The sequence below is a fragment of the Streptomyces sp. NPDC007872 genome (assembly GCF_042868165.1).
In the GTDB taxonomy this organism is placed as follows: Bacteria; Actinomycetota; Actinomycetes; order Streptomycetales; family Streptomycetaceae; genus Streptomyces.
Window position 1 is genome coordinate 230,687 of record NZ_JBIAEA010000003.1, and the last position, 406,140, is coordinate 636,826.

General features: G+C 74.7%; 358 protein-coding genes, 7 pseudogenes and 2 riboswitches (1 of these 367 running past the window's edge). Of the genes and pseudogenes, 199 read left to right on the forward strand and 166 right to left on the reverse strand.

What is annotated here, in order from left to right:
* From ACFYNX_RS11495 to ACFYNX_RS11520, 6 genes are all read right to left on the reverse strand, one after another.
* Window positions 1–1,256 carry the 5' portion of a condensation domain-containing protein gene (locus tag ACFYNX_RS11495; protein ID WP_388660288.1) on the reverse strand. The gene continues 604 nt to the left of window position 1, outside the view, so the window shows 1,256 of its 1,860 coding nt (coding positions 1–1,256); it begins with the start codon at window positions 1,254–1,256; its stop codon lies beyond the left edge, outside the window.
* Entirely contained in the window at window positions 1,249–1,473 is a 225-nt protein-coding gene (locus ACFYNX_RS11500) for an MbtH family protein (protein ID WP_365542259.1), read from the reverse strand. Before ACFYNX_RS11500 ends, ACFYNX_RS11495 begins: the two co-directional genes overlap by 8 nt.
* Window positions 1,474–1,767: 294 nt before the next feature.
* A complete protein-coding gene (locus tag ACFYNX_RS11505; protein ID WP_388660290.1) occupies window positions 1,768–4,041 on the reverse strand; it encodes a pyridoxal-phosphate dependent enzyme in 2,274 nt (757 codons plus the stop codon).
* A 2-nt stretch (window positions 4,042–4,043) separates the two neighbouring features.
* A complete protein-coding gene (locus tag ACFYNX_RS11510; RefSeq protein ID WP_388660293.1) occupies window positions 4,044–5,114 on the reverse strand; it encodes a kinase in 1,071 nt (356 codons plus the stop codon).
* The gene (locus ACFYNX_RS11515; RefSeq protein ID WP_388660296.1) at window positions 5,114–6,661 is read right to left on the reverse strand and encodes an argininosuccinate lyase; all 1,548 of its coding nucleotides are present in this window, start codon (window positions 6,659–6,661) and stop codon (window positions 5,114–5,116) included. Before ACFYNX_RS11515 ends, ACFYNX_RS11510 begins: the two co-directional genes overlap by 1 nt.
* 70 nt (window positions 6,662–6,731) lie before the next feature.
* The gene (locus tag ACFYNX_RS11520; protein ID WP_388660299.1) at window positions 6,732–14,225 is read right to left on the reverse strand and encodes an amino acid adenylation domain-containing protein; all 7,494 of its coding nucleotides are present in this window, start codon (window positions 14,223–14,225) and stop codon (window positions 6,732–6,734) included.
* A gap of 211 nt (window positions 14,226–14,436) precedes the next feature.
* On the opposite strand from ACFYNX_RS11520, the pseudogene ACFYNX_RS11525 reads away from it, so the two are divergent.
* Window positions 14,437–15,962: pseudogene (locus tag ACFYNX_RS11525) on the forward strand (hypothetical protein).
* Between the two features lie 189 nt (window positions 15,963–16,151).
* Here the strand turns inward: ACFYNX_RS11525 and ACFYNX_RS11530 are convergent.
* Window positions 16,152–17,279, reverse strand: a complete 1,128-nt coding sequence (locus ACFYNX_RS11530; RefSeq protein WP_388660302.1) for an NADH:flavin oxidoreductase — start codon at window positions 17,277–17,279, stop codon at window positions 16,152–16,154.
* A 169-nt stretch (window positions 17,280–17,448) separates the two neighbouring features.
* On the opposite strand from ACFYNX_RS11530, the gene ACFYNX_RS11535 reads away from it, so the two are divergent.
* The 6 genes from ACFYNX_RS11535 (at window position 17,449) to ACFYNX_RS11560 (ending at window position 23,249) form a co-directional block, all read left to right on the forward strand.
* Window positions 17,449–17,847, forward strand: a complete 399-nt coding sequence (locus ACFYNX_RS11535; protein ID WP_388661524.1) for a MarR family winged helix-turn-helix transcriptional regulator — start codon at window positions 17,449–17,451, stop codon at window positions 17,845–17,847.
* A 66-nt stretch (window positions 17,848–17,913) separates the two neighbouring features.
* A complete protein-coding gene (locus tag ACFYNX_RS11540; protein WP_388660305.1) occupies window positions 17,914–18,834 on the forward strand; it encodes a YihY/virulence factor BrkB family protein in 921 nt (306 codons plus the stop codon).
* Window positions 18,835–18,872: 38 nt separating this feature from the next.
* Window positions 18,873–19,532, forward strand: a complete 660-nt coding sequence (locus ACFYNX_RS11545; protein WP_388660308.1) for a hypothetical protein — start codon at window positions 18,873–18,875, stop codon at window positions 19,530–19,532.
* 152 nt (window positions 19,533–19,684) lie between these two features.
* Complete coding sequence (locus tag ACFYNX_RS11550) at window positions 19,685–21,382, forward strand: alkaline phosphatase D family protein (RefSeq protein ID WP_388660311.1); 1,698 nt, start codon at window positions 19,685–19,687, stop codon at window positions 21,380–21,382.
* 221 nt (window positions 21,383–21,603) lie between these two features.
* Window positions 21,604–22,200: a hypothetical protein gene (locus ACFYNX_RS11555; protein ID WP_388660314.1), complete on the forward strand. Its 597-nt coding sequence runs from the start codon at window positions 21,604–21,606 to the stop codon at window positions 22,198–22,200.
* A 59-nt stretch (window positions 22,201–22,259) separates the two neighbouring features.
* Entirely contained in the window at window positions 22,260–23,249 is a 990-nt protein-coding gene (locus ACFYNX_RS11560) for an SDR family NAD(P)-dependent oxidoreductase (protein WP_388660317.1), read from the forward strand.
* Between the two features lie 70 nt (window positions 23,250–23,319).
* On the opposite strand, the gene ACFYNX_RS11565 is transcribed toward ACFYNX_RS11560, so the two are convergent.
* The gene (locus ACFYNX_RS11565; protein WP_388660320.1) at window positions 23,320–24,180 is read right to left on the reverse strand and encodes a UbiA family prenyltransferase; all 861 of its coding nucleotides are present in this window, start codon (window positions 24,178–24,180) and stop codon (window positions 23,320–23,322) included.
* A 37-nt stretch (window positions 24,181–24,217) separates the two neighbouring features.
* Between ACFYNX_RS11565 and ACFYNX_RS11570 the strand changes: the two genes are divergently transcribed.
* The 3 genes from ACFYNX_RS11570 to ACFYNX_RS11580 are packed head-to-tail and all read left to right on the forward strand — an operon-like array spanning window position 24,218 to window position 26,916.
* Window positions 24,218–25,363 carry a type III polyketide synthase gene (locus tag ACFYNX_RS11570; RefSeq protein WP_388660322.1) on the forward strand — a complete coding sequence of 382 codons (1,146 nt, stop codon included), beginning with the start codon at window positions 24,218–24,220 and terminating at the stop codon, window positions 25,361–25,363.
* 9 nt (window positions 25,364–25,372) lie between these two features.
* Entirely contained in the window at window positions 25,373–25,888 is a 516-nt protein-coding gene (locus tag ACFYNX_RS11575; protein WP_388660324.1) for an isoprenylcysteine carboxyl methyltransferase family protein, read from the forward strand.
* Complete coding sequence (locus ACFYNX_RS11580) at window positions 25,885–26,916, forward strand: NAD(P)/FAD-dependent oxidoreductase (protein WP_365548006.1); 1,032 nt, start codon at window positions 25,885–25,887, stop codon at window positions 26,914–26,916. The genes ACFYNX_RS11575 and ACFYNX_RS11580 overlap by 4 nt, the downstream gene beginning before the upstream one ends.
* A 50-nt stretch (window positions 26,917–26,966) precedes the next feature.
* Here the strand turns inward: ACFYNX_RS11580 and ACFYNX_RS11585 are convergent, their stop codons facing one another.
* Window positions 26,967–27,884: an NADP-dependent oxidoreductase gene (locus ACFYNX_RS11585; RefSeq protein ID WP_365548063.1), complete on the reverse strand. Its 918-nt coding sequence runs from the start codon at window positions 27,882–27,884 to the stop codon at window positions 26,967–26,969.
* Between the two features lie 278 nt (window positions 27,885–28,162).
* Between ACFYNX_RS11585 and ACFYNX_RS11590 the strand changes: the two genes are divergently transcribed.
* The gene (locus ACFYNX_RS11590) at window positions 28,163–28,744 is read left to right on the forward strand and encodes a snapalysin family zinc-dependent metalloprotease (RefSeq protein WP_388660327.1); all 582 of its coding nucleotides are present in this window, start codon (window positions 28,163–28,165) and stop codon (window positions 28,742–28,744) included.
* 46 nt (window positions 28,745–28,790) lie between these two features.
* Here ACFYNX_RS11590 and ACFYNX_RS11595 read toward each other — a convergent pair whose 3' ends face one another.
* A complete protein-coding gene (locus ACFYNX_RS11595) occupies window positions 28,791–29,453 on the reverse strand; it encodes a DUF5701 family protein (protein WP_388660330.1) in 663 nt (220 codons plus the stop codon).
* Between the two features lie 707 nt (window positions 29,454–30,160).
* Here ACFYNX_RS11595 and ACFYNX_RS11600 point away from each other — a divergent pair.
* The 5 genes from ACFYNX_RS11600 (at window position 30,161) to ACFYNX_RS11620 (ending at window position 35,682) form a co-directional block, all read left to right on the forward strand.
* On the forward strand, window positions 30,161–30,334 hold the full coding sequence (locus tag ACFYNX_RS11600; RefSeq protein WP_365547997.1) for a hypothetical protein: 174 nt from the start codon (window positions 30,161–30,163) through the stop codon (window positions 30,332–30,334).
* A gap of 82 nt (window positions 30,335–30,416) precedes the next feature.
* Window positions 30,417–31,100 (forward strand): YoaK family protein, encoded by a 684-nt coding sequence (locus ACFYNX_RS11605; protein ID WP_388660333.1) that lies wholly within the window; start codon window positions 30,417–30,419, stop codon window positions 31,098–31,100.
* A 208-nt stretch (window positions 31,101–31,308) separates the two neighbouring features.
* The gene (locus ACFYNX_RS11610) at window positions 31,309–31,518 is read left to right on the forward strand and encodes a helix-turn-helix domain-containing protein (protein ID WP_125660277.1); all 210 of its coding nucleotides are present in this window, start codon (window positions 31,309–31,311) and stop codon (window positions 31,516–31,518) included.
* Complete coding sequence (locus tag ACFYNX_RS11615) at window positions 31,518–32,069, forward strand: Clp protease N-terminal domain-containing protein (RefSeq protein WP_388660337.1); 552 nt, start codon at window positions 31,518–31,520, stop codon at window positions 32,067–32,069. The genes ACFYNX_RS11610 and ACFYNX_RS11615 overlap by 1 nt, the downstream gene beginning before the upstream one ends.
* A gap of 61 nt (window positions 32,070–32,130) precedes the next feature.
* Window positions 32,131–35,682: a hypothetical protein gene (locus ACFYNX_RS11620; RefSeq protein WP_388660340.1), complete on the forward strand. Its 3,552-nt coding sequence runs from the start codon at window positions 32,131–32,133 to the stop codon at window positions 35,680–35,682.
* A 140-nt stretch (window positions 35,683–35,822) separates the two neighbouring features.
* Here the strand turns inward: ACFYNX_RS11620 and ACFYNX_RS11625 are convergent.
* Window positions 35,823–35,909 (reverse strand): annotated as a pseudogene (locus ACFYNX_RS11625) (aldo/keto reductase); the annotation flags it as partial.
* A gap of 686 nt (window positions 35,910–36,595) precedes the next feature.
* On the opposite strand from ACFYNX_RS11625, the gene ACFYNX_RS11630 reads away from it, so the two are divergent.
* Complete coding sequence (locus ACFYNX_RS11630) at window positions 36,596–37,228, forward strand: NUDIX hydrolase (RefSeq protein ID WP_388660343.1); 633 nt, start codon at window positions 36,596–36,598, stop codon at window positions 37,226–37,228.
* Window positions 37,229–37,367: 139 nt separating this feature from the next.
* On the opposite strand, the pseudogene ACFYNX_RS11635 reads toward ACFYNX_RS11630, so the two are convergent.
* Window positions 37,368–37,883: pseudogene (locus ACFYNX_RS11635) on the reverse strand (TetR family transcriptional regulator); the annotation flags it as partial.
* On the opposite strand from ACFYNX_RS11635, the pseudogene ACFYNX_RS11640 reads away from it, so the two are divergent.
* The 3 genes and pseudogenes from ACFYNX_RS11640 to ACFYNX_RS11650 all read left to right on the forward strand — a co-directional run.
* Window positions 37,876–38,136, forward strand: a pseudogene (locus ACFYNX_RS11640) (hypothetical protein); the annotation flags it as partial. The pseudogenes ACFYNX_RS11635 and ACFYNX_RS11640 sit on opposite strands and share 8 nt — an antisense overlap.
* A gap of 197 nt (window positions 38,137–38,333) precedes the next feature.
* A complete protein-coding gene (locus ACFYNX_RS11645; protein WP_388660346.1) occupies window positions 38,334–39,176 on the forward strand; it encodes a PP2C family protein-serine/threonine phosphatase in 843 nt (280 codons plus the stop codon).
* A gap of 192 nt (window positions 39,177–39,368) precedes the next feature.
* Window positions 39,369–40,388 carry an MASE1 domain-containing protein gene (locus ACFYNX_RS11650; protein ID WP_388660349.1) on the forward strand — a complete coding sequence of 340 codons (1,020 nt, stop codon included), beginning with the start codon at window positions 39,369–39,371 and terminating at the stop codon, window positions 40,386–40,388.
* Window positions 40,389–40,450: 62 nt separating this feature from the next.
* On the opposite strand, the pseudogene ACFYNX_RS11655 reads toward ACFYNX_RS11650, so the two are convergent.
* Window positions 40,451–40,650: pseudogene (locus ACFYNX_RS11655) on the reverse strand (ATP-binding protein); the annotation flags it as partial.
* Window positions 40,651–40,860: 210 nt separating this feature from the next.
* Between ACFYNX_RS11655 and ACFYNX_RS11660 the strand changes: the two are divergent.
* Window positions 40,861–41,466, forward strand: a complete 606-nt coding sequence (locus ACFYNX_RS11660; protein ID WP_388660352.1) for a hypothetical protein — start codon at window positions 40,861–40,863, stop codon at window positions 41,464–41,466.
* Between the two features lie 138 nt (window positions 41,467–41,604).
* Window positions 41,605–42,210, forward strand: a complete 606-nt coding sequence (locus tag ACFYNX_RS11665; protein ID WP_388660355.1) for a GPP34 family phosphoprotein — start codon at window positions 41,605–41,607, stop codon at window positions 42,208–42,210.
* Window positions 42,211–42,294: 84 nt separating this feature from the next.
* Here the strand turns inward: ACFYNX_RS11665 and ACFYNX_RS11670 are convergent, their stop codons facing one another.
* The 3 genes from ACFYNX_RS11670 to ACFYNX_RS11680 all read right to left on the reverse strand — a co-directional run bounded on the left by ACFYNX_RS11670 (window position 42,295) and on the right by ACFYNX_RS11680 (window position 46,607).
* Complete coding sequence (locus ACFYNX_RS11670; protein WP_388660358.1) at window positions 42,295–42,588, reverse strand: hypothetical protein; 294 nt, start codon at window positions 42,586–42,588, stop codon at window positions 42,295–42,297.
* Between the two features lie 189 nt (window positions 42,589–42,777).
* Window positions 42,778–45,261: a polysaccharide lyase 8 family protein gene (locus ACFYNX_RS11675; protein WP_388660361.1), complete on the reverse strand. Its 2,484-nt coding sequence runs from the start codon at window positions 45,259–45,261 to the stop codon at window positions 42,778–42,780.
* 305 nt (window positions 45,262–45,566) lie between these two features.
* Window positions 45,567–46,607, reverse strand: coding sequence for a LacI family DNA-binding transcriptional regulator (locus ACFYNX_RS11680; protein ID WP_365547955.1), 1,041 nt, complete (start codon window positions 46,605–46,607; stop codon window positions 45,567–45,569).
* A gap of 339 nt (window positions 46,608–46,946) precedes the next feature.
* On the opposite strand from ACFYNX_RS11680, the gene ACFYNX_RS11685 reads away from it, so the two are divergent.
* The 7 genes from ACFYNX_RS11685 to ACFYNX_RS11715 all read left to right on the forward strand — a co-directional run bounded on the left by ACFYNX_RS11685 (window position 46,947) and on the right by ACFYNX_RS11715 (window position 59,105).
* Entirely contained in the window at window positions 46,947–49,442 is a 2,496-nt protein-coding gene (locus tag ACFYNX_RS11685; RefSeq protein WP_388660364.1) for an RICIN domain-containing protein, read from the forward strand.
* Between the two features lie 297 nt (window positions 49,443–49,739).
* Window positions 49,740–50,345 (forward strand): NUDIX domain-containing protein, encoded by a 606-nt coding sequence (locus ACFYNX_RS11690; RefSeq protein WP_365547948.1) that lies wholly within the window; start codon window positions 49,740–49,742, stop codon window positions 50,343–50,345.
* Window positions 50,346–50,448: 103 nt separating this feature from the next.
* Complete coding sequence (locus ACFYNX_RS11695; protein WP_388660367.1) at window positions 50,449–51,882, forward strand: Gfo/Idh/MocA family protein; 1,434 nt, start codon at window positions 50,449–50,451, stop codon at window positions 51,880–51,882.
* Window positions 51,883–51,928: 46 nt separating this feature from the next.
* Window positions 51,929–52,945, forward strand: a complete 1,017-nt coding sequence (locus tag ACFYNX_RS11700; RefSeq protein WP_388660370.1) for an NEW3 domain-containing protein — start codon at window positions 51,929–51,931, stop codon at window positions 52,943–52,945.
* Window positions 52,946–52,977: 32 nt separating this feature from the next.
* The gene (locus ACFYNX_RS11705) at window positions 52,978–54,123 is read left to right on the forward strand and encodes an AI-2E family transporter (RefSeq protein ID WP_388660373.1); all 1,146 of its coding nucleotides are present in this window, start codon (window positions 52,978–52,980) and stop codon (window positions 54,121–54,123) included.
* A 116-nt stretch (window positions 54,124–54,239) separates the two neighbouring features.
* Window positions 54,240–55,271: a DUF5954 family protein gene (locus tag ACFYNX_RS11710; RefSeq protein ID WP_388660376.1), complete on the forward strand. Its 1,032-nt coding sequence runs from the start codon at window positions 54,240–54,242 to the stop codon at window positions 55,269–55,271.
* 471 nt (window positions 55,272–55,742) lie between these two features.
* Window positions 55,743–59,105 carry a S8 family serine peptidase gene (locus ACFYNX_RS11715; RefSeq protein WP_388660378.1) on the forward strand — a complete coding sequence of 1,121 codons (3,363 nt, stop codon included), beginning with the start codon at window positions 55,743–55,745 and terminating at the stop codon, window positions 59,103–59,105.
* Here ACFYNX_RS11715 and ACFYNX_RS11720 read toward each other — a convergent pair.
* Window positions 59,044–59,568, reverse strand: a complete 525-nt coding sequence (locus ACFYNX_RS11720) for a hypothetical protein (RefSeq protein WP_388660380.1) — start codon at window positions 59,566–59,568, stop codon at window positions 59,044–59,046. The genes ACFYNX_RS11715 and ACFYNX_RS11720 overlap by 62 nt on opposite strands.
* 366 nt (window positions 59,569–59,934) lie before the next feature.
* On the opposite strand from ACFYNX_RS11720, the gene ACFYNX_RS11725 reads away from it, so the two are divergent.
* Window positions 59,935–63,033 (forward strand): glycoside hydrolase family 3 N-terminal domain-containing protein, encoded by a 3,099-nt coding sequence (locus ACFYNX_RS11725; protein ID WP_388660383.1) that lies wholly within the window; start codon window positions 59,935–59,937, stop codon window positions 63,031–63,033.
* A gap of 134 nt (window positions 63,034–63,167) precedes the next feature.
* A complete protein-coding gene (locus ACFYNX_RS11730; protein WP_365547928.1) occupies window positions 63,168–63,461 on the forward strand; it encodes a YkvA family protein in 294 nt (97 codons plus the stop codon).
* Between the two features lie 64 nt (window positions 63,462–63,525).
* On the opposite strand, the gene ACFYNX_RS11735 is transcribed toward ACFYNX_RS11730, so the two are convergent.
* The 4 genes from ACFYNX_RS11735 to ACFYNX_RS11750 all read right to left on the reverse strand — a co-directional run bounded on the left by ACFYNX_RS11735 (window position 63,526) and on the right by ACFYNX_RS11750 (window position 66,533).
* A complete protein-coding gene (locus ACFYNX_RS11735) occupies window positions 63,526–63,915 on the reverse strand; it encodes a PRC-barrel domain containing protein (protein WP_125663727.1) in 390 nt (129 codons plus the stop codon).
* An 86-nt stretch (window positions 63,916–64,001) separates the two neighbouring features.
* Entirely contained in the window at window positions 64,002–64,436 is a 435-nt protein-coding gene (locus tag ACFYNX_RS11740; protein WP_388660387.1) for a glutaredoxin domain-containing protein, read from the reverse strand.
* A 150-nt stretch (window positions 64,437–64,586) separates the two neighbouring features.
* On the reverse strand, window positions 64,587–65,270 hold the full coding sequence (locus ACFYNX_RS11745) for a response regulator (RefSeq protein WP_388660390.1): 684 nt from the start codon (window positions 65,268–65,270) through the stop codon (window positions 64,587–64,589).
* Between the two features lie 33 nt (window positions 65,271–65,303).
* Window positions 65,304–66,533: a sensor histidine kinase gene (locus ACFYNX_RS11750; RefSeq protein ID WP_388660393.1), complete on the reverse strand. Its 1,230-nt coding sequence runs from the start codon at window positions 66,531–66,533 to the stop codon at window positions 65,304–65,306.
* 721 nt (window positions 66,534–67,254) lie between these two features.
* Between ACFYNX_RS11750 and ACFYNX_RS11755 the strand changes: the two genes are divergently transcribed.
* Entirely contained in the window at window positions 67,255–68,703 is a 1,449-nt protein-coding gene (locus ACFYNX_RS11755; protein WP_388660397.1) for a serine/threonine-protein kinase, read from the forward strand.
* A gap of 52 nt (window positions 68,704–68,755) precedes the next feature.
* Here the strand turns inward: ACFYNX_RS11755 and ACFYNX_RS11760 are convergent, their stop codons facing one another.
* On the reverse strand, window positions 68,756–69,373 hold the full coding sequence (locus ACFYNX_RS11760; RefSeq protein ID WP_365547913.1) for an ATP-dependent endonuclease: 618 nt from the start codon (window positions 69,371–69,373) through the stop codon (window positions 68,756–68,758).
* Between the two features lie 101 nt (window positions 69,374–69,474).
* The gene (locus ACFYNX_RS11765; protein ID WP_388660400.1) at window positions 69,475–70,848 is read right to left on the reverse strand and encodes a cytochrome P450; all 1,374 of its coding nucleotides are present in this window, start codon (window positions 70,846–70,848) and stop codon (window positions 69,475–69,477) included.
* Between the two features lie 142 nt (window positions 70,849–70,990).
* On the opposite strand from ACFYNX_RS11765, the gene ACFYNX_RS11770 reads away from it, so the two are divergent.
* A complete protein-coding gene (locus ACFYNX_RS11770; protein ID WP_388660403.1) occupies window positions 70,991–71,494 on the forward strand; it encodes a VOC family protein in 504 nt (167 codons plus the stop codon).
* A gap of 73 nt (window positions 71,495–71,567) precedes the next feature.
* Window positions 71,568–72,461 carry an NAD-dependent protein deacetylase gene (locus tag ACFYNX_RS11775; RefSeq protein ID WP_388660406.1) on the forward strand — a complete coding sequence of 298 codons (894 nt, stop codon included), beginning with the start codon at window positions 71,568–71,570 and terminating at the stop codon, window positions 72,459–72,461.
* Between the two features lie 77 nt (window positions 72,462–72,538).
* Here ACFYNX_RS11775 and ACFYNX_RS11780 read toward each other — a convergent pair whose 3' ends face one another.
* The 3 genes from ACFYNX_RS11780 to ACFYNX_RS11790 all read right to left on the reverse strand — a co-directional run bounded on the left by ACFYNX_RS11780 (window position 72,539) and on the right by ACFYNX_RS11790 (window position 74,887).
* Complete coding sequence (locus tag ACFYNX_RS11780; protein ID WP_388660409.1) at window positions 72,539–73,450, reverse strand: class I SAM-dependent methyltransferase; 912 nt, start codon at window positions 73,448–73,450, stop codon at window positions 72,539–72,541.
* Window positions 73,451–73,559: 109 nt separating this feature from the next.
* The gene (locus ACFYNX_RS11785) at window positions 73,560–74,156 is read right to left on the reverse strand and encodes an XRE family transcriptional regulator (protein WP_365547898.1); all 597 of its coding nucleotides are present in this window, start codon (window positions 74,154–74,156) and stop codon (window positions 73,560–73,562) included.
* A gap of 56 nt (window positions 74,157–74,212) precedes the next feature.
* Entirely contained in the window at window positions 74,213–74,887 is a 675-nt protein-coding gene (locus ACFYNX_RS11790; protein WP_388660412.1) for a type III effector protein, read from the reverse strand.
* A 132-nt stretch (window positions 74,888–75,019) separates the two neighbouring features.
* Here ACFYNX_RS11790 and ACFYNX_RS11795 point away from each other — a divergent pair, with 132 nt between their 5' ends.
* From ACFYNX_RS11795 to ACFYNX_RS11870, 16 genes are all read left to right on the forward strand, one after another.
* A complete protein-coding gene (locus ACFYNX_RS11795) occupies window positions 75,020–75,454 on the forward strand; it encodes an Hsp20/alpha crystallin family protein (RefSeq protein ID WP_125663750.1) in 435 nt (144 codons plus the stop codon).
* A 118-nt stretch (window positions 75,455–75,572) separates the two neighbouring features.
* Window positions 75,573–75,971: a DUF2267 domain-containing protein gene (locus tag ACFYNX_RS11800; protein WP_388661527.1), complete on the forward strand. Its 399-nt coding sequence runs from the start codon at window positions 75,573–75,575 to the stop codon at window positions 75,969–75,971.
* Window positions 75,972–76,119: 148 nt separating this feature from the next.
* Window positions 76,120–76,692, forward strand: a complete 573-nt coding sequence (locus ACFYNX_RS11805) for a DUF2267 domain-containing protein (protein WP_388661530.1) — start codon at window positions 76,120–76,122, stop codon at window positions 76,690–76,692.
* A gap of 103 nt (window positions 76,693–76,795) precedes the next feature.
* On the forward strand, window positions 76,796–77,323 hold the full coding sequence (locus ACFYNX_RS11810) for an NUDIX hydrolase family protein (RefSeq protein ID WP_356540579.1): 528 nt from the start codon (window positions 76,796–76,798) through the stop codon (window positions 77,321–77,323).
* Between the two features lie 118 nt (window positions 77,324–77,441).
* Window positions 77,442–77,840, forward strand: a complete 399-nt coding sequence (locus tag ACFYNX_RS11815) for a hypothetical protein (protein ID WP_388660415.1) — start codon at window positions 77,442–77,444, stop codon at window positions 77,838–77,840.
* Window positions 77,841–78,016: 176 nt separating this feature from the next.
* On the forward strand, window positions 78,017–78,262 hold the full coding sequence (locus tag ACFYNX_RS11820; RefSeq protein WP_388660418.1) for a hypothetical protein: 246 nt from the start codon (window positions 78,017–78,019) through the stop codon (window positions 78,260–78,262).
* A 43-nt stretch (window positions 78,263–78,305) separates the two neighbouring features.
* Window positions 78,306–79,418 (forward strand): YihY/virulence factor BrkB family protein, encoded by a 1,113-nt coding sequence (locus ACFYNX_RS11825; protein ID WP_365547883.1) that lies wholly within the window; start codon window positions 78,306–78,308, stop codon window positions 79,416–79,418.
* A gap of 76 nt (window positions 79,419–79,494) precedes the next feature.
* Window positions 79,495–80,514, forward strand: coding sequence for an SDR family NAD(P)-dependent oxidoreductase (locus ACFYNX_RS11830; protein WP_388660421.1), 1,020 nt, complete (start codon window positions 79,495–79,497; stop codon window positions 80,512–80,514).
* Between the two features lie 61 nt (window positions 80,515–80,575).
* Window positions 80,576–81,040: an SRPBCC family protein gene (locus tag ACFYNX_RS11835; RefSeq protein ID WP_388660424.1), complete on the forward strand. Its 465-nt coding sequence runs from the start codon at window positions 80,576–80,578 to the stop codon at window positions 81,038–81,040.
* Window positions 81,037–82,617 carry a phytoene desaturase family protein gene (locus tag ACFYNX_RS11840; protein WP_388660428.1) on the forward strand — a complete coding sequence of 527 codons (1,581 nt, stop codon included), beginning with the start codon at window positions 81,037–81,039 and terminating at the stop codon, window positions 82,615–82,617. The genes ACFYNX_RS11835 and ACFYNX_RS11840 overlap by 4 nt, the downstream gene beginning before the upstream one ends.
* 187 nt (window positions 82,618–82,804) lie before the next feature.
* Window positions 82,805–83,221 (forward strand): YciI family protein, encoded by a 417-nt coding sequence (locus tag ACFYNX_RS11845; RefSeq protein ID WP_365547873.1) that lies wholly within the window; start codon window positions 82,805–82,807, stop codon window positions 83,219–83,221.
* Complete coding sequence (locus tag ACFYNX_RS11850) at window positions 83,221–84,366, forward strand: RNA polymerase sigma factor (protein WP_388660431.1); 1,146 nt, start codon at window positions 83,221–83,223, stop codon at window positions 84,364–84,366. Before ACFYNX_RS11845 ends, ACFYNX_RS11850 begins: the two co-directional genes overlap by 1 nt.
* Window positions 84,367–84,649: 283 nt before the next feature.
* Window positions 84,650–86,368: a PP2C family protein-serine/threonine phosphatase gene (locus tag ACFYNX_RS11855; protein ID WP_388660434.1), complete on the forward strand. Its 1,719-nt coding sequence runs from the start codon at window positions 84,650–84,652 to the stop codon at window positions 86,366–86,368.
* 227 nt (window positions 86,369–86,595) lie between these two features.
* On the forward strand, window positions 86,596–87,693 hold the full coding sequence (locus ACFYNX_RS11860; RefSeq protein ID WP_388660437.1) for an NUDIX domain-containing protein: 1,098 nt from the start codon (window positions 86,596–86,598) through the stop codon (window positions 87,691–87,693).
* 109 nt (window positions 87,694–87,802) lie between these two features.
* Window positions 87,803–88,834: a saccharopine dehydrogenase NADP-binding domain-containing protein gene (locus tag ACFYNX_RS11865; RefSeq protein WP_388660439.1), complete on the forward strand. Its 1,032-nt coding sequence runs from the start codon at window positions 87,803–87,805 to the stop codon at window positions 88,832–88,834.
* Between the two features lie 116 nt (window positions 88,835–88,950).
* Window positions 88,951–89,238: a WhiB family transcriptional regulator gene (locus ACFYNX_RS11870; protein ID WP_125662426.1), complete on the forward strand. Its 288-nt coding sequence runs from the start codon at window positions 88,951–88,953 to the stop codon at window positions 89,236–89,238.
* A 93-nt stretch (window positions 89,239–89,331) separates the two neighbouring features.
* Here the strand turns inward: ACFYNX_RS11870 and ACFYNX_RS11875 are convergent, their stop codons facing one another.
* The gene (locus tag ACFYNX_RS11875) at window positions 89,332–89,700 is read right to left on the reverse strand and encodes a PRC-barrel domain-containing protein (protein WP_365547859.1); all 369 of its coding nucleotides are present in this window, start codon (window positions 89,698–89,700) and stop codon (window positions 89,332–89,334) included.
* Between the two features lie 168 nt (window positions 89,701–89,868).
* Between ACFYNX_RS11875 and ACFYNX_RS11880 the strand changes: the two genes are divergently transcribed.
* On the forward strand, window positions 89,869–90,744 hold the full coding sequence (locus tag ACFYNX_RS11880) for an SDR family oxidoreductase (protein ID WP_388660443.1): 876 nt from the start codon (window positions 89,869–89,871) through the stop codon (window positions 90,742–90,744).
* Between the two features lie 84 nt (window positions 90,745–90,828).
* Here ACFYNX_RS11880 and ACFYNX_RS11885 read toward each other — a convergent pair whose 3' ends face one another.
* Both ACFYNX_RS11885 and ACFYNX_RS11890 read right to left on the reverse strand, forming a co-directional pair.
* On the reverse strand, window positions 90,829–91,656 hold the full coding sequence (locus ACFYNX_RS11885; protein ID WP_388660446.1) for a metallophosphoesterase: 828 nt from the start codon (window positions 91,654–91,656) through the stop codon (window positions 90,829–90,831).
* Entirely contained in the window at window positions 91,653–91,904 is a 252-nt protein-coding gene (locus ACFYNX_RS11890; RefSeq protein WP_125662437.1) for a BON domain-containing protein, read from the reverse strand. Before ACFYNX_RS11890 ends, ACFYNX_RS11885 begins: the two co-directional genes overlap by 4 nt.
* 161 nt (window positions 91,905–92,065) lie before the next feature.
* Between ACFYNX_RS11890 and ACFYNX_RS11895 the strand changes: the two genes are divergently transcribed.
* Window positions 92,066–93,076: a DNA topoisomerase IB gene (locus tag ACFYNX_RS11895; protein ID WP_388660449.1), complete on the forward strand. Its 1,011-nt coding sequence runs from the start codon at window positions 92,066–92,068 to the stop codon at window positions 93,074–93,076.
* Window positions 93,077–93,150: 74 nt separating this feature from the next.
* On the opposite strand, the gene ACFYNX_RS11900 is transcribed toward ACFYNX_RS11895, so the two are convergent.
* On the reverse strand, window positions 93,151–93,840 hold the full coding sequence (locus ACFYNX_RS11900) for a TetR/AcrR family transcriptional regulator C-terminal domain-containing protein (protein ID WP_388660452.1): 690 nt from the start codon (window positions 93,838–93,840) through the stop codon (window positions 93,151–93,153).
* 66 nt (window positions 93,841–93,906) lie between these two features.
* Between ACFYNX_RS11900 and ACFYNX_RS11905 the strand changes: the two genes are divergently transcribed.
* Complete coding sequence (locus ACFYNX_RS11905) at window positions 93,907–95,160, forward strand: beta-ketoacyl-[acyl-carrier-protein] synthase family protein (RefSeq protein WP_388660454.1); 1,254 nt, start codon at window positions 93,907–93,909, stop codon at window positions 95,158–95,160.
* Window positions 95,161–95,170: 10 nt separating this feature from the next.
* On the opposite strand, the gene ACFYNX_RS11910 is transcribed toward ACFYNX_RS11905, so the two are convergent.
* Entirely contained in the window at window positions 95,171–95,419 is a 249-nt protein-coding gene (locus tag ACFYNX_RS11910; RefSeq protein WP_388660457.1) for a hypothetical protein, read from the reverse strand.
* Window positions 95,420–95,472: 53 nt separating this feature from the next.
* Complete coding sequence (locus ACFYNX_RS11915; RefSeq protein WP_125662445.1) at window positions 95,473–95,880, reverse strand: VOC family protein; 408 nt, start codon at window positions 95,878–95,880, stop codon at window positions 95,473–95,475.
* A gap of 242 nt (window positions 95,881–96,122) precedes the next feature.
* Here ACFYNX_RS11915 and ACFYNX_RS11920 point away from each other — a divergent pair, with 242 nt between their 5' ends.
* Complete coding sequence (locus ACFYNX_RS11920; protein ID WP_365547840.1) at window positions 96,123–96,269, forward strand: hypothetical protein; 147 nt, start codon at window positions 96,123–96,125, stop codon at window positions 96,267–96,269.
* A 71-nt stretch (window positions 96,270–96,340) separates the two neighbouring features.
* Here ACFYNX_RS11920 and ACFYNX_RS11925 read toward each other — a convergent pair whose 3' ends face one another.
* From ACFYNX_RS11925 to ACFYNX_RS11940, 4 genes are all read right to left on the reverse strand, one after another.
* The gene (locus ACFYNX_RS11925) at window positions 96,341–97,606 is read right to left on the reverse strand and encodes a cation:proton antiporter (protein WP_388660460.1); all 1,266 of its coding nucleotides are present in this window, start codon (window positions 97,604–97,606) and stop codon (window positions 96,341–96,343) included.
* Between the two features lie 66 nt (window positions 97,607–97,672).
* Window positions 97,673–97,897: a hypothetical protein gene (locus tag ACFYNX_RS11930; RefSeq protein ID WP_388660463.1), complete on the reverse strand. Its 225-nt coding sequence runs from the start codon at window positions 97,895–97,897 to the stop codon at window positions 97,673–97,675.
* 41 nt (window positions 97,898–97,938) lie between these two features.
* Window positions 97,939–99,210: a cytochrome P450 gene (locus ACFYNX_RS11935; RefSeq protein WP_388660466.1), complete on the reverse strand. Its 1,272-nt coding sequence runs from the start codon at window positions 99,208–99,210 to the stop codon at window positions 97,939–97,941.
* A 114-nt stretch (window positions 99,211–99,324) separates the two neighbouring features.
* A complete protein-coding gene (locus tag ACFYNX_RS11940) occupies window positions 99,325–100,515 on the reverse strand; it encodes a zinc-dependent alcohol dehydrogenase (protein ID WP_365547831.1) in 1,191 nt (396 codons plus the stop codon).
* Window positions 100,516–100,789: 274 nt separating this feature from the next.
* Between ACFYNX_RS11940 and ligD the strand changes: the two genes are divergently transcribed.
* On the forward strand, window positions 100,790–101,707 hold the full coding sequence (gene ligD / locus ACFYNX_RS11945; RefSeq protein WP_388660469.1) for a non-homologous end-joining DNA ligase: 918 nt from the start codon (window positions 100,790–100,792) through the stop codon (window positions 101,705–101,707).
* Here ligD and ACFYNX_RS11950 read toward each other — a convergent pair.
* The 4 genes and pseudogenes from ACFYNX_RS11950 to ACFYNX_RS11965 form a co-directional block, all read right to left on the reverse strand.
* A complete protein-coding gene (locus ACFYNX_RS11950; protein ID WP_365547826.1) occupies window positions 101,655–102,080 on the reverse strand; it encodes a DUF6213 family protein in 426 nt (141 codons plus the stop codon). The two genes, ligD and ACFYNX_RS11950, sit on opposite strands and share 53 nt — an antisense overlap.
* Window positions 102,081–102,123: 43 nt before the next feature.
* On the reverse strand, window positions 102,124–102,600 hold the full coding sequence (locus ACFYNX_RS11955) for a universal stress protein (RefSeq protein ID WP_125662461.1): 477 nt from the start codon (window positions 102,598–102,600) through the stop codon (window positions 102,124–102,126).
* Between the two features lie 274 nt (window positions 102,601–102,874).
* On the reverse strand, window positions 102,875–103,411 hold the full coding sequence (locus tag ACFYNX_RS11960; protein ID WP_388660473.1) for a cysteine hydrolase family protein: 537 nt from the start codon (window positions 103,409–103,411) through the stop codon (window positions 102,875–102,877).
* Window positions 103,412–103,795: 384 nt separating this feature from the next.
* Window positions 103,796–104,254, reverse strand: a pseudogene (locus tag ACFYNX_RS11965) (SRPBCC family protein); the annotation flags it as partial.
* A 358-nt stretch (window positions 104,255–104,612) separates the two neighbouring features.
* On the opposite strand from ACFYNX_RS11965, the gene ACFYNX_RS11970 reads away from it, so the two are divergent.
* The gene (locus tag ACFYNX_RS11970) at window positions 104,613–104,906 is read left to right on the forward strand and encodes a hypothetical protein (protein ID WP_388660476.1); all 294 of its coding nucleotides are present in this window, start codon (window positions 104,613–104,615) and stop codon (window positions 104,904–104,906) included.
* Between the two features lie 89 nt (window positions 104,907–104,995).
* Here ACFYNX_RS11970 and ACFYNX_RS11975 read toward each other — a convergent pair whose 3' ends face one another.
* Both ACFYNX_RS11975 and ACFYNX_RS11980 read right to left on the reverse strand, forming a co-directional pair.
* Window positions 104,996–105,172, reverse strand: a complete 177-nt coding sequence (locus tag ACFYNX_RS11975) for a hypothetical protein (protein ID WP_388660478.1) — start codon at window positions 105,170–105,172, stop codon at window positions 104,996–104,998.
* A gap of 46 nt (window positions 105,173–105,218) precedes the next feature.
* Entirely contained in the window at window positions 105,219–105,833 is a 615-nt protein-coding gene (locus tag ACFYNX_RS11980; RefSeq protein WP_388660481.1) for a flavodoxin family protein, read from the reverse strand.
* A gap of 172 nt (window positions 105,834–106,005) precedes the next feature.
* On the opposite strand from ACFYNX_RS11980, the gene ACFYNX_RS11985 reads away from it, so the two are divergent.
* A complete protein-coding gene (locus tag ACFYNX_RS11985; RefSeq protein WP_388661533.1) occupies window positions 106,006–106,452 on the forward strand; it encodes a flavin reductase family protein in 447 nt (148 codons plus the stop codon).
* A gap of 11 nt (window positions 106,453–106,463) precedes the next feature.
* Here ACFYNX_RS11985 and ACFYNX_RS11990 read toward each other — a convergent pair whose 3' ends face one another.
* The 6 genes from ACFYNX_RS11990 to ACFYNX_RS12015 all read right to left on the reverse strand — a co-directional run bounded on the left by ACFYNX_RS11990 (window position 106,464) and on the right by ACFYNX_RS12015 (window position 121,346).
* Window positions 106,464–107,954 carry a threonine/serine exporter ThrE family protein gene (locus ACFYNX_RS11990; protein ID WP_388660484.1) on the reverse strand — a complete coding sequence of 497 codons (1,491 nt, stop codon included), beginning with the start codon at window positions 107,952–107,954 and terminating at the stop codon, window positions 106,464–106,466.
* Window positions 107,955–108,345: 391 nt separating this feature from the next.
* Window positions 108,346–110,247: a hypothetical protein gene (locus tag ACFYNX_RS11995; protein ID WP_388660486.1), complete on the reverse strand. Its 1,902-nt coding sequence runs from the start codon at window positions 110,245–110,247 to the stop codon at window positions 108,346–108,348.
* A complete protein-coding gene (locus ACFYNX_RS12000) occupies window positions 110,244–114,248 on the reverse strand; it encodes a DUF5682 family protein (protein ID WP_388660489.1) in 4,005 nt (1,334 codons plus the stop codon). The genes ACFYNX_RS11995 and ACFYNX_RS12000 overlap by 4 nt, the downstream gene beginning before the upstream one ends.
* Complete coding sequence (locus ACFYNX_RS12005; RefSeq protein ID WP_125663932.1) at window positions 114,245–115,399, reverse strand: AAA family ATPase; 1,155 nt, start codon at window positions 115,397–115,399, stop codon at window positions 114,245–114,247. Before ACFYNX_RS12005 ends, ACFYNX_RS12000 begins: the two co-directional genes overlap by 4 nt.
* Before the next feature lie 158 nt (window positions 115,400–115,557).
* A complete protein-coding gene (locus tag ACFYNX_RS12010; protein ID WP_388660492.1) occupies window positions 115,558–120,492 on the reverse strand; it encodes a DNA-binding protein in 4,935 nt (1,644 codons plus the stop codon).
* Window positions 120,489–121,346 carry a DUF4132 domain-containing protein gene (locus ACFYNX_RS12015; protein WP_365547798.1) on the reverse strand — a complete coding sequence of 286 codons (858 nt, stop codon included), beginning with the start codon at window positions 121,344–121,346 and terminating at the stop codon, window positions 120,489–120,491. The genes ACFYNX_RS12010 and ACFYNX_RS12015 overlap by 4 nt, the downstream gene beginning before the upstream one ends.
* Before the next feature lie 151 nt (window positions 121,347–121,497).
* On the opposite strand from ACFYNX_RS12015, the pseudogene ACFYNX_RS12020 reads away from it, so the two are divergent.
* Window positions 121,498–121,605: pseudogene (locus tag ACFYNX_RS12020) on the forward strand (DUF6766 family protein); the annotation flags it as partial.
* 288 nt (window positions 121,606–121,893) lie between these two features.
* Here the strand turns inward: ACFYNX_RS12020 and ACFYNX_RS12025 are convergent.
* On the reverse strand, window positions 121,894–122,094 hold the full coding sequence (locus tag ACFYNX_RS12025; protein WP_388660495.1) for a hypothetical protein: 201 nt from the start codon (window positions 122,092–122,094) through the stop codon (window positions 121,894–121,896).
* Between the two features lie 238 nt (window positions 122,095–122,332).
* Between ACFYNX_RS12025 and ACFYNX_RS12030 the strand changes: the two genes are divergently transcribed.
* Entirely contained in the window at window positions 122,333–123,142 is an 810-nt protein-coding gene (locus ACFYNX_RS12030; RefSeq protein WP_365547792.1) for an SDR family oxidoreductase, read from the forward strand.
* 176 nt (window positions 123,143–123,318) lie between these two features.
* On the opposite strand, the gene ACFYNX_RS12035 is transcribed toward ACFYNX_RS12030, so the two are convergent.
* The 4 genes from ACFYNX_RS12035 to ACFYNX_RS12050 all read right to left on the reverse strand — a co-directional run bounded on the left by ACFYNX_RS12035 (window position 123,319) and on the right by ACFYNX_RS12050 (window position 125,201).
* Window positions 123,319–123,597 (reverse strand): hypothetical protein, encoded by a 279-nt coding sequence (locus tag ACFYNX_RS12035; RefSeq protein ID WP_388660498.1) that lies wholly within the window; start codon window positions 123,595–123,597, stop codon window positions 123,319–123,321.
* A gap of 214 nt (window positions 123,598–123,811) precedes the next feature.
* Entirely contained in the window at window positions 123,812–124,342 is a 531-nt protein-coding gene (locus ACFYNX_RS12040) for a DUF5709 domain-containing protein (protein ID WP_388660501.1), read from the reverse strand.
* 100 nt (window positions 124,343–124,442) lie between these two features.
* The gene (locus ACFYNX_RS12045) at window positions 124,443–124,871 is read right to left on the reverse strand and encodes a DUF6480 family protein (protein WP_388660504.1); all 429 of its coding nucleotides are present in this window, start codon (window positions 124,869–124,871) and stop codon (window positions 124,443–124,445) included.
* A gap of 120 nt (window positions 124,872–124,991) precedes the next feature.
* On the reverse strand, window positions 124,992–125,201 hold the full coding sequence (locus ACFYNX_RS12050) for a hypothetical protein (RefSeq protein WP_388660506.1): 210 nt from the start codon (window positions 125,199–125,201) through the stop codon (window positions 124,992–124,994).
* Window positions 125,202–125,380: 179 nt separating this feature from the next.
* On the opposite strand from ACFYNX_RS12050, the gene ACFYNX_RS12055 reads away from it, so the two are divergent.
* Entirely contained in the window at window positions 125,381–126,133 is a 753-nt protein-coding gene (locus ACFYNX_RS12055; RefSeq protein ID WP_388660509.1) for a nucleotidyltransferase family protein, read from the forward strand.
* Between the two features lie 98 nt (window positions 126,134–126,231).
* Here ACFYNX_RS12055 and ACFYNX_RS12060 read toward each other — a convergent pair whose 3' ends face one another.
* The 3 genes from ACFYNX_RS12060 to ACFYNX_RS12070 all read right to left on the reverse strand — a co-directional run bounded on the left by ACFYNX_RS12060 (window position 126,232) and on the right by ACFYNX_RS12070 (window position 129,069).
* Window positions 126,232–126,801 (reverse strand): EF-hand domain-containing protein, encoded by a 570-nt coding sequence (locus tag ACFYNX_RS12060; protein WP_388660512.1) that lies wholly within the window; start codon window positions 126,799–126,801, stop codon window positions 126,232–126,234.
* Between the two features lie 155 nt (window positions 126,802–126,956).
* A complete protein-coding gene (locus tag ACFYNX_RS12065; RefSeq protein ID WP_388660514.1) occupies window positions 126,957–127,853 on the reverse strand; it encodes a sucrase ferredoxin in 897 nt (298 codons plus the stop codon).
* A 10-nt stretch (window positions 127,854–127,863) separates the two neighbouring features.
* Window positions 127,864–129,069, reverse strand: a complete 1,206-nt coding sequence (locus tag ACFYNX_RS12070; RefSeq protein WP_388660517.1) for a cupin domain-containing protein — start codon at window positions 129,067–129,069, stop codon at window positions 127,864–127,866.
* A gap of 44 nt (window positions 129,070–129,113) precedes the next feature.
* On the opposite strand from ACFYNX_RS12070, the gene ACFYNX_RS12075 reads away from it, so the two are divergent.
* Window positions 129,114–129,479 carry a hypothetical protein gene (locus tag ACFYNX_RS12075; RefSeq protein WP_388660520.1) on the forward strand — a complete coding sequence of 122 codons (366 nt, stop codon included), beginning with the start codon at window positions 129,114–129,116 and terminating at the stop codon, window positions 129,477–129,479.
* Between the two features lie 146 nt (window positions 129,480–129,625).
* On the opposite strand, the gene proP is transcribed toward ACFYNX_RS12075, so the two are convergent.
* The 3 genes from proP to ACFYNX_RS12090 form a co-directional block, all read right to left on the reverse strand.
* A complete protein-coding gene (proP, locus tag ACFYNX_RS12080; protein ID WP_365547768.1) occupies window positions 129,626–131,092 on the reverse strand; it encodes a glycine betaine/L-proline transporter ProP in 1,467 nt (488 codons plus the stop codon).
* Window positions 131,093–131,417: 325 nt separating this feature from the next.
* Window positions 131,418–131,978 (reverse strand): type 1 glutamine amidotransferase domain-containing protein, encoded by a 561-nt coding sequence (locus ACFYNX_RS12085; protein ID WP_388660523.1) that lies wholly within the window; start codon window positions 131,976–131,978, stop codon window positions 131,418–131,420.
* Between the two features lie 83 nt (window positions 131,979–132,061).
* Complete coding sequence (locus ACFYNX_RS12090; protein WP_388660526.1) at window positions 132,062–132,400, reverse strand: hypothetical protein; 339 nt, start codon at window positions 132,398–132,400, stop codon at window positions 132,062–132,064.
* A 270-nt stretch (window positions 132,401–132,670) separates the two neighbouring features.
* Between ACFYNX_RS12090 and ACFYNX_RS12095 the strand changes: the two genes are divergently transcribed.
* Window positions 132,671–133,633, forward strand: coding sequence for a SigB/SigF/SigG family RNA polymerase sigma factor (locus tag ACFYNX_RS12095; RefSeq protein ID WP_388660528.1), 963 nt, complete (start codon window positions 132,671–132,673; stop codon window positions 133,631–133,633).
* Here ACFYNX_RS12095 and ACFYNX_RS12100 read toward each other — a convergent pair.
* Window positions 133,611–134,021 carry an ATP-binding protein gene (locus ACFYNX_RS12100; RefSeq protein ID WP_388660530.1) on the reverse strand — a complete coding sequence of 137 codons (411 nt, stop codon included), beginning with the start codon at window positions 134,019–134,021 and terminating at the stop codon, window positions 133,611–133,613. The genes ACFYNX_RS12095 and ACFYNX_RS12100 overlap by 23 nt on opposite strands.
* Window positions 134,022–134,398: 377 nt before the next feature.
* On the opposite strand from ACFYNX_RS12100, the gene ACFYNX_RS12105 reads away from it, so the two are divergent.
* The gene (locus ACFYNX_RS12105) at window positions 134,399–134,836 is read left to right on the forward strand and encodes an ATP-binding protein (RefSeq protein WP_388660533.1); all 438 of its coding nucleotides are present in this window, start codon (window positions 134,399–134,401) and stop codon (window positions 134,834–134,836) included.
* 125 nt (window positions 134,837–134,961) lie between these two features.
* Window positions 134,962–135,984, forward strand: coding sequence for an NAD-dependent epimerase/dehydratase family protein (locus tag ACFYNX_RS12110; protein ID WP_388660536.1), 1,023 nt, complete (start codon window positions 134,962–134,964; stop codon window positions 135,982–135,984).
* A 54-nt stretch (window positions 135,985–136,038) separates the two neighbouring features.
* Here the strand turns inward: ACFYNX_RS12110 and ACFYNX_RS12115 are convergent, their stop codons facing one another.
* From ACFYNX_RS12115 to ACFYNX_RS12130, 4 genes are all read right to left on the reverse strand, one after another.
* Entirely contained in the window at window positions 136,039–136,539 is a 501-nt protein-coding gene (locus ACFYNX_RS12115; RefSeq protein WP_125663225.1) for a hemerythrin domain-containing protein, read from the reverse strand.
* 90 nt (window positions 136,540–136,629) lie between these two features.
* On the reverse strand, window positions 136,630–138,237 hold the full coding sequence (locus ACFYNX_RS12120) for an FAD-dependent oxidoreductase (RefSeq protein ID WP_388660539.1): 1,608 nt from the start codon (window positions 138,235–138,237) through the stop codon (window positions 136,630–136,632).
* Window positions 138,238–138,366: 129 nt separating this feature from the next.
* Window positions 138,367–139,329 (reverse strand): diiron oxygenase, encoded by a 963-nt coding sequence (locus tag ACFYNX_RS12125; protein WP_365543717.1) that lies wholly within the window; start codon window positions 139,327–139,329, stop codon window positions 138,367–138,369.
* 55 nt (window positions 139,330–139,384) lie between these two features.
* Window positions 139,385–140,899, reverse strand: a complete 1,515-nt coding sequence (locus ACFYNX_RS12130; protein WP_388660541.1) for a flavin-containing monooxygenase — start codon at window positions 140,897–140,899, stop codon at window positions 139,385–139,387.
* Between the two features lie 185 nt (window positions 140,900–141,084).
* Here ACFYNX_RS12130 and ACFYNX_RS12135 point away from each other — a divergent pair, with 185 nt between their 5' ends.
* On the forward strand, window positions 141,085–141,816 hold the full coding sequence (locus ACFYNX_RS12135; RefSeq protein WP_365543712.1) for a TetR/AcrR family transcriptional regulator: 732 nt from the start codon (window positions 141,085–141,087) through the stop codon (window positions 141,814–141,816).
* Between the two features lie 164 nt (window positions 141,817–141,980).
* Here the strand turns inward: ACFYNX_RS12135 and gap are convergent, their stop codons facing one another.
* Complete coding sequence (gene gap / locus ACFYNX_RS12140) at window positions 141,981–142,976, reverse strand: type I glyceraldehyde-3-phosphate dehydrogenase (protein WP_365543709.1); 996 nt, start codon at window positions 142,974–142,976, stop codon at window positions 141,981–141,983.
* A 109-nt stretch (window positions 142,977–143,085) separates the two neighbouring features.
* Window positions 143,086–144,042, reverse strand: a complete 957-nt coding sequence (locus ACFYNX_RS12145) for a GlxA family transcriptional regulator (RefSeq protein ID WP_388660545.1) — start codon at window positions 144,040–144,042, stop codon at window positions 143,086–143,088.
* 301 nt (window positions 144,043–144,343) lie between these two features.
* Here ACFYNX_RS12145 and ACFYNX_RS12150 point away from each other — a divergent pair, with 301 nt between their 5' ends.
* Window positions 144,344–145,642, forward strand: a complete 1,299-nt coding sequence (locus tag ACFYNX_RS12150) for a serine hydrolase domain-containing protein (protein ID WP_388660548.1) — start codon at window positions 144,344–144,346, stop codon at window positions 145,640–145,642.
* Between the two features lie 52 nt (window positions 145,643–145,694).
* Here the strand turns inward: ACFYNX_RS12150 and ACFYNX_RS12155 are convergent, their stop codons facing one another.
* The 3 genes from ACFYNX_RS12155 to ACFYNX_RS12165 all read right to left on the reverse strand — a co-directional run bounded on the left by ACFYNX_RS12155 (window position 145,695) and on the right by ACFYNX_RS12165 (window position 148,770).
* A complete protein-coding gene (locus ACFYNX_RS12155) occupies window positions 145,695–146,228 on the reverse strand; it encodes a GNAT family N-acetyltransferase (RefSeq protein ID WP_388660551.1) in 534 nt (177 codons plus the stop codon).
* Between the two features lie 271 nt (window positions 146,229–146,499).
* Window positions 146,500–147,714, reverse strand: coding sequence for a S8 family peptidase (locus ACFYNX_RS12160; RefSeq protein WP_388660553.1), 1,215 nt, complete (start codon window positions 147,712–147,714; stop codon window positions 146,500–146,502).
* A 225-nt stretch (window positions 147,715–147,939) separates the two neighbouring features.
* Complete coding sequence (locus ACFYNX_RS12165; RefSeq protein WP_388660556.1) at window positions 147,940–148,770, reverse strand: alpha/beta fold hydrolase; 831 nt, start codon at window positions 148,768–148,770, stop codon at window positions 147,940–147,942.
* Window positions 148,771–149,033: 263 nt separating this feature from the next.
* On the opposite strand from ACFYNX_RS12165, the gene ACFYNX_RS12170 reads away from it, so the two are divergent.
* Entirely contained in the window at window positions 149,034–149,471 is a 438-nt protein-coding gene (locus tag ACFYNX_RS12170; RefSeq protein ID WP_388660559.1) for a nitroreductase family deazaflavin-dependent oxidoreductase, read from the forward strand.
* Window positions 149,472–149,510: 39 nt separating this feature from the next.
* Here ACFYNX_RS12170 and ACFYNX_RS12175 read toward each other — a convergent pair whose 3' ends face one another.
* Together ACFYNX_RS12175 and ACFYNX_RS12180 are read right to left on the reverse strand one after the other, a co-directional pair.
* On the reverse strand, window positions 149,511–150,623 hold the full coding sequence (locus tag ACFYNX_RS12175) for an ABC transporter substrate-binding protein (protein WP_388660562.1): 1,113 nt from the start codon (window positions 150,621–150,623) through the stop codon (window positions 149,511–149,513).
* A 266-nt stretch (window positions 150,624–150,889) separates the two neighbouring features.
* Window positions 150,890–151,807 carry a DMT family transporter gene (locus tag ACFYNX_RS12180; protein ID WP_388660564.1) on the reverse strand — a complete coding sequence of 306 codons (918 nt, stop codon included), beginning with the start codon at window positions 151,805–151,807 and terminating at the stop codon, window positions 150,890–150,892.
* 72 nt (window positions 151,808–151,879) lie between these two features.
* Between ACFYNX_RS12180 and ACFYNX_RS12185 the strand changes: the two genes are divergently transcribed.
* Window positions 151,880–152,755, forward strand: coding sequence for a LysR family transcriptional regulator (locus ACFYNX_RS12185; RefSeq protein ID WP_388660567.1), 876 nt, complete (start codon window positions 151,880–151,882; stop codon window positions 152,753–152,755).
* Between the two features lie 19 nt (window positions 152,756–152,774).
* Here the strand turns inward: ACFYNX_RS12185 and ACFYNX_RS12190 are convergent, their stop codons facing one another.
* Both ACFYNX_RS12190 and ACFYNX_RS12195 read right to left on the reverse strand, forming a co-directional pair.
* Complete coding sequence (locus ACFYNX_RS12190; RefSeq protein ID WP_388660570.1) at window positions 152,775–153,611, reverse strand: ketose-bisphosphate aldolase; 837 nt, start codon at window positions 153,609–153,611, stop codon at window positions 152,775–152,777.
* Window positions 153,612–153,722: 111 nt separating this feature from the next.
* The gene (locus tag ACFYNX_RS12195) at window positions 153,723–154,646 is read right to left on the reverse strand and encodes an SIS domain-containing protein (RefSeq protein WP_388660573.1); all 924 of its coding nucleotides are present in this window, start codon (window positions 154,644–154,646) and stop codon (window positions 153,723–153,725) included.
* Window positions 154,647–154,795: 149 nt separating this feature from the next.
* Between ACFYNX_RS12195 and ACFYNX_RS12200 the strand changes: the two genes are divergently transcribed.
* Window positions 154,796–155,605: a DeoR/GlpR family DNA-binding transcription regulator gene (locus ACFYNX_RS12200; protein WP_388660576.1), complete on the forward strand. Its 810-nt coding sequence runs from the start codon at window positions 154,796–154,798 to the stop codon at window positions 155,603–155,605.
* Between the two features lie 168 nt (window positions 155,606–155,773).
* Window positions 155,774–157,798: a phosphocholine-specific phospholipase C gene (locus tag ACFYNX_RS12205; RefSeq protein WP_388660579.1), complete on the forward strand. Its 2,025-nt coding sequence runs from the start codon at window positions 155,774–155,776 to the stop codon at window positions 157,796–157,798.
* A 51-nt stretch (window positions 157,799–157,849) separates the two neighbouring features.
* Here ACFYNX_RS12205 and ACFYNX_RS12210 read toward each other — a convergent pair whose 3' ends face one another.
* Window positions 157,850–158,503, reverse strand: coding sequence for a hypothetical protein (locus tag ACFYNX_RS12210; protein WP_365543673.1), 654 nt, complete (start codon window positions 158,501–158,503; stop codon window positions 157,850–157,852).
* 373 nt (window positions 158,504–158,876) lie between these two features.
* Window positions 158,877–159,060: riboswitch (cyclic di-AMP (ydaO/yuaA leader) on the forward strand.
* 5 nt (window positions 159,061–159,065) lie between these two features.
* Here ACFYNX_RS12210 and ACFYNX_RS12215 point away from each other — a divergent pair.
* The gene (locus tag ACFYNX_RS12215) at window positions 159,066–159,989 is read left to right on the forward strand and encodes a transglycosylase SLT domain-containing protein (protein WP_388660582.1); all 924 of its coding nucleotides are present in this window, start codon (window positions 159,066–159,068) and stop codon (window positions 159,987–159,989) included.
* Here the strand turns inward: ACFYNX_RS12215 and ACFYNX_RS12220 are convergent.
* Both ACFYNX_RS12220 and ACFYNX_RS12225 read right to left on the reverse strand, forming a co-directional pair.
* Window positions 159,986–161,299 (reverse strand): phosphoribosyltransferase family protein, encoded by a 1,314-nt coding sequence (locus tag ACFYNX_RS12220; protein WP_388660585.1) that lies wholly within the window; start codon window positions 161,297–161,299, stop codon window positions 159,986–159,988. The genes ACFYNX_RS12215 and ACFYNX_RS12220 overlap by 4 nt on opposite strands.
* A 157-nt stretch (window positions 161,300–161,456) precedes the next feature.
* Window positions 161,457–162,221: an alpha/beta fold hydrolase gene (locus tag ACFYNX_RS12225; protein ID WP_388660588.1), complete on the reverse strand. Its 765-nt coding sequence runs from the start codon at window positions 162,219–162,221 to the stop codon at window positions 161,457–161,459.
* 152 nt (window positions 162,222–162,373) lie between these two features.
* Here ACFYNX_RS12225 and ACFYNX_RS12230 point away from each other — a divergent pair, with 152 nt between their 5' ends.
* Window positions 162,374–164,890 carry a SpoIIE family protein phosphatase gene (locus ACFYNX_RS12230; protein ID WP_388660591.1) on the forward strand — a complete coding sequence of 839 codons (2,517 nt, stop codon included), beginning with the start codon at window positions 162,374–162,376 and terminating at the stop codon, window positions 164,888–164,890.
* A gap of 215 nt (window positions 164,891–165,105) precedes the next feature.
* Complete coding sequence (locus ACFYNX_RS12235) at window positions 165,106–165,366, forward strand: type B 50S ribosomal protein L31 (protein WP_030212502.1); 261 nt, start codon at window positions 165,106–165,108, stop codon at window positions 165,364–165,366.
* A gap of 126 nt (window positions 165,367–165,492) precedes the next feature.
* Here the strand turns inward: ACFYNX_RS12235 and ACFYNX_RS12240 are convergent, their stop codons facing one another.
* The 6 genes from ACFYNX_RS12240 to ACFYNX_RS12265 all read right to left on the reverse strand — a co-directional run bounded on the left by ACFYNX_RS12240 (window position 165,493) and on the right by ACFYNX_RS12265 (window position 169,200).
* Window positions 165,493–165,990 carry a peptidylprolyl isomerase gene (locus ACFYNX_RS12240; RefSeq protein WP_365543659.1) on the reverse strand — a complete coding sequence of 166 codons (498 nt, stop codon included), beginning with the start codon at window positions 165,988–165,990 and terminating at the stop codon, window positions 165,493–165,495.
* A 121-nt stretch (window positions 165,991–166,111) separates the two neighbouring features.
* Window positions 166,112–166,333, reverse strand: coding sequence for a hypothetical protein (locus tag ACFYNX_RS12245; RefSeq protein ID WP_125667446.1), 222 nt, complete (start codon window positions 166,331–166,333; stop codon window positions 166,112–166,114).
* A gap of 30 nt (window positions 166,334–166,363) precedes the next feature.
* Complete coding sequence (locus ACFYNX_RS12250; protein ID WP_388660595.1) at window positions 166,364–167,005, reverse strand: DUF6629 family protein; 642 nt, start codon at window positions 167,003–167,005, stop codon at window positions 166,364–166,366.
* Window positions 167,006–167,098: 93 nt separating this feature from the next.
* The gene (locus ACFYNX_RS12255) at window positions 167,099–167,602 is read right to left on the reverse strand and encodes an NUDIX domain-containing protein (protein ID WP_365543653.1); all 504 of its coding nucleotides are present in this window, start codon (window positions 167,600–167,602) and stop codon (window positions 167,099–167,101) included.
* A gap of 82 nt (window positions 167,603–167,684) precedes the next feature.
* Window positions 167,685–168,599: a YhjD/YihY/BrkB family envelope integrity protein gene (locus ACFYNX_RS12260; RefSeq protein ID WP_388660598.1), complete on the reverse strand. Its 915-nt coding sequence runs from the start codon at window positions 168,597–168,599 to the stop codon at window positions 167,685–167,687.
* A gap of 127 nt (window positions 168,600–168,726) precedes the next feature.
* The gene (locus ACFYNX_RS12265) at window positions 168,727–169,200 is read right to left on the reverse strand and encodes a winged helix-turn-helix transcriptional regulator (RefSeq protein ID WP_388660601.1); all 474 of its coding nucleotides are present in this window, start codon (window positions 169,198–169,200) and stop codon (window positions 168,727–168,729) included.
* 101 nt (window positions 169,201–169,301) lie between these two features.
* Here ACFYNX_RS12265 and ACFYNX_RS12270 point away from each other — a divergent pair, with 101 nt between their 5' ends.
* Complete coding sequence (locus ACFYNX_RS12270) at window positions 169,302–169,793, forward strand: PaaI family thioesterase (RefSeq protein WP_365543645.1); 492 nt, start codon at window positions 169,302–169,304, stop codon at window positions 169,791–169,793.
* A 40-nt stretch (window positions 169,794–169,833) separates the two neighbouring features.
* On the opposite strand, the gene ACFYNX_RS12275 is transcribed toward ACFYNX_RS12270, so the two are convergent.
* On the reverse strand, window positions 169,834–170,199 hold the full coding sequence (locus tag ACFYNX_RS12275; protein ID WP_365543642.1) for a luciferase family protein: 366 nt from the start codon (window positions 170,197–170,199) through the stop codon (window positions 169,834–169,836).
* A gap of 256 nt (window positions 170,200–170,455) precedes the next feature.
* Between ACFYNX_RS12275 and ACFYNX_RS12280 the strand changes: the two genes are divergently transcribed.
* Window positions 170,456–171,040, forward strand: coding sequence for a nucleosidase (locus ACFYNX_RS12280; protein ID WP_365543640.1), 585 nt, complete (start codon window positions 170,456–170,458; stop codon window positions 171,038–171,040).
* Window positions 171,041–171,055: 15 nt separating this feature from the next.
* Here ACFYNX_RS12280 and ACFYNX_RS12285 read toward each other — a convergent pair whose 3' ends face one another.
* On the reverse strand, window positions 171,056–172,237 hold the full coding sequence (locus ACFYNX_RS12285; protein WP_388660605.1) for an alpha/beta hydrolase family protein: 1,182 nt from the start codon (window positions 172,235–172,237) through the stop codon (window positions 171,056–171,058).
* Window positions 172,238–172,873: 636 nt separating this feature from the next.
* Here ACFYNX_RS12285 and ACFYNX_RS12290 point away from each other — a divergent pair.
* Together ACFYNX_RS12290 and ACFYNX_RS12295 are read left to right on the forward strand one after the other, a co-directional pair.
* Entirely contained in the window at window positions 172,874–173,998 is a 1,125-nt protein-coding gene (locus tag ACFYNX_RS12290) for an LLM class flavin-dependent oxidoreductase (RefSeq protein WP_388660608.1), read from the forward strand.
* Window positions 173,995–175,359 (forward strand): NtaA/DmoA family FMN-dependent monooxygenase, encoded by a 1,365-nt coding sequence (locus tag ACFYNX_RS12295; protein WP_365543632.1) that lies wholly within the window; start codon window positions 173,995–173,997, stop codon window positions 175,357–175,359. Before ACFYNX_RS12290 ends, ACFYNX_RS12295 begins: the two co-directional genes overlap by 4 nt.
* A gap of 35 nt (window positions 175,360–175,394) precedes the next feature.
* On the opposite strand, the gene ACFYNX_RS12300 is transcribed toward ACFYNX_RS12295, so the two are convergent.
* The 3 genes from ACFYNX_RS12300 to ACFYNX_RS12310 are packed head-to-tail and all read right to left on the reverse strand — an operon-like array spanning window position 175,395 to window position 178,610.
* A complete protein-coding gene (locus tag ACFYNX_RS12300; protein ID WP_388660611.1) occupies window positions 175,395–176,507 on the reverse strand; it encodes a PP2C family protein-serine/threonine phosphatase in 1,113 nt (370 codons plus the stop codon).
* Window position 176,508: 1 nt separating this feature from the next.
* Window positions 176,509–178,053 (reverse strand): MFS transporter, encoded by a 1,545-nt coding sequence (locus ACFYNX_RS12305; RefSeq protein ID WP_388660614.1) that lies wholly within the window; start codon window positions 178,051–178,053, stop codon window positions 176,509–176,511.
* Window positions 178,050–178,610, reverse strand: a complete 561-nt coding sequence (locus ACFYNX_RS12310) for a TetR/AcrR family transcriptional regulator (protein ID WP_388661536.1) — start codon at window positions 178,608–178,610, stop codon at window positions 178,050–178,052. The genes ACFYNX_RS12305 and ACFYNX_RS12310 overlap by 4 nt, the downstream gene beginning before the upstream one ends.
* A 502-nt stretch (window positions 178,611–179,112) precedes the next feature.
* On the opposite strand from ACFYNX_RS12310, the gene ACFYNX_RS12315 reads away from it, so the two are divergent.
* From ACFYNX_RS12315 to ACFYNX_RS12335, 5 genes are all read left to right on the forward strand, one after another.
* Complete coding sequence (locus ACFYNX_RS12315) at window positions 179,113–179,697, forward strand: TMEM165/GDT1 family protein (RefSeq protein ID WP_365543623.1); 585 nt, start codon at window positions 179,113–179,115, stop codon at window positions 179,695–179,697.
* Window positions 179,698–179,820: 123 nt separating this feature from the next.
* Window positions 179,821–180,438 (forward strand): TetR/AcrR family transcriptional regulator, encoded by a 618-nt coding sequence (locus ACFYNX_RS12320; RefSeq protein ID WP_365543620.1) that lies wholly within the window; start codon window positions 179,821–179,823, stop codon window positions 180,436–180,438.
* Window positions 180,422–182,071, forward strand: coding sequence for an acyl-CoA dehydrogenase family protein (locus ACFYNX_RS12325; protein WP_365543617.1), 1,650 nt, complete (start codon window positions 180,422–180,424; stop codon window positions 182,069–182,071). Before ACFYNX_RS12320 ends, ACFYNX_RS12325 begins: the two co-directional genes overlap by 17 nt.
* A gap of 116 nt (window positions 182,072–182,187) precedes the next feature.
* On the forward strand, window positions 182,188–183,534 hold the full coding sequence (locus ACFYNX_RS12330; RefSeq protein ID WP_388660617.1) for a M20 family metallopeptidase: 1,347 nt from the start codon (window positions 182,188–182,190) through the stop codon (window positions 183,532–183,534).
* An 85-nt stretch (window positions 183,535–183,619) separates the two neighbouring features.
* Window positions 183,620–183,937 (forward strand): cupin, encoded by a 318-nt coding sequence (locus ACFYNX_RS12335; protein WP_125667428.1) that lies wholly within the window; start codon window positions 183,620–183,622, stop codon window positions 183,935–183,937.
* Between the two features lie 21 nt (window positions 183,938–183,958).
* Here ACFYNX_RS12335 and ACFYNX_RS12340 read toward each other — a convergent pair whose 3' ends face one another.
* Entirely contained in the window at window positions 183,959–184,468 is a 510-nt protein-coding gene (locus ACFYNX_RS12340) for a tetratricopeptide repeat protein (RefSeq protein ID WP_365543611.1), read from the reverse strand.
* Window positions 184,469–184,637: 169 nt separating this feature from the next.
* Between ACFYNX_RS12340 and ACFYNX_RS12345 the strand changes: the two genes are divergently transcribed.
* A complete protein-coding gene (locus ACFYNX_RS12345; RefSeq protein WP_388660620.1) occupies window positions 184,638–186,248 on the forward strand; it encodes a poly(3-hydroxybutyrate) depolymerase in 1,611 nt (536 codons plus the stop codon).
* A gap of 100 nt (window positions 186,249–186,348) precedes the next feature.
* Here ACFYNX_RS12345 and ACFYNX_RS12350 read toward each other — a convergent pair whose 3' ends face one another.
* Both ACFYNX_RS12350 and ACFYNX_RS12355 read right to left on the reverse strand, forming a co-directional pair.
* Window positions 186,349–187,752 (reverse strand): Ig-like domain-containing protein, encoded by a 1,404-nt coding sequence (locus ACFYNX_RS12350; protein ID WP_388660623.1) that lies wholly within the window; start codon window positions 187,750–187,752, stop codon window positions 186,349–186,351.
* 179 nt (window positions 187,753–187,931) lie between these two features.
* Complete coding sequence (locus ACFYNX_RS12355; protein WP_365543603.1) at window positions 187,932–188,417, reverse strand: SRPBCC family protein; 486 nt, start codon at window positions 188,415–188,417, stop codon at window positions 187,932–187,934.
* Window positions 188,418–188,602: 185 nt separating this feature from the next.
* Between ACFYNX_RS12355 and ACFYNX_RS12360 the strand changes: the two genes are divergently transcribed.
* The 6 genes from ACFYNX_RS12360 to ACFYNX_RS12385 all read left to right on the forward strand — a co-directional run bounded on the left by ACFYNX_RS12360 (window position 188,603) and on the right by ACFYNX_RS12385 (window position 193,074).
* Entirely contained in the window at window positions 188,603–189,211 is a 609-nt protein-coding gene (locus tag ACFYNX_RS12360; RefSeq protein ID WP_388660626.1) for a PadR family transcriptional regulator, read from the forward strand.
* A gap of 158 nt (window positions 189,212–189,369) precedes the next feature.
* The gene (locus ACFYNX_RS12365; protein ID WP_365543598.1) at window positions 189,370–189,819 is read left to right on the forward strand and encodes a peroxiredoxin; all 450 of its coding nucleotides are present in this window, start codon (window positions 189,370–189,372) and stop codon (window positions 189,817–189,819) included.
* A 124-nt stretch (window positions 189,820–189,943) separates the two neighbouring features.
* Window positions 189,944–190,342 (forward strand): SHOCT domain-containing protein, encoded by a 399-nt coding sequence (locus ACFYNX_RS12370; protein ID WP_365543595.1) that lies wholly within the window; start codon window positions 189,944–189,946, stop codon window positions 190,340–190,342.
* Window positions 190,343–190,469: 127 nt separating this feature from the next.
* A complete protein-coding gene (locus ACFYNX_RS12375) occupies window positions 190,470–190,913 on the forward strand; it encodes an RrF2 family transcriptional regulator (protein ID WP_388660631.1) in 444 nt (147 codons plus the stop codon).
* A gap of 73 nt (window positions 190,914–190,986) precedes the next feature.
* On the forward strand, window positions 190,987–192,174 hold the full coding sequence (locus tag ACFYNX_RS12380; protein WP_388660634.1) for a globin domain-containing protein: 1,188 nt from the start codon (window positions 190,987–190,989) through the stop codon (window positions 192,172–192,174).
* Between the two features lie 117 nt (window positions 192,175–192,291).
* Window positions 192,292–193,074, forward strand: a complete 783-nt coding sequence (locus ACFYNX_RS12385) for a rod shape-determining protein (protein WP_388660637.1) — start codon at window positions 192,292–192,294, stop codon at window positions 193,072–193,074.
* 75 nt (window positions 193,075–193,149) lie between these two features.
* Here ACFYNX_RS12385 and ACFYNX_RS12390 read toward each other — a convergent pair whose 3' ends face one another.
* The 6 genes from ACFYNX_RS12390 to ACFYNX_RS12415 form a co-directional block, all read right to left on the reverse strand.
* The gene (locus ACFYNX_RS12390) at window positions 193,150–193,521 is read right to left on the reverse strand and encodes a peptidase inhibitor family I36 protein (protein ID WP_388660640.1); all 372 of its coding nucleotides are present in this window, start codon (window positions 193,519–193,521) and stop codon (window positions 193,150–193,152) included.
* The gene (locus ACFYNX_RS12395) at window positions 193,518–194,240 is read right to left on the reverse strand and encodes a hypothetical protein (RefSeq protein WP_388660643.1); all 723 of its coding nucleotides are present in this window, start codon (window positions 194,238–194,240) and stop codon (window positions 193,518–193,520) included. Before ACFYNX_RS12395 ends, ACFYNX_RS12390 begins: the two co-directional genes overlap by 4 nt.
* A 418-nt stretch (window positions 194,241–194,658) precedes the next feature.
* On the reverse strand, window positions 194,659–195,444 hold the full coding sequence (locus tag ACFYNX_RS12400; RefSeq protein WP_388660646.1) for a polysaccharide deacetylase family protein: 786 nt from the start codon (window positions 195,442–195,444) through the stop codon (window positions 194,659–194,661).
* 231 nt (window positions 195,445–195,675) lie between these two features.
* Window positions 195,676–196,053, reverse strand: a complete 378-nt coding sequence (locus tag ACFYNX_RS12405; protein WP_388660649.1) for a hypothetical protein — start codon at window positions 196,051–196,053, stop codon at window positions 195,676–195,678.
* A 140-nt stretch (window positions 196,054–196,193) separates the two neighbouring features.
* Window positions 196,194–197,420 (reverse strand): DUF6397 family protein, encoded by a 1,227-nt coding sequence (locus tag ACFYNX_RS12410; protein WP_388661538.1) that lies wholly within the window; start codon window positions 197,418–197,420, stop codon window positions 196,194–196,196.
* Window positions 197,421–197,592: 172 nt separating this feature from the next.
* Complete coding sequence (locus ACFYNX_RS12415; RefSeq protein ID WP_388660651.1) at window positions 197,593–198,006, reverse strand: roadblock/LC7 domain-containing protein; 414 nt, start codon at window positions 198,004–198,006, stop codon at window positions 197,593–197,595.
* A gap of 152 nt (window positions 198,007–198,158) precedes the next feature.
* Between ACFYNX_RS12415 and ACFYNX_RS12420 the strand changes: the two genes are divergently transcribed.
* Window positions 198,159–198,584, forward strand: a complete 426-nt coding sequence (locus ACFYNX_RS12420; RefSeq protein WP_388660654.1) for a PPOX class F420-dependent oxidoreductase — start codon at window positions 198,159–198,161, stop codon at window positions 198,582–198,584.
* Between the two features lie 152 nt (window positions 198,585–198,736).
* Here the strand turns inward: ACFYNX_RS12420 and ACFYNX_RS12425 are convergent, their stop codons facing one another.
* The 5 genes from ACFYNX_RS12425 to ACFYNX_RS12445 form a co-directional block, all read right to left on the reverse strand.
* Window positions 198,737–199,354: an ATP/GTP-binding protein gene (locus ACFYNX_RS12425; protein WP_125666196.1), complete on the reverse strand. Its 618-nt coding sequence runs from the start codon at window positions 199,352–199,354 to the stop codon at window positions 198,737–198,739.
* Complete coding sequence (locus tag ACFYNX_RS12430; RefSeq protein WP_388660657.1) at window positions 199,335–199,751, reverse strand: DUF742 domain-containing protein; 417 nt, start codon at window positions 199,749–199,751, stop codon at window positions 199,335–199,337. The genes ACFYNX_RS12425 and ACFYNX_RS12430 overlap by 20 nt, the downstream gene beginning before the upstream one ends.
* A gap of 13 nt (window positions 199,752–199,764) precedes the next feature.
* Complete coding sequence (locus tag ACFYNX_RS12435; protein ID WP_365543563.1) at window positions 199,765–200,199, reverse strand: roadblock/LC7 domain-containing protein; 435 nt, start codon at window positions 200,197–200,199, stop codon at window positions 199,765–199,767.
* Window positions 200,196–203,198 (reverse strand): nitrate- and nitrite sensing domain-containing protein, encoded by a 3,003-nt coding sequence (locus ACFYNX_RS12440; RefSeq protein WP_388660660.1) that lies wholly within the window; start codon window positions 203,196–203,198, stop codon window positions 200,196–200,198. The genes ACFYNX_RS12435 and ACFYNX_RS12440 overlap by 4 nt, the downstream gene beginning before the upstream one ends.
* Window positions 203,199–203,323: 125 nt before the next feature.
* Window positions 203,324–204,166, reverse strand: a complete 843-nt coding sequence (locus ACFYNX_RS12445; protein ID WP_388660662.1) for an MHYT domain-containing protein — start codon at window positions 204,164–204,166, stop codon at window positions 203,324–203,326.
* Between the two features lie 196 nt (window positions 204,167–204,362).
* On the opposite strand from ACFYNX_RS12445, the gene ACFYNX_RS12450 reads away from it, so the two are divergent.
* From ACFYNX_RS12450 to ACFYNX_RS12460, 3 genes are all read left to right on the forward strand, one after another.
* Window positions 204,363–204,968: a class I SAM-dependent methyltransferase gene (locus ACFYNX_RS12450; protein ID WP_388660665.1), complete on the forward strand. Its 606-nt coding sequence runs from the start codon at window positions 204,363–204,365 to the stop codon at window positions 204,966–204,968.
* A 197-nt stretch (window positions 204,969–205,165) separates the two neighbouring features.
* Window positions 205,166–205,483 (forward strand): hypothetical protein, encoded by a 318-nt coding sequence (locus tag ACFYNX_RS12455; protein ID WP_365543555.1) that lies wholly within the window; start codon window positions 205,166–205,168, stop codon window positions 205,481–205,483.
* A gap of 96 nt (window positions 205,484–205,579) precedes the next feature.
* The gene (locus tag ACFYNX_RS12460; RefSeq protein WP_388660668.1) at window positions 205,580–206,506 is read left to right on the forward strand and encodes a hypothetical protein; all 927 of its coding nucleotides are present in this window, start codon (window positions 205,580–205,582) and stop codon (window positions 206,504–206,506) included.
* 63 nt (window positions 206,507–206,569) lie between these two features.
* Here the strand turns inward: ACFYNX_RS12460 and ACFYNX_RS12465 are convergent, their stop codons facing one another.
* Entirely contained in the window at window positions 206,570–207,166 is a 597-nt protein-coding gene (locus tag ACFYNX_RS12465) for an HD domain-containing protein (RefSeq protein WP_388660671.1), read from the reverse strand.
* Between the two features lie 168 nt (window positions 207,167–207,334).
* Between ACFYNX_RS12465 and ACFYNX_RS12470 the strand changes: the two genes are divergently transcribed.
* On the forward strand, window positions 207,335–208,711 hold the full coding sequence (locus ACFYNX_RS12470) for a tannase/feruloyl esterase family alpha/beta hydrolase (protein WP_388660674.1): 1,377 nt from the start codon (window positions 207,335–207,337) through the stop codon (window positions 208,709–208,711).
* 66 nt (window positions 208,712–208,777) lie between these two features.
* On the opposite strand, the gene ACFYNX_RS12475 is transcribed toward ACFYNX_RS12470, so the two are convergent.
* Window positions 208,778–209,854 (reverse strand): acyl-CoA desaturase, encoded by a 1,077-nt coding sequence (locus ACFYNX_RS12475; RefSeq protein WP_388660677.1) that lies wholly within the window; start codon window positions 209,852–209,854, stop codon window positions 208,778–208,780.
* A gap of 285 nt (window positions 209,855–210,139) precedes the next feature.
* Here ACFYNX_RS12475 and ACFYNX_RS12480 point away from each other — a divergent pair, with 285 nt between their 5' ends.
* Entirely contained in the window at window positions 210,140–213,112 is a 2,973-nt protein-coding gene (locus ACFYNX_RS12480; protein WP_388660680.1) for a DEAD/DEAH box helicase, read from the forward strand.
* Window positions 213,109–214,482 carry an SWF or SNF family helicase gene (locus ACFYNX_RS12485; protein WP_388660683.1) on the forward strand — a complete coding sequence of 458 codons (1,374 nt, stop codon included), beginning with the start codon at window positions 213,109–213,111 and terminating at the stop codon, window positions 214,480–214,482. Before ACFYNX_RS12480 ends, ACFYNX_RS12485 begins: the two co-directional genes overlap by 4 nt.
* Before the next feature lie 129 nt (window positions 214,483–214,611).
* Here ACFYNX_RS12485 and ACFYNX_RS12490 read toward each other — a convergent pair whose 3' ends face one another.
* Entirely contained in the window at window positions 214,612–215,535 is a 924-nt protein-coding gene (locus tag ACFYNX_RS12490; protein ID WP_388660685.1) for a hypothetical protein, read from the reverse strand.
* A 7-nt stretch (window positions 215,536–215,542) separates the two neighbouring features.
* Complete coding sequence (locus ACFYNX_RS12495) at window positions 215,543–216,397, reverse strand: bifunctional 5,10-methylenetetrahydrofolate dehydrogenase/5,10-methenyltetrahydrofolate cyclohydrolase (RefSeq protein ID WP_388660688.1); 855 nt, start codon at window positions 216,395–216,397, stop codon at window positions 215,543–215,545.
* 407 nt (window positions 216,398–216,804) lie between these two features.
* Here ACFYNX_RS12495 and ACFYNX_RS12500 point away from each other — a divergent pair, with 407 nt between their 5' ends.
* Window positions 216,805–217,743, forward strand: a complete 939-nt coding sequence (locus tag ACFYNX_RS12500) for a terpene cyclase (protein WP_388660691.1) — start codon at window positions 216,805–216,807, stop codon at window positions 217,741–217,743.
* 49 nt (window positions 217,744–217,792) lie between these two features.
* On the opposite strand, the gene ACFYNX_RS12505 is transcribed toward ACFYNX_RS12500, so the two are convergent.
* Window positions 217,793–218,623: a DUF1206 domain-containing protein gene (locus ACFYNX_RS12505; RefSeq protein WP_388660694.1), complete on the reverse strand. Its 831-nt coding sequence runs from the start codon at window positions 218,621–218,623 to the stop codon at window positions 217,793–217,795.
* Window positions 218,624–218,808: 185 nt separating this feature from the next.
* Here ACFYNX_RS12505 and ACFYNX_RS12510 point away from each other — a divergent pair, with 185 nt between their 5' ends.
* Window positions 218,809–219,618, forward strand: a complete 810-nt coding sequence (locus tag ACFYNX_RS12510) for an alpha/beta fold hydrolase (RefSeq protein ID WP_388660697.1) — start codon at window positions 218,809–218,811, stop codon at window positions 219,616–219,618.
* Window positions 219,619–219,658: 40 nt separating this feature from the next.
* Window positions 219,659–220,651 carry a glutathione S-transferase family protein gene (locus ACFYNX_RS12515; protein WP_388660700.1) on the forward strand — a complete coding sequence of 331 codons (993 nt, stop codon included), beginning with the start codon at window positions 219,659–219,661 and terminating at the stop codon, window positions 220,649–220,651.
* A 377-nt stretch (window positions 220,652–221,028) separates the two neighbouring features.
* Here ACFYNX_RS12515 and ACFYNX_RS12520 read toward each other — a convergent pair whose 3' ends face one another.
* Window positions 221,029–222,255 (reverse strand): PP2C family protein-serine/threonine phosphatase, encoded by a 1,227-nt coding sequence (locus ACFYNX_RS12520; protein WP_365543527.1) that lies wholly within the window; start codon window positions 222,253–222,255, stop codon window positions 221,029–221,031.
* A gap of 244 nt (window positions 222,256–222,499) precedes the next feature.
* On the opposite strand from ACFYNX_RS12520, the gene ACFYNX_RS12525 reads away from it, so the two are divergent.
* The 7 genes from ACFYNX_RS12525 (at window position 222,500) to ACFYNX_RS12555 (ending at window position 228,191) form a co-directional block, all read left to right on the forward strand.
* Window positions 222,500–223,021, forward strand: a complete 522-nt coding sequence (locus ACFYNX_RS12525; RefSeq protein WP_365543521.1) for a DUF6328 family protein — start codon at window positions 222,500–222,502, stop codon at window positions 223,019–223,021.
* 117 nt (window positions 223,022–223,138) lie between these two features.
* On the forward strand, window positions 223,139–223,963 hold the full coding sequence (locus ACFYNX_RS12530) for a PepSY domain-containing protein (RefSeq protein WP_388660705.1): 825 nt from the start codon (window positions 223,139–223,141) through the stop codon (window positions 223,961–223,963).
* 224 nt (window positions 223,964–224,187) lie between these two features.
* The gene (locus ACFYNX_RS12535; RefSeq protein ID WP_365543515.1) at window positions 224,188–224,724 is read left to right on the forward strand and encodes an EF-hand domain-containing protein; all 537 of its coding nucleotides are present in this window, start codon (window positions 224,188–224,190) and stop codon (window positions 224,722–224,724) included.
* Window positions 224,721–225,866: an isocitrate/isopropylmalate family dehydrogenase gene (locus ACFYNX_RS12540; protein ID WP_388660708.1), complete on the forward strand. Its 1,146-nt coding sequence runs from the start codon at window positions 224,721–224,723 to the stop codon at window positions 225,864–225,866. The genes ACFYNX_RS12535 and ACFYNX_RS12540 overlap by 4 nt, the downstream gene beginning before the upstream one ends.
* A complete protein-coding gene (locus ACFYNX_RS12545) occupies window positions 225,863–226,534 on the forward strand; it encodes a cysteine hydrolase family protein (protein ID WP_388660711.1) in 672 nt (223 codons plus the stop codon). The genes ACFYNX_RS12540 and ACFYNX_RS12545 overlap by 4 nt, the downstream gene beginning before the upstream one ends.
* Window positions 226,501–227,436: an SAM-dependent methyltransferase gene (locus ACFYNX_RS12550; protein WP_388660713.1), complete on the forward strand. Its 936-nt coding sequence runs from the start codon at window positions 226,501–226,503 to the stop codon at window positions 227,434–227,436. The genes ACFYNX_RS12545 and ACFYNX_RS12550 overlap by 34 nt, the downstream gene beginning before the upstream one ends.
* Before the next feature lie 107 nt (window positions 227,437–227,543).
* Window positions 227,544–228,191, forward strand: a complete 648-nt coding sequence (locus ACFYNX_RS12555) for a hypothetical protein (protein WP_388660716.1) — start codon at window positions 227,544–227,546, stop codon at window positions 228,189–228,191.
* Window positions 228,192–228,225: 34 nt separating this feature from the next.
* On the opposite strand, the gene ACFYNX_RS12560 is transcribed toward ACFYNX_RS12555, so the two are convergent.
* From ACFYNX_RS12560 to ACFYNX_RS12595, 8 genes are all read right to left on the reverse strand, one after another.
* Entirely contained in the window at window positions 228,226–228,690 is a 465-nt protein-coding gene (locus ACFYNX_RS12560; protein WP_388660719.1) for a gas vesicle protein K, read from the reverse strand.
* Window positions 228,687–228,902: a gas vesicle protein gene (locus ACFYNX_RS12565; protein WP_388660722.1), complete on the reverse strand. Its 216-nt coding sequence runs from the start codon at window positions 228,900–228,902 to the stop codon at window positions 228,687–228,689. Before ACFYNX_RS12565 ends, ACFYNX_RS12560 begins: the two co-directional genes overlap by 4 nt.
* Window positions 228,899–229,729: a GvpL/GvpF family gas vesicle protein gene (locus ACFYNX_RS12570; RefSeq protein WP_388660724.1), complete on the reverse strand. Its 831-nt coding sequence runs from the start codon at window positions 229,727–229,729 to the stop codon at window positions 228,899–228,901. Before ACFYNX_RS12570 ends, ACFYNX_RS12565 begins: the two co-directional genes overlap by 4 nt.
* Window positions 229,726–230,211, reverse strand: a complete 486-nt coding sequence (locus tag ACFYNX_RS12575; RefSeq protein WP_388660727.1) for a gas vesicle protein — start codon at window positions 230,209–230,211, stop codon at window positions 229,726–229,728. Before ACFYNX_RS12575 ends, ACFYNX_RS12570 begins: the two co-directional genes overlap by 4 nt.
* 18 nt (window positions 230,212–230,229) lie before the next feature.
* Window positions 230,230–230,478 (reverse strand): gas vesicle protein GvpG, encoded by a 249-nt coding sequence (locus ACFYNX_RS12580; protein ID WP_365543497.1) that lies wholly within the window; start codon window positions 230,476–230,478, stop codon window positions 230,230–230,232.
* Between the two features lie 74 nt (window positions 230,479–230,552).
* Window positions 230,553–231,269, reverse strand: coding sequence for a GvpL/GvpF family gas vesicle protein (locus ACFYNX_RS12585; protein WP_388660730.1), 717 nt, complete (start codon window positions 231,267–231,269; stop codon window positions 230,553–230,555).
* A 3-nt stretch (window positions 231,270–231,272) separates the two neighbouring features.
* Complete coding sequence (locus ACFYNX_RS12590; RefSeq protein ID WP_365543491.1) at window positions 231,273–231,740, reverse strand: gas vesicle structural protein GvpA; 468 nt, start codon at window positions 231,738–231,740, stop codon at window positions 231,273–231,275.
* 28 nt (window positions 231,741–231,768) lie between these two features.
* Window positions 231,769–232,134 (reverse strand): gas vesicle protein, encoded by a 366-nt coding sequence (locus ACFYNX_RS12595; RefSeq protein ID WP_388660733.1) that lies wholly within the window; start codon window positions 232,132–232,134, stop codon window positions 231,769–231,771.
* A gap of 205 nt (window positions 232,135–232,339) precedes the next feature.
* Between ACFYNX_RS12595 and ACFYNX_RS12600 the strand changes: the two genes are divergently transcribed.
* Window positions 232,340–233,170, forward strand: coding sequence for a histone protein (locus ACFYNX_RS12600; RefSeq protein WP_388660736.1), 831 nt, complete (start codon window positions 232,340–232,342; stop codon window positions 233,168–233,170).
* Between the two features lie 3 nt (window positions 233,171–233,173).
* A complete protein-coding gene (locus ACFYNX_RS12605; protein ID WP_388660739.1) occupies window positions 233,174–234,283 on the forward strand; it encodes an SRPBCC family protein in 1,110 nt (369 codons plus the stop codon).
* Window positions 234,284–234,358: 75 nt separating this feature from the next.
* On the opposite strand, the gene ACFYNX_RS12610 is transcribed toward ACFYNX_RS12605, so the two are convergent.
* Together ACFYNX_RS12610 and ACFYNX_RS12615 are read right to left on the reverse strand one after the other, a co-directional pair.
* On the reverse strand, window positions 234,359–235,576 hold the full coding sequence (locus ACFYNX_RS12610; protein ID WP_388660742.1) for a S8 family serine peptidase: 1,218 nt from the start codon (window positions 235,574–235,576) through the stop codon (window positions 234,359–234,361).
* Window positions 235,577–235,907: 331 nt separating this feature from the next.
* On the reverse strand, window positions 235,908–238,181 hold the full coding sequence (locus tag ACFYNX_RS12615; RefSeq protein WP_388660745.1) for a catalase: 2,274 nt from the start codon (window positions 238,179–238,181) through the stop codon (window positions 235,908–235,910).
* Window positions 238,182–238,851: 670 nt separating this feature from the next.
* On the opposite strand from ACFYNX_RS12615, the gene ACFYNX_RS12620 reads away from it, so the two are divergent.
* The 16 genes from ACFYNX_RS12620 to ACFYNX_RS12695 all read left to right on the forward strand — a co-directional run bounded on the left by ACFYNX_RS12620 (window position 238,852) and on the right by ACFYNX_RS12695 (window position 261,218).
* Window positions 238,852–240,897, forward strand: a complete 2,046-nt coding sequence (locus ACFYNX_RS12620; RefSeq protein WP_388660748.1) for an ABC transporter ATP-binding protein — start codon at window positions 238,852–238,854, stop codon at window positions 240,895–240,897.
* Between the two features lie 92 nt (window positions 240,898–240,989).
* Entirely contained in the window at window positions 240,990–242,000 is a 1,011-nt protein-coding gene (locus ACFYNX_RS12625) for a sporulation protein (protein WP_388660751.1), read from the forward strand.
* Between the two features lie 184 nt (window positions 242,001–242,184).
* Window positions 242,185–242,760 (forward strand): TerD family protein, encoded by a 576-nt coding sequence (locus ACFYNX_RS12630; RefSeq protein WP_365543470.1) that lies wholly within the window; start codon window positions 242,185–242,187, stop codon window positions 242,758–242,760.
* A 52-nt stretch (window positions 242,761–242,812) separates the two neighbouring features.
* Window positions 242,813–243,106, forward strand: a complete 294-nt coding sequence (gene tatA, locus ACFYNX_RS12635; protein ID WP_388660754.1) for a Sec-independent protein translocase subunit TatA — start codon at window positions 242,813–242,815, stop codon at window positions 243,104–243,106.
* A 103-nt stretch (window positions 243,107–243,209) separates the two neighbouring features.
* Window positions 243,210–243,476 carry a GlsB/YeaQ/YmgE family stress response membrane protein gene (locus tag ACFYNX_RS12640; RefSeq protein WP_365543464.1) on the forward strand — a complete coding sequence of 89 codons (267 nt, stop codon included), beginning with the start codon at window positions 243,210–243,212 and terminating at the stop codon, window positions 243,474–243,476.
* A gap of 182 nt (window positions 243,477–243,658) precedes the next feature.
* Window positions 243,659–243,829, forward strand: coding sequence for a thiazolylpeptide-type bacteriocin (locus ACFYNX_RS12645; protein ID WP_031128743.1), 171 nt, complete (start codon window positions 243,659–243,661; stop codon window positions 243,827–243,829).
* A gap of 466 nt (window positions 243,830–244,295) precedes the next feature.
* Entirely contained in the window at window positions 244,296–246,206 is a 1,911-nt protein-coding gene (locus tag ACFYNX_RS12650) for a BTAD domain-containing putative transcriptional regulator (protein WP_388660758.1), read from the forward strand.
* Between the two features lie 140 nt (window positions 246,207–246,346).
* The gene (locus ACFYNX_RS12655) at window positions 246,347–248,641 is read left to right on the forward strand and encodes a TOMM precursor leader peptide-binding protein (RefSeq protein ID WP_388660761.1); all 2,295 of its coding nucleotides are present in this window, start codon (window positions 246,347–246,349) and stop codon (window positions 248,639–248,641) included.
* The gene (locus ACFYNX_RS12660; RefSeq protein WP_388660764.1) at window positions 248,631–250,583 is read left to right on the forward strand and encodes a TOMM precursor leader peptide-binding protein; all 1,953 of its coding nucleotides are present in this window, start codon (window positions 248,631–248,633) and stop codon (window positions 250,581–250,583) included. Before ACFYNX_RS12655 ends, ACFYNX_RS12660 begins: the two co-directional genes overlap by 11 nt.
* A gap of 75 nt (window positions 250,584–250,658) precedes the next feature.
* Window positions 250,659–252,350, forward strand: a complete 1,692-nt coding sequence (locus ACFYNX_RS12665; RefSeq protein ID WP_388660767.1) for a nitroreductase family protein — start codon at window positions 250,659–250,661, stop codon at window positions 252,348–252,350.
* 19 nt (window positions 252,351–252,369) lie between these two features.
* Entirely contained in the window at window positions 252,370–255,234 is a 2,865-nt protein-coding gene (locus ACFYNX_RS12670; protein WP_388660770.1) for a lantibiotic dehydratase, read from the forward strand.
* Complete coding sequence (locus ACFYNX_RS12675) at window positions 255,222–256,355, forward strand: lantibiotic dehydratase C-terminal domain-containing protein (protein WP_388660772.1); 1,134 nt, start codon at window positions 255,222–255,224, stop codon at window positions 256,353–256,355. The genes ACFYNX_RS12670 and ACFYNX_RS12675 overlap by 13 nt, the downstream gene beginning before the upstream one ends.
* Window positions 256,356–256,426: 71 nt before the next feature.
* Window positions 256,427–257,491, forward strand: coding sequence for a metalloprotease (locus ACFYNX_RS12680; protein WP_388661541.1), 1,065 nt, complete (start codon window positions 256,427–256,429; stop codon window positions 257,489–257,491).
* Window positions 257,492–257,557: 66 nt separating this feature from the next.
* On the forward strand, window positions 257,558–258,520 hold the full coding sequence (locus ACFYNX_RS12685; protein WP_388660775.1) for an ATP-binding cassette domain-containing protein: 963 nt from the start codon (window positions 257,558–257,560) through the stop codon (window positions 258,518–258,520).
* On the forward strand, window positions 258,517–259,272 hold the full coding sequence (locus tag ACFYNX_RS12690; protein WP_125663821.1) for an ABC transporter permease: 756 nt from the start codon (window positions 258,517–258,519) through the stop codon (window positions 259,270–259,272). Before ACFYNX_RS12685 ends, ACFYNX_RS12690 begins: the two co-directional genes overlap by 4 nt.
* On the forward strand, window positions 259,269–261,218 hold the full coding sequence (locus ACFYNX_RS12695) for a TOMM precursor leader peptide-binding protein (RefSeq protein ID WP_388660778.1): 1,950 nt from the start codon (window positions 259,269–259,271) through the stop codon (window positions 261,216–261,218). Before ACFYNX_RS12690 ends, ACFYNX_RS12695 begins: the two co-directional genes overlap by 4 nt.
* Window positions 261,219–261,264: 46 nt before the next feature.
* Here ACFYNX_RS12695 and ACFYNX_RS12700 read toward each other — a convergent pair whose 3' ends face one another.
* Entirely contained in the window at window positions 261,265–262,377 is a 1,113-nt protein-coding gene (locus tag ACFYNX_RS12700) for a hypothetical protein (RefSeq protein WP_388660781.1), read from the reverse strand.
* A 197-nt stretch (window positions 262,378–262,574) separates the two neighbouring features.
* On the opposite strand from ACFYNX_RS12700, the gene ACFYNX_RS12705 reads away from it, so the two are divergent.
* From ACFYNX_RS12705 to crcB (ACFYNX_RS12725), 5 genes are all read left to right on the forward strand, one after another.
* Window positions 262,575–262,991 carry a CBS domain-containing protein gene (locus ACFYNX_RS12705; RefSeq protein WP_388660784.1) on the forward strand — a complete coding sequence of 139 codons (417 nt, stop codon included), beginning with the start codon at window positions 262,575–262,577 and terminating at the stop codon, window positions 262,989–262,991.
* A 177-nt stretch (window positions 262,992–263,168) separates the two neighbouring features.
* Window positions 263,169–263,915 (forward strand): SDR family oxidoreductase, encoded by a 747-nt coding sequence (locus tag ACFYNX_RS12710; protein WP_388660786.1) that lies wholly within the window; start codon window positions 263,169–263,171, stop codon window positions 263,913–263,915.
* 308 nt (window positions 263,916–264,223) lie between these two features.
* Window positions 264,224–265,375, forward strand: coding sequence for a S1 family peptidase (locus tag ACFYNX_RS12715; RefSeq protein WP_388660789.1), 1,152 nt, complete (start codon window positions 264,224–264,226; stop codon window positions 265,373–265,375).
* A 236-nt stretch (window positions 265,376–265,611) separates the two neighbouring features.
* Window positions 265,612–266,109: a fluoride efflux transporter CrcB gene (gene crcB / locus ACFYNX_RS12720; protein ID WP_388660792.1), complete on the forward strand. Its 498-nt coding sequence runs from the start codon at window positions 265,612–265,614 to the stop codon at window positions 266,107–266,109.
* A 64-nt stretch (window positions 266,110–266,173) separates the two neighbouring features.
* Window positions 266,174–266,551: a fluoride efflux transporter CrcB gene (crcB, locus tag ACFYNX_RS12725; RefSeq protein ID WP_365543418.1), complete on the forward strand. Its 378-nt coding sequence runs from the start codon at window positions 266,174–266,176 to the stop codon at window positions 266,549–266,551.
* Between the two features lie 60 nt (window positions 266,552–266,611).
* Here crcB (ACFYNX_RS12725) and ACFYNX_RS12730 read toward each other — a convergent pair whose 3' ends face one another.
* On the reverse strand, window positions 266,612–267,736 hold the full coding sequence (locus ACFYNX_RS12730; RefSeq protein ID WP_388660795.1) for a chitinase: 1,125 nt from the start codon (window positions 267,734–267,736) through the stop codon (window positions 266,612–266,614).
* A 348-nt stretch (window positions 267,737–268,084) separates the two neighbouring features.
* Between ACFYNX_RS12730 and ACFYNX_RS12735 the strand changes: the two genes are divergently transcribed.
* The 17 genes from ACFYNX_RS12735 to ACFYNX_RS12815 all read left to right on the forward strand — a co-directional run bounded on the left by ACFYNX_RS12735 (window position 268,085) and on the right by ACFYNX_RS12815 (window position 289,404).
* Window positions 268,085–270,319, forward strand: coding sequence for an alpha-N-acetylglucosaminidase (locus ACFYNX_RS12735; RefSeq protein ID WP_388660798.1), 2,235 nt, complete (start codon window positions 268,085–268,087; stop codon window positions 270,317–270,319).
* 104 nt (window positions 270,320–270,423) lie between these two features.
* The gene (locus ACFYNX_RS12740) at window positions 270,424–272,541 is read left to right on the forward strand and encodes a DUF4139 domain-containing protein (protein ID WP_388660801.1); all 2,118 of its coding nucleotides are present in this window, start codon (window positions 270,424–270,426) and stop codon (window positions 272,539–272,541) included.
* An 8-nt stretch (window positions 272,542–272,549) separates the two neighbouring features.
* Window positions 272,550–274,112, forward strand: coding sequence for a mucoidy inhibitor MuiA family protein (locus ACFYNX_RS12745; RefSeq protein WP_388660804.1), 1,563 nt, complete (start codon window positions 272,550–272,552; stop codon window positions 274,110–274,112).
* A 214-nt stretch (window positions 274,113–274,326) separates the two neighbouring features.
* Window positions 274,327–276,138 (forward strand): SpoIIE family protein phosphatase, encoded by a 1,812-nt coding sequence (locus ACFYNX_RS12750; RefSeq protein WP_388660807.1) that lies wholly within the window; start codon window positions 274,327–274,329, stop codon window positions 276,136–276,138.
* Window positions 276,139–276,245: 107 nt separating this feature from the next.
* Window positions 276,246–277,442: a nitric oxide synthase oxygenase gene (locus ACFYNX_RS12755; RefSeq protein WP_388660810.1), complete on the forward strand. Its 1,197-nt coding sequence runs from the start codon at window positions 276,246–276,248 to the stop codon at window positions 277,440–277,442.
* 80 nt (window positions 277,443–277,522) lie between these two features.
* A complete protein-coding gene (locus ACFYNX_RS12760; protein WP_388660813.1) occupies window positions 277,523–278,188 on the forward strand; it encodes a hypothetical protein in 666 nt (221 codons plus the stop codon).
* Between the two features lie 209 nt (window positions 278,189–278,397).
* Complete coding sequence (locus ACFYNX_RS12765; protein WP_388660815.1) at window positions 278,398–280,044, forward strand: sensor histidine kinase; 1,647 nt, start codon at window positions 278,398–278,400, stop codon at window positions 280,042–280,044.
* Complete coding sequence (locus tag ACFYNX_RS12770) at window positions 280,045–280,446, forward strand: roadblock/LC7 domain-containing protein (protein WP_030690508.1); 402 nt, start codon at window positions 280,045–280,047, stop codon at window positions 280,444–280,446.
* The gene (locus tag ACFYNX_RS12775; protein ID WP_125660232.1) at window positions 280,443–280,796 is read left to right on the forward strand and encodes a DUF742 domain-containing protein; all 354 of its coding nucleotides are present in this window, start codon (window positions 280,443–280,445) and stop codon (window positions 280,794–280,796) included. The genes ACFYNX_RS12770 and ACFYNX_RS12775 overlap by 4 nt, the downstream gene beginning before the upstream one ends.
* On the forward strand, window positions 280,777–281,400 hold the full coding sequence (locus ACFYNX_RS12780) for an ATP/GTP-binding protein (protein WP_053647516.1): 624 nt from the start codon (window positions 280,777–280,779) through the stop codon (window positions 281,398–281,400). The genes ACFYNX_RS12775 and ACFYNX_RS12780 overlap by 20 nt, the downstream gene beginning before the upstream one ends.
* Window positions 281,397–282,638: a cytochrome P450 gene (locus ACFYNX_RS12785; RefSeq protein WP_365543388.1), complete on the forward strand. Its 1,242-nt coding sequence runs from the start codon at window positions 281,397–281,399 to the stop codon at window positions 282,636–282,638. Before ACFYNX_RS12780 ends, ACFYNX_RS12785 begins: the two co-directional genes overlap by 4 nt.
* Window positions 282,635–283,879 (forward strand): cytochrome P450, encoded by a 1,245-nt coding sequence (locus tag ACFYNX_RS12790; RefSeq protein WP_388660820.1) that lies wholly within the window; start codon window positions 282,635–282,637, stop codon window positions 283,877–283,879. Before ACFYNX_RS12785 ends, ACFYNX_RS12790 begins: the two co-directional genes overlap by 4 nt.
* A gap of 192 nt (window positions 283,880–284,071) precedes the next feature.
* Complete coding sequence (gene trpS / locus ACFYNX_RS12795) at window positions 284,072–285,151, forward strand: tryptophan--tRNA ligase (RefSeq protein ID WP_388660823.1); 1,080 nt, start codon at window positions 284,072–284,074, stop codon at window positions 285,149–285,151.
* A 138-nt stretch (window positions 285,152–285,289) separates the two neighbouring features.
* Window positions 285,290–286,048, forward strand: a complete 759-nt coding sequence (locus ACFYNX_RS12800; protein WP_388660824.1) for a hypothetical protein — start codon at window positions 285,290–285,292, stop codon at window positions 286,046–286,048.
* A gap of 153 nt (window positions 286,049–286,201) precedes the next feature.
* A complete protein-coding gene (locus ACFYNX_RS12805; RefSeq protein WP_388660827.1) occupies window positions 286,202–287,284 on the forward strand; it encodes a sugar ABC transporter substrate-binding protein in 1,083 nt (360 codons plus the stop codon).
* Between the two features lie 51 nt (window positions 287,285–287,335).
* Entirely contained in the window at window positions 287,336–288,112 is a 777-nt protein-coding gene (locus tag ACFYNX_RS12810) for an ATP-binding cassette domain-containing protein (protein ID WP_356545464.1), read from the forward strand.
* Entirely contained in the window at window positions 288,109–289,404 is a 1,296-nt protein-coding gene (locus tag ACFYNX_RS12815) for a sugar ABC transporter permease (RefSeq protein WP_388660830.1), read from the forward strand. Before ACFYNX_RS12810 ends, ACFYNX_RS12815 begins: the two co-directional genes overlap by 4 nt.
* Window positions 289,405–289,499: 95 nt before the next feature.
* On the opposite strand, the gene ACFYNX_RS12820 is transcribed toward ACFYNX_RS12815, so the two are convergent.
* On the reverse strand, window positions 289,500–291,185 hold the full coding sequence (locus ACFYNX_RS12820; protein WP_388660833.1) for a BCCT family transporter: 1,686 nt from the start codon (window positions 291,183–291,185) through the stop codon (window positions 289,500–289,502).
* 212 nt (window positions 291,186–291,397) lie between these two features.
* Complete coding sequence (locus tag ACFYNX_RS12825; protein WP_388660836.1) at window positions 291,398–292,402, reverse strand: aminoglycoside phosphotransferase family protein; 1,005 nt, start codon at window positions 292,400–292,402, stop codon at window positions 291,398–291,400.
* A 176-nt stretch (window positions 292,403–292,578) separates the two neighbouring features.
* Here ACFYNX_RS12825 and ACFYNX_RS12830 point away from each other — a divergent pair, with 176 nt between their 5' ends.
* The gene (locus ACFYNX_RS12830) at window positions 292,579–293,244 is read left to right on the forward strand and encodes a GntR family transcriptional regulator (protein WP_388660839.1); all 666 of its coding nucleotides are present in this window, start codon (window positions 292,579–292,581) and stop codon (window positions 293,242–293,244) included.
* A 157-nt stretch (window positions 293,245–293,401) separates the two neighbouring features.
* Entirely contained in the window at window positions 293,402–294,772 is a 1,371-nt protein-coding gene (locus ACFYNX_RS12835; RefSeq protein ID WP_388660842.1) for an amidohydrolase, read from the forward strand.
* Window positions 294,773–294,789: 17 nt separating this feature from the next.
* On the opposite strand, the gene ACFYNX_RS12840 is transcribed toward ACFYNX_RS12835, so the two are convergent.
* The 4 genes from ACFYNX_RS12840 to ACFYNX_RS12855 all read right to left on the reverse strand — a co-directional run bounded on the left by ACFYNX_RS12840 (window position 294,790) and on the right by ACFYNX_RS12855 (window position 297,996).
* A complete protein-coding gene (locus ACFYNX_RS12840) occupies window positions 294,790–295,164 on the reverse strand; it encodes a VOC family protein (protein ID WP_356545470.1) in 375 nt (124 codons plus the stop codon).
* A gap of 301 nt (window positions 295,165–295,465) precedes the next feature.
* Window positions 295,466–296,506, reverse strand: coding sequence for an NAD(P)-dependent alcohol dehydrogenase (locus ACFYNX_RS12845; protein ID WP_388660845.1), 1,041 nt, complete (start codon window positions 296,504–296,506; stop codon window positions 295,466–295,468).
* Between the two features lie 36 nt (window positions 296,507–296,542).
* Window positions 296,543–297,316 (reverse strand): SDR family NAD(P)-dependent oxidoreductase, encoded by a 774-nt coding sequence (locus tag ACFYNX_RS12850; RefSeq protein WP_125660196.1) that lies wholly within the window; start codon window positions 297,314–297,316, stop codon window positions 296,543–296,545.
* Window positions 297,313–297,996: a TetR/AcrR family transcriptional regulator gene (locus tag ACFYNX_RS12855; protein WP_388660849.1), complete on the reverse strand. Its 684-nt coding sequence runs from the start codon at window positions 297,994–297,996 to the stop codon at window positions 297,313–297,315. The genes ACFYNX_RS12850 and ACFYNX_RS12855 overlap by 4 nt, the downstream gene beginning before the upstream one ends.
* Before the next feature lie 301 nt (window positions 297,997–298,297).
* Between ACFYNX_RS12855 and ACFYNX_RS12860 the strand changes: the two genes are divergently transcribed.
* A complete protein-coding gene (locus ACFYNX_RS12860; protein ID WP_125660238.1) occupies window positions 298,298–298,969 on the forward strand; it encodes a beta-glucanase in 672 nt (223 codons plus the stop codon).
* A 113-nt stretch (window positions 298,970–299,082) separates the two neighbouring features.
* Complete coding sequence (locus ACFYNX_RS12865; protein WP_388660852.1) at window positions 299,083–299,814, forward strand: hypothetical protein; 732 nt, start codon at window positions 299,083–299,085, stop codon at window positions 299,812–299,814.
* A gap of 17 nt (window positions 299,815–299,831) precedes the next feature.
* On the opposite strand, the gene ACFYNX_RS12870 is transcribed toward ACFYNX_RS12865, so the two are convergent.
* Window positions 299,832–301,820, reverse strand: a complete 1,989-nt coding sequence (locus ACFYNX_RS12870) for a SpoIIE family protein phosphatase (RefSeq protein ID WP_388660855.1) — start codon at window positions 301,818–301,820, stop codon at window positions 299,832–299,834.
* A 388-nt stretch (window positions 301,821–302,208) separates the two neighbouring features.
* Here ACFYNX_RS12870 and ACFYNX_RS12875 point away from each other — a divergent pair, with 388 nt between their 5' ends.
* Genes ACFYNX_RS12875 through ACFYNX_RS12885 form a run of 3 tightly spaced genes read left to right on the forward strand, consistent with a single transcriptional unit; the run spans window position 302,209 to window position 305,413 of the window.
* A complete protein-coding gene (locus tag ACFYNX_RS12875; protein WP_388660857.1) occupies window positions 302,209–303,264 on the forward strand; it encodes an iron-siderophore ABC transporter substrate-binding protein in 1,056 nt (351 codons plus the stop codon).
* A 14-nt stretch (window positions 303,265–303,278) separates the two neighbouring features.
* Window positions 303,279–304,313, forward strand: coding sequence for a FecCD family ABC transporter permease (locus ACFYNX_RS12880; protein WP_388660860.1), 1,035 nt, complete (start codon window positions 303,279–303,281; stop codon window positions 304,311–304,313).
* Window positions 304,310–305,413, forward strand: a complete 1,104-nt coding sequence (locus ACFYNX_RS12885) for a FecCD family ABC transporter permease (RefSeq protein WP_388660862.1) — start codon at window positions 304,310–304,312, stop codon at window positions 305,411–305,413. Before ACFYNX_RS12880 ends, ACFYNX_RS12885 begins: the two co-directional genes overlap by 4 nt.
* Before the next feature lie 54 nt (window positions 305,414–305,467).
* Here the strand turns inward: ACFYNX_RS12885 and ACFYNX_RS12890 are convergent, their stop codons facing one another.
* Complete coding sequence (locus ACFYNX_RS12890; protein ID WP_388660865.1) at window positions 305,468–306,037, reverse strand: histidine phosphatase family protein; 570 nt, start codon at window positions 306,035–306,037, stop codon at window positions 305,468–305,470.
* A gap of 185 nt (window positions 306,038–306,222) precedes the next feature.
* A riboswitch (cobalamin riboswitch) is annotated at window positions 306,223–306,304 on the forward strand.
* Window positions 306,305–306,363: 59 nt separating this feature from the next.
* Between ACFYNX_RS12890 and ACFYNX_RS12895 the strand changes: the two genes are divergently transcribed.
* From ACFYNX_RS12895 to ACFYNX_RS12905, 3 genes are all read left to right on the forward strand, one after another.
* Entirely contained in the window at window positions 306,364–306,591 is a 228-nt protein-coding gene (locus ACFYNX_RS12895; RefSeq protein WP_125660172.1) for a CbtB-domain containing protein, read from the forward strand.
* A gap of 14 nt (window positions 306,592–306,605) precedes the next feature.
* Window positions 306,606–307,421 carry a CbtA family protein gene (locus ACFYNX_RS12900; protein ID WP_388660868.1) on the forward strand — a complete coding sequence of 272 codons (816 nt, stop codon included), beginning with the start codon at window positions 306,606–306,608 and terminating at the stop codon, window positions 307,419–307,421.
* 327 nt (window positions 307,422–307,748) lie between these two features.
* Window positions 307,749–308,774: a LacI family DNA-binding transcriptional regulator gene (locus tag ACFYNX_RS12905; RefSeq protein ID WP_388660871.1), complete on the forward strand. Its 1,026-nt coding sequence runs from the start codon at window positions 307,749–307,751 to the stop codon at window positions 308,772–308,774.
* Between the two features lie 74 nt (window positions 308,775–308,848).
* Here the strand turns inward: ACFYNX_RS12905 and ACFYNX_RS12910 are convergent, their stop codons facing one another.
* Window positions 308,849–311,626 carry a glycosyl hydrolase gene (locus tag ACFYNX_RS12910; protein WP_388660874.1) on the reverse strand — a complete coding sequence of 926 codons (2,778 nt, stop codon included), beginning with the start codon at window positions 311,624–311,626 and terminating at the stop codon, window positions 308,849–308,851.
* Between the two features lie 440 nt (window positions 311,627–312,066).
* Here ACFYNX_RS12910 and ACFYNX_RS12915 point away from each other — a divergent pair, with 440 nt between their 5' ends.
* The 4 genes from ACFYNX_RS12915 to ACFYNX_RS12930 all read left to right on the forward strand — a co-directional run bounded on the left by ACFYNX_RS12915 (window position 312,067) and on the right by ACFYNX_RS12930 (window position 316,832).
* Window positions 312,067–313,371, forward strand: coding sequence for an ABC transporter substrate-binding protein (locus ACFYNX_RS12915; RefSeq protein ID WP_388660877.1), 1,305 nt, complete (start codon window positions 312,067–312,069; stop codon window positions 313,369–313,371).
* A 91-nt stretch (window positions 313,372–313,462) separates the two neighbouring features.
* Window positions 313,463–314,443, forward strand: coding sequence for a carbohydrate ABC transporter permease (locus ACFYNX_RS12920; RefSeq protein WP_388660881.1), 981 nt, complete (start codon window positions 313,463–313,465; stop codon window positions 314,441–314,443).
* Window positions 314,440–315,360: a carbohydrate ABC transporter permease gene (locus tag ACFYNX_RS12925; RefSeq protein WP_365543322.1), complete on the forward strand. Its 921-nt coding sequence runs from the start codon at window positions 314,440–314,442 to the stop codon at window positions 315,358–315,360. The genes ACFYNX_RS12920 and ACFYNX_RS12925 overlap by 4 nt, the downstream gene beginning before the upstream one ends.
* Before the next feature lie 68 nt (window positions 315,361–315,428).
* Complete coding sequence (locus ACFYNX_RS12930; protein ID WP_388660884.1) at window positions 315,429–316,832, forward strand: GH1 family beta-glucosidase; 1,404 nt, start codon at window positions 315,429–315,431, stop codon at window positions 316,830–316,832.
* 84 nt (window positions 316,833–316,916) lie between these two features.
* On the opposite strand, the gene ACFYNX_RS12935 is transcribed toward ACFYNX_RS12930, so the two are convergent.
* From ACFYNX_RS12935 to ACFYNX_RS12945, 3 genes are all read right to left on the reverse strand, one after another.
* The gene (locus ACFYNX_RS12935; RefSeq protein ID WP_388660887.1) at window positions 316,917–318,293 is read right to left on the reverse strand and encodes a carbohydrate-binding protein; all 1,377 of its coding nucleotides are present in this window, start codon (window positions 318,291–318,293) and stop codon (window positions 316,917–316,919) included.
* Window positions 318,294–318,449: 156 nt separating this feature from the next.
* Complete coding sequence (locus ACFYNX_RS12940) at window positions 318,450–319,397, reverse strand: LysR family transcriptional regulator (protein ID WP_365543316.1); 948 nt, start codon at window positions 319,395–319,397, stop codon at window positions 318,450–318,452.
* Window positions 319,398–319,501: 104 nt separating this feature from the next.
* Entirely contained in the window at window positions 319,502–320,692 is a 1,191-nt protein-coding gene (locus tag ACFYNX_RS12945; protein ID WP_388660891.1) for an aromatic acid exporter family protein, read from the reverse strand.
* Window positions 320,693–320,863: 171 nt separating this feature from the next.
* Here ACFYNX_RS12945 and ACFYNX_RS12950 point away from each other — a divergent pair, with 171 nt between their 5' ends.
* The gene (locus ACFYNX_RS12950) at window positions 320,864–322,195 is read left to right on the forward strand and encodes an amidohydrolase (protein WP_388660894.1); all 1,332 of its coding nucleotides are present in this window, start codon (window positions 320,864–320,866) and stop codon (window positions 322,193–322,195) included.
* Window positions 322,196–322,236: 41 nt separating this feature from the next.
* Here ACFYNX_RS12950 and ACFYNX_RS12955 read toward each other — a convergent pair whose 3' ends face one another.
* Complete coding sequence (locus tag ACFYNX_RS12955; protein ID WP_388660896.1) at window positions 322,237–323,703, reverse strand: aminotransferase class I/II-fold pyridoxal phosphate-dependent enzyme; 1,467 nt, start codon at window positions 323,701–323,703, stop codon at window positions 322,237–322,239.
* A gap of 271 nt (window positions 323,704–323,974) precedes the next feature.
* On the opposite strand from ACFYNX_RS12955, the gene ACFYNX_RS12960 reads away from it, so the two are divergent.
* The 3 genes from ACFYNX_RS12960 (at window position 323,975) to ACFYNX_RS12970 (ending at window position 329,169) form a co-directional block, all read left to right on the forward strand.
* Window positions 323,975–325,759 carry an N-acetylglutaminylglutamine amidotransferase gene (locus ACFYNX_RS12960; RefSeq protein ID WP_388660899.1) on the forward strand — a complete coding sequence of 595 codons (1,785 nt, stop codon included), beginning with the start codon at window positions 323,975–323,977 and terminating at the stop codon, window positions 325,757–325,759.
* On the forward strand, window positions 325,732–327,960 hold the full coding sequence (locus tag ACFYNX_RS12965; RefSeq protein ID WP_388660902.1) for a S9 family peptidase: 2,229 nt from the start codon (window positions 325,732–325,734) through the stop codon (window positions 327,958–327,960). Before ACFYNX_RS12960 ends, ACFYNX_RS12965 begins: the two co-directional genes overlap by 28 nt.
* 114 nt (window positions 327,961–328,074) lie before the next feature.
* Complete coding sequence (locus tag ACFYNX_RS12970) at window positions 328,075–329,169, forward strand: glutamate--cysteine ligase (protein ID WP_365543298.1); 1,095 nt, start codon at window positions 328,075–328,077, stop codon at window positions 329,167–329,169.
* 54 nt (window positions 329,170–329,223) lie between these two features.
* Here ACFYNX_RS12970 and ACFYNX_RS12975 read toward each other — a convergent pair whose 3' ends face one another.
* The gene (locus ACFYNX_RS12975) at window positions 329,224–329,769 is read right to left on the reverse strand and encodes a hypothetical protein (RefSeq protein ID WP_365543295.1); all 546 of its coding nucleotides are present in this window, start codon (window positions 329,767–329,769) and stop codon (window positions 329,224–329,226) included.
* A 125-nt stretch (window positions 329,770–329,894) separates the two neighbouring features.
* Between ACFYNX_RS12975 and ACFYNX_RS12980 the strand changes: the two genes are divergently transcribed.
* Window positions 329,895–330,332 carry a hypothetical protein gene (locus tag ACFYNX_RS12980; protein WP_388660906.1) on the forward strand — a complete coding sequence of 146 codons (438 nt, stop codon included), beginning with the start codon at window positions 329,895–329,897 and terminating at the stop codon, window positions 330,330–330,332.
* A gap of 55 nt (window positions 330,333–330,387) precedes the next feature.
* On the opposite strand, the gene ACFYNX_RS12985 is transcribed toward ACFYNX_RS12980, so the two are convergent.
* Complete coding sequence (locus ACFYNX_RS12985) at window positions 330,388–331,872, reverse strand: alpha/beta hydrolase (RefSeq protein ID WP_388660909.1); 1,485 nt, start codon at window positions 331,870–331,872, stop codon at window positions 330,388–330,390.
* A 215-nt stretch (window positions 331,873–332,087) separates the two neighbouring features.
* On the opposite strand from ACFYNX_RS12985, the gene ACFYNX_RS12990 reads away from it, so the two are divergent.
* From ACFYNX_RS12990 to ACFYNX_RS13025, 8 genes are all read left to right on the forward strand, one after another.
* Entirely contained in the window at window positions 332,088–332,999 is a 912-nt protein-coding gene (locus tag ACFYNX_RS12990) for a MerR family transcriptional regulator (RefSeq protein ID WP_388660912.1), read from the forward strand.
* 234 nt (window positions 333,000–333,233) lie between these two features.
* Window positions 333,234–334,001 (forward strand): GntR family transcriptional regulator, encoded by a 768-nt coding sequence (locus ACFYNX_RS12995; RefSeq protein ID WP_388660915.1) that lies wholly within the window; start codon window positions 333,234–333,236, stop codon window positions 333,999–334,001.
* Window positions 334,002–334,038: 37 nt separating this feature from the next.
* The gene (locus ACFYNX_RS13000; RefSeq protein WP_030313017.1) at window positions 334,039–334,266 is read left to right on the forward strand and encodes a ferredoxin family protein; all 228 of its coding nucleotides are present in this window, start codon (window positions 334,039–334,041) and stop codon (window positions 334,264–334,266) included.
* Between the two features lie 14 nt (window positions 334,267–334,280).
* Window positions 334,281–335,627: an ABC transporter substrate-binding protein gene (locus ACFYNX_RS13005; RefSeq protein WP_388660918.1), complete on the forward strand. Its 1,347-nt coding sequence runs from the start codon at window positions 334,281–334,283 to the stop codon at window positions 335,625–335,627.
* A 56-nt stretch (window positions 335,628–335,683) separates the two neighbouring features.
* Window positions 335,684–336,550, forward strand: a complete 867-nt coding sequence (locus ACFYNX_RS13010; protein WP_388661544.1) for an ABC transporter permease — start codon at window positions 335,684–335,686, stop codon at window positions 336,548–336,550.
* Window positions 336,547–337,293: an ABC transporter ATP-binding protein gene (locus ACFYNX_RS13015; RefSeq protein WP_388660921.1), complete on the forward strand. Its 747-nt coding sequence runs from the start codon at window positions 336,547–336,549 to the stop codon at window positions 337,291–337,293. The genes ACFYNX_RS13010 and ACFYNX_RS13015 overlap by 4 nt, the downstream gene beginning before the upstream one ends.
* A gap of 73 nt (window positions 337,294–337,366) precedes the next feature.
* Window positions 337,367–340,120 (forward strand): fumarate reductase/succinate dehydrogenase flavoprotein subunit, encoded by a 2,754-nt coding sequence (locus ACFYNX_RS13020; protein WP_388660924.1) that lies wholly within the window; start codon window positions 337,367–337,369, stop codon window positions 340,118–340,120.
* A 151-nt stretch (window positions 340,121–340,271) separates the two neighbouring features.
* Window positions 340,272–341,084, forward strand: a complete 813-nt coding sequence (locus ACFYNX_RS13025) for a VOC family protein (protein WP_388660927.1) — start codon at window positions 340,272–340,274, stop codon at window positions 341,082–341,084.
* Between the two features lie 96 nt (window positions 341,085–341,180).
* Here the strand turns inward: ACFYNX_RS13025 and ACFYNX_RS13030 are convergent, their stop codons facing one another.
* Window positions 341,181–342,659, reverse strand: coding sequence for an MFS transporter (locus ACFYNX_RS13030; RefSeq protein WP_388660930.1), 1,479 nt, complete (start codon window positions 342,657–342,659; stop codon window positions 341,181–341,183).
* Between the two features lie 109 nt (window positions 342,660–342,768).
* Here ACFYNX_RS13030 and ACFYNX_RS13035 point away from each other — a divergent pair, with 109 nt between their 5' ends.
* From ACFYNX_RS13035 to ACFYNX_RS13050, 4 genes are all read left to right on the forward strand, one after another.
* Window positions 342,769–343,248 carry a MarR family winged helix-turn-helix transcriptional regulator gene (locus ACFYNX_RS13035; RefSeq protein WP_388660932.1) on the forward strand — a complete coding sequence of 160 codons (480 nt, stop codon included), beginning with the start codon at window positions 342,769–342,771 and terminating at the stop codon, window positions 343,246–343,248.
* A gap of 375 nt (window positions 343,249–343,623) precedes the next feature.
* Entirely contained in the window at window positions 343,624–345,462 is a 1,839-nt protein-coding gene (locus ACFYNX_RS13040) for a S8 family serine peptidase (protein ID WP_388660935.1), read from the forward strand.
* A gap of 222 nt (window positions 345,463–345,684) precedes the next feature.
* A complete protein-coding gene (locus tag ACFYNX_RS13045) occupies window positions 345,685–346,614 on the forward strand; it encodes a diiron oxygenase (protein WP_383434186.1) in 930 nt (309 codons plus the stop codon).
* Window positions 346,615–346,674: 60 nt separating this feature from the next.
* Entirely contained in the window at window positions 346,675–348,333 is a 1,659-nt protein-coding gene (locus tag ACFYNX_RS13050; protein ID WP_388660938.1) for an FAD-dependent oxidoreductase, read from the forward strand.
* 131 nt (window positions 348,334–348,464) lie between these two features.
* Here the strand turns inward: ACFYNX_RS13050 and ACFYNX_RS13055 are convergent, their stop codons facing one another.
* Both ACFYNX_RS13055 and ACFYNX_RS13060 read right to left on the reverse strand, forming a co-directional pair.
* Window positions 348,465–349,043 (reverse strand): Type-2Aa cytolytic delta-endotoxin, encoded by a 579-nt coding sequence (locus tag ACFYNX_RS13055; protein WP_125662498.1) that lies wholly within the window; start codon window positions 349,041–349,043, stop codon window positions 348,465–348,467.
* A gap of 119 nt (window positions 349,044–349,162) precedes the next feature.
* A complete protein-coding gene (locus ACFYNX_RS13060) occupies window positions 349,163–350,011 on the reverse strand; it encodes a LysR family substrate-binding domain-containing protein (protein ID WP_388660941.1) in 849 nt (282 codons plus the stop codon).
* A 62-nt stretch (window positions 350,012–350,073) separates the two neighbouring features.
* Between ACFYNX_RS13060 and ACFYNX_RS13065 the strand changes: the two genes are divergently transcribed.
* The 4 genes from ACFYNX_RS13065 to ACFYNX_RS13080 all read left to right on the forward strand — a co-directional run bounded on the left by ACFYNX_RS13065 (window position 350,074) and on the right by ACFYNX_RS13080 (window position 353,029).
* Window positions 350,074–350,472: a DUF5997 family protein gene (locus ACFYNX_RS13065; protein ID WP_365543260.1), complete on the forward strand. Its 399-nt coding sequence runs from the start codon at window positions 350,074–350,076 to the stop codon at window positions 350,470–350,472.
* Between the two features lie 165 nt (window positions 350,473–350,637).
* On the forward strand, window positions 350,638–351,624 hold the full coding sequence (locus tag ACFYNX_RS13070; RefSeq protein ID WP_388660944.1) for a universal stress protein: 987 nt from the start codon (window positions 350,638–350,640) through the stop codon (window positions 351,622–351,624).
* Entirely contained in the window at window positions 351,621–352,121 is a 501-nt protein-coding gene (locus ACFYNX_RS13075) for an NUDIX hydrolase (RefSeq protein WP_125662485.1), read from the forward strand. The genes ACFYNX_RS13070 and ACFYNX_RS13075 overlap by 4 nt, the downstream gene beginning before the upstream one ends.
* Window positions 352,122–352,234: 113 nt before the next feature.
* Window positions 352,235–353,029, forward strand: a complete 795-nt coding sequence (locus tag ACFYNX_RS13080; RefSeq protein WP_365543254.1) for a VOC family protein — start codon at window positions 352,235–352,237, stop codon at window positions 353,027–353,029.
* Between the two features lie 19 nt (window positions 353,030–353,048).
* Here ACFYNX_RS13080 and ACFYNX_RS13085 read toward each other — a convergent pair whose 3' ends face one another.
* The 10 genes from ACFYNX_RS13085 to ACFYNX_RS13130 all read right to left on the reverse strand — a co-directional run bounded on the left by ACFYNX_RS13085 (window position 353,049) and on the right by ACFYNX_RS13130 (window position 362,389).
* Window positions 353,049–353,243 (reverse strand): hypothetical protein, encoded by a 195-nt coding sequence (locus ACFYNX_RS13085; RefSeq protein WP_030212092.1) that lies wholly within the window; start codon window positions 353,241–353,243, stop codon window positions 353,049–353,051.
* A gap of 132 nt (window positions 353,244–353,375) precedes the next feature.
* Window positions 353,376–354,041, reverse strand: coding sequence for an ABC transporter ATP-binding protein (locus ACFYNX_RS13090; RefSeq protein WP_388660947.1), 666 nt, complete (start codon window positions 354,039–354,041; stop codon window positions 353,376–353,378).
* Window positions 354,034–355,029, reverse strand: coding sequence for an ABC transporter ATP-binding protein (locus ACFYNX_RS13095; RefSeq protein ID WP_388661546.1), 996 nt, complete (start codon window positions 355,027–355,029; stop codon window positions 354,034–354,036). Before ACFYNX_RS13095 ends, ACFYNX_RS13090 begins: the two co-directional genes overlap by 8 nt.
* 53 nt (window positions 355,030–355,082) lie before the next feature.
* Window positions 355,083–355,919 (reverse strand): ABC transporter permease, encoded by an 837-nt coding sequence (locus tag ACFYNX_RS13100; RefSeq protein WP_388660950.1) that lies wholly within the window; start codon window positions 355,917–355,919, stop codon window positions 355,083–355,085.
* The gene (locus ACFYNX_RS13105; protein ID WP_388660953.1) at window positions 355,912–356,877 is read right to left on the reverse strand and encodes an ABC transporter permease; all 966 of its coding nucleotides are present in this window, start codon (window positions 356,875–356,877) and stop codon (window positions 355,912–355,914) included. The genes ACFYNX_RS13100 and ACFYNX_RS13105 overlap by 8 nt, the downstream gene beginning before the upstream one ends.
* A complete protein-coding gene (locus ACFYNX_RS13110; protein ID WP_388660956.1) occupies window positions 356,865–358,349 on the reverse strand; it encodes an ABC transporter substrate-binding protein in 1,485 nt (494 codons plus the stop codon). Before ACFYNX_RS13110 ends, ACFYNX_RS13105 begins: the two co-directional genes overlap by 13 nt.
* Before the next feature lie 135 nt (window positions 358,350–358,484).
* Window positions 358,485–359,570: an acyl-CoA dehydrogenase family protein gene (locus ACFYNX_RS13115; protein WP_388660959.1), complete on the reverse strand. Its 1,086-nt coding sequence runs from the start codon at window positions 359,568–359,570 to the stop codon at window positions 358,485–358,487.
* Entirely contained in the window at window positions 359,567–360,769 is a 1,203-nt protein-coding gene (locus tag ACFYNX_RS13120; RefSeq protein WP_388660962.1) for an acyl-CoA dehydrogenase family protein, read from the reverse strand. The genes ACFYNX_RS13115 and ACFYNX_RS13120 overlap by 4 nt, the downstream gene beginning before the upstream one ends.
* Window positions 360,766–361,734: an NADPH:quinone oxidoreductase family protein gene (locus tag ACFYNX_RS13125; protein ID WP_388660965.1), complete on the reverse strand. Its 969-nt coding sequence runs from the start codon at window positions 361,732–361,734 to the stop codon at window positions 360,766–360,768. The genes ACFYNX_RS13120 and ACFYNX_RS13125 overlap by 4 nt, the downstream gene beginning before the upstream one ends.
* 67 nt (window positions 361,735–361,801) lie before the next feature.
* Window positions 361,802–362,389 (reverse strand): XRE family transcriptional regulator, encoded by a 588-nt coding sequence (locus ACFYNX_RS13130; RefSeq protein ID WP_365543230.1) that lies wholly within the window; start codon window positions 362,387–362,389, stop codon window positions 361,802–361,804.
* 68 nt (window positions 362,390–362,457) lie between these two features.
* Here ACFYNX_RS13130 and ACFYNX_RS13135 point away from each other — a divergent pair, with 68 nt between their 5' ends.
* Window positions 362,458–363,426 carry an NAD(P)/FAD-dependent oxidoreductase gene (locus ACFYNX_RS13135; protein WP_388660968.1) on the forward strand — a complete coding sequence of 323 codons (969 nt, stop codon included), beginning with the start codon at window positions 362,458–362,460 and terminating at the stop codon, window positions 363,424–363,426.
* A 28-nt stretch (window positions 363,427–363,454) separates the two neighbouring features.
* On the opposite strand, the gene ACFYNX_RS13140 is transcribed toward ACFYNX_RS13135, so the two are convergent.
* The 11 genes from ACFYNX_RS13140 to sigJ form a co-directional block, all read right to left on the reverse strand.
* A complete protein-coding gene (locus ACFYNX_RS13140; protein ID WP_365543224.1) occupies window positions 363,455–364,207 on the reverse strand; it encodes a PIG-L deacetylase family protein in 753 nt (250 codons plus the stop codon).
* Complete coding sequence (locus ACFYNX_RS13145; protein ID WP_388660971.1) at window positions 364,204–365,136, reverse strand: SIS domain-containing protein; 933 nt, start codon at window positions 365,134–365,136, stop codon at window positions 364,204–364,206. Before ACFYNX_RS13145 ends, ACFYNX_RS13140 begins: the two co-directional genes overlap by 4 nt.
* A gap of 184 nt (window positions 365,137–365,320) precedes the next feature.
* Window positions 365,321–366,415: a glycoside hydrolase family 5 protein gene (locus ACFYNX_RS13150; protein WP_388660974.1), complete on the reverse strand. Its 1,095-nt coding sequence runs from the start codon at window positions 366,413–366,415 to the stop codon at window positions 365,321–365,323.
* Between the two features lie 116 nt (window positions 366,416–366,531).
* Window positions 366,532–367,554, reverse strand: a complete 1,023-nt coding sequence (locus ACFYNX_RS13155) for an ABC transporter substrate-binding protein (protein ID WP_388660976.1) — start codon at window positions 367,552–367,554, stop codon at window positions 366,532–366,534.
* On the reverse strand, window positions 367,551–368,225 hold the full coding sequence (locus ACFYNX_RS13160; protein WP_365543213.1) for an ABC transporter permease subunit: 675 nt from the start codon (window positions 368,223–368,225) through the stop codon (window positions 367,551–367,553). Before ACFYNX_RS13160 ends, ACFYNX_RS13155 begins: the two co-directional genes overlap by 4 nt.
* Window positions 368,222–368,902 (reverse strand): ABC transporter permease, encoded by a 681-nt coding sequence (locus ACFYNX_RS13165; RefSeq protein WP_388660980.1) that lies wholly within the window; start codon window positions 368,900–368,902, stop codon window positions 368,222–368,224. Before ACFYNX_RS13165 ends, ACFYNX_RS13160 begins: the two co-directional genes overlap by 4 nt.
* A 93-nt stretch (window positions 368,903–368,995) precedes the next feature.
* Window positions 368,996–369,382, reverse strand: coding sequence for a VOC family protein (locus ACFYNX_RS13170; protein WP_388660983.1), 387 nt, complete (start codon window positions 369,380–369,382; stop codon window positions 368,996–368,998).
* Window positions 369,383–369,470: 88 nt separating this feature from the next.
* On the reverse strand, window positions 369,471–370,301 hold the full coding sequence (gene nadE / locus ACFYNX_RS13175) for an ammonia-dependent NAD(+) synthetase (protein WP_365543205.1): 831 nt from the start codon (window positions 370,299–370,301) through the stop codon (window positions 369,471–369,473).
* A 336-nt stretch (window positions 370,302–370,637) separates the two neighbouring features.
* A complete protein-coding gene (locus tag ACFYNX_RS13180; protein WP_388660986.1) occupies window positions 370,638–372,803 on the reverse strand; it encodes an ATP-binding protein in 2,166 nt (721 codons plus the stop codon).
* 75 nt (window positions 372,804–372,878) lie between these two features.
* The gene (locus ACFYNX_RS13185; RefSeq protein ID WP_388660989.1) at window positions 372,879–374,483 is read right to left on the reverse strand and encodes a molybdopterin-dependent oxidoreductase; all 1,605 of its coding nucleotides are present in this window, start codon (window positions 374,481–374,483) and stop codon (window positions 372,879–372,881) included.
* Between the two features lie 89 nt (window positions 374,484–374,572).
* Window positions 374,573–375,526, reverse strand: coding sequence for an RNA polymerase sigma factor SigJ (gene sigJ / locus ACFYNX_RS13190; protein ID WP_388660992.1), 954 nt, complete (start codon window positions 375,524–375,526; stop codon window positions 374,573–374,575).
* 135 nt (window positions 375,527–375,661) lie between these two features.
* Between sigJ and ACFYNX_RS13195 the strand changes: the two genes are divergently transcribed.
* The 5 genes from ACFYNX_RS13195 (at window position 375,662) to ACFYNX_RS13215 (ending at window position 379,770) form a co-directional block, all read left to right on the forward strand.
* Window positions 375,662–376,039: a hypothetical protein gene (locus ACFYNX_RS13195; protein ID WP_365543194.1), complete on the forward strand. Its 378-nt coding sequence runs from the start codon at window positions 375,662–375,664 to the stop codon at window positions 376,037–376,039.
* Between the two features lie 194 nt (window positions 376,040–376,233).
* The gene (locus ACFYNX_RS13200) at window positions 376,234–376,692 is read left to right on the forward strand and encodes a Crp/Fnr family transcriptional regulator (RefSeq protein ID WP_388660995.1); all 459 of its coding nucleotides are present in this window, start codon (window positions 376,234–376,236) and stop codon (window positions 376,690–376,692) included.
* Between the two features lie 119 nt (window positions 376,693–376,811).
* Window positions 376,812–378,185, forward strand: a complete 1,374-nt coding sequence (locus ACFYNX_RS13205; RefSeq protein WP_388660998.1) for a carboxyl transferase domain-containing protein — start codon at window positions 376,812–376,814, stop codon at window positions 378,183–378,185.
* 84 nt (window positions 378,186–378,269) lie between these two features.
* The gene (locus ACFYNX_RS13210) at window positions 378,270–378,425 is read left to right on the forward strand and encodes a hydrophobic protein (RefSeq protein ID WP_125668070.1); all 156 of its coding nucleotides are present in this window, start codon (window positions 378,270–378,272) and stop codon (window positions 378,423–378,425) included.
* Window positions 378,426–378,852: 427 nt separating this feature from the next.
* Complete coding sequence (locus ACFYNX_RS13215; protein WP_388661001.1) at window positions 378,853–379,770, forward strand: SigB/SigF/SigG family RNA polymerase sigma factor; 918 nt, start codon at window positions 378,853–378,855, stop codon at window positions 379,768–379,770.
* Here the strand turns inward: ACFYNX_RS13215 and ACFYNX_RS13220 are convergent.
* Both ACFYNX_RS13220 and ACFYNX_RS13225 read right to left on the reverse strand, forming a co-directional pair.
* Entirely contained in the window at window positions 379,718–380,203 is a 486-nt protein-coding gene (locus ACFYNX_RS13220; RefSeq protein WP_388661004.1) for an ATP-binding protein, read from the reverse strand. The two genes, ACFYNX_RS13215 and ACFYNX_RS13220, sit on opposite strands and share 53 nt — an antisense overlap.
* Entirely contained in the window at window positions 380,196–380,609 is a 414-nt protein-coding gene (locus ACFYNX_RS13225) for an STAS domain-containing protein (protein ID WP_388661007.1), read from the reverse strand. Before ACFYNX_RS13225 ends, ACFYNX_RS13220 begins: the two co-directional genes overlap by 8 nt.
* Window positions 380,610–380,899: 290 nt before the next feature.
* On the opposite strand from ACFYNX_RS13225, the gene ACFYNX_RS13230 reads away from it, so the two are divergent.
* Window positions 380,900–381,490, forward strand: coding sequence for an isochorismatase family protein (locus ACFYNX_RS13230; RefSeq protein WP_365543774.1), 591 nt, complete (start codon window positions 380,900–380,902; stop codon window positions 381,488–381,490).
* A 51-nt stretch (window positions 381,491–381,541) separates the two neighbouring features.
* Here the strand turns inward: ACFYNX_RS13230 and ACFYNX_RS13235 are convergent, their stop codons facing one another.
* Window positions 381,542–381,901 (reverse strand): hypothetical protein, encoded by a 360-nt coding sequence (locus tag ACFYNX_RS13235; RefSeq protein WP_388661010.1) that lies wholly within the window; start codon window positions 381,899–381,901, stop codon window positions 381,542–381,544.
* Window positions 381,902–382,007: 106 nt separating this feature from the next.
* Between ACFYNX_RS13235 and ACFYNX_RS13240 the strand changes: the two genes are divergently transcribed.
* Window positions 382,008–383,675 (forward strand): FAD-dependent monooxygenase, encoded by a 1,668-nt coding sequence (locus ACFYNX_RS13240; RefSeq protein WP_388661013.1) that lies wholly within the window; start codon window positions 382,008–382,010, stop codon window positions 383,673–383,675.
* On the opposite strand, the gene ACFYNX_RS13245 is transcribed toward ACFYNX_RS13240, so the two are convergent.
* From ACFYNX_RS13245 to ACFYNX_RS13255, 3 genes are all read right to left on the reverse strand, one after another.
* On the reverse strand, window positions 383,656–384,378 hold the full coding sequence (locus ACFYNX_RS13245; protein WP_388661016.1) for a 4'-phosphopantetheinyl transferase family protein: 723 nt from the start codon (window positions 384,376–384,378) through the stop codon (window positions 383,656–383,658). The genes ACFYNX_RS13240 and ACFYNX_RS13245 overlap by 20 nt on opposite strands.
* A gap of 19 nt (window positions 384,379–384,397) precedes the next feature.
* Entirely contained in the window at window positions 384,398–384,628 is a 231-nt protein-coding gene (locus ACFYNX_RS13250; protein WP_125668036.1) for an acyl carrier protein, read from the reverse strand.
* 111 nt (window positions 384,629–384,739) lie between these two features.
* Window positions 384,740–385,597, reverse strand: coding sequence for a hypothetical protein (locus ACFYNX_RS13255; protein ID WP_388661019.1), 858 nt, complete (start codon window positions 385,595–385,597; stop codon window positions 384,740–384,742).
* A 475-nt stretch (window positions 385,598–386,072) separates the two neighbouring features.
* Between ACFYNX_RS13255 and ACFYNX_RS13260 the strand changes: the two genes are divergently transcribed.
* The 7 genes from ACFYNX_RS13260 to ACFYNX_RS13290 all read left to right on the forward strand — a co-directional run bounded on the left by ACFYNX_RS13260 (window position 386,073) and on the right by ACFYNX_RS13290 (window position 397,672).
* On the forward strand, window positions 386,073–387,161 hold the full coding sequence (locus tag ACFYNX_RS13260) for a phytanoyl-CoA dioxygenase family protein (RefSeq protein ID WP_388661022.1): 1,089 nt from the start codon (window positions 386,073–386,075) through the stop codon (window positions 387,159–387,161).
* Entirely contained in the window at window positions 387,143–388,510 is a 1,368-nt protein-coding gene (locus ACFYNX_RS13265; RefSeq protein ID WP_388661025.1) for a DUF6271 family protein, read from the forward strand. The genes ACFYNX_RS13260 and ACFYNX_RS13265 overlap by 19 nt, the downstream gene beginning before the upstream one ends.
* A 46-nt stretch (window positions 388,511–388,556) precedes the next feature.
* Window positions 388,557–390,296 carry a condensation domain-containing protein gene (locus ACFYNX_RS13270; RefSeq protein WP_388661028.1) on the forward strand — a complete coding sequence of 580 codons (1,740 nt, stop codon included), beginning with the start codon at window positions 388,557–388,559 and terminating at the stop codon, window positions 390,294–390,296.
* On the forward strand, window positions 390,293–391,582 hold the full coding sequence (locus ACFYNX_RS13275; RefSeq protein ID WP_388661031.1) for an MFS transporter: 1,290 nt from the start codon (window positions 390,293–390,295) through the stop codon (window positions 391,580–391,582). The genes ACFYNX_RS13270 and ACFYNX_RS13275 overlap by 4 nt, the downstream gene beginning before the upstream one ends.
* 124 nt (window positions 391,583–391,706) lie before the next feature.
* Window positions 391,707–392,684, forward strand: a complete 978-nt coding sequence (locus ACFYNX_RS13280; RefSeq protein ID WP_388661034.1) for a hypothetical protein — start codon at window positions 391,707–391,709, stop codon at window positions 392,682–392,684.
* 134 nt (window positions 392,685–392,818) lie between these two features.
* Window positions 392,819–394,681 carry an HSP90 family protein gene (locus tag ACFYNX_RS13285; protein ID WP_388661037.1) on the forward strand — a complete coding sequence of 621 codons (1,863 nt, stop codon included), beginning with the start codon at window positions 392,819–392,821 and terminating at the stop codon, window positions 394,679–394,681.
* On the forward strand, window positions 394,682–397,672 hold the full coding sequence (locus tag ACFYNX_RS13290; RefSeq protein WP_388661040.1) for a hypothetical protein: 2,991 nt from the start codon (window positions 394,682–394,684) through the stop codon (window positions 397,670–397,672).
* A gap of 166 nt (window positions 397,673–397,838) precedes the next feature.
* Here ACFYNX_RS13290 and ACFYNX_RS13295 read toward each other — a convergent pair whose 3' ends face one another.
* Window positions 397,839–399,125 (reverse strand): ricin-type beta-trefoil lectin domain protein, encoded by a 1,287-nt coding sequence (locus ACFYNX_RS13295; RefSeq protein ID WP_365543809.1) that lies wholly within the window; start codon window positions 399,123–399,125, stop codon window positions 397,839–397,841.
* A 213-nt stretch (window positions 399,126–399,338) separates the two neighbouring features.
* Here ACFYNX_RS13295 and tpx point away from each other — a divergent pair, with 213 nt between their 5' ends.
* Window positions 399,339–399,839 carry a thiol peroxidase gene (gene tpx, locus ACFYNX_RS13300; RefSeq protein ID WP_365543811.1) on the forward strand — a complete coding sequence of 167 codons (501 nt, stop codon included), beginning with the start codon at window positions 399,339–399,341 and terminating at the stop codon, window positions 399,837–399,839.
* 97 nt (window positions 399,840–399,936) lie between these two features.
* On the opposite strand, the gene ACFYNX_RS13305 is transcribed toward tpx, so the two are convergent.
* Complete coding sequence (locus tag ACFYNX_RS13305; protein WP_365543814.1) at window positions 399,937–400,353, reverse strand: Fur family transcriptional regulator; 417 nt, start codon at window positions 400,351–400,353, stop codon at window positions 399,937–399,939.
* Window positions 400,354–400,608: 255 nt separating this feature from the next.
* Here ACFYNX_RS13305 and katG point away from each other — a divergent pair, with 255 nt between their 5' ends.
* Both katG and ACFYNX_RS13315 read left to right on the forward strand, forming a co-directional pair.
* Window positions 400,609–402,861: a catalase/peroxidase HPI gene (gene katG, locus ACFYNX_RS13310; RefSeq protein WP_388661044.1), complete on the forward strand. Its 2,253-nt coding sequence runs from the start codon at window positions 400,609–400,611 to the stop codon at window positions 402,859–402,861.
* Between the two features lie 300 nt (window positions 402,862–403,161).
* The gene (locus ACFYNX_RS13315) at window positions 403,162–405,987 is read left to right on the forward strand and encodes a hypothetical protein (RefSeq protein ID WP_388661047.1); all 2,826 of its coding nucleotides are present in this window, start codon (window positions 403,162–403,164) and stop codon (window positions 405,985–405,987) included.
* Window positions 405,988–406,140 lie beyond the last annotated feature (153 nt).

The window sequence follows — 406,140 nt, forward strand, 5'->3', positions numbered from 1 at the left end:
GCGCCCGCGACGTCCTCGCGGCCGTGGCCCTCGACGTCGACCAGGACGGTGCCGCCGTCCGCCGGGCCGGTCACCGGGCGGCGCCAGGCGAGGACCGCGAGGGCGAGCCCGGTGAGCAGGACGTCGTTGACGGTGCCGTTGACGACGCCGGGCACGGCGGTGAGCAGGGGCCCGGCGACCTCCGGGGGCAGGGTGAGGGTGAGGCGGCGGTCCGCGCTCTCGGGGTCGAGCCGGTCCTGCGGGCAGACCCCGCCGAGGGGTTCGGGGGCGGGGCGCAGGGCCTCGGCCCACCCGGCCGCCTCCGTCATCCGGCGGCCGGAGGTGGCGTCGGCGGCGAGCAGGTCGGCCCAGTGCGCGAACGGCGTCGGCGCGGGTTCCAGGACGGGGTCCTCCCCCGCGGCGAGCCGTGCCCAGCACGCGCGCAGGTCGTCCTGGAGGATGCGCCAGGACACGCCGTCGACCACGAGGTGGTGCACGACGAGGGCCAGCCGGCCCTGCCGGTCCGGGCCGCGGTCGACGTGCACGGCGCGCAGCATGACGCCGTCCGCCGGGGACAGCGACCGCCGGGCGGCCGCGATCCGGCCGGTGGTGAGGGCCGGCAGGTCGGCGTCGGTGGCGCCGGGCGCGTGGACGTGCTCGACGAGGTCGTGCGCGTCGGTGCCGCCCGGCGGCGGGACGAGGCATCCGGCGGCGGCCGCGCCCGCCCCGCCGGGCACCGTGAGCCGCAGCATGTCGTGCGTGTCGAGGAGGGTCCGTACGACGCGGACGGCGTGCTCGGCGCGGAACCCGGCGGGGGTGCGGACGACGAGCGACTGGTGGTAGGTGTCGACGGGGCCTTCGAGCTCGCCGAGCCAGGCCATGATCGGGGTCGCGGTCAGCGGGCCGGTGCGGCGGGGGGGGTCCGCCGGGCCCTCGTCGGTGCCGGGGCCGTCCGCGGGGCGGGCGGCGGTGGCGAGTGCGGCGATGCTCTCGCCGCGCAGGACGTCGCGGGTGGTGAGCAGCAGCCCGGCGGTCCGGGCCCGGCTGACGACCTGGATGGCCTGGATGCTGTCGCCGCCGAGTTCGGTGAAGCCGTGCTCCGCCGCGACGGCGTCGACGGCCAGGCCCAGGACCTGGGCGATCAGGTGCCGGAGCGTGTCCACGGTGGCGTCCGGGAGGGCTCCTCCCCCGGCCGGGGTGCGGTCCGCCGGGGCCGCGCCGGCCGCCGGCGCGGGTGACGCGCCGGGGCCGGGCAGCAGGCGTACGGGCTCAGGCACGGGCCGGGTCCCCGGCGAGGGCCGCGACCAGGGACGCGGGCCGCATGTCGGTCCAGTTCCGCTCGACGAAGTCGAGGCAGTCCTGGCGGCCCTCCGGACCGTGGACCGTGGTCCAGCCGGCGGGGACGGGCAGGTCGGCGGGCCACAGCGAGTGCTGGAGCTCGTCGTTGCGGACGACCAGGTAGGCGGCGTCGTCGTTCTCGAAGGGGTTGCTCATGAGGGTTCTCCCGGTGGGGTGGAAGGGGACGCCGGACGGGTCCGTACGGCGCACGGAGGAAACGGAGGAAGGAGCCGGGGCCGGGGCCGGTCGGGCCGGCCGGTTGGTCGGGGGGGGCCGGTCGGGTCGGCCGGTCCGCCGGACCAGCCGGTTGGGTCGGATGGTTGAGTCGAGTGGTCAGGCCGGTCGGTCGGGCCGGCCCGGTCGGATCAGGTGGTCGGATCGGCCGGGCTCGGCCCGACCGGGCCGGCCAGGCGGGCCGGACGGCCGGTCAGACAGGCCGGACGTACCCGGTCAGCACGCGTCGGCGCGGGCGTCGACCGTGAGCCGGATCAGGTCCCGCGCCTCGTCCAGCGCCGCCGTCACCCGCTCGGGGTCCGGGCGGCACGCGATGACGTGCCCGAGGCGGTCGCCCGCGCTGCGTGCGCGGTGGACTCCGGCGCCGGGCGCGGCGGTGACGGTCACCGCCTCGACGCCGTCCACGGCCCGCGCCCGCGCCACGCCGTCGACGGCGTCGAGGACCCCGTCGGCGTCGGCGAGCAGGAACTGGATGCCCGCGTGGACGGCGTGGACGGGCTTGAGGTCGGGGGCCAGCCCGATCGCGGCCCTGAGCTGCTGTTCGAGCAGGTCGACGCCGCTGGCCAGCCGGACGAGTTCGGGGATCATGCCGCCTGCGGGACGCGGGTTGATCTCGATCACGGCCGGTCCGTCCCCGGTCAGCTTCACCTCGGTGTGGGTGGCGCCGAGGCGGATGCCGGCCGCGTCCAGGGCGGCCGCCACGGTCTCGGTGATCCGCTGGGCGGTGCCGGCCGGCAGCGGGGCGGGGAAGAGGTGCCGGTGCTCCACGAAGTGGGGGCTGCCGGTCACGGACTTGGCGGTGATGCCGACGCACTCCGTCCCGCCGTCCCCGCCGAACATCTCCACGCTGTACTCGGGACCGTCCAGGTACTCCTCGACGAGGACGGTCCGTGCGGTCGGCATGCCCCGGGCGTTGGTGGTGACGGCGAGGACGCGCCGGGCGTGGGCGAGGGCCTGCGCCTCGTCCGTACAGAGCAGGACGTTGACCGAGCCGGAGTCGTCGGCGGGCTTGACCACGCACGGCAGTCCGGTCCGGGCGACGGCCTCGGCGACCTCGCCGGGCTCGCGCACCACCGCGTACCGGGGCTGGCGCACCCCGGCCCGGTCGAGGAGGGCGCGCAGGGCGGACTTGTCGCGGCAGGCGGTCACCGCCCCGGGCGGGTTGCCGGGCAGGCCGAGCCAGCGGGCCAGGCGCGCGGCGGCGGGGACGTAGAAGTCGCTGGTGGTGGTGACGCCGGCGATCTCCTCGCGGCGGAAGCGCTCCTGGAGCACGGCCCGCAGCGCGGCGTCGGAGTGGGTGTCGCAGCGGATCACCTCGGCGCCGGTGGCGTCGAGTCCCCGGTAGCGGTCGGGGTCGCCGGTCAGCAGCACGGGCGCGGTTCCGAGCCGGTCCCGGGCGAGGCCGAGGGCGAGCATGCCGGTGCCGGTGGTGTTGGACTCGACGAACACGAGGTGCCGGCGCAGGTCCTCGGGGGCGCGGTGGGCCTGCCGGGACCAACGGGTGACGGCGGTCCCGGCCGCGACGACGGCGGGGCGGTCCGACGCCGGCAGGGTGTGCAGGGCGTGCGCGTCCCAGTGCTCGTCGCTGTAGACGGTGTCGGCGTAGCGGTCGCCGCGGTCGGGCAGGATGCCGACGACGCGGGAGCCGGGTGCGGCGCGCCGGGCGAGGTCGCCGAGGACGCGGTAGACGGAGCCGGAGGTGTTGCCGCCGAAGATCTGCTGCTCGCGGGCGAGGTCGCGGGTGGCGGCGAACGCCTCGTGGTCGTTGAGCCAGTGGACCTCGTCGACGAGGGAGCGGTCGAGGTTCTTCGGCAGCAGGCTGTTGCCGAGGCCGCTCTGCAGCCGCTGCGGGACGTCGGGCTGTCCGAAGAGGGCGCTGCCGACGCAGTCGACGCCGACGATCCGGACGTCGGGCAGGGCCTCGCGGAGCGCGCGGCCCGTCCCGCAGAGCGAGCCGCCGCTGCCCACCGCGCCGACCAGGGCGTCGACGTGGCCGAGGTCGTCGAGGAGTTCGCGCGCCAGGTCGCGGTAGGCGCCGGGATTGTCGGGGTTGGTGTACTGCTGGGGCCAGAAGGCGCCGGGCAGGTCGGCCATCAGCTCCGCGAGCCGCTCCAGGCGCGCGGACTGCCAGCCGTGGCTGGTCATCGCCTCGACGACGTGCACGCGGCACCCGAGGGCGCGCAGTTTCGCCAGCGTGACGGGGTCGATGCGGGGGTCGGTGACGATGTGCACCTCGTGGCCGAGGGAGCGGCCGACGAGGGCGACGCCGAGCGCCATGGTGCCGGAGGAGCTCTCGACCACGGGGGCCCCGGGGCGCAGCATGCCGAGCGCCCTGGCCTCCAGGACGATGTTGCGGGCGACCCGGTCCTTCATCGCGAAGAGGTTCTGGAGCTCCAGTTTGGCGTAGACCTCCACTCCGCGTTCCTCGCCGAGGCGCAGCCGGACGAGCGGCGTGCGGCCGATCGCGTCCGTCAGCGTGTCGAACAGCATGGTCAGGTCTCCCGTCGGTGGAGGGTGGGGCCGGCCGGGACGGCCGGTCGCGGGCCGGGGGCCCAGTCGTCCCCGGCGCCCAGGGCGCGGTGGACGGAGACCTCGCCGCCCAGCGGGGCACAGCCGGCGCGGACGTGCCGCGTCTTGGCGTCGAGTTCGGGGTCGTGGGCGTCGAGGAGGACGCCGAGCAGGGTGCCGCTGTGGGCGAGGACCAGGCCGTGGCCGTCGACCTCCCGGCACAGGGCGCGCAGTTCGGCGAGTCCCGCGCGGGCGCGGCGGCGGCCGTTGAGTTCGGCGCTGCGGGTGGCGACCTCGCCGACGGCGGGCAGGTCGCCGGTGGCGACGGCGCCGGCGAGCCGGTCCAGGAGCCTCGCGTACTCGTGGCGTTCGGCCGTGCCGATGGTCCCGGCGGACCGGTTGTGGGCGACGGTGTCGACCTGTCCGCCCTCGTCGTGGGCGACGACCGCGAGCGGGGGCAGCGTGCCGAGCCGGCGGCCGAGCCGCACGGCCCGGTGGTGGAAGCAGACGACCTCGTCGTACATCACGCCGTCGGCCGGTTCGACGCCGCGCAGGAAGGCCTCGGTCCGCGCGGGGCCGAACGTCCGCCCGTACGCGGCGCCGACGGCCCGCACGGTGGCGACCAGGTCGGCCGAGGAGCTGGCCATGCCCTTGCCCTCGGGCAGGTCGCCGCCCAGTTCGAGCAGTCCGCCGCCGCTCTCGCCGAGCGCGGCCAGGACGGCCTCGGCGACCCGGCGGGACTTGCGCTTGTGCGCGGGCACGACGTGGACGTTCCGGCCGGCCGGGGCCGGGTGGAAGACGGCGGTGGCCCAGCGGGCCAGCGGGAAGGTGACGAGGAAGTCGCCGTCGGGGCCGGGCAGGGCGCCCTGGAGGAGTTCCCCGAAGGTGCCGAAGGCGTGCCCGGTGCCGGGTGCGGGCGTCCCGGCGGCAGGGGCGGAGACGGGTGCCACGGTTGCGGTGCCGGGGGCGGGTGCCACGGCGACGGGGACGGAGGCGGGCGCCGTGGCTACGGGGGCGGAGGCGGGTGCCGGGCCGATCGGCGGGGCCGGGGGCATCACCGCTCCCCCGTCCCCGGCCGGTGGCCGGGCTCCGTGCCGTCGGCCGGGCCGAGTGCGCGGGCCGTCTCGGCGGCGCCCGCGCGGACGGCCCCGGCCCGCAGGTTCCAGGCGGCGCGCAGTTCTTCGTGGGCGTCCCGCTGGGCGTGCAGGGCCCTCGCGACGGCCTCGGGGTGGGCGGAGCCCTCGGAGGCCAGGCGGGCGAGGCCGCGGTCGACGTCGAAGGCGTCGGCGAGCAGTCCGGCCGGGTCGGCGAGGGTCAGCGCGTGTTCGGCGGCGGCCCGGGTCAGCAGGTCGGGCGCGCCGGGGTGGGGCGGGACCCCGGCGGTGGCCGCGCTCACGATGTACTTCCCGGCGACGACCTGCGCGGTCCGCCACGGTACGCCTTCGGTGAGGGCGAGGGCGTTGGCGAGGCTGAAGCCGCCCAGGTACTCGCGTGCGCACACCGCGCGCATGCGGTCGGCCCGGAAGTCGAGGCGGCGGACCACTTCGGTGAGCAGCCGGACCGTGCCGTGGGCCGAGTCGAAGGCGGCCAGGACGTGGGTGCCGGCCTCCTTGGACACCTCCACCAGGTTGCAGAAGGGGGTGTTGCGCTGGCCGAGGAGGACGTCGGTGTGGAAGGCGGCCAGGTGGGCGGTGCGGCCCCGGACGCGTTCCAGGACGGGGTAGTTCTTCTTCTGCGGCATGGCCGAGGAGATGCCGGACAGTTCGTCGGGCAGTTCGAGGAAGCCGTACTCGCTGCCGCCCCAGGTGAGCAGGTCGGTGGTGAAGCGGCTCAGGGCGGCGCCGAGCAGGCCGAGTTCGGCGGTGGCCTCGGCGCTCCAGCGGCGGGACGCCACCGCGGTGAGGGCGTTGGGCTGCGGGCGGTCGAAGCCGAGGAGGCGGGCCATCCGCACGCGGTCCCAGGGCAGTTCCTGTCCGGCCATCGCCCCGGCGCCGAGCGGGCAGGCGTTCATGCCGTCGTAGGTGTGCAGCAGCCGCCGCTGGGTGTGCAGCAGGTGTTCGGCGAGGGCGGAGAGGTGGAAGCCCGGGGTGATGATCTGCGCGGCCTGGAAGTGCGTGTAGCCGGGCATGGGGAGTTCGCGGGTCTCCTCGGCGCGGGCGAGGACGACGGCGCACAGGTCGAGCAGGGCGGCGGCGAACCGCGCGACCTGCTCGCGGCCGAACATCGTCTGCGCGCAGGCCTGGAGGTCGTTGCGGCTGCGGTCGACGTGCCAGCGGGGCACGGGGGCCGGCAGTCCGGCCGTGACGTGGCGTTCGAGGGCGAAGGCGATGTCCGACATGTTGGCGTCGGGCCGTGCGGCGAGGGTGTCGGGTCCGACCTCGTCGAGGAGGGCGGCGACGGCGCGGGCCTCGGCGGCGGTGAGCAGGTCCATGCGGACGTACTCGGCCGCCAGGACCTTCTCGACGGCGACGTAGTGGTCGAGGAGGTGGCGGACCTCGAACCGGAACTGGGGGGCGAGCACCTCGTCGTGCAGCAGGTCGCTCGGCCCGCCGCGGATGCGGCCGCTGAGTTCGGCGGCGGGCGCCGGGGGCTGACTCGTCACGGTGACGGTGTCCGTTCTGTGCGGTGGGATGGTGGTGCGCGGTGCGGGGCGGCCGGGACGGCGTCCGGGGTCACCGGGCGCGGTGTCCGGCCGGCCGGGCGGCCGGGTCGAGGGCCGTATCGAGGGCCGCGTCGAGGGCCGCGGCGACGGCCCGCACGTGCGGAGGCCGGACCAGGGCGTAGTGGTCGGCGTCGCTGTCGTGCCGTACGAGACCGTCCGGTGCCCGTTCGGCCCACCGGTCGGCGGAGTGCGGCGCGGTGCCGGTCGTGCTCGCGTGGAAGTGGACGGGGCCGGTCGCCACGGGCGGCCGGTAGCGGGCGGCGGCCAGCAGTCCGGTGCGGAAGACGGCGTGGTGGCGTGCCAGTTGGTCCGCGTCGAGGGCCGGTGCGCGGCCGTCGGCCGCGAGGGCCGCGGCGACGGCCCGCAGCCGGGCGGGGGTGTCGGCGGCCGTCTCCAGGGCGGCGCGCAGGGCGGCCCGTGCGGCGTCGTCGGGGTCGGAGCCCGCGGACCGGGCGAGGTCGTCGTGGAACCATTCGAGGAGCGCGGTCCCGTCGGCGGGCACGTCCGTGGTTCCGGGATACGCGGTGTCGAGCAGGGCGAGGGTCGCCACCTCCTCGCCGTCGGCGCGGAGCTGGTGGGCCATCTCGTAGGCGAGCAGTCCGCCGAGGGACCAGCCGGCCAGGTGGTACGGGCCGTGGGGCCGGACGGTGCGCAGGGCGGCGACGTGGGCGGCGGCGAGTTCCGGTACGCCGGCGTGCCCGGTGTCGTCCGGGGTCGCGGCCGTCAGGCCGGGCGCCGCCAGGCCGTACACCGGCCGTCCCGGTCGCAGGGCCGCCGCGAGGGGGCGGTAGCACAGGACGTTGCCGCCGACGGGGTGGACGAGGAAGAGCGGGGGCAGGTCGCCGTCCGGCCGGATGCGCACGACCGTGTCCGCACGGCCGTCCGGGCGGCGGGCGCGCAGGGCCCGCGCCTGCCGGGCCACGGTGGGGTGCTCCATCACGGTGGCCACCGACAGGCGTTCGCCGAAGGCGGCGTTGATCCGGCCGATGAGGCGCAGGGCGTCGATCGAGTGGCCGCCGGCGGCGAAGAAGTCGTCGTCAGCGCCGACCGGTCCGGTGCCGAGGACCTGTTCCCACAACCGGGCGAGCCGGGTCTCGACGGTGCCGCGGGGCGGTCGGGACGGGGCGCGGCGGGCGGTGTGCGCCGGGTCCGGGGCGGGCAGGGCCGCCCGGTCGAGCTTGCCGTTGCGGGTCAGGGGCAGCGCGTCGAGGAGCACCCACGCCGAGGGGACCATGTGGGCCGGGAGGCGGGTGCGGGCGTACGCGTCGAGCTCCGCCCCGGTCGCGGCCCCGTCCGCCGCGGCGCCGCCGGTGGCGACCACGTAGCCGGTGAGGCGTTCGCCGTGGAGGAGGACGGCGCAGGCGCGGACCGAGGGGTGCTCGGCGAGGACGGCCTCGATCTCGCCGGGTTCGACGCGGAAGCCCCGGATCTTCATCTGGTGGTCGGTGCGCCCGGCGTACTCCAGGGCGCCGTCCGCCCGGTACCGGGCGAGGTCGCCGGTGCGGTAGAGGCGCCGGGTGACGCCGTCGGGGCCGGTGTGCTCCGGGAACCGTTCGGCGGTCAGGTCCGGGCGCCCGTGGTAGCCGAGGGCCAGTCCGACGCCTTCGAGGAACAGCTCGCCGGTGACGCCCGTGGGCACCTCGCGGAGGTGTGCGTCCAGCACGTGGGTGCGCATGTTGGCGATGGGCCGGCCGATCGGCACGGTGGTCCCGGCGTCGGGCAGGCAGCGCCACGCGGTGACGTCGACGGCGGCCTCCGTGGGGCCGTACAGGTTGTGCAGCTCGACGTGCGGGAGCAGGTCGAGGAAGCGGGTCCGCAGCTCGGGGGGCAGGGCCTCGCCGCTGCACAGGACGCGGGTGAGGCCGGCGGCGCGGCGGACCGCGAGCGGGTCGTCGAGGAAGACGTCGAGCATCGACGGCACGAAGTGCACGGTGCTGACGCCCTCGTCCGCGACGAGGCCGGCCAGGTAGGCGGGGTCGCGCTGGCCGCCGGGGCGGGCGAGGACGAGCACGGCGCCGGTGAACAGGGGCCAGAAGAACTCCCACACCGACACGTCGAAGGTGTGGGGCGTCTTCTGGAGGACGCGTTCGCCGGGGGTGAGCCCGTAGGCCTCCTGCATCCACAGCAGGCGGTTGGCGATGGCGCGGTGGGAGACCACCACGCCCTTCGGCGTGCCCGTCGAACCCGAGGTGAAGATCATGTAGGCGGGGTCGTCCGGACCGGCGGCGGTCGTGGGGACGGACGGACCGGCTGCGGTCGTGGGGACGTCCGGACCTGCCGCGGTCGTGGGGACGGACGGACCTGCCGCGGCCCCGGGTTCCGGGTCGCTCCACGGCTCGTCCGGGACGACGACGGTCACCGCCGGGGCGTCGGTGGGGCCGCCCGCCCGCAGTGCTTCCGCGCGGTGGCCGTCCGCGACGACCAGGCCGACGCCGGCCTGCGCGAGCAGCGCCCGGACGCGCGCCTCGGGGTGCTCGGGGTCCAGCGGCACGTACGCGGCACCGGACTTGAGCACCGCGAGCAGCGCGACCGGCAGCGCGAGGGAGCGGTCCATCAGCAGGCCCACGAAGGTGCCGGGCCGGGCGCCGAGGGCCCGCAGCCGCGCGGCGAGGCGCTCGGCGGCCTCGTCGAGCTGCCGGTAGCCGAGCGCGGCGCCCTCGAAGCGGAGGGCCGGTGCGTCGGGCGTCCGCCGGACCTGCCGGTCGATCAGCCCGGTCAGCGTGTGCGGGGCGTCGTAGTGCCGTTCGGTGGCGTTCCACTCGGCGTGCCGGCGGCGGTCCCGCGGCGGGACCAGGTCGGCCGCGTGGCAGTCCTCCTCGGGGGTGTCGGCCAGCGCCCGCAGGGCCGCCGCGTAGGTGGCGTGCAGCGCGGCCGTCCGCTCGGCGGTGAACCGCGCCTCGTCGTAGCGCAGGCCCAGTTCGAGGACGCGCCCGTCGGGGGTGCGGGAGAACTCCGCGCCGAACGCGACGTCCGTGGCGGCCTCCCCGGTCTCCTCCAGGACGGTGAACGTCCCGGCGGGCGGCCCGTCCCGCTCGACGTGGAAGTGGGTGTAGTTGAAGAAGGTCTCGAAGGGGGTCGTCCCGCCGTTGCGGCGCACGATCTCCGCGAGCGGATAGCGCCGGTGCTCGTGCACGCGCAGGTCCTGGTCGGCGACGCGGCGCACGAGGTCGCGCCAGCTCTCCGGGGCGAGGGCGAGGCGGAAGGGCAGGGTGTTGAGGAAGGCGCCGACGACCTTGTCGCCGTCGGTCTCCTCCGTACGTCCGTTGACCACGACGCCGGTGGTGATCTCGTCGCCGCCGCCCATCAGGGCCATGACCCGCGCGTGGGCGGCGAGCAGGACGGTGCGCAGCGGCACGCCGAGTCCGGCGGCGAGCGCGGAGAGCCGCTCGTGGAGTCCGTCGGGCAGCGGTGCGCGGTACCAGGTCGTCCGGGGGGCTCCGCCGGTGGTGGCGCTGCGCGGCAGGCGGGTCAGGGGGGCGTCCTCGGTGACCTCGTCCCAGAAGGCGCGCTGGGCGGGGTCGGCGAGCGCGTCGCGCTCCAGGGCGACGAAGGACGCGAAGCGGGAGCGCGGGGCGGGGGCCGGTGGCGCGGGGGCGTCCCCGGCACTCTCCTCGGCGGCCTCCCCGACACCGTCCGCGGTCTCCCCCGCCGTGCAGAGCCCGGCGTAGCGGGAGGCGAGTTCGGTGAGCAGGGAGCGCTCGCTCCAGCCGTCCATGACGGCGTGGTGCTCGGCGACGAAGAGCTGGAAGGTCGTGTCGGTGCGGCGCTGCACGTGGAAGCGGACGAGCGGTGCCTCGTCCCAGGCGAACGGGCGGGCGCGTTCGGCCTCGTAGTGGGCGGCGACGGCCGCCTCCCGCGCGGGCGCGTCCAGGCCGCGCAGGTCCTCGAAGGTGATGCGGGGGCGGGCGTCGGGGTGGACGAGCTGGAGGGGCTCGCCGAAGCCGTGGGGGTCGAAGGAGGTGCGCAGCATCTCGTGGCGGGCGCCGGCCTCGGCGACCGTGCGCCGCCAGGCGTCCTCGGACCAGGGCGCCTCGACGTGGTACGAGCCGACGTTGTGGTAGACGCGGCCGGTGCCCGCGGGCAGGTCGCTGTGGAAGAGCATCCCGGCCTGGAGCCGGGTCATCGGGTAGGCGTCCTCGAGACCCGGGGGCAGGGCGGCCCGGTCCGCGTCGCTCAGCAGCGAGAAGGGCCGGTAGGGCACCGCGTCGGCCGGTGCGTCCGGGGCCGCGGCGACGGCTCCGGCGAGCCCGCGGACGGTCTGGTGCCGCATCAGGTCGGCCACGGCGAAGCGCAGTCCGCGGTCGCGGGCCAGGGCGAGCACGCGGAGCGAGCGGATGGAGTCGCCGCCGAGGGCGAAGTAGTTGTCGAGCGCGCCGATCCGTTCGTGTCCGAGGACCTCGCGCCAGATCTCGGCGAGGGCCGTCTCGACCGGTCCGCTCACCGGTTCGTGCGCTCCGGTGGGGCCGAGGGCGACCGCCGCCGCGCTGCCCGGTGCCGGCAGGGCGCGCCGGTCGGCCTTGCCGTTGGCGGTGAGCGGGAGGGCGGGGAGGGTGAGGAAGGCGCCGGGGATCATGTAGCCGGGCAGCCGTTCGGCGAGGTGGGCGCGCAGCGCGTCGACGCCGAGCGGGTCGGCGCCGTCGGGCCCGGCGTGGGGGGCCGGTACGACGTACGCGGTCAGGACCGGGCTGCCGGTGGCGTCCGGGGCGACGCGGGCGACGGCGGCGGCGACCCCGGCGTGGGCGGTGAGGGCCGCCTCGATCTCGCCGAGCTCGATGCGGAAGCCGCGCAGTTTGACCTGGTCGTCGATCCGTCCCAGGTACTCCAGTTCGCCGTCCGCGCGGAGCCGGGCGAGGTCTCCGGTGCGGTACAGCCGCTCCCCCGAGGCGGCGGTGGGGAAGCGTTCGGCGGTCAGCCGGGGGCGGTCGAGGTAGCCCAGGGCGAGGCCCGCCCCGGCGACGTACAGTTCGCCCACGGCGCCGCGCGGCACCGCCCTGCCCCGCCCGTCCAGGAGGTGGAGGCGCAGGTCGGGGATGGGCACGCCGATGACGCTGCCGCGTCCCTCCTCGGCGTCGCAGGCGGTCAGGGGGCGGTAGGTGACGTGCACGGTGGTCTCGGTGATGCCGTACATGTTCACCAGGCGGGGCGCGGTGTCGCCGTGGCGCCGGAACCAGCCGCGCAGGGCGCCGACGTCCAGCGCCTCGCCGCCGAACACGACCTGCCGCAGCGCGAGCCGGTCCTCCCGGGGGGCGTCCGCGTCGACGCGGTCGAGCTGGTGGAAGGCGGACGGCGTCTGGTTGAGGACGGTCACCCGCTCCTCGCTCAGCAGCCGGCGGAACTCCTCCGGGGAGCGGCTGGTGGCGTACGGCACGACGACGAGCCGGCCGCCGTGCGCCAGGGCGCCCCACAGCTCCCAGACGGAGAAGTCGAAGGCGATGGAGTGGAAGAGGGTCCACACGTCGTCGGCGCCGAAGCCGAACCAGTGGTCCGTGGCGGAGAACAGCCGGGTGATGTTGCGGTGCGGCACCAGGGTGCCCTTGGGGTGTCCCGTGGAGCCGGAGGTGTAGATGGCGTAGGCGAGGTCGTCGGGGGTGACCCCGCTGTCGGGGGCGGTCGCGGGCAGCCGGTCCAGTTCGGCCGCGTCGGCCTCCAGGTCGACGGTACGCAGGCCGGGGGCGTCCCACAGCGGGCGGGTGCCGGTGGTGCCGACGACGTGCCCGAGGCCGGCGTCGCCGACGATGTGGCGCAGTCGCTCCGGCGGGTTGTCGGGGTCGAGGGGCAGGTAGGCGCCGCCCGCCTTGAGGATGCCGAGGAGTCCGACGACGAGTTCGGCGGACCGGGGGACGCACAGGCCGACGAGGGTGCCGGGGCGGACGCCGAGGGCGCGCAGGCGGTGGGCCACCCGGTTGGCGCGGCGGTCGAGGTCGGCGTAGCGCAGACGGCGTGCGCCGTCGGTCACCGCCACGGCTCCGGGCGTGCGGGCGGCGTGCTCGGCGAAGAGTTCGTGGGCGCAGCGCCCGGAGGTCCGCGCGGCAGCGGCGGGCAGCGGGGAGGTCAGGGGCAGGTCTTCGTCGTCGGCGAGCATCGGGAGCGCGGACAGCGGCAGGTGCGGTTCGGTGACGGCGGCGTCCAGGAGCCGCAGGTAGTGCCCGGCGAACCGTTCGATCGTGGCGGCCTCGTAGAGGTCGGCCCGGTATTCGAGCCGCAGGCGCAGGCCGCCGCCCGACCCCACGACGTCGAAGCTCAGGTCGAACTTGGCGGTGTCGGAGGGCCCTTCGAGCAGGCGGACGCGGGGGCCGGGCAGTCCGGCCGTGGTGTCGTCCTCGTCGTGGAGGCCGAAGAGCACGTCGAAGAACGGGGCGCGCTCCGTGGCGCGTCCGGGGTTGAGGTGTTCGACGATCCGCTCGAAGGGCAGGTCCTGGTGGTCCTGGGCGTCCGCGACGGTGTCCCGCACGGCGGTCACGTGGTCGAGGAAGCGGGGGTCCGCGGTGAGGTCCGAGCGGATCACGAGGGTGTTGACGAACAGACCGACCGTGTCCGCGAACTCCTTGCGGTTGCGGTTGGCGACGGGGGTGCCGACGAGGACGTCCTCGCTGCCGGACCAGCGGCCGAGCACGACCTGGAGGGCGGCGAGCAGCGTCATGAAGCGGGTGCCGCCGGTGTCCCGGCAGACGCGGTCGACCCGTTCGAGCAGGGCGTCGGGGAGCGGGACCTCGTGCGTGGCGGCGGCGCGGGGCGCGGGGGCCCCGGGGCCGGGCGCGGCCGTCGGCCGGTGGTCGGCGGGGATCGCGGAGGAGGGCAGTTCGCCGCCCAGCCGTTCCGCCCAGTGGGCGAGCTGGCGCTCGGCGGCGGGGCCGCGCAGCCATTCCTCCTGCCATTCGGAGAAGTCGGCGTACTGGAATTCCGGCTCGCCGATCCGGACCGGAATCCCACGCCCGTCCGTTTCGGCGGCGTAGTCCTCCAGGATTTCCCGCAGAAGGATTCCCGCGGACCATCCGTCACCGACGATGTGGTGCATTCCGAGTGCCAGTACGGCGCCTTCCGGGCGGCGCAGCAGGGCGGCCCGGAACAGCGGTCCCGCCGCGAGGTCGAAGGGCCTGCGGTACTGGGTCTCCATCCAGTGCCGCACGGCCCCGTCGCCGTCGCCGCCGGCCGTCTCCACCGCCCAGTCGAGCCGCGCGGAGGCGTCGACGCACTGCGTCAGCTCGCCGTCCGCCAGCACGAACCGGGTGCGCAGTGCCTCGTGCCGGTCGACGAGCCGGTGGACGCAGGCGCGCAGGAGGTCCGGGTCCACGTCCGCGTCGGCGTCGAACGCGCAGAAGACCGGCATGTGATAGGTGGGCCTGTTCCCCTCCATCTCCTGGAGGAAATACATGCGCTGCTGCGCCCGGGAGGCCCGGAAAACGGCGACGGACGGCTCCGCGGACGACGCGGTGGACGACTGTGCGGACGACGCGGTGGACGGTTCTCCCGGAACGACCGGGACGACCGGAACGTGGGTGGCCAAGACAACTCCCTCGACCGTCACGCCTTTTCTGACGCGCGGCACCTTTTCCCGACTGGGCGAATGCCACGCTAGGTGCGCGCCGTATTCCGTAGACAGTCCCGACCTGCCGGTCCCCCCGAGCCGTGACACGGTTTCGCGCCCCACGCCGAACACCGCCCGGGGCGCCGAAAACCACGGGCCTCCCGGTCCCGGCCCCGGCAGGATGCCCCGTATGAACCACCTCCTGTACGGGCCGGCCACGAATGCCGCTCTCCCGCCCGAGCTCCTCGACCGGCTGGTCGCGGTCGCGGACGACGACGTCGCCGCGGGCCTCGCCGGCCGTACGGACCCCGGCCGTGCCCGGGCGAACGCGCCGGTCTCGCGCGTCGAGGAGAGCGCCGTACGACTCGCGTACGCGGGCCACCCGACCGCGGCCGACGTCGATCCCCACGTACGGCCGGACGCCGCCCCGGCCCTGCTCGACGAGGGCGTCGGCGACCCGGAGTGGGCGTTCCTCCTCGTGACGGACCCCCTGGCCGAGCGGCGGGAGAAGCTCGCCTCCTGTCCCGGCCTCCCCCGGAGGTGGTGGGGACGCTCGCCGCCGACGCGGACGTACGGGTCGTGGCCGAACTCGCCTCGTGGGCCCCGCCGTCGGTCGCCGCCGAGCTCGCGGCGCATCCGCACGCCGAGGTCCGTCGAGCCGTGGCGGCCGACGAGAGGACGCCGCCCGCCGTGCCGGCGGCGCTGCTCATCGGCGAGGGTCTGCCTCCCGCACGGTGGTGCCCGGTCTGCGAGCGCGAGGAGACACCGTTCGTCCACGGGCCGCGGTGTCCGCGGCCCGACCGCGACCTCCTGCCCGGCGCCTCGTGCGACGGCTCCCACCGGTCCACCGCGCACGGGATCCGAGAGACGGCCCTGAGGAACCCGGCCACCCCCGCCTGTGCGGTCGTCCGCTTCGCCGACCCTCCTTCCGTCCCGCTGCGCCGGTCACTCGCCGCCCGGCCCGACCTGCCCGCGGAGGTGTACGGGCGGCTCGCCGTGGACCCCGTCCCCGGCATACGCGCCGACCTCGCCGGGAACCCCGCGATCGACACGGCCCTGATGCGCGCCTCGGCGGACGACCGCGACCACTAGGTGCGGCGCGGGCTCGCCCACGACCCGCGCGTCCCGCTCGACGTGCTCGTCCGCCCGGCGGCCACGACCGGGCTCGGCGTCGCCCCGCCGCCGCGCGTCGCCACCGCCGGTCCGGCCGAAGTGGTGGAGCTCGCCCGGTCGAAGGACCCGGCCGTACGGATGCTCGTGGCCCGGCGGCGCGATCTGCCGGCGGGCGTCCGCGACGCGCTCGCCGCCGGCCCCGACGCGAAGGTGCTGACGTCCGTCGCCTCGCACCCGGGCCTCTCCGAAGCCCGTCCGCGTTCCCCGGCCGACCGGCACGGAGTCCGTGTCGTCGCCGAGGTGGCGGCCGATCCGGACGCGCCCCCGGCGCTGCTGGAGGACCTGTCCCGGCACGAACCCCCCGCACGGAAGGCGTTGCGCGCGATCGCCCGGCACCGCAACGCCACGGGCGCGGCGCTGCGCGACTGCCTGACGGACCCGCGGGCACGGCCCCTGGCCGCCGGCCACCCGGCCCTTCCCCCGCACGTCGTCGCGGACCTGCTCACCGACGCCGACCCGCAGGTGGGAGAGGCCGCGGCCGCCGACCCGTCGCTGCCGCCCGCCGTGATGGCGGACCTGGTGCGCCGGTCGGGACCGTCCTGACGGCACTCGGCCCGTCGGCGCCGGTGGTCCGGCCCCCCGCCCACGGTCCCACCCGCCGCCGGACCGCTTCCGGCTCCCCCGCCGTCGCCCGCCGAGCGGGGAAAGGAACGCCGGCCGCCGCCGCCCCGCCCCGCCCCGCCAGGGGAGGCACCGGCCCGAGCCGACACGTTTCGGCTCGGCGTCCCGGCTTCAGCTCAGCGTCTTCAGCGCGGCCGCGTCGTACGGCTTCAGTTCGTCGGTCCTCCCGGCCAGGACCTTGGCGGCCCACTGCGGGTCCTGGAGCAGGGCGCGGCCGACGGCGACGAGGTCGAACTCGTCGCGCTCCAGGCGGTCGAGGAGGTTGTCGAGGTTGCCGAGTTCGGCGCCCCTGCCCGCGAAGGCGTGGATGAAGTCGCCGTCGAGGCCGACCGAGCCGACGGTGATCGTGGGCCGGCCGGTGAGCTTCTTGGTCCAGCCGGCCAGGTTCAGGTCCGAGCCCTCGAACTCCGGGAGCCAGTAGCGGCGGGTGGAGGCGTGGAAGGCGTCGACCCCGGCCGAGGCCAGCGGGGCCAGGATCGCCTCCAGCTCCTGCGGGGTCTCGGCGAGGCGCGCGTCGTAGGCCTCCTGCTTCCACTGGGAGTAGCGGAAGATCACCGGGAAGCCGGGCGAGACGGCGGCGCGGACCGCGGCCACGATCTCGGCCGCGAACCTCGTACGGGACACGGGGTCGCCGCCGTAGGCGTCGGTACGGCGGTTCGTCCGCTCCCACAGGAACTGGTCGACGAGGTAGCCGTGGGCGCCGTGCAGTTCGACGCCGTCGAATCCGATGCGCTCGGCGGCCGCGGCGGCCTCGGCGAAGGCGCCGACGACGTCGTCCAGGTCGCTCCGGGTCATCGCCCGGCCCGCGCCCTCGGTGCCGTCGACGCGGACCCCGGAGGGGCCCACGGCGGGGGCGTCGGGGTAGGGCGCCTGCCCCTGCTCGCGCACCATGCCGATGTGCCAGAGCTGCGGCACGATCGTGCCGCCCGCCGCGTGCACGTCCTCGGCGACCTTCGCCCATCCGGCCAACTGCTCCTCGCCGTGGAACCGCGGCACGCGGTCGCTCTGCCCGGCCGACGCGTGGCCGACGTAGGTCCCCTCGGTGACGATCAGGCCCACGCCGGCGGCGGCGCGGCGGGCGTAGTACGACCGCACGTCCTCGCCGGGGACGCCGCCGGGAGAGAACATGCGGGTCATCGGCGCCATCGCGATGCGGTTCGGAACGGTCAGGCCGTTCAGCGCGACGGGCCGGGACAGGATCTCGGCCGCGCGGGAGGCGGGGGACGCGGTGACGGTCACGGGAACGCTCCTCAATGGCTACTGCTTGACAAGTTCGATGGTTGATAACCTCATGCAACAGAGGGACGGTAGAACCCGATATTTGAGATAGTCAAGTTTCTCCGGATAGGGTGGCGCCATGGCAGAAGTCCCCCGCGCGCAGGCGCCCGGCGCCGGCACCGCCCGGCTCATGGAACTGCTCTCGGTGTCGCTCGGCGTCTACTACGGCGACTTCACCCTCGCGGCGGCGAGCGAGAACCTCACGGCGAGCCAGGGCAAGGCGCTGACCGCGCTGCGCCGGGGGCCGGCCGCGATGCGCGCCCTGGCCGAGACCATGACCTGCGACGCCTCCAACATCACCGGGATCATCGACCGCCTGGAGAAGCGCGGCCTCGTGCGCCGCGAGCCCGACCCGTCCGACCGGCGCGTCAAGAACGCCGTCCTCACCGCCGAGGGCGAGCGGGTCACCGACGCGATCCGCGCGAGGATGCGCACCACCCGGGACGGCCTGGACAGGCTCGGCGACCAGGACAGGGACCGCCTGTACGACCTGCTGGAGCGGGTCTTCGGCGCCGGGCCCGCCGACTGACCGGGACGGCTCGCACCCGCGTCCCCGGGACAGGATGAGAACGGTGACGCAGGGCAGGAGGACACCGTGGCAGCGAACACCCTCCGGACGCGCCGGAGCACCCCGGGCCCTCGTGCCGCCGAGTCACTGAAGACGGTGCCCTCGGCCCTGCGCGACACCGCCGTGCGCCTCTGGCACGACAACATCGCCGACTACGCGGCGGCCCTCACGTACTACGCGGTGCTGGCCCTCGTGCCCGCCCTGCTCGTCTCGGTCTCCCTGGTGGGGCTGGCCGGGGGCGACACCCGCGAGCGTCTGATCCTCGACCTCACCTCCTACGCCCCTCCCCAGTCGGCCCAGGTGCTCCGCGAGGCACTGGAGGGCCTCACCTCGACACCCTCCTCCCTGTGGCCCCTGCTCGTCAGCGGGATCCTGAGCGCCCTGTGGTCGGCCTCCAGCTACCTGGCGGTCTTCCGCCGCGCCCTGCACACCATGTACCGGATGCCCGACATCCGGCCGCCCCTGCGCGCGGCGCACGTCCTCGTCCTCACCGCCGCCGCGCTGCTCGCCCTGCTCGTCGCGGGCGCCGCGAGCCTCGTCGCGACCGGCCCCGTGGCCCGCCGTCTCGCGGCGGCCGCCGGCCACCCGGACACGGACGTCGTGGCCGCCCTGCGATGGCCGGTGCTCCTGACGATCGTCACGGCCCTCGTCCTCATCCTCTACCGCAGCGGCCCCGCCCAGGCCCGCGGAAGGCGCCGGGGGTTCTCGGGCGGCGTCCTGGCCGCGCTCCTGTGGCTCGGCGCCTCGGTCGCCTTCACCCTCTACACCCAGTTCGGGACCTACAACCGCCTCTACGGATCGCTGGCGGGGATCGTCGTCTTCCTCGTCTGGCTGTGGTTCACCAACCTCGCCCTGCTCGCGGGAGCGCAGTTCAACGCGGTGCTCGCCCGCGCGGAGGGTCGACAGCGCGACACCCCGCGAGAGACGCTGCTACCGAACAACCCATAGTGGAAGGGTAGTTGGATGCGGCACGACGGCTTATGCGGATGACGGCGCCCGACTGGATCATGCCGGTCCTGGTGGGCGCCTTCCTGGCGTTCTCGTACCGCGTCGTGCGCAGGAGCGGCGTCGGGTTCGGCACGGCGGCGCTCTCCATGACCCTGCTGAACGCGGGCCTGCTCTGGACCCTCCGGGTGACCGGCCCGTCCTGGGCGGTACCGGTGGTCGCGGGGGTCTCCCTGCTCGCCGCCGTGGCGAGCGCGTTCGCGGCGGTCCGCGCCGCGGCGGCCCGGATCGAGCGCGTGGACACCCCTCGTTTCCGCGACCTCGTACGGGCGGTGGCCGGGGCCCCGGGGCCCCAGGTCATGGGCGTCTGCGTGTCGCCCCGGGGCGCCCTGGTCCTCACCGCCTTCGGTGACGGCGCCCGGCCGGAGGGCCGCCAGTTCCACCTGCCGCCGGGTGCCCACTGTCCGTTCTGCCTGGTGGAGGACCAGGTGAGGGACTTCCTCGGCCCGGAGGACCCGCTGGTGCACGAGTACCGCACCCACCTCGCGCACGGCAGCAGCCGTCACCTGCTCATCCGGCGCGCCTCCCCGGCGGACCCGTGGACGGGCCGGCTGCGCGACCGCGTCCGCTACCGGGTCCCGGCCCCGTCCCTGCTCCCGTCCTGCCCGGTCCACGGGCCCCTGCTGAACGCGGCCCGCTAGGAGCCCGGCCCCGGACCATCGCCTCTGCGGGCGCCGGTTCGGCGGCGAGTGCGGGGGTACGGGCGGTACGACGGCGCCGTCTCCCCGTCGTTCAGTACCGTACGGAGACGGTCGCTCCGTACCGTGCGGAGCGCCGGAAGGGGGAACTCGCGATGGCCGGCCTGAGGCTGGGACCGCTCCTGCGGCACGTGGACTGGGAGACGGGCACGAGCGCGACGGTGTGGGTCGAGACCGACCGGGCGTGCACGGCGGAGGTCCGGTGCGCGGGCGGCGCCGGTGGTTCGGCCCCGACGTTCCGCGTCGCCGGCCACCACTACGCGCTCGTGGTGGTGACCGGGCTCGCCCCCGGTTCCACCACGGCGTACGAGGTGCTGCTCGACGGCGAGCGGGTCTGGCCCCTCGCCGACTCGCCCCGGCCGCCCAGCACCATCCGCACGCCCCCGGTCCCGGCGACGGGCGCGGTGGTCGCCTTCGGTTCGTGCCGGTGGGCGGCGCCCGCCGTGGACGAGCACGATCCGGTGGGCCCCGACGTCCTCGACACCCTCTCCGCCCGGCTCGCCGCCGACCCGGAGGCCGAACGCCCGGACGTCCTCCTGCTCCTCGGCGACCAGGTGTACGCGGACGAGACGTCCGCCGACACGCGCACCTGGATCGCCCGGCACCGGCGGGCCGCCGGCACCGGCTCCGCCGCCCCGCCGGACCAGGTCGCCGACTACGAGGAGTACACCCACCTCTACGACGAGTCCTGGGGCGACCCCGAACTGCGCTGGCTGCTGTCGACCGTGCCCACCTGCATGATCTTCGACGACCACGACGTCATCGACGACTGGAACACCAGCGCCGCCTGGGTGGCCGACATGCGGGCGACGCCCTGGTGGCACGAGCGGATCACCGGCGGCCTGATGACGTACTGGGTCTACCAGCACCTCGGGAACCTCTCCCCCGCCGAGCTCGCCGAGGACGAGCTGTACGCGGCGGTGCTGGCGGCCGACGACGGCGCGGAGGTGCTGCGCGCGTTCGCCGAACGCGCCGACGCCGACCCGGCGGCGGTGCGCTGGAGCTACCGCAGGGACTTCGGCCGCACCCGGCTGCTGATGGTCGACACCCGGGCCGCGCGGGTGCTCGAGGAGCAGCGGCGGGCGATGCTGGACGCCGAGGAGGAGACCTGGTTGCGGAAGCAGGCGTTCGACGACCCGGGCGGCGTCGACCACCTGCTGATCGGGACCTCGCTCCCGTGGCTGCTGCCCCCGATGGTCCACTTCGCGGAGGGCTGGCACGCGGCGCTCTGCCGGGGCGAACGCGGCCCGCGCTGGGCGCGCTTCGGCGAGTGGCTGCGCCGGCGGGCGGACCTGGAGCACTGGGCGGCGTTCGCCTCGTCGTTCGAGAAGCTGACGGAGACGGTCGCCGAGGTGGGGAGGGGCGACGCCGCCCCGGCGACGGTGTGCGTGCTCTCGGGAGACGTGCACCACGGGTACGTGGCGGAGCCCGTCTGGGCCGCCGGGCAGCAGCCGCGTTCCCGCGTCTTCCAGTTCACCTGCTCACCGCTGCACAACTCGGTGCCCGTGGCCATGCGGGCCGGATTCCGTTTCGGCTGGAGCCGGTTCGCCAGGGGGATCGGGCACCTCCTGGCCCGCCACGGACGGATCGCGAGGCCGTCGGTCCGCTGGGAGCGCAGCGGCGGACCGTGGTTCGGCAACCAGTTGATGACGCTGACCCTGCGCGGACGGACGGCGCGACTGCGGCTGGAGAAGGCGTCGGCGGGTGCCGAAGAACGGGGACGCCGGGAGACGGACCGCGCGGGAGCGCGGCTCACGGGCGTCATCGACCGGGGCCTGACGGACGGGAGTTGAGGCCCGCGTCGGGCGGCCCGCCCCCGGCCGCGCCATCGACGCCCGGGCCGGGAAGCAAGGCCGCCCCGCGCGTCCGGCGCGACCCGGACCTGCCCGACGGCCGACCTGCCGCGCGCACCCGTCCGGCCCACTGTGATGGCGGGGCGATCGGGGCCGGGTGAGGGTGGAGTGCGACGTCCGCGTCGGTCCTGCCTCCCCCACCGCTCAGAAGGAGCACCATCATGTCCGAACGCCACACGCTGATTCGCAGCCTGCACGACGTGGGTCTGGCCGCCTGGTTCGGCGGCTCGCTGATGGGCGCGGTCGGCCTCAACGGCGCGGCCGTGGACGAGGGCGGCACACAGGTGGCCACGGACCGGATCGCCTCCGCCGGCTGGGCGAAGTGGACGCCGGTCAGTGCCGCCGCCATCGGGGCGCACCTGTTCGGCAGCGGAGGGCTGCTGGTCGTGAACGCCCACCGCGTCGCCACCCAGCAGGGCGTCGCCGCCTCCACCGCGGCGAAGACCGTCGTCACCGCGGCGGCCCTGGCCGCCACCGCCTACGCCCGCGTACTGGGCAAGAAGGTCGAGCTGGCCTCCTCCTCCGACCCGGAGGACGCCGAGAAGGCGAGGAAGCACCCCGTCGACCTGGACAAGGCCCGGCGTCAGTTGGCCTGTGCCCAGTGGGCGGTGCCGGCGCTCACGGGGTGCCTGGTGATGCTCAACGCGCTGCACGGCGAGCAGCAGCGGCCCGCCGAACAGGTGTACGGCATGTGGCAGCGCGCCGCGTCCCTCTCCCCGCACCTGCCTTCCGGCGTCGGCCGCCACCTGTCGCACTGACTCCGGCCGGCGTCCGGACCACCACACCCGTAGGGGTCGGACGGAAAGCGATCACACACGTGAAGCACCTGACCGGATCGAACCGGCCGGTCCGGCCGGTGGTGGTCGTCACCGGGGCGTCCAGCGGCATCGGCCGCGGGGTGGCGTGTGCCCTCGCCGCCCGCGGGGCCGACGTCGTGCTGGCGGCCCGCACCGAGCGGACCCTCACCGCGGTCGCCCGGGAGTGCGAGCGGCGAGGGGGGAGGGCGCTGGTCGTCCCGACCGACGTCGGCGACGAAGCGGCCGTCCAGGCCCTGGTCCGACGCGCCGTCGGAAGGTTCGGGCGCATCGACGCCTGGGTGAACGCCGCGGCCGTGTGGAGCTACGGCCTGTTCGAGGACACTCCCGGCCCCGTGTTCCGGCGGATCGTGGACACCACGCTGTTCGGCCAGGTCCACGCGGCCCGGGCGGTGCTGCCGCAGTTCAGGTCCCAGGGCCGTGGGGTGCTCATCAACGTCGCTTCCCTGTACGGACGGCTCTCGTCCCCCTACGTCGCACCGTACGCCACCGCGAAATGGGGCCTGCTCGGCTTCTCCGAGGTGCTGCGCCAGGAACTGCGCGACACCCCCGGCATCGCCGTGTGCACCGTTCTGCCGGGCGCGGTCGACACGCCGATCCACCGTCACGCCGCGAACTACACCGGCCGTCGGATCCGGCCGCTGCCGCCCGTGACGTCCCCGGAACGGGTGGTGGCCGCGGTGGTGCGCGCCGTCGACCGTCCCCGGCGCGAGATCGTCGTCGGACGAACACAGCGCGTCGGCGTCTGGGTGGACCGTCTCGCGCCCGGCCTGTACGACCGCCTCATCGGTCCCGTGGTGAACACGTTCGCCGTACGGGGCGCCCCTGCACCCCCGCACGACGGCACCGTGTTCGTCCCCGATCCCCTGCCGGGCACCGTCGACGACGGATGGCGCCGGCACGACCACCGCCTCGTCGGCGGGGCCCTGACGGCGACCGCGGGCCTGGCGGCACTCGCGATCGCGGTGAGGGCCCTCGGCCGGCGACGGTGACGGACGGCGCCCGCCCTCCGCCTGCGGACACGCGGGCCCGCTTCCCGGGCAGGACCGGGGCCCCCGGAGGTCAGGCCATGTCGGAGCCCGTCAGCAGGAGCTGCGTCACGGCCGTGCCCGCCACCACGATCGCCGCCCGGAACGGCCATCGGCCGCCGGCCGCCGACGGCACCGCCGTGCCCGCGACCGCGACCGCCCCGGCCACCACCGCCAGTACCCGGCCCGGGGCGCCCACCGCTCCGGGCGGTCCCGCGACGAGCACCCCCACGGCCGCCAGCATCACGAACGGTGCCGTCCACCGGCAGGCCGCACGGCCGAGCCGTTGCGGCAGCCCGGTCACCCCGGTCGCGAGGTCGTCCTCGATGTCCGGCAGGACGTTGACCACGTGCGCCCCCGTGCCCAGCAGCGCCGCCCCCGTCACGGCCCACCAAGCGGGCCAGGACTGCGACGGCGGGCCGAGGGTGACGAAGGCGGGCAGCGAGCCGAACCCCACGGCGTAGGGCAGCGGTGAGAGCACCGTGCGTTTGAGTCCCAGGTTGTAGGCCCAGCCCGCCGCCACGCCCCCCAGGTGCACCGCTCCCGCGGCCGTCCCGCTCAGCAGCGACAGCGGCACGCACAGTCCCAGGGCCGCCCCGGCCGCGACGGCCGCGGCCCCGGGGGGAAGCTCGCCCGTGGCCACCGGCTTGTCGCGGCGCCCGCAGGCCGTGTCGCGCCGCGCGTCGGCCGCGTCGTTGCACCAGCCGACCGAGAGCTGACCGACCAGTACCGCCCCGGCCACCAGCGTCGCCCCCGCCGCGCCCCGGCCCCCCGCCACGGCCAGCGCGGTCACGAACACGGTCACGGCGAGCGCCGGCTCCAGATGGCAGGAGCGCAGCAGCACCGGGAGGCGGAACGGCGGACGCGGAGAAACCCCGGACGGGTGCAAAGACACATGCGCAAGGTAATCAGGTGTCCGGAACGAGGTAGGCATGACCGCCATGCGTGTCTCTGTGCTCACCGATGACGTCACCTCCCCCTCCGCCCTCCCCCGCCGGCCGACCGCGCCCGCCGCGGCGACCACGATCGCCGCCGTCCACACCGCGCTGCCGCCGCACCGTTACGCCCAGGAGGACCTGACCGGCCCGATCGGCGACCTGTGCCTGGCTCCGGGAGCCGACCGCGTCCTGCTGCACCGCCTGCACGGGTCCACCGGGGTGCGCACGCGTCATCTGGCCCTGCCGATCGATCGGTACGCCGGCCTCGGCGACTTCGGACGGTCCAACGACGCCTGGATCGCGGCCGGTCTCGACCTGGGCGAGGAGGCCGTCACCGGCGCGCTGCGGGAAGCGGGGCTCGAACCCGCCGACGTCGACCTGCTGGTGTGCAACTCCGTCACCGGCGTGGCCACCCCTTCGCTCGACGCCCGCCTGGTCGGCCGCCTGGGGCTGCGGCCCGACGTCAAGCGGCTTCCGGTCTTCGGCCTGGGATGCGTGGCGGGCGCCGCCGGCCTCGCCCGGGTGCACGACTACCTGCGCGGGCACCCGGGCGGCACCGCCGTGCTGCTCACCGTCGAACTGTGCTCGCTGACGCTCCAGCGGCGCGACGGCTCCCGCGCCAACCTCGTCGCCGGAGCCCTGTTCGGCGACGGCGCGGCGGCGGTCGTCGTGCGCGGCGGCGCGACCGCGGAACGGGAGGGAGGCGGACCGGCGGTGGTCGCCACGCGCAGCCATCTCTATCCGGGGACCGAGCACCTCATGGGCTGGGACATCGGCGCCGGAGGGTTCCGCGTCGTGATCGACGCGGGCATCCCCCGTGTCGTACGGGACCACCTCGGAGGGCCGCTGCGTGCCTTCCTGGCGGACCACGGCCTCACCACCGACGACATCGGAACCTGGGTGTGCCATCCGGGCGGCCCCAAGGTGATGTCCGCCGTGACCGACGCCCTCGGCCTGCCCGAGGGCGCCCTGGACAGCGCGCGGCGCTCACTGGCGGCCCTGGGGAACATGTCCTCGGTCTCCGTGCTGCACGTCCTGCAGGGCCACTGCGGACCGGAACGGCCCGAGCCCGGTACGTGGGGGCTGCTGATGGCGATGGGGCCGGGGTTCTGCTCCGAGTTCGTCCTGCTGCGCTGGTGAGGGGCCTTCATGTTCTGGTACGCGCTCCTCGTCCTCGGTGTGGCCGCCGAACGCGTCGCCGAGCTGGTCGTGGCCCGGCGCAACACGGCCCGGGCCCTCACCCGGACCGGTGTCGAGCACGGTCGCGGCCACTACCCGGTCATGGTCGCCCTGCACACGGCCCTGCTGGTCTGCTGTCTCCTCGAACCCGTGCTGGCCCGCCGGCCGTTCCTGCCCGCCCTGGCATGGCCGATGCTGGCGCTGGTCCTCCTGGCCCAGGTGTTGCGCTGGTGGTGCGTCACCGCGCTCGGGCCGTACTGGAACACGCGCGTCATCGTCGTTCCCGGGACGCGTCCGATCCGTACCGGCCCCTACCGCTTCGCGCGTCACCCCAACTACGTCGCCGTCGTCGTGGAGGTCGCCGCCCTGCCCCTGGTGCACTCCTCGTGGCTGACCGCGGCGGTGTTCAGCGCGGCCAACGGGGTACTGCTCACGGTCCGCCTCCGGTGTGAGAACGCGGCCCTCACCCGGGCGGTGCCCGCGTGAGCCGCGAGCACGACCTGGTCATCGTCGGGGGCGGCCCCGCCGGCCTGGCGACGGCCCTGTACGCCGCGCGCGCCGGTTTCGACGCCGTCGTGGCCGAGCCCCGCCGCGCACCGGTCGACAAGGCGTGCGGCGAGGGCCTGATGCCCGGCGCCGTCCGGGCCCTCGCCTCGCTCGGTCTGGAGGTCCCGGGCCATCCGATCGCGGGCATCCGCTACGTGCAGGGGTCCCACCGGGTCCAGGCCGCGTTCCGGCACGGTACCGGTTCGGGCGTCCGGCGCACCGCCCTGCACGACGCGCTCCACGGGGCCGTCCTCGGCGCGGGCGTTCCCGTACTGCCCCTGCGGATCGGAGAAGTGCGGCAGGACGCCACCGGTGTGTCCCTGCCCGGCGCCGGTCTGCGCGCCAAGTGGCTGGTCGCCGCCGACGGTCTGCACTCACCGGTGCGCCGCTCCCTCGGCCTCTGCGCCGGTTCCCGCCGGAGACCCCGGTACGGGTTGCGGCGTCATTACGCCGTGCCGCCGTGGTCCCCGTACGTCGAGGTGCACTGCGGACGGCACGGCGAGGCGTACGTGACCCCGCTCGGGCCCCGGCTCGTCGGCGTCGCCCTGCTGACGGACCGGCGGGCCCCTTTCGGCGCCCAACTGGAACGCTTCCCCGAACTGGCCGCCCGTCTCCCCGCGGAGAGGGCCGTCACCGCGGTGCGGGGTGCGGGACCGCTGCGCCAGAAGGCGCGCACCCGGCTCCACGGGCGGGTGCTCCTCGTGGGCGACGCCGCCGGATACGTCGACGCGCTGACCGGCGAGGGCGTCTCCCTGGCCCTCGCGGGTGCCGGAGCCCTGGTCGACAACGTGCGCCGCGGCACGCCGGAGCGCTACGAGGGCGACTGGAACCGCGCGACCCGCGGCCATCGGCTCCTGACGGAACTCCTGGTGCGGGTGCGGCAGCAGCGGGCGCTCGCGCCGCTCGTCGTGCCGGCGGCCGAGCGCCTGCCGCGTGTCTTCGCGGCGGCGGTGAACGCCCTGGCATGAGGTTTCGCCGCCGTACGGGGAACGGTCCGGACGGCGTCGGTGGGGGCGCTTCAGATCTCGACGACGATCTTCCCGGAGGTGTGGCCTTCCCGGCTGAGGTCGAAGGCCGCTCCGAGCTCGGAGAGCGGGAACGTCGCGGCGACGTCGACCGTGATCTTTCCCCCGTCCACGAGCTGCCCCAGGGCCCCGAGGTCCTCGCCGCTCGGCCGGACCCACATCCACTGGCCGCCCGCGCCGAGGACGGCGTCGTCGGCGATGGAGGCGTGCCGTCCGCCCTCGGCCAGGACGGCCAGGGTGGTGTCGAGCACCCCGCCCACGAAGTCGGCGACGACGGTGACCCCGTCCGGGGCCAGGGCGCGGACGCGATCGGCCAGACCGTCGCCGTACGAAACGGGCTCGCAGCCGAATCCGCGCAACCGGTCGTGGTTGCGCGGGGAGGCGGTGCCGATGACCCGCGCGCCGAGCGCCCGGGCGAGCTGGACGCCGAAGGACCCGACGCCGCCGGACGCGCCGTGCACGAGGACGGTGTCGTCGGCGCCCGTTCCCAGCCGGGTGAGGAGCTGATAGGCGGTCAGGCCGGCCAGCGGCAGTCCGGCGGCCTGCGCCCAGTTCAGCGAGGCGGGCTTGGCCGCGAGGGCGCGCACGGGCACGCTGACGTACTCCGCGAAGGTGCCGCCGTGCACGTAGTCCTTGCGGGCGTAGGCCATCACCTCGTCACCGACCGCGAACTCGGGCACGTCGATGCCGACCCGCTCGACGGTGCCGCTGACGTCCCACCCCGGGACCACCGGGTGGACGACGTCCATCAGGCCGTCGAGCCCGCCCGCCATGATCTTCCAGTCGACCGGGTTGACCGAGGCGCACCGGACCTTGACGAGGACCTCGCCGGGAGCGACCTTCGGCAGCGGCAGCCGGGTCTCGCGGAGCACCTCCGTCCCGCCGTAGGTCTCGTACGTCATCGCCCTCATGGTGGCCTCGGACATCCCTGCGACCCTTCCTGTGCCGTCGGCTGCGTCCCTCCATCTGAGCACGGGGCGTCCCGGACACCGCGGGAGACTCGCCCGGGGAGCGGGCGACGGCGGAACCCGTCATGACGGGTGCATGACACGGAGCACTCCCGGGGCGTACCATCGCAAGGCTCGGAGGGGTGATCGACGGTCAGGTCCGGCCCCACCGGACGCCCGCGCCATCCCTTCACACCCCGTCCCCACCGGGGTCGGGTCCCCCCACAGACGAAGGAGCAGCAATGCCCCTCGGCACATGGCTCAGGGCGGGCACCTCCGCCGCCGCGCTCGTCCTCGCCGTGGCGGGCGCCGCGACCGCCGCGCCCGCCCCCGCGCACGAACCCTCCGCCGCGCGGGCGGCGGTGGTGACCCTCCGCTACGACGACAGCCGCGCCGGAGGCTGGGAGGCGGCGATCGCGGCCGGGGTCGCCTCGTGGAACGCGAACGTGAGCAACGTCAGGCTGGTGGAGGCGGCCCCCGGCACCGGGGCCGAGATCGTGATCGTCGCCACCACGGGCTGGCCGCAGGCCACGCTCGGCCCCGTCCGGCCGGGCCGTCAGGTCCGCGTCGAACTCGGCAGCCAGGCCGTGAGCCAGGGTTACGACAAGACCCGGATCGCCGCTCACGAACTGGGCCACAGCCTCGGCCTGCCGGACACCAAGCCCGGCCCGTGCTCGCAGCTCATGTCGGGTTCCAGCGCCGGTACGGCCTGCACCAACGCCGTCCCGAACGCGACCGAGCGCTCCCGCGTGCAGTCCGCGTACGGCGGCGGCCTCGCCGCACTCGTCCCCGCCGACGGCCGGACCCTCGTCGACGCGCCCTGACCGCGTCCCCTCGGGTGACCCGGGCCTCCCGGGTCACCCGAGGGGATCACGCGGCGGGGCGGCGGCCGGTGGTGGAGGCGAAGCCCAGCCAGGTGTGACGGTTGTTCCACCAGCACCAGCCGATCTTGGGGGCGTCGCGCCGCGCGCGGCCGTCCCGCCCGGTGCCGTTGCTGATCCAGATCGCCGGAGTACGGGCGTCCCAGGAGCCGTTCGCCTTGCGCAGCCGGGAGGCGATGGTCATGAAGCAGTGGTTGCGGACCAGGACGTCCGGTGTCTGGAGCACCCAGTGCATGCCCTCGGTGAGCAGCAGCGGGGTGCGGCCCTCGGAAGTGAGGGCGGGGAGGGCCTCGTCGGGGCTCCAGTTGGACATGCGGTCGCCGCGGTCGACGCCGTCGACGAGGTAGAGGGGCCCGTCGGGCAGCTCGACGGCGGTCGGGGCGAAGAGGTCGACGTCGGGCATGTCGGCGACGACGAAGCCGGGCTGCCCGGCGTGGCGCAGCAGCGGGGCGAGCGCCGAGGCGGGGAGGGCGCCGGGGTGGACGGCGAGCAGGGAGCCCCCGGCCTCCCCGGCGGCCTGCGCCGCGAAGGAGCGCACCTCGTCGGCGGTCAGCCCGGCGAGTTCGGGTACGCCCAGGCCGATCAGTCGGTCCGCCTGGACTTCGAGGTCCGGAAGCAGGGGCAGGGGCGGGGGCGGGGTGGTGTCGGGCACGCTGAGTCCGTTTCGCGGTCGAGGGCTTGGGAGCACGGGAGCGGGGCGGGGGCACGACGGCCACGCCGTGGATCGGTTGCCGGTGGCGGGAGAGGTCGGCCGCGCCGGCCCGGGCCCCCGGCTCCACGCCGCACCGGCGACCGGAAGGGCTGCCGGACGGGCGGGCGCCGGATCCGCAACACGAGGGTCACCGGCACGGCACCGGCCGCGGCCGTCCCGAATCCACGCACGCGTCCCCCTCGCCCGACCCGGCCGGGCGCGTCCATGACGCCGGGAGGACCGGGGCATGGTCGCGCCCCGGTCCTCCGACGTCCTCCCCCCGTTCCCAGGACCCGGCCGCGACAGCGGCGTCGACGTCGGTGCCCGTAAGGCCCTCGTCTCCCCCGTGACCTGGGTGAACGGTTTCGATCATACGGTCGGGACGCTCACCGGCGAGGGGCATTTCACGCCTGCGACGGGGCCCTGCGCGCCAGAAGGGCGCCACATTGGCCCAGGGCCTGCCCGGCCCTGATCCGCCGACAGGCCCTGGGCTCCCGCTCCGTGGTTTCGGCAGCACTCGGAGGAACGACCTCCTGCGCCCTCGCCCGCATGAGCACCGGTGCGGCACGCGCGGCCGGGTGACACGTACATGCCTATACGCCCCCCGCCGGGGCAGACGGACCAGCGCAGTGGAACCGTCCGTCCCGTCCTCGCAAGGGAGTCGCCCCATGGCCGCCATCGCCGCCGCCGTCCTGTTCTTCATCGCCTTCGTGATCAACGCCGCCGACATCGGCACCAACGACGTGTTCTCCTCGGCCAACATCATGCTGCTCGGGCTGGTGCTCCTGGCCCTGCACGTCGCGGGCATCGGCACCTCGCTGCGCACCGGCCGCCGACGCTGAACGGGCGCCGCCCGGGAGGGGCGTGCCCACGATCGGCCGCGGGGCGCTCGCGGGCCGTCACGGCCTCTGCTGCACTGGGAGGGTGAGGTGGGCACGGGCCGCGGGCGGCGGGGCGGGCGGGGCGGCGGCCCGGTGGATGTTCCCCGGAGGCCACCGCTCCGCGCGGCTCGCTCCGCCACTGCTCGTGCTGACGTTCCTCAGCGGACTGGTCGACGCGGCGAGCTTCCTCGGACTCGGCCGGGTCTTCGTGGCCAACATGACCGGCAACGTGGTCTTCCTCGGGTTCGCCCTGTCCGGTGTCGCTCAGTTGTCGGCCCCGGCCTCCGCGGTGGCCCTGGCGTGTTTCCTGACCGGGGCGGCCGCGGGCGGCGCGTGGCGCAGGGGCGCGGAGCCCGAACGGCTGTTCGCGCCCCTGGTCGCGTTCCAGGCGCTGCTGGTCGCACTCGCGCTCGCCGCCCAGGGGGCCGGCTGGGGCCGCTACGCGGTGCTGGTCCCCCTGGCCTGCGGCATGGGCCTGCAGAACGCCGTCGTGCACCGCCTGGGGGTGCCCGATCTGACCACCACCGTCATGACCAGGACCCTCACGGGGCTGGCCGCGGACCGCCCCGGGCCGGCAACCGTACGACGAGGGGTGTCGGTGGCGACGCTCGCCGCGGGCGCCCTGGCCGGCGGCCTCCTGTACAGCCGCGTCGGGGTGGAGGCGGTCCTCGTCACGGCCCTGGCCCTGTCGCTCGCCGTCGCCCTCGCCGCGCACCGGCGGCACTGAGCGTCAGGGGCCCGCCGGTGGGGGGAAGACCGGCGGGCCCCTGAACAGCTGGAGCGGTCCCATGCGCTCCCCGCGCGCCTGCCCCCGATCCTCCCGCCCATGCGCGGCCCGGTCCGGAAAACCCGGGCGGCGCCTCCGGGGGTCACGCCTCACCCCGTTCATGTCAACCTTGGTTGACATGTCCGCCCTGTCAACGTAAGTTGACGGCATGAGTGATGCGACCGATCTCGCCGAGCGGGCGGGTGACCGCGATCCACGGGTGGGACTGCGTGCCGTCTCCGCGCTGCGGCGTCTCCTCGAACAGTTGGAAGCCGTTCAGGTGCGCAGCGCGCGTGCCCAAGGCTGGTCGTGGCAGGAGATCGCGGCCGAACTGGGCGTGAGCCGTCAGGCCGTCCACAAGAAGCACGGGAGGCATTGATGTTCGAGAGGTTCACCAAGGGGGCCCGGGCGGCGGTGACCGGGGCGGTGGCGGTGGCCGAGCGCGAGGGCGCGCCCGCGGTCACGGAGGAACACCTCCTGCTGGCACTGCTCGACGCGCAGGACACCGGAGCGGCCTTCGTCCTGCGGGCCCTGGGCACGACGGAGCGGCGCGCGTCGCTGGAGGCCGCGCTCGCGGCCGCCCGCCGCCGGGGCGGACTCTCGGCGGTCGAGGTGCACGCGCTGGCGGACCTCGGCATCGACGTGACGCGGATCGTCGCACGGGTCGAGGAGACGCACGGCACGGGCGCGCTCGCCGCCGGGTCCGACGCCCGGAGCCGGGGTGCGAAGCGGCGGCCCTTCACCCGGGAGAGCAAGAAGGTCCTCGAACAGTCGCTGCGCGTCTGTCTCGGCCGGCGCGAGAAGGCGATCGGCGACGAGCACCTGCTCCTGGCCCTGACGGCCCGCCCCGGAGTCGTATCGGAGACCCTGGCGGACCACGGGGTCACCTACACGACGGTGGAGCACGCGCTCGACCGGGCGCGGGACTGAGGAATGGGGCGGGCGCCGGCGCCGACCGGGGTTGTCAGTGGCCGCGCCTAGCATGGTGATCATGACGAAGACGCGGGTGGGGGCGGCGGGGGAACTGCTGCGCGAGCTGGTCGGGGCCGGTCGGGAACCGGAGGGGGCGGGTCCGCCGGGCGGTGCCGCGCTGCGGGCGGTGGAGCGGACACGGCCCGCGCGCTCGGTGGCGGCCGAGGTCGCCGCCGCGGGCGGCGTCGACGACAGGGCGGCCGCCTACCTCGGGGAGTTGACGGAGCGCCACCTCGGGGCGGACACGGCCCGCTGGTGCGGGCTGCACGACGCGCTGGCCGGACACCGCGGCGGTCTGCCCGAGCTGCTCGCCGTGCCGCCGGCCCCACCGGTGGCCGACGGCACGCTCCGCCCGCCCGCCCCCCGCAGCGTCCACCGCACGCTCGGCCTGCTCCTCGCGCACGCGGACCCGCGGCATGCCGCGGCCGCGTTCGCCGCCCTCCCCGAGCGAGTGACGACGGAGCTGCTCGCCGGCGGAAGTCCCCCGGCGCCCGCTCTCGTCGCCGCCGTCGTCGACCACGGCGACACCCGCACCCGGGCGGCCCTGGCCCGCCACCCCCGCCTCGACAGCCGGGTCCTCGCGCGGTTGGTCGCGGTCGGCGACGCCCGGGTCTCCGCGGCCGTCTACCGCAACCCGCGCGCCACCCCGTCCCTGCGCCGCACCGTCGTGGAGAGGCTCGACGCCGTTCCGCTCGACGACGCGCTGCGCGCCGAGCTGACGGCGCCGCACGGCCGGGCCCCGCGCACCTGGGTCGCTCCGCTGCTCGGCTCGGGCGACCCGCAGCTCGTCCTGCCGGCGCTCCGGTGGGGCGTGCGCCAGGTCGCCCAGCGGTACGCCCTGTCCAGGATCTGGGAGCGGAGCGGTCCGGACGCCGTCCACGCCCTGCTCGACGACCCCGCCGCGGCCGCCTGGTTGAGCCGGGCCGTCGTGGACGCGGTCACCGAGGCCCTGGCCGCCCCGGGCGACGACGGGCCGCGCCGCCTGCGCGCGGGGGGCGAGCCGTACGAGGACCCCACCCGGCTGCCCGCGCTGCTCGCCGCCTCCCGGGGCACCAGCACCCTGCGCGACCTGCTGTCGGAGCCGTACGTCCACGATCTCGACGCCCTCGCCGCGGCCCATGCCGCGACCCCGTTCATGCCCAAGGCCTGCGAGGAGCTGGCCCGCCACGAGGCGGCGAGCGATGCACAGCGCCACGCGTTCCGGCTGAGCGCCCTCAACGAGCCGTGGCGGGCCGGGGGCCGTCGCGCGGGGAACACCGTCCCGCCCGCGCGGCGCCTCGCGGAGGAGGAGCTCGACGACAGTGCCGCCGTCTGGGCGGAGGGCATGGCGGCGGCCGGGCTCCTCGATCCGGTCGAGCTGGTCGGTACCGCGCGCCCCGCCGCCCACGCGCTGGCCGCGCTCGCCCGTCTCGCCGAACGGGACCTGCTGGGCACGGCGGCGGCCGCCGAGCTGCGCGCGTCGACGGTGGCCCGTCTGGGGGAACGGGAGGAGGCCTGGGCGGCGTTCGACGACCTGCTGCCCGGGTACGGGGGGACGGTCGCGGAGCTGATCGCCGACGCGGGGAAGGCCCCGGTCGGAGCCTCTGTCGAGGCAGCACCGCCGACCGGGGCCGGGTCACCCGTCCGGGGCGGGCCGCCGGTCGCGGCCGACGTCGGGCCCGTGCCGCCGGCCGCGGAGCCCGCGCCCCGGCGGGCCCTCCACCGGCGTGAGCGTGTGCACGCCCTGGCCGCGCTCGACCTGCTGTACTCCCTCGCTCCGGACGGTGCGCCCCGGCCGGAGGACCCCGAGGTGCTGCGCGCCCTGGCCGTGTACGAGCCGGCGACCGCGCCCGGCCTCGCCACCCCGCGCTGGTTCGCCGACGCCTGTGCCGCCCACGGCGTCCCCGCGTCCGAGGACGGCTTCGCGTACGAGGCGCCCGGCCTCGCGCGGGTGTGCGCGCGGCTCCCCGAGACGTACGGTTCCGGCGCGCGGCACATCGAGGACGCTTATGTACAGGGGGTGTTGCCCGCCGACGAGCTGCTCGCCCTGCTGCCCGCGCGACGTCTGCTCCTGCTGCCCCACGACTGGGGGCGGCTCGCGTTCGCCGACGCGTGGCGGGCCGCGCTCGCCCGCAGGCTGCGGACCGAACTCGGCGCCGATCCCGACGCCTGGCTCCGCCTGGCCGCGACCGCGGCGGCGTCCGAAGCCGCCTCGGAGGGATCGACCTGGACGCAGCTCCTGGAGCGCGTGCGGTCCGGGGCCGGTCCGGCGACGAGCGCGGAAACGTCCCTCGGCAGGGCGAGGCCGGGCACCCCCGACGAGGCGATCGGACTGCTGGAGCGCGGCGACCACCTGTGGGGCTGGCCCGAGGGCACCCTGCTCTGCCTCGCCGACGCCGAGGTGGTCGAGGCCGCACTGCCCCGGCTCGGCCCCGACGGGCCGTGGCTGCTCGCCGCGTACCTGCTGCGCCACGACCGCACACCGCTCACGGTCCTCGACCGGCTGCTCGCGGGCCGCGACCGCGACGCGCTGCGCGTCCTCGCGGCCCAGTCCCGCTGGATGAAGCGGAGCGGAGCGGTGGAGCGCCTCGTCGACCTCGACGACCCCGAGGTCGACCTCGCCCTGGTGCGGGACTGGCTCCCCCGGCCCGTCGTCCACCGGATCGTGGCCCGGTCGCGGCCCGGCTCCGGACGGCCGTCCCTGGGCGCCCGGGTGCTGGCCGACTGGCGCGCCGGGAGCTCCGCGTGGCCGGCCGGCGGTGCGGCGTGGCTGTGCTCGGCCGAACCCGACCTCGTGGAGGAGCTGCTCGCAAGAGAGGGCGCGCGGCTTCCCTTCGGTCACCAACTGCTCGGCTGCCTGAGGCTGTTCGAGCACGGCGGCGCCGACCGACTGGCGCGGCTCGCGGGGCGGGACGTGTTGGGGCGCTCCGCCGCCACCGCGTGTGCGAAGGCCCTGGCGTCCGCCGATCCCGCCGCCGTCCTCCGCGCCCGTCTCGACCGCGAACTGGCGCCGGAGAAGCTCGTCCGGAAGCTCCGGCGCGCCCGGCACGCGCCGCACGCGCGTGATCTCGTCGAGTCCCTCCCGCCGGGCGAGCCCGTGGACTGGGCCGCTCTCGAAGCCGCCCACGCCCGGGAGCCGATCCCGTACTGGCAGGACGTCGTCCGCACGGACGGTGTCCCCGAGGACGTACGGCTGCGGCACGCGGCGCTGCTGCCCGAGCCGGGCCCCGACGGCCTGCCCGGGAGCGCGCGACTCACCCGGGAGCGGGCCCGGTACGGTCTCGGCGGCCTGTTCCACTGTGCGCCGACCGCCCAAGGGGACGGGCTGCTCGCGGCGGGGCTCCTCACCGGTGCGGACCTGGTGCGCCTCGCGGCCCCGGCCGGACCGCTGCTCGCCTACCTGGGCGCCGCCGCCCGTCGTACGGACGCCCCGCCCGGGGCCGCCGAGGCCCGCACCCTCCTCGCGGATCTCGTACGGTCCCGGCTCGGTACGGACGCGGCGGCCTGGCGCCGGGTCGCCGAGCGGCTGACCGGCCTCGACGCGGAGGGGGATCCGCTCTCGACGGTGGAGGCGCTGCTCGTCGGCCGGTGATCCGGGCCGGAGGCGCGCGGCGGCTTCACCAGGGGCCTGCGTCGAGGCCCCCGGCGGGGACCGGCCAATGATGGTCATCCCATGGGTCGGGCGCGGCCGTACGGTCGAGGAGTCGGTGAGCCGGAGGTCCGCCGCGGCGAGTTCTCCTCCAGATGGGCGAACGAGGCGGCTCCGGGGATCGGCAGGACGACCGGGGAACGGGCGAGCAGCCGGGCGAGCACGACCTGGGGCACCCGGCCGCTCCTACAGCGAGCCGGGGTGGTCCGGGTGAACGACTTCACGGCGGTCGGCGCGACCTCGCCGGGGCGGATGGATCATGGTCCAGGACCCCGCGCGGGGACGAACCGTTCCAGGTCGGCCATCGGCCCGAACCGGTCACGGTGCGGGCCGACGGCGACCGCTTCCACCTCGGCGACGGGGACGGGAAGCCGGCCGACTCGGTCGACCGGTACTGCCCTGCTCAGGGTTCCGATGACGACGATTCTTGATATTGGCCGGCATCGGCGTCCGCCACGCGCTTGCGGACGCGGCGTCCGGAGGAAGGCTTGACGAACACCTGGCCCAGGGCCGCCCAGGTGACAAGGGCGACGGCGGTCCGGCCCCTGCGGATCCCCACCGCGGCCGACGTGCTCCGGGAGGCGGCCGCTCGTCGGCGGGGAAGCCGTCATCGGCCCGACGCGTCCTTTCGGCGTCCGGCGGCTTCGCCGCACAGTGTGCTTGTCCCCGTCCGCCGCAGATTTCCGTCACCACCCGGTCAAGGAGATCCATGAGCCGCCCACGTCGTTCCTCCGACCCGTCCCGGCCGCAGGAAGCCTCCGGGTCCGGCCAAGTCCCGGTCGAGTTCTTCGACATCCGCGCGCCGGTGTTCGCCGAGCAGCCGATGCCTGTCCTGTCCCCTCGGGAGGAAGGGGAAGTGGAGCGTCTCTGGAAGGAGACGACAACCCGCAACCCCGCCACGTTCGACGGTCCGCTGGTGGCCTGTCTCGGCGTCGACCGGCCCGGGCCCGGGGAGTTGGTCGTGCGCTGGGCGCCGATGAGATACCGCCACCGTGCCCTGCGCCGACTCCGGCCTCCCGGGCAGGTCCCCGGGTCCGTGTTCGTCACCGTCCTCGTGCCCACCGAGGACGGCCTCGTGGTCGGGCGCGGATCCCCCGCCACGGCGGCGCCCGGCCGGTGGAGCCTGCCGGGCGGCGCGGTCGAACCGCCCCCGTCCGGCATGCCCCTGGACACGGCGGAGCTGCGTCGGCACGCCGTCCGTGAACTGGTCGAGGAGACCGGCGTTCGCGTCGACGAGGAGGAGCTGCGGCTGTGGGCCTTCACCCGGTCGGGTCCGTTCGGCGGCCTCGGCTTCCACTTCCTCTGCCCACCCGCTTCCGGCGTTCTCGTACGCCGCCTCCACGCGGACCTGTCCGTCGCCCAGGTCGAGCACGGCACCGGCCCGGAGCTCGACGAGCTCGCCTTCGTCTCCTCATCGGCCAGAGCCAGGAGCCTCGGTCCGGCTGCGGACTACCTGCCGTCGTTGCTCGACCGGTACTACACGGCCTGAAGGGCCTATGGGGGCTCCGGGACCTCCGGGCCAAGGTGGCCGCGATCCGCGCGACGACGCCGGTCGTGGCCGCGACCGGGCCGGTCGTCTCCTGGAACTCGTCCGGTTTCGTCCGGCGGACGCCCCGGTCGGGCCGGCTTCACGGCCGGGTGTGTCGCTCGGCGGCGTCGAACGCGGGCGCGAGCGGGGCCAGCGCCGCGCGGAGCTGGTCGGGCAGTGCGCCGGAGGGCACGACGAGTCCTCCGGCGCCGGAACCCCTGGCGGCCTCCGCGTCCCCGGCCGGTCGGAGCCAGCCCTCCAGCGCGATGCGGACCGCCGCGGCGACGCTCGCCGCGAGGACGCGGGCGGTGTGCGCTCCGGGGTCGCCCAGACGTTCGGCGATCACCGCCGTGAGTGGGGCCTCGATGCCGGCGGCGCTGTCGAGGAACGCGTCGCGCAGCGCGGCCCTGGTGGTGATCAGCAGCAGCGTCCGCCGTTCGCGCTCGTCGGCGTTCGCGTACTGCTCGACCACCGCCTGGGTGACGGCGTCGGCCAGGCACACTTCCGCGGACCGGGCCGCGACCGCCGCCGCGACGCGTGCCTCCCGGTCCGCGGTGACGGCGGAGACGATCGCCTGCTCACGACTGGCGAAGTAGTTGTTGTAGGTGCGCGACGAGGCCGGTCAGGCCGCATATCTGGACGAACCCCTGGAGATCTTCGAGACCGAGGGCGTGGACAGCGCGTTCGTGTTCCTGTTCTCCTTGCCCGGCTACCCGCACCGCCCGGACGGCGACCCCGGGGACGACCCGGACCGGGCCGGCCTCGGCATCGTCGAACTCCTCGAAGGGCGCCGGGGACGGACCCACCCCGACACGGAGGGGGAACCCGAGGCCGCCTTCACGGCGGTGGCGCGGCGGTGTCGGAGGTGACGGGCTCCGCGCACGGCGACCACGGCACGGGACCCGCACCGCGGCGGAGCGCGGCTCGGAAGCGATGAGATGCGGACGCCGTCTCCTCCGGGCAGAGTAGGGAAGGCCTGTCCATACCGAGGGTGGTCTCATACGGTCTTACGCGCTGGAGACGGGACGAACCGATGCGAGGGACTCTCGCGACGCCGGAGTGATCGATGTTCCGCAGACGGCCGGCCGACAGCAGCCAGGAGCTGCTGGTCCGGCTCGGGTCACTGACCGCCCGGGCGCGGGAGCTGGCCGAGACGCAGCGCTCCCGCGTCGAGCTCGCCGTGGCCCTGCAGCGCGGCATGCTGCCTCCGGACCTTCCCGGCTTTCCCGGCGTCCGGCTGGCCGTCGGCTACATGCCGGCCAATCACGGGCTCAACGTCGGCGGCGACTGGTACGACGCCTTCACGCTGCCCGACGGCCGCATCGGCATGTCCATCGGCGACGTGCAGGGGCACAACATCGAGGCCGCCGCCTTCATGGGGCAGGTCCGCGTGGGACTGCGCGCGCTGGCCTCCGTGACCGGGGACCCGGGAGAGCTGCTCGCCCGCACCAACGACCTGCTGGTCTCCCTGGGGGCCGATCTCTTCGCCACCTGCACCTTCCTGCGGCTCGACCCCGCCGCCGGCACCCTGGAGTGCGCCCGCGCCGGGCACATCCCCCACATCTGGGCCACCGCCGACGGCCGCTCCGGCATCGACGACGGCGAGGGCGGGCCCCCGCTCGGTGTGCTCCGCGGGGTCGACTACCCCGTCACGCGCCACCGGCTCACCACCGGTGGTGTCTTCGTCCTGCTGACCGACGGGGTGGTGGAGGGGCCCTCGCTCCACCTCGACGACGGCCTGGACCAGGTGATGCGGCTCGCCGGGATCACCGCCGTCGCCGGGCTGGACGTCGACGCGCTCGCCACCGCCGTCATGAAGCTGGCGAGCACGGTGGGGCACGAGGACGACGCCGCCGTCCTGGTCGTCGGCCACGACGGCGGCACGGCGTGGCCGACGACCAGGGCCTGAGGGGAGGGGCCTCGTCCCCGGTCGGCCCGCCCCCGAACGGGTGGCCGACCGGCGCGCGGTGCCGGGGGCGCACCGGACCGGATCCGGCCGGGTCGGACCGGGCTTCGGGCCGGATCGGGCCCGTTCCGTACGGCGCCGCCCGACACGCAGGGGGTTCTTGCTGCCCGGTCGGGGCGGCCCGGCCGGTGTCTGATGGCCGATGTGTTGGTTACCCGGCAGTTCCGACCCCCTACGGAAGCGGCCCTGCTCTCGCTGGCCGTGGCCGCCTGCTACTACGCGGCCGGACGGCTCGGCCTGCTGGGCCGCCTCGTCGTCGAGGGCGTGGTGGTCACCCCCATCTGGCCACCCACCGGCGTCGCCGTCGCCGCCCTGCTGCTGCTCGGCGCGCGGGTCTGGCCCGGCATCGCCCTCGGCTCCTTCCTCGTCATCGCCTCCCTCACCACCCCGGGGCTCACCACGGTGGTCACCGTCGTGAGCAACACCGCCGCGCCGCTCTGCGCCTTCCTGCTGCTGAGACAGATCGGCTTCCGCCTTGACATGGCGCGGCTGCGGGACGGTCTCTCCCTGGTCTTCCTCGGCGGGTTCGGCGCCATGCTGATCAGTTCGACGGCGGGGGTCGGGCTGCACGTGGCCACGGGCTCCCTGGACAAGCGCGAGTTCTGGGCCGTCTGGCTGGCCTGGTGGGCGGGCGACACGATGGGGGTGCTGCTCGTCGCCCCGCTCCTGCTCGTACTCGCGGGCCCGGCCGGACGGTTCCGGATGCGGCGCTGGAAGGAGGCGGTCGCCCTGGGACTCGCGACCCTCGTCCTCGTGCCGCTGGCCGTGTTCAGTCCGATGAGCCTGCTCTTCCTCGTCTTCCCCCTGCTGGTCTGGGCGGCGCTCCGCTTCCAGCTCGCCGGAAGCGTGCTGTGCGCGCTCTTCGCGTCGGTGCTCACCACCGCCGAGGCGACCTCCGGAAAGGGCGCCTTCCTCCATCTGTCCGACGTCGAGATCATGGTCAAGCTCCAGGCGTTCAACGGCTCCGCCTCCCTGACGGCCCTGCTCCTCGCCTCCGTCATCACCGAGCAGCGTGCGATCCGCCGGTCGGTGCGCCGCGCCTGCGAGGAACTGGCGGAGGTCCTGGAGCACCTCGCGGCGGGCGAGCCCTCACCGGGTCCACCCGGCACCACCGGACGCCGGACGGCCTCGCCCGGCGGGCACCGGGACCCGTGATCCCGGGAGGATGCCCCGGTGAGAACGACCGCATGGCAGGGGCGCGGTTCTCGGGCCACCGCTCAGCCCTTGAGGGCCTCCGCGATCCGCAGAGCGGCCTGAGCAGGCGTGAGGTGCGTGGTGTCGACGACCTCGGCCTCGGCGTGCAGCCACGTGCGGCGGCCTCGGCGTAGGGCGCGAGGTACGCGAGGCGGAACGGGGAGTCGGGGCCGGTGACGGCGTCGTTCGCGATGCGTTCGCGGAGGGTGTCCTGGTCGGCGTGATCGTCGGTCGTGTCCGAACCGGCTTCGCCCGAGCCGTCGTCTCCGCCCGAGCGCTTCGCGGCTCCGGCGGGCGCGACGGATCGGATCCCGCGTTTCGCACGTTTGCGCGCAAGGAGCGGTGGAAGAGTTGACTCCGACGACCGGTCGGCCGGGCCGCGGCCGGGGCGGCCGGACCTCCTCGACGCCTTGACCCGAACGGGAGCCCTCCGTTGCGCTTCTACGCCCAGACACCCGCCCGCCGGAACCGTCAGGTGCTCGTGGACCTGATCGCCGTGGCCCTGATCGGCATCGCGGTGTGGGCGGCCCTCGCCGTCCGCGGGACGATCATGCTGCTGGCCGAGCCGGGGCGCAAGGTGGAGAGTTCCGGCGACAGCCTCGCCAGGGAGCTCGGGGAGGCGGGAGACGCGGCGTCGGACGTGCCGTTCGTCGGTGACGTCCTGGAGAAGCCGCTCCGGTCCGCGGCGGACGCCAGCTCCGGTTTCGCCGACGCGGGCGTGTCGTTCCAGGAGACCGTCGGTCAGGTCGCCGACGTGATCACGGTGGCCCTCATCGTCCTCCCGGTGCTCTTCGTCCTTCTGCTGTGGCTCCCGCCGCGCCTGCTCTGGATCCGGCGCAGCAGCACCCTGCGCCGCCTCGCCGAGGCCCCCGGGGGCGCCGACCTGCTCGCCCTGCGCGCCCTCACCGGTCCTCCGGGAGCGCTCGCCGCGCTGCCCGTTCCGCCCGGCGGGTGGGCCGACGCCTGGCGCCGGGGGGACCCGGGGGCCATCACCGACCTCAGTACGGTCGCGCTCAAGCACGTCGGGCTCCGGCCGTGAGGAGTCGTCGAGGGGCGGCGGGGCTCCGGTCGGCCGGGTGAAGGCGATACTGATCGTGGTGGGCGCCCCGCCGCCGAGCCGGTCGCGAGCCCGGCCGGCGGGGACGTGCCGTGTCGATGCCTCCGAGGGGAGCCGTTCATGAGTACGGCGAAAGACCTGTTCATCATCACCGTGGAGCCGGAACCGGAGCGCGCCGTGGGGCAGGGCGACCTGTCGCTCGCGCTCGCGGGGGCCGAACTGGTCGATCTCATCGGCGCGGGGGCCGTCGCCGTGGACGGCGACCGCGTCGTGCCGGGCGGGTCGCCGGTGCCGGACGACCGGCTCCTGGCCGAGGCCGTGGCAGGGCTCGTACGGCAGCCTCCCTACGAGCGGATCGAGGACTGGCTGTGGCGCCGGGGCCGGGACCTCTCGTCCGTGTACCGGGCCGCGCTGGAGGAGGACGGGGAGCTGACGCGGAAGCGGAGCGGCCGGTCGCCCTTCGGTCCGGAACGCGTGGAGCCGGTCGACACGCCCGCCCGTCGCCGGGCGGCCGACCGCTGGGAGGCGGGCGATCCCGTCCTGGCCGTCCTCGCCTCGGCCGTGGGAATCGGTGACGAACGGCCCGACGAGCAGCCGGGGCTCGACGACGAGGCGGTGACGACCGTGGTGGCCGCCGTCCACGACGCGGTGATGGAGCTGGAGGCCGTACGCCAGAGGCGGACCATCGAGAACGCGGCCTTCGCCAACCTCTGGCGCGGACCGTGAGCCGAGCCCTCGGCCGAGGCCGGGGGCCGGGACGGAACTCGGGACGGGACCGGAGCCCGGAACCGGGTTCCGAGGCCCGGAGCGTCAGTCCGCGTACGCCAGGACCAGCCACAGTGCCGTGAAGGGCAGCACGGATCCGGCGAGCAGGGTCAGCGCCGCCGGGGCCGCCGCCGTCAGCCGTTCCCGTCCCTTGCGCAGGCCCGAGCGGAACACCGCGCGGGCGAGGAGGAGCGGCAGCGCCAGGAGGGCGAGGAGGACCGCCGGCACCACGAACCGGCCGAACACGGTGGTCCCGGTGTCGGTGACCAGGTGCCGGGCGGTCGCGCCGAAGACCGCCACCGGGCCGGCGAGGAGACCGAGCGAGAGGGCCGACGCCACGGCGACGGTCAGCCCTTCGGTCGTCCGCTCGGTACGCGTACACTTCCTGCGCGCTTCCCCTGCGTGCGCTTCTCCTGCCCGAGCATGTCCCATGTCCGCGTCCCCCGGTGTCGCGGCCCGGCGCCGTCAGTGCCTCCGGGCCCTGCGGACGATGATCGCATGGTCCACCGGCCCTGATCCGGCGCTCCCTCAACCCAGTCGTACGACCGCCTTGTGGGTGGCCGCGAGGGTTCCCGGGGTGACGCGGAGCCGGAGCGCGGCGCCCGTGCCGAGGACCTGGACCGCCGGGTCCCGGGAGAGGACGGCGGAGACGGGGCGGTTCCACGTCAGGTCGATCGCCGCGCCGTCCCGGAGGGGGCCGGATACGCAGAGCGTGGCCGTGGTGCCCGACTCGCGGATCAGGACCGACGCGGGGGCGCCGGTCGTGACCTCGCCGACCGTGCCGGCGAACCAGAGGTTGACGCCGGTGAGGCCCAGGGAGGGGACGCGCACGCCCTGCTGGTCGTCGGTGTTGGCGAGGACGGTGACCCAGCCCCGGTCGGCCGCGCGGGCCGCCGTCCGCTCCCGGCTCGCCCCCGGCATGAGGACGTACGCGTACGTCGCCCGGGTCGGATCGGTGCCGTGGTCGAACCAGAGCGTCAGGTACCGGCGCGTGACCGGGTCGGTCACGGCGCCCAGGTTGATCTCCGACCACCGGCCCGTGCGCGCCTGGCGCAGGGCCTTGAGCGAGGAGGGCGCGCCGCCCGGGAAGACGTAGCCGGCGTGCCCCGCGAGGTGGGCCCAACGGGCCCCGGCGAGCGTGGCGTTCCAGCCGAGCTCCGTGGGCCGGGCGGTGCCGTCGACGGTGAGGGCGTGGACGCCGTTCTCGCCGAGGTTGCGGTTGTCGACGATCGACTCGACTCCGGTGCCGTCCCGGCCGTGGATCCCGGCGCCCAGGCAGACGATCGCGTCGTCGAGGAAGAACCAGGACTTCTTGGCGAGGAGCGTGGAGGAGAGCCCCTTCAGGTACTGTCCGACCGCCGCGTACGTGCCGTCCGTCGCCCCGCCGACCCAGCGGACGTCGGGCCGCGCGGCGCCCCAGGTGCCGCCCTCGCCGTCGGCGAGCGGCTTGCGGGAGGCGGTGGTGCCGGGCAGTCGGTAGGGATCGACGGTGGGCCAGAAGTCGTCGCTGTACTGCCCGTTGGCGAAGGTGTCGCCCCACCAGTAGAGCATCCCCGAACCGCTGTGCCAGGCGCGCAGGTTCTCGCCGTTGCCGTTCTCGTAGTACGTGATCCGCTTCGAGGCCATGGAGAGCGAGGCCGCCCAGCCCGGCCGCCGGTGCACGGCCCGGTCCATGCCGGGGAAGAGCCGGTGTCCGGTCGGCTCGGGGCTCGGCGCGGCCGGGCCGCCGGCGGTCTCCTCGAGGCGGGCGAGCGCGGCGACGCCGAGGGCGGGGCTCGTCAGGAGCGGGCTGTAGTGGTCGCGGGCGATCCAGCCCTTGACCATGCCTTCCCAGCGGGTCCTCTCGGCCGCCGAGGCGCTCCGCGCGAGCAGGGCGACGCAGGCGATGATCCCGTGGCCGCGCAGGTGGTCGTCCTGCCGGACGGCCCGGGTGTCGGTCTTCTGCACTCCCCGGCTGACCGCCCGGCCGGAGACGGCGTCCATGGCGAGGCCGTTGAAGAGGAAGGGCGCGTACGCCTTCTCGACCGAGTCGAGCACCACCTGCCGGCCGCTGTCGGTGACCTCCCAGGCGGAGCCCCTGAGGAGGGCGAAGAGCAGGGAGAGGCCACCGAGCATGACGGCCCCGTACGAACCGGCGTAGGGGACGTAGGTGTGCTGGACGAAGCTGCCGTCGGCGTAGAGGCCGTCGCCGGAGGTGACGTACGGGAAGACGGGCGAGAGCGCGTCGCGGGCCAGGGCGAGCTTCGCCGGGGTCTTCCCGAGGACGCCGCGCAGCGCGAGCACCCGGCAGAGGTCGACGCGGTTGGCGCCGGTGGAGGTGCCGGTGTAGTGCGCGACCGCGCTGTCGGGGACGAAGTGGTCGACGGCGGCGCAGTGTTCGGCGACGCGGGCGGCGCCGAGGTGGTCGTACAGCAGGACGTCGATGTCGAGCAGCGCCTGCGGAACGCCGATCTGCCAGGTGTACCAGTTGCCGTACCGCACCTGGCCCGCGTGGTACGCCTGGTCGTGGAGGTGGTCGAGGCCGGCGAGGATCTCGTCGCGCAGCCCGGTGTCGCCGGTGAGGCCGGTGCCGGGCTGGGCGTACGCCTCGGCGAGGGTGCGCAGCCTCGTGTAACCGGTCTGGAGGTTCCCGGAGTACGTGTACGACTCGGCGTCCGTGTCCGGCTCGGGGTCCGCGTAGGGAAGGTCCGGCCAGAGGGAGCCGTTCGCCGGTGCCATGGCGGCGCGCAGGTCGCGGGCTGTGGCGCCGAGTTCGGCCAGCTTGGCGGCGAAGGGCTCGGCGCCCGCGTCGAAGCCGGTGCCGAGGAGCAGGTCGCGCCAGGTCGGACGGAGGGTGTCGTAGGCGTCGGCGGCGTGCGCGGGGGCCGGCGCGGCGAGCGGAAGGGTGAGGGCGGCGGTGCCGAGAGCGGCACGGAGCAGACCTCGGCGGGAGAGGGAGGAAGCGGGTCCGGGGAAGGCGGGCCCAGCGGTGGGCGACGGGGATGACGGGGGCGATGCGGGCGATGAGGGCATGGCGAGGCAGACCTCTCGGGTGGACGCGGGGGAAGGTGCCCGGGCGAGCGCCCGGGGCGGCCCTGTGGCCGACAGCATGCCCGGGATAGAAAGCGATTACTACCCCTGGGGGAGGCGGGAGTTCCGTTCCGTGGGGGCAGCTCTCCCCGACCGGGGGCGGTCCTTCGGCGGGGCGGGGCCAGGCTGAGCGGGGCCGGTCGCCGGGCGAGCGAGGCGGGCCGTCGGGCGAACGGAGCAGGCCGTCAGGCGGGCGGAGCGAGCCGCCGGGCGAGGAGGGCAGGGCGCCGGGCGAGCAGCACAGGGCGTCAGGCGAGGGGAGCCGTGCTGTCGCGGGCGATGAGCCGCGGCAGCAGGAGGCGCCGGTGCGGCTCGGCGGGCCCGGCGGATCCGGTGGCGCCCGTGCCCCCGACCGCGTCGAGGAGCAGGGCGACGGCCTCGCGCGCCATCTCCCTCTTGGGCAGGGCGACGCTGGTGAGGGTGGGGCGGGCGAGCAGGCCTTCCGGCGTGTCGTCGTGGGCCACCACCGACAGGTCGTCCGGGATCGAGCGCCCCTGGGCCCGGGCGGCTTCGAGGGCTCCGACGGCGAGCACGTCGTGGGTGGCGAACAGCGCGGTCGCCGCCGGATGGGCCCTCAGGGCCTCCTCGGCCGCCGCGATCCCGCCCGTGAACGACGGCTCCGCGGCCGTGTGCACGGCGGTGTCGGGGACGTCCAGGCCGTCCTCGGCGAACGCGCGGCGGAAGCCGCTCACGCGCATCCCGTGGGCCGGGCTGGCGAGGACGGCCACCTTCTCGTGGCCGAGTGCGCGCAGGTGTCGTCCGGCGAGGTGGCCGCCGTGCTCGTAGTCGATGGTGACCACGGGGAAGCGCGCGGGGGCCCGGGTCTCCCAGGCGCACAGGACGACGGGGAAGCGGGCGCGGGACAGCAGCGGCAGGTGGCCGGTCAGCCCCTCGTCGCCCGCGATGAGGAGGGCGTCGACGGACCGGCTGGTCAGCCCGGCGAGGTGCCTCCTGGCGCGCTCCCCGTCCCGGCGGGTGGTGCACAGGAGCAGGCGGTAGCCGCGTTCGTCGAGGACGTCCTCGGCCTCTTCGGCCAGTTCCGCGTAGAAGGCGGTCGAGACGGTCGGGACGAAGAGCCCCACCGTGCGCGTGCTGCCGGTGGCGAGCGAGCGGGCCACCAGGTTGGGGACGTAACCGAGTTCGGCGATGGCCTCGCGGACCCGGGCTTCGGTGGCGGGCCGTACGGCGACCCGGCCGGAGAGGACGTTGGAGACCGTCTGCTTGGTGACGCCGGCACGGTCGGCCACGTCCTGCATCGTCGCCATGCCCACCTCGTCCTTGCCGGTCACGAGCGGTTGCAAGCTACTGCGGGGAAGCGGGCCCGTCAATGCCCGCGCCACGGGTTCCGGGAAAAGCGGTGCTTCCGCTCCAAGGCTCTTGTTTTACCGGTCAAATGAGCCGTACGGTCCACCCAGCCGACGGCGGCCGGGGCTCGGAGCCGTCGGTGCGGCGCGTCCGTCGCACCGCGCACCACACCGCACCGCACCGCACTCCCGAAGCTCCCGGACCGCGGGAATCCCGGTCGCCGCTCCCCCATCCCCACGGCGCACCGCACACGACCACCGTCCTCAAGGACGCCCCCCACCAGGAGCCGTCCCCTCTCGGCTCCCCCCGATCAAGGAGTACTCGTGACCACTCCTCGAACCAGACTCGCCGGAGCCCTCGCCGCCGCCGTGCTGGCCCTCGCGGGCGGCAGCGCGCTGAAGGCGCCCACGGCCGTCGCCGCACCGGCCGGCGCCTCCGCCTCCGCCTCGTACACCGTCACCGTCGGTGCCAAGGGATCCTGGACCCATCCCGACGACACGCCCGCCGGTACGTACATCGACAAGGACGGCACGTTCTACTTCCAGCAGGCCCACGCCCTCTACGGCGCGGACGACCCGCGGAAGTGGAGCTTCTTCACCGGCACCGACTTCGACACCGCCACCCGGTCGAGCGCCCTCAGCGACGCGGTCGACCCGGCCAACCCCGACGACCGCAACAACGACACGACGTGGCGCTGCGACAACAGCCCGACCGGCGTGCGGTCCACCCGGGCCCCTTCGACGGGCTCCTACGCCCACCGCAACTACTGCGACCTGGCGGGCGTGTGGGTCGATCCCGACACGGGCGACTGGTACGGCCTCGTGCACAACGAGTTCACCCCGCAGCCCTTCGGCGACGGCGTGCACTTCGACGGCATCGACTACGCCGTCTCCAGGGACCGGGGCCGCACGTGGACCATCGAGGACCACGTCATCACCTCGCCGTACAGCACCGAACGCGGGGACACCACCGCCTTCCCGCAGCAGACCTACCACTACGGCACCGGTGACCCGAGGCTGTTCGTCGACACCGGCTCCGGTTACTTCTACGTCTTCTACGGCTCCCGGATCGTGAACAAGGGAGGCGGCTGGGCCGCGTTCCACGGGCACGTCGCCCGGGCCCCGATCTCGGGGAAGATGGCGCCCTCCTCCTGGCGGAAGTGGTACGGCGGAGCCTGGTCCCAGCCCGGCACGGGAGGCCGCGAGAGCACCATGGTCCCGGTCGGCTCCGGCAGCACGACGGGGTACGTACCGGCGTCGAAGGAGTACGACCCCGCCAACGGCGGCAGCGTGAGCCAACAGGTGGCCGCGGGCCTGATGCCCCCGACGTCCCCGCTGTTCGTCATGGACATCACCTACAACGCCCACCTCGGCCTCTACATCGGCCAGCCGCAGGCGGTCGACCAGAGCGGCGGCGCCCCCCAGGAGATCTACGCCACCGCCGACCTGACCACCCAGAAGTGGTTCCGGCTCGGCGACACCGGTGCCTACAGGAACGCCTCCTGGTACCGGTGGTTCCTCGACGGCGGCAACAGGACCGGTTCCGGGATCGTCGGCAGGAGCTTCCGCTCGTACTGCTCCTTCGGCTGCTCCGGCGGGGCCAGTGGCGAGTACGTGAACCTGACGATCGACACGACCGGGCCCGCCGCGCCGGTCGACACCTCCAAGGCCTACCGCGTCTCCGGCGCCGGCGGCCGCGTCCTGGCCCAGGTCTCCGGCGGTTCGGCCACCACCTCGCTCGCCGCCGCCACCGGGTCCGGCCTCGACGCGTGGACCTTCGCGTCCAACGGCGACGGCTCCTACCGCATCGCCAACTCCGCCACGGGGCACCTGCTCGGCGTGAGCAGCGCCTCCACCGCCAACCGCGCCTGGGGCACCAGGCCCACGGCCACCGCGGCCGGGTCCGGCGGGCCCGACGTCGGCCGGCAGTGGTTCGTCGTCCGCGGCACCTCGCCCGCCGACGGCACCGCCACCGGCACGTACAGACTGGTCAACCGTTACAGCGGCCTCGTCATCGGCCTCTCCGCCGACTCCGGGCGCCTCGCCGAGACCACCCCGGCCCGCAGTTGGACCGACACCACCGGCAACCCGGTCGGCGGCGCCCGCACGGCCGCCGAGCAGACCCTGACCCTGACACCGGTCGCCCAGGCCCCCGAGACGGTGACGGTCGGCAGCCCGGGTGACCGGTCGACCCTGCTGAACCAGGCCGTCTCCCTCCAGTTGGAGGCCGTCGACTCCCTGGGGAAGCCCCTGATCTTCGGCGCCACGGGCCTTCCCGCCGGTCTGGGCATCAGCGCCGCCGGTCTGATCACCGGCACCCCCGCCGCGGCGGGGACGTCGACGGTCACCGTCACCGCGTCCTCCGGCACCGCGTCCGGCTCGACGACCTTCACCTGGGCGGTCACGGCCTCCTTCGACGGGGTCCACACCCTCACCGCCGCGGGCAAGGCGCTCGACAACCCCGACCACGGCACCACCGCCGGCACCCGGCTCGTCACCTGGACGCCGACCGGCGGCGCCAACCAGCGCTGGACCTTCACCCGGCGGTCCGACGGCACCTACGAACTCAAGAACGCCGAGTCCGGCCTGTGCGCCGACGTCGAGGGCGGCTCCACCGGTGCCGGCGCGAGGATCATCCAGTGGACCTGTACCGGTGGGGCCAACCAGCGCTGGTCCCTCACCCGGCGGTCCGACGGCACCCACACCGTCGCCTCCGCGGCGAGCGGCCTGGTCCTGACCACCGCCTCCTCCACCGACGGGGCGTCCGTCACCCAGCAGCCCGACACGGGCGGCACGCTCCAGCGGTGGACCGTCGGCTGACGCCGCCGCGACCGTGAACGACCGGCCGGGATCCCGTGCGGCACACGGGGTCCCGGCCGGTCCTCTCGCGCGTCGACGCACTCGACGCGAAGGGACCGTCGCCCGTTCGCGGGGCCCGTGCCACGCCCGGAGGACATGCACCTGAGAGACACGTGTCCGAAAGACATGCGCTCGAAGGGGCGTGCGTCCTCGTTGAACCCGACGACACCCCGAACTCCCCTTCCCGGAGGCCGTCATGTGGCCCTTGCCCGCCGTTCTTCCCGCCCTGTTCCCCTCCCGCCGACCGAGGAGGGCCCGTTGAGCGGGGCCGGGCGGCACACGGTGCCGGTGGACGTGCACCTGATCGCCGTCCGCGACGGGGAGAGGGGGCCGGAAGTCCTGCTGTCGAGACGGTCCGGCACCGTCTACGCCGCGGGCCACTGGCACTTCCCCTCCGGTCACGTCGACGGACCCGCCGAGGACGTCGTCACCGCGCTCGTCCGCGAGACGCGGGAGGAGACGGGCCTGGTCGTGGATCCGGACGACGTGCGCGCCGCGGTCACCGTGCACCACCGTTCCCCGGACGGACGCGCACGGGTCGGATTCTTCTTCGAGGTCCGCCGCTGGTCCGGAACACCGGAGGTCATGGAGCCCGAGGTGTGCGACGGCATGGGCTGGTTCCCGCTCGACGCCCCGCCGGAACCGATGGTCGCCTACTGCCGCGCCGGCCTCGACGCGTACCGGACCGGCGTCGGGCTCGCGCTGCACTTCCAGGAGCCGGGCGACCCGATCGGCCACGCCCCGGCCGCGGACCGGCTCCGCGTCGTCCCCCGGTCGACCGGCCCCGGCACCCCGGAGACGCCGCACCCCGCACGAAGCGTCGACATGCGCGAAACTCCCCGTTCCGTGCACGATCCTGCTTAGAACTCCCTCTCAACGAGCACCTATTGACACACACCCGATCGCCCCGTCAGAGTCGTCACGCGTCCGCTGCCGCATGTCGTACGTACCGAGGAGCGATGAACCCATGTCACAACTCCCCGCAGTCTCGCGCCGCCTGCTCCTGGGAGGCGCCCTGGCCACCACCGGGGTCCTGGCGGCCGGGGCGGGAGCCGCCCCCGACGCGGCCGCGGCGGTGACGGCCGCGGCCGTGCCGCGCCGGAAGCCGGGTCAGAAGTCCATGATCGACGTGCCCTACGACGTCCACCGGACGGTGCGCGTCGGTGTGATCGGACTGGGCAACCGGGGTTCCGGCATGACCACGGGCTGGTCCGTCGTCCCCGGCTGTACGGTCACCGCCGTCTGCGACGTGCGCGCCGACCGCGTCAAGCGGGTCGCGGACGGCCTGGTCGCCGCCGGGAGGCCCCGCCCCGCCGAGTACGGCGGCTCGGCCGACTCGTACGCGCGGATGCTGCGGCGCGACGACGTTGACCTCGTCTACATCGCCACGCCCTGGGAGTTCCACTACCCCCAGGGCAGGGCCGCGCTGCTCGCCGGCAAGCACGTCGTCGTCGAGCTGCCCGTCGCCACGGAGCTCGACGAGCTGTGGGACCTCGTCGACACCTCCGAGCGCACCCGCAGGCACCTGATGCTCTCGGAGAACTGCAGCTACGGCCGCAACGAGCTGGCCATGCTCAAGATGGCGCACGAGGGGCTGTTCGGCGACATCACGAACGGGCACGGCGGCTACCTGCACGACCTGCGCGAGCTGCTGTTCTCCGACACGTACTACACCGACGCGTGGCGCCGGCTGTGGCACACCCGGAGCACCGCCTCCTTCTACGCCATGCACGGCCTCGCGCCGATCGCCGCGGCCATGGACATCAACCGGGGCGACCGCATGACCACCCTGCGCGCCACGGCGACCGAGCCGAAGGGCCTGGCCGACTACCGGGCGCGGTTCGTGCCGAGGAACCACCCCTCCTGGAAGGAGACCTACGTCAACGGCGACCTGGTCACCTGTCTGATCGAGACGGCCAGGGGCCGGGTCATCCGCGCCGAGCACGACGTGAGCTCTCCCCGGCCCTACAGCCGGATCAACTCCCTCGCCGGCAGCAGGGGCATCTTCGAGGACTACGCGGGCGTGCTGTCGACCGACGGCGGACGCGTCTACGTCGAGCCGGACCACAGCGGGCACTCCTGGCGGGACTTCGGCTCCTACCGCAAGGAGTTCGACCACTGGCTGTGGAAGAAGATCGGGGACGACGCGGAGAACAACGGCGGTCACGGCGGCATGGACTACGTCCTGCAGTGGCGAACGGTCCAGCTCATGCGGGCGGGCCTGGTGCCCGACATCGACGTCTACGACTCGGCGGCCTGGTGCGCCCCCGTCCCCCTGAGTGTCATGTCCCTGGCAGCGAAGGGGCGCCCCGTGCAGATACCGGACTTCACCCGGGGCGCCTGGGTCAACCTCCGTACGGGTCTCGACTCGCGCGCCACCGAGATGCCCCCCGTCGCCTGACACCGCCTCCACCCCCGCCTCCACCTCCGCCGCGAAGGAGCAGTACGTGAGACCAGCAGGACCGATCGGATCGCTCGGGACCCTCGTCGTGGCGGGCGCGCTCGCGCTCCTCCCCCTCGCGGACGCGACCGCCGCCCCCACGACGATCCCGGCCTCGGCCCCGGCGACGGCGAGCGCCGCGGCCACCGCCGTGACGATCTCCCCCGTCGACCTGGACGGGCCGGCCGTCTCGACGGTGAGGGTGACCGTCACGAACCCGGGACCGGAGCGGATGCGCTCGCTGAAGGTGTCCTTCGCGGGGCCGGCCGGCTGGGACGTGCAGCCCTCGGCCGTCCCGGTGGACGGCTCCCTGGCCACGGGCGCCTCCGCCGAGGCCACCTTCCGGATCCGGGTGCCGGAGCGGCGCCCCGGCTTCACCGTCCGTACGTTCACCGCGACCGCGACCTACCGGGGCGGCGACGGAGCCGGGTCCGCCACCGGGACCAGGACGCAGCACAGCGGCACTCCCCTGGCGAACCTGGCCGCCGCGTACAACAACGTGGGGGTGACCGACGAGAGCGACACGGGGCCCGGGAACTACGACGGCGAGGGCAACAGCTTCTCCGCGCAGAAGCTCGCCGACGCCGGACTGCGCCCCGGCGGGACCGTCGACGTCCTGGGCGCCGAGCTGCGCTGGCCGGACGTGCCGAGCGGGTCCAGGAACAACGTCTCCGCCGCGGGCCAGGCCGTCGCCCTGAGCGGTACGGGCTCCCGGCTCGTCTTCCTCGGCTCGGGCGTCACGAGCGGGGCGTCGGGCACCGCGACCGTGTACTACACGGACGGAACGAGCGGCACCGGCTCGTTCGGGTTCCCGAACTGGTCGTTCGATCCGGCGAACGCCCACGGGGCGACCCTGGTGGCGTCGAGCGACGGGCGCAACCGTCCCGGCGGATACGGCAACGCCGGCATCGCGTACCGCGTCTTCGCCCACTCGATCCCCCTCGACCCGACCAAGCGGGTGGAGTTCGTGGTGCTGCCGGGCAACGGCACCATCCACCTCTTCGACCTGGCCATCGGGCGGTGAGGGGCGCCGCGGCCGTTCATTAGGGTGATCCCATGCCTGCCATGCTGAGTTCATCGAAAACCGCCGCCGCGCTGCGCACGGCAGCACGCGTCTCCGCCGAGTCGCTGCTGGTCCTGCTGATGGCGGCGGTGGCCCTGTGGATCCTGGGCCGCATGTGGTCGGTCGTCTGGCCGCTCATAGTGGCCCTGTTCCTCACCACCATGACCTGGCCCCTCGCCCGCTTCCTGCGGAGGCGCGGGTGGGCGCCCGCCCTGGCCGCGACCGTGGTCACCGTCCTCTTCCTCGTGGTCGTCGCGGGCATCGTGGCGCTGATCGCGGTGCCGGTCGCGTCCCAGTCCGGCGAACTGGCCGACGGCGTGGTCGAGGGGATCCAGAGGCTGCGCGAGTGGGCCGCCGGGCCGCCGCTGAACATCGGCGACGACCAGATCTCCGGCGCCTTCGACGCCGCGGTCGCACGGGTCCAGGACAGCGTCGGCAGCATGGTCACCACCGTCGTCACGGGCGTGAGCACCGTGTTCAACGGTCTCGTCACGGCCGTCTTGGCGCTCTTCCTGATGTTCTTCTTCCTCAAGGACGGCCCGCGCTTCCTGCCGTGGCTCACCCGCCAGCTCCCCGGCCGCCTCGCCACCGACGTCCCCGTCGTGGCCGAGCGCGGCTGGGAGACGCTGGGGGCGTTCGTACGTTCGCAGGCGTTCGTCGGTCTGCTCGACGCCGTGTTCATCGGCCTGGGCCTGTGGTTCCTCGACGTGCCCCTGGTGCTCCCCCTGGCCGTGCTGACCTTCGTCTCCGCGTTCGTGCCGATCGTGGGAGCCCTGTTCGCGGGTCTTGTCGCGGTGCTCATCGCGCTGGTGTCGAACGGTCTGACGGACGCGCTGCTCGTGCTCGCGATCATCGTCGTGGTGCAGCAGTTGGAGGGCAACGTGTTCCAGCCCATGATCCAGAGCCGCGGCCTCGGTCTGCACGCGGCGGTCGTGCTCCTCGCGGTGACGCTGGGCGGCAGCCTGGCCGGCATCGTGGGCAGCCTCCTCGCGGTGCCCGCGGCCGCGCTGGTCGCGGTGGTCTGGAACTACCTGCGCGAACAGCTCGCCGCTCCCCCGCGGGAACCGGACGCCGACGGTCCGGACGCCGACGGTCCGGACCTGGACGGCCCGCGCGCCACCGCCGCCGTGCCGTCGTAGGACGCGCTCCGGACCCGGGCCGGCGGTGTCTCGAAACGTTCCCCGTCGTCACCCGTAAGTTGAGGTGATGGACGGATCACCGGACCGCCCGCCGGGTCCGGCGCCACAATGCGCGCATGGACGAACACTGGAAGCGACGACTCGACGACGTACGCGCGGGGATGGTGCGGGAGGGTGATCCCGTCGCCTGGGTGACCGAGGCCGACGCCGTCGAGGCCTCCGTACGGTATCCGCGGCTCGCCGTGCGCGGCGCGCTGTTCGGGGTGGCGGCACGGGAGGCGGGGGCGGACGCCCCGTGGCGGGTGGTGATGCCGTTGCAGGACGGGATGCCGCAGCAGAGCCGGGACGGCCTGCAGTCGAAGTTCTTCTTCTGGGCCAAGGACGACACCGACGACCCAGAGGTGCGGCGCGAACTCCTCGCGGCCGTCCGCGTCCTCGAACGGGAGCCGGTCGACGAACTCGTCGTGCTGGGCACGACCTACCGGATCGTGCGGGGCGACGAGGTCGCGCGCACGGGCGACGACGGCCTCGAACCGCCGCGCCCCACCGATCCGGAGCCGGTCTTCCGGGTCTGGGAGCGGCAGCGCGGCGCCCGCCGCTGCCTCGACACCGGCACCGTCCTCGATCCGGAGAAGGTGCGCGGGCTCATGGCCGAGGCCCTGCGGATCGGGCTGCGGGAGTTCCACTACGTCGGGAAGCGCTACCCCGCCGCCGTCCGGGCCGACTCCCGCGAGGCGGTCACCACCCATCCGGACATCGCCATGCTGCCCGTCGGCTTCGGCATCGTGGAGCGCTCCGGCGGCCTCTGGCAGCCGGTCGGCTCCCTGGCGCCGACCCCGCACGAGGCGCGGCGGGACCTGTACGACGACCTCACCGACCTGTGGGCCCTGTTGTACCAGTGGGACGACGAGAAGCGGGAGCGGTACCGGCGGGCCGGTGAGCTGTTCCGGGCCGCCGAGCGCGCCGACGAGGTACGGGTGGAGGGCCGGGAGTTCCGGATCTGCCGCGTGGAGCGGATGGTCCGCTTCGGCCCCGACGGTCCCGAGGGGCCGCGCCCCTCGGACATCGACGAGTACGGGCCGACGAAGATGCACCCGCGCATGGACGAGGACGGCACGCTGCACTACGAGGAGGACGAGGAGGCGTAGGGACGAGTCCCGCGGCCGTGGCGCCCCCGGCCGGTGACGCCCGGACCGCGCGTGGCACCCCCGGCCGGTGACGTACGGGCCGCGTTCCCGTGCCCGGACGGGGAGCCGTTCCCGCCGGGCACGGATACGGCCAATCGGAGCGGCGCCCTCCGTCCGCGGGGGCGCCGCTCCGCGAAAAGCCCGTGGGAGCTGCGACGGAGCGCGATCCGGGGTGCCGGTGCGCCGCCGGTGTCGTACAAGCATCGCCCGGCCGTCACGGAGCCGTCACACCGCCGTCGTCGTCCCATCGAACGCGCCGACCTCAGGACGGCCTGAACCCGTACGGTTCGACTCCCCTCCCCCGCACCGGCGTTGATCACGCCTTTTCCACCTCACATACTGCGCTGGCCGGCGGCGGGCGCCCTCGCGCCCCGACCGGAAACGATCGATCCACCCCATCCCGAACCCCCTGGGGGAGACTTGCGCGCACATGTGAAGAGAGCAGGCGCCTTCACCGTCGCGGCGGCCGCTTCGCTGGCCCTGACGACAGGCACGACCGGCCCCGCGACGGCGATCGCCGGACATGCGACGGCCGCACCGGACGTCACCCGCGTCGGCGGCGACCAGCGGATCCCGCTCGTCACCGGCGACCGCGTGGTGGTGGACGACACCGGCCGGATGGTGGGCTTCGAGTCCGCCGAGGGCCGCGCACACATACCCGTGGAGATACGGCGCACCGGGGACCACACCCTGGTGGTGCCCGCCGACGCGCAGCGCCTGATCGCCACGGGCAGGCTGGACGAGCGGCTCTTCGACCTCGACGTGCTCACCGACCCGAGGCTGCGCGAGAGCCACCGCGACGGGCTCAAGCTGATCGTGCAGTACGAAGGGGGCGCCACCGCCGCCGCACGGGCCGGGGTGCGCACGGCCGGCGAGACCCGGCTGCGGCGCACGTTCCCGACCCTCGGCGCCGACGCGGTCCGCGCCTCGCGGGACGACCTGGCCGAGGTGTGGGAGGCGCTGACCGACCGGCGGAAGGACGGCGTGCGCGCCACCGCCTCCGGCATCGGCAGGGTGTGGCTGGACGGGGTGCGCGGCGCGAGCCTGGACCGCAGCGTCCGGCAGATCGGCGCCGACCGGGCCTGGGAGTCCGGTTACGACGGTACGGGCGTGAGGATCGCGGTCCTCGACACCGGCGTCGACAAGACCCACGAAGACCTGAGGACGCGGGTGGTGGGCGAGAAGAACTTCTCCGCCTCCCCCGACGCCGTGGACCGCGTCGGGCACGGCACGCACGTCGCGTCGATCGCCGCCGGCACCGGTGCCAAGTCCGGCGGCCGGTACAAGGGCGTCGCCCCCGGCGCCGAGCTGATCAGCGGGAAGGTCCTCGACGACGAGGGCTACGGGGACGACTCCGCCGTCGTCGCCGGCATGGAGTGGGCCGCCGCCGAGGGCGCGGACGTGATCAACCTCAGCCTCGGCGGCACCGACAGCCCCGGCGTCGACCCGCTGGAGGCGACGATCGACAGGCTGTCCGCCGAGAAGGGCGTCCTGTTCGCCGTCGCGGCGGGCAACGAGGGCGAGAGCGGCGGGTCGACGGTGGGCTCGCCGGGCAGCGCGGACGCCGCGCTGACCGTCGGCGCGGTCGACCGGGACGACCGGCTCGCGCCCTTCTCCGGCACCGGGCCGCGCGTCGGCGACGGCGCGGTCAAGCCGGACGTGACCGCGCCCGGCGTCGCCATCACCGCTGCCGCCGCCCCCGGCAGCGCCCTCGACACCCGCCCCGGCACCCCGCACCCCGCTCCGGGGTATCTCCAGATCGACGGCACCTCCATGGCGACCCCGCACGTCGCGGGCGCGGCCGCGATCCTGAAGCAGCGGCACCCGGACTGGAAGTCCGCCGAGCTCAAGGGCGCGCTGGTCGCGTCCGCCGAGGGCGGCGGCCACACGGCCTTCCAGCAGGGCTCGGGCCGCGTCCGGGTCGACCGGGCGCTGTCCCAGAGCGTGATCGCCGAACCGGTCTCGCTGAACCTCGGCACGGCGCGGTGGCCCCACGCCGACGACCGGCCCCTCACCGGGAAGGTCGTCTACCGCAACCTCGGGGCCGACGACGTCACCCTCGACCTGTCGGTGTCCGGCCTGGACCCGGCGGGCAAGCCGGCCCCGGCCGGGTTCTTCGCGCTCGGCTCCCCGCGACTGACCGTGCCCGCAGGCGGCACGGCCGGGGTGGACCTCGTCGCCGACACCAGGATCGGTGACGTCGACGGCGCCTTCTCGGGCTACGTCACCGCCACCGGCGCGGGGCAGTCCGTCCGTACGGCCGCGGTGGCCGTACGGGAGGCGGAGTCCTACGACCTCACGTTCCGGGCCGTCGGCCGCGACGGCGCCGACGCGCGGAACTTCTCCAGCACCCTGCTCGGCGTCGGCGGCCCCGCCGCGGGCTTCCAGGCCTTCGTCACCGACGAGCCGGGCGCCCACACGATCCGGGTGCCCAAGGGCTCGTACACCTTCAACACGGCCGTCTACCAGGACCCTTCGGACTTCGGCAAGGGCACCGACTGGATCGCCCGGCCGAAGCTGGACGTCACCGGCGACACCACGGTCGTCGCCGACGCGCGCACCACGAAGCCGGTGACCCTCACCGTGCCGGGCATCGACGGGGCGGATTACGCGGGGACGTACTACGAGCGCGCCACCGACATCGGCCGGGTCGGCAGCGGCTGGGTCCTCAGGGGCTTCACCGGCTTCCGCACCGCCCACGCGGGCCCGGCCGTCACCGACGGCTCGCTCCTGCAGACCTGGGACGCGCACTTCCTCGAGGACGCCACGAGCCAGTACGCGGTGGCCTTCGGCGGCAAGGTGAGCAGGGTCGCGACCGGGTACACCAAGCACGTGCGGGCGGGCGAGCTGGCCACGCTGAAGGTCGGCCTCGGCGCCTCCGCTCCGGGGAAGTCCGCCCTCGCCTCCCCGTACGCCCACCTTCCCGGCGCACCGGAGGGCAACGGGTTCTCCGCGCCGCAGCCGACGCCGGGCACGCGCACCTTCCACGTCTCCACCGGCGACGGGGTCACGTGGCTCACCCGGTTCAACCAGACCGGCGAGCCGGACGAGTGGGGTCACCCGGCCTTCGAGGGGGCCTACGAGATGGTCCGGCCGAAGCGCTACGAGGCCGGCGGGACGTACCGGGAGACGTTCAACACCGGGGTCTTCGGCCCCCTCCTGGGCGAGGGCATGGGCGTCTTCCGCACCGCCCCCGACCCGGACACGGGCGAGCAGCGGCTCGTCGGCGCCCTGCCGCTGCTCGCCGACGGCGAGGGCCACGCGGGAAGCACGCGCTACACCTCGGCCACGTCGACGCTGTACCGCGACGGCGTCGAGGTCGGCCGGAACGACGACCCGCTGAGCGGCTCGCGGCCCTTCACCGTCGACGCCGCCGACGCCGAGTACCGGCTGACGGCCTCCGTGGAACGCCCGGCGGACGTCGCCGCGGCCTCCACCCGGGTCGACGCCGGCTTCACGTTCCGCTCGAAGCAGGTCGCGGCCACCACCGCCCTGCCGGTGTCGACGGTCCGCTTCGCGCCCCCCGTCGATCTCGCCTCGCGCCTCCCCGCGGGCGTTCCCGTCCTGGTGCCGGTGACCGTGCAGGGCGCGGCGGCCGGCGGGAACCTCAAGGCGCTCGCCGTGTCGGTGAGTCACGACGACGGGAAGTCCTGGAAGTCCGTGGAGGTCCGGGGCGGCCGGATCTCCGTGAAGAGTCCGGCGAAGGGCGGCGGCATCGCCCTCTCCGCCGAGGTCACGGACAAGCAGGGCAACACGTCGACCCTGACGATCCACAACGCGTGGTACGGCAAGTGACGCCGGCCGCCTGACCGTTCCGTCCCGGCCCGGTGTCACCGCCTCGGGCGGCACCGGGCCGGAGTGCGTCCGCGCCCGGCTCCTCCGCCGCCACCACGACCTGGTACGCGTCCTCGTAGAGGACCCTGCCGGGGTTCGGGGACTCCAGGCGGTGGCACTCGACGCCGTGGGCGGCGAGGAGTTCCAGGTAACCGTCCACGCGCTCGATGAGGTGCCGGGCGGACGCCTTGAACCAGGCGACGGCACCCGGATGCAGCCGGGGGTCGTACACGGCGGGGTCCACGTGGGTCGGATTGGGGTAGTTGGCGTCGTACCAGTCGTTGCCGGCCCTCCAGAACCGGTACTGCTCGTCGGTCAGCCTGCCTTGTGCCGCCAGCTCGTTGGCGAGCACGAAGACGCCGGGGAAGTGTCCCCGCGGATGCCTCACCACTCCTTGGAACCGGACGAACGAGGTCTGTTCCACGGGTCCCTCCCCTTCGCGGTCGGACCAGCACCCTAACCGGCGCCCTGCCGTGAGCGTGTCCGGGCCGTACCGGGCTTCTCCTCCGAAGGGGCGGCCCGTCGAAGAACCTCGCGCGTTCAGGGGTTGAACACACAGGGGCCTCGCCGAGGTCTCGCGAGGGGAGCCGCGCAGGTTTCAGTCGTTGTCCGCGTTGACTCTTGACGACGCGACGGGCTGACGGTTGACTCGCCCGCACCGCGCTGAGAGCGCTCCCAAAGCGGTCCCGGCAGCGATGTCGTTCCTCGACGCGGAGTCCCCCGGTCGCGAGCCGCGTTCGTGAAGTGATCGAAGGGTCCCACCCGCACCGCCCGTACCGAAGGAGCCGCAATGCCACGCACCAGACACCAGAGCCGCCTCGGGAACCGCGTCCGGGGCAGAACCGCGACGGCGGTGGTCGCCGCCGTCGCCGTGCTCGGCGGGCTGCTCGCCGGGGCGCTGCCGAGCGCGGCCGCCGCCGACGAGCCCGCACCGGTGGCCGTCGACCGGTTCGAGGGCGAGGTCCCCTTCGGCAACCCTCCGGCGGAGGGCATCTTCACCTGGGGCAGCGACGCCGACGACCACCCGGCGCTGCGGCTCGCCGAGCGCGCCGACGCGCCCGAGGGCTCCAAGGTCCTGGAGGGCACGTTCGACATCAGCGGCTGGGGCGGCTTCACCCACGACTTCGCCTTCGACCGGCCGGCCCACGACTGGACCGCCTTCAAGGGCATACGCTTCTGGTGGTACGGCCAGAACACCGCGCCCCTGCCGCCCGGTTCGGGCAAGCGGATCAACTTCGAGCTCAAGGACGGCGGCGCCAACGGCGAGGCGTCCGAGCTGTGGACCACGTCCTTCACCGACGACTGGGAGGGCTGGCACCTCGTCGAGATCCCGTTCTCCGAGTTCCGGTACCGGGCCGACTACCAGCCCGTCGGCGGCATCGACCAGATCCTCGGGCTCAACGAGATGTGGGGCTACGCCCTGACCCTGCCGCCCGGCTCCCCCGGCTCGTTCGCCCTGGACGGGGCGGAGCTGTACGGCAAGGCGGAGCCCGCGCTGAACACCGAGGTGATCACCGACGCCGCCGTGTACCCGGTGGCCGAGGGCGGCAGCGCGCGGGTGAAGGTGTCGGTGGCCACCACCGGTTCGGGCCCCATCGGCGAGCCCGTCACCGTCACGTACACCACCGGGAAGGGGACCGCCGAGGCCGGGAAGGACTACGCGCCGGTCAGCGGGACCCTGACCTTCCCGGCCGGCACCCCGTCCGGCACCTCGCAGACCGTCACCGTGGCGACGAGGAAGGACGGTGCGGCCGAGGAGGCCGAGACGATCCCGCTCGCCCTGGACGTGACCGGCGCCAAGGCGCCCGCCGAGACGCCGCAGGTCGTCGTGGACGCCCACGGCCTCCCGTACCTCGACAAGCGGCTGCCGGTGAAGAAGCGGGTCGCGGACCTCCTCGGGCGGATGACCCTGGAGGAGAAGGTCGGGCAGATGACCCAGGCCGAGCGCAACGCGCTGCGGTCACAGGGCGACATCGCCTCCTACCGGCTCGGGTCACTGCTCTCCGGCGGCGGCTCGGTGCCGACGCCCAACACGCCCGAGGCGTGGGCGAGGATGATCGACGCCTACCAGCTCAGGGCGCGGGCCACCCGCTTCCAGATCCCGCTGATCTACGGCGTGGACGCGGTGCACGGGCACAACAACGTCATCGGCGCGACGATCATGCCGCACAACATCGGCATCGGCGCCGGGCGCGACCCGAAGGTCGCCGAGCGGACCGGGGCGGTCACCGCCAAGGAGGTCCGGGCCACCGGCATCCCGTGGGACTTCGCCCCCTGCCTGTGCGTCACCCGGGACGAGCGCTGGGGTCGTTCGTACGAGGCGTTCGGCGAGGACCCGGCCCTGGTGAAGGCCATGGAGACGGTCATCGACGGCATGCAGGGCGCGAGCAGCGGCGCGGACCTGGACCGCAACGACAAGGTGCTCACCAGCGCCAAGCACTTCGTCGGCGACGGCGGTACGGAGTTCGGGTCGTCCACGACGGGTTCGTACACGATCGACCAGGGCGTCACCAGGGTGACCCGGCAGGAGCTGGAGGCGGTGCACCTGGCGCCGTTCGCCGAGGCGGTCAGGCGCGGGGCGGGCACGGTGATGCCCTCGTACTCCTCGCTCGACGTCATCGGGGACGACGAGGGCCCGGTGAAGATGCACGCCAACGCCGAGATGATCAACGGCGTCCTCAAGGGGCGGATGGGCTTCGAGGGGTTCGTGATCAGCGACTGGCAGGCGATCGACCAGATCCCCGGCGACTACGCGAGCGACGTGCGGACCTCGGTCAACGCCGGGCTCGACATGATCATGGTGCCGACCAACTACCAGGACTTCACCCGGATCCTGACGGAGGAGGTCACGGCCGGGCGGGTCTCCCGGGCGCGCGTGGACGACGCGGTCGCGCGGATCCTGACCCAGAAGTTCCGGCTCGGCCTGTTCGAGAAGCCGTACGCCGACACCACCCACCTCTCCTCGGTCGGCTCGGCCGCGCACCGCGCCGTGGCGCGGGAGGCGGTCGCCAAGTCCCAGGTGCTGCTGAAGAACGACGGCGGCGTCCTGCCGCTGAAGAAGTCGCAGAAGGTGTACGTCGCCGGCTCCAACGCCGACGACCTGGGCAACCAGGCCGGTGGCTGGACCATCAGTTGGCAGGGTTCGTCCGGCCGGAACACGACCGGCACGACGATCCTCGAAGGCATGCGCAAGGCGGCCCCGGACGCGGCGATCGACTACTCGAAGGACGCCTCGGCCGCGACCGGGGGATACGACGTCGGGGTCGTGGTGGTCGGCGAGACGCCGTACGCCGAGGGCATCGGCGACGTGGGCAACGGTCACGACCTGGAGCTGACGGCGGCGGACAAGGCGGCGGTGGACAAGGTCTGCGCGGCGATGCCGTGCGCGGTCCTGGTGGTCTCCGGGCGGCCGCAGTTGATCGGGGACCGGCTCGGGGCGATCGACGCCCTGGTGGCGTCCTGGCTGCCCGGCACCGAGGGCGACGGCGTGGCGGACGTGCTGTACGGGACGCGGCCGTTCACCGGCCAGCTCCCGGTCACCTGGCCGAAGTCCGAGGCGCACCTGCCGATCAACGTCGGTGACGCCTCGTACGACCCGCAGTTCCCGTTCGGCTGGGGGCTGACGACCCGGCCGGTCCCGCAGGCCGGGGGCGAGCTGACGCTCAAGGCGATCGGGGTCGCGGCCAAGGCGCTCCAGGCGGCCGGGCGCGGAACGTCTCCGGAGGGCCGGGAGCTGCTGTCCCGGGCGCGGGACGTCGTCCAGAAGAGGATCGGCCAGAACGTCACCCCGGCGACGGCCAAGCCGTTCGCGGAGGCGGACCGGCTGCTGCTCTCGGGCGACCTGACGGGCGCGGTCGCACGGCTGACGACGGCGTACCGGGCGGCCTGACGCGCGGTGTGCGCGCGAGGGGCCCTTCCCGCCGTACGGGGAGGGCCCCTCCTTCCGCCGACGGGGGTGCCGGCGGGGGTACCGGCGATCGGGGCGACGGGGGCGGTTCGGGGAAACCGGGGTAGAAGGACGGCATGGACAGCTCTTTCTGGATCGTGGTGGCCGTCGTCCTCGCGCTCGTGGTGGCGGGATACGCGGCCGTCCTGCTCGTGCGCGTCTTCCGGGCCCGCAGGCTGCTGCTCGACGCCGGCGTCCCGTTGCAGTCCAAGGCCCTCTTCTGGGCGGCCGTGGTGTACACGGTGTCGCCGGTCGACCTCATTCCGGACCCGGTCTACCTGGACGACGTCGGCGTCCTCCTGCTGGCCCTGCGCGCCCTGCACTCGGCGGCGGCCAGGAGCGGGGCGGACCGCGGGGAACTGAAGGGCTGACACGGAACGGGGCGGTCCCCGCAGCCGACGGCTGCGGGGACCGCCCCGTGGTGTCCGGCCGGGGTCAGACGGGGGCCGGACCGCCCCCGAGCGGCCCGCCTCCGAACGGTCCGCCCGTCCGGTAGTACACGGCGATCTCCTCCCGGTACTGCCGGTCGGCGAGGTGCTTGTCGGAGTGGAACTCCGGCGCGTCCTTGATCTGCTCCTTGGTCAGGTCGAGGTGCACCTCCTGCCCCTCCAGGTCGATCCGGGTGACCGCGCTCGCCGGGATCAGCACCTCCTTGCCGAAGATCCACACCCCGGTGTCGACGACCAGGTAGGAGTCGTCGACCTCGTCGGAGTGCTTGTCGACCTTGCCGATGTGCCCGTCGGACGCCTCGACCCGCCAGCCGGTCAGGTCCGTGCCCACCAGATGACCGAACGCCTGCCCGTAGCTCCACACGTTCTCCGCCATAACCGCTCACTCCTCCGTTCTCGGACGTCTCCTGAGGGGGACCGCCTGCCCCGAGGACCGGACCTCACACCCGTGCGACCGCCGGGTCACTCGGGAGGGGGGAGCTGCGACCGCACCCACGCGGGCTCGGGGTTGACGTGCGGCCGGCCCGCGACGAAGACGGTCGGGACGGTCTCGTCGCCGTCGTTGACGGCCCTCACCGTGGCCGCGCCGGCGGGGTCGCGCCAGATGTCGACCCAGTGCAGCCGGTGGGCGTCGCGGCCCAGCCGGGCGCGCAGGCGCAGGCAGTACTTGCAGCCCGGCCGCCAGAAGACGACCGGCCGCCCGTCGAGCGCGCTGCGGCGGCGCGCCTCCTCCGCGCCGATCGACCGGGGGAAGACCAGGGGCGAGTGCGCGCCCGCGAGGAGCACGAACAGCAGCAGGGTCGCCACCCCTCCCTCGGGGTTCTCGCGGAGGATCAGGCCGGCGACGACGGAGCCGCAGAGCAGGAACGACATCGGGAGGGTCCAGGCGCGCGTCATGGGGACGCAGGGTACCGAAGGGCCTTCGGCGGAGCACCGGCGGTGTCGGCGGCGGTTCGCCGTCGGCGTTCGTCGACGGCGCCTCTCCTCCCCCGGGTGCCGGGCGGTGGTCGTACCGGACCGCTCCGGATCACGTCCGATCGCTTGGGGTCAGAGGCCCGGGACGACGAGGCCGCTCTCGTAGGCGACGACGACCGCCTGCGCGCGGCTGGCCAGGCCGAGCTTCCCCATGGCGCGGTTGAGGTGGGTCTTGACGGTGGCCTCGCTGATGTGGAGTTCCCCGGCGATCTGTCCGTTCGACAGGCCCTTGCCGGTCAGTTGGAGCACCTCGCGCTCCCGGCCGGTCAGCGCGTCGAGTTCGGGGGCCCCGGCCCGTACGGGCTCCTCGGCGGGGGCGGCGCGGTGGGCGAACGCCTCGACGAGGCGCCTGGTGACGCTCGGGGCGAAGAGGTGGTCGCCGCCCGCCACGGCGGTCACGGCCGCCAGGAGCCGTTCGGGGCCGGAGTCCTTGAGCAGGAAGCCGGAGGCGCCGACGCGCAGCGCCCCGTACACGTACTCGTCGAGGTCGAAGGTGGTGAGGATCAGGACGCGGGGCGCCGGGTCGGGCGCCTCGGCGAGGATGCGGGCGGTGGCGTCGATCCCGTTGCCGCCGGGCATGCGGACGTCCATGAGGATGACGTCGGGGCGGAGCTGCCCCGCGAGGGCCACGGCCTCCTCGCCGTCCACGGCCTCGCCGACCACCTCCGTGCCCGGGGCGGCCTTCAGGAGCCCGACCAGGCCCGCGCGGATGAGGAACTGGTCGTCGACGACCAGGACCCTGATCACCTGGCTCATCCGAGGGGTGGTTCTCCTGTCGCGCCGGCGGGTTCAGCCCTCCCGGGGCGCCGGCGGGAGCCGGTCGTCCGGGTCGGGGCCACCGCGACGGCCGGTGGCGGGCAGTGCGCCGGCCCGTGCCGTGAGGGGCAGGGTCAGTCGCACGGCGAAACCGCCGCCGTCGTCGCGCGGGCCGATGTCGATCCGCCCGCCGTACAGCTTGGCCCGCTCCCGCATGCCGATCAAGCCGTGGCCGGTTCCTGTGGGCAAGTGGGCCGGAATCGTTCGCCCGCCCTCGTTGGTGACGGCCACCTCCAGGTACCGCGGCCCGTAGCGGACGACGACCTCGGTCGCGGCTCCGGGCGCGTGCTTGAGGACATTGGTGAGCGACTCCTGGACGACGCGGTAGGCGCAGAGGTCGGCGCCGGAGCCGATCGGACGGGGGACTCCCTCGACGGTCAGCGCGACGGGCGTCCCTCCGGCCCCGACCCGTGCCGCGAGTTCGTCGAGGCGGGCCAGACCGGGCATCGGGCGGTCCGGCGCGCGCGGGTCGGTGCCCTCGCGCAACAGCGTGAGCATGCGGCGGAGTTCGTCGAGCGCCTCGGTGCCCGTGTCGGCGATGGTGTCCAGGGCGGCGCGCGCGGTGGCCGGATCGCTGTCGAAGACGAACCGCGCGAGGCCCGACTGCACGGAGATCACGGCCATGTGGTGGGCGACCACGTCGTGGAGTTCCCGGGCGATCCTGCCGCGTTCGTACGCGACCTCCCGCCGGGCCCGTTCCTCCTGTTCGAGGGCGAGCGCGCGGGTGAGTCCGGTGGTCCTGCGCGAGAGGGCGCCGAACCACCAGAGGACGGCGGGGAAGACCACCGCCTGGCCCGCGGCCGAGGCCAGTGAGCCGTCGTGCCAGCCGTAGAGCTCTTTGAGCAGACCGGCGCCGAGCCACGTCAGGCCGGTGACCGCCGCGCCGGGCACCGAGATCCGGGCCGGGCGCTCCGAGGCGAGGGTGTAGGTCGCCAGGAGCGTGGCCAGGGAGTTGACCACGGGCCAGTACCCCAGGGCCGCGTAGACCGCGAAGCCGCTCTGCGCGAGGACGAACACGGCGACGGGGAAGCGCGTCCGGACCACGGCGGGCAGGTTGACCACGACGACGAGCGCGTAGGCCGACGGGTCGAGGGCCGGCCAGTCCTCGGCGGTGGCGTCCTGTCCGAGGAGCAGGGCCAGTCCCGTCATCGCGACGCCTATGAGCGCGTTGACGAGGGGGCCGCGGAGAGGACGGAGCTTCATCGCGGCAGCCTAGCCACCCGTGATCGTCCGGGCGTCAACCCAGGGGCATACCACGGTGGTTGTACGGACCGGGAGGCGTACGGGCCTTGTGCGGTACGAGTCGTGCGCCGCACGGGCCCTCCGGGCCCGGTGTCCGGTGACGGGGCGCGTGTACCGCGTGCGTTGCAGGCGTCCGGCGCCTACCGCGCCGGGTGGAAGGGCGAATCGTTCCAGGAAGGGATGTGGGCCCACCGGCGGGCGTCTACGGTCGGAGGACAGTGAGCGGATGCCAGAACTCCCCCGCAGACCAGGGGCGTTCGTGGGTCCGCCTCACGCAGGACACGGAACGGGGAGGGCGAGAGGGAGATGGCGACGCGCGGGGGAACCGGGGACGAGCCCACCAGCTACGGGCTGCGGCCGCCGGTGCCGCCTCCCCGGACCGGAACGGCCGGCCCGCGTCCGGCGGATCCCGGGGGCCCGGGAGATTCTGCGGGTCGGGCGGATTCCGTACGTCCCGGGAGTTCCGCGGGCCCAGAGGATTCCGCGAGTCCGGGGGCTTCCGTACGGCCCGGGGATTCCGCGGATCCGAGGGGTTCCGTACGTCCCGGGGATTCCGCGGGTCCGGCGGGTTCCGCGAGTCCGGGGGAACGGCACGAAGGGCCGGTGGAGGGTTCCCGGCCGGCCGGTGGGCCGTCTCCCTCGGAGGCCGGTGCCGGCCGGCTGCTGGGGGGGTCGCTACCGGTTGCTCGAACGCCTGGGCGCGGGCGGCATGGGCACGGTGTGGCGGGCCCGGGACGAGGTCGTGGACCGTGACGTGGCCGTCAAGGAGCCCCGGGTCCCGGAGCACTTCTCCGCCGCCGAGCGCCGTACCGCCCACGAGCGCATGCGGCGCGAGGCACGGGCCGCGGCCCGGATCGACCATCCCTCCGTGGTCACCCTCCACGACGTCGTCGTCGAGGACGACCGGCCGTGGATCGTGATGGAGCTCCTGCGGGGCAGGTCCCTGGCCGAGGTCCTCGACGAGGGCACCCTGGAGCCCCGGGAGGCCGCGCGGATCGGGCAGGCCGTCCTGGGCGCGCTCCACGCCGCTCACGAGGCCGGCGTGCTGCACCGGGACGTCAAGCCCGGCAACGTGATGGTCTGCCGTCACGACCGGGTCGTCCTGACCGACTTCGGCATCGCCCAGGTCGAGGGCGAGCAGAAGCTCACCGAGACCGGGAGCTTCATCGGCTCCCCCGAGTACCTCGCTCCCGAGCGCGTCCTGGGGCGGCGGCCGGGCCCGGAGTCCGACCTGTGGTCCCTCGGGGTGACGCTCTACCAGGCGGTCGAGGGCGTCTCGCCCTTCCGCCGCCGGACCACCCCCACCACCCTCCAGGCGATCCTCCTCGCGGAGCTGCCGCCGCCCCAGCGCTCGCGGGAGATGACGGCGCTGATCACCGGCCTGCTGCGGAAGGAGCCCGAGAGCCGCCTCACCGTCCAGGCCGCGCGCCCCCTCCTGCACGCCCTCGCCGCTCCCCCGGCCCGTCCCGCGCCGGTGCGCACACCCACCGTGGTGGTGGACGGCGCGCCGGGCGGGCCGCCCGCCCCGCTGCCGGTACGACCGCTCCGCGGCCGTTACGGTGCCGGGGCCGCCGCCGTGGTCGTCCTGGTGCTGGTCGTCACCCTGGTGCTCCGGTTCACGGGCGACGGGACGCCGGAGGGCTGGAAGAGGTACGACGAGTACCGGATGGGACTGTCCGTCGCGGCCCCGAGCGACTGGGCGATCGCCGTCGAGGACAAGCTGGACAAGGAGAACGGGGCCTACCGAGGCACCCGTTACACCACGCCCAAGGGCGACACGTGGCTGCTCGTGGACCGGATGGAGAAGGCCACCGAGACCCCCCGGGCGATCGCCGAGCGGTGGAAGAGGGAGCACGAGTCGGCCTCTCCGCCGGCCGGCGGCGCTCCCGGCGTCGCCACCGTCGAGTCCACCACCCAGCAGGGCCGTGACGCGGCGGTCATCACCGAGACCTACAGCCGGCAGGAGGGGGACGACGTCACGCGGCGGCTGTACAAGACCCTCATCGTCGTCACCACCCGGCAGGAACGCGTGACCCTGGGGGTGGACGTGCCCGACGGGAAGAGCGCGGCGAAGACCGCCGGGGACCTGCTGGAGAAGGCCCGCTCCGGTTTCGAGATCCGGAACCCCTAGGGGGCGCCGCGGACCCGTGCGTCCGGTGCGCCGCCGCGTCGGTGTGCGGCGGTCACACGCTCGTCAGGAGGTCGTCGAGGGGGCCCGGGACCCGTCCGGTGTCGAGAGCTTCCGCCAGGAGGTGGCCGTAGCGGATCTTGCGGCCCTTCTTCGTGCCGAGGAAGCGCCTCAACTGCCGCTCCCGGGGACGGCCGTGCTGGGCGGGCTGGTTCAGGAAGGTCTGCCAGGCGCGCAGGTCGCCCTCCGCCCGGACGATCTCCTCGACCGCTCCCGGGCCCAGCGCGCGGACGAGTTCGTCCTCCAGGTCCGCCACGCAGACGAAGAAGCCGTCGGCCGGCGCCCCGGCCCGCTCCAGGCCGCGGGCGTAGAAGCCCCGCTCGTTCTCGTCGCACAGTCCCGTCAGCCGCAGGCCCAGGCCGGGCGGGCCGAGCAGGGCGGCGTAGCGGGCGATGTTCATCGCCCCGCCCATCGGGACCACGCACACGCCCTCCGAGGCGAGGTCCCGCCCGTGCCGTGCGGCCAGGGCCTCGACGGCCGCGGAGTCGCTCGGTCCTTCCAGGAGCACCGCCGTCCTCGCCCCCAGGGCCGCGGCCAGTTCCCTCGCCGCGGTCCCGGGGCCGCCGTCCGCCCAGCGTCCGATCTCTTCCTGGAGCGCCTTCATGTCCGCCATGGGGAGAGTCTGCGCCTCCACCGGCCGGTACGGCACCTAATATCGCGGGCCCCGCCGTTCGCGGACCCGCCGTTCCCCGGGCCGCGAGGGCCCGGCGGTGGTCACGCCTCCCGGGGAGTCAGACGGCAGCGGGCCGGCCCCGCCGCCTGGAGGGTGATGGCGGAGGTGAGGGGCACCTCGGTGTCGACGGCCTCGAACCCGTACCGCTGGAGGATCATCGCCAGGGCGATCACCGACTCCAGCATCGAGAAGTGCTGGCCGATGCAGGCGCGCGGGCCGCCGCCGAAGGGGAACCAGGCGTAGCGGGGCCGGGCGGCCTCCGCCTCGGGCGTGAAGCGGTCGGGGTCGAAGCGCTCGGCGTCCTCCCAGTAGTCCGGGTGGCGGTGGGTGACCCAGGGCGCCACGAGGACGTCCGCGCCCGCCGGGACGGCGACGCCGCCGATCTCGGTGGCGGCGACGGCGCGGCGGCCGATGACCGGGGCGGCCGGGAAGAGGCGCATGGCCTCCTTGAGCACCTGGGTGACGTAGGGCAGCGCGTCGAGGTCGGCGGCGCCGGGGACGCGGCCGGCGAGGACCCGGTCGACCTCCTCCTGGGCCCGCTTCTGCGCCTCCGGGTGGAGGCCGAGCAGGTGGAGGGCGAAGCCGAGGGAGGTGGCGGTGGTCTCGTGCCCGGCGAGCAGGAACACGAGGACCTGTTCGCGCAGTTCGGTGGCGTCGAAGCTGCCGTCCTCGGCGCTCTCGGCCCCGACGAGGAGGGTGAGGAGGTCGTCTCCCCCGTCCGACGCCCGGCCGGAGTCCCGGCGTTCGGCGATGATGCGGTCGCAGACCTCGTACAGCGCCCGGTGGACGGCGGCGGCCCTGCGGTTGCCGGGGGTGGGCCAGTCGCGGGGGACGTTGAGGGGGGAGAAGCCGCGGCGCAGGACGTAGGCGCCGAGTTCGGGGAAGCTGCGCTCCACGATCTCCACGGCCGCGTCGACGTCCGTGCCGAAGAGGATGCGGGCGACGGCGCGCAGGGCGAGCCGGGCCATCTCCTGGAGGACGTCGACGGATTCGGCGCCGCCGTCCCGCCACTCGCCGGTGAGGGTGGTGACCTCGGCGGCGACGGCCGCGGCGTAGCCGTCGACGCGGCGGCGGGTGAAGAGGGGCTGGACGAGCCGGCGCTGCCGGAGGTAGTCCTCGTCCTGGCTGGTGAGGAGGCCGTTGCCGAAGGACTCGCGGAGCTCCTGGTAGAAGGCGTTGTCCTTGCGGAAGTTGGCCGACTCCCCGGCGAGGACCTGCTGGGCGCCCTCGGCGGAGAAGACGCCGTAGAGGGTGGCGCGGACGCCGGGCGGTCCCGCGGTGATCCGGACGACGTCCCCGTGTTCGCGCCGGGCGCGCAGGAAGGTCGCCAGGGAGTCGTTCTTGAGGTCGAACATGGAGCCGAGCAGCGGGAGCCCCGAGAGCTCGGGCGCTTCGGTACCGGTGGTGGTGGCCATGGACGGTTCCCCCTCGATCGTCGCCTGCCGGTGATTCTCCCCCAGGAAGTGACTCTCTGGTAGGGAAGGCCGAGCAGCGGGCCGCATCTGGCCCGTTGGCGTGAGACGGTCGTCTGTCAGTGGCGTCTGGGAAGCTCGCGGCATGGACCGAACCGCACCGCCGGAGCCCCCCGGGCGTTCCGAGCGCCCCGAGTTGACCCTGCAACTGACCATCGACTGCGCGGACCCGCAGCGCCTCGTGCCCTTCTGGCTGGAGGCCCTGCGGTACGTCCCCGATCCGCCGCCCGCCGGCCACGCCACCTGGCGGGCGTACTGGGAGGCCATCGGCGTCCCCGAGGAGGAGCTGGGCGGGGACGCCGGGGAGCTCCCGGAGTCCATCGTGGACCCGGAGGGCACGGGCCCCCGGGTCTGGTTCCAGCGCGTCCCGGAGCCCAAGACCGTCAAGAACCGCGTCCACCTCGACCTCAAGGTCGGCGGCGGCCGCGGGGTCCCGCTCGCGCTGCGCCGCGAGCGGGTGGACGGCGAGGTGGCCCGGCTGACGGCGATCGGCGCGACCGTCCTGTACGCGATGGACCGACCGAACGGCATGGACTACTACGCGGTGGTCCTCCAGGACCCGGAGGGGAACGAGTTCTGCCTCGTCTGACCGGCCGGGGTCGGAGGGGGCCCCGCCGTCGCGGCGGGGGCGGACGGCGGCGCCCGTTCCGTACCCTGGCGGCATGCGCATGCGCCCCACCCTGAGCTGGACCCCCGCCGAGGACCTGCCGCCGGGCACCACGGACCCGGAGCCGGTCGCCGACGCGCTGGGGGCCGGCGGCGTGCTGGTGCTCAGCGGGGCGGGCCTCTCCACGGAGTCGGGCATCCCCGACTACCGGGGCGAGGGCGGAAGCCTGAGCCGGCACACGCCGATGACCTACCAGGACTTCACCGCCAGTGCCCCGGCCCGGCGCCGCTACTGGGCGCGCAGCCACCTGGGCCGGCGCGCCTTCGGCCGCGCCCGCCCCAACGCCGGGCACCGGTCCGTGGCCGCCTTCGGGCGGCACGGCCTGCTCTCGGGCGTGATCACCCAGAACGTCGACGGTCTGCACCAGGCCGCCGGCAGCGAGGACGTCGTGGAGCTCCACGGCGGCCTGGACCGGGTCGTCTGCCTCTCGTGCGGCGCCTTCAGCCCGCGCCGCGACCTCGCCCGGCGGCTGGAGGAGGCCAACCCGGGCTTCGATCCGGTGGCGGCCGGGATCAACCCGGACGGTGACGCCGACCTCACCGACGAGCAGGTCGGGGACTTCCGCGTGGTGCCCTGCGCGGTCTGCGGCGGCGTCCTCAAGCCGGACGTGGTGTTCTTCGGCGAAGCCGTGCCGCCGGCGCGGGTCGAGCACTGCCGCGAGCTGGTCCGCGGGGCGACCTCGCTGCTGGTCCTGGGCTCCTCGCTGACGGTGATGTCCGGGCTCCGGTTCGTCCGTCAGGCGGCCCAGGCCGGGAAGCCGGTACTGATCGTCAACCGGGATCCGACACGGGGCGACCGGCACGCCGTCACCCGCGTCGCGCTCCCCCTGGGTGCGGCCCTCACCGACGTGGCCGACCGCCTCGGCATCCCCGTCGACGACGGGGACTGAGGGAGCGGCTCGTACGGGTGCGGGCCCGGGGCGCGGTCGTCTCCCTCCGCGCCCCGGGCCGACGGACGCACCGCGGATCAGCCCTCTCGGCGGGCGGCCCAGACGGTCCGCTCGGTGCGTACGCCGAGGTCCTCGCGCCGCAGGACGCTGTGGGGTCCGTCGGTGTCGAGCAGCCGGTCGAGCGCGGCGAGGTCCTCGGGCGGGAGCAGGTCGGCGACGCCCTGCCGGATGCGTCGCAGGCCGCCGAGGGCGTACGCGCCGACCGTGTCGTCGCGGGAGGCCTCGATGTTCACGGTGAGCGTGCGTTGCCCGTCGAGGGCGAACCCGGCGTCGGTGAGCATCGGCCCCCAGTCGGCGCCGCGGTGCGGTACGTGCTCGGTGTGGAAGCGCTCGCTCGCGGTGTGGCAGCGCTCTTCCAGACCGGGACGCTCCTCCGGGGCGTCCTCGGGCAGGAAGCGGGGGAAGCCGGCCAGTTCGACCACCGCGAACAGCCCGCCCGGGGCGAGGAGGCCGTGGACCTGGCGCAGGGCGCGGTCGGGGTGGCGCATGTGGTGCAGGGAGGCCGAGGCCCACACCAGGTCGGGGGTGCCGAGGTCGGGCCAGTCGGCCGGGTCGAGGTCGGCCTGCACGGTGCGCACGCGTTCCTCCACGCCCCTGGCGCACGCCTTCTCCCTCAACCGCTGGAGGTGCGCGGCCGAGGAGTCGACGGCGGTGACGTGGGCTTCGGGGAAGCGGTCGAGGAGGGCGAAGGTGCCCGCTCCCGTGCCGCAGCCCAGGTCCACGATCTCGCGCGGGGGCGTCCGGACGGGCAGCCAGGAGACGAGGCCGGCGATGTGCTCGGCGAGGACCTCCGCGTCCAGGTCGAGGAGCTCCGCCTGGTCGTCCGCCCTGCGGGAGGGGCCGGGGGAGCCGTCGTGGGAGTGGCCGGAGGAGGCACCGTGGGCATGGGAGGCGTCATGGGCGTGGGAGGGGAGGTGTGCGTGGGTCATGGCTCCACGCTAGGACGGCCATGCGCCTGCGGCACGACTTCATTCCGTTTACGCAAGGAGATCGTCCCGTCCGCTGCCCGAGGCGCAAGACGCGGCCGCCCGTGCCGCCTCATCGGCCGGGCGGATCCCGGGGCTCGCGGTCGCCGTTGTCGCGCTGGTGGCCGCGGCGGGCGTCGCGGTCGAAGATGCCCAGGACCTCGCAGGGTCCCCCTTCCGCGCCGATCGCGTGCGGCATCATCGTCGGGAACTCCGCCGCCTGGTCGGTCTCGATGCGGAAGCGGCGGTTTCCCAGCAGGAGGGTCGCGGTGCCGGACAGGACGACGAGCCATTCCCGCCCCGGGTGCGCGCGCATGCGGGAGGGGTTGTCCGGCGGCGGGTCGGTCATCCGCTGGCGTATGACGGTCACGCCCGGCTCGCCCTTGATCGGCCAGCGCATCTGCCCGCGCGTGCCGTCGATCATCGGGCTGATGACGACGTCGTCGGCGGCGGTCTCCACGAGCTGGTCGAGCGTGGTGTCCAGGGCGCGGGCGAGGACGACCAACTGGTCGAGGGCCAGGCGGCGCTGACCGTTCTCGATGCGGCTCAGGGAGGACTGGCTGAGCCGGGCGCGGGTGGCCAGCTCCTCCAGTGACCAGCCCTGCGCCACGCGCAGGGCGCGGATCCGCTTGCGCACCAGACCGTCCAGATCCTCGTCCTCTTGCCTCATGGGCAACAGCGTATGCCCTCACCGCAACGAGCGGTCGGCATCCTTCCTTGGCACGGTCACGGGGTTCCGGAGCGGCGCTGGTCGCTCTCCTCACGGAGGGCGTCGGTGCGGTGGGCGAGGGTGCCGACCCGTTCGGCCAGGTCCGGGTGGCGGGGGATGAGGTGGCGGTGGGTGCGGGCGAGGGGCTCCAGGAGCAGGGCCGGATCGTCGTCCGCGAGGGCTTCGCCGAGGTCGTGCCGGAGGGCGTCGGGAAGGGTGTCGAGGGCGGTGATCTGGCCGGCGAGGCGGCGCAGGTCGGCGGCGTTGCCCCGGGCCCAGGTGGTGACGGTGCGGTCGGCGGCGCGGCGGTCGCGGGTGGCCTGGACGCGCTGCTCCCCGGTGGCGCCGGGACTGCCGGGGCGCACCCGCAGATAGCGGCGCTCGGCCGCCTGCCGGCTGGTGACCCCGAGGGGGTGGGCGAGCTCGGCCCAACTGGCGCCCGCGTCGCGCGCGGCCTCGATGAGACCGGGCTCCCAGCCCGCGAGCTGCTCGCGCAGTTCGCGCAGGAGCAGGAGCGCGGCGAGCGCCTCCTCGGAGGAGGTTCCCGAAGGGTCGCCCTGCCCACCCGGGGCGTCCGACGCGTCCGGCGTGCCCGCCGCGTCCACGGACCGGGCCTTCCGCACGGTTTCGCCCATCGCGGCGAGGGCCGTGAGAGCTGCGTGGAAGGTGACGGGAAGGTCGGCTCCTGTCATGGGATCACATCCTCTCCGCTTGTCGTCTTTCCGTTGACGATGGACTTGTCGTCCATCCGTTGACATGCTACAACGGTGTCAGGTGAAGCGCATTGGCAGTCACTGCCTGATCCCACTTGGAGGTGTTCCGCGATGTTGATGCGCACCGACCCGTTCCGCGAACTCGACCGCCTCACGCAGCAGATGCTGGGCACGAGCGGCACGTGGTCCCGTCCCTCCGCGGTCCCGATGGACGCCTACCGCGAGGGCGACGCGTATGTGATCGTCATGGATCTGCCCGGGGTGTCGACGGACGCGATCGACATCGACGTCGAGCGGAACATGCTGACGGTCAAGGCCGAGCGCCGGCCCGTCCCCAAGGCCGACGACGTCCAGATGGAGCTGTCCGAGCGGCCCCTCGGCGTCTTCTCCCGGCAGCTCATGCTCGCCGACACCCTCGACACCGAGAAGATCACGGCCGACTACGAGGCCGGCGTCCTCACCCTGCGGATCCCGATCGCCGAGCGCGCGAAGCCCCGCAAGATCGCCATCGGCCGCGGCGACGGCCGCAAGCAGATCAGCGGCTGAACCGCCGCGAGGCCGGAGCGGGGGACGGAAGCCCGTCTCCCCTCCCCCGCTCCCCCGTCACCTCTCCTCGCTCCCGCTCCCCGTCACTCCGCCTCCCCACCCGAAGGAAGGGGCCGTGATGAGACCGCGATGGCACGCGTTCCTCGACCGCGTACGGGAACGCGGTGACTACGACACGCCCGAGGAGGCCGAGCGGGCCGCCCGCGTCGTCCTGGCGCTGCTCGGCGCCCATCTGGTCGGCGACGTGCGGGCCGCGCTCGCCGCCCGCCTCCCGGAGACCTTCGCCGTCGTCCTGCTCAACCCCCTCCAGGCGCGCGAACCGCTCTCGCCGGAACGCTTCGTGCGCGCGACGGCCGCCTGGATCGAGGGAGCCACCGAGCAGACCGCGGCCTGGGACGTCAGCGCCGTCCTCAGCGTCGTCGCCGACGCCGCCGGCGAGGAGCTCACCGGCCAGACGCTGCTCCAGCTCCCGCCCGGCTACGACCTCCTCTTCGGCCGGCCCCACCTCTCCCGGTGAGCCCGGCCGACCCCGCCCCGCCCGAACCGGCCCCCCTCGCCCCGCCCGAACCAGTCCATCCCGTCGACACCCGTCCACCCCGTCGACACCGTCCGCTCCGCCCGGCCCCGCCGGGCCGGGCCCGAAGAGAACGGCGATGCACACGATCATGACCCTCCGGACCGAGACGACGACCCCCCTGTCCCCCACAGCCCTCACGGCCCCCGCGCCCCGGCCCGCGCCGGCGTCGGCCCCGGCCTCGGCACCCGACGCGGTCTCCTACTCCGGCCTGCTCGAACGGGTCCGCTACGAAGGCGCCTACCCCACCCGCGAGCGGGCCGAGGAGTCCGTGAGCGCCGTGCTCGCGGCCCTGGGGCGACAGCTCGTCGGTGACGAACGGGTCGAACTCGCCGCCCGCCTCCCCGTCGAGGCGGCCCTGACCTTCACCGCCCAGGTGCCCGCCACCACCCCCCTCACCGGCTGGGAGTTCGTCAAGGACCTGGCCCGGCGCACCGGCGGCAGCCTCGCCACCACCCGCTGGGACGTCGGTGCCGTCCTCGCCCCCGTCGCCCAACTGGCCGGTCCCGCGCTGGTCGACCGCATCGTCGACCAGCTCCCCTCCGGCTACGCCCTCCTCTTCGGCAAGGCCGAACTCCGCCCGCCCCGGAGCACGACGCGCACGGCCCGTACGGCCCGCGCGGTCCGTACGGCACGCCCCTTCGCGGACCGGGGAGTCGCCTAGGGACGCCCCTGGGCGCCGGAAACGTCACTCGAACGAGGGGTGTGGCCGTCCCGCCCCATTCCGCCGGAGCCGACCGGGTAAGTATGATCAAGCGATGTCTGACATGACCGAGACCACGCCCGGCTGGCTGTCCACGGACGACCTGGAAATGGCCAGGGCCCACATGCCCATCCTGTACGTCGAGGCCGTGCCCGTGCGCGTGGACGACAGCGGCGAAGTCACCAGCGTCGGACTGCTCCTGCGCATAGGCGCGGACGGAACGATCAGCCGCACCCTGGTGTCCGGCCGCGTCATGCACCACGAGCGGGTCCGCGACGCGCTGCTGCGCCACCTGGAGAAGGACCTCGGCCCGGTGGCCCTGCCCCGGGTGCCCGCCTCCCTGCAACCCTTCACCGTCGCCGAGTACTTCCCCACGGCGGGCATCACCCCGTACCACGACCCCCGCCAGCACGCGGTGTCCCTCGCCTACATCGTGCCGGTGACCGGCGACTGCCGTCCCCGTCAGGACGCCCTCGACCTCGTCTGGTTCAGCCCGCAGGAGGCGGCCTCCCCGGCCGTGCAGGGCGAGATGCCGGGCGGCCGTGGCGTCCTCCTCAAGCAGGCCCTCGCACACGTCGGCCACACCTACTGAGGCCCTCCTGCCGCGCCCGCGGGGCGGTGGCCGCGACGGGACGGCATCCGGTCCGAACCGGGGCGGAGTACCGCGTGGCACCGCCCCGGTGACGGTCCCGCGCGCTTACGGTGCCCCCATGACGACAGAACCGGAAGGGGACCGGGCCGGATCGGCCGACGTCCGCGCGGCCCGGGCGGCCATCGAGTCCTATCTGAGCCGTACGGGTCAGGGCGGGAAGGCCCCGGAGGACGCCCGGGAGGGCTCCCGGGAGGGCGAGGACGCGGCCCCGGGCGACCGCCACATCGACGACGCCACGGCGGAGCGCATCGCCCGCGAGGCGTGGGACGCGGTCCTCGCGGCAACGCCGCCCCCGCCCGACCCCGGCACCGACCCGGCTCCCGCGCGGGGCGCCCGGGAACCCGCGGAGGTCACCGAACTGCGCGGGCGGGCGATCTCCGTCGCCCGCGGCCTGCACCGACTCGGCTACCACCTCGACGAGACGCTCCTGCCCGGCCCCGACATGGCCGCCGGTTAGCGCGGGCCCGCCGACGGCGAAGACCGGCCCCCCGGCAGCAGGGGCCGGTCCGTTCGGGTGGTCGCAGAACCTTCACACGAGCCGTCGCGCGTCGGACGCCGATCCGGGCACCCGCACGGGGAGCGAGGAAACGCGGTTCGGCGAGTCCGACGCGTTCGACGAGGAGGAAGTGTGCCATGGTTGCGATCGCCGTCCTGCTGCTCCCCCTGCTGGGACTGCTGCTGTTCCTCATGGACCGGGTCGAGGACCGGGTGACGAGTCCGCCGAAGGCCTCGCGCCACGCCGGCCGCCACCTCCGGCTGGTGAAGGACCCCGGCCGCCCGGCCGCCCGGCGCCGTCCGGCGCGGCACCGGTCGGTCCGGGGCGGAGCCGCGTCCGGGAGCGGGACCACCGTGGACACCGGACGGGCCGACGCCGCCTGACGACGTGGGCTTATGCGCGCCGAGCGGGGGCACCCGCAGGGGCATGGTCACATCTCACCACGCAGGAGACGAAGAACGCGGCGACGAGGCCGCGGAGCGCGCGACGCCGACGCCCGAGGAGGTCGGGCCGGGACCCGAGGTCGAGCGGCGCGCGCCGGACGCCCCCACCGACCTGAAGGGCCGGTCCTGGCTCGGGGTCCTCAAGGGGTCGGTGCGGGAGTTCAAGGACGACGAACTGACGGACCGTGCGGCCGCCCTCACCTACTACGGCATCCTGGCCCTCTTCCCGGCCGTCCTGGTGCTCCTCTCACTGCTCGGCATCAGCGGGAAGTCGACCACCGACCGGGTGATGGAGAACCTGCGGGAGCTCACCCCCGGCCCGGCCCGCGACATGCTGAACAACGCCGTGGAGCAGCTCCAGGGGCAGGCCGGCACGGGCTCGGTCATGGCGATCGTCGGCGTGGTGCTCGCCCTCTGGTCGGCGTCGGGCTACGTGGGGGCGTTCATCAGGGCGGCCAACCAGGTCTACGACATGCCGGAGGGCCGCCCGGTGTGGAAGCTCCTGCCCGTACGGGTCGGGATGACGGCCGTCCTGATGGTCCTCGCGGTCGTCAGCGCCCTGATCGTGGTGTTCACCGGCACCCTGGCGCGCCAGGCCGGGACCGCGCTCGGCATCGGTGACACCGCGCTGACGGTGTGGTCGATCGCCAAGTGGCCGGTCCTGGTCCTGCTGGTGTCCGCCATGATCGCGCTGCTGTACGGGGCCAGCCCCAACGCCAAGGTCAAGGGGTGGAAGTGGATCACCCCCGGCAGTTTCCTGGCCCTGCTGATCTGGATGCTCGCCTCCGCCGGGTTCGCGCTGTACGTCAGCCAGTTCGCCTCGTACAACAAGACGTACGGCACGATGGCCGGCGTCATCGTCTTCCTGGTCTGGCTCTGGATCAGCAACCTCGCCCTGCTCCTGGGGCTGGAGTTCGACGCCGAGACGGTGCGGCAGCGGGCCGTGCTAGGCGGGATGCCGCCGGACCAGGAGCCGTACACCGAGCCGCGGGACACCCGCGCCTGGGACGAGGAGGACGTGCGCCGGTTCGAGGAGGCCGAGCGGAACGCCGGGGCGCGGCGGTCGCCCGGCGACGCGCCGGGGAAGCGGGCGTAGGGGCGGTGGTCCCGGTCCCGCTCCGATGGACCGCCCCGGGGTGCATGAACCCTCCGGGAAAGGTCAGATGCGACGCATGAGGACAGCAGAACGCGGGCCCGTGCCCGGCACCGTCGTCGTGGTCACGGGCGCGTCGAGCGGGATCGGACGCGCCGTGGCACGGGCGTTCGCCGCGTGCGGCGCGCGCCTGGTCGTCACCGCCCGCAGCGCGGACGCCCTGGCGGAGGTGGCGCGGGAGTGCACGGCCGCGCACGACCGGGCCGAGGCGGCGGCCGTCCCCGCCGACGTCACGGACGAGGCCGCGACGGCCCGGGTGGCCCGGGCGGCGCTCGACCGGTACGGCCGGATCGACGTCTGGGTGAACGCGGCCGGGGTCGGCGTCCTGGGCCGCCTCGACCAGGTGCCGTCGGACGACGTGCGGCGGCTGTGGGAGGTCAACGTCCTGGGCGTGTTCCACGGGCTGCGGGCGGCGCTGCCCGCGATGCGCTACCGGGGCCGGGGCGTGATCGTCAACGTCTCGTCCCTGCTCGGGGGCGCCGTCGAGGCGCCCTACCAGGGTCCCTACGCGGCCTCGAAGGCCGCCCTGATCACCCTCGACGAGGTGCTGCGCCAGGAGCTGGCGCTCTCCGGGGACCACGGGGTCGCCGTCTGCACCGTCCTTCCGACCGGCGTCGACACCCCCTTCTTCCAGCACGCGGCCAACCGTTCGGGCCGTCGCGTGCGGTCCCTGCCGGCCGTCGCCACCCCCGAGCGGGTCGCGGCGGCCGTCGTGCGCGCGGCGGTCCGCCCCCGGCGGCGCGTGGTCGTCGGACCGGGCGCGCGGCTCCTGCCGGCCGCCCACGCCCTGGCGCCCGGCCTGGTGCGGCGCGTGATCCGACGGCGTACCGAGAAGACGTACTTCGGCGGTCCGGGCACGGCCCCGGACAGCGCCGGGATCCTCCACGACCCGTCCGGGGACACCGCGGCGGTGTCCGGCGGGCGGCACGCGCGCCTCCGTACGGCGGGGCGCCGGGCCGCCGCCCTGGCCGCCGGGGCCGGAGTGGTGGCCGGTGCCCTCCGCGTCCGCTCCCGGCGTCCGCTCCGGCTTCCCTCCTGACCTCTCCACCGACCTCCCCCCTGACCTTCCTCCCGACTTTCTTTCTGAGGAGATCGCAGCCATGGCACAGTGGAACCGCCTCGTCGAGGCCACGCCCGAGGACGTCTGGTCGGTCCTGAGCGACGGCCGGCTGTACTCGCGGTTCGTGGTCGGCACCCACGACACGTGGGAGGAGGACGGGGAGTGGCCCGCCCCGGGCGCCGAGCTGGGATACGTGCTGAAGCTCGGGCCGAAGTCGTACCGGGGCCGCACCACCTCCCGGATCTGCGAGCCGGGCCGCCGCCTCGAACTGGAGGCGAAGACCGACCTGGGCTCCGCCCGCATCGCCTTCCGCCTGGTGCCGTGGGGCGGCGACACCCTCGTCATCGTCGACGAGCACCCCCTCCGGGGCCCCGCGGCGCGCTGGCACAACACGGCCGTCGACACGCTGACGCGCTGGCGGCACCGCGGAATGCTGGCGCGTCTGGAGGAACTGGCCGTCGCCCGGGCCCGGGAAGCGGGCCGCGGGCGGGGAGTCCGGCCGTGACGGCGCCCGACGCGGTGGTCATCGGCGCCGGGCCCAACGGCCTGGTGGCGGCCAACCTCCTCGCCGACGCCGGATGGCACGTGGTCGTCCTGGAGGCCCGGGACGAGCCGGGCGGGGCCGTGCGCAGCGACCGGGGCGTCCACCCCGACTACGTCCACGACACGTTCAGCGCCTTCTACCCGCTCGCCGCCGCGTCGCCGGTGATCCGGGACCTGGCGCTCGACCGGCACGGCCTGCGCTGGAGCCACGCCCCCGCCGTCGTGGCCCATCCGCTCGCCGACGGGCGCTGCGCGGTCCTCGAACGCGACGTCCGCGGGACCGCGGCGTCGACGGCCGGATTCGCCGCGGGCGACGGCGCGGCCTGGGAGCGGCTGCACCGGCTCTGGCGCGGTGTCGCCGACGACCTGATCGGTTGTCTGTTCACCCCGTTCCCGCCGGTGCGGGCGGGCGCGCGGCTCCTCGCCCGGACCGGTCCGAACGACGCGCTGCGGCTGCTGCGCACGATGCTCCTGCCCGCCCGGCGCTTCGGCGAGGAGAACTTCGCGGGCGACGGCGGGAAGCTGCTGATCGCCGGGAACGCGCTCCACGCCGACCTGGGCCCCGAGTCGGCCCTCGGCGGCGGCTTCGGCTGGCTCATGAGCATGCTCGGTCAGGACCACGGCTTCCCCGTGCCGGTGGGCGGCGCGGGCCGCCTCACCGACGCGCTCGTGGCGCGGCTGCTCGACCGGGGCGGCGAGCTGCGCTGCGGCCACCCCGTGGCGCGGGTCGTGGTCCGCGGCGGGCGGGCGGTCGCCGTCCGCACCGAGGACGGCACCGAGGTCCCCGCGCGGCGGGCGGTCCTCGCCGACGTCCCGGCGCCCCTGCTGTACGAGCGGCTCGTCGGCGAGGAGCACCTGCCGCCGCGGCTCCGCGCCGAGCTGCGCCGCTTCCAGTGGGACTTCTCCACGGTCAAGGTGGACTGGGCGCTCGACCGCCCGATCCCCTGGACCTCCGAGGGCGCGCGGCGCGCCGGGACCGTGCACGTCGCCGAGGGCATGGACGCGCTCACCCGGTTCGCCGGGCAGATCGCCATGCGGCAGGTGCCGGAGGTGCCGTTCACCGTGCTCGGGCAGATGACCACGGCGGACCCGAGCCGCTCCCCCGCCGGTACGGAGTCTGCGTGGGGCTACACGCACGTCCCGCAGCACATCCGGTCCGACGCCGGGAAGGACGGCATCCGCGGGCGCTGGGACGAGCGCGAGAAGGAGGCGATCGCCGACCGCGTCGAGGCGGGCATCGAGCGCCTGGCGCCCGGGTTCCGCGCCACGGTCCGCGCCCGGCGGGTGCTGGCGCCGCCCGACCTGGAGCGGCTCAATCCGGCCCTGGTGGGCGGGGCCGTCAACCAGGGCACCACCAACCTGCACCAGCAGCTCGTCTTCCGTCCCGTGCCGGGCACCGGGCGGCCGCGCACCCCGATCCGGGGCCTCTACCTCGCCTCCGCCACGGCGCATCCGGGCGGCGGCGTCCACGGGGCCCCCGGTGCCAACGCGGCCCGCGCCGCCCTCAGGGGCCCGCACCTCCCCCGGCGGCGCCGCTGAGGCGGTGCCGGAGGCGCCGCACGAGGAGGGACCGCCTCTTCTCGCGCCCCCCGCACACCTCCCCTCACGCGCCCCGCGAGAAGGATCGAGGAAAACTCGGCCGGTGGTGTCGAGATCCCGTACTCCGCTCCGTCCCGGGGGTGAACGCGACCACAATGGGTCGCACGCCCTTCGAGGAGAGGTCACGATGGCCAAGTACCTGCTGCTGAAGCACTACCGGGGCGCCCCGGACCCGGTCAACGACGTGCCGATGGACCAGTGGACCCCGGAGGAGATCTCGGCGCACATGCGGTACATGAACGACTTCGCGGACCGGCTGCGGGAGAGCGGGGAGTTCGTCGACGGCCAGGCGCTCGCCCCGGAGGGGGCGTGGGTGCGCTACGACGGCGAGGGCCGCCCGCCGGTCACCGACGGCCCGTTCGCCGAGACCAAGGACCTCATCGCCGGCTGGATGGTGATCGACGTCGACACCCACGAGCGCGCCGTCGAGCTGGCGGGCGAGCTGTCGGCCGCCCCCGGGGCGGGCGGGAAGCCGATCCACGAGTGGCTGGAGGTGCGCCCCTTCCTGACCGCCCCTCCCACCACCACGGAGTGGTGCCACTGATGGACGAAGCCCTGCTCAGGGGTCTCGTCCCGGGTGTCCTCGGGATCCTCGTCCGCCGCGGAGCCGACTTCGCGGCGGCCGAGGACGCCGTGCAGGACGCCCTGGTCGAGGCGGTCCGCGTCTGGCCGGCCGGTCCGCCGCGGGATCCGAAGGGCTGGCTGGTCACCGTGGCCTGGCGGAAGTTCCTCGACGCGGCCCGGGCGGACACCGCCCGCCGCCGGCGCGAGGACCGCGTCGAGGAGGAGCCGGCTCCCGGGCCCGTGTCCGCCGTGGACGACACGCTCCGGCTCTACTTCCTGTGCGCCCACCCGTCGTTGACGCCGTCGTCGGCGGTCGCGCTCACGCTGCGCGCCGTGGGCGGGCTGACCACCCGGCAGATCGCCGAGGCCTATCTGGTGCCCGAGGCGACCATGGCGCAGCGCATCAGCCGGGCCAAGCGAACGGTCTCCGGCGCGCGCCTCGACCGGCCCGGCGACGTGGCCACCGTGCTGCGCGTCCTCTACCTCGTCTTCAACGAGGGGTACTCGGGCGACGTCGACCTCGCCGCCGAGGCGATCCGGCTCACCCGGCAGCTCGCGGCCGTGATCGACCATCCGGAGGTGTCGGGGCTGCTCGCCCTGATGCTGCTCCACCACGCCCGGCGCGCGGCCAGGACCGCGCCCGACGGCAGCCTGGTTCCGCTCGCCGAGCAGGACCGGGGCCGGTGGGACACGGGGATGATCGCCGAGGGCGTCGGGATCCTCCGGGCGGCCCTCGCCCGCGACCGGCTGGGCGAGTTCCAGGCGCAGGCCGCCGTCGCGGCGCTGCACGCCGACGCGCCCACCGCGGAGGAGACGGACTGGGTGCAGATCGTCGAGTGGTACGACGAGCTCGCGCGCCTGACGGACAGCCCGGTCGTCCGGCTCAACCGCGCGGTGGCGGTCGGCGAGGCCGACGGGCCGCGGGCGGGCCTGGCGGAGCTCGCGGCGCTGGACGGCGCGCTGCCCCGGTACGCGGCGGTGGAGGCGTACCTCCACGAGCGCGCCGGTGACACGGCGACGGCGGCCCGGCTGTACGCCGAGGCGGCCCGCAGGGCGCCCAACCTGGCCGAGCGGGACCACCTGACGCGCCGGGCGGCCCGGCTCAACACCGACCGGGGCCGCTGAGCCCGCCGAAGCCGCTGGTGGGGGCATGCCCCCGGGGCCGGGAGGCAGCCGCGGTGCGGTGTTCCCGGGGCTGTCCGGCGGCCCCCGTCCATGCTCCGCAGGACGGCCACTGGCGCGTCCGGCCCCGTGCATGAATCGGGTGGCGATGGGCAGCCGCCCCTCTGGCGGCCGGGGCCCTGGCGGCCGTGCGGGTCGCCGTCGGACGGACGGCCGGCGGAGTCGAGCGAGGCGCCGCCGGTGCTCGGCGGCGAACGGCACGTCGTGCGGTTCGCGGAGGCGGACGATGAGCTTTCCCCTGCCCGACAGCGTCGATGCCCTCAAGGACATGATCGGCCGCGAGGTCACCTCCCTGCGCGCGGCGGTGCGCAGGAACGCGGAGCGTCCGCTGGGCGCGCCGGCCGGCACCGACCGGGCGTCGCCCGTGCGGTCCCTGGCGGTGCTGCCGCCCTCCGCGGAGACGGGCGAGTCGTCGCCCTGTCTGTGCGGCAGCCACGAACCGGGCGCCCGCGGGACCTGTTCGATCCTCGCCGCGATCCCGGCCTCGTCCGTGCTGCTCGAACCGCTGTGGAACGAGTCGGGCGGCATCCCGGACTTCCGGATCGTCGCCGGCAACCGCATCCGGTCGGCGGACTGGCTGGAAGAGCCGGACCACCAGGTCGGACAGCGTTTCCTGGAGGCGCGGCCGGGCGCGGCGGACTCGGGCCTGCTCGCCGCCCTGACGGACGTGGTGGGCACCGGCAAGCCCCTGAACGGGCAGGTGGTGGACTACACGGAGCAGCGGCTCGGGCGGATCCACCGGACCCCACTGCTCTACACCGCCGCCCGGTGCGGCGAGCAGCTCCTCGTGACGTGGCGGCCCCTGCAGAGCACGGCCGAGATGATGACGATCGACGCGCAGTTCATCGCCTCGATGGGGTGGGGGAACTGGGACCTGCTCTCCGGGAAGGTGACCTGGTCGGAGGGGCTCAGCCGGATCCTCCACGCCGACGTGCGCATGCCGTGGTCCCTGGAGCAGTTGTGCGACGCGCTGCTGCCGGACGACCTGACGGCGTTCGCCGAGTTCCTCACCTCGGTCCTCGCGGGCGAGGAGCCCGCCTGGACCCGGATCCGCTTCGTGGTGCTCGGCGAGGTCCGCACGCTGGACCTCCTGGGCCGGCCGGCCACCGGGACGGACGGCAGGGCCTGGGCCCTCAACCTGGTGGCCCGCGACCTCACGCCGCAGATCCGCAGCCGGCGGCGGCTGGCCGAGACGGAGCGGGAGACGGACCTGCTGCGGCGGCAGACGGAGGCGGAGCGGAGGATCGCGGACACGCTGCGCGAGGCGATCCTCCCGACGCATTCGGAGGCGCTCGCGGCGGTCGGCCTCACGGTGGCGGCCTCCTACCGGCCGGCCGAGCCCGACGCGGCGGTGGGCGGCGACTGGTACAAGTGCCGGCTGCTGCCGGACGGACGGGTGCTCGTGGCGATCGGCGACGCGTCGGGGCACGGCCTGGAGGCCGTGGCCCGGATGGCGCAGCAGCGGCACGCCCTGGCGGGCCTGGCGCAGACGGGCGCGTCCGCCGGGGAGATCACGACCTGGCTGAACGAGCTGGTGTGCAGCGATCCGGCGGGGCAGACGGCCACGGTGGTGGTCGGTCACCTCGACGACGAGAAGGTCCTGCACTGGGCCGACGCCGGCCATCCCGCGCCGCTGCTGCTGCGCGACGGCCGCGCCGAGCCGCTGGAGGCCAAGCAGCGCGGTCCGCTCCTCGGCGCGCTGCCGGGATACGCGTACGAGACCTCGTCGACGCCGCTGCGCCCGGGCGACCTGCTGGTGCTCTACACCGACGGCATGGTCGAGCACCGGGGCGAGGACGTGACCGTGGGGATCGCGCGGCTGGCGGACGCGGTGGCGGCCTCGTCGCTCCTGGAGCCGCGGGAGGTGATCGACGCGCTGCTGGCCGATCCCGGGATCGCGGGCCACGAGGACGACGCGTGCGTCCTGGGGATCCGGGTGGACTGAGCGCGCGGTACGGCGTGTACGGCGGCGGGGTCGCTCCCTGGCGGGAGGACCGGGCGTGACGCCCCGCTCCCCTCGTCCGTCGGGGGGCCCGGGGAAGGGGTGTGTGCCCGCCGGGCCACCGGGGAAGGAGACGGTGCCCACGGCCCGGACGGCCCGTGACGCCCCCGCCGGCCGCAGCCCGGCCCCGTCTTCGCCGCCCTCCGGGGCGCCGCACCGATCGGAGAGAGATGACGACGACGCCTTCCGCACCCGACGGGTCTCCCGGCACGTCGATGACCGACGAGGAGTACGGGGCCCTGCGCGCCTCCGCCGCGCTGTGGGCCGGCACGTCCGTGCTGATCACCGACGAGCGCGGGCGGGTCCTGGTCCAGCGCGTCGACTACCGCCCCTCGCGCCTCCTGCCGGGCGGGGCCGTCGACAAGGGCGAATCGCCCGCCCGGGCCGCCGCCCGGGAGCTGTGGGAGGAGCTCGGGGTCACGGCGGTCGTCGACCGGGGCCTCGCCGTCGACTGGGTCTCCGCCGGCGCGTTCGGGGCGCCCGGGGTCATGCGGTTCCCGGGCGAGATCGTGCACGTGTACGACGGGGGCGTCTGGGACGAGGAGCGGATCGCCGCGATCCGACTGCCCGGGCACGAGGTCGAGGCCGTGGAGTTCGTGGAGCCCGCCGACCTGCCCGGTCTGATGATCCCGGGCGACGCCCGCCGCGCCCTGTCCGCGCTGCGCGCCCGGATCGACGGCGGCGGCCCCGCGCTCCTGGAGGACGGCGTCCCGATCGCTCCCGGCGTCCTCGACCGGGCCGGCGCCCTGGGCGGCGCGCGGGAGCACGACCACCGTCCCTTCCACCCCTCCCCCGTCCCGGACGGCCTTCCGGTCCGGGAGACGCGGGGCTGGCTGTTCGCCCCGGACGGGCGGGTGCTCGTCCTCCTCGATCCCGGGACGGGCGCGGCCCGCCTGCCCGGCGGGACGCCCGAACCTGCGGACCACGACGATCCCCGGGCCACGCTGGTCCGCGAAGCCGACGCGATGGCCGCGGCCACGGCCGCCCGGCCCCTGTACCTCGGGCACCTCCTCGCCCCGGACGGACCGTACGCGCTCGTCCGGTACGCCGCCGCCCTCACCCGTCTCGGGCCTCCGCCCGTCGATCCGGCCACCGGCCGCGCCCGCGTCCGGGTCCTGGCCACCCCGGAGCAGGTGCTGGAGCTCCTCGACTGGGGCCCGCACGGGGCCGCACAGCTCGCGGCCGCGCACCGGGCCCGCGCGCTGCTCGGCGTCCCCCGGGCCGCCCGGCAGGCGGTCACCGAACTCACCGGACCCGCCGCCTACTAGGGCGTGTCCGAAAGTGTGCGGGGGACGGCACTTCCGGTTCTGGTGCCGCTCCTCCGCTCCCGCCAAGATGGTTCACAGTTGAACAATCAAGAGCGGCGGGAGAGACGTGATGGGTGCGGGGCAGGTCGTGACGGTGTTCGGCGCGTACGGGCACACCGGGCGGTTCGTGGTGGCGGAGCTGCTGGAGCGGGGGTTCGTACCGGTCCTGGCCGGGCGCGACGAGGGCGGGCTGCGGGCGCTCGCGGAGTCCCGGCCGGGGCTCGACGCACGGCAGGCGACGGTCGACGACCCGGTCTCGCTCGACCGCGCGCTGGCCGCCGCGGACGCCGTGGTCAACTGCGCCGGTCCCTTCGCCACGACCGCGGCGCCGGTGATCGAGGCGGCGCTGCGCGCCGGGATCCCGTACGTGGACGTGGCCGCGGAGATCGAGGCCAACCTCGACACGTTCGCGCACTTCGCGGAGCGCGCCGCCGCGGCCGGCGTCCCGGTGGTCCCCGCCATGGCGTTCTTCGGCGGTCTCGGCGACCTGCTGGTCACGGCGGCGATGGGCGACTGGACGGAGGCCGACGAGGTGCACGTCGCGTACGGACTGAGCGGCTGGCACCCGACCGCCGGGACCCGCACGGCGGGCGCGGTCTCCCGGGAGCGCAGGGACGGCCGGCGCGTGGTGTTCGAGGGCGGGAGGATCGAGCACCGCGACGACGCCCCGCCGGCCCTGGAGTGGACCTTCCCCGAGCCGCTGGGGGCCCGGTCCGTGATCGGGGAGTTCACCATGGCCGACGTCGTCACCGTCCCCAGCCACCTGGCCGTTCCCGAGGTGCGCACCTACATGACGGCCGAGGCGGCGCGGGACCTGGCCGCCCCCGACACGCCGGCGCCGGCCGCGGTCGACGAGCGCGGGCGGTCCGACCAGACGTTCCTCGTCGACGTCGTGGTGCGCTCCGGCGGCGAGGAGCGGCGTGCCGTGGCGCGCGGCCGGGACATCTACGCCGTCAGCGCGCCGCTCGTCGTGGAGGCGCTGGACCGCCTCCTCACCGGCCGGCCCGGGGCGCCCGGTGTCGTCTCCGCCGGTGCGGCCTTCGACGCGCCCGCCTTCCTGCGCGCCCTGTCCCCGCACCTCTCGGTCGAACTGCTCGGTTAGAGGTCCCGCGCGGAACGCGGCGACGTGTTTTCCGAACCCGGGTGTTTCGAGGTGGCCTTTGCGGCCAGACGCGACATTGGAGGCATTCACGAACTGATTCGAGGAGGACGACCGGGATGGCCAAGGTGTCGCATCTGCCCGGGCGGGCGGAGCACCAGTGGAACTGGCAGATGTCGGCAGCGTGCCGCGGCGTGGGGACCGAGGTGTTCTTCCACCCCGAGGGCGAACGGGGGCCGGACCGGGCGGCGCGCGAGGAGGCCGCCAAGGCCGTCTGCGCGGCGTGCCCCGTACGCACCCGCTGTCTGGAGCACGCGCTCAGCGTGGCGGAGCCCTACGGAGTCTGGGGCGGGCTGACGGAGCAGGAACGCGAGCAGGTCCTGCGGAGCGGAGCCGCCGCGGCGTAGCGGACACCGTCCGGCGGAGCAGGGGCCGGACGGATGAGGGGCGGGCCCGAACTCGATGAGTTCGGGCCCGCCCCTCTTTCCTGCCGTGTTCCCTCAGACGAGACGGCCGCCGAAGGGTCCGCCCAGGCCGTAGTACGTGCCCAGTTGCTCGCGGTAGACCGGGTCGTCGAGGTGCGTCTCGCGGAAGAACTCCGGAGCGTCCTTGATCTGGTCCTTGGTCCGGTCCACGAAGACCTTCCGCTCCTCCGGGTCGATCCGGGTCACGGTGCTCGCCGGCAGCAGGACCTCCTTGCCGAAGATCCAGACCCCGGTGTCCACGACCAGATAGGCGTCGTCGACCTCGTCCGAGTGCTTGTCCACCTTCCCGATGGCGCCGTCGGACGCCTCGACCTTGTAGCCGGTCAGGTCGGCGCCCGCGAGGTGTCCCGCGGTCGACCGGTAGCTCCACGCTTGCTCGGTCATTCGTCACCCACTCCTCCGCTGGGGAAGGACGGCCGGCGGTCCGCCGGCGTCCGGACTCCGCCTGCCCCGGCCCCCGCGACCCATTCGCGCGCCCCCGGGGGACGGCCGGAAGGCTCCTGTCCGGCCGGAAAGCGGGATACGGGCCGGGCCCCCGGGTAGCCGAACCCCATGAACACCAGCGAGAACACCCCTCACCACCCCGTCCCCCCGTTCCCCGACCAGCAGCAGGAGCATCCCGGTTCGACCGAGCGGATGGATCCGCGGCCCGACCACGGCGAGGAGTCCTACCGGGGCCACGACCTGCTCCTCGACCGGGCGGCGGTCGTCACCGGCGGTGACTCCGGGATCGGCAGGGCGGTGTGCCTGGCGTTCGCCCGCGAGGGCGCGGACGTCGTCTTCACCCACCTCCCGGAGGAGGCGGAGGAGGCGGAGGAGACGGCGCGCCTGGTCCGCGAGGCGGGCCGCAGGGCGGTCCCCGTCGAGTGCGACGTCCGTGACGAGGAGCAGTGCGCGGCCCTGATCGACCGGGCGGTGGACGAGCTGGGTCGCGTGGACGTCCTCGTCAACAACGCCGCGTACCAGATGTCCCAGCCCGACGGGATCGAGGCCATCACCACGGAGCAGTTCGACCGGGTGATGAAGACCAACCTGTACGGGATGTTCTGGCTCTCCCGCGCGGTCCTCCCCCACATGCCGCGCGGCGGGTCCGTCATCAACACCGCCTCGGTGCAGGGCTACCAGCCGAGCCCGCACCTCCTCGACTACGCGATGACGAAGGCCGCGATCGTCTCCTTCACCCACAGCATGGCGCAGTTGCTCGCCGAGCGCGGCATCCGCGTCAACGGGGTCGCCCCGGGGCCCGTGTGGACGCCGCTGATCCCCTCGACGATGCCGGACGTGAAGGAGTTCGGCGGCCAGTCGCCCCTGGGGCGCCCCGCCCAGCCGGCGGAGATGGCGCCCGCGTACGTCTTCCTCGCCTCGCCCGGGGCGAGCTACATCACCGGGGAGATCGTCAACGCGACCGGTGGCACTCCCCTGCCGTAGGGGCCCCGGGGGCGGGGACACGCGGAAGCCGTACGACCTCCGGGTCGTACGGCTTCCGCGTCGTGCGGGGTGGCGCGGCCGGTGTCACATGGGGGCGTCGGCCGCCGGGGGCCGGCCGGCCCGGCCGGGCGCCTCCCGGGCCTCGGGGTGCTCCCCCGTCCGGGTGAGGGGCAGGTGGTAGAGGGCGAACGCCTTGCCGATGACGGGCTGGGCGACGTTGCGGACGCGCACCCCGCCCGCCGTCATGCCGTGCTCGGTGCCCATGTGGGCGTGGCCGTGCACCGCGAGGTCGGCGCCGGCCCCGTCGATGGCCTCGGCCAGGAGGTAGCTGCCCAGGAAGGGGTAGATCTCGACCGGTTCGCCCGCGAGCGTGTCGGGGACGGGCGAGAAGTGGGTGAGGGCGATCCGCGCCTCGCAGTCGGACAGCTCGGACAGGGCCTCGTGGAGGCCCTCGGCGGCCCGGCGCGTGGTGCGGACGAAGTCCTTCATCTCGCGCTCGCCGAACTCCCCGGCGCTGCGGCCCGCGAAGCCGCCGCAGAATCCCTTCGTACCGGCGATGCCGAGCCGGCCGCCGTCCACCGCCAGGACCGTCCGGTCGCCCTCCAGGACGGCGACGCCCGCGTCGGTGAGGACGCGGGCGATGTCCGCCTCCTGGTCGGAGTGGTAGTCGTGGTTGCCGAGGACCGCCACCACGGGGACGCCGAGGTCCCGGACCTCGTCCGCGACCACCTCCGCCTCGGAGACCGTCCCGTGCCGGGTGAGGTCCCCGGCGAGGAGGAGGACGTCCGCGCAGAGCGGCAGGGTCTCGAAGGAGGGGCGCAGCAGGCCCCGGCAGTCCGGGCTCAGATGGATGTCGCCGACGGCCGCCACCCGGACGACGGCTCCGTCCTCGTGCTTCTCGGGGGCGGTCACAGCAGCTCCTCCGGGCGCTCGGGGGGATCGATGCAGGCGACCGTCAGGTCCGCGTGGACGGGGAGGCCGGCCAGTTCCGTCTCGGCGAGCCGGAGGATCTCCTCCCGGTGCACGGCCGTGGGGACGGTGCCCGTCAGGAGCACGGCGGTCCCGCGCGCCTCGACGCGCACCCCGAGCTCGGCCGTGTCCTCGCGCGCGAGCCGCTCCCTGAACCGGGCGATCCGGTACTCGTTCCCGCCGGTGTCCATCGCGCTCCTCCGTCCTGTTCGTCCTGCCGGTGTGGGTGACGGGGCGGCGCGTTCCGTGCGGGACGGCCGCCCCCACCGTCGCGTCTCCCCCGTCCCGTACGCACCATTCCTCCCCCGGCCCGCCGGGAGTGGGCGGGGCCGTGCCGGGGCAGTGGGGAGGGGTGCGACTGAGGACGAGTGATCCCGAACGGCCCGGGTGGCGGCGGGTCCGCCACGGCAGGGGCTTCCGGTACCTGGACGCGGACGGCGCTCCCCTGGGCGCGGAGGACCGGGCCAGGGCGGTCGCGCTCGCGATCCCGCCCGCGTGGCGGGACGTCTGGGTCTGCCCGTGGCCCACCGGGCACGTGCAGGCCGTGGGGACGGACGCGGCGGGCCGCAGGCAGTACCTGTACCACGAGGAGTTCCGGCGCCGGCGGGAGGAGGCGAAGCACGAGCACGTGCGGGAGGTGGCCCGCCGGCTGCCCCGGTTGCGGCGGGCGGTCGAGCGCGACCTGGACCTGCGCGGGCTGTGCCGCGACCGGGTGCTCGCCTGTACGGTCCGCCTGCTCGACCTGGGGTCCTTCCGGGTCGGCGGCGAGCGCTACCTGAAGGAGAACTCCTCGCACGGCCTCACGACCCTGCTGCGCGAGCACGTCCGCTGCGCGCGCGGGGAGGTGTCCCTCGACTACCCGGCGAAGTCGGGCCTCCGGCAGACGCGGACGCTCGTGGACGAGCAGGCGTACGGGGTCGTCCGGGCGCTGCTCCGGCGGCGCGGCGGCGGTGAACGCCTCTTCGCGTACTGGGAGGGCCGGGCCTGGCACGACGTGCGGGCGGCGGAGGTGAACGCGTACCTGCGGGACCGGTCCGGTGCCGACCTCACCGCGAAGGACTTCCGCACCTGGCACGCCACGGTGCTCGCCGCCGTCGCGCTGGGGGTGTCGGCCCCGGTGGCCGGGGAGTCGCGCACCGCGCGGTCGAAGGCGGTCCGGCGGGCCGTGTGCGAGGTCAGCGACCACCTCGGCAACACTCCGGCGGTCTGCCGCGCCTCGTACATCGACCCGCTCGTCGTCGAGCGCTTCGAGGAGGGCGTCACCGTCGCCGGGGCGCTGGAACGGCTCGGCGAGGACGGCGGGTTCGGGCATCCGGCCACGCGGGGCGGGGTGGAGCGGGCGGTGCTCCGGCTGCTCGGCTGACCCGGCCGCACACGCGGGGGCGGGCCGCTTCCGTCAGGGCCGGGCGCCGGGTCACGGCGTTCCGGCGCGGGGCCTCAGGCTTCCTGGTCCGGCCGACCGGGCCGGTCGTACGCGGGCTCGCCCCCGGACGCGTCGTGGAGGGTCAGCGCTCCGGCGAGGTCGAGGTCGGCGACGGTGCCGTGCGCGCCGGCGCGGACGAGGAGCACCGCGCCGAGCGCGGTGCTCCAGAACGTCCTGGCCTCCACGTCGAGCGGCCGGCGGGTCCGCCAGCCGCGGGTGTCGACGAGCCGGCCCACGAAGCGCTCGGACTGCCGGAAGAGCAACTGGAGGTGCCGGTCGACCACGGGGGCGAGTTCGGGCTTGGAGATCCCGGCGGCGAGCGCCCGCGCGACCGGGGGCAGCGAGGGCATGGCGAGGACGGCGCGGGCGATGTTGCGCCGGAACGTCGCCGCGTCGGGGGCCTGGCGGCCGAGGCGCTCGATCCGCCGGGCGTCGTGCAGCAGGCCGAGGAAGGCGGCGTGCACGAGCAGCGAGTCCTTGGAGCCGAAGTGGTAGGTGACCTGGTTGGGGAAGGCTCCCGCCGCCTCCGCGATCTCCGCGACGCTCACCTCGGCGCCGGGCCGCTCCTTGCAGAGCCGCGCGGCCTCCTCGATCAGCCGGCGTCTCGTCGCGCGGCCGCGGTCGCGCGAGCGGGCCGGTGCCGCCGACCGGGCCGGTGCCGACCGGGCCGGGGCGGGCCTGGCATCGGTTCGCTTCTTCTCCACCCTCGAATTGTATGTGATACAACAAGCCTCGTTCGCTTGTATCGCATACAAGAAAAGGTGAAGGACATGCACCGGACCGAAGTCGTCGTGACCGGACTCGGCGCGATCACGCCCCTCGGCGGAGACGTGGCGACCACCTGGGACGCCCTGCTCGCCGGCGAGTCCGGCATCCGCGGCGACGCCCTGCCCGGCCACGAGGACACCGGCCTTCCCGGCACCGTCGCCGGGACGATGGCGGCCGACCCCGCCGGGTCGCTGCCGCCGGCGCGGGCCAGGCGGCTCGACCGCTCGCAGCAGGCGGCCCTCACCGCGGCGGCCGAGGCCTGGGCCGACGCCGGTTCCCCGCGGGTGGACCCGGACCGGCTCGCGTCGGCGATCGGCACGGGCATCGGGGGCGTGCAGACGCTGTTGAGGGAGGACGACGTCCTGGAGGCGTCCGGGGTGCGGCGCGTCTCGCCCCGCACGGTCCCGATGCTCATGCCCAACGCGGCGGCGGCGCTGATCAGCATCGAGTACGGCGCGCGGGCCGGGGTCTACACGCCCGTCTCGGCGTGCTCCTCCGGCGCCGAGGCGATCGCCCTGGGGGCCCGGCTCATCCGGGCCGGCGAGGCGGACGTGGTCATCGCGGGCGGGACCGAGGCCGCGATCACCCCGATCACCGTCGCCGGCTTCGTCCAGGCGCAGGCGCTGTCGCGGCACACCGCCGAACCCGCCTCGGCCTCCCGGCCGTTCGCCGCGGACCGCGACGGATTCGTCCTCGGCGAGGGCGCGGCCGTCGTGGTGCTGGAGAGCGCCGAACACGCCGAGGCCCGGGGTGCCCGCGTGCGCGCGGTACTCGCGGGCGCCGGCATCGCCGCCGACGCCCACCACATCACGGCACCCGCGCCCGACGGCTCCGGCCAGGTCGCGGCCATGCGCAAGGCCCTCGCGCAGGCCGGCCTGGCTCCCGGGCGGATCGGCCACGTCAACGCCCACGCCACCGGGACCCCGGTCGGCGACGTCGCCGAGGCGCTCGCGATCGGGAAGGTCTTCGGCCGCGCCACCGTGACCGCTCCCAAGGCGGCGCTCGGCCACCTCTTCGGCGCCGCCGGCGCGATCGAGGCGCTCATCGCCGTCCTCAGCGTGGAGCACGGCGTCGTCCCGCCGACCCGCAACCTCACCGCGGCCGGCGTCGATCCCGCCGTCGACCTCGACGTGGTCACGGAGCGGCGGGACGTTCCCCAGGAGGCCGTGCTCAGCAACTCCTTCGGCTTCGGCGGGCAGAACGTCTCGCTCGTCGTCACCCGTGCGGAGCGGCACACGTCCCGCGCGGGGTCCTGACCTCCCGCGGTCAGCTCTCCCCGGTCCCGGCCTCGCCCCTGCGGCCGTGCGGGCGGCGCTGCTCCTCGCGGCCCAGGCCCGGGGACTGGCGCTTGGCGTCCATGCCGCCCTCGTCGTCGGCTCCGTCCGGGCGGCCCCGCGTGGCCTTCTCGGCCTCCCGGCGCGCCTCGACGTCGCCGCTCTCACCGACGGCCTCCGAGGGCGTGGTGCGCGGCGGGGCGTCCGCGGGCAGGGTGCGTCGGCGCTCGTGGTGGCTCATGGTCGTCCTCCTCGGTCGTACGGGCGGGTCCGTGGGGCGGCTGCCCCCCGGCGTCAGGCGGAAACGCCGCCGACGGGGGCGAGCACGAAGGCGTGGCCGGCCGGGTCCGTGTAGCGGCGCGTGTCGGTGCGCCGGTCGAGGCGGCTGCCGTTCCGGTCGGCGGAGACGGGGCGCGCGCCGAGCGAGACGGCTTCCCGCTCGGCCTCGTCGAGCGCGTCGGGCGCCACGAGGATGAGCAGGTGGGCCTGCTGGGCGTCGTCCGGCCGGGGCCAGCTCGCCGGGGCCTGGCCGGGGTCGCGGCGGATGCCGAGGACGAGGCCCTCGGAGCCGGAGAGCAGCAGCAGGTCGGGGTCGCCGGGGCTCGGTTCGACGGTGGCGTCGAGCAGGGCCGCGTAGAAGCGGGCGAGGGGCTCGGGATCGGTGGTGTCGAGGACGAGGACGCCGGTCTTGGAAACGGTCATGCGGTGCTTGTTCCCCGTCACATCCCTTTCAGGCAAAGGGAGTCGGCGTCCTGCCGGTCCCGATCGGGCCGGGCGGCGGCCGGGTGGCGGGGCGTCGCGTGTCCCGCCGTATCAGGGGTATGCGGAAACCGTGGAGGCGCCGTCGCACGAGGTGGGCGGCGACCCGATCGGGACCGGGCCCCGCCGCCCGGCGTTCCGCCCCCGGAGCACCCCGCAGACGACGTACGAGCACAGGAGGTTCCATGTCCGCACTGTTGGCCCGCATCAAGCGGTTCGGCCGCAGCCCCCAGGGACAGCGGGCGATCGCGTCGGTACGGCGCGCCGCCGCCGATCCCCGGAACCAGGCCCGCGCCCGGCAGTTCCTCGGCAGGTTCCGGAAGCGCCGCTGACGGTCCGTCCGCCCTTCTCGCCCCGGTGGGCCCGGCTCCGGCCGGGCCCACCGGGGCGAGTGCGTGAGGGCTCACGGCGGCGCGTCGGACGGGCGGATCTCGCGCAGGCGGTCCAGCCTGCGGATGACGGGAGTGGCGCTCGCGCCGTGGAGCACGACGGAGAGCGCCACGGTGGTGGCGGTCAGGACCCACAACTCCTGTGCCTGGCCCTCGAATCCGTGGTGGCCGAGGGCGTACGCGAGGTAGAAGAGGGAGCCGATGCCGCGCAGTCCGAAGACGGCGGCGACGACGCGTTCCCGGGGGCCGGTGACGAAGCCGAGCTGCGCGATCCACCCGGTCACCGGGCGGACGACCACGATCAGGGCCAGGGCGAGCAGGAGCATCGGCCAGGTCAGCGCCTCGATGCCGGTGGCGGCGAGGTAGTGGCCGAGGAGGAAGAGCAGGGCCGCCGTCAGGAGCCGTTCGATCTGCTCGGTGAAGCCGTGCAGCACCTTGTGGTAGCCGTGGCCGCGCTCGGCGCCCCGGATGGCACAGGCGGTGACGAAGACGGCCACGAAGCCGTAACCGTGCGCGAGTTCGGTGAGGCCGTACGAGAGGAAGGTCGCGGCGAGCGCGACGAAGCCCTCCATGTGCTCGGAAAGGCGAAACGATTCAGCTTCGGCCCGGAAGAACATCCGGCCGAGCAGCCGCCCGAGGACGATGCCGATGACGACGGCGATCACCGCCCTGGCCACGAGGTCGAAGCCGAACCAGTGGCCCCAGTCGGCCTCCGCCCAGACGCCGCCCGCGCCCGCGAGCGCGACGGCGGCGAGGACGAAGGGGAAGGCCAGGCCGTCGTTGAGGCCGGCCTCGGCGGTGAGCGTGAAGCGGACCTCGTCCTCGTCGTCGTCCTCGTCGGTCGGCTCCCCCACCCGCACCTCCGCGGCCAGCACCGGGTCGGTGGGCGCGAGGAGGGCGCCCACGAGGAGCGCGGTGGCCACGGGCCAGTCGAAGAGCCACCAGGTGAGCACGGTGGTCGCGACGACGGTCAGGGGCAGGGTGATGCCGAGGAGCCGCCACGGCCCGGCCCAGGAGCGCAGCCCGAAGCGGCGGTTCAGCGCGAGCCCGGCGCCCATGAGGGAGACGATCACGCAGATCTCGGTGACGTGCTCGACCCAGACCCGGTCCGCCACCGGGTCGAGTGTGGGCATCGGAAGGGGCAGCAGTCCGCTCAGGGCTCCGACCAGCAGGAACACCATGGGCATCGAGAACGGCATGCGCCGGACGAGTCGCGGCAGGACCGCCGCGGCCAATGCTCCGAGGCCCAGGGCCGTGAACACGAGGTCGGCGGGGCTCAAGGACGGGGCTCTCCGTTTCCAAGGACTGCGGGGGTGGTGAGGACGGGGACGACGGTGCCGCCCCGGTCAGTCGGCCGGTTCGTCGGGGACGGGTTGCTCGGGGTTGACGGCTCCCTTCTCGGGGCGCCCTCCGGGGCCCGTGCCGGACTCCTCGGTGTCCGGCAGCTCCTCCTCGCCGGGGTCCCGCGTAACGGTGATGGCCAACGGGTCCTCGCCCTCGGCCGCCTGTTCGTCCTCGCGGTCGCGGGGTATCGGGTCGTCCGAGTTCCCCGGGGTGTGCGCGTCGCTCATTCCGTTCTCCTCTTCCAGTGTCCGGTCGGGTGGTAGGGCGGTCAGCCCGCGGCCGTCGACGCCCCCAGGCGCACGCGTTCCATGACGTATCCGCTGCGCGGGAGCGTCGGCACGCGGTGCAGGGGGATCGACAGGTCCTGGTCGGGCACGTCGTGGGGCAACCGGGCGAGGCGCGGGACCAGGGAGGCCAGGAGGGCGAGGGTGATGTCCTCGCCGGGGCACCGGTGGCCCGCCGCCGGGTCGCCGCCGCCCTGCGGGACGAGGTCGTCGCGGCCGGTCGTCGCGCCCGGCCGGGTGAAACGGGTCGGGTCGAAGGCGTACGGCTCCGGCCACAGGTCGGGGTCGTGGTCGTGCCCGTACAGGTCGAGGAGGACCAGGGTGCCCTTCTCGACCGGGACGCCGCCCCACCGGGTGTCGGCCGCCGCGAGGCCGCCGATGAACGGGGCGAAGGGGTAGAAGCGGCGGACCTCCTGGGCGAAGCCCCAGGCGTACCGCTCGTCCGCCGCCAGGAGCGCGCGGTGCTCCGGCCAGCGGTGCAGGGCGTGGGCGGCGAAGGCGACGAACCAACCGACCGCGACCGTGGGGCGCAGGACGTTCAGGAGTTCGACGGCCGCGGTGTGCGGGTCGAGCTGCCGGCCGTTCGCGTCGGTGTGCGCGGCCACCGCCTGGGCGATCGTCGCCTGCCCCGAGGGGGCGCCCACGGTCCGCAGCTCCTCGATGAGCGGGGCGAGCCGCTCCTCCTGCCGCGTCCTGGCCCGCCGGGCGCGCACGTGCCGGGGGCCGACGGCGGCGAAGCCGTCCACCATGGCCACGAGGTCCCGCGCGGCGGTCTCCTCCTCGCCGTCGGGCAGCGGGACGCCGGCCCAGTCGTGCACGGCCCGGGTCAGGACGCGGGCGGCCTCGTCGAAGAGCACCACCCGTTCCCTCTCCTGCCAGCCGGCCTCGGCCCGGTCCCACGCGCGCTGGGCGTACTCCACCAGGGCGGCGATCCGCTCCGGGTCCTTGAGCAGCGTCAGGAACATCGCCTTCCGGCCGCGGTGCGGCCCCCCGTCGAGGGTGTGGACGGCTCCGCGGCCGAACAGCGTGTCCAGGACGGGCCCGGGCAGGGCGTCGTGCCGGCGGACGTGCCGCTCGTCGTAGAAGAAGTCCACGGCCTCCTTGCCGTGCAGCGCGACTCCGCGCCGGCCGAGGATCCGTACCGGGACGGCCGGGGCGTTCCCGGCGCGCCGGCGCAGATCGGGGAGCCACCCGTACCCCTTCATCAGCAGGGCCGCGGTGCTGTCGAGCAGAGGGGCGTGAGGGGTTCCTGACATGTCCTGCGGTGTCGCTTCCATGAGAGACGGGTTCCACGAAGTCGTGATTTCACACCGCCCGACCGGGGGCGGAGGCGGCATACGCCCCGGTCGGGCAGGGCGGCACGCGTCCGTTCAGCGGCCGGGGGTCAGCACCGTCTTGATCATGCCGTCCTCCTTGTCCTGGAACGTCTTGTACGCCCGGGGGGCGTCCTCCAGGGGCAGGGTGTGGGTGGCGAAGTCGTCGACGCCGAGCGGGTCGGCGTCGTCCAGGAGCGGGAGGATGTCCTCGACCCACCGCCAGACGTTGGCCTGGCCCATGCGGAGCTGGATCTGCTTGTCGAAGAGGCTGAACATCGGCACGGGGTCGACGGCGCCGCCGTAGACGCCGGACAGGCTGATGGTGCCGCCGCGGCGGACCACGTCCACCGCCGTGTCGAAGGCGGCCATGCTGTCCACACCGGCCTTGGTCATCATCTTCTGGGCGATCGCGTCGGGCAGGAACCCGGGGACCTTCTGCGCGAGCTTGGTGAGCGGGGCGCCGTGGGCCTCCATACCGACGGCGTCGATGACCGCGTCCGTGCCCCGGCCGTCCGTGAGGTCCCGCACCCGGTCGCCGAGGTCCTTGCCGTGCTCCTTGAGGTTCAGGACCTCGACGCCGCGGCCGCGGGCGCGGCGGAGCCGCTCGGGGACGAGGTCCACGCCGATGACCTTGCTCGCGCCCTTGTGCAGGGCGATGCGGGCGGCCATGTCGCCGATGGGGCCGAGCCCGAGGACGGTCACGGTGCCGCCGGGCGGGACGTCGGCGTACGCCACGGCCTGCCAGGCGGTCGGCAGCACGTCCGAGAGGTAGAGGTAGCGCTGGTCGGGGGCGTCCTGGCCGACCTTGATGGGCAGGGTGTCGCCGAAGGGGACGCGCAGGAACTCCGCCTGGCCGCCGGGGACCTGCCCGTAGAGCTTGGTGTACCCGAACAGGGAGGCGCCCGTCCCGTACTCCCTGACCTGGGTGGTCTCGCACTGGGACTGCAGGCCCTGGTCGCACGTCCAGCACGTGCCGCAGGAGACGTTGAACGGCACCACGACCCGGTCGCCGACCTTGAGGTTCCTCACGTCCGGGCCGACCTCCTCCACGATCCCCATGGGTTCGTGGCCGAGGATGTCGCCGGGGTCCAGGAAGGGCCCGAACACCTCGTACAGGTGCAGGTCGGAGCCGCAGATTCCGCTGGAGGTGACCCGGACGATCACGTCCGTCGGGTCGACGATCCGGGGGTCGGGCACGGTGTCCACACGAACGTCCCGGTGTCCGTGCCAGGTCAACGCCCTCATGGTCCAACTCCTCACATGCGGCTTCCGGGGGTCACGGCGCGAGTGCCCCGGACCACCGGGTCGTATGCGTCCCGCGGGTCCGCCGTCCGGCGGGGGCACGCGGTAGGCGCGCGGCTTCGCGGGTAGCGGTTCGTCAGGAGCTCTCCGGCGACGCACGGGCGACCGGGGACGGACGCCGGACACGGAAACGCGGGACACGGAGACGTCGGGCACGGAGACGTCGAGTACGGAGACGTCGAGCACCGAGACGTCGGGCACGGAGAGGGAGAACGCGATGACGGAGACCCTGAAGGTACGGGCGGGCAGGCGCGCCGTCACGGTCAGCCGGCCGGAGAAGGTGCTCTTCCCCGAGGACGGCATCACCAAGGCCGACCTCGCGGAGTACTACCGCGCCGTGGCCCCGAAGATGCTGCCGCACCTGCGCGGCCGCCCGCTGACCCTGGAGCGCCATCCGGGCGGCATCGGCGACCGGGGCTTCTTCCAGAAGGACGCTCCGGACCACTTCCCGGACTGGGTGGGGCGCGCCGAGATGCCCAAGGAGGGCGGCACCGTCACGTACGTCCTGGCCGAGGACGCGGCCGCCCTGGTCCTCCTCGCCGACCAGGGCTCCGTCACCCTGCACCGGTGGCTCTCGAAGGTCGACCGCCCCCACCACCCCGACCGGCTGGTCTTCGACCTCGACCCGTCCGGGGAGGGGTTCGCGCCGGTACGGGACGCCGCCCGGTGGCTCCGCGACCTCCTCGACGAGCTGGGGCTGCCGTCGCTGCTCATGACCACCGGCTCGCGGGGGCTGCACGTCCTGGTGCCGCTGGACCGGAGCGCCCCCTTCGACGACGTCCGGGCCTTCGCCGCCGACGTCTCCGGGGTGCTCGCCGCCCGCCGTCCCGACCTGCTCACCACCGAGGTGCGCAAGAAGGCCCGGGAGGGGCGCCTCTACCTCGACATCCAGCGCAACGCGTACGGTCAGACCGCGGTGGCCCCGTACACGGTGCGGGCCAGGGCCGGCGCGCCCGTCGCGGCCCCGCTCGCCTGGGACGCCCTGGACGACCCGGCGCTCGACGCGCGCGCCCGGCGCCTCGCCGACGTGGACCTGCTCCTGAAGGAGGACCCGTGGAGCCCGGCTCCGCGCGGGCGCTCCCTCAGGGCTGCGGCGGACCGCCTCCGTCGTACGGGTCTCCGTGCTCGTCCCTGAGGGGGTTCCCGTCCTCGAAGCGGCCCCCCTCGCCGAACGGGCGCCCCTCGTCGAACGGGCTCCCCTCGTTGTACGGGCCGTCGAAGGGGGTTCCGCCGTCGGGCGGGTCCTCCTCGTCGCTCCCGTCCGCGAACGGCCGCTCCTGGTCGAACGGGTCCTCGTCACCGCGCGGCGCGAGCGCGATGCACTCCACGTCGATCCGGTCGGCGACCTCCGTCAGCGCTCCGGCCAGGGCCACCACCGTCTCCGGCGCGAGGTCGAGGTCGTCCTCGCCGGTCGACTCCAGCCACCCGGCCGCGAGGTGCCGGAGCAGTCCGGTCACCTCGTCGGCGGGGAGGACGAGGTGCCCGTCCGGCAGAAGCACCAAGGACATGGATGCGTTCATGATGATCCGACCTCCGTGTCACCGACGCTTGTCAGGGGGTGGTGTCGCCCGCGGGCGGAGCGCCGTCGGCCGTCTCCGGGCGGACGATGACGACGGGACAGGACGCGTGCGCGGCGCTCTGCTGGCTCACCGAGCCGAGGAGCAGGCTCGCGAAGCCGCCCCGGCCCCGGCTTCCCACGACGAGCAGTTCGGCGCCCTCCGACGCGTCGATCAGCACCCGGGCGGGGTTCCCGCGCACCACGTGCTGGACCACGGGGACGTCGTCGTCCGGGGGGAGGACCGCCGTGAGCTCCTCGGAGAGGGACCGCCGGGCCTGTTCCTCGTCGAACAGCACGTCCACGGCCGGCGCGGACCATCCTTCCGCCCCGGGGAGGTCGTAGACCCCCACGGCGTGCACGGTCGTGCCGGTGCGCCGCGCGTACCGGAGCGCCCAGCGCAGGGCGGCGTGCGACGCCGGTGAGCCGTCCACGCCCACCACCACGCGGGAAGTGCCGTCATCGGTGCTCATGTCATGCCCCTTCTCGCTCACGCCGGGAAAGACGGTCCGGGCCCGGGCGGCGGGGATCGGTCCCGTCCCTTCTCCGCCCGCCGCCGGAAGGAGCCTCCTCGCTTCCGGAAAGGGTCTCCCGCCCCCGACTACCCGGCCCCGCGTGCCGTACGCGCGGCCGGCCCGGCGCAGGGGCGCGGTCGCCCCTCCGTACCAATGTGCCCCGGGAGGGCCGGGGCCGCCCGGCAGCCGCCCTCGTACGGGTCCGTCCCGGGGCCCGGGGCGGGCGCCGCGCTCAGTCCAGGGCCTTGTCGGCGGAGGTGATGCGCGCGCCCATGTTGGTCTCCATCATGCGCAGGGCGGCGTCGGCCAGGTCCTCGTGGATGTGGGCGACGGCGTCCCGGGCGACGGTGACGGAGAGGTGCCGGATGTGGGCGTCGAGGGCGGAGTAGAGCACGCACTGCTCCGTGACCTGCCCGCAGAGCACGAGGTGGTCCACGCCGAGCGTTTCCAGCAGGTAGGCGAGCGGGGTGTCGTAGAAGGCGGAGTGGCGCGCCTTGACGACGAAGTAGGACGACTCGTCCGGGCGGACGGGGTCGACGAGGTCGGCGCGCGGGCCGCCGAGGGCCGCCTCCAGGATCTCTCCGTGGTGGGAGCGCCACTTGCCGAAGTTGTCGTTGGCGTAGACGACCGGGAGGTCCCGCTCGCGGGCCTCGTCCAGGAGGCGCACCACGGCGGGGAGGGCCCGTTCGACGGAGGGGACGAGGAGTTCCGCGTCCGGGTGGTCGTAGCGGTTGAGCATGTCGATGACGACGAGGGCGGTCTTGCTCATGTACCCCAAGTTTCCAGATCATCGGCCCGGACGCGCGCTCGGCGCCTCCGGGGCTCTCTCCGGTCCTGTTCCCGGTCCTGCTCCCGGGTCTGCGGGAGGGGCGGGCGGCCCGTGGGGCCGGTGGACGGCCGCGGGGCCGGTCGCGGGACGTCGTCCGTCCGTGCGACCGGCCCCTGGCCGTTCTCGGTGTCCCAGTGGTGTCCCGGGACGTCAGGGACGGTCGGCGGGCGGCCAGGCGTCCGCGCCGCGCGAGGACCTGTCGGCCTGGCCCGGAATGGTGGGGAAGCGACCGGTCGGGCCCGGGGCGGCCGTCGCACCCGTAGTGCTCGTCGTACCCGAAGGGCTCGTCGGGCCGCCGGTCGGGGCCGGGCCCGTGGCCGTGGCGTCCGAGGGGCGGACGCGGCCGCGCCAACTGCCGGTCGCCTGCCCGCGCTCCTCGATGAAGCCCTTGAACCGCTTCAGGTCGCCCTTGACCCGGAGGTCCAGGATCCCGAGGGCGTCGCCGGTCCTCTCCACCACGCCCTCCGGCTCCACCTCCATCGCGAGCCGGACCCTGGTGTGGTCCTCGTCGAGGCGCTGGAAGGTCACGACGCCCTTCTGCCGGACCTCTCCGCCCACGGTGCGCCACGCGACGCGCTCGTCCGGGAGCTGGTCGACGATCTCGGTGTCGAACTCGCGCCGCACTCCCGCCACCTTGGTCCGCCAGTGGCAGTGGCGGTCGTCGACCTGCCGTACCTCTTCCACGCCCTCCATGAAGCGGGGGAACTCCTCGAACTGCGTCCACTGGTCGTAGGCGCTCCGCACCGGGACGTCCACATCGATGGTCTTCTCGACCGTGCTCACCGGTTTGCCTCCTTCGTTCCGTTGTGGTCGTCACCCGCATACCCGGCCGCCCTCGCCTCAATCAGGCCCCACGAGTCCGGTGCGCGGAGCCCGGACGGGAAAGGTGCAGGCAGGCGCGTTCCTTGCATAATGGAGGGTGGCAGCCACCTGTCGAGCTGCTTCAGGCTGGACACGGAGCGTCCTGCGGCGGAGAACGGCATCGAGGCCGGCTCGCGCCGGGGATGCGGCGCTCACGGTCTTCCCGCCGAGTTCCACGAACCGCTCGCCGTGCGCCGCACCGGGACCGCTCGCCGGTCCCTCCCACTGATCACCGCCCTGTGCCGCGTCCGCGGCGCCCACCCGGTCCGGGAGTTAGACCATGCTCGTGAGCCATGTCCTCGAGGACGGCACCCTGCACCTGAGGCTCCTCCGCGAGCTCGACGTGACCAGCCGCGCCGCGGCGGCCCTGGAGATCGAGGCGATCGTCTCCGCCTACCGCCCCGCCCGGGTCCTCCTCGAATTCCCGACCCCTTCCCCGTCCCCGGCCTCCTACAGCGCGCTCGCCCGGGCCCGCAGGATGTGCGCGAGCCTCGGCATCGCCCTGACGGTGAGCGGCCCGGGCTCCGTACCGCTCCAGGCCCCGGGCAGCGTGCCTCCTGCCATGACCGCCTGATCCCTCCGGGGCGCGCACCCGCCCGTACGCCGGGGAGGGCCGTGACGTTCTCACGGCCCTCCCCGGCTTCGCGTCGCGACGCTTCCCCTTTACGCGGAGTCGTCGTCGTCCTCGTCACCTTCCTCGTCGTCGTCCTCGACCTCGCCCGCCTCGCCGACGACCGCGTCGGCCGCCTCCTCGCGCGCCTCCTGGTCGCCGCTCTCCCCCGGGGCCTCGGAGGGAGGGGTGGTGCGGGGGTCCGGTCCGTCGTTCCGGTGCTGGGTCATGTCTGTCGTTCCTCGTTCTCGATCGGGATGGGCGTGGGGGCCGGGGTCAGGACGGCGGGTACGGGGCGGACTTGAGGCGCCGGGCCAGGTGGGCCGTGTTGGCGGCGAGGGTCGCGGTGGTGCCGGCCGTGGCCTCGGGGGTCTTGTCGAGGTCCTGGTAGTCGGTGCCCTGCATGGCCTCCCCGACCCAGTAGGTGACGGCGTTGGGGGCGAGGGAGAAGCCGACGTCGTTGAGGCCCTGGAAGAGGTCCGCGCTCACCTTGTGCGCGCCGTCCTCGTTCCCGACCACGCAGACGGCCGCCACCTTGCCGTAGGTCAGCATCCGGCCCTCGTCGTCCGTCTCGGAGATTTCGGCGTCCAGCCGCTCCAGGACGCGCTGGGCGATGCTGGAGGGATGGCCGAGCCAGATGGGGGTCGACAGGACCAGGATGTCCGCGCCCAGGATCGTGTCCCGGATCTCCGGCCAGTCGTCCCCCTCCCCCATGTCGGTCTCCACTCCGGGCAGGACGTTGCGGTCGGCGATCCTGATGGTCTCGCCGGTGACGCCGTGCTCGCCCAGCGCCGCCATGACCTGTTCCGCCAGGAGCTGCGAACTGGAACGTGCGGGTGACGGGGAGAGGGTGCAGACGAGAGCGACGGCGCGCAGGGGTGTCGTGTCCATGGGTCTGCCGCTACCCCGCCGAAGAGGCCTTATGACATGCGAGCGGCCCATGTCGCGCGTTTGCCGGTCGGCCATCGGGGCAAGGCGACCAGCCCCCGGAGAGGCGCTCCGGGGGCCGATCCCCCAGGAGCCGACCGTGGCCGACGGTTTCACCGATGCCCTCGACTATCCGATGTACGTCGTCACGGCGGCGACGGCGGACGGCGAGCGGGGAGGCTGCCTCGTGGGGTTCGCCTCCCCCTGCTCGATCGACCCGCCCCGCTTCATGGCCTGGCTCTCCACCGCCAACCGCACCCATCGCGTCGCGTGCCGCGCCTCCCACCTGGCGGTCCACGTCCTGTGGAGCGACCAGAAGGAGACCGCGGCGCTCTTCGGCGGGCGGACGGGCGACGACACCGACAAGTTCGCCCGGGTGGAGTGGCGGCCGGGCGAGGGTGGGGCGCCGGTGCTCGCCGACTCCCGCGCCTGGCTGGTCGGCCGGATCCTGGAGCGCGTCGAGGGCGGGGACCACGTCGGTTTCCTGCTCGCCCCCGTCGAGCAGAGCGCTCCGGGGCCGGACGGGGCGCCGCTCCTCCGGCTCGGTGACGTCACGGACCTCACCCCGGGGCACCCCGCCTGAAGGGCGGCGGTTCAGCGGGCCCCGGCGTCCCGCTCGGGCTCGCCCGCCACGGGGACCGTCTCCCCGGGAGTACGGGAGGAGTCGGCCCCCGTACCGGTCCCGGTCCCGGTGCTCCGGTAGCGCCACCGGCGTTCGGCGCCGGTGCCGAGCAGCGTCCCGAAGACCACGCCGATGCCGATGGCGGCCACCGACGCCATCGTGGACACCAGGTAGGCCCCCGCGCCCTCCACGTGCAGCAGCCACTGCAGCAGGCTCCGGTACAGGTCCGGGCCCGGCAGCACGCCGCCGGCGATGCCGGGGATCACGAACGCGCGGACCGGGATGCCCGTGCGCGGCGACAGGACCGCGGCGGCGAGGCCCATCGCCACCGTCGCGAGGCCGGTCGCCAGGGGCGCGGACCAGCCGAACGCGTCGAGGCAGGCCAGTTTGACCCCCGCGCCCAGGACCGCCGTGGCGACCGCGGGCGGGACGATCCGCAGTCCCCCGCCCATGAACACGGTGTTCCCGAGGGCGCCGATCGCGCTGGTGAGCAGCGAGAGGACGACGGGCAGCGGGACCAGAGCGGTGGAGCGGGCGTCCGCGTCGGCGCCCCGCAGCAGGAAGCCGACCGCGAGGAAGCCGCAGCCCAGGGCGGTGAAGAAGGCGAGCAGGCTCACCGCGCGGCCCGCCGCCATGGAGCGGAAGCCGTCGATCGCGTCCTCGGTCAGCGAGATGATCGTGAAGATCGGCAGCAGCAGGATCACGTTCGCCGCGATCACACTGGCCGCTTCCGCGTGGCTCAGGCCCCCGGCCGCCGTGAGCCCCGTAACCGCGACGAGGAGCAGGACGGTCTGCGCGACGGTGACGAAGAAGGACGGCAGTCCGCCCCGGGACAGGACCCAGGCGCCCCGGTCGGCGAGCAGGAACACGAGGGGCGACACCAGGGCCGCGCGGACGGTCCCGGAGGCCAGGACGCACAGCATCGCCGCCAGGACCGCGCCGCCGCCCAGGCCGAACCACCAGGGCCAGCGGGAGGTGCCGGTCTCGATCCCGTCCAGGGCCCCGGCGGCGGCCTCCCGCGCCAGTCGGCCGGAGGCGGCGCGGGTGGTGAGGCGTTCGAGGGCGGCGAGCCGGTCCAGGTCCCGGCTGTCCTCCGAGCCCATCACCTTCAGCATGACGACGGGCCGCCGGCCCTCGGGGGCGTACTGCACCTGTATCGACCGGGCGTTGATGTCGACCTCCTGGCTGTCCATCCCCCAGGCGGCGGTGACGGCCACGACGGACGACTCGATCCGCCGGGTCTCCGCCCCGGCGAGGAAGAGCGCACGGCCGAGGCGCAGCGCGAACCCCAGGATCTCCACCGCCTCGGCGTCGTCCAGGGGGCGGGGCGGCGGGAAGGCGATGTCCTCGTACGGAGTCCCGTACAGGCGGTCGAGGAGCGTCCGGTCGTCGCGGCGGAGCCGCTGAAGCCTCTCCTGCCGCGCCCGGGCGGCCTCCCGCCGCTTCCGCAGCGCATGTCGCATGCCCTCGTCCCGCCCTCGTGTCCGCCCGTCACCCGCTCTGGGACCTACCCGTTCCCCGCCCTCGCCGGGGTCTCCGTCCGCCGAGCGGGTGACGCGGCCGGGGGCGCGGACGGGAGGCGCGGCGCACGGGGCGGAGAACCGGGCGCCCGAGGCCGTCGGTCGCGGGCACCACCGGCGCGTGCGGTCCTGCGGTCCTTGTGGGGGAGCGGGAGAACGGTGGACGGTCCGGGGGCGTGACGCGCGGCCCCGCGCCCGCCTCCGGGCCCATGGCGTCGAGCCCGCCGATCCCGCTCCGGGAGGTCCGGGCCCTCGTGGCGGAGCACCGCTCACGCGGGTCCGTACCTGCGCGCGGGCCGCCCGGACCGTCGCGGGTCCCGCCCCGTGGCTCGGGTCAGGACCAGGACGCCGCCACCAACGACCTTTCCGCGGCCGCCAGATGGACCGCCGAGGCGAGCCACGCCCGGGCGTAGCCGTCGGCCGAGGCGTCGGTGAGGCGGCCGAAGGCGTCCCGGGGGCGGCGGTCCGCCTCCGCCGTCAGGGCCGCCGCGAGCCGCGCGGCGCCGCCGAGGCCCGCCCGGCGCAGCGGGGCGAGGAGGGCGGCCGCGTCCGTCCCCCGGCCGGCCTCGGCCACGGCGCGCCGCCCGCCCGCGACCCCCGTCTCCAGGAGCCGCCGGACCCGCCACAGCGGCGCGTCCGCCAGCGGATCCGGTACGGCGGCGGGCGGGGCGGTCGGCCCGGGGTCCGCGGCCCCGCGCGGGAAGTGGCTTCCCTGGAGGCGGTCGTACCCCAGGTCGGCCCTGCCGAGCCATTCCTCCGGCAGCCGCAGCGTGTACGGCTCCCCCGGCACCGGGCCGACCGCGAGCGGCCGGAGCGTCGCCGCCCGGTCCAGGTCCGGACGGCCGAGGACGCGCAGGGCGAGCCCGGGGCGTTCCGCGATCCTGCGCAGGTTGGCGGCGTGCGGCAGCTCCGGATGGGGGTGGGCGGGGCGCAGCCGCAGCAGCGGCCCGCCCCCGGCGACCCGGGCCACGAGGTACTCCCCCGCCGCGCCGACCACCTCCACGTCACAACCGAGGAGGGCGGCTTCGGGTGCGTCGGCCTCCCGCGCGCCGTCGTCGAGCGCCGCGGCCATCGCCTCGCCCACCGGCCGGGCGAACAGCGCGGCGGCGGGCTCCTCGGACCAGTCCACCCCGCGCAGCGGGGTCGCGCGCACGCCCCGGCCCGCCCCGAGCCGCCCGTCCGGCGAGACGGTGGCGCCCACGATCCGCAGCCCTCCGCGCGCGAGGCCCGCGTGGTCGAGGACGGCCCCGCCGAGCGCCACGGACGCGGACCCCGCTCCCCTGGCCCTGGCCAGTCCGCCGGGGCGCACGTCGGACACCGTGTAGCGGGAACCGTCCGGGCCCACCAGGTGGGTGGACACGCCTCCGTACCCGGTGGCGGAGAGCACCGGCTCCCGGCACAGGCCGTACGCCCTGAGGCTGCCGCCCTGCGCGTAGGCGCGGCGCGCGGTGCCGGCCGCGCCGGGCCCCGCCGTCCCCGAGGCGAGCAGGGCCGCTCCGGCGAGGAGTTCGCGGAAGGCGCCCGCGAGGTCGCCGAGGCGCTGTCCCCGGCCGCGCTCCCGCGCGGCGCGCAGTCCCCGTACGACGCGCAGGGCGGCCGCTTCGGCGCGGGGCAGTCCGGCCAGGCGCGCGGTGTGGGCGGCGCGCAGCAGTTCGGCCTGGACCACCGCCCCGCCGGCCGTGACCCCCGCGGACAGGGCTTCGGCGGCCGCCTCCCACAGGGCGGTGGCGGCCCGGACCTGGGCGGGAGTGAGCGGAGGCGCGGTGGGTCCGGGGGTGGTGGGAGTGGATCCCGCGGGAGCGGGCGTGGTGCCGGAGGCGGGCCCGGTCGGCTGCGGAAGACCTGCGGTCGGCTTCGCAGGATCCGCGGTCGGGCCCGGGAGGTCCGGTGCCGGGTCCGGGAGGTCCACGGTCGCGTCCGGGAGGTCCGGTGCCGCTTCCGCGTCCGCGATCGGTGCCGCGCCGAGGACCGCCGCGCGGTGCAGGCAGCGCGGGGCCAGCAGGCAGGTGCAGACGGCCTGTCCGGCTTCGCTGACCGTGCCCGACGGGCCGGGGCGCAGGGTGACGAGGGCGTCCTCGCCGAAGCGCACGCCGAGGGATCCGTCGGCGGCCGGGACGGCGTGCTCGGCACAGCCCTCGATCGCGGCGTCGAGCTTCTTGCGCAACCGCGCGCTGAGCTGTTCCACGGCCTCGGCGAGGACGTCGGGGGCGACGGGCGGCAGGGATGCGGGGCTCAACGGGGTTCTCCACGGAGGCGGTCGCCCACCCAGCGGGCGAGGGCGAGCGGGCTGAGGGCGGCCACCGGCATCCCGGCGGCGACGAGTTGGCGCGCCACCGGCAGCGAGTAGCGGGGCGCCCCGGCGTCGTCGAGCGCCGCGCAGCCCATCAGGTGGGCGCCGGAGGCGGCCAGGGCGCGGACCTCGCCGAGGAGCCCGGCGAGCGGCGCGCCCTCCTCGAAGTCGCTGACCACGACGACGAGGGTGCGGCTCGGGACGGTGATCAGCGAGCGGGCGTGCGCGAGGCCCGCCGCGATGTGCGTGCCGCCGCCGACCCGTACCTCCAGGAGCAGCGACAGGGGGTCGTCGACCCGGTCGGTCAGGTCCACCACCTGCGTGGAGAAGGCCAGGAAGTGCGTGGACAGGGTCGGCACGCCGCCGAGGACCGCGGCGGTCAGCGCCGACCAGATCACCGAGGCCTCCATCGAGCCGGAGACGTCGACCACGAGGATCAGGCGCCAGTCCGACTCCTTGCTCGCCCGCGTGCTGAACACCGGCCGTTCCGGCACGACCACGACCCGGCCGTCGGCCGTGCGCCGGGTGTGGGCGAGGTTGGCGCGCAGGGTGCGGGAGAGGTCGAGGCGTCCGCCGGGACGGCGGGTGGGGCGCGGGGTGGCGAGTCCGGAGAGCGTCGGGCGCAGGCGGGTGGCCAGCTCCCGGGCGAGCTCGTCGACGAGCCGCTTCACCAGCGGGCGCAGTCGGGCGAGCCGGGCCTCGGGCATGCCTCCGGCCAGGGAGAGCACCGAGCCGAGCAGTTCCACCGAGGGGCGGACCGCCGCCGGGTCCAGTTGGGTGAGCACGTCGGTGCGTCCCGCGTCGGCGGCCTCGGCCAGGACCTCTTCGCGGACGTCGGCGCCGAAGAGGGCCTCCAGTTCCCGCGACCACTCGCGCGCGGTGGGGAAGGAGTGCTCCTGTCCGGCGCCCCCGCCGGTTCCGGCGTCCAGGTCGTCGGCTCCTTCGCCGCGTCCGCTGCCGTACAGCTCGTCCAGGGCGCGGGCGTAGCGGCGCGCGTCGGCGGACAGCCGGTCCCGGTGGCGGCCGAGGAGGAGTCGCCAGCGGTCGGCCGGGGCGAGCCGCCGGTCCGGTACCTCGGTGGGGAGCGTGCCCGCGGGGGTGGCGGCGTCGGTCTCGGCGTCGGTCTCGGGTACGGAGTACGGGGCGGCCGGGGCCTCCGGGGCGGGCAGGGCCAGGGGCGTGAGCGCGGCGAGGCCGGCCGCGTCGGCCGCCGCCCACAGGGCGAGCAGCTCGGGCGGGGCGTCGAGGGAGAGGTCGAGCCGGTCGCCGAGCCGCTCGGTCACCGTGGTCAGGAGCCGGTCCCGGGCGGCCGGGGCGAGGGCGTCGAAGCCGCCGCGCAGGGCCGGGAGCCGGTCGAGGAAGTCCTGGTCGGCGAGGGCGTCGACCCGGTCGAGGAGCGGGGTGAGCACCTCCGGGGAGGCCTGGAGCAGCGGGCCGGCGGCCGTGAGCAGTCCCGCGAGGCGCTTCGTCAGGGCGCGTCGCGCGTCGGGGGAGGTCGCGCCGTCGATCCAGCCGGCCGTCCGCTCCCCGAGGTCCGCGGCCGGGTCCAGGTCGAGCAGCACCCGTACGGCCAGGGCGGCGCCCTGGATCAGCGGCGAGCCTTCGGAGGCGAGTTCGGCGAGGGCCCGGTCCATCCGGAGGCCCAGGTGCCGGGCGGCCGAGCGGTCCGCGAGCGCGACGAGTGCTCCGGCGTCCGCGGGGGCGTCGCTGCCGGCCAGGCCGGGCAGCGACCGCACGGCGGCCTCCAGGAGTTCGCCGGTGAGCGTCCCGGCCGCGGCGCGGGCGTCCTCGGTGGTGCCGGGGTAGTGGCCGCGCCGCATGCCCTCCAGGAGGTCCAGCGCTTCGAGGAGTTCGGGCAGCCCCGCGGTGTCGGGCAGGACGGCGGAGGCCTCGCGCAGTCGCGCGTCGACCAGGTCGGGCAGGTCGCAGCGGGCGGCGGCGGCGAGCCCGGCCAGGACCTGGGCCGGGGTGGGACCGCCCTCGGCGGCCTCGCGGCGCGCGGCCTCGGCCAGGGTGCCGGCGGCGGCCTGGGCCGCGGTGACCCCCCGTACTCCGGCGAGGTCGAGCCGTGCGGGCACCGACGGGTTCCAGGCCAGGCGCCACTTGGTGCCGAGTGCGGTGCCGTCGCCGGTGGCAGCGACGGCGAGGGGCTCGCCGTAGGAGGCGCCGATGACGAGGAGGCGTCGCAGCAGCACCTCGCGGCGTCCGTCGAGGGGCGAACGGAGCGGATCGAGGCGTACCTCGCGGGGCTCGGGCTCCTCCGGGCGGGGCAGTCGCAACCGGGTGAGCTCCTCCTCGACCGAGGGGCCCAGGCCGGAGCGGGGCGCGTGCGGGCTGATCCGGCCGCGCGCCGTGCCGACGAGCACGACCTCCAGGGCGCGGGCCAGCGCCCGGCCCCGGCCGAGGGGTTCGCCCTGTCCGAGGACGGTGGTGACGGCCTCCAGGAGTTCTCCGCGCCCGGGGGCGGGGAGGCCGCGCAGCGTGGCCAGGTCGCAGGCGAGGCGCAGCGTCTCGGCGGCCTCGCCGGTGCCGGCGGTGTGCCCGGCGCGGCGCATCTCCCGGCACAGTCCGGTCACCGCGGCGGAGGCCGCCTCCCGGATCCGGCCGGGGTCCCCGGCCGCGGTGAGCACGGCCTGCTGCCACAGCGGGTCACGGATCCCGGCGGGGTAGCCGGACCGGGAGTCGAGCAGGTCGAAGGAGTACGGAACGAACGAGGTCACCGCCGGGGCCGGGTCCGTGGCCGGGGTCTTCGGGGTCATGACCGGAACGGCCGCGGTCGCGCCCGGAACCGCCGGGTCCGTACCTGGGGCCGCCGGGGTCATGACCGGAACAGCCTTAGTCGTGCCCGAAGTCGCCGGGGTCGCGCCCGGAACCGCCGTGGCCGTGACCGAGGTCCCTGGATCCGTGACCGGAACCGCCGTAGTCGCCCCCGAGGCTCCCGGGACCGTGACCGGCTCCGCCGTGGCCGTGACCGAGGCCTCCGGATCCATGTCCGGAACCGCCGTAGTCGCCCCCGAGGCCTCCGGATGCGTGTCCGAAGTCCCCGCGTCGCGGCCCCGGTCGGCCTTGCCGGTCCCGTCCGTGACGGTGCCGGTACCGGATCCGGTGCCGGCGGCGACGCCAGCGCGGGGGCCGGTGTTCTCCGGGCCGTGCCCGTCCCGCCCGGCCCCGCCCGGGGCCGTCCGGTCCGTACCGGCAGCCCCCTCGCCCGGTACGAGCAGCGCGGGCGCGTGGAAGGCTCCGATCACGGCGGCGACGCGCCGGCCCCCGGTCGCGGCCCCGGCGATCACCCGTCGCATCCGGGCCTCGCGGGCGAGGTCGACGGCGGGCACGTCGGCGTCGGCGCGCAGGGCCCAGCCCACGCCCAGGGCGGCGCGGCGCACCGCTTCCGGGGAGCAGCCGGGAGCCAGCACCTCCACGGCGCGGTCCCACATGTCCTCGCCGTCCCGGCCGGTGCCGGCGGCGGTGAGCGCGGCGGCGAAGGCACCGCGTCCCGGGGTCTCCCCGGCGGGCGGGGCGGCACGGTCGCCGTCCGCCCCGCCGTCGAACCCGTCGTCCACCCCGCCGTCCCGGTCCGGGCCGGACAGGGACCAACCGGGGTCGGACAGGGGGAGGTCGCAGCAGACGACCTCCGCGCCGCGGTCCCGGGCCCACCGCACCGCCGCGAGCTCCGGGGAGAAGTCCGCGAAGGGGTAGAACGACAGGCGTCCGCCCTCGCCCGCCCCGGCCAGGGCGACGGGGGCGACGGTCTCCGGGTCCGCCAGGTGCTCCAGCCAGGGCCGGAAGTCGGCCGGGAGCTCCACGCAGACCACCTCGGCGCCCGCCTCGTCGAGGAGGGCGGGCACCACGGCGGCCAGGGCCGGGCTGTGGTGGCGCACCCCGAGGAGGTACGGGTCGCGGGAGGCGGCGAGGGCGCCCACGGCCGCCCGCGGGTCGAGGGTCGTCACCGCAGGCTCCCGCGCAGGTCCCAGAGGCGGCGCCACATGGCCGAGCCGTTCTCGGCCCGGCGGCGGACCGGGCCGTCCCAGTAGCCGAGGAGGCGCGCGTGGTCGGCCGGGTCGTCCTTGCGGACGACGCCGAGGAGGTGGCCGGGCAGGAGGTCGAGGACGTCCCCGCCCGGGAGGTAGGCGGCCGCGACCCCGAGGGAGGCCGCGACCTGGACGGCCTCGGCGGTGGACATGACCGTGCCCGGCCGCTCCACGTCCCAGCCCTCGGTGGAGCGGCCGGAGCGCAGGTCCCGGAAGACGGTGACGAGGGCGTCCAGGACGGCGTCGTCGACGTCGAAGGGCGCACCCGCGCGCCGGACCGCCGCGACGGCCTGACGGCGGATCAGGACGGCCTCGGCGTCGGCGTCGGCGATCGGGTCGACGGTCTCGAAGTTGAAGCGGCGCTTGAGCGCGGCGGACATCTCGGAGACGCCACGGTCGCGCAGGTTGGCGGTGGCGATGACGGTGAATCCGGGCGCGGCGGTGACCACCGCGTCCTCGGTGGAGGTCAGCTCGGGGACGGTGACCCGGCGGTCGGACAGGATGGAGACCAGGGCGTCCTGGACCTCGGGCAGGCAGCGGGTGATCTCCTCGACCCGCACCACCCGGCCGGTGCGCATGGCGGCGAGGACCGGGGAGTCGACGAGGGCCTGCGGGGTGGGGCCCTGGGCGAGCAGCAGGGCGTAGTTCCAGCCGTAGCGGAAGGCGTCCTCGGTGGTGCCGGCGGTGCCCTGCACGGTGAGGGAGCTGGTGCCGCTGACGGCGGCGGCGAGCAGTTCCGACAGCATCGACTTGGCGGTGCCGGGCTCGCCGGTGAGGAGCAGTCCGCGTTCTCCGGCGAGGGTGACCACGCAGCGTTCCACCAGGGCGCGTTCGCCGACGAACTTCGGGGTGATCTCCAGCTTCGCCGGCAGGCCCGCGCGGCGCTTCGGCAGGGTCAGTTCCGCGCCGTCGCTGCCGCAGACGAACGTGACGACCGCGCGGGGGGTCAGGGCCCAGCCGGGCGGGCGCGGGCCGGGGTCCTGGGCGGCGAGGAAGGCGAGTTCGGCGGCGTGGCGCTCCTCGGCCGGCCGGACCTGCCGGGCGGGGGCGGGCTGTTCGGTGACGGTCATGCGGGGTTCCTCCGGAAAGGGGTACGGGTGTCCGGCGCGGCGCACCCGGGTCGGGGTGCGCCGCGCCGTCGCCGCGGGCGGCGGGTGGTCGGCGGTGTGCCGCGCCGCCGTGTTCGACGGGTGGTCGACCGGCCGGCGGCCGGGCCGGCGGCGGTCGGTCAGCGGCGGCGCCTGGTGCGCCGGACCTTCAGCTCCTCGAAGCGGGGGACGTCGCCGTCGAGGGTCCGCCGCCAGGCCCGGGCGAACAGTTCGGCGGCCGGTTCGACCGGCACCAGGGCACACAGGAACGGCCCGTACATCGGCAGCTTCCACTGCTCGACCGGCAGTCCGCGTCCCTTCTGCTCGGACCAGCCGCCGGGCAGGAACAGCGAGCGTCCCGCCCGGGCCCGTACGGCCGACACCACCAGGTCGGTGGCGGCCAGTTCGGCGCGGGCCGCCCTGAGGCGGGCCGGCTTCCACCCCGTCCACCGGGCGGTGTTGCGGTCGGTGGGGTCGGGCAGGGCGAGGAGCGTCAGGTACAGCGTCGCCGCGTCGGCCCCCAGGCCGTGGGTCCCGGCGACCTCCGCGACCAGGTCGGGCACGGAGCGCGAGGGGTCCTGCGGCCACCAGGTGCCGTCCCGGTCCGCCTCCCCGGCGGCGGGCGCGCCCGGGTCGGCGAGGAGCCGTGCGAACGCCGGGTCGTACGCCCGCCGCAGGGCCGTCTCGACCCCCATCGGCTGCTGGTCGGGGCCGCGCAGGACCGTCAGGTACGGGTCGGAGCCGGTGGAGTCGAGCAGGGCGGTCCGCAGGGCTGGCTGGGGCCGGTCGTCGTGCGTGGCCATGAGGACCGCGCCGTACCGCTCGTGGTCCGGTGCCGTCTCGGTCGGCGTGCCCGCCACCTTCCGGAAGTCGGTGAGGCCGGTGTAGTACCCCGCGGAGACGAGGAGTTCGGGCGAGGCCAGGCGCTGCCGTACGGCGGTGAGGGCGCCGGGCAGGGCCGCCCGCGCGGGATCGCCGGCGGGGAGCCGGTGGGCCAGCCAGGCCGCCAGGCCCATCGAGGCGACCAGGACCGACTCGGTGAACGGGTGGTCGACCGGGGTGACGGGCGCCGGCCGGTCCCCCGCGATGTGCCACGCCACGTCGGTGGAGAGCTCGGGCGACGCGTCGGGGCCGAGGAGCGCCGAGAGGGCCCGCTGGACGGACCAGCCGGTGACGACCCCGCGGTCGGCCTCCGCGATCAGCCAGTCGGGGACCCGGGTGCGCCGTCCCACGTGCGCGTTCCAGACCGCGGCCGCCGACGCCGCGTCGGGGCCCTCGGTCCACAGGCGCGCCGGGTCCTCGGGCAGGAGGGCCGCCACCACGGCCCGCCGCACCTCGACGGAGAGTCCGCGCAGTTCGTCGCGCGCCTGGGCGGCCTCGGCCACCTTCAGGCCGAGGGACGTGCGCAGCTCCGTCGGCAGGAAGTTGTTCCCCCAGTCGTCCACGTTCGGCATGCCGGCGAGGACGAGCCGGGCGAGCGCCCCGGGGACGCCGGTGAGCCGGCTGAACTCCTCGGCCGCCTCTTCGGGGAGGGGCACCTCCGCGCGGTTCTCCGCCTCCCGCAGGAAGGCGGTGAGCCAGTCGGCGCCGCGCGTGCGGTCGCCCGGCGACGTCGCGGTGCGCAGGGTGTACGGGGCGGGTGCCTCGAACCGGCCGTCGGGGTCGTGGAGGAGCGCCTCGAACTCGCGTCCGTCGTCGACGCCCCGGTCGTTCTCGGTGATCCCGAGGACCGCTCCCCCGCCGAGCGGGAAGACGGTGCGGTAGGAGGTGCCGCGCTCCTGGCCGTCGGGGGTGTGCAGGTGGGGGGTGGCGAGGTGGAGCGTCACCCGCCGCCAGTGGTCGGCCGCGCTCTCCGCCGAGGCGAGGCCCAGGGCGTCGACCAGGCCGAGCACGTCGAGCAGCGCGGCCCGGTGCTCGGCACCGCTGCCGGGCGCGACGGACCGGTAGGCGAGCGCCGCCGGTTCGTGCAGGAAGGGGAGGAAGGAGAACGGGGAGTACGGCAGGGAGGGCAGGTCGTAGTGGAGCGTCCCCGGCGCGGCCGTGGCGGAGGTGTCGGCCCGTGCCGCCGCCAGTCCGGCCAGGAAGCGGTGGGTCACGTCCGAGGCCGCGCCCCGGCTGTAGTAGCCGGAGCCGGTGAGGCCGTCGAGCGCCTCGGCGAGCAGGCTGTCGTGGGGACCCTCGGCGCGCGTCTCCTCGGGTTCGGCCGCCGGGTCGAGCCGGGCGGCCACGGCGTCCAGGGCGTTCTGCTGCGCCACGGCGAAGCGCAGCGCCTTCGCCACGCCCGCGACCAGTTCGGGCGCGGTGATCCCCGGCAGCGCGGCGGCCACGAGGTCCGGGACGTCCGCGGCCCGCTCGGCCAGGACGGCCGCCTTCAGGAGGGTGCCGGCCGTCTCCGCGTCGGCGGCGCGCAGCACGTCCGAGCCCCGCGGGTCGCGCGGGCGGAGGGCGTAGAAGTGGGTCAGCGGCGGCAGGGGCGTGGCGGCGGTGCCGTAGATGTCGTTCCGGTCGCCGTCGGACACCGTCGTGACCACGCCGTCCGGGTCGGTGAGCAGCAGTTCCCGCCACTGGCGGGTCAGGACCCTGGGCCGGTCGTCGCCGGGGAACGTCAGGGCGGCGGCGGGCATGTCGGAGCCCTCGGGGAGGGAGACGGTGCGGCCCGCGGTGTCGTCGGCGCACCAGCCGTCGCCGGGGATCCGCAGGACCCGCCAGCCGAGCAGACCGCCGGCCGGGACGCCGAGGGCCGAGCCGTCCACGGCGGGGGCGGGCCGCATCCACGAGGAGTGCGGGGCCAGTCGGGCGCCGGGGGCGTGGGCGCGGGTCGCGTCGGCGAGGAAGGCGGGCAGGGAGCGCCGGCCCCGGGCGTCCTCGGCGGGGTCGTACTCGACCCAGGCGCCCTCTCCCTGGTACTCCCCCGTGTTCTCCCACACCCAGTAGGAGGTGCCGTCGGAGATCACCGCCCGTTCCCTCGGCAGCTTCGTGTCTCCGGCGTGCAGGACCCCGCCGCCGGTGGTGCGGCCGCCGCCGGGCAGCGGCAGGGTCGGCCGGTCGGAGCGGACGGACCAGTAGTTGATCTCGGCATCGAGGGTGAACACGTGGTCGGGCGCGGTGTGCCAGTAGCCCTGTACGGGACTGTTGCCGTAGCCGGTCCAGAACACGAGGAGGGCGCCGTCCACGTAGTGGAAGCCGCACCGGTGGGAGGACTGGCCGGCGGGCACGCGCAGGTCGTGGGTGAGGACGGTGGAGTCGGCGTCGATGACCCGCACCCGGGTGGAGTTGGCCACGATCAGGTGGGGCCAGGCCTCGAAGACGGCGAGTGCGTCGAACTTGCCGGGCCCGGGGATCAGGTCCGCGACGGCCTCCTCCCACGCCGGCCAGTGGAACTCCTCCCACAGGCCGCCGCGCAGGGTGCGCGCCAGGGTCTCGCCGAGGTCGGCGCCGGCGGCGGCCGCCACCTCCTCCGGGGCGAGCGCGAGGGCCTCGGCGGGCAGCCACGACAGGCGGGCGATCGCCTTGGGCACTCCGGGCAGTCCGGCCGCCACCGAGTCGCGGGCGACCTCGCGCACCCACTCGGTGAGCATCGGGCGGCCTCCGGCCGCCGCGGCGAGCCGGCGCATCACGTCCGCTCCGGAGGAGGCGTCGTGGTAGGCGTTCGCGGAGCGCCGGAAGGCGGGGCGGAAGCGCGGGTCGGCGGCGACCGCGGTCAGGTCGCGGGGGTTCTCCCCGCGCGCCCAGTCCGACAGGTTGAGGGCGGCGCCCCGCCTGTCGCGGTCCTTCGGCTCCGGGTCGGCGACCGGGAGGCCGAGGGCGAGCAGCAGGTCGAGCAGGTCGAGGTCCTCGACGCCGATCCGCAGGAAGGCCCGGTCGTCGGGGCGGGCCGCCAGATCGGCGCGCAGCCGCCCGACCGCCCGTTCCACCAGGTCGAGGAGGGCCGGCGGGGTGCGGCGGTCGCCCCAGCCCCGGTGCCGGGCGGTGTGGAAGCGCTCCAGCCAGCCGGCCGCGCCGTCGGCGCAGCGCTCCTCCGGCGGCACGTCGGTGCCGGTCAGTCCGGCGTCGGCCCCGGACTCCGTGAGGATCCCCAGCCACAGCTCGCTGAGTTCGCCGTCGTCGGAGGGCGGCATCATCTCCAGGAGCGCGCCCCGTACGGCCGGGACGCGGCGGGCCAGGGCGACGAGGGTGGACCGGTGCGTCTTCCACCAGCCCTCGGCCGCCCGCAGGGTGGCGGGCAGCGGGAGGAGTTCGGCGAGGTAGTCCTGTTCCGCCTCGGCGGCGGACAGGCCGGCGGCGCGGGCCAGGCGGCGCAGTTCCGTGGTGGCCTGGGCGGAGGGGGCGAGTCCGCCGGCGGTCCGCCGCACGCACAGGCGCCGGAAGCGCTCGTAGGCCTCGGTGGGCGCGAGCCGGGCGGCCAGTTCCTTGCCGTACCCGGTGAGGACCTTCACCGGCAGCGCGCCGACCAGGGCGAATTCGAGGAAGACGGCGTCGAGCCGGTCCTCGTCGACGGCGAGTCCGTGCTGGGCCTCGCTGGTGCGGGCGCGGGCGAAGAGCTGCCCCGCGTACGTGGTGTTCTCGACGCCGAGGAAGACGCGGGCGGCCTGCTCGTAGAAGACGGGCAGGAAGTGCGGGACGGCGGAGGCGAGCCGGTCGGCGAGTTCGAGGCAGGCGTCCAGGGCGGCCTTGGGCTTGGTCCTGGCCTGCCGGGCGAGGCGGTCGAGTTCCGGCACGACCGCGAGGGCGTGGTGGCCGTCCTCGGGGTGGTGCACCAGGACCCATTCGGGGAAGCCCAGTTCCTGGCGGCGGCCGAGGCCCACGACGGCCGGTTCCCCGTGGGGTTCGAGGCCGAGGAAGCCGGCGGCGAGGTCCTCGGCGGGGCCGAGTTCGGCCGCGGCGAGGCGGACGACGACCCGGTCCTCGCCGAGGACGGGGTGGCGGTAGGTCCGGGCGGTCAGGTCGACCGCCGAGGCCCCCGCGTCCCGGGCGCCGGGCGGGAGCACGGCTCCGGCCGCGAGGAGTTCCGCGTTGTCGCGGGCTCCTCCGGGAGCTCCGTCCACGGTCCTGTCGGAAGCGGTCGTACCGGTCACGCGTCCCCACCCTCTTCGATCGTGCGGCCGGCGTACAGCGCCGCGGCCATGCGCATTCCCTCGGACCAGGCCACCGGTCCGACCTCGTTCAGCCGCACGGCGCGGCCGTCGTCGTCGTGCCAGCCGAGCGCGCCGGTCTCCGACTCCCCGTCCCAGTACGGCTCGCCGATCCACACCGACGCCTCCGTGGCGCGGCCCCCGTCGCGGACCTTGCAGGTGGCGTAGCCGCCGGAGACGCGGTAGCCGAGCGAGGTCGCACGGGCCGCGAGGCCGAAGCGCGAGGCGAACTTCCCGCCCGCGTAGTCCCGTACCTCCGTCGCCGTCTCGGGGTGGGCGGCGGCCGGCCTGGTCCAGGTGGCCCGGTGGATCTGCTCCACCCGCTGGGTGATGCCGAGTTCGGCGGCGAAGTCCCGCACGTCGTCGAGGTCGGGGAGGAGCACGGGGTGCGGGAGGGTGACGGTGCGCGGGGAGAGCCGTACGGTCTCGCCGTCGAGGTCGACGACCTTCAGCCCCCCGTCGGCGGTGACGTCCCGCAGGAAGCCGGCCTCGTCCGGGTCGTCGCCCACCACGGCCATGTCGCGGAGGGCCGACTGCCAGGCCTCGTCCGGCCACACGCGGGCGATCAGTCCGGTGGGCACGGGGAGCGAGGACACCATCCAGGTGTCCACCTGGGCCACGCACGCGGCCGTGTGCCGGTCCAGCCATTCGGCCAGTTGCCGGAGCCGGTCGACCTCCGGATGGTCCCGCAGTGCCTTCGGCAGGGTCTTCAACTGCCGTCCCCCGGAGCGCCGTGCGACCACGCGCCCCCCATCGAGGGTGATCTCGTACCCCTCGTCCGCTGTCAGCCACGCCATCGGCCGTGTCCCCTCCGTCTGTCGTCCGGATCCGCGCAGCCCGAACAAGGGGGTCGAAAGCCCCTGAGCTGCGGTATGAGGGGAGACTAACCAGGGCCACTGACAACGGGTGTTCGGGCCCCGGTCGCAGAAGCCGCGGCTCGCCGCGCAGGCCGTCGACGTCACCGAGAACTGGCGGTCGGAGTTCCTCCAGTTCTTCCTGTACATCTTCGGCACGGTCCATCTGCTCCAGCGCGGCTCACCGGAGTCGAAGCCCGTCGGCGCCATGCACGACGCCACGGGCGTGGAGGGGTGACGGGCGGGGCGGAAGGAGCGACCGGCGGGGCGGAGGGGTGACGGGCGGGCGGCGACGGCGGGGTGCCCGGAAGCCCGGACCGCTGCCCGGGCAGGAGGGGAAGGGCCCGGACAGCGGCACCCGGCCCCTGCCCGGTCGGGCGGGGTCCACTCGTGCCGGCACCCCGGCGGTGCGAACCGTCGGGGTGCCGGTGGTGCGCCGGGGCGCGTGGTCCTTCGTCCCACGGCCGGCGGCGGGGCCGTTCCGCGGGGGTCAGGGCTCGTCGGGGCGCCGGCCGGGAGGGGTTCCGCCGCCCTCGGCGCCGCCCTTCTCCCCCTCGTCCGTACCGTGGGCCGTGCCCCGGCCCCGCTCGTCGGGCCGGTGGGCCTGGCGGGCCTTGAGTTCGGCGAGGTCCTGCGGGGTCGCCACGCCCTTTCCGCTCCTGCGCCGTTCAGGGCTCTGCGAACCGCTCATGGCGTCTCCTCACGTCGGGTGGACCGGGTGTCCTTCCGTACCGGTGCCCTTCTCCTGACGCGTCTCCCCGGTCCGGCGGGCCCCATGCCCCGACTCCCTTCGTCGTCCGTTTCCGTGCCGCTCCCCGTCGACGGAGGGGGCCGTCACCGACGGTGACGGAGCATGACCGGTCGCGACGGGGGTAGCGGCGGGGGCAGCACGGACGAGAAGCACCAGGAGCACGAGAGGAGGCGGAGCCATGGCCGACATCCAGGGCTTCGACCCGCGTACGGCGATCGTCACCGGTTCGGACTCGGGGATCGGGCGCGCCGTCGCGGTACGGCTCGCGGAGGCGGGTCTCGACGTGGGCGTCACGTGGCACACCGACGAGGCGGGCGCGCGGGCCACGGCGGAGGAGGTCCGCGCCCACGGGAGGCGGGCGGCCGTCGCCCGTCTGGACCTGACGGAGCTGCCGGGGGCGGCCGACGTGGTCGACCGGCTCGCGGAGGAGCTGGGCGGGGTCGACGTCCTGGTCAACAACGCCGGCACCGGTACGGCCGAGTCCTTCCTCGACCTGAGCCTGGAGAAGGTCAGGGAGGTGCTCGACGTCGACCTGACGGGGCCGTTCCTGTGCGCCCAGCGCGCCGCCCGCCGGATGATCGACCGGGGGCGCGGGGGCCGCATCGTGCAGATCACCTCGGTGCACGAGCACCAGCCCCGGGTGGGCGCCGGGCCGTACTGCGCGGCCAAGGGCGGTCTCGGGCTGCTCACCCGGGTCATGGCCCTGGAGCTGGGCGAGTACGGCATCACGGTCAACTCCGTCGCGCCCGGCGAGATCGCCACCCCGATGACCGGCCAGGAGGACGAGGACGTCCGGAGCACGTCCCGGCCGGGCGTTCCCCTCGGGCGACCGGGGGACGCGCGTGAGGTCGCCGCCGTCGTCGCCTTCCTGGCGAGCCCCGACGCGTCGTACGTGACGGGGGCGTCCTGGGCGGTGGACGGCGGGATGCTCCGCATGGGCCCGATGGCCGGCTCGCACCTGACGTCCGACGACTGGCGCAAGCCCTGACCGCCACTCCCGCCCGCACGGCGGCGCCGGAGTCGTAGGCCGTGGACGTGTCCGTGCCCCCGCCGTGGACGGCGGGGGCACGGACGTTCCGCGACGGCGTACGGGAGCGGAACGGTCGGTCGCTCCGGCGACGACGACGACGGCGACGGCGACGGCGAGGCGACCGCGGACCGGTGTCAGTCGCTCCAGCGCAGGACGGCTCCCAGGCCGCCCGCCGGGCCCGCCATCCCCTCCGGCAACACGGGCACCTCGGCGCCCGCGGCGACGCAGGCGCGCAGCAGCGCGTCGTCGGCGCGCGCCTCCTCCGGCCGGCCGAACCCCCACCCCCTGGCCTCGGCACGGCCCGCGGCGACCTCGTCGGGCCCCGGGCCGACCCACACGGGGCGGCTCGCGTCGGGGGCGTCCCGGCCGAGGAGGAGGGTGGCGACCTGGTGCTCCCGGGCGGCGGCGGCCACGGCCGGGATTCCCTCGGCGGCCGGTCCGCGACCGGTGTCGACGGTCGTCTCGCAGTGTTCGCCGGGAGCTGGATCTACGCCGCGTCCTCGGTGGACCGGCCGGTCTCGACGTGGACGGAGGCCCAGGGGCCGGGGCGTTCCAGGAGCGGTTCCAGGAAGTCGAGGTTCATGGTGTCCCAGGGGGTCGGTCGGAACGGACGGGGTCCGGAGGCGGTCAGCGCTCCGTCCCGGGCTCCTCGCGCCGCCCGAACGCCTCGGATTCGTCCACCGTGGCGTCCGCCCCGGTGTCCACGTGCATCGCGGCCTCCTCGGCCGGCGCGGCCCAGTCGTCCGGGCCGACGTCCCGGGCGACCGTGCGGTTGCCCGTCTCCCTCGGGGTGTCGACCGGAGCGAGGCGGCCCGCCCGGGTGATGCCGGCCTGCTCGTCGACGGGTTCGCCCGCGCCGCCCGGGAGGTCGCCGATGCTGTCGCCCTCCGGCGGCTGCTCGTCGGGGATCTCCTGGGCGAGCCGGTCGTCGAGCGACTCGCCCTCGCGCTGCTCCCGCTGGGTGGTGCCGTACCGGGTCACCCCGCGCGGGCGCTCGGGGGGCGAGTAGCCGGGGCTGGACATGTCCTCCAGCGGGTCCGTCACGATCGCGTTGTCCGGATCGAGCTCGTCGGTGGGACGGTTGTCCACGTCGGAGTGGGTGGGCTGGTAGACGTCGTCACCACGGGCCTCGTCCGTGTCGGGCTCGTTGCGGTCCATGGGGGTTTCCTTTCGCAGGGGAAGTCGTGGTTCAGGAGCCGCCCGCGCGGGCGGGGGCGGCTCGGTCCGGGGTGGCCCGGGAAGCGGCGGACGCCCGCTTTCAGTCGGTGGCCAGGATGATCGCGTACACGAGGAAGAACAGCGCGAACACGATCACGACGGCCCACAGGGCAAGGAGCGGGCCGGTGGCCCATCCGCGCTTGAGCGGCCGGTAGGGTCCGGTCCCCGTTCCCGTCCCGGACTCGGCCGGTGGCGTCTCGCCGGGCGCGATCCCGCCTTCGGCGCCGGGTCCCGGTGCGCCGGTCCTGCCTTCGGCTCCGAGGCCCGGCGTACCGGCTGCGTTCCCGGGGCCGAAGCCGGGTGTGCCGGTGGCGGGCGCACCGCTGCCGGGCGTACCGGCTCCTCCCCCGGCACCGAAGCCGGGTGCGCCGGGGCCTGGCGTGCCGGGGCGCGGTGTCCCCGTGGCGCCTCCGACGTCGATGCCGGGTGTGTCCCGGGGGTCCGGGTCGGGGTTGCTCGGTCCGGTCATGGCGTCCATCTCCCTCCGGAATCCGGATGTCGCACGGCCGGTACGCGACTACCCGTCCGCGTCGGCCCTATCCGGTGTGCGGCGGGCCGACCGCGCGGCGGCCGGTGTCCGGCCCGCGGGTCAGTGGGCCGCGGCTCCGAACTCGGCGTGCTGGGTGCGCAGGGCGAAGTCGGACTCCGCCCCGGGCGGATCGCCGAGCGACCGGCGTCGCGCCTCGGCCGACGCCTCCCGCATCAGGGCGTCGAACTCCTCGTCCGTGAGCCGGTTCCGTTCGCTTTCCGTCCGCTGCTCCGCGCTCCGCACGGCGGGCCTCCTCAAGATCGTCGCCATGATGTTCTCTCGTTCCGGCGACTACCCGGTACGGAGCAGGACAGACAGGTCACGGACGGCGAATTGTCCCCGGTGGCGGCCGGTCGCCGGAGACGGATGACCGGGCCCGGTCGGGGTAGACGCCGTTCCACCCCTTTGGGAGGGGCCATCGCGATCAGTGGCGAGGACAGGAGCAGGCGATGAACCTCACGGAAGACCCGGCCGCGCGCCGGCCGGCGAACGGAGAGGCGTACCCCGCGTCCGCCGGCCACGACCACGTGCACGCGGGCACCGGCTCTCCCGAGCCCCGGAGGGCCCCGCGGGAGGAGCCCGGAGGCCGGGGAGCCCGCGAGGGCGACATGACCGCGCTGCCCCCCGATCACACCCAGGCGATCCTGGAGACGACGAAGCAGGTCGGAGCGGTGCTGAAGGCACTGGGGTGCCCGTTCGCCCTGGTCGGCGGTGTCGCCGCCTACGCGCACGGCATCCCGGTCCGGCTCCAGCACGACACGGACTTCGCCGTACGGCGGGAGGACGCCGACGCCGTCACGAACGCGCTGCGGGAGAACGGCATCCGCATCGTCGAGCCGCCCGAGGACTGGCTGGTCAAGGCGCGTTCCGGCGGCGAGGAGATCGACCTGATCTTCTCGCTGGCGGGGAAGCCGGTCACGACCGAGCTCCTGGAACGGGCCCAGACGCTCCCCGTGGACTCGGTCCACATGCCGGTGCTGGCGCCGACCGACCTCCTGGTCTCCCGGCTGATGGCCTTCTCGGAGCACCACTGCGACTTCGGCACCCTGCTGCCGGTGGCACGGGGACTGCGCGAACGGGTCGACTGGGCGCGCGTGCGCCAGGAGACCGAGGGCGCCCCGATGGCCGAGGCCTTCCTCTACCTGCTGGAACTGCTCCACGTCCTGCCGACCCACGGCCCCGCCGAGCCCGGTCACCCGTAGGTCATCGCATCGCCGGGGCCCGGACCGGCGTCCGGGGGCCGGACGCCGGAAGCGGCCGACGGCGTCGGCGGCGGCCGGGACGCCGTGGTGCGGTCGGGTCAGGCGTGGGGAGCGACGGGGCGCCCCATCCACCAGTTGCCGGCGGCGTCGGGGTCCGAGCTGGTCCAGAACTCGACGATCGCGTCGGTGAACTCGGCGGGTGACAGCGCACCGTCGCCGTCGGTGTCGAGGCGGCCGAACGCCTCGGCCGCGCTCTGCTCGGTCAGCTCGGGGAAGTGCCCGCGCTGGAAGGCGAGGAACTCGGCCGGGCTGATCCGGCCGTCCTGGTCGATGTCGGCGATCCGCAGGTAGGTTTCGGCGATCCGGCCGAGGGCGGCCCGCGCGGCCTCCGGGTCCCCGGCGAGCGCACGGGTGGAGGCGACGAACCGCTCCCTGGGGATCCCCTGGCTGCCGGCCGGGAGGAACGGCAGGTGTACCTCCCGCCAGATCGCCGTGTAGGCGTCGACGATCCGGCCGGTCTCCGGGGAGTCGTCGGGGTGGCCGAGGGAGGCCGCCACCCGGCGGCCCATCTCCACGTGGTCGTCCTCGGTGAGGACACCGGTGCCGTTCACGTCGAGCTGGTCGAATCCTCGCTCGATCTTCGCCGTCAGGAAGTCCTGGCCGGTCATCACCACTCCTCGCAGGTAGGTACGTGCCGGGAACGGGGTGCGGGGACGCACCCTGCCGCTCGGGCAACGACGGGCGGCCCGAAAGGGAAACGCCCTGCGGCCGCCCGGATCCGGACTTTCCCGTCCGGTCCGTCGTGGACGGCCCGGGCGCCCGGTCAGCCGACGTGGAGCGACACGACCTCGTAGGACACCGCCGAGGCGGCGGACGGGCCGCGGCAGGTCAGGCGGAGGGGCGGAGAGCGGTGGGCGTGGACCTCGGCCTCGAAGGCCGAGAGGCCGGCGAGGCGGCCGGTGACGCGGATCCGCCACCGGTCGCCCTCGCGGACCGTCTCCCCGATCGCGTAGTCGTGCCGCCCCGACGGGCCCGCGTGCCGGAGCACGGCGGACAGGGCGGCCTGCTGGGACGGGACGAGGTCGGTGTACCCGCGCAGGTGGTCCGCGCGGATGCGGTCCGCCAGGTGTCCTTCGACCACGGTCACCGCCGAGGCGGCGTCGAGGTTGCCGTAGTAGACGCCGTCGGGCGCGACGAGGACGTTGGCGGCGAACCGGTCGCCCCCCACGTGCGTGCACTCCCACACCAGCTCCGGCCAGCGGTCGCTCAGCGCGCGTCCCACCGGGCGGCCGCGGACGGCGCAGCAGGCGTCGTGCGTGCCGTGGGCGCAGACGAGGACGACGGGCGGGTGGTCCCGTTCTCCGGGCGAGTCCAGGGCGTCGACGATCTCCGCCAGGTCCCTGTCGTTCCGCCAGACGCCCCACTTCTGGCGGTGGGCGCCGTCCCCGTCGTACCGCAGGACGGCCCAGCGCGGCGGGTCGTCCTGCCTGCGGCGTCCGTGGCGCCTGATGAGCAGGATGCGGGCGCGCAGCGCCTGGGCGGCGGCGTACACCCGCGCCTTGACCTCCGGTTCGAGGTCGAGGCCGTCGAAGCCGTTGACCGGCCAGCCGGCCCGGTGCTCGACGAGGATCCAGACCGAGCCGTACGGGGCCGTGCCCGCGAGCGCGTCGCCGCGCGACCGGGCGGCCTCGGCGCAGAAGAAGCGTGCCGGAGCCGTCATTCCGCCCGCTTCACGGCCCGGCGGGCACGAGGACGCCCGCGCGCAGGAGTCGCTCGACGAGGGGGAGGCCGAGGTCGCCGGCGTGACGGGCCTCCCCGTCGAGGATCCGGCGCACCGGGGGGAGGTCCGCCTCCGGCAGGTCGAGCCAGCCGACGCGGGTGGAGAGCCGCCCGCCGTCGAGCCGTGCCTCCAGCGCCTCGCGCAGGCGCACCGGCGTTCCGGCGGAGAGCCCGTCGACGGCCGCGAGCTGCGCCAGCGGCCCCAGCGGGCCGGGGCGCCCCTGGGCGCGGCGGGCGCGGTGGAACAGGGGCTCGGGGTCGGCCTCGGCGAGGGCGTCGACGAGACGCCGGCGTACGAGGGCGAGTTCGTCCTCCGGGCCCTCCATCCCCAGGGGGAGGGAGCCGCGCATCTCGGGGTCGTCGCGCAGCAGCGCGAGGGCGGCCCGGGTGAGCTGTTCGGCGAGGGCGTGCCGCGTCCAGGTGTGGACGCCGAGCGTCAGGTGGATCGACACCGCGCCCTGCGCCTCGGCGGCGTGCAGCCAGCCGCGCGGCAGGTAGAGGACGTCGCCGGGTGCGAGCACGGTGTCGAGGTGTGCCTCGCCCTGGGCGGTCTCGGCGACGGCGGCGCGGTGGTCGGTCCAGGGCTGGTCGCGCAACGGGTCCGGGTGGACGGGCTCGTGGACGATCCAGCGCTTGGTGCCGGCGATCTGCAGGACGAAGACGTCGTGCACGTCGTAGTGGGCGTCGAACCCGCGGTTCTGCGGCGGGGTGACGTACGCGTTGGCCTGCACCGGGTGGCCCAGTTCGGTGCCGAGCCGCGACGCGAGGTCCGCGACCGGCTCCCAGGTGCGCTGCAGCGCCTGCAGGACCAGGGTGGCGCCGTCGGCGAAGCTCCGCCACAGCGCGGTGTCGTCGAGCTGGTCCGCGACCGTCGCGCCGACCCCTCCGGAGGAGGTGAACGACGATTCGGGGAGGGTGGAGCCGTTCTTGGCGACGCGGAGGAACGGCGTGCGCAGCCCGCGCCGGGAGATCAGCTCGTCCACGGCGGACGCCGAGAACAGGTCGGAGAAGTCATCGGCCCCGCGGGTGAGGAGCGGGGTGCGCCCCCAGACGTCGCGGGCGAACTCCTCGCGGCCGAGGCTCGTCAGACGCGCTTCTAGGACACCGCGGCCGGTGTCGGCGGCGGTGTCCCGAAGCGTCGTGGAGGTCGTGCTCAAACGCCGCGGCCGCTCTCGTCGGCCGCGCCGTCGGCGCCTCCGTCGTGCACGCCGGGCGTACCCGCCGCGCCACCGTCCGCCGGACCCTCGGCACCGCCGTCGGCACCACCGTCATGGACGCCGGGCGTACCCGCCGCGCCACCGTCCGCCGGACCCTCGGCACCGCCATCGGCACCACCGTCGTGCACGCCGGGCGTACCCGCCGCGCCACCGTCCGCCGGACCCTCGGCACCGCCATCGGCACCACCGTCGTGCACGCCGGGCGTACCCGCCGCGCCACCGTCCGCCGGACCCTCGGCACCGCCATCGGCACCACCGTCATGGACGCCGGGCGTACCGGCCGCGCCGCCGTCCGCGGGGCCTTCCTGCTGGTTCGGGTCCTGCTCGGGGTAAGCCATGTTTCCTCCTGAGGATCGGACGACCGGGGATCGGTGGTCCCGTTCGGAACCTCCCAGTACCCCTTACAAGCTCACTCACGCAGCTCGGAGCGGCAACCGGAGCGGAGCGGGGGCCGGAAGGTCACGGACGGGCCGCCCGGTGCCGTGGGCGGGCGGGGTCAGGACGCCGGGGAGCCCTGTTTCTCGTACCGGATGAAGTCCCTGGACGTGTCCATGAGTTCCTTCCGCTCCTCCTGCGAACCGACCATCGGCCGGGAGCCGCGCAGGGGCAGCCGGGCGCTCTCCGGCAGGAACCTGACGGTCGCCAGGCCGATCGCGCCGGCCACCATGAGGTAGTACGCGGGGATCATGTCGTTGCCGGTGGCGTTCACCAGCGCCTCGGTCACGAGCGGGGTGGTGCCGCCGAAGGCCGCCACGGCGAAGTTGAAGCCGATGCCCATCGCGGCGTAGCGCACGGCCGTCGGGAAGAGGGCGGGCAGGGTCGCCGCGCTCGGCGCGGCGAAGGAGGCGAGCAGGGTGGCCAGGATCAGCACGCCGAGGATCGGGGGCCAGGTCCCCTCCGCCTTGATGAGCAGGAAGGCCGGGATCGCGAGGACGATCATCGCCACCGCGCCGACCGCGTACAGGGGGCGCCGGCCGACGCGGTCGCTGAGGCGGCCCAGGAAGGTGATGAGGAGGACGATCCACACCATGCCGACGAGCACCAGGACGTCGGCCGACGTGCTGGACCGGCCCAGGGTCTCCGTCTGGTAGGTGGGCAGGTAGCCGGTGACCATGTAGTTGGTGACGTTGTAGAGCAGGACGAGCCCCATGCACACGAGGAGGGGCCGCCAGTGGTCGCGCACGATGGCCTTGAACTCGCTGCCGACGGACTCCTGCGCGAGGCTCTTCTCGTGTTCGTCCAACTGCTGCTGGAAGGCCGGGGACTCCTCCAGCTTCAGTCGCATGTAGAGGCCGATGACGCCCAGGGGTCCCGCGATCAGGAACGGAAGGCGCCAGCCCCAGGCCAGCATCTGTTCGTCCGAGAGCGCCGCGGTCAGCACGGTGACGAGCGCGGAGCCCAGGGCGTAGCCGACGAAGGTGCCGAAGTCGAGCCAACTGGAGAGGAAGCCCCGCCGGCGGTCCGGCGAGTATTCGGCCACGAAGGTGGTGGCGCCGCCGTATTCGCCGCCGGTGGAGAAGCCCTGGACCATTCGGGCGACCAGCAGCAGCACGGGGGCGGCGATGCCGATCGTGGCGTAGCTGGGGATCAGGCCGATCGCGAAGGTGCCCGCGGCCATCATGATCATGGTGGTGGCGAGGACCTTCTGCCGGCCGACGCGGTCGCCGAGGGGGCCGAAGACGAGGCCGCCGAGCGGGCGCACCACGAACGCGGCGGCGAAGGTCGCGAAGGACGAGATGAGCTGGGCGCCCGGCGAGGCGCCCGGGAAGAAGACCTTGCCGATGGTCGCGGCGAGGTAGCTGTAGACGCCGAAGTCGAACCACTCCATGCAGTTCCCGAGCGCCGAGGCCCCGACCGCGCGTTTGAGGAGGGGCTTCTCGACCACCTGGACGTCCTGCTCGCGGTAGGCGCCCTTGGTGCGGCGCAGCCGTCGCGCGAGCTCCTCGCGGACGTGGCCGGGCATGTTCGCGATCGTCGCCGGTACGCGCTTGCGGTTCCGGGGACCGATCGGGTCGTCTGATGTCGCGTGGGCCACGTGCCGGTGCCTCTTTCCTCTTGGTGCGCGATGAACCACCCCGGTCATCGTGCGTCGTGTCGATCACCGGGCGCATGTCGAAACCGCTCCCCCGGGGCCGTGATCCGCACCCGGACGGTCCGGCCGGACAGGGCGCGGCCGGCCCCCCGACGGTCGTCGTCGGGGGGCCGGCACGGTTCACGGGGCGGGCGGCGGCTCCTGCGCCCGGGTGTGTACGTCTGCGGGGGCGGCGCCGCAGAGCGCGGAGCGGGCGCTAGGCCGTGTCGCCGCCCAGGCTGCGGACGATCGCCGACGAGAAGGCGTCGAGGTCGCCCGGGTTGCGGGAGGTGATCAGGGGGTGCTTTCCGGAGGTGTCGACGACGACCTCCTCGTCCACCCAGGTGGCGCCCGCGTTCTCGAGGTCGGGGCTCAGGGACGGGTACGAGGTCAGCCGGCGTCCCTTGGCCAGCCCGCTGTCCACGAGGAGCCACGGGCCGTGGCAGATGGCGGCCACCGGCCTGCCCGACTCCGCGAAGGCGGAGACGAGACGGCGGGCGTCGTCGTCCGTGCGGAGCTGGTCGGCGTTCACGGTCCCGCCCGGGACGACCACGGCGTCGAATCCGTCCGCGGTGGCCTCGGCGAGCGTCGTGTCCGGCTGGACCACGGAGCCCGGGTCCTTGTCCGAGACGAGGGTCTGGACGCCCTCGTCCTTCTGCGCGGCGACCGTGACGCGGGCTCCCGCCTCGCGGAGGACGGCCACCGGCTTCTCCAGCTCGTCCTGCTCCGTGCCGTAGTTCGTCGTGAGGACGAGAACGTTCTTTCCGTCGAGCGACACTGTGCGTTCCTCTCTGGTGTGGGGTCCCCTCGTCCTCTGCGCCTCACCCCCGGCCACTCGCCTCAAACCTCGCATAGCGCGCATCATCCACGCGCTCTGCGCCGCGCCCGGTGGACGAAGACGCCGAGGACCGTCAGGAGGGTGAGGATCCAGACGGCCGCGAAGGCCCGGAGGAGCGCCGGAGCCCCGGTGGCCACGGCGAGGACGAGCAGAACGAGGGCCGCGACGGCGAGGAGGGCCATGCCGAGGGCCGGCAGGCGGCGGCGCACGCCGGCCGCCGGGGAGGAGAGGGAGGGAAGCAGGCGGGAACGCGTTCGCATCGTGCGCAGCCGCCGGGCCAGGGGCGCGTCCCGGTCCAGCAGCTCCTCCATCTCCGCGAGGACACGCCGCTCGCGTTCCGAGAGCCGGACTTCTCCCATCACGGGCACCTCCTCCGGGCGACGCCTCCACCGCGAGGCCGTGGGGTCGGGCGGTCGGGTGGTCGCGCGACCGACGCGTCCGCACCACCCCCGCCGTCCCCGTCGTCGGCGTCATCCGTCCGCGACTACCCCAAGAATCGTGTCAAACCACCCGAAACGGGCATCCTCTTTGAAGGAAGTTCGACAGATTCACAAGGAGCTCGACAGACGGACCCCCTCCGCCACCTCTGCACGGCAGCGGCGCAGGCCCATCGCCACCGTCGAAGGAGCCTCATGTCCACCGTCCGAAACCGCTCCGTCCGCCCTCCGGCAGCCGATCCGGCTCCCGATCGGGAGGTCGCCGGGAATCCGGGGGCTTCGATGCGCCGGGCGGCGCTGGACGGACTGCCCGTGCCGCCCCGGCCCACCACCGTCTCCACCGACGACGCCCAGCAGCTCTCCGCCGCCCTCCTCACCCGCCTGACCTCACTCGACGAAGGCACCCCCGAACACGCCTACGTCCGCAACACCCTGGTCGAGCTCAGCCTCGTCAAGTTCGCCGCCCGCCGCTTCCGCAACCGCGCCGAACCCACCGAAGACATCATCCAGGTCGGCACCATCGGACTGATCAAAGCCATCAACCGCTTCGACCCCGACCGCGCCGTCGACTTCTCCGCCTTCGCCCTGCCCACCATCGTCGGCGAGATGAAACGCTTCTTCCGCGACACGAGCTGGGCCGTCCGCGTCCCCCGCCGCCTCCAGGAACTACGCATCGACCTCGCCAAAACCGCCGACCACCTCGAACAACACCTCGGCCGCCGCCCCACCCGCACCGAACTCGCCCACCACCTCCACCTCACCGAGGAAGAAATCGCCGAAGGACAACTCGCCGCCCACGGCTACGCCACCCGCTCCCTCGACACCCCGGTCGGCGACGACGGCAACGCCTCCGGCGCGAAGCCCCGCCACCTGGCGACCACCGAACCGGCCTACGAGCTGATCGAATCCCTCGCCGCGCTGCGGCCGCTGCTCGACCGGCTCGACGAACGCGACCGGCACATCCTCGAACTCCGCTTCGGCGAAGAACTCACCCAGGCCGAGATCGGCCGGCGCATCGGCCTCTCCCAGATGCACGTCTCGCGGCTGCTCACCCGCATTCTCGGTGAACTCAGGGAAGGCCTCGACGACGACAGCGTCCCCTCGGACGAGCCCACGGACGCACCCGCGAACGGCGCTACGGACGAGGCGGCCGGCTGATCTCCAGCCAGACCACCTTCCCCGCCGTCCCCGGCCCCCTGACCTCATATCCCCAGGCCCCCGCCAGCTTGTCCAGGACCATCAGACCGTGTCCGCCCGGCAGCGCGGGCGAGCGGGGTCCCCGCACGCGGGGCGGCTCGGAACTGGCGTCGGCGACCTCCACCCGCAGCCCTTCCCGCCCGTTCCGCAGGACGAACTCCTCGGGGCCCCCGGCGTGCAGACAGGCATTGGTCACCACCTCCGACACCAACAGCAGCACGTCCTCCACCCGCTCCTCCCCCGCCTCGCTCCGCGCCGGAAGCCACCCCCAGTCCGCCAACGCCTCCGCCGTGAAGTCCCGGCAACGCGACACCACCTGCCGCGCCCCGCGCACCATCAACCTCCGCACCTGAACGCCACCTCCCCCGCTCTCGCCGTCAGCCATGGCCCTGTCGGAAACCGGGATTCTCATCCCCCGGCCCCTCTTTCCGCCCTTTCCGCGCGGACGCCACGGGTTTCACAGGCTTCACGGATTCCACGAGCTTCATCGTTTTCACCGGTCCTCTCACACCATTTACTCCTTTTACCTCTTTCCGGGAACGGTGGTCACATTCCTGGGACATGCGGGATTACGAAAGGGGGTTGGGGGCAAACGCGGCGGCCGCTCCTCCGGACGAAAGCGCCGTCACGGCCGCCGGGAAGGACCCGCAACGGACACGGTTCGGGCCGGGCGGCCTGGGAACCCGCATGCGTATGAACGGTCGCCGCGCACAGCACGTACAACCCGTGGCCGCCGGCACCCGTCGCTACGAACTGGCGGAGGTCCCCGGAGTCGTGGGCGCGTGCCGGGACCTGACCCAGCGGGCCCTGAGCGAATGGTTCGGGGCCGCCGGCGCGCCGGGTCGGGTCGCCGCCGCGGATGCCCTGCTCCTCGTCTCCGAGGTCGTCACCAACGCCTGCGTCCACGGAGGCGCCCCGTACGAACTGCGGCTCGACCGCACCCGGGGCCGGTTGTGGGTCCAGGTCAGCGACACGAGTCCGGTACGGCCCCGGCCCCACGGCCCGCACCGCCCCAGCCGCTCCTCCGGGCACGGTCTCTACCTCCTGGAACGCCTTTCGGCCGCCTGGGGCTGCGTCCCGAGGGACGGCGGCAAGGCCGTCTGGTTCGAGGTGGAGGTGCCGCCCGTGCCCGGGTCTCCCGACCGTCCGCCGTCGGAGGAGTGACCGGCGCCCGGCGTTTACGGGGTGCGCCGCGCGGTCACTCGCAGGGGGTGGCCGGTCCTCCGGCCGGGTCGGCGGTGCGCAGGTCCCCGCCGCCTCCACCCGTCCCCCGCGATTGGACAAGCACCATGAGGGTCGTCGTCACAGGAGCCACCGGAAACGTCGGGACCAGCGTGGTCCGTGCCCTCGACCGGGACCGCACGGTCACGGACGTGCTCGGTGTCGCCCGCCGCGTCCCCGATCTCCGGATCGGCGGGGCCCGCTGGGCGGCGGCGGACGTGGATCCCGGCGGCGCCGACCTGGCCGGGCTGTTCGCGGGGGCCGACGCGGTCGTCCACCTCGCCTGGAAGTTCCAGCCCACGCACGACCCGGTCGAGACCTGGCGCACCAACGTCCTGGGCAGTATCAGGGTCTTCCAGGCGTGCGTCCGGGCGGGGGTCCCCTGTCTGGTGCACGCCTCCTCGGTCGGCGCCTACTCCCCCGGGCCGTCCGACGGGCGCCCCGTCGACGAGTCGTGGTCCACTCACGGCTGGCCCGGCGCGGCCTACACCCGGGAGAAGGCCTACCTGGAGCGCTATCTGGACGGCTTCGAGCTCGCCCATCCGGACCTGCGGGTCGTGCGGATGAGGCCGGCGTTCCTGTTCAAGGAGGGGGCGGCGAGCGAGCAGCGCCGCATCTTCGCGGGCCCCCTCCTGCCGTGGCGTGCCGTACGGCCGGGCGTGCTGCCCGTGGTGCCCTCCGTCAAGGGGCTGCGCTTCCAGGCCCTGCACACCGACGACGCCGCCCAGGCCTACCGGGCGGCCGTGGTGCGGCAGGTCCGGGGGCCGTTCAACCTGGCGGCCGATCCGGTGCTCGACACCGACGTGATCGCCCGCCTCCTGAAGGCCCGCGCCGTCCCGGTGCCGGCGGGAGCGGTCCGTACCGCGCTCGCCGCCGCGTGGCGGCTGCGCCTCGTGCCCGCCGCGCCGGGCCTGTTCGACGCGGTGCTCCGGCTGCCCCTGCTGGACTCCTCCCGGGCCCGCGAGGAGCTGGACTGGACGCCGTCGTGGACGTCCGAGGAGGCCATCGGCGAGTTCCTCGTGGGCCTCGGCCGGGGGGCCGGGCTCCGCACCCCGCCCCTGGTCGCCGACGCGGCACCGGCGGAAGCCTGAGGACGCGCGTGCGGACGGCCCCTTCACGGGGCCGTCCGCGGAGGCGGGCCGGTCTCAGCTCCGTACGACCTTGCGCACGTTCTCCACGCTGCCGCAGTCCGAGGCGAGCTGCCGGGCGCGCTCCTTCAGGAAGGCGGCGGCCAGCTCGGCCCTGCGCTCGTCGGGAACGCTCTCCCGGGCTCCGTTGAGGATGGTGCGCTCCTCCTCGTCGAGGTGGTGGGTGACCGCCTCGACGAGCTTCTCCAGGCGCTCGTCCCACTCGTCGGAGCCGACCTCGTCCACTTCGAGGAGGGCGAGGAGGGCCTCGTTCCCCTCCTCGTGCTCCTCCGTGCCGTGGTCCACTTCCTCGTTGTCGACGTTCTTGAAGCGCTTGAGCGCCCCGTAGACCTCGGCCTCCTCGGCCTCGCCGTGCGCGATGAGCAGGGCCGAGAACTCCTTCAGGGCCGCGGCCCGGTCCGCCTCGACGCTCCGCATCCGGCGGAAGAGGTCCTCCATCGTGCGGTGGTCCTCCAGAATGGCCGCGACCACGTCCTCGTTCTCCTTGCTACCGGCCATCGTGCTGTCTCCTCCTCGGCTAGTCCTGCGTCGCGCGGCGCTCCGACGCGTTCGGCGGGTACCCCTGCCGGGGAGAACCAATCGCACCCGTCAGGGGGAGACCGGGCGGTGCGCGGCGGCGAGCAGGTCCTTCCGGTCGACGAGCTTGACGCGGGGGCGGTCCTGGGCGCGGCCCTCGGCGCGCTCGGCGGCGTCGATCGCCCGCCAGCCGTCGAGGTCGACGGCGCCGGGGCGGGCCGTGGTGACCGGCGGCCCGGCGGGTGCGGTCAGGAGACCGGCTCCGAGGTCGTCGAGGAGGGTGGTGACGGTCTCCTGGGCGCAGGACTTGTTGGTGCCGATGAAGCCGGTGGGGCCGCGCTTGATCCAGCCGGTGACGTAGACGCCCGGTTCGACCCGGCCCCGCTCGTGCGGCACCGTGCCGGTGCCGGGGTCGAACGGCAGGCCCGGGACCGGTTCGGCGCGGTAGCCGACGGCGCGCAGGACCAGGGACGTCCCGATGGTCTCGGTGCCGGTGGTGGGGACGGCCCGCACGGTGCCGTCGTCGGCGCGGCGCAGCTCGTTCCGTACGACGGTCAGACCGGTGACCCGGTCGTCGCCCTCGATCCGCACCGGGCCGGTCAGGAAGCGCAGGACGATCCGGCGGCGACCGGGGACGGGGGTGCGGGCGGCGAGTCCGGCGAGGACCGCCGTCTTGGGCGTGGCGTCCGCCGGTACGTCCTCGGGCCACCCCTCCACCAGGACGTCGACGCCGTCGAGGGCGGCGAGCGCGATCAGCTCGGGCAGGGTGAAGGCGGCCTCGGCGGGACCGCGCCTGCCGAGGACGACGACCTCGCGGACCCGGCTCGCGCGCAGCGCGGCCAGGGCCCGGTCGGAGATGTCGGTACGGGCGAGGGCGTCGGGGTCGGCGGTCAGGATCCGGGCCACGTCCAGGGCCACGTTGCCGTTGCCGACGACGACGGCCCGTTCGGCGTCCAGCGGGTGGGCGGCGCCGTCGTGGTCGGGGTGGCCGTTGTACCAGGCGACGAAGTCGGTGGCGGAGGCGCTGCCGGGCAGGTCCTCGCCCTCGACGCCGAGGCGCCGGTCGGTGGCGGCGCCCACGGCGTAGACGACGGCGTGGTGGTCGCGGACCAGGTCCTCGTGGTGCAGGTCGTGGCCGATCCGGGTGTTCAGGCGGTACGAGAAGCCGGGCTGGCCCTCGATGGCGCGGAAGAGCTCGGTGACCCGCTTGGTGTCCTGGTGGTCGGGGGCCACTCCGGCCCGCGCGAGCCCGTACGGGGTGGGCAGCCGGTCGTACACGGTGACGCTGACGCCGGGGTGCCGGAGCAGTTCGTCGGCGGCGAAGAGTCCGGCCGGTCCGGCGCCGACCACGGCCACCCGCAGTCCGGTGGTCTCCGCCCGGCGCTGCGGGGGCACGAGGGCCATGGGGGTGCGGTCGGCGTGCGGGGAGGCGTCGTAGTAGGCGCGGTTGAGTTCGAGGAACGGCAGCTCGCCCTCGGTGAGCTTGGTGTGCGGCTTGAGGGCGTCCACCGGGCAGGCGGTCGTGCACGCCCCGCAGTCGACGCAGGTGCGGGGGTCGACGTACAGCATGTCGGTCTGTCCGAAGCCCGGTTCGCCGGGGGCGGGGTGGATGCAGTTGACCGGGCAGGCCAGCACACACGACGCGTCGGCGCAGCACGACCGGGTGACGACGTAGGGCATGGGGAGCGGTTCTCCGTTCACGTTCACGGGGGCCGCCGGGACGGTTCCCGGCCGGCGGTCCCGCCCGGCGGGCGGGCGGGTGTGCTGCTGCTCGGGCGGCGTGCGCCTGCCGGGCGAGGAGCCGGTGCGTCAGGCGGCGTGCGGGGCGGGTTCGCCGCGGAAGCGGGAGGGGCGTCCGTCGATGCGCAGGGCCCGCCACACCTTCCGGGAGGTGCGGTTCATGAGGCCGATGTCCTCGGCGAGCATGCGCACGTCGGAGAAGAGGTCGCGGAGCATCTTCTCGCCGTCGGGCGACTTCCAGAAGATGTCCTTGATGACCCAGTGGGGGACGCCGATCTTCTCGGCGGTCTTCCGGTCGGGGACCACGATGACGTCGCCGAGGACGCGCATGATGACCGGGAAGGCCACCGAGAGGGCGCCCCTGCGGAACTTGCCGTAGCCGGGGACCTTGACGCGGAGGAACTCGTGGGCGAAGGAGATGTGGCGGGCCTCCTCGGCGACGTGGATCTGCATGAGCCGCCGCATCAGCGGGTGGATGTCCTCGCCGCCGCGCAGGATCGCCTTCTGGAGGTGGTCGATGGGCTCCTCGCCGGCGAGGACGCCGGTGAAGAACGACTCGGGGATCAGGGAGCCGGCCAGGGGCAGGAAGCGGCTGACCACCCGGAAGGAGCGCCGTCCGCCGGGCACGTCGGCGCCCGCGCGGTTGACGAACTCCTGGAACATCTGGGTGTGGTGGCACTCCTCCGTCGCCTCGTGGGTGAGGTAGCGGAACTCCGGGTTCTGGTTCGGCAGCGAGAAGAGGTAGTCCATCACCCCGCGGATCAGGACGTTCTCGAACTGCATGCCGACCTTGACGATGTTGGCGTACCGCCACAGGCCGATCTTCGTCCGGACCTCCAGCGGCTGCTCCTGGTACCACGGGTGGCCGCCGAGCGGGTCGGCCGCGGGGAGCACCCAGCGGGGGTCCTTCGGGTCGATGGCGAAGTCCGGGTTGTCCCAGTCGATGTCGGTGAAGGCGTCGAAGTGGATGTGCACCGACGCCTCGGACAGGGTCCGGAGCCTTTCGTGGTAGCTCTCCTGGCTGATGGTCATCGTCGTCCTCGTTCTCTCGCTCTCGCGTCTGGTTCCGGAAGGGTGGGGAGGGGCGTCAGACCGCCGGGGCGTGGTCCTGCCGGTCGGTGGCGGGCCGTGTGCCGGGGGCGGTCCGCTCGAAGCGGAGGGCGGGGTCCTCGATCGGGGAGCTCCGCAGGGCCCGGCGGTCGCGGTAGTAGTCGTTCCAGATCCGCCAGGGGTCCCGGACGCCCTGGCGGGGCATGATCGCGTCGCCGCGCGCGATGTAGCCGGAGGTGAGCGACTCGCCCATGACGGACACGTCGGAGCGGTCCGACGCGGCGGCGACGGGGGTGGCGCTGGTGAGGCCGTGCCGGTCCATGTGGGCGATCAGGCGGCTGACGTACGCGCAGGCGAGGTCGGCCTTGAGCGTCCAGGAGGCGTTGGTGTAGCCGATGATCATCGCCAGGTTGGGGACGCCGTCGAGCATGACGCCCTTGTAGAGGAGGTGGTCGCGGGTGACGAGGGGCTTGCCGTCGACCGCGATCTCCATGCCGCCGGCGAGCTGGAGCTTCAGGCCGGTGGCCGTGATGACGATGTCGGCCGGGATCTCCTCGCCGGACTTCACCCTGATCCCGTTCTCGGTGAAGGTCTCGATGCGGTCGGTGACCACGGAGGCCCTGCCGCTCTTGAGGGTCTTGAAGAGGTCGCCGCCGGGGACGACGCAGAGCCGCTGGTCCCAGGGCTTGTACGCCGGGGTGAAGTGGCGCATGTCGACGCCCTTGCCGAGGCGTGCCCGGACGGCGCCGAGCAGCACCTTGCGCATGAGCCGGGGGGCCTTGCGGCACAGGGCGTACAGACCGCGCTGGAGCGCGATGTTGCGGGCGCGGCCCACGCGGTGGACGAGTCCGGCGGGGACGTGGAGCTTGCGCAGGACGGTGGAGACGGGGTCCTCGGCGGGCAGCGCCAGGATGTACGTGGGCGAGCGCTGGAGCATGGTGACGTGCGCGGCGGTGTCGGCCATCGAGGGGACCAGGGTGATGGCGGTGGCGCCGCTGCCGATGACGACCACGCGCTTGCCGGTGTGGTCGAGGTCTTCGGGCCAGTGCTGCGGGTGCACGAGGGTGCCGCCGAAGCGCTCCTCGCCGGGGAACTCCGGCCGGTGGCCGGCGTCGTAGTCGTAGTAGCCGGTGGCGCCCACGAGGAAGCGGGCCTTCCAGACCTCGGTCGCGCCGGTGGCCTCGTCCAGGGTCTCGACGGTCCACCGCCCCTCGTCGCTCGACCAGTCGGCGCGGACGGCCTTGCGGCCGAAGCGGACGTGCTCGGTGACGCCGCGCTCCTCGGCGGTCTCCTGGACGTAGCGGCGGATGTCCGTGCCCTCGGCGAGGATCCTGGTGCCGTGCCAGGCGCGGAAGCCGTAGCCGAAGGTGTACATGTCCGAGTCCGAGCGGATGCCCGGGTAGCGGAACAGGTCCCAGGTGCCGCCGACCCGTGCGCGCCGTTCGAGGATCGCGTACGTGGTGCCGGGGTTGCCGTCGGCCAGGTGGCAGGCGGCACTGATGCCGGACAGCCCCGCGCCGATGATCAGCACGTCGACGTGCTGGTGCTCCATCTCGATACCCCTCTGTCGCCGTCCCGCGTGCTTCCGCACCGGTGCACCGGACGTCGAACGCCGTCGGCCGGTACGGGAATTTACCTGTGTCACCGCGTCCAAGGTACCGGCGGTAACACGTGGTGCGCCACCCCCGGGAGACGACCGCGCGCGGTCCCTCGATCGGGACGGGTACGATCCACGCCGTGGCGGAGGACAGAGATGCACGCGGTGACGGACGCCCCGACGGCCGGGACACGCGCTGGTCCGGCCACCGGGCCGAGCGCCGCGACCAGGTCCTCGCCGCGGCCCTCGCCGTCATCGGCCGGGAGGGTCCCTCGGTCAGCGTGGCGGCGATCGGCGCCGAGGCCGGGATGCCCCGCTCCGTGGTCTACCGGATCTTCCGCAGTCGCGAGGACCTGGACGAGCGGATCCGCGCGCGCATCGCCGACGACCTGATGGCCGCGCTGTATCCGGCCCTCGACCCGAAGGGCACCGTCCGGGAGGCCGTCGAGCTCGCCGCCGCCACCTACGTCGGCTGGGTCGCGGAGCACCCCCTGCTCTACCGGTTCCTCGGCGCCGGCTCGCCCGAGCAGCACGCCGCCGGTTCCCGGGTGGTCGCGGGCACCCGCACGGCCATCGCCCTCCACCTGGCGCGGTTGCTCGACGCGTACGCCGAGCAGTTGGTCGACGGCGGGAAGGCGCCCGCGGGCTTCACCCTCAACCTGGCGTTCGGGATGGTCGGCCTGGTGGACGGGGTGGTCAACCAGTGGGCCGCCCACTCCGAGTCGAGGAGCTCCCTCGACGACCTGACCCACTTCCTGAGCGACGCCCTGTGGGGCGTCCTCTCGCAGTCCACCCTGCGGCTCGGACTCGCGCTCGACCCGGACCAGCCGATCGGCACGACCCTGGAACCTCCGGCGCGGCCCCGGCCCTGACCGGCCGGCCGGATGACGGGAACACCGACGGTCCACGCGGCCGGAGGCCCGTCGACCGCCGTACGGTCCGGGAACGCGCACGCGCCGACCCCGCGGAGGCGGGATCGGCGCGTGGAGGTCCGCTTGCCGGGGACGGCGGCCGCGTGGACCGTCGGTGTTCCCCGTCAGCCGGCGAGGAGTTCGAGCGAGTCGATCACACGGTTCGAGAAGCCCCACTCGTTGTCGTACCAGGCGACGACCTTTACGTGGCGGCCCTCGACGCGGGTGAGCTCCGAGTCGAAGATCGAGGAGGCCGGGTTGCCCGTGATGTCGGAGGAGACGAGCGCGTCCTCCGAGTACTCCAGGACGCCCTTGAGCGGGCCCTCGGCGGCGGCGCGGTAGGCCTCCAGGACGTCCTCGCGGGTCACGTCGCGGGAGACGGTCGTGTTGAGCTCGACGATCGAGCCGACCGGGACCGGGACGCGGATCGAGTCGCCCGACAGCTTGCCGTCCAGGTTGGGCAGCACGAGGCCGATGGCCTTGGCGGCGCCCGTCGAGGTCGGGACGATGTTGACGCCGGCGGCGCGGGCGCGACGCGGGTCGCGGTGCGGGCCGTCCTGCAGGTTCTGCTCCTGCGTGTAGGCGTGGACCGTCGTCATGAAGCCGTGCTCGATGCCGGCGAGGTCGTCGAGGACCTTGGCCAGGGGGGCGAGCGCGTTCGTCGTGCACGAGGCGTTCGAGACGATCGTGTGCAGCTCCGCGTCGTACGCGTCGGTGTTGACGCCGTACGCGAGGGTGACGTCGGCGCCGTCGGCGGGCGCGCTGACGAGCACCTTCTTGGCACCCGCGTCGATGTGGGCGCGGGCCGCCTTGGCCGACGTGAAGCGGCCGGTCGCCTCCAGGACGATGTCGACGCCGAGTTCGGCCCAGGGAAGCTGCGCCGGCTCGCGCTCGGCGAGCACCTTGATGCGGTGCCCGTCGACCACCAGGACGTCGCCGTCCACGCTCACCGGGCGGCCGAGACGGCCGGAGGTCGAGTCGAAGGCGAGGAGCCGCGCGAGCGCGGTGGGCTCGGTGAGGTCGTTGACGGCGACGATCTCGAGGCTGCTGTCGCGCTCGAGCAGCGCGCGCAGCACGTTGCGTCCGATGCGGCCGAATCCGTTGATGGCGATACGAGTCATGACGATGTCCCTTCGGTTCGCCCCCCATGCTCGTGCGCGGCGGGCGCCCGTGACAGCGGCGTGATCGCCACGGTCCGCAAGTATCGCGCCAGAGCGCCGTCGGGCCGGTTCACTCCCCCCGGGCGAAGGTGCGCCGGTACTCGCTCGGCGTGGTGCCCAGGATCCGCTGGAAGTGCAGCCGCAGATTGGCCCCGGTGCCGAGCCCCACGTCGGCGGCGATCTGCTCGACGCCCCGCTCGGAGCGTTCGAGCAGTTCACGGGCCCGGTCGACGCGGGCCCGCATGACCCACTGCATGGGGGTGTACCCGGTGTCCTCGACGAACCGGCGCGAGAACGTGCGCGCCGACACCGCCGCGTGCCGGGCCAGGACGTCGAGGGTGAGGGGCTCGTCGAGCCGGTGCAGCGCCCACTCGCGGGTGGCGGCGAACCGCTCGCCGAGCGGTTCGGGCACGCTGCGCGGCACGTACTGCGCCTGGCCGCCGCTGCGGTACGGGGCGGCGACCAGGCGCCGGGCCGCGTGGTTCGACGCGGCCACCCCGAGGTCCCCACGCAGGATGTGCAGGCACAGGTCGATGCCCGAGGCGGCGCCGGCGGAGGTCAGGACGCTGCCCTCGTCGACGAAGAGCACGTTCTCGTCGACCCGGACGAGGGGGCGTTTCGCGGCGAGCGCCCGCGCGTAGTGCCAGTGCGTGGTGGCGCGCTTGCCGTCGAGGAGTCCCGTGGCGGCCAGCGCGAAGGCGCCCGTCGAGATCGCGGCGAGCCGCGCGCCCCGGCCGTGGGCGGCGACCAGCGCGTCGACGACGGCTTCCGGCGGGTCCTCGCGGTCGGGGAAGCGGTAGCCGGGGACGAAGACGATGTCGGCCCACGCGAGCGCGTCCAGGCCGTGGGCGACCTGGTACGACAGGCCGTCACCACCGGCGACGACACCGGGTTCGGCGCCGCACACCCGTACGTCGTACGGCATGCTCGCGCGGGTCGTGAACACCTGCGCGGGGATGCCGACGTCGAGGGGTTTCGCCCCTTCGAGGACGAGGACGGCGACGCGATGCAGACGGGAAACGGGCACGTCACGAGGGTACGCGGGGCACGTCGGGCGGCGGGCGCGGGCCTCGGGGAGCGGGCGCCCGGAGGCGGTGGCGCCAGGAGCAGGTGCCCGGAGGCGGTGGCGAAGGCGCGGACCCGGCCACCGGGGCCCGGAATCGTGTCGTCCACATCCCGCGACCCGTGTCGGGAACCCTTCCCGGACGTTGACACTCATGATCAACGGGCCCGGGGCCGCGCCGTGACGGCGGCGTCCCCGCGTGCCCCGCGGCGCGCCGCTGTCGTGCGCCGCTCCGGACGATTCCGACGAAGTCGAGGAAACCACCGTGCCCCTGACGTCGCACCGACGCCTGGTCGTGAGCGCCACCATGATCGCCGCACTCGCCGCGGGCGTCGCCCCCGCCACCGGTGCGTCCGCCGCCGACGCCCCCGCCGCCACCCGGCGGGCTTCGGCCGCCGCCCCGCAGGGCCCCGCCGCCCGGGCGGCGGCGACCGCCGTTCCCGCCCCCGACATGGAGGGCGTGGTCGCCGCGCTGAACGCCGCCGTGGCCAACGGCGCGCCGGGGGCGATGGCCCGCTTCTCCGGACCCGGCGGCGTCCGCAGCCGTGCGGTCGGCGTCCAGGACCGGGTGAACGGCACGCCCATGAACATCGGATCGCGGTTCCGGATCGGCAGCGTCAGCAAGACGTTCTCCACGGTCGTGCTCCTCCAGTTGGTGCAGGAGGGACGGCTGACGCTGGACGCGCCGGTCGACACGTACCTGCCCGGTCTGCTCCCCGACGACCGCATCACGGTCCGTCACCTGCTCACCCACCGCAGCGGGCTCGCCGACTACACCGACCCGATGTTCGACCGCACGGTGCCGGGCTTCGAGTCCGTGCGGAACAAGGTGTTCGGTTACCAGGAGCTCGTGGACCTCTCCCTGGCACTGCCCCGGACCACCGAACCCGGCGTGTCCTACAAGTATTCGAACGCCAACTTCGTGGTGGTCGGAATGCTCGTCGAGAAGCTCACGGGCAGGCCGGTGGCGGACGCGTACCAGCGCCGGATCTTCGGACCGCTGGGGCTGCGCCACACCTCGTACGTGCACCCCGACACCCGCATCGCGGGCCGGCACGTGCGCGGCTACCTGTACCCCGACACGGCCGGCGAGCCGCTGGTGGACTCCACGGAGCAGACCGTGTCCTGGGCGCAGTCCGCCGGGGCCGTCATCTCCGACGCCGCCGACCTGAACACCTTCACCACGGCGCTCGTACGGGGCCGTCTGCTGTCCCGGGCGATGATGGCGGAGATGACGGCGGCGACGCCGACGGACACCACCAACACCCGGTTCTACGGGCTCGGCCTGCGCCGCTACGACCTGTCGTGCGGCACCCGGGTGTACGGGCACACCGGCACCGTGCAGGGCTTCTACACGTACGCCTTCTCGACGCGCGACGGCCGTCGCAGCCTCTCGGCCGTGGCCAACTCCACGAACCGCGGCGCGGTCAACACGGCGCTCGGCGGAACGCTCGAAGCGGCGTTCTGCGGCAAGAAGCCGGCCTCGGCCGCGCGCTCCGCCTCACCCGCGGCCCGCGACTTCTCGTCGCCGCCGGCGGAGCGGGACCTGCCCGAGCGGCACTGACCGGCTCCCCGGGGGGCGTCCGGGGCCTCCACCGGCCGGACGCCCCCCGGTTTCAGGCCTGGTACTCGGTGAGGTCGATGACGTGGACGCGCAGAGGAACGCCGAGGTCCGGGTGCTTCAGCTCCCGCCCGGGCTCCATGCCGAGCTTGGCGGCGACGTTCTCGGACGCGCGGTCGGCGAGGTGCGTGACGGCGACGACCCGGTCGAGCCCGCGGTCCTGGAGGGCCCATTCCAGGACCGCGTGGGCGGCCTCGGAGGCGTAGCCCTGGCCCCAGAACTGCCGGCCGAGGCGCCAGCCGATCCCGATGTCGTGGGTCGGCTCCGGCAGGAACTCCGTCACGGAGAGCCCCGCGAAGCCGATCAGCTCGCCGGAGCCGATGAGCTCCACGGCGAAGGGGCCGAAGCCCTCCTCGTCCCACTCCTCCTCGTACCGCTCGATGTCCTCGGCGGTCTCCTCCAGGTCGCGGACCGAGCCGTCGCCGATCCAGCGCATGACCTCGGGATCGGCGTTGATCTCGGACAGCGGGACGAGGTCGTCGTCGCTCCAGCGGCGGAGGACGAGGCGGGGGGTGCGGATCTCGGTCATGGCCCCATCCTGACGCACGCGGCGGACCGCCCGTGCCACCGGGCTCGGCGGCAGGACCCTCCGACCACGGCCGGCGCCTCGGGGGACCACCCCGGGCACGGGGTCGCCCCGGAGGCGCCGGCTGCCTCCGGGGCGGTTCCGTTCCGGCCGCGTGCGGCCGGACGGTCTCACGGTGTCGCGGGCCGTGCGGAGGCCCGTGGCACGGATCTCGTGACGGGCCCCATGACGGATCTCGTGAAGGATCTCGTGACGGGCCCCGCCGACGGCCTCGTTACGGGACGATCCGCAGGAGGCGGTTCGGGGAGCCGCTGCCCGGGCTGGTGACCTTGTTGGGCGTGGCTCCGTTGACGAGGGCCGTGGCGACCTGGGCCGGGGTGGCGGAGGGGTGCCCGGCGAGGTAGATCGCGGCGGCGCCCGCCACGTGCGGGGCGGCCATCGAGGTGCCCGAGATGGTGTTGGTGGCGCTGTCGCCGGTGTTCCAGCCCGCCGTGATCGACACGCCGGGGGCGAAGAGGTCGAGGACCGAACCGTAGTTGGACCAGCTCGCCTTGGCGTCGGTGTTGCTCGTGGCGCCGACCGTGAGGGCCTCGGCGACCCGGGCGGGCGACGAGGAGGAGGCGTTGACCCCGGAGTTGCCGGCCGCGACGGCGTAGGTGACGCCGTCGGCGATGGACCGCTTCACCGCGTTGTCGAGGGTGGTGGAGGCGCCGCCGCCGAGGGAGAGGTTGGCCACGGCCGGGGCGCCGGCGGTGTGGTGGGAGGTGACCCAGTCGATGCCCGCGATGACGCCGGCGGTGGTGCCGGAGCCGTTGTTGTCGAGGACGCGGACGGCGACGACCTTCGCCTTCTTGGCCACGCCGTAGGTGGTTCCGGCGATGGTCGTGGCGACGTGGGTGCCGTGTCCGTTGCCGTCCTGGGCGACCGTGTCGCCCTCGACCGCGTCGTAACCGTTCACGGCGCGCCCGCCGAGCTCGGAGTGGCTGATGCGGACCCCGGTGTCGATGACGTAGGCCGTGACGCCGCCGCCCGCGCTGTCGGGGTAGGTGTACGTGCCGGAGAGCGGCAGGTTCGCCTGGTCGATGCGGTCCAGGCCCCAGGGGGCGTTGGTCTGCGTCGCGTCCGAGCGGACCACCTGGTTCTGCTCGACGGAGGCGACGGCCGGGTCGGCGGCGAGGCGGCGGGCCGCCGTCGCGTCGAGGGAGGCCGCGTAGCCGTTGAGGGCGGAGCCGAACGTCTTGCGGACGGTGCCGCCGTAGGCGGATATCAGCTTCCGGCCCTTGTCCGAGCCGGCCTTGAAGCCCGCGCCCTGCTTCAGGGTGACGAGGTAGCTGCCGGGGACGGCGTCGGCCGAACCCGCCGCGAGGACGGTGCCCTCGGCCGGGGCCGCCTGCGCGGGGACGGCGGCGAAGGTGCCGAGCAGGGCGGCCACGGTGGCGGCGGAGGCCGTCACGGCGAAGCGGGTCTTGGTGCTCTTCGGGAGTGCCATTGCGAGGGAGTCCTCCTCGTCGACGTCGTGCCCGGGGTGGGACGGCACGACGGTGGGGGGGGTGCACGTGGGGCCACGTACACGGTCGGGACCGGTGTGTCCGGTCCCGGCGTGATCAGCAGCCTGGCGGCTCCACGGGTGCGGCTCAAGCAACTTGACGCCTTGTCATGCATCTGCCACACGTCTGCAATCCAACCGCCTCGAAACCCCCTTGAGGTGGCCTGATCAGGCGCTCCGGTGACCGGAAACCGGATCCGCCCGATCCGCCGGGCCCACCGAGTCCGCCGAGTCCGCCGGGACTTCCGCGAGGGAGCGGGCGAGCGCCGCCGTGAAGCCGTCCGGGTTGTCCAGCATCAGGTTGTGCCCCGCGCCGGGGACCTCGATCACCGGGATCCCGAACGCGGCGGCCTTCTCCGCGGCGGCGTCCGGCAGGCTCGACTCCCCGACCAGGAAGGTGCGGGGCATCGCGAGGCCGGCCAGCAGGTCTCCCGCGGCGGGCGTGCTGCCCTCGACGAGCGCCACCGCGCTGCGGTGCACCGCCAGCGGATCGGCGAGGCGCAGCCGGGCGGCGTAGTCGGCGCGGCCGGCGAGGGCGAGCATGCGGGAGAACCCCCTCGTCACGAACGCCTCCTCGCTCTGGGCGGCCACCGGCGAACTGAACGCGCCCCCGCCCGCGTACAGGTTGGGCTCCGCCACCACGAGCCGGGCGATCAGGTCGGGGCGGGCCGCCGCCAGGTGGATCGCCACGGCGCCGCCCATCGAGTGCCCGACGAGGTCCGCTCCCGCCACGCCGAGGTGGTCGAGGACGGCGGCCACCGCAGCCGCCTGGGACTCCATCCGGTAGTCGAAGTCCGCGGGCCGGTCGCTGAGTCCGTGCCCGAGGAGGTCCACCAGGAGCGCCCGGCCGCCGCGGAACGCGGGACGTGTGGCGATGTGGGCGAAGTCCGAGGCGGCCGTGCACCCGAGGCCGTGGAGGAAGACCCGTACGGGCCCTTCTCCCGGCAGGTCGATCCACCGGACGTACGCCCGCTCCTCCGTCAGGAACAACTCCCGCATGTCACCACTCCCCTGGGCCGCGCCACCGCCGTGCCGCCGTCGTACCGTCGCTGTGCCGCCGTCGTGTCGTCGGGCGCCACCCTACGAGCCGCCACTGACAACGCCCGCCGGAGTGGCCTGCCGCCGGGCGCGCGGGCCGTCGGATAGCGTCGGATCCGACGAGCGCCGACTCCGGCACCGGCACCGGCACCGGCACCGGGCCGACAGTGCCGGACCGGCGGTGCCGAACCCGACCCGACCCGATACGCCCCGGAAGGACACGCATGCCCCTCGAAGGTGAGTACGAGCCCAGCCCGGAGGCGTGGGTGCGGGACCAGGTCGAGCTCTACGAGTCGTCCGGCGGCACGAAGGGCACGACCATGCGCGGCATGCCGGTGGTCCTGGTGACCAACCGGGGCGCGAAGAGCGGCAAACTCCGCAAGACCCCGCTGATGCGGGTCGAGCACGACGGGGCGTACGCGCTCGTGGCGTCGAACGGCGGCGCCGTGAAGCACCCCGTCTGGTACCACAACCTCGTCGCCTCGCCCGAGGTCGAGCTGCGCGACGGCACCGAGGTGTGGGACATGAGGGCCCGCGTCGTCACCGGCGAGGAGCGCCGGGAGTGGTGGGAGCGGGCCGTCGCCGCCTTCCCGGACTACGCCGACTACCAGCGCAAGACGGACCGGGAGATCCCCGTGTTCGTGGTGGAGCGGGCCGGCTGACCGGCCGGGCCGCCGGGGGCCCGGCCCCCGCGCCGCTCCTCAGCCGGTGCGGAGGACCCGGAAGCGACCGGGTTCCGCCGGGTCCCGGTCGGCGACCTGGACCGGCGCCCAGGTCCACTGCCGTACGCCGATGCCCGGCGCGCGGGAGAACCGGATCGGCCCGCGGGTGCCCTCGGCCTCCACGCGCGGCCACGAGGCGGCGACGGCCGCCCGGTCCGTACCGTGCGAACGCAGGGCGGTGGCGAGGAAGGTGACGGTGTCCCAGCCCTCGAAGGCGACGAAGGAGGGCGCTTCGCCCAGCCGTTCGCGGAGCTCCCTCCCTACGCGTTCGCCGAGCGGGCCGAGCCGCTCGGGCAGGTAGCGCAGGAACGGGATCCCGGCGCCGGCCCCGCCCAGCGCCGCGGCCCATTCCGCGAACTCCGGCTGTCCCGCCGGGGCGCCGATCAGGATCTCCGCGAGCCGCCGGTCGCCCCGGACGGCCCGGACGATCGGCACCGCGGGCTCCGGATGACCGACCAGGAGGAGGAGCGCCGTCGCGCCGTGCTCGACGAGCGCGTCGCACAGGGCCCCGGGAGTGAGCGCGTTCGCGTCGAGTGCGAGGACGGCGCCGCCGTGGGGAGCGAGGCGGTCCCGCAGGATCCGGGTCCCCGACGCCCAGTAGGCGCCCGGCTGGGTCGCCACGGCGACGCGGCCGCGGCCCGCGCCGAGGAGGAAGTCCGCGTAGAGCCGCCAGCCGTGGGACTGGGCCGGGGCCAGGCGCGCGACCCATTCGGTCGGTTCCCCGGTGAGCGCGTCGAGCACGGCGGACGAGCAGAGGAACGGCACGCCGAGGGCGTCGGCCCGTGCGGCGGCGGCGCGGGCGACGACGCTGTGGTACTCGCCGACCACGGAGGTCACGCCCAGGCCCGCCAGTTCGTCCACGGCCGCCGTGGCCCGCTCCGGGTCGGCCGCGGTGTCCCGGACGAGGAGTTCCAGCGGCCGGCCGCCGATCCCGCCGGTGGCGTTGACCTCGTGGACGGCCAGGTCGAGCCCCGCGAGCAGGTGCCGGCCCGCCTCGGTCCAGCCGGGCCGGGTCAGCGGGGCGAGGGCGCCCAGGCGGACGGGCCGCCCGTCCGCGCGGCCCGTTCCGGGCGAGGGCGGTGACGCGTTCATCGGGCGGTGTCCTTTCTGGGGAATGCGGTCACGGTCCGTCCGGATCGCGCGCCGACCGGAACCCGCGGACCGCGTTCCCCGTGTCCCGTCCCGGCGGGCGCAGGTGGACGCTCGCTCCGGTCATGGGATCCGGCGTCGGGGCGGACGGGCAAGCGATTATCCCTCCGCCGGAGCGCCGGGGTTCACCTCGGGCCACTCACCGCCGTTCATCCACCGCCGTTCATCCACCGCCGGTCATCCACCACCGGTCATCCACCACCGGCCACTCACCTCCGGTCGCCCACCTTCGGCCGCTCATCGCCGGTCTTCGCGCCGGGGGCCGACGCCACCGGCACGCGGGTCAGCCCCACCCCCATCAGGACGACCGCCATGCCCGCCACCACCCGTACGGTCAGCGGCTCGTCGAGGACGAGGGCGCCCAGGGCCACGGACACCACCGGCAGCAGGTAGCCGACCGTCGCGGCGCTGGTGGGTCCCTCCTCCGCGATCATGCGGTAGTTCAGGTGGAAGGTGACCCCGGTCGCGAGGACGCCGAGGACGCCGACCGCGAGCGCTCCGGACCAGGTCACCGTCGCCGGGCCGCCGGCCGCCGGGGCGGGCGCGCTCAGGACGGTCGCCGTCAGGAGCTGCGCGGCGGAGAGGGCCAGCGGGGCGGTGCCCCGGCCGGTGAGCCGGCGGGCCATGTACGCGAAGGCCACCGCGTAGCTCGCGGACGCGCCGAGCAGGGCGAGCGCGCCTCCGCTCAGGAGGCCGGAGCCCGCGCTCCAGGGCGCGAAGATCAGCAGGACGCCGGCGAAGCCGAGGACGAGGCCGCCGAGGCGGGCGGCGCGGAGCGGGCGTTCCGTGCCCAGGCCCAGACCGATGAGGAGGGACCAGAGCGGGGTGGTGGCGTTCAGGACGCCCGCCACCCCGCTGTCGACGGTCTGCTCGCCGACCGAGAAGAGCAGGAACGGCAGCGCGTTGCAGAAGAGGGCGGCGACGGCGAGGCGCCCCCAGGTGCCCCGGTCGCGCGGCAGCCGCTGCCCGGCCCCGAGCGCGAGCGCCAGGAGCACCGCCGCGCCGAGGAGGCACCGTACGAAGGTGATCCACCCCGGAGTGAGGCCCTCGTTGAGGGAGATCTTGATCCAGAGGAAGCCCGAGCCCCAGAGCAGGGCGAGGAGGCCCATGCGTATCGCCGAAGTCATGCCTCCACGCTCCTCCGCTTCCGCCGTGCAGGACAAGCGAAGAATCGTGCACCCGGCGTTAAGCTCTGCTGCATGCTGGACGTGAGACGCATGCAGGTGCTCCGGGCCGTCGTCGCCAGCGGCTCCGTCACGGGCGCCGCCGCGAACCTGGGTTACACCCCTTCCGCCGTGAGTCAGCAGATCGCCGTCCTGGAGAAGGAGGCGGGCATCGCGCTGCTCGAACGCTTCGGCCGGGGCGTGCGGCCGACCGCCGCCGGGCGGTTGCTCACCGAGCACGCCGCCGCCATCGGCCGCCGGGTGGCGGAGGCCGAGACCGCCCTCGCGGACCTGCGGGCGGGACGTACGGGGCGGATCTCGGTCCGCTACTTCGCCACGGCGGGCGCCGACCTCGTCGCCCCCGCCCTGGCCCGCTTCCGTGCCGAACACCCCGGTGTGCGGGTCGATCTGAGGATCGCGGAGGGCGCACCCGACGCGGAGGCGGACCTCACCCTCGTCGTACGGCCCCGGGGCGGCCCGGACGCGTACGGCGAGGGGCTCCGGCTCGTCCACCTGGTCGACGACCCGTACCGGGCCGTGCTGCCGAAGGGGCATCCGCTCGCCGGCCGCCGCGCCGCCGTCGAACTGGCGGAGCTCGCCGCCGAACCGTGGGTCGGCAGCGAGCGCCCGGGGCCGTGCCTCGACGCGGTCCTGGAGGCCTGCGCGGCGGCCGGGTTCAGTCCGGACGTCGCGGTGGAGTGCGAGGAGTACGCCACCGCGCAGGGTTTCGTCGCGGCCGGTCTCGGCGTCAGCCTGATTCCGCTGATGGGGCTGGGCAGCCGCCGGCCGGGCGTGGTCGTCCGCCGGGTCCGCGGTCCGGAGCCGGTGCGCGCGATCCACGCGGCGGTGCGGGAGTCCTCGCTCGCCCTGCCCGCCGTGCGCGGCCTCCTCACCGCGCTCCGGGAGGCGTGAGGGGCCGCGTGCGCGCCGGTCAGGCCGGGGCCAGGACCGTCAGGAGGTGGGCGACCTCCCGTGCCACGGCCGCGCGGGCCGGAGTCAGGTAGTGGCGGGGGTCGACCGCGTCGGGGTGGTCGGCGAGGTGGTCGCGGACCGCCCGGGTGAAGGCCTTGTTCAGGTGGGTGGAGACGTTCACCTTGGTCATGCCGGCGGTGACGGCGGTGGCGAGGTCCGCGTTCGAGACGCCCGAGGAGCCGTGCAGGACCAGGGGGACGTCGACCGCGACGCGCAGCCGGGCGATCAGGTCGAAGTCGAGGACCGCGTCGCGGGTCAGCATCTGGTGGGAGCTGCCGACGGCGACGGCGAGCGCGTCGACCCCGGTGGCGGCGACGAAGGCGCGGGCCTCCTCCGGGTCCGTGCGCACGCCCGGGGTGTGGGCGCCGCCCTTGCCGCCGACCTCGCCGAGTTCGGCCTCGACCCAGACGCCGTGGCGGTGGCACTCCTCCACGACCTCGCGGGTCGCGGCGACGTTCTCGTCGTAGGGGAGCTTCGAGGCGTCGAACATGACCGAGCCCAGGCCGAGTCCGACGGCCTCGTGGACGAGGTCGGGGTTCTCGGCGTGGTCGAGGTGGACGGCGACGGGGACCTTGGCGGCGCGGGCGACCGCCAGGGAGGCGAGGGCGACCGGCTCCAGGGCGCCGTGGTAGCGGACGGTGTTCTCGCTGATCTGGAGGACGACCGGCCGGTCGGCGTTCTCGGCGCCGGCCACGATGGCCTGGGCGTGTTCGAGCTGGAGGACGTTGAAGGCCCCCACTCCGGTGCCCGCCGCGCGGGCGCGGCGGGCGATCTCGTCGGTCGGCGTCAGCGGCATGGGACGTCTTCTTCCGGGGTGCGGTCGGCTGCTTCTCGGGTGCGGCGGACGGGCGTGAACACCGGGCTCTCGGGCGTGGGCACCGTCCGGTCGGGCACGGACACCGGCTCGTCAGGCATGGACGTCGGAGAGGACCACGGAGCGGGTCAGGTTGCGGGGGCTGTCCGGGTTCAGCCCCCGGGCCTCGGCGACGGCGACGGCCAGGCGCTGGGCGCGGATCAGGTCCGCGAGGGGGTCGAGGCCGCTCTCGGAGAGGATGCCGCCGACCTTCCGCACGTCGTCCGCGAGTCCGGCGGGCAGGGCGCCGAAGCCCCAGGCGACCCGGCCGGGTCCGGTGATGCTGATCGGGCCGTGGCGGTACTCCATCGCGGGGTACGCCTCCGTCCACGCGCCCGCCGCCTCGCGCATCTTGAGTCCGGCCTCCAGGGCGAGTCCGTAGGTCCAGCCGCTGCCGAGGAAGGTGAACTGCCCGGCCGTGAGGACGTTCTCGTCCAGCGGGGTGGAAAGGGCCTGCTCGGCGTCCCGCGCCGCGTCCTCGACGGTGGCCACGCCCTCGGGGAGGGCGTCCTCGGCCTCCAGGTGGGCGCGGAAGAGGGCGAGGGCGGTGGTGGCGAAGCGGGTCTGGACGACCGACTCCTCGTCCGCGAAGTCGAGGACGGCGACCTCGTCGGCGAGGTCCGTCACCGGGGTGGCGGGGTCGGCCGTGACCGCGCCCGTGGGCACGGTGCCGCGCAGTCGGGAGAGGAGGGCGAGGACCTCGCTGGTGGTGCCGGAGCGGGTGATCGCCACGACCCGGTCGTAGCGGCGTCCGCGGGGGAACTCGGAGGCCGCGAAGGCGTCGGTCTCGCCGTGGCCGCCGGACTCGCGCAGTTCGGCGTAGGCCAGGGCCATGAACCAGGAGGTGCCGCAGCCGACGACCGCGACCCGCTCGCCCCGGCGGGGCAGGGCGGCGACGTGCCGGGGCAGGGTGCGGGCCGCCTGGCGCCAGGTGGCCGGCTGGGAGGCGATCTCCACGGCGGTGCGAGTGGTGCTCATCCCGATCTCCTTGCAAGAAAGACTGCGCGATATTGAATGAACATGCTTGAAGTCAAAGTCATTCAAGCAGAAACATGCACATCGTTTCCAGATCTCCCGCCTCCCGGAGGCTAGAATCGGACACTCGCACGACCGGGAGGGAGGGACCCATGTCCAAGCACGAGCGGTGGAACACGCTCCTCGAACTACTGGCGGCCTCGGGAAAGATCGAGGTGGAGGAGGCGGCGACGACGCTCGACGTCTCCGCGGCCACGATCCGCCGGGACCTCGACGAACTCGCCGAGCAGCAGCTTCTCGTACGGACGCGGGGCGGCGCGATCGCACACGGCGTGTCGTACGAACTCCCCCTGCGGTACAAGTCGACGCGGCACGCGCCGGAGAAGAAGCGGATCGCGGAGGCCGCGGCCGATCTGGTCGCGCCCGGCGAGGTCGTCGGGCTCAACGGCGGCACGACGACGACGGAGGTGGCGCGGGCGCTGGCGCTGCGGTTCGCGAGCGGGCGCGCCGAGGCCCCGGGGCCGGTGACGGCGTCCGCGGGGCCGGCGCTGACCGTGGTCACCAACGCGCTGAACATCGCGGGCGAGTTGGCGGTGCGCCCGCAGATCAAGATCGTCACGACGGGCGGCGTCGCCCGCCCCCAGACCTACGAACTGGTCGGCCCGCTGACGGTCGGGGTGCTCAGCGAGGTGGTGCTCGACGTGGTGGTGCTGGGGGTCGACGGGGTCGACGCCGAGCTGGGCGTGATGGCGCACCACGAGGACGAGGCGAGCATCAGCCGCCTCTTCGCGGAGCGGGCGAGCCGGGTCGTCGTGGTGACCGACTCCTCGAAGATGGGCCGCCGCGCGTTCGCGCGGATCTGTGGTCTGGACCGGATCGACACCCTGGTGACCGACACGGGGATCGCGCCGGAGACGGTCGCCCAGCTCACCGAGGCCGGGGTGAAGGTCGTCACCGTCTGACCCGTCCGCCGCCATTGGTATGCAGTCGGACCAATCATTGGTCCAGGATCCCGGGGAACCCGGCTGTTAACCCAGTAATTACCGCACGGGCGTATACCTTTGGCCGCCCCTGCCTCCATCATGTGTCCGACGTGCCGCCGGGGCACACCGTGACACGAGAGGCGGGACATGATTCCCATCAGCCGCAGGGGGTTCGTCGGCATCGGCGCGGGGCTCGTGGCGGGGGCGGCGCTGCCGCCGGCACCCGCGTCGGCCGCCGCGCGGGCCGCGACCGGCACCCTCACCGACGTCCGCCACGTGGTGGTCCTCATGCAGGAGAACCGCAGCTTCGACCACTACTTCGGCACCCTGCGCGGGGTGCGGGGCTTCGCCGACCGGGCGGCGGGCAACCTGCCCGGCGGCTGGGGAACGTTCAACCAGCCGAACCTGGGCGGCCGTCAGTACCCGTGGAAGCTCAGCGACACCCCGCCGGCCGGCGGGGTGGACGGGGAGACCCTCGCGCAGTGCAACGGCGACCTGCCGCACAGTTGGACCTCGCAGCACGCGGCCTGGAACAAGGGACGCCTCGACAACTGGGTGACGGGCGTGGGCAACGTCCGCACGCTCGGCCACCTCGACCGCGAGGACATCCCCTTCCACCACGCGCTCGCCGACCACTACACGATCTGCGACGCGTACTTCTGCTCGGCGCTCAGCGCCACCGGCCCCAACCGCACCTTCCTGTGGAGCGGGAAGGTCGACGCCTCCAGCAAGGACGGCGGCGAGGAGCGGGGCCTGACCTGGGAGACGTACGCGGAGGCGCTCCAGCGCGCCGGGGTGAGCTGGAAGGTCTACCAGAACGCCCAGGACAACTACGGCGACAACGGCCTCGCGTACTTCAAGCGGTTCACCGACGCGCGGCCCGGCGACCCGCTGTACGACCGGGGCATGGGCTCGGTCCCGAAGGCGACCGGCTCGACCCCGGACGACATCGCGGCGGCGATCCGCGCGGACGTGCTCGCGGGGACCCTGCCGCAGGTGTCGTGGGTGGTCGCGAGCGAGGCGTTCTCCGAGCACCCCTACGCGCCGCCCGGCGACGGGGCGCACTTCGTCGACCTCGTCTACCGCGCGCTCGCCGCCGACGCCGAGGTGTTCGACTCGACGGTCCTGTTCCTCAACTACGACGAGAACGACGGCTTCTTCGACCACGTGCCGCCGCCGGTCGCCCCGCCGGGCACACCGGGCGAGTACCTCGACGGCGTGCCGATCGGCCTGGGCTTCCGCGTCCCCATGCTCGTCATGTCCCCGTGGACCCGGGGCAGCTGGGTGAGCTCCGAGGTCTTCGACCACACCTCCGTGCTGCGCTTCCTGGAGACCTGGACGGCGGCCCTCGGCACTCCGGCCGCCTGCCCGAACATCAGCGCCTGGCGGCGGAGGGTGACGGGCGACCTGACCGGTGTCTTCGACTTCGCCCGCCCGGTGTACGGAGTGCCCGCCGGGCTTCCGTCCACGGCGAAGGTGATCGGCCAGAGCACCTGCAAGCCGCTGCCGAACCCGGTCCCGCAGAACAACGCCCTGCCCGCGCAGGAGTCCGGCACCCGGCCGGCGCGCGCCCTGCCGTACCAGGTGAACGGCAACCTGGACCGCTTCGAGTTCGGCTCCGGCGGCAAGATCCTGGCCTGGTTCTCGATGACGAACCAGGGCGCGGAGGCCAGGCGGGCCGCGCACTTCTCGATCCACCCGCACCAGCACCGCGACACGGCCGCCTGGCAGTACACCGTGGACCCCGGCGGCACGGCCACCGACTTCTTCAACATCGGCACGGGCTCGGGGTCCGGGAAGTACGACATCTCGATGATGGGGCCCAACCGCTTCCTGCGCCGGTTCATCGGCGACGCCTCCAAGGCGGGCAAGGACGTCGAGGTGGCGGCCCGGTTCGCGACCGAGCCGGGGACCGGGAAGACGGCCCTCTGGTTCAGGATGACCAACGCCTCCGGCGGACCCGTCACCTTCACGATCCGCTCCCACGCCTACCGGACGGACGGGCCGTGGACGTACACGGTGCCGGCGAACTCCAGCACCGAGGACTTCTTCAACGCCGTGGCCTACCAGAAGGGCTGGTACGACTTCACGGTCACCACCGGCGCCGACGGGACCTGGTCGCGCCGGTACACCGGCCACATCGAGAACGGCGCCCCGAGCGTCAGCGGCTGATCCCCGGGCCCGGGCGGGGGGTACGGGGATCCCCGCGCCCGGGCGGCACCGTCAGCGGCCGGCGTGCGCGGCGCGGCGGATCGTGGCGTCGAGGAGGGCGAGGGCGTCGTCGGCCGTGCGCCCGGGGGCCCGGTTCCACGGGCCGATGAGGTCCCGCCACCCCCGCGACCGCAGCTCGGTCATGATCCAGGCGGCCGCCTCGTTCATGGTGTCCGCGCTGCCGTGACCGAGGCGGTGGGCGGCGAGGAGCGCCCCGCAGACACAGCGGGCCCCCCGCCTGTCGCGCAGCTTGTACGGGGCGTTCTGCCAGCCCCACTCGGTCAGGACGAGGCGCGCGTAGCCGAGGTGGACCGAGGGGCGCAGTTCGGCGCCGCCGACGCGGCGCCAGACGTGGAGGCGGTCCGGCAGGACGGCTCCGATCCGGCCGGGGAGGCGGCGCTCGGCGGGGGCCGGCGCCGGGAGCGCGTGGAGCGCCTCGGCCACGAGCCGCTCCACGGGCACGCTGAGCAGGTCCCGCCAGCTCCCCTCCTCGCCCGGCGGCGGTGCGGGGGCGGGCGCGAGCGGTGCGGGGGCCGGCGGTGCGGGAGCGGGCCAGTCGGTGACGATCCGCTGCCAGACGGCGCTCTCGTAGAGGGCGGCCGCCTCGCGGTCGAGGAGGTCGGGGGCGTCCGGGGCGTCGGGGACGAGCTGGGGGGCGGGGGACATCGGGCGGCTCCTGGGTCGGTCACTCCATCCTTCGAGAAGGATGTCGGCTTTGCCGGGTTTGCCCTTGAGTGCCCAAGAAGCACTCGAAACGGCTCTTTGCACCCTCAGAGATCCCAACCTCCACATTTTCGCCTCATTTCCCCATCAATGGAATTACGTCGCATATTCGGACATAACTCATCGGGTGACGCGACTCACTCAGCGCGGCCCGCCGCACGGCGCCGCCCTCCCCCACCCCGTACCGCACAAGGAAGTTCGGCGCTTCCGGAGCCCGGCCGATCTTGAATTCCCCGAATTCGGTGATCCATTTACCGGGACCGCCGCTCTGATCCTCTTGTTATTCGCCGCATTACTGGCCTACGGTCACCCCCATTCGAGCGGAACGCCTAATCCTGCCACCGCTCGGAAACCTCCCTTTTCACCCGACGGCAGGAGCGGGGGACCCACGAATACGCCGGTCCGGAATCCGGAACGGCTCGGGGTGCAGCCGCGTGCGCGCGGCCGGACATCTCCCGTCCGAACCCGACAGCTCACCTCGTAGGCGCCGGAGAGGAATCCCGTCATGCCTGCACACGGTAAGCACCGCCGCCCCCGCCGCAACCACATCTCTCGTGGACTTGCCCTGGTCGGCACGGGTGGGGCCGCGCTGTCCCTGCCCCTGATCGCCCCCGCCACGGCCGGCGCCGCGACCGCCGCCCCGGCCCCGGAGATCGCCGCCAAGGCCTTCACCGCCCCCGCGGCCCCGGCCGCCGCCAAGGCTCCGGCCGCCCCGGAGGCCACCCGCACGTACACCGTCGTGAGCGGTGACTCGCTTTCCCTGATCGCCCACAAGAAGGGAATTCAGGGAGGCTGGAAGAGCCTTTACCGAGCCAACCAGAGCGCCGTGGGTGACAATCCGTCACTCATCCACCCGGGCCTGGAACTGACGATTCATCGGGGCACCGCCAAGGCCGCCCCGGCGCAGCCGAAGACGCAGGAAAAGGCGGAGCGGAAGGCCACCGCGAAGGCGGAGAAGTCCACTTCGACCGACCGGGCGAACCGCTCCGAGCGCCGCGCGGCCGCCCCGTCCGCCGGCACCGGCACGGGGGCCTCCGCCGCCGCCCCGGCCCCCGCCGCCGCTCCGGTCGCCCCGGTCGAGGCCGCTCCGGCCGCCGCCACCCAGTACGCCGACAACCTCGACGGCTGGATCCGGCAGTCGCTGGACGTCATGGCCCAGCACGGCATCCCCGGTTCCTACGAGGGCATCCACCGCAACATCATGCGCGAGTCCTCCGGGAACCCGCTGGCCATCAACAACTGGGACATCAACGCCGTCAACGGCACCCCCTCGAAGGGCCTGCTCCAGGTCATCGAGCCGACCTTCCTGGCCTACCACGTGCCCGGCACGTCGATGGACATGTACGACCCGGTCGCCAACATCACCGCCGCCTGCAACTACGCGGCCGACCGCTACGGCTCCATCGACAACGTCGACAGCGCGTACTAGTCCGCACCGGGCGCTTCCGGGGCGCCCCGGCCCCGGAAGTGCGCGGTGAACCAGGAGGTGGCGAGCTCCGCCACCTCCTCCAGGGCGCCGGGCTCCTCGAAGAGGTGGGCGGCGCCCTCCACCACGGCCAGCCGGTTCTCGCAGCGCAGCAGCGCCCCGGCCCGCCGGTTGAGGTCCAGGACCAGCGGGTCCTCGCCGCCCACCACCAGGAGGGTCGGGGCCCGCACCCCGGCGAGCCGGTCGGCCGCGAGGTCGGGCCGGCCGCCGCGCGAGACGACGGCGGCGACGGGGGACGCGGGGTCGCCCGCCGCCCACAGCGCGGCCGCCGCTCCCGTGCTCGCCCCGAAGTAGCCGAGCGGGAGTCCCGCGACGCCGGGCCACCCGGCCAGTTGTTCCGTGGCCCCGGCGAGCCTTCCCGCGAGGAGCGGGGTGTCGAAGACGTGCGCCCGGTCGGCCGCCTCGGCCTCGCTCAGGAGGTCGAACAGCAGGGTCCCGAGACCGGCCCGGTTCAGCTCCGCGGCGACCGTCCGGTTCCGGGGGCTGTGGCGGCTGCTGCCGCTGCCGTGGGCGAACAGGACGAGGCCGGCGGCCCCCTCGGGCACGGCGAGCCTCCCCGCGAGCGTGGCACCCCCGACCGGGATCCGTACGTCCTCGTCCCGGACGACGGGGTCGCGCGCGGCCCGGCTCCGGTCCAGGCAGGCGATCACCTCGTCGTCCGGCGTCTGCGGGAAGTCCCGGTAGAACTGGCCGACGGCGTAGAACCCGTCCGGGGTGTCGACGCCGACGGTCTCGTCGGCCTCGCCGCCGAGCCGGGCCGTCCAGTGGGGCGGCGCGACCGGCACCGCGAGGACGATCCGGGCCGCGCCCCGGGCACGGACCACCCGGCAGGCCGCCAGGGCCGTGGCGCCGGTGGCGAGCCCGTCGTCGACGACGAGGACCGTCCGTCCTTCGAGGGGCACGGGCGTGCGGCTGCCCCGGTAGCGGCGGGCGCGCTGCTCCAGTTCGGCCAGCTCGCGCTCCTCCGCGGCGGCCAGCGCGCGGGCGTCCACACCGGCCTCGTGGAGCACCTGCTCGTTGAGGACCCGGACCCCGCCCTCGCCGATCGCGCCCATCGCGACCTCCGGCCGGTGCGGCACGCCCAGCTTCCGGACGAGGCAGATGTCGAGGGGGGCGTCGAGGGCGTCGGCGACCTCGACGGCCACCGGCACGCCGCCGCGCGGAAGGCCGAGGACCACGACGTCCTGGCCCTTGAGGTGGCCGAGCCGGGCGGCTAGCCGCCGCCCCGCGTCGCTGCGATCGCTGAAGACCATGGTCCGACGCCCTTCCGCCTGTGCGCCCGTCCGGGCGGGCCCGGGACGGACGATCACCTCCCTCCAGGGTAGGCACGCCGGCCCGCTCGGCGAGGCGAAGCGAGACGAGGGCGAGGGCGAGGGCGAGGGTAAGGCGCGAGCCCCGGACGTCCCCGCGTCAGGCGGCGAGGAAGGCCTCGATGGCCTCGGCGAGGGCCTGCGGGGCCTCCTCGGGGGCGTAGTGCCCGGCGTCCTCGATGACTTCGAGGCGCGCGTTGGGGTACCAGCGCAGCCATGTCCCCTCCATCGCCTCGGTGCCGAGCGCCGGGTCGTGCGCGCCGACGACGAGGAGGACGGGCGTGGGGTTGTCGCGGACGCGCTCGTGGAAGTCGGCGCGGGACCAGGAGTCCAGGTAGGCGCGGAAGGCCGTGGCGGAGGAGCGGCTGAGGGAGCGGTCGACGAGCGCGCCCAGCCAGGCGTCGTCGTACCGGCCGCCGGTGGTGCGGTCGATGATCGCGCGCCGGTTGGCCGGCTCCCCCGCGGCTCCGGCGAAGAGCTCCCAGGACTCCCCGTCCAGGGGGAACCCGGCGGCGGAGACCGGCGAGACGCCGATGAGCGAGCGGACGCGGCCGGGGGCTTCGAGGAGCACCAGTTGGGCCGCCTTGCCGCCCATCGAGTGGCCGATGACGGAGAAGGAGTCCCAGCCGAGGTCGTCGGCGACCGCAAGGGCGTCGGCCGCCACCTCCTCCATCGTGTAGGCGCCCTCGTGGTCGAGGGCCTCGCCGTAACCCCGGCAGTCGACGAAGGCGTAGGTGCCGACGGAGCCGTCCAGGTGGGCGCGGAGCGGGGCGAAGCTGGTGCGGTCGCCGAACCAGTTGTGGAGGACGAGGGCCCTCCCCGGTCCTTCGCCGTGGACGTCGTACGGAAGAACCCGGCCGGTCATCGTGCCCCCTGGTCGCGCGGTGGCGCCGCCGCGCGCCGACGGCGGCGGTCGACCACCGAGTGTGACGGTCCGGACGCGTGCGGTCAACGATCCCGTTCGGCGGAGGGCGCTCCGGGATGCGGGGGCTTCGGCCCCGGGGGCATCCTGGCTGTGTGACCGCGCACGGCGCTTCCGGCCCCGGCCCGGCGGGCGGTACCGGGCGTCCGTCCGGGAGCGGAGCCGGCGACGAGCCCGCTTCCGGTGCCCTGACGTGGGCACTCGCGGAGGCGGCGCTCGGGGCCGTGGAGGGGGTCGGCGGATACGCGGGCGGGGTGTACCTGCGCTCAGAGACGCCGGGCCTGCTGCGGCTCGCGATCCTCGTGGGGCTGCCGGGACCGTTGTTCCGTCCGTGGTGGCGGATGCACGCCAACCGGCCGTTCCCGGTGGCCGAGGTCCACCGTTCGGGCCAGGCCCTCCACCTGGCCGACGTCGAGGAGGCGATGCGGCGCTTCCCCCAACTGGTGGCGAGCCTGCCGTTCCCCTTCGCCTCGCTGTACGCGCCGGTCCTCGCGGGCCGCGAGCGCTTCGGCGTGCTCGTGGCGCTGCGCGCGCCCACCCCGGGCGTACCGGTGGACGCGCGGGACCGGAGCCGGATGACGCGGGGCGCGCTCCGGCTCGGCGAGGCCCTGGACGGGCTGTCCCGCCGGGGGACGGCGGTCGAGTGGACGGGCGATCCGGTGTGCGTGCAACTGCCGAGCGGCTCGGGACCGCCGGTGCGGTTCGGCTCCTTCGACTGGGACCTGCTCTCGGGCACCGTGACGATGGACGACGGGCTTCTGAGGATCCTCGGGGCGGGCGTGACCTCGCCCTGCACGATCGAGCTGCTCACGTCCCTCCTGGAGCCGGAGGACGGTTACGCGCTGTGGGCGGCGGCCCGGCACGCGACGGGCGCCGGTGGACGCCCCCTGACGCGCAGGCTCCGGCTGAGGGGCCCGGACGGCGGGCTGCACCTCCTGGAGGTGTCCGCACGCGCGCGGCGGACCGGCGCCGAGAACGGGTCCCGGCTCGTGGGCACCCTCGTCGACCTCGGCACCGGCCTGATCGGCTCGGACGCCACCGACCGGCTGCCGCGGGCGCTCCTGGCCGTCGACCGGCTCGGCCGCGTCACGTACGTCAACGAGCGCACGGAGCAGCTCCTCGGCCGGCCGCGCAGGGACCTGGCCGGGCGGCCGCTGTGGGAGGCGCTGCCCTGGTTCGGGCACGCCTTCCACAAGGAGCAGTTGCGCGCCGCCCTGCTCTCCGGGGAACCGGTGCGCTTCCTGGCCCGCCCGGAGGGGGGCACGTGGCTGTCGGTCTCGCTCCATCCCGGGCGGGACGGGGTGACGATGGTGCTCCTCCCCGAGGAGGGCCCTGCGGGTCTCGCGCACAAGGCCGGGACGGGCCGGCGCCTCACGGACGGCCTCTCGCCCGGGGACCGGGCGGCGGACCTGTACCGGCCGGTGGCGCTCGCGATCGCACTCACCGAGGCGGTGACGGCGCGCCAGGTGTCGGCGGTGGTGACGGAGGAGCTGCTGCCGGCGTTCGGCGGGCGGCAGCTCGCGATCTACCTGCTGAGCGACCGGCGCCTCTACCTGGCGTGGGAGACGGGTTTCCCGCAGGGCTTCCTCGAACCCTTCGACGGGGTGGGGCTCGACGCACGGGTGCCGGGGGTGGAGACGCTGACGACGGGCAGGCCCCTGTTCTTCGAGTCGATGGAGCAGTTGGGCCGGGCGTATCCGGACCTTCCGCTGGACGCGGAGTCGGGGGCCCGGGCGTTCCTGCCGCTGATCGCCTCGGGCCGGCCGGTGGGCTCCTGCATCCTCGGCTTCGACCAGCCCCGCGGCTTCGGTCCGGAGGAGCGGACCGTGCTCACGGCGCTCGCGGGGCTGATCGCGCAGGCCCTGGAGCGGGCGCAGCGGTACGACACGGAGTCGGCGGTCGCGCGGGGGCTCCAGGACGCGCTGCTGCCGCACCGGCTGCCGGTGCGGGTCGGCGTGGACACGGTGGGCCGCTACCTGCCGGGCACGCAGGGCATGGACGTGGGCGGGGACTGGTACGACGTGATCGAGACGGGTCAGGGGCGGCTCGCCCTGGTCATCGGCGACGTGCAGGGCCACGGGGTGGCGGCCGCCGCCACGATGGGTCAGTTGCGCAGCGCGGTACGGGCGTTCGCGCTCGGGGGCCACCGGCCGCAGGACGTCATGCGGGGCACCAACCGGCTCCTGATCGACCTGGACCCGGGGCAGTTCGCGAGCTGCTGCTACGTCCTGCTCGATCCGGAGACGGGCGAGGCGCGGGCGGTGCGGGCGGGGCATCCGCAGCCGCTGCTGCTGCGGCCGGACGGGACGGCCCGGCAGGTGGAGCTGGCGGGCGGGATGGTCCTCGGGATCGACGACGGGGCCTCGTACCCGGTGTCCCGGCTGCGGCTGGCTCCGGGGGCGGTCCTCGCGCTCTTCACGGACGGCCTGGTGGAGCGGCCGGGGAGGGACATCGACGAGGGGATCGAGCGGCTGCGCCGGGCGCTCGCCGCGACGGCCTCCCTGCCGCTCTCGGAGACGGCCGACCGGCTGACCCGGGAGGCCCGGCAGGCCACGTCCCGGCCGGACGACATCGCCCTGCTGCTCGCGGGGCGGTGGCCGGAGGGCGGCTGAGCCGTACGGAGGTTCCGTACCGGTCGGACGGCTAAGGAAGGGGCGCCCGCAGTGTCCGTCGGCGCCGGTTCGCACCCGTGTCGAGGGGTACGCGCGCGGAGGGCCCGTCACCCGGTCGGGCCCGCGGCACTGGTCGGCGGCCGCGGCCCCGGGGAGGCTGGGGGTGCCGTGCCGATCAGGCCGGACGAGTCAGGGCGGCAGCCCGAGGAGGACACGTGCAGCAGGACAAGCAGCCCGAGTACGGCCCCGTGGTCTTCCGCGACCGCTCGGCCGGGTACGCGTTTCTGACCCGCTCCACCGCGACCAGCGACCGGACCATCGAGTGGGACGACGGCAACACGTATCCCGTGATCGACGTCGAGATCTCCTCCGAGAGCCACCCGTTCTACACGGGCAAGGCGCGGACCGTGGACACCGAGGGCCGGATCGCCCGGTTCGAGCGGCGCTTCGGCGAGCAGGGCTCCTCCGAGGGCTGATCCCTCCCCCGGGCCGGGCCGGTGACACGCGGCGGGGCGGGGACGCGGGTCCGTGGGACCGCGTTCCCGCCCCGGCCGGGGTCCGTGAGCGGGGCGCGGGGCCCCGCACTCAGCTCCGGAAGGCGATCAGGCCTTCACGACGCCGGACTCGGCGACCTTGACGGAGGCCTTGGGGGCGCCGGAGGCGGAGCCGAGGGACTCGATCTTCTTGACCAGGTCCTGGCCCTCGACGACCTCGCCGAAGACGACGTGCTTGCCGTCGAGCCAGTCGGTGACGATCGTGGTGATGAAGAACTGCGAGCCGTTGGTGTTCTTGCCGGCGTTGGCCATCGAGAGCAGGAACGGACGGTCGTGCTTGAGCTGGAAGTTCTCGTCCGCGAACTTCTCGCCGTAGATGCTCTTGCCGCCGGTGCCGTTGCCGCGGGTGAAGTCACCGCCCTGGAGCATGAAGTTCGGGATGACGCGGTGGAACGGGGAACCGGCGTAACCGAAGCCGTGCTCGCCGGTGGCGAGCTCGCGGAAGTTCTGCGCGGTCTTCGGCACGACGTCGTCGAACAGCGTGAAGACGATGCGGCCCGCGGGCTCGTCGTTGATGGTGATGTCGAAGTAAACGTTGTCGCTCATGGGGACATCCTGTCATTACTCGCGCACCGGGTGCGCACGGGCCGCCTCCGGCCGTGTCACGGCACGCCGGTGCCCCGCCGCCCGTGGGGGCGCGGGGCACGGTCCGTGCCGTCGGACGGTCCTAGAGCAGTCCGCCGGTCTCCGGGGACTGGAGGCCGCCCCCGGCGCCCTGGACGGTGTCCTGGACGACGCTGCCGACGCCGTGGTCCGGCTGGAGGAGGCCGAGGGGGCTGCCGATGGGGTTGTCCCCGACGACGGCGTTCGCCTGCGGCGGAGGCGTGACGAGGGCGGTGACGACGCCGGCGGCGAGGGAGGCGATGGCGAGCATGCTGCGCTTCTTCATGCCCTGGTCAACTGCTGAACGGCCGAGGGGTTACGGGTTTCCCCGGATCGGACGCGGATCGGGTCCGGCCCTGCCGCGTACCCAGACGAGCAGCAGCAGGGAGGCGACGGCGGCGAGGGCGCACCAGGTGGAGACGAACTCGGTGCTCCACAGGAGGGCGCAGACGACGGCCCCGGCCCCGGTCAGGAGCCCGAGGAGCCGCAGCAGCCGGTCGCGGGCGAGGAGCAGGGCGCCGACGGTGGCGAGGAGGTACGCGGCGAGGAGCAGCGGCGCGTGCGGCAGGTCGACGGCGTAGCCGAGGGTGTGGCCGCGGACCTCGGCGGTGACGGGGCGGGTGGCGAGCCGGTGCGCGAGGACCCCGGCGGTCGCGAGGCCGGCGGCGAGCGGGGCGAACAGGCGCGGCCGGTCGGCGGGGCGGGCGGCGGTCAGGACGCCGACGGGGAGCCAGAGGGGCAGCAGGGGCAGGGCGATGACGGCCCAGGCGAGGGTGGCGGGCCCGGTCCCGCCGCCGGCGTGCCAGACGGCGGCCTCGACGACCTGGTGGGCACCCAGGAGCAGGGGCAGGGCGGCGAGCGGCGCGTCCCCGGGACGGCGTACGGAGGCGAGGGAGGCCACGCCCACGGCGCCGATCCCGAGGCCCGCCCAGAGGTCGGCCGTCGCACTCCAGCACATAGCGCACTTCTACCGCACATCGGGTGGAACCGTACGAACGCGGTGGGATCCTGCTGCCCGCCGGGACCGGCGCCGCGGCCCCGGCGGGCGCGGTCAGCGCTCCCCCGGGCCGGCCTCCAGGTACACGGGGGTTCCGGTCCTGCGGGCGCGGTCGACCGCCGCGAGGCGGCCGAACTCGGCCGGGTCCATCTCCCGCTCCCACTCCTCCAGCGTGCGCAGGGCGTACTCGCTGTGCTCCCCGGGATCGAGGACGACGGCGGCGATCTGCTCGTCCGTCAGCTCGCCGCCGTCGAAGACGAAGCCGATGTGGTTGGCGGGCCAGTCGTCGCCCCGGTCGGTCGTGAAGTGGGTGCCGAGCAACCGGGGCCGACCGGTGAAGACGATCCCGGTCTCCTCGTGGCACTCGCGCACCGCCGTCTCCCAGGGGGTCTCCCCCGGGTCCATGTTGCCGCCGGGCCACTGCCACGCCCCGGAGTGGTAGGTGGCGCGCATCTGGAAGGGGCGGCCCCCGGTGTCGGTGAAGTAGAGGCAGGCGTAGGCCGTCGCTCTCGGGAGGGTCGCCACGTACTCGACGGGCGGCAGCCAGGTGTTCGTCATGGGCGGCTCTCTCTCGACGGGCCGGTGGGGTCGCCTCCATCCAAGCGGCCCGGGGGTCGCGGCCCGGCCGCTCGCCGGTGGATCACCGGATCGTGTGACCACGCCCTTCCCGCGGGGGGTACGGGGGTCGGACGCCGTTCGGCCGGAGACGGCGCAGGCGGCGGCGGACGAGGTGTTCGTGGACGAGGCGGCCGACGAGGGCGCCCCCGTAGACGACGAAGCCGACGCCGACGAGCCAGGACTGGAGGACGAGGACGGTGCCGAACTGGCCGTAGGTCACCGCGTTCGAGGCGATGAGGGGGGAGAAGACGAGCTGGGAGAAGATCCGCAGCCCGAGGAGCCCGAGCGCGGTGAGGACGGCTCCGGGGAGGAGGGCGCGCCAGCGGATGCGCCCGCAGAGCAGGAAGCGCTGGGACCACCAGAAGAAGAGGAAGGTGCCGAGGGTGTCGCCGAGGGCGACGGCGGCGGTGGTGGGGGCCGGGGCGTCCTCGGGGGCGGGGAAGGCGACGAAGACGAGGAGGGCCGCGACGAGGACGGCGAGCCAGACGACGTGCCGCCACATGGTGTGCCAGCGGGCCGTGGGGAGGTCCCAGACCCGTTCGTACCCGGTCTGCACGGCGGATCCGAAGGTGACGCCGAAGGCGGCGAGGGCGGCGAGGCCGAAGGCGGTGGTGCGTTGCAGGGCCTGCCCCGGCCGGCCGAAGAGCTGCTCGACCTCCTCCTGGGAGACCTCGGTGACGCCGAGGCCCTGGACGAGCCAGCGGGCGAAGCCCTGTCCCCTGGCGAGGTCGGCCGCCGCGACGACGATGAGGAGGGGCACGAGGGTGAGCAGGCTGAGCGCCGCGAAGCCCATGGCGCGGTGCATGAGTTCCATGGCGCGGCCGCGGTTCCACGCGAGGCCGACGGAGGAGGCGGCGACGCGGTCGTGGAGCCGCCGGAACCAGTGGCCGTGTTCGGTGGGGGCACCGTCGTGCGGCGGACCGGATGTGGAGGGCATGCCTCGTGAGGTACCCGGCCCGGCGGCGCGGCATCGCGGAGTACGGCCGAACGGGTGGGCGCGGGGTGCGGTCACCGGGGCGGACTCGTGGAGCGGGGGGCGCGGGCGCCGGGTTCCCGGAGCGGGGTCAGGTGCGGAGGGGGCGGGCGCCGGGGCCGGGGCGGACGGTGACGTCGCGGACGGAGAGGGCGGCCCGCTCCTCGCCCTCGCACTGGACGACCACGCGGACGGGGGCTCCGCAGTCGGTGTGGCGGATGTCGAGGACGGGGCCCTCGGGAACCTCCGCGTGGGTGTCGCCCCACTGCTTGAGCGCGAGGAGCACGGGCCAGAGGTCGACGCCCTTGGGGGTGAGCCGGTACTCGTACCGCGTGCGGGCGCCGGGTTCGCGGTAGGGCTCGGCGCGCAGGACCTCCGCCGCGACCAGCTTGCGGAGGCGGTCGGCGAGGACGGCCTCGGAGAGCCCGAGGTGCCGGCGGAACCCGTCGTACCGGCGTACGCCGTTGAAGGCGTCCCGCAGGATCAGCAGGGTCCACTTCTCGCCGACCAGGTCCAGGGTGCGCCGGACCGAGCAGTTCTCCGTGTCCGTCTCCAGCCACTTCATCGTCCCACTCTAGCCACCTGACTGCGTCGTTGACAGTCAGCTTTCACGACGGCTAGCTTCGCCGGAAAGAGTCAGCAGGTCGAGTCGGGCGGAGAGTGGTCATGGAGCGGACGCGCACGGTCGAGTGGGAGGACCCCGCGGCTTCCGCGCGGGCCGCGGGGACGATGGCGGGGCTGGACTTCCTGCGGGAGATCGCCGCCGGGCGGCTGCCGGGGCCGCCGATCGCCTCGCTCCTCGGCTTCGACCTCGAAGAGGTGGAGGACGGGCGGGTGGTGTTCTCCTTCGAGCCGGCCGAGGAGCACTACAACCCGATCGGGAGCGTGCACGGCGGCGTGTACGCGACGCTGCTCGACTCGGCGGCCGGATGCGCGGTGCACTCCACGCTCCCCCGGGGCACGGCCTACACCTCGCTCGACCTGTCGACCCGTTTCCTCCGCCCGATCACGACCGCCACCGGCAAGGTCAGGGCGGTCGGCACGGTGCTGACCCGGGGGCGCCGCACGGCGCTCGCGGAGGCGGGGCTGTACGACGCGGAGGACCGGCTGCTCGGTCACGCGACCAGCACGTGCCTGCTGTTCCCGGTCCCGGCGTAGGGCCTGTCCGCGTCGCGCGGACGTGACACGGGGCCGGGGATCAGCGGACGCCGGGGACCGGGCGGGTGCGGGTGCAGCCGTCCGGGACGGCGTCGGGGACGCCGCTGGCCTGGAGGGCGGCGCTCACCAGGGTGGCGAGGAGGTCGATGTCGGACCCCATGTCCAGACGGACCGTCACCCACCCGGATCCGGCGCGCAGCCGGACGGCGCTCGATCCGAGGAGGGCCGGGCGCAGTCTGGCGATCATGGCGCGGGTCAGGTGGACGTCGGCCTCGTGTTCACCGTGGAAGTGCACGATCTCCTGCGTCGCGGTGCCCAGTCCGACCTCGGCGCCGCAGTGGGCACGGCCGGGGGTCAGCGAGGGCCAGCTCATCAGACGTTCACTGGCATGCCTGGCCGTGTTCATACGAGGAGCGTGCCGGGCGCCGGGGCCGCGCACAAGCGTCCTGCGGAAAGAATCCGGCCGACACGCGGAACGGGCCGCCGGGAGGGTCCTCGCGACCGTGCGTCACGGCGGCGCGTGGGAGGGAAGTGACCCCGCGTCACGATGAGCGGGATGCGGTCGGCCGTCGTCCGGTGCTCCCTTCCCGCTCGTGGGGCGGGCGGCTCCGGGGTCCCTCCCGGTTGTACGGCGGACGGGTCGCCGAACTAGCGTGACCCCCATGGAACTCTTGGGAGAGATCACGGGCGACCGCCCCCTGCTGGTGCTCGCCGTCAAGGAGGAGGCGCAGTTCCTCGACACGGGGCTGCCGGTGCTGCTCACCGGCATGGGCAAGGTGAACGCCGCGACCGCGCTGGCGACCGTGCTCGGCCGGGGGCCCCGGCCGTCCGGGATCGTGAACCTGGGGACCGCCGGGGCGCTGCGGCCGGGCCTGACCGGGACGCACGTCGTCGGCACCGTGGTGCAGCACGACTTCGACGGCCGGCTGCTCGCGATGCTGACGGGCGAGTCGTACGGGGCGCCGCTGACGCTGCCGGACGGCGGTGACGTGGTCCTGGCCACCGGCGACACCTTCGTCTCGGACGAGGTCGCCCGCGCCCGGCTCGCGGAGCAGGCGGCCCTCGTCGACATGGAGGGGTACGCCCTCGCGCACGTCGCCGCGGTCACCGGAGTGCCGCTGCGCCTCGTGAAGCACGTCAGCGACGAGGCCGGGGAGGGCGCCGCGCGCACCTGGCGCGAATCGGTCGCCGGGTGCGCGCGGGTGCTGGCCGACTGGGCGGCGGCGAACGTTCCGTACCGCTCCTGAGGGCCCGTGCCCCGGTCAGGGGTTCTGGAAGTGCGCCTCCGGGTCGGCCGCGGACGGGCCGTCCAGGACCGGTCGCGCGAGTCCGCGCAGGTGCCGGTCGAAGAAGGCGGAGACGTACGTCCGGGTGAGGGCGACGGCCCGGTCGGCGGGCAGCTCCGTCCCGGGCAGGCCGAAGTGACGCGAGATCACGGGGCCGTCCGAGAAGGAGAAGTGGTCCGACCCGGCCAGCGTGATCCAGCGCTTCCAGCCGTCGAGCGCGGACCACGTCCGGTCCCAACTGGTGTCGGCCCCGCCGGGCAGGTGCGTCTCGTCGTGGGTGCCGAGCATCATGAACGGACGGCCCCGCAGGCCCTCCGCCGGAAGGTCCTCCCAGAAGGCTCCGTCCATGTTGATCCCGGCGTCGATGCGCCGGTCGGCCGCCATCGCGGTGGCCGCGCTCGCCCCTCCGATGGAGTGGCCCGCCATGCCGATCCGGCGCGCGTCGACGGCGTCGGCGTGCCGCCAGGCGGACCGGGGGCCGACGAGCCGGTCCAGGACGTACGTCATGTCGGCGGCGCGGGTCGAGGTGACCACGCTCCCGTGCACCCCGCCCTCGTCGAGGGCCGTGCAGGCGACGCAGGTGAGGGTGCGGCCGCCGGGGAGGCTGATGCCGTACGACTCGTAGGCGTGGTCGACGGAGGCGACGACGTAGCCGCGCGAGGCGAGGTCCTCGGCGAGGGAGGTGAGCGTCCAGCGGGAGACGCTGAAGCCCGGGGACAGGAGCACCAGGGGGTGGCGGCCGGGCGCGGGCCGGACGTCGGTCCTGCTGTGGGTGCGGGTCCGGGCGAGCACGTCGCCGGAGACGCCGGGCCCGAGCTGCTCGGCGAGCAGCCGCGCCTCCTCCCGGGTGGCGTACGGGGCGGGGGCGCCGCCGCCGGAGCGCGCGGCCGGGTAGTGGAGCGTGACCATGAGTGCCCGCCCGTCGGCGGTGGGCACCCAGGGGTCGGTGCGGGACCGGTCGACCAGCGGCAGGACCGTGCTGCCGACGGCGTGCGGTCCGGTGGGCGCGGGAAGGACGGCGGGCCGCGCCGGCTGCTCGGCCGCCGTGCGCGCGCCGGGGGCGGGGGCGTCGGGGACGGCCGCGGTGGCGACTCCGGCCGTCAAGGCGAGGGAACAGGTGAGGACGGTGGCCGCGACGGCCCTGGTGAGACGAGTCATGCGAGCACGCTAGGCGCCGGCGGCGGCCCGGCGCGTCCGCCCGTGGGCTCACTTCCGATCAACCTCGGGTCGGAGACGGAATCCGGCCCGTCACCCGCGGGTATCCCTGCCCCGTGCCCGCGCCGCCGTCCGCGGGTACCCCTGTCCGACGCACGGGCGTTCCCGCGAGTGCCGGTCTCCGGCGGTCCTTCAACTCCCTTCCCCCGCGCCCGTCCTGACGCACCGGCCGGCCAGGGGATCCGCGCGGCAAGACGACCTTGACAGCGTGGAAGGACGCCTGCCTATGGTGAGGGGTCCTCGCCCGCGTCGGGGTGGGGCCCGGGACCAGGGGGAGGCGCACGTGCTCACAGCGACCACGGCGCCGCACGCCCCGGCCCGGACGGGTGCCCGGCTCGTCTGCCGCCGGCACGTCGACTTCTGCCGCACCGCGTCGGCCATCTGTCCTTCCCCGCGCGTCTGACCCCGCCCCGCGGGTCCGCGCGTCCCGTCGCCCACCCGGCGCGGGACGTCGCGGCGATCCCGCCGCGCCCGGGTCCGTCCGCGCGTCCCCTGACGTCCCGTCGCCCGGCCCCGCGCAGCCGTGCCCCCGTGCCGCTGCCGTGCCGCCGTGCGCCCCCGCCGTTCGGAAGGACTCCCATGCCCCGCCCCCCTCTGCACCTGGCCGTCGAGATCGACGGCGAGGGTGCCCACCCCGCCGCGTGGCGCCGTGCCGCGCACGCCCCCGGAGAGCTGCTGAGCCCGCGCGGGCTCGCCCGGACCGCGGCCGCCGCCGAGAACGCCGGGTTCACCCTGATCACCCTGGAGGACTCGATCCTGCCGCCCGGTTCCGCCGACGGCACCGGTCCGGTGGGCCGGATCGGCGCGGTGGAACGGGCCGCGTTCGCGGCCGCGTCGACGAGCGTCCTCGGCATCGCCCCCGTCCTGGCGACCACGTACGCCGAGCCGTTCCACGTCTCCTCGCAGATCGCCTCGCTCGACCACGTCTCGGCCGGCCGGGCCGGCTGGGTGGTGGGGACCGAGGAGGATCCGGCCGCCGCGCGCGCCTGGGGGCGGCCGGTCGTCGAGGGCGCCGACGCGATCGCCCGCGAGGCCCGCGACGGCCTCCGGGTCGTACGGGACCTGTGGGACTCGTGGGAGGACGACGCGGTGATCCGGTCGGTGGCCACCAGCCGCTACCTGGACCGGTCGCGGCTGCACTACGTGGACTTCGCGGGTGAGACGTACTCCGTGAAGGGGCCCTCGATCGTGCCGCGCCCGCCACAGGGCCGGCCCGTGGTCCTGGCCCCCGCCGGTCTCGTCCCGGCCGAACTGACCGACGTGGCGCTCGTCGGCGGTTCGACCCCGGCCGAGGCGGGCGCGGCGGCCTCGGCGGCCGGCGCGCCGCTCGCCTTCGCCGAGGTCGAGGTGGCCCTCGACACCCCGCGCGAGACGGCGCGGGAGCGGATCGCCGACCTGGAGCGGTACGCGCCGTGGGAGGGCCGCCCCGACCGGCTGCGGTACACCGGTCCGGCCGCCGGTCTGGTGGAGCTGCTCACGGAGCTCGGCGGGCACGTCGACGGGGTGCGGCTGCGTCCGCTCGTCCTCGACGAGGACCTCGCCGTGCTCTCCCGGCTCGTCCTGCCCGAGCTGTTCGTGCGGCGGCTCGCGGCCCGGCCCCTGCCGGGCACCACCCTCCGCACCTCCCTGGGCCTCCCCCGGCCCCTCAGCCGCTTCACGACCGCCGGCGCCGCCGCCACGCCCGTTCCGGAGGAGACCCGATGACCCGCACCGACCCGAACGACGTCCCGCGCCCGGACGCGCAGTTGCACTTCGGGGTGTTCTTCCAGGGGGTCAACCACTGGACGATCTGGTCGGACCCGTCCAGCGGCTCGCAGATCGACCCCGCCTCCTTCCTGCGGGTGGCCAGGACCGCCGAACGCGGCCTCTTCGACGCCTTCTTCCTCGGCGACGGCCTGCGGCTGCGCGAGTCGGAGGGAGGCGTCCACGAGCTGGACGTGGCGGGCCGGCCCGACTCGATCACCCAACTGTCGGCGCTCGCCGCCGCGACCGAGCGGATCGGGCTCGTCTCCACCTCCAACACCACCTTCAACGAGCCGGGCGACCTCGCCCGGCGGCTGGCCGGCCTCGACCTGCTCTCCGGAGGCCGGGCCGGCTGGAACGTGGTGACCACGCACAACGCCTGGACCGGCGAGAACTTCCGGCGCGGCGGGTTCCTCGACCACGCCGACCGCTACCGGCGCGCCGAGGAGTTCCTGTCCCTCGCGCGCGCCGTGTGGAACGGCTGGGCACAGGACGCGGTGGCGGACTCCACCGAGGCCCGCTCCTGGTCGGTCCCGGGGGCGGTGGGACGCGTACGGACGGAGGGCGCCCACTTCGACGTCGACCTGGCACCGACCCTGCCGCGGAGCGCCCAGGGCCATCCGGTGATCTTCCAGGCGGGCGACTCGGGGGACGGCCGGGACTTCGCGGCCCGCAACGTGGACGTCATCTTCTCCGCCCACGGCACGGACTTCGACGACGCCCTCGCCTTCGCCGAGGACGTCCGGCGGCGGCTGCGGGCGGTCGGCCGGGCCGAGGACGCGCTGCGGATCCTGCCGGGCACGGAGATCGTCATCGGGGCGACCGAGAAGGAGGCGGAGGAGAAGGCCCGCTGGGTGCGCCTCGAACAGGTCACGCCCGCGGTGGCGCTCGGCATCGCGAGCCGGCTGTGGGGCTTCGACCTGGCCGGGCGGGACGCCGACGGGCCGCTGCCCGCCGAGGACCCGGTGGTCGCCGCGTACCAGGGGAAGTTCGGCACGCGCTGGGTGGACGATCCCCGGGCGGTGGTGGCCGAGTGGCGGGCGAAGGCCGACGCCAACGGCTGGTCGCTGCGCGAGACGGTGATCGAGCTGGGTCCGCAGCGCGGGCACGTCGGCACCCCGGCCGGGCTCGCCGAGAAGTTCGCGCGGTTCGTGCGGCACGGGGCGCTGGACGGTTTCAACGTCTCGCCGTACCTGGTGCCGGACGGGCTCGACGACATCGTGGAGCTGCTCGTTCCGGAGCTCCAGGAGCGGGGCGTGTACCGGACCGCGTACACGGGGACGACGCTCCGGGAGCACCTGGGACTCGCCCCGGTGGCGTGACGCCGGTCCCCTTCCGGGGGAGGGCCGTTCGGCGCTCAGGGGGTGTCGGCGGGGCGGACCACCAGGAGGGCGGCCACGTCGTCGCCGAGACCCCCGGCGCTGTGGGCGGCGAGGTCGCGGTGGAGACGGGCCAGGAACTCCGGGGCGGGCTCGCGGCTCCCTTCCCGCATGCGGGCCTCCACCGGGTAGAAGACGCCGTTCCGGTCGCGGGCCTCGCTGACGCCGTCGGTGTAGAGGAGCATCCGGTCCCCCGGGCCGAAGGGGACCTCCTCGATCCGGTGGCGGCTGTCGGCGAGGCCCGTGAGGTTGACGGGCAGCGAGGGGGCGGCGAAGCGCACGGCCTCCACCTCGTTCCCGTGCTGGAGGAGCGGGGTGGGGTGGCCGAGGCTGAGGAACCGCGCGACGTCCCGGTCGTCGGGGAGTTCCACGAGGACGACGGTGGCGAAGCGTTCCGCCGCGTCGGAGCCGGGGTCGCGGGGGTCATGACGGGCGAGCCCCTCGTCGAGCCGGTCCGCGAGGGCGGCCAGGTCCGGGGCGTCGTGGACGGCGGCGCGGAACGCGCCGAGCAGGACGGAGGCGGTCTCGACGGCGCCGAGGCCCATGCCCTGGACGTCACCGAGCATGACGCGCACGGCGCCGGGGACCCTGGCGGCCTCGTAGAAGTCGCCGCCGACCTGTGCCTTGGCCGCGGCCGCGACGTACAGCAGGTGGAGTTCGAACCGGCCGAGGCGCTGGGGCAGGGGGCGCAGCACGACCCGCTGGACGACCTCGGCGACGGCGGTGAGGTCCCGCAGCTCCTGTTCGCGGCGGGTGCGCACCCTGCTGGCCCAGGCCGAGGCGGCGGTGACGATCACGAGGACGGTCTCGCTCGCGAGGGACTCCGGCAGGGGGTCCCCGCCCCGGTTGAAACTGAGCAGTACGCGCACCGCCATCGCGAGCAGTCCGATGCCGACCGTCCCGCGCACGCCCCAGGTGACGGCGGCGAGCGGGGGCGCGGCGACGAGGAGGCGGTCGAAGCGCTCCCGGTCGGGGGTGAACGCATCGGCGAGGGCCGTCAGGAGCACGACCAGGAAGGGCAGGGTCCGGCCGATGGCCAACTGGACGCGTGCCGCCGTGCCTGCGCGGCCTCGGGAACCGGCTGTGGGCATTTCATGATCGTACGCAGGACCGTCGGCCGGACCGGGGCGCCGCCGGGTCCGGGCGTGTCCCCCGGCGGGCGGTGCGGGGCAGGGCGAGGGCGGCGGGCAGGGCGAGGGCGGCGATCGCCGCCAGGGCCGGGAGCGCGGCGCCCCGGGCCGGGACGAACCCTCCGTCCGGTACGAGGGCGAGCAGGAGGGTCGCGGTGGCGACGCCGAGCGCCGGGCCGACGTTCATCGCGGTCTGCTGGAGGCCTCCGGCGACCCCGGCGTGGGCCTCGGGGGCGCGGTGCAGGACGACGGAGGTGGCGGTGACCATGAGCGTGACGAAGCCGGCGCCGAGGAGGGCGGCGCAGCCGCCGACGGGGAGGGCTCCGGCCGTGGCGTCCAGGCGGGAGAGCAGCAGGACGCCGAGCGTGAGCAGGGCGGCGCCGGCCGTCGCCGTGCGGCGGGGGCCGAAGCGGCGCTGGAGGGGCGGGCAGAGGGGCGCGCCGAGCACCATGAGGAGGGCGAGCGGCAGGACCCGCAGCGCACAGGCGAGGGGGTCGAGCCGCTGGACGTCCTGGAGGAAGTACGTCGCCACGAACAGCGAGCCGAAGAGGGCCGCCGAGGCGGCGAGGAGCGCGGCGACCCCCGCGACGACGGGCACGCTCCGGAGCAGCTCCGGGGGCAGCAGGGGGCGGGCGGCGCGGCGTTCGTGCCGGGCGAGGGCGATCGCGGCGACGACCGCCCCGGCGCACGCGAGCACGCCGGAGCCGATGCCGCCGGGACGGGCGGTCTCGACGAGCCCGTGGACCAGCAGTCCCAGGGCCACGGCGAGCAGCAGGGCACCGGCCGGATCGAGCGCGGTGAGACCGGGGGCCGGCAGTTCGTGGGCCGCCCGGTCGTAGGCCTTCCGGTCGCGGGCCGCCCGGTCGTAGGCCTTCCGGTCGCGGGCCGCCCGGTCGTGGGCCTTCCGGTCGCGGGTTGGCCGGTCGTGGGCCTTCCGGTCGCGGGCCTCGGCTACCGGTTCCCGGGTCGCGAGGGCCAGGAGGCCGATGGCGAGGGTCGGCGGGACGCTCAGGAGGAAGACGGAGCGCCAGCCGCACGCGGAGACCAGCGCGCCGCCCACGAGCGGTCCGGCGGCGGCCGCGAGGCCGATGACGGCGGTGCGGACGGCGATCGGGGTCGCGAGCCGGTCGGGCGGGAAGGCCGTGCGCAGCATGCCGAGGGTGGCGGGCTGGAGCAGGGCCCCGCACACCCCCTGGAGCACGCGCAGCGCGATCACGGCTCCGATCCCGGGGGCCAGGGCGACGCCGGCGGAGGCGAGGGCGAAGCCGAGGGCGCCGACGGCGAAGGTCCGGCGGTGGCCGTGGCGGTCGCCGAGGCGGCCCGCGAGGACCAGGAGGCTCGCGACGGCCACGAGGTAGCCGGTGCCGGTCCACTGGACCTGGCCGACGTCGGCGTGCAGGTCGCGCTGGAGGGCGGGTTGGGCGACGGTCAGGACCGTGCCGTCGAGGGCGACGACGGCGGCCCCGACGACGCTGCACGCGAGGACGGGGGTGCGGCTCCGGTTCACGGGGCGGGCTCCGCGGGCCCGACGTGGGCGTCGAGGGCGGCCGCGAGCAGCGGGGCGGGGTCGGTGCCGCCGGTCGCGAGCGGGAGGCTGCCCCAGTACCAGAGCTGGGCGATGCCGTGCAGATTGGCCCAGAGCGCGCCCGCGACGACGACGGGGTCGGCGCCGGGGCGGACGCGGGCGACCAGCTCGGTGAGCCGGGCGAAGAGCGGCAGGCTCGTCTCGCGCAGTCCGAGCCGCCCGCTCTCCAGCAGGTCGTGCCGGAACATCAGCTCGTACATGCCGCGCCGCGACCCGGCGTGGTCGAGGTAGACGCGGGCGAGGAGTGCGATCCGCTCGCGCGGCCCGGCGTCCTCGCGGTCCTCGGCGGCGACGCGGGCGGCCAGCTCGGCGAAGCCCTGCCGGGCGATGGCCGACAGGAGGTCGAGGTGGGTGGGGAAGTGGCGGCGGGGGGCGCCGTGGGAGACGCCGGCGCGGCGGGCGATCTCGCGCAGCGAGAGGGCCTGGGCGCCCTCGGCGTCGACGAGCGCGACGCCGGCCCGGACGAGCCGCCCGCGCATCCCGTCACCCGCGTGGTCGTCGCGCGACCCGCCGCCCGTGCCGCCGTCGCTCGTACAGCCGTCACCGTTGTCGCCGTCACCGGTGTCGCCGTCGCGCGGCCCGCCACCCGTGGGGCCGTCGTACGTTCCGGCGCCCATGTGTTCGCCGTGCGGTCCGCCGTCCTCCCGGCCGCGTCCTTCGTCACCCTCGTGATCTTCGCTCATGGACACTGTCTACCAAGTCGGAGTAGACACTGTCTACCCACTCTCGCGCCCCGGTCCGTTACACTGGTCGGCAGCGAAGGGGAGTAGCCCTGCGAACCGGTCGTCGACACACTGGAACCCCCGGGTTCCCGGTGACCGGGTCCACGCACGACGTGGACGGGCGAGACCTTCGGCCAGGCATCAACCGCGTCCGCGCATCCGTGGGCGTGGTCCGTCATGCCGGGCCGAGTGGTCCTCCCGTCGCCCACCGAGGTGCCGTGCGGGGCCCGGAGGCCCGGACCGAGCAGAGAGCCCCGGTATGCACCTCGACCCCTTGGCGATCCTCACCGCCTTCGGGCTGATCTTCCTCGCCGAGCTTCCCGACAAGACGATGTTCGCGTCCCTCGCCATGGGCACGCGCATGCGTCCGCTGTACGTGTGGATCGGCACCTCCACCGCCTTCCTGGCCCACGTCGCCATCGCGGTGGGCGCCGGCAGCCTGCTCGGGCTGCTCCCGGGCTGGATCGTCAAACTCGTCTCGGCGCTCCTGTTCGGCTTCGGCGCCTTCATGCTGCTGCGCGGCGGGGACGACGACGAGGGCGACGACACGGGCGGCCGGACGGTCACCGGCTTCTGGCCGGTGTTCTCGACCGCCTTCACGGCCGTGTTCATCAGCGAGTGGGGCGACCTGACCCAGATCACCACCGCCAACCTGGCCGCCACCAACGGCACCTGGTCGACGGCGATCGGCGCGTTCGCCGCCCTGACGAGCGTCTCCGCCCTCGCCCTGGTCGCGGGCCGCTTCATCGCGAAGCGCGTCCCCCTCAAGACCGTCCAGCGCGTCGGCGGCGTGTGCATGGCGGGCCTCGCGATCTGGTCGCTCGTCGAGGTCTTCACCGGCTGACGTCCTCCCCGTCGCTCCCCTCGCCCCACTGCCCCGCCGTCCTCCGCAGGACGGCGGGGCAGCCCTTTCCCCCGGCCCGTCCGAACCCTTGATGAAGCAGTGAATCACTGCTTCACTCCTTCCATGCCCTACCGACGCACCCCCGCCGTCCAGGCCCGGCTCGACGCCCAGCGCGGCTCCGTCGTCGAGGCGGCCCTCGGGCTGCTCGCCGAGCAGGGGTACGCGGGGTGCACCGTGGCGGCCGTCGCCGCCCGGGCCGGGATCGCCACGGGCAGCGTCTACCGCCATTTCGACGGCAAGTCCGAACTCGCCGTCGAGCTCTTCCGGACCGTGGTGGGCCGGGAGGTCGCGGCCGTCTCCGAGGCGGCCGGGCACCCCGGACACCGCTCGGCCGCCGAGCGGGTGGTCGCCGTCGTCGAGACCTTCGCCCTGCGCGCCCTGAAGTCGCCGCGCCTCGCCTACGCGCTGCTCGCCGAGCCCGTCGACCCGGCCGTGGACGCCGAGCGGCTCGTCTTCCGGCGCGCGTTCCGGGACGTGTTCGCCGCCCGCGTCGAGGAGGGCGTCCGCTCGGGCGAACTGCCGCCCCAGGACCCCGTCCTGACGGCCTCGGCGCTGGTCGGGGCGGGCGCCGAGGCGCTCGTCGGCCCGCTGGCGGAGGGATCCGTCGGGCCCGGCACCGTACCCGCACTCGTCACCTTCACCCTGCGAGCACTGGGAGTCCCCGATGCCGACCACGCATGAGGTCACCAACCAGGTCCCCCCGCTGACCGGTCACGACGCCTCCGCCGACCCCGCGCTCCTGGAGTCGCTGCGCCGGGAGGGCGCCGGCTGGGCCGAGGCGGAGGTCCGCGAGCTGGGCGTACGGGCGGGTGGCGCCGAGGCCCAGGAGTGGGGGCGGCTCGCCGAGCGCCACTCCCCCGTCCTGCACACCCACGACCGGTACGGCCACCGGATCGACGAGGTCGAGTTCCACCCGTACTGGCACTCCCTGATGGACGTGGCCGTGCGGCACGGGCTGCACGGCGCGCCCTGGGCCGACGAGCGGCCCGGCGCCCACGTGGCGCGCGCGGCCAAGGTGTTCGTGTGGGGGCAGGCCGACGCCGGGCACCTGTGCCCGGTCTCGATGACGTACGCCGCCGTGCCCGCGCTGCGTGCCCGGCCGGAGCTCGCCGAGGTGTACGAGCCGCTGCTCACCTCCCGGTCGTACGACTTCGGGCTGCGGGTGCCGACGGAGAAGCGCGGGATCATCGCCGGGATGTCGATGACCGAGAAGCAGGGCGGTTCGGACGTCCGGGCGAACACGACGCGGGCGGTTCCGGCGGGCGAGCCCGGTCTGTACGCGCTGACCGGCCACAAGTGGTTCACCTCGGCCCCCATGTCCGACGTCTTCCTCACCCTCGCGCAGGCCCCCGGCGGGCTCTCCTGCTTCCTGGTGCCGCGCGTCCTGCCGGACGGCACCCGCAACGCGATCCGCCTCCAGCGCCTGAAGGACAAGCTGGGCAACCGGTCGAACGCCTCCTCCGAGATCGAGTACGAGGGCGCCCTCGGCCGACTGGTCGGCGAGGAGGGGCGCGGGGTGGCGACCATCATCCGGATGGTCAACATGACGCGGCTCGACTGCGCCGTCAGCTCGGCGTCCGGGATGCGCCTCGGGCTCGTGCACGCGGTCCACCACGCCACGCACCGGAGCGCGTTCGGGGCGCGGCTCGTCGACCAGCCGCTGATGCGGAACGTCCTGGCCGACCTGGCGGTGGAGGCGGAGGCGGCCACGCTGGCGGCGCTGCGGCTCGCCGGGGCGGTGGACCGGGCGGCGCGCGGCGACGCGGAGGAGGAGCAGGTGCGGCGGCTCGGCCTCGCGGTCACCAAGTACTGGGTGTGCAAGCGGGCGCCCGCGCACGCGGCCGAGGCCCTGGAGTGCCTGGGCGGCAACGGCTACGTGGAGGACTCGGGCCTGCCGAGGCTCTACCGCGAGTCGCCGCTGCCCTCGATCTGGGAGGGCTCGGGGAACGTGGCCGCCCTCGACGTGCTGCGGGCCATGGCCCGTCAGCCGCAGGCGGTGGAGGCGTACTTCGCGGAGGTCGACCGGGGTGCGGGCGCCGACCGGCGCCTGGACGCGGCGGTCGCCGGGCTCCGCAAGGAGCTCGCGGGGCTCGGCGACCCGGACGCGGCGGCGTACGGGGCACGGCGGCTCGTGGAGCGGCTCGCGCTCGTCTTCCAGGGCTCGCTGCTGGTCCGGCACGGGAACCCGGCGGTGGCGGACGCGTTCTGCGCCTCGCGGCTCGACGGCGACCGGGGCCTGGCCTTCGGCACGCTTCCGGCGGGCGTGGACACGGCGTCGATCATCGGGCGGAGCGGCCCGGAGGCGGCGGTCTGACGGGATCTCCTTCCCCGGGTTCCCGCCGTGCTCCCTCCCCCTTCCGGTGGCAGGCTGGGGAAGCACGTCCCGGTGGCAGGCCGCGGGGCACGGCGGAGCGCGAGGGAGGAGTCCCGTTGGACGGCGAGGCGACGCACGAGGAGCTGGACGCGCGGGCGGCCGGGGTCGCGGAGCGGGTGGTGGCCTGGCGGCGCCGTCTGCACCGGCATCCGGAGCTGTCCAACCGCGAGGTGGACACGGCCCGTCTGGTGGCGGACCACCTGCGCGGCCTCGGGCTCGACGAGGTCCGTACGGGCATCGCGGGCCACGGGGTCGTGGGGGTCCTGCGCGGCGGGGCGGCGGGCGGGCGGGTCGTGGCGCTGCGGGCGGACACGGACGCGCTGCCGGTGCGGGACCTGTGCGGGGCGGACTTCGCCTCCGAGGTGGTGGACGCCGACTATCCGGGCGGCCCGTTCCCGGTGTCGCACGCCTGCGGCCACGACTGCCACACGGCGATGCTGCTCGGCGCGGCGACGGTCCTCTCGGAGGTCCGCGACCGGCTGCCGGGGACCGTCCTGTTCGTCTTCCAGCCCGCCGAGGAGGGCCCGCCGGTGACCGAGGAGGGCGGGGCGCGGGCGATGGTCAAGGCGGGCGCCTTCGCCGACCCGGTGCCGACGATGGTCTTCGGGATGCACGTGACGCCGTACCCGGTGGGGTACGTGGGGTACAGGACCGGCAACCAGTACGGAGCGTCCACGCTCGTCCGGATCGTCGTCACCGGCCGGCAGACGCACGGCTCCACGCCCTGGCAGGGCGTCGATCCGATGCCGGCGGCCGGCGCGATCCTGACGGGCATCGGGCAGCTCTACCGGCAGGTCTCGGCCTTCGACCCGGTGACGGTGTCCATCGGGCACGTGGAGGACGTCGGCCGCTTCAACATCGTCGGGGAGACGGTGACGCTGTGGGGCACGATCCGCACCGCCGTCGAGTCGGACATGGCGGAGGTGCGGCGGCGGCTCACGACGCTCGTGGAGCACTCGGCGGCGGCGTACGGGGCGACGGCCACGGCGGAGTACCTCCAGCCCGTGCCGCCCGTGCACAACAGCGGGCCGTGGGTGGCGGCCGGGCTCCCGACCTTCCGCCGGGTGGCCGGCGAGGGGCGCGTGGTGGAGACGGGCGGGACGCTCGGGTACGACGACGTCTCCGAGTTCGTACGGCGGTTCGGCGGCCTGTACGTGACGCTCGGCGTCCAGGACGCGGCCCTGGACGCGTCGGGCCGGCCGGTCCCCGTGGAGGGCGGGCGCGGTCTGGTGACCAACCACAACCCCGGCTTCTACGCCGACGACTCCGCCCTCGTCACCGGTGTCCGGCTGCACGCGCACGTGGCGTACGACCACCTGAGGGGAGCCCTCGTCCCCCGGGAGGAGAGCCCCGACGCGGGCGGGCGGCTTCCGGCGCGGCGACCGCCGGCACGAAGGACCTGAGCCGGGCGGCGGCCTCGACTTGCGTCCTCGCCGTCACACGGGAGGCTGGGGGTATCCGCCCGCGCACCCCGCAGGGAGAGACATGATGCCGGACCTCACCGCCCTCGCCGACGAGCACCTGGCCGCGGCCCGCACCGCGCCGCACGGGCGGAGCGCCCATCTGGTGATGCACGACGGAGTGCTCCGGCAGACCGTCATCGCCCTGACGGCGGGCACGTCCCTGGACGAGCACAACGCGCCGCCGGCCGCGAGCCTCCAGGTGCTGCGGGGCCGGGTGAGCCTGACGGCGGCCGACCGGGCGGAGGAGCTGCGGGCGGGCACGCTGCGCATGATCCCCAAGGAGCGGCACGGGCTGACCGCCCTGGAGGACGCGGTGGTCCTCCTGACCGCCGTGAACGACTGAACCGGCCCTCCCCGCTCCCGGTCACCCGGTCGCGTCGAGGTCCTCCGCGTAGTGCTCGACGGCCGCCCTGTACGCGCGGACGGACGGGTCCTCGCTGGTCGCGGCGAGCAGGCGCAGCAGCAGGGCGACCGACTCGTGGTGGCGGCCCGTGTTGTAGAGGGCCATCGCGAGGAAGGCGCGCAGGGCGCCGTCCTCGGGGAACTCCCCGACCGCGCGGGTCAGGAGGGCGACCGCGTCCTCGTACCGGCCGAGCACCCGGTAGGTGCTGCCGAGGCCGAGGAGGGCGCCGCGCCGGTCGTCGGGCGCGAGCCGGCCGGTGGCGTCGTCGAGGGCCCGTTCGTAGTACGGCACGGCCTCCGCCTCCAGGCCCAGGACGTCGTGCGCCCAGGCCGTCTGGTAGGCGACCCCGGGGTCGTCCGGCCACCGGGCGGCGAGCCCGGCGAGCCGCTCGCGGGCCTCTTCCCTGCGGCCCGCCTCGCGCAGCGCGACCGCCTCGGCCAGCAGGCCGTCCCTCTCCTCGTGGTGCTCCATGGCGCCATCCTCGCAGCTCGCGCCGGAGGTCCCCGCTCCGGATGCCAGGTGACGGGGCGCCATAGCGGGCGGGCCGGATTGTGGCGTCCTCACCCATGGAGGACGGCTCCGGGGAGGCCGTAGCGTCCCGGCCGATCCCCCGTCAGGAACGAGCCGTCCGGGAGCCCCCATGCGTTCACCCCGTCCTACCCGCTCGCGCGGGCCACGCCGTCTCGCGGCGCTGCTGCTGTGCGCCGCCGCGACCCTCTTCCCGACCGCGGGCCCCGCCGGGGCCGCCGCTCCCCCGCCCGTGCCCGGCACGCTCCAGGGGTACGACATCGGCTCCGTGTTCAGCGCGGGCGTCTCGTCCGGCGGGTACATGGCCACGCAGTTGCACGTGGCGTACTCGGGGACGTTCGGGGGCTCCGCGGTGTTCGCCTCGGGGCCGTACGACTGCGCCCGGGGCCAGCTTGCCACGGCGCTCAACGCCTGCATGGACACCGTCCAGGACCTCCAGCTCGCCGCTCTGGAACAGGCCACCCGCGACAGGTCGGCGCAGGGGCAGGTCGACCCGGTGGCGAACCTGTCCGGCGACCCGGTGTACGTCTTCAGCGGGTCGGCGGACAGCACGGTGAAGCGGCCGGTGGTGAACGCCCTCTCCGACTACTACGGGCGGTTCGGCGCCCGGGTCCTCTACGACCGGTCCACGGCGGCGGGGCACGCCTGGATCACCCCGCTCGGCCCCAACTCCTGCGGGGTGACGCAGACCCCGTTCCTGAACAGGTGCGGGACCGACGCGGAGGGGGCGCTGCTCGGGCACCTCTTCGGGTCGGTCGCGGCGCCCGGTTCGGGGACGGGCGGTTCGCTGATCCGCTTCGACCAGAACGCGTACGCGCCCGGCGGTTCGGCCTCGGCGATCTCGATGGGGGCGGAGGGCTTCGCGTACGTGCCGGAGTCCTGTTCCGACGGGGCGCGCTGCCGCCTGCTCGTGGCGCTGCACGGCTGCAAGCAGGGGTACGCGTACCAGGGCTTCGGGACCCGGTTCGTCGAGGGCGCGTACCTCAACGAGTACGCCGACACCAACGACATGATCGTGCTGTACCCGCAGGCGGCGGCCACGGGGACCCTGGAGAACCCGAACGGCTGCTGGAACTGGTGGGGTTACCTCGGTGACACGGCCTACGCCCGGCACGGCGGGAAGCAGATCGAGGCGATCATGGGCATGGTGCGGGCGCTGCGCGGCACCGGGACGCCGCCGCCCCCGTCCGACCGGACGGTGCTGGGCAGCACGGACGCCGAGGACGGTTACGTGAAGGCGGCGGCGGACGGTTCGGGGGCGGCGGTCGGCACCCTGGAGGACGTGTCCGGGCTGGCGCTGGGCCGGGGGGCGGACGGGAAGGTGAACCGTACGGTGGTCTCCTTCGACACCTCGCGGATCCCGGCCGGCAAGCAGGTCTCCCGGGCCTGGCTGACCGTCACGCGGTCGAGCGGCTCGGGCGACCCCTGGGCCTCGCCCGCCGGGAACCGGCTCCTGGTGGACGTGCGGACGGGCTGCTTCGGCGGGTGCGCGGTCGAGCCGGCGGACTGGTCGGCGCCGGCCACGGTGGCGGGCGGCGCGCGGATCGACGCGTTCTCGTCCGGGAGCGCGGTGTCGACGGACCTGTCGGCGGAGGCGGTCGCGGCCCTGAACCGGGGCGGGACCACCCAGTTCCGCCTCGGGTTCTCGTCGGCGCCGGCCGGCACGGCGTACCTCTTCGTGAACCGGGACGCGCCGGTGACGCTGACGGTCGAGTACCGGTAGGCGGCGGCCGGTGAACCGAGTGCCGGTGGGCGGGTACCGGTGAACCGAGTACCGGTACCCGCCCGCCGGTGACCGGCGGGGGTGCGCCGTCGGGACTTGTTCAGAGGGCCGGGTCGAGACCGCCCGCCGCGGGTCCGGGATCCGCGGCGGGGCGGGAGGGGCCCGGCCCGAAGGCGCTGCCCCGCAGCCACTCGGACCAGTCCAGGTTCCAGTCGCCGAAGCCGTTGCCGAAGGGGGGCATGGGCTCCCCGTGGCCGTTGACCACCCGGACGAGGTCGCCCTCGCGCACGGTGCGGAACAGCCAGGCGGCGTCCTCGGTGCTCATGCCGGTGCAGCCGTGGCTGACGTCCTCGCTGCCCTGCGCGTCGAGGGACCAGGGGGCCGCGTGCAGGTACTCGCCGCTCCAGGTCACCCGGATGGCCCAGCGGACCTTCAGGTCGTAGAAGTCGTCGCTGCCCCGGTCGATGCCGATGGAGTCGCCCCGCATGCGGACCACGGGCTCCTTGCCCAGGACGACCTTGGTGCCGCCGCGGGTGCGGTATCCGGCCTTGCCGGTGGTGACCGGGAGGGTGCGGAGCAGCCGGCCGTCGCGGTACACGCGCATCCGGTGGGCGGCGACGTCGGTGACGGCCTCGATCCGGGCGCCGGTGGTGAAGGCGAGGGGACGGGAGGGGCCGCCGTACAGGCCACCGGTGATCCGGGTCCCGTCGAGGCCGCTGTGGACCCGGACGGTGGCGCGGGCGGGCCAGTAGCCCCGGGGCCGGTAGTGGAGGGTGGTGGGGCCGACCCAGTGCCAGGAGCCTTCGACGTGGGGCTCGGCCCGTACGTCGAGGGCGCGTTCGACGGCCCGGCGGGCGCGGGGGTCGTCCGCCGGCACGGGGTGGCTGAGTTCGGCGGTGACCGGTCGGCCGACCCCGTACGTACCGCCGTCGCCGGGTCCGAAGGAGACGGTGAGCCGGTCCCCCGCGGGTACCCCGGCGGTGCGGAAGTCCAGGCGGGCGAGGGCGCGGCGGGAGCCCTCGGTGCCGGTCCGCTCGACGAGGAGCCGGGCGGCGTAGCGGCCTCCCGCCGGGAGCGGGGCGGTGCTGGTCCACCGGGTGCGGTCCGTGCCGACCGTTCCGGCGATCCGGCGGCCGCGCCGGTCGGTGACGGTCACGTCGGCGAGCGCTCCTCCGGTGCGCAGCGTCAGTTCCACCGGCCCGGAGGTCTTCGGGTCGAGGGTGAACGGCGTTCCGGTGAGGACGGGTACGGGCCCGCTCCCGCCGCTCGCGTGCAGCGGGACCGTGTGGCGCAGTCCGGCGCACAGCTCTCCGCCGCCGGCGCAGCCGTCCACCGAGACGACGGCGGGAGGGGCGGAGTCCGGGGCCGAGGCGGCCGGCACGTCCCGGTCGGCGCCTGCGACCGCGTCCGGTCCCGCGGGCGAGGGGGCCGCCGTGGCGGCGAGGACGGCGCCGACCGCGAGGGACAGCGCACCCCACCCCCGTGCGTATCTGCGTGACGACACGTCGGACACCCTCCCCTTTCGCGTGGCGCGCGGTGACGTCGGCGGACGGTGCCGACCCGGGCATCACATCCGATGGGAGGAGAAAAAGATGATCAAGGGGCCGGGCGTGGCGGAGGAGTCGGGCGCGAGACGACTCGAATGGGCCAGTGGGACGGTCGGCGGGGCGGCGGAACTCCGGTTCAGCGGGGCGGCTCCGGGAGTTCCTCGCCGGTCTCCAGAAGGGACTTGAGGCTGGAGACGATCGCGGGCCAGCCCTCGCCGATCAGCTCCTTGATGGTGCCGTCGGGCGCGAGGCCGCCGTGGGTGACCGTCAGCCTGACCGTGTCGCCCGAGGGTTCGATCGCGAAGTCCACCCGGGACCGGGGCTCCGCCGCGAGGCGTTCGTACACCTCGTGCCCGAGGCCGACGGCGTCCGCCCAGGCCGGGGTGAAGGTGTGCCAGGTGTACGCGAGGAGGCGGCCGGGCTCGGCCGCGAGGACCACCTGCCCGGGGTCGGCGGTCCTGCGGCCGCCCTCCTCCCAGACCATGGGGGCGCCGGGGGACCAGTCCGTCTCGAAGGCCACGCCCCAGTAGCGGCGGGTGAGGCCGGGGTCGGTGAGCGCCTTCCAGAGCTCCTCGGGGGTGGTCCGGATGTAGGTGGTGTAGACGAACGTGTCGCTGTCCATCGCGCTGCCCTCGGATCTGCTCCCCCGCGGCTTCCCCTCGCTTCCAGCCTAGGCGGGCGCCGGACGTACGTGCCAGCGAAGGAGGCCGGGGCGCCACGGGCGGGCACCCCCCGCCCGGTCCGATGATCCTTCTTCCGTTGAATAGGTGCGGAAGAAACTATTCAACGGACTGCTAGCGTGTCCGGATGTCCCTCAAGCACGCCGTCCTCGCAGCCCTCCTGGAGGGCGAGGCCTCCGGATACGACCTGGCCAAGATCTTCGACGTGTCCGTCGCCAACTTCTGGGCCGCCACCCCGCAGCAGCTCTACCGCGAGCTCGACCGGCTGGCGGAGGCCGGTCTGATCACGGCCCGGGTGGTGGAGCAGGAACGGCGCCCCAACAAGCGGATGTTCAGCCTCACGGAGTCGGGCAGGCGGGATCTGGCCGCCTACACGTCGACGCCCCCGCGCCTGAGCGCCGTCCGCGACGAGCTGATGGTCCAGGTGCAGGCCTGCGACGAGGGGGACACCGCGGCCGTCCGCGCGTTCGTGGCCCGGCGGATGGAGACGGCCCGGGCGAAGCTCGCCCGCTACGACCGGCTGCGGGAGCGGATGCTCGCCGGCCGGGACGAGGATACGTACCTGGACGGGGCGGAGCGCATCGGGCCGTACCTCACGCTGATGCGCGGCCGGTTCTTCGAGGAGGAGAACCTGCGCTGGGGCGCCCGCGCCCTCGCCGTGCTCGACCGGCGCGCCGCGGCGGAAGCCCTCGAAGGAACGGGGAGGGCCGCGGCCGAGGCGGCGCGGGGGACGTGACGGGTCCCGGGGAGGAGCGGGAAGTGGTCGCGGCCGGGACGACACGGGGGGCGTGACGGGTTCCGAGGGGTGACCGGGGGTCCTACCCTGCGGTAACGTCACCGGCCGGCCGCCGGAGGCTCCGGCGGCGCAGCGGAACGGATCGGGGACGGACCTCCATGAACGTCGGTGACCTCGTCGAGGACTTCAGCCTTCCGGACGAGACGGGCGCCCCGCGCTCCCTGACCGGGCTGCTGGCCGAAGGGCCGGTCGTCCTCTTCTTCTACCCGGCGGCGCTCACCCCCGGCTGCACCGCGGAGGCCTGCCACTTCCGCGATCTGGCGGCCGAGTTCCGCGCCGTCGGCGCGCTGCCCGTCGGGGTGAGTTCCGACGGGGTGGAGCGGCAGCAGGAGTTCGCCGAGCGGCACTCCCTCGGGTACCCCCTGCTGTCCGACCCGGACGGCACCGTACGGGAACGGTTCGGCGTCAAGCGCGGGTTCTCGCTCGCGCCGACGAAGCGGGTCACGTTCGTGATCGGCCAGGACCGGCGGGTGCGGGAGGTCGTGCGCAGCGAGCTGCGGATGAGCGCGCACGCGGATCGCGCGCTGGCCGCCCTGCGCGACGCCTGAGCCGCGCCGGTCCGCGCTCCGTCCGGGCCGCGGGCCGCCACGACGTGCGGGGGTGCGGCGCCCGAGTGAGACTCGGCCCAAGGGCCGGTCTCCCCCGACCGGCGCCGGAACGGAGCGTGCGGACATGGACGACTACCCCCTGCTCAACCTCTTCTGGACCATGCTGTGGTTCTTCCTGTGGATCATGTGGCTGTTCCTGCTGTTCAAGGTGGTCACCGACATCTTCCGGGACCACGACCTGCACGGCTGGGGCAAGGCCGGCTGGCTGGTCTTCTGCATCCTGCTCCCCTACCTCGGGGTGCTGGTCTACGTCATCGCCCGCGGCAAGGGGATGAGTCGACGCGACGCCAAGCAGGCGAAGGACAGCGAGGCCGCGTTCCAGGACTACATCCGCAAGGCCGCCGGGGCGCGGGGCGGCGGTACGAGCGCCACGGACGAGCTGGCCCGGCTGGCCGATCTGAAGGACAAGGGCGCCATCACGGCGGAGGAGTTCGAGAGGGCGAAGGCCAAGGTCCTGTCCTGAGCCGCCGGTGGGCTCTTTCGGGGGAAGCGGGCCGATCACGGGTGGGCGGCACCCACGTCGTCGCGGTGCCGCCGACACCTCACCCCCTGAATGCGCATCTGAAATACCTCTTTGATACGGTCATGCCGTGAGGCTGACGAAGTTCACCGACCTGGCGCTCCGTGCCGTGATGCGCCTGGCGGTCACCGCGCAGGAGGAGTCCGTCACCACGCGGGAGGTGGCGGAGTCGATGGACGTGCCGTACGCCCACATGGCGAAGGTGATCACCCGGCTCCAGCACCTCGGCGTGGTCGAGGCGCGACGCGGTCGCGGCGGCGGTCTCGCCCTGACGGAGCTGGGCCGGCGCTCGTCGGTGGGCCGGCTGACGCGCACCCTGGAGGGCGAGGAGGAGGTCGTGGCCTGCGAGGGCGACCCGCCCTGCCCCCTCAGGTCCGCCTGTCGGCTCCGGGGGGCGCTCCGCGAGGCGCAGGAGGCGTTCTACCGGGTGCTCGATCCGCTGACCGTGGCGGAGCTGGTGTCCTCGCCGACCGGCCCCCTCCTCCTCTCGCTCTCCCCCCGCCCCACCCCCTGACCGCGCACACCACCGGTGCGCGCTCTCCTTCACCCTTAAATAGGTAGATGATCTACCAGATTGCGAGTTCCCCATGCTGTCCGAGCAGGCCGCCCCGGTCGTCCGCGCCACCCTGCCCGCCGTCGGCGGCGCCCTGGACCGGATCACCGAGCGCTTCTACGGGCGTCTCTTCGCCGCCCGCCCCGAGCTCCTGCGCGACCTGTTCAACCGGGGCAACCAGGCCAACGGCGAGCAGCGGCAGGCGCTCGCGGGCTCCATAGCGGCCTTCGCCGTGGCCCTCCTCGACCACCCGGACCGGCGCCCGGACGCGATGCTGGCGCGGATCGCGCACAAGCACGCCTCGCTCGGGGTCACCTCGGAGCAGTACAAGGTCGTGCACGAGCACCTCTTCGCCGCGATCGCGGAGGTCCTCGGCGACGCGGTGACGCCCGAGGTCGCACGCGCCTGGGACGAGGTGTACTGGCTGATGGCCAACGCCCTCGTCGCCGTGGAGGCCCGGCTGTACCAGGAGGCCGGTGTCCCCGAGGGGCAGGTCTGGCGGTCGATGCGGATCGCCGAGCGGCGGGAGGAGACGGCCGACACGGTCTCGTTCGTCCTGCGCCCCGCGGACGGGAGCCCCACGGGCGCGTTCCGGCCGGGCCAGTACGTGAGCGTCCGGGTCGCCCTGCCCGACGGCGCCCGGCAGATCCGCCAGTACAGCCTCTCCGCCGCCCCCGGGCGCCCGCAGTGGCGGATCACGGTGAAGCGGGTCGACGGCGACCCGGCGGGCGAGGTCTCGTCCTGGCTGCACGCCCACGCCCGCGAGGGCGACGCGGTCGAGGTGTCGGCCCCGTTCGGCGACCTGGTCCTGCCCGGGGGCGACGGCCCCCTGCTGCTCGCCTCCGCCGGGATCGGCAGCACCCCGATGCTGGCGATGCTCGACCACCTCGTGGAGACCGGCTCGACCCGCCCCGTCGCGGTCGTGCACGCCGACCGCGCGCCCGCGTCCCACGCGCACGCCGCCGAACTGCGGCGCCTCGTGGACGCGCTGCCGCAGGGGACCCTGCACCTCTGGTACGAGGAGCCGGACGACTCCGGCGCCCGTCCGGGCCGCGCGGACGTCACCGCGCTCGACCTGCCGGCGGGCACGACCGCGTACCTCTGCGGGCCGCTGCCCTTCCTGCGCGCCGTGCGCGGCGACCTCATCGGCCGGGGCACCGCCGCGGCCGACATCCACTACGAGGTCTTCGGCCCCGACCTGTGGCTGGGCGCCGAAAGCTGAGCCGTTCCGGCGAACTCCCTTCGATCTCCAACCAGCATGGCGCTGCCGCTACGGATACTGCATAGTGAGGTGCCATGTCGGCCTCGCATTCAGCGGGTCCGGGAGGAAGGCGCGGAAGTGACGGAGACGGTGGGTTCGTTCGGGTCGGCACACGGCGGCCGAGGCACCGGGCGGCCGGTACGCGGGATCGCCCTCGACATCGGCAGCTCCCGGACCCGCGCCTGGTCCCCCGGGGCGGGCGTCTTCGCGGACGTGCCGAGCGGTCCGGTGCTGCGCGGCCGCGTGACCGACGCGGACTCCCAGCTCCGGCTGCTGCGGCGCCTGACGGCCGGGGCGCCGGGCCACGACGGGCAGCACGACACCGTGGTGATGCTGGCCCACCCGGTGCTCGCCGGCCGGGAGGAGCGGGAGGCGGTGAGGCGGGTGGTGGACGGTCTCGGCGCGGTGCGGGTCTTCGCCGTGGACAGCGCCCGCGCCGCGGCGGCCCACGCGGCCCCGCCCGGCGACGGCCCGCTGCTCGTGGTCGACCTCGGTGCGCAGCTCACCGAGGTCACGCTCGTCGTGGACGGCCTCGTCACGGACGCCCGGCTCGCCGAGGTCGGCCTCGACGACCTGCCGGACCCGGGGAGCGCCCCGGACCCGGTCGCCGGGACGGCGGCCGATCTGGTGAGCGACCTGTGGCGGCGCGACCGCACGGGCGCCGTGCGCGGGGCGCTGCGCCGGGGCGTCCTGGTGACGGGCGGCGGCGCCCTGCGCCTCGACGTGACCGGCCGGCTGGCCCATCTCCTGCGGGCCCGCCTCCGCCTGGCCAACGACCCGTCGACCAGCGTCGTCCGCGGCGCGGGCCTGATGCTGGCCTCCGCCCTCCGCCACCCGACCGCCTCCCCCTGCCCAAGCTGACACCGCCGGGATCCGACACCGGCCGGGGCGGAGGCGGTCGGGGCCGAGGCGGTCAGAGGCCGGGGCGGTCCGGGGTCAGCAGCCGGTCGCCCAGATGTGGGAGTCGCCGCGGTCGTTGGCGGCACCGCTGTATCCGACCTCCTGGCCGGGGCCGAGACAGATGGTCATGCCACCGCCCTGCCAGGCGTTCTCGTAGACGCGGACGTGGTCCTTGATGCCGGGGCCGGAGATGCCGTGGTTGGCCCAGGAGGAGTCGGTGTCGGAGATCCAGCTCTCCCACCAGCCGTCGTCTCCGCTCCAATTGGCGCGCTGACCGCCGAAGTCGGCCTCCTGCCAGACGCAGAAGTTGCCGCTGGGGCATTCGGCGGCTCCGGCGGAGGAGGCGAGGGCGAGACCGGTGGTGGCGGCGAGCAGAGCCGCGACGGTGGCGGTGAGGATTCGCTTCACGGGAGGGTGTGGCCTTTCTGCGGATGGGTCGGGTGGGTGGGTGCGGGCAGTTCGGCCGCCCGCCGCAGCGCGCGGTCGCGCAACTGCCGGTACGTGGTGAGCTCGTCGCGGTGCAGGGCGCGCACGGCGACCAGCTCGGCGGACTCCAGTCGTGCGCGTACGGAGTCGAGTCCGGTCTCGCGGGCGCAACGGGCGGCGACGGCCGGGGCCGGACGGTCGGGGCGGGGCCGGCCCGGTGGTGCCACGCATCCGGTCCAGCGGGCGAGGGCCGCGCGGTGGACCGGGTCGGCGCGCATCCGGTCCTGGGCCTCGGCGCGGAGGTTGTCGACGGTGACCTGGGCACGGAACCAGCGGTGCTGGTCGCCGTAGAGCCGGTGACGGGCGGTGGCGAGGCAGCCGTCCGTGTGGGCGGTGACGGTGGCGCCCGTCGCGAGGGTGACGGAGAGCTCGCGGGGTCCGGCGCCGAAGAGCGCCGCCCGGAAGGCGCGGTCCTCGTCCGGGGCGCGGGGCCTGGCCGCGGGGGTGAGGCCCCGGGCGCTCAGGCAGTCGGCGACGAGGCGACGCTCGGCGGCCTTGAGGAGCTCGTCCCGGGCCGCCTCGGTGGCCGGAACGCCGGACTTCGCGGGCGCTCCGGAGCCGACGGTGGTGCACCCGGCGAGCAGGAGCGAGGCGGCCGCCACCCCGAGGGCGTGGCGGGCGCGCGAAGCAGCACGGAACATGGATCCCCCTGTGATCGTCCCTGGTCGGAGGGCCGGCGAGTGGTCGTGTCACCGGCTCGGGGCGATCATTTCCGGGGCGTACGGCCGTCATTCCGAGGCTCACTCGAACGAGTCGAACGCGCCGGTGCGTGCGCTCCTCGGGCGCTCCTCGGGCGCCGTGGACGTGCCGCGCAAGGGGAGGCGGGAAAGGGGGAGGAACGACAAAGCCCCGGTTGGACGGGGGGTTCCAACCGGGGCCGATCGCCGTGACGGGCGAAGGGCGGTCACCTCTCGGGGGGGAACCTCGGGGACCGGGCCCCTCCGCCGTCACATACGTATGAACGGTAAACCTTTCCCGAATGTTCCGAGAGTTCCCACGTGGGCGATGTGAGGCAGATCACCCCTTTTCGGACGGGTCTTTCCCGGCCGGGCGGGAGGGTCAGTCCTTCTCGGGACGGTAGACGGTGCCGGGCTCCGCCTTTCCGGGGGCGAGGAGCTCCGGCACGGTCACGAAGGTGAAGCCCCGCCGCTTGAGCTCGTCGATGATCGGGGGGACGGCCGGGACCGTGCCGTCGTAGATGTCGTGGAGCAGGATGATCCCGTCGCCGTGCGCCTGCTCGAGGACGCGCTGCTCGATGAGGGCCGAGTCGTCGGTCGAGTAGTCCTTGGCCGTGATGCTCCACAGGATCTGGGCGAGGCCCAGTTCCCGGCTGACGTCGGACACGGTGTCGTCGGTACGGCCCTGCGGCGGGCGCATCAGGGTGGGCTTCCGGCCCGTGATCCTCTCGACGGCGTCCTGGGTGCGCGACAGCTCCTCGCGGACGTCGACGGCGTCGAGATCCGTCAGGATCCGGTGCGTCCAGGTGTGGTTGGCGACCTCGTGCCCCTCGTCGGAGATGCGCTTGACCACCTCGGGGTAGCGGTCGACGTGCTTGCTGCCGAGCAGGAAGAAGGTGGCGGGGACCTGCTTCTCCTTGAGGATGTCCAGGAGCCTGGGGGTGTCCTTGCCCGGCCCGGCGTCGAAGGTCAGCGCGATGCACTTGGCCTTGGTGCAGTCGACGCGGCGGCCCGTGTCGCCCGGCTTGTCGTTCGACCCCGCCTCCTCCCGCGCCTCCTGCGGAGTGAGCGGGTCGACGCCGCAGCCGCTCAGCGTCGTCACCAGCGACGCGGCGAGCAGCAGGGCGACGGTCGTTCCCCCGCGTCGGCGCAGCCTGGATCGGAACATGGTGAAACCCGCTTTCCCCGGTGACGTTCGACAGGGTCGCGGCCACCACCTGGTCAGGGCGGGCCGTGCGACCGAACATGCACACTACACAGGGTGTATACCGAGGGCGACGGCGGGGTCGAGCGGCCGTTCACGGGCGTGCGGGAGCCCCGGGAGCGCCCGTCCGCGTCTCCCGGGGCGTTCTGACGGCGGTGTCTCCTACGGCGACGCCCCGCGCGAGGCGCCCGCCGTTCAGCGGGAGGCGAGCAGCAGGCGCGCCTCCCTCTCCTGGTCGCCGGAGACGGTGTGCCGGGACTGGACCTCGAAGCCGGTGGCCAGGACCCTCTCGACCTCGTCGACGGCGTGGTAGCCACCGGTGAGCGTGACGCCGACCAGGGCGGACAGGTGAGCGGGAGACGCCTCCCGGTGCTCCCCTCCGGCCGTGTCGAACGTGGCCGTCCAGACGGTGGGGGAAGGTCCCTCCGCCGCCTGCGGACCGGGGGCCGTCATGTCCTCCAGTCGGTAGACCGCGTCGAGGACGTCGAAGACGGCCTGGGCGTCCTCCCGACCGCAGTCGCTCAACTGGACGGTGACGTCGGTGTCGATGTGCAGGTCGTACACGTCGCTCATCTCCTCACGGCCCCCCGGTCGCCGGTGACGCCCCGCGCTCCTCGTACCGCGCACGCGTCGCGCCACCTCTCCAGCATCCCTCGGCGGCCGCCGCACCGCGAGGGCCGCCGCCCTGCTTCGCCGCCCGGCCCGGGCCGGCATCAGGGCCAGGCCACCGGGCGCTTCCGTCGCCGGGCGCGCGCCTCGCCGCTCCCCCTCCCCCGGCGGAACCGGTCGAGGAGCCGGGTGCGGGTCGGACGGGAGGCCCGGTGGGAGGCCGGACGACCGGACGCCGTTGCCGGATGCCCGGCGGGAGCGGGAACCGCCGGAGGCGAACCCGGGACGGTCTCCTGTGGTGGCGGAGCCGTCGCCGGTGTCGCGTGCAGGGGCGGTGCCTCCACGAAGGGCGGCGCGGCCGCGGGAAGCGACGCCGTCGGCAGGGGCCGCGCCGACAGGGCCCGCGGGCCGCCGCGTACCGTCACCGGCACGGCCCACGGATCCGCCGCCCCGGACAGTACGGAAGGCACGGGGACGGCGTCGGCCCTCCTGGTAGCCGGCGTGGCCGTGGCAGCCGGGGCGACCGTGGCCGCCGTGGCGGTCTCCCCCGGATACGGGGCCGGGCACACGGCCCGCGCCTCGTCCAGGGCGAGCGCCAGGCTCAGCCGGTGCCAGAGGATCTCGTCGGGGTCGTCGGCCCGGGTGAGCCGCTCGGCGATCTCGCGTGCCGCCGCGTGCGTCGGCATCCCGGGCGGCGGGGGCGGACGCAACCGGTCGAGGTGCGCGCGCTCGTACGGATCGTCCACGACCTCGGCCGCCTGGAGCGGATCGAGCAGCGAGGCGATGGCCGCGGCCCGCGCCCACGGGTCCTCGGCCGCACGGAGCAGCAGGGAGAGCCGTCGCGCACGCCAGTTCCTCGGCCGCAGGTCCTCGTGCGCGGCCAGGCGCTCGCGGAGCGCCTGCGGCAGCCGTCCCGCGAGCAGCGCCGGACAGGTGCGGCCGAAGTCGGCGACCTCCTGCGCCAGGTACGTCCACACCACCGCTCGATAGCGGTTCAGGGAGAACCGCACCGGGCTGAGGTGCCCCGTCCGGACCAGTCGGGTGAACCGCTCCGGGGTGATTCCGAGGAGCGCGGCGGCCTCCGCGGTGCCCACCGCGCGCACCCGGTCGCGCAGGCCGGCGGGGAAGTCCGGCGCGGCCCTGAGGCGGTCGAGCTCGCACCGCTCGACACGCCTTCGCCCGCTCTCTCCCGCCGGCACCGTCCGCACCAGGCCGAGCTGGACCGCGAGCCGGAATTCGTCGCGCTTCAGCTCCAGTTCCTGCGCGGCCCGCACCGGGGTCACCGTCCGCACCCCTTCGCCCGCCGTCCTGTCGTGGCCCTCCGTCGTCATCACGCGGCCCTCCCCCGTACGTCCGTACTCTCCGTGGCGCGGATCCGTCCGACCCGCCGAAAAGAACGTAACGCAGAGTGACGAACCTCGCACCATCTGTGGACAACCACCTGTGGACAACTCGTGGCGGAACATCACGGAGGGACGCCGGAGGAGCCGTCGGAACGGGCCGTCAGAACGGGCCGTCCCCCGGAGGGCCGGGCTGCCGCGCCTCCACGGCGAGGTGTTCGCCGACCCGGTTGACCAGCAGGGTCATCTCGTACGCCACCTGACCGACGTCCGCCTCCGCCGCGCTCAGGACGCACAGGCAACTGCCCTCGCCCGCGGCGGTCACGAAGAGCAGCGCCTCGTCGAACTCCACCATCGTCTGCCGTGCCCGGCCCGCCTTGAAGTGCCGGCCCGAGCCCCGGGCGAGGCTGTGCAGGCCGGAGGAGACGGCGGCCAGGTGCTCGGCGTCCTCGCGCACCAAGCCGCTGCTCGCGCCCGTCACCAGACCGTCGTTCGACAGCACCAGCGCGTGCCGTATGTGTCCGACCCGCTGCGTCAGGTCGTCCAGGAGCCAGTCCAGTCCCTTGTCCAACGCCATCAGTCGTCCTCCCCCTACGTGGTGCGTCCCCGTCGACCCGGATTCCCGTGCTCCCCGTGCCACCGTGGTCCGCGTGTCGGCGCAAGCCTTACGCACTGTCGTGGGCAGGGCAAGCACTGCACCACGCCCGCGTGTGCCGCAGGATGGGAGGCATGACGAGGATGACCGATGACCAGTGGCGGGCCTTCGTGTCCGCGGGCACCCGCACCGGCAAGCTGGCGACCGTCCGCGACGACGGCAGTCCCCACGTCGTGCCGATCTGGTTCGTGCTCGACGGCGACGACTTCGTGTTCAACACCGGGAAGACGACGGTGAAGGGCCGCAACCTCGCCCGCGACGGACGGGTGTCCCTGTGCGTCGACGACGAGGACCCGCCGTTCTCCTTCGTCTCGCTGTTCGGGCGTGCCGAACTCAGCGAGGAACCGGACGCGTTGCGCCACTGGGCCACCCGCATCGGCGCCCGCTACATGGGTGAGGACCGCGCGGAGGAGTTCGGCACGCGCAACGCCGTTCCCGGCGAACTCCTCGTCCGGGTGAGGATCGACAAGGTGATCGCCGAAGCCGGCCTCGCGGACTGAGGACTGAGGACTGAGGATTGGGAACTGAGGACGGAGGACCGGGAACGACCAGGGGCTGGGGACTAAGGGCCGGGGGCCGGGTACCGGAGACCGGGGATCCCGCCGGTCCGGATATCCGATCCGCACGCCCGGCCGGCGGATCCGTGCGTGGTTCAGCCGACGGTGTCGAGGAGCCGGGCGGTGTGCATCCGTCCGGCGTACTCGACCAGGCGGATCAGCACCTCCTTCCCCGAGTCCCGGTCGCGCGCGTCGCACAGCACGACGGGCGTGCCCCGGTCCAGGTCGAGCGCGCGGGAGACGTCGTGCGCGCCGTAGGCACGCGCGCCCGTGAAGCAGTTGACGGCGACCACGAAGGGGATCCGCCGGTGCTCGAAGTAGTCGACCGCCGGGAAGCAGTCCTCCAGGCGCCGGGTGTCGGCGAGGACGACCGCCCCGAGCGCGCCCTGTGCCAGCTCGTCCCACAGGAACCAGAACCGGTCCTGACCGGGAGTGCCGAAGAGGTAGAGCGAGAGTCCGGAGCGGATCGTGATGCGGCCGAAGTCCATGGCGACGGTCGTGGTGGTCTTCCGGTCCACGCCGCCGGTGTCGTCGACGAGTTCCCCGGCCCGGCTGAGCCGTTCCTCGGTGCGCAGGGGCCGGATCTCGCTGACCGCGCCGACGAGGGTGGTCTTGCCGACGCCGAACCCGCCGGCGACGAGGATCTTCAGGGCGAGGTCGGTGGTGTCCGCGTCGTCGTCCGCGCCGGTTCTCTCAGAGTGCTCGTAGGCCATCGATTACTTCCCTCAGGATTCTTTCGTCGGGGAGCCGCGCGGGCGGCACGGGTCGGCCGACACGGACGAAGCCCGATGCGAGGAGGTCGCCGAGGAGCACCCGGACGACTCCGACGGGCAGGTCGGCGTCGGCAGCGAGTTCGGCCACCGACTGGGTCTCGGCCCGGCACAGGGCGAGCAGGGACCGGTGCTCGGGACCGAGGAGGGACTCCTCGGCGGGCCCGGGCGGATCGTCGTCCACGACGACGAGGGCGATGAGGTCGAACCGTACGTCGCCGGACCCCGGCTTCGTCCGGCCGCCGGTCATCGCGTACGGGCGTACGAGCGGACCGGCGTCGGAGTCGTACCACCGGCCGCCCGGCACGGACGGGCCGCCGCCGGTGCTGTCCTCGTTCACGGGACCCTCCGGGTCAGTCGGCGGCCGGTGGAGGCGCCGTGAGGCGCGGCGGGGTGTGCAGGTGCTCGCCGACGCGCTTCACGAGACGGGCCATCTCGTAGGCGACGAGGCCGATGTCGGCGTGCGCGGAGCTGAGGACGGCGAGGCAGGAGCCGTCCCCCGCGGCCGCCACGAAGAGGAAGCCGTCGTCCATCTCGACCATCGTCTGGCGGACCCCGCCGGTGCGGAACTGGCGGTCCGCGCCCTTGGCGAGGCTGTGGAAGCCGGAGGCGATGGCCGCGAGGTGTTCGGCGTCCTCCCGGCCGAGGCCGCCGGAGGCCCCGACGGCGAGTCCGTCGCTGGAGAGCACCACGGTGTGGCGGACCTCGCGGACCCTCCCCACGAGGTCGTCGAGGAGCCAGTCGAGTTCGCCGGGGCGGTGGGGGGAGACCCTCTCGTGGTCGATCATGTGTCGTCTCCTTCGGGGTGAGGGGCGTGCAGGGGGGCGGGGCGGGGGCGTCCGCCGTCGTGGCCCGCGCCGGTGCCGAGCGAGCGTCCGCCGCCCGGGGCCGCGCCACCGCCCCGCTGCCAGCCGTCCCGGTAGGCCGTCATCCGTTCCCGGACCCGCTCCGGGGTGCGGGCGTCCGCACCGGGCGCGGCCGGTGCGGGGGCCGGCTCCCGGTCCGGTGTCTCGCGCAACCGCGGGACGAGGCTCGCCTGCCGTACGCGACGGGGCAGTTCGCCCTCGTGCCCGCCGGGGCCGTCGACCGCCGTTCCGGACGGCTGCTCCCGCGGCCCTTCCCGCTCCCCCGCCGGCGGCGGTACGGAGGAGCCGCGGGGGCGCAGGGCGGTGACCCCTGCGGGCACCGGCCCGGCTTTCGGACCGGGCTCCGGATGCGTCGTGAGCGCGGGGACGGCCGTCGGGCGCAGCAGCGGTTGCGGTTGCGACTGTGGCTGCGGGCGGATGGACGACGAGATGCGGGGCGGCGGCGTCCGGGATCCGTCCGGCTGCGGCGGGAGGCTCCCGTGCCGCCCGCTTCCCTGCGGACGCGGGACGGTCCGGCGCGTGTCCCCGGGGAGGGCGGGACCGGTCCGGTCCGTGGAGGAGCGGGACGGTCGGCCACTGCCGAGGCGGCGGACCTCGGCGCGGGGCGCGCCCTCGCGTTCCCGGTCCTCCCCGTGCCCCCGAGTCGCGCGGGGGCCGTCCGCCGGTGCACCGCTTCCCGGCGGTGGTGCGCCCCGGAGCACGTCGGTGGGGAGGAGGACGACGGCCGTCGTGCCGCCGTAGGGGGAGGCCCGCAGATGGACCTTGACGTCGTGGCGGGAGGAGAGCCTGCTGACCACGAAGAGACCGAGCCGGTCGCTGTCGAAGAGGTCGAGGTCCTCGGACCGGGCGATGCGGGCGTTGGCCTCGGCGAGGCTCTCCCTGCCCATGCCGAGCCCCCGGTCCTCGATCTCCAGGACGTAGCCGTTGCCGACGGGTTCGCCGCTGACCCGCACCTTGGTGTGGGGCGGGGAGAACTGGGTGGCGTTCTCGATGAGTTCGGCCAGGAGGTGGGTGAGGTCGGCGACGGCGCCGCCGACGACGGCCCTCTCGGGGAGCCGGGGCACTTCCACGCGCACGTAGTCCTCGATCTCGGAGACGGCGGCGCGGACGACGTCGGTGAGGGGGACGGGCCTGCGCCAGGCGCGGCCGGGCGCGGCGCCGGAGAGGATGATCAGGCTCTCCGCGTGGCGCCGCATGCGGGTGGTGAGGTGGTCGAGCCGGAAGAGGTCGTCGAGTTCGCCGGGATCGTCGGCGCGCCGTTCCATGGCGTCCAGGAGGGTGAGCTGGCGGTGGACGAGGACCTGACTGCGGCGGGCGAGGTTGACGAAGACGCCGGAGACGCCGTCGGCGAGTTCGGCGCGTTCGACGGCGGCGGAGAGGGCCGCGCGGTGAACGGTGGCGAGGGCCTCGCCGACCTGGCCGATCTCGTCCTGGGAGCCGGGTGCGACCGGCGCTTCGGCGCGGATGTCGATCTCCTCGCCGGCGCGCAGCCGGCGCATGGCGGCGGGGAGTTCACGGCGCGCGATGCCGAGGGCGGTGTTGCGGAGGCCGACGAGCTCGACGACGAGGCCGCGCCCGATCCGTACGGAGACGAGGAGGGAGGCCCCGGCGGCCACGAGGCCGAAGACCACCGCGGCGCCGCCCGTGGTGAGGGCGCCGCCGGCGAAGGGGTCGGTGCGGTCGGCCGCTCCGGCACGCGCGCCGGCCTCGATCGCGGCGAGTCCGTCGCGTACGGCGGCGAGAGGGGCGTTCCAGTCGGTGGGGGTGACCGCCCGGGCGGCGGGGCGGCCGGGGCTCGCGGCGCCGATCCGGTCCTCCGCGCGGGTGAGCCGGGCGTGGTCGGCGCCGGCGGCGAGCCGGTTCCACGCGGCGCGTTCGGCGGCGGGCAGGTCGGCGGTGGCCGAGGCGATGAGGGTGCGGCGGGTCTCGACGGCTCCGGAGAAGGCGCGCAGTTGGTCGGCGGTGAGCAGGCCGGTGAGATGTGCGGAGCCGAGGAGGGCGTCCTCGCGGGACAGCATCTCGCCCGCCCGGCCGAATTCCAGGAGTACGCGCGCGTCGGCTCCCCGTTCGGCGTCCTGGACGCCGGCGAGGGCGCCGCCGACGGCGAAGGCGGCGGAGATCACCTCGGTGTACTCCGCGTAGACCTGGTCCCGGTCGGCCCGTCCGTCGGCAGCGGCGGTACGCAGGAGGGCGAGGCCCTCGACCTTGCCGACGAACGCGTTCACCCGATCGGCGACCTCGCGGGGCAGATCCCCGGTGTCGCCGACGGTGTGGCTCTCGTCCAGGCGGAGCCGGTCGACGGCCTCGTCGGTGCGCCGCATCCGGTCCTCGACCTCGGCGGCCCGGTCGGCGCCGGGGGCCGCGATCTGCCGTACGGCGGCTCGCCGTTCGGCCTGGAGCGCCGTGAGGGCGGCCGACACGGGCTCTCCGACCTCGGCGTCGAGGCGCTGGAGCCGACCGAGCCGGGCGACGTCCTGGGCGGTGGTGACGGTGGCGAAGCCCCACAGGGCGAGGAGCGAGACGACCGGGACCATCAGGAGCGAGACGATCTTGGCGCGGACCGTACGGGGGCGCGGGCCGGAGCGCGGGGCGGGCCGGATGTGCTCAGTGCCGGGGGCGACCCGCTCACCGTCGGAGGCGGAGATCCCTGCGGGGGCAGTGGCTCCCACCGGGCCGGTGGATCCCTCGGAGGCGATGGTTCCTCCGGAGGCGGCGGGCCGCGCAGGGCTGCTGGATCCCTCGGAGGCGGTGGTCCCGTCGGCGCCCGGAGGCGCGGTCCACCTTCCGTCGGCCGTCGGGAAGGCCCCGCGGTCGTGCTCCTCGGGCTCGTCGGCGGACGGCCCCGCGTGAGCGCGCCGCCCGCGCACGGCTGTCGGCGGTGCCGGTGCCCCGGCGTCCTTGGTCCTGCGGGGAGTTCGCATGGCCTCCTCGTTCCGGCTGCGGCGTTCCGGCTGCGGCTGTCTCTGGTGTGGTGGGGCGGGTGCCCGGGCGAGCGGGGCGGCGTGGACGGACGGAGCGGCCCGACCGGATCGGGAGGTGCGCCGGCTCAGTACGTACGCGTGCGCGTGCGGGCGGCTTCGGCAGGGCGGGAACCCCGGGGCGCGAGGTCCACCGGGGGATCGTCCGGCTCGGCGGGGCGCCCCGCGGAGGCGTACGCGGCGCGTTCCCCGGCCGTCGGGGAGAGGGCGACGAAGGCGGCGGTGACGAAGAGGTACGAGCCGAGGCCGACGGCGAGCGGGAAGACGAACTGCATGACCGTGGCACCGGGGAGGGCGGCGCCGGAGGGGGCCACCTCGACGCTCACCGCGAGCATGCCGGTGTAGTGCATGCTGCTGACGGCCGCGCCCATGACGAGCGAGGCGAAGGCCACGGCCGCGGGCGCGTGGATGTGGAGGGCCGCCCACAGGGCCGCGGTGGCGGCGACGACGGCGATGAGGACGGAGAGGCCGACGAGCAGGGGGTCGTACCGGATCTGGCCGTGGAGCCGGAGGGCGGCCATGCCCAGATAGTGCATGCTCGCCACACCGACACCCGTGGTCAGTCCGCCGACCAGCAGGGAACGGGTCCGGTCGCGTCCGCCGTGGCCGACGGCGAGCATGCCGACGCCGACGACGGCCATCGCGACGACGAGGCCGAGGACGGTGAGCGGAACGTCGTAACGGATGTCGGTGCCCGTCACGCCGAATCCGAGCATCGCCACGAAGTGCATCGTCCAGATGCCGCTGCCGATCGCGGAAGCGGCGGTGAGCAGCCAGTTCCGCCGTGCCCGGCCGGTCGCGTCGAGCGCCCGCACGGTGCAGCGCAGCCCGAGGGCGGCGCCGACACAGGCCATCGCGCACGACAGCACGGGGGTAAGCCAGCCGAAGGCGGCGTGGTCCAGGTGTCCCATGGCCCAGGGACGCTAGTGCGCATCAGGGGGCGCACCGGGGGCGCATTTCGAAAGCTGATGGAATGTGACAGAGAGCCGACTCCGAACGATCGCGCCGGGTCCGAACGCTCACTCAGAAAGACCTTGCCGAACGTTCACCCCTTCGGGTGGCGGGCACGCCGGATTCCCACACCTCCGACTAGGGGATCATGAGCACATGAGCGACGACCCCGCACGCGTTCGAGAGTTCTTCGGTGCCCGCGCCGCCGACTGGGACAGCCGGTTCCCCGACGACGGTCCCGCGTACGCCGCCGCCGTGGCCGAGCTCGGCCTGCGTCCGGGTGACTCGGTCCTCGACGCGGGCTGCGGGACCGGCCGCGCGCTTCCGCCGCTCCGCGCCGCCGTCGGCCCCTCCGGGACCGTCGTCGGGGTGGACCTCACCCCCGAGATGCTCGAACGGGCCGTCCGGGCCGGGCGCGGCAGTACGGACGGCGGGGCGCTGCTCCTCGCCGACGTCGGCCGGCTGCCCGTCCGCGAGGGCGCGCTCGACGCCGTCTTCGGCGCGGGGCTCGTCTCGCACCTCGCGGATCCCGCCGCCGGTCTGCGGGAACTCGCCCGTGTCGTACGGCCCGGCGGCAGGCTCGCGCTGTTCCACCCGATCGGACGGGCCGCCCTGGCGGCGCGGCACGGTCGCGCCCTCACGCCGGACGACCTGCGCGCCGAGTCCCGGCTGCGTCCCCTGCTCGCCGGGGCCGGCTGGCGGCTCGTGGACTACGTCGACGAGGACACCCGGTACCTGGCCCTGGCCGTCCGCGAGGGCTGAGGCACGACGGCGCCCCTCGGCAGGCAGACCCGTCCCCCGCCGGGCTTCGGGCTTCGGGCTTCGGGCTTCGGGCTTCGGGCTTCGGGCTTCGGGCTTCGGGCTTCGGGCTTCGGAGTGCCAATGCCCCCTTCTGCACCGGCACTTCCCTGTCTACGGTGGACCTGCCGGGCAGTCGTGCCCGGGAAAGGCGGCGGGCCGTGACGCAGGTACCGGAAAGACTCCGCAGACTCCTCTCCTTCGCCCGGAAGCCGCCCGGGGCCGCCGCGCCGGCGCCGGCGCGGCCCGTCCGGCAGGGGCACAACCTCTTCGAGGCGGCGGCGGTGTACGTGGCCGCGTGCGCCGAGGACGACCAGGCCCGGGCGGAGGAGGCCGCGAACCGCGTCTCCCCCGGCGCGCTCTCCTTCGGCGTGAACGAACTGGCCTGCCGGGCCCTCGTCGCGCTCGCCCGGGAGCGGAACGAGTCACCGCTCACCGTGGCCCGCTCGCTGCTCGGTCTGCGGAACGAATCGGCGTGACGCCGGGCGGACGGGCGGGGACTCCCCCGGCGGAACCCTCGACGCGTGGGTTACTCACTGGTTAAGGTGCGCCGACGACCGGATGGGGAGGCTGCCGTGGCTGGGACGGACCCGATCGCCGAGGGCGACGGCGACGCCGACGCGTTGTTCGTGCTGACCGCGGCACTGCTGACGCCCGCGCGCTTTCCGAGCGTGCTCGGAGACGACTATCCGGCGGCCTGTGCGGCGCTGGGACTGGGACCGCACCCGGACGGGTACGGGCTCGTCTTCGGCCAGGACGGCCTGGGGGCGCGGTGGACGGTGGTCGTCGACGACGTGTCGCTGGTGGCCGTGGCGATCTCCTCCTGGGACTGCGGCATGGCCTACGACCTGTCCCCCGACGAGCGGTCCGTGGTCGCCGGGCTGCCGGGCTGGCCACTCCCCGTGGCCACCGCCGCCCCGGGAGTGCCGGCCCCGCACGACCCGGAGCCCGAGGAGGGCGACCCCGCCCCGCTGGCCCCGCCGTCGGGCGACGCGTGGGGGCCCGCCCAGCGCCGTCTGGGCGCCGATCAGGTGGCGCTCCACTGGACCGCCTGGCGGTCCCGGATCAACGACGACGGCACGTACGCGGACGGCTCGCCGCCTTCGAAGGACGAGTCGGCTCCCAAGGACGAGTCGGCTCCGAAGGGCGCTCCGATCCCGGAGGCCGCAGACAGCGACGGTGCGCCGCCGGCCGCGCCCCCCGGAGCCTCCCGGACCTCCGGGAGCGACCCGTACGACGGCGTCAGGAGGGTCCTGGACGAGCTGCACGGCTACCTGGAGGAGCCGCCGCCGGTGGGACGGGTGCGGTCCGCCTCCGGCGCGGAGGCCGGCACGCGGCTGCTGCGCGCGGACGGCCCCGGCTGGTCGTTCGTGGCGAAGGCCGACGACATGGCGTTCGTCCTGCTCGACGAGGTGCCGCGCGAGGTGCTGCCGGTCGCGCGGGGCGAGAGGCTTCCCGCGCTGCTCAAGGGCCTCGACGCGATGGCCGTGCGCCCGGCCTGAGCCGATGTCCGGTGGCCGGTGGCCGATCGCCAGTGGCCGATTACCGGTACCGACCCCCGGGCCTCAGGTCAGGGCGTGCCCGTACGCCGCGGCCAGGTCGTCGAGCTCCGGGTCGCCGTACGCCGTGCGCAGCGCCCCGAAGGCCGCGACCTTGTCCTGGCCGAACCGGCTCACCGACACCGCGTAGGTCTCCGGGGACAGGAACCTCGGCGGTGTGCTCTTGCTGTGGAACTTGTCCGCGTACATGACCAGCCGTTCCTCCGGCGTGACCGCGACGTAGTCGGCCGGCGGCAGCGGCAGCCCCTGCGTGAGCACGTCCTCCTTGGTCAGTCCGACGCCCGTGTGACACGAGCAGAACCGACACACGGCCTCCGGCAGCCCTTCGGACGCCAGGAGCTCGTGTCCAAGGATCCCGTGCCGGATGTAGTTCCGGCCGTCGAGGCGCCCGTCGGCGCCGTACAGGCGGTACACCCCGATGTCGTGCAGCATGCACCCGGCGCGCACGAGCTCCGGGTCGAGGTTCTCTCCCGCGTGCGGGAGCAGGCGCTCGGCGATCCGCCACACGATCTCGCAATGGGTGAGGACGAGCTGGAGCGCCTCCTCGTGAGGAGCGTGTTTCCTGTGCAGCGCGCGGATCTCGTCGACCGAGGGAAGGTGCATCTCCGCAGCCTAATGAGCCGGAGAGGGTGACGGCTCCGGGCCCCCTGGCCGGAGCGCGCCCCATAGGACGGCGGTCCGAGGTGTGGTCTCCGACCATGGCCCGGCGGAAGGGGCGCGCCGCACGATGTGGCGCCGCTTCACTTTCCACCGTCCCATCGGAGGCCCACCATGCGCCTGTCCCCGGGCGTCTCCCTGTTCGCCGCGTTCCTGGCCGGAGTCACCCTCCTCGCCCCCGCCTCCCCCGCCGGGGCCGAGCCGGGGGCCGCCGCGCACTGCGCGCGCCAGGACCGGCTCCACGTGCCCGGCGCCGGGCACCAGCAGTCCGCCTGTCTGGGCGACCTGACCACAGCGGGGCTCGCGGGCACGCCGTACACCGACATGGCGGACCAGGCCGGTCTCGCCGCGAAGGGGACCCGCAACCCCTCGGGGGTGCCGGGCGTCCAGATCGACGGCTACTTCCCCGACGACTCGCGGCTCAACGCCACGCACGGTTGGTCCCACGACGCGCAGTTCGTCATCCGGCTGCCCGACCGCTGGAACGGCGCGCTCGTCGTCACCGGCGCGCCCGGCACCCGCCGCCAGTACTCCACGGACGCCCTCATCTCCGACCAGGTGCTCGCCCGGGGCTTCGCCTACGCCTCGACCGACAAGGGCAACACCGGTCCGGACTTCTTCACCGACGGGCGGAAGCCCGGCGACGCGGTCGCCGAGTGGAACCGCCGGGTGACCGAGCTGACGCTCGCCGCGAAGAAGGCCGTGCGGCAGCGGTACGGGCGGGCCGCGGACCGCACGTACATGACCGGCATCTCCAACGCCGGCTATCTGACGCGCTGGCAGTTGGAGAACCGGCCCGATCTGTACGACGGCGGAGTCGACTGGGAGGGCGTGCTGTGGACCGCGGGCGGTCCCAACCTCCTGACGAGCCTGCCCGTCACCGTGGCGCGCTCCCTGGGGCGGGCCACCGACGAGGATCTGGTCAGGGCCGGTTTCGCGCCGGACTCGCACTTCCTCTGGCCGTACCACGAGCAGGCGTACTGGGGGCTGACGCAGAAGATCTTCCGGGCCGAGTTCGACCCCTCGTACGACCCGGCCTGCCCCGGCTCCACCGCCGGCCGGACCGCGGCGGAGATCTTCGCCCCCTGCGCATCGGACGCGTCGTACGACTACGCCTCCCGGCCGGCGTCCGTCCACCGCGCCGTCGCGAAGGTCGCGCTCACGGGCCGGATCGGCAAGCCCCTCATCACGCTCCACGGCGACCTGGACACCCTGCTGCCCGTCGCCACCGACTCCGACGTGTACGCGCGGATGATCGACGACCGGGGGCGGGGCCGGCTGCACCGGTACTACACGGTGCGGGGCGGGACGCACACCGACGGCCTGTACGACACGTATCCGGACCGGCTGCGGCCGATCCTGCCGTGCTACCGCTCGGCGTTCGACGCGCTGACGCGCTGGGTCGAGGAGGGCGCGGCGCCGCCCGCGGACCGCACGATCGCGCGGCCGGTGGACGGGGACGTGGTCAATTCCTGCGCGCTGGCGGAGTGAGCGCCCTCCCCCGAAAGAGCAGCCGGAGGGCGGTGCGGCCCTCCGCCGGCTCGGCCCCGGTCCCGTTCAGGCGCGCAGGGACGCGCCCACCTCGTGCAGGTGGCCGAGGGCCTGGCGGTAGGAGTCGACGAAGCCGGTCTCCGTGTACGGCACGCCGAGCGCGGCGCAGTGGGCCCGTACGGCGGGCTGGGCGAGCCGGAGGTTCGGGCGCGGCATGCTGGGGAAGAGGTGGTGCTCGACCTGGTAGTTGAGCCCGCCGAGGAACCAGTCGGTCAGGGCGCCGCCGCGGATGTTGCGCGAGGTGAGCACCTGGCGGCGCAGATGGCCCCAACCGTCGCCGTCCTCGTGCTCGTCCGGCCGTTCCATGCCCTTGTGGTTGGGGGCGAAGGCCATGCCCAGGTGGACGCCGAGGAGCATCTGGTGGAGCAGGGCGAAGACCAGGGCCTGGGCGGGCGCGAGGAGGGTGAGCAGCAGGGCCGCGTACCCGGCGAAGTGGGCGAGGAGCAGGCCGCCCTCGACGAGCCGCTCGCGCCGGGTGCGGCAGGGGCCGTCCTCCGCGAGCAGGGCCCGGATCCCGTACGCCTTGAGCGCGATGCCCTCCAGGGTCGTCAGCGGGAAGAACAGCAGGGCCTGGTGGCGGGTGAGGAAGCCGCGCAGGCCCGTGCGGCCCGCCGTCTGGTGCTCGGCGAAGACGAGGACGTCGGCCGCCACGTCCGGGTCCTTGTCGAGGTGGTTGGGGTGGGCGTGGTGACGGTTGTGCTTGTCGTTCCACCACTCCCGGCTCATGCCGAGGAGGAGGTTGGCGTGGACGAGCTGGACGGCGCGGCTCACCCTGCGGTCGGCGGTGATCTGGGCGTGCCCGGCGTCGTGGCCGACGAAGGCGGCGCGGGCGGAGAGCAGGGCGAGGGGGACGGCGAGCGGAAGCGCCCACCAGGAGGGGCCGACGAGGGCGAGTCCGGCCACCACGGCGGCGATGCCGAGGAGGTCGAAGACGATGACGCGGGCGTACCAGCCGGGCCTGTGCACGAGGAGGCCCTGTTCCCTGACCGTCCGCAGGAGCGGGGCGAACTCGCTGCCGCTCCTGGTGCGGGCGGGCGCCACGGGGGGTGCGGCGGCCGGGGGCAGGACGGTGGCCTGGGACATGGCGGGCTCCGGTTTCTGTCGGGCGGTGGCCCGTTCGGTGGGCGCCCACCGAACGTACGGACGCGTGACCGGTCGGAGCCATGGCGTCACCACCCGTCCCGGGCGGGGGGCGCTCCGGGGGGCCGGGGTGGGGAGGGCCCCACCCCGGAGGGCACCGTCCCGGGGACGCTTCTCACGAGGGGCGGTCGAGCCGTGACGCGGATCACCCGGAATGGAGAGGCGTCGGGGAGACCGGTGGGGTACTCTCGGCGACTCCGCCTCCAGTAGTCAAATTTGAGGAATGCGTTGTCGCTGTCGCACGGACCCGATGATCCGACCCGCGAACCCGCCCGCACACTCTCCCGCCACTCCGCCGTCTTCCTCCCCGCCGATCCGCCCCGCGCCGGGCGGATCGCCTTCTGGTCACCGGACGGCGAGCCGCTGCCGGACTCCCCCGGCGTGTCCACGGCCGTCGCCGAACTCACGGTCGTGGACGGCGACACCCTCCGGCCCGTGACCGTCCCCGCCCGCACGCTCTCCGTACGGGACGCCCTGCCGCTGCTCGTCCGTGCCCGGTCCTCGGACACCGCGTCCCCCGCGGTCGCCTTCTGGGGCGCCGCCGCGCTGCTCGCCCTCGGCCTCGTGGCGCGCGGTCTGCTCCTGCCCGGCCTCACGCCCGGCGACCACGACGCGTGGCGGGCCGGACCGCTCGGGCCCGAGGAGCTGGAGCGACTCCGCACGCTCGCCGCGTCGATGCCGCCCGCGGCCCACGCCGTACCCCTCCCGTCCGATGCCTCCGCCCCTCGTGACGAGCCACCGCCGCTGCTGCTGCCCGAGCCCGAGGCGCTGCTGCGGGCCTTCGCCGACGCCGTCGCGGACATCCTGCCGCGCACCCCGGCGGCTGCCCTGGCGGCCGGCGGGCCCGCCTTCGCGGCCGAGGAGCCGCAGGCCGTTCCCGAGCAGCGGGCGTGGGCGGCCGGCGTGGCCGCCGTGCACGACGCGGGCGTCCGGCTCTCGCTCCGTCTCGAACTGCCCGGCTTCACCGCCGAGTCGCGGGAGGCGCCCGGCTTCCGGGCGGTGCTCCGACTGCACGGCGTCGCCGATCCGACCCTGGTCGCGGACGCGGCCGAGGTGTGGTCGGGCTCGGGCCCGGTCGGGGCGGCCTTCGGCCCGCGCGCCCGTATGGACGCCCTCCTCGCCCTCCGGCGCGCCGCCCGCGCCTGGCCCCCGCTCTCCCCGCTCCTGTCGGCGGCCGTGCCCGACGCGGTCGAACTGGCCGACGAGGAGGTCGCGGAGCTCCTGGGCCCGGCGGCCGACGCCCTCGCGGCCCTGGGCGTCCGGATCCACTGGCCGCGCGAACTCGCCGACCGGCTGACGGCCCGGGCGGTGATCGGCCCGCACGCGCCCGGCGCCCGCGTGGACACCGACGCCGCCGTGGACACCCGCGACGGTGTCGGCGACGGCTCCGGTGACGGCGACACCCGTACCGAGGCGGGTTCCTCCTTCCTGCCGTCCCTCCTCGCCGCCGACTCCCTCCTCGCCTTCAACTGGCGTTTCGCCGTGGGGGACCACGAGCTGTCCCGCGCCGAGCTCGACCGGCTCGCCGAGGCCGGACGGCCCCTCGTGCGGCTGCGCGACCGGTGGGTGCTCGTCGATCCGGCCGAGGTGCGCCGCGCCAGGGCCCACCAGGACCACGAGGTCACGCCGGTGGACGCCCTCTCGGCCGTCCTCACCGGTACGACCGAGGTCGACGGGCACACCGTCGAGGTGGCGGCGACCGGCCCGCTGGAACGCCTGCGGGAACGGCTCGCGCGTCCCGAGGGCGGCAGGCCCGAGGTGACCCAGCCCGCCGCGCTCGCCGCGACCCTGCGCGACTACCAGGTGCGCGGGCTCGACTGGCTGCACCGGATGACCTCGCTCGGTCTCGGCGGCTGCCTCGCCGACGACATGGGCCTCGGCAAGACGATCACGGTCATCGCCCTGCACCTGCACCGGCAGACCGACCCGGCCTCGGCCGGTCCCACCCTCGTCGTCTGTCCCACCTCGCTCATGGGCAACTGGCAGCGGGAGGTCGAGAAGTTCGCGCCCGGCACGCCGGTGCGCCGCTTCCACGGCACCGCCCGTGACCTGGAAGGGGTTCCCGACGGCGGCTTCGTCCTCACCACGTACGGCACCATGCGGCTCGACGCCGAGCGGCTCGCCGGGCGGGACTGGGGGCTCGTCGTCGCGGACGAGGCGCAGCACGTCAAGAACCCGTACTCGGCGACGGCCCGCCGGCTGCGGACCATCGGGGCACGCGCACGCGTGGCGCTGTCCGGCACGCCGGTGGAGAACAACCTCTCCGAGCTGTGGGCGATCCTCGACTGGACCACCCCGGGGCTGCTCGGCGGCCTGGGCGCCTTCCGCACCCGGTTCGCCCCCGCCGTCGAGGGCGGCCGCGACCCGGCCGCCGCCGCGCGCCTCGCCGCGCTCGTCCGGCCGTTCCTGCTGCGCCGCCGCAAGTCGGACCCCGGCATCGCGCCCGAGCTCCCGCCGAAGACGGAGACCGACCGCACCGTGTCGCTGACGCCCGAACAGGCCGGTCTGTACGAGGCGGTGGTGCGGGAGACGCTGACGGCGATCTCCGCGGCCGACGGCATGGCGCGCCGCGGCCTCGTCGTGAAGCTCCTGACGGGGCTCAAGCAGATCTGCAACCACCCCGCCCAGTACCTCAAGGAGGAGAACCCGAGGATCGCGGGGCGGTCGGGCAAGCTGGAACTGCTCGACGAGCTCCTCGACACGATCCTCGCCGAGGGCGCCGCCACCCTGGTCTTCACCCAGTACGTGGGGATGGCCCGGCTCCTGGAGGCGCACCTCGCGGCGCGGGGCGTGCGGACGCAGTTCCTGCACGGCGGCACGCCGGTCGCGGAGCGGGAGGCGATGGTCGCCCGCTTCCAGAACGGGGAGGTCCCGGTCTTCCTGCTCTCCCTGAAGGCCGCGGGCACGGGGCTCAACCTCACCCGCGCCGAGCACGTCGTGCACTACGACCGCTGGTGGAACCCGGCGGTGGAGGCGCAGGCCACCGACCGCGCGTACCGGATCGGGCAGGACCGGCCGGTGCAGGTCCACCGGTTGATCGCCGAGGGCACGATCGAGGACCGGATCGCCGCGATGCTCGACCGCAAGCGGGAGCTGGCGGACAGCGTCCTCGGCTCCGGCGGGGAGATGCCGCCGGAGCTGACCGAACTGACCGATGCCGAACTGGCGGAGCTGGTGCGACTGCGAGGGGACGGACGATGAGCGGGTACGGACACGGGGACGGCGAGCGGACCTTCGCGGCGCTGCCGCCGGCACGGGGCGGGGCGTTCACCCGGACCTGGTGGGGCCAGGTGTGGCTCAAGGCCCTGGAGGACACCGCGCTCGACGGGCAGCAGCTCAAGGCGGGGCGCCGCCACGCGCGCGCGGGGGCGGTGGGCGCCGTGTCGGTGCGGCCCGGCCGGATCACCGCGGTGGTCAAGGACCGGGACGGCACGGCGCACCGGAGCGACGTGCTGGTGCGGGAGTTCTCCGAGGAGGAGTGGGAACGGCTGCTCGACCTCGCGGTGGACAGCGCGGGCCACATCGCGGCCCTCCTCGACCGCGAGATGCCGCCGCACCTGGTGGAGGACGCGGCGGCGGCCGGGCTCGACCTGCTGCCGGGCATCGGCGACCTCGATCCGGAGTGCGGCTGCGAGGCCTGGGACCACTGCCCGCACACGGCGGCGCTCTGCTACCAGGTGGCACGCCTCCTGGACGAGGACCCCTTCGTGCTGCTCCTGATGCGCGGGCGCGGTGAGCGCACCCTGCTCGACCAGCTCCAGGCCCGCAGTGCTTCGCGTGCCGCCGCTCCCCCGGGACGCGGCGGGGACGGCGGCGCCGGCGCTCCCGGGAGCGCCGGCGGAATGCCCGGCGTGCCGGCCGAGGAGGCGTACGCGTCGGCGTTCCTGCTGCCGCCGCTGCCCGCCCCTCCGGACCTTCCGGCCGCGCCGGGCCGGGCCCCGTCCCTGGACACGGACACCGAGCCGGAGCCGGGGGTGGATCCGGCGGCCCTCGAGTTCCTCGCGACGGACGCGGCGGCCCGTGCACACCGGTTCCTCGCCGGGGCCCTGGGACCGGGCGGGGAGGCACCGGAACTGACGGAAACCGGATTGGAGAAAACCGGACTGGAGAAGACTGCACCGGTGGAAACCGCACTGGAGGAAACCGGGCTGACGGCAGCTCAGGACGCGGTGCGGCTCGCCGCGGGCTCTCCCGCTCCGTGGATCGCGGCGCGGCTCGCCACCGGTTCGGGCCGGTCGCGGGCGGACCTGGACCTCGCCACGCGCGCGTGGCGGTTCGGGGGCGCCGCCGCCCTCGCCGTACTGGAGGAGGAGTGGGAACCGGACGCCGAGGCCCTGGCCCGTGCCGGGGCGCGGCTCGCGGAGGCCTGGGAGGACGACGAGCGTCCGGTGCTGCGGCGGGCGGGCGGCGCCCGGTGGACGGCCGTGGGCGCGGAGGCGCAGGTGCGGCTCGGGGAGGACGGCCGCTGGTGGCCGTACCTCAAGTCCGCGGGGCGCTGGGCCCCGGCGGGTCCGGCGGACCGGGACCCGGCGGCGGCCCTGGCTACGGCGCTCGCGGCGGACGTGTGCTGAGCCCAGGACACCGCCTGAGCGCGGGGCATTGCCTGAACACGGGGCATCATCTGAGCCCAGGACACCGCCTGAACGCGGGGCGTCACCTGAGCCGTGGGCGCCGCCCACAGGGGAGACACCCCACGCGCGCTATCTGAGCCGGTGGCTGATCCTGTCGCCGGTCGCGGAGGGGACGGCCAGGCTGCAGGCGACGGCGTCCGAGCCGAGGAGGTGGCTCGTCCGGTACGGGTACTGGACGAAGGTCGTCCAGCGCGTGCCGAACGGCTGCCGGGCGGCCTTGCGGCGCAGCGGTTCGCGGCAGAGTGCCGTGGCCGCCTCCCGTACCGCCCGGTCCGTGGCGTAACGGCCGGTCAGCCGGGGCCGGGCGACCAGTTCGGCGGAGTGCGGCGCGTCGCAAGGGCGCCGGACGGCGGTTCCCGGCGCGTCGCGGTCGATGTCGAAGCAGTCGCCCACGCGCAGCGCCTCGAAGGAGACGGGCCGCCCGGGGCGCCGTCCGTCCTTCCGACCGCCGGAGGGGGCCGGGGCGGCGCTCCTCGTCGGGGACGGCGCCGGTGACGTGCTCGCGTGCGGGGACCGGCCCTCGGGCTCCGTGCGCGTCGGCGTGGCGCCCCGCGCGGCCGTGGCCGCCGGCGTGCCGTCCGCCGTCCTGCCGCCCTGTGTCGTGCCGTCCGCCGTCCTGCCGTCCCGCGTCGTGCCGTCCGCCGTCCTGCCGTCCCGCGTCGTGCCGGGCGTCGGCGTGCCGGTGGTTCCGGCGCCGGACGCGCCGGGCGTCGGGCCGTCCGTCGGAGGAGGAAGAGGAGGAGCGGCGTCCCCGGTGGCGACGGGAGACGGCGCGCCCATCGGGTTGCCGTCGTTCTCCCCGCCCTCCCGGACGGTCAGGAAGGCGGTCGCCACCAGGGCGGCCGTGAGCAGCGGGAGGAGCGGCGCGCCGAACCGGAGGGTGCGCCGCGCCGCCGGCCGGCGGCCCCGGCGCGGGTGTTTCCGGTCGCCCGGACGCCGTCCGTGCAGCGCTCCGCCGATCGCCGAACGCCCGTCCCGCCGCCTCTCCGTCATGGCCGTCCTACAGACCGAGCTGGCGCTCGGCGCCCTCGACCGTCTGGGCGAGGAGCACGGCGATGGTCATGGGGCCGACGCCGCCGGGGACCGGGGTGATGAGGGAGGCGCGCTCGGCAGCCGACGCGAAGTCGACGTCGCCGATGTTGCCCGGGTTGTAGCCGGCGTCGACGACGACGGCGCCGGGCTTGATGTCCTCGCCCTTGATGAAGTTCGGCTTGCCGACGGCGGCGACCAGGACGTCGGCCTCGCGGACGACCGAGGAGAGGTCCCGGGTGCGGGAGTGGCAGTAGGTGACGGTGGCGTCGCGGCCGAGGAGGAGCAGGCCGGCGGGCTTGCCGAGGATGGCGCTGCGACCCACCACCACGGCCCGCTTGCCGCTCAGTTCGACGTCGTACGCGTCGAGGAGGCGCATGATGCCGCCGGGCGTGCAGGAGACGAAGCCGGGGAGGCCGAAGCCCATGGCGGCGAAGGAGGCCGTCGTGACGCCGTCGACGTCCTTCTCCGGGGCGATGGCCTCGAAGGCGGCGCGCTCGTCGATGTGGGGGCCGACCGGGTGCTGGAGGAGGATGCCGTGGACCTCGGGGTCCCTGGAGAGGGCGGTGATCGCGGCGACGAGCTCCTCGGTCGTCGTGGTGGCGGGCAGCTCGACGTGCCGGGAGCGGATCCCGGCCTTCGCGCAGCGGTTCTGCTTCATCTTCACGTACGTCACGGAGGCCGGGTCCGCGCCGACCAGGACGGTCGCGAGACAGGGGGTGACGCCGGTGCGGCGGGTGACCTCGGCGGCGCGGGCGGCGGTCTCCTCGACCGTGCGGCGGGCCAGGGCCGTACCGTCCATGAGGGTGGCGGTGCTGGTGGACATGGCAACTCCTGGGCGTCGTCTCTGACCGGTGGTTCGCCCAGGCGCACGGCATTCGGCACGGGTGCGCCGACGGGCGCGCTCCGCGGGACCGCTCCCCGGTGGTGATCCACCTCAAGCGCCAGTCACGGCCCGGGCCCCACTCTACGTGAGGGTCCGGGGATGAGTCTCGGACAGGTCCGGGCCGGACCGCGGCGGGCGACGGCGGCCCGCGCGGAGGGAATCGTCGCTGACCATCCCCGGGCTCCGCACCGCCGTCCGACGGCCCGGTCCCGGTTGTGTGGATCCGGAATCGATCCCCTTGTTATTCCTGGCAGTTAGTGATCGATTCAAGTACTCTTCGATCGCGCCGGGGGGCGTTGGGGGCACCCGGGCCCAATGCCCTGGGGGTGCACGTGTTCCATGCCGCAGTGCTCGACCTTCCCTTCCCGCCGCACAGCCATCCGGACCGGGCGCCCGCCGCGCGGCTCCACCGGGAGTGGCTGGAGCGTCACGAAGGGCTCGCCGGAGCCGTCGACGCGGCGGTGTACGACCGGTGGGACGTACCCCGGCTCGCCGCGCTCACCAGTCCCGACTGCGCCACCGGCGACCTCGCCCTCGCCGCTGATCTGCTCGGCTTCTACTTCCTCTTCGACGACGGGTTCGACACCGGTCTCGGCCGGGCCCCCGCGCGGGTGGCGGAGGTCTGCACCCGGCTGACGGCCCTCCTGCACGGGGACGGCCCCGCGCCCGGCGCCCGCACCCCCGTCGAGCGGGCCTTCGCCGACCTCTGGGAGCGCAGCGCGCGCGGCATGTCCGCCCGGTGGCGGGCGAGGAGCGCCTACAACTGGGAGTGGTACTTCGCCTGCCACCCCGCCGAGGCCGCCGGCCGGCTCTCCGGGCGGCTCCCGGACCGGGAGGGCTATCTGGCGCTGCGCCGGGGAACGGCCGCCATGGAGACCCTCTTCGACATGGTCGAGCGGCTCAACCGGTTCGAGGTGCCGCAGGAGGTGCTGCACCATCCGACCCTCCGCCTGATGCGCCAACTGGCGGCCGACATACCGTCGTTCACCAACGACGTGCACTCGTACGCGCAGGAGTTGGCGCGCGGCGACGTCGCCAACATGGTGATGATCGTCCGGGAGGAGCGCGGCGGCACCCCCGAGGAGGCGGCCGCCCAGGTGATGCGCGAGGCCCAGGCGATGGTCGACCGCTTCGTGGGGCTGTCCGCCCAGGTTCCCGGGATCTGCGACCTCCTCGGCCTCTCCCCCGCCGGGCGCGAGGCCGCCCGCCGGTACGTCGACGGCCTCGCCTCCTGGATCGCCGGCTACCACCGCTGGGAGGTCGACACCGGCCGCTACGACGGCTGAACGCCCCGCACGCGTGCGCGTGCGGGGCGTTCGGAGCGAGGCCGGCGGATCAGACGTCGCGCCACTTCGCCTGGCCGAAGGAGAAGATCCCGAAGAGGACGAGCCCGACGGCCACGGCGACCAGCAGCCACGGCCCGGCGGGGGTCTGCGCGAACGAGCGGATCGCGTCGTCCATGCCCTTGGCCTCGTTCGGGTCGAACTCGATCGCCGCCTTCAGGCCGAAGAAACCGATGGCCGCGAAGACGAGTCCGCGTCCCACACCGCCGACGATGCCGGTCACGTCCATGAAGCGGCGCTGCTTCTCGGACATCGTGGTCCACGTCAGGTGCTTGCGGTACTTCCGCATCACGGCCCGGCCGCCCATCCACAGGCCCGCGCCGAGGAAGCCCAGGGCCGCCGCGCCGACCAGCCACTGCCCCGCCGGCATGTCGAGGAGACGGCCGGTGATGTCGTGGCTCTGACGGTCGGTCGAGCCGGCGCCACTGTCCCGGTTCCCCGTCGCGAAGGACAGGACGAAGAAGGCCGAGACGGCGTAGAAGACGGCCCGGGCACCGGACACGGCCCGCTTGGCCGGCTTGTCGCCCTTCGGACCCGCGCTGCCGAACAGGGCCTCCGAGAGCCGCCACAGCGCCATCCCGACGAGACCGATGCCGAGGGCCCAGAGCATCACGGCTCCGAACGGCGTCTCGGCGACCTGCGCGAGGGCGCCGCCCTTGTCGGCCTGCTCGCCGGTGCCCGTCAGGCCGATGCGTACGGCCAGGATCCCGATGAGCAGGTACAGCACTCCTCGCGCGACGAAGCCCGCCCGGGCGCCCGCTCGCACCACGTCCCCACGGGCGGCTCTTCTCGCGACGGCCGTGGTCGACCCCCCTGCGCTCATGCCCATTCACCCCTCTCGGATCGGAATGACCGGGTGCCCCGTCTTCCGCGTTCGAACCCCCGCGGCGCGTTCGAACGCCGAGCGGTGTATGCCGTGCGACCGGGGCGGGTCACCGTTTGCGGCCCTCCGGGGCCCGGCGGAGACTGGGCGGGGGCAGGGGGCCGATCCGGAGAGGGCCTGGGACGATGGGCGCATACGCTGACCTCCCTGGGGTCAGGACCTGGTACGAGACCGAGGGCGACGGCGATCCGCTGGTCCTGCTGCACGGCGGCTTCTGCACCAACGAGACGTGGGGCGCCCAGCGCTCCGACCTCGCCGACGAGTACCGCCTCTTCCTGCCCGAGCGGCGCGCCCACGGGCACACCCCCGACGTGCCGGGGCCGCTGTCGTACCAGGACATGGCGGACGACACGGTGGCGTTCCTGGAGCGGGTGGTCGGGGGTCCGGCGCATCTGGTCGGGTGGAGCGACGGCGGTGTCGTCGCGCTGCTCGCCGCCGCCGCCCGGCCCGATCTGGTCCGCAGGGTCGTGGTGATCGGGGCGAACTTCCGCCCCGGGCCCGAGTGCTTCGTCGATCCGGCGATGCTCGACGGGATGACGCCCGACAGCCCGGACATGGAGTTCTTCCGCGAGATGTACGCGGCGGTCACACCGGACGGCGCGGACCACTGGCCGGTGGTGGCGGCCAAGGTGATCGAGATGTGGCGGACCCAGCCGGCGCTCGCCCCCGGGGACCTGGGGCGCGTACGGGCGCCCACCCTGGTCGTGGTCGGCGACGACGACATGATGACGCTCGAGCACACCGCCGCCCTCTACCGCGCGCTCCCGGAGGCCCTGCTGGCCGTGGTGCCCGGGGCGTCCCACCTGGTGCCGCTGGAGCAGCCGGCCCTGGTCAACCGGATGGTCCTCGACCACCTGGCGCGGGACGCCGCCGTCGAGACGATGATGCCGGTCCTGCGCGCGGCGCCCGGCGCCCCGGGCGGCGCCCCCGACTGATCCCGGGCGGAACCGTGCGGCGCGGGCTACCCTCGGGGCCATGGCTGGCGACGGTGAGTACGAGCGCGACCGGAACTACATCACGACGAGGATCACGGCCGACGGCCGGGACGGCCGGCCCGTGGAGCCGGGGCGGTACCGATTGGTCGTCGCCCGCGCGTGCCCGTGGGCGAACCGGGCCGTGATCGTCCGGCGCCTCATGGGCCTGGAGGACGTCCTGTCGATGGGCATCGCCGGGCCCGTGCACGACGAGCGCAGTTGGTCCTTCGACCTGGACCCGGACGGCAGGGACCCGGTCCTCGGCATCGAACGGCTCCAGGAGGCCTTCTTCCGGCGGGACCCGGAGTACGCGCGCGGCATCACCGTGCCCGCGATCGTCGACGTCCCGACCGGTGCGGTGGTCACCAACGACTTCGCGCAGATCACGCTGGACCTGGGCAGCCAGTGGACGGCCCATCAGCGGGACGGGGCGCCGGAGCTGTACCCGGAGAAGTGGCGCGACGAGATCGACGACGTGGCCGAGAAGGTGTACCGGGACGTCAACAACGGCGTCTACCAGTGCGGTTTCGCGAGCAGCCAGGAGGCGTACGACCAGGCGTACCGGAGGCTGTGGGACCGGCTGGAGTGGCTGGAGGAGCGGCTTGGAGACCGGCGCTATCTGGTCGGGGACACCCTCACGGAGGCCGACGTCCGCCTCTTCACGACCCTCGTGCGGTTCGACGCCGTCTACCACGGCCACTTCAAGTGCAACCGGCGGAAGCTGACCGAACTCCCGGCGCTTTGGGGCTACGCGCGGGACCTGTTCCAGACGCCCGGTTTCGGCGACACCATCGACTTCGAGCAGATCAAGACGCACTACTACGTCGTCCACCGCGACATCAACCCGACCGGGATCGTCCCCCTCGGCCCGGACCCGCGCGGCTGGCTCTCGGCGCACGGGCGGGAGGAGCTCGGCGGGCGCCCGTTCGGCGACGGCACGCCGCCCGGACCGCCGCCCCCGTCCGAGCGGGTGCCGCCGCTCGGCCACGGCTGAGACGGTCCCGCCTCGCACGCGCGTCGGCCCCCACCCTGTTTCACGGGTGGGGGCCGACGCGCGGGACGCTCAGGTCAGCGGTTCCGGGGCGGGGCCCGGCGAGGGCAGCGGGCCCGGCTGCGGGAAGGGGTCCGGGGGCGGGACCGGGGCCGGCGGGTCCGGCTCCGGCTGGGGCGGCGCGGGCGGTACGGGGTCCGGGCCGCCGGGCACGGGTGCCGGTCCCGGCAACGGTCCCGGGTCGGGTGCCGGGCCGGGCCCGGGCGGCGGCGTGGGACTCGGAGGGACGGGGTCGTTCGGGGGCGTGCTCATGAACCCTCCTGGTGGTTCGCCGTGATCTCTCTGACGAACCCGCGCCTACCCGCGTCCGGAACGGTCACTCACCCCGGGTTCCGGCCGTGTTCCTCCGCCGCGCCCGGCCGTGTCCCCCCGCCGCGTCCGCTCGGGTGCCATTCGGTGAGCAGGATGGTGGCGTCGTCGCGCAGCTTGTGGCCCTGGTGCTGCCGCAGGCCCTGGACCAGGCGCCGGAGGGCCTCGGGGGCGGGGGCGCCGGCCGCCGTGGCGCGGATGACCGTGTCGGCCAGCCGCTCCTCGCCGTAGAAGTCCCCTCCGGACGAGCGCGCCTCGGTGACGCCGTCGCTGTAGAGGAGGATCCGGTCGCCGGGCTGGAGGCGCTCGGTGTGCTCGGTGGGCGGTGACTCCCTGAGGAACCCCCAGCCGAGCGGCAGGTCGGGCTCCCGGTCGAGGACCTGGGGGAGGACCCTTCCGTGACGGATCAGCAGGGGCGGCGGGTGACCGCAGTTGATCCAGGTCAACCGTCCGTCGGAGGTGTCCAGATGGGCGACGACGGCGGTCATGAGGCGGTCGGTGAACCAGGTGTCGAGGATCTGGTCGATCGAGGTGACGATGTCGCTCAGCGAGCCGCCGGAGCGGCGGGCCGCCCGGCAGGCGGCGAGCCCGGCCGCGCTGGCTCCGCCGGAGGCGAGGTCGTGGCCCATGGAGTCGATGACGGTCAGGTGCAGGCCGCTGTCGTCCAGGGTGTGGTCGAAGGTGTCGCCGCCGATGTCGTAGGCGGGTTCGAGGACCGCCGAGGAGGTGACCTCCGACGTGCCGATGGTCCGCGGCGGCAGGAAGGCCCACAGCAGTTCGGCCTGCACCGTCATCGCCCGCGCGCGTTCCGTCTCGACCAGCAGGTCGCTGTGGGAGGACTTCGACACCACGAGCAGGGCGGCGACCCCGGCGAGCGCCTTGCCCCGCCCGAGCAGGCCGTCGTCCAGGGCGGGCGCCGTCACCATCAGGACGCCGATGCGTTCGACCCCGTCGATCATCGGCAGCCAGGCGGTGGCGCCGTCCCTCGACCGCTGCACCTGCTGCGTGCGGTAGGCCAGGCCCGCCAGCGAGGTGTCGACGTCGAGCGTCGACTGGTCGACGCCGTCCGTCTGGGGCAGTGCGACGAGCCGGATCTGCTGGAGGTCGGTGACGTACATGGCCGTTCCCCGGAGCCCCATGCGGCGGCCCGCCTCCTGGACGAGGCCCGCGAGCTCCCGCACGGACCGCAGGTGGGAGCGGGCCAGCAGATCGCCCAGGACATCCTCGTACGTCGACACACGACCTCCGCGGCTCTTCTCCGGCGTCTTGCGGCGGCGTGGAGCGGCCCGTCCTCCCCCGGGTGCCCCTGGGGTGGCTCCCAGGCTACGCAGGCCCTCCGGTGATCGCACCCTCCTCGCGGGCGCGTGTTCGCGGGCACGGGGTGCTTCCCGCCGGGCCGGGAGACCGGGCCGCGCACATCCTGGGAAAAGAAAAGGCAAAGTCCGGGCGGATGCGAGGCCGACCTGCGGGAAAGAGGACGCCATGACTGAGGACGTGATAGCCGACGATGACCGGCGGACCAGAAGAAACGAGACGCCCGAAGAGCGCGCGGACCGGCAGTGGACCGAGCTCATCCAGGAGATCAGGGTCGCCCAGACCGGTGTGCAGATCCTCCTGGGCTTCCTGCTCACCGTGGTGTTCACACCGCACTTCCAGGACTTGGAGCAGACCGACAAGACGATATACCTCGTCACCGTCGTGCTGGGTTCGCTGGCGACCGGCGCCCTGATCGGGCCCGTGGCCTTCCACCGCATCGTGTCGGGCCGCCGCATCAAGCCCCAGGCGGTCGTCTGGGCGTCCCGGCTCACGTTCACCGGTCTCATCCTGCTCCTCGCGACGCTGACCGCGGCGCTCTTCCTGATCCTGCGCGTGGCCACGCACGACGGCTACGTGCCGTGGCTGGTCTCCGGGGTCCTCGCCTGGTACCTGGTCTGCTGGTTCGGCCTGCCGCTGTGGGCCCGGATCCGTTACACGAACGGGGACGACCGGCCGTCCGAGCGGTGAGGCCGCGGGCGGGGCGCCGGGCGGGTTTCCCCCGTCCGGACCGGCGGAGGACCGCGATCGGGTGGTTGCGCGGGTCGCTGCGTCACGGAACGGGGGCCCCGGGTCAGGGATAGGCGCATGAGTACCTCTCTGCGACATCGACTGCGCGGCCCGGTCATCGCCTGCCTCGCCGCGTCCTGCGCCCTTCTGCTCGCCGCCTGCGGGTCCGAGCAGAAGGACACCACCACCACGTCCGGCCGCATCGCGCCGACCCAGACCGGGAGCACCGACGGCCCGTCGGCGTCGGCCTCCGCCTCCCCGTCGGGGTCCGCCTCCCCCTCGGGCTCCGCTTCGCCGCGACTCACCGACGACCAGGCCGAGCGCCAGAAGCTCGTCCCGGCCACGAAGGTCGCCTGGGACAAGGCCACGCAGACCGCCGTGGCCACCGTGCCCCAGGGCAAGCTGGTCGAGACCGAGCTCGCCTGGGCTCCGCCGAACGCCACCGCGAGCGGGAGCGCCCGCCCGAGCGGCAGCGCCTCCGCCTCCGCCGGTGCGTCCGCCTCCGCGTCCATGAGCGCCGGTGCGTCCGCCTCCGCGAGCCCGTCGGCGAGCGCGGGCGCGCGGACCCCGGCGTGGCACACGAGCGTCGCCGCGTCGGACGGCACCCTCCACGACATCTGGGTCGACGGCGTCAGCGGCAAGGTCATCAGCGACAAGCCGGACGCGGACCAGGACGCCGAGGACAAGCAGGAGCTGGCCGACCGGTTGAAGCGGACCACCGTCACGCCGGAGCAGGCGGTGCAGACGGCCACCCAGGACGACAAGGGCACCGTCACGGCCGTGGAGCTGGACGACGACTCCTGGTCGGTGGACGTCGTCGACACCGACAACTGGGACAAGACGACGTACGAGGTCTCCACGACCGAGCGACGGGTCCTCCGCCAGGAAGTCGACCGCGACTGACCTCTCCTCCCCGCCCGTTCGCTCCCCGCCCGTTCCGGCCCACCCGGCCGGAACGGGCGCCGCTTTCCACCTTCCCGGCGTGTCATGCACGGCCCGGCGAATTGCCTTCGATCGTGTAAGGCAGACCGCTTTCGTGCCTCGGAAGCGCCCCGGCACCCCGATAGTGGATCAACGGCCGGGCGCGTGACCCGGCGTCATCCTCACCGAAAGCCGGGTGCGTCCCCATGCCCACCACCGAGGCCACCGACCGTGTGCAGCTCGTGTTCTCGCTCTTCGACGCCGACGGGAACGGCTTCCTGGAGCCCGCCGACTTCGAGCTGATGGGGAGCCGGACCGTCGCGGCGCTGCCGGCGGCCGACGAGAAGGCCGGGACGAGGCTCCTCGCCGCCTTCCGCCAGTACGGGGACACGCTCCTGGCCGAGCTGGACGCCGACGGCGACGGGCGGATCAGCCCCGAGGAGTTCACCGCCGTCGTGCTCGACCCGCAGCGGTTCGACGCCGCCGTCGACGAGTTCGCCGAGGCCCTGTCCGCGATGGGCGACGTGGACGGCGACGGCTTCGTCGCCCGTCCCGACTTCCTCGCCCTCATGACCGCCATCGGCTTCGACCGGCCCAACATCGAGGCGCTGTTCGAGGCCTTCGGCCCGGTGGACGGCGACCGGGTGCCGGTGGCCGTCTGGGCGGACGGGATCCGGGACTACTACCGCCCGGAGAAGGCCGGCATCGCCGGCGACCGTCTCGTCACCGGCGCCGCCCGATGACCGGGGCGAACGGGCGGGGGGCCACGGGGACCTCCCCGTTAGGCGGTGTCCGGCCCGTGATCGGGCTGGCCGTGGGCCGCGGCACGGGCCCGGAGCTGGCGGACGTCTTCGAGCGCGTGCTGAGCGCCCTCACCCCGGGCGGCGCGGGGGCCACGGGGGTGGAGGTCGTCCGCTCGCCGCGCCTCTACCACTCCTACGTCTCGCTCCGCCGGGACCACGGCGTCGCCGCCGTACAGCGGTTGACCGCCGAGGACGCCGACCACTACGAGGCGTGGTGCCGGGACCTGGCCGGGCGCGGCACCACCGCGGTCTTCCGCACCGCGATCAACGCCCAGTCGCTGTACCTGGTCCGGCGCCGGCTGCGCGCGGTGAAGGTCGACCTGCTGACGGCCGGGGAACGATCGCTGCTGCTGGTCCGGGACCAGGCCCAGGGCTTCTACACCGGCGAGAACACGCACACCGCCGGTGAGGTCACCCGCACCCTCACCTTCAGCCGCGAGGTCACCGGGGCGGTCGTCGAGCACGCCCTGGAGCGGGCCCGGCGCACCTGGCCGGACGGGCGGATCGGCCGGATCGTCATGGCCTACAAGTTCCATCTGCTCGACGGGGCGTTCGACGCGTGGGTGGCCGACCTGTCCGAGCGGTTCGGCGTACGGATCGAGGTGTTCCAGCCGGACACGGTCAACCGCAACCTGCTCGCCCACGGGCTGCCCGACCGCACCCTGCTGATCGCCGGGAACGAGTGGGCCGACATCATGCACGTCATGCTCCTCGACCGGTACGGCTCCGACCGGCAGGAGAACCGCTGCACGGAGAACGTCTGCCTCGATCCGGCGCTGCGGGGCCTGGTGGAGTACCAGACGGTGCACGGCTCGGCCGACGACCTGGCGGGCCGGGACCTGGTCAACCCGGTCGCCACCATCCGGGCCGCCGCGCTCGTCGCGGAGCACCACGCCGGGTGTCCCGGTGCCGCGGCGGCCGTGGAGGCCGCCCTCGCGGTCCTCGACGAACGGGGCGTGCGCACCCCCGACCTCGGCGGCCGGCACTCCACGAGCGACGTGGTGGACGCCCTGGTCGGCGCGCTCGGCGTCCCCGGGCCGGACAACGCGCCGCGTGACGCGGCCCTGGTGGGCGGCCCGTGACCGCGTCGGCGCGCACGGCCCTGGTCGTGGTGGACCTGCAGAACGACTTCTGCGCGAGTCCCCTGGCCAGGGCCCGGTTCCGGGGCGACCCCGCCGTCCTGGACGCCGTCGTCTCCTCGGCCGCCGGAGCGGCCGCGGAGGCCCGGCGCCGGGGCGTGGAGGTGGTCTTCGTCCGGTTCACCGGCGACCCCGACCGGCAGGGGGCGAGCTGGCGGCTGCGGGACCGGGCCCGGGGCAGGCCGCCGAAGTGCCTGGAGGGCACCTGGGGCGCGGAGTTCCACGGTGTCCTGCCCGCCGCCGGCGAGGCCGTCTTCACCAAGCGGGCCTGCTTCGACGCCTTCCTCGCGGCGGGATTCGAGGAGCACCTGCGCGCCCGGGGCGTCGAGCACCTGGTGTTCGCGGGCCTGTTCGCCGACGTGTGCGTGGACTCCACCGCCCGGACCGCGTTCCAGAAGGGCTTCCACGTCACCGTACTGGCGGACTGCACCACGGCCCTGCACCTGCCGTACGAGGAGGTCCTCGCGTTCATGCGCGTCCTCTACGGCGCCCGTACCCCCGTGTCGGGCGACCCGTCCGCGTGGGACGTCCCCGCGGTGGAGCCGCGGAGGGAAGAGCAAGAGGAAGAGGAGAGGGAGTGCGCACCGGAGCCGGTCCGTTCCCGGGGGTGACGGCGGGCGTGGGCCGCACCGCCCTGCTGGTGGCCGCCGCCCGCGCCGTCGAGACCCACCGCCCCGACGCCCTCGCCCGCGATCCGTTCGCCGCCGCCTTCGTCCGCGCGGCGCCGGACGCCGCCGACTGGCCGCTCCATCCCGACGAGGTCCCCGGCGGTGCCTCGGACCCGCTGTGGGGCAGGCTCGGCCGGTACTTCGGGCTGCGGACCCGCGTCCTGGACGACCACCTGCTGGCGTCCGCCCGGGCGGGCGTGCGCCAGATGGTGCTGCTCGGTGCGGGCCTCGACTCCCGGGCCTTCCGGCTCGACTGGCCCGCCGGGACCGTCGTCCACGAGATCGACTCGGCCGACGTGCTGGCCTTCAAGCAGTCGGTGCTCGACGCCACGGGGGCGGAGCCCGTCGCCGAACGCCGCCCGTGCGCCGCCGACCTCCGGAACGACTGGACGGAGGCCCTCCTCGGTTCCGGAAGCGGTACCGGAGCCGGTACCGGAACCGGCTCCGGCTTCGATCCGGCCGCCCCGACCGCCTGGCTCGCCGAGGGCCTGCTGCTCTACCTCCCCGCCGAGGCCGAGCGGCGCCTGATCGACGACGTGGACCGGCTCAGCGCCGCCGGCAGCACGCTGGCGTACGAGATCAAGGAGGTGACCGCCGAATCCTCGCGCGTGCGCGGCGGCCCCGTCTACACGACGGCGCGCGAGCGGGTCGGCATCGACCTGCCGGGCCTCTTCGCCGCGGGACCGCGCCCCGACTCGGCCGGGGTCCTCGCCGGCCGGGGCTGGCGGGTGGCCGTGCACCGCCCGTACGACTTCACCGCGCTCCACGGTCGGGGCCCGCTCCCGGAACCGGACGACGCCCTGGCGGCCAACCGCTGGATCTTCGCCACGGCCGACCGCTTCTGATCGATCCACCGGGCGGATCCCGGAGGGGCGGGGCCGCGCGGCCGGTCCCCGGGAGGGCCGTACTGTGGGTGTGATCATCGTCGGGGCGAGGACGCACGGGGGCGCGCATGACCATCCACCGGCCGGGACTTCCGGAGGACCTTCCGCCGGGGGAGGCGCTGTGGGGCCGGTGGGCGCTGCTCGCCGCCATCGGGGCCACCACCGCGGAGGAGGAGCGCGCGAGCGGCTACCGCACCGGCCTCCGGGTCGACGCCGAGGGGCTCCACCACGACGACTCCGGCTGCACCTGGTGGACCATGTCCAGGATGGGCGAGGGCCGGTTCGTGCTCTACGGCGAGGACGAGTCGAGCGGTGTGAAGTGGCACGGGACGCCGATCGACGTGCTGGCGGGCGGGCCGGACTGGCTCCCGTACGACGAACTGCGCGACCGGATCGAGGGGGACGAGCTGGGCTGCGTCTACTGGTACGAGGACGGGGCCTGGGCTCGCGCGCCCTACCCGGACGACCTCCGGGACGACGGCCTGGACTGCGGCATGGGCGGTTTCGCCGACCGGGAGCAGGTGCTGGGAGAGCTGTCGGACCACGTCGACGGGGCGGACGCGGCGGGTTTCCTGGCCGACGCCGAGGCGCGCCGACTGCGGCCGGAGCCCTTCCTCGCGCGGTTGCGGCCCGCCCGTCACGACGAGGGGCCGCTCGACCTGCCCGCCGTGGCCCGGGCCCTCGCCCTGGCCGGCGTCACCGTCTCCGACCGGTGACGCGGGACGGTGACACCGGCCGGAGCCGTGGCACTCAGTCCTCCCGCGGCAGCAGGGGGCCGAGCGGCCCGAGGTCGAGGTTGAGGTCCTGGAGCGTGTAGCCGTGTTCGGCGCAGAGGTCGGACAGGGCGTCGTGCAGGGCCATCAGGGTGGCGCCCAGCTCCTCCTCCTGGTCGTCGGTGAGGTCGCCCGCGTCGACGCGCCGCAGCGCCTGCCTCTCGATGAGCTGGCGCAGGAGTTCCACGACGGTGAGGACGAGTTTGAGCAGGTCCTCCTCGACCGACTCGTGGTCGGTCCGGAGCCGGCGCGCGGGGCGCGGGGACTCGTCGGCCGGGGTGGGCGGGGCCTGGAGGAGGCGGAAGGCGTCGTTCAGGGCGCTGCCCGCCCTGCGCAGGGGCGGTGAGGTCTCCCGGGGCGGCTCCGCCCCGGGGGCGGCCTCCGGGAGCGGTCCGGGAGGGGCCCTCCGCTCCCCCGGCGCCGGGCCCGCCCCGTCGTTCACGTCCGCTCCCGGTCCACCGGTCCCAGCGGGTCCGCCTCCGAGTCGACGGACACGATCAGGGCGCGGAGCGAGACGCGGACGAGGTCGATGTCCGCGATCGACAGGACGATGTCGCCGGAGAGGACCACTCCCCCGCTGAGCAGCCTGTCGAGCAGGTCGACCAGGGCGACCTGTCGGCCGGGCAGCGATTCGGTGGGCCGGGAGACGGTCATGGCGTCCGCCCCTCCCCGGCGGCCTCGGGTTCGGGCGGCGTGGCGAAGGAGTACGGGGCCCACGGCCCGGTCACCTCGACGCGTACGCCGTCGAGGCCGTCCACGGCGGCAGCGAGCGCCGTGCGGAACTCTTCGGCACGGTCGTACGGGACGAGGTAGGCGTCGTTGAGGACGTTCTCCTCCGGGCCCGCCAGGGCGCCGCGCTGGGCGGGGTGGCGCACGCGGTGCGTGCTGAACCGGGAGGCCAGGGCCTCGACGCGGTCGGCCGCCTCCTGGGCGTGCCGGTAGCGGACCTCCTGGGCGCTGTGCTGGGCCCTGCGGCGGCGCAGGTAGGCCTTTCCGGGGCTGAGGGAGGGGCCGTCGGTGCCGTCCCGGGGCTCCGAGGGGCCGGTGGGACCGGTGGAGCCGACGTACAGCTTGACGCCGAACTCGCTCCGGCCGTGGAGGAGGGCGATCCGTTCGGCGAAGACGTGGCGCTGGGCGGTGAGGGCGCGGCGGGCGCGGTCGTCGTTCTGGTAGACGGTCGCCAGGCGCAGCGGGAGGACGGTGTCGTGGCGGGCGACGGTCTGGACGACGTCGTGGTGGGCGCGGGCGACGTCCTCCAGCCACTCCAGGTCCTCGAAGCGGGCCTTCAGGGTCCGCTCGTCGAACTGGTCCGGCGCGACCCGGCTGACGACGAACGCGACGGGGTCCGGTCCGGCCGCCGGGAGGGACAGGAGGGACACGGGGGCGCCCGACACCCCTCGGAGGTCCTGGAGGGAGGCGCGTACCTCCCGCGTGTCCGGGGCCGCGGCGTACACGTAGGTGAGGTCCTCGTGGCCGTTCATCTACCGCGCTTCCCTGGTGTCCCGCCCCTCGTTCTCCGGCGGGGGGCCGCTTCGTCCTCGTCCGGTTCCACGTCCTCGTAGACCTCCACGTCCTCCTCGTCCACGTCCTCGTAGGCCTCCGGTTCCAGGGGCTCCCCCGTTTCGAGCCTCTCGCGCCGCAGCGCGTCCAGCTCCGCGCGGAGCCTGCGGTTCTCCTGCGCCAGGGGGCCGCCGGTGTGCTTCGAGGAGAGCGAGGGGTCGTGCTCCCACCAGTCGATGCCCATCTCCTTCGCCTTGTCGACGGAGGCGACCAGGATCCGCAGTTTGATCGTCAGCAGTTCGATGTCGAGCAGGTTGATGCGGATGTCCCCGGCGATGACGATGCCCTTGTCGAGCACCCGCTCCAGGATGTCCGCGAGGTTGGCGGAGGAACTCGGTCCGTACGGCACCGGTGCCGCTCGGGAGGGGGCGGATCCGAACCGGTCGGGCAGGGGGTCAGACACGGCGGCCTCGCTTCCGGGTCACGGCAGCCCCCGCCGGTGGGCGTCGATCTCGTCCAGCCGGTCGAGCAGCTCGTCCTCGCGCCGGTCGAAGGCCTCCTGGTCGATCTCCCCCCGTACGAGCCGGCTCTCCAGTTCCCGGAGCTCCCGCCAGACGGGGGCCGGGTCGTAGTACTCCTCCTCGGCCTCCGCCACGACCCGCTGCGCGATCCAGACGGCGCCGCGCACCGGGGCGACGGGAAGCGTGAGCAACTGTGTCAGCAGTCCCATCCTCTCTCCTTCTCCCTCCTCGCCCGTCTCCCGTGGCCGGGCGAACCACCGGGCTCCGAGAGCCACCGGGCGGGCTATCGGACGAAGCTGTACGGCGGCAGGGGGCCGCTCAGCCGGAACTCCACCCCCTCCCCGAGCTGCCGGACGAGGCCCGACTGCGCCGCGAGGAACTCCTCCTTCCGGTCGTCGGAGATCAGCAGCGAGAGGTTGAGGAAGTCGTCGCCGGACGCCGGCCGGACGTTGTGCTCCTCGGCGTACGGGACGAGGGCGTCGGCCAGTCCGGCCGCGAGCGCGTCCTGCCGTTCCTGTACTTGCGCGGCGACCATCCGGCCGAGGGTCAGCGGGAGCTGGGGGTCCGGGTCACCGGCGCGGATCCGCTCGTTGAGCTCCCGGGTCTCGGGGGTCTCCCGCAGGATCTGCCGCAGGAGCTCCTCCTCGTTCCGGGAGGCCCTCACGTGGTACTCGGCGCAGCCGGCGAGCCGTTCCAGATCGGCGAGGCGGCCGTCGGCGTCCCTGCGGAGCGCCTGCTCGACCGTCGCCTCGTCGGCGGCGGTGTAACCGAACTGGAGGGGCAGGACGGGGCCGCCCTCCATGAGGCGCTCCTGCACCTCCTGGTGGATCAGCAGGTCGCGCCGCTTGGGCCGGATCTCCTCGGAGACGTCGCTGACCACGGCGTACAGCGGTCCGCACGCGAGGGCGCGCACCGGAGACGGATCGACTCCGACGCCGGTCATGTCCCCGACGGCGAGGGGATGGTCCTCCCCCGTGATCGCGTAGACGTAGAGGGCCATCGGTCACTCCTTCTCCCGGCGCGCCGTGCGTCGGGCGGGAGGCCGCCTGCGGCGGGGAGCGGGCTCCTCCTCCGCTTCCTCCTCCTCGTCCGGCTCCTCGTCGCGGCGGGACTTCCCGGTCAGGGACTCGGTGACGGCGTCGACCGCCCCGCTGAGCGCTCCCTTGGACTTGCCGTGGGCGCCACCCTCCATCATGCCGCCGACGACCTCGGGAAGCTGCGCCGGAGCCTTGCGGCCGGATTCGAGGTCGAGCCTGTTGCAGGCCTCGGCGAAGCGCAGGTAGGTGTCCACACTGGCCACCACGATCCGGGCGTCGATCTTGAGGATCTCGATCCCCACCAGCGAGACGCGGACGAAGACGTCGATCACCAGGCCCCGGTCCAGGATGAGCTCCAGGACGTCGTAGAGGGTGCCCGAGGAGCCTCCGCCCCTGCCCGCGGCGCTGCCGCCGCCCTGCGGCACCATCGTCATGGTGCCTCCCTTCACGGCCGGACCGTTCTCAGAACGGCCGATCGATCATCCCGCGGCTGTAGCGGCGGGTCCGTTCGAAGGAGATCAACGCGCCTTCCTCGTCGAGTGAGACCTTGTAACTGGCCAGCACGCTGGTCGTGTCGGGGATGCGCTCCAGCTCCACCACTTCCACCTGCGCCTCCCACCCCGAATCGGTGGGTCTGAGCGAGGAGACGGACTCGGGCGGTCGGCCGAGCAGCTTCGCCAGTTGCTCGGCGGCCGAGCTCATCGCCGATCCGGCGTCGACGGCCTTCGCCCTGCGCTGCGCGGGTCCGCGCCGGGTGGGGTTACGTTCCCGCCGCTCGTCGTCGGCGCGCGGGGCCCGCCGGGGACGATCCGAATCTGCTGAAGCCATGTGGCACTTCCAGAAGACGTACAGCCAGTTGAGGCTAGAATTTCACGATATACGGACAAATGCCACGTCCGGGAGAACAGGCTCGTTCCCCACCGCCCGAACGGGGCGGCCTCCGAAGGCATATGCGTGGAGGTGCGACCCGCTACGGAAGGTTCCGTGTGGGGCGGCGTCGAGGCTGCGGATGCCCGGTGAAGGGACAGAGGCCATGGATGACACGTCCAAGATCGCCCTGGCGGCCGCGGTGGCCGGAGGGTACGTGTTGGGACGGACGAAGAAAGGGCGCCTCGCGTTCACCGCGGCGACCTATCTGGCAGGGCGCCGCTTCGGCCTCGAACCCCGGCAGCTCGTGACGGAGGGCCTGAGCAAGCTCAAGGACATACCGCAGGTCGCGGAGATGGGTGACCAACTGAAGGGCGAAGCACTGAACGCCGGTCGCCAGGCGCTCAAGGCCGCGGCCAACCGCAAGCTCACCGACCTCGCCGACTCGCTCCACGAACGGACGCTGGCGATCGGCAGCGGCGGCGACGAGGACAACGAAGAGGACGAGGAAGGGCGTTACGAGGACGAGGAGCAGGAGGACTACGAGGACGAGGAACCCGAACAGTACGACGAGGACGAGGACGAGGAAGAAGGCGCGTGGGAGGAGGAAGAAGAACCGGAGGAGCCGGAGGAGCCGGAAGAGCCCGAGGAAGAGGAAGAAGAGGAGGAAGAACCGGAGGAGCCGCGGCCGCGCCGGTCCTCGCGTGCGCGCAAGACCTCCCCGGCACGCGGTACGACGACGGCCGAGAAGACCACGCCCGCGAAGAAGACGGCGGCCAAGAAGACCGCCCCCGCCAGGAAGAGCGCCCCTGCGAAGAAGGCCGCTCCCGCGAAGAAGAGCGCTCCCGCCAAGAAGACGACGGCCCGCAAGGCGACGGCCGAGAAGACCGCGCCCGCCAGGAAGGCCGCGGCCAAGAAGACCACGGCACGCAAACCGGCGGCTAAGAAGACCGCCGCGAAGAAGACGGCCGCGCGCAAGCCGTCGGCGCGGAGGTAGGTCATGGCATCCGAAAACGGCAGCTCCGCCAAGGAGTCGGGGTCCGGCTTCGACCGGCTGCTCGGTGAACTCGGCGGCTACCTCTCCGCCCAGACCGGCCAACTGGCCGAGAAGGCCACGGACAAGCTCGGGGACGTCACCGGACAGCTCCAGGACGTGGCCGACAACGGCGGCAGCATCGCGGACATCGGCGGACGCATGCTCCAGGGGGACTCCCCCGTCAAGGCGATGGTGGGCCACTCCATCGGCGGCCTGAAGGACAAGGTCACCGATGCCGCGTCGAACCTGTTCGGCGGCGGTAAGGGCAAACGCAAGAGCGGGACCCAGAAGATCACCAGCATCGTCGAGACGGTCGACGTGGGCGCTCCGCTCCGGAGGGTGTACGACCACTGGTCCCAGTACGAGGACTTCAGCGGCTTCACGAAGGGCGTCCGCAACGTCTCCCAGGGCGACGAGACCACCAGTGACTGGAAGGTCAAGGTGGGTCCTTCCACCCGCAGTTGGAAGGCCACCGTGCAGGAGCAGGTGCCGGACGACCACATCATCTGGACCTCGGAGGGAGCCAAGGGGTCGACCCGGGGCTGCGTCAGCTTCCACGAGCTGGGCCCGTCGCTCACCCGGGTCCTGGTCACCGTCGAGTACTACCCCTCCGGCTTCTTCGAGAAGACGGGCAACGTCTGGCGCGCCCAGGGCCGCCGGCTCCGGCTCGACCTGAAGCACTTCCGCCGGCACGTCACCCTCACCGACGACGAGCCGGAGGGCTGGCGCGGCGAGATCCGCGACGGCGAGGTGGTCCGCACGCACGAGGAGGCCCTGGAAGAGGAGGAGAAGGAGGAACAGGAAGGAGAGGAGCAAGAAGGAGAACAGGAGGAGGCGGACGGCTTCGACGAGGAGGAGCGGGAGGGGGAGCCCGAGGAGGAGGAGCGGGAGGGGGAGCCCGAGGAGGAGTACGAGGAGGACGGGGAGTACGGCCCCGAGGACGAAGAGGGCGAGGAAGGCGAGGGGGAGTACGAGGACGAGGACCTCGGACCCGACGAGGAGTACGACGAGGACGAGGAGGACCAGGGCGAGGACGACTACGAGACCGCCGGCCGGGGGCGGCGCGGGCGCTGACCCCGCCCCGTACGCGAACGGGCCCGCCGCGCCCTCGTAGGAGGGGCGCGGCGGGCCGTCGTCGGGCGGTTCGGACTACTCCACGATCTTCAGGAGCTTGTTGGCGGTGCCGGGAGAGGCGTTGCCGATCTTGTCGGCGGTCGCGCCGCCGGTCAGCGCCTCGGCGACCTGGGCCGGGGTGGCGTCGGGGTGGCCGGCGAGGTAGACGGCGGCCGCGCCGACGACGTGCGGGGTGGCCATGGACGTACCGGAGATGGTCTTGGTTCCGGTGTCGCTGTCGTTCCAGGCGGAGGTGATGTCCGAGCCGGGGGCGTAGATGTCCACGACGGAGCCGAAGTTGGAGAAGCTGGACTGCTGGTCGTCCTTGGTGGAGGAGGCGACGGTGATCGCCTCGGGCACACGGGACGGGGAGCCCTGGCCGGCGTCGGAGGACTCGTTGCCGGCGGCCACGCCGAAGGTGACGCCGGAGGCTATGGCCTTCTTGACCGCTTCGTCGAGGGCCGGGTCGGCGCTGCCGCCGAGGCTCATGTTGGCGACGGACGGGCCCTTGTGGTTCTGGGTGACCCAGTCGATGCCGGCGATGACCTGCTCGGTGGTGCCGGAGCCGTTGTCGTCGAGGACGCGGACGGCCACGATCTTCGCCTTCTTGGCGACGCCGTGGGTGGTTCCGGCGATGGTGCCGGCGACGTGGGTGCCGTGGCCGTTGCCGTCCTGGGCGGTGTCGTCGTTGTCGACGGCGTCGAAGCCGTCGGAGGCGCGGCCGCCGAAGTCGCCGTGGCTGACGCGGACGCCGGTGTCGATGACGTACGCGGTGACGCCCTCGCCCGCGGCGTCGGGATAGGTGTACTTCTGGTCGCCGGCGGTGTCCGCCTGGTCGACCCGGTCCAGGCCCCAGGAAGGCGGGTTCTCCTGGGTCTCGTTGATGGTGAAGGTGCGGTTCTGGACGACCTTCGCGACGGCCGGGTCGGCGGCGAGTCGCTTGGCCTCGGTCTCGGTGAGGTTGTTGACGGAGAATCCGTTGACCTGGGAGTCGTAGCTGCGGCGCAGGGTGCCGCCGTACTCCTTCGCCAGCTCGGTCTTGCCGGCCTTGTCGGCCTTGTCGCCGAGCAGCACGACGTAGCTGCCCGCCACGGCGTTCTCCGCGCCGAGGCCGTAGACGGTCCCTTCGGCGGGGGCGGGGGCGGGGGCGGCGCCGGCGAACGGTCCGACGGCGACGGTCACTCCGGCCGCCGCGGCGATCGCGGTCGCGACGGCGACGATCCTGAACTTGCGGGCACGCTTGTGAGTTGCCATGAAGGAAGGCTCTCCTCGTCAGGATTTGTGGGGGGTTGGGCCTCCGGAAGGAAACTCTCCGGCGGCTCGCTCGAAACCCTGACCGATTGACGAGTGCAAATCAACGGGCCTTCACAGAGCTATGACTTTCTCAACAAGGTTTCTTAAAAAGTGAAGGGACAAGTCACCCCAACTCGCCCTCTCGTCTCAGAACTTGAGGTGCGGCGGGGAGGGCGGGCGTCGTGGTCCGGGCGCCTGCGGGTCGCATCGCGGGGCCGAGGAAACCGCGAAAACGGGTGTGTCCGCCGTACTTTCGTACGGCGGACACACCCGTGGTGCGGACGAGGAGGGGTCAGAGCGCCGGCGGGAAGCGGTCCCAGACGCGGTGCTTGGCCAGGAGCGGGGTCAGCCCCGACAGGACCGCCTCACCGCTGTCGGCGAGGACCACGCCGGGCGCGTCGGCGGGGACGGAGGAGGCGTTGAGGACGGACTCCGCGCCCGCCCAGCCGCCGATGGCCTTGGCGTGCCGGAACGCCTCGGAGAGGAGGAGCGCCAGGCGCGGGTCGACGGGCGCCGCGCCCTGACCCGGCTCGCCCGCCTTGGCGTCACGGGCCCCCTGGGCGTCGGCTCCCGGGGCGGGGGCGCCGGCGACGACGAGGGCGTCGAACTCGATCGAGCGCGCGGTGGCGAAGGTGCGCTGGACGGTGATCGGGTCGTCGGCGCCGCCGATCGTCCCGCCCGCGGGCGCGATCACCAGCGGGACCATGCCCGCGTCGAGGACCGCCTGGCGCAGGGTCCGCACGCCGTCGACGTCGGCGGAACCGTCGGAGACGATGCCGATGACCCGCCCGTCGGCGGGCCACTCCCCGCCGATCTGCGAGAGCGCGGGGCTCGGCCGGGCGTCCGGCGCCGGCTCGGTGGCCGTCGGGACGGACATGCCGAGGCCGGTGGCGACCTGGGTGCACAGCTCGGTGTCGATGTTGGCGAGCGCCTGGAGCTGGCGCTCCTTGATGGCGTTGTCCCAGCACTTGCCGAGCTCGAAGGTGTAGGCGGCGACGATGTGCTCGCGCTCGACCGGGGTCATGCTCAGCCAGAAGAGGCGCACCTGGCTGAAGTGGTCGGCGAAGGAGGCGGGCGCCTCGCGGACCTTGCGCGCGGCCGGCAGTTCCACGGGCACCTCGACGAAGGCGCCGGTGTCCGCGCCCGCGAAGAACGGGCAGCCGCCGTCCAGCGAGTTCGGCTTGTAGGGCGCGACGCCGGTGTGCACGGCCTGCTGGTGGAAGCCGTCGCGGAGCATGTCGTTGACGGGGGCGTGCGGCCGGTTGATCGGGATCTGGTTGAAGTTGGGCCCGGCCAGACGGGTGATCTGGGTGTCCAGGTAGGAGAAGAGGCGTCCGGCGAGCAGCGGGTCGTCGGTGACGTCGATGCCGGGGACCAGGTGGCCGACGTGGAAGGCGACCTGCTCGGTCTCGGCGAAGTAGTTGGACGGGTTGCGGTCGAGGGTGAGCAGGCCGATCGGCCGGACCGGGGCGAGCTCCTCGGGGACGATCTTCGTCGCGTCGAGCAGGTCGATGCCCTCGAAGGTCTGGTCGGGCGTGTCGGGGAAGGTCTGGATGCCCAGCTCCCACTGCGGGTACGCGCCCGCCTCGATGGCGTCGGCGAGGTCCCGGCGGTGGAAGTCGGGGTCCACTCCGCCCGCGATCTGCGCCTCCTCCCAGACCTGGGAGTGCACGCCCAGCTTGGGCTTCCAGTGGAACTTCACCAGCGTCGTGGCGCCCTCGGCGTTGACCAGGCGGAAGGTGTGGACGCCGAAGCCCTCCATCGTCCGGTAGGAGCGGGGGATGCCCCGGTCGGACATGTTCCACATGGTGTGGTGCTGGGCCTCGGTGTGGAGCGACACGAAGTCCCAGAAGGTGTCGTGGGCGCTCTGCGCCTGGGGGATCTCCCGATCCGGGTGGGGCTTGCCCGCGTGGATGACGTCGGGGAACTTGATGGCGTCCTGGATGAAGAAGACCGGGATGTTGTTCCCGACCAGGTCGAAGACGCCCTCCTCGGTGTAGAACTTCGTCGCGAAGCCGCGGGTGTCGCGGACCGTGTCGGCCGAGCCGCGCGAGCCGAGCACGGTCGAGAACCGGACGAAGACCGGGGTCTCGGCGTCGGCGGCGAGGAAGGCCGCCTTCGTCACGCCCGCCGCCGTGCCGTACGACTGGAAGACGCCGTGCGCGCCGGCGCCGCGGGCGTGGACCACCCGCTCCGGGATCCGCTCGTGGTCGAAGTGCATGATCTTCTCGCGCAGGTGGTGGTCCTGGAGCAGGACCGGCCCGCGCGGGCCCGCCTTGAGCGAGTGGTCGGTGTCGTACAGGCGGGTGCCCTGGGCGGTGGTCAGGTACGAGCCGCTCTGGGCGACCCGCGCCTGGTCCGCGCCGGTCGGCTGGCCGGTGGGGCTGACCGTCTCCGGACCGGTCTGGTCCGGCTTCGGCGGCAGCGGCCCGCGCGGCTCGGTGGGCTCTTCCACCGGGACCGGCTCCGGGGAAGGGGCCCCGGGGACGCCCTCTGCGGGGCCGTTCTCCCGGAAGGGCTCGGTCAGCTTCTCGACGGCCGCTTTGAGGGGGTTCTCGGGGGACATCGTCTCTCCGTGGTCGGGGGCAGGGGACTCCGTAGTCATGACCGGTGATCGGGGCGCCGTAACGGATGCGCCGCCGATCTCCGTCCAACGGCACAGCGCCGGCCGCGCCGGCGTACCGGCGGGCCGCCACGGGGCGGCCCCTCCGGTGCGCCGGGCGCGGACGGGCCCGTCGGGTGGGAGCGGTGGTCCCGGTGCCGTCACCCCGGGAAGGGGGCCGGGGTGACGGTCCGTACCGGGGGTCACTCGCTCACCGGCCGCCTGCCCCTTGGATCACGACCCACACCTGCTTTCCCGGTCCTGTACTCGAAGTTCTTCGGCGGAGACATTCGTCTTTCGGCCATGTGGACGGTGCGGCGCGCCCCCGCGCCGCAGGGATCGGTGTACCCGGCACGAACACTCATTCGCCCGCCCGCACGGTTCGCACCGCGTCCGAAACACATGTGTTCGACACGCCCGGAGGCCTCGTTGAACTCCACGACACTCCGCTCCATCCCACCTCCTCACCTCCGGAGGCCGCCTTGCGTCCCGTACCGATCCCCCTCGTCGCCGCCCCCGCTCCCCCGTTCCTCCTGCCCACCGCCGTGCGGCCCCCGGCCGCCGCGCCGCACGCCCGCCGCATCCCCCGCGCTTCCACCTCCACCTCACCGCGTCCGGAGCGGAGGGGGGCGGCATGAGTCACGGCAACGGCGCTCCGGAGGCGACGGCGGCGGGAAGCACCTCGGCCTCCGAACAACTCCTCTTCGGCGGCGAGCTCACCTACGACTACGGGTGGGGCGCCCACAACGGGGCCTGGCTCGGGCTCAGCCTCCGCTCCATGGCCGCCTCGCTGCCCCGGCAGGTCGCGGTCGCCGTCCGCCTCGCCCGCCGGGCGGACCCGCGGGCGCTCACCACCGTCGCCGTCGGCGAGGCCGCCCGCGGCGTCACCCAGGCCGTCTCGCTGATCGCGGTCAACGCCCTGCTCGTCGAGCTCCTCGCCCCCGGCGACATCACCGGCCGGCTGCGGGCGGCGCTCCCGGCGCTCGCGCTGGTCGCCGTCCTCTCGGTCCTCGGATCGGCCTGCAAGTCGGCGTCGACCGCCGCGACCGGAGTCCTGGAGCCGAAGGTCCAGCGGGCGGCGACCGAGCGCTACCTCGGCCTGGTGGCCGGGGTGGAGCTGGAGGCGATCGAGGACGACGCCTTCCACAAGCTGATGGACTCCGCCCAGTGGGGCGCCGAGTCGGCCCGGCGGATGGTCGTCCACTGCACCGCCGTCGTCACCTCCGTGATCTCCCTGGTCGCCGCGGCCGGCGTCCTGACCGTGCTGCACCCCGCCCTGCTCCCGCTGCTGGTCTGCATGGCGCTGCCGAGCGCCTGGGGGTCGCTGACCATGGCCCGTCACCGGTACGTCAGTTGGCACCGCTTCGTGCAGCACGTGCGGGCCGGCCAGCTCATCAGCCGGCTCCTGATCGACCAGCAGGCGGCGGCCGAGGTCCGCGTCCACGGCGTGGCGCCGTTCCTCCTGAAGCACTTCCGGCAGATGGCGGAGACCAGCGAGCGGGAGCAGACCCGGCTCGCCTGGATCGGCGCCCGCACGGGTCTGTTCTCGGACTCGGCGCGCGGGATCGCGACGGTCGCCACCTACGGCGTCCTCGGGCTGCTGCTGTGGACCGGGCGGATGGACCTCGCCGTGGCCGGTACGGCGGTCCTGGCGATCCGCACCGGATCCGCCAGCATCACCGACCTCGTCCTGCGCGTCACCGAGGTCCAGGAGGAGGCCCTGTTCGTCGCCGATCTGGAGACCCTGTGCGAGGAGGCCGTGCGGCGCGCCATCCCCACGGGCGGGCGCGACCTGCCCGAGCGGTTCGACGAGATCCGGTTCGAGAAGGTGACCTTCACCTATCCCGGCGCGGGCGAGCCGTCCCTACACGAGGTGGACCTCGTCATTCCCCGGGGCCGGACGGTCGCCCTCGTCGGCCGCAACGGCAGCGGCAAGTCCACCCTGGTCCGGCTGCTGAGCGGGGCCCGGCTCCCCGACACCGGCCGGGTCCTCTGGGGAGGCGTGGACACGGCCGAGGCCGACCGGGCACAGGTCTTCGACCGCGTCGCGATGGTCGCCCAGGACTTCTACCGCTGGCCCTTCACCGCACGGGTCAACGTCGGCATCGGCCGTCCCGGCACCGCGATGGACGACACCGCGATCGGGGCCGCTGCCGGATGCGCGGGGGCGGACGAGGTCGTCGCGGGCCTCCCGCGCGGCCTGGACACCCTGCTCGCCCGCGGCTACAAGGGCGGGCAGGAGATCTCCGGCGGCCAGTGGCAGAAGATCGGGCTCGCCCGCGCCCGGTACCGCGACGGGACCGTCCTGATCGTGGACGAGCCCACGAGCGCGCTCGACCCGGCCGCCGAGCAACGGGTCTTCGACCAGATCCACCGGCTCGCCGGCACCGGACAGACCACGGTCCTGATCACCCACCGCCTCCACAGCGTGCGCCACGCCGACCTGATCTACGTCCTCGACGAGGGGCGGGTCGTCGAACAGGGCACCTTCGAACGGCTCATGGACCCCGCCACGAGTACGGGAGCGTTCCGGACGGCGTACGAACTCCAGGCCCGCCAGTTCACGTCCCCGCCGGTACCGGCGCAGGCCGGTCCGGCGCAGCCCGGTCCGGGGGCGGGCGTTCCGGGCGGCTCTCCCGCGCCTCTCGGCCCGCTCGACGAAGGGCAGGCGCAGTCGTGATCACCCCCTATGCTTCTACACGCATGTAGATGATCAGGCGTCACGGCCTCAAGGGCCGTGACGCGCAAGCGACATGAAGGGGTGAACGCCCGATGGTGTTCAAGCGTCTGCTCGGTTCGCTCGGCGTAGGGGGTCCCTCGGTGGACACCGTGCTCGACCCGGGGGCGGTGGAGCCGGGCGGGGTCCTCGCCGGACAGGTCCACCTCCGGGGAGGCGAAGCCGACTTCGCCGTCGAGCACATCACCCTGGAGCTCGTGGCCCGCGTGGAGGCCGAGCACGACGACGGGGAGTCGGAGGGCGCGGTCGCCTTCCACCGGCACGTCGTCGGCGGGGGCTTCCGCCTCGCGGAGCACGAGGGGCGCAGCGTGCCCTTCTCCTTCGCGCTGCCGTGGGAGACGCCGATCACCGAGCTGTACGGGCAGGGCCTGGGCATCGTCCTCGGGGTGCGCACCGAGCTCGGGGTCACCGGCGCGCGGGACAAGGGCGACCTGGATCCGCTCGCCGTCCGCCCCCTGCCCGTCCAGGAGGCGATCCTGGAGGCCTTCGGCCAGTTGGGCTTCGGCTTCAAGTCGGCCGACCTGGAACTGGGCCGCGTCGACGGCACCGGTCAGCGACTGCCCTTCTACCAGGAGATCGAGCTCACCCCGGCCCCGAGGTACGCGGACCGGGTCAACGAGGTCGAGCTGACGTTCCTGGCCGGTCCGGCCGGTCTGGAGGTCGTCCTGGAGGCCGACAAGCGCGGCGGCCTCCTCTCCGAGGGGCGCGACGCGCTCGCCCGTTTCACCGTGGACCACCACGACGTCAAGCGGATCGACTGGAACGCCCGGGTCGGGGAGTGGATCGACCGTCTCGTCGACCGCTACGCCCCGCACCCCTTCCCGGGTCCGTACGGCGACCACGCTCACAGCCATGGCCATGGCCATGGGGACGGGGACGGGCACCGGTCGGGGTCCGGCGTGGGCACCGCGGTGGCGGTCGGTGCGGCCGGACTCGCCGTCGGCGTGGTCGGCGGCATGGTCGCCGCCGAAGTCGTCGACGAGGTGGGCGACTTCTTCGAGGGCGACGACGAGGACGAGGCAGAGGACGGGGGTGACGAGGGGTAGCCCTCCACCGCCGCCGTCGGTTCGTCGCGCCGGCTTCCCACGGGCCGGCTTCCCGCAGGCCGGCTTCCCGCAGGCCGACGCACGGACGCATACCGTAATTTTCTACACTGCTGTAGATTTCTCGACACTGGTACTCGATCATCCGGGACCGGGCCCCGCCCGGTCCCGTACGAAGGGATGCGGCATGGGTGTGAGTCTGGCCAAGGGCGGCAACGTCTCGCTGAGCAAGGAGGCTCCGGGGCTGACCGCGGTCGTGGTCGGTCTGGGCTGGGACGTCCGGACGACCACCGGCGCCGACTACGACCTGGACGCCAGCGCGCTGCTCCTGAACGAGGCCGGCAAGGTCGTCTCCGACCGGCACTTCGTCTTCTACAACAACCTCACCAGCCCGGACGGTTCGGTCGAGCACACCGGCGACAACCTCACGGGCGAGGGCGACGGCGACGACGAGAGCATCAAGGTCGGCCTGTCCGCCGTCCCCGCCGGGATCCAGAGGATCGTCTTCCCCGTCTCCATCCACGACGCCGCGAACCGCGGCCAGAGCTTCGGCCAGGTCCGCAACGCCTTCATCCGGGTCGTGAACCAGGCCGACGGCGCCGAACTCGCCCGCTACGACCTCTCCGAGGACGCCGCCACCGAGACGGCCATGGTCTTCGGCGAGCTCTACCGGCACGGCGCCGAGTGGAAGTTCCGCGCGGTGGGCCAGGGGTACGCCTCCGGCCTCGCCGGCATCGCGGCCGACTTCGGCGTGAACGTCTGACCTCCGACCGCCCGCGCTCATCCCCGCCTCCCACCAAGAGGACACGGACACCATGTTCGGCATCAGCGAAATAGCCATCCTGCTCGTCGTCGTCATCCTGCTCCTCGGCGCCAAGAAGCTTCCCGAGCTGGCCCGTTCGCTGGGCAAGTCGGCCAGGATCCTCAAGAGCGAGACCGCCGCGATGAAGGCCGAGCCGGCGCCGTCCGCGACCGGGGGGCCGTCCGCGACCGAGGGGCCGACCGTGCTCACGGGGATCGTCCACCCGGCCCCGCGCGACACCGCCCGTCCCCCGGCGGGCCCGGCAGGTCCGGCGAACCCCTCCGGCCCCGACGCGCCCCGCGCCTGAGCCGGCCCCGTACAGCCCGCACGACCCCGCGCACGGACACCACCCCTCCGGGGCCCGTCCACCGGACAGGCCCCGGACGCCGCACGGAAGGCAGCCTCCACCCATGGGCATCATCAGTTGGATCGTCCTCGGACTCCTGGCCGGAGCCATCGCCAAGATCCTCCTGCCCGGCCGCGACCCGGGCGGGATCATCGGCACCACCCTCATCGGCATCGCCGGCGCCTTCCTCGGCGGCTGGCTCTCCGCCCGGTTCCTCGACCGGCCGGTGGAGAACCAGTTCTTCGACCTCGCCACCTGGGGCGCCGCCATCGCGGGGTCGTTCGTCCTCCTGGTCGCGTACCGCATCCTGTTCGGCAACTCCCGCGACTGACGCGACCGGCACCGACGACGTGCCGACACCGACGACGTGCGGACGGCGGCGCGTCAGCGAACCGTCAGCGGTGTGCCAGCGGAAGGCGTGCCCAGCGGTGAGCGGAGGGCGGTGGAATGGTTCCGTACCGGTACCCACGAGGTCACCGGACCGGCGATCCGCCTGACTCATCGGGAGGCACCATGAACAAGGACCTGAGCACCCTCGCGGACGAGATCCTCGAGCTCGAGGCCGAGACCTTCGAGATCTCGGACTACTCGGACGCCAGCGAGGTCGTACTGGCCGGCTGCACCAGCACCAGCTCCACCTCGACCTCCAGCTCCACCTGCAGCACCACCTCCTGCTCCGCCTGACCCCGGGTCGGCTCGCAGCGTCCACCGGCCCGCGGCCGGCGCGGACCCCGCCCGGTCGGTGCCCCTCTCCACGAAGAGGGGCACCGACCGGGCGTTCCGCATGCCTCCGCACCCGCCCCTCCGGGACCCGCGTGAACACCTCCGCAACGCCCGGAGAACTCCGTACGGATGTCAAATCCCCTTTGGGGAGGGCGAGTTCGTCCGGAAGTCGTCGAGGGCGCCCCCACCAGTGGCGCTGCCGCCGCGTGTCCCGCCCCGGCCTCCCTCCGCGCTCCTCCGGCATTTCACCGACCCCCTTGACCGTGCGATCTACGCAGGTAGACACTCACCACTGCCACACGGCCGAACCACGCGTGAAGACGGCTTCACAGGTGCTCCTTCCTGCCCGCGGCCGTCGGACACGTCTCCCGGAAGCGCCGTGGCGGCCAGGTCCGGCAGGGGTTCAACCGTCAACGGAGGGAACTCGGTGCGTTTCCAGTTGCTCGGTCCGCTCAGCATCACCGACGGGCGTGACGTGGTGGTCCTCCCACCGGCCAAACCGACCTCGCTCCTCGCGGCCCTCCTCGTCCGCCCCGGCGAAGTGGTCCCCACGTCCCGTCTCCGGCAGGCCGTCTGGGGCGAGGAGCAGCCGGCGACGGCGAAGGCCGCCCTCCAGAGCTGCGTCCTGCGGCTGCGCCGCCTCTTCGCCAAGTACGGCATAGAGGACCATGCCGTGGCCGCGGTCGCGGGCGGTTACCTCCTCCCCGCCGACGGCGACACCCTCGACCTGCTGCACTTCCGCCGTCTGACCGCCGAGGCCGAAGGGGCCGGAGAGGCCGAACTCCCCCTGCTGCGCAGGGCCCTGGACCTGTGGCGGGGGCCGCTCCTCACCAACGTCCCCTCCGAGCTCCTGCACCGCGACGAGGTGCCCCGGCTGGTCGAGGAGCGGTTACGGGTCCTGGAACGCGTCTGCGAGATCCAGCTCGCCCGGGGCCGATGTCGCGACGTCCTGGTGGACCTGTGGGAGGCCACCCGGGCCCGCCCCCAGCACGAGGGGCTCGTCGCCCAACTGATGCGGGCGCTCTACCGGGTGGGACGGCAGAACGAGGCACTGGCCGAGTACCGGAGGATCAGGGCGCACCTCCGGGACGAACTCGGCGTCGACCCCGGTACGGAACTGCAAGAACTGGAACTGGCCATCCTGCGCGGCGACGAACCCCGGGGGCCCGTCTCGGACACCGTGACCCTCACGCCCGCGTCACCCGCACCCGCACCCACGTCACCCGCGTCGCTCGCACCCGCTCTCCCGTTACCCGCGCCGCTCGCGTCCCACGGCTCGCCCGACGGCCCGGAGGACGCACCGGCCGGACCCCGCTCCGCCGAGGGCGGCCGTCCGGGGCCGCGCCTGCCCCACGTCCCCGGTTTCACCGGCCGCACCCGGGAGACCGCCGCCCTGGTGAGCCACCTCGGCGAGGGCGGACGGAGCGGCTCCGCCCCGGTGCTCGCGGTGGTCTCGGGCGGTCCGGGCATGGGCAAGACCGCGCTGGCCCTGCACGCCGCGCACCTGGTGGCCGACCGGTATCCGGCGGGCGCCGTCCTGCTCCCGCTGAGCGCGCCCGACGGCACGCCCCGGCCCGCCGACGAGGCCGCCGCGGAGCTGCGCTCGCTCCTCCCCTCCGGCGCCGCCCCCGCCTCCTCCCTGGTGATCCTCGACGACGCCGTGCACCCGGACCAGGTCCGGCGGTTCCTCGACGCGACCGGCTGCGGCGCCGTCGTCGTCACCAGCCGCATGGGCCTGGCCGCCCTGGTCGCCACGCACGGGCCCGCGGTGCTCCAGCTCGGCGCCCTGCCGCCGCAGGAGTCCCGCGCGCTCCTGACCGCCGTCCTGGGGCAGGAGCGGGTGGCGGCCGAGAGCGGCGCCGTGCACACCCTCACGGAGGCCTGCGGGCACGTGCCGCTGGCCCTGCGGATCGTCGCGGCCCGGCTGCTCACCCGGCCGAGGATGCGCCTGGCCGACCACGCCGCGTGGCTGCTGCGGGACCTGCCCGCCCGGCTCGCGCTGCCCGACGACCCCCGGATGTCCGTGCCGCTCGCCCTCGACGGGGCCCTGCGCCGGCTGCCCGCCCCGCTCGCCGACGCGCACCTGCGGCTGGCGCGCCTCGAAGGGCGGATCACCGCGCCGGACGCGGCCGGAGCCCTCTCCCTCCCCGAGGCGGACGCCGAGGAGGTGCTCGAACGGCTCCTCGACACCGGGCTCGTCGAGGAGGACCGGCCCGGGACCCTCCGCATGAACCCGCTGTTCCGCGCCCACGCGCTGCACCGCTCCACCCGTACGGGCGGCGCCCCGCAGCCCCTCGCCGCCGCGGTCCGGCACGCGCTGCCGTCCGGCGCCACCTGACGCCCGGCACGCCCCTCCCCTTTCACGCTCCGCTCCCGCCACGGGGAACGGCCGACCGGCCCGTGCTCCCCGACCCCGTACGTCCCGCCTTTCAGTTCCGCGCGGCCCACGAGGCCCCGACCCGGAGGTGCGTTCCCCGCATGCCCACGACGCCGTACGAGGAGACCGCCGGCACCCGGCCCAGGGTGCGCCGCGACGTGCTGTTCACCCAGACGCCCAAGGGCGTGATCTTCCACAACGCCGACGGCGGCTTCCAGGTCGGCTCCCCGTCCGCCTACCGCTTCGCCACCCTCCTCGTCCCCCACCTGGACGGCAGCCGGACCGTGGCCGAGATCTGCGAGGGCTTCAAGGAGCCGCAGAAGGCGATGGTGGGCAGCCTGGTGAAGGCCCTGTACGCCCGTGGCTTCGCCCGGCCCGTACCGGACCCGGCCGAGGGGGACGCGTCCGTGGAACCGGCGGTCGCCGCCCGTTTCGCGCAGCAGATCGCGTACGTCGACCACTACGCGGACGGTGCCGAGGGCCGGTTCGCCGCCTTCCGGAGCACCCGGGTCGCCGTGCTCGGCGACGGCCCGGTCGCCCGCTGGTGCGCCCTCTCCCTGATCCGCAACGGCTGCGCCTCCGTCGGCGTCGAGGCCGCCCTGGCCGAAGGGCCCGCCACGGCGACGGAGTTCGGCGCGCTCCGGGCGGAGGCGGAGGAGCTCACCGCCGGGGGCAGTCCGGCGGAGGTAACCGTGCTGCCGGACGCCGGTTCCGGCGGGGCGGGCGGCTGGGACGCGTACGCGGGGTACGACGTGGTGGTGGCCGCCGCCGGGCGCGACGCGTTCGGGACCTCGCTCGCCCTCCTCGACCGGGGCGTTCCGGAGGGCCGTCTCCTGCTCCCCGCCTGGACCTTCGGCGGGCGGGTGGTGGTCGGACCGGCCGGCACGCCGGACGCCGAGGGCTGTGTGGCCTGCGCGGCCCTGCGGCTCGGCGCGACGGGGGACGCGGCGGTGGCGGCCGACCTGTGGAGCGGACTCGCCCTGAACAGGCCGGGATCCCCCGGGAGTTCCGGGACCACACCGCGCGGCCCGCTCGCCGCGATGCTCGGGAACCTGCTCGGGTACGAGGTGTTCCGGCTGGTCACGGAGGCGCTGCCGGCCGAGACGCGGGGGCAGGTGCTGCTCCAGGACACGGCCTCCTTCGACGTGCTGGCGGAGCGGCTGCTGCCCCATCCGCGCTGTCCGTTCTGCCGGACGCCGGCCGCTCCCGCCGAGCCCGTCGACCTCGCGGAGGCCGCCGGGCGGCCGGTCTTCCGGCCGGTGGTCGCCGCCGCTCCCGAGGACGGCGCGACCGAGGGGCCGCTGGCGGACCTCGACCGGCGTTCGCTCGCGGTCCGGCCGTCCGTCGGGGTCTTCACCCGGTACGCGGACGAGCCGGTGACCCAGACCCCGCTGAAGGTCGGCGCCGTGGAGGTCGGCCTCGGCGCGGCCGGGACGCGGACCGTCGTCGCCTTCGACGTCCAGCACACGGCGGGCGCCCGGCTGCGCGCCCTCGACGCCGCCGCCGTGGTGTACGCCGAACACGTCGTGCCCGCCGTTCCCGCCGCCTCCGCTCCGGGGTCCGGCTCCCCGGCCGGCCACGAGGAGGCGCCCCACCGGGTGGACCCGGACGCGCTGACCACCGCCACCGGGGCCGGGGGCGATCCGGTGGCCTCCTGGGTCCTGGCCACGTCGCTCCTGACCAAGGAACCGGTCCGGGTGCCGGCCGGCGCCGTCCGTCCCTTCGGCCCGGACAACCAGGACCGCCGCTTCGAGCCGTCCCGCGCCGGGGCGGGCGCGGGCGCCGGTCTGCCGGACGCGGCGGCGGCCGGCCTGCTGTCCGCGCTCGCCCACGACGCGCTGCGGCGGTCCGTACGGGGAGCGGGGCGTACGGCGGTGATCCCCCCGGCCGTGTTCGACGAGGCCCCCGAGACCCGCTTCCTGCTGCGTTCCGCCGGGCACCTGGGCCTGGACGTCGAACTCCTCGGCCTCGGGGAGGAGGAGCGCACGGGGGTGGCCGTCGTCCTCGCCAGGACCCGGCCGACAGGGCGGAAGGAAGGTGGGGAACCGGGCCGCTGGGCCGTCGGTGCCGCCCTGGACCGGGCCGACGCGGCCACCGACGCCCTGCGCGACCTGCTCGGCGCGGCCCAGCTCGCCGCGGAGGGGGTGCTCGGCGCGAAGGACGGGCCCGACACCGGCGACCCGCTCCTCGCGGACCTCGACGCGGCCCTGGTCCCGGTGACGGCCGACGCCCCCGCACCCGCGCTCTCCGCCGTGACCTGGGCGGACGTGCTGGAACGCCTCGCCGACGCCGGACGGGACGCCCTCGTCGTGCCCACGCACGCCGCCGACCTGCCCGCCGCCGGCGTCCACACCGTCCGGGTCCTGCTCACCAGGGCGGCCGGCGATGACCGCTGACCTCGTCGAGGCCCCGGCCGACGGGGCCGGGGAAGCCCGGCGCGAGGCGTGCCGCGCCTTCGCCGAGGACCTCCGCCGCGCCCTGGCGGAGCTGCCGTCCGCGCCCGGCCGCCCGGTCCCGGACGTCGCGGTCTCGGCGCTGGGCGTACGGGACGCCTTCCGGGTGGGGCGTGAGGACACCGCCCCGCGCTCCGCGCTCCCCGTCCACCTGTACGGCGGGCACGTCCTGGTCGGTCCCCGGCCCGTGGCGGACCGGCCCGGCTGCGGCGTCTGTCTGGAGCGCCGCTGGCAGGGCGTGCGGTCGGTGGGCCTGCGGGAAGGGCTCGAACTGCGCGGCGGCACCCAGGAGGCGGGGCCGTGGCCCCACCGGACGCCGTTCGCCGCGCGGGCGGTCGCCGCCCTGGTCGCCGGGCTCGCCGCCGCTCCCCCGGACGCCCGGGGCCCCTTCCCGGACGTGTGGCTCGTGGACCTGGAGCGGCTGACCGTGCGGCACCATCCGCTGGTGCCGGAGCCGGACTGCCCCGACTGCGGCGTCCCGGAGCCGGTGGCGGCGGAGTCGGCCGCCCTCGTCCTGCGGCCCGCGCCCCCGTACCGGCCGGGCGCCGGGCGGGTGCGGCCGGTGGAGGCGTACGGCCTGCCGGTGGACGCGTTCGCCAACCCGCACTGGGGCGCGGTGGGTCCGTCGGTGGTGTGCGACGTGACCTCGCCGACCACCTCGGCCACCGTCGGCTGCTTCTCCAGCCGGTCCGGGGAGTACCTGCGGGAGACGTTCTGGGGCGGTCACGCCGACACGTACCGCGCCAGCACCCTGATCGGCGTCCTGGAAGGTCTGGAGCGGTTCGCGGGGATGCGGGCCCGGGGCCGCGCCGTCACCCTGACCGCGTCCCTGGACGAGCTGGGGCCGACCGCCGTCGACCCCCGGGAGACCGGCCTCTACGCGGAGGAGTTCCACCGGGCCAACCCGTGGGTGCCGCCGTTCGCCCCGGACCGCCCCGTCCCGTGGGTGTGGGGCTGGTCGCTGCGGGACGGGATCCCCCGTGCCGTGCCCGAGGTGCTCGCGTACTACCACAAGCCGGGGATCGAGCACCGGTTCGTCCAGGAGAGCTCCAACGGCTGCTCCTCCGGGGGAAGCCTGGAGGAGGCCGTGCTCGGCGGCCTGATGGAGGTCCTGGAGCGGGACGCCTTCCTGCTGGCCTGGCACGGCAGGCAGCCGCTCCCCGAGATCGACCCGGCGACCAGCGCCGATCCGCGCACCCGGGTCATGGTGGACCGGATGGCCCTGTACGGGTACCGGGCCAGGTTCTTCGACACCCGGATCACCTTCCCGGTGCCCGTGGTGACGGGCGTGGCCGAGCGGTTCGACGGGGGTCCGGCCCGGATGTGCTTCGGTGCCGGGGCGTCCCTCGACCCGGAGGCGGCGCTCGCCGCGGCCCTGTGCGAGATCGCCACCGACTCGGTGCAGCTCCTCCAGCGGTTCGAGCGGAACGAGGCCGGATACCGGGCCATGGCCGAGGACTTCACGAGGATCACCGGTCTGCACGACCATCCGCTGGTGTACGCGGTGCCGGAGATGGGCCGCCACGCCGACTTCCTGCTCCGTCGGCCCTCGCCCCCGGCGCCGGTGGCCGTGGCCGATCTGCGCCCGCCCGGGTTCGGGGCGATCGGCGCGGACGTGCGGGACGACCTGCTCGTGGCGGTGGAGGCGGTGACGTCCGCCGGATTCGACGTGGTCGTCGTCGACCAGACCGCGCCCGAGCAGCGCGCCCTGGGGCTGCACACCGTGAAGGTGCTCGTGCCCGGTCTGCTGCCGCTCGACTTCGGCTGGACGCGGCAGCGCGCCCGGCACATGCCCCGCACGCGGACCGCGCTGCGCGAGGCGGGGCTGCGGCCGGACGACCTGACCGGGGCCGGCCTCAACCCCGGCCCGCACCCCTTCCCGTGACGCCCCGCCGGGCAAGGCCATCCGACCGGGCGAGCACGCCCGACGCCCGGGGAGACCGGGAGAAAGGGGGATCCCGTGGGGTACGCCCATGAGTACGCGCACGCCGTCCTGCACCGCGGCCGCGTTCCGATGGAGCCCACCGACCACGTCGTGAACTGGGCGGACGGTCCGCGCCGGGGCAAGTACTACCCGCGCGCGGAGGCGTTCGCGCTGCCGGAGACCGAGGACCTCCCGGACGTGCCGATCGCGCCCGGTCTGCTGCCCGGCGCCGCCGGCGGCCCCGTGCCCGAGCCCCGCGCCGGGTTCGGCCTCCCGCTCCTGTCGGCGATGCTGAAGGACTCGTACGGGCTGACCGGCCGCCGTCTCGGGGTCCAGGCCAACACCGATCTGGCCGGGCTGCCGTACTACCACCACGCCAACTGGTCGCGCGGCACGGCCGGCGGCGGCGGGCTCTACCCGGTGAGCGTCCACTGGGCGTCCGGCCCCTCCGGCCCCCTCACCCCGGGCCTCCACCACTACGACGTCCAGCGGCACGCCCTGCAACGGCTGCTGACCGGCGACGTCACGGGCCGGGTCCGCGAGGCGCTGGGGCCGGACGCGCCCGACGGGGCCCTCGACACCGACCAGTACCTGATCCTCGGCGTCAAGTACTGGCAGAACTCCTTCAAGTACAACAGCTTCTGCTTCCACGTGGTCTGCACCGACCTCGGCACCCTCGCGCAGACCTGGCGGATCTGGGCGGCCGCCCGGGGGCTGCGGCTCGCGCCCGCGCTGTGGTTCGACGAGCCCGCCCTGAACGGGCTGCTCGGGGTGGAGGGCGAGGAGGAGGCGGTGTTCGCGGTGGTGCCGCTGCGCTGGGACGGGGCGGGGTCCGGGCGAGGGGGACCGGAGACCGCCCGCCCCGGGACCGCCCACCCGGGAGCCGCCCGCCCCGGAGCCGCCCTCCCGGAGGCCCCGCGCACGGACCCGGACCACCGCCCCGCCGTGCGGCACCGGGACGCCGAGCGCTCCCGTACCCTCCTCGACTTCCCCCAGGTGCGCGCGATGCACCGGGCGACCCTGGAGGGGGCCACCGCCCGGCCCGCCCCGGGCGCGCTGGCCGCCGCCGCGGCCCTCACGGACACGGCCGACGGGGACGTGCGCACACCCCTGCCCGCACCGGCCTTCCCCGGCACCGGCGTGCGCCGGGCCCTGCGGGAGCGCCGTTCCAGCTTCGGGCGGTTCGACGCGCGCCGGGAGGTGTCCGCCGGGCACCTGTCGTCGGTCCTGGCGGCCTGCGCCGGGACCCGGCTGGCCGGTGACGCCGATCCGGCCGGGGAGCACCGGCTCGCCCGGCTGTACGTCTTCGTCAACCACGTGGCGGGGATCGGGCCGGGCGCGTACGCGTACGACCCCGGCCGCGGCGACCTGCGCGCGGTCGTCACGGGGCCGCAGGGTCCGTTCCTCCAGGAGAACTACTTCCTGGCCAACTACAACCTGGAGCAGGCCGGGGCGGTCCTGGTGCCCACCGTGCGGACCACCGCCGTCCTGGACGCCGTGGGCGACCGGGGCTACCGGCTCGCCGTCGCCACCGCCGGGGCCGTCGCCCAGAGCTTCTATCTGGCGGCCTCGGCCCTGGGTCTGGGCGCGGGCGTGGCGCTGGGCTTCGACAACGTCTCGTACGCCGAGCGGCTCGGGCTCACGGACGGCGACGAGGCCCCGCTGCTCATCATGGCCCTCGGTCACGAACGGCCCGGGCCCGCCGACTTCCGCCACGAGATCGCCTGACGGCCTCGGAGGATTCCCCATGACACGCACAGAGTCCGGCGTCCCGGACGCCCGTGACACAGCCGAGGCCAGATGGGAGCCCGGCAGGCGCTTCGTGCTCCGCGTGGCCGGTCTTCCGGTCGAGACGGTCCACGGGCTGCGCTGCCCGGGCACGCGCCGCTGGGCCGACGCCGTACTGGACGAGGAGGAGCGCCTCGCCGCCGAGGGGGCGCTGCTCGGCGACCTCCTGCACGCCCTGGTCGGAGCGACCGCCGCGCCCGGGGACGGTGACGGGGACGCCGGAGTGCGCCGCGCGCTCCTCGACCTGCGGCGGCGGATCTTCAACAACCGGCTTCCGGCCGATCCGGACGCCGCCGTGCGCCTGGTGGCGGGGCTCGACCGGGAGGCCGGCGAGCGGACCGCGCGGTGGCTGCGGGGCCGGGCACGGCTCGCGGAGCTGACGGCCGAAGGGGCGGAGCTGCTCGACGGCGAACTCCGCGAGAGCCGGGGCGCGTTGCGCCGCGTGCTCGCCGAGGAGCGGTTGCGCCACGGCCTGCTGCTCGCCTCGCCCGCCCTCGACGCGCGCCTCGACGCCTATCTGCGCGACACGAGCCCGCGGCCGGGCAACCGCCTGCGCAAGATCGAGCGTTCCGCGCTCACCTACCTCTACCGCACGGCTTGCAAGACCAGCCCCTTCAGCACCTTCACCGGCGTCGGCCTCGCCTCCTTCGCGAGCGGTCCGGCGGAGGAGCCGGCTCACGACGCCGGTCTGCGCGTCGACGGGGAGTGGGTGAGCCGCGTGCGGCTCAACGTCGTCGTGCTGACCCGGCTGACCGAGCTGGTCACCGCCGATCCGGAGCGCCGCCGGGACCTGCCGGTGGTCCTCTCGCAGGGCTGGGAGCGGGACGCCGACCGCATCCGGTACGTGCGCCACGTGACGACGGCGGGCGACGACGGGGCCGCCGTCACCTTCGACGCGGTCCGCGACCGGCTGTTCTTCCTGCGCGGCAGCGGCACCCTGGACCGGCTCCTGGAGTGGCTCGGCGGCCGGGACGGGAAGGTGCGCCACCGCGATCTGGTGGACTGGCTGGACGGCGAGCACGGGGCGGGGCGCGCGGTGTGCGAGCGGTACGCCTCGGCCCTCCTGGACGTCGGCATGGTGCAGGTCCCGGTGCTCCGCACGGACGTGCACGACGGGGATCCTCTGCGCTCCTACCAGGACGCCCTGCGCTCCCTCGGCGCACCGTGGGCCGACCGGCTCGCGGACCTCCTGGACGGCCCGGCCGACTGCCTCGCCCGCTACCCGGGGGCGGGCGTCGACGAGCGGCGCGCCCTGCTGGGCACGCTGCGGAGCCGGCTCCAGGAGATCCAGGCGGAGTTGGGGGCCGCCGAGCCGTCCCTGCCGCAGACGCTGGTGTACGAGGACGTCAGCGCGGGCGACGGTCTGGTCTGCGGCGCCGGCGTGCTGGGCGGGGAGACCGGCCGGGCGCTGCGGGCCGTCGAGGGGGTGCTGCCGCTGTTCGACCTGACGCTCCCCCAGCGGATCGCCCTGCTCGGCTTCTTCGTCGCCCGGTACGGGCGCGGCGGCCGCTGCGACGACCTGCTCGGCCTGGTCCACGACTTCCACGAGGACTTCTTCGACCAGTACGTCTCCTTCACCTCCCGGCGGGTCCCCTTCGACGAGGACGGGACGTACCGGCCCGAGGAGAACTGGCTCGGGCAGGAGGAGATGCGGACCCTCGACCGGGCCCGCCGCCGCTTCCACGACGGCGTGCGTGCCCTGTGGGAGCGGGAGGCGGGACCGGGGACGGAGGAGGTCGAGCTGCCCGGCGGCCTGCTGGCGGAGACGGCCGGCGAACTCGCTCCGCTCACCGGGCACTTCGTCCCGCAGAGCCACCACCTCCAGCTCTCCCGGCCCGCCGGGGGCCGGCCGCTCGTCGTGCTCAACAAGTCGTACGGCGGCCTCGCCTTCCCCTTCAGCCGGTTCACCCACCTGTACGACGGGGCCGGGGCGGCGGGCCCCGGCCTCTCCGACGCCCTGCGCGGGGAGACGGCGGCCCGGCGGCCGGAGGGGGCGGTGTTCGCGGAGGTCACCGGCGGGCCGGTCAGCAGCAACCTGAACCTGCACGGGCGGCTGACCGACCACCGGATCGTCTGTCCGGGCGAGACCGGCACCGTGCCCGAGGAGGCCCGGATCCACCTCGACGACCTGTACGTCGAGCACGACGAGACGGCCGGGCGGCTGGTGCTCCGCTCCCGGCGCCTCGGCCGCGAGGTCGTGCCGGTCTACCTCGGCTACCTGGTGCCGATCGCGCTCCCCGACATCCCCCGCACCCTGCTCCTGCTCTCCCCGAGCACCATGGCCCCCTTCGACGTGTGGGCGGGGGTGCCGGAGGGCGCGGCCGTGGACGGGGTCACCCGCAGGCCCCGGATCCGGCACGGGGACGTGGTGGTCGGGCGGCGGAGCTGGACCGCGCCCGCGGAGGTCCTGCCGGTCCGCCGCCCGGGGTCGGGCGAGGAGGAGCACTACCTGGACTGGCAGCGGTGGCGGCGGTCCCACGGCCTGCCCGACCGCTGCTTCGCCACGGTCTCCCGGGCGGACCGGGGGCCGGTCGGGGCCAAGCCGGTCCACGTCGACTTCGACAGCCCGCTGTCCCTGGCCGCGTTCGACGCCCTGGTGGAGCGCGAGCCCGGTGTCCGGGTGGCGTTCCAGGAGATGCTGCCCGCCGAGGACGGGCTCCACGTCACCTCGGAGCGCGGCCGGCACGTGGCCGAACTCGCGGTGGAGACCTTCACCGCCCGCCGGGCCCCCGCACACCGTCGCACCCCGCGGCCCCGTCCCGTTCCGCAGTCCCGTCCCGTCCCGTCGTCCGGCCCGGAGGTCGCCCCGTCATGCCCGAACTGACCGAGCCCGCGGCCTTCCGCCCCGCCCCGGAGGGGGCCGCTCCTTCCCCCTGGCTGGCGCTGCACGTCTTCTACGCCGCCAACCCCCGCCCCCTCCTCGTCGACTGCGTCCGCCCGCTGGTCGACGGGCTCACCGAGGACGGCCTGCTGGCGGGGCACTTCTTCATCACCTACTGGCTGGAGGGGCCGCACGTGCGGCTGCGGCTCCGCCCGAGCGGTCCCGGCGCCGAGGCCGAGGTGCGCCGGCGCGCCGAGGAGGCGGTCCAGGGGTTCCTGACGTCCCGCCCCGCCCTCTACGAGGTCGACTCGGGCTTCCTCAAGGACTTCTACGACTCGCTCTTCGACATCGAGTTCCCGGGCGAGGACCGGGCCCGTTACACGGGCGCGGACGGGCGGATGAACCTGCGGCCGAACAACTCCTTCTCGTACGAGGCGTACGCCCCCGAGTACGCCAAGTACGGCGGCCCCGCCGGGGTGGAGCTCGCCGAGTGGCACTTCCGGCACTCCAGCGACCTGGTCCTGGAGGCGTACCGGAGCATGAACCTGCACCTGCGGACGGTGCTGCTCGGGACGTCCGCGCAGCTCATGATGGTGATGGCGAGCTGCTTCCTGCCCGAGGAGGAGCGGCTCGCGGACTACCTCGACTCCTACTACGCCTTCTGGCACCGGCTGTTCCCGGGGACCGGCTTCATCGGGTCCACCGAGTACGAGCGCACGTACGAGCGGACGGCGCCCTCCCTCGGGGCCCGGTTCGCGCGGATCCGGGAGGCCGTGGCGGGCGGCGGGACGGCCGGGCTGCCGGTGTTCCTGCGCCGCTGGGCCGAGCACTGCCTGGAGCTGCGGGAGCGGGTGGTGGACCTCACCCGGCGCGGTGACCTGGTCTTTCCCGCCTGGGAGGGGCCGGCCCGCGAGGACACCGGCCAGGAGCGCGCCGAGGACCCGGACGCGGCTCCCCTCGTGCCCGTCACGCACGTGCCCGCGGTGCTGCCCCGGCTCCTCTCCCCGTACATGCACATGACGAACAACCGGCTGCACGTGACGATCCGGGACGAGGCGTACCTGTCGTTCGTCCTGGGCAGGGTCCTGCGGGAGCCCGACCACGGGAAGCAGGACGTCTCTTGAGCGCCGTCGACCGGACGAGCAACGACCGCTCCGCGGCAGGCGGTTCGGCCGCGCGCGCCTACCGGCCCGCGATGCGGCCGGGCGTGCTGATCGGTCCGCCGGTGCTGCGCGGACCGCGGACCGTCCACCTCGTCAAGCACCCGGTGAGCGGCGCCGCGTTCGAGGTGGGGCCCAAGGAGCGCTTCGTCATGGGTCTGCTGGACGGCACGCGGGACGCGGACGACGTCGTGGCCGCGTACGCCGAGCGGTTCCGGCTCCGGCTCCCCGAGGCGCAGTGGACCCGGCTGCTCGGGCTGCTCGGGGCCCGGGGGCTGCTCGCCGGGGCGCCGGACCCGGCGCCGCCCGAGCCGCCGCCCGCCCGCACCGGCACCTTCTGGAAGGGCAGCCGGCGGACGGTCGCGGACGCCCACGCGACCGCCGGGCGGCTCCACCGGCTGCTGTCGCCGCTGCTGAACCCCTGGGTCCAGCTCCCCCTCGTGGTCGCGTACGCGGTGATGGCCGTCGCCGTCCTCGCGCGTCCGGCGGCCCTGCTCGACGGGCTGGCGGCCCTCCTCGCCCGCCCTTCGGTCCTGGTCCCGTTCGCCGTCCTGCTCTGGTTCAGCGTCTGCCTGCACGAGCTGGCGCACGGCGTCGCGGCCCGGCACTACGGCGGGGTGGTCACCGAGATCGGGCTGCGCTGGCGGTTCCCGGCGATGATGATGTACTGCACGGTCGACAACTACCCCTTCCTGCCGGGGCGTCGGGCGAAACTGGTGGTCGCGGCGGCCGGTGCCCACGTCAACCTGCTCCTCCTGCTGCCCGTCGGGCTCTGGTGGGCGCTCCTGGACGCGGCGGACCCGGCGCGGCCGCTGCTCACCGGGATGCTCTTCGCGGGGATCGTGCAGGCGCTGGGCAATCTGGTCCCGCTGCCGCCGCTCGACGGGTACCGGATCCTGAGCCACCTCCTGGGCACCACGCACCTCGCCCCGGAGACCCGTACCTATCTCGCCCTTCGCCGGCGCGGGCGGGGGGCGGTCGCCGCCTATCCGCCGCGCGCCCGCCGCCTCTACGCGTCCTACGCGGTCGCGTCGGCCGCCCTGGTGCTGCTCGCCGCCGGCGGCGTCTGCGCGGCCGTCGTCCTGCTGCTGTCGCGGTGACCCGCCCCCGTCCGCCCCACGCCCTCCCCCGCGGAAGACCACGCGATCCACGAATGAGGTATTCGGATGAGCTCCTCCCCCACCACCGGCCCCGCCGGGGCTCCCCCGGCCGTCGAGGTCACCGGCGTGACCAAGAGCTACGGCGGCCGGAAGGCCGTCGACGGGGTGTCCCTGGACATCCGGCGCGGTGAGTTCTTCGGGCTGCTCGGGCCCAACGGGGCGGGCAAGTCCACCCTGGTGGAGATCATGGAAGGGCTGCGCAGGGCCGACTCCGGCACGGTCTCGGTGTTCGGCGAGCCGCCCTGGCCGCGCAACACCGCCCTGCTGCCGCGCATGGGCGTGCAGACCCAGTCCTCGGCGTTCTTCGTGCGGCAGACCGTCCACGAGCACCTGCGGACCGTCGCCGCGCTGTTCGGGGCGGACCGGGCGGCCGTCGACGCCACCCTGGAGTCCGTGGGGCTCGGCGGGCGGCACGGCGTCCGGGTGGACGACCTCTCCGGCGGGCAGCGGCAGCGGCTCGCCATCGCCTCGGCGCTGGTCCACGGCCCCGAGCTGATCTTCCTGGACGAGCCGACGGCCGCGCTCGACCCGGAGGGCCGGCGGGATCTGTGGGAGGTGCTGCGGGGCCTCAAGGCGGCGGGCCGGACCATCGTGTACACCACGCACCACCTGGACGAGGCGGAGGCGCTCTGCGACCGCGTCGGCATCCTGGTGGCCGGCCGGCTCGTCGTCACCGACGCGCCGCAGCACCTGATCGGCACCTTCGGCGCGAGCAGCCGACTGCTCGTCCCGCTCGGCAGGATCGACGAGGAGCGGGCCCGGGCCCTGCCCGGCGTGGACGGGGTCGCCGTGCAGGGCGGGCACCTCGTCCTGGAGACGCGTTCCACCGGCAAGGTGCTCTCCGCCCTCGACGCCGTGACGGGTCTCGACGGCGTGCAGACCCGTACGCCCAGCCTCGAGGACGTCTACCTCGAACTCACCGCCCGGCGGGACCCCCTCGCCCCGAACACCCAGGAGCAGCAGGCATGAGCGCCTACTCCGCGCTGACCGCGGCGGGCTACCGCGCGCAGGTCAGGGACAAGACGACGGTCTTCTTCACGTTCGCCTTCCCGCTCCTCTTCCTCGTCGTCTTCGGGCTCGTCTTCCGGGGGAAGGCCGTCGAGGAGAGCGGCTTCTCGTACCTGTCGTACACCGCTTCCGGGGTGCTGTCCTGGGGCGTCGCGAACGCCGCCGTGTTCGGCATCGCGTTCACGCTGATGCAGTGGCGCGCGGACGACATCCTGCGGATGATCCGGATGTCGCCCGCGCCGCTGTCCTCCGTCATCGGCTCCCGGTACGTCCTCGCGCTCGGCGTGGGGCTCGTGCAGTCGGTGCTGTTCGTGGGGGTGGCGATGCTCCCGGGGTTCGGGCTGGTGCCCGCCTCGCGGTGGCCGCTGCTCGTCCCGGTCCTGGTCCTGGGCATCACGACCTTCCTGCTGCTCGGGGTGATCATCGGCAGCATCGCCGACACGCCGGAGTCGGTCGCCGGCATCGCCAACTTCCTGATCCTGCCGATGGCGTTCCTCTCCGGTTCCTTCTTCCCGCTGGACTCCATGCCGGAGTGGTTGCGGCACGTCTCCCGGGTCCTGCCGCTGCGCTACCTCAACGACGCAGTGTCGGCCGCCCTGACGGGCCGCGGCGGCCTCTCCGACATCGGGGTGGGGTGTGCGGGGCTCGTGGTGTTCGGCGTGCTCTTCGGGGCGGTCGCGGCGCGCTTCTTCCGCTGGACGAAGAGCTCATGACCACCGCCGTGCTCCCGCATCCGCTGGCGGAGGCCCGCGACGCCCTCCAGGCCGTCCTGGACGGCCGGTTCGGCGCCGGCGCGCCCCGGGTCGTGCCGGTCGGGGCCGTCGGCGCCGGGGGCGGCCGGGCCCCGGACCCGTGGGCCGCCGACCGGCCGTCGGCCCTGGTCCACCTGAGCGCGTCGGCGGTCCTGCTCGGGCCCTGGGGAGGCGACGGGAGCGCGCCCGCCTGCGGCCACTGCCTGGCCCTGCGGTGGCAGCGGCTGCGCAGCCGGAGCGAGCGGGACGCCCTGGAGACCGGCGGTCCGGACGGGCCCCGTCCGGCCGCCGCCTGGCCGCCGCTCACCGGGCACGTCCACGACGCGGTGGCCGCGCTGTGCGAGGCGCTGCTGCGCGGGCCGCGCCCGGTGCCGCCCGCCGCGCACCCGGCGGACCGCGCGCTGCCGCAGGTGACCCGGGTGGACCTGGCGACGCTGCTCGTCAGGACGCACCCGCTCCTCGCGGACCCGCTCTGCCCGGACTGCGGGCCGGGAGGGCGGGATCCGGCGGAGAACGGCGGCGCCCCGCCGCTCGCCCTCGTCCCGCGCCCCAAACCGGACCCGGACGGCTACCGGCTGCGGTCGGCCTTCTCGTACCCGCTCCCCGTCGACGCCCTGGCCAATCCGGTCTGCGGCGCGCTCGGGGCCGGGACCTGGACGGACGTCACCTCGTCCACGACCGCCCCGGTGGCCGGGAGCGTGTTCGTCCGGGGGTACGCGGGACTGCACGACGTGACCTGGAGCGGGCAGGAGAACTCCTTCGCCACCAGCCGCCGGCTGGCGTTCCTGGAGGGCCTCGAACGGTACGCGGGCACCCGCCGGCGCACCGGACGGGCGCCGGTCGTCGCCCCGTACGAGGCGCTGGGGGACGAGGCGGTCGACCCGGCGGCGTGCGGTCTGTACGCCCCGGAGACGTACCGGGACGACCCCATGGTCAGGCCCTTCGACCCGGCCCGGCCCATTCCCTGGGAGCGGGGCTGGTCGCTGCGGGACGGGCGTCCGGTCCTGGTGCCGTCGCGGCTGGTCTACTACAGCATCCCGGCGGCCGACGACGACTTCGTCTTCGAGTGCTCCAACGGCTGTGCCATCGGCGGCTGTCTGGAGGAGGCGGTCCTGGGCGGTCTGCTCGAACTCGTCGAGCGGGACTCCTTCCTGAACGGCTGGTACGGGGCGGCCCGGCTGCCCCGGATCGACCTGGCGACGGTCGGCGGGCCCACGGTCGCCGCCATGGTGGAGCGGGCCGCGCTCCAGGGCTACGACGTGCACGCCTTCGACAACCGGATCGACCTCGCGGTCCCCGCCGTCACGGTGGTCGGGGTCCGCCGGGACGGCGGCCCGGGCACGCTGTCGTTCGCGGCGGCCGCCTCGCTGGACCCCGGGTCGGCCGTCGAGGGCGCCCTGTCGGAGGTGCTGAGCTACATTCCGCACCTGGCCCGCCAGACGGCCGAGCGCCGGGCCGAACTGGAGGCGATGGCCGACGACTTCTCCCTCGTACGCCACCTCAAGGACCATCCGCAGCTCTACGGGCTGCCCCGGATGGCCGCGTACGCGCGCGCGTACCTGGAGCCTTCGGAGGCGCGTCCGTTCGGCGAGGTGTACGGGGAGTGGGAGGGCGGCGGCCGGCCCCGCACCGGGGACCTGCGGGACGACGCGGGCGCGGTCGTGGACGAACTGGTCCGGGCGGGCCACGACGTCGTGGTGGTCGACCAGACCACGCCCGAGCAGGAACGGGCGGGGCTGCGGACGGTCGCCACGGTGGTGCCGGGGCTGCTGCCGATCGACTTCGGCTGGAACCGGCAGCGGGCCCTGCTGATGCCACGGCTGCGCACGGCCCTCCACCGGGGCGGGCACCGCTCCCGCGCGCTCACGGAGGCGGAGCTCCTGCGGGCGCCGCATCCCTTTCCGTGACCCGGACCGGCACTCCGGCCCCCGGTGTGGTTCCGCCGGACAGGCGCTAGCGACCTATCCCGTGGGAATCGACCGTCGGGGTGGCGGGGGCGCGGGACAGTCTCACCGCCGTGCCCCGGGCGGTCTCGAAGGCCGCCACCGGGTCCCCGTCCTCGCGCCAGGGTTCGGCGCCGCACCACGGGCCGATGAGGCGGAACTGCTTCAGGGCGGGCCCGTACATCCTCGACTTGAGCATGTGGTGCGCGAGGAGGTGGCGCAGGACGGGCAGGCGTTCGTCGTCGGGGTCGACCTCGTCGAAGGAGGCCGCGATCCGCTTCAGGCGGTTCTTCGCCGCGTGAGTGGCGGGGAGCGGGGAGGCGGCGGGGCGGTCGGTCAGTTCGTTCAGGGCGTGCAGGTACACACCGGCGAGCGGGCTGCCCTGCGGAGCCTCGCGGACCGCCTCCCGGGCGAAGCGCATCATCAGCCGGTCGCTGCCGAACCACTTGGCGCACCAGTACTGGAGGGCCTGCCAGTGCCCCTCGTAGTGGTGGGGCGCCCGGGCGGCGAGGCCGTCCCAGAGCGGCCGGAACTCGGCGCGGCCGTACTGTGCGCCCCGGGCGGCGGCGACCATGACGACCCAGGGGCCCGGGTTCGCGGGGTCGAGCAGGGCGGCCCGTCGCGCCTCCTCGATCGCGGCCGGGAGCAGGGCGCGGAACTGGTTCATCCGGTCCGTCGGGACCTCGTGGGCGAATCCGCCGCCCCGGATCTCCCAGGCCCGGTGGACCATGATCCGGGCGTGGAGGGTCGCCGCGTCGCAGTTGCCCGGCTCGGCCGCGCGCCACGCGTCCAGCCAGGCGTCGTCCTCGCGGGCGACCTCCTGGAGGAGTTCGGTCCGGGACCAGCGCTCGTCCCAGTCGTCGCCCGCCGCCGTGACGTAGGCCTCGGCGGCCCGCCAGTTCCCCTGCCAGGCCGCGTCGGCCACGGCCTGCCTCTCCTGTCGCCGGTACGGCGGCGAGGGCGGGCCGGGGCGGCTCGGGTCGAGCCGTGCGCGGGGCACGAGCCCGTAGTCGGAGGCCCTGAAGTGCTCGCCGACCCAGCGGTCGGCCCGTCCGGGGGCGATGAAGAGGCGGTAGAGCACGCAGAGGAACACGCCGAGCACGACGGCGAGGAAGATCGTCACGGCCGGGAATCATCTCCCACCCGGTCACTCTCCACAAGAGACGGGCCAACGATACGGCGAGGTCAGAGGCGGGGAGCGGAGGAATCGGCCGCCGGCCGTCCGCGTGTTTTCCCTCGGAGCCGCAGGGCAGGCGCGTTCGTATCAGTACTCCTGCCGACTCGTTGCACGCCCCCACGGAACGGATGCGGGTGATCCCCATGACCACGGCACGCGAGATGATGACGCCGGACGCGACCTGCGTGAAGGCGAGCGAGACCGTGCGCGACGCCGCGCGGAAGATGGCCGAGCTCGGAGTGGGCGCCCTGCCGATCTGCGGCGCCGACGAGAAGCTCAAGGGCATGCTGACGGACCGCGACATCGTCCTGAAGGTGGTGGCCAAGGGCATCGACCCGGCGGAGTGCCGGGTGGGCGACCTCGCCCAGGACGAGATCGTCTACGTCCGGGCGGACGCCGAGGCCGACGAGGTGCTCGACGTCATGAGCGAGCACCGGGTCCGGCGCGTGCCCGTCATCGACAGCCACGTCCTCGTCGGCGTCATCGCCCAGGCCGACGTGGCCCGCGCCCTGCCGGACCGCAAGGTCGGCGACCTGGTCGGAGCCGTCTCCGCCGACTGACCGGACGGCCTCACGGACCCGAACGGTCCGGCGGTCCCGTGGGACGGGGCCGCCGGGCCGCTCTCCGCCGGGACACCGCCGGTACGTCGGGGCGCCGGGAGGCGCTTCTCGCCGTAGCCTCCTTCGACGTGCGCTCCGCCATGGAGCGCGCATCATGCCGCGGAGGGAAGAAGCACGATGACCACGATCCTGGTGACCGGGGGTACGGGAACGCTCGGCCGGCTCGTCGTCGAGCGCCTGCGCGCGGACGGCGCCGAGGTGCGGGTGCTGAGCCGCCACTCCCGGCCGTACGCGGTGGACCTGCGCGAGGGCACGGGCCTGGACGCGGCCGTCGAGGGCGTGGACACGGTGGTGCACTGCGCGAGCACGCCGCGCGGGGGCGACGACCGGGCGGCGGGCCATCTGATCGGGGCGGCGCACCGGGCCGGCGTGCGGCACCTGGTGTACGTCTCGATCGTCGGCGTCGACCGCGTGCCGCTCGGCTACTACCGGACCAAGCTCGCCGTCGAGGAGATGATCGAGGGCTCCGGGCTCGGATGGACCGTGCTGCGGGCCACGCAGTTCCACGACCTGGTGGTGGAGGTGCTGCGCAACGCGGCCCGGCTGCCGGTCATGCCGCTGCCCGCCGGCGTCGCGGACCAGCCGATCGAGGTGGCGGAGGTCGCCGCCCGCCTCGCCGAACTCGCCGCCGGGGAGCCCGCGGGCCGGGTCCCGGACATGGGCGGTCCCGAGGTGCTCCCGTTCAGGGAGCTGGCCCGGACGTATCTGCGCGCGATCGGCCAGCACCGCCGCCTCCTGGACGTCCCCCTGGCCGGAAAGGCCTACCAGGGGTTCCGTGCGGGCGGGCACCTGACGCCGGAGCGGGCCGTCGGCACGGTGACGTTCGAGGAGTTCCTCGCGAAGCGCCTTCCTCCGCGCGCCTGACGCACGTCCGACACACGCCTCGACCGGCCCCTGACCACCGGGTTCCGGCCGTACGGCTCCGAGGGACACGCCTCTGAGGGATACGGCTCCGAGAGACACGGCTCCAAGGGGCACGGCTCCGAGGGAACGGGCCGCCGGACGACCGGCGGCCCGTTCGGCCGTCCGGGGGCGGGCCCTGCGGACGCCACGGACCGATTCCCCCTCGGCGCGTTTTTGGTATGGACCTGCCAAGCCGATGCCGCTAGCGTAACGGCCGGCGCTCTCTGAGAGCGCTCTCAAGCGTTCGATCCCCCACACCAGGAGGCTTCGTGAAACGCACCACCCCCCTGGGCGCCGCCGTCGCGGCCCTGTTGCTGACGCTCGGCCTCGGCGCCGCCCACGCCGGAGCCGCGAACGCCGCCCCGCTCCCCGAACCGCCCGCCGCGCCCTCCGCCTCGGCCGGGCTGCTCGACGCCCTGCGGCAGGACCTCGGCCTGACTCCGGCGCAGGCCGAGGAGCGGCTGCGCGCCGAGAAGGCCGCGACCGCGGTCGAGAGGACCGCCCGGAAGACGGCCGGGGGCGCGTACGGAGGCTCGTGGTTCGACCCCTCGTCGGGACGGCTCGTCGTCGCCCTCACCGACCGCGCCGGGGAGGCCGGGGTGCGGGCGCTCGGCGCCGACACCCGGGTGGTCCGCCACAGCGCCGCCGCCCTCGACCGGGCCAAGGCCCGCCTCGACGCGCTCGCCGCGCCGAAGGGCGTGGCCGGCTGGCACGTCGACCCGAAGGCGAACAGCGTCGTCGTCACGGTCGTACGGGCCGAGCGGGACGCCCCCGCCGTGCGCGCCTTCGTCGAGGAGGCGCGGGCCGAGGGGCCCGTCACCGTCGCCGAGGCGGCCACCGCGCCCCGTACGTACGCGGCGGGGACCGTCGGCGGCGACCCGTACTACACCGGCAACGTGCGCTGTTCGATCGGCTTCTCGGTGCACGGCGGGTTCGTGACCGCCGGTCACTGCGGTCAGGCCGGGGCGGCGGTGCGCGGCTGGGACGGCTCCGCCATGGGCACCTTCCAGGGCTCCTCGTTCCCCGGCAACGACTACGCGTACGTGAGCATCCACAGCGGCTGGTGGACCGTGCCGGTCGTCCTCGGCTGGGGCGTCACGTCCGACCGGCTGGTGCGCGGCTCCGCCGAGGCGCCCGTCGGCGCGTCGATCTGCCGCTCGGGCTCCACCACGAAGTGGCACTGCGGGACCGTCCTCGCCAAGAACGAGACGGTCAACTACAGCCAGGGCGCCGTCCAGCAGATGACGAAGACCAGCGTCTGCGCGGAGGGCGGCGACTCCGGCGGCGCGTTCATCAGCGGCGACCAGGCCCAGGGCGTCACCTCCGGCGGCTGGGGCAACTGCTCCTCCGGCGGCGAGACGTGGTTCCAGCCCGTCAACGAGATCCTCGGCCGCTACGGCCTCACCCTGCACACCGCCTGACGGGAGCCGGTGCGCGGCCGCTCCCGGCGGCCGCGCGCCGGCGCTCCCGCGCGCCCCGGTCCGGGCGGCGCCCCGGTACCGCCCGTTATCCTGGAGCCGCGACCGTCCCCGGGCCGTCGCGCGGCGGTGGGGCCCGCCGTACCCGAACCGCGGCACGCGCTGTCGCCGACGGTCCCTACTCGTGACCCGTCACCGCCCGCATCCGCGCGAGCGGGAGACCACGCGTAGGGAGAGGCATGCGTTCCGAAGAACCCCCGCGACCGGCCGAGCCGATCGACCCCGACGTCGGTCCCGCGGACGTCCGCCGGCGCCGGAAGCCCTGGCGTTCGCCGCACGGCACCCCCGCGGCGGTCGCCGTCGTCGCGGTGGGCGGCTCGCTCGGGGCGCTGGCCCGCTTCGGGGCGTCGCTGCTGTGGCCCACGCCCGCGGGGGCCTTCCCCTGGACGACGCTGACGGTGAACGCCGTCGGCTGTCTGGTGATCGGGGTCTTCCTCGTCGCCGTCACCGAGGTCTTCACGGCCCATCCCCTCCTGCGCCCGTTCTTCGGGACCGGTTTCCTGGGCGGGTTCACCACCTTCTCGACGTACTGCGCGGACATCGAACGCCTCGTCGACGCGGGCCGCGCCGCCACCGCGCTCGCCTACCTCGCGGCGACCGTCGTCGCCGCGCTGGCGGCGGTGGCCCTCGGCGCGTCCGGCACGCGCCGCCTCCTGTCGCACCGGAGCGCGTCATGACCTTCCGTACGCACCCGGCGGTCCGCCCGGCCGTCCTCGTCGACGGCGACCGGGAGGACCGGCGGTGAACGACTTCCTCCTGGTGGCCGCCGGCGGCGCCGTCGGCGCTCCCCTGCGCTATCTGACCGACCGCGCCGTCCGGGCCCGCCACGACACCGTCTTCCCGTGGGGCACCTTCACCGTGAACGTCGTGGGCTCCCTGATCCTGGGTCTGCTCACGGGCGCCGCGCTGTCCGGTGCGGCCGGGGACGCCGTGCGGCTGCTGCTCGGAACCGGGCTGTGCGGCGCGCTGACGACGTACTCGACGTTCTCCTACGAGACGCTGCGGCTCGCCGAGTCCGGCGCGCGGTTCTTCGCCGTGGCGAACGTCGTCGCCTCCGTGGTGGCCGGGCTCGGTGCCGTCTTCGTCGGTCTCGCCCTCGCCCGGGTCCTCTTCCCCTGAGCCGGCCGCCGGGGCCGGTGCGGGAGGAGGGCCCGGGACGAGGCTCCGACGAAGCGGGACCTAGCGGCCCTGGAGCGCCTTGACGTTGTCGCCGAAGGTCCAGCCCTTCGAGCCGTCCCAGTTCGCCGACCAGGTCATCAGGCCCTTGAGGGCGCCGTTGTAGCGGTTCCACGCCTGGGCCACGGCCGACGGGGCCATGTGGCCGCCGCCCGCGCCGGGCTGGGCGGGCAGGCCGGGGACCTGCTTGTCGTACGGGACCTTGATCGTGGTGCCCTGGATCACCAGGCCCTTGTTCAGGCAGTCGGTCTGCGCGACGAACCCGGCGACGGTGCCGGCCGAGTAGGAGTCGCCCGAGCAGCCGTACATGCTGCCGTTGTAGTACTGCATGTTGAGCCACCACAGGCGCCCGTTGTCGGCGTACTTCTTGATGACCGGCAGGTAGGCGCCCCAGATCGAGCCGTAGACCACGCTGCCGCCGGTGACGTACGCGGTCTCCGGCGCCATCGTCAGGCCGAAGCCGGCGGGCATGCGGGCGAGGACGCCGTCGATGATGCGGATCAGGTTGGCCTGGGAGGTGGAGAGGGTGCCGATGGAGCCGCTGCCGACCAGGCCGGTCTCGATGTCGATGTCGATGCCGTCGAAGTTGTACTTCTTCAGGAGGGGGACGATGGTGTCGACGAACCGGTCGGCGACGGCGGTGGAGTTCAGGTCGATGCCCGCCGTGGCGCCGCCGATCGACATCAGGATCGTGGCCCCGGCCGCCTTGGCGCGACACATCTCGGCGGGGGTGGCGACGCGGACGGTGCTGTCCATGCCGTCCTCCCACAGCACCGTCCCGTCCGAACGGATCACGGGGAAGGCGGCGTTGATGACGTTGTAGCCGTGGGCGGCGAAGCGCGGGTCGTCGATGGGGGCCCAGCCGAAGGGCGGGTGGACGCCGTTGGCCGCGCCGTCCCAGTTCTCCCAGTACCCCTGGAGGACCTTTCCGGCGGGCTTCGGCTTGAGGGCGCAGGTGTCGGCGGACTCTCCGGTTCCGGAGGCGGGGACGGAGGCCGGGGCGGGGGCGGACACGGCGGTCCGCACGGGCTTCGCGCCGTCGGCGGCGGCGGGCGCGGCGAGGGCGGCGGCCGTGAGCAGGGCGGTGAGGCCCGCTCCGAGGACGCGGGTGATCCGGGGGGCTGGCATGCGTGCTCCTGGGGACGTGGGGGGATGGGTCCTGGGCATGGCGCGCGCTCCAGCAGACCGTAGGTTGGTCCAGACCATTCGTCAACCGTCCGCGCGAGGAAGGGAGTTGTCCGCCGTCGCCGTCCCGGAAGGAGGCCGGGGCCTCCGCCCCGGAGGGAGGAACCGGTCGTCGCGGCACCACCGTCGGCACCCGGCCGCGTACACCCGCAAGGATGAGACGCCCCGGGTCCCCGTCCCGTCTGCGCCCTCCGGGAGGGGGGGTGTAGGAGAGTGGGCGGACGATCCGCCGGGCTCCTTCGAGGCCGGCGATCCGCCGGACTCCTCCGAGCAGGGAACCGAGGGAACCAGATGGGCCGTCGCCCGATGCTCCGCTGCCGTCACGTCCTCGTCCTCGTGGTGCTCGTCGTCGCGACGGCGGTCGCGCCCGGCGCGCTCTCCCCCCGGGGCGGGGCCGCCTCCGCCTCCGCCGCCGCGCCCGCCTTCGACACCGCGCCCGCGCGGGCGAGCCTGGAGCGCCTGCTGTCCTCGCGGGCCCAGCAGTTCTCCCTGGTCCCCGTCGAGAGGACGGAGTCCGGCGACTGGTTCGCGGTCTCCGGCGGGGCGGGCCGGATCCAGGTCCGGGGCACCTCGCCGGCCACGCTGCTCGCCGGAGCGGGCTGGTACCTGGAGCGGGTCGCCGGGGTCGACATCGGCTGGCCGGGCGACAGCCTCGGCCGACTGCCCGCCGTCCTGCCCGCGGTCCCCGGGACCCTCACCCGGTCGGCGAACGTCCCCCACCGCTACGCCCTGAACGACACCGACGAGGGCTACTCGGGCGCCTACCGGGACTTCGAGGCGCACCGCCGCGACATCGACCTGATGGCGCTGCACGGCGTGAACGAGGTCTTCGTGCCGACGGGGGCCGAGTACCCGTACTACCGGGCGCTCCAGGAGTTCGGCTACGACGCCGCCGAGCTGCGGAGCTGGATCCCCGCCCCCGCCCACCAGGCCTGGTGGCTGCTGCAGAACATGTCGGGCTTCGGCGGCCCGGTCTCCGAACAGTTGATCGAGGCCCGCGCCGCGCTCGGCGGCCGGATCGCGCGGCACCTGCGCTCGCTCGGGATGACCCCCGTCCTGCCGGGCTACTTCGGCACCGTGCCGCCGGGGTTCGCCGCGCGGAACCCCGGGGCGGCCACCGTCCCGCAGGGCAAGTGGGTCGGGTTCGACCGGCCCGACTGGCTGGATCCGACGGGGCCGGTCTTCGACCGCCTCGCCGCCGCCTACTACCGGGCCCAGCGGGAGCGGTTCGGCGACAGCGACCTGTTCAAGATGGACCTGCTGCACGAGGGCGGCACCCCGGGCACGGTCGACGTCGCCGCGGCCGCCGGGGCCGTCCAGCGGGCCCTGGACACCGCGCGCCCCGGCGCCACCTGGGTCATGCTCGGCTGGCAGGAGAACCCGACCGCCACACTCCTGAGCGGGGTGGACCGCGACCGGGTCCTGATCGTCGACGGCCTCTCCGACCGCTACGACGGCCTCGACCGCGAGACCGAGTGGGGCGGCACGCCCTACGCCTTCGGTTCGATCTCCGACTTCGGCGGCCACACCAGCATCGGCGCCAACACCGGCGTGTGGGGCGAGCGCTTCCACGCGTGGCTGACCAGGCCGGACTCCGCGCTGCGCGGCATCGCCTACCTGCCGGAGGCCACCGGCGGGGACCCCGCCGGGTTCGACCTGTTCACCGAACTCGCCTGGGAGCCGGGCCCCGTCGACCAGCGGGCCTGGTTCGCCGGCTACGCCGCCCGCCGCTACGGCGGGGCCGACCCGCACGCGGCCGCCGCCTGGGAGGAACTGCGCCTGGGACCGTACGGCATGGCGTCGGGGACGTGGAGCGAGCCGCAGGACGGCCTCTTCACCGCGCGGCCGAGCCTCACGGCGACCAGGACCGCGCGCTGGAGCCCGGCCTTCTCCCGGTACGACGCCGCCACGGTGGAACGGGCGCTGGCCGAGCTGCTGCGGGTCGCGCCCGCGCTGCGGACCACCGACGCGTACCGCCACGACCTCGTGGACGTGGCACGCCAGGCGCTCACCAACCGCGGCCGGGTGCTGCTGCCCCGGATCAGGGGCGCGTACGAGGCGAAGGACCTGGAGCGGTTCCGGACGCTGGTGCGCGAGTGGAACGCCGCCACGGAGCTGCTCGGGCGGCTCGTCGGCTCCGACCGGCGGTTCCTGCTCGGACCGTGGCTGGAGGACGCGCGCGCCTGGGGCGCCGACCCGGCCGAACGCGACCGCCTGGAGTACGACGCCCGCTCGATCCTGACCACCTGGGGCGGCCGGGGGCAGAGCGAGGCGGGGCTGCACGACTACGCCAACCGCGAGTGGGACGGGCTCGTCCGGGACCTCTACGCGCCGCGCTGGGCCGCGTACTTCGCGGGCCTCGACACCGCCCTGGCCACCGGCACCGCGCCGGCCGCCGTCGACTGGTTCGCGCGGGACGACGCCTGGGCCCGTGAGCACCGCCGCTACCCGACCGCGCCGGCCGGCGACCCCTACGCGCTCGCGGAGGAGGTGCGGGAGGTCCTGGCGGCGGCGTCCACCGCCTGAGGGACGCCTTCCGGCAGGGATCCGAAGACGCCTCCCGGCACCGGAACGCAGCCCGTCCGCGTAGGCTTCGACCGGTACGACGGACGGGGCAGGGGGCGAGGCGCATGTCGGAGGAGACGGGCCGGAGGTGGGGGTCGACCCTCGATTCGGTCGTGGTGTACGCGCAGGGCGCGGTCTGCCGCCGCCTGGCCCGGGGCACGGTGCCCCGGGACGGCCGGGTGCGGGTCGCGGGACTGCCCCGCACCCTGGATCCGGGCTCGCTGCGGGCCCGCGTCCTGGGCGCCTCCGGCGTCCGGGTCACCGAGGCCCGGGTGGAGGTCGCGTCCGCGCCGCTCGACGACGGGGCTCCCGACGCGCTGCGGCGCGAGGTCGAACGGCTGCGCGACGCGTACGCGGCGGCCGAGGGGCGCCGGGACCGGCAGCGGACCCTGATCGCGGAGGTCGAGGGGCTGCATCCGGTCCCCCCGGCCCGCAAGCGCGAGGACCCGCACCGCCGCACCGCCGTCGACGCCTGGCTGGCGCTCGCCGACTTCGTCGACGAGCGGCTGGCCCGGCTGCACGCGCGCCTGGTCGAGTGCGAGGAGGAGCTGCTCCGCGTCGAGCACGAACTCTCCGTCGCCGCCGACCGACTGGAGCGGGCCTCCACCGACGCCCCTTCCCGGCACGTCGAGACCACCGTCTGCGCCGTCCTGACCCTCGTCGGCGCGGCCGACGGGGAGGCTCGGGATCCGGCGGAAGCGGAGCTGGAGCTGGAGTACGGCGTGCCGGGCGCCGTCTGGGTGCCGGCCTACCGCCTCTCCCACCGCCGGGGCGACGACGGGGGGCGACTGGTGCTGCGCGCCTCGGTCGCCCAGCGGACCGGCGAGGACTGGACCGGGGTGCGCCTCGCCCTGGCCACCGCCGACCTGCGGCGCCGCACCGATCTGCCCCGACTGCGTTCCGTACGGATCGGGCGGCGGCAGGCGGCCCCCGCGCCGTCCGGCTGGCGCGAGCCCCCGGCGGGGCTCTCGGACCTCTTCGCCGGGTACGAGGCGGCCGGGCCCCGGCCCGTCCCGGCCTCCGGCTCCGGCGGCGCCACGGCGGGCTCCGCGGCCGTGCCGGTCGCGGCCGCTCCGGTCCCGTCGCCGCCCCCGGCTCCGGCGGCCCCCGCCTTCGCCGGGCCGCCGCCCCTCACCGGGGCTCCCCCGCCGCCCGGCGCCGTGTACGGCTTCGCTCCCGAGGGCCCGGGCGGGGCGCCGGGATCCGCGTCGCAGGGCTACGGCGGGGCACCGGCACCGCAGGCCTTCGGCGGTGCGCCGAAGGCAGCGCCGCGGTCCGCCCGGCGGGCCATGGCGCCCGCTGCTCCCGGCTCGGCCGCCCCGGCCGCGTCGGCCCCTCCCCCGCCGTCCGGTCCGCCGCGGCCGGGCGGTGACGAACTGGACTACGCCTCCCTCGTCCTGGCCGGCCCCGAGGACCGGGGGCCGCGCCGGGGGCGCCTGTTCCCCGACTCCTCCTTCGACGCCGTGGCGGGCGAGTACCGCCGCCGCGCCGAGGGGGTGGCCGCGCTGCCGCTGCCCCGGTACGCCGTGCGCCCCCGCGAGTCGGCGGGGTCGTTCGACCACCGCTTCGACGCCGCCGCCCGCGCCGACGTCCCCTCGGACGGCACCTGGCACACCGTCACCGTCGGCGAGATCCCGGTCGGCCTGCGCACCGAGTACCTCTGCGTGCCGTCCGTGGAGGAGACCGTGTACACGACGCTCGCGGTCTCCAACGCCACCGGACAGGCCCTCCTCGCCGGCCCGGTGGAGGTCACCGTCGACGACGAGTTCCTGCTGACGGCCGCGCTCCCCACGCTCGCCCCCGGCGGCGTCAGGAGGCTGGGGCTGGGCCCGGCCGAGGCGATCCGTGTGACCCGCCGCACGCACCTGCGGGAGTCGACCGCGGGCCTGCGCAACAACGTCACCGTCCTCGACCACCAGATCCGGGTGGAGCTGGCGAACCGCCTCGCGGCGCCCGCCGTCGTGGAGGTCCGCGAGCGGGTTCCGGTCACCTCCGAGGCCGACGTGCGGATCGAGGAGCGGGACGGCTGGGCGGTGCCCGAGGACGGCCCCGAGGAGCACGCGCCGGGCACCCGCGTCCGGCGGGTCGAGCTGCCCGCCGGAGGCACCGCCGTCCTCGAGGGCGGCTACGAGATCCGCATCCCGGCCGGCAAGGCCCTGGTCGACGGCAACCGCAGGAGCTGACCCCCACCATGACCACGGAACCCCGACCGATCGCCCTTCCCGTCACCGCCGTCACCTGTCTGGAGGACCGCGCCCACGTCGAGCGGACCGCCGACCTCGACCTGACGGCCGGCGTCCAGCGGCTGCACCTCGGCCCCGTGAGCGCGCTGGCCGTCGACCGCACCCTCCACGCCGAGCTGGCCTCCGACCGCCCCGCGACCGTGCTCGGCGCGCGGATCGTCCGCACCTGGACGCCGCGCGGCCCGGTCCCCTCCCCCGGGGACGACTCCGCCCTCCGCCTGCGCACGCACGCCCTCGAAGGGGAACGGCGCACCGCGGAGCAGGAGCGCGACCGGCTGCGCACCCGGCTCGACCTGCTGGGCCGGCTCGCCGCCGACCTGCTGCGGGAGATCCGCGAGGGCGTCGGCTCCGGGGAGAGCGAGGAGGAGCGCTGGGCCCGGGAGCTGGACCGCGTGGACGCCGAGCGCGACGCGTACGCCGAACGGCTCCGTACCGTCGAGGCCCGGCTGACCGACCTCGAAGCCGAGTACGACGCGACCCTGCGGGCCCTGGCCGAGGCCGGGCAGGAGCCGCCCGAGCTCGTCGCCCACGTGGAGCTGACCGTGGAGGCCGAGCGGGCCGGTCCCGCCCGGCTGCGGCTCGGCCACCTCACCCCGTGCGCGCTGTGGCGGCCCGCCTACCGGGCCGTGCTCGACGGCGGTTCCCTGACCCTGGAGACCGAGGCCGTGGTCTGGCAGCGCACCGGCGAGGACTGGTCGGACGTCCGGCTGACGCTGTCCACGGCCCGCTCGGCCCTGGCCACCGAGCCGCCGGGCCTGGTCGAGGACCGGCTGGTCCTCAGGGACCGCTCGGCCGCCGAGCGCCGCACGGTCGACGTCGAGGTGCGCGAGGAGCTGATCGGGGACCTCGGACCGGCGCCGGTGCTCGGCCTGCCGGGGGTCGACGACGGCGGCGAGGCGCGCGTCCTGAACGCCCCCGCGCCGGTCTCCGTTCCGGGGGACGGCCGCGCGCACCGGGTGCCGCTCTCCGTCTTCACGACGGACGCGGGCGACGAGTACGCCTGCTCCCCCGAACTGTCCCCGCTGGTCACGCAGGTGGTGCGGTTCGACAACCGGTCCGGGCACGCGCTGCTCGCGGGACCGGTGGACCTGGTGCGCGGCGGCGGCTTCGTCGGGCGCGGCACGCTGGACTTCACCGCTCCCGACGCCCCCGTGGAGCTCGCCTACGGCAGCCGCGACGACATCCGGGTCGTCCGGTACGCCGAGGAGGCGCACGACACCACCGGGCTCGCCCAGCGGAGCGTGACCACCCACACGGTCCGGCTGCACCTGTCCCGGTTCTCCGCCCCCGGCGAGGACGGCGAGCGGGTGGTGGCCCTGCGGGAGCGGATCCCCGTCTCCGAGGTCTCGGCGGTGGAGGTGCGCCTGCGCAAGGAGTCCTGCTCCCCCGCGCCGGACCCGGTCGACGCGGAGGGCATCGTCCGCTGGGACGTCTCCCTGCCCCCGGGCGGCCGCCGGACGGTCACCCTGGTGTACGAGGTGTCGGCGGCCGCCAAGGTCGTGGGGATCTAGAGGCTGTCCGGCGGGTCAGGGGCGCGGCTCCGGCCGTGATCCGCCGGACGGGCCGCGTGCTCCGGCTTCGCGTCGCGGACGGTCGTCCCCGGGTGACTCCTCGTGGCCGTGGACGTACTTGCGCGGGTTGCTTCCGCATGCCTGATGCACTGCGGCCTCTTCCGGTGCAGACTGTGCAACAGATGGCGTCACATCCTGTACGGAGGCCGAAAGAGTGAACGGCGGGAGCGACAGGCGGCGCCTGACCGGCCGCGCCTCGGCCGGGAGCAATCCGTCGGCCCACCACTCGGCCGGCGCGGGCGCGAGGTTCCGCAGGAGCAGGGGCCTGCTGCCGCCCGACCGGTTCACCACCCGCAGCCAACTGGCCTGGCTGAATTCGGCCACCTCCAGGATCGGGACGACCCTGGATCTGGAGCGCACCGCACAGGAGCTGGCCGAGTTCACCGTGCCCCGGTTCGCCGACGGGGCCGCCGTGGACATCCTGGAGAGCGTCCTGCGCGGCGAGGAGGGGGCCCGGTGGACCGGGGCGGGCTTCCCCCCGCTGCGGGCCACGGCGCTGTGCGCCATCGAGGAGCTCTCCTCCCTGGAGCCGACCCCGGTGGGCGAGACCTACGTCCAGTCCGAGGAGCGGCACGAGACGCTGCTGCACCGGTACTGCCTCCGGCAGGGCAAGCCGGTCCTGCTGAGCCGGATGCGGGGCGACGACTTCGCCCGGGTCGCGCCGACGGCGAGCGCGGCGGCGCAGATGCGGGCCGCCCGGGTGCACAGCTATCTGGCCGTGCCGCTGATCGCCCGCGGGCTGCTGCTCGGGAGCGCCGACTTCGTGCGCGGCCCCGGGACGCCGCCGTTCTCCTCCATGGACCTGGCGCTCGCGGAACAGCTCGCCTCGAAGGCCGCCGTCTTCATCGACAACGCCCGGCTGTACGGGCGCGAGCGCGAGCACGTGGTCTCGTTGCAGCGCAGTCTGCTGCCGCGCGCGACCCCGGTGACGCCGGGACTGCGGCTGCACTCGGAGTACGCGCCCTCGACGGCCGGCCACGGGGTCGGCGGGGACTGGTACGACGTGATGGCGCTGCCCGGCGGGCGGACCGCCCTGGTGGTGGGGGACGTGATGGGGCACGGGCTGCCCGCCGCCGCCACGATGGGGCGGCTGCGGGCGGTCGCCCGCACGCTGATGACCCTGGACATGGCCCCCGAACGGGTCCTGGCGCGGCTCGACCTGGCCACCCGTGACCTGGAGGACGAGCAGGTCGCCACGTGTCTGTGCGCGGTCTACGACCCGGCGGACTCCAGCTACACGCTGGCCAGCGCCGGGCACCTGCCGCCACTGCTCCTCGACGGGCGGGGCGCGGCCGACTTCGTGGACGTGCCGGTCGGCGCGCCCCTGGGCGCGGGCGTGATCCCGTACGACCCGATCCGGCTGAAGGTGCCCGACGGCGGTCGTCTGGTGATGTACACGGACGGGCTCATCAAGACCCGGACCGAGGACCTGGACGAGCAGTTGGCCCTGCTGCGGTCGGCCGCGCTCGGGCTCACCCCCGGGGCCCTGGAGGCGGGCGGCCTGGTGGAGCGCGCTCCGGCCGGGGCCGAGCGGTTCGACGAGGCGGTGCTCCTGGTCGCGACGGACTCCCCGTCCCCGCGCGGCGACCTGCGGGTGTGGGAGCTGCCGAAGGACGGGCGGGCGGCCTCCGCCGCGCGGAACCTGGTCACCGGTCAGCTCGCCGCGTGGGGCCTCGACGAACTCGCTGACGTCTGCGAGCTGGTGGTCTCCGAGCTCGTGGGCAACGCGCTGCGGTACGGCAACGGGCCGGGCGAACTGCGCCTCTGGCACGGCGAGCGGCTGGTCGTGGAGGTCTCGGACACGGGCCCCGACCTGCCGCAGATCCAGCACGCGGACCTCAGCGACGAGGGCGGGCGGGGGCTCCAGCTCATCAACATGCTCTGCCGCCGCTGGGGTTCCTGCCGCACCGTCACCGGCAAGGTGGTCTGGGCGGAGCAGAACGTGCCGGTCGCCCAGGAGTCGTAGCGGAACCGGGCAGAGTACCAGCGCGTCCCCGTTCCCGTACGAAGTACGCACACTCTCCACACACGTGCGAACACATGGGGTAGTCATGGAGGCCAGGAGGGAACACCTTGGTCTTCAGTCTGCGTCGCCGACGGAAGTCGGCCCCCGTCGGCGTCTGTCCGTTCACGTCCGACGTCACCCCCGGCCCGGAACGGCCCCCGCGACCGCCGGAAGCGGCGGAGCACGTCACCGACCGGCGGGAGGCGGAGCGCTTCGTCCGGCAGTTCCACCAGGAGGAGCGGCGGGCGGGTGACGCGGAGCTCCGGGTCCGCGAGGTCCTCGCCGAGATCGACCGCACCGGCACGTACGCGCACACCCCGGACGAGCTGGCCTTCGGCGCCCGGGTCGCGTGGCGCAACGCGGCCCGCTGCATCGGCAGGCTCTACTGGCGCGGCCTCGTGGTGCGCGACCTGCGGCACGTCGCCTCGGCCGACGGGGTCGCCGAGGCCTGCTTCGAGCACCTGCGCCTCGCCGGCAACGACGGCCGGATCCGGCCGGTGATCTCGGTCTTCGCACCGGACCGGCCCGGCCGCCCCGGGCCCCGGATCGTCAACGACCAACTGGTGCGCTACGCGGGGCACCGCACCCCGGAGGGGAGCTGGGCCGGCGACCCGCGCGGCGCGGAGCCGACCGCGCTCGCCCGCGAGCTGGGGTGGAAGCGGTCCGACGACCCCTTCCAGATACTGCCGTTGATGGTGCGGGAGCGTCCGGACGCGCGGCCGGAGTGGTACGAGCTGCCGGACGGCTGCGTCATGGAGGTGCCGCTGCGGCACCCGGACCACCCGTGGTTCGCGGAGCTGGGGCTCCGCTGGTACGCGGTGCCGGCGATCAGCGACATGCCGCTGGAGATCGGCGGGGTGCGCTATCCGGCGGCGCCGTTCAACGGCTGGTACATGGGGGTGGAGATCGGCGCCCGGAACCTGGCCGACACCGACCGCTACGACCTGCTGCCGGTGGTCGCCGACCGTCTGGGCCTCGACCGCTCGTCGGAGCGGACGCTGTGGCGGGACCGGGCGCTGGTCGAGCTGAACGTGGCGGTGCTGCACTCCTTCCAGGAGGCCGGGGTGACGATGGCGGACCACCACACCGAGTCCGGGCGCTTCCTCCGTCACATCGACCGGGAGGCCCGTCACGGCAGGCCGACCCCCGCCGACTGGAGCTGGATCGTCCCGCCCGTCTCCGGTTCGGCCACCCCGGTGTTCCACCGCTACTACGACCCGGTCGACGACTCCCTGCGGCCCGCGTTCGTCGCGCGCGAGCGGTAGGCTCGGCGCCGGCCGTACATCGGAGGTCTCGGCCCGGCGGCTCCGTCCAAGGTGCGGCGACGGCGGGGCGAAGGGGACACGTGGAACAGCGGGTGCGGGTGCACAGGGTCGGTCTGGGCGGGCGCGAGGTCCGGGTGGTGCGGTCGGACCCCGGGCCGGACGCGACGGGGCCGGCGCTGCGCGACGACGGGCACTGGCTTTCGATGTACGCCGACCGGGACGGCGCCGACCGGCTCGCCGCCCTGTGGGCGCTGGCCGCCCGGTCCGCCAGGTCGCTGGTGTACCTGCCCCTCCGGAGTCATCCGGCGCCCCACGACGGCGCCGGCGGGGCCGAACCGGTCGCCCTCGACCTGGTGCTGGTCCATCACAGCCTGCAGTTCCCGGCCTCGGCGTGGAAGGGGGTCAGGGCGCGGCTCGGTGCGGGCGTGCCCGGCACCGTGTCCCTGCCGGGCGACGACCTCCCGGACGAGGACTCCGTGGACCACGAGCGGCGGCGCCACCGGACGTACCGTGACCGCCTCTCCTTCGACATCGCCGCGCACACCCTGTTCGTCGTCGGCAGCTCCCTCGCGTTCCGCGAAGAGGGCGCCCTGCTGCGCCGGTTCGCCGAGCGGGCTCCTTCCCACGCACGGCGCCACCCGGAGTCGGGGCACTTCTGCGTGGAGCTCGTTCCGGGCCCGTGGGGCCGGGAGCGGACGCGTCGGCACGTGCCCGGCAGCCTGCACGTCGAGCACCTCGGCGGTTGACGGCCTGATGGCCCGACAGGGAGCGGACGCGGGCCGGTCCTTCGATGAACCCTGAGTAAATTCGATCACTCTTGATTGCATAAATGGGGCAGTTGAACCTTTATCTGGTGAACGATCCGATCAAGCCAGTTCCTAACTGATCAACAACGCCTCTATAGTGCCGTCGTTGCGACTCCCTTCCCGCGTGCCCGTTCTCGAGAGTCTGGTTGATGTCGGCGCCGTCCACCCCCTTCCGCCCTGCCCTGCTCGCCTCGTTGCTGACAGCCGCCGCAGGTGGTGCGCTCGCCGCGGCGGCGACCGCCGCGGCGCCGGCCGGGGTCCGTCCCGCCCTCGCCTGGTTCGCCGTCTGCTGCGGCCTGCTGCTCGCCGCCTCGGCCTTCGCCGTCACGTGGTACGGACGCACCTCGCGCGCCCTCGGCCGCCGGGTCGAGACGCTCACCGCCGAACTCGCCTCCCGCGAGGCGTACGCCACCGCGGCCGCGGCCTCCGCCGAACGGGAGACCGCGGCCCTGAAGGAGCGGTACGCGGCGGACACCGCGGCCGCCGAGGCGGCCCGCGCCGCGCGGACCGAGGAACTGGCGCGCGTCCACGCGGCCGAGGCGGCGGAGCTGACCCGGGCGCGGGCCGCCGACGTCGCGCGCCTGGAGGAGAGGCTGCGCCGCGCCGAGTCCGGCCGGTCCGCCGCCATGGCCGCCGCCGCCAACGCGGCCGGCCGCATGCAGGCGCTCGCCACGAGCATGCTGGCCGACCTGCGGGAGATGGAGCACCGGCACGCCGACGAGGACGTCCTGACCGACCTCCTCCACCTCGACCACCGCACCGCCCAGGCGGGCCGGCTCGCCGACTCCGTCGCCGTGCTGACCGGAGCGCGGTCCGGCCGCCGCTGGGCCCGCCCGATCGTCATGGAGTCGATCCTGCGCGGCGCCATGGGCCGGATCGGCGGCTACCAGCGGGTGCGGCTGCACTCCAGCAGCGACGCGGCCGTGGCGGGCCACGCCGCCGAGGGCGTCATGCACGCCCTGGCCGAACTCATGGACAACGCCGCCAACTTCTCGCCGCCCACCGCCGAGGTCCACGTCTACGTGGAGGAGGTCCCCGCCGGCGTCATCATCGCGGTGGAGGACAGCGGCCTGGTGATGAGCGACGTCCAACTGCGCCGCGCCGAGGCCGCCGTGAGCGCGGAGAACCAGGACCTGGCCGGTCTGTCCGGCACCCGGCTCGGCCTGGCCGTCGTCGGCCGGCTGGCCCGCAAGCACGGTCTGACCGTGTCGTTCCGCCCCTCGGCGCGCGGTGGCACCGGCGCCCTGCTGATGCTGCCGCAGGAGCTGATCAGCCACGTGCCCGCGGAGACGCCGGCCGCTCCCGCCGCCCTGCCCCCGGTGGCCGGCCGCGGTCTGTCCGCGCCCGTGCCCGACCGGGCGCCGGCCGGGGCCCCGTCGTCCGCCCCCGCCGGGGCGCGGACCGAGGAGCCCGAGGCCGTGCACGAGTCCGGCACCGACCGGGGCGCCGCGGACGAAGGCACCGGAGAGCACCCGCAGTTCGGCGAGAGCGGTCTGCCGCGCCGCCGCCGCGGCCGGGCGCTCGCCGCCGCCCACCCGGAGGGTCCCGACGCCGCCCCGAAGCCCCGCGCGGCGGCCCCCCGCAGCGGCGCGGCGGCCGGGGCGGCCTCCCGCTTCGGCTCCTTCCGGCGGGCGGTCCGCGACGCCGCCGACCGGCCCGACGCCGGCGCCGAGACCTCTCCGGCGGCGGACGGCTCCCCCGCCGCCCCGCCCGTCCCGTCCGATCAGGCCGGCCGGACGTCCACCCCCCGGACGTCGCCGTCCTCGAACTCCCCGCACCCGGAAGGCACCCCGTAAATGACCGGCACCACCACCGACGAGAAGCTGAGCTGGCTCCTGGAGGGCCTCCTGGAACGCACCCCGGGCACCCGACACGCCCTGGTGCTCTCCCGTGACGGCCTCAAGCTCTGCCGTACCCCCGAGCTCTCCGTCGACCAGGCGGACCAGCTCGCCGCGATCGCCGCCGGCATCCAGAGCCTGTCGCACGGCGCCTCCGTGGAGTTCGGCGACGGCACGGGCGGCGTCCGTTCCGCGATGGCCGAGTTCTACGGCGGCATCCTGTTCATCGTGGAGGCCGGCGAGGGCGCCCACCTGGCGCTCGTCGCCGACGAGGACGCCGACGCCGGGCTCGTCGGCCACAACATGTCCGAGCTGGTCGAGCAGCTCGGCGAGTACCTGGTCGCGAGGCCCCGGGGATGAGCCGAACCAGGCCGGGCAGGGACGACTCCCCCGACCGGCTCTACACCCTGACCGGCGGCCGCAGCCGTGCCGGGTCCGACGCCTTCGACCTGGTGACCCTCGTGGTCGCCGAGAGCGACCCGGCCCCCGGCATGCAGTCCGAGCACGCCGCGATCCTGCGCATGTGCCGCTTCCCCACGGCCGTGGTGGAGGTGGCGGCCGGACTCGGCCTGCCCGTGTCGATCACGCGGATCCTGCTGGCCGACCTCCACGACACCGGCCGGATCAGCGCACGGCACCCCCGCGCGTCGTACCGCCTTCCCGATCACGACATCCTGGAGCAGGTGCTCGTTGGACTCCGTAACCTCTGAACAGCGCCAGACCCTGCACAGCACCGCCGACAACGGACTGAAGATCGTCGTCGTCGGCGGTTTCGGCGTCGGCAAGACCACCCTGGTGCGCTCGGTCAGCGAGATCCGTCCGCTGAACACCGAGGAGACCATGACGCAGGCGGGCGAGGGCGTCGACGACACCGTCGGCGTCGCCGCGAAGACGGCCACCACCGTGGCCTTCGACTTCGGCCGGATCTCACTGGACGCCCACAACATCCTCTACCTGTTCGGGGCGCCCGGCCAGGAGCGGTTCTGGTTCCTCTGGGACCGGCTGTTCTCCGGGACGCTCGGCGCCGTCGTGCTCGTCGACACGCGCCGGCTCGCCGACTCCTGGTACGCGATCGACCGCCTGGAGCACCACGGCACGCCGTTCGTCGTCGCCTGCAACGACTTCGGCGGCCCCGCGCACACCGCCGGGCAGATCCGCGAGGCCCTCGACCTCTCCGACGGGGTCCCGCTGGTCTTCTGCGACGCCCGGTCGCGCGAGTCCAGCAAGCAGGTCCTGATCACGCTCGTCGAGCACCTGCAGTCCGTCGTCGCCCAGGACCCGACGCCGCAGCCCATCCCGGAGCCCGCCCCGTGACCTGCCCCGTGCCCCACTCCGCGCCCCGGCCCGTCCCGCTGGGCGGGCCCCGGTTCCAGACCGACCCCACCGAGCTGTACCGGCAGATGCGCCGGGAGCACGGGGCGGTCGCCCCGGTCGTCCTGGACGGGGACGTGCCCGCCTGGCTGGTCCTCGGCTACCGCGAGCTGCACCAGGTCACCAGCGACCCGGTGCTCTTCTCGCGCGACTCCGACCTGTGGAACCAGTGGGACCGCATCCCGGCGGACTGGCCCCTGCTGCCCATGATCGGGCGCAAGCAGCCGTCCATCCTCTACACCGTCGGCGAGCGGCACCGCGAGCGCGCGGACGTCGTCTCGGGCGCCCTGGAGGCGATCGACCCGTTCGTCCTGAGGGGGCGCGCCGAGCGGTTCGCCGACGAGCTGATCGACGCGCTGTGCGGCAAGGGCTCCTGCGACATCATCGCCGAGTACGCGATGCTGCTGCCGGTCCGGGTCCTCGCCAGCGTCTACGGCTTCGCCGACGAGCAGGGTCCCGGGCTCGTCAAGGCCATGAACGACATGATCAACGGCCAGGAGGGCGCCCTGGAGGGCCAGCGCCACCTGGGCGAGTCCATGTTCGGGCTGCTCACCGCCAAGGCGGAGGCGCCGGGCGACGACGTCGCCTCGCGGATGCTGGCCAACACGGCCGGCTTCACGGTCGAGGAGGTCGCCCAGGACCTCATGGTGATGATGGCCGCCGGCCACCAGCCCACCGCCGACTGGATCGGCAACTCGCTGCGCCTGATGCTCACCGACGACCGGTTCGCGGCCTCGCTGTCCGGCGGCCGGCACAGCGTCGGCGAGGCGATGAACGAGGTCCTGTGGGAGGACACCCCCACCCAGAACGTCGCCGGGCGGTGGGCCTCGCGCGACACCCACCTCGGCGGGCGCCGGATCGGCGGCGGGGACCTGCTGCTGCTCGGCCTGGCCGCCGCCAACTCCGACCCGCACGTACGGGCCGACTCCGGCGCGCTCACCGGCGGCAACAACGCCTACCTGTCCTTCGGGCACGGTGAGCACCGCTGCCCGTTCCCCGCGCAGGAGGTCGCCGAGACCATCGCCCGGACGGGCATCGAGGTGCTGCTCGACCGGCTGCCGGACGTGGACCTCGCGGTGGCCCCGGAGGACCTCGCCCGCCGCCCCTCCCCCTGGCTGCGCGGCCTGACCGCGCTTCCCGTGACCTACACCCCGACCCCCGCCCTTGGAGCCCTCGGATGAGCTGCCCGTACGACCACACCGCCGCGTCCGGCACCGGCGTCATCGACCTGGACCCGTTCGTCTCCGACCTCGACGGCGAGAGCGCCCGGCTGCGCGCCGCCGGTCCGCTCGCCCGGGTCGTCCTGCCGGGCGGGGTGCCCTGCTTCGCCGTCACCCACCACGCGGAGGCCCGGAAGCTGCTCACGGACCCGCGCCTCGTCAAGGACATCGATGTCTGGGGCGCCTGGCAGCGCGGCGAGATACCCCTGGACTGGCCGCTGATCGGCCTGGCGAACCCGGGCAAGTCGATGCTGACCGTGGACGGCGAGGAGCACCGGCGGCTGCGCGGCCTGGTCGCGCAGGCGCTGACCGCGCGCCGGGTGGAGCGGCTGCGCGCCGGCATCGAGGCCCTGACCACGGAGATGCTGGACCGGCTCGCCGGGCGTCCGGCGGGCGAGGCCGTGGACCTGAAGGCGGAGTTCGCGTACCCGCTGCCGATGAACGTGGTCTGCGAGCTGATGGGCGTCGACCGGGCCGACCAGCCGCGCATGAAGGAGCTGTTCGACAAGTTCTTCTCGACGCAGACCCCGCCCGAGGAGGTGCCGCAGATGATGGCGGACCTGGGCGCCCTGTTCTCGGGGATCGTGGCGGGCAAGAAGGAGGCGCCCGGCGACGACCTCACGAGCGCGCTGATCGAGGCGTCGGAGGACGGCGACCGGCTCACCACGGAGGAGATCACCAACACGCTCCAGCTCATGGTGGCGGCCGGGCACGAGACGACCATCAGCCTGATCGTGAACGCCGTGGTCGCCCTGAGCACCCACCCCGAGCAGCGCGACCTGGTGCTCAAGGGCGAGGTGCCGTGGGAGAACGTGATCGAGGAGACCCTGCGCTGGTCGACGCCCACCTCGCACGTCCTGATCCGGTTCGCCGCCGAGGACATCGAGGTCGGCGACCGGATCCTGCCCAAGGGCGAGGGCCTGATCGTGTCGTTCGGCGCGATCGGCCGGGACGAGGCGCAGTTCGGGCCGACGGCGGGCGACTTCGACGTGACCCGCACGCCGAACCGCCACATCTCCTTCGGTCACGGCCCGCACGTCTGCCCGGGCGCGGCGCTGTCCCGTCTGGAGGCGTCGGTGGCGCTGCCCGCGCTGTACGCGCGCTTCCCCGAGCTGCGCCTCGCGGTGCCGCGCGAGGAGCTGCGCAACAAGCCGGTCGTCACCCAGAACGACCTGTTCGAGCTTCCGGTCGTCCTGGCCTGAGGACCGTACGGGCCCGGAAGGCTGTACGGTGGGCGCATGCGTTCTTCGTCGTGTCCGAGCCGGTGGCGCTCCTCCTAGGAGCGGCCACCCCTCACGCATGACCCAAGGGCCGTTCGGACGAACGGCCCTTTTCGCATGTCCCGGAGCGGGGTCCTGACGTTCGGCGGCGTCCTCGACCCACCAGGAGACCCCGTGAACACCACCGTCCTTCCCGACGCCGTTCCCTCCGCCGTGACGGCCGACGCGCGGGCCCGCAGCGCCGCCCTGGAGGAGGAGGTCCTCCGGAGTCCGGGGCGGTTCCGCGTCCTCACCGGCGACCGGCCCACCGGGCGGCTGCACCTGGGGCACTACTTCGGCACGCTCCACAACCGGGTCCGGCTCCAGGACCTCGGGGCGGAACTGTTCGTGATCGTCGCGGACTACCAGGTCCTGACCGACCGGGACGTGGCGGACGACCTGCCCGGGCACGTGGAGGAGCTGGTCCTGGACCACCTGGCGATCGGGGTGGACCCGGCGCGGAGCACGATCTTCGCCCACAGCGCGGTCCCCGCCCTCCACCAGTTGATGCTGCCCTTCCTCAGCCTGGTGTCCGTGGCCGAGCTGAACCGCAACCCCACGGTCAAGGACGAGATCGCCCACTCGCGGCAGTCCGCCGTCAGCGGCCTGATGTTCACCTATCCCGTCCACCAGGCGGCCGACATCCTCTTCTGCAAGGCGAACCTGGTCCCGGTCGGCCAGGACCAGTTGCCGCACCTGGAGGTCACGCGGACGATCGCCCGGCGTTTCAACACCCGGTACGGGGAAGGGGTGTTCCCCGAACCGGAGGTGCTGCTCTCCGACGCGCCGCTGCTGCTCGGCACCGACGGCACCAAGATGAGCAAGAGCCGGGGCAACGCCGTCACCCTCGCGGCGGACGCGGACGAGACCGCCCGGCTGATCAGGGGCGCGAAGACCGACTCCGAGCGCCACATCGTCTACGACCCGGTGCACCGCCCCGAGGTGGCCTCGCTGCTGCTCCTGGCGGCCCTCTGCCAAGGTCGTACGCCCGAGGAGGTCGCCGCCGGGATCGGCTCCGGCGGGGCCGCCGCGCTGAAGGGGACCGTGACGGAGGCGGTCAACGAGTACCTGGCGCCGATCCGGGCCCGCCGCGCGGCGTACGCGCGGGACCGGGCGTACCTGCGCGAGGTGCTGCGGGAGGGGAACGAGCGCGCCCGGGCGGTGGCCGACGCCACGCTCGCGGAGGTGCGCACGGTCATGAACAGCCGCTACTGAGGGGCGGACGGGGCCGGCCGGGCGGGATCCGTGTCCGGGAGGCACGCCCGGCCCCTTTCTGAGTAGCGGTACTCATGCCGGGGGCCGGTTCCGGCGGGACCATGGCCACGAGGGTGCACCGGTCCGGAGGGGGACGGCATGAGCAGGGTCGTGGGCGCGTTCGTGGTGGCGGGTCTCGCGGTCGGGGCGCTGGTCCTGGCGTACGCGGTGGGGGCGCCGCCCGGGACGGTGCTCGCCGTCGGGGCGGGCGTCCTCGGGCTGTTCTGGCTCCTGCTGCTCCTGACGGCGCCGTGGAACCTGTACTTCCGGGCGCACGCGGTCCTCGCCGAGATCGCGGTCAGCCGTGAGAAGGGCCTCGTGGTCTCCGGGGAGCGGGACGCCGAGGCGCGGCGGATCGCGCGCGTGATGCTGCGGGTCGCCGTCGCCGGGCACGTGGCGACGGCGGTCGTCGTGCTCGCCGTCGCCGTCGCGACCGGCCGGGAGGCGGGCCGCTGGTGCGCCGGGTTCTTCCTGCTGAGCACGGCCTTCCGGCCGGCCGGCGCGTACTTCGGCCGACTGCGCGGCAGGCTGGGCACGTTGCTCGAAGAGGTGACGTACCCGCGGGACGACGTGGTGGCGCTGCGGGAGCGGGTGGCCGCCCTCGAAGCGGGCGCTTCGGTGCTCCGGGACAAGGCGGAGGAGCAGTACCGGGCCCTGGCCGAGCTTCGGCGGACCGTGGACGCGGTCGGCCTCTCCGCGCACGAGCGCGCCGAGCGGACCGACCGGAGCGTCGCGGCCCTGGCGCGCGAGTTCGAGGCGACGGTGAACCGGCTCACCGACAACGAGGAGATCATCACCGGACTGAAGGCCTTCCTGCGGCTCCTCCGCTCCCCCGACCCCACCGCCGGCCCCGCCTGAGCGTTCTCGTGGGCGGCCCGGTCGCCGGGGTTGCCGCTTCACCCGCTTGCCGCTCCCCGGGTTGCGGCTAATGTCGATATATAGGCCATGTGTGCCCCCGCGTACCCGCGCTCACGAGAGACGGGAGGCGGGGGCGTACGAAAGGAGCCTTCCATGAGCCGTACATTGCGGGGCGCGATCGCACTCGCCGGAGCCGCGGCCCTCTCCCTGGGCGCGGTGGCGACGACCGGAGCGGCGCAGCCGGCCGCGGCGCAGGGCGAGGTGAAGATCGGTCTGCTGCTGCCGGAGAGCAAGACCACCCGGTACGAGAAGTTCGACCGGCCCTACATCGAGGCGAAGATCAAGGAGCTGGCGCCCGGGGCGCAGATCGACTACTACAACGCCGCCGAGAGCGCCACCACCCAGCAGCAGCAGGTGAACACCGCGCTCGCCAAGGGCGACAAGGTCCTCATCCTGGACGCCGTGGACGCCAAGTCGATCCAGTCCTCCGTGCAGAAGGCCCACGACGCGGGCGTCAAGGTCGTGGCGTACGACCGCCTCGCGCAGGGCCCGGTCGACGCGTACGTCTCGTACGACAACCGCAAGGTGGGCGAGCTCCAGGGCAAGGCGCTCCTCGACGCGCTCGGCGACAAGGCGGGCAGCGGCGAGATCGTGATGCACAACGGGTCGCCGACGGACCCGAACGCCGCCGAGTTCAAGGCCGGCGCACACGCGGTCCTGGACGGCAAGGTGAAGATCGGCAAGGAGTACGACACGCCGAACTGGGACCCGAACAACGCCAACCAGCAGATGTCCGGCGCGATCAGCTCCCTGGGCAAGGACAGGATCGTCGGCGTCTACTCGGCCAACGACGGGCTGGCCGCCGGCATCGCCACCGCCCTGAAGGCGGCGGGCATGAACGTGCCGCTGACCGGCCAGGACGCGCAGCTCGACGCCATCCAGCGGATCCTGCTCGGCACGCAGACCATCACGGTCGAGAAGCCGTACAAGCCGGAGGCGGACATCGCCGCGACGATGGCCGTCGACCTGGCCGAGGGCAAGCCGATCCCGTCCGACCTGACCCCCACCACCGTCACCAGCGGCAGTGGCCAGAAGGTCCCCGCCTCGCTGCTGACCCCGGTCGTGGTCGACAAGTCCAACATCAAGGACACCGTCGTCAAGGACGGGCTCTACACGGTCCAGGAGATCTGCACCCCGACCTACGCGGCCGCCTGCAAGGAGGCCGGTCTCCAGTAGGCGCGAGCCGCCCGCCCCCACCGGGACGGACGGACGGAGGAGGCGGTCGCCTTGCCCGAGTCACCCGTGCTCACCCTGCGGGGGGTCTCCAAGCGGTTCGGCGCGGTCCAGGCCCTGAAGGGCTTCGACCTGGAGGTCCACCCGGGGGAGGTCGTGGCGCTCGTCGGCGACAACGGCGCCGGCAAGTCCACCGCCGTCAAGGCGATCGCCGGGGTGAACCCGCCCGACGAGGGCACCATCGCGTGGGAGGGGCGGCCGGTCTCCATCACCCGGCCCCACGACGCCCAGAACCTCGGGATCGCCACCGTCTACCAGGACCTCGCCCTGTGCGACAACCTCGACGTGGTCGCCAACCTGTTCCTCGGCCGCGAGCTGCGCAGGTTCGGGATCCTGGACGAGGTCCGCATGGACCAGCGGGCGCGCGAGCTGCTCGACACCCTGTCGATCCGCATCCCGAGCGTCCGCATCCCCGTGGCGTCTCTCTCCGGCGGACAGCGCCAGACGGTGGCGATCGCCCGTTCGCTGATCGGCGACCCGAAGGTCGTGATCCTGGACGAGCCCACCGCCGCCCTGGGCGTGGAGCAGACCGCCGAGGTCCTCGACCTGGTGGAGCGGCTGCGCGACCGGGGCCTCGGGACGATCCTGATCAGCCACAACATGGTGGACGTGATGGCGGTCGCCGACCGGATCGCCGTGATGCGCCTCGGCCGGAACAACGGCTTCTTCGACAAGCGCTCGACGACCACCGAGGAGATCATCTCCGCCATCACGGGGGCCACCGACAGCGCCGTCACCCGGCGCCAGGCCCGCAAGCGGGAGGAACCGTGAAACGGGACCGCCTCTCCAAGGACGCCGGCGGAGCCGCCGACAGGGCCTCCCAGGAACCGGCCCCCGGCGCCGTGCCCGCCGTGGACACCCGTCTCCTGGTGCGCGAGGAGGGAGTCAGGGGGTACGTCGGGGAGTTCCGGCGCAAGCTGCGCAGCGGGGAGCTGGGGTCCCTGCCCGTCGTCCTCGCCGTGATCATCATCTGGACGGTGTTCGGCAGCCTGGACAGCACGTTCCTCTCCGCCCAGAACCTCTCCGACCTCAGCCAGCAGATCGTCGGCACCGGCATGATCGCGGTCGGGATCGTCTTCGTGCTGCTGCTCGGCGAGATCGACCTCTCGGTCGGTTCGGTGAGCGGTCTGTGCGCCGCGATCTTCGCCGTGCTCAACGTCCTGAACGGCGTGAACGAGTGGCTGGCGCTCCTGGTCGCCGTGGCGGGCGGGGCGGTCGTCGGGCTGATCCACGGGTTCTTCTTCGCCAAGGTGGGCGTGCCGGCCTTCGTCGTCACCCTGGCGGGCAACCTGGCCTGGAACGGGCTGATGCTCCAGGTGCTCGGCACGAGCGGCACGGTCAACATCCCCGCGGAGAGCATCGTCGCCGAGCTGTACTCGACCGTCTTCCACAGCCCGGTCGCCGCCTACGCGGCCGCGGCCGTCGGCGTCGGGCTCTTCCTGGCGGCCTCGCTCCTGGACGCCCGGCGGCGGCGCGCGGCCGGGGTGCCGTCCCGGCCGGTCGCCGAGATCGTGCTGCGCACGCTCGTCGTCGCGGCGCTCGCGTTCGTCACCGCGTACATCCTCAACCGGTACCAGGGGCTGCCGCTGGCGCTCCTGATCTTCCTGGTCCTGCTGGTGGCCCTGGACTTCGTGCTGCGGCGCACCACGTACGGGCGGCGGATCTTCGCGGTGGGCGGCAACATCGAGGGCGCGCGCCGGGCCGGCATCAGCGTGCCGTTCGTCCGGATGACGGTCTTCTCGATCGCCGGGACCATGGCGGCGACCGGCGGTCTCTTCCTCGCCGGGCAGATCCAGTCCGCGAGCCAGACCTCCGGCGGCGGCAACCTGCTGATGAACGTGATCGCCGCGGCCGTCATCGGCGGTACGAGCCTGTTCGGCGGGCGCGGCTCGGTCTGGTCGGCGCTGCTCGGCGCCCTGGTGATCGGGTCGATCCAGTCGGGCATGAACATCATGGGCGTCAGCAACGCCGTCCAGTTCATGATCACGGGGTCGGTGCTGCTGGCCGCCGTGGTCGTCGACTCGCTGTCCCGCAGGAGCCAGAAGGCCGCGGGCCGCGCCTGACCGGGGGCCCGGGCCCCCGGCCCCGGCGTCCGGCCCCGGCGTCCGGCCCCGGCGTCCGACCCGGCTCCGGCCCCGCCCTCCGCGCCCCGCGCTCGTCAGGAACCTCCCCGGCCCGGCGTTCCGGGGCCGTCCTGGCCCGGCTCGCCGGGTCCGATCCGCAGCTCGAAGTCACCGGCGTACTTCTCGTGTCCGGCGATCACCGCGAGTTCGACGGCCTCCTCCCCCATCTCGCCGCGGACGATGAGCGGATCCCTGCGCAGGTCCCGCATGAGTGCCACGCACATCCCGATCATGACGAGCACGAACGGCGCCGCCACCAGGATGGTGAGGTTCTGCAGGCCCGCGAGCGCGTCACCCTGGCCGTCGCCGATGAGGAGCATGATCGCGGCGACCGCGCCGGTCACCACGCCCCAGAAGACGACCACGGGCCGGGCGGGCTCGAAGGAGCCGCGCTGCGAGAGCGTCCCCATGACGATGGAGGCGGCGTCCGCGCCGGACACGAAGAAGATGCCGACGAGGACCATCACGAGGAGGCTCATGGCGCCGGCGATCGGGAACTGCTGGAGGACGCCGAAGAGCTGTCCCTCGGGGGTGCTCTCCTCGGCCAGTTCGCCCTGTTCGCTGAGCTTCATCGCCGTTCCGCCGAAGATGGCGAACCAGATCAGGCTGACGGTGCTGGGGACCAGGATGACCCCGCCGACGAACTGCCGGATGGTCCGGCCCCGGCTGATGCGGGCGATGAACATGCCGACGAAGGGCGTCCAGGAGATCCACCAGGCCCAGTAGAAGACGGTCCAACTGCCCAGCCAGTCGTGGATGTCCTCGCCGCTGGTCGCCTCGGTGCGGCCGGCCAACTGCGGCAGGTCGCCGATGTAGGCGGCGATCGAGGTGGGCAGCAGGTCGAGCACGATGACGGTGGGGCCCGCCACGAAGACGAAGACGGCGAGGACCGCCGCGAGCACCATGTTGATGTTGGAGAGCCACTGGATGCCCTTCTCCACACCGGAGACGGCGGAGAGGACGAAGGCCACGGTGAGGACCGCGATGATGGCGACGAGCAGCCCGGTGCCGGTCTTCTCCATCCAGTTCAGCTCCTGGAAACCGCTGCCGATCTGGAGCGCGCCGAGGCCGAGGGAGGCGGCGGAGCCGAAGAGGGTGGCGAAGATGGCCAGGATGTCGATGACCCGGCCGGGACCGCCGTACGCCCGCTTCTCGCCCATCAGCGGGACGAAGACGGCGCTGATGGTCTGGCGGCGTCCGCGCCGGAAGCTGGAGTAGGCGATGGCGAGGCCGACGACGGCGTAGATCGCCCACGGGTGGAGCGTCCAGTGGAAGAGCGTGGTGGCCATGGCGGTCTGCATCCGCTCGGCCGAGTCGACGGGGTGGGTGCCGGGCGGCGGGGTGCCGTAGTGGGCGAGCGGTTCGCTCACGCCGTAGAACATCAGGCCGATGCCCATGCCGGCACTGAACATCATGGCGATCCACGACACGGTCCGGAACTCGGGGCCCTCCTCCTCGCGGCCGAGGGTGATCCGGCCGTAGCGGCTGATGGCGAGCCACAGCGCGAAGACGACGAATCCGGAGGCGGCGAGCATGAACGCCCAGCCGCCGTCGCGGATCAGCCCTTGGAGGAGGGAGTCGGAGACGTCCTCCAGGCTCTCGGTGGCCGTGGCACCCCAGACGACGAAGGCGACGGTGAGGACGGCGGTGACCCCGAACACGATCCGGTCGGTACGGGCGTGGTGGCGGCGGTCGGAGCGGACGAGGAGGGTCGGCAGCACCGGCAGCCCCCGGCTTCTCGCCCGTGCGGCGCCTTTCCGGCGGCCTTCCGGCCTCTCTTCTTCCTGCGACACGGGCGGCACCTTTCACGGCATTACGGGACAAACATCGCGATGTCTCCGTAAGGCAGTACCACAGGCGCGGCCCGTCCCGGCGGACCAACAGGCCTTCGCGTCCGCTCCGTCCCCCTGTCCCTCCTCGGTCGGACCGCCGGTCAGACCGCCGGGTCCTCGAACGGCGCCGTCGGGGCGAAGAGTTCCCCCAGCCAGTGGGCGCTCGCCTCGGCGCAGTCGGTGGCCGGGGTGCCGGGGAAGAGGCGGAACCACGAGGCCGCCCGGCCGAGGGCGGCGAGGCGGGTGGCGAGCGCCGCGGCACGGCGCAGCTCCGGGAGGGAGGGGCCCAGGTCGGTCCAGGGCTCCAGATAGGCGTCGCGCAGCCGGCCCGCGCGCTCGGGTCCGTACCGTTCGAGGACGGCGCCGGCGGGGACGAGCAGGCTGCCGAAGGGGTGGCCGACGGCGGCGTCGCCCCAGTCGAAGAAGGTGAAGCGGCCGGGGGCGGGGGCGAGCACCTGCCCGTCGTGCAGGTCGCAGTGGTCGAGCGAGTCCGGGACGCCGTGCGCGTCGAGCTCCGCGCACCAGTCGAGCAGCCGGGGGCGCCCGGCCACGAGGCCGCGGCGGGCGGCCGGGCCCAGGGCGGCGTTGCCCGCGACGAGGGCGTCGAAGAGGCCGGGCAGCCGGGCGGTGCGGGCGTCGGGCACGCCGAGGGCGGTCATGCGGTCCGCGTACGGGACGAGCGCCCGCTGCATCCGCGCGTACTGGGCGACGGCCCGCTCCCAGGAGTCCGGTCCCGCGTCGCCCGCGTCCAGGACGTGCCGGAAGAGGGGCCCGCCGTCCGGGAGCAGCGACCACGCCCGGTCGGCGTCGACCGCCAACGGGGTCACGACGTGGTCGGGCACCCATCGCGCGAGGGCGTCGCCGAGGGGGGCCTCGAAGGCGTTGTCCGGCGCGCCCGCCTTGAACCAGACTGCGTCGCGCTCCCCGGGTCCGGTGCGGAAGCGCACGAGGATCGACCAGGGGCGGACCCTGACCTCGCGGGTCCCGGTCTCGCGCAGGCCGTGCCGGTCGAGCTCCCGCCCGGCCCACGCGAAGGCGGCGGCGCGCCAGTCCTCGTCCTCCCAGGGGGTGACTGCGTCCGCGAACCGCCCGCGGTCGACCGTCATGGGCGGCACGGATGCCGTGGAGGCCGTGGCTGCCGTGGACGCCGTGGATGTCTCTTGTCGCATCGGTCGATCCCATCACCGGGGCGGGTGGGGCGCACGCGAATATCCGGGGCCGACGTATCCTCGCCCCGGACGTGCCCGACGGGGGGCCGCGGAGACCGGAAGAGGCGGACAGGGTGGCGGACAAGGCGGCGGACCCGGGCAGGGCCGGCTCGGCCTCCCTCAGCGCGCGGGCGCGGGAGGCCGTCCTCCAGCGGATCGTCGACCGGCGGTACGCGCAGGGCGCCCGCCTGGTGGAGCGGGAGGTCGCCGAGGAGCTCGGCATGTCCCGCGTACCGGTGCGCGAGGCGCTGCGCGCCCTGGTCGCCGAAGGGCTCCTGGAGCTGCTTCCGCACAGCGGCGTGCGCGTGCGCCGGCTCGAACGCGTCGACGTGGAGCACCTGTACGAGGTGTGGGAGCCGCTCGCGGTCCAGGCGTCGCGGCTCGCGGCGCGGGCGGTGGCGGCGGGCGGGGGCACCGGCGCCCTGGAGACGGCCCTCCGGCAGGCCGAGTCGGCAGCGGCGGCGGACGAGGGGGCCCGCGAGGTGGCGGCGCACACGGCGTTCCACGAGGAGGTCGTGGCGCTGTCGGGCAATCCGCTGCTCGCCCGCACGATGGAGCAGTTGAGCCGGCAACTGCGGCTGCTGTTCGGGATGCGCGAGGAGTCCGCGCACATGCGGGCCCAGCACGCCGAGATGTACCGGCACATCGCCGCGGGGGACTCGGAGGCGGCGGCGGCGAGCACGCTGCTGCACGTGCGCGACAGCAGATCCGTCGCGCTGCGCTCGCTCTTCGGCGTCTGAGTATTTGTATACCAGCAGAACTGGACGAGCCCAACCCCTTTCGCCTCTTGGCTTACCATCTCCGACTTTTCGGGAGGTTCAGATGGTCGCCCTTGCCGCTCCCGACCGCTTGGTATACAAAGCAGGGAACCGGCGCCCCCCAGTCGAAGGAGCCCCCATGCAGCCGTCCCCGTCCTCCCCCGGCGCGCTCTCCCGCCGCACGATGCTGGCCGGGGCCGCCGCTCTGGCCGGGGCCACGGCCTCGGCGGGCACCGCGGCCGTCCCGGCCCAGGCCGCCGCCCAGGCCGCCGCCGAGGGCACGGCCGGGTTCGCCGGAGCCCCGGCGGCGGCCGCAGCGGGGCACCGCGCGAAGGCCGTGGTCTTCCGCGACGTGCGCCCGTTCGGCGCGGCGCGGCCCACGGACCTGGTGGTCGTCGGCGGCCGGATCTCGGCCGGCCCGGCGCCGCGCGGGGCGAAGGTCGTCGACGGCGGCGGACGCGTCGCCCTCCCGTCCCTCGTGGACGCGCACATCCACCCCGACAAGACGACCTGGGGCGGCTCCTGGGTCTCGCGGAAGCCGGCGAGCGGCATCGCGGACTACGTCGCCCAGGACGTGGAGCTCTTCCGGAACCAGCGGCGTCCGGTCGCGGAGCGCGCGTACGGCCTGATGAGCCACGCCGTCGCCCGCGGCACGCGCGCGATGCGTGCCCACGCCGACGTGGCCCCGGCCTACGGCCTGGCGGGCGCGGAGGGCGTCGCGGAGGCGCGCGAGCGGCTGCGTCACGCCCTCGACGTGCAGATCGTGGCCTTCCCGCAGCACGGCGTCGTCCGCACCCCGGGCACGGCGGCGCTCCTGGAACGCGCGGCGCGCGAGGGCCTCGTGGACATGATCGGCGGCATCGACCCGATCGGTTTCGACCACGCGCTCGACGAGCAGCTCGACCTCGTCTTCGGCATCGCGGACCGGCACGGCGTGGGCGTGGACATCCACCTCCACGACCGCGGCGAGACGGGCCTCAGGGCCATGCGCGGCATCATCGACCGCACCCGCGCCCTGTCCCTCGCCGGCAAGGTCACCGTCAGCCACGTCTTCTGCCTGCCCGGCCTCTCGGATCGTGAACTCGGCTCCGTCGCGGCCGATCTGGGCGACCAGGACATCGCCCTCACCACGGTCGCGCCGTCCGACTCCCTGGTGCTGCCGATCGCCCGGCTGCGCGAGCACGGGGTGCGGGTCGGCCTCGGCTCCGACGGCGTGCGCGACTCCTGGAGCCCGTTCGGCAACGCCGACATGCTGCACCGCGCGCACCTCCTCGGCTGGGTGACGGACGTGCGGCTCGACGACGAACTGGCCGAGTGCTACCGGGTCGCGACCCACGGCGGCGCGGACGTCATGGGGCTCGCCCACGCCGACCTCGCGCCGGGCGCCCCGGCCGACTTCGTCCTCGTGCGGGGCGAGTGCCTGCCGCAGGTGGTCGTCGACATGCCCCGCCGGGACGTGGTCGTCCACGGCGGGGTCGTCGTGGCGCGCGACGGGGAGTTCCTCGACTGACCCCGTGGCGGGCGGGGTTACAGGTACGGGCGGGTGATCAGCTCCATGGCGTGACCGGCGGGGTCCTTGAAGTAGACCCCGCGGCCGCCGTGTTCGGTGTTCGTCTCGCCGGGCCGCCGCATCTGCGGGTCGGCCCAGTGCTCGACGCCCTGCTCGCACAGGCGCCCGTACGCCCGCTCGAACAGTTCGTCGTCGACGAGGAAGGCGTAGTGCTGCATCTGGATCTCCACCGGGGGCTCGGCGAACTGGATCAGGACGCCGTCGGGAAGCCGGACGTTGACGAACGGGCCCCAGGAGGGTGCTTCGGGGAGTTCCAGGAGCTCGCGGAAGAACCGCGCCGACTCGTGCCGGTCCTTGGCCGCGACGATGGTGTGGTTGAAGGTGACTGACATGGGGACGACCTCGCTCTTGTTCGACGGGGAAGGGGACGCGCGGTGCTCGTGCACCGGGTGGTCCCCGCGTCGAACGGAAGGGGCGCGCGCTCCGCGCCCGCCGAGCCGTCAGTCGTCCACCGGGTCGCCCGTCCGTGTGTGGCGTATCGCCGATCCGGTGTTCACGTCGCAGGACGTTACGTGATCGGCACGGTTCGCAGCAAGGTCGTTCGAGGGAATCGGCCGACGGCGGTCACGGCCGGTTTCGGGCCGGGGCCCGGAGCCTCGCGCGCGTGCGCCGGTCCCGGGCCCCGCGGGGCGGTCAGCCGTTCGGCAGGATGACCGCGCGTCCCCGGACGCGTCCCTCGTGCAGCCGCTCGTAGGCCTTCGGCGCGTCGTCCAGGGCGTACGTCTCCACGTGGACGTCGACGGCACCGGCGCGGGCCAGGTCGAGCACCTCGATCAGTTCGGCGCGGGTGCCCCAGTACGGGGAGGCCACGGAGACCTCGTACGCCGGGGAGCCGAAGCCGACGGGCAGGGCGCCCCCGCCGAGGCCGACGATCGTGACGTCGCCCTCGACCGCGGCCATCGCGCCCGCCGAGGTGACCGTGGGAGGGGCTCCCACGAAGTCGAGGACGACCTCGGCGCCGCGGCCGCCGGTCAGTTCGCGGACCGCGGCGGCCGCCGACGCGTCGGAGAGGACGGTCTCGTGCGCGCCGACGGTGCGGGCGAGGGCCAGCTTCTCCTCGGTGACGTCGAGGGCGACGACCCGGGCCGCGGTCATGGCCCGCAGCAGTTGGATGGCGACGTGGCCGAGCCCGCCCGTGCCGATGACGACGGCCGTGCTGCCGGGGACGAGCTTCGGCAGGGACCGCTTGACGGCGTGGTACGGGGTGAGGCCCGCGTCCGTGAGGGGCGCGGCCCGCACGGGGTCGAGGTCGCCGAGCGGGACGAGGTGGCGGGGGCTGTCGACGACCATGTACTCGGCGATGGCGCCGGGTGCGCCGAGGCCGGGCGGCCTGATGCCCAGCTCCGCGGCCCGCAGGCAGTAGTTCTCCTTGCCCTGCGCGCACATGAAGCAGGCGCCGCAGCCCCAGGGACCGTAGACGGCGACCGCGTCGCCGGCGGCGAACCCCTCGACGCCCGCGCCGAGCGCCTCCACGGTGCCGACGCCCTCGTGGCCGAGGGTCAGGGGCAGCGGGAAGGGGACCTGGTCGGCGGGCCGGCTCATGACGGCGATGTCGGAGTGGCAGACGCCGGCGGCGGTGACCCTGAGGAGCACCTGCCCGGGGCCGGGCTCCGGGTCGGGGACGGTGACGACCTCGGGCGGGGCGCCCACCGCGCGGTACTGGAGTGCCTTCATGACGGGGTGTCCTTTGCTCTCGCTCTTTCCGGTGGCTCAGCGGGCGGCGTAGGCGCCGTCGACGAGGTGGTAGCTGCCGTGCACGAACGACGCCCGCTCCGAGAGCAGGAACGCGACGAGCTCGGCAACCTCCTCCGCACGGCCCAGGCGTCCCGCGGGGTGCAGGGCGACGAGGGCGTCGTACGCCTCCCGGCCGAGCCCGGCGAGGAGGGGGGTGTCGATGTAGCCGGGGCCGACGGCGTTGATACGTACCCCCTGGGAGGCGTATTCGAGTGCCGCCGTCTTGGTGAGGCCGACGACGCCGTGCTTGGCCGCGACGTAGGCGGCGCTGCCGGCGGAACCATTGGTGCCGAGGATGGAGGACATGTTCACGACGGCGCCGCCGCCGGAGGCGACGACGGCCGGGAGTTCGTGGCGCAGGGAGTGGAAGACGCCGTCGAGGTTGGTGGAGACGACGCGCCGCCACTCCTCGGCGGGGGTCTCGCCGATCGGGACGCGGGCCCCGGCGACACCGGCGTTGTTGACCGCGAGGTGCAGGCCGCCGAAGGCGGCGACGGTGGCCTCGACGCCCTCCCGGACGGAGGCGTCGTCGGTGACGTCCATGCGTACGGCGAGGGCCCGGGCGCCCTCGCCGGTCAGTTCGGCGACCGCGGCGGCCGCCTTCTCGGCGTCGAAGTCGGCGACGGCCACGGCGGCGCCGCCGCGGGCGAGGCGGTGGGCGACGGCGAGGCCGATGCCGGAGGCGCCGCCGGTGACGAGGGCGGTCCGGCCGGCGAACTCCTGGGGGTCGGTGGTGAGGGGGTGTGTCATGACGGTTCCTCGGGGGTGCGTGGTGCGGTGCCGACGGGCCGGACGCGGGGTCGGGTCCCGGCGGGCGGGGGTTCGGTCGCGAGCAGGTCGAAGGCCTCCTCGACGAGGTCGGGCAGCGCGGTCCGGGGGCCGTCGAGGACCCAGGCGCGCACGGCCGCCAGGAGCGCGGCGGCGCCGGCGCCCACGGCGACGGCCGGCCGCAGGTCGCGTTCGGGGTCGGCGCCGATCCGCTGTGCGACCAGGCGCACCGACGCGGCCTCGCCCTCCAGGAGGACGCGCCGGAGCACGGCGCGCAGGGGCGCGTCGCGTTCGGCGAGGCGGAACAGCTCGCGCACGCCGTCGCGGCGGTGCCAGGCCGGGACCGCCGGGTCGGCGAGCCAGGTCCGCAGGGCCGCCCGGTAGGCGGTGAGCGGGGCCTCCGTGCCGGGGCGGGCGGCGAGCGCCTCGTTGATCCGCGCGCAGTCGGCCCGGACGCCGTCGACGACGGCCTCCTCCTTGGAGGCGAAGTAGCGGCTGAAGGTGCGCCGGGAGACGCCGACCGCGTCGGTGACGTCCTCGACGGAGACTCCGGCCGGTCCGCGCTCCAGGACGAGCCGCAGCGCGGCCTCGCCGAGCGCCTCGCGGGTCCGCGTCCCCTTGGGGCCGCGCCGCGGGCTCCGGCGCTCTCGTTCCGTGCTCATAATTGCACCGTACACCTATTAATGTCCCAGTGAGACATTCCGGGCCGCCCCTTCCCCCACCTGCCGGAACGCGGTGAAACGCGACGGCACGAGGTGACGACTTGTCGCCAACCGGTGACCCTCCGTGGTTGATCCGGGTGGGGCGGGGGCAAACCCTCCATGGGCCGATGGGCGCCCGCGTAAGAGGTGAGAGGAGTGAGCCGTGCTGTCCGACTTCATCGACCGACTGCTGCGCCGCGGCGCGGGATCGGGTTCCGGCACGGGGCCGCCCCCGGGGGCCGGGACGCCCACGGGCCCGGGGGTGCCCGGCCAGGCGCCGCCTCCCCGGAACCTCGTCCTCGACGCCGACTTCTCCTCCGCCGAGCAGTGGGTCGCCGGCCGCTCCTGGGCCTATCCCCACGGCGGTCCGACCAACCCCGGCGACAACAAGCTCGACCACCTCACGGACGATCCGGCCTACAGCCGGGGCGGGGTCTTCCGGGCGACTCCCCGGCCCGACGGCCGCTGGACCGCGGGGCTGCTCACCACCGAGGGCAGCGCCGAGGGGTTCCTGGTGCGCACGGGCGACGTCCTGGAGGCCCGGGTGCGGCTGCCGGTGGAGATCGGCGCCTGGCCGGCCATCTGGACCTGGCGTGACGGCGGTCAGGAGATCGACGTCTTCGAGTACCACCCCGACAACCCGGACCTCCTCGAACTGTCGAACCGGGTGCGGGGACGCCACCACTACTTCCGGGACCCGGCCGTCCGCCCGGGGGCGTGGATCGACTTCCGGGTCGAGTTCGGCGCGCGCTCGGTGGTGTGGTGGGTGAACGGCGCGCGGGCCTTCGACGACCGTCGCGGGGTGGGCCGTTCCTGGCGCGCCTACCTCATCGTGAACCTCTCGGTCTGCGCGGGCCGCTACCACCCGGCGCCCGAGGCCGGCACGGCGGAGATGTCGTACGAGGTGACGGAGCTGCGCGTGTACCGCGGCTGACCCGGACCGCGCGTCGGCGGGGGAAGCGTCGTCGGAGGAACGGGTGTTGCGTAGGCTCGAACAGAGCGTTCCGCGCACCCGCACCGTGCCGCCCGTACGACGAGGAGGACCCCATGACCACCGCCGAAGAGGGACGGCAGCGGCTCGACGCGGCCAGCGTGCTCAACGCGAAGAGGACGCTGCTCCAGCTCCTCGCCCGGGCCGGGGTCTGGTCCGGCGACGCGGAGGAGCTGATCGGGTTCGTCGAGGCGGGCGCCCTGGCCCTCGCGTACGAGGAGATCGGCGGGGCCGGGCGGAGCGCCCCGGACGGGAAGGGCGAGGCCTACGCCGCCGGTTGGCTCGACGGCGCCCGCGCCGTGGCCGACGAGCTCGGCGGCGTCGCCGAGCGGGCCCTGCGGCAGGCCCTCGCCGCCGATCCCACGGCCGACTCCCCCGACGACCGCCCTCCCGTCGGGCGCACGGAGATGGAGCGGACCAAGGTGGCGGTCACTCCGATCTACCTCTCGTTCACCGACGCCTCCGACCTCGACCCGGAGGTCACCGAGCAGGTGCTCGGCGCCGTGCTGCGCACCATGAGCTCCCGTCAGCGCTCCCGGTACGCGGGACGGTTGGCGGAGTTCGCCACGGCCCACCGGGAGCACCTGGAGCGGCTGTACGCGGAGTACGGACCGGGCAGCGCCATCACGCTCCACGGCCGCTACACCCTCGTCCACTCCCCCACCAGCGTGGCCGTCCTGGAGCGGCTCGCGACGGCGCCCGCCGCCCTGCACGAGGAATGGGACGCCGCCGAGCTGCCGCCCGCGTGGCTGGACGGCCTGACGCGGGCCTGGGACGCGCCCGCCTGAACCGCCCGCGCCGCGGGTCAGCCGGCCGGTTCGGCGCGGAAGGCGATCATGGCGGTGTCGTCGCGGTGGTCGGAGAGGTCCTGGAGGAGGCGGAGCAGCTCGGGCAGGTCCTCGTCACGGTGGAGCGCGGCCGCCCGCAGGAGGCACCGCTGCCCGGTGTCGAGGGAGGTGCCGGGGGTCTCGATGAGCCCGTCGGTGTACTGCAGGAGGGTGTCGCCGGGGGCGAGGCCGTACGCGTGGGTGGTCCGGACGAAGTCGGGGGCCACGCCGAGCGGCGGGTCCTCGCCGCTGCCGTCGAGGAAGCGGGGCTCTCCCCGGGCGGGGATCAACAGGGGCGGCGGGTGCCCGGCGTTGGACCAGGTCATCCGCCAGGTGCCGTCGGGGAGCCGGCGCAGATGGGTGTGGACGACGGTGGTGAAGGAGCCGGCGTCGAGACCTTCGGCGGCGTCGTCGAGCATGGTGAGGACGGCCGCGGGCGTGCAGTCACAGCCCTTGTTCCAGGCGAGGGCGCGGAGCATGCTGCGCATCTGGCCCATGACGGTGGCGGCGCCGAGGTCGTGGCCCGCGACGTCCCCGATGTCGAGGACGAGGGTGCCGTCGGGGAGCGTGATGGCGTCGTACCAGTCGCCGCCGATCTCGTTGGCCGGGCTGGCCGGCTGGTAGCGGGCGGCCAGGCTCGCCCCGGGCACCGCGGGCGGGCGGGTGAGCTGGGCGCGCTGGAGGCGCAGTGCGGTGCGGCGGGCCTGCTGGAGGTCGAGGACCTTGCGGATGGGCCGCTGCGCGTGGTGCAGGACCTCGCGCAGCAGCTCGACGTCGGCGGGTTCGGGAACGGGGGTGTCCCCGCTGGTGGCGGTGGTGGCGTACCCGAGGACGATGTCGTCGACGACCAGGGGGACGAGCGTCATGCTCGTGGCGCCGGACGCCGTGAGCCACCGCTCGGTGACCTCCGGCACCAGACCGGGCGGGACCCGGCCGTCCGACGGCAGCCGGAACGTCCTCGGCACCCGGCTCTCCAGGACCTCCCGCATGACCGGGGTGACCGTGACGGTCTGCCCCATCGGCGCGGGCGCGGGCGGGAGTCCGGGGCGGGTGGCGGAGGCGACCCGCCGGGCCGTGACCGTCGCGTGCTCCGGGAGCGGCCACTCCTCGTGGGAGAGGAGCAGGATCACGCAGGCGTCGGTGAGATCGGGGACGACCGAGTCCGCCACCGCGGCGAAGGCCGCGTCCAGGCCGCCGCCCGACGTCTGTGCCACCCGGGCGAGGAGGTGTTCGCGCAGCTCGGCGTTCCAGGTGTCCTCGGTGTCGACGGTGGCGGCGATCCACTCCTCGGCGCGCCCGTCCCGCACGATGGGGACGCAGCGCGTGGCCATGTGGCGGTAGGAGCCGTCGGCCGTCCGGAGCCGGAAGGTGTTCTGGTAGATCTCGGGGGGACGCCGGGCGAGCGCCCGGTGCCAGGCGTCGACGAGCGCCTCCCGGTCCCGGGGGTGGACGTGGTCGTACATGTCCCGGCCCGCCCGGTCGGGCAGGGGGACTCCGGTCAGCTTCTCCCAGCCGGGGACGATCTCCTCGACGTCACCGTTCGCGCGCACCACCCACACCATCTGGGAGACGGCCGTCACCAGGGCCTCGAAGCGCTGGAGCGCGCGGGTCTCGGCGGTGGTCTCCAGGATCACGACCAGGACCCCGTCGCCGACCGGGGTGGTGACGGGAGTGCAGGAGGTGACGAAGTGGCGCACCTCGTCCGGGCCGCCCGGGGTGGGCAGCAGGGACTCGGTGAGCTGGCGGGGCCGTCCGGTGGCGAGGACGTCGTCGAGGACGGAGAGGAAGCGGGCGGCGGCCGGTTCCGGGTAGGCCTCCCGGGCGGGCCGGCGGAGGGGGCGGGCGCCGAGCATCCTCTTGTACGCGGCGTTGACGTAGATCAGCAGGTGGTCGGGTCCTCCGAAGAGGGCGACCGCCGCCACGGTCGCGTCGAACAGCTTGGGGTCGAGGGCGCGCGCCGGGCTCATCGCCCGTCCGCCCCTGTCCGGGCCGGCGGGAGATCCGGCCGCCCGTCGGTCCGCCGACGATCCGGTGCGATCATCCTGTGAGCCTTTCGTCCTTCCGGCGCGTGATCCCCTGCATCCTCCAGGGGACCGCGCCGCGGGGGCCCGCGCCACACGGGCGGCTACCCCGTTCGTGTGGGCCCGAACGCCGCCCACCTCGCCTTTCGGCCCTTCCGCCCCGCGCCTCTCCCGGCCCTCCGCCGAAGGCGGCGCCCCTGGCGTTCGAGCCGGTGAACGAATAGGTTAGGCTCACCTAACAAGCACTCGCGGCAGCCGCCGCCCCTACGTGATCACGTCCGCGGGGGCGTGGACGCGGCGCCCGCACACCTCTGCCCGGAGACAAGGAACCGCCATGCCTTCTGTGTTCACCCCTCTTCGCCGCCGCGCCCTCGTGGCGGGGGCCGCCGCGGTCTCGCTCGGCCTCATGGTGACCGGATGCGGCTCGGACGACACGAAGAAGGACGACGCGGCGGGTTCGGCGTCCGGGGCCCCGGCGGGCGCGTTCCCCGTCACCCTCAAGAGCGCCCTCGGCGAGGCGGTCATCAAGGACAAGCCCAAGCGCGTCGTCACCCTCGGCCAGGGCTCCGCGGAGACCGCCATCGCCCTCGGCAACGTCCCGGTCGGCATCGAGGAGTACCCCTGGGGCAGCGACAAGACCGGCTACCTCCCCTGGATCCACGAGGCCGTGACGAAGTCCGGCGCCGCGCTGCCCAAGCAGTTCAAGGGCGGCGAGGAGCTCGACATCGAGGCCATCACCGAGCTCGAGCCCGACGTCATCCTGGCCCCCTGGTCCGGCATCACGCAGAAGCAGTACGACGTCCTCAAGGACATCGCGCCGACCGTCGCCTACCCCGAGAAGGCGTGGAGCACGAACTGGGACCAGCAGATCGAGATCGTCGCCAAGGCGCTCGGTCAGCCGGAGAAGGCCAAGGACCTGGAGGCGAAGATCGACAAGCAGCTCGCCGACGCGGCCGCCTCCCGCCCGAACTACAAGAACGTCACGTTCTCGTACATCTACAACACCGGCCCCGGCACCCTCGGCGTCTTCAAGCCCGAGGAGCAGCGCGTCGCGATGGTCTCCAAGCTGGGCCTCAAGGTCGACCCGGTGGTGAACACCTTCAAGGAGACCGAGGGCACCGACTCCGCCCTGATCGGCCTGGAGAACGCCAACAAGCTCGCGGAGAGCGACATCGCCTTCACCTTCTACATGGACGAGAAGTCCCGCAAGACGGTCGAGGCCCAGCCCCTGTACGCGGCCATCCCCGCCGTGAAGAAGGGCGCGCTCGTCTACAGCCACGACACCCCGTTCGTCACCGCCTCCTCGATGATCAACCCGCTGACGGTGCCGTACAGCATCGAGCGCTACCTGCCGATGATCGACAAGGCCGTCGCCAAGGCCGGGAAGTAACGACGGACTCCGGCGTGAGCACACTCTCCCGGACCGCCCAGGGCCCCGCCGTCGCACGGCGGGGCCCTGCCCGGTACCTAGCAGCCGCCGTCCTGTGCCTGGCCCTCCTCGCCCTGGCGCTGCTCGCCAGCGTGATGTTCGGCAGCAGGCCGACGTCCGCCTCCGACGTCCTGCGGGTCGTCACCGGCGGCGGCGAGGAGTACCTCCGCACCGTCGTCGAGAGCCGCTACCCGCGCACCGCCCTCGGCGTGCTCGCGGGCCTCTGCCTCGGGATCGCCGGCACGCTGATGCAGGGCATCACCCGCAACCCGCTCGCCGAGCCGGGACTCCTCGGCATCAACGCGGGCGCGTCCGCGAGCATCGTCGCCGCCACCGCGTTCCTCGGCGCGTCCGGGCAGCGCGAGACCATCTGGTGGGCCCTCCTCGGCGCCCTGGCGACCGGCGTCCTCGTCCATCTCGTCGGCACGGCCGGCGGGGGCGGCAGCCCGGTGCGCCTCGTGCTCGCCGGTGCGGTGCTCTCCGCGATCCTCGCCGCGTTCATCCAGGCCGTCGCGCTGTCCCGGCCGAAGGTCTTCGACACGTACCGCTACTGGGTCGTGGGCTCGCTCGGCGGGCGCGGTTTCGACGCCCTCTGGGCCGTGCTGCCGTTCGCCGCGGCCGGACTCCTCCTCGCCGTCGTCCTCGCGCCGGGACTCAACGCCATGGCGATGGGCGACGACAAGGCCGCCTCGCTCGGCATCAGCCCCGCCCGCGTCAAGGGCGCCGGGCTGCTGGCCGCGACGCTGCTCAGCGCGGCGGCCACGGCGGCGGTGGGCCCCATCGCCTTCGTCGGGCTCGCCGTCCCGCACCTGGTCCGGGTCCTGGTGGGCGCGGACTTCCGGATGCAGATCCTGTTCACCGCGCTCGCGGGCCCCACGCTGCTGCTCTTCGCGGACGTCGTCGGCCGGGTCCTGCTGCGTCCCGAGGAGCTGATGGTCGGCGTCGTCACCGCGTTCGTGGGCGCGCCCGCGCTGCTCTTCGCCGTCCGTCGCATGAGGGGGGCGGCATGAAGACCACCGACCTGACCGGGGCGCCGGCCGGGGACCGGACCGGAAGCCCGGCCGCGGTGCCGTCGCGTCCGGCGGGGCGCGTCCTCGTACGGGTCGGCCCCCGGGTCGCGATCCCCGTGCGCCGCTCCTCGCTGGTCGCCGCCGCGCTGTCGGTGCTGCTGCTCCTGGGGGCGGCCGTGGCGACGCTCTCGATGGGCAGGCTGGGCATCGACCTCGCCGACCTGCCGTCGGCGCTCATGGGCGAGGCGACGGGCAAGAACGCCTTCGTCCTGAACCGGCTGCGCGGCCCCCGGCTCGTGGTGGCCGTCGCCACCGGTGCGGCCTTCGGCCTGTCCGGCGCCCTCTTCCAGTCGGTCACCCGCAATCCGCTGGGCAGCCCCGACGTGATCGGACTGAGCGCCGGCTCCGGGGCGGGCGCGGCCGCCGCCGCGCTCTTCTTCCCCGACACCGTCCCGGTGTCCGTCGGCGCCCTGGTCGGCGCGGTCGCCGCCATGGGACTCGTGTACGTCTCCACCGGGACCGGGTTCCGCAACCCGGGGCGCCTGGTCGTGGCGGGCATCGGCGTGGCCGCGATGTCGACGGCCCTGACCCAGTACGTGGTCTACGCCGTCGAGCGCGACAAGGCGAGCGCCCTGACCGCGTACATCAACGGCAGCCTCTCCGCCCGCTCCTGGGACGACGCGACGGTCATCTGGGTGGTGCTGCTCGTCTGTCTGCCGCTCGCGGCGCTCCTCGCGCGGCCGCTGACCGTCGGCGAGATGGGCGACGACCTCTCCACCGGTCTGGGCGCCCGCCCGGACCGGACCGCGACGGCGGCGGTCACCCTGTCGATCGTGCTGTCCGCGGGCGCGGTCAGCGTGGCCGGTCCGATCGCCTTCGTCTCCCTGACGGCGCCGCAGATCGCCAAACGGGTCACGCGCGGCGGCGGTCCCCAGCTCGTCATGTCGACCGTGCTGGGCGCCCTGCTCCTGGTCCTCGCGGACCTCGCGGCCCAGCAGTCGCCGCTCTTCGACGACCTGCCGGTCGGCCTCTACACGATGGCCGTCGGCGGGGCGTACCTGGGCTATCTGCTCCTGAAGGAGTGGAAGCGGACCGTCTAGGGGCGTGCGTACGGAGAGGGGGAGGGAGCCACCGGGTGGCCCCCCCTCTCCGTGTCAGCCGGTGAGCGGCTCGCCGACGCGCAGGTTCCAGCGTCCGCCGCGTCCGCTGAGGTGAACGGCCGTCAGGGGGCGGACGTCCAGGCGCCGGGCCGTCGCGTCGGGCACCCCGAGGGCGTGGACGGTCGCGGCGCGGACGACGTCGGGTTCGACGACGGCCGTGACGCGCCCCGATCCCTCCTGGAGCGCGTCGAGCCAGGCCCCGACCCGGACGCGCAGGTCGCGGAGGGACTCCCCGCCGTGCGGCGCGGCCTCCGGGTCGGAGAGCCAGACGGCGAGCGCGTCCTCCTCGCCGGCGGCGACGTCCTCCAGGGTCCTCCCCCGCCACCGGCCCATGGCGCAGCCGGCCAGCCCGGTCACCGGTTCGGCCCGCAGGCCGAGGGCCCGCGCGGTGCCGAGGCAGCGCGCGGACGGCGAGGCGTACGCGCGCGCGGCGGGGTCCACGGCGGCCGCGAGGGCCTCGGCGCGGGCGAGCCCCGCCGGGTCGAGGGGGCTGTCGTCGTCGAACCGGACCTCGCGCAGGGCGTCGTTCGTGGCGGGCGGGACGAGCGTCAGCCGGACTGTCATCGGGATCCTTCGCGGTCGGCGCCGGTACGGGGCGGCGGGGCGGTCCCCCGTACGGTACGGGCCACGGGGAGGCGGGCGCTCCGCGCGGGGGCTCACGGAAGGTGATACAGGCCTCACGCCCTTAACAATGTCCACGTCACGCGGTACCGTCAGGCGACATTTGAACAGCGTGACGACGGCGAGACGGAAGTCCGGTGGGAACCCGGCACGGTCGCGCCACTGTGTGCCGAGGCTCCCCCGGGCAAGGGGGGCCGCGGCGAGTCAGACCCGTGGACCGTCGTCCTGCACCACCGTTTGGGACGCGCGTTCCCGCAGGAGGTTTCATCATGGCCGAGGCTGCCGTCTCCGCTGCCGTTTCCACCCCTTCCGTGGCCGTACCGGCTCCGCTGCCCGTGCGGGCCGTGCTGCCCTGGGCCTTCTTCGTCGGCCTTCTCGCGCTGATCGCGCTGTACTTCGTGGGCGCGGAGCAGGGTGCCACCTCCCTCTTCGCGGGCTCCGGCGTGCACGAGTGGGTGCACGACGGGCGCCACCTGCTCGGCTTCCCGTGCCACTGAGAGGCGACGAGCACATGCACGCCTCGACTGTGAGAACCCTGCTGGTCCGCGGCATGCTCGCGGGCCTGATCGCGGGTCTGTTCGCCTTCGCCGTGGCCTACGTGGGCGGCGAGCCCTCCGTGAACGGCTCCATCGCCGTGGAGGAGGCCCAGGCCGCCCAGGAGGCCGCCCACGCCGGACACGGCGACCACGGCGGCGCCGGAGCGGCCGAGGAGGAAGAGGAGGAGGTGGTCAGCCGTCCCGTGCAGTCCACCTTCGGCCTGGCCACCGGTGTCCTGGTCTACGGGGTGGCGCTGGGCGGCATCGCCGCGCTCGCCTTCTCGTTCGCGCTCGGCCGCATCGGCCGCTTCGGTCCGCGGGCCACCGCGGCGCTGACCGCGGCCGCGGCCTTCACCACCGTCTACCTGGTGCCGTTCCTGAAGTACCCGGCGACCCCGCCGGCCGTCGGCAACCCCGACACCATCGGGAAGCGCACCACCCTGTTCTTCCTGATGATCCTGCTCAGCGTGCTGCTCGGCGTCGCCGCGGTGATCGCCGGGCGCCGTCTGGCGCCGCGCCTGGGCAACTGGAACGCGAGCCTGGCGGCCGGCTTCGGCTTCGTCGTCGTGACGGGCATCGCCTTCGCGGTCCTGCCGGCGAACGACGACGCGGTCAAGGCGGGCTTCCCCGCCAAGCTGCTGTGGGAGTTCCGGGTGGCCTCGCTCGGCGTCCAGGTCGTGCTGTGGGTGGTGTTCGCCGTGGTCTTCGGCTACCTCGCCCAGAAGGCCCTGGCCTCCCGGACGGCCGACGCGGAGCCCGCGGCCCGGACCGAGGTCCCGGCCGCCGGCTGACCCACCGACGCGTACGACACCGCCCCGCGTGCCAGGAGCACGCGGGGCGGTGTCGTGTCACGTGCGGGTGCCGCTCGCGCCGGGGTCCCTGTTCGGCCGGAACGCGAACGACCACGCAGTCGATGCCGCAGCACCTGACGAGGACCCCGGGGAGGAGCCGACGAGGTCTCCGGGATGCGGTGTCCGCGGGAACACGTTCCTCTTGGGAGCGCTCTCAGAAGGTGGGGGCTACAGATATCCTGGGCCGGACGAGAACCCGCACCGTACCCGTGCGCACCCCGTACGACCGGTACGCCGCCCAGCCGACGCAGTCGAGGAGCGCCCGCCTTGCCCGAGCAGACCACGGGGCCCCGCCCCACGCTGGAAGCGGTCGCCGCGCGCGCCGGCGTGTCCCGCGCCACGGCCTCCCGGGTCGTCAACGGGGGCGCGGGCGTGCGCGCCCCCCTGGTCGAGAAGGTGCGCAGGGCCGTCGAGGAGCTCGGTTACGTCCCCAACCACGCGGCCCGCACCCTGGTCACCCGGCGCAACGGCGCCGTGGCCGTGATCATCGCGGAGCCCGAGTTCCGGATCTTCTCCGACCCGTTCTTCGAGCAGCAGGTGCGCGGCATCAGCCGGGAACTGACGGCGCACGACTCGCAGTTGGTGCTGCTGTGGGTGGAGGGGCCGGGGGACCACGAGCGGATCGCCCGTTATCTCGGCGGGGGCCACGTCGACGGCGCGCTCGCGTTCTCGCTGCACAGCGACGACGCCCTGCCGGCCGTGATCGAGGGGGCCAGGATCCCGGTGGTCGTCGGCGGGCGGCCCGCCCCCGGCACCGATCCCGCCGTGCCCTTCGTCGACTGCGACAACCGGGGCGGCGCCCGGGAGGCGGTGCGGCACCTGGTGGGCCTCGGGCGCCGGACCGTCGCCCACATCTCCGGGCCCGCCGACCAGACGTCGGCGCTCGACCGGCTGCACGGCTACCGGGACGTCCTCCTCGACGCCGATCCGGAGCTGCTGTGCGCGGGCGACTTCACCGAGGAGAGCGGCGCGCGGGCCATGGCGGAGCTCCTCGACCGGCGGCCGGACGTGGACGGGGTGTTCGTCGCCAACGACCTGATGGCGTCGGGCGCGCTGCGCACCCTGCGGGAGCGCGGAGTGCGGGTGCCGGAGGACGTGGCGGTCGTCGGCTTCGACGACATGGCCTCGGTGGTCGGCAGGACCTCCCCCGCCCTGACCACCGTGCACCAGGACATCGAGGGCATGGGCCGGCTGATGGTGAAGCTGCTGATGCGGCTGCTCGACGGGACCGGGCCGGAGATCCCCGGCTCCGTGGTCACCCCGACCTCGCTGGTCCGCCGCGCCTCCGCCTGACGTCCTGCGGGGAGACGAAGGGCGGGCCCGGGTCTGTCCACCCGGGCCCGCCGCTGCCGCGCTTTCCTACGGGGTCAGTCGTACGGGATGACGACCACGGACCGGTCCGTGCCCGTCTGGAGCCGTGCGTCGCCGTTGCCAATGGCGCTCCAGACCTCCAGGCGCACCGTCCCGCCCCGCAGGTTGCCGAGCGTGCCGGTGGCGGACTTCAGGCCCCGGGACTGGGCGTACTCCTCCCAGCCCGTCACCGGGTCCGTCGCGAAGTACTGGTACGTCTCCGTGCGGTCGAAGGTGCCGTCGCCGGTCAGGTCGTAGCTGATCCGGGCCTGCTGGCCGAGGCCGACCGACGTTCCGGCGTCGACCTGGAGCCGGAAGGCGGTCGAACCGCCCGCCCGGAGCGTGCCGTTGACGTTCCTGGCGACGTAGACGAGCGGCTTGTTCGGGGTGCCGTCGTAGTTGCCGCCCTGTGCCGAGGCGAGGGTGTCGCCGCCCGCCGTGGCGCCGGTGGCCGTGGTGAGCGCGCCACCGGTGCGGAGCTGGAAGGTGTTGCCGGTGCCCGGCTCCGGGTCGGGGTCGGGGCCGGGTCCCGCCGTGCCGTTGCCGACGGCGGTGGAACGCGCCGGTACGGAGAGGGACTTGCCGTCGGAGAAGGCGACCGTGCGGGCGGTCGAGCCGTAGTTGTGGGCCGCGTAGGTGCGCGTGGTGCCCTTGGTGAAGACGGCGGAGGTGGGGATCGATCCGGTGACGGTGGCGTCCGGGGCGCCGAGCGCGTCGAGCGCGGTGATCCAGTGGTAGGTGTGGGCCCTGGACTCGCCGGCCTCCGGGGTGTATCCGGCGTTCCCCGCGTCCCACTTGGCCTTGGCGGCGGCGGGGTCGGCGAGGGACTGGAACTCCCAGAGGATGTCGCGCCACTCGACGGCGGGGCCGCCGTTCTCGCGCTCCAGCTCGGCGATGTTGCGCCGGATCGCGTCCTTGCGCGCGCCGAGCTGGAGCGAGCTCCCGCTGGTCACGGGCAGGACGTTGATGCCGTGGATCTCCTCCGGGTTGGCGGTCCACCAGGTGGAGTAGGCACCGCCGCTGCCCCAGACCATGCCGACGGTGTCGTGCTGGAAGGAGCCGGGGAAGACCTGCTGGTCGGCGTCGAACCAGTACTGGGCGACGGCCTCGGCCTCGGTGGTCAGGAGGTAGGTGCCGAGGTCGCGCAGGGAGGTGTCTCCGGTGGCCGAGCCCCACAGGACGAGGGCGGCGCTGAGGTTGGTCGACTCGGAGGACGACTCCTGGTTGTTGCCGGCGGCGAAGCCCTGGTGGCCGCTGGCCCAACTGTGTCCGGCGTAGACGTCGAAGCCGCGCAGGAAGGGGAAGGCGCCGTCGGTGCGGCTGGGGTTGGCGGTGTCGCGGACCAGGGTCTTGACCATGGTGCCCCAGGCGGAGTCGGCGGCCCAGTTCGGGTCGTACTGGGCGACGATCGCGGCGGCGTACACGTAGTAGCCGTAGTGGAAGTGGTGGTCGTTGAGTTCGGTGTCGCTGCCGTAGGAGGCCGGGTAGCCGGTGAGGGTCTTCCATGCCTGGTCGTACGAGAACTCGTTGGCGCCGCCGGCCGTGAACCACTCCTGGAGGCGGCCCTTGATCAGGCCGAGGAGCTTGTCGCGGACCGCGCCCTCGCCGATCTGGTCGGCGAGCGGCACCAGTTGGGCGAGCCTGCCGAGGGCCTTGCCGGTCCAGTACGTGTCGACGGCTCCGGAGAAGGGGTCGGAGGAGTTCGCGACCTCGTTGAGGTAGCCGCGCAGACGGGTCGCGTCGACGCCGCTGCCGGGCAGGCCGGGGAGGGTGGCGGCGGCCTTCTGGGTGGTGGTGAAGGAGGCCGCCTCCCGGACCTTCATGGTGCCCCGGGGCGAGACGTAGGTGTACGGGGTCAGCGGGTCCGTGGTGTGCAGCCACTGGTGGCGGTAGAGCGCCTGGAGGGTGCCGCGCTCGGTGCCCTCCCTGGCCTCGGTGGTGAGGCCGTAGGTGGCGCGGACGGTGCCGGCGTCGTAGCTCCAGTTCACCGTGGAGCCGGTGACGAAGCTGTAGGCGTACTTGCGGTAGGTGGCCAGCGCGTCGGTGGAGGGCAGGACGGCGACGGAGAAGTAGTCCTTGCCGCCGAGGCCCGCGGTGATGGTGGAGCCGGAGACGTTCCAGTCGGTGCCGGTGGGCGAGAAGAGGGCGTAGTGGTGTCCGGCGACGGTGATGCCGAGGACGTTGCCCTGGTCGGAGAAGACCGTGGGCGCCTGGGCGGTGGTGATCCGGGCGTCGCCGCCGGTGCCCCTGGCGTACACGAAGGGCAGGCCGTGGCCGATGGTGGTGCGCAGGGTGCGGGCGCCGTCGGACCAGTAGGGGGTGACGGTCCAGTCGGACCAGGCGTCGGCCTTGGTGTCGGGCGAGTTGAGGCCGGTGAGGCCGAGGGTGAGGTCGCGCTTGTGGGCGAACTCGTACTGGCGCCCGTCGCCCACGATCGCGGGGCTGGTGGGGTAGCCGAGCTCCAGGCCGCCGGAGACGGCCTGGTAGGTGAGCGGGTGGCCGTACATGGGGGTGGAGTACGGGTTGTCGCCGTAGCGCTGGAAGGCGAGGGAGGACCACCAGTCGTTGGTGGGGACGGGCTTGCCCTGGGCGGCGGCGGTGACCTTGGGGGTGACGGGGGCGCCGGTGTTGGTGGTGGGGCCCGAGGTACCGGCGGGGCGGGTGTCGGAGTAGCTTCCGGCGCCCGCCGGGACGGTGGCCGCGGCCGCGGAGACGGCGGCGGGGCCGAGGCCCACGGCGGCGAGGGCGGAGACCAGGACCAGCGCCGCGGCGGGCCGGGTGCGGGGGGATGGCATGAAGGGGCACCTCATGTCGTCTGCGAGGGATGGAGCTCGGGACGGATGGAGCTCGGAGCGGGCGGACGGGGTCTGCCCGGGGAGTGGCGGTCGGGGGCGCGGGGCCCGGGGCGGAGGCTCGGGTGGGGATGCGGGAGCGGTGCTCGGGTGGAGGTGCGGGGGCGGGGGCTCGGGTGGGGTGCGGGGTCGGGGAGGCCCGTGTTCGGGAGTCCGGAAGTCCCGCCTCCAGAATGGCTGAGAGCGCTCTCAGAGTGACGGAAACGTAAAACCCTGGAAACGAGCGTGTCAAGAGGTTGAACACGGGCGGGAGTTGAGGTCTCTTCTCGTCCGTTACGCCTTCGAGCCTTGACGGATGCACCACCGCACGGGCACGCTCCCCACGCACGCTTGAGAGCGCTCTCAACCGCTCTCGCTCGTTCCGGAGCCAAGGGAGGCTTCCCATGCCCATCGCCCGAGCCGCCAAGAGAGCCGTCGTCCGCCTGGGTGCGGTCACGCTCGCCGGGGCCCTGCTCGCCGCCTGCGGCGGATCGACGGACGACTCGTCCTCGGACAGCGCGGGAGGGAAGGTCACGATCACCGTCGACCTCTTCGGCTCCTTCGGATACAAGGAGGCCGGGCTCTACGCGGAGTACGAGAAGCTCCACCCGGGCGTCACCGTCAAGCAGACCGACACCGAGGACGAGGCCGACTACTGGAAGTCCCTCCAGACCCGGCTCGCCGGCGGCGCCGGCCTCGCCGACGTGCAGGGCATCGAGGTGGGCCGCATCGCCTCCGTCGCCCAGCAGCAGGCCGACCGGTTCGAGGACCTGAAGAAGTACGGCGCGGACTCCCTGAAGGACCAGTTCGCCCCCGCCAAGTGGGCCGCCGCCACCGGCAGGGGCGGCGAGATCCTCGGCCTCGGCACGGACGTCGGCCCGGAGGCCATGTGCTACCGCACGGACCTCTTCGAGCAGGCCGGGCTGCCCACCGACCGCGAGGAGCTCGCGAAGAAGTGGGCCACCTGGGACGGCTACCTGGACCTCGGCAAGCAGTACAAGGCGAAGGCCCCCGCCAAGAGCGCCTGGCTCGACAGCGTCGGAAGCCTCTACTCGATCATGATCGGCCAGGAGAAGGAGCGCTACTACGACGCCTCCGGGAAGCTGATCTGGGAGCAGAACCCCGCCCTGCGCTCCGCCTGGGACCACGCCGTCCAGGCCGCGGACGCCGGTCTGAGCGCCAAGCTCGACCAGTGGTCCCCGCAGTGGAACCAGGCCTTCTCCGCCGGCTCCTTCGCCACCATGCCGTGCCCCGCCTGGATGCTCGGCTACATCAAGGGCCAGGCCGGTGAGGCCGGCAAGGGCAAGTGGGACGTGGCCGAGCTGCCCGGCGGCGCCGGCAACTGGGGCGGCTCGTACCTGGCCGTGCCGAAGGCCGCGAAGCACAAGAAGGAGGCGTACGAGCTGATCAAGTGGCTCACCGCCCCCGAGCAGCAGACCAAGCTCTTCCAGAAGCAGGGCAACTTCCCCTCCGCCACCGGCGCCATCGAGAAGGTCGCCGACGCGAAGGACCCCTTCTTCTCGGACGCCCCCATCGGCAAGATCTTCGGTGACGCGGCGAAGGAGGCCCCGGTCCAGGTCCTCGGCGTCCACGACCAGAACATCGCCCAGCAGATCACCAACGCGCTGAGCGAGGTCGAGCGCAAGGGCACCGCCCCCGAGAAGGCCTGGTCGAACGCCAAGAAGGGCGTCGAGAACACCATCGGCTGACCCGTGCCGCCGGACGGACGCCCCCGGCGTGACCGAGGGGGTCCGTCCGCCCCGCCTCCCCCGCTCCGACCCCACACCGAAGGGCCGCACCGTGACCCTCACCGCACCCGAGACACCGGCCGGTCCCCGGCAGGCCCGGCCGGAGCCGGCCGCGCCGCCCCGGCGGCCCGGACCCGCCCGGCGGACCTGGCAGAAGGTCTCCCCGTACGCCTACGTCGCCCCGTTCTTCACCCTGTTCGCCGCCTTCGGCCTCTTCCCGCTGATCTACACGGCCTTCGTCTCGCTGTACCGGGTGGAGCTCCAGACCCCCGGCGACATGGAGTGGCGCGGGCTCGGCAACTACACCGCGCTCTTCGGTGACGCGTACTTCTGGACCTCACTGCGCAACACCTTCACCATCGGCGTGCTCTCCACCGTGCCGCAGTTGGTCATGGCCCTCGGCCTGGCGCACCTGCTGAACTACCGGATGCGCGGCCGCACCTTCCTGCGCACGGCGGTCCTGCTGCCGTACGCGACCTCGGTCGCCGCCGCCACCCTCGTCTTCGCCCAGCTCTTCGGGCGGGACTTCGGCCTGATCAACTACGCGCTCGGACTCGTCGGCGTCGATCCCGTCGACTGGCAGAACGGCACGGCGGCCTCGCAGATCGCCGTCTCGACGGTCGTCGTCTGGCGCTGGACCGGCTACAACGCGCTGATCTACCTGGCCGGCATGCAGTCGATCCCGGACGAGCTGTACGAGGCGGCCGCGATGGACGGGGCCTCGCGGTGGCGCCAGTTCTTCCACGTCACGCTGCCCGGACTGCGGCCCACCATCCTCTTCACCGTCATCGTCTCCACGATCGGCGCGACCCAGTTGTTCGGCGAGCCGCTGCTGCTCGAAGGGTCGATCTCGGGCGGCATCTCGCACCAGTACCAGACGCTCGGGCTCTACATGTACGAGCAGGGCTGGGGCTTCTTCCACCTGGGCCGGGCCGCGGCCATCGCCTGGGTGATGTTCCTGCTCATCGTGGTGCTGGTCGGGCTCAACGCCCTGGTCGCGCGCCGCCGTTCCCGCAAGGAGGCCGGCCGATGACCGCGCCGATCGCCCCGGTGGCGCCCGCCGCTCCCCCGGTCGCCCCGCCCGCCCCGGAGCCCGGCCGGACGCCGCGCCGGGGGGCCGCCCGCGCGGGCCGGACCCTGCACGCGGGCCCCCTCGCGTACGGGATCCTGATCGTCGCCGTGCTGTTCTCGGCGTTCCCGTTCTACTGGACGATCGTCGCCGCGAGCCGCTCCAACGCCGACCTGGCGAAGGTCCCGCCGACCCTGCTCCCGGGGCCCAACCTGATCAAGAACTTCGAGGCGGTCCTCGAAGAGGCCGACATCGGCAAGGCGCTGCTCAACTCGCTGATCGTCTCCGGCTCGATCACCCTCGGCACCGTCCTGTGCTGCACCCTGGCCGGCTTCGCCTTCGCCAAGCTGCGCTTCAAGGGGCGGGGCGCGCTGCTCGCGGTCACCGTCGGCACCATGATGATCCCGCCGCAGCTCGGAGTGATCCCGCTGTTCATGCTGATCGCCGAACTGGGCTGGGTGAACCAGCTCCAGTCGGTGATCCTGCCGGGCCTGGTCTCCGCGTTCGGGGTGTTCTTCATGCGCCAGTACCTGGTGCAGTCCCTGCCCGACGAGCTGATCGAGGCGGCCCGCGTCGACGGCGCGTCCACCGCCAGGATCTTCTGGTCGATTGTCGTGCCGATCGCCCGGCCCGGCATGGCCGTGCTCGGCCTGCTGACCTTCATGGCCTCGTGGAACGACTTCTTCTGGCCCGTCGTCGCCCTGACCTCCTCCGAGCCCACCGTCCAGGTCGCCCTGCGCCAGCTCGGCGGCGGGTACGTCCACGACCAGTCCGTGATCATGGCGGGCACGCTGCTCGGCACCCTGCCGGTGCTGCTCGTCTTCGGCCTGCTGGGCCGGCAGATCGTCGGCGGCATCATGCAGGGCGCGGTCAAGGGCTGACCCGTACCCGTCCCGCCCCTCCCCACAGAACGACTCACCCCAGTCTCACCCCAGGGAGTTCCCACCCCATGACCGCTCTCGACGCCCGCACCGACCCGACGACCACGCTCCGCTTCCCCGAGGGCTTCCGCTGGGGCACCGCCACGGCCGCCTACCAGATCGAGGGGGCGGCGGCCGAGGACGGCCGCACGCCGTCCATCTGGGACACCTTCAGCCGTACACCGGGCAAGGTCCGCAACGGCGACACCGGCGACATCGCCGCCGACCACTACCACCGGCTCGACGAGGACGTCGCCCTGATGCGCCGGCTCGGCGTGACGGACTACCGCTTCTCGATCGCCTGGCCCCGGGTCCAGCCCACCGGGCGCGGCCCGGCCGTGCGCAAGGGCCTGGACTTCTACCGGCGCCTGGCCGACTCCCTCCTGGAGGCCGGGATCCGGCCCGTGGCGACGCTCTACCACTGGGACCTGCCGCAAGAGCTGGAGGACGCGGGCGGCTGGCCGCACCGGGAGACCGCGTACCGCTTCGCCGAGTACGCCGGGATCATGGCGGACGCGCTCGGCGACCGGGTGGCGACCTGGACCACGCTCAACGAGCCGTGGTGCGCCGCCTTCCTCGGCTACGGCAACGGCGTGCACGCGCCGGGCCGCACCGACGACCTGGCCGCGCTGCGCGCCGCGCACCACCTCAACCTGGCGCACGGCCTGGGCGCGCGGGCGCTGCGCGGCGCGCTGCCCGGGTCCGCCGAGGTGTCCCTGACCCTCAACCTGCACGCCGTACGGGCCCTCACGCAGTCCCCCGGGGACCTGGACGCGGCCCGCCGGATCGACGCCGTCGGCAACCGGATCTTCCTGGACCCGGTCTTCCACGGGCGGCTCCCGGAGGACCTGGTCCGCGACACCGCGTCGGTCACGGACTGGTCGTTCGTCCAGGACGGTGACCTGGAGGCGGCGGCCGCGCCGATCGACTCCCTCGGCATCAACTACTACTCCCCGTCCGTGGTCGCGGCGGGCTCCTCGGAGTCGCCGTCGCCGTGGGCGGGCGCGGAGCGGCACGTGCGGTTCCTGCCGGCGCCGGGGCCGCGCACGGCCATGGACTGGCCGGTGGACGCGGACGGGCTGCACGAGCTGCTGACCCGGCTGCGGGACGAACTGCCGGGCGTCCCGCTGGTGATCACGGAGAACGGGGCGGCGTACGACGACTACGCCGACCCGTCGGGGAACGTGAAGGACCCGGAGCGGGTGGCCTATCTGCACGCGCACCTGGCCGCGGTGCACCGGGCCCTCGCGGACGGGGCGGACGTGCGGGGCTACTTCCTGTGGTCGCTCCTGGACAACTTCGAGTGGGCGTACGGCTACAGCAAGCGGTTCGGCATCGTCCACGTGGACTTCGCGACGCAGCGGCGGACGCTGAAGGACAGCGCCCGCTGGTACGCGGAGGTGATCGCCCGGGGCGGCCTCGCGGAGGAGTGACGGGCCCGGACGCGCGGGGAGGGGGTGCCGCGGCACCCCCTCGGAGCCGCGGCACCCCCGGTCACCGCGAGGACGGACCGCGCGTCAAACGCGCTGCCACAGGGCCGGGACGTTGGACGGCTCCCAGCCGGTCTGGGCCTGGTGGCCCTGGAGGCAGCGGTAGGTGGCGCCGCCGTAGGTGACGGTGTCACCGGCCTTGTAGACCTTGCCGGCCGCCCAGGTGCCGCCCGGCTCCGGCTCGGGGCCGGGACCGGGTCCCGGACCCGGGCCCGGGTCGGTGGTGGTCTTCAGGGTCAGGCCGTAGTTCTGGAGGATCGGGTTCAGCGGCTGGAAGAAGGTCGTGCCGCCGCTGGAGCAGTTGCCGGAGCCGCCCGAGGTCACGCCCTGGGCCTGGCTGCCGGAGATGTACGAGCCGCCGGAGTCGCCGGGCTCGGCGCAGACCGTCGTGCGGGTGACGCCGGAGATGGTGCCCTCCGGGTAGGTGACGCTGGTGTTGTGCTGCTGCACGGTGCCGCAGTGCCAGCCGGTGGTCGAGCCGGAGCGGCACACGGAGGAGCCGACGGGCTGGAGGACCGAGCCGGTCACCTGGACGTTGGCGCCGCCCGCGCCCTTCACGTACGGGGTGGCGGTCCAGTTGGTGTTGGCGGCGACCCAGGCCATGTCGTTGCCGGGGAAGACCGAGGCCTGGAAGCTGCCCTGGGCGACCTGGTTGAAGCCGCTGGTGGAGGTCCCGGCGCGCCCGCAGTGGCCGGCCGTGGCGAAGCCCTGCGTGGTGCCCTTGGTGATCGGGAAGCCGACGGAGCAGCGCCCGCTGCCGTTCATGTAGTACGCGTCGCCGCCCCGGAGGTCGTACAGCGGGCGGGGCGCCTCGGCGGTGCGGACCACCTTCACCAGGTCGCGGGGGACGCCGGTGGCGGCGACGAGCCGCGCGCCGGCCCCGGCGCGCGCCTCCTCGACGACGAGGACGTTGGCGCGGACGTCGACGTACCGGACGGGCGCGTCGGCGGTGGCGGCCCGGTCCAGGGCCTCCTTGGCCCGCTCCAGGGCGGTCAGACCGTGCGTCACGACCCGGGCGCGCGCGCCCGCGGCGCGGATCGCGGCGGTGTCGGCGGCGCGGGTGGTGGCCACGGTCAGGGTGCCGGACTCGGCACCGTCCACCCAGGCGCCGGCGAAGGCGCCGCCCAGGTCCAGGCGGAGTCCGGCGGCCGTGGCCCCGGCCTCGACCTCGTGGGCGAGGCGGTTCTCGGCCTGGGCGCGGGTGAGGCCGAGGTCGCGCTGCATGGCGCGGAGGAGTTCGGGCTGTGCGGAGGCGGCGCCGAGGGCGTCGGCCGCCGTTCTGACGGTGGGGGCGCGGCCCTCGCCGTGCGGGGCCGCGGTGGCGGGACCGGCCTGGAGGCCGGCCAGTGCCAGACCGGCGGCGGCCAGCACGGTACACGCCGTGCGGGCGTGTCGTCGGAGCATGGGGAGTCTCCTCGGTTGGCGGTGGGGATCTGCTGAAACCGTAGGGATCCCGCCGAGGGGACGGCAGTTGCCAGTCGGCCCCTGCCACGGCGTTATGGCCGGGGCCGAAGGGCCTTCGCGGGCAGGGGCGTCGGGGTACGGGAAGGGCGGCGCGGGTCAGCGCGGGGTGCCCTCGCGGGGTGCCGGGGCCGTCGTGCGGCCGGCGCTGCGGGCGAGCGCCTCCTCGTGGGCGGCCCGGGTGTGGTTCAGGACGGCGGCGGCCCGGCCGGCGGCACGTCCCTCGGGGTGCCAGCCGAGCAGGTGGCGCCAGACCAGCGGCGCGCCCGCGAGGGGTCTGGTCACGAGGCCGGGGGTGACGGGGAAGGTGGCCCGGCACAGGCCGACGGCCCGGCCGACCTGGACCAGGTGCACGCAGGAGGCGGTGTCCGTCTCGTACACGCAGGCCGGGGTGAAGCCGGCGCGTACGCAGGCGGCGGCGAAACAGTCGCCGAAACAGCCGTCGCCCGGCACGTCGGTCCAGGCCTCCGCCGCCAGTTCGGCCAGGTCGATCTCGGTGCGGGGCGCCAGCGGGTGGTCGGCGGCCAGCATCACGTACACCGGGTCGCGGGCGACCTCCGTCCAGGCGAGCCGGCCCGCCTCGGGCGGTCCGCTCTCGCCGCAGACGCCGACGAGGGCGAAGTCGAGCCGGCCGGCGACCACTCCGCCGGCGATCTCCCGCTCCGACCAGGAGGTGTACGTGGTCACGGGCGCGCCCGGGTCGGTGCGGGCGATCCGGTCGACGAGGCCGCCGAGCAGCGGGCCGTGCGTGCCGCCGAGCCGGTAGCCCTCCGCCCCTTCCCGGGCGAACCGCACCGCCTCCTCCTGGAGTTCGCACACGGCGGGCAGCACCACGCGGGCGCGTTCCAGGACGAGGTCGCCGAGCGCCGTGGTCCGCACGCCTTCCCGGCCCCGCTCGAACAGCTCGCCGCCCAGGGCGCGTTCGATCCGCTTGAGCTGGGCGCTGAGGGCGGGTTGCGCGAGGCCGAGCGCGGTGGCGGCGCGGGTGAGACTCCCCGCGTCCGCGATGGCCCGGATCGTCTTGAGGTGCCTCAGCTCCAAGTCCATGGGGAGAGCTTGGCGTCCCGCGTCCGGGAGGTCCAGACCAGCGACGGCCCCGCGCGGCGGGAACCGGGGAAAACGTTCCGCCGCCCTCCGGTACGCGTCACCGCTCAGCCGCGCGTGTCGGCGGCGAGGTCCGCCGTGTGCTTGATCTCCTCCAGGATCCGCGCCGCCTCCACCAGGACCGTGCCGTGCACGGGCCACTCCCCCTCCCGGTCGGGGCGGCCGGACCTGGTGGCGGTCGTCACCTCCTCGTAGCGGCGCTCGGCGTCCTCGACGCGGGCGCGGAGCCGGTCGGGGTCGTCCGGGCCCCGGGGCGGGGCGAGGTGTTCGAGCGCCTCGGCGACGGCGTGCAGCAATTCGGCGTAGGAGGCGGAGAAGTCCGCCGAGACGGAGACCTCGAAGGCGCGGCGCGGCGCGGACGGTTCGGGGGTCCGGGGCTCGTACGTCAGGGCGCGGGCGATGGAGCGGGCGTGCGTGCCGACGCGCTCGATCATGCCGATGGTCTCGTGGCAGCGCTGGAGCGAGGCCTGGGCGCTGTTCCAGGAGCGGCGGGGGTTCAGCCGGGTGTTCTCCTGCTCCCTTTCGAGCGTCGCGCGCGCGTCCGCCGCCCGGGCCGCCAGGTCCTCGCAGCGGCGCGGCCAGTCCTCCTCCCGTACCTCCTCGTCCCCCTTCTTTCCCGCGGCGGTCCGGGCCAGGTCGCGCAGGAGGGTCTGCGCGCGGGCGGCCAGCTCCTCGACCCGGTGCCGTGCCGTGGCCGTGTGCGGCGAGGGAGCGACGGCGAAGTGGGCGGCGAGGCCGCAGCAGACGCCGATGGCGGCGGACGCGACGAGGTGGCCGATGTAGTCGATCCGTCCGCCGCCGCCGGCGAACGCGAAGAGGGCCACCACCGGGACCTGGGCGCCCTGGCCTCCGAGGAGGTGGAGGCGGGCCACCATGAGGGCGAGGAAGACCAGGACGCAGAGGGCCCAGGCGTGGACGCCGACGGTGCTGCCGAAGGCCGCCGCCACCGCCGTGCCGATCGCCATGGCCCCCAGGTACTGGGCCGAGTCCCACAGCGAGCGGTAGACCGTGGACTGGAGGGCGAGGAGCGCGGTGAACGGAGCGAACGCCGTGACGTTCGCGGGCAGCAGCCACGAGGAGAGGCACCAGGCGACGGTCGCGGCGGCCGCGCCCTTGGCCTGGAGCAGCATCCCGTCGCGCGCCTCGCCGGGCCCCCGTATCGCGTCCTCCAGGGACGTGCGGGCGGTGCGCCACCTGCGCCGGCACCAGTCGCCCGCCCTGCTCTTCGTTCCGGACACGCCTCTCCCGTCCTCCGTCACCGCTCGTGCCCGCCGCGCCTACCCGACCCCGGGGGATGTACGTGTGCGGCTTCCGGCGTCCCGGGAAAGAAGCGGCCGTTCCGGGCATCGTGCGCGCCGGACGTGGAAGACGCGGGGGTGGAGGCGACCGTTCGCATCGGAGGAGGACCCGTGTCCCGCACCCCGGAAGTCCGTACGGAGGAAGCCCGTGCCCCGGAGGCCGTGTACGCCCGCGTCGGGGAGGAGGTGGCCGCCCGGGCGGACCGGCTCTGGGACGTGAGCCTCGCGCTGCACCGCGAGCCCGAGACGGCCTACGAGGAGCACGGGGCGTCCCGGCTGCTCGCGGACGAGCTCGAAAGGGAGGGTTTCCGGGTGGAGCGCGGCGTGGCGGGGCTGCCGACCGCCTTCGTCGCACGGTCGGACAGGAAGGACAGGAAGGACAGGAAGGACAGGAAGGACGGGAAGAGCGGGAAGGGCGGGGAGGGCGCGGCGGGCGGGGGTCCGCGGGTCGCCCTCCTGATGGAGTACGACGCGCTGCCGCTGCTCGGTCACGCCTGCGGGCACAACCTGATCGCGGCGGCCGGCCTCGGCGCGGCGCTCGCCGCGCGGGCGGCGCTCGGCGGGGGTGAGGACGGGACCGGGGGCGGGGCCGGGTCCGGGTCCGGGGCCGGGGGGACGCTGCTCGCCGTCGGGGCTCCGGCGGAGGAGCGCGGCGGCGGGAAGGTCGCGGAGGTGGCGGCGGGCCTGTTCGACGGGGTGGACGCGGCGCTGATGTTCCATCCGGGCGTGTACGACTGGGCGCGGGCCCCGCTGACCGCCAGCGCGCAGATCCGGGTGGGGTTCCACGGGCGGGCCGCGCACCCGACGGGCAGCCCGACGGAGGGGATCGACGCCCTGGGGGCCCTGATCCAGCTCTTCAACGCGCTGGGCGTGCTGCACAAGCGCCTGCCGTCCGGGTCGCACGTCCAGGGGATCGTGACGGACGGGGGCCGGGCCACGAACATCGTGCCCGAGTACGCGGAGGGCCTCTTCGGGCTGCGCGGCGGGACCACGGCCGCCCTGGAGGAGCTGGTGGAGGAGCTGCGCACGTGTGCCCGGGGCGTGGCGCTCGCCACCGGCACGACGGTGGAGGTGACGGATGTGGGCGGCCGGTACGAGCACTTCCGGGACAACGACGTGCTGTCCGATCTCTTCGCCGGGCACCTGGAGCGGACGGGGATCCGCCTTTCGGAGCCCGTGCCGGGCGTGTACCTGGGGTCGTCGGACATCGGCAACGTCAGCACGCGCGTGCCCGCGATCCATCCGTTCGTCGCGATCATGGACGAGGACGGTTCGGACCACACGCCGGAGTTCGCGGAGGCGGCGGCCGGGCCCCGGGCGCGGCGGGCGATGCTCGCGGCGGCCGAGGCGCTCGCCTGTACGGCGGTGGACGTCCTGCTGCGGCCGGACGTGCCGGAGCGGGCCTGGGACCGCTTCCGGGAGAAGGCGGCCGCGGGGCTGTGACGGGTCCCCCGTCTCCCCCGGCCCCGGGGGAGACGGGACCGTCAGCCCTCGACGGTCACGCGGACGGTCTTGACCTCGGGGTCGGCCGCGTCCGGCACGACCATCCCGGCCTCGACGCCGCTGCGCAGGTACCGCAGGACCTCGGCGTTGAGCCGCTCGCCGGGCAGCGCGGCGGGGATGCCGGGCGGGTAGGGCGTGAGCATCTCGGCGGCCACCCGGCCGACGGCTTTCTCCAGGGGCACCTGCTCGACCCGCCCGAAGAAGGCGTCGCGCGGGAGCATCGCCTGTTCCAGGCGCAGGTCGGCCGGGTCGGCGACCTCCACCCGGGGCGCGGGGCGCAGTTCGCCGGCGTGCGCGGCGGCGTCCCGCAGGGCGTCGAGCAGGAGCTGCGCGCTGTGGATGTCGTCCGCGTGGGTGAGCTGGGCGCTGGTGCGGCGGTGGTCGGACAGGTGCAGGTTGACGTGGTGGCGCTCGCGGATCCAGTCGGCGATCCGGTAGCCGGTGGTGCCGAGGCCGGTGATGTCGACGATGACCTGGAGGGGGTCGAGGTCGGCGGCGCGGCCGGGCCCGCAGAAGTCGTCGCGCCCGTGGACGCGCATGCCGTCGATGCCGTCGATCCGCGTCCGTACCGTCTTGGCCAGGGAGAGCGCGTCGTCGTAGAGGGCGTGGCCGTGCTGGGCCATCTGGCGGCGCCAGCCGTCGAGGGCCGCGTACACGAGGACGGAGGGGCTGGTGGTGCCCAGGAGGTCCTCGCGGTTCTTGAGGACCTCGGGGTCGATCAGGTCGCCCTGGAGGTGGAAGACCGAGCTCTGTTCGAGGCCGGAGCCCATCTTGTGCACAGAGGTGACGCACACGTCCGCGCCGGCGTCCATGGCCCAGGTCGGCAGGTCCGGGTGGAACGGCAGGTGGGCGCCCCACGCCTCGTCGACGATGAGCGGCACGCCGTGCTCGTGGCAGACGTCGGCGATGGCCGCCAGGTCGGAGCAGGTGCCGTACGGCGTGGGCGTCGTGACCAGGGCGCCCCGGGCGTCCGGGTGCTCGGCGAGGGCGGCGCGGAAGGAGTCGGCGGACGGCGGGTGCGCGAGGTGCAGTTCGGCGTCCCACTGGGGGTCCACCCAGACCGGCACGATCCCGGCGAGCACGAGGCCGGACACCACCGACTTGTGCGCGTCCCGTCCCACGAGCAGCTTCTCGTGGGGCCCGGCGACGGACAGCATGGCGGCCTTCACGGAGAGCGAACTGCCGCAGGTCGAGAAGAAGGTGTGCTCCGCGCCGACCGCGTCCGCCATCAGCTCCTGTGCCTTGGCCAGCACCCCCTTGGACGACCTGCGGTCGTCGAGACCGCTGGTGGCCAGCACGTCGGACCGGAAGACGGCGTCCCCGAGGACCGCGCGCACGCGGGCGTCCGCACCGCGGCCCTGCTTGTGGCCGGGCGGGGTGAAGGGGGTCTGGTTCTCCGCGTGGTAGGCGGCCAGGGCGTCGAGCACGGGTGCTTGTGAGTGGTCCATGCTGCTTCGACTGCCCCCGGGAAAAGGACAAAAACCCCAGGTGGTCGTGGACGGAGGGTGTTCGCACCATGACGCTTCGGAAGGCATGATCCCTGGTCGGCCGGGCACTCGCGATACGGAGCGGGTCGCCGCGCGCCCCGTACCGAGGGGTGCACGGGCACTTGCTCCCTGTCTTCGAGGAGTCTGCAGTGAGTGATGCACATGAGGTCGAGGAGGGCTGTGAGGCCCCGGACGCGCCGGGGGCGGCGGGAGAACGACGGACGGACGTGACATGTGCGGTCTGAGCGGTGAGATACGTTTCGACGACCGCAGGCCCGACGTGGCCGCGGTGGAGCGCATGACCGACCGCCTGGCGGCCCGGGGCCCCGACGGCCGGGGCATCTGGTCGCAGGGTCCGGTGGCCCTGGGGCACCGCCGGCTCAAGATCATCGACCTGTCCGAGCGCGGCGCCCAGCCGATGGCGGACGCCGATGCCCGGCTCACGGGCGTGTTCAACGGGTGCGTGTACAACTACCAGGAGCTCCGGCGGGAGCTGGAGACGCTGGGGCACCGGTTCTTCTCCACTTCGGACACCGAGGTCGTCCTCAAGGCGTACCACCAGTGGGGCGTCGACTGCGTCGACCGCTTCAAGGGCATGTTCGCCTTCGTCATCGTGGAGAACGACACCGGCCGGGTCGTGCTCGGCCGCGACCGCCTCGGCATCAAGCCGCTGTACCTGTCCCACGCCCCCGGCCGGCTGCGGTTCGCCTCCAGCCTGCCCGCGCTGCTCGCGGGCGGCGGCGTGGACACGTCCCTGGACCCGGTCGCCCTGCACCAGTACCTGAGCTGGCACGCCACGGTGGCGGCCCCGCGGACCGTCCTCAACGGGGTGCGCAAGCTGCCGCCCGCCACGGTGCGCGTGGTGGAGCCGGACGGCTCGTACCGCGACCGGGTCTACTGGCAGCCGTCGTACACCCGCCGCGCCGAGTACGCGGGCATGGACGCGGCCGACTGGCGCGACGCGGTCCTGGACGCGCTGCGGACGGCGGTGCGCCGCCGGATGGTCGCCGACGTGCCGGTCGGCGTGCTGCTCTCCGGCGGGCTCGACTCCTCCCTGATCGTCGGGCTCCTCGCCGAGGAGGGCCAGAAGGACCTGGCCACGTTCAGCGTGGGGTTCGAGGCGGAGGGCGGCGAGGAGGGCGACGAGTTCCACTACTCCGACCTGGTCGCCCGCCACTACGACACCGCGCACCACCAGTTGATGGTCCCCTCGGACCGGGTGTCGACCGCCCTGGACAGCGCGGTCCTGGCCATGAGCGAGCCCATGATCAGCCATGACGTGGTCGCGTTCCACCTGCTCTCGGAGCTGGTCTCCAAGGAGGTGAGCGTCGTCCAGAGCGGTCAGGGCGCCGACGAGGTGTTCGCCGGCTACCGCTGGTACCCGGACCTGGCCTCCGTGCCGCGCGAGCGGGAGCCGGAGCAGTACGCGGAGGTGTACTTCGACCGTCCGCACTCCGACTTCGCCCGGATCCTCCAGCCGCACCTGCTGACCGGCCGGGACGAGTCCGGCCTGTTCGTCCGCGAGCACATGGCCGCGCCGGGGGCCGAGACCGCGCTCGACGCGGCGCTGAGACTCGACACCCACGTCATGCTCGTCGACGACCCGGTCAAGCGCGTGGACAACATGACCATGGACTGGGGCCTGGAGGCCCGGGTGCCGTTCCTGGACCACGAGCTGGTCGAGCTGGCGGCGGCCTGTCCGCCGGAGCTGAAGCTGGCCCAGGGCGGCAAGGGCGTCCTGAAGGACGCGGGCCGCGAGCTGCTGCCGCGCGAGGTCGTGGACCGGCCCAAGGGGTACTTCCCGGTGCCGGCCATCCGCCACATGGCGGGGCCCGTCCTCGAACGGGTGCGCCAGGCGCTGTCCGCGCCGGAGGCACGCGCGCGGGGCGTCTTCCGGGACGAGTACGTCGCCGAGCTGCTCTCCGCCCCCGACCACCACCGGACGAAGCGAGGAGCGAACGCCCTGTGGCACGTGGCGTTGCTGGAGATATGGCTGCAGACGCACGGGATCGAGTGATCGGAGCGATGTCGGCGGCGCCCGTGCCGGTGCCGCTGGCCGACGCGGCAGGGACCCGCGACACGCCCCGGCCGCTGGTCGCGCACGGCTGCTGGTACCCGTCCGTGGACCCCACGGGCGAATGGGTGGCGTTCATCTGCGACCGGACGGGCGTCCCCCAACTGTGGACCGGGGCGGTGAACGGCACGGAGATCCACCTCCTGGACGCGGATCCCGACCCGGTCACGGAGGTGGCCTGGTCCCCCGACGGCCGGTGGATCGCCTACACGGTCGCCCCGGGCGGCGGCGAGCACACCCGTGTCCTGTGCGTACGGCCGGACGGCACCGGCCGCCGGATCGTGGCGGGCGCGGACGCGGGCAGCTCCGCCTACCTGGGCTGCTGGACGCGCGACGGCTCGGCCGTGGCGGTCACGGTGGCCGAGCCGCCGCCCCCGGCGGGCCGCACGGTCCTCCGGGAGCCGCCCGCCCCGGACCACGGGACGGCGTTCGCCGACCTCCCCCCGGGCTGGGCGGAGCGCGACGGCCCGGCCACGCTGCTGGGCGGCGCCGGACACGGGGAGGTCGGCCCGGACGGGGCGGGACCCGGCCACGGTCACGGCTTCGCCTCCGGTCACGGCTTTGGTTCCGGTCACGGCTTCAGCGCCGCTTCCGGCCCCGGCTTCAGCCCCGGCTTCGGCTTCGGCTCCGGGGCGAGCGGGCCGGACGGCGGGAGCATCGGTCCGGACGGCGAGGGCGGCGGTCTCGACGGCGGCGCGCCGGACCGGCTCACCGCCTATCTGGTCGACCCCTCCGGACTCGGGTCGCCCGTGCTCGTCGCCGCCGAGTCGGGCGCCGCGACGCTGCGGGTGTGCGACGTCAGCCAGGACGGCCGGTTCGCCCTGGTGCGCCGGGGACCGCGCGGCCGGCGGGAGGCGGTGGTGGTGCGCACGGCCGACCTCGCGACCGGATCCGTCCTGCGGGTCGGCGACGGGGACCCGTGGATCGGCCGGTTCTCGCGGGACGGGCGCACCCTGTGGCTGCGCAGCGACCACGAGCGCCCGTTCGCGGCGCTCCTCGCGGCCTCCCTCGACGAGGACGGCGGGCGCCTCGGCCTGTCCGTGGTGGCCGAGCGCGAGGACAGCGACCTGGAGCTCCTCGCCTTCGCCGAGGACGGGCGCACGGCCGCGCTCGCGTGGAACGTGCGGGGCGCCAGCGAGCTGGAGACCCTGGGCCTGTCCACGGCGGCCCGGCCCCGGCGGGTGCCGCTGCCGCACGAGGTGGTCACCCGCATCACCCGGGCCGGGCCGGCGGGAATGGTCCTCGCCGTATCGGGTTCGCAGCGCCGTCCGGGCGTGTGGTGGGTCCCTCCCGGAGCCGGGGCGCTGTCGGCGCGCACGCCGTGGTCGTCCCGGGACGAGGACGCCGTGCCCCCGGGCCGCCCGCCCGTACGGCCCGTGCCGCTGCGGCCGGTGGCCCGTGACGGGCTGCACCTGGGCGGCTGGTACTACCGGGCGCCGGGCCGTGACGCCGGGCGTCCGGCCCCGTGCGTGATCCATCTGCACGGCGGGCCGGAGGAGCAGGAGCGGCCGGTGTTCGACCCGCTGTACCACGAGCTCCTCGGCCGGGGCCTGGACGTCTTCGCGCCCGACGTGCGCGGCTCGTCCGGCTGGGGCAGGTCGTTTGTGGACGCCGACCTCGGTACGGGACGGTTCGCGGCCATCGACGACGTGGCCGACTGCGCGGCGCACGCGATCCTGGAGGGCCTGGCCGATCCGACGCGCCTCGCGGTGATGGGGCGCTCGTACGGCGGCTATCTGACGATGGCGTCCCTGGTGTGGCACCCCGAGCTGTTCCGTACGGGGGTGGCGGTGTGCGGGATGTCGGACCTCGCGACGTTCTTCGCGGGGACGGAGCCGTGGATCGCCGAGTCGGCGGCGCACAAGTACGGCCATCCGGTGCGCGACCGGGAGCTGCTGCGTTCCCTGTCCCCCATGAGCCGGGTCGACGAGCTGCGGGTGCCGCTGCTCGCGGTGCACGGCGAGCACGACACGAACGTTCCGCCGGGCGAGTCCGAGCAGATGGTGCGCGCCGCGCGGGAGCGGGGCCTGCCGGCCGAGATGCTCACGCTGCGTGACGAGGGGCACGAGTTCCGGCGGGCGGACAACCGGCGGCTGTTCCGCCGGACCGCCGCCGACTGGATGCAGCGGCACCTGGACCGGTGAGCGGCGGCGCTCTTCCTCACCGTCCGCAGCCGGGTGGTCCCACCCGCGTGACCTGCGGAAAAGCGGTGCCCTCCGGACCGATTCCCGCCGTCCGATCGGGGGTATTCGGGAGACATGATCACTATTGGGGTCGAGGAAGAGTATTTGCTGCTCGATCCGGACACATGCCTGCCGGTTCCGCTCGGTGACCAGGTGCGCGCGTCCGCCGGACTGCAGCCGCTCGTCGAGGGCACCGAGGTCCAGTCGGAGCTGCTCCAGGCGCAGGTGGAGGTCGCCACGCCCGTGTGCACGGACCTGGAGGAGGTCGGCGGCCACCTGCTGCGCCTGCGGCACGCGCTCGGCATGGCGGCGGAGAAGAACGGCTGCCTGCTCGCCGCCTGCGCGACGGCCCCCTACCGGGAGACGGTGCCCGTGCCGGTCACCCGGAAGGCCCGTTACCTGGCGATGTCCACCCAGGCCCCGCAGCTCGTGGCCGAGCAGTTGGTCAACGGGATGCACGTGCACGCGGCCGTACCGGACCGCGAGATGGGCGTCGCCGTCCTGAGCCGCATCCGGGTCTGGCTGCCGGTCCTGGTGGCCATGTCCGCGAACTCGCCCCTGTGGGACGGCGGCGACACCGGGTTCGCGAGCTGGCGCACGGTGATCTTCGGGCGGTGGCCGGTCAGCGGTCCCCCGCCCCGCTTCACCTCGCTCGCGGACCACGAGGAGCGCGTCCAGGCGCTCCTCGACACCGGCATCATCACCGACACCGGCCAGTTGTACTGGCAGGCCCGCCTGTCCGACCGGTACCCCACGGTCGAGGTGCGCTGCGCCGACGTCCAGTTGCGCGCCGACGAGGCGGTCATGTTCGCCGGGATCGTCCGGGCGCTGGTCGCCACCGCGATCGACGAGGAGAAGGCCGGGATGCCGCTCCCCGACTGCTCGCCCGAGCTCCTCCAGGCGTCCAACTGGCACGCGGCCCGGCACGGTCTGAGCGGCCTGCTCGTCGATCCGGAGGGCCGGTCGCGCCGGGCGGGCGACGTGCTGTGTTCGCTGCTCGAACACATCACGCCCGCGCTCGACGAGGCCGGCGACACCCGCGAGGTGTCCTCCCTCCTGCACCGGCTGCTCCAGGAGGGCACCTCGGCCGACCGCCAGCGCCGCGCCCTGGCCGAGGGCGGCCTGCCGGCCCTCGTCGAACTGATCACCACGGAGACGGTCGCCCCCTGACCCCCCACCCCCTCCTCCGTCCCGCGCGCCGCCGGAAGACCGGCGGCGCGCCGTTCAGATCTTCCCGGCGACCAGACGGGTCCGGTGCCCGAGGACGCGCGTCACCTCGGCGATGAACTCCGGCCGCAGCGGCGGACCGTTCCAGTGCTCGATGCCCAGGTACGCGAAGGCCAGGTGGTCGTTCTCCCACTCCCACGCGGGCAGCGGGACCGGCCGGCGGCAGGCCGGGCACCGCACCACGGCCTCGCCCGTGGCGTGCCAGGTGTCCATGGCCTCGGAGAAGGGGAGCCGTTCGTCCTCGCCGGACGCGGTCTCCGCGCAGTGCGGGCAGACGGGCGAGCCGCCGGTGCTCAGCGATCCGAAGAACACCGTGCGTTCGGTGACGATCGCCAGGCCGTCGGTCGACAGCCAACGGCGTTCGTCCGTCACGTGCGACCAGCGCGGTCCCGGCGTCAGCACCGGCCGGTCGTGGTGGGAGAACCCCTCCCCCGCGACCGCGATCCCCTCCTCGACCAGCCACGCCGCCACCCGGGCCCCGAGCGCCTCCGCCTCCTCGGGCGTGGCGTCGAGGTCGACGATCGTCTGATAGTGGCTCCCCACCGGCGTCCCCCTGTTCGGTCCGTACCGTCGCGACGGTACGGCAAGGGTCCGACAATGGGTCCGGCTCGCTGCGCCCCGGGGAAAACGCCTGTCGGCGCGGGCGGCAGGGGTCCTACGGTGAGTCCATGCACCGACAGCACGGGCGCGGCCGGCGCCCCGCCCGCCGGGCCCGGGGGGCGGGCGGCCCGGCGGACGTCCCGCCCTTCGACGTCACGGGTTCCGACGTCGTGCTCGTCGGGTACTTCTCCGCCCGGCAGCGGGACTTCGCCGCCCTGATGGACGCGGCCGCCGCCGAACTGGCGGCCCGCGGCGCCCGGGTCGTGGCACGGGCCGTGCAGCGGCGTGGCGTCTCGCACGGAGGAGCCCGGGAGACGTCCCTTCCGTTCTCCTCGCGGACGCTCCTGAGCGGCGGGAAGGCCCGCGAGGTGGCGGAGGCCCGCGAGCGGACGGACGCGGACGCGGTGGTCTTCCTCAACGCGCTGACGGGACATCAGCGGCATGTCCTGACGGGCCTCTTCCGCTGCCCGGTCGTCAGCCTCGCGGAGACCCCGCCGCCGGTGTGAGCCGACCGGGATCGCGGGCGCGTACGGTCACCCCGGCCGTGGGCGCGTACGGTCGTCACTCCCCCAGGAGCGAGAGCACCGCCGTCATCGCCCGGTCCACGGCCTCGGCCGACTCCTCGGTGGGGTCGAGCAGTTCGAAGCCGTGGCGGCCGTGGGGCACGTCGACGGTCTCGACCCGGGCCCCGCGCTTCCCGGCGGCGGTCAGGAACTCCTCGACCGTCGCCGCGATCGCCGGATGCTCCAGGCCGGCCCGGGTGAGGACCACCGCCGGTCCGTCCGCCGTGCCCACCGCGTCGACCGGGCGGAAGCGGGGCTCCACCGCCTCCCAGCCGGGCAGCGGCGCGAGCATCGGGTAGGTGGCGGCCACGCACCGCAGCCACGGCGGGGGCGCGGCGAGCCAGTCCGCCGCGAGGAGCCCGCCGCCGGAGAAGAACCAGAGCGCGATCCGCTCCCCGTCGACGCGCGGGTCGGCGCGGACGAGTGCGACCGCCCCGGCGAGGTCCTCGGCGGCGAGGGCGTAGTCGGCGAGGCCGTGGAGCCGGTGGTCCAGGGTGGCGCCGACGGCGCCCGCGCCCGCCGCGAGGCGTCCGTACCCCAGGAGGGACGGCGTGTCGCGCGGGGTGGGCCGCTGGTCGGGGTCGACCGGCCCGCCGTGGACGAAGACGATCGCCGGCCGGGGTCCTCCGGCGTCCGGGAGGTGGAGGTCGACCCGGCCGTGGCGTTCGCGCGGGGCCTCGGGGACGTCCCGTACCCCTTCGAGGAAGGGCCGGAGGTGCGTCGGCCGCTCGTCCGCGGGCGCGGTCACCCGGTGGCCCTCGCCCGCCGCCGCGCGGAGCAGCGTCTCCGCGAGTCCGGCGGGCGCGGAGAGCATCGGCCAGTGTCCGGTGGCGAGTTCGAGGAAGCGGATCCGGTCGTCGGCCAGCGCGCGGAACCGGGGCGGGCCCGACTCCACCAGCATCTCGACCGTGGAGACGTCCGCTCCGCCGGCCGTGCACAGGACGCCGGTGACCGGCAGGGCGGAGGCGGATCCGGTCAGACGGAGCGGTTCGGTGAGCGTGGCGGCCGGCTGGGGCACGGCGAGGCGCTCCAGGCGGGCGAGGGCCCCGTCGGGGACGCCTTCGAGGCCGCCCCAGCGGGACCGGGTCTCCCGCGTCGGCGGCGGGACCCGTCCGTCCTCGCCGGCCCGGCCCCCGGGGTCGGGCACGGAGCGCGCGGCCGGCTCACCGTCCTGCGGGAGGAGCGTGTCCAGGGCGACGATCCGGGCGACCCGCCCGGACCGCCGGTCGGCCGCGCCGAGCACCGGGTGGAGGCCGTACCCGTGGCCCACGAGGACCACCTCGGCCGCCGTGAGGCCGTCGATCAGCCGCACCAGGTCCCCGACGTGCGTCTCCAGCCCGATCCCGGCCCCTGCGCGCCGGCCGTCCATGCCCGTCAGGGTCACCGGGTGCGCCTCGGCACCCGCCCCCCGCAGCCGCGCCGCCGTCTCCTCCCACACCCAGCCGCCGGTGAAGCTGCCCGCCACCAGTACGAACGCCGTCATGACCGTCTCCTCGCCTCTTCCGGGTCCTTGCGCGGCCGTGTCCGCCGCTCCCCGACGCTAGGAGCTCCCCCTGCGGGAGGTTCAAGAGCCGTTTCCGGCGTCCTCACCAGACGAGGACCCCGCCGTGTCGAACGCATATGCGTACCGCGGGCGGCGGGCCGGACGTCAGAATGGGTGCGTCCGAAGACGGTCGGCCCTTCCGGGAGGTGCGTGTCGTGGTGTCCGACGGCCTGTGGAGCATCGGGGAGTTGGCGGCCGGGGCGGGCGTCACCGTCAAGACCGTGCGCTACTACTCCGACCGCGGCCTGCTGCCCGAGGCGGCCCGCAGCTCCGGCGGGCACCGCCGGTACGGGCCCGGGGCGCTCGACCGGCTCCGCCTGATCCGTTCCCTGCGCGCGCTCGACCTGCCGGTGCCCGAGGTCGAACGGGTCCTCGACCGGGACGGCGTGCCGGCGGAGGTCCTCGCGGACCGGCTGCGGGACGTCGGCTCCCGACTGGCCGCGCTGCGCTGGCAGGAGGCCGCCCTGCGGTCGCTCCAGGAGTGCCCCGCCGGGGAACGCGCGGACCGGGCGCGGCTGCTCGGCGCCGTGCCCGCGCCGCCCGGCACGGACGCCCTGGTCCGGTTCTGGCGCCGGATCCTGCCGGTGGGGCTCCCGGGCCGGACGGTGTCCCTGGTCCTGGACTCGGTGGTGCCGCCGCCCCCGGCGGAGCCGAGCCCCGCGCGCGTACGGGACTTCGCCGAGCTGCACGCGCTCGCCTCCGGCCCGTTCCCCGACGCCGCGTGCCGGAGCGCGCAGCCGCTGCCGGAGGGCGCGTACCGGCCGGACGTGCTGTACGAGGGCCTGGCCGAGGCGTACGCGCTGGCCGAGGCGGAGGCCCGGACCGGGCGGGCCGGCGGGGCCCTGGACTGCTTCGTCTCCGCGTACGCCGCCGCGCAGGACGTACGGGACATCCCGGCCTTCCGGCGCGGTCTCGTCGCCGTGCTCGACCGGGGCGACAGCCTCCTGATCCGGCGGTACTGGAAGCTCGCCGCCGGCCTGTTCGCGCCGGGCGAGCCGGTCCTCGGCCTCCTCCACCACCGCCTCTCCCTCGCCCTCCGCCACGAGGTCGGGGGACACGCGGTCTGACGGGCCCTCGCCCGGGTCCCGCCCCAGGGCCCGGTCCAGGACCCGGATGCGGAACGGTACGCGCACCCCGATCCGCATCCTGGGCCGCCGGCCGTCCACGTGGTGGGCGGCCGGGTGGCGGAACTCCCCGCCGCTCCGACGTATCCGCTGGTCAGAGGCGGCACGGAGGCTTCGCCGGGTGGCGCAATGTTGCGGCAACACCACCGGGGCCGGTCCGCCACTACGTTCCGTGCCATGCCCGCCGAACCCGCTCCCGCCGCCCGCCCCGTCGCCGCCGCCCGCCGTCGGCGCCTCCGGGCGGACCGGGCGCGGCAGCTCGCCGACCTGCTGCGCCACCAGATCCTGGCGGGCGGCTTCCCCGGCGGGGTGCTCCCCCTGGAGGACGTCCTCGCGGCCGACTACCGGGCCAGCCGCAACACCGTGCGGCAGGCCCTGGACCTGCTGCGCGGCGAGCAGTTGGTCGACCGGCAGCCGGGGGTCGGCACGGTGGTGGTCGGTGAGAAGTACCCGCACGGCCTGGACCGGCTCCAGGGGCTCGCCGAGACCCTGCACGAGCACGGGCGGGTCACCAACGAGGTGCGGACCGTGGGGCCGGTCGGAGCGCCCGGCCCGGTGGCCCACCGGCTCGGGCTTCCCGACCACTCCGACGTGCTGTGCATCGAGCGGCTGCGGCGCCTCGACGGGCTGCCGCTCTCCCTGGACCTGTCCTACCTGCCGATGGACATCGGCGCCGCGCTCCTGGACTGCGACCTGGAGAACACGGACGTCTTCCGGCTCCTGGAGCAGCTCACCGGCTCCCCGCTCGGGCACGCGGAGATCACCCTGGAGGCCGTCAACGCCGACGCGCACTCCGCCGCCGTGCTCCAGGCCCCGCGCGGGGCGGCCGTCCTGATGCTGGAGCGGCTGACCCGTCTGCCCGACGGCCGGCCGGTGGACCTGGAGTTCATCCGCTTCCGCGGCGACCGCATCACCATGAGCGGCGTCCTGCGCCGCGCCCTCTGATCCGTGACGACCCACCCCCTGTTCCCTGGAGACAGCCATGCCCCTGGTCCCCCAGCGCGCCGACGTGCCCGTGACCATCGACGAGTCGAAGTGCATCGACGGCTGCACGCTCTGCGTCGACATGTGTCCGCTCGACTCGCTCGCGATCCGCGAGGAGGACGGCAAGGCGTACATGCACGTCGACGAGTGCTGGTACTGCGGCCCGTGCGCGGCGCGCTGCCCCACCGGCGCGGTCACCGTCAACATGCCCTACCTGCTCCGGTGAAAGGCCGACCCTCCATGTCGACAAGAAGACTCTCCCTGTCGCTCGCCCTGCTCCTGCTGCCGCTCGCCACCGCCTGCGGGTCCGGCACCGGCGACGGGGCCGGGGCGAAGGCGGTCACGGTGACCGTCGGCTACCAGTCGAAGACCATCAACACCGTCACCGCCGGCACCCTGCTGCGCTCCCTCGGCTACTTCGAGGAGGAGCTCGCGGCGCAGGGCCGCGAGGACGGCGTCGCCTACCGGGTGAACTGGCAGGACTACGCGACCGGGGCGCCGATCACCGCGCAGATGACGGCGGGGAAGATCGACATCGGTTCGATGGGCGACTTCCCGCTGCTCCTCAACGCGGCGCGCGGCAAGCAGCTCGAGCAGCCGACGCGGCTGGTGTCGGTGACCGGCTACAACCTGCGCGGCGGGCTCAACACCGTGGTGACCGCGCCCGGTTCGCCGCTGCGCTCACTGGCGGACCTGAAGGGCCGCAAGGTGTCCACCAGCGTCGGCTCGGCCGCCGACGGCACCCTGGTCCGGGCGCTCCAGCGGGCCGGCCTCGACCCGGCGAAGGACGTCCGGAAGCTCAACCAGCAGCCGAGCGTGGGCGCTTCGGCCCTGGCGGCGGGCGGCGTCGACGCGCTGTCCCAGTTCGTCGCCTGGCCGGGCCTGCTCGCCTTCCAGGGCCGGGCGACGGCGCTGTACGACGGGGCCGAGCTGGACCTGCCGACCTTCCACGGCGTCACCGTACGGGAGAAGTTCGCGCAGGAGCGGCCGGCGGTGCTCGACGCGTTCCTGCGCGCGCAGCAACGGGCCACGGACGAGCTGCGCGCCCGGCCGGTCGCGTCCGCCGAGTCGGTGGCGGAGGAGACCGGGCTGCCCGCCGAGGTGGTCTACCTCTACAACGGCGCCCGGGGCATCGCCACCTTCGACCCGGCACTCCGGCCCGGGCTGGTCGCCGCCCTCAAGGAGGACGTGCCGGTCCTGGCGGCGGCCGGTCTGGTGGAGGAGGTCGACGTGGACGCCTTCGTGGACCCGGCCCCGCTGGAGCGGGCCGTGCCGGGCGGCGCGTACCCGGAGGCGGCCGCGCCGAAGCCGGAGCTGTGGCTGAAGGGGCAGGGATCGACCCGCACGTTCGACAGCCCCGGCGCCCTCCTGAAGGCGATCGGCGAGGCCGGGGCGGACCGGGTGCGGGCCGCGTACGTGCCGGACGCGGTGACCGGGACGCCCTGGTTCGCGGACCGGGCGGTGTGGGTGCGGGACGGCGGCGGGTGGCGCGCCTTCGTGACCCGGGCGGGCGCGGAGCGGTACGTCACCGGGCACCCCGGTTCCCGGATCGTCGGGTACGCGCAGGCCGTGGGGTCGGCGTCGTGAGCGCGGGACGGCTCCCGTCCGTCCGCGCGGGCCGCCGCACGGCCCCGTCGCCCGCGGTGCGCCGCCTCGTCCGGATCGCCTCGCCGCTCGCGGCCCTCGGCCTGTGGCAGGTGCTGACCTCCCTGGACGTGAACCTGTGGCTGCGGTTCGAGCAGTTCCCGACGGTCGTGGAGGTCGCCTCCGCGTTCGCCGACCGGGTCGGCACCGAGGCGTACCGGCAGGACCTCGGGCACAGCCTGCGCCGGATCACGGTCGGCTTCCTCCTGGCGGCCGTCCTCGGGGTGGCGGCCGGGACGGCCGTGGCCCGGTCCCGGTGGGCCGCCGACGTCCTGGGCCCGCTGGTGGAGGTGGTCCGACCGGTCCCCGCCATCGCCCTGGTCCCGGTCGCGATCCTGCTGCTGCCCACCAACGAGCAGGGCATCGTCTTCATCACCTGCGCCGCCGCCCTCTTCCCGGTGCTCGTGTCGACCCGGCACGCGGTGCGGGCCCTGAGCCCGGTGTGGGAGGAGGCCGTGCTGACCCTGGGCGGGGGCAGGGCCCGGGTGCTGTTCTCGGTGGTCCTGCCGGGCGCCCTGCCGGGGATCTTCGGCGGTCTGTCCGTGGGGATCGGCGTCGCGTGGATCTGCGTGATCTCGGCGGAGATGATCTCCGGCGAGTACGGGGTGGGCTACCGCACCTGGCAGGACTACACGGTCGTCGACTACCCCGGGGTCTTCGTCGGCATGGCCACCATCGGCGCGCTCGGCTGGCTCACCTCCACCGCCGTGGAGGCGCTCGGCCGCCGGGTCACCTCCTGGCTGCCGCGTCCGGCCGAACGGAGCGGCGCCGGGCCCGGCCGGGCGGCGGTCTCCCCGGCCCCCGCCGCCCCCGCCCGTACGCCCTTCCGTTCCGTCCCCCTGCCCGAGAAGGAGCCGGTGCCATGAGCACCACGAGCACTGCGAGCACCACGGGCGCGGAACTCGCCCTGCACGAAGCAAGGTTGGGGCATCCGGGCGGAGCCGCCGTGTCCGGTCCCGTGGAGCTGCGGATCGCGTCCGGCGAGCTCCTCGCCGTCGTCGGTCCCTCCGGCTGCGGCAAGACCACCCTGCTGCGCACGCTCGCCGGGCTGCTGCCGCCCCTGGAGGGGCGGGTCACGCAGGACGGCGAGCCGGTGCGCGGGCCCGGCGCCGACCGGGCCCTCGTCTTCCAGCACGACGCCCTGCTGCCCTGGCGGACGGTCCGCGCCAACGTGGAGCTGCCGCTCGCGATCCGCCGGGTCCCCCGCGCCGAGCGGCGGCGTGCGGCGCAGGAGTGGCTGGAGCGGGTCGGGCTCGCCGGGCACGCCGCCCGGCTGCCGCACCAGCTGTCCGGCGGGCAGCGGCAGCGGGTCCAGTTGGCCCGCGCCCTGGCGGGGCGGCCCCGCGCGGTCCTCATGGACGAGCCGTTCGGCGCGCTCGACGCGCACACCCGGGCCGGGATGCAGGACCTCCTGGTGGAGATCCTGCGCGGGACGGGCGCGACCGTCGTCTTCGTCACGCACGACGTGGACGAGGCGCTCCACCTCGGCGACCGGGTCGCCCTGTTCGCGTCCGGCGAGGTCCTGGACGTCCCGCACCCGCGCGTGCGGGACGCCCTGCACGCGCCCGCGACGGCCGCGCTGCGTCGCCGCGTCCTCGACTCCCTCTGACGCCCCCTCCGGCCGGCCCCGCCGGACCCCGCCGCCCCTCTCCGCCCCTCTCTGCCCCCCGAAAGGCCATCCCGTGGACACCCCCCTGACCGTCCCCGACCCCGCCGACGCGACCGAGCTCTCCTGCGACGTGCTCGTCGTCGGCGGCGGGACCGCCGGCACGATGGCCGCGCTGACCGCCGCCGAACGCGGGGCGAGCGTGCTGCTCCTGGAGAAGGCGCACGTCCGGCACTCCGGTGCCCTCGCCATGGGGATGGACGGCGTCAACAACGCGGTCGTGCCGGGCCGGGCCGAACCGGACGACTACGTCGCCGAGATCACCCGCGCCAACGACGGCCTGGTCGACCAGTCCACCGTCCGGCAGACGGCGACCCGGGGCTTCGCGATGGTGCGGCGCCTGGAGTCGTACGGGGTGAAGTTCGAGAAGGACGAGCACGGCGAGTACGCAGTCCGGCAGGTGCACCGGTCCGGCTCGTACGTGCTGCCGATGCCGGAGGGCAAGGACGTCAAGAAGGTCCTCTACCGGCAGCTGCGGCGGCGCGAGATGCGGGAGCGGATCCGGATCGAGAACCGGGTGATGCCGGTCCGGGTGCTCACCCACCCGGACGACGGGCGGGCCGTCGGCGTCGCCGGTCTCCACACCCGTACGGGCGAGTTCGTCCTCGTACGGGCCGGGGCCGTGATCCTGGCGACGGGCGCCTGCGGGCGGCTCGGGCTGCCCGCGTCGGGCTATCTGTACGGCACGTACGAGAACCCGACGAACGCGGGCGACGGCTACGCCATGGCGTACCACGCGGGAGCGGCGCTCACCGGGATCGAGTGCTTCCAGGTCAACCCGCTGATCAAGGACTACAACGGTCCGGCGTGCGCCTACGTCACCAATCCGTTCGGCGGGTACCAGGTGAACCGGCACGGCGAGCGGTTCGTGGAGTCGGACTACTGGTCGGGGCAGATGATGGCCGAGTTCGCGGCCGAACTCGCCTCGGACCGGGGGCCCGTGTACCTGAAGCTGAGCCATCTGCCCGAGGAGACGGTCGGCGCGGTCGAGTCGATCCTGCACACCACGGAGCGCCCCACCCGGGGCACGTTCCACGCGGGGCGCGGCCACGACTACCGGACGCACGACATCGAGATGCACATCTCCGAGATCGGCCTGTGCGGGGGCCATTCGGCCTCGGGGGTACGGGTGGACGCGCACGCCCGCACGACCGTGCCCCGGCTGTACGCGGCCGGCGACCTCGCCTCCGTACCGCACAACTACATGATCGGCGCGTTCGTCTTCGGCGACCTGGCGGGCGAGGACGCGGCGCGGTACACCGCGTACGAGGGGGAGCTCGACCGGCAGCAGGTCCTGGACGCGCACGATCTGGTCTACCGGCCGCTGCGGAACCCGGCCGGGCCTCCGCAGCCGCAGGTCGAGTACAAGCTGCGGCGGTTCGTCAACGACTACGTGGCGCCGCCGAAGACGGGTGCGAAGCTCTCCCTGGCGGTGGAGGCGTTCGACCGGATGTCCGGGGAGATCGCCGGGATGGGGGCACGCACGGCCCACGAGCTGATGCGGTGCGCGGAGGTGTCGTTCATCCGGGACTGCGCCGAGATGGCGGCGCGGGCCTCGCTGGCCCGGACGGAGTCGCGGTGGGGCCTCTACCACGAGCGGCTCGACCACCCGGAGCGGGACGACGCGGGCTGGCTGCACCACCTGGATCTGCGCAAGTCCCCTTCGGGGGCGATGGAGTTCACGGCGCGGCCGGTGGAGCCGTATCTGGTGCCGGTGCCGGAGTTCGCGCCGCCGGGCGGTCCCGAGCGGCACCTGGGCGAGGTGGAGCTCGTGCCGGTGGCCACGGCGGGTCCCCGGGACGCGGCCCCGGCGGCGCGGCCGGCCGCTCCGCCGGGGAAGCCGGAGGCGGAGGGCGCGACGGAGGTGGAGGGCGCGACGGAGGCGGCCTCCCCCCGCCTCCTCGAACTGCTCGGTCTCGTCGAGGAATCCCCCGGCCTGGACGTGCTCGGCCCGTATCTGGAGGACGCCGATCCGGCGGTGCGGGCCGCCGCCGTCACCGCCCTCGGGGAGACCGCTCCGGCCGGGACGGGACCCGCGCTCGCCGCGCGGCTGCGGGACGCCTCGCCCCGGGTGCGGGCCGCCGCGGCGGCGGCCCTGCGCGAGCTGGTCGAGGTGCTGCCGGCGAAGCCGGTGCTCGGGGACGGGCTGCGGGAGGCCCTCGGCGTGCCCGATGCGGCCGTGCGGGCCGCCGCGCTCGACGTCCTGCGGGCGCTGCGGCTCGGGGACGCCCCGCTGTACGCGGCGGCGCTCGGCGACGCGGAGGTGGAGGTGCGGGCCGGGGCCGTCCGGGCCCTCGTCTCGGTGGACGCGGTCGCGGAGCTGGCGCGGGCCGCCGCCGACCCGGCGCGCGAGGTGCGGGTCGCGGTGGCCCGGGGCCTCGCGGCCGTGCGCGACCCCCGGCCCGGTCCGCTGGCGCCGCTGCTCGACGACGCCGATCCGCTGGTCGGGGGCGCGGCCCTCGCCGCCCTGGCCGGCACCGGCTGCCCGCCGGAGTACGCGGCGCGGGCCGCCGCCGCGCTCGGCGCCCCCGCCTGGCAGGTGCGGGCCGGGGCGGCGACCGCGCTCCGGGCGGCCCCGTCCGCCCTCGCCGTACCGGCCCTGGCGCCGGTGCTCGCGGACGCGAACGCGGACGTGCGCAAGGCGGCCGTCCTCTCGCTCCTCGCCCACCGGGACGACCCGGCGGCCGGGGCCGCCCTGGCCGGGGCGGCCGACGACCCCGACGCGGACGTCCGCGCCTACGCGGCCCGGGCGGCGCACGCGATCCGCTGACCCGCGCCCCCTCGGCCGGGTGGCGGTCGGCGGCACCTGGGTGAATCCGCGCATGCGGGCCGGCCGGACGGGGAAGGGGCGCACGGCGCACTCTGGACGCAGGGGGCATTCTGGTGGGACGGACGCGCTCTGGACGCAGGACGACGAGGAGGTGGCGCCGGTGGCCGGACCGACGATCGGGGAGGCCGTGGGAGCACCGTGCTGGCTGAACCTGTCCGCACGGGATCTCGGTACGGCGGAGCGGTTCTACGGGTCCGTGCTGGGCTGGACGTTCCGGCGGGGCGCCCTCGGGGACGGGTACGTGGTGGGCGAGCGGGACGGGGTGCCGGTGGCCGGGATCGCGGCCGTGGCGGCCGAGATGCAGGTGCCGGTGGCCTGGACGGTGTTCTTCGCCGTCGACGACGCCGACGCGGCGGTCGGGCGGATCCGGGAGCGCGGCGGCACGGTCGGCGTGGGCCCGATGGCGTTCCCGCCCCGGGGCCGCGCGGCGCTCGCCACCGACCCGGAGGGTGCGGCGTTCGCGGTGTGGGAGGGGCGGCGGGTGTCGCGCTGGCAGGTCGGCGAGCGGAAGGCGCCGGCCTGGGTGGAGCTGCACACCCGCAACGCGTTCGACGCGGCCGTGTTCTACGGCGGGGTGCTGAAGTGGGCGGACGGCAGTCCGCACTGCTGCGAGGTGTCGTACGAGGACGACCAGGTGGTCCTGCGGTACGAGGGGGAGGCCGTCGCCCGGCTGAACAGCGGTCCCGTCGAGTCCGCCTCCCCCCGGCCGCAGTTGCGGCCGCGCTGGCTCGTCCGCTTCCGGGTGTCCGATCTGGAGGCGGCGGAGGCGGCCGCCCTGGAGCACGGCGGGGCGCTGGTCCCGGGCGGCGAGTGGGGCGGGGTGCGGCAGCCGGAGGGCGGCGGGCGGCGCGCGGTGGTGCGGGACCCGGACGGGGCGCTGTTCACCCTGGAGGCGGAGGACTGAGGCGGCCTGGAGGCGTGCTCCCGGAGTGTCCGTGAGGGCCCCGGTGATCGTGTGGTCCACGGTCGCCGGGGCCCTTCGGCGTCCGGTCCCGGCGGGTCAGGCAGGGGCTTCGGCTTCGGTTTCGGCTTTGGAGGAGGCGCGTACGGCGGCGGAGCCGCTCCCCTCCGCCTCCACGGCATCGGCGGCGAACCGGGCCGGGACGAGGGCGGCGACGACCGCGGCCACGAGGCCGACCCCGCAGCCGATGAGCATGGCGACGCGGAAGCCGTCCTCGGAGGGCAGCGCGTGGCCGCCGAGGGTGGTGGTCATCTGCGCGAGGACGACGCCGATGACGGCGGCGGAGACGGAGGTGCCGATGGAGCGCATGAGGGTGTTGAAGCTGTTGGCCGAGGCGGTCTCCTCCTGCGGCACCGCGCCCATGATGAGCGCCGGCATGGCGCCGTAGGCGAGTCCGACGCCCGTGTTGCAGACGAGGGTGACGGCGAGCAGGCCCCAGGTGGAGCCCATCAGGGCGAGGGAGGAGCCGTAGCCGGCGGAGATGACGAGGGCGCCGACGGAGAGCGTGACCTTGGGGCCGCGGGCGGCGGAGAGCTTGGCGCCGAGCGGGGCCAGGACCATCATCATCAGGCCGGCCGGGGCCATCCACAGGCCCATGGCCATCATCGACTGGCCCAGGCCGTAGCCGGTGGCCTCGGGGAGCTGGAAGAGCTGGGGGACGACCAGGGACTGGGCGTACATGGCGAAGCCGACCAGGACCGAGGCGGCGTTGGTCATGAGGACGACGGGCCGGGCGGTGACCCGCAGGTCGACGAGGGGGTCGGGGGTACGGAGCTCCCACGCGCCCCAGGCGAGCAGGACGACGACCGCGGCGGCGAAGAGGCCGAGGATGGTGGCGCTGCCCCAGCCCCAGCTCGCTCCCTTGGAGACGGCGAGCAGCAGGGCGACGAGGCCGGTGCCGAGGCCGAGCGCGCCGGGCAGGTCGAAGCGGCCGGGGGCGGCGGCGCGGCGGCCGGCGGGGACGAGGTGCCAGATCAGGGCGCCGACGAGGAGGCTGAGGCCGGCGGCGACCCAGAAGAGGACGCGCCAGTCGGTGTTCTCGGCGACGGCGGCGGAGAAGGGCAGGCCGAGGGCGCCGCCGACGCCCATCGAGGCGCTCATGAGGGCGATGGAGCCGCCCAGCCTCTCCGGCGGGAGGATGTCGCGGAGCAGGCTGATGCCGAGGGGGACGACGCCCATGCCGAGGCCCTGGAGGCCGCGTCCGACGATCATCGGGACGACGGAGGAGGCGAGCGCGCAGACGACCGAGCCGGCGACGAGCGGGACCACGGAGACGAGCAGGACCCGCCGCTTGCCGAGGGTGTCGCCGAGGCGGCCGGCGACGGGGGTGGCGACGGCGCCCGCGAGGAGGGTGGCGGTGATCACCCAGGAGGCGTTGGACGCGGTGGTGTCGAGCAGCCGGGGGAGGTCGCCGATGAGCGGCACCACCAGGGTCTGCATGAGTGCGGCCACGATGCCCGCGAGCGCGAGGACGCCGACGACGCCTCCGGGTCGGGCGTCGGGCTTGGAGCCGTCCACGTGTTCTCCCTAGGTCTTCACGACGATGCGCATGCATCATGCACATGAATTGCCGAATACACAAACTATGTACGATGCACATCACATCCTCGCAGGAGAGAATGCCTCCATGGACAAGCCCGTGGACAAGCTCGTGGACAAGCCCACCCGTCTGGTCGAGTTCGAGACCATGCTGCTCGGCCGGCACGCGCACCTGTACGCGCCCCGCTCCCGGGCGGGCGGCGGGCAGCTCGACCGCAGCGCGTACGTCCTGCTCAGCCGCATCCGGATGCACGGACCGATGTCCATCGGCCAGCTCAGCGAGGCCTTCGGCCTCGACGCCTCCACCCTCAACCGGCAGACCGCCGCGATGCTGCGCGCCGGCGTCGTGGAGCGCATCCCCGATCCGGACGGCGGCATCGCCCGCAAGTTCCGCATCACGGAGGAGGGCGAACGCCGCCTGGAGGCCGACCGCGCCGCGAACGTCGCGGGTCTGGAACGCGTGATGGAGCACTGGTCCCCCGAGGACGTCTCCCGCTTCGCCGCCTTCCTGGAGCGCTTCAACCGCGACATCGAACGCCTGGAGGGCCGCCCCTGGCCGCGCCCCTGAACGGGATCGTCCGCTTGCGGGGCCGCCCGCGGACGTTCTCGCTCTCCCATGACGTGACGTACGTGGGCGGCGGCTCGTCGCGGGAGCCCGAGAAGACCGGACGCGCGGCCCGAACAGCCGCCGGTCCGGACCCGGAAGGGGCGGGAGGCGCCCCGGGAGCGGAGGGCCCGCACCGTCTTCCGTTCCCCTCCCCCGCCGGACATCCGTCCAGGAAATCCGGCCTTTCCGGCGCCATAGGTCAACAGTACGTAACGCGAACACGCTTCTCGGACAGAACACTTCCTTCCGGGGAGCGATTCTGGGATCTTGCGTCCACCCCACACATCACAGGGCCCGGCCGGCGCCACAGGCGCCACCGGGTCATCGGAGGACGCAATGTTTTCCCTCATATCCGGCCGGACGGCCGGCCGGTCGAGAACCTCGGCCACAGCCGTCGCGGCCCTCGGCACGATCATGGCGCTCGCCACCCCCGCCGGACTCGCCCACGCAGCAACGTCGGACACCGCGCCCGTCGCGGCCCGTTCGACGGGGGCGAGCACGGCCGGCACCGCGAAGGCGGCCCCCGCCGCCCCTGCCGCCTGGGCCGCGGGCACCCGCGCGTACCTGGTGATCACGGCCCCCGGCGGCACCGCCGCCGTGACCGGCGCCGTGGCCACCAAGGGCGGTTCGGTCTTCGCGACCTACGACGCGATCGGCGTGATCGTGGCGCACTCGACGTCCGCGACGTTCGCCGCCTCGATGCGCACGGTCGGCGGCGTCCAGCAGGTCGGCGCGACCCGTACGTCCGACGTCCCGGCCGACGCCTACAACCCGGCCCTCCCGGCCAACCCGTCGCAGTCGGCGACCACGCTCACGGAGTCCAACCGCTGGGACATGACGCAGATCAAGGCCGACCAGGCCTGGGCGGTCACCACCGGTTCGGCGTCGGTGAAGGTCGGCGTCCTGGACACCGGCGTGGACGACCAGCACCAGGACATCGCGCCCAACTTCAACGCCGCCGACTCGGCCTCCTGCGCCTACGGCAAGGCGGACACCCGGGCGGGCGCCTGGCGGGACGTCGACACCCACGGCACGCACGTCGCCGGCACGATCGCGGCCGCCAAGAACGGCAAGGGCGTCATCGGCGTCGCGCCGGGCGTGAAGATCTCCTCGGTCCGCATCGCGGAGCCGAACAGCACGCTGTTCTTCGCGGAGAACACGATCTGCGGCTTCGTCTGGGCCGGTGACCACGGCTTCAAGGTCACCAACAACAGCTACTACACGGACCCGTGGCAGTTCAACTGCCCGGACAACCTGGACCAGGCCGCCATCATCGAGGGCGTCCGCCGGGCGCAGGAGTACGCCGAGGGCAAGGGCTCGCTCCAGGTCGCCGCCGCCGGCAACTCCAACTACGACCTGGCGAACAAGACGACCGACTCCGAGAGCCCCAACGACTCGACGCCGGTCACCCGCACCATCACCAACGCCTGCATCGACATCCCGACCGAGCTCCCGGGCGTCGTGACCGTGGCCGCGCAGGGCAACGGCGGCGCCAAGGCCTCGTACTCGAACTTCGGCAACGGCGTCATCGACGTCGCGGCCCCCGGCGGCGACGGCTCCTCCGGTGTCTACTCGACGCTCCCGGGCGGCAAGTACGGCAACATGAACGGCACTTCGATGGCCTCCCCGCACGTGGCCGGCGTCGCGGCGCTGATCGCGAGCGCGAACCCGTCCTTCACGCCGGCGCAGATCCGGGACCAGCTCGGCGTCCAGGCGACCGACAGGGCCTGCCCGTCGGACACCCGCTGCAAGGGCACCGCGACCAAGAACGGCTTCTTCGGCGAGGGCTCGGTCGACGCCCTGAAGGCCGTCGGCGGCTCGACCCCGCCGCCCGGGAAGTACTTCGAGAACCTGACGGACGTCACGGTTCCCGACAACACCACGGTGGAGAGCCCGATCACGGTCAGCGGCGTGACCGGCAACGCGCCGGCCGCCCTCAAGGTCGGCGTGGACGTCAAGCACACCTACATCGGCGACCTGAAGGTCGACCTGGTGGCCCCGGACGGCAGCGTCTACACGCTGCACAACCGGACCGGCGGCAGCGCGGACAACATCGTCCAGACCTACACCGTCAACGCCTCGTCCGAGGTGGCGAACGGGGTCTGGAAGCTGCGCGTGAACGACAACGCGAGCCAGGACTCGGGCAAGATCGACGCCTGGAACCTGACCTTCTGACACCGCGCGACCCCTTGACGGGGCCGGAGCCGCCTCGGCTCCGGCCCCGTTCGCGTGCGCCCGGAAAGGGGCTCGCGCGCGTGCGCCGGAGAGGTTTCGGAAACAAGTCCTTACCGAGGGGTAGGCCTACCCGGGCACCTTGCTATACGTTCCGTCTAACAAGCTTGCTAGACGGGACGTCTAACAAGCCTCCGAGTCGATCGCGACCCAAGGAGCCGCACCATGGCAAGCAGCACCGTTCGCCCGGACAGCCACGACGGAGCCGAGGACGGGAACGTCTCGGACGCGGACGTCGCCGAACGGCTGCTCCGGTCCGCGGCCAAGCTCTCGTACGACCCCGCCGCCGAGGTCGACTGGGACACCCCCCTCGACAAGGACTTCCACGGCCAGAGCCCCGAGTGGAACAGCCTCTACGGCACGGCCTACTGGAACGAGATGACCGAGGAGCAGCGCAAGGAGCTGACCCGGCAGGAGGCCGCCTCGGTCGCCAGCACCGGCATCTGGTTCGAGATGATCCTCCAGCAGATGGTGCTGCGGGACATGTACGCGAAGGACCCCACCGACCCCCGGTTCCAGTGGGCCCTGACCGAGATCGCGGACGAGTGCCGCCACTCGATCATGTTCGGCCGCGGCTCCGCCAAGCTCGGCGCCCCCGCCTACCGGCCGCGCCGCGCGGTGCTCGAACTGGGCCGCGCCTTCAAGACGGTGGGCTTCGGCGAGGCCGCGTACGCCGCGATCCTCGTCGCCGAGGAGGTCCTCGACGTCATGCAGCGCGACTGGATGCGCGACGAGCGGGTCGCCCCCTTCGTGCGCACCATCAGCAACATCCACGTCGTCGAGGAGTCCCGGCACATGAAGTTCGCCCGGGACGAGACGCGCCGCCGCCTCGCGCGGGCGAGCACGGCCCGCCGCCACTTCCACGCCCTGGTCGTCGCCATCGCCTCGTACTACATCGTCACCAGCATGGTCAGCCCCGACGTGTACGCGCAGGCCGGACTCGACCCGGAGCGGGCGCGCCGCGAGGCCGCGGCCAACGAGCACTACAAGTCCCAACTGCGCTCCAGTTGCGCCGGACTCATGGAGTTCCTCGCCTCGGCCCGTCTGCTCACCCGGCCCGCGCTGCTCATCTACAGGCGCGCCAGCCTGATCTGAGCCGCGCGTCCGCGCCCGCACCCCTCCGCCCGCACCTCGCACCCGAACCGAGTCGACGAGATGACCTACGCGATCACCCAGACCTGCTGCAACGACGCGACCTGCGTCGCCGTCTGCCCGGTCAACTGCATCCACCCGACGCCCGGGGAACCGGACTTCGGCACCACGGAGATGCTGTACATCGACCCCAAGGCCTGCATCGACTGCGGCGCCTGCGCCGACGCCTGCCCGGTCGACGCGATCTTCCCGGCCGACCGCCTCACCGGACGGCTGCGGGAGTACGAGGCGATCAACGCGGAGTACTACGCGAACCGTGAGCCCGGCCCGGCCGTGGCCTCGCCCAACTTCCACGCCTGGGGCGAGCCCGCCTTCCCGCGCTCGCTCCCGTCCGACTTCGCCCCGCTGCGGGTCGCGGTCGTCGGCACGGGACCGGCCGGCATGTACGCCGCCGAGGACCTGCTCCTGCACACCAACGCCGAGGTGACGCTGATCGACCGGCTGCCGGTGGCCGGCGGCCTCGTCCGGTACGGCGTGGCGCCCGACCACCCGGCGACCAAGGGCGCCGGGGAGACCTTCGCCCGCTTCCACTCGCACCCCCGCGTCCGGATGCGGCTCGGCGTGGAGATCGGCAGGGACGTCACCGCCGAGGAGCTGGCCGCCCACCACGACGCGGTGGTCTACGCGGTGGGCGCGCCCTCCGACCGGCGGCTCGGCATCCCCGGCGAGGACCTGCCGGGCAGCGTCTCGGCGACCTCCGTCGTCTCCTGGTACAACGCGCACCCGGAGACCGGCGCGGACGCCGTCCCGCTCTCCGCCGAGCGGGTCGTCGTGGTCGGCAACGGCAACGTGGCGCTCGACGTGGCCCGCGTCCTCGTCATGGACCCGGCCGCCCTCGCCGGCACCGACATCGCCGACCACGCCCTCGCCGCCCTGAGCGGCACCCGGGTCCGCGAGGTGGTGCTGCTCGGCCGCCGGGGCCCCGAGCACGCCGCGTACACGGCCTCCGAACTGCTCGCCCTCAAGCACCTCCCGGGCGTGGACCTGGTCGTCGACGACCGGGACCCGCGCACCGGCGCCGCGATCGACGCGGCGGCCGCCGGGGAGAAGGCGGCGCTCCTGAGGGACACGGCCCGCGAGGCGGTGGACTGGGCCCGGCCGCCCGCGCCGGACCGGCGCCGGATCGTCCTGCGCTTCCACTCCGCGCCGGTCGAGGCGCTCGGGACCGACGCGGTGCGAGCGGTCCGGGTGACCGAGGACGGGACGGAGTCCGGTACGGAGATCGGGGCGGGGCTGCTCGTCCGGGCGATCGGCTACCGGGGCGTGCCGCTGCCGGGCCTTCCGTTCGACGAGGCCACCGGCACCGTGCCGCACGAGGCCGGCCGGATCAGGGGCATGGCGGGCGGCTACGTCGTCGGCTGGTTCAAGCGCGGGCCCTCCGGCGGGATCGGGGCCAACCGGGCGTGCGCGGAGGAGACGGTCGGGACGCTGCTCGCGGACGCGGTCGCGGGGGCGCTGCCGAAGCCGACGGGCACGTCGGCGGAGTTCCGCAGACTGGCCAGGAGCCGCAGCAAGGGGCTCGTGGACGCGCGCGGCCTCGCGGCCATCGACCGGACCGAGCGGGCGCGGGGCCGGGACGCGGGCCGTCCCCGGGTCAAGCTGGCGACGGTGCCGGAGCTGGTCGCGGCGGCACGGGGCGGTCGCTGGCGCCGGCCGGTCTGAGCGGCGGGCGTCCTCCCGCGCGGTACGGGGGTCCGGCCCGGGACGGCGGGCCGGCGGCGGTGCGGTGTGTTGCGTGTTGCGTGTTGCGTGTTGCGTGTTGCGTGTTGCGTGTTGCGTGACCGGACGGGCCGTCAGGCCACGAGGTCCAGGGTCTGGCGGATCACGATCGCGTTCAGCCGCACCGCGAAGGGCACGACGTCCGTCAGGTCGAGCGCGACGGCCTCCGCCTTCGGCAGCTCGACGGTCACGTCCACGCAGAAGGCCAGGGCGTACATGTGCTCCCCGGTCTCCTCGTCCTGGAGGGCGAAGAACAGGTCCCGGTAGAAGCGGGTGCGCTCCCCGGACTCCTCGTAGAAGGAGAGGCCGGGCTGCCCCTCCTGGGCGGCGAGCCCCGTGAAGGCCGCGACGAGCTCCCGCTCGACGGTGGCCCAGAAGCCGGCCTCCGCGCACTCGGGCGGGAGCGCCTGCCGGACGGCCTCCTTGAGGGAGAGGACCATGACGAGGACGGGGGCGTGCTCCTGGAGCCCCCAGCCCCTGACCATCCGCACCACGCTGCTGTCCGGGACGGCGGCGGCCGCCGCCCGTATCGCCTCGAAGTCGAAGTTGACGGTCGCCGGGGCGATCGCCTCCTGGAACACCCGGTCGATGGACCGGGCCTGGTCGAGGTGGTCCGGGCCCACCTCGACGACGGTCCTGAAACTGGCGGCCAAAGCTCCTCCTGGGGTGATCTCTGCGATCTCGGTGATCTCGGTGATCAGGAGGGGTCAGTATGCCGAGGGGCCCGGGGGCGGGCGGGAGGTGTCCGGCGTGCGGACACCCCGGTCAGGGCTCAGGACCTGCGGCGGGGCTTCCCGCTCCGGCCGCCGCGCGCGGAGCCCGAACCCCCGGCGCCCCGGCCGGAGGCGCCGCCGCCCCTGCGGGCCGCGGGCCGTCCGGAGGTGCGGGAACCGGCGCCCGGCTTGCCGGACTTGGCCGGCTTCCCGGTCGTGGCGGGCTTCTGTTCCTTCCGGCCCTTGCTCTCCTCGGCGCGGCGGCCCCGGGTGCTGTTCACCGTCCGGCCGCGCACGATGCCGATGAACTCCTCCACCAGGTCGGGGGCCTCGTCGGCGGCCGGCCACGACAGGGCGACGCGGGACTGCGGGACGCCGGTGAGCGTCCGGTAGGTGAGGTCCTTGCGGTGGTGCAGCCGGGCGAGGGACTGGGGGACGACGAGCAGGCCGACCCCGGCCGCGACGAGTTCGACCGCGTCGGCGGTGGTCGCGGGACGCTCGAACGCCGGACGGCCCGGCGGGCGCTCCCAGCCGAGGGTGTCGTCGAGCGGATGCAGGACGAGCTCGTCGGCGAGGTCCTCCGCCGCCACCTCCTCGACCGCCGCGAACAGGTGGTCCTTGGGGACGACGACGACCGTCGTCTCCGTGTAGAGCGGGATCGCGCTGAGGTCGTCCCCGTCGGCGGGGAGCCGGACGAGGCCCGCGTCGGCCGCGCCCTCCCGGAGCGCGCCGAACGCCTCGGCCGGGGTCACGGCGTGGAGGGTCAGCGGTACGTCGGGCAGGCGCTCGTTCCAGATCCGCACCCACTTCGAGGGGGTCACGCCCGGCACGTAGGCGAGCCGGAAGGAGGGCGGGTCCGGGGAGGGATCCGGGGAGGGGGCCGAGGGGGAAGCGTCCGAGCCTGTCACCCCGCCAGGTTACGGCAGCCGCCGTGGTCGGAGTCCGTCCACATGCTCGATACCCTGGTCGCATGACGTCGCACCAGAACACCCAGACGATGAAGCCCGCGACCGCGGCGAAGAAGCTGGGTGTGTACCTCGAGGCCACCCCCGCGGAGTTCCAGGAGGGTGTCGTCTCGCGCACCGAGCTGAACGAGCTCCAGGCCGATCCGCCCGCCTGGCTCCAGGAGCTCCGGAAGAACGGCCCGCACCCCCGCCCGGTGGTCGCGTCGAAGCTCGGCGTGTCCATCGCCGGTCTCGCGCGCGGCGGCATCACCGAGCCCCTCACCACGGAGCAGATCGACGCGCTCAAGCAGGAGTCCCCCGAGTGGCTCCAGAAGGAGCGGGCCACCCAGGCGGAGGTCCGCAAGGAGACCGCCCGCATCAAGGAGCGCGACGAGGAGCGGGCGCGCCGCGCCCAGCAGGCCTGACGGGCGCGGGAGGCCCGGTCGGCGCGGAAGGCCTGACCGGCGCGGGAGGCCCTGCCGCTTCCCCGACTCCCCTGCTTTCCCCGCCTCCCCCCTTCCTTCCTCCGGCCCGGTCACGACCGGGCCGGACCGGTGTGGCGCGGGGGCCGGTGAGGGAGTCATCCCCTCATGAGTGATCACCCCCTCACGCAGGACGCCGACACCGCGCACCGGCCGCCGGTCGTCGTCGGCTTCGACGGGTCCGAGCACGGCCTCCGGGCCCTGGAATGGGCCCTGAGCACCGCGGAGGGCTCCGGTTCCCCGCTGGTCGTGGCCCACGTCCGCCCCGAGGGCCTCCAGCTCGGCGCCGCCCGCGTCGAGTCCCAGGGCGTGGTCCCGGAGCTTCCCGACACGGTGCTCACCGGCGTGGCGGCCGGGATGGAGCGGCGCGGGCCCCGCGTCCCCGTGCGCTACGAGTCCCTCGACGGGTCCGTGACCGACGCCCTGGCGGCGGTGGCCCGGGGCGCCCGCCTCCTGGTGACCGGCTCCCGGGGCCGCGGCGGCCTCGCGAGCCTGCTGCTCGGCTCGACGAGCCGCGCCCTGGCCGCGAGCGCGCCCTGTCCGCTCGTCGTCGTCCCCCACGAGGCCCGCGCGGCCGTCCCCGGGGACGGGCCGGGGGCGGGCCGGGTGCTCATGGGCCTGCACCCGGAGGAGTCCCCGGACGAGGTGCCGGCCTTCGCCTTCGAGGAGGCGCACCACCGGGGCGTGCCGCTGGAGGCCGTGACCGCGTTCCGGCTGCCCCCGCCGCAGGGGGCCCTGCTCGCCGCGCCGTCCCCGGCGCTCCAGGTGCCGCCCCCGCTGCCCCTGGCGGACGACGCCGAGGAGCTCGTACGGGGAGCGGAGCGGGAGCAGGAGGAGCGTCTGCGGCCCTTCGCCGCGCGGTGGCCCGACGTGGAGCTGCGCCCGGTGGTGGTGCCCGGGGACGCGGCGGGGCGGCTCGTGGAGGGCTCGCGGGACGCGGGCCTGGTGGTCGTGGGGCGGCACCACCGGCACCACCTGGGCTCGCTGCTCATCGGCTCCGTCGCCCACGCGGTGCTGCACGGGGCGCACTGCCCGGTGGCGGTGGTCCCCCCGGCACCCGCAGGCCGGGGTGGACTGGTAGAAGAAGGGCCATGACCCCTTCCGAGCACGCCGCCGCAGCCCTGCGCAACGTCCAGCCGCCGCCCGCCCACGCCTCCCTCGGGGCGGGCGTCGTCGTGACCGACGGCTCCGGCCGGGTCCTCCTCGGGCTCCACCGCTCCGGGGTGTGGGAGCTGCCGGGCGGCAAGGTCGAGCCGGGCGAGTCCGTGGAGGCGGCGGCGGTGCGCGAGCTGGCCGAGGAGACGGCGCTGGTCGCGGACCCGGCCGACGTGGAGGTCCTCGGGCTGCTCCTGGACTCGGTCACCTCCGACCGCATGACCCGGATGACCGTGGCCACGGCGGTGGGCGCCTTCCGGGGGACGCCGGCCGTGACCGAGCCCGACAAGATCGAGCGCTGGGAGTGGACGGACCCGGACCGGCTGCCGGAGGCGCTGTTCCTGCCCTCGGCCCAGGTCCTGCGGACCTGGCGGCCGGACCTGCCGATCCCCGACGGCCCGTTCCACCGGTACGCGATGGGGCGGCTGCCCGGCTGACGCGGGGCCCGGCGGTCCGGTGCCGTTCCCCGTCGCCGCGCGGGGTGCGACCGCCCTGGCTAGCGTGGCTGGGAGGAAGGAAGCACCCCGTCGACCGGAGGAGAGTCACCGCCATGGCCGCACGACCCGAAGGCACGCCGGTCTGGACCGACGCGATGTTCACCGACGCCGAGGGCGCCAAGACGTTCTACGAGGACGTGCTCGGCTGGACCTTCGCCGAGGCCTCCACGGAGTTCGGCGACTACACCCAGGCCTACCGGAACGGGAAGGCGGTCGCGGCCGTCGTCCCGCCGATGCCGGGGCAGGACACCCCGCCGCAGTCGGCCTGGTGTCTCTACTTCTCCTCGCCGGACGCCGCCGCCACGGCGGAGCGGATCCGGACCGCGGGCGGCACCGTCCTGATGGAGCCGATGCGGATCGGGGACTCCGGGACGATGTGCCTCGCGCGGGACCCGGCGGGCGTCGTGTTCGGCGTCTGGCAGCCGGGAGAGCACGAGGGCTTCGAGCTGGAGGGCGAGGCCGGATCGTACGCCTGGGCGGAGGTGTTCACCCGGGAGCCGGAGAAGTCCGACGCCTTCTTCACGTCCGTCTTCGGCTACGGCTCGAAGCGGATGAAGGGCCAGGACGTCGACTACCGGGTCTTCGACCTGGGGAGCGATCCGGTCCTGGGGCGGATGACGATGGCCGAGGACTTCCCGCCGGAGGTCCCCTCGTACATCCAGATCTACTTCGCCGTCGACAACTGCGACAAGGCCGTGGAGGCGGCGGAGCGGCTCTCCGGGCGGAGGGTATTCGGGCCGATGGACAGCCCGTTCGGCCGGTTCGCGGCGATCCTGGACCCGCAGGGGGCCGCCTTCGCCGTGATCGACATGAGGACTACCGTGGGCGAGATGCCCGAGATGGAGTGACCCGCTCCGCGCCGGCGGGTCACGGCTTGAGGCTGGAGACCACGTCGGCGGTGGCGGCGACGCCCTCGTGGATGGTGGGCGCCATGCTGGTGCCGGCGAGGAAGAAGCCGAGCAGGGCGCAGACGATCGCGTGCGAGAGCTTCAGACCGCCGTTCCGCAGGAAGATCACGGCCAGGATCAGCAGGAGCAGCACCACAGAAATGGAAACGGCCATCGCCTTCACGTCCCTCCGACGCCGCACCGGAATTGCGGCTTTCGGCGGACAGTGTGGCGGAATGAGCGCTCCGTCCGGGCGTACGGCAGGGCGGCCATACGGGTGAGATCCGGTCCAGGGCGCCCCGGGCGGTCACTTCCCGGCGGGCAGACAGTCCCGCCACTCCACCGTGCGGTCGCACCAGCGGTCCAGGAGGACGCGGTCGTGGCCGACGGCGAGGAGGCCCGCGCCGGTCTCCGCGCGGTAGGCCTCGACGGCGGCGACCAGGGCGGCCGTGGTGGAGGCGTCGAGCATGGCGGTCATCTCGTCGCAGACCAGCCAGCGGGGGCGCAGGGTCAGGGCGCGGGCGAGGCAGGCGCGCTGGAGCTGTCCGTCGCTGACCTCGTGGGGGCGGCGGACGAGCAGGTCGGGGGTGAGGCCGACGGCCGGGGCCAGCTCGGCGAGGCGTCCGGGAGCCTCGGCGCGGCGGCCGGTGGCGCGCAGCGGTTCGACGACGAGGTCGGCGAGGGTGAGCCGGGGGTCGGCGGCGGTGCGGGGCTGCTGGAAGACGACGCCGACGGCGGTGCGCAGTTCGCGCGGGGCGCGGTGGCGCCAGGCCCGCACCTCGGTGCCGTCCAGGACGAGCCGGCCCGCGTCGGGGCGGTGGAGGAGGGCGGCGACCCGGGCGAGGGTGGACTTGCCGCAGCCGCTGGGGCCGAGGAGGCCGACGGACTCGCCGGGGGCGACGGTGAGGGACGCGCCCCGGAAGACGGGGGCGCGGCGGTCGTAGCCGGCGGTGACGGCGTCGAGTTCAAGCACGGGGGTGCTCCGGGTGGTGGCAGGCCACCCCGGCCGTGGGCTCGGGGCGGGTGGCGCAGAGGTCGGTGGCGCGGGGGCAGCGCGGCACGAAGGCGCAGCCCCCGGGCAGGTCGGTGAGTTCCGGGGGCATGCCGGGGATCGGCGTGAAGGCCCGGTCGGGGAGGGCGTCGAGCAGTCCCCGGGCGTAGGGGTGGCGGGGGCCGACGGGTCCGAAGAAGCGGTGGGCGGGGGCGATCTCGACGATCCGGCCCGCGTACATGACGGCGACGCGGTCCGCGATGCGTGCGGCGGCGGCCAGGTCGTGGGTGATGAGGAGCAGGGCGCGGCCGTCGTCGGCGTGGCGTCGCAGTTCGTCGACGGTGCGGTCGACGAGGTCGCGGTCGAGGCCGGTGGTGGGCTCGTCGGCGAGCAGCAGCCGGGCGTCGCCGATGAGGGCGAGGGCGGTGGCGGCGCGCTGGGCGAGGCCGCCGGAGAGCTCGTGCGGGTACCGGTCGAGGTGGTCGGCGGGGAAGGAGGTCCGCTCGGCGGCGGCCTCGGCGGCCCCGCGCCGGGCGCGGCGGGAGGTGCCGGTGAGGGCCCGGACGGTCTCTTCGAGCTGGGACCGCACGGTGCGGACGGGGGTGAGGTGGGCGGCGGGGCTCTGCGGTACGAGGCCGGCGCGGCGGCCCCGTACGGTGCGGGCGAGGGTCTTCTCGTCGGCGGCGAGCAGGTCGGTGCCGTCCTGGCCGCCGGGGCTCGCGAGCAGGGCCGTGCCGGAGGTCTCGGCGTTGCCCGGGAGCAGGCCGAGGAGGGCGGAGGCGAGGACGGACTTGCCGCAGCCGCTCTCGCCGACGAGGGCGAGGCACTCCCCCGCCGCGAGGTCGAAGTCGGCGTCGCTGACGGCGTCGACGGTGCGGCCGCCGCGGAGCCGGAAGCGGACGGTGAGGCCGCGGACGCTGAGGAGGGCGTCCTCGGCGCGCCCGGCGGTGACGGCGTCGAGCGCGCGCAGGAGCTTGCTCTCCGGGTCGGGGGCGTTCGGGGCCTTCGGGGCGCGGGGCGCGTTCACAGCATCAGCTCCGATCGGCGGCGCGGGTTGAGCCGGTCGCGCCACACGCCCGCGAGTCCGGCGATGGCGAGGGTCGGCACGATGAGGAGGAGGCCGGGGAAGAGGGTGGGCCACCAGTACCCGGCGAGGAGCGAGGAGCGCGCGTTCTGCACCAGGTTGCCCAGGCTGGCCCGGTGGCTGGGGAGGCCGAGGCCGAGGAAGGAGAGCGCGGACTCGTGCCACATGGCGTGCGGGACCATCAGGACGGCGGCGAGCCCGGCCTGCGGCAGGACGGCGGGCAGCAGGTGCCGGACGGCGACGCGCCACCGGCCCGCGCCGCCGGAGACGGCGGCGTCCACGAAGGGCCGGGTGCGCAGGGAGAGGACCTCGGAGCGCACGATCCGGGCGGTGGAGAGCCAGTGGGTGACGGCGACGGAGACGATGACGGGCCAGACGCCGGGCCGGAAGAGGGCGACGACGAAGATGCCGAGCAGCAGGTGCGGCACGGAGGAGAAGGCGTCGACGAGCCGCATGAGGGTGCGGTCGGCCCAGCCGCCGAGCGCGCCGGCGGCGGCTCCGACGGCGGTGCCGATGACGGTGGCGACGAGCGCGGCGACGAGTCCGACGAGGAGCGAGACCCGCAGGCCGTAGACGCAGCGCAGGAGGAGGTCGCGGCCGAGGTCGTCGGTGCCGAAGGGGTGGTCCCAGGACGGCGGCAGGAGCTTGCGGGAGAGGTCGACGGCCTGTTCGTCGAGCTGGACGAGCGGCGGCACGAGCAGTACGGCGAGGAGGACGACCGCGACGGTCGCGGCGGAGGTCCACAGGCGCAGGCGGTGGGTGCGCGGGTCAGCCATCGAAGCCCACCCTCGGGTCGGCCAGGCCGTACAGCAGGTCGGAGAGGAGGTTGCCGAGGAGGACGGCTGCGGTGGCGAGGACGGTGAGCGCGGCGAGCAGCGGGAAGTCCACGGAGGTGGCGGCCGTGACGGTGGCGGCGGCGATGCCGGGCCAACTGAAGACGGTCTCCACGAGGAGGGCGCCGGTGATCAGCTCGGGGACGCGGGAGCCGACGAGGGTGAGCATGGGGAGCATTCCGGAGCGGAGGGCGTGGCCGGTGAGGACGGTCCGCTCGCTCAGGCCGCGGGCGCGGGCGCCGCGCACGGGGTCCTCGTCGAGGGCGTCGCCGACGCCCTGGCGGACGTACAGGAAGAACCACGGGAGCTGGGAGATCCCGAGGACGAGGGCGGGCAGCAGGAGGTGGCGGGCGACCTGGTCGAAGGTGACGGTGTCGCTCGCGGTGTCGGTGAGTCCGCCGGCGGGCAGGGCGCCCAGCTTCAGGGCGAAGAACCAGATGGCGAGGAGACCGAGCCAGAAGGCGGGGGCGGCTTCCAGGGTGTACGCGACGGAGCTGACGGCCCGGTCGAGGAGGCCGCCGCGGCGGCGCCCGGCGAGGACGCCGAGGAGGGTGCCGAGCGCGATGGCCACGGCGAAGGCGGTGGCGGCGAGCAGGACGGACCAGCCGACGCGCTCGGTGATGACCTCGGCGACGGGCCGGCGCATGACGGCGGAGTCGCCGAAGTCACCGGTGAGGGCGGCGGTGAGCCAGTCCCACCAGCGGGTGAGGAGGGGCCGGTCGACGCCGAGGTTGGCGCGGAGCTGGTCGAGGTTCTCCTGCGAGGCGGTGAGTCCGGCGGTGCCGGCGTAGGCCTTGACGGGGTCGAAGGGGGAGGCCTCGGCGACGGCGAAGACCGCGAGGGTGACGCCGAGGAGGACGGGAACGGCGGCCAGGGCGCGCCGTCCCGTCATCCGTGCCATGGCCCCCCAGGGGAGGCGGCGTTCTTCACCAGTTCGCGCTGGACGGTGTCGTACGCGGCGTGCCGCCGGGCGGGGTCGTTCGTGCGGCGGCCGTCCTCCAGGGCCTTGTCGACGGTCTTGTTGTCGTACCAGGCCATGTTGTTGAAGCCGTCGCCGCCGAGGGAGGACTTCAGGAGGAGGTACTGGTCGAAGTCGGGGTCGCCGGGCGAGCCGCCGCCGGCGAGGACGGCGTCGGTCTTCATCCGGGGCTCGATGACCTCCCAGGTGCCGGCCTGGGTGGTGATGTCGACGCCGGCCTTCTTGGCGTCGGAGGCGTAGGCGAGGGCGTGGTCCTGGCGGAGCTTGTCGCCGGAGAGGTACCAGAGCGGGAAGGCGGCGCGGACGCCGTTCTTGACGCGGACGCCGTCGGGGCCGGGCTTCCAGCCGGCCTCGTCGAGGATCTTCCGCGCCCCGGCGAGGTCGTGGCGGCGCTCGGTGCCCTTGGTGAACCAGGGGCTGTCGGTGGGGACGGGCCCGTAGGCGGGCTTTCCGGCGCCTTCGAGGATCTTGTCGACCATGGCCTCGCGGTCGACGGCGAGGTCGAGGGCGCGGCGGACGGCGGTGTCGCCGGTCACCCGGTTGTGGGTGGGGAGGGTGACCGTGCGGTAGTCGTAGGTCTTCGCCGCCCAGGTCTTCTTGGACGTGTCGGCCTTGAAGCCGGCGGCGAGGTTGGGCGGCAGGATGGCGCCGTCGAGGTCGCCGGCGCGCAGCCGGGTGGCGCGGACGTCGTCGTCCTTGATGATCGCCATGGTGAACTTCTTCACCGGCGGCGCGCCGTTCCAGTAGGTGGGGTTGGCCTTGAAGCTGAGCTTCTCGCCCTTGGACCAACCGGTGAGGACGTACGGTCCGGTGCCGATCGGCTTGGTGGTGAAGGCGCCGGTGTTGACGTCCTGCTGCGCGGCGACGTGCTCGGGGGCGATGGCATGGACGGTGCGCTCGGCGAAGGGGGCGTAGGGGTACTTGAGCCGGAAGACGACGGTGTCGTCGCCGACCGCCTCGACGCTCTCGAGGGCGTCGAGTTCGGTGCGGGAGGGGTTGTTCGTCTTCGGGTCGAGGATCGTGCGGTACGTGAAGACGACGTCCTTCGCGGTGAAGGGGGCGCCGTCGCTGAAGGTCACGCCGTCACGGAGCTCGTACGTGTAGGTGAGGCCGCCGTCGCTGACGCGGGGCAGTGCGCGGGCGAGGGCCGGCTTCAGCTTCATGTCGGCGTCGAAGGCGAGGAGGCCGTCGAATATCTTCGAGTTGCCGTCCTTGCCGTAGCCGAGGAGGGGGCTGAGGCTCTCGGGCTCGTAGGCGATGCCGACGACCGCGGAATCCTTGGGCCCGCCGGTGCCGTCGGCGGTGGAGCCGGGGTTCGTGCAGGCCGCGGCGGTCAGGGCGAGGGAGCCCGCCAGCACCGTGGCCGCCGCGTTGCGGATGGATCGGGCGGTCATCGTGTCCGTACCCCTTTTGAAGATCAACTGTTTTTGCCAACAGCTTGCAATTAAACAGTATGTATAAGGGGTACGGACACAGGGCCCCTTACAGGGCGCCGGGAGGTCCGCTTGCCGGGGCGCCGGGAGGGCGGCTCACCGGGGCGCCGGGAGGTCCGTCAGGGCGGCGATCACGTCCTGGTGGCGGCCCGCCGAGCCGAACGCGACCTGGTCGGCCTTGGCCCGCTTGAGGGCGAGGTGCGCGGGGTGCTCCCAGGTCATGCCGATCCCGCCGTGCAGTTGGACGCACTCCTCTGCGGCGCGGACCGCGACCCCGGAGCAGTACGCCTGGGCGACGGACACCGTGAGCGGGGCGTCCGGGGCGCCCTTGGCGAGGGCGTCGGCGGCGGCGCGGGCGGCCGCCCTGGCCCCGACGACGTCCAGCCAGAGCCGGGCCATGCGGTGCTTCAGGGCCTGGAAGGAGCCGACGGGCCGGTTGAACTGGTGGCGTTCGCGGGTGTACCGGACGGCGTCCTCCAGGCATCGTTCGGCGAGGCCCGACTGCTCGGAGGCGAGCAGTCCGGCGCCCGCGAGCAGGCCGCGCCGGACGGCCGCGCGGGCCGCGTCGGGTCCGGCGAGCCGGGTGCCGGTGCCGGGTTCCGCGGTGACCCGGGCGAGCGGGCGGGTGAGGTCGAGCGGGCTCTGCGGCTCGACCGTCGCCTCACCGGCCGGCACGGCGTACAGGCCGTCGGCGCGCGGGACGAGCAGGACGTCGGCGGCGGGGGCGTCGGCGACGGCCGCCGCGGAGGGGGCGGACGGCGGGTCCGCGTCCGGCGCCGTCGACAGGGGGACGGCGAGGACCGCGACCGTGCCGCCGCCCGCGACGGCGGCGAGGAGTTCGGCCGCCGGGGCGCTCTCCGCCGCGAGGGCGAGCAGGGTCTCGGTGGCCACCACCGCGCCGGTGAGGTACGGCAGCGGGGTGACCGCGCGGCCCAGCTCCTCCAGGACGACGGCGGCCTCGCGGTGGCTCGCGCCCTGGCCGCCGAGCTCCTCGGGGACGAGGAGTCCGGCGGCGCCGATGTCGGTCGCGAGGGACTTCCAGAGGCCGGGGACGTACGGGGTGTCCGTCTCGATCCGGTCGAGGAGGACCGCGTGGCCGGCCCGGTCGGCGAGCAGGGCGCGGACCGCCGCCCGCAGGTCGTCCTCGGTGTCGGAGTAGAGCAGGTCGGGCTGGTCCGTCATCGCGCGAGGTCCTTCCAGGGGACGTCCTTGTCGTTGCGGGGCTCGGAGGGCAGTCCGAGGACCCGCTCGGCGACGATGTTGAGGAGCACCTCGCTGGTGCCGCCCTCGATCGAGTTGCCCTTGGAGCGCAGGTAGCGGTAGCCGGCGTCGCGGCCGGTGAAGTCGACCAGTTCGGGGCGGGTCATGGCCCACTCCCCGTACAACAGGCCCTCGTCGCCGAGGAGTTCGACCTCCAGGCCGCTGATGGCCTGGTTGAGCCGGGCGAAGCCGAGCTTCATGGCGCTGCCCTCGGGGCCGGGCTGGCCGGCGACGAGCTGCTGGCGGAGGCGTTCGCCGGTGAGCCGGGCCACCTCGGCGTCGACCCAGAGGTCGAGGAGGCGCCGGTGCAGCTCGTGGGTGCGCAGCTCGGGGCGCTCGCGCCAGGTGGCGGCGGCCTTCCCGATCATGCCGCCCTCGCGGGGGATCCGGGCCCCGCCGATGGAGACCCGCTCGTTCATCAGGGTGGTCTGGGCGACCCGCCAGCCGTCGCCGGGCTCGCCGAGGCGGTGGGCGTCGGGGATGCGGACGCCGGTGAGGAAGACCTCGTTGAACTCGGCCTCGCCGGTGAGCTGGCGCAGCGGCCTGACCTCCACGCCGGGGTCGGTCATGTCGCAGACGAAGTAGGTGATGCCCCGGTGCTTGGGGGCGTCCGGGTCGGTGCGGGCGATGAGGATGGCCCAGCGGGCGAGGTGGGCGCTGGAGGTCCACACCTTCTGTCCGTCGACCACCCACTCCTCGCCGTCCCGGACGGCCCGGGTGCCGAGGGCGGCGAGGTCGGAGCCGGCGCCGGGCTCGCTGAAGAGCTGGCACCACACCTCTTCGCCGACCCACAGCGGCTTCAGGAAGCGGCGCTTGACCTCGTCGGAGCCGTACGCGAGGAGGGTGGGGGCGGCCATGCCGAGGCCGATGCCGATCCGGCGCGGATCGTTGTCGGGGGCGCCGGCGGCGGCGAGTTCGGCGTCGACGACCGTCTGGAGGGCGCGGGACGCGTCGAGGCCGCCGAGGCCGACGGGGTAGTGGACCCAGGCGAGGCCGGCGTCGAAGCGGGCGCGCAGGAAGTCGGTGCGGTCGGTGGTGGCGGGCGGGTGCGCCTCCAGGAACGTCCGGGTGAGCGCCCGGAGTTCGTCGGCGCCGGGCGCGGTCGGGTGCGGGCCGGTCACGCGGGGACCCCTTCCGGGAGGACGACCAGGCGGCCGGTGGTGGTGCCGTCGGCGACGCGCCGGACGGCGTCGGCCGCGCCCGCGAAGGGGACGCGTTCCGCGACGAGCGGCTTGATCAGGCCCTTGGCGGCGTAGGCGGTGAGGGTCTCGTGGCAGCGGGCGATGGAGGCGGGGTCCTTCGCCGCGTACAGGCCCCAGTGGAGGCCGAGGACCGAGTAGTTCTTCACCAGGGCGTGGTTGAGGGCGGGCGCGGGGACGGTGCCGCTCGCGAAGCCGACGACCACGATCCGGCCCTCGAAGGCGACGCACTTCGCGGACTGCCGGTAGGCCTCGCCGCCGACCGGGTCGTAGATCACGTCGGCGCCCCGGCCGCCGGTCGCGGCCTTGACGGCGGCGACGACGTCCTCGGAGCGCCGGTCGATCACCAGGTCGCAGCCGAGGGCGCGGGCGACGGCGGCCTTCTCGGGGCCGCCGGCGACGCCGATGACGGTGGCGCCGGCCGCCTTGCCGAGCTGGACGGCCGCGCTGCCGACGCCGCCGGCCGCCGCGTGGACGAGGAGGGTCTCGCCCTCCTTGAGGGCGGCGCGGCGGTGCAGGCCGAACCAGCCGGTCTGGTAGCCGATGTGGAGGGCGGCGGCCTCGGCGTCGTCGAGGGCCTCGGGGGCCGGGAGCAGCCCGGCGGCGTCGGCGAGGGCGTGGTCGGCGAAGCCGCCGTGCGGGAGGGCGGTGGTGGCGATGACCCTGCGGCCGTCCTCGGTCTCGGCGCAGACCTCCACTCCGGGGGTGAAGGGCAGCGGGGGGCGCACCTGGTAGTGGCCGCGGCAGAGCAGCGCGTCGGGGAAGTTGACGTTCGCGGCGCGGACCCTCAGGAGGACCTGGCCCTCGCCGGGGACGGGCGGCTCCACCTCTTCGCGGCGCATCACCGCGTCCGGTTCGCCGTTCTCGTACACACGCCATGCCTGCATCCGGAAGCCTCCTCCGTACCGAGCGGTCGGTTGCATACTAAGCGGTCGCTTGCAGCGAGGGAACCGGTCAGCCGGACTTCCCCGGCCGGGCCCTGACGTGCATGCGCTCCCCCTGCGGCCCGAACAGGCTCAGGAACTCCACCGGCCCGTCGGAGGTCGGCCCGAACCAGTGCGGGACGCGCGTGTCGAACTCGGCCGCCTCCCCCGCCGTCAGGACGACCTCGCGCCCGCCGAGGTGGAGCCGGAGGCGGCCCGCGAGCACGTACAGCCACTCGTACCCCTCGTGCACCCGGGGTTCCGGGCAGTCGTACGGCTTCTCCTGGATCACCTTGTACGCCTGGAGGCCGCCGGGCTGCCGGGTCAGCGGATACATCGTGCGCCCGTGCCGCACGATCGGCCTGGCCTTGACCCGGGGGTCGCCCACGGGCGGCGCGCCGACCAGTTCGTCGAGCGGGACCCGGTGGGCGCGGGCGAGCGGCAGGAGCAGTTCGAGGCTGGGCCTGCGCCTCCCGGATTCGAGCCGGGAGAGGGTGCTCACGGAGATGCCGGTGGCGGCGGAGAGGTCGGCCAGGGTCACCCCGCGGTCCCGGCGGACGCGGCGGAGGCGGGGGCCGACCTCGTTCAGGACGGCGTCGATGCGGTCGTCTTCGGTCATGGTCCCCATATTGCAGGAACGGCAAGTTCGTTTGCTGCTCCGGCAGGTTCGGAGCGAGCCTCGTCCCCATGAACGCACACACGGAGCGGTACGAGGTGGTGGTCGTCGGCGGCGGCGCGGCCGGGCTCAGCGCGGCCCTGGTCCTGGGCAGGTCCCGGCGGCGGACCCTGGTCGTCGACGCGGGCGAGCCCCGCAACGCCCCCACGCCCCACATGCAGGGCGTCCTCTCCCGGGACGGCACGAGCCCCGCCGCGTACCTGGCGGCGGGCCGGGCGGAGATCGCCGCGTACGGGGTGGAGTGGCGGGCCGGCCGGGTGACGGGGGCGGCGCCGGACGGGCGGGACGGCTTCACCGTGTCGCTCGCGGACGGCACGGCGGTCGGCGCGCGGCGGCTCGTGGTGACGACCGGGCTCGTCGACGAGCTGCCGGAGATCGACGGGGTGGCCGAACGGTGGGGCCGGGACGTGCTGCACTGCCCGTACTGCCACGGCTGGGAGGTCCGCGACCGGCCGTTCGGGGTGATCGCCCATCCGGCGATGCCGGCGCACCAGGCGCTGATGGTCTCCCACTGGTCCTCGGACGTGACCCTCTTCCTCCACACCGCCGCCGGGCTCTCCGATCGGGAGGCGGCGCTCCTCGACGCGGCTGGGGTGGAGGTCGTGACCGGCGAGGTCGCCGGGCTCGCGGTGGAGGACGACCGGCTGACCGGGGTCCGGCTCGCCGACGGGCGGTTCGTGCCGCGCGAGGTGGTCTTCGTCGGGGCGGCGCGCCTCGCGGCCCGGGACGGAGTGCTGCGACAGCTCGGCGCGAAGAGGGACGAGACGCCGTTCGGGGAGTTCGTCGCGGTGGACGGGACGGGCCGCACCAGCGTGCCCGGGGTGTGGGCCGCGGGGAACGTGACCGGTCCGCAGGAGCAGGTGGTCAACGCGGTGGGCCTGGGCTACCGGGCGGGCGTCACGATCAACACCGAGCTGCTGTTCGGCGACCTGGAGGCGGCGGTGGACGGCGGGGAGTCCACCGGGGAGGGTCCCGCCTGAAAGGAGCCCCCACCCGGAAGGGCCTCCGTCAGCGCGGGAACAGCTCGAAGGTGACGGCCGGCCGGCCGCCGAAGCGGTCGGCCGCCCCGCCCGTCGTCCCGGCGAGGAAGGACCGGACGTACTCCTCCGGGTCCTGGTCCGTCAGGGCCTCGATGTAGGTGCGGTGGCAGAGGAGCGAGCGGACCGCGCGCTCCAGGCCCGGGCCCGCGTCGACGGCGTGGGTGGGGGTGCTGGAGGCGGCGACCGCGACCCAGCGGACGCCGTCCCACGGCTCCAGGCCCCCTTCCGTCAGCTCGGGGAAGATCCAGCGGTTCCCGGCGTCGGCCGCCGCGTCCAGGACGGCCCGGCCGACGGCCCGGTGGTCGGGGGTGTTCCACGGGGCGCCGGGGCCGCCGCCCCAGGTGTCGCGGTGGTTGAGGGTGACGACGAGCTCCGGGCGGTGGCGGCGGATCGCGGCCGCGATGTCGCGGCGCAGTCCGGTGCCGTACTCGATCACGCCGTCCCGGTGGTCGAGGAACTCGACGGTGTCCACGCCGACGACGGCGGCGCTGTCCCGCTGTTCGCGCTCGCGCAGCGGGCCGCAGACGTCCGGGGCGAGGGCGCCGATGCCGGCCTCGCCGCGGGTGGCCAGGACGTAGACGACCTCCTTCCCGGCGTCGGTCCAGTGGGCGACGGCGGCCGCGCAGCCGTACTCCAGGTCGTCGGGGTGGGCGACGACGGCGAGCGCGCGCCGCCAGTCGCCGGGCAGTTCGGCGAGGTCCGGGACAGCGTTGTCGGTCATGAGCGCAGGATACGGGCCGCCTCCGAATCCGTCGGACGGTACGCACCGGCGAGGATCACCGACCGCGAGACGTGCCGGGGCCGGTCGGGGTTGAGGCCGCGCCGGGCGGCGAGGGCGACGGCGAGCCGCTGGGCGCGGACGAGGGCGGCGACCGGGTCGATGGCGTCGGCGGCGAACAGGGCGCCGGTGGACTCCACTTCGTCGCGGAGGCCCGAGGGGGCGGGGCCGAGGCACCAGACGAGGCTGGTCCGGTCGCTGATGCTGATCGGGCCGTGGCGGTACTCCATCGCCGCGTACGACTCCGTCCAGGCGCGGGCCGTCTCGCGCAGTTTGAGGGCGGCGTCGTCGGCGAGCCCGACCGTCCAGCCGGTGCCGAGGAAGGTGAACTGGCCGCGCCGCTCCCAGACGGCGGGCAGCCGCTCGTACAGGACGAGTTCGGCGTCGGCGATCGCCGGTCCGAGGTCCACGCCGAGCCCGGCGCGCAGGAGTTGGAGGGCGGTGGTGGCGAACCGGGTCTGGACGACGGAGCGTTCGTCGGCGAAGCCGAGGTCGAGGACCCGGTCGGCGAGCCGTCCGGCGGGGCTGTCGGGGGCGCCGGTGAGCACGAGCGCGGGGACGCGGCCCGCGGCGCGGGCGAGGAGGTCCACGACCTCGGTGGTGGTGCCGGAGCGGGTGAGGGCCACGATCCGGTCGTAGCCGCGCCCGAGCGGGGTCCCGTCGGAGGCGGGGAAGGCGTCGGTCTCCCCCGCGCCGAGGGACTCGCGCAGGGCGGCGTAGGCGCGGGCCATGAAGTAGGAGGTGCCGCAGCCGACGACCGCGACGCGCTCGCCCCGCTCCGGCAGCAGACCGGCGTACCGCTCGGCGTCCTCCGCGGCCCGGCGCCAGCAGTCGGGCTGTCCGGCGATCTCCGCGCCGACGTGGGTGCTCATGTCCGGGTCCTCTCCTCGCGGGGGCCCTCGGGGCCCTGCCGCGAGTTCTACCGGTGCCCGCCGGGAGGGCGCCATGTGCGCGGGGGACGCACCGCTTGGACTTTTGCGCGCCGCGGGCGCGGACGCCCCCGCCGGGCGGCGGGTCGCACGACGGGGACGTACCGGCCGCGAGGCGGGGCGCGGGTCAGGAGGTCGGGAAGTCGTCCGGTGTCCTGATCCGGTCGCGGATCCAGACGCCGGCGGGCTTGAGCGATCCGGTGCCGGTCCAGGGGCCGCCCCTGTCGCAGGTGCCGGTCTTGAAGACCGCGCCGCTGCGCTCGTCGTCGGAGAAGTTCCAGTTGACCCAACTGATCTTCTTCGAGGCCATGAGGTCGAGGTACTTCCGCGTCATGGTGAAGTCGTCGGCGCCCTCGCCCGCGTAGTTCTGGGTGCCGAACTCGGTGACGAAGACGGGCAGCTTGTCGGCGGCGCGGGAGAGGGTCTTCAGGTACTCGTCCCGGTGCGAGTACGCGTAGAAGTGGAAGGTGTACATGATGTTGGCCGCGTTCACCGGGCTGGAGACGACCTCGGACTCGGTCGCGCCCTCCGAGACGCCGAACGAGGACCACGCGCGCGTGCCGACGAGGACCGGGGTCTCGGGGTCCTTGGCGCGGATGACGGGGACGAGCTGCTCCGCATAGCTCTTGATCCTGGACCAGGACACGCCGCTGGGCTCGTTGGCGATCTCGTACAGCAGGTTGGTCTTGCTCCCGTGGCGCTGGGCGATCTCGGTGAAGAAGGTCTTGGCGCGGGCGAGGTTGTGGTGGGGGTCGCCCGGGTCGAGCATGTGCCAGTCGACGATCACGTACATGCCGCGCGCGGTGGCCTGCTCGATGAACGCGTGGGCGAGGTCGGTGTACTTGCGCGGATCGGTCTCGTAGCCGTCCTCCTGGACGTACGTGGAGACGCGCAGGACGTCGGCCTTCCAGTCCTTGGCGAGGGCGTCGAGCGAACCGCCCGTCAGACACCGGGCGTACCACTGGGTGCCGTGCGAGGACATGCCCCGGAGCTGGATCGGCTTGCCGTACTGGTTGCAGAGCTTGGTGCCGCAGACCTTGAGCTGTCCGTTGATCGCGGCCGGGGTGGTGGCCGCCGCCCCGGCCGGCGCGACGGGTACGGGGGCGGGGGCGGCGTTCACGGCCGGCGGGGCGGCGGCGAGGCCGAGGAGGAGGGCGCCGAGGGCGGTGCCGGCGACGCCGAGGCGACGCGCGCGCGGTCGTACGGTTCGTGCGGAAGTCATGAGGGTCTCCACGGAACGACGAACGAGGGCCGGAAACCGGAGGGTTGACGCCTCCGGAACTGGAAGGAAACCTTCCTAACGAATGGATAGCAGGGTCGTGGACCGCCCCGCAAGGGTCATGACGGCGGACGCCGTTCAGCGGGCTGGAGACCGGACGGCCGGGATCCGTCGTGGCGCCGGTTCGCCAGGAGGCCCTTGCGCACGAGGTAGTTCCGGGCCACGTCCTCCGGGAGGCGGCGCCAACTGTCCACCTGTTCGTTGAGGTGCGCCAGGTCGGCGGTGGTCAGGACGGCGTTGAGGCGGTCGAGCGCGCGGACGACGCCCTCGCTCCCGGCGCGGTTCCGGTTGACCACGGGGACGATGAGGTCGGCGTTCTGCAGGCGCTTGTCGTCGGCGAGCAGGACGAGCCCGAAGTCGTCGAGGGTGGCGTCGGTGGTCGTGGTGAGGACCAGGTGGTCCCGGCCGCTCCGGACGGCCTGCTTCGCCTGGGTCGTACCGACGCCCTTGGGGTCGACGGCGGTCACGTCGATGCCGTAGACCTCCTTCAGGCCGGGGGCGCAGTACGGCCGCCGGACGCACTCGTCCCCGGCCGCGAGCCGGACCGGCAGGCCGGAGGCGCCGAGGTCGCTGAGGGTCTTGAGGCGGTGCTCGGCGGCGAAGGCGGCGGTGACGGCGAAGGCGTTCTGGTCGACGGCCCGGCCGGGGTCGAGGACGGTCAGTCCGCGCGGCGCGGCGAGGGCCCGCAGGGCCTTCATGGTGGCGGCCGGGTCGGGCGAGCCGACGGGCGGCGCGTCCGGCCCGTGGGCCTTGGCGTTCAGCCAGTCGGCGAAGGTGGCCGCGTACTCCGGCACGACGTCGATCTGCCCGTTCTCCAGGGCCGGTTCGTACAGCTCGCGGTTGGTGACGGAGAGGATCTTCGTGCGGTGTCCGGCGTCCTGGAGCAGCAGGGCGTACATCTGGGCGAGCAGGTCGCTCTCGGTGAACCCGGCCGAGCCGACGACCAGCCGGCGCCCGTCCCCGGGCCGTCCGGTGACGGCGTCCCGGTCCTTCAGGGAGGGGCCCGCGGCGCAGCCGAGCGGACCGGTGCAGCAGATCGCCGTCAGCAGGCAGAGGGCGGCGAGGGGACGGGGCGCCCTCATGCGCCGCTCCCCCTGACCCCCGCGGGGGTCAGGCGCCGGACCGCCTCGAAGACCCCCTCCACCAGGAGGGCGAGCGCCGCGACGAGGACGGCCCCGGCGACGACCTGCGGGGTGGAGGCGAGGTTGAACCCGGCGGTGATGATCCGGCCGAGCCCGCCGCCGCCCGCGAGCGCGGCCACGGTGGCGGTGGCGACGAGCTGGACGGCGGCGATCCGCACGCCGGTGAGGACCAGCGGCAGCGCGAGGGGCAGTTCGACCCGGGCGAGCACCTGGCCGCCCGTCATGCCCATGCCCCGGGCGGCCCGTACGACGTCGGGGTCGACGCCCCGCATCCCGACGTACGCGTTGGTGAGCAGCGGGGGCACGGCGAACAGGACGAGGGCGATGATCGTGGGCCACTCCCCGTACGGGCCGAGCGGGCTGAGCAGGAGCAGGACGAGGACGGCGAAGGTGGGGACGGCCCGGCCGGCGTTGGCGAGGTTCACGGCGAGCCCGCCGCCCCTGCCGAGGTGGCCGAGGACCAGCGCGGTCGGCAGGGCGATCGCGCAGCCGACGGCGAGGCAGACGAGGGTGAGGAAGACGTGCTCGCCGAGCCGGTGCCAGACGCCGTCCTCGCCGGACCAGTGGGCGGCGGTGGTGAGCCAGGACCAGGCGGCGGAGACGGTGTTCACGCGGACCGCGCCCGGGTCCAGGGGGTGAGCAGCCGCTGGGCGCCGAGGAGGAGCAGGTCGGCGGCGACGGCGATGACGACGCAGAGGGCGGAGGCGGTGAGGACCTGGGCCTTGAAGTAGGTGTTCATCCCCGCGTAGATGAGGTTGCCGAGGCCGCCGTGGCCGACGATCGCGCCGATGGTGACGAGGGAGACGGCGGAGACGGTGGCGATGCGCAGCCCGGCCATGGCGGCGGGCAGGGCGAGGGGCAGCTCGACGGCGAGGAGGAGCCGGAGCGGCCCGTAGCCGAGGCCGCGCGCGGCCTGCCGGGTCTCCTCGGGGACGGCGCGGAGCCCGGCGAGGACGTTCCGGACGAGGAGGGTGAGCGAGTACAGGACGAGACCGGCCACGACGAGGGCGGCGGAGAGTCCGTACAGGGGCAGGAGCAGCGAGAACATCGCGAGCGCCGGGATCGTGTAGAGCAGCGTGGTGATCCCGAGGACGGGGGCGGCGACCCAGCGCAGGCGGCGGGCGGCGATCGCCAGGGGCAGGGCGATCAGGAGGGCGAGGGCGACGGAGGCGCCGGTGAGCTGGAGGTGCTGGACGACGGCGTCGGCGAGGACCTCCCTGCGGGTGGAGAGGTAGGCGCCGCAGATCCACTCGTTGCGGGCGAGGCAGTCGTCGGGCGGCGCGGTCACGCTCCCATTCGAGGCGGTACGGGTCTCCTCCGCACTCCGGCCGGGCCCGTCCGGGGGGCGGGGAGCCCCGCGGGCGGGTCGCCGGCCGGGCGCTCAGGTCTCCTGGAGCACGGACAGGACGTTGCCCGCCGGGTCCGTGAACCAGGCGACGGCCGGTCCGCCGCCGCCCCGGACGATGCCCCTGTCGTCGGCGTCGAAGCCGGGGTAGCGCTCCAGGGTCACACCGCGTCCCACCAGCTCGTCGACGGTCCGCTCGATGTCGTCGACCTGGAAGTTGAGGATCGTGAAGGAGGCGGGGGCGTGGTCCTCCTTGGGGTACACGAGGACCCGCGCGCCGCCCGCCAGGACGAGGAGGAGCATCTCCATGCCCTCGGGTCCCGACTCCTCCACCTCCAGGCCGAGGGTCTCGCCGTAGAACCGCCGGGCGGCGTCGATGTCGTCGACCGAGAAGCCACTGAACGCCGAGGTCTCGCCGAACATGGCGCACTCCCTTCCGGAGTCCGTTCCGGGGGCCTCCGGTGAGACCCCCTTCCAGGATCCTCCGACGGCGGGAGGTCCGCCGCTCCGCTCAGGGGGCGATCGGCAACTGTCGCTTGTGCTCGGTGAGCTCGTAGCGGCGGACGATCGCGTCGAAGGCGGCCCCGGAGACCGGCTTGCCCTCCAGGAAGTCGTCGATCTCGTCGTACGTGACGCCGAGCGCCTCCTCGTCGGGCTTGCCCGGGTCGAGGGTCTCCAGGTCGGCCGTGGGGACCTTCCACACGAGCCCGTCCGGGGCGCCCAGCTCGGCGGCGATCGCGCGGACGCGCCGCTTGGTGAGGCCGGTCAGCGGCACGACGTCGGCGGCGCCGTCGCCGAACTTGGTGAAGAAGCCGGAGACGGCCTCGGCCGCCTGGTCGGTGCCGACGACGAGGCCGTTGTGGGCTCCGGCGACCGCGTACTGGGCGATCATCCGCTGCCGGGCCTTGATGTTGCCCTGGACGAAGTCCCGGTGGTGGTCGTCGCGGAAGACCACGTCGGCGGCGACGCAGGCCTCCAGGGCCGCGTCGCTCGCCGCCTTCACGTCCACGGTGAGGACCTCGTCGGGGCGGATGAAGTCGAGGGCGGCCTGCGCGTCCTTCTCGTCGGCCTGGACGCCGTAGGGCAGGCGCATCGCGTAGAAGACGGCGTCGTGGCCGGCGGCGCGGGCGCGCTCCACGGCGAGCTGGCAGAGCCGGCCGGCGGTGGTGGAGTCGATGCCCCCGCTGATGCCGAGCACGAGGGCGCGCAGCCCGTTGGAGGTGAGCTGCTCGGTCAGGAAGGCCACCCGGCGCTCGATCTCCGCCGCCGGGTCGAAGGTGCCGGACACCTGGAGGTCCCGGGCGATCTGCTGCTGGAGGGCGGTGGACGCCGGGTCGGTCACGTGAGGTCTCCTCGTCGGGGGTCGGTCGCCGTACGGCCCGTCGCACGCGGACGGGCTCGTACGGCTCTGTTCACGGGCCGACTCTACGCACCGGGGCCCCGTGCCGTCGCCCCGCGCCGCTCCGCGCCGTCCCGTGCCGCTCCGGTCCGTCCCGGCGCGTTCCGGCAGGTCGGGCGGGTGCGCGGTCGCGGCGGCGGTGGCGGCCGGTGCCGCGTGCCGGTCCCGTGTCGCGGATGTCCCGGTCCGCCGGGTTCAAACGTGTCCGCCGGGTTCGAGCGAGCTGGGCGGGTTCGAGCGATCCGGGCGGGGCGGGCGTGTCCGCCGGGTCCGGACGCGTCAGGCGTGCCCGGGGCCGCGCAGGGCGCGGTCGAGGCCGTCCTGCGGGAGGCCGGTGAGGGCGCGGACGAAGATCTCCTCGTAGGCGGGTTCGCCGATCGACGCGCGGACGGTGTCCGTGTACTTCTCGTGCAGGGCCCGCAGGCCGGGCAGGCCGCGCCGGGGCTGGCCGGTGGAGCGCCAGTACGCCTCGCCGGTGCCGGAGACGTCCGCGGCGCGCTCGCCCTCGCCGGCCGCCGCGAGGGCGGTGGCGAGGACGTCGAGGCCGAGGGCCACGCCGAGGCTCGCGCCCAGGCGCCGGGTGCCTTCGAGCATGGCGCGGGCGTGGCCGGAGGCGGCGGCCGGATCGCCCTCCAGGAGGCCGGTGAGGGCGAGCTGGTACTCCAGGGCGGTGCGGGTCCAGTGCTCGTCGAGCTCCTCGCACAGGGCGCGCAGCCGGAGCGCCCGCTCCCGGGCCTCCGCGAGCCGGCCCAGGCCGGTGAGGGCGAAGACCCGGACGAGGTGGCAGCGGAGCCGGGCGGCGGAGTCGGCGGGTCCGCCGCGGGCGGCGTCGAGGACGTGGCCCACGACGACGTGCGCGGCCGTCGGGCGGCCGGTGGTGAGGGCGAGGAGGCCGGCGAGGGCGGCGGCGTCGAGGGTGAGCTCGCCGGGCCGGTCCCGCCCGGCGCCCTCCCCGTGCTCCGCACGCCCGGCGCCGTCGACGGGGCCGGCGGAGCCGGGAAGCTCGGCGTACTCGGTGTGTTCGGTGTGTTCGGTGTGTTCGGCGGCGTCGGCGTACTCGGCGTGCCGGGCCTCGCGGGCGCAGCGCTCGCTGACGTCCTGGGCTGGGCCGAACTCGCCCTGGAGGACGAGGGTGACGCCGAGGGCCCACAGGGCGCGGGCCCGGACGCGGCCGCGGGCCTCGCTGAGGAGCAGGGCCTGTTCGAGGCCGTCGCGGGCCTCGCGGAGGCGGCCGCGGCAGGACCAGGCGAAGGCGACGGAGCCGACGAGGTCGAGGGCCGCGTCGGGGTCGGTGCGCAGGAGCCGGTCCAGGGCGGTGCGCAGATCGGTGTGGTGGGCGTCGACGGTCCGGTACCAGCGGAGCTGGCGGGCGCCGTGCCACTCGGTCCCGGCCCGGCGGGCCAGGCCCCGGAAGTGGGCGGCGTGCCGGTCGGCGACGGTTCCGGTCTCGCCGGTGCGGTCCAGCCAGGTCGCCCCGTACTCGCGGATCGTGTCGAGCATCCGGTGGCGTCCGGCCGCGTCGGGCGGGCGGACCACGGAGGAGCGGACGAGTCCGTCGAGCGCCTCCGGCAGGGTCGCGCGGTTCAGCGGGCCGCCGATGCAGACGGCGGTCGCGGACGCGAGGTCGAAGGGGCCGCGGAAGACGGAGAGGCGGGCCCAGAGGAGCCGTTCGAGCGGGGTGCTCAGCTCGTGGCTCCAGCCGATGGCGGCGCGCAGGGTCTGGTGGCGGCTGGGCCAGACGCGCTCGGTGTGGGCGAGCAGGTCGAAGCGGGCGCCGGGGGCGGCGTCGAGGCGGGAGCCGAGCTGGTCGCGCACGGCTTCGGCGCCCTGGAGGCGGATCTGCGCCGCGGCGAGTTCGAGGGCGAGCGGGATGCCCTCCAGGCGTACGCAGATCTCGCCGGCGGGTCCGGCGGCGGGGAACTCCTCCCCGGCGGCCCGGCGGAGCAGGGCCAGGGCGTCCGGTCCCGCGGGCGGCAGCGGGTCGAGGACGATCGTCTCCTCCCCCTCGACGCCGAGGGGGCGGCGGCTGGTGGCGAGGACGGTGAGGCCGGGGGCGGCGGCGAGGAGTTCGGTGACGAGCCGGGCGCAGGGCTCGGCCAGGTGCTCGCAGGAGTCCAGGACGAGCAGGAGTCGGTCGTCGGCGAGCCGGCGGCAGAGTCCGGTGGCGGCCATGCCGGGGGTGTGGTCGGCGAGGTCCACGGAGTCGGCGACGAGCGCGACGAGCAGCCGCTCGCCGTCGAGCTGGCCGAGGTCGGTCCACCAGGCCCCGTCCGGGTACCGCCCGGCGGCCCGGTGTGCGGCGCGCAGCGCGAGCCGGGTCTTCCCGACTCCCCCGACGCCGGTCACGGTGACGAGGCGGTGCTCCGCCAACGCGGCGGATACGCGCTCCAGTTCCGTGCGGCGTCCCACGAAACCGGCGTTCTCGTCCGGCAGATGTCCACGCACGGGAGCAGTGTCCCTCATATGTCCCCCGAACGGGTGGGCACGGCGGGTTCGTTACTCAGCTACGACCACCGGCCTCTATTCTCCGCCCTCGACCGTCACCACGACCGAGTGCCACCCCTGGGCCCCGTCGGGCATCGTGGCGGTGCGCCGTTCGGGCTGGGTGGCGCCGGTGCCGTCGGTGGCGCGGACGGTGAGGGTGTGGCGGCCGGGGGCGGCCTCCCAGGGGTACGTCCACTGGCGCCAGGTGTCGCGGGTGTCCTCGGCGGCGAGGCGGGCCTCCTGCCAGGGGCCGTCGTCGACCCGCACCTCGACCCGGCGGACGCCCCGGTGCTGGGCCCAGGCGACCCCGGCGACCATGACGGTGCCGGCGGCGGGGCGGCCGAAGGGGCGGGGGGTGTCGATGCGGGACTGGGTCTTGACGGGGGCCTCGGCGGCCCAGCCGCGCGGGACCCAGTAGGCGTCGTACGCGTCGAAGGTGGTCAGTTCGATCGACTCGATCCACTTGCAGGCGGAGACGTAGCCGTAGAGGCCGGGGACGACCATGCGGACGGGAAAGCCGTGCTCGAAGGGGAGGGGTTCGCCGTTCATCCCGAAGGCGAGGAGGGCGTCGCGGCCGTCCATGACGTCCTCGACGGGGGTGCCGATGGTCATGCCGTCGACGGAGCGGGCCACCAGTTGGTCGGCGGAGCCGCCCTCGGAGGGCGGGCGGACTCCGGCCTCGCGCAGCAGGTCGGCGAGGGGGACGCCGAGCCAGCGGGCGTTGCCGACGTACGGGCCGCCGACCTCGTTGGAGACGCAGGCCAGGGTGATGTCCCGCTCGACCGTCCGCCGGGCCATGAGGTCCCGCAGGGTGAGGGTGAGCTCCTCGCGGACGCCCGTGCCGTGGAGGCGCAGGCGCCAGCGGTTAGCGTCCACCTTGGGGACGACGAGGGCGGTGTCGACCCGGTAGAAGTCCCGGTTGGGGGTCGTGAAGGGGCTGATGCCGGGGACGGCGAGCCGGGCCCCGGCGGGGACGGGCTGTGCCGGGGAGGCCGGCCGGGGCAGCCGCACGGCCGCCCGCGAGGCGGTGGCGTTCTCCTCGACGGGCGAGCCGACGGCCCTGCCGAGGGCGGCGGCGCCGGTCGCGGCGAGGCCGGTGGACGCGGCGACGACGAGGAAGCTCCTGCGGTCCGCGCGGGCGGCGGCGGTGCCGGTCCCGGCCCGGGGGGCGAGGAGGCGGCCGATGAGGACGTACAGGAGGAGGGCGCCCAGGGCGGCCCCGACGAGGGAGGGCACGGCGTCGACGGCGGAATCCGAGTCGGGGCGGGTGACGGCGGCGAGCGCCCCGAGGACGCCGAAGGCGCCGACCGCCGCCGAGCCGAGCGCGCGGCGGCGCAGGGCGAGCAGCCCGATCCCGACGGCGAGCAGGGCGAGGACGAGGAGGATGCCGAGCTGGAGGACGGCCTTGTCGTTCTCGCCGAAGGTCCGGATCGCCCAGTCCTTGAGGGCCGCGGGGGTCCGGTCGACGAAGGCGCCGCCGACGGCCACGACGGGGCTCGCCTCTGGTCGCACCCGGGAGGCCACGAGGTCCGCGACGGCCAGGGAGACGTAGGCGGCGAGGAGGCCGCCGAGCGCGGCGAGGAGACGGTCGGTGCGGGTGGCTTCTCGGACGGGCCGGTGCCCGTCGCTGGTGGCGTTCATGAGGGGTACTTCGCCACGGAACGCCTCCCGGATGGGTGCTTTCGGGGTCTCCTCGGGGTCGCTTCACCCGCAGGAGGGGTCAGAGGCCGTCAGCCGTGACGGGGCGGGCCCTGAGGCGCGTCGGGGAAGTCCCTTGCCCACGGGCGGAGTTTCTCCGGGTTGCGGACCACCCAGATCCGGGCGACGCGCCCCTCGGCGACGTCGAACGAGGCCACGGTCGCGACGACGCCGTCGCGCCGGGCCACCAGGCCGGGCGCGCCGTTGACCGAGCGTTCCAGGAGTTCGAGCCCCGGGGCCCTGTCGGCGATGGCGACCATGTACCGGGCGATGCGCGCGCCGCCCTCGACCGGGTGCAGGACGGTGCCGACCATGCCGCCGCCGTCCGCGGTCATCACGGCGGCCGGGTCGAGGAGCCCGACCAGGGCCGCGATGTCCTTGGTCTCCCACGCCTCCTTGACGTGCCGCACCACGTCGGCCCGGCCGGCCGCCGGCGCCGGGCCGTGCGCGGTGTCCACCCGCCGCCGGGCGGAGGCCGCCAGTTGTCTGCAGGCCGCGGGGGTCCGGCCGAGGACTCCGGCGATCTCGGCGAACGGGTAACGGAAGACGTCGTGCAGGACGAACGCCACCCGCTCGGCGGGCGTCATCGACTCCAGGACGACGAGGAAGGCCATGGTCACCGATTCGTCCTGGACGATCCGGTCGGCGGGGTCCGCGGGATCCGCGGAGGCGCCGGCGCGGTCCCACTCGGCGCGGTCGGGCAGCGGCTCGGGGAGCCAGGCGCCGACGTAGCGTTCGCGGCGGGCCCGCGCCGAGCCGAGCAGGTCCAGGCAGATGCGGCCGGTCACCGTCGTCAGCCAGGCCCCCGGGGACAGGATCTCCTCCCGCCTGCCGCGCGGGAGTCCGTACCAGCGCGCATAGGCGTCCTGGACGGCGTCCTCGGCCTCGGTCACCGAACCGAGCAGCCGGTAGGCGACGTTGATCAGCCGCCCCCGCTCACCGGCCGTGCCGTCCGCGCCGGTCCCCGCAGTCCCGACAGTCCCCATGCTCCGGCCGCCCCCTCGTCGTGCCTTCGCGAGTCCCCGCCTCACCTTTCGGAGGCCTGCGTCGTCGAACGGGTGAGACCTTATCGATCGACTGCCCGGGGGCGGGAAGCCCGGGGCGGAAAAGGGGACTGTGACATGGCCACCGAGGCGACGACGGCGACGGCGGACGTGCGGCGCGGCTCCTCCTTCCTGAGGACCGCGATCGTCCTGCAGACCCTGACCCTCTTCCTCCAGGCGGTCTCCGCCGGACTGCTGCTGACCACGTCGTACGGGGAGACGCTGCACGGCGTCGGGGCCCGGGTGATGTACGGGGCGTCGATGCTGTACGTGCTCGCGGCGGTGCTGGCGTGGAAGCCGGGCGGCGGCTCGCCCCGGCCGGTCCGGCACGCGTCGGGCTTCCTGGCGCTCGCCTCGGTCCAGGTGGTGGTGGGCATCGCGCACGTCCCGGCGGTCCACGTCCCGCTGGGCGTCCTGATGTTCGGCCTGAGCGTGCTGGCCCTGGCCCGGCGCTGAGGCCCCGTGCCGTCCCACCGCGTCAGGTGCCCCCCGTCCGGCCCGCGCACGCCGGACGGGGCCCGCCGGGAGCGGGGGCGCACGGAGGGTGAGGGGGCCGTCCGGCCGGTGTGACCGGTGGCCCGAGCCTGCGCGCGCGGCGGCTCCTTGGCCGACACTGGGGGTGGGAGTCGAGTGTGCGAGGAGGGCCCGCCATGAGCAGTGCCACGCCCAAGGTCAGCACGTTGCCCCCGGAGCACCGGGAGCGCCTGATGGCCTTCGCCGAGGACGTGTACTTCGAGTCCGGCCACCGCCTCTTCGAGGAGCAGCAGCACGCCGATCGCTTCTGGATCGTGAAGACGGGAGCGGTGACGCTCGACGCGCGGGTGCCGGGGCGCGGGGCGCCCGTGATCGAGACCCTGCACCACGGCGAACTGGTCGGTCTCTCCTGGATGTTCCCGCCGTACCTGTGCCAGTCGGGCGCGGAGGCGATGACCCCGGTGCGGGCGTACGAGTTCAACGCCCCGGCCGTCCGGTCGATGTGCCGCTCCGACGCCGAGTTCGGCGCCTCGGTCCTGTTCTGGCTGGGCTCGATCCTGGCGCACCGCCTCCAGGTGACCCGGGTGCGGCTCCTCGACCTGTACGCCCCGCACGGGAGCGGGATCATGGCCTGAGCCCCGCCCGCGGGGCCGCCCCGGTGCGGCGGCGGACCGGGCGGTACGGTGGGGCGCACCGCTGATCCATCCGTACGCGTTCCCCATACCACGCACCGGCGACCGGCTGTGAGGCCCGCATGACCGACCCGACGACGGCGCGCGGGGCGATCGCCCTGGTGACCGACGAGTTCACCGAACTGCCCTTCGACGAGGGCCCGCCGGCCGGTGACGGGCCGATCGGATGGCCCGGGTACTCCGCCGCGCACGCCCGCGCCGCCGCCCGTACCGGCGAGAACGAGTCGGTGGTCTGCGGGACGGGCACGGTGGGCGGGGTGCGGGCGGTCCTGGTCTCCTTCGAGTTCCGGTTCCTCGGCGGTTCCCTCGGGGAGCGGACGGGGGCGCGGGTGGCCGCCGCCCACGCCCTGGCGCGGGCGCGGCGGCTGCCCGTGGTGGTCCTTCCGGCCACCGGCGGCAGCCGGATGCACGAGGGGATGCGGGCGCTCCTCCAGCTCCAGCTCCTGGCCCGCGAGTCGGAACTGACCCGGGCCGCCGGGCTCCCCCAGGTCGCGGTCCTGCGGGATCCGACGACCGGGGGCGGCTGGGCCACCCTCGGCGCGGGCTCCGACGTCGTCCTGGCCCTGCCGGGCGCCCAGGTCGCCTTCGCCGGGTCGCGGGTGCGGCCGCCGGACGCGGATCCGGCGGCGTACACCGCCGAGGCGCAGCTCGCGCACGGCCACGTCGACGCGATCGTGCCGCCGGACGCGCTGCGCGCCGTCCTCGGGCGCTGGCTGTCCCTGCTCACCCGCCCGGCCGAGGGCCCGGTCCCGCCGCCGTACGCGCTCGGGGACCCCGGCACCGCGCCCGCCGCGAGCGGCCGGGAGGCCGTGGCGCGGGCCCGGCACCCGGACCGGCCCCGGGCCGGCGCCTACCTCGACGCCCACTTCACCCTGCGCGAGGAGATCTCCGGCGACCGCTGCGGCGGCGTCGACCCGGGGATGCGGTGCGGCTTCGGGCGGCTCCCCGACGGACGGACCGTCGCCTACGCCGCGCAGTGCGGCACCGCGACCCGTCCGGCCGGCTTCCGCACGGCCGCCCGGCTCGTGCGGCTCGCCGGACGTCTCGGGACGCCGGTGCTCACCCTGGTGGACACCCCGGGCGCCGCCAACGACGCGGAGGCGGAGCGTTCGGGCGCGGGCAGCGCGATCGCGGACCTGTTCGCCGCCATGGCCACCGCGCGCACCCCGCTGACCTCGCTGCTCGTCGGGGAGGGCGGTTCGGGCGGGGCGCTGGCGCTCGCCGCCCCGGGGAACACCTGGGTGACCCCGGACGCGTACTTCTCCGTCATCGCGCCCGAGGCCGCCGCCGCCATCCTCAAGCGCCCGCCGGAGCAGGCCGGTGCGACCGCCGACCAGTTGCGGCTGCGGCCGGAGGACCTCGTCGGGCTCGGGATCGCCCGGGGCGTCGCGGGGCCCCGGCCGGTGTCCCCGGAGGACGTCGGCGACGGCGCATGAGCGCGGGGGAAGCGGGCAGGGGCGGTGTAGCGGGTCTCCGTGCGGACCGCGCCGGACGACACCGTGTACGACGGAGGTGACGTCATGGTTCCCCTGCTCCTCGTCCTCCTGGTGATCCTGATCCTGTTCGGCGCGGGTTTCGCGGTCGACGTGCTCTGGTACATCGCCATCGCCCTGCTGGTGCTGTGGGTGCTCGGCTTCTTCATGCGGAGCGGCAGCGGCCGCTGGTACCGCTGGTGAACGGAGGTCCCGACGGTCTCGTGCCGTGTCCCGGACGGTGGTCGTCCGGGACACGGCACGCGGCTCTTCGGCCCGCCGGGTCCGTCCCTCGCCCAGGGCCTTCTTGAGCTCCGCCTCGTCCACCGAGGAGCGGCCGGGCACGTCGCGGCGCCCGGCCTCGGCGTGGAGCGGGTCGTACGTCGGCCCCTGCGCGCCGCTGTGCGAGCGCTTGCCGTCTGTCGCTCCCGCTCGGGGCTCGATCCGCGCGGCATCGTCCGCTCCTTCCGGTTCGGAGGCGTGTCCGCCTCCCGTCCGCACGGGCCCTCGGCAAATCGTGCCAAACCATCGGATACGGGGCATCCTGGTTCGAGACGCTTGACCGGCGGACCCGCGCCGTCGCCCTCTGTTACGGGGTCAGGGCAGGTCCCGACACCGTCGAAGGAGCCCCATGTCCACCCCCCGCACTCGATCCGTCACCCTCGGTCGTGGCCCGGAGGTCGCCGGGAATCCGGGGGCTTCGATGCGCCGGGCGGCGCTGGACGGACTGCCCGTGCCGCCCCGGCCCACCACCGTCTCCACCGACGACGCCCAGCAGCTCTCCGCCGCCCTCCTCACCCGCCTGACCTCACTCGACGAAGGCACCCCCGAACACGCCTACGTCCGCAACACCCTGGTCGAGCTCAACCTCAGCCTCGTCAAGTTCGCCGCCCGCCGCTTCCGCAACCGCGCCGAACCCACCGAAGACATCATCCAGGTCGGCACCATCGGACTGATCAAAGCCATCAACCGCTTCGACCCCGACCGCGCCGTCGACTTCTCCGCCTTCGCCCTGCCCACCATCGTCGGCGAGATGAAACGCTTCTTCCGCGACACGAGCTGGGCCGTCCGCGTCCCCCGCCGCCTCCAGGAACTACGCATCGACCTCGCCAAAACCGCCGACCACCTCGAACAACACCTCGGCCGCCGCCCCACCCGCACCGAACTCGCCCACCACCTCCACCTCACCGAGGAAGAAATCGCCGAAGGACAACTCGCCGCCCACGGCTACGCCACCCGCTCCCTGGACACGCCCGCGGGGGACGACGAGGAGACCTCCGGCGCCGCTCCCCGGCACCTGGCGACCGCCGAGCCCGCCTACGAGCTGATCGAGTCCCTCGCCGCGCTGCGGCCGCTGCTCGACCGGCTCGACGAACGCGACCGGCACATCCTGGCGCTGCGGTTCGGGGAGGAGCTCACCCAGGCCGAGATCGGCCGGCGGATCGGCCTCTCCCAGATGCAGGTCTCGCGGCTGCTCACCCGGATCCTCGGTGACCTCAGAGCCGCTCTGCTGGAGGACGGTCCGGCACCCGACCCGGCGGCCGGCTGACCTCCAGCCAGACCACCTTCCCCGCCGCCCCCGGCCCCCTGACCTCATATCCCCAGGCCCCCGCCAGCTTGTCCAGGACCATCAGACCGTGTCCGCCCGGCAGCGCGGGCGAGCGGGGCGCGCGCGGCCGGGGCGGCTCGGGGCTGAGGTCGGCGACCTCCACCCGCAGGCGCCCCCGTTCGTGCCGCAGGACGAACTCCTCGGGACCCCCGGCGTGCAGACAGGCGTTGGTGACCACCTCCGACACCAACAGCAGCACGTCCTCCACCCGCTCCTCCCGCTCCTCCCCCGCCTCGCTCCGCGCCGGAAGCCACCCCCAGTCCGCCAACGCCTCCGCCGTGAAGTCCCGGCAACGCGACACCACCCGCCGCGCCCCGCGCACCATCAACCTCCGCACCTGGGCACCGTCCGCGTCGGCATCACCGTCAGTCATGGCCGGCCCCGCCGTCCCTCGGGGCCGGATCGGCCAGGGCCCGGGTGGTGTCCTCGTACACCCGGAAGACGGCCCTGACCCCGGTGATGTCGAACATCCGGTCCACCGGCGGGCGCAGCCCGGCGAGGTCCAGGCGCCCGCCCGTCTTCCGCATCCGCAGGCGCGCCTTCAGGAGCGCGTTGAGCCCCGTCGAGTCGCAGAAGCCGAGGCCGGAGCAGTCGACGACGATTCGCCGGGCCCGTACGTGCTCCTCCACCGCCTCGCGCAGGGGGGCGACCGTGTCGTGGTCGAGCTCCCCGCCCAGTTCGAGCACCACCACCCCGTCGGCCGTCGCGGGCCGGACCCGTACGTCGAACCGGGCACGGCGGGGCGACCGCCGCGCCTCCGCGCCACCGTCCACGTCCATGGGCTCGCCCCTCTCGTCGTCCTTCTCGGTGGCTCTCCCTCTCCCCAGTCTCGGGCAGGCGGCGCCGGACGACCCCCCGGAGCGGACGGCGGGGACGAGCGGACGGCGGGGACGAGGGGGCGGCGGGGACGAGGGGGCGGCGGGGACGAGAGGGCGGCCGGGGGGCCTTTTCTCAGAGCCGGGTTTCCATGATCCCGATCGGGTGAACGCGGGCGCGTGCCCCTCCGGGCGCGCCTCGGAGACGCGACGATGCCAGGGACTCTTCCCACCCCCGAGGAAAGGCGGCTCCCGTGCGCCGTGCCCTGATCGTCGTCGACGTGCAGAAGGACTTCTGCGAGGGCGGTGACGTCCCCGTGAACGGCGCGACCGACCTGGCCGTCGCCCTCGCCGACCTGGTCAGGGGCGCCGGCGACCGGTACGCGCACGTCGTCGCCACCCGTGACCACCACGTCGACCCGGGCGACCACTTCTCGGACGAGCCCGACTTCGAGGACTCCTTCCCGGTGCACTGCGTCGCCGGCACCGAGGGCGCCGAGTTCCACCCGGACTTCGCGGCCGCCGTCGCCGCCGGGGCCGTGGGGGAGGTCTTCCTCAAGGGCGCCCACTCCGCCTCGAAGAGCGGCTTCGAGGGCGCGACCGCGAGCGGCACCCCGCTGGGCGACTGGCTGCGCGCCCGCGGGGTGGACGGGGTCGACGTCGTCGGGATCGGAACGGACCACTGCGTGAAGGCGACCGCCTTCGGCGGGGTCCGGGAGGGCTTCGACGTGCGCGTCCTCCTCGACCACACGGTCGGCGTCGCCGCCGACACCACCGACCGCGCGCTCGGCGAACTGCGCGCGGCGGGCGTCGGCCTCGTCGGCCGGCCGGTGGTCCTCGTCTGACCCGGTGGCCGCCGGTCCGGCCGTGATCGTCGTACGACCTCGTGGCGGCCGTCAGAGGCCGGGCCCGTACCCCGGGTCCGGGGCCTGTCGCGGGTGCCATCCGGCCGCCAGGCCCCAGAGGCCCAGGCCCACGACGGCCGCGCAGACGAGGACGGCCGCCCACGGGCGCAGCCACCGCGTGGCCGCCGCCCAGGTCAGGGGCGGGACGACGAGTCCGGCGAAGAGGATGAGCGGCAGGTCCACGAGGATCACGCCCCAGTCCCGGGCGTGCCCTTCGAAACCGCCCTCGATGGTGTACGCGGCCCGGGACAGCGCGAAGGCGCCCGTGACGGCGGCGCCGAGGACGGCGAGCAGACAGCCGACGGCGCTCTCCATCCGGTCGCGGGACTCCTCCGCGGGCTTCTCGCTCATGCCCGGGAGGGACGCGGGGGGCCTCCGTCCGGTTCCGCGGTCCGGCGGCGCGGTTCCCACCGCTCGCCGTCCGGGGCCGCGCGGGCGACCATGGGGGCGGGGGCCCGTGGGGGGCGAGGCAGCGCTGGAGGCACTCGTGGCGCACCACCGCACCACCACCGACGTCCTGGTCGTCGGCGCGGGCCCGGTCGGCCTGAGCGCGGCCGCCGAACTGCGCCGGCACGGGGTGCACTGCCGGATCGTGGAGCGGTTGCCGGCCCGGCTGCCGTACGCGAAGGCGGTGGGGATCCAGCCGCGCACCCTGGAACTGTGGGACCGCATGGGCCTGGTCCGCGAGGTCCTGGAGGCCGCCGTTCCGATACGGGGGCAGCTCCTCTACGCCGACGGCGAGGAACGGGCCCGGATCGAGCTGGAGATGCCGCCCGAGGTGCCCTACGGCTTCGCCGCGCTCCCCCAGTACGAGACCGAACGCCTCCTGGAGGAGTACCTGGCCCGGCTGGGGACGGCCGTGGAGCGCGGCACCGGACTGGTGTCGTTCGACCGGGACCGGGACGGGGTCACCGCGCGGCTGCGCACCGCGTCCGGCGCCGACGAGGAGCTGCGGGTCCCGTATCTGATCGGCTGCGACGGGGCGCACAGCGTCGTGCGGAAGGCCCTGGGGCTGTCGTTCGAGGGCGGCGCGTTCCCGGAGGAGTACATGCTCGGGGACGTGGAGGCCGACTGGGACCTGCCGCACGGCTACGGCGTGCGGTCGAGCCGCCGGTCCGCCGACGGTTCGGCCGACGACGTCCTCGTCTGCATCCCGCTGCCGGGCGCGGGCCGTTACCGGATGTCGATGCGGGTCCCGCCCGAGCTGTCCGCCCGGGGAAGCACGGCGCCGGACGGCGTCGCGCACGGCGTGCAGACCGGGCGGACGCCGGAACTCTCCGACCTCCAGGCCGTCGTGGACCGCCTCGCGCCCCGGCCCGCGCGGCTCTCCCGACTGCGCTGGGCCTCGGTCTTCCGCATCAGCCACCGGATCGTGGACCGCTACGGCGAGGGCCGGGTCTTCGTCGCGGGCGACGCGGCCCACATCCATCCGCCCACCGGCGCCCAGGGCATGAACACCGGGGTGCAGGACGCCTGCAACCTGGCCTGGAAGCTCGCCCTCGTGGTCCGGGGCGGGGCGGGTCCCGGACTGCTCGCCACGTACGACGCCGAGCGGCGTCCGGTCGGCGAGGAGGTGGTGGGCCGGACCGTGCGGCACGCCGTCCACGGCATCGAGTCCGGCCCCGACGACCGGCGGACCCTGCTCCTCCGCGAGGCCCAACTGCTCGTCGGCTACCGGGGCGGCCCGCTCGCCGGCGCCCCGTACGGGCCGGCCGACGCGCCGCAGCCCGGCGACCGGGCCCCGGACTGCGCCGGTCTGACCACCCCGGTCGCCGCCTTCCCGCTGCGGCTGCTCGACGTGCTGCGCGGCCGCGCGGGACACGTGGTGCTCCTGTACGGCTCCGACGCCGCCGAACTGTCCGGCGCGGCGGAGGCGGCGCGGGCGGCGGGCGGGCTGCCGGCCGTGGTGGTCCTGCCGGCGGCCGGGACCGGCCGGTCCGGCTCCGCACCCCTGCCCCCCACCATGCCCGTGTACCGCGACGCCGCCGGGGAGTTCGCCCGGCTCTACCTCCCCGACGGCGCCACCGGTCTCGTCGTCCGCCCGGACGGGCAGCTCGGCGCCCGGTTCCCCCTCGGCGGTGCCGCGGCCGCCCTGAGCGCGTACCTCAGGGCCCTGTCCGTGTGACGGCAGCGGGCGGCCGTGGAGCCTGCGGGACCCCGTGGTCGCCCGAGACCGTGACCGTCGCACCGGGAGACCCGGCCCCTTCGGGACGGAGGATTTCCTCCAGGGAGGAGAAGGCCGTGACGGGGGTCCCGGTCGCGACCGCCGCGACAGCTCCCCGTCGTCGGTCGGTCCGTTCGAGGAGCCGGAGGCCGGTCCCGCCGCCCGCCTTGAACAGGGCCTCGCCCCGCACCCACAGCCGGAGGAGTTCCGGGCCGGGGTCCGGGCGGGCGGCGGCCTCCCGGAGGTCGGCCTCGGGCAGGAGCCGTCGCAGGACGGACGGGGGTCCGGGCCGGCGCGTCGCGGGTTCCACGTCCACGCCGACCGGGCCGGGGCCGACGGCGGCCGCGACGAGGCCGTCGGCGTGGCTGAGGCTGACGCCGAGGTCGGGCCGGCCGCCGAGGTGGGGGCGCCCGTGGCCGGTCCGGTCGCACGCGGCGCAGTACTGCTCCGGGCCCGAGGCCCCGGGGGAGAGCCCGGTGAACCGGGCCGCGCACAGCCGGACGAGGAGACGGGCCGCCAGCACGTCGTCGCGGCGGGCGGGCACCCGCACCCGGTCGAGGCGCCGCCGTTCCCAGGGCGCGAGCAGCCCCTCGTGCAGCTCCGGGCGGGCCAGGACCTCGCCGGTGGCCGCCACCACGGCGAGGACCGCCCGGCCCTCGTTCATCGGCGGGGATCCGGAAGGTTCACCCGGCGGTGCTCAGGAAACGCTCCCGGACGCGGCCGAGCGTGCGGAAGTCGTCGATGGTGACCTCCTGGAGGTCGATGGAGCGGCCGGAGAGCTCCTCCAGGAGGTCGACGAACTCCAGGAAGTCCATGGAGTCGATGAGACGCGCCTCGATGAGGTCCTCGTCGAGGTCGATCGGTCCGTCGAGACCGGGGTTCTTCTCGTGCAGCCACTCGGCGATGCGTTCCATGGGGTGGGGTCGCTCCTCACTGTGCTCTGTGCTTCGTGCTCTGTGCTTCGTGCTCTGTGCTGTGCGTTTCGTGCTGCGTGCGGGGTGTACGTACGGGACCGGGCCGTGAGTTCAGGCGCCGGCCTCGCGCAGGCGGTCGAGCGCCCGCGCGGGGGTGCCGTGGGCGAGGACCATCGCGTGGACCCAGCGCTCGACGCCGAAGGCGACACAGGCGCTGTACGCCGGCCCCTCGGAGCCCGCGCGGATGTCCAGGCGCTCGCCGAAGAAGTTGCGGTGCCGGTTCACGGAGGCGATCGCCGTGCCGTCGGGGGCGCTGAACTCGTGCTTGACCGGGTCGAGGGCCATGAGCCGGGCCCGGGAGCCGCCCTTGTCGTAGAAGGGGTCGTCGGCGACGGCCCGGGTGAGGTCGAGGCCGAGCCGCCCGGCCAGCTCCCGGACGAACGCGGCGCCGTGCTCCAGGTGCTCCAGGGCGCCTTCCTTGGTGCCGAGGTAGAGGACCTCCCGCATGTGGAAGCCCCACAGGCGCCGCAGGCCGTCGAAGTGGGTCTCGTTGCGGAAGCAGCGGCCGGCGGCGGAGAGCCGCAGGCCGTCCTCGCCGACGTCCCGGCCCTCCAGGGAGAGCAGCAGTCCGTAGCAGGTGGCGGACGGCAGCAGGTAGCCGGTCGGCCGGAGCGGGAGGTCGCCCGGGGCCTTCCCGGCCGCCAGGCCGTCGAGCGCGTCGGGCGCGAACCGGCCGGCGGAGACGCCGAGGTGGGGGAAGTTGCGGAAGAAGTCGAGGCGGGCGAGGCCCTCCACGGAGAGCAGGGGCGGCCCCACCACCTCGGGGGCGGAGAGCCGGGCGGCCAGGCCGGTGAGCAGCTCGTCCAGGCCGCGCAGCAGTGCGGTGTGGTCCGGGTCCAGGGTGATCAGACCCGGCCCCGGACTCCTCAGGCCGCCGTCGGGCAGGACCGTGGTGCCGGGTGTGCTCATGGGGAACCGCTCCCTCTGGGGTGGGCGAACAGTCAGGGGTGCCGACGGGACGGACGGGGCGGACGCGCCGCGGCCCGGTCTCCGGCCGTGAACGGCCTCGCGGGCGGCCGGTGTCGACCGGGCACGGCGAAGAAACGTCTGACGCCCCGTCAGGGGCCGGACCGCGCAAGGGGACAGTAAGCCAGTTCCCGAACTGTTGTCTAGACCAAAGTAACCGTCCTGACAACGTTTGCCCCGATCCCTCCGCGACTCAACTCGGTCTATTGAGATGGCACTTGCCACCCGCTAAGGTCTAAACCAATTCTGCCGCACGGCGTGGTGCCCGACCAGCGCCACGGCGCGTCCGGCCGTCCGTGCCGTCCGCCGCCGACCCCCTCGCCGGGGGTCGCCGCGTGCTGCCCGCCGGCCGGGGAGGAGCGCTTCCCGCCCCGGGCTCCCGGATCTCCTCCCCCGACTCCCGCACCTGGAGGGACCCATGACGACCCCCGCCCCGCACCGCCCCCCGCGCCGCCCCCCTCTGTACCGGGCGGCCTCGGACCTGCCGTACTTCAGCGCGGACGGCGAGTCCTACCTCGCGCAGACCACCCTGCGGGAGCTGAGGAAGTCACGGCCGCTGCGGGTGCTGTCCGAGGAGGACTTCGCCCACTGGCAGACCTACGGCTACGTCGTCGTCCGGGAGGCGATTCCGGCGGAGGCGGCCCGGCGGCTCCTGGACTTCGCCTGGGAGTTCCAGGGGCTCGACCCGGAGCGGCCGGAGAGCTGGTACGAGGACCGGCCCTTCCGCTCCCAACTGGACCGGCAACTGCACGTCTACGGCTTCGTGGAGGCGTACCACCACCAGCTCCTGTGGGACAGCCGCCAGGCGCAGCGGGTGTACGACGCCTTCGTGGACGTGTGGGACTGCGAGGAGCTGTGGGTCACCCAGGACCGGCTCAACCTCAACCCGCCCAACGTCAGGAACCGCGACCGCGCCCTGATAGAACCCACCGACCGGGGGTTCGACATCGAGCTGCACTGGGACATCGACACCACGCTCGGCGTGCCGCCGCAGCGGGTGCAGGGGATCATCGCGCTCAACGACACCCGCCCGGAGTCGGGCGGGTTCCAGTGCTGCCCCGAGCTGTTCCGGCGGTTCGAGGAGTGGAAGGTCGGGCAGCCCGCCGACCGGGACCCGCTCCGGCCCGCCGCGGACCGGGACGAGTACCCCGTCGTCCGCCCCGACCTGCGCCCCGGCGACCTGCTGATCTGGAACGGGCTCCTCGCCCACGGGGTGGCCCGCAACACCTCGGAGGACCAGGTGCGGGCCGTCCAGTACCTGTCGATGATGCCGGCCCTGGAGGAGCACGAGCAGCTGCGGAGGTCCCGCGTCGACTCCTGGCGGCACCTGCGCACCCCGCGCTGGAACCGCACCCTCGTCGGCGACCCCGTCCGGCACGAGTCCGAGCGCTACCCCACCGCCGTCCTGAACGAGCTGGGGAGCCGGCTGCTCGGGCTCACCTCGTGGAAGGACCGCGACGAGCGGGCGGCCAAGGACGGGGAGCCGTCGTGCGCCGCGTCTGCCTGACCCTGCCCACCAACCGGGCCTGCGCCGCGACCGTACGGGCGGTCGCGGAGGAGGCGGCCCACGGCGCCCGGCACTTCGACGTCGAGGTGCACCTGCTGATCCTGGACTCGTCCGGGGCGGCGGACCTCGCCGCTCACCGGGAGGCGGTGGCCGCGCTGCCGCCGGAGCCCGGCGTGGTCGTCCACCACTTCGACGAGGACGAGCAGCGGGACTTCCTGCGCGGGACGGTCGCCCGGTCCGGGGTCGCCTCGCCGGACCGGGTGCTCGACCTGATGCTGCCGTCCGGGGTCTCCTACGGGGCCTGCACCAATCGGGCCTTCCTGATCGCGGAGGCCCTGGGCTGCGCCTCGGTGCACCGCAGGGACTCCGACAGCCGCTACCAGTACCTGGACGGGGAGCCCGTCCTCCCGATCCACCACGAGCTGACGGCGATCGGACGGCGGGCCGCCGACGTGGCGGGGCTCGTGTCGCGCAGCCGGCTCGACCCGGCGCTCGCCGAGCGGACCGTGGCCATGGTCGGCGGCTCGTTCGTCGGCGAGATGTCCGTGGACGTGGCGGAGATCCGGGCCCTCGACCCCCTCGTACACGACGACCTCGTCGGCCTCTCCGTCCCGGCCGGGTATCCGGAGATCTGGCGGCGGAACCTTGTCGACGAGGCGTTCCGGGGCGCCGGGACCGCCGCGTTCACCGGCGACCTCACCACGCTCACCACCGTCGCCCCCACGCGCGTGGACATGTGCAACATCGCCTTCGCGCGCGAGGTCTACGGCCGGGTGCCGCTGCCGCCCGCCACCGACACCATCGGCAGCGACTACTTCCTCGTCCACCTGGTGCACGGCGCCCGGCTGCCCGGTGTCCTGCACAACCGGCACATCGTCAACTTCCACACCCCGGAGCGGCGTTCGGACGCGGGCTTCCTCGCCTACCAACTGCGGCTGACGAAGTTCCTGCTCGCCGCCCCGCACCTCCAGGCCGTGCACGCCAAGGCGGCGGCCGGCGACGGGCCGCTCGACGCCGACGGGCTCGTCCGCGCCTCCGTCGTCGCCGCGGCGATCCGGGACGGGGCGGGCCCCGACCCGGCGGAGGACGCCGAGCGGTTCGACGTGGTCGAGCGCTCCTACCGCAAGCTCGGCGGCCGGTACGCGGCCGCCGCCGACGTCCTCGCCGCCCGCCGCGAGCGCCTCCTCGACGAGGTGCGGCGGGACATGGCGGACTTCGCCCTCCTCGTCGACGCGTGGGGATCCCTGGCCCGCGCGAGCGAGGGACACCCGCCGTCCCCGGTGGACGAGGACCGCTCTCCGTCCGCCGCGCGCGAGACCCCTCCCCCGTCCCCGAAAGGCACCGCATGATCCGCCGTCCACGGCCCCTCCCCCGGCCCGGGGCGGTGGCCGCCCCGTGACCGCCCGCGAGCGGGACCTCCCGCGCCCGTCGAAGACGCACGCCGTCACCGTCGCCTACGCGGGCGGCGAGGAGCGCCGGGGCCCGGTCACCATGGGCCAGGCCAACATGATCCGGTGCATGCTGCGGGACGAGCCCGAGCACATCAACATCCACGACGTGTGGCCGGTGCCCGCGGGGACCAGGACGGACGCGGTGCTCGACGCCCTGCGCGCCCTGGTCGTACGGCACGAGGCGCTGCGCACCACGTTCCCGGACGGGGCGGGGACCGCCGGGGGCGCCGTGCCCCGCGAGCAGGTCGTGGCGGCCGAGGGCGAGTTCACGGTCACCGTCCTCGACCACGAGGCGTTCCCCCCGGACGCCGGGCGGTACGCCGACGCCGTGGCCCGCCGGTCCCGCGTCGAACGCTTCCGCCTGGACCGGGACTTCGGCCTGCGGATCTCCCTCGTCGTCCTGGACGGCGCGCCGGTCTTCGTCGCCCTGGCGGCGAGCCACGCCGTGACCGACGTCAGCGCCCTCGGCGTCCTGGAGGAGGACTGGCGGGCCCTCCTGAGCGGCGGGCCCCTGCCGCCGCAGACCGCCTTCACGCCGCTGGACCTCGCCGCCGAGGAGGCCGCCCCGGCGGGCCTCCGGAAGTCGGCGGCGTCCCTGCGGTACTGGGAGCGGATCATCCGCACCGGCCCCCAGGCCATGTTCGACGGGCCGGGCGCCGAGGGCACCGAGGTCGAGACGCCGGAGGTGACGCTCCGGTCCCTGCGGGGCGCGCGGGCGCTCGCCCGGGTGGCCGGGCGCACCGGCGGGCTGCCGTCCACGGTGCTGCTCACGGCCTGGTGCGCGCTGGTCGCCCACCGGACGGGACAGAGCGTCTGCGTCGCCGCCGTCCCGACCTCCAACCGCTTCCACGACCGGCTCGTGCGCGCGGTGAACACCGTGTCGCAGGACGCGCTGCTCGCCCTCGACGTGCGGGTCCCGTCCTTCGACGCGCTGCTCGCCAAGGCGTGGGGGGCGGCGCTCGACGCCTACCGGCACAGCCGGTTCGACGCGGTCGCCCTGTGGGAGATGATCGACCGGACCACCTTCGAGCGCGGCAGCCGGTTCGCCCGGGACGTGGTCTTCAACGACGTGAGCGCCCTGTCGGGGGCCGGCGGGACGGAGCCGGACGGGCCGGACCTCGAACTGGGCCGCGGCCCGGTCCAGGTCCTTCCGACCCGGCTGCTCGCCTTCGTGCACGAGACGGAGCCGCTGCTGCGGATCGGCCTGTGGGCCGACCCCGCGCTGTTCGCGCCGGGCGAGGCGGAGGGCTTCCTGACCGGTCTCGTACGGCTCCTGGAGGCCGCCGCCGAGGGGGACGTGCCGCTCGCCTCGCTGACCGGGGTGACGGGGGTCCGTCCGGTGGAGCGCGGCCCCGACTGGCTGCGGACGGACGGCTGCTGGGTCTCGCCGCCGGCCGTCGCGGACGCCCTGGGCGGCGCCCTCGGAGGCGTGCCCGTGCACGTCGCGGCGGACGGGGCCGGGGAGGGCCTCACCGCGTTCGTCGCCTCCGGCGGTGCGCCCCTGACCCCCGCGCGGGCCCACGCCGCGCTGATGCACGTCCTCCCGGGCCGTCCCGGGGTCCTCGCCCCCCGCCGGTACGTGATCGTCCAGGACCCGCCGGAGGAGGCGGACCGGACGGACGCGTGGCTCCGGCAGCACATCCTCACCGAAGGGAACGGCCGGACTCCGGCGGAACCGACATGACGACGAACGACGTGACGACGAACGACGCGCCCGTGGAGCGGGACCCCGACTCCCCGCCCAGCCCGTGGAGTTCGGGCCGCTTCCGGCTGTTCTTCACCGCCCGCAGCACCTCGCTGCTCGCCGACGGCATGCTGATGGTCTCGCTGACCACGGCCGTGCTCGGGGCGGGGTACGGGGCGAGCGGCGTGGGGTACGCGCTCGCCGCCTGGATGGCGCCGATCGTCCTCCTGGTGCTCTTCGGCGGCGTCCTCGCCGACCGGTTCACCCCGCAGGTGATGATGGTCGGCGCGGACCTGGTGCGCATGGTGGCCATGCTCGCCCTCGCGGGGCTCCTCGCCCTCGGGGACGTACGGCTGTGGCACGTCATGGCGCTGCTCGCGGTCAGCGGCGCGGCGACCGCGATGTTCCAGCCCGGTCTGGCGAGCCTGGTGCCGCGGGTCGCCGAGGACATCCAGCGGGCCAACGCGCTGCTGCGGATATCGGAGTCGATCTGCACCCTGCTCGGCCCCGGCCTCGCCGGTCTCCTCGTGGCGTACTGGGACGTGGCCGGCTCCTTCCTGGTGATCGCGGCCTTCTACGCGTGCAGCGCCCTGGGGCTCGCGCCGCTGCGGAGGCTCGGCACGGCCCCGGACGGGACCGACGAGCCGATCTGGCAGCGGCTCGCCACGGGCTGGCACGAGTTCCGGTCCCGTTCCTGGCTGTGGGGCGTCATCGCCGTGTGGGCCGTCTACGGCCTGTTCGTCTTCGGCCCGGCCCTGCCGCTGGGCGCCGCGCTCCTCACCGAGCAGCACGGTGCCGACGGGTACGGCTGGATCGCCTCCGCCGACGGTGCCGGGACGATCGTCGGCGGGCTGCTCGGGATGCGGGTGCGGCCCCGCCGGCCGCTGGTCGCGGGCGCGTGCGCCATGTTCTTCTTCTCGCTCAACCCCCTGGCGCCCGCCCTGGGCTGGTCGTTCGCGCTCACGGCCGCCACGGGCGTCCTGGCGGGCTGCGGGTTCGCCTTCTGGGGCGTCATGTGGGCGACCAGCGTGCAGTCGCACATCCCGCTGGCCGTCCTGAGCCGGGTCTCGGCCTACGACGTGGCCGGGTCCATCATGGTCATCCCGGTGGGCCGGGCCCTGGCCGGTCCGGCGGCCGAGTCCGTGGGCGCCGACCGCGTGCTGCTCTTCTCGTCCGTCATGGGCGTCGTGTGCCTCGCGGTCATGCTGGCCGTGCCCGCCGTCCGGGCGCTGCGCCGGGCGCCGGAGAAGTCCTCCGGGGCGGACCGCGTGGTCGCGGACGGCTGAGCGGCACGGCCCCCGGCCCCCCCGGGAAACGGGTGTGCGATTGTCGTACGCGCGTGATAGTCACTACCTCCACGGGGCGGGTGATCACTGACCGCCCCGTTCGTACGGAACAAGGGGTGGGGACATGGCGTTGCTCCGTGGCTGGGGGCTCACGCTGGGGAAGAGGGCGGGCCGGTCCGCCGCACGGCTGGAGAAGGACTCGGACGATCCCGAGGTGCTCCGTCTGAAGGGGGCCGCCGCCGCGGCGGACTGGGCCACCGTCCGGGAGGTGCTCGAAGCGCGTCCCGAGAGCGAGGGCCGGACGGACCTGTTGTGGACCGTCTGCGACACCGCCGGGGTCGAGAAGTGGATCACCGGTGTGGCCGAGGGCGAGCCGGGGGCGGCGCTGCCCCGCCTCGTGGCGGGCCTGCGCCACGTCAGTTGGGGCTGGGAGGCCCGGACCTCGGCCGGCGCGAAGAACGTCTCGCGGGAGCAGTTCGAGGTCTTCCACGAGCGGCTGCGCACGGCCGAGCGGTGGTTGTACGAGGCGGCCGAGCTCGAACCGGGGTGGGCCTCGCCCTGGTACTGCCTCCAGATCAGCGGGCGCGGCCTGGAGGTCGGGCCGGAGATCGCGCGGCGCCGCTTCGAGGCGACGGTGCGGCGCGCCCCGCACCACCTGGAGGCGCACCAGCAGCAGTTGCAGCAGGTCTGCCGCAAGTGGGGCGGTTCGCACGAGGAGATGCACGACTTCGCGCGCACGTCGATGCTGGCCGCCCCGGGCGGCACGCTCCTCGGCCAGCTCGTCGCGGTCGCGCACCTGGAGGAGTGGCTCTCCCTCGACTCCGGTCCCGACGCCGCCTACATCCGCCGGCCCGAGGTGGCCGCGTCCCTGAACGAGGCGGCGGACCGTTCGTACCGGCACCCGGACTTCGTCCGCCGGGGCGGCTGGCTCCAGGTGCTCAACAGCTTCGCCATGGCCTTCTCGCTCGCCGGGGACCGCGAGGCCGCCCGGGAGTGCTTCCGGGCCACCGAGGGGCGGGTCACCGAGTTCCCCTGGTCCTACCTGAACGGCTCCGACCCCCTCGCGGCCTACCGCGAGCGGCGCGCGGCGGCCGGCCGCTGAACCCGCGGGCGGCCGGGCTCCGTACCGGCGCCGCCCCCACCGGACCGGCGGCCGGTTCCACCGCCCCGCCCCTCCGCACCTCCCTCTTCCTCCCGCCCGTCGTCGCGGGCGCGTTCACCGAAAGACTTCACCGGGTGTCTCCTTCCGAGTCAGCGCACACCTTCCAGGTCGACCTGCGCGGTCTGGTCGACCTGCTCTCCCACCACCTCTACTCCAGCCCCCGCGTCTACCTGCGCGAGCTGCTCCAGAACGCCGTGGACGCCATCACGGCCCGGCAGGCGCTCGACCCCGACGCGCCCGGCGCCATCACGGTCCGCACCGGTGACGTCCTCACCGTCACGGACACCGGCGTCGGTCTGACCGAGGCCGACGTCCACCGCTTCCTCGCCACCATCGGGCGCAGCTCCAAGCGGACCGCCGACGGCGCCCTGGACGGCGCCGGGCTCGACGCCGCCCGCGGGGAGTTCATCGGCCAGTTCGGCATCGGCCTGCTCGCCTGCTTCGTCGTGGCCGACGAGATCACGGTGGTCAGCCGGTCCGCGTCGGACCCGTCGGCGCCCGCCGTCGAGTGGCGCGGCCACTCCGACGGCCGCTACACCCTCCGTGCCCTGCCCGCCTCCGAGGCGCCCGGGCCGGGCACCACCGTCCGGCTCGTGCCGCGCGCCGACAACGTCGAGTGGACGAGCCCGCGGGAGGTCGTGCGGCTCGCCCGGCACTACGGCGGGCTGCTGCGGCACGAGGTCACCGTCGTCGACTCCCGGGGCGAGACGCACCGGATCAACGAGGCGCCGCCGTGGGAGCGGAGCCACCGCTCCCCGCTGGCCCGCCGCGAGGCCCTCACCGCGTACTGCCGGGACCTGTTCGACTTCACCCCGCTCGACAGCATCGAGCTCGACCTGCCGGCGGCCGGTCTGCGCGGGGTCGCGTACGTGCTGCCGACGGCCGTCAGCCCGGCGCAGCGCGCGGGGCACCGGGTCCACCTCAAGGGCATGCTGCTCACCGACAAGGCCCCCGAACTCCTCCCGGAGTGGGCCTTCTTCGTGCGCTGCGTGGTCGACACGACCAGCCTGCGGCCCACCGCCTCCCGCGAGTCGCTGTACGAGGACGGCACGCTGTCCGCCGTACGGGACGCCCTCGGCGACCGGATCCGCGACTGGCTCACCGGGCTCGCCGCCAGCGACCCGGCGCTCCTGCACCGCTTCGTCGACACCCACCACCTGGCGGTCAAGGCGCTCGCCCGCTACGACGACGAGCTGCTGCGGGTCGTGCTGCCGTGGCTGCCGTTCGAGACCACCGACGGCAACGTGACCCTGGAGGAGTTCGTACGGACGCACCCGACGGTCCTGGTCACCCGGAGCGTCGAGGAGTTCCGCCAGGTCGCCCCCATCGCGGCGGCCGCCGGTCTCGGCGTCGTCAACGGCGGCTACACCTACGACCGCGACCTGGTGCACCGGCTGCCCGAGATCCGGCCGGGCACGTCCGTCACGGACCTAGATCCGGCCACGGTCACCGCGCACCTGGACGCCCTGGACCCGACCGCCGAGCTGCGGGCGGCGGCCTTCCTCGCGGTCGCCCGGGAGACGATCGGCGTCCACGACTGCGACGTCGTCCTGCGCGACTTCCAGCCGGTCACCGCGCCCGCCCTGCTGCTCGACAACCGGGAGGCGCGCCACGAGCGGACCCGGGCCGGCCTGGCCGCCGACAGCGACGGCCTGTGGGCCGACATCCTCGGCTCGCTGCGCCACGAGACCCCGCGCGCGCAGCTCGTCCTGAACCACCTCAACCCGCTGGTCCGCCAGGCGATCACGATCAGCGAGCGCGGGCTCGCCGTGACGACCGCCGAGGCCCTCTACGGCCAGGCGCTGCTGCTCAGCCGCCGTCCGCTGCGGGCGAGCGAGAGCGCCCTGCTGAACCGGGCCTTCATCGGCCTGCTGACCCACGCCATGCACCGTCCGGACGCGGCGGCACCCGGCTCCGAGCCCCGGAAGGAACTGTAGATGCTGGACACGCCCGAGGCCGTCGTCGAGGCGCTGCGCGAAAACCACGACCGCCCCCACGGCACGCAGCGGACCGTCACCGCGGAGGAGCTCGTCGAGGCCGCCGAGGTCTTCGACGAGCCCGACACCCTCGTCACGGCCCTCCTGGAGCTGATGACGGCGTACGAGTTCACCGGTGAACAGCGCAAGTCCCCGGTGGTCTTCGCCCGGCTGCTCAAGCTGTGGGACACCGCTCCGAAGTCCTTCAGCGCGTGGGAGGCCCACCAGGTCTTCTGGCGCTTCAAGTGGGTGACGACGTCCCTGCTCCAGGTGCCGGAGATGCCCCTCGCCACCGTGCGGGGCTGGATCGACACGATGCGGCAGCGGTACGAGGAGGCCGGGCACGGCATGCAGCCGGTGGCGGCGATGCGCCACCACGTGGCCGCCCACACCGGCACGGGCGTCGACGACGCCTACGACCTGTGGGTCACCCGGCCCCGTACCGAACTGAGCGACTGCGAGGCCTGCGAGACCCGGCACCGCGCCTGGCACCGGGTGGCGGCGGGCGACGACGCCGGGGCCCTCGACACCTGGGGGCCCGTCCTGGCGGGCGAGCAGGGCTGCTCCGAGGAGCCGCAGATGAGCCAGGCGCGCGCCCTGCTGCCGCTGCTGCGCCTGGGCCGCGCGGACGAGGCCCGCTCCCACCACCTCACCGGCTACCGGCGGGTCCGGGGCAGCACCGGCATGCAGCACGAGGTCGGTCTGCACCTGGAGTTCTGCGCCCTCTCGCGCAACGAGGGCCGGGGCCTGGAGGTCCTCGCGGAGAACCGCCCGCTGTTCGGGGCGACCGGCGCGCCGCTCGACCGGCTCGGCTTCCTGACCGGCGTGGAGGTGCTGCTCGCCCGGCTCGTGGAGGACGGGCACGGGGAGACGCCCGTCGCCGGGCCGCCCGGACGGAACTGGACCGCGGACGGGCTCCTCGCCCACGTCCGCGCCGAGGCGGACCGGCTCGCCGCCGCCTTCGACGCGCGCAACGACACCACGACCGTCGGGGACCGGCGCCGGGAGCGTCTCGCCCGGCGTCCGCTGCTGGACGAGCCGCTGCCGCTCGGGCTGCGGACGGCCGCCGCGCCCCTTACCGCCGCGGGCGCGGGCGCGGCCCCGGCGGCCCCCGCCGTCGCGGGTCCCGGGACGCCCGGGATCCCCGAGGACTTCGTCGCCCTGGTGGCCGAGGCGCGGCGTCTGAACCACCTCGGCCACCCCGGGGACACCCGGCTGTGGGCGCGGATCGCCGAGCGGCTCGCGGACGGCTCGGCCGCGCACGACGACCGGGTCGGCCCGGAGGAGCTGCTGCGGGCCGAGCTCGCCGAGGAGCGGGCGTACCGGCTCAGGCAGAAGGACGAGGACGCGGAGAGCGGCGCCGAGCTGGAAACGGCCGCCGGGCTCTACGAGGAGCTCGGAATGGAGTGGCGGGCCCTCGCCGCCCGGGCCCGCGCGCTCGCGTGGACGACCGGTGAGGACGACGCCGACGCCGAGCGCGACGGGGCGGTCCGGGTCCGTCTCGGCCGGTTGGTGCGCGAGGCGGAACGCCTGGAGGGCGAGGCCCCGCTGACGGGCGAGAAGCCCGGGGACGCCGAGGCCGCGGCCGGTGTCGACGTCGCGGCGGACCGCGTGCTCGCCCACCTCACCGTGCTGTACGCCGACGCCTACACCGCCTACCAGGAGGCGATGCGGCGGGCTCCGGAGGAGTCCGGCACCGCCCCGGAGCGGTTCCGGGAGGCCGTGGGGAGGCTGCGCGCCGAGGCGGAGCGCCTGGGCGTGCCCCACCAGGTGGCCAACGCGCGCCAGTTCGTCGCGGACGAGGCCGGGCGCCGGGGCGACGTCGCCCTCGCCGAGTCGGAGCTGCGCGCCGCCCTCGTGGACGTCGAGGCCTCGGACCGGCCCTGGCGGGGCTCGCGTCCGCGCGCCCTGCTCGCCCAGATCATGCTGTCCCGGCAGGAGCCGGCGGAGGCGGCGGAGCTGCTGCACCGGGCGCTCGCGGACGCGGTGCGGTACGACGACGCGGACTTCCCCGTGGCGCCGACGTACTCCCTGCTGGGGCACGCGTCCTCGCACCTCGGGGACCACGCCGGGGCGGTGCGTCACCTCTCGGAGGCGGCCGCGCTGTTCGACCGGGGCGGGGAGCACGGGGACGCCGCCGGCGTACGGCTCCAACTGGCCGACGTGCTCGCGGAGTCGGGACGGCAGGCGGACGCCGTGGCGGTCCTGGAGTCGCTGCTCTCCGAGGAGTCGGCCGCCGCGCTGGACGAGCGGATGGTGGCCCAGATCCGGCTGTCCCTGGCGCGCGGACTGCGGGAGCTGGAGGAGTACCTGCCGTCGGCGGAGGAGTTCCTGCGGCTCGCGGGCACGGTCGCCGGGTGGGAGGACGACGCCCCGATCCGCACCCTGGTGACGGCCGACACGGCGATCGCGCTGGCCCTCGCCGACCGGTGGGAGGCGGCGGAGGCCGCGTACGAGCGCGCCTTCACCGCGCACGCCGAGGCGCCGAACCCACCCCTGATCGTGCGGATGACGCGCGAGTTCGCCCGTCTGACGGCGGCGGCCCGGGAGGCCGAGGGGGTGGAGGACGCGCTCGCGCACCTGGCGCGGGCCGACGCCGTCCTGGACGCCGTGCCGGCGGACGCCGAGGGCTTCGCCGTCTGGTACGAGCGCGGTGAGGTGCACTACCGCAGGGCCCGGGTCCTGACGGAGGCGGAGCGCTTCGAGGAGGCCCTGGCCGAGGCGGAGGCGGCGATCGCCGTCCACGAGGGGGGCGGGGAGCACGGTGAGCTGCCGAGGGCCGAGGCGGTGCGGTTCGCCGCCCTGGTCGAGGGGAACGGCCTCGGCCGGACCGGTGACGCGATCGCGCGGCTGACGACGGCGGCGGCGCGCTGCCGGAGGGCGGGCCACCCCGAGGCCGCGCAGGTCCTCGACGCGCTGCGGCAGGACTACCTGGCGAGGCCCCGGGACTGAGCGCCCGGGGCCGTGGGCCGGGTGGTCGCCGACGACCACCCGGCCCACGGGGCCCTCTTCGGCGCTGCCGGGCCCGCCGGATGCACCTCCTGGACTGCCGGACGCCCCCGGGTCACCGGGTGCGCCTGGGCCACCGGACGCATCCGGTCCACCGGACGCGCCTGGGCTAGCGGGTCACCGTCCACTTCTGGTTGGCGGTGCCCGAGCAGGTCCAGATCTGGAGCCGGGTGCCGTTGGCCGAACTGTTGCCGGTGGCGTCCATGCACTTGCCGGCGCGCGGGTTCACCACGTCCCGGGCTGCGTTGGCGACCCAGCGCTGGGCCTCCGTGCCGTTGCAGTCCCACAGTTGGAGGGGCGTTCCGTCGGCGGTGCCGGCGGAGGTGACGTCGAGGCACTTGCCGAGCGCGCGGAGGGTGCCGTCCGTGCCGACGGTCCACCGCTGGGCGGCGGTCCCGTTGCAGTCGTAGAGCTGGACGGGGGTGCCGTTGGCGGTGTTGGCGGCGGCCACGTCGACGCACTTGCCGCCGATGCCGGTGATCGGTCCGCCGCCGGCGGGGGCGTCGGAGGTGGTGACGCGGACGTGGTCGACGACGAGCCGGCCCGGCAAGGGGGTGGAGCCGTCCGGGTCGCCGGGCCAGTAGCCGCCGACCGCGAGGTTGAGGATCAGGAAGAAGGGCTTGTCGAAGACCCAGGTCCGGCCGCCGAGGTCGGCGGGTGTACGGGTCTGGTAGACGTTCCCGTCCACGGACCAGGTGATCCGGCCGGGCGACCAGTCGACGGCGAAGGTGTGGAAGGCGTCGGCGAAGGCCTGTCCGCCGGGCAGGGTGTATCCGGCGCCGATGCCGCCGGAGCCCGAGTAGCCGGGGCCGTGCAGGGTGCCGTGGACGGTGGAGGGCTCGAAGCCGACGTTCTCCATGATGTCGATCTCGCCCGAGTTGGGCCAGCCGACCTGGCCGAGGTCGTTGCCGAGCATCCAGAACGCGGGCCACATGCCCTGGCCGCGCGGCACCTGCATGCGGGCCTCGACGTGCCCGTACTGGGCGGTGAACTTCCCGGCGGTGTTGAGCCGCGCCGAGGTGTACTCGCACCGCCCGTACCAGCACTGGTAGTTGCCCGGGTTCTCCTTGCGGGCGGTGATGACCAGATGGCCCTGGCCGTCGAGCGCGGCGTTGCGGTTGCCGGCCGTGTAGTACTGCCGCTCGTGGTTGCTGACGTTGTCGCCGGTCTCGATCTGCCACTTGCCGCCGTCCGCGGCGGTGCCCGCGGGGCCGTCGAAGTCGTCGGAGAAGGTGACGGCGGCCGCGCCGGCGGCGGGGACGGCTTCCCCGGCGAGGGCGGTTCCCCCGGCGGGGCCGGCCGAGGCCGCCGGGCCGAGCGCCGTGACGGCGAGGGCCAGGGCGAGGGCGGACAGGGCGGAGGACAGCGTGCGCCGTCGCGTGCGGGAGGAGGTCATGGCTCTCTCTTCCGTCGGGTGTGGGGGGACGGCACGGTGGGGGCACGCCGTGGATGCATGTCAGGTACATGACATGCTCACGGGTGGGCCACTTCGCCGCCCACCTGATTTAAGAAGTGAAGGAAGGGGGCGTCAAGGGGTGTGACCGTGCGGGCGGTCCGGACTCCGTACGATTCCCCTCGTCGTCACCCTTGAGATCCGAAGGAGATCCCCATGGCCCAGGTCACGCTGAAGGGCAGCCCGGTACAGGTCAACGGCGTTCTGCCGACCCCCGGCAGCCAGGCTCCCGACTTCACGCTCGTCGCCGAGGGCCTCGCCGACAAGTCCCTCAAGGACTTCGCCGGCGTGCGCAAGGTCCTCAACATCTTCCCGAGCGTCGACACCCCGACGTGCGCCTCCTCCGTTCGCGCCTTCAACGAGAAGGCCGGCGAGCTGGAGAACACCGTGGTGCTCTGCATCTCCGCCGACCTGCCCTTCGCGCAGGCCCGCTTCTGCGGCGCCGAGGGCCTGGAGAACGTCAAGAACCTCTCGACGCTCCGGGGCCGCGAGTTCCACACGAACTACGGCGTGGAGATCGCGGACGGGCCGCTGGCCGGCCTGACCGCCCGCGCGGTCGTCGTCCTCGACGAGAACGACAAGGTCCTGCACGCGCAGCTCGTGGACGAGATCGCGGACGAGCCCGGCTACGACGAGGCGCTCGCCGCCCTGAAGTAGTCGCCGTCCCGAAGTGGCCGCCGCCCTGAAGCAGTCGCCACGGCTTCGGAGGGGGCCGCCACCGATCACCGGTGGCGGCCCCCTCCGGCGTACGCGCTCATTCCCCCGAGCAGTCCGGGCAGAGCCCCCGGTACGTCACGTCGGCCTTCTCCACGGCGAAGCCGAAACGTTCCTCCGACGGGAGGACCGCCAGCGGGTCCCCCGTCGGGTGGACGTCCCGGATGAGTCCGCAGCCCGAGCAGACCAGGTGCTGGTGCGCCCGGCGCGCGTTCGGGTCGTAGCGCTTGGCCCGCCCGTCCGTGGAGAGCTCCACGACCTCCCCCAGGGCGACGAGCTCGCCGAGGGTGTTGTAGACCGTCGCCCGCGCGATCTCCGGCAGCCGCTCGACCGCGCGCGCGTGCACCTCGTCCGCCGTGAGGTGCACGTGGTCGCCGGCCAGGACCTCGGCGACCACGCGCCGCTGGGACGTCATCCGCCAGCCACGCGATCGCAGCCGTTCCAGCAGGTCGCTCATGTCGGTTCACCTCTTCGGCTTCGGCGCGGGGCCCGTGGTGAACCGGTGTGCGGCCGGTGCTCCCCGGACAGGGTTTGGCGTTGTTCTTGACTTGGACAAGGTCCATTGTAGGATCAGTTCCGTTGATGGCCAAGGGACAGGAAGACTTCAGCGCGGCGGGAGTCCGGGACGTGACGGCTCTCCGGGTCCTGCCCGGCCGCTCTGCCGATCGCACCTCCCCAGCACTGTTCGTCCGCCAGGTCCGGAAGGATTCCGATGTCTGAGAACCGCGTGCCCGAGAACGAAGCGCCCGAGAACCACGACGCGATCGTCGTGGACGCGAAGCTGGACGAAGCCGGGGGCGGTTGCCCGGTCGCGCACGGCCGCGCCGCCCACCCGACCCAGGGCGGCGGCAACAACCAGTGGTGGCCGAACCGGCTGAACCTGAAGATCCTGGCCAAGAACCCTGCCGTGGCCAACCCGCTCGGCGAGGACTTCGACTACGCCGCGGCGTTCGAGAGCCTCGACCTGGCGGCCGTGAAGCGCGACATAGCCGAGGTCCTCACGACCTCCCAGGACTGGTGGCCGGCCGACTTCGGCCACTACGGCCCCCTCATGGTCCGGATGGCGTGGCACAGCGCGGGCACGTACCGCATCAGCGACGGCCGCGGCGGCGCCGGCGCCGGCCAGCAGCGCTTCGCGCCGCTCAACAGTTGGCCGGACAACGTCAACCTGGACAAGGCCCGCCGTCTGCTGTGGCCGGTCAAGAAGAAGTACGGCCAGAACCTCTCCTGGGCCGACCTCCTGGTCCTCACCGGCAACGTGGCCCTGGAGACGATGGGCTTCGAGACCTTCGGCTTCGCCGGCGGCCGCGCGGACGTGTGGGAGCCCGACGAGGACGTCTACTGGGGCCCCGAGACCGCCTGGCTCGACGACAAGCGCTACACGGGCGACCGCGAGCTGGAGGAGCCCCTCGGCGCGGTCCAGATGGGCCTCATCTACGTCAACCCCGAGGGCCCGAACGGCAACCCGGACCCGGTCGCGGCGGCCCGCGACATCCGGGAGACCTTCCGCCGGATGGCGATGAACGACGAGGAGACCGTCGCGCTCATCGCGGGCGGCCACACCTTCGGCAAGACCCACGGCGCCGGCCCGTCCGAGAGCGTCGGCGACGACCCCGAGGCCGCGCCGATCGAGGCCCAGGGCCTCGGCTGGGCGAACTCCCACGGCACCGGCAAGGGCGGCGACACGATCACCAGTGGTCTGGAGGTCACCTGGACCACCACCCCCGCGCGGTGGGGCCACGACTTCTTCGAGCACCTCTTCGCGTACGACTACGAGCTCACCAAGAGCCCGGCCGGTGCGCACCAGTGGGTGGCGAAGAACGCCGAGGCGATCATCCCCGACGCCCACGACCCGTCGAAGAAGCACCTCCCGACGATGCTCACCACCGACCTGTCGCTGCGCTTCGACCCGGCGTACGAGCAGATCTCTCGGCGCTTCCACGAGAACCCGGACCAGTTCGCGGACGCCTTCGCCCGCGCCTGGTACAAGCTGACCCACCGTGACCTGGGCCCGGTCTCCCGCTACCTCGGCCCGGAGGTCCCCTCCGAGGTGCTGCTGTGGCAGGACCCGCTGCCGGAGCGCGAGGGCGAGCTCCTGGACGCCGCGGACGTCGCCTCCCTCAAGGAGCGGATCCTCGGCTCCGACCTGACCGTCGCGCAGTTGGTCTCCGCGGCCTGGGCCTCGGCCTCCTCCTTCCGCGGCAGCGACAAGCGCGGCGGCGCCAACGGCGGCCGCATCCGCCTGGAGCCGCAGCGCACCTGGGAGGTCAACGACCCGGAGGAGCTGGCGCAGGTCCTCCGCGTCCTCGAAGGCGTCAAGGCCTCCTTCGACGCCGAGGGCGGCAAGCAGGTCTCGATCGCCGACCTGGTCGTGCTCGCGGGCTCCGCGGCCGTCGAGAAGGCCGCCAGGGACGCGGGCTTCGACGTCGAGGTGCCGTTCACGCCGGGCCGGGTGGACGCGAGCCAGGAGCAGACGGACGTCGAATCCTTCGCCGCCCTGGAGCCGAGGGCGGACGGCTTCCGCAACTACCTCGGAAAGGGCAGCCGGCTTCCGGCCGAGTTCCTCCTCGTCGACCGGGCCAACCTGCTGAACCTGAGCGCCCCCGAACTGACCGTCCTGGTCGGCGGTCTGCGCGTCCTGGGCGCCAACCACCAGGGCTCGAAGCACGGCGTCCTGACCACGGCCCCGGGCACCCTGACGAACGACTTCTTCGTCAACCTGCTCGACCTGAACACGGTCTGGCGGCCGGTGGCCGGGGACGCGGACCTCTTCGAGGCCCACGACGCCGCGACGGGCACGGTCACGTGGACGGGCACCCGCGCCGACCTCGTCTTCGGCTCCAACAGCGAACTGCGCGCGCTGGCCGAGGTCTACGCGAGCGACGACGCGAAGGAGAAGTTCGTGAAGGACTTCGTCTCCGCGTGGGACAAGGTGATGAACCTGGACCGGTTCGACCTCGTCTGACCCTCCCTCACCCCGCGGCCGGACGGCGCCCCCCGTCGTCCGGCCCGGCATCCCGGCCCGGGTGGCTCCCCCGCCACCCGGGCCGGTCCCGTTCCCGCTCCTCCGCCGCTTTCCGCTCGCCCGCCACCCGGGCCGGTCCCGTTCCCGACTCCGCCCTCCTGGCGCGCACACGGCGCCGTACGGGGAGGCAACCCCGGCACCTCCGCCGCCGTCCTCCGGGGCGAGAGGGGGGCACCGGGGAGCCGAGCGGCCGAGGCCACCGGCGGTGCTCCCACGGGAACGAACGTGAGGAAGACCGTCTTGATACGTGGCATACGCGGCGTGACCACCGCCGCGGCCTTACTCGCGCTGGCGGCGGCGACGCCCGGCGCGGCACACGCCGGGCAACCGTCGCCCGGAGCACCGGCGACGACGGCGGCCCAGGGGTCCTTGCACGGGAACCCCGAACTCCCCCCGGGCTGGAGGGTCGCCGGGACCGGAGCGCAGCGACAGCTCGTGTGGACGTCGTCCGCCCCCGTCCCCGTGGGCGACGCCCGGGTCGAGTTCCACGCCGGCGACCGGCTGCTCGGCCGTCCGGCGGCCGACCCCGACGGGCACACCTTCCGGCTCCCCCTCGGGGACGCCCGGCTCGACGGGGACGACCGACTGCGGGCGACGGCCGGCGGCAAGCGGCTGGACGCCGCCGCGCCCTCCGCCCGTCCTCGACCCCTCGCACCGCCCACCGGGCCGCAGGCCCCGCCCCGGTCCGCCGCGCCGCAGGCCCCGCTCCCGGCGAACCCGGTCGACCCGGGAACGCCCGGCCCCTACCGCACCGTCGGCGGCGAGTACGTCCTGCCGTCCGTGACGCTGCCCGACTTCCCCGTGCCCGTCGAGATGCGCGCCGTCGTGGTGGGCCCGGCCGGCGCGCCGGGCAAGCGGCCGGTGGCCCTCTTCCTGCACGGCCGGCACGCCACCTGCTACACGCCCGGGACCGAGGAGGCGACGGGCGCGTGGCCCTGCCCGGCTGGCACCCGGGAGATACCGAGCCACCGGGGGTACCTGAACGCCCAGAAGCTCCTGGCCTCCCAGGGCTACGTGACGCTCTCCCTCTCCGCCAACGGCGTCAACGGGCAGGACCACAGCGTCGACGACGCGGGCGCGCAGGCGCGCTCCTCCCTGGTCCGGCTGCACCTGGCCCGCTGGGCCGACTGGGCCGCGAACCGGTCGGCCGCCCCGGCCGCCGTGCGCGGGACCGCGCCCGCGGACCTCTCGCGCGTGCTGCTCGTCGGCCACTCCCGCGGGGGCGAGGGCGTCAACCGGGCGGCCCTCGACAGCCTCTCTCCGCCGCCCGCCGACCGGGACGGCCACCACGGGCCCGTACGGTGGAAGATCCGCGGCAACGTCCTGATCGGGCCCACGATCTTCGGCCAGAACCCGGCCCCCGACGTGCCCTCCACGACGATCCTTCCGGGCTGCGACGGGGACGTGAGCGACCTCCAGGGCCAGATCTACCTCGACGGCACCCGTGGCGTCGGCCGGGGCACGGCCCTGCACAGCTCGGTCTACATGGTCGGGGCCAACCACAACTTCTTCAACAGCGAGTGGACCCCAGGACAGGCCCAGGCCCCGGCGTCCGACGACTTCTGGCCCGGCGAGACGCCCGACCCGGTCTGTTCCCCCGGCGCGGCGACCCGGCTGACCGCCGGGCAGCAGCAGCGGGCGGGCGCCGCCTACATCGCGGCGTCGGCCCGGCTGTTCGTCGGAGGGGACGACCGGGTCCGGCCGCTGCTCGACGGCACCGGCCGCCGCGCGCCCTCGGCGGGCCCGGCGCGGGTCCTCACCCATGCCGTCGGCGGGCACCGCACCCCGGCCTTCCTGCCGGACTCCTCGACGGCGGTCACCGGCTCGGGCCGGCTGTGCGCCCAGGTCGACCCCGACGCCGCACGCGCCTGCCTGAACCCCGAGGAGGGCGGCGCCTCCCCGCACTTCGCGGTCTGGGACGCCTCCCCCGAGCCGGGCCGCGACGCCGTCGCGCTGCGGTGGAACGCCTCCGGGAAGCCGGCCGCGGTGCGACCGTCCCGGCCGGTCTCCCTGGCCGGCTCGACGTCCCTGGCCCTGCGCCTGGCCGTCCCGCCCAACAGCGCGGGCACCCGGTTCGACGTCGCCGCGACCGACGCGTCGGGCCGCCGGGCGCACCTGGGCCGCGCCCGCGTCGACGGTCTGCCCGGCAGCGACCGGACCGCGTCCGTGTGGGCGCGCGAGGTCCGCGTCCCGCTGTCCGCCGCGCGCCGGGCGGGCCTGGACCTGAAGCGGATCGCGGCGCTCGAACTGTCCCCGGGCGGCGGCGCGGGCCGCGCGTGGCTCGTGGACGCGTGGGGCTGGCGCCCCGGCACCCCCGCGGTGCGGCCGGCCGCGCTGCCGCGCGTCGACATCGGCCGTCTGACGGTCGACGAGGGCGACTCCGGGGTGCGGACCTACCGCGTCCCGGTGCGGGTCTCCGGGCGGGGCAGCGGGCAGGTCCGGCTGTTCACGCCGGGACCCGACGGCGAAGGGGTCTCCTCGCGCCTGGTGACGGTGCGTCCGGGACGCCACGACATCGACGTACCGGTCGAGGTCCGGGGCAACACCCGCTTCGGCTACGACACGGCGCACGACGCGTTCGTGAAGGCGGTGCGCGGGGCCGTGGTCGGCGCCCACCGGGGCGGGGTGACCGCGCGGAACGACGATCCCCTGCCCGCGGTGACCGTGACGCCGGTCGCCGCCGACGTGACCGAGGGCGGGGCCCTGACCTGGCGGGTGACGCTGTCCGCCGCCGCGGACGCCGAGATCATGGGCACGGTCGGCCTGCTGCCGGTGAGCGGCGGCGCCGAGCTGTCCACGGCCGACGTCGACCCGGAGTGGCTGGAGCGGCAGATCGGCGAGGTCCCGGACCCGGCCGTGCCGCTGTCCGGGGCGGTCCCGGGCGGGCTGTCCCTGTGGTTCTCCGTCCCCGCCGGGGAGACGGACGTCGAGGTGAGCGTGCCCACCGTCGCGGACGGCGTGGCGGAACCGGTGGAGTCACTGCGGGCCGTCCTGTCGGTCTTCGACGGCTCCTGGGAGCCGGTCCCGGGCCCGGAGTTCACCGGAAGGGTGCGGGACGCGGCGTAACCCCCCGCCGTACGGGGGAACAGGGCGGCCGGTGTGCTCCGGAGCACACCGGCCGCCCTTCCCGGGCGTCCCCACCCCGGCCCGCCCCCCGGCAGAGCCACCCCCCCCTAACCCCGCCCGGACCCCCGCGGGGTCCGGCCCCGCGGGGGGGGC

What these genes read in the sequence shown, in the direction of transcription:
- ACFYNX_RS11500 (WP_365542259.1), bottom strand. Translation starts at nt 1,473, where the DNA reads ATGAGCAACCCCTTCGAGAACGACGACGCCGCCTACCTGGTCGTCCGC.
- ACFYNX_RS11505 (WP_388660290.1), bottom strand. Translation starts at nt 4,041, where the DNA reads ATGCTGTTCGACACGCTGACGGACGCGATCGGCCGCACGCCGCTCGTC.
- ACFYNX_RS11510 (WP_388660293.1), bottom strand. Translation starts at nt 5,114, where the DNA reads ATGCCCCCGGCCCCGCCGATCGGCCCGGCACCCGCCTCCGCCCCCGTA.
- ACFYNX_RS11535 (WP_388661524.1), top strand. Translation starts at nt 17,449, where the DNA reads ATGGAACTGCTCTCGGTGTCGCTCGGCGTCTACTACGGCGACTTCACC.
- ACFYNX_RS11545 (WP_388660308.1), top strand. Translation starts at nt 18,873, where the DNA reads ATGACGGCGCCCGACTGGATCATGCCGGTCCTGGTGGGCGCCTTCCTG.
- ACFYNX_RS11550 (WP_388660311.1), top strand. Translation starts at nt 19,685, where the DNA reads ATGGCCGGCCTGAGGCTGGGACCGCTCCTGCGGCACGTGGACTGGGAG.
- ACFYNX_RS11555 (WP_388660314.1), top strand. Translation starts at nt 21,604, where the DNA reads ATGTCCGAACGCCACACGCTGATTCGCAGCCTGCACGACGTGGGTCTG.
- ACFYNX_RS11570 (WP_388660322.1), top strand. Translation starts at nt 24,218, where the DNA reads ATGACCGCCATGCGTGTCTCTGTGCTCACCGATGACGTCACCTCCCCC.
- ACFYNX_RS11575 (WP_388660324.1), top strand. Translation starts at nt 25,373, where the DNA reads ATGTTCTGGTACGCGCTCCTCGTCCTCGGTGTGGCCGCCGAACGCGTC.
- ACFYNX_RS11585 (WP_365548063.1), bottom strand. Translation starts at nt 27,884, where the DNA reads ATGAGGGCGATGACGTACGAGACCTACGGCGGGACGGAGGTGCTCCGC.
- ACFYNX_RS11590 (WP_388660327.1), top strand. Translation starts at nt 28,163, where the DNA reads ATGCCCCTCGGCACATGGCTCAGGGCGGGCACCTCCGCCGCCGCGCTC.
- ACFYNX_RS11600 (WP_365547997.1), top strand. Translation starts at nt 30,161, where the DNA reads ATGGCCGCCATCGCCGCCGCCGTCCTGTTCTTCATCGCCTTCGTGATC.
- ACFYNX_RS11610 (WP_125660277.1), top strand. Translation starts at nt 31,309, where the DNA reads ATGAGTGATGCGACCGATCTCGCCGAGCGGGCGGGTGACCGCGATCCA.
- ACFYNX_RS11615 (WP_388660337.1), top strand. Translation starts at nt 31,518, where the DNA reads ATGTTCGAGAGGTTCACCAAGGGGGCCCGGGCGGCGGTGACCGGGGCG.
- ACFYNX_RS11620 (WP_388660340.1), top strand. Translation starts at nt 32,131, where the DNA reads ATGACGAAGACGCGGGTGGGGGCGGCGGGGGAACTGCTGCGCGAGCTG.
- ACFYNX_RS11645 (WP_388660346.1), top strand. Translation starts at nt 38,334, where the DNA reads ATGTTCCGCAGACGGCCGGCCGACAGCAGCCAGGAGCTGCTGGTCCGG.
- ACFYNX_RS11650 (WP_388660349.1), top strand. Translation starts at nt 39,369, where the DNA reads ATGGCCGATGTGTTGGTTACCCGGCAGTTCCGACCCCCTACGGAAGCG.
- ACFYNX_RS11665 (WP_388660355.1), top strand. Translation starts at nt 41,605, where the DNA reads ATGAGTACGGCGAAAGACCTGTTCATCATCACCGTGGAGCCGGAACCG.
- ACFYNX_RS11675 (WP_388660361.1), bottom strand. Translation starts at nt 45,261, where the DNA reads ATGCCCTCATCGCCCGCATCGCCCCCGTCATCCCCGTCGCCCACCGCT.
- ACFYNX_RS11695 (WP_388660367.1), top strand. Translation starts at nt 50,449, where the DNA reads ATGTCACAACTCCCCGCAGTCTCGCGCCGCCTGCTCCTGGGAGGCGCC.
- ACFYNX_RS11705 (WP_388660373.1), top strand. Translation starts at nt 52,978, where the DNA reads ATGCCTGCCATGCTGAGTTCATCGAAAACCGCCGCCGCGCTGCGCACG.
- ACFYNX_RS11710 (WP_388660376.1), top strand. Translation starts at nt 54,240, where the DNA reads ATGGACGAACACTGGAAGCGACGACTCGACGACGTACGCGCGGGGATG.
- ACFYNX_RS11725 (WP_388660383.1), top strand. Translation starts at nt 59,935, where the DNA reads ATGCCACGCACCAGACACCAGAGCCGCCTCGGGAACCGCGTCCGGGGC.
- ACFYNX_RS11730 (WP_365547928.1), top strand. Translation starts at nt 63,168, where the DNA reads ATGGACAGCTCTTTCTGGATCGTGGTGGCCGTCGTCCTCGCGCTCGTG.
- ACFYNX_RS11735 (WP_125663727.1), bottom strand. Translation starts at nt 63,915, where the DNA reads ATGGCGGAGAACGTGTGGAGCTACGGGCAGGCGTTCGGTCATCTGGTG.
- ACFYNX_RS11740 (WP_388660387.1), bottom strand. Translation starts at nt 64,436, where the DNA reads ATGACGCGCGCCTGGACCCTCCCGATGTCGTTCCTGCTCTGCGGCTCC.
- ACFYNX_RS11745 (WP_388660390.1), bottom strand. Translation starts at nt 65,270, where the DNA reads ATGAGCCAGGTGATCAGGGTCCTGGTCGTCGACGACCAGTTCCTCATC.
- ACFYNX_RS11750 (WP_388660393.1), bottom strand. Translation starts at nt 66,533, where the DNA reads ATGAAGCTCCGTCCTCTCCGCGGCCCCCTCGTCAACGCGCTCATAGGC.
- ACFYNX_RS11760 (WP_365547913.1), bottom strand. Translation starts at nt 69,373, where the DNA reads ATGGCGGACATGAAGGCGCTCCAGGAAGAGATCGGACGCTGGGCGGAC.
- ACFYNX_RS11765 (WP_388660400.1), bottom strand. Translation starts at nt 70,848, where the DNA reads ATGGCCACCACCACCGGTACCGAAGCGCCCGAGCTCTCGGGGCTCCCG.
- ACFYNX_RS11770 (WP_388660403.1), top strand. Translation starts at nt 70,991, where the DNA reads ATGGACCGAACCGCACCGCCGGAGCCCCCCGGGCGTTCCGAGCGCCCC.
- ACFYNX_RS11775 (WP_388660406.1), top strand. Translation starts at nt 71,568, where the DNA reads ATGCGCATGCGCCCCACCCTGAGCTGGACCCCCGCCGAGGACCTGCCG.
- ACFYNX_RS11780 (WP_388660409.1), bottom strand. Translation starts at nt 73,450, where the DNA reads ATGACCCACGCACACCTCCCCTCCCACGCCCATGACGCCTCCCATGCC.
- ACFYNX_RS11785 (WP_365547898.1), bottom strand. Translation starts at nt 74,156, where the DNA reads ATGAGGCAAGAGGACGAGGATCTGGACGGTCTGGTGCGCAAGCGGATC.
- ACFYNX_RS11790 (WP_388660412.1), bottom strand. Translation starts at nt 74,887, where the DNA reads ATGACAGGAGCCGACCTTCCCGTCACCTTCCACGCAGCTCTCACGGCC.
- ACFYNX_RS11795 (WP_125663750.1), top strand. Translation starts at nt 75,020, where the DNA reads ATGTTGATGCGCACCGACCCGTTCCGCGAACTCGACCGCCTCACGCAG.
- ACFYNX_RS11800 (WP_388661527.1), top strand. Translation starts at nt 75,573, where the DNA reads ATGAGACCGCGATGGCACGCGTTCCTCGACCGCGTACGGGAACGCGGT.
- ACFYNX_RS11805 (WP_388661530.1), top strand. Translation starts at nt 76,120, where the DNA reads ATGACCCTCCGGACCGAGACGACGACCCCCCTGTCCCCCACAGCCCTC.
- ACFYNX_RS11810 (WP_356540579.1), top strand. Translation starts at nt 76,796, where the DNA reads ATGACCGAGACCACGCCCGGCTGGCTGTCCACGGACGACCTGGAAATG.
- ACFYNX_RS11815 (WP_388660415.1), top strand. Translation starts at nt 77,442, where the DNA reads ATGACGACAGAACCGGAAGGGGACCGGGCCGGATCGGCCGACGTCCGC.
- ACFYNX_RS11820 (WP_388660418.1), top strand. Translation starts at nt 78,017, where the DNA reads ATGGTTGCGATCGCCGTCCTGCTGCTCCCCCTGCTGGGACTGCTGCTG.
- ACFYNX_RS11825 (WP_365547883.1), top strand. Translation starts at nt 78,306, where the DNA reads ATGGTCACATCTCACCACGCAGGAGACGAAGAACGCGGCGACGAGGCC.
- ACFYNX_RS11830 (WP_388660421.1), top strand. Translation starts at nt 79,495, where the DNA reads ATGAGGACAGCAGAACGCGGGCCCGTGCCCGGCACCGTCGTCGTGGTC.
- ACFYNX_RS11835 (WP_388660424.1), top strand. Translation starts at nt 80,576, where the DNA reads ATGGCACAGTGGAACCGCCTCGTCGAGGCCACGCCCGAGGACGTCTGG.
- ACFYNX_RS11845 (WP_365547873.1), top strand. Translation starts at nt 82,805, where the DNA reads ATGGCCAAGTACCTGCTGCTGAAGCACTACCGGGGCGCCCCGGACCCG.
- ACFYNX_RS11850 (WP_388660431.1), top strand. Translation starts at nt 83,221, where the DNA reads ATGGACGAAGCCCTGCTCAGGGGTCTCGTCCCGGGTGTCCTCGGGATC.
- ACFYNX_RS11855 (WP_388660434.1), top strand. Translation starts at nt 84,650, where the DNA reads ATGAGCTTTCCCCTGCCCGACAGCGTCGATGCCCTCAAGGACATGATC.
- ACFYNX_RS11860 (WP_388660437.1), top strand. Translation starts at nt 86,596, where the DNA reads ATGACGACGACGCCTTCCGCACCCGACGGGTCTCCCGGCACGTCGATG.
- ACFYNX_RS11865 (WP_388660439.1), top strand. Translation starts at nt 87,803, where the DNA reads ATGGGTGCGGGGCAGGTCGTGACGGTGTTCGGCGCGTACGGGCACACC.
- ACFYNX_RS11870 (WP_125662426.1), top strand. Translation starts at nt 88,951, where the DNA reads ATGGCCAAGGTGTCGCATCTGCCCGGGCGGGCGGAGCACCAGTGGAAC.
- ACFYNX_RS11875 (WP_365547859.1), bottom strand. Translation starts at nt 89,700, where the DNA reads ATGACCGAGCAAGCGTGGAGCTACCGGTCGACCGCGGGACACCTCGCG.
- ACFYNX_RS11880 (WP_388660443.1), top strand. Translation starts at nt 89,869, where the DNA reads ATGAACACCAGCGAGAACACCCCTCACCACCCCGTCCCCCCGTTCCCC.
- ACFYNX_RS11890 (WP_125662437.1), bottom strand. Translation starts at nt 91,904, where the DNA reads ATGGACACCGGCGGGAACGAGTACCGGATCGCCCGGTTCAGGGAGCGG.
- ACFYNX_RS11905 (WP_388660454.1), top strand. Translation starts at nt 93,907, where the DNA reads ATGCACCGGACCGAAGTCGTCGTGACCGGACTCGGCGCGATCACGCCC.
- ACFYNX_RS11910 (WP_388660457.1), bottom strand. Translation starts at nt 95,419, where the DNA reads ATGAGCCACCACGAGCGCCGACGCACCCTGCCCGCGGACGCCCCGCCG.
- ACFYNX_RS11915 (WP_125662445.1), bottom strand. Translation starts at nt 95,880, where the DNA reads ATGACCGTTTCCAAGACCGGCGTCCTCGTCCTCGACACCACCGATCCC.
- ACFYNX_RS11920 (WP_365547840.1), top strand. Translation starts at nt 96,123, where the DNA reads ATGTCCGCACTGTTGGCCCGCATCAAGCGGTTCGGCCGCAGCCCCCAG.
- ACFYNX_RS11930 (WP_388660463.1), bottom strand. Translation starts at nt 97,897, where the DNA reads ATGAGCGACGCGCACACCCCGGGGAACTCGGACGACCCGATACCCCGC.
- ACFYNX_RS11935 (WP_388660466.1), bottom strand. Translation starts at nt 99,210, where the DNA reads ATGTCAGGAACCCCTCACGCCCCTCTGCTCGACAGCACCGCGGCCCTG.
- ACFYNX_RS11940 (WP_365547831.1), bottom strand. Translation starts at nt 100,515, where the DNA reads ATGAGGGCGTTGACCTGGCACGGACACCGGGACGTTCGTGTGGACACC.
- ligD (WP_388660469.1), top strand. Translation starts at nt 100,790, where the DNA reads ATGACGGAGACCCTGAAGGTACGGGCGGGCAGGCGCGCCGTCACGGTC.
- ACFYNX_RS11950 (WP_365547826.1), bottom strand. Translation starts at nt 102,080, where the DNA reads ATGTCCTTGGTGCTTCTGCCGGACGGGCACCTCGTCCTCCCCGCCGAC.
- ACFYNX_RS11955 (WP_125662461.1), bottom strand. Translation starts at nt 102,600, where the DNA reads ATGAGCACCGATGACGGCACTTCCCGCGTGGTGGTGGGCGTGGACGGC.
- ACFYNX_RS11960 (WP_388660473.1), bottom strand. Translation starts at nt 103,411, where the DNA reads ATGAGCAAGACCGCCCTCGTCGTCATCGACATGCTCAACCGCTACGAC.
- ACFYNX_RS11970 (WP_388660476.1), top strand. Translation starts at nt 104,613, where the DNA reads ATGCTCGTGAGCCATGTCCTCGAGGACGGCACCCTGCACCTGAGGCTC.
- ACFYNX_RS11975 (WP_388660478.1), bottom strand. Translation starts at nt 105,172, where the DNA reads ATGACCCAGCACCGGAACGACGGACCGGACCCCCGCACCACCCCTCCC.
- ACFYNX_RS11980 (WP_388660481.1), bottom strand. Translation starts at nt 105,833, where the DNA reads ATGGACACGACACCCCTGCGCGCCGTCGCTCTCGTCTGCACCCTCTCC.
- ACFYNX_RS11985 (WP_388661533.1), top strand. Translation starts at nt 106,006, where the DNA reads ATGTACGTCGTCACGGCGGCGACGGCGGACGGCGAGCGGGGAGGCTGC.
- ACFYNX_RS11990 (WP_388660484.1), bottom strand. Translation starts at nt 107,954, where the DNA reads ATGCGACATGCGCTGCGGAAGCGGCGGGAGGCCGCCCGGGCGCGGCAG.
- ACFYNX_RS12005 (WP_125663932.1), bottom strand. Translation starts at nt 115,399, where the DNA reads ATGACCGTCACCGAACAGCCCGCCCCCGCCCGGCAGGTCCGGCCGGCC.
- ACFYNX_RS12015 (WP_365547798.1), bottom strand. Translation starts at nt 121,346, where the DNA reads ATGGCGTGGCTGACAGCGGACGAGGGGTACGAGATCACCCTCGATGGG.
- ACFYNX_RS12025 (WP_388660495.1), bottom strand. Translation starts at nt 122,094, where the DNA reads ATGAGCGGTTCGCAGAGCCCTGAACGGCGCAGGAGCGGAAAGGGCGTG.
- ACFYNX_RS12030 (WP_365547792.1), top strand. Translation starts at nt 122,333, where the DNA reads ATGGCCGACATCCAGGGCTTCGACCCGCGTACGGCGATCGTCACCGGT.
- ACFYNX_RS12040 (WP_388660501.1), bottom strand. Translation starts at nt 124,342, where the DNA reads ATGGACCGCAACGAGCCCGACACGGACGAGGCCCGTGGTGACGACGTC.
- ACFYNX_RS12045 (WP_388660504.1), bottom strand. Translation starts at nt 124,871, where the DNA reads ATGACCGGACCGAGCAACCCCGACCCGGACCCCCGGGACACACCCGGC.
- ACFYNX_RS12050 (WP_388660506.1), bottom strand. Translation starts at nt 125,201, where the DNA reads ATGGCGACGATCTTGAGGAGGCCCGCCGTGCGGAGCGCGGAGCAGCGG.
- ACFYNX_RS12055 (WP_388660509.1), top strand. Translation starts at nt 125,381, where the DNA reads ATGAACCTCACGGAAGACCCGGCCGCGCGCCGGCCGGCGAACGGAGAG.
- ACFYNX_RS12060 (WP_388660512.1), bottom strand. Translation starts at nt 126,801, where the DNA reads ATGACCGGCCAGGACTTCCTGACGGCGAAGATCGAGCGAGGATTCGAC.
- ACFYNX_RS12065 (WP_388660514.1), bottom strand. Translation starts at nt 127,853, where the DNA reads ATGACGGCTCCGGCACGCTTCTTCTGCGCCGAGGCCGCCCGGTCGCGC.
- proP (WP_365547768.1), bottom strand. Translation starts at nt 131,092, where the DNA reads ATGCCCGGCCACGTCCGCGAGGAGCTCGCGCGACGGCTGCGCCGCACC.
- ACFYNX_RS12095 (WP_388660528.1), top strand. Translation starts at nt 132,671, where the DNA reads ATGTCCACCGTCCGAAACCGCTCCGTCCGCCCTCCGGCAGCCGATCCG.
- ACFYNX_RS12110 (WP_388660536.1), top strand. Translation starts at nt 134,962, where the DNA reads ATGAGGGTCGTCGTCACAGGAGCCACCGGAAACGTCGGGACCAGCGTG.
- ACFYNX_RS12115 (WP_125663225.1), bottom strand. Translation starts at nt 136,539, where the DNA reads ATGGCCGGTAGCAAGGAGAACGAGGACGTGGTCGCGGCCATTCTGGAG.
- ACFYNX_RS12120 (WP_388660539.1), bottom strand. Translation starts at nt 138,237, where the DNA reads ATGCCCTACGTCGTCACCCGGTCGTGCTGCGCCGACGCGTCGTGTGTG.
- ACFYNX_RS12125 (WP_365543717.1), bottom strand. Translation starts at nt 139,329, where the DNA reads ATGACCATCAGCCAGGAGAGCTACCACGAAAGGCTCCGGACCCTGTCC.
- ACFYNX_RS12130 (WP_388660541.1), bottom strand. Translation starts at nt 140,899, where the DNA reads ATGGAGCACCAGCACGTCGACGTGCTGATCATCGGCGCGGGGCTGTCC.
- gap (WP_365543709.1), bottom strand. Translation starts at nt 142,976, where the DNA reads ATGACTCGTATCGCCATCAACGGATTCGGCCGCATCGGACGCAACGTG.
- ACFYNX_RS12155 (WP_388660551.1), bottom strand. Translation starts at nt 146,228, where the DNA reads ATGACCGAGATCCGCACCCCCCGCCTCGTCCTCCGCCGCTGGAGCGAC.
- ACFYNX_RS12160 (WP_388660553.1), bottom strand. Translation starts at nt 147,714, where the DNA reads ATGGCACTCCCGAAGAGCACCAAGACCCGCTTCGCCGTGACGGCCTCC.
- ACFYNX_RS12165 (WP_388660556.1), bottom strand. Translation starts at nt 148,770, where the DNA reads ATGCGGGAGTTGTTCCTGACGGAGGAGCGGGCGTACGTCCGGTGGATC.
- ACFYNX_RS12170 (WP_388660559.1), top strand. Translation starts at nt 149,034, where the DNA reads ATGCCCCTCGAAGGTGAGTACGAGCCCAGCCCGGAGGCGTGGGTGCGG.
- ACFYNX_RS12175 (WP_388660562.1), bottom strand. Translation starts at nt 150,623, where the DNA reads ATGAACGCGTCACCGCCCTCGCCCGGAACGGGCCGCGCGGACGGGCGG.
- ACFYNX_RS12180 (WP_388660564.1), bottom strand. Translation starts at nt 151,807, where the DNA reads ATGACTTCGGCGATACGCATGGGCCTCCTCGCCCTGCTCTGGGGCTCG.
- ACFYNX_RS12185 (WP_388660567.1), top strand. Translation starts at nt 151,880, where the DNA reads ATGCTGGACGTGAGACGCATGCAGGTGCTCCGGGCCGTCGTCGCCAGC.
- ACFYNX_RS12190 (WP_388660570.1), bottom strand. Translation starts at nt 153,611, where the DNA reads ATGCCGCTGACGCCGACCGACGAGATCGCCCGCCGCGCCCGCGCGGCG.
- ACFYNX_RS12195 (WP_388660573.1), bottom strand. Translation starts at nt 154,646, where the DNA reads ATGAGCACCACTCGCACCGCCGTGGAGATCGCCTCCCAGCCGGCCACC.
- ACFYNX_RS12200 (WP_388660576.1), top strand. Translation starts at nt 154,796, where the DNA reads ATGTCCAAGCACGAGCGGTGGAACACGCTCCTCGAACTACTGGCGGCC.
- ACFYNX_RS12205 (WP_388660579.1), top strand. Translation starts at nt 155,774, where the DNA reads ATGATTCCCATCAGCCGCAGGGGGTTCGTCGGCATCGGCGCGGGGCTC.
- ACFYNX_RS12210 (WP_365543673.1), bottom strand. Translation starts at nt 158,503, where the DNA reads ATGTCCCCCGCCCCCCAGCTCGTCCCCGACGCCCCGGACGCCCCCGAC.
- ACFYNX_RS12215 (WP_388660582.1), top strand. Translation starts at nt 159,066, where the DNA reads ATGCCTGCACACGGTAAGCACCGCCGCCCCCGCCGCAACCACATCTCT.
- ACFYNX_RS12220 (WP_388660585.1), bottom strand. Translation starts at nt 161,299, where the DNA reads ATGGTCTTCAGCGATCGCAGCGACGCGGGGCGGCGGCTAGCCGCCCGG.
- ACFYNX_RS12225 (WP_388660588.1), bottom strand. Translation starts at nt 162,221, where the DNA reads ATGACCGGCCGGGTTCTTCCGTACGACGTCCACGGCGAAGGACCGGGG.
- ACFYNX_RS12240 (WP_365543659.1), bottom strand. Translation starts at nt 165,990, where the DNA reads ATGAGCGACAACGTTTACTTCGACATCACCATCAACGACGAGCCCGCG.
- ACFYNX_RS12245 (WP_125667446.1), bottom strand. Translation starts at nt 166,333, where the DNA reads ATGAAGAAGCGCAGCATGCTCGCCATCGCCTCCCTCGCCGCCGGCGTC.
- ACFYNX_RS12250 (WP_388660595.1), bottom strand. Translation starts at nt 167,005, where the DNA reads ATGTGCTGGAGTGCGACGGCCGACCTCTGGGCGGGCCTCGGGATCGGC.
- ACFYNX_RS12255 (WP_365543653.1), bottom strand. Translation starts at nt 167,602, where the DNA reads ATGACGAACACCTGGCTGCCGCCCGTCGAGTACGTGGCGACCCTCCCG.
- ACFYNX_RS12260 (WP_388660598.1), bottom strand. Translation starts at nt 168,599, where the DNA reads ATGCCCTCCACATCCGGTCCGCCGCACGACGGTGCCCCCACCGAACAC.
- ACFYNX_RS12265 (WP_388660601.1), bottom strand. Translation starts at nt 169,200, where the DNA reads ATGAAGTGGCTGGAGACGGACACGGAGAACTGCTCGGTCCGGCGCACC.
- ACFYNX_RS12270 (WP_365543645.1), top strand. Translation starts at nt 169,302, where the DNA reads ATGGAGCGGACGCGCACGGTCGAGTGGGAGGACCCCGCGGCTTCCGCG.
- ACFYNX_RS12275 (WP_365543642.1), bottom strand. Translation starts at nt 170,199, where the DNA reads ATGAACACGGCCAGGCATGCCAGTGAACGTCTGATGAGCTGGCCCTCG.
- ACFYNX_RS12280 (WP_365543640.1), top strand. Translation starts at nt 170,456, where the DNA reads ATGGAACTCTTGGGAGAGATCACGGGCGACCGCCCCCTGCTGGTGCTC.
- ACFYNX_RS12285 (WP_388660605.1), bottom strand. Translation starts at nt 172,237, where the DNA reads ATGACTCGTCTCACCAGGGCCGTCGCGGCCACCGTCCTCACCTGTTCC.
- ACFYNX_RS12290 (WP_388660608.1), top strand. Translation starts at nt 172,874, where the DNA reads ATGCCCCGCCCCCCTCTGCACCTGGCCGTCGAGATCGACGGCGAGGGT.
- ACFYNX_RS12295 (WP_365543632.1), top strand. Translation starts at nt 173,995, where the DNA reads ATGACCCGCACCGACCCGAACGACGTCCCGCGCCCGGACGCGCAGTTG.
- ACFYNX_RS12300 (WP_388660611.1), bottom strand. Translation starts at nt 176,507, where the DNA reads ATGCCCACAGCCGGTTCCCGAGGCCGCGCAGGCACGGCGGCACGCGTC.
- ACFYNX_RS12310 (WP_388661536.1), bottom strand. Translation starts at nt 178,610, where the DNA reads ATGCGCGGGCGGCTCGTCCGGGCCGGCGTCGCGCTCGTCGACGCCGAG.
- ACFYNX_RS12315 (WP_365543623.1), top strand. Translation starts at nt 179,113, where the DNA reads ATGCACCTCGACCCCTTGGCGATCCTCACCGCCTTCGGGCTGATCTTC.
- ACFYNX_RS12320 (WP_365543620.1), top strand. Translation starts at nt 179,821, where the DNA reads ATGCCCTACCGACGCACCCCCGCCGTCCAGGCCCGGCTCGACGCCCAG.
- ACFYNX_RS12325 (WP_365543617.1), top strand. Translation starts at nt 180,422, where the DNA reads ATGCCGACCACGCATGAGGTCACCAACCAGGTCCCCCCGCTGACCGGT.
- ACFYNX_RS12335 (WP_125667428.1), top strand. Translation starts at nt 183,620, where the DNA reads ATGCCGGACCTCACCGCCCTCGCCGACGAGCACCTGGCCGCGGCCCGC.
- ACFYNX_RS12340 (WP_365543611.1), bottom strand. Translation starts at nt 184,468, where the DNA reads ATGGAGCACCACGAGGAGAGGGACGGCCTGCTGGCCGAGGCGGTCGCG.
- ACFYNX_RS12345 (WP_388660620.1), top strand. Translation starts at nt 184,638, where the DNA reads ATGCGTTCACCCCGTCCTACCCGCTCGCGCGGGCCACGCCGTCTCGCG.
- ACFYNX_RS12355 (WP_365543603.1), bottom strand. Translation starts at nt 188,417, where the DNA reads ATGGACAGCGACACGTTCGTCTACACCACCTACATCCGGACCACCCCC.
- ACFYNX_RS12360 (WP_388660626.1), top strand. Translation starts at nt 188,603, where the DNA reads ATGTCCCTCAAGCACGCCGTCCTCGCAGCCCTCCTGGAGGGCGAGGCC.
- ACFYNX_RS12365 (WP_365543598.1), top strand. Translation starts at nt 189,370, where the DNA reads ATGAACGTCGGTGACCTCGTCGAGGACTTCAGCCTTCCGGACGAGACG.
- ACFYNX_RS12370 (WP_365543595.1), top strand. Translation starts at nt 189,944, where the DNA reads ATGGACGACTACCCCCTGCTCAACCTCTTCTGGACCATGCTGTGGTTC.
- ACFYNX_RS12380 (WP_388660634.1), top strand. Translation starts at nt 190,987, where the DNA reads ATGCTGTCCGAGCAGGCCGCCCCGGTCGTCCGCGCCACCCTGCCCGCC.
- ACFYNX_RS12395 (WP_388660643.1), bottom strand. Translation starts at nt 194,240, where the DNA reads ATGTTCCGTGCTGCTTCGCGCGCCCGCCACGCCCTCGGGGTGGCGGCC.
- ACFYNX_RS12400 (WP_388660646.1), bottom strand. Translation starts at nt 195,444, where the DNA reads ATGTTCCGATCCAGGCTGCGCCGACGCGGGGGAACGACCGTCGCCCTG.
- ACFYNX_RS12405 (WP_388660649.1), bottom strand. Translation starts at nt 196,053, where the DNA reads ATGAGCGACGTGTACGACCTGCACATCGACACCGACGTCACCGTCCAG.
- ACFYNX_RS12410 (WP_388661538.1), bottom strand. Translation starts at nt 197,420, where the DNA reads ATGACGACGGAGGGCCACGACAGGACGGCGGGCGAAGGGGTGCGGACG.
- ACFYNX_RS12415 (WP_388660651.1), bottom strand. Translation starts at nt 198,006, where the DNA reads ATGGCGTTGGACAAGGGACTGGACTGGCTCCTGGACGACCTGACGCAG.
- ACFYNX_RS12420 (WP_388660654.1), top strand. Translation starts at nt 198,159, where the DNA reads ATGACGAGGATGACCGATGACCAGTGGCGGGCCTTCGTGTCCGCGGGC.
- ACFYNX_RS12425 (WP_125666196.1), bottom strand. Translation starts at nt 199,354, where the DNA reads ATGGCCTACGAGCACTCTGAGAGAACCGGCGCGGACGACGACGCGGAC.
- ACFYNX_RS12435 (WP_365543563.1), bottom strand. Translation starts at nt 200,199, where the DNA reads ATGATCGACCACGAGAGGGTCTCCCCCCACCGCCCCGGCGAACTCGAC.
- ACFYNX_RS12440 (WP_388660660.1), bottom strand. Translation starts at nt 203,198, where the DNA reads ATGCGAACTCCCCGCAGGACCAAGGACGCCGGGGCACCGGCACCGCCG.
- ACFYNX_RS12445 (WP_388660662.1), bottom strand. Translation starts at nt 204,166, where the DNA reads ATGGGACACCTGGACCACGCCGCCTTCGGCTGGCTTACCCCCGTGCTG.
- ACFYNX_RS12450 (WP_388660665.1), top strand. Translation starts at nt 204,363, where the DNA reads ATGAGCGACGACCCCGCACGCGTTCGAGAGTTCTTCGGTGCCCGCGCC.
- ACFYNX_RS12465 (WP_388660671.1), bottom strand. Translation starts at nt 207,166, where the DNA reads ATGCACCTTCCCTCGGTCGACGAGATCCGCGCGCTGCACAGGAAACAC.
- ACFYNX_RS12470 (WP_388660674.1), top strand. Translation starts at nt 207,335, where the DNA reads ATGCGCCTGTCCCCGGGCGTCTCCCTGTTCGCCGCGTTCCTGGCCGGA.
- ACFYNX_RS12475 (WP_388660677.1), bottom strand. Translation starts at nt 209,854, where the DNA reads ATGTCCCAGGCCACCGTCCTGCCCCCGGCCGCCGCACCCCCCGTGGCG.
- ACFYNX_RS12485 (WP_388660683.1), top strand. Translation starts at nt 213,109, where the DNA reads ATGAGCGGGTACGGACACGGGGACGGCGAGCGGACCTTCGCGGCGCTG.
- ACFYNX_RS12490 (WP_388660685.1), bottom strand. Translation starts at nt 215,535, where the DNA reads ATGACGGAGAGGCGGCGGGACGGGCGTTCGGCGATCGGCGGAGCGCTG.
- ACFYNX_RS12495 (WP_388660688.1), bottom strand. Translation starts at nt 216,397, where the DNA reads ATGTCCACCAGCACCGCCACCCTCATGGACGGTACGGCCCTGGCCCGC.
- ACFYNX_RS12505 (WP_388660694.1), bottom strand. Translation starts at nt 218,623, where the DNA reads ATGAGCGCAGGGGGGTCGACCACGGCCGTCGCGAGAAGAGCCGCCCGT.
- ACFYNX_RS12510 (WP_388660697.1), top strand. Translation starts at nt 218,809, where the DNA reads ATGGGCGCATACGCTGACCTCCCTGGGGTCAGGACCTGGTACGAGACC.
- ACFYNX_RS12515 (WP_388660700.1), top strand. Translation starts at nt 219,659, where the DNA reads ATGGCTGGCGACGGTGAGTACGAGCGCGACCGGAACTACATCACGACG.
- ACFYNX_RS12525 (WP_365543521.1), top strand. Translation starts at nt 222,500, where the DNA reads ATGACTGAGGACGTGATAGCCGACGATGACCGGCGGACCAGAAGAAAC.
- ACFYNX_RS12530 (WP_388660705.1), top strand. Translation starts at nt 223,139, where the DNA reads ATGAGTACCTCTCTGCGACATCGACTGCGCGGCCCGGTCATCGCCTGC.
- ACFYNX_RS12535 (WP_365543515.1), top strand. Translation starts at nt 224,188, where the DNA reads ATGCCCACCACCGAGGCCACCGACCGTGTGCAGCTCGTGTTCTCGCTC.
- ACFYNX_RS12540 (WP_388660708.1), top strand. Translation starts at nt 224,721, where the DNA reads ATGACCGGGGCGAACGGGCGGGGGGCCACGGGGACCTCCCCGTTAGGC.
- ACFYNX_RS12555 (WP_388660716.1), top strand. Translation starts at nt 227,544, where the DNA reads ATGACCATCCACCGGCCGGGACTTCCGGAGGACCTTCCGCCGGGGGAG.
- ACFYNX_RS12565 (WP_388660722.1), bottom strand. Translation starts at nt 228,902, where the DNA reads ATGACCGTCTCCCGGCCCACCGAATCGCTGCCCGGCCGACAGGTCGCC.
- ACFYNX_RS12570 (WP_388660724.1), bottom strand. Translation starts at nt 229,729, where the DNA reads ATGAACGGCCACGAGGACCTCACCTACGTGTACGCCGCGGCCCCGGAC.
- ACFYNX_RS12580 (WP_365543497.1), bottom strand. Translation starts at nt 230,478, where the DNA reads ATGGGACTGCTGACACAGTTGCTCACGCTTCCCGTCGCCCCGGTGCGC.
- ACFYNX_RS12585 (WP_388660730.1), bottom strand. Translation starts at nt 231,269, where the DNA reads ATGGCCCTCTACGTCTACGCGATCACGGGGGAGGACCATCCCCTCGCC.
- ACFYNX_RS12590 (WP_365543491.1), bottom strand. Translation starts at nt 231,740, where the DNA reads ATGACGATGGTGCCGCAGGGCGGCGGCAGCGCCGCGGGCAGGGGCGGA.
- ACFYNX_RS12595 (WP_388660733.1), bottom strand. Translation starts at nt 232,134, where the DNA reads ATGGCTTCAGCAGATTCGGATCGTCCCCGGCGGGCCCCGCGCGCCGAC.
- ACFYNX_RS12600 (WP_388660736.1), top strand. Translation starts at nt 232,340, where the DNA reads ATGGATGACACGTCCAAGATCGCCCTGGCGGCCGCGGTGGCCGGAGGG.
- ACFYNX_RS12605 (WP_388660739.1), top strand. Translation starts at nt 233,174, where the DNA reads ATGGCATCCGAAAACGGCAGCTCCGCCAAGGAGTCGGGGTCCGGCTTC.
- ACFYNX_RS12610 (WP_388660742.1), bottom strand. Translation starts at nt 235,576, where the DNA reads ATGGCAACTCACAAGCGTGCCCGCAAGTTCAGGATCGTCGCCGTCGCG.
- ACFYNX_RS12615 (WP_388660745.1), bottom strand. Translation starts at nt 238,181, where the DNA reads ATGTCCCCCGAGAACCCCCTCAAAGCGGCCGTCGAGAAGCTGACCGAG.
- ACFYNX_RS12620 (WP_388660748.1), top strand. Translation starts at nt 238,852, where the DNA reads ATGAGTCACGGCAACGGCGCTCCGGAGGCGACGGCGGCGGGAAGCACC.
- ACFYNX_RS12625 (WP_388660751.1), top strand. Translation starts at nt 240,990, where the DNA reads ATGGTGTTCAAGCGTCTGCTCGGTTCGCTCGGCGTAGGGGGTCCCTCG.
- ACFYNX_RS12630 (WP_365543470.1), top strand. Translation starts at nt 242,185, where the DNA reads ATGGGTGTGAGTCTGGCCAAGGGCGGCAACGTCTCGCTGAGCAAGGAG.
- tatA (WP_388660754.1), top strand. Translation starts at nt 242,813, where the DNA reads ATGTTCGGCATCAGCGAAATAGCCATCCTGCTCGTCGTCGTCATCCTG.
- ACFYNX_RS12640 (WP_365543464.1), top strand. Translation starts at nt 243,210, where the DNA reads ATGGGCATCATCAGTTGGATCGTCCTCGGACTCCTGGCCGGAGCCATC.
- ACFYNX_RS12645 (WP_031128743.1), top strand. Translation starts at nt 243,659, where the DNA reads ATGAACAAGGACCTGAGCACCCTCGCGGACGAGATCCTCGAGCTCGAG.
- ACFYNX_RS12655 (WP_388660761.1), top strand. Translation starts at nt 246,347, where the DNA reads ATGCCCACGACGCCGTACGAGGAGACCGCCGGCACCCGGCCCAGGGTG.
- ACFYNX_RS12660 (WP_388660764.1), top strand. Translation starts at nt 248,631, where the DNA reads ATGACCGCTGACCTCGTCGAGGCCCCGGCCGACGGGGCCGGGGAAGCC.
- ACFYNX_RS12670 (WP_388660770.1), top strand. Translation starts at nt 252,370, where the DNA reads ATGACACGCACAGAGTCCGGCGTCCCGGACGCCCGTGACACAGCCGAG.
- ACFYNX_RS12675 (WP_388660772.1), top strand. Translation starts at nt 255,222, where the DNA reads ATGCCCGAACTGACCGAGCCCGCGGCCTTCCGCCCCGCCCCGGAGGGG.
- ACFYNX_RS12680 (WP_388661541.1), top strand. Translation starts at nt 256,427, where the DNA reads ATGCGGCCGGGCGTGCTGATCGGTCCGCCGGTGCTGCGCGGACCGCGG.
- ACFYNX_RS12685 (WP_388660775.1), top strand. Translation starts at nt 257,558, where the DNA reads ATGAGCTCCTCCCCCACCACCGGCCCCGCCGGGGCTCCCCCGGCCGTC.
- ACFYNX_RS12690 (WP_125663821.1), top strand. Translation starts at nt 258,517, where the DNA reads ATGAGCGCCTACTCCGCGCTGACCGCGGCGGGCTACCGCGCGCAGGTC.
- ACFYNX_RS12695 (WP_388660778.1), top strand. Translation starts at nt 259,269, where the DNA reads ATGACCACCGCCGTGCTCCCGCATCCGCTGGCGGAGGCCCGCGACGCC.
- ACFYNX_RS12705 (WP_388660784.1), top strand. Translation starts at nt 262,575, where the DNA reads ATGACCACGGCACGCGAGATGATGACGCCGGACGCGACCTGCGTGAAG.
- ACFYNX_RS12710 (WP_388660786.1), top strand. Translation starts at nt 263,169, where the DNA reads ATGACCACGATCCTGGTGACCGGGGGTACGGGAACGCTCGGCCGGCTC.
- crcB (WP_388660792.1), top strand. Translation starts at nt 265,612, where the DNA reads ATGCGTTCCGAAGAACCCCCGCGACCGGCCGAGCCGATCGACCCCGAC.
- ACFYNX_RS12730 (WP_388660795.1), bottom strand. Translation starts at nt 267,736, where the DNA reads ATGCCAGCCCCCCGGATCACCCGCGTCCTCGGAGCGGGCCTCACCGCC.
- ACFYNX_RS12735 (WP_388660798.1), top strand. Translation starts at nt 268,085, where the DNA reads ATGGGCCGTCGCCCGATGCTCCGCTGCCGTCACGTCCTCGTCCTCGTG.
- ACFYNX_RS12740 (WP_388660801.1), top strand. Translation starts at nt 270,424, where the DNA reads ATGTCGGAGGAGACGGGCCGGAGGTGGGGGTCGACCCTCGATTCGGTC.
- ACFYNX_RS12745 (WP_388660804.1), top strand. Translation starts at nt 272,550, where the DNA reads ATGACCACGGAACCCCGACCGATCGCCCTTCCCGTCACCGCCGTCACC.
- ACFYNX_RS12765 (WP_388660815.1), top strand. Translation starts at nt 278,398, where the DNA reads ATGTCGGCGCCGTCCACCCCCTTCCGCCCTGCCCTGCTCGCCTCGTTG.
- ACFYNX_RS12770 (WP_030690508.1), top strand. Translation starts at nt 280,045, where the DNA reads ATGACCGGCACCACCACCGACGAGAAGCTGAGCTGGCTCCTGGAGGGC.
- ACFYNX_RS12775 (WP_125660232.1), top strand. Translation starts at nt 280,443, where the DNA reads ATGAGCCGAACCAGGCCGGGCAGGGACGACTCCCCCGACCGGCTCTAC.
- ACFYNX_RS12790 (WP_388660820.1), top strand. Translation starts at nt 282,635, where the DNA reads ATGAGCTGCCCGTACGACCACACCGCCGCGTCCGGCACCGGCGTCATC.
- ACFYNX_RS12800 (WP_388660824.1), top strand. Translation starts at nt 285,290, where the DNA reads ATGAGCAGGGTCGTGGGCGCGTTCGTGGTGGCGGGTCTCGCGGTCGGG.
- ACFYNX_RS12805 (WP_388660827.1), top strand. Translation starts at nt 286,202, where the DNA reads ATGAGCCGTACATTGCGGGGCGCGATCGCACTCGCCGGAGCCGCGGCC.
- ACFYNX_RS12825 (WP_388660836.1), bottom strand. Translation starts at nt 292,402, where the DNA reads ATGACGGTCGACCGCGGGCGGTTCGCGGACGCAGTCACCCCCTGGGAG.
- ACFYNX_RS12835 (WP_388660842.1), top strand. Translation starts at nt 293,402, where the DNA reads ATGCAGCCGTCCCCGTCCTCCCCCGGCGCGCTCTCCCGCCGCACGATG.
- ACFYNX_RS12840 (WP_356545470.1), bottom strand. Translation starts at nt 295,164, where the DNA reads ATGTCAGTCACCTTCAACCACACCATCGTCGCGGCCAAGGACCGGCAC.
- ACFYNX_RS12845 (WP_388660845.1), bottom strand. Translation starts at nt 296,506, where the DNA reads ATGAAGGCACTCCAGTACCGCGCGGTGGGCGCCCCGCCCGAGGTCGTC.
- ACFYNX_RS12850 (WP_125660196.1), bottom strand. Translation starts at nt 297,316, where the DNA reads ATGACACACCCCCTCACCACCGACCCCCAGGAGTTCGCCGGCCGGACC.
- ACFYNX_RS12855 (WP_388660849.1), bottom strand. Translation starts at nt 297,996, where the DNA reads ATGAGCACGGAACGAGAGCGCCGGAGCCCGCGGCGCGGCCCCAAGGGG.
- ACFYNX_RS12865 (WP_388660852.1), top strand. Translation starts at nt 299,083, where the DNA reads ATGACCACCGCCGAAGAGGGACGGCAGCGGCTCGACGCGGCCAGCGTG.
- ACFYNX_RS12870 (WP_388660855.1), bottom strand. Translation starts at nt 301,820, where the DNA reads ATGAGCCCGGCGCGCGCCCTCGACCCCAAGCTGTTCGACGCGACCGTG.
- ACFYNX_RS12875 (WP_388660857.1), top strand. Translation starts at nt 302,209, where the DNA reads ATGCCTTCTGTGTTCACCCCTCTTCGCCGCCGCGCCCTCGTGGCGGGG.
- ACFYNX_RS12885 (WP_388660862.1), top strand. Translation starts at nt 304,310, where the DNA reads ATGAAGACCACCGACCTGACCGGGGCGCCGGCCGGGGACCGGACCGGA.
- ACFYNX_RS12890 (WP_388660865.1), bottom strand. Translation starts at nt 306,037, where the DNA reads ATGACAGTCCGGCTGACGCTCGTCCCGCCCGCCACGAACGACGCCCTG.
- ACFYNX_RS12895 (WP_125660172.1), top strand. Translation starts at nt 306,364, where the DNA reads ATGGCCGAGGCTGCCGTCTCCGCTGCCGTTTCCACCCCTTCCGTGGCC.
- ACFYNX_RS12900 (WP_388660868.1), top strand. Translation starts at nt 306,606, where the DNA reads ATGCACGCCTCGACTGTGAGAACCCTGCTGGTCCGCGGCATGCTCGCG.
- ACFYNX_RS12910 (WP_388660874.1), bottom strand. Translation starts at nt 311,626, where the DNA reads ATGCCATCCCCCCGCACCCGGCCCGCCGCGGCGCTGGTCCTGGTCTCC.
- ACFYNX_RS12915 (WP_388660877.1), top strand. Translation starts at nt 312,067, where the DNA reads ATGCCCATCGCCCGAGCCGCCAAGAGAGCCGTCGTCCGCCTGGGTGCG.
- ACFYNX_RS12925 (WP_365543322.1), top strand. Translation starts at nt 314,440, where the DNA reads ATGACCGCGCCGATCGCCCCGGTGGCGCCCGCCGCTCCCCCGGTCGCC.
- ACFYNX_RS12930 (WP_388660884.1), top strand. Translation starts at nt 315,429, where the DNA reads ATGACCGCTCTCGACGCCCGCACCGACCCGACGACCACGCTCCGCTTC.
- ACFYNX_RS12935 (WP_388660887.1), bottom strand. Translation starts at nt 318,293, where the DNA reads ATGCTCCGACGACACGCCCGCACGGCGTGTACCGTGCTGGCCGCCGCC.
- ACFYNX_RS12940 (WP_365543316.1), bottom strand. Translation starts at nt 319,397, where the DNA reads ATGGACTTGGAGCTGAGGCACCTCAAGACGATCCGGGCCATCGCGGAC.
- ACFYNX_RS12955 (WP_388660896.1), bottom strand. Translation starts at nt 323,703, where the DNA reads ATGGACCACTCACAAGCACCCGTGCTCGACGCCCTGGCCGCCTACCAC.
- ACFYNX_RS12960 (WP_388660899.1), top strand. Translation starts at nt 323,975, where the DNA reads ATGTGCGGTCTGAGCGGTGAGATACGTTTCGACGACCGCAGGCCCGAC.
- ACFYNX_RS12965 (WP_388660902.1), top strand. Translation starts at nt 325,732, where the DNA reads ATGGCTGCAGACGCACGGGATCGAGTGATCGGAGCGATGTCGGCGGCG.
- ACFYNX_RS12970 (WP_365543298.1), top strand. Translation starts at nt 328,075, where the DNA reads ATGATCACTATTGGGGTCGAGGAAGAGTATTTGCTGCTCGATCCGGAC.
- ACFYNX_RS12980 (WP_388660906.1), top strand. Translation starts at nt 329,895, where the DNA reads ATGCACCGACAGCACGGGCGCGGCCGGCGCCCCGCCCGCCGGGCCCGG.
- ACFYNX_RS12985 (WP_388660909.1), bottom strand. Translation starts at nt 331,872, where the DNA reads ATGACGGCGTTCGTACTGGTGGCGGGCAGCTTCACCGGCGGCTGGGTG.
- ACFYNX_RS12995 (WP_388660915.1), top strand. Translation starts at nt 333,234, where the DNA reads ATGCCCGCCGAACCCGCTCCCGCCGCCCGCCCCGTCGCCGCCGCCCGC.
- ACFYNX_RS13000 (WP_030313017.1), top strand. Translation starts at nt 334,039, where the DNA reads ATGCCCCTGGTCCCCCAGCGCGCCGACGTGCCCGTGACCATCGACGAG.
- ACFYNX_RS13005 (WP_388660918.1), top strand. Translation starts at nt 334,281, where the DNA reads ATGTCGACAAGAAGACTCTCCCTGTCGCTCGCCCTGCTCCTGCTGCCG.
- ACFYNX_RS13015 (WP_388660921.1), top strand. Translation starts at nt 336,547, where the DNA reads ATGAGCACCACGAGCACTGCGAGCACCACGGGCGCGGAACTCGCCCTG.
- ACFYNX_RS13035 (WP_388660932.1), top strand. Translation starts at nt 342,769, where the DNA reads ATGGACAAGCCCGTGGACAAGCTCGTGGACAAGCCCACCCGTCTGGTC.
- ACFYNX_RS13040 (WP_388660935.1), top strand. Translation starts at nt 343,624, where the DNA reads ATGTTTTCCCTCATATCCGGCCGGACGGCCGGCCGGTCGAGAACCTCG.
- ACFYNX_RS13045 (WP_383434186.1), top strand. Translation starts at nt 345,685, where the DNA reads ATGGCAAGCAGCACCGTTCGCCCGGACAGCCACGACGGAGCCGAGGAC.
- ACFYNX_RS13050 (WP_388660938.1), top strand. Translation starts at nt 346,675, where the DNA reads ATGACCTACGCGATCACCCAGACCTGCTGCAACGACGCGACCTGCGTC.
- ACFYNX_RS13065 (WP_365543260.1), top strand. Translation starts at nt 350,074, where the DNA reads ATGACGTCGCACCAGAACACCCAGACGATGAAGCCCGCGACCGCGGCG.
- ACFYNX_RS13070 (WP_388660944.1), top strand. Translation starts at nt 350,638, where the DNA reads ATGAGTGATCACCCCCTCACGCAGGACGCCGACACCGCGCACCGGCCG.
- ACFYNX_RS13075 (WP_125662485.1), top strand. Translation starts at nt 351,621, where the DNA reads ATGACCCCTTCCGAGCACGCCGCCGCAGCCCTGCGCAACGTCCAGCCG.
- ACFYNX_RS13080 (WP_365543254.1), top strand. Translation starts at nt 352,235, where the DNA reads ATGGCCGCACGACCCGAAGGCACGCCGGTCTGGACCGACGCGATGTTC.
- ACFYNX_RS13085 (WP_030212092.1), bottom strand. Translation starts at nt 353,243, where the DNA reads ATGGCCGTTTCCATTTCTGTGGTGCTGCTCCTGCTGATCCTGGCCGTG.
- ACFYNX_RS13100 (WP_388660950.1), bottom strand. Translation starts at nt 355,919, where the DNA reads ATGGCTGACCCGCGCACCCACCGCCTGCGCCTGTGGACCTCCGCCGCG.
- ACFYNX_RS13105 (WP_388660953.1), bottom strand. Translation starts at nt 356,877, where the DNA reads ATGGCACGGATGACGGGACGGCGCGCCCTGGCCGCCGTTCCCGTCCTC.
- ACFYNX_RS13110 (WP_388660956.1), bottom strand. Translation starts at nt 358,349, where the DNA reads ATGACCGCCCGATCCATCCGCAACGCGGCGGCCACGGTGCTGGCGGGC.
- ACFYNX_RS13115 (WP_388660959.1), bottom strand. Translation starts at nt 359,570, where the DNA reads ATGACGGACCAGCCCGACCTGCTCTACTCCGACACCGAGGACGACCTG.
- ACFYNX_RS13125 (WP_388660965.1), bottom strand. Translation starts at nt 361,734, where the DNA reads ATGCAGGCATGGCGTGTGTACGAGAACGGCGAACCGGACGCGGTGATG.
- ACFYNX_RS13130 (WP_365543230.1), bottom strand. Translation starts at nt 362,389, where the DNA reads ATGACCGAAGACGACCGCATCGACGCCGTCCTGAACGAGGTCGGCCCC.
- ACFYNX_RS13135 (WP_388660968.1), top strand. Translation starts at nt 362,458, where the DNA reads ATGAACGCACACACGGAGCGGTACGAGGTGGTGGTCGTCGGCGGCGGC.
- ACFYNX_RS13140 (WP_365543224.1), bottom strand. Translation starts at nt 364,207, where the DNA reads ATGACCGACAACGCTGTCCCGGACCTCGCCGAACTGCCCGGCGACTGG.
- ACFYNX_RS13145 (WP_388660971.1), bottom strand. Translation starts at nt 365,136, where the DNA reads ATGAGCACCCACGTCGGCGCGGAGATCGCCGGACAGCCCGACTGCTGG.
- ACFYNX_RS13150 (WP_388660974.1), bottom strand. Translation starts at nt 366,415, where the DNA reads ATGACTTCCGCACGAACCGTACGACCGCGCGCGCGTCGCCTCGGCGTC.
- ACFYNX_RS13155 (WP_388660976.1), bottom strand. Translation starts at nt 367,554, where the DNA reads ATGAGGGCGCCCCGTCCCCTCGCCGCCCTCTGCCTGCTGACGGCGATC.
- ACFYNX_RS13170 (WP_388660983.1), bottom strand. Translation starts at nt 369,382, where the DNA reads ATGTTCGGCGAGACCTCGGCGTTCAGTGGCTTCTCGGTCGACGACATC.
- ACFYNX_RS13185 (WP_388660989.1), bottom strand. Translation starts at nt 374,483, where the DNA reads ATGAACGCCACCAGCGACGGGCACCGGCCCGTCCGAGAAGCCACCCGC.
- sigJ (WP_388660992.1), bottom strand. Translation starts at nt 375,526, where the DNA reads ATGGGGACTGTCGGGACTGCGGGGACCGGCGCGGACGGCACGGCCGGT.
- ACFYNX_RS13195 (WP_365543194.1), top strand. Translation starts at nt 375,662, where the DNA reads ATGGCCACCGAGGCGACGACGGCGACGGCGGACGTGCGGCGCGGCTCC.
- ACFYNX_RS13200 (WP_388660995.1), top strand. Translation starts at nt 376,234, where the DNA reads ATGAGCAGTGCCACGCCCAAGGTCAGCACGTTGCCCCCGGAGCACCGG.
- ACFYNX_RS13205 (WP_388660998.1), top strand. Translation starts at nt 376,812, where the DNA reads ATGACCGACCCGACGACGGCGCGCGGGGCGATCGCCCTGGTGACCGAC.
- ACFYNX_RS13210 (WP_125668070.1), top strand. Translation starts at nt 378,270, where the DNA reads ATGGTTCCCCTGCTCCTCGTCCTCCTGGTGATCCTGATCCTGTTCGGC.
- ACFYNX_RS13215 (WP_388661001.1), top strand. Translation starts at nt 378,853, where the DNA reads ATGTCCACCCCCCGCACTCGATCCGTCACCCTCGGTCGTGGCCCGGAG.
- ACFYNX_RS13220 (WP_388661004.1), bottom strand. Translation starts at nt 380,203, where the DNA reads ATGACTGACGGTGATGCCGACGCGGACGGTGCCCAGGTGCGGAGGTTG.
- ACFYNX_RS13225 (WP_388661007.1), bottom strand. Translation starts at nt 380,609, where the DNA reads ATGGACGTGGACGGTGGCGCGGAGGCGCGGCGGTCGCCCCGCCGTGCC.
- ACFYNX_RS13235 (WP_388661010.1), bottom strand. Translation starts at nt 381,901, where the DNA reads ATGAGCGAGAAGCCCGCGGAGGAGTCCCGCGACCGGATGGAGAGCGCC.
- ACFYNX_RS13245 (WP_388661016.1), bottom strand. Translation starts at nt 384,378, where the DNA reads ATGAACGAGGGCCGGGCGGTCCTCGCCGTGGTGGCGGCCACCGGCGAG.
- ACFYNX_RS13250 (WP_125668036.1), bottom strand. Translation starts at nt 384,628, where the DNA reads ATGGAACGCATCGCCGAGTGGCTGCACGAGAAGAACCCCGGTCTCGAC.
- ACFYNX_RS13255 (WP_388661019.1), bottom strand. Translation starts at nt 385,597, where the DNA reads ATGAGCACACCCGGCACCACGGTCCTGCCCGACGGCGGCCTGAGGAGT.
- ACFYNX_RS13260 (WP_388661022.1), top strand. Translation starts at nt 386,073, where the DNA reads ATGACGACCCCCGCCCCGCACCGCCCCCCGCGCCGCCCCCCTCTGTAC.
- ACFYNX_RS13275 (WP_388661031.1), top strand. Translation starts at nt 390,293, where the DNA reads ATGACGACGAACGACGTGACGACGAACGACGCGCCCGTGGAGCGGGAC.
- ACFYNX_RS13280 (WP_388661034.1), top strand. Translation starts at nt 391,707, where the DNA reads ATGGCGTTGCTCCGTGGCTGGGGGCTCACGCTGGGGAAGAGGGCGGGC.
- ACFYNX_RS13290 (WP_388661040.1), top strand. Translation starts at nt 394,682, where the DNA reads ATGCTGGACACGCCCGAGGCCGTCGTCGAGGCGCTGCGCGAAAACCAC.
- ACFYNX_RS13295 (WP_365543809.1), bottom strand. Translation starts at nt 399,125, where the DNA reads ATGACCTCCTCCCGCACGCGACGGCGCACGCTGTCCTCCGCCCTGTCC.
- tpx (WP_365543811.1), top strand. Translation starts at nt 399,339, where the DNA reads ATGGCCCAGGTCACGCTGAAGGGCAGCCCGGTACAGGTCAACGGCGTT.
- ACFYNX_RS13305 (WP_365543814.1), bottom strand. Translation starts at nt 400,353, where the DNA reads ATGAGCGACCTGCTGGAACGGCTGCGATCGCGTGGCTGGCGGATGACG.
- katG (WP_388661044.1), top strand. Translation starts at nt 400,609, where the DNA reads ATGTCTGAGAACCGCGTGCCCGAGAACGAAGCGCCCGAGAACCACGAC.